At 72.2% G+C, this 336,061-nt stretch carries 279 protein-coding genes, 3 tRNA genes, 5 pseudogenes and 1 riboswitch (1 of these 288 running past the window's edge); of the genes and pseudogenes, 133 read left to right on the top strand and 154 right to left on the bottom strand.

The features are described 5' to 3' along the window. Nucleotides 1-193: 193 nt before the first annotated feature. A complete protein-coding gene (locus IF19_RS0113920) occupies nt 194-2,005 on the top strand; it encodes a PP2C family protein-serine/threonine phosphatase (RefSeq protein ID WP_030278065.1) in 1,812 nt (603 codons plus the stop codon). Further along, complete coding sequence (locus IF19_RS0113915) at nt 2,002-2,451, top strand: response regulator (RefSeq protein WP_030119427.1); 450 nt, start codon at nt 2,002-2,004, stop codon at nt 2,449-2,451. Before IF19_RS0113920 ends, IF19_RS0113915 begins: the two co-directional genes overlap by 4 nt. Here the strand turns inward: IF19_RS0113915 and IF19_RS0113910 are convergent. Then, complete coding sequence (locus IF19_RS0113910; protein WP_032748795.1) at nt 2,429-5,038, bottom strand: ATP-binding protein; 2,610 nt, start codon at nt 5,036-5,038, stop codon at nt 2,429-2,431. The genes IF19_RS0113915 and IF19_RS0113910 overlap by 23 nt on opposite strands. A gap of 144 nt (nt 5,039-5,182) precedes the next feature. On the opposite strand from IF19_RS0113910, the gene IF19_RS0113905 reads away from it, so the two are divergent. Next, nucleotides 5,183-5,353, top strand: a complete 171-nt coding sequence (locus tag IF19_RS0113905) for a hypothetical protein (protein ID WP_030119429.1) — start codon at nt 5,183-5,185, stop codon at nt 5,351-5,353. 204 nt (nt 5,354-5,557) lie between these two features. After that, nucleotides 5,558-5,911, top strand: a complete 354-nt coding sequence (locus IF19_RS0113900) for a PRC-barrel domain-containing protein (RefSeq protein ID WP_030119430.1) — start codon at nt 5,558-5,560, stop codon at nt 5,909-5,911. 140 nt (nt 5,912-6,051) lie between these two features. Here the strand turns inward: IF19_RS0113900 and IF19_RS0113895 are convergent, their stop codons facing one another. Together IF19_RS0113895 and IF19_RS0113890 are read right to left on the bottom strand one after the other, a co-directional pair. Further along, nucleotides 6,052-6,303, bottom strand: coding sequence for a hypothetical protein (locus IF19_RS0113895; protein WP_030119431.1), 252 nt, complete (start codon nt 6,301-6,303; stop codon nt 6,052-6,054). After that, entirely contained in the window at nt 6,293-6,535 is a 243-nt protein-coding gene (locus IF19_RS0113890; RefSeq protein ID WP_030119432.1) for a hypothetical protein, read from the bottom strand. Before IF19_RS0113890 ends, IF19_RS0113895 begins: the two co-directional genes overlap by 11 nt. A 328-nt stretch (nt 6,536-6,863) precedes the next feature. On the opposite strand from IF19_RS0113890, the gene IF19_RS0113885 reads away from it, so the two are divergent. Beyond that, nucleotides 6,864-7,907 (top strand): LacI family DNA-binding transcriptional regulator, encoded by a 1,044-nt coding sequence (locus IF19_RS0113885; RefSeq protein WP_030119433.1) that lies wholly within the window; start codon nt 6,864-6,866, stop codon nt 7,905-7,907. Between the two features lie 330 nt (nt 7,908-8,237). Here the strand turns inward: IF19_RS0113885 and IF19_RS0113880 are convergent, their stop codons facing one another. Continuing rightward, on the bottom strand, nt 8,238-11,063 hold the full coding sequence (locus IF19_RS0113880; protein ID WP_030119434.1) for a glycosyl hydrolase: 2,826 nt from the start codon (nt 11,061-11,063) through the stop codon (nt 8,238-8,240). A 236-nt stretch (nt 11,064-11,299) separates the two neighbouring features. On the opposite strand from IF19_RS0113880, the gene IF19_RS0113875 reads away from it, so the two are divergent. The 7 genes from IF19_RS0113875 (at nt 11,300) to IF19_RS0113845 (ending at nt 20,073) form a co-directional block, all read left to right on the top strand. Beyond that, nucleotides 11,300-12,604 carry an ABC transporter substrate-binding protein gene (locus IF19_RS0113875; RefSeq protein ID WP_030119435.1) on the top strand — a complete coding sequence of 435 codons (1,305 nt, stop codon included), beginning with the start codon at nt 11,300-11,302 and terminating at the stop codon, nt 12,602-12,604. Between the two features lie 401 nt (nt 12,605-13,005). After that, nucleotides 13,006-13,986: a carbohydrate ABC transporter permease gene (locus IF19_RS0113870; RefSeq protein WP_030119436.1), complete on the top strand. Its 981-nt coding sequence runs from the start codon at nt 13,006-13,008 to the stop codon at nt 13,984-13,986. Continuing rightward, nucleotides 13,983-14,897: a carbohydrate ABC transporter permease gene (locus IF19_RS0113865; RefSeq protein ID WP_030119437.1), complete on the top strand. Its 915-nt coding sequence runs from the start codon at nt 13,983-13,985 to the stop codon at nt 14,895-14,897. Before IF19_RS0113870 ends, IF19_RS0113865 begins: the two co-directional genes overlap by 4 nt. A 211-nt stretch (nt 14,898-15,108) precedes the next feature. Further along, nucleotides 15,109-16,533 carry a GH1 family beta-glucosidase gene (locus tag IF19_RS0113860; protein WP_030119438.1) on the top strand — a complete coding sequence of 475 codons (1,425 nt, stop codon included), beginning with the start codon at nt 15,109-15,111 and terminating at the stop codon, nt 16,531-16,533. Between the two features lie 1,098 nt (nt 16,534-17,631). Further along, on the top strand, nt 17,632-18,318 hold the full coding sequence (locus tag IF19_RS0113855) for a DUF417 domain-containing protein (RefSeq protein ID WP_234310534.1): 687 nt from the start codon (nt 17,632-17,634) through the stop codon (nt 18,316-18,318). A 342-nt stretch (nt 18,319-18,660) separates the two neighbouring features. Continuing rightward, nucleotides 18,661-19,344, top strand: coding sequence for a DUF4232 domain-containing protein (locus IF19_RS0113850; RefSeq protein WP_030119440.1), 684 nt, complete (start codon nt 18,661-18,663; stop codon nt 19,342-19,344). Nucleotides 19,345-19,521: 177 nt separating this feature from the next. Beyond that, nucleotides 19,522-20,073, top strand: coding sequence for a DinB family protein (locus IF19_RS0113845; protein WP_030119441.1), 552 nt, complete (start codon nt 19,522-19,524; stop codon nt 20,071-20,073). A 159-nt stretch (nt 20,074-20,232) separates the two neighbouring features. Here the strand turns inward: IF19_RS0113845 and IF19_RS0113840 are convergent, their stop codons facing one another. Further along, the gene (locus IF19_RS0113840) at nt 20,233-21,009 is read right to left on the bottom strand and encodes a class I SAM-dependent methyltransferase (protein ID WP_030278067.1); all 777 of its coding nucleotides are present in this window, start codon (nt 21,007-21,009) and stop codon (nt 20,233-20,235) included. Nucleotides 21,010-22,158: 1,149 nt separating this feature from the next. Between IF19_RS0113840 and IF19_RS1000000138810 the strand changes: the two genes are divergently transcribed. Continuing rightward, entirely contained in the window at nt 22,159-22,608 is a 450-nt protein-coding gene (locus IF19_RS1000000138810; RefSeq protein ID WP_324605211.1) for a hypothetical protein, read from the top strand. Nucleotides 22,609-23,145: 537 nt separating this feature from the next. On the opposite strand, the gene IF19_RS0113830 is transcribed toward IF19_RS1000000138810, so the two are convergent. Further along, nucleotides 23,146-24,228 carry a methyltransferase domain-containing protein gene (locus IF19_RS0113830; RefSeq protein ID WP_234313190.1) on the bottom strand — a complete coding sequence of 361 codons (1,083 nt, stop codon included), beginning with the start codon at nt 24,226-24,228 and terminating at the stop codon, nt 23,146-23,148. 480 nt (nt 24,229-24,708) lie between these two features. Here IF19_RS0113830 and IF19_RS1000000139000 point away from each other — a divergent pair. Next, nucleotides 24,709-24,915 (top strand): annotated as a pseudogene (locus tag IF19_RS1000000139000) (transcriptional regulator); the annotation flags it as partial. Here IF19_RS1000000139000 and IF19_RS0113820 read toward each other — a convergent pair. The 5 genes and pseudogenes from IF19_RS0113820 to IF19_RS0113800 all read right to left on the bottom strand — a co-directional run bounded on the left by IF19_RS0113820 (nt 24,896) and on the right by IF19_RS0113800 (nt 29,837). Further along, the gene (locus IF19_RS0113820; protein ID WP_030113286.1) at nt 24,896-25,558 is read right to left on the bottom strand and encodes an HAD family hydrolase; all 663 of its coding nucleotides are present in this window, start codon (nt 25,556-25,558) and stop codon (nt 24,896-24,898) included. The pseudogene IF19_RS1000000139000 and the gene IF19_RS0113820 sit on opposite strands and share 20 nt — an antisense overlap. A gap of 125 nt (nt 25,559-25,683) precedes the next feature. Continuing rightward, the gene (locus tag IF19_RS0113815) at nt 25,684-26,331 is read right to left on the bottom strand and encodes an HAD family hydrolase (protein ID WP_030113287.1); all 648 of its coding nucleotides are present in this window, start codon (nt 26,329-26,331) and stop codon (nt 25,684-25,686) included. 221 nt (nt 26,332-26,552) lie between these two features. Next, complete coding sequence (locus tag IF19_RS01000000134725) at nt 26,553-27,302, bottom strand: DUF6879 family protein (protein ID WP_030113288.1); 750 nt, start codon at nt 27,300-27,302, stop codon at nt 26,553-26,555. Nucleotides 27,303-27,920: 618 nt separating this feature from the next. Continuing rightward, a pseudogene (locus tag IF19_RS01000000134720) lies at nt 27,921-28,779 on the bottom strand (formylglycine-generating enzyme family protein). Next, nucleotides 28,776-29,837, bottom strand: a complete 1,062-nt coding sequence (locus tag IF19_RS0113800) for a bifunctional NAD(P)H-dependent oxidoreductase/GNAT family N-acetyltransferase (protein ID WP_030113289.1) — start codon at nt 29,835-29,837, stop codon at nt 28,776-28,778. The pseudogene IF19_RS01000000134720 and the gene IF19_RS0113800 overlap by 4 nt, the downstream one beginning before the upstream one ends. A 30-nt stretch (nt 29,838-29,867) precedes the next feature. Here IF19_RS0113800 and IF19_RS0113795 point away from each other — a divergent pair, with 30 nt between their 5' ends. The 5 genes from IF19_RS0113795 to IF19_RS0113775 all read left to right on the top strand — a co-directional run bounded on the left by IF19_RS0113795 (nt 29,868) and on the right by IF19_RS0113775 (nt 34,355). Further along, nucleotides 29,868-30,332: a MarR family winged helix-turn-helix transcriptional regulator gene (locus IF19_RS0113795; protein ID WP_030113290.1), complete on the top strand. Its 465-nt coding sequence runs from the start codon at nt 29,868-29,870 to the stop codon at nt 30,330-30,332. 223 nt (nt 30,333-30,555) lie between these two features. Beyond that, the gene (locus tag IF19_RS0113790) at nt 30,556-30,825 is read left to right on the top strand and encodes a hypothetical protein (protein WP_030113291.1); all 270 of its coding nucleotides are present in this window, start codon (nt 30,556-30,558) and stop codon (nt 30,823-30,825) included. Beyond that, a complete protein-coding gene (locus IF19_RS0113785) occupies nt 30,818-31,462 on the top strand; it encodes a DUF6879 family protein (RefSeq protein WP_050493096.1) in 645 nt (214 codons plus the stop codon). The genes IF19_RS0113790 and IF19_RS0113785 overlap by 8 nt, the downstream gene beginning before the upstream one ends. Before the next feature lie 311 nt (nt 31,463-31,773). Beyond that, nucleotides 31,774-32,172 carry a hypothetical protein gene (locus IF19_RS0113780; RefSeq protein WP_030113293.1) on the top strand — a complete coding sequence of 133 codons (399 nt, stop codon included), beginning with the start codon at nt 31,774-31,776 and terminating at the stop codon, nt 32,170-32,172. Next, nucleotides 32,169-34,355 carry a tetratricopeptide repeat protein gene (locus IF19_RS0113775; protein ID WP_030122198.1) on the top strand — a complete coding sequence of 729 codons (2,187 nt, stop codon included), beginning with the start codon at nt 32,169-32,171 and terminating at the stop codon, nt 34,353-34,355. The genes IF19_RS0113780 and IF19_RS0113775 overlap by 4 nt, the downstream gene beginning before the upstream one ends. 99 nt (nt 34,356-34,454) lie before the next feature. Here the strand turns inward: IF19_RS0113775 and IF19_RS0113770 are convergent, their stop codons facing one another. The 4 genes and pseudogenes from IF19_RS0113770 to IF19_RS0113755 all read right to left on the bottom strand — a co-directional run. Beyond that, nucleotides 34,455-35,846, bottom strand: a complete 1,392-nt coding sequence (locus IF19_RS0113770; protein ID WP_418952937.1) for a mannosyltransferase family protein — start codon at nt 35,844-35,846, stop codon at nt 34,455-34,457. Nucleotides 35,847-35,975: 129 nt separating this feature from the next. After that, nucleotides 35,976-36,467, bottom strand: coding sequence for a hypothetical protein (locus IF19_RS0113765; RefSeq protein WP_030113297.1), 492 nt, complete (start codon nt 36,465-36,467; stop codon nt 35,976-35,978). Then, on the bottom strand, nt 36,460-36,963 hold the full coding sequence (locus IF19_RS0113760) for a SigE family RNA polymerase sigma factor (RefSeq protein WP_030113298.1): 504 nt from the start codon (nt 36,961-36,963) through the stop codon (nt 36,460-36,462). The genes IF19_RS0113765 and IF19_RS0113760 overlap by 8 nt, the downstream gene beginning before the upstream one ends. Before the next feature lie 221 nt (nt 36,964-37,184). Next, a pseudogene (locus IF19_RS0113755) lies at nt 37,185-40,727 on the bottom strand (WD40 repeat domain-containing protein); the annotation flags it as partial. A gap of 147 nt (nt 40,728-40,874) precedes the next feature. Between IF19_RS0113755 and IF19_RS0113750 the strand changes: the two are divergent. Continuing rightward, nucleotides 40,875-42,365: a glycosyltransferase family 39 protein gene (locus tag IF19_RS0113750; RefSeq protein WP_050493785.1), complete on the top strand. Its 1,491-nt coding sequence runs from the start codon at nt 40,875-40,877 to the stop codon at nt 42,363-42,365. A 29-nt stretch (nt 42,366-42,394) separates the two neighbouring features. Here the strand turns inward: IF19_RS0113750 and IF19_RS1000000138220 are convergent, their stop codons facing one another. The 11 genes from IF19_RS1000000138220 to thrC all read right to left on the bottom strand — a co-directional run bounded on the left by IF19_RS1000000138220 (nt 42,395) and on the right by thrC (nt 54,622). After that, entirely contained in the window at nt 42,395-43,639 is a 1,245-nt protein-coding gene (locus IF19_RS1000000138220) for a hypothetical protein (RefSeq protein WP_030113301.1), read from the bottom strand. Continuing rightward, entirely contained in the window at nt 43,587-45,383 is a 1,797-nt protein-coding gene (locus IF19_RS0113740; protein ID WP_050493794.1) for an ABC transporter ATP-binding protein, read from the bottom strand. Before IF19_RS0113740 ends, IF19_RS1000000138220 begins: the two co-directional genes overlap by 53 nt. A 181-nt stretch (nt 45,384-45,564) precedes the next feature. Then, complete coding sequence (locus IF19_RS0113735) at nt 45,565-46,041, bottom strand: lasso peptide biosynthesis B2 protein (RefSeq protein WP_030113303.1); 477 nt, start codon at nt 46,039-46,041, stop codon at nt 45,565-45,567. Next, a complete protein-coding gene (locus IF19_RS0113730) occupies nt 46,038-46,289 on the bottom strand; it encodes a lasso peptide biosynthesis PqqD family chaperone (protein ID WP_030113304.1) in 252 nt (83 codons plus the stop codon). The genes IF19_RS0113735 and IF19_RS0113730 overlap by 4 nt, the downstream gene beginning before the upstream one ends. Beyond that, complete coding sequence (locus tag IF19_RS0113725) at nt 46,286-48,403, bottom strand: asparagine synthase-related protein (RefSeq protein WP_050493786.1); 2,118 nt, start codon at nt 48,401-48,403, stop codon at nt 46,286-46,288. Before IF19_RS0113725 ends, IF19_RS0113730 begins: the two co-directional genes overlap by 4 nt. 50 nt (nt 48,404-48,453) lie before the next feature. Further along, nucleotides 48,454-48,576, bottom strand: coding sequence for a keywimysin-related RiPP (locus tag IF19_RS1000000136990; protein ID WP_018511015.1), 123 nt, complete (start codon nt 48,574-48,576; stop codon nt 48,454-48,456). Between the two features lie 511 nt (nt 48,577-49,087). Further along, entirely contained in the window at nt 49,088-49,702 is a 615-nt protein-coding gene (locus IF19_RS01000000134710; RefSeq protein ID WP_267882445.1) for a hypothetical protein, read from the bottom strand. A gap of 216 nt (nt 49,703-49,918) precedes the next feature. Beyond that, nucleotides 49,919-51,541 carry a chaperonin GroEL gene (gene groL, locus IF19_RS0113710; RefSeq protein WP_030119959.1) on the bottom strand — a complete coding sequence of 541 codons (1,623 nt, stop codon included), beginning with the start codon at nt 51,539-51,541 and terminating at the stop codon, nt 49,919-49,921. Nucleotides 51,542-52,163: 622 nt separating this feature from the next. Continuing rightward, a complete protein-coding gene (locus tag IF19_RS0113705) occupies nt 52,164-52,370 on the bottom strand; it encodes a cold-shock protein (RefSeq protein ID WP_003967346.1) in 207 nt (68 codons plus the stop codon). 627 nt (nt 52,371-52,997) lie between these two features. Further along, nucleotides 52,998-53,276, bottom strand: a complete 279-nt coding sequence (locus IF19_RS0113700) for a MoaD/ThiS family protein (protein ID WP_030113311.1) — start codon at nt 53,274-53,276, stop codon at nt 52,998-53,000. 35 nt (nt 53,277-53,311) lie between these two features. Then, nucleotides 53,312-54,622: a threonine synthase gene (gene thrC, locus IF19_RS0113695; protein ID WP_030113312.1), complete on the bottom strand. Its 1,311-nt coding sequence runs from the start codon at nt 54,620-54,622 to the stop codon at nt 53,312-53,314. Between the two features lie 19 nt (nt 54,623-54,641). Then, a riboswitch (SAM riboswitch) is annotated at nt 54,642-54,769 on the bottom strand. 153 nt (nt 54,770-54,922) lie between these two features. On the opposite strand from thrC, the gene IF19_RS0113690 reads away from it, so the two are divergent. After that, complete coding sequence (locus IF19_RS0113690) at nt 54,923-55,873, top strand: glucosyl-3-phosphoglycerate synthase (RefSeq protein WP_030276336.1); 951 nt, start codon at nt 54,923-54,925, stop codon at nt 55,871-55,873. Nucleotides 55,874-56,105: 232 nt separating this feature from the next. After that, on the top strand, nt 56,106-57,527 hold the full coding sequence (locus IF19_RS0113685) for an alpha,alpha-trehalose-phosphate synthase (UDP-forming) (protein ID WP_030113315.1): 1,422 nt from the start codon (nt 56,106-56,108) through the stop codon (nt 57,525-57,527). A 172-nt stretch (nt 57,528-57,699) separates the two neighbouring features. Here the strand turns inward: IF19_RS0113685 and otsB are convergent, their stop codons facing one another. After that, entirely contained in the window at nt 57,700-58,551 is an 852-nt protein-coding gene (otsB, locus tag IF19_RS0113680) for a trehalose-phosphatase (protein WP_030113316.1), read from the bottom strand. A gap of 225 nt (nt 58,552-58,776) precedes the next feature. Here otsB and IF19_RS0113675 point away from each other — a divergent pair, with 225 nt between their 5' ends. The 3 genes from IF19_RS0113675 to IF19_RS0113665 are packed head-to-tail and all read left to right on the top strand — an operon-like array spanning nt 58,777 to nt 61,143. Continuing rightward, complete coding sequence (locus tag IF19_RS0113675) at nt 58,777-59,721, top strand: ABC transporter ATP-binding protein (RefSeq protein ID WP_030113317.1); 945 nt, start codon at nt 58,777-58,779, stop codon at nt 59,719-59,721. Next, nucleotides 59,718-60,692, top strand: coding sequence for an ABC transporter permease (locus tag IF19_RS0113670; RefSeq protein ID WP_030113318.1), 975 nt, complete (start codon nt 59,718-59,720; stop codon nt 60,690-60,692). Before IF19_RS0113675 ends, IF19_RS0113670 begins: the two co-directional genes overlap by 4 nt. Before the next feature lie 46 nt (nt 60,693-60,738). Further along, nucleotides 60,739-61,143 carry a GntR family transcriptional regulator gene (locus IF19_RS0113665; protein WP_030113319.1) on the top strand — a complete coding sequence of 135 codons (405 nt, stop codon included), beginning with the start codon at nt 60,739-60,741 and terminating at the stop codon, nt 61,141-61,143. A 124-nt stretch (nt 61,144-61,267) separates the two neighbouring features. Here the strand turns inward: IF19_RS0113665 and IF19_RS0113660 are convergent, their stop codons facing one another. Continuing rightward, complete coding sequence (locus tag IF19_RS0113660) at nt 61,268-63,616, bottom strand: serine/threonine-protein kinase (RefSeq protein WP_428835908.1); 2,349 nt, start codon at nt 63,614-63,616, stop codon at nt 61,268-61,270. 384 nt (nt 63,617-64,000) lie between these two features. Between IF19_RS0113660 and IF19_RS0113655 the strand changes: the two genes are divergently transcribed. Together IF19_RS0113655 and IF19_RS0113650 are read left to right on the top strand one after the other, a co-directional pair. Then, nucleotides 64,001-65,311 carry a sensor histidine kinase gene (locus IF19_RS0113655; protein ID WP_050493787.1) on the top strand — a complete coding sequence of 437 codons (1,311 nt, stop codon included), beginning with the start codon at nt 64,001-64,003 and terminating at the stop codon, nt 65,309-65,311. A gap of 239 nt (nt 65,312-65,550) precedes the next feature. Further along, the gene (locus IF19_RS0113650) at nt 65,551-66,201 is read left to right on the top strand and encodes a response regulator (protein WP_030113323.1); all 651 of its coding nucleotides are present in this window, start codon (nt 65,551-65,553) and stop codon (nt 66,199-66,201) included. Nucleotides 66,202-66,422: 221 nt separating this feature from the next. On the opposite strand, the gene IF19_RS0113645 is transcribed toward IF19_RS0113650, so the two are convergent. Beyond that, the gene (locus IF19_RS0113645; RefSeq protein WP_030113324.1) at nt 66,423-66,860 is read right to left on the bottom strand and encodes a hypothetical protein; all 438 of its coding nucleotides are present in this window, start codon (nt 66,858-66,860) and stop codon (nt 66,423-66,425) included. Nucleotides 66,861-67,114: 254 nt separating this feature from the next. Here IF19_RS0113645 and IF19_RS0113640 point away from each other — a divergent pair, with 254 nt between their 5' ends. From IF19_RS0113640 to IF19_RS0113630, 3 genes are read left to right on the top strand one after another with little or no spacing between them, the layout of a single operon-like run. After that, the gene (locus IF19_RS0113640) at nt 67,115-67,294 is read left to right on the top strand and encodes a hypothetical protein (RefSeq protein ID WP_030113325.1); all 180 of its coding nucleotides are present in this window, start codon (nt 67,115-67,117) and stop codon (nt 67,292-67,294) included. Beyond that, entirely contained in the window at nt 67,291-68,046 is a 756-nt protein-coding gene (locus IF19_RS0113635) for a hypothetical protein (protein ID WP_030113326.1), read from the top strand. Before IF19_RS0113640 ends, IF19_RS0113635 begins: the two co-directional genes overlap by 4 nt. Continuing rightward, complete coding sequence (locus IF19_RS0113630; RefSeq protein WP_030276331.1) at nt 68,036-71,839, top strand: tetratricopeptide repeat protein; 3,804 nt, start codon at nt 68,036-68,038, stop codon at nt 71,837-71,839. The genes IF19_RS0113635 and IF19_RS0113630 overlap by 11 nt, the downstream gene beginning before the upstream one ends. Here IF19_RS0113630 and IF19_RS0113625 read toward each other — a convergent pair. The 4 genes from IF19_RS0113625 to IF19_RS0113610 form a co-directional block, all read right to left on the bottom strand. Then, nucleotides 71,806-72,255 carry a hypothetical protein gene (locus IF19_RS0113625; RefSeq protein WP_030113328.1) on the bottom strand — a complete coding sequence of 150 codons (450 nt, stop codon included), beginning with the start codon at nt 72,253-72,255 and terminating at the stop codon, nt 71,806-71,808. The two genes, IF19_RS0113630 and IF19_RS0113625, sit on opposite strands and share 34 nt — an antisense overlap. A gap of 41 nt (nt 72,256-72,296) precedes the next feature. Further along, on the bottom strand, nt 72,297-72,779 hold the full coding sequence (locus tag IF19_RS0113620; RefSeq protein WP_030113329.1) for a hypothetical protein: 483 nt from the start codon (nt 72,777-72,779) through the stop codon (nt 72,297-72,299). A gap of 261 nt (nt 72,780-73,040) precedes the next feature. Further along, entirely contained in the window at nt 73,041-75,503 is a 2,463-nt protein-coding gene (locus IF19_RS0113615; protein ID WP_030276327.1) for an ABC transporter permease, read from the bottom strand. Continuing rightward, nucleotides 75,497-76,231 (bottom strand): ABC transporter ATP-binding protein, encoded by a 735-nt coding sequence (locus IF19_RS0113610; RefSeq protein ID WP_030113332.1) that lies wholly within the window; start codon nt 76,229-76,231, stop codon nt 75,497-75,499. The genes IF19_RS0113615 and IF19_RS0113610 overlap by 7 nt, the downstream gene beginning before the upstream one ends. A gap of 457 nt (nt 76,232-76,688) precedes the next feature. Here IF19_RS0113610 and IF19_RS0113605 point away from each other — a divergent pair, with 457 nt between their 5' ends. Both IF19_RS0113605 and IF19_RS0113600 read left to right on the top strand, forming a co-directional pair. Continuing rightward, entirely contained in the window at nt 76,689-78,002 is a 1,314-nt protein-coding gene (locus tag IF19_RS0113605; protein ID WP_030113333.1) for a sensor histidine kinase, read from the top strand. A 74-nt stretch (nt 78,003-78,076) separates the two neighbouring features. Further along, complete coding sequence (locus IF19_RS0113600; RefSeq protein WP_030113334.1) at nt 78,077-78,721, top strand: response regulator transcription factor; 645 nt, start codon at nt 78,077-78,079, stop codon at nt 78,719-78,721. Nucleotides 78,722-79,038: 317 nt separating this feature from the next. Here the strand turns inward: IF19_RS0113600 and IF19_RS0113595 are convergent, their stop codons facing one another. The 17 genes from IF19_RS0113595 to IF19_RS0113515 all read right to left on the bottom strand — a co-directional run bounded on the left by IF19_RS0113595 (nt 79,039) and on the right by IF19_RS0113515 (nt 109,133). Next, a complete protein-coding gene (locus IF19_RS0113595; RefSeq protein ID WP_136975135.1) occupies nt 79,039-81,180 on the bottom strand; it encodes a hypothetical protein in 2,142 nt (713 codons plus the stop codon). After that, a complete protein-coding gene (locus tag IF19_RS0113590; protein ID WP_078580543.1) occupies nt 81,177-83,513 on the bottom strand; it encodes an AAA family ATPase in 2,337 nt (778 codons plus the stop codon). Before IF19_RS0113590 ends, IF19_RS0113595 begins: the two co-directional genes overlap by 4 nt. Further along, nucleotides 83,513-85,090, bottom strand: a complete 1,578-nt coding sequence (locus tag IF19_RS0113585) for a hypothetical protein (RefSeq protein WP_030113337.1) — start codon at nt 85,088-85,090, stop codon at nt 83,513-83,515. Before IF19_RS0113585 ends, IF19_RS0113590 begins: the two co-directional genes overlap by 1 nt. Further along, on the bottom strand, nt 85,071-88,322 hold the full coding sequence (locus tag IF19_RS0113580; protein WP_030113338.1) for a DEAD/DEAH box helicase: 3,252 nt from the start codon (nt 88,320-88,322) through the stop codon (nt 85,071-85,073). Before IF19_RS0113580 ends, IF19_RS0113585 begins: the two co-directional genes overlap by 20 nt. A gap of 254 nt (nt 88,323-88,576) precedes the next feature. After that, nucleotides 88,577-89,935, bottom strand: coding sequence for a protein kinase domain-containing protein (locus IF19_RS1000000135405; RefSeq protein ID WP_158706242.1), 1,359 nt, complete (start codon nt 89,933-89,935; stop codon nt 88,577-88,579). A 75-nt stretch (nt 89,936-90,010) separates the two neighbouring features. Continuing rightward, nucleotides 90,011-90,610, bottom strand: a complete 600-nt coding sequence (locus IF19_RS0113570) for a vWA domain-containing protein (protein ID WP_234310539.1) — start codon at nt 90,608-90,610, stop codon at nt 90,011-90,013. A 411-nt stretch (nt 90,611-91,021) separates the two neighbouring features. After that, a tRNA-Thr gene (locus IF19_RS0113565) sits at nt 91,022-91,095 on the bottom strand. Nucleotides 91,096-91,243: 148 nt separating this feature from the next. Further along, the gene (locus IF19_RS0113560) at nt 91,244-92,773 is read right to left on the bottom strand and encodes an alpha/beta hydrolase (RefSeq protein WP_030113341.1); all 1,530 of its coding nucleotides are present in this window, start codon (nt 92,771-92,773) and stop codon (nt 91,244-91,246) included. A 179-nt stretch (nt 92,774-92,952) separates the two neighbouring features. After that, nucleotides 92,953-94,158: a DNA polymerase III subunit delta' gene (locus IF19_RS0113555; protein WP_030113342.1), complete on the bottom strand. Its 1,206-nt coding sequence runs from the start codon at nt 94,156-94,158 to the stop codon at nt 92,953-92,955. 189 nt (nt 94,159-94,347) lie between these two features. Continuing rightward, nucleotides 94,348-97,737: a dTMP kinase gene (gene tmk, locus IF19_RS0113550; protein ID WP_030113343.1), complete on the bottom strand. Its 3,390-nt coding sequence runs from the start codon at nt 97,735-97,737 to the stop codon at nt 94,348-94,350. Between the two features lie 193 nt (nt 97,738-97,930). Further along, nucleotides 97,931-100,840, bottom strand: coding sequence for a type I DNA topoisomerase (gene topA, locus IF19_RS0113545; RefSeq protein ID WP_030113344.1), 2,910 nt, complete (start codon nt 100,838-100,840; stop codon nt 97,931-97,933). A gap of 303 nt (nt 100,841-101,143) precedes the next feature. Next, nucleotides 101,144-101,341 carry a hypothetical protein gene (locus tag IF19_RS0113540; protein ID WP_030113345.1) on the bottom strand — a complete coding sequence of 66 codons (198 nt, stop codon included), beginning with the start codon at nt 101,339-101,341 and terminating at the stop codon, nt 101,144-101,146. A 1,067-nt stretch (nt 101,342-102,408) separates the two neighbouring features. Continuing rightward, nucleotides 102,409-103,950: a DUF7059 domain-containing protein gene (locus IF19_RS0113535; protein WP_030113346.1), complete on the bottom strand. Its 1,542-nt coding sequence runs from the start codon at nt 103,948-103,950 to the stop codon at nt 102,409-102,411. Between the two features lie 111 nt (nt 103,951-104,061). Continuing rightward, entirely contained in the window at nt 104,062-104,772 is a 711-nt protein-coding gene (locus IF19_RS0113530) for a hypothetical protein (protein WP_030276319.1), read from the bottom strand. A gap of 319 nt (nt 104,773-105,091) precedes the next feature. Then, complete coding sequence (locus IF19_RS0113525) at nt 105,092-107,512, bottom strand: sodium-translocating pyrophosphatase (protein ID WP_032747507.1); 2,421 nt, start codon at nt 107,510-107,512, stop codon at nt 105,092-105,094. A gap of 588 nt (nt 107,513-108,100) precedes the next feature. Then, nucleotides 108,101-108,580 (bottom strand): ATP-binding protein, encoded by a 480-nt coding sequence (locus tag IF19_RS0113520; RefSeq protein WP_030113349.1) that lies wholly within the window; start codon nt 108,578-108,580, stop codon nt 108,101-108,103. Nucleotides 108,581-108,779: 199 nt separating this feature from the next. Beyond that, entirely contained in the window at nt 108,780-109,133 is a 354-nt protein-coding gene (locus IF19_RS0113515) for an STAS domain-containing protein (RefSeq protein ID WP_003967428.1), read from the bottom strand. 79 nt (nt 109,134-109,212) lie between these two features. On the opposite strand from IF19_RS0113515, the gene IF19_RS0113510 reads away from it, so the two are divergent. Then, nucleotides 109,213-111,714, top strand: coding sequence for a DEAD/DEAH box helicase (locus IF19_RS0113510; RefSeq protein WP_078580540.1), 2,502 nt, complete (start codon nt 109,213-109,215; stop codon nt 111,712-111,714). A 194-nt stretch (nt 111,715-111,908) separates the two neighbouring features. On the opposite strand, the gene IF19_RS0113505 is transcribed toward IF19_RS0113510, so the two are convergent. From IF19_RS0113505 to ssd, 7 genes are all read right to left on the bottom strand, one after another. Next, complete coding sequence (locus IF19_RS0113505) at nt 111,909-112,292, bottom strand: Rv3654c family TadE-like protein (RefSeq protein ID WP_050493789.1); 384 nt, start codon at nt 112,290-112,292, stop codon at nt 111,909-111,911. Between the two features lie 247 nt (nt 112,293-112,539). Continuing rightward, on the bottom strand, nt 112,540-112,962 hold the full coding sequence (locus IF19_RS0113500; RefSeq protein WP_418952715.1) for a TadE family type IV pilus minor pilin: 423 nt from the start codon (nt 112,960-112,962) through the stop codon (nt 112,540-112,542). A 91-nt stretch (nt 112,963-113,053) separates the two neighbouring features. Next, nucleotides 113,054-113,323: a DUF4244 domain-containing protein gene (locus tag IF19_RS0113495; protein WP_030113354.1), complete on the bottom strand. Its 270-nt coding sequence runs from the start codon at nt 113,321-113,323 to the stop codon at nt 113,054-113,056. A gap of 147 nt (nt 113,324-113,470) precedes the next feature. After that, nucleotides 113,471-114,319, bottom strand: coding sequence for a type II secretion system F family protein (locus tag IF19_RS1000000136110; protein ID WP_030113355.1), 849 nt, complete (start codon nt 114,317-114,319; stop codon nt 113,471-113,473). Then, nucleotides 114,316-115,236 (bottom strand): type II secretion system F family protein, encoded by a 921-nt coding sequence (locus IF19_RS0113485; RefSeq protein ID WP_032747503.1) that lies wholly within the window; start codon nt 115,234-115,236, stop codon nt 114,316-114,318. Before IF19_RS0113485 ends, IF19_RS1000000136110 begins: the two co-directional genes overlap by 4 nt. Further along, nucleotides 115,236-116,384 (bottom strand): TadA family conjugal transfer-associated ATPase, encoded by a 1,149-nt coding sequence (locus IF19_RS0113480; protein ID WP_030113357.1) that lies wholly within the window; start codon nt 116,382-116,384, stop codon nt 115,236-115,238. Before IF19_RS0113480 ends, IF19_RS0113485 begins: the two co-directional genes overlap by 1 nt. After that, nucleotides 116,381-117,517 carry a septum site-determining protein Ssd gene (gene ssd, locus IF19_RS0113475; protein WP_030113358.1) on the bottom strand — a complete coding sequence of 379 codons (1,137 nt, stop codon included), beginning with the start codon at nt 117,515-117,517 and terminating at the stop codon, nt 116,381-116,383. The genes IF19_RS0113480 and ssd overlap by 4 nt, the downstream gene beginning before the upstream one ends. A gap of 500 nt (nt 117,518-118,017) precedes the next feature. Here ssd and IF19_RS0113470 point away from each other — a divergent pair, with 500 nt between their 5' ends. Beyond that, nucleotides 118,018-118,860: an HAD family hydrolase gene (locus tag IF19_RS0113470; RefSeq protein WP_030113359.1), complete on the top strand. Its 843-nt coding sequence runs from the start codon at nt 118,018-118,020 to the stop codon at nt 118,858-118,860. A 652-nt stretch (nt 118,861-119,512) separates the two neighbouring features. Here IF19_RS0113470 and IF19_RS0113465 read toward each other — a convergent pair. Beyond that, a complete protein-coding gene (locus IF19_RS0113465) occupies nt 119,513-120,337 on the bottom strand; it encodes a Fic family protein (protein WP_030189578.1) in 825 nt (274 codons plus the stop codon). Between the two features lie 102 nt (nt 120,338-120,439). Between IF19_RS0113465 and IF19_RS0113460 the strand changes: the two genes are divergently transcribed. Next, on the top strand, nt 120,440-121,435 hold the full coding sequence (locus IF19_RS0113460; RefSeq protein WP_030113362.1) for an ATP-binding protein: 996 nt from the start codon (nt 120,440-120,442) through the stop codon (nt 121,433-121,435). A 231-nt stretch (nt 121,436-121,666) separates the two neighbouring features. Here IF19_RS0113460 and IF19_RS0113455 read toward each other — a convergent pair whose 3' ends face one another. Further along, nucleotides 121,667-123,049 (bottom strand): polysaccharide deacetylase family protein, encoded by a 1,383-nt coding sequence (locus IF19_RS0113455; RefSeq protein WP_030113363.1) that lies wholly within the window; start codon nt 123,047-123,049, stop codon nt 121,667-121,669. Between the two features lie 702 nt (nt 123,050-123,751). On the opposite strand from IF19_RS0113455, the gene acs reads away from it, so the two are divergent. The 5 genes from acs to IF19_RS1000000138215 all read left to right on the top strand — a co-directional run bounded on the left by acs (nt 123,752) and on the right by IF19_RS1000000138215 (nt 129,389). Further along, nucleotides 123,752-125,752 (top strand): acetate--CoA ligase, encoded by a 2,001-nt coding sequence (acs, locus tag IF19_RS0113450; RefSeq protein ID WP_030113364.1) that lies wholly within the window; start codon nt 123,752-123,754, stop codon nt 125,750-125,752. A 279-nt stretch (nt 125,753-126,031) separates the two neighbouring features. After that, nucleotides 126,032-127,444, top strand: a complete 1,413-nt coding sequence (gene nhaA, locus IF19_RS0113445) for a Na+/H+ antiporter NhaA (protein ID WP_030113365.1) — start codon at nt 126,032-126,034, stop codon at nt 127,442-127,444. Between the two features lie 40 nt (nt 127,445-127,484). Beyond that, entirely contained in the window at nt 127,485-128,012 is a 528-nt protein-coding gene (locus IF19_RS0113440; RefSeq protein WP_030113366.1) for a phage holin family protein, read from the top strand. Continuing rightward, entirely contained in the window at nt 128,009-129,070 is a 1,062-nt protein-coding gene (locus IF19_RS0113435; protein WP_030113367.1) for an alpha/beta fold hydrolase, read from the top strand. The genes IF19_RS0113440 and IF19_RS0113435 overlap by 4 nt, the downstream gene beginning before the upstream one ends. 115 nt (nt 129,071-129,185) lie before the next feature. Next, on the top strand, nt 129,186-129,389 hold the full coding sequence (locus IF19_RS1000000138215; protein ID WP_078580538.1) for a hypothetical protein: 204 nt from the start codon (nt 129,186-129,188) through the stop codon (nt 129,387-129,389). A 110-nt stretch (nt 129,390-129,499) separates the two neighbouring features. Here the strand turns inward: IF19_RS1000000138215 and IF19_RS0113430 are convergent, their stop codons facing one another. The 3 genes from IF19_RS0113430 to nth form a co-directional block, all read right to left on the bottom strand. Continuing rightward, nucleotides 129,500-130,705, bottom strand: a complete 1,206-nt coding sequence (locus IF19_RS0113430) for a MarP family serine protease (protein WP_030113368.1) — start codon at nt 130,703-130,705, stop codon at nt 129,500-129,502. Nucleotides 130,706-130,795: 90 nt separating this feature from the next. Beyond that, nucleotides 130,796-131,557 carry an NUDIX hydrolase gene (locus IF19_RS0113425; protein WP_030113369.1) on the bottom strand — a complete coding sequence of 254 codons (762 nt, stop codon included), beginning with the start codon at nt 131,555-131,557 and terminating at the stop codon, nt 130,796-130,798. A 108-nt stretch (nt 131,558-131,665) separates the two neighbouring features. Next, nucleotides 131,666-132,637 (bottom strand): endonuclease III, encoded by a 972-nt coding sequence (nth, locus tag IF19_RS0113420; RefSeq protein WP_229321330.1) that lies wholly within the window; start codon nt 132,635-132,637, stop codon nt 131,666-131,668. A gap of 370 nt (nt 132,638-133,007) precedes the next feature. Between nth and IF19_RS0113415 the strand changes: the two genes are divergently transcribed. Then, complete coding sequence (locus IF19_RS0113415) at nt 133,008-133,682, top strand: Crp/Fnr family transcriptional regulator (protein WP_003967450.1); 675 nt, start codon at nt 133,008-133,010, stop codon at nt 133,680-133,682. 126 nt (nt 133,683-133,808) lie between these two features. Here IF19_RS0113415 and IF19_RS0113410 read toward each other — a convergent pair whose 3' ends face one another. From IF19_RS0113410 to sp36, 4 genes are all read right to left on the bottom strand, one after another. After that, nucleotides 133,809-134,639 carry an MBL fold metallo-hydrolase gene (locus IF19_RS0113410; protein WP_030113371.1) on the bottom strand — a complete coding sequence of 277 codons (831 nt, stop codon included), beginning with the start codon at nt 134,637-134,639 and terminating at the stop codon, nt 133,809-133,811. After that, nucleotides 134,636-135,568 (bottom strand): NUDIX hydrolase, encoded by a 933-nt coding sequence (locus IF19_RS0113405; RefSeq protein ID WP_030276311.1) that lies wholly within the window; start codon nt 135,566-135,568, stop codon nt 134,636-134,638. The genes IF19_RS0113410 and IF19_RS0113405 overlap by 4 nt, the downstream gene beginning before the upstream one ends. A gap of 263 nt (nt 135,569-135,831) precedes the next feature. Next, complete coding sequence (locus IF19_RS0113400) at nt 135,832-136,302, bottom strand: RidA family protein (RefSeq protein ID WP_030113373.1); 471 nt, start codon at nt 136,300-136,302, stop codon at nt 135,832-135,834. Beyond that, nucleotides 136,302-136,460: a Sp36 family protein gene (gene sp36 / locus IF19_RS1000000136985; RefSeq protein ID WP_003967454.1), complete on the bottom strand. Its 159-nt coding sequence runs from the start codon at nt 136,458-136,460 to the stop codon at nt 136,302-136,304. The genes IF19_RS0113400 and sp36 overlap by 1 nt, the downstream gene beginning before the upstream one ends. Before the next feature lie 72 nt (nt 136,461-136,532). Here sp36 and bagA point away from each other — a divergent pair, with 72 nt between their 5' ends. Beyond that, nucleotides 136,533-137,507 carry an ATPase BagA gene (bagA, locus tag IF19_RS0113390; RefSeq protein WP_030113374.1) on the top strand — a complete coding sequence of 325 codons (975 nt, stop codon included), beginning with the start codon at nt 136,533-136,535 and terminating at the stop codon, nt 137,505-137,507. Continuing rightward, nucleotides 137,504-139,096 carry an ATPase BagB gene (gene bagB / locus IF19_RS0113385; protein WP_078580537.1) on the top strand — a complete coding sequence of 531 codons (1,593 nt, stop codon included), beginning with the start codon at nt 137,504-137,506 and terminating at the stop codon, nt 139,094-139,096. Before bagA ends, bagB begins: the two co-directional genes overlap by 4 nt. Before the next feature lie 200 nt (nt 139,097-139,296). On the opposite strand, the gene IF19_RS0113380 is transcribed toward bagB, so the two are convergent. Beyond that, a complete protein-coding gene (locus IF19_RS0113380) occupies nt 139,297-139,647 on the bottom strand; it encodes a WhiB family transcriptional regulator (RefSeq protein WP_030113377.1) in 351 nt (116 codons plus the stop codon). 682 nt (nt 139,648-140,329) lie between these two features. Here IF19_RS0113380 and IF19_RS0113370 point away from each other — a divergent pair. Then, on the top strand, nt 140,330-142,585 hold the full coding sequence (locus tag IF19_RS0113370) for a transglycosylase domain-containing protein (RefSeq protein ID WP_030113378.1): 2,256 nt from the start codon (nt 140,330-140,332) through the stop codon (nt 142,583-142,585). Nucleotides 142,586-142,987: 402 nt separating this feature from the next. Here the strand turns inward: IF19_RS0113370 and IF19_RS0113365 are convergent, their stop codons facing one another. Continuing rightward, complete coding sequence (locus IF19_RS0113365; RefSeq protein WP_030113379.1) at nt 142,988-143,452, bottom strand: GatB/YqeY domain-containing protein; 465 nt, start codon at nt 143,450-143,452, stop codon at nt 142,988-142,990. Between the two features lie 80 nt (nt 143,453-143,532). Here IF19_RS0113365 and IF19_RS0113360 point away from each other — a divergent pair, with 80 nt between their 5' ends. The 3 genes from IF19_RS0113360 (at nt 143,533) to IF19_RS0113350 (ending at nt 146,313) form a co-directional block, all read left to right on the top strand. Next, nucleotides 143,533-144,471 (top strand): metallophosphoesterase, encoded by a 939-nt coding sequence (locus tag IF19_RS0113360; protein ID WP_030113380.1) that lies wholly within the window; start codon nt 143,533-143,535, stop codon nt 144,469-144,471. Nucleotides 144,472-144,608: 137 nt separating this feature from the next. Beyond that, a tRNA-Pro gene (locus tag IF19_RS0113355) sits at nt 144,609-144,682 on the top strand. A 230-nt stretch (nt 144,683-144,912) separates the two neighbouring features. Then, nucleotides 144,913-146,313, top strand: a complete 1,401-nt coding sequence (locus tag IF19_RS0113350) for an MGMT family protein (protein ID WP_030113381.1) — start codon at nt 144,913-144,915, stop codon at nt 146,311-146,313. Nucleotides 146,314-146,355: 42 nt separating this feature from the next. On the opposite strand, the gene metG is transcribed toward IF19_RS0113350, so the two are convergent. Further along, nucleotides 146,356-148,077 carry a methionine--tRNA ligase gene (metG, locus tag IF19_RS0113345; RefSeq protein WP_030113382.1) on the bottom strand — a complete coding sequence of 574 codons (1,722 nt, stop codon included), beginning with the start codon at nt 148,075-148,077 and terminating at the stop codon, nt 146,356-146,358. A gap of 552 nt (nt 148,078-148,629) precedes the next feature. Between metG and IF19_RS0113340 the strand changes: the two genes are divergently transcribed. Further along, nucleotides 148,630-149,436 (top strand): SGNH/GDSL hydrolase family protein, encoded by an 807-nt coding sequence (locus IF19_RS0113340; RefSeq protein WP_030113383.1) that lies wholly within the window; start codon nt 148,630-148,632, stop codon nt 149,434-149,436. A 54-nt stretch (nt 149,437-149,490) separates the two neighbouring features. Here IF19_RS0113340 and IF19_RS0113335 read toward each other — a convergent pair whose 3' ends face one another. Further along, the gene (locus tag IF19_RS0113335) at nt 149,491-149,922 is read right to left on the bottom strand and encodes a nuclear transport factor 2 family protein (protein WP_170757246.1); all 432 of its coding nucleotides are present in this window, start codon (nt 149,920-149,922) and stop codon (nt 149,491-149,493) included. A gap of 78 nt (nt 149,923-150,000) precedes the next feature. Continuing rightward, on the bottom strand, nt 150,001-150,843 hold the full coding sequence (locus tag IF19_RS0113330) for a class I SAM-dependent methyltransferase (protein WP_030113385.1): 843 nt from the start codon (nt 150,841-150,843) through the stop codon (nt 150,001-150,003). 140 nt (nt 150,844-150,983) lie between these two features. On the opposite strand from IF19_RS0113330, the gene IF19_RS0113325 reads away from it, so the two are divergent. Further along, complete coding sequence (locus IF19_RS0113325) at nt 150,984-152,810, top strand: S9 family peptidase (protein ID WP_030113386.1); 1,827 nt, start codon at nt 150,984-150,986, stop codon at nt 152,808-152,810. A 173-nt stretch (nt 152,811-152,983) separates the two neighbouring features. Next, a pseudogene (locus tag IF19_RS0113320) lies at nt 152,984-153,841 on the top strand (SURF1 family protein); the annotation flags it as partial. A gap of 753 nt (nt 153,842-154,594) precedes the next feature. On the opposite strand, the gene IF19_RS0113315 reads toward IF19_RS0113320, so the two are convergent. The 6 genes from IF19_RS0113315 to IF19_RS0113290 all read right to left on the bottom strand — a co-directional run bounded on the left by IF19_RS0113315 (nt 154,595) and on the right by IF19_RS0113290 (nt 162,329). Beyond that, nucleotides 154,595-156,169 (bottom strand): hypothetical protein, encoded by a 1,575-nt coding sequence (locus IF19_RS0113315; protein WP_030113388.1) that lies wholly within the window; start codon nt 156,167-156,169, stop codon nt 154,595-154,597. Nucleotides 156,170-156,324: 155 nt separating this feature from the next. Next, complete coding sequence (locus IF19_RS0113310; RefSeq protein WP_078580534.1) at nt 156,325-156,987, bottom strand: SigE family RNA polymerase sigma factor; 663 nt, start codon at nt 156,985-156,987, stop codon at nt 156,325-156,327. A 273-nt stretch (nt 156,988-157,260) separates the two neighbouring features. Continuing rightward, entirely contained in the window at nt 157,261-158,466 is a 1,206-nt protein-coding gene (locus IF19_RS1000000136095; RefSeq protein ID WP_030113390.1) for an aspartate-semialdehyde dehydrogenase, read from the bottom strand. Beyond that, a complete protein-coding gene (locus tag IF19_RS0113300; RefSeq protein ID WP_030113391.1) occupies nt 158,463-159,734 on the bottom strand; it encodes an aspartate kinase in 1,272 nt (423 codons plus the stop codon). The genes IF19_RS1000000136095 and IF19_RS0113300 overlap by 4 nt, the downstream gene beginning before the upstream one ends. Before the next feature lie 384 nt (nt 159,735-160,118). Beyond that, nucleotides 160,119-161,255, bottom strand: a complete 1,137-nt coding sequence (locus tag IF19_RS1000000138210; RefSeq protein WP_030113392.1) for a hypothetical protein — start codon at nt 161,253-161,255, stop codon at nt 160,119-160,121. A gap of 534 nt (nt 161,256-161,789) precedes the next feature. After that, nucleotides 161,790-162,329 (bottom strand): SgcJ/EcaC family oxidoreductase, encoded by a 540-nt coding sequence (locus IF19_RS0113290; protein ID WP_030113393.1) that lies wholly within the window; start codon nt 162,327-162,329, stop codon nt 161,790-161,792. A 195-nt stretch (nt 162,330-162,524) separates the two neighbouring features. Here IF19_RS0113290 and IF19_RS0113285 point away from each other — a divergent pair, with 195 nt between their 5' ends. Then, a complete protein-coding gene (locus IF19_RS0113285; RefSeq protein WP_030113394.1) occupies nt 162,525-163,367 on the top strand; it encodes an SDR family oxidoreductase in 843 nt (280 codons plus the stop codon). Between the two features lie 72 nt (nt 163,368-163,439). Here the strand turns inward: IF19_RS0113285 and IF19_RS0113280 are convergent, their stop codons facing one another. The 3 genes from IF19_RS0113280 to IF19_RS0113270 all read right to left on the bottom strand — a co-directional run bounded on the left by IF19_RS0113280 (nt 163,440) and on the right by IF19_RS0113270 (nt 165,284). Then, nucleotides 163,440-164,099 (bottom strand): DUF5063 domain-containing protein, encoded by a 660-nt coding sequence (locus tag IF19_RS0113280; RefSeq protein ID WP_030113395.1) that lies wholly within the window; start codon nt 164,097-164,099, stop codon nt 163,440-163,442. A 149-nt stretch (nt 164,100-164,248) separates the two neighbouring features. Then, nucleotides 164,249-164,848 carry a recombination mediator RecR gene (gene recR, locus IF19_RS0113275; RefSeq protein ID WP_030113396.1) on the bottom strand — a complete coding sequence of 200 codons (600 nt, stop codon included), beginning with the start codon at nt 164,846-164,848 and terminating at the stop codon, nt 164,249-164,251. A 91-nt stretch (nt 164,849-164,939) separates the two neighbouring features. Continuing rightward, on the bottom strand, nt 164,940-165,284 hold the full coding sequence (locus IF19_RS0113270) for a YbaB/EbfC family nucleoid-associated protein (protein ID WP_078580533.1): 345 nt from the start codon (nt 165,282-165,284) through the stop codon (nt 164,940-164,942). Between the two features lie 406 nt (nt 165,285-165,690). On the opposite strand from IF19_RS0113270, the gene IF19_RS0113265 reads away from it, so the two are divergent. Beyond that, on the top strand, nt 165,691-166,530 hold the full coding sequence (locus IF19_RS0113265; RefSeq protein ID WP_030119989.1) for an SLATT domain-containing protein: 840 nt from the start codon (nt 165,691-165,693) through the stop codon (nt 166,528-166,530). 362 nt (nt 166,531-166,892) lie between these two features. Here IF19_RS0113265 and IF19_RS0113260 read toward each other — a convergent pair whose 3' ends face one another. The 3 genes from IF19_RS0113260 to IF19_RS0113250 all read right to left on the bottom strand — a co-directional run bounded on the left by IF19_RS0113260 (nt 166,893) and on the right by IF19_RS0113250 (nt 169,938). Continuing rightward, nucleotides 166,893-167,543, bottom strand: coding sequence for a hypothetical protein (locus IF19_RS0113260; RefSeq protein WP_030113400.1), 651 nt, complete (start codon nt 167,541-167,543; stop codon nt 166,893-166,895). 88 nt (nt 167,544-167,631) lie between these two features. After that, complete coding sequence (locus IF19_RS0113255) at nt 167,632-168,351, bottom strand: GntR family transcriptional regulator (RefSeq protein ID WP_032747514.1); 720 nt, start codon at nt 168,349-168,351, stop codon at nt 167,632-167,634. Between the two features lie 195 nt (nt 168,352-168,546). Further along, nucleotides 168,547-169,938 (bottom strand): aspartate aminotransferase family protein, encoded by a 1,392-nt coding sequence (locus tag IF19_RS0113250; protein WP_030113402.1) that lies wholly within the window; start codon nt 169,936-169,938, stop codon nt 168,547-168,549. A gap of 213 nt (nt 169,939-170,151) precedes the next feature. Between IF19_RS0113250 and IF19_RS0113245 the strand changes: the two genes are divergently transcribed. Beyond that, nucleotides 170,152-170,775 carry a DJ-1/PfpI family protein gene (locus tag IF19_RS0113245; protein ID WP_030113403.1) on the top strand — a complete coding sequence of 208 codons (624 nt, stop codon included), beginning with the start codon at nt 170,152-170,154 and terminating at the stop codon, nt 170,773-170,775. Further along, nucleotides 170,768-171,343: a MarR family winged helix-turn-helix transcriptional regulator gene (locus IF19_RS0113240; RefSeq protein WP_418952714.1), complete on the top strand. Its 576-nt coding sequence runs from the start codon at nt 170,768-170,770 to the stop codon at nt 171,341-171,343. The genes IF19_RS0113245 and IF19_RS0113240 overlap by 8 nt, the downstream gene beginning before the upstream one ends. A gap of 88 nt (nt 171,344-171,431) precedes the next feature. Here the strand turns inward: IF19_RS0113240 and IF19_RS0113235 are convergent, their stop codons facing one another. Further along, entirely contained in the window at nt 171,432-172,610 is a 1,179-nt protein-coding gene (locus tag IF19_RS0113235) for a cytochrome P450 family protein (RefSeq protein ID WP_030119992.1), read from the bottom strand. Nucleotides 172,611-173,035: 425 nt separating this feature from the next. Here IF19_RS0113235 and IF19_RS0113230 point away from each other — a divergent pair, with 425 nt between their 5' ends. Beyond that, nucleotides 173,036-174,856, top strand: a complete 1,821-nt coding sequence (locus IF19_RS0113230) for a serine/threonine-protein kinase (RefSeq protein ID WP_030276301.1) — start codon at nt 173,036-173,038, stop codon at nt 174,854-174,856. Between the two features lie 146 nt (nt 174,857-175,002). On the opposite strand, the gene IF19_RS0113225 is transcribed toward IF19_RS0113230, so the two are convergent. Continuing rightward, nucleotides 175,003-176,247, bottom strand: coding sequence for an MFS transporter (locus tag IF19_RS0113225; RefSeq protein WP_030276298.1), 1,245 nt, complete (start codon nt 176,245-176,247; stop codon nt 175,003-175,005). Between the two features lie 153 nt (nt 176,248-176,400). Between IF19_RS0113225 and IF19_RS0113220 the strand changes: the two genes are divergently transcribed. From IF19_RS0113220 to IF19_RS0113210, 3 genes are all read left to right on the top strand, one after another. Continuing rightward, nucleotides 176,401-176,949: a TetR/AcrR family transcriptional regulator gene (locus IF19_RS0113220; RefSeq protein ID WP_030113411.1), complete on the top strand. Its 549-nt coding sequence runs from the start codon at nt 176,401-176,403 to the stop codon at nt 176,947-176,949. A gap of 134 nt (nt 176,950-177,083) precedes the next feature. Then, entirely contained in the window at nt 177,084-178,037 is a 954-nt protein-coding gene (locus IF19_RS0113215) for an aldo/keto reductase (protein ID WP_030113412.1), read from the top strand. 63 nt (nt 178,038-178,100) lie between these two features. Further along, nucleotides 178,101-179,348 carry a serine hydrolase domain-containing protein gene (locus IF19_RS0113210; RefSeq protein ID WP_030113413.1) on the top strand — a complete coding sequence of 416 codons (1,248 nt, stop codon included), beginning with the start codon at nt 178,101-178,103 and terminating at the stop codon, nt 179,346-179,348. 209 nt (nt 179,349-179,557) lie between these two features. Here the strand turns inward: IF19_RS0113210 and IF19_RS0113205 are convergent, their stop codons facing one another. Then, nucleotides 179,558-180,202, bottom strand: coding sequence for a TetR family transcriptional regulator (locus IF19_RS0113205; RefSeq protein ID WP_030276296.1), 645 nt, complete (start codon nt 180,200-180,202; stop codon nt 179,558-179,560). A gap of 121 nt (nt 180,203-180,323) precedes the next feature. On the opposite strand from IF19_RS0113205, the gene IF19_RS0113200 reads away from it, so the two are divergent. The 10 genes from IF19_RS0113200 (at nt 180,324) to IF19_RS0113155 (ending at nt 188,587) form a co-directional block, all read left to right on the top strand. After that, nucleotides 180,324-181,430, top strand: coding sequence for an IS701 family transposase (locus tag IF19_RS0113200; RefSeq protein ID WP_203603135.1), 1,107 nt, complete (start codon nt 180,324-180,326; stop codon nt 181,428-181,430). Between the two features lie 124 nt (nt 181,431-181,554). Next, complete coding sequence (locus IF19_RS0113195; protein ID WP_030113416.1) at nt 181,555-181,998, top strand: MarR family winged helix-turn-helix transcriptional regulator; 444 nt, start codon at nt 181,555-181,557, stop codon at nt 181,996-181,998. 336 nt (nt 181,999-182,334) lie between these two features. After that, nucleotides 182,335-183,780 (top strand): AMP-binding protein, encoded by a 1,446-nt coding sequence (locus IF19_RS0113190; RefSeq protein ID WP_030276293.1) that lies wholly within the window; start codon nt 182,335-182,337, stop codon nt 183,778-183,780. Continuing rightward, on the top strand, nt 183,780-184,040 hold the full coding sequence (locus IF19_RS0113185; protein WP_030113418.1) for an acyl carrier protein: 261 nt from the start codon (nt 183,780-183,782) through the stop codon (nt 184,038-184,040). The genes IF19_RS0113190 and IF19_RS0113185 overlap by 1 nt, the downstream gene beginning before the upstream one ends. Nucleotides 184,041-184,159: 119 nt before the next feature. Continuing rightward, on the top strand, nt 184,160-184,534 hold the full coding sequence (locus IF19_RS0113180; RefSeq protein ID WP_030189426.1) for an ectoine synthase: 375 nt from the start codon (nt 184,160-184,162) through the stop codon (nt 184,532-184,534). 56 nt (nt 184,535-184,590) lie between these two features. Continuing rightward, nucleotides 184,591-185,721, top strand: a complete 1,131-nt coding sequence (locus tag IF19_RS0113175; protein WP_030113421.1) for an acyl-CoA dehydrogenase family protein — start codon at nt 184,591-184,593, stop codon at nt 185,719-185,721. Between the two features lie 14 nt (nt 185,722-185,735). Next, nucleotides 185,736-186,485, top strand: a complete 750-nt coding sequence (locus IF19_RS0113170; protein ID WP_170757243.1) for a transglutaminase-like domain-containing protein — start codon at nt 185,736-185,738, stop codon at nt 186,483-186,485. 239 nt (nt 186,486-186,724) lie between these two features. Beyond that, nucleotides 186,725-187,540, top strand: a complete 816-nt coding sequence (locus IF19_RS0113165; RefSeq protein WP_030113423.1) for a maleate cis-trans isomerase family protein — start codon at nt 186,725-186,727, stop codon at nt 187,538-187,540. Then, nucleotides 187,537-187,779 carry a DUF6253 family protein gene (locus IF19_RS0113160; RefSeq protein WP_030113424.1) on the top strand — a complete coding sequence of 81 codons (243 nt, stop codon included), beginning with the start codon at nt 187,537-187,539 and terminating at the stop codon, nt 187,777-187,779. The genes IF19_RS0113165 and IF19_RS0113160 overlap by 4 nt, the downstream gene beginning before the upstream one ends. A 55-nt stretch (nt 187,780-187,834) precedes the next feature. After that, on the top strand, nt 187,835-188,587 hold the full coding sequence (locus IF19_RS0113155; protein WP_030276292.1) for a 4'-phosphopantetheinyl transferase family protein: 753 nt from the start codon (nt 187,835-187,837) through the stop codon (nt 188,585-188,587). A 127-nt stretch (nt 188,588-188,714) separates the two neighbouring features. On the opposite strand, the gene IF19_RS0113150 is transcribed toward IF19_RS0113155, so the two are convergent. Beyond that, on the bottom strand, nt 188,715-189,593 hold the full coding sequence (locus IF19_RS0113150; protein WP_050493790.1) for a ScbA/BarX family gamma-butyrolactone biosynthesis protein: 879 nt from the start codon (nt 189,591-189,593) through the stop codon (nt 188,715-188,717). 295 nt (nt 189,594-189,888) lie between these two features. Here IF19_RS0113150 and IF19_RS0113145 point away from each other — a divergent pair, with 295 nt between their 5' ends. The 3 genes from IF19_RS0113145 to IF19_RS0113135 all read left to right on the top strand — a co-directional run bounded on the left by IF19_RS0113145 (nt 189,889) and on the right by IF19_RS0113135 (nt 192,251). Then, complete coding sequence (locus tag IF19_RS0113145) at nt 189,889-190,521, top strand: ScbR family autoregulator-binding transcription factor (RefSeq protein ID WP_030113428.1); 633 nt, start codon at nt 189,889-189,891, stop codon at nt 190,519-190,521. A 249-nt stretch (nt 190,522-190,770) separates the two neighbouring features. Further along, nucleotides 190,771-191,484 (top strand): HAD family hydrolase, encoded by a 714-nt coding sequence (locus IF19_RS0113140; protein ID WP_030113429.1) that lies wholly within the window; start codon nt 190,771-190,773, stop codon nt 191,482-191,484. Continuing rightward, on the top strand, nt 191,481-192,251 hold the full coding sequence (locus tag IF19_RS0113135) for an SDR family NAD(P)-dependent oxidoreductase (RefSeq protein WP_030276289.1): 771 nt from the start codon (nt 191,481-191,483) through the stop codon (nt 192,249-192,251). The genes IF19_RS0113140 and IF19_RS0113135 overlap by 4 nt, the downstream gene beginning before the upstream one ends. Before the next feature lie 95 nt (nt 192,252-192,346). Here the strand turns inward: IF19_RS0113135 and IF19_RS0113130 are convergent, their stop codons facing one another. The 5 genes from IF19_RS0113130 to IF19_RS0113105 all read right to left on the bottom strand — a co-directional run bounded on the left by IF19_RS0113130 (nt 192,347) and on the right by IF19_RS0113105 (nt 195,749). Further along, nucleotides 192,347-192,763: a DMT family transporter gene (locus IF19_RS0113130; RefSeq protein WP_030113431.1), complete on the bottom strand. Its 417-nt coding sequence runs from the start codon at nt 192,761-192,763 to the stop codon at nt 192,347-192,349. A gap of 82 nt (nt 192,764-192,845) precedes the next feature. Next, complete coding sequence (locus IF19_RS0113125) at nt 192,846-193,166, bottom strand: DMT family transporter (protein ID WP_030113432.1); 321 nt, start codon at nt 193,164-193,166, stop codon at nt 192,846-192,848. Between the two features lie 185 nt (nt 193,167-193,351). Next, a complete protein-coding gene (locus tag IF19_RS0113115) occupies nt 193,352-193,831 on the bottom strand; it encodes a nucleoside deaminase (protein ID WP_030121665.1) in 480 nt (159 codons plus the stop codon). A 138-nt stretch (nt 193,832-193,969) separates the two neighbouring features. Beyond that, nucleotides 193,970-195,088, bottom strand: coding sequence for an oxidoreductase (locus IF19_RS0113110; protein ID WP_030113435.1), 1,119 nt, complete (start codon nt 195,086-195,088; stop codon nt 193,970-193,972). A gap of 1 nt (nt 195,089) precedes the next feature. Beyond that, a complete protein-coding gene (locus IF19_RS0113105) occupies nt 195,090-195,749 on the bottom strand; it encodes a DsbA family oxidoreductase (RefSeq protein WP_030113436.1) in 660 nt (219 codons plus the stop codon). Nucleotides 195,750-196,039: 290 nt separating this feature from the next. Here IF19_RS0113105 and IF19_RS0113100 point away from each other — a divergent pair, with 290 nt between their 5' ends. Continuing rightward, complete coding sequence (locus IF19_RS0113100; RefSeq protein WP_050493791.1) at nt 196,040-196,681, top strand: TetR/AcrR family transcriptional regulator; 642 nt, start codon at nt 196,040-196,042, stop codon at nt 196,679-196,681. Nucleotides 196,682-196,831: 150 nt separating this feature from the next. On the opposite strand, the gene IF19_RS0113095 is transcribed toward IF19_RS0113100, so the two are convergent. From IF19_RS0113095 to IF19_RS0113075, 5 genes are all read right to left on the bottom strand, one after another. Further along, nucleotides 196,832-197,488: a hypothetical protein gene (locus IF19_RS0113095; RefSeq protein ID WP_030113438.1), complete on the bottom strand. Its 657-nt coding sequence runs from the start codon at nt 197,486-197,488 to the stop codon at nt 196,832-196,834. Between the two features lie 136 nt (nt 197,489-197,624). After that, nucleotides 197,625-199,124 (bottom strand): helix-turn-helix domain-containing protein, encoded by a 1,500-nt coding sequence (locus IF19_RS0113090; RefSeq protein ID WP_030276288.1) that lies wholly within the window; start codon nt 199,122-199,124, stop codon nt 197,625-197,627. Between the two features lie 457 nt (nt 199,125-199,581). Beyond that, on the bottom strand, nt 199,582-200,466 hold the full coding sequence (locus IF19_RS0113085; RefSeq protein WP_030113441.1) for a glycoside hydrolase family 19 protein: 885 nt from the start codon (nt 200,464-200,466) through the stop codon (nt 199,582-199,584). A gap of 342 nt (nt 200,467-200,808) precedes the next feature. Continuing rightward, nucleotides 200,809-201,672 carry a glycoside hydrolase family 19 protein gene (locus tag IF19_RS0113080; protein WP_050493792.1) on the bottom strand — a complete coding sequence of 288 codons (864 nt, stop codon included), beginning with the start codon at nt 201,670-201,672 and terminating at the stop codon, nt 200,809-200,811. A gap of 348 nt (nt 201,673-202,020) precedes the next feature. Continuing rightward, nucleotides 202,021-203,304, bottom strand: coding sequence for an adenylosuccinate synthase (locus IF19_RS0113075; RefSeq protein WP_030189403.1), 1,284 nt, complete (start codon nt 203,302-203,304; stop codon nt 202,021-202,023). Nucleotides 203,305-203,490: 186 nt separating this feature from the next. On the opposite strand from IF19_RS0113075, the gene IF19_RS0113070 reads away from it, so the two are divergent. The 3 genes from IF19_RS0113070 (at nt 203,491) to IF19_RS0113060 (ending at nt 205,147) form a co-directional block, all read left to right on the top strand. Next, nucleotides 203,491-204,369 carry a diacylglycerol kinase family protein gene (locus IF19_RS0113070; protein ID WP_030113445.1) on the top strand — a complete coding sequence of 293 codons (879 nt, stop codon included), beginning with the start codon at nt 203,491-203,493 and terminating at the stop codon, nt 204,367-204,369. 44 nt (nt 204,370-204,413) lie between these two features. Further along, a complete protein-coding gene (locus IF19_RS0113065; RefSeq protein ID WP_030113446.1) occupies nt 204,414-204,686 on the top strand; it encodes a DUF1876 domain-containing protein in 273 nt (90 codons plus the stop codon). Between the two features lie 116 nt (nt 204,687-204,802). Then, complete coding sequence (locus IF19_RS0113060) at nt 204,803-205,147, top strand: hypothetical protein (RefSeq protein ID WP_030113447.1); 345 nt, start codon at nt 204,803-204,805, stop codon at nt 205,145-205,147. Between the two features lie 32 nt (nt 205,148-205,179). Here the strand turns inward: IF19_RS0113060 and IF19_RS0113055 are convergent, their stop codons facing one another. The 16 genes from IF19_RS0113055 to IF19_RS0112980 all read right to left on the bottom strand — a co-directional run bounded on the left by IF19_RS0113055 (nt 205,180) and on the right by IF19_RS0112980 (nt 223,011). Further along, nucleotides 205,180-206,385 (bottom strand): cytochrome P450, encoded by a 1,206-nt coding sequence (locus tag IF19_RS0113055; protein ID WP_030113448.1) that lies wholly within the window; start codon nt 206,383-206,385, stop codon nt 205,180-205,182. A 250-nt stretch (nt 206,386-206,635) separates the two neighbouring features. Beyond that, nucleotides 206,636-207,304, bottom strand: coding sequence for a response regulator (locus IF19_RS0113050; protein WP_030113449.1), 669 nt, complete (start codon nt 207,302-207,304; stop codon nt 206,636-206,638). After that, the gene (locus IF19_RS0113045; protein ID WP_030113450.1) at nt 207,301-208,656 is read right to left on the bottom strand and encodes a sensor histidine kinase; all 1,356 of its coding nucleotides are present in this window, start codon (nt 208,654-208,656) and stop codon (nt 207,301-207,303) included. The genes IF19_RS0113050 and IF19_RS0113045 overlap by 4 nt, the downstream gene beginning before the upstream one ends. A gap of 268 nt (nt 208,657-208,924) precedes the next feature. Then, nucleotides 208,925-209,752, bottom strand: a complete 828-nt coding sequence (locus tag IF19_RS0113040; protein ID WP_030113451.1) for an NmrA family NAD(P)-binding protein — start codon at nt 209,750-209,752, stop codon at nt 208,925-208,927. Between the two features lie 195 nt (nt 209,753-209,947). Further along, nucleotides 209,948-210,964, bottom strand: coding sequence for an alpha/beta hydrolase (locus IF19_RS0113035; protein ID WP_030113452.1), 1,017 nt, complete (start codon nt 210,962-210,964; stop codon nt 209,948-209,950). A 123-nt stretch (nt 210,965-211,087) separates the two neighbouring features. After that, on the bottom strand, nt 211,088-212,329 hold the full coding sequence (gene kynU / locus IF19_RS0113030) for a kynureninase (RefSeq protein ID WP_030113453.1): 1,242 nt from the start codon (nt 212,327-212,329) through the stop codon (nt 211,088-211,090). After that, the gene (locus tag IF19_RS0113025) at nt 212,322-213,170 is read right to left on the bottom strand and encodes a tryptophan 2,3-dioxygenase family protein (protein ID WP_030113454.1); all 849 of its coding nucleotides are present in this window, start codon (nt 213,168-213,170) and stop codon (nt 212,322-212,324) included. The genes kynU and IF19_RS0113025 overlap by 8 nt, the downstream gene beginning before the upstream one ends. Nucleotides 213,171-213,343: 173 nt before the next feature. Then, the gene (locus IF19_RS0113020; protein WP_006126322.1) at nt 213,344-213,757 is read right to left on the bottom strand and encodes a DUF3151 domain-containing protein; all 414 of its coding nucleotides are present in this window, start codon (nt 213,755-213,757) and stop codon (nt 213,344-213,346) included. Between the two features lie 276 nt (nt 213,758-214,033). Continuing rightward, on the bottom strand, nt 214,034-215,542 hold the full coding sequence (locus IF19_RS0113015; RefSeq protein ID WP_030276286.1) for an MFS transporter: 1,509 nt from the start codon (nt 215,540-215,542) through the stop codon (nt 214,034-214,036). A gap of 77 nt (nt 215,543-215,619) precedes the next feature. Beyond that, complete coding sequence (locus tag IF19_RS0113010) at nt 215,620-216,783, bottom strand: MalY/PatB family protein (RefSeq protein WP_030113457.1); 1,164 nt, start codon at nt 216,781-216,783, stop codon at nt 215,620-215,622. 97 nt (nt 216,784-216,880) lie between these two features. After that, complete coding sequence (fbaA, locus tag IF19_RS0113005; protein WP_030189383.1) at nt 216,881-217,912, bottom strand: class II fructose-bisphosphate aldolase; 1,032 nt, start codon at nt 217,910-217,912, stop codon at nt 216,881-216,883. 212 nt (nt 217,913-218,124) lie between these two features. Further along, nucleotides 218,125-218,664, bottom strand: coding sequence for an orotate phosphoribosyltransferase (gene pyrE, locus IF19_RS0113000; RefSeq protein ID WP_030113460.1), 540 nt, complete (start codon nt 218,662-218,664; stop codon nt 218,125-218,127). A 49-nt stretch (nt 218,665-218,713) separates the two neighbouring features. Further along, nucleotides 218,714-219,520 carry an aldose epimerase family protein gene (locus tag IF19_RS0112995; protein ID WP_030113461.1) on the bottom strand — a complete coding sequence of 269 codons (807 nt, stop codon included), beginning with the start codon at nt 219,518-219,520 and terminating at the stop codon, nt 218,714-218,716. Between the two features lie 147 nt (nt 219,521-219,667). Beyond that, nucleotides 219,668-220,651, bottom strand: coding sequence for an SRPBCC domain-containing protein (locus IF19_RS0112990; RefSeq protein WP_030113462.1), 984 nt, complete (start codon nt 220,649-220,651; stop codon nt 219,668-219,670). A gap of 146 nt (nt 220,652-220,797) precedes the next feature. After that, on the bottom strand, nt 220,798-222,396 hold the full coding sequence (locus IF19_RS0112985; protein WP_030113463.1) for a polyamine aminopropyltransferase: 1,599 nt from the start codon (nt 222,394-222,396) through the stop codon (nt 220,798-220,800). Nucleotides 222,397-222,489: 93 nt separating this feature from the next. Then, nucleotides 222,490-223,011, bottom strand: a complete 522-nt coding sequence (locus tag IF19_RS0112980) for a DUF2617 family protein (RefSeq protein WP_030113464.1) — start codon at nt 223,009-223,011, stop codon at nt 222,490-222,492. An 828-nt stretch (nt 223,012-223,839) separates the two neighbouring features. On the opposite strand from IF19_RS0112980, the gene IF19_RS0112975 reads away from it, so the two are divergent. Further along, nucleotides 223,840-225,042, top strand: a complete 1,203-nt coding sequence (locus IF19_RS0112975) for a pyridoxal phosphate-dependent aminotransferase (RefSeq protein WP_030113465.1) — start codon at nt 223,840-223,842, stop codon at nt 225,040-225,042. A 107-nt stretch (nt 225,043-225,149) separates the two neighbouring features. Here the strand turns inward: IF19_RS0112975 and IF19_RS0112970 are convergent, their stop codons facing one another. Further along, nucleotides 225,150-225,698 (bottom strand): YbjN domain-containing protein, encoded by a 549-nt coding sequence (locus IF19_RS0112970; RefSeq protein WP_030113466.1) that lies wholly within the window; start codon nt 225,696-225,698, stop codon nt 225,150-225,152. A gap of 158 nt (nt 225,699-225,856) precedes the next feature. Further along, on the bottom strand, nt 225,857-228,445 hold the full coding sequence (clpB, locus tag IF19_RS0112965) for an ATP-dependent chaperone ClpB (protein WP_030113467.1): 2,589 nt from the start codon (nt 228,443-228,445) through the stop codon (nt 225,857-225,859). Nucleotides 228,446-228,771: 326 nt separating this feature from the next. Here clpB and IF19_RS0112960 point away from each other — a divergent pair, with 326 nt between their 5' ends. Next, nucleotides 228,772-229,173, top strand: a complete 402-nt coding sequence (locus tag IF19_RS0112960; protein WP_030113468.1) for a TIGR03618 family F420-dependent PPOX class oxidoreductase — start codon at nt 228,772-228,774, stop codon at nt 229,171-229,173. Between the two features lie 184 nt (nt 229,174-229,357). Here the strand turns inward: IF19_RS0112960 and IF19_RS0112955 are convergent, their stop codons facing one another. Both IF19_RS0112955 and IF19_RS0112950 read right to left on the bottom strand, forming a co-directional pair. After that, nucleotides 229,358-229,678: a Rieske (2Fe-2S) protein gene (locus IF19_RS0112955; RefSeq protein ID WP_030113469.1), complete on the bottom strand. Its 321-nt coding sequence runs from the start codon at nt 229,676-229,678 to the stop codon at nt 229,358-229,360. Then, nucleotides 229,675-229,878, bottom strand: a complete 204-nt coding sequence (locus tag IF19_RS0112950) for a hypothetical protein (RefSeq protein ID WP_050493028.1) — start codon at nt 229,876-229,878, stop codon at nt 229,675-229,677. The genes IF19_RS0112955 and IF19_RS0112950 overlap by 4 nt, the downstream gene beginning before the upstream one ends. 128 nt (nt 229,879-230,006) lie before the next feature. Here IF19_RS0112950 and IF19_RS0112945 point away from each other — a divergent pair, with 128 nt between their 5' ends. The 5 genes from IF19_RS0112945 to IF19_RS0112925 all read left to right on the top strand — a co-directional run bounded on the left by IF19_RS0112945 (nt 230,007) and on the right by IF19_RS0112925 (nt 234,716). Then, a complete protein-coding gene (locus tag IF19_RS0112945; RefSeq protein WP_371822293.1) occupies nt 230,007-230,990 on the top strand; it encodes a helix-turn-helix transcriptional regulator in 984 nt (327 codons plus the stop codon). Between the two features lie 175 nt (nt 230,991-231,165). Next, nucleotides 231,166-232,176: a helix-turn-helix transcriptional regulator gene (locus IF19_RS0112940; RefSeq protein WP_030277693.1), complete on the top strand. Its 1,011-nt coding sequence runs from the start codon at nt 231,166-231,168 to the stop codon at nt 232,174-232,176. Nucleotides 232,177-232,261: 85 nt separating this feature from the next. Then, on the top strand, nt 232,262-233,152 hold the full coding sequence (locus IF19_RS0112935; RefSeq protein ID WP_106974958.1) for a helix-turn-helix domain-containing protein: 891 nt from the start codon (nt 232,262-232,264) through the stop codon (nt 233,150-233,152). A 13-nt stretch (nt 233,153-233,165) separates the two neighbouring features. Next, on the top strand, nt 233,166-234,113 hold the full coding sequence (locus IF19_RS01000000134695) for a helix-turn-helix transcriptional regulator (protein ID WP_346009379.1): 948 nt from the start codon (nt 233,166-233,168) through the stop codon (nt 234,111-234,113). Between the two features lie 78 nt (nt 234,114-234,191). Next, nucleotides 234,192-234,716: a hypothetical protein gene (locus tag IF19_RS0112925; RefSeq protein ID WP_030277689.1), complete on the top strand. Its 525-nt coding sequence runs from the start codon at nt 234,192-234,194 to the stop codon at nt 234,714-234,716. Nucleotides 234,717-234,927: 211 nt separating this feature from the next. On the opposite strand, the gene IF19_RS0112920 is transcribed toward IF19_RS0112925, so the two are convergent. From IF19_RS0112920 to dnaK, 4 genes are all read right to left on the bottom strand, one after another. Then, complete coding sequence (locus IF19_RS0112920) at nt 234,928-235,380, bottom strand: heat shock protein transcriptional repressor HspR (RefSeq protein ID WP_030189362.1); 453 nt, start codon at nt 235,378-235,380, stop codon at nt 234,928-234,930. 1 nt (nt 235,381) lies between these two features. Then, on the bottom strand, nt 235,382-236,572 hold the full coding sequence (dnaJ, locus tag IF19_RS0112915; RefSeq protein ID WP_030116040.1) for a molecular chaperone DnaJ: 1,191 nt from the start codon (nt 236,570-236,572) through the stop codon (nt 235,382-235,384). 93 nt (nt 236,573-236,665) lie between these two features. Beyond that, nucleotides 236,666-237,316 (bottom strand): nucleotide exchange factor GrpE, encoded by a 651-nt coding sequence (gene grpE, locus IF19_RS0112910; RefSeq protein ID WP_030116039.1) that lies wholly within the window; start codon nt 237,314-237,316, stop codon nt 236,666-236,668. Beyond that, nucleotides 237,313-239,166 (bottom strand): molecular chaperone DnaK, encoded by a 1,854-nt coding sequence (gene dnaK, locus IF19_RS0112905; RefSeq protein WP_030116038.1) that lies wholly within the window; start codon nt 239,164-239,166, stop codon nt 237,313-237,315. The genes grpE and dnaK overlap by 4 nt, the downstream gene beginning before the upstream one ends. Nucleotides 239,167-239,696: 530 nt before the next feature. Between dnaK and IF19_RS01000000134690 the strand changes: the two genes are divergently transcribed. From IF19_RS01000000134690 to IF19_RS0112885, 4 genes are all read left to right on the top strand, one after another. Beyond that, nucleotides 239,697-240,368 (top strand): sugar transferase, encoded by a 672-nt coding sequence (locus IF19_RS01000000134690; protein WP_032748425.1) that lies wholly within the window; start codon nt 239,697-239,699, stop codon nt 240,366-240,368. A 97-nt stretch (nt 240,369-240,465) separates the two neighbouring features. Continuing rightward, complete coding sequence (locus tag IF19_RS0112895) at nt 240,466-242,733, top strand: (Fe-S)-binding protein (RefSeq protein WP_030116036.1); 2,268 nt, start codon at nt 240,466-240,468, stop codon at nt 242,731-242,733. Between the two features lie 473 nt (nt 242,734-243,206). Continuing rightward, nucleotides 243,207-244,379 (top strand): FG-GAP-like repeat-containing protein, encoded by a 1,173-nt coding sequence (locus tag IF19_RS0112890; protein WP_030116035.1) that lies wholly within the window; start codon nt 243,207-243,209, stop codon nt 244,377-244,379. A 117-nt stretch (nt 244,380-244,496) separates the two neighbouring features. Further along, nucleotides 244,497-245,450 (top strand): Yip1 family protein, encoded by a 954-nt coding sequence (locus IF19_RS0112885; RefSeq protein ID WP_030277687.1) that lies wholly within the window; start codon nt 244,497-244,499, stop codon nt 245,448-245,450. A gap of 71 nt (nt 245,451-245,521) precedes the next feature. Here the strand turns inward: IF19_RS0112885 and IF19_RS0112880 are convergent, their stop codons facing one another. Then, nucleotides 245,522-246,022 carry a phosphoribosyltransferase gene (locus tag IF19_RS0112880; protein WP_010063158.1) on the bottom strand — a complete coding sequence of 167 codons (501 nt, stop codon included), beginning with the start codon at nt 246,020-246,022 and terminating at the stop codon, nt 245,522-245,524. A gap of 6 nt (nt 246,023-246,028) precedes the next feature. Next, nucleotides 246,029-246,604: a dCTP deaminase gene (gene dcd, locus IF19_RS0112875; RefSeq protein WP_018514096.1), complete on the bottom strand. Its 576-nt coding sequence runs from the start codon at nt 246,602-246,604 to the stop codon at nt 246,029-246,031. Nucleotides 246,605-247,473: 869 nt separating this feature from the next. Between dcd and IF19_RS0112865 the strand changes: the two genes are divergently transcribed. Then, nucleotides 247,474-247,544: transfer RNA gene (locus IF19_RS0112865), tRNA-Gly, on the top strand. A gap of 228 nt (nt 247,545-247,772) precedes the next feature. Then, complete coding sequence (locus IF19_RS0112860; RefSeq protein WP_030116033.1) at nt 247,773-248,753, top strand: sigma-70 family RNA polymerase sigma factor; 981 nt, start codon at nt 247,773-247,775, stop codon at nt 248,751-248,753. Here IF19_RS0112860 and IF19_RS0112855 read toward each other — a convergent pair whose 3' ends face one another. Together IF19_RS0112855 and IF19_RS0112850 are read right to left on the bottom strand one after the other, a co-directional pair. Further along, a complete protein-coding gene (locus tag IF19_RS0112855; protein ID WP_030116032.1) occupies nt 248,754-248,969 on the bottom strand; it encodes a DUF4287 domain-containing protein in 216 nt (71 codons plus the stop codon). 57 nt (nt 248,970-249,026) lie between these two features. Next, a complete protein-coding gene (locus IF19_RS0112850) occupies nt 249,027-249,695 on the bottom strand; it encodes a DUF998 domain-containing protein (protein WP_030116031.1) in 669 nt (222 codons plus the stop codon). A gap of 155 nt (nt 249,696-249,850) precedes the next feature. Here IF19_RS0112850 and IF19_RS0112845 point away from each other — a divergent pair, with 155 nt between their 5' ends. After that, entirely contained in the window at nt 249,851-250,087 is a 237-nt protein-coding gene (locus IF19_RS0112845) for a type II toxin-antitoxin system CcdA family antitoxin (protein ID WP_030277684.1), read from the top strand. Nucleotides 250,088-250,253: 166 nt separating this feature from the next. Here the strand turns inward: IF19_RS0112845 and IF19_RS1000000138205 are convergent, their stop codons facing one another. After that, nucleotides 250,254-250,580: a DUF1932 domain-containing protein gene (locus IF19_RS1000000138205; RefSeq protein WP_234313222.1), complete on the bottom strand. Its 327-nt coding sequence runs from the start codon at nt 250,578-250,580 to the stop codon at nt 250,254-250,256. Between the two features lie 472 nt (nt 250,581-251,052). Continuing rightward, nucleotides 251,053-252,792, bottom strand: a complete 1,740-nt coding sequence (locus IF19_RS0112840) for a GAF domain-containing SpoIIE family protein phosphatase (RefSeq protein ID WP_030277682.1) — start codon at nt 252,790-252,792, stop codon at nt 251,053-251,055. Nucleotides 252,793-253,513: 721 nt separating this feature from the next. On the opposite strand from IF19_RS0112840, the gene IF19_RS0112835 reads away from it, so the two are divergent. From IF19_RS0112835 to IF19_RS0112830, 3 genes are all read left to right on the top strand, one after another. Then, the gene (locus tag IF19_RS0112835; protein WP_234313221.1) at nt 253,514-258,322 is read left to right on the top strand and encodes an RHS repeat-associated core domain-containing protein; all 4,809 of its coding nucleotides are present in this window, start codon (nt 253,514-253,516) and stop codon (nt 258,320-258,322) included. Continuing rightward, nucleotides 258,312-258,695, top strand: coding sequence for a DUF6193 family natural product biosynthesis protein (locus tag IF19_RS1000000138200; protein ID WP_063835885.1), 384 nt, complete (start codon nt 258,312-258,314; stop codon nt 258,693-258,695). The genes IF19_RS0112835 and IF19_RS1000000138200 overlap by 11 nt, the downstream gene beginning before the upstream one ends. A 227-nt stretch (nt 258,696-258,922) precedes the next feature. Continuing rightward, nucleotides 258,923-259,171 (top strand): type II toxin-antitoxin system CcdA family antitoxin, encoded by a 249-nt coding sequence (locus tag IF19_RS0112830; protein ID WP_030277681.1) that lies wholly within the window; start codon nt 258,923-258,925, stop codon nt 259,169-259,171. A gap of 244 nt (nt 259,172-259,415) precedes the next feature. On the opposite strand, the gene IF19_RS0112825 is transcribed toward IF19_RS0112830, so the two are convergent. Next, nucleotides 259,416-261,374 (bottom strand): YncE family protein, encoded by a 1,959-nt coding sequence (locus IF19_RS0112825; protein WP_030277680.1) that lies wholly within the window; start codon nt 261,372-261,374, stop codon nt 259,416-259,418. Between the two features lie 289 nt (nt 261,375-261,663). Then, a complete protein-coding gene (locus tag IF19_RS0112815; RefSeq protein WP_030116025.1) occupies nt 261,664-264,075 on the bottom strand; it encodes a PA14 domain-containing protein in 2,412 nt (803 codons plus the stop codon). 233 nt (nt 264,076-264,308) lie between these two features. On the opposite strand from IF19_RS0112815, the gene IF19_RS0112810 reads away from it, so the two are divergent. From IF19_RS0112810 to IF19_RS0112790, 5 genes are all read left to right on the top strand, one after another. Beyond that, nucleotides 264,309-264,893 (top strand): TetR/AcrR family transcriptional regulator, encoded by a 585-nt coding sequence (locus tag IF19_RS0112810; RefSeq protein ID WP_030121639.1) that lies wholly within the window; start codon nt 264,309-264,311, stop codon nt 264,891-264,893. Between the two features lie 299 nt (nt 264,894-265,192). Beyond that, the gene (locus tag IF19_RS0112805; protein ID WP_030116023.1) at nt 265,193-265,951 is read left to right on the top strand and encodes an SDR family NAD(P)-dependent oxidoreductase; all 759 of its coding nucleotides are present in this window, start codon (nt 265,193-265,195) and stop codon (nt 265,949-265,951) included. Between the two features lie 339 nt (nt 265,952-266,290). Continuing rightward, the gene (locus tag IF19_RS0112800) at nt 266,291-266,494 is read left to right on the top strand and encodes a cold-shock protein (protein WP_030116022.1); all 204 of its coding nucleotides are present in this window, start codon (nt 266,291-266,293) and stop codon (nt 266,492-266,494) included. A gap of 752 nt (nt 266,495-267,246) precedes the next feature. Then, a complete protein-coding gene (locus IF19_RS1000000138190; RefSeq protein ID WP_418952749.1) occupies nt 267,247-267,630 on the top strand; it encodes a CBS domain-containing protein in 384 nt (127 codons plus the stop codon). Nucleotides 267,631-267,689: 59 nt separating this feature from the next. Beyond that, complete coding sequence (locus IF19_RS0112790; RefSeq protein WP_030116020.1) at nt 267,690-268,001, top strand: SCO5918 family protein; 312 nt, start codon at nt 267,690-267,692, stop codon at nt 267,999-268,001. A gap of 362 nt (nt 268,002-268,363) precedes the next feature. Here the strand turns inward: IF19_RS0112790 and IF19_RS0112785 are convergent, their stop codons facing one another. Then, nucleotides 268,364-269,236, bottom strand: a complete 873-nt coding sequence (locus tag IF19_RS0112785) for a sulfurtransferase (RefSeq protein ID WP_106973611.1) — start codon at nt 269,234-269,236, stop codon at nt 268,364-268,366. A 194-nt stretch (nt 269,237-269,430) separates the two neighbouring features. Between IF19_RS0112785 and IF19_RS0112780 the strand changes: the two genes are divergently transcribed. Both IF19_RS0112780 and IF19_RS01000000134680 read left to right on the top strand, forming a co-directional pair. Then, the gene (locus IF19_RS0112780; RefSeq protein ID WP_030116018.1) at nt 269,431-269,847 is read left to right on the top strand and encodes an SCO4402 family protein; all 417 of its coding nucleotides are present in this window, start codon (nt 269,431-269,433) and stop codon (nt 269,845-269,847) included. Nucleotides 269,848-269,906: 59 nt separating this feature from the next. Then, entirely contained in the window at nt 269,907-270,224 is a 318-nt protein-coding gene (locus IF19_RS01000000134680; RefSeq protein WP_050493888.1) for a hypothetical protein, read from the top strand. A 62-nt stretch (nt 270,225-270,286) separates the two neighbouring features. On the opposite strand, the gene IF19_RS0112770 is transcribed toward IF19_RS01000000134680, so the two are convergent. From IF19_RS0112770 to IF19_RS0112755, 4 genes are all read right to left on the bottom strand, one after another. Next, nucleotides 270,287-270,766 carry a hypothetical protein gene (locus tag IF19_RS0112770; protein ID WP_030116016.1) on the bottom strand — a complete coding sequence of 160 codons (480 nt, stop codon included), beginning with the start codon at nt 270,764-270,766 and terminating at the stop codon, nt 270,287-270,289. A gap of 104 nt (nt 270,767-270,870) precedes the next feature. Further along, nucleotides 270,871-271,644 carry a polysaccharide deacetylase family protein gene (locus tag IF19_RS0112765; RefSeq protein ID WP_030116015.1) on the bottom strand — a complete coding sequence of 258 codons (774 nt, stop codon included), beginning with the start codon at nt 271,642-271,644 and terminating at the stop codon, nt 270,871-270,873. A 283-nt stretch (nt 271,645-271,927) separates the two neighbouring features. After that, nucleotides 271,928-272,140 carry a DUF4287 domain-containing protein gene (locus tag IF19_RS0112760; protein ID WP_030116014.1) on the bottom strand — a complete coding sequence of 71 codons (213 nt, stop codon included), beginning with the start codon at nt 272,138-272,140 and terminating at the stop codon, nt 271,928-271,930. Between the two features lie 174 nt (nt 272,141-272,314). After that, a complete protein-coding gene (locus IF19_RS0112755; protein WP_078580532.1) occupies nt 272,315-273,031 on the bottom strand; it encodes a DUF998 domain-containing protein in 717 nt (238 codons plus the stop codon). Nucleotides 273,032-273,349: 318 nt separating this feature from the next. Between IF19_RS0112755 and IF19_RS1000000138920 the strand changes: the two genes are divergently transcribed. From IF19_RS1000000138920 to IF19_RS0112740, 4 genes are all read left to right on the top strand, one after another. Beyond that, complete coding sequence (locus tag IF19_RS1000000138920; RefSeq protein WP_418952748.1) at nt 273,350-273,586, top strand: hypothetical protein; 237 nt, start codon at nt 273,350-273,352, stop codon at nt 273,584-273,586. After that, nucleotides 273,583-273,972, top strand: coding sequence for a hypothetical protein (locus IF19_RS1000000138915; protein WP_418952747.1), 390 nt, complete (start codon nt 273,583-273,585; stop codon nt 273,970-273,972). The genes IF19_RS1000000138920 and IF19_RS1000000138915 overlap by 4 nt, the downstream gene beginning before the upstream one ends. After that, nucleotides 273,969-275,087 carry a nucleotidyl transferase AbiEii/AbiGii toxin family protein gene (locus IF19_RS0112745; RefSeq protein ID WP_050493887.1) on the top strand — a complete coding sequence of 373 codons (1,119 nt, stop codon included), beginning with the start codon at nt 273,969-273,971 and terminating at the stop codon, nt 275,085-275,087. Before IF19_RS1000000138915 ends, IF19_RS0112745 begins: the two co-directional genes overlap by 4 nt. A 444-nt stretch (nt 275,088-275,531) precedes the next feature. Beyond that, on the top strand, nt 275,532-276,668 hold the full coding sequence (locus IF19_RS0112740) for an NADH:flavin oxidoreductase (RefSeq protein ID WP_030277676.1): 1,137 nt from the start codon (nt 275,532-275,534) through the stop codon (nt 276,666-276,668). 146 nt (nt 276,669-276,814) lie between these two features. Here IF19_RS0112740 and IF19_RS0112735 read toward each other — a convergent pair whose 3' ends face one another. The 4 genes from IF19_RS0112735 to IF19_RS0112720 form a co-directional block, all read right to left on the bottom strand. Continuing rightward, the gene (locus IF19_RS0112735; RefSeq protein ID WP_234313220.1) at nt 276,815-277,975 is read right to left on the bottom strand and encodes a D-alanyl-D-alanine carboxypeptidase family protein; all 1,161 of its coding nucleotides are present in this window, start codon (nt 277,973-277,975) and stop codon (nt 276,815-276,817) included. 117 nt (nt 277,976-278,092) lie between these two features. Next, the gene (locus IF19_RS0112730; RefSeq protein WP_030116008.1) at nt 278,093-279,427 is read right to left on the bottom strand and encodes a sensor histidine kinase; all 1,335 of its coding nucleotides are present in this window, start codon (nt 279,425-279,427) and stop codon (nt 278,093-278,095) included. A 15-nt stretch (nt 279,428-279,442) separates the two neighbouring features. Continuing rightward, nucleotides 279,443-280,228 carry a two-component system response regulator CseB gene (gene cseB, locus IF19_RS0112725; protein ID WP_030116007.1) on the bottom strand — a complete coding sequence of 262 codons (786 nt, stop codon included), beginning with the start codon at nt 280,226-280,228 and terminating at the stop codon, nt 279,443-279,445. A gap of 235 nt (nt 280,229-280,463) precedes the next feature. After that, nucleotides 280,464-281,357 carry an endonuclease/exonuclease/phosphatase family protein gene (locus tag IF19_RS0112720; protein WP_418952750.1) on the bottom strand — a complete coding sequence of 298 codons (894 nt, stop codon included), beginning with the start codon at nt 281,355-281,357 and terminating at the stop codon, nt 280,464-280,466. Nucleotides 281,358-281,831: 474 nt separating this feature from the next. Here IF19_RS0112720 and IF19_RS0112710 point away from each other — a divergent pair, with 474 nt between their 5' ends. Then, the gene (locus IF19_RS0112710) at nt 281,832-282,800 is read left to right on the top strand and encodes a TerC family protein (protein ID WP_030116005.1); all 969 of its coding nucleotides are present in this window, start codon (nt 281,832-281,834) and stop codon (nt 282,798-282,800) included. Between the two features lie 60 nt (nt 282,801-282,860). Beyond that, a complete protein-coding gene (locus IF19_RS1000000138910; RefSeq protein ID WP_078580531.1) occupies nt 282,861-283,067 on the top strand; it encodes a hypothetical protein in 207 nt (68 codons plus the stop codon). A 147-nt stretch (nt 283,068-283,214) separates the two neighbouring features. Here IF19_RS1000000138910 and IF19_RS0112705 read toward each other — a convergent pair whose 3' ends face one another. Next, nucleotides 283,215-283,808 (bottom strand): GNAT family N-acetyltransferase, encoded by a 594-nt coding sequence (locus IF19_RS0112705; RefSeq protein WP_030116004.1) that lies wholly within the window; start codon nt 283,806-283,808, stop codon nt 283,215-283,217. Between the two features lie 160 nt (nt 283,809-283,968). Between IF19_RS0112705 and IF19_RS0112700 the strand changes: the two genes are divergently transcribed. From IF19_RS0112700 to IF19_RS0112680, 5 genes are all read left to right on the top strand, one after another. Beyond that, nucleotides 283,969-284,769, top strand: coding sequence for a VOC family protein (locus tag IF19_RS0112700; RefSeq protein ID WP_030277673.1), 801 nt, complete (start codon nt 283,969-283,971; stop codon nt 284,767-284,769). Nucleotides 284,770-284,950: 181 nt separating this feature from the next. Next, entirely contained in the window at nt 284,951-285,346 is a 396-nt protein-coding gene (locus tag IF19_RS0112695; protein ID WP_030116001.1) for a TOBE domain-containing protein, read from the top strand. Nucleotides 285,347-285,649: 303 nt separating this feature from the next. Beyond that, the gene (gene modA / locus IF19_RS0112690; RefSeq protein WP_030116000.1) at nt 285,650-286,459 is read left to right on the top strand and encodes a molybdate ABC transporter substrate-binding protein; all 810 of its coding nucleotides are present in this window, start codon (nt 285,650-285,652) and stop codon (nt 286,457-286,459) included. Nucleotides 286,460-286,721: 262 nt separating this feature from the next. After that, nucleotides 286,722-288,680, top strand: a complete 1,959-nt coding sequence (locus IF19_RS0112685) for an ABC transporter permease (protein ID WP_030277672.1) — start codon at nt 286,722-286,724, stop codon at nt 288,678-288,680. 142 nt (nt 288,681-288,822) lie between these two features. Next, nucleotides 288,823-289,188, top strand: a complete 366-nt coding sequence (locus IF19_RS0112680; RefSeq protein WP_030115997.1) for a PH domain-containing protein — start codon at nt 288,823-288,825, stop codon at nt 289,186-289,188. 149 nt (nt 289,189-289,337) lie between these two features. Here IF19_RS0112680 and IF19_RS0112675 read toward each other — a convergent pair whose 3' ends face one another. Next, nucleotides 289,338-290,108 (bottom strand): peptidoglycan recognition protein family protein, encoded by a 771-nt coding sequence (locus IF19_RS0112675; RefSeq protein ID WP_030189298.1) that lies wholly within the window; start codon nt 290,106-290,108, stop codon nt 289,338-289,340. Between the two features lie 193 nt (nt 290,109-290,301). On the opposite strand from IF19_RS0112675, the gene IF19_RS0112670 reads away from it, so the two are divergent. Then, entirely contained in the window at nt 290,302-291,804 is a 1,503-nt protein-coding gene (locus IF19_RS0112670; RefSeq protein ID WP_030115995.1) for an APC family permease, read from the top strand. A gap of 1 nt (nt 291,805) precedes the next feature. Next, nucleotides 291,806-292,246, top strand: coding sequence for a universal stress protein (locus IF19_RS0112665; RefSeq protein ID WP_030115994.1), 441 nt, complete (start codon nt 291,806-291,808; stop codon nt 292,244-292,246). 194 nt (nt 292,247-292,440) lie between these two features. Here IF19_RS0112665 and IF19_RS0112660 read toward each other — a convergent pair whose 3' ends face one another. Then, nucleotides 292,441-293,961: an alpha/beta hydrolase gene (locus IF19_RS0112660; RefSeq protein WP_030115993.1), complete on the bottom strand. Its 1,521-nt coding sequence runs from the start codon at nt 293,959-293,961 to the stop codon at nt 292,441-292,443. Nucleotides 293,962-294,427: 466 nt separating this feature from the next. On the opposite strand from IF19_RS0112660, the gene IF19_RS0112655 reads away from it, so the two are divergent. Beyond that, nucleotides 294,428-296,743: an MMPL family transporter gene (locus tag IF19_RS0112655; protein ID WP_030115992.1), complete on the top strand. Its 2,316-nt coding sequence runs from the start codon at nt 294,428-294,430 to the stop codon at nt 296,741-296,743. Between the two features lie 29 nt (nt 296,744-296,772). Here IF19_RS0112655 and IF19_RS0112650 read toward each other — a convergent pair whose 3' ends face one another. The 3 genes from IF19_RS0112650 to IF19_RS0112640 form a co-directional block, all read right to left on the bottom strand. Beyond that, entirely contained in the window at nt 296,773-296,976 is a 204-nt protein-coding gene (locus IF19_RS0112650; RefSeq protein WP_030115991.1) for a hypothetical protein, read from the bottom strand. A 389-nt stretch (nt 296,977-297,365) separates the two neighbouring features. Next, nucleotides 297,366-298,940, bottom strand: a complete 1,575-nt coding sequence (locus tag IF19_RS0112645; RefSeq protein WP_030277670.1) for a DEAD/DEAH box helicase — start codon at nt 298,938-298,940, stop codon at nt 297,366-297,368. A 256-nt stretch (nt 298,941-299,196) separates the two neighbouring features. Then, nucleotides 299,197-299,400, bottom strand: coding sequence for a cold-shock protein (locus IF19_RS0112640; RefSeq protein WP_030189287.1), 204 nt, complete (start codon nt 299,398-299,400; stop codon nt 299,197-299,199). Between the two features lie 904 nt (nt 299,401-300,304). Here IF19_RS0112640 and IF19_RS0112635 point away from each other — a divergent pair. The 4 genes from IF19_RS0112635 to IF19_RS0112620 all read left to right on the top strand — a co-directional run bounded on the left by IF19_RS0112635 (nt 300,305) and on the right by IF19_RS0112620 (nt 303,498). Next, nucleotides 300,305-300,895, top strand: a complete 591-nt coding sequence (locus IF19_RS0112635) for a hypothetical protein (protein WP_050493891.1) — start codon at nt 300,305-300,307, stop codon at nt 300,893-300,895. A gap of 10 nt (nt 300,896-300,905) precedes the next feature. Beyond that, nucleotides 300,906-301,493 (top strand): hypothetical protein, encoded by a 588-nt coding sequence (locus IF19_RS0112630; RefSeq protein WP_030115986.1) that lies wholly within the window; start codon nt 300,906-300,908, stop codon nt 301,491-301,493. Nucleotides 301,494-301,559: 66 nt separating this feature from the next. Next, nucleotides 301,560-302,846 (top strand): MAB_1171c family putative transporter, encoded by a 1,287-nt coding sequence (locus IF19_RS0112625; RefSeq protein WP_030115985.1) that lies wholly within the window; start codon nt 301,560-301,562, stop codon nt 302,844-302,846. Between the two features lie 28 nt (nt 302,847-302,874). Beyond that, nucleotides 302,875-303,498: a phosphatase PAP2 family protein gene (locus IF19_RS0112620; RefSeq protein WP_030115984.1), complete on the top strand. Its 624-nt coding sequence runs from the start codon at nt 302,875-302,877 to the stop codon at nt 303,496-303,498. A 159-nt stretch (nt 303,499-303,657) separates the two neighbouring features. Here IF19_RS0112620 and IF19_RS0112615 read toward each other — a convergent pair whose 3' ends face one another. Then, a complete protein-coding gene (locus tag IF19_RS0112615; protein WP_030115983.1) occupies nt 303,658-305,157 on the bottom strand; it encodes a ParB/Srx family N-terminal domain-containing protein in 1,500 nt (499 codons plus the stop codon). 247 nt (nt 305,158-305,404) lie between these two features. Here IF19_RS0112615 and IF19_RS0112610 point away from each other — a divergent pair, with 247 nt between their 5' ends. Then, entirely contained in the window at nt 305,405-305,650 is a 246-nt protein-coding gene (locus IF19_RS0112610) for a hypothetical protein (RefSeq protein WP_030115982.1), read from the top strand. Nucleotides 305,651-305,799: 149 nt separating this feature from the next. Next, the gene (locus IF19_RS0112605; protein WP_030115981.1) at nt 305,800-306,651 is read left to right on the top strand and encodes a GNAT family N-acetyltransferase; all 852 of its coding nucleotides are present in this window, start codon (nt 305,800-305,802) and stop codon (nt 306,649-306,651) included. A gap of 173 nt (nt 306,652-306,824) precedes the next feature. On the opposite strand, the gene IF19_RS0112600 is transcribed toward IF19_RS0112605, so the two are convergent. Then, nucleotides 306,825-308,522 (bottom strand): SpoIIE family protein phosphatase, encoded by a 1,698-nt coding sequence (locus tag IF19_RS0112600; RefSeq protein WP_106973618.1) that lies wholly within the window; start codon nt 308,520-308,522, stop codon nt 306,825-306,827. Between the two features lie 116 nt (nt 308,523-308,638). Next, the gene (locus IF19_RS0112595; protein WP_030120007.1) at nt 308,639-309,457 is read right to left on the bottom strand and encodes a serine aminopeptidase domain-containing protein; all 819 of its coding nucleotides are present in this window, start codon (nt 309,455-309,457) and stop codon (nt 308,639-308,641) included. 305 nt (nt 309,458-309,762) lie between these two features. On the opposite strand from IF19_RS0112595, the gene IF19_RS0112590 reads away from it, so the two are divergent. The 3 genes from IF19_RS0112590 to IF19_RS0112580 all read left to right on the top strand — a co-directional run bounded on the left by IF19_RS0112590 (nt 309,763) and on the right by IF19_RS0112580 (nt 312,462). After that, on the top strand, nt 309,763-310,248 hold the full coding sequence (locus IF19_RS0112590; protein ID WP_030115976.1) for a peroxiredoxin: 486 nt from the start codon (nt 309,763-309,765) through the stop codon (nt 310,246-310,248). Nucleotides 310,249-310,352: 104 nt separating this feature from the next. Then, on the top strand, nt 310,353-310,862 hold the full coding sequence (locus IF19_RS0112585) for a hypothetical protein (protein WP_030277668.1): 510 nt from the start codon (nt 310,353-310,355) through the stop codon (nt 310,860-310,862). A gap of 124 nt (nt 310,863-310,986) precedes the next feature. After that, on the top strand, nt 310,987-312,462 hold the full coding sequence (locus IF19_RS0112580) for a flotillin family protein (RefSeq protein ID WP_030115973.1): 1,476 nt from the start codon (nt 310,987-310,989) through the stop codon (nt 312,460-312,462). Nucleotides 312,463-313,226: 764 nt separating this feature from the next. Here the strand turns inward: IF19_RS0112580 and IF19_RS1000000138185 are convergent. From IF19_RS1000000138185 to IF19_RS0112565, 3 genes and pseudogenes are all read right to left on the bottom strand, one after another. Then, nucleotides 313,227-314,015: pseudogene (locus IF19_RS1000000138185) on the bottom strand (hypothetical protein); the annotation flags it as partial. A 323-nt stretch (nt 314,016-314,338) separates the two neighbouring features. Next, on the bottom strand, nt 314,339-315,454 hold the full coding sequence (locus IF19_RS0112570) for an NADAR family protein (protein WP_030115971.1): 1,116 nt from the start codon (nt 315,452-315,454) through the stop codon (nt 314,339-314,341). Between the two features lie 85 nt (nt 315,455-315,539). Continuing rightward, on the bottom strand, nt 315,540-316,181 hold the full coding sequence (locus IF19_RS0112565) for a hypothetical protein (RefSeq protein ID WP_030115970.1): 642 nt from the start codon (nt 316,179-316,181) through the stop codon (nt 315,540-315,542). 184 nt (nt 316,182-316,365) lie between these two features. On the opposite strand from IF19_RS0112565, the gene IF19_RS0112560 reads away from it, so the two are divergent. From IF19_RS0112560 to IF19_RS0112550, 3 genes are all read left to right on the top strand, one after another. Next, the gene (locus tag IF19_RS0112560; protein WP_030115969.1) at nt 316,366-316,782 is read left to right on the top strand and encodes a prevent-host-death protein; all 417 of its coding nucleotides are present in this window, start codon (nt 316,366-316,368) and stop codon (nt 316,780-316,782) included. A 158-nt stretch (nt 316,783-316,940) separates the two neighbouring features. Continuing rightward, nucleotides 316,941-317,204 carry a hypothetical protein gene (locus tag IF19_RS1000000138180; RefSeq protein ID WP_223858093.1) on the top strand — a complete coding sequence of 88 codons (264 nt, stop codon included), beginning with the start codon at nt 316,941-316,943 and terminating at the stop codon, nt 317,202-317,204. A gap of 33 nt (nt 317,205-317,237) precedes the next feature. Then, nucleotides 317,238-317,600 carry a hypothetical protein gene (locus IF19_RS0112550; protein ID WP_030115967.1) on the top strand — a complete coding sequence of 121 codons (363 nt, stop codon included), beginning with the start codon at nt 317,238-317,240 and terminating at the stop codon, nt 317,598-317,600. A 185-nt stretch (nt 317,601-317,785) separates the two neighbouring features. Here IF19_RS0112550 and IF19_RS0112545 read toward each other — a convergent pair whose 3' ends face one another. Beyond that, complete coding sequence (locus IF19_RS0112545; protein ID WP_050493890.1) at nt 317,786-318,286, bottom strand: hypothetical protein; 501 nt, start codon at nt 318,284-318,286, stop codon at nt 317,786-317,788. A gap of 208 nt (nt 318,287-318,494) precedes the next feature. Continuing rightward, on the bottom strand, nt 318,495-319,139 hold the full coding sequence (locus IF19_RS0112540) for a dihydrofolate reductase family protein (RefSeq protein WP_030115965.1): 645 nt from the start codon (nt 319,137-319,139) through the stop codon (nt 318,495-318,497). A gap of 241 nt (nt 319,140-319,380) precedes the next feature. On the opposite strand from IF19_RS0112540, the gene IF19_RS0112535 reads away from it, so the two are divergent. From IF19_RS0112535 to IF19_RS0112525, 3 genes are all read left to right on the top strand, one after another. Continuing rightward, entirely contained in the window at nt 319,381-319,929 is a 549-nt protein-coding gene (locus tag IF19_RS0112535) for a flavoprotein (RefSeq protein ID WP_030115964.1), read from the top strand. A gap of 184 nt (nt 319,930-320,113) precedes the next feature. Continuing rightward, a complete protein-coding gene (locus IF19_RS0112530) occupies nt 320,114-320,584 on the top strand; it encodes a cation:proton antiporter regulatory subunit (RefSeq protein WP_030076978.1) in 471 nt (156 codons plus the stop codon). 2 nt (nt 320,585-320,586) lie between these two features. After that, nucleotides 320,587-321,882, top strand: coding sequence for a cation:proton antiporter (locus IF19_RS0112525; RefSeq protein WP_030115963.1), 1,296 nt, complete (start codon nt 320,587-320,589; stop codon nt 321,880-321,882). A 232-nt stretch (nt 321,883-322,114) separates the two neighbouring features. On the opposite strand, the gene hemC is transcribed toward IF19_RS0112525, so the two are convergent. Further along, nucleotides 322,115-323,047 (bottom strand): hydroxymethylbilane synthase, encoded by a 933-nt coding sequence (gene hemC / locus IF19_RS0112520; protein ID WP_030115962.1) that lies wholly within the window; start codon nt 323,045-323,047, stop codon nt 322,115-322,117. A gap of 279 nt (nt 323,048-323,326) precedes the next feature. On the opposite strand from hemC, the gene IF19_RS0112515 reads away from it, so the two are divergent. Continuing rightward, nucleotides 323,327-323,782 carry a tellurite resistance TerB family protein gene (locus IF19_RS0112515; RefSeq protein ID WP_030115961.1) on the top strand — a complete coding sequence of 152 codons (456 nt, stop codon included), beginning with the start codon at nt 323,327-323,329 and terminating at the stop codon, nt 323,780-323,782. Nucleotides 323,783-324,057: 275 nt separating this feature from the next. Here the strand turns inward: IF19_RS0112515 and IF19_RS0112510 are convergent, their stop codons facing one another. After that, nucleotides 324,058-325,131, bottom strand: coding sequence for a PucR family transcriptional regulator (locus IF19_RS0112510; protein ID WP_030115960.1), 1,074 nt, complete (start codon nt 325,129-325,131; stop codon nt 324,058-324,060). A gap of 564 nt (nt 325,132-325,695) precedes the next feature. Between IF19_RS0112510 and IF19_RS0112505 the strand changes: the two genes are divergently transcribed. From IF19_RS0112505 to IF19_RS0112490, 4 genes are all read left to right on the top strand, one after another. Next, complete coding sequence (locus IF19_RS0112505) at nt 325,696-326,373, top strand: hypothetical protein (RefSeq protein WP_030115959.1); 678 nt, start codon at nt 325,696-325,698, stop codon at nt 326,371-326,373. Between the two features lie 223 nt (nt 326,374-326,596). Beyond that, nucleotides 326,597-328,720 (top strand): flotillin family protein, encoded by a 2,124-nt coding sequence (locus tag IF19_RS0112500; protein ID WP_030115958.1) that lies wholly within the window; start codon nt 326,597-326,599, stop codon nt 328,718-328,720. A gap of 431 nt (nt 328,721-329,151) precedes the next feature. Beyond that, entirely contained in the window at nt 329,152-334,290 is a 5,139-nt protein-coding gene (locus IF19_RS0112495; RefSeq protein WP_030277031.1) for a DNA repair ATPase, read from the top strand. 30 nt (nt 334,291-334,320) lie between these two features. Next, nucleotides 334,321-336,061, top strand: the 5' portion of a protein-coding gene (locus IF19_RS0112490; RefSeq protein ID WP_030115955.1) for an NAD-binding protein. It continues 266 nt past the right edge of the window; 1,741 of the gene's 2,007 nt are visible here — the first part of the coding sequence; the start codon lies at nt 334,321-334,323; the stop codon falls past the right edge of the window.

Raw genomic sequence — 336,061 nt, 5'->3', positions numbered from 1 at the left:
CCCGAGCCGCCGCCCGCCCCGAGCCCCCTCCCCACCTCGCCCCCACGCACCCCCGCCCCCTCCCGTCCCACGTATGAATTCCGGCGCGCCGGTCATACTGGGCCAGACAGGGAGCAGGTACGGATCAAGCACGGCCCGGCGTACGGATCAGGCTCCGGGTGACCGGTGGGCGGCGGTGGAGGAGGGTGGAGGCATGGGCGATGACGAGAGCTGGGCCGGTGCGCTGCACCGGCTCTGGCAGGCCGCTTCGCGCGCCGAGGAGGTCGGTGCGCTGGCCGACGACATCTACGCTCCGCTCCTCGCCACCCCCGGCGTCCACCACGTCGTGGGCACCCGGTGGGACGACGACGCGACCCTGCGGTACATGCGGGCCCTCAGCGCCGGGGGTGACGACCCGGTGATCGTCGCGACCGCCCGCTCGCTGCCGGGGGCCGCCGTCCGTGAGCCGGACGGGGAGCCCGTCGTGACCCGGGCCGCCGTCGCCGACCTCGACGACGGGGTGTGGCCGGAGGCGGAGTTCCTGCGGAAGTCGCCGGGGGCGTGCGTCGTGGCGTGCACGTTCCGGCTCGACCGGCGGGGCTGGGCCGCGCTCAGCGTCGCCGTGGACGCCTCGGCCGACGCGGAGGGCATCGCCCGCCGCCTGGCGCAGACCGTCGACGTCATCGTCGCCTGCCACACCGGCATCCTCCAGCGCGGCCAGGCGGCCCGCCGGGGCGCCCGCGACGCCCTGCTCGCCGAGGCGTCGCTCCAGATGGACTCGTCCCTGGACGTCGAGGACACCCTCAGACGGGTGGCCCGGATCGCCGTCCCGGCCGTCGCGGAGGGCTGCCTGGTCCACCTGCTGCGCCAGGACGGGCCCGAGTTCGTCGCCGCCACCCACGTGGCCGTACGGCAGCAGCGCGCGCTGGAGGCCGCGGGCCGCGACGATCCGTGGCTGGCGGCCCTGCTCGACCGGCGCGGCGACGGCGACCTGGCGGTGTTCCTGAGCGGCGCCGCCCTCGAAGGGTCCCCGTTCGCCGCGTCCGGCCCCGCCGGGTCGGGACCGGGCGGCCGGCACCCCACGGTGGTCAGCGTCAGCACCCTGCGCGCCCGGGGCCGCGTCGTCGGCAGCATCACCTTCGTCTACCAGCGCCCCGAGGACCGGCTGCCCGACAGCGCCTTCCTCGACAGCCTCGCCTCCCGCGCCGCCCTCGCCATCGACAACGCCCTGCTGTACGAGCTGCGCCGCACCACGGTCCTCTCCCTCCAGGAGCACCTGCTCCCCTCGAAGCTGCCCGCCATCGCGGGGTGGGACCTGTCGGCGAGCTACGAGGTCGGCGACCCGATGCTCGACGTCGGCGGCGACTTCTACGACGCCGTGCCCCGCCCGGACGGCAGCGTCGCCCTCCTCATCGGCGACGTCTGCGGGCGCGGCGCGGAGGCCGCCGCCCTCACCGGCCTGGCCCGGCACACCCTGCGCACCCTCCTGGAGGAGGGCACCGACCCCGGCACCGCCCTGAGCCGGCTCAACCGGGCGCTGCGCCAGGAGGGGGCGAGCCGCTTCCTCACCGCGGTCGTCGTGACGATGGCGCCCCGCGCCGACGGCACCGTCCGGCTCACCACGTGCAGCGCCGGACACCCGCGCCCGCTGGTGCTCCGCGCGGACGGCTCCATCGGCGAGATCGTCTCCGGCGGGCTGCTCCTCGGCGTCCTGGACGACGTCTCGTACGAGAGCCACGAGGACTCCCTCGACCCCGGCGACGCCCTCGTGCTGTTCACCGACGGGCTGACGGAGTCCCGGGAGGCGGACGGCACCTTCTTCGAGAGCGTCCTGCCGCAGCGCCTCTCCGCCCTGCGCGGCAGCGACGCCGCCCGCATCGCGGAGTCCCTGGCCCGGCAGGCCAGGAACTTCCGAGCCTCCGGTCAGGACGACATCGCCCTGCTCGTGGCCCGCTGGAACGGCGCCTCGCCGTCCGACGGCCTGACCCCCCTGGAAACCCTGCTCGAACAGGCGGCAATGCGATGACCGGTGACGGACTGATCCTGGTGGTCGAGGACTCGGAGGAGGACACCGAGGCCATCCAGCGCGCCCTGTCCCGCTCGCGCCCGCTGGTGGACCTGGAGTTCGCCCCGCGCAGCGAGGCCGTGATCCCTCGCCTGCTGGACCCCGCCGCCCGCACCCCGGACCTGCTGCTCCTCGACCTCAACATGCCGGGCATGGACGGCCTGACGCTGCTCTCGCAGCTGCGCGCCCACACCGCGTGCGCCTCGCTGACCGTGGTGGTCTTCACCTCCTCCACGGCCTCGGCGGAGGAGGACGCCTGCTACGCGGCGGGCGCGGACAGCTACATCTACAAGCCGGTCAACTTCGAGCTGTTCCGGACGGTCCTCCAGGGCGCGGTCGACTTCTGGCTGCCGCGCGAGGCGGACGGCGCGGTCACGGCCGGCCCTACGGCTGCTCCCCCAGCGTGAACCAGACCGCCGTGCCGGGGCCGCCGCCGCAGTCGGGGTCCGGTGCGGCGGCCGGGCTCTCCAGCCACAGGCGTCCGCCGTGCCGCTCCACGATCCGCTTGACCACGGCGAGGCCGACGCCCGAACCGCCGCCCCGCTCGTCGCGGCGGTGCAGCCGGCGGAACAGCTGAAGCACGTCCGCCTGCTGCGCGGCCGGGATGCCGATGCCGTTGTCCCGGACGACGAGCGCCGTCACCGTGCCCGCGCCGCCGTCATCGCCCGTCGTACCGACAGTGGAACCCGCGCCCCCGTCCGTACCTGCACCAGAGCCCTCGGCACCGTCCGTACCGGCACCGGCACCCGTGCCCCCGGCCGCGACACCCTCGCCCGTCCCGTCCTCCGCCTCCGGCGCCGGGACCCGTACCGCCTCGATCCACACCCGGCGCTCGCCCGTGCCCTCGTCCGCCGCGTACTTCGCCGCGTTCACGAGCAGGTTCTCCAGCACCTCGCGCAGCCGCTCCCGGTCCGCGCGCAGCCGGGGCAGGGCCGCCGGGCGCACCAGCGTCACCCCGCGCTCGGCGAGCCGGCCCCCGGCCACCTCCAGCGCGTCGTCCAGCACCTCGTCCACCGACAGCGCCTCGCGCTCCAGCCCCACCTGCCCCAGCCGGGAGAAGTGCAGCAGCGAGTCCAGCAGCCCGTCCATCCGCTCCGCGAGCCGCCGCACGGTGGTCAGCCTGCGCAGGGACGTCGCGTCCAGTACGGCCCCGGCGTCCTCGACGATGAACGCGGCGGCGTTCGAGATGCCCCGCAGCGGCTCCTTGAGGTCGTGGGCCGCCGCGTGCGCGAAGGAGTCCAGGTCCTCGTTGGTCCGCGACAGCTCCGTGTTCCGCGCCTCCAGCGCCACCACCTGCCGGGACAGCAGCCCCGACACCTCGCGCCACAGCTCGGCGGCGACCACCCGCTGCGCCGGGGTCCACGGCATGCTCCGCCCGCGTACGGTCGCCCGGTAGACGGCCGCCGAACCGCGCGGGGTCAGCCGTTCGCCGCCGGGCCCCGTACGCACCGGGCGGGCCGGGTCCGCGGCCCACTCCCGGGGCGCGGGCTGCTCGTGGCGCCACCACGCCAGCAGGTCGCCGTCCCGGTTGAACGGCAGGAAGAGGAGCCCGGCGGGAATGCCCTGCTCCTCCGCCTCCTCCGTCTCCAGGCCCAGCGCCTCCGGCAGCCGGTCCGTGCTCCACACCTCGCCGACCGGGGCCTCCCGGGCGAGCTGCGCGAGCAGTCTGGGCAGCGCGTCGGGCAGCCGGTCCCCCGCCGTCAGCGTCTCCGTGCCCCGCAGCAGGACCGCCCCGTCCGCGCTGAGCAGTTCGGCCAGTCCGGAACCGGGCCGCATCAGCGCGTCCGGCGCCGGGGAGGCGAGCCGGGCGAGCAGGGTGGCGAGCGTGCGCCGGTTGCGGGCCAGCTCGTCCGCCTCCTCGCGCCCGGCGACGGCGGCCAGTTGCAGCGACAGGGCGATCCCGAAGAACTCGCACGCCGCCCGCACCTCGGGCGTCAGCAGCCTCGGCTCGTCGCCGTGGCAGGCGATCAGCCCCCACAACTCCCCGTCGTGCAGCAGCGATACGGACATGGACGAGGCCACCCCGATGTTGCGCAGGTACTCCAGGTGGTAGCCGGAGACCGTCCGCAGCACGGACGCCGAGAGGTCCAGCGGCCGGCCCGTCTCCTCCCGCAGCTCGGGGAGGAGCCCGGCGGTGCGGTCGTCCACGTCGCCGATGACCCGGATCCAGTTGCGGGCGTAGAGGCGGCGGGCCTGCGGCGGGATGTCGCTGGCCGGGAACCAGAGCCCGAGCCACGGCTCACGCCCCTCGTTGCGCGCCTCCGCGATCACCTGGCCGGGCCCGTCGCGGCCGTCGAAGCGGTACGCCACCACCCGGTCGTACCCGGTGAGCGCCTGGACCTCGCGGACCGCGGCCGCGCAGCACTCGGTGACGTCGGAGGCGCCCTGGAGCTTCTGCAGGGCGCGCCGCACCTTGGGGTAGAAGTTCTGGAACACGAACGGGCCGCCCGTGGTCCGGGGCTCGAACTCCAGGACCAGCAGCTCGCCGCTCCGGTGCACGGTCACGTCGTACGACCGGGGGCCACCCTCGCCCTCCAGCGTCAGCGGCAGCACACCGGAGGATGCGGGACCGTCCTGCCCGCCGCCCGCGCCCCCGGCCTGTCCACCCGTGTCCGCGCCCCCGGCCTGCCCGTCCCCGTCCGGTCCACCCGGGGCCGCTCCCCCGTCCGGGCCGGGCGCGGCGGGGTCCACCGCGTCCTCCACCACCGAGGCGCTCTCCATGGCGAGGGCCCACTGCTCGTCGCCGATCAGCTCCGTGAGCGGGCGGCCCACCAGCTCACCGGCCGCCCGGCCCAGCACGTCGGCGGCGTTCCGGCTCACGGTGTCCACGACCGCGTCGTCGAGCCGCGCGGCGACCAGCGCCCCGTACGACTGGACGCCGCCCAGCAGGTGGATCGGCTCGCGCACGCACTGCGAGAGATCGAACTCCTGGCTGACACCGGCCTCGGCCGCGACCGCCCTCGGGGTCAGCCAACCCCGTACGTCTTCCGACACCGTCTGCTCTCCGTCCTCCGGGGTCGGTCCTTCCTACCACCCCGGCCCGTGGTGACGGCGGGCGGCCGGGGCGGATAATCAGCCGTGTATTCCCCGTGTAAGGAAAGTGTGAGCGGGAACCCGAATTCATGGAGGTTGATACACATGGTCCCGTTGATTCTCGTTCTGCTTCTCGCGCTGATCCTCTTCGGTATCGGTTTCGCGGTGAAGGCTCTCTGGTGGATAGCCGTGATCGTGCTGGCGATCTGGCTCATAGGATTCTTCGTCCGGCCCGCGGCGAGCGGCGGCCGACGGGGCCGGTGGTATCGCTGGTGACCGCTGCTGGTCAGCGGGCGGGTGAGCGGGGGCGGGACCGGGCGGAAGCCCGGTGTCGCCCCCGTTTTCCCGTTTCTCGCTCCGGGGCGTCCGCCAGGTGTGGGCCGCCCTTCCCCGGGCACACGTGAGTCAGCGGAAATATCAACGACGTATCGATGATCCGCCGCAAGAATGAGCTGAGCGACCTTCGCGAAAGGAGCCACAATGAGCGACTCCCTGTGGGGCTACCAGCCGTCGAGCGGTCATATCGCGGGCAGCGACCTGACCGGCTATTCGGTCGAGGCGACCGACGGCAGTATCGGAAAGGTCGACAAGCACTCCGACGAGGTGGGCTCCGCCTATCTGCTCGTCGACACCGGGGTCTGGATCTTCGGCAAGGACGTCCTGCTGCCCGCGGGCACGGTGAAGCACATCGACACCGAGGACCGGAAGGTCTACGTCGATCTCACCAAGGAGCAGGTCAAGGACTCCCCGGAGTTCGACCGGCACGCGCAGACCGAGGACCCGGCCTACCACCAGCAACTGTCGGCGTACTACATGGCGTTCCGCATCATCTGATCCGGCGCGCGTCCCCGAACGGCGGCGGGCCCGACCCCGAGGAGGGGCCGGCTCCGCCGTCTCGCGCGTCCGGGCCACCCGGCTCCCACGCCCGGCTCACCGCACCACGTCCGGGCGGACCGACGATCACCCCCGCCGCCTCAACGCGGTAGCTGGCTCTCCCTGTTGGCCTCCGCCACCCGGGCCCGGAGGACCACCCCCCGCGACGCCGGCCGCACCGCCTCGGACGGGCACTCCCACTCCGGCCCGCCGCCCGGCGGCCTCAGGCGCACGTTCGGCCCGGAGCGGCCGACCACCCGGCCCACCCGGCCGTCCCGCGCGTCCACCGCGAACCCGCCCGCCTCGGGCGTACCGGCCGCAGGGGCGCCCGGCGCCGATCCCTCACCCGTCATGTCCGCTCTCCTTCTCCGCCAGCACCTCGCACAGCCGCAGCGCGGTGTCGATGTTGCAGCGGCCCAGGTCGATCAGGGGCGTGGGTTCGTCGCCCGCACAGGAGACCGGATCGAGCCGGAGGGACGGGAGCTTCACCCCGACCCCGGCGAACCCGGCCCTCAACCGCTCCACGGCGTCCTCCGCCGTGCGCACCCGTTCGGCCGCCACCCTGCGCCGCTCCATCGCTTCCATGCCGCACACCTTCCACTCTGCGTGATGGACATGCATACCCAGCGTGTCCAACGCGCAGGTCGCCCGGAAGGGGCGCAGTTCCGGCAACCTCGTCTCCGCTACTTTCCGTCACCCTTTCCGGGAACCTCCCCCGAACGTCGTCCGCCGAGGTCCGCCGGTCACCGCCCGGAGCCCGATGGAAGCGCTCTCAGGGCTGTCGGCGCCCGGCGCTAGGCTGTAGGCGATCAGGCGACGACACCGAGCACACGCACCGCCCCGCGCACCGCTGCGCACCCGCACCTCGCACCCGCCCGCGTATCGCCGCCCCCGTCGACAAGGAGCGACCGCCTTGCCCGAGCAGCCCCGCGGGTCCCGGCCCACCCTGGAAGCCGTCGCCGCACGTGCGGGGGTCTCCCGGGCCACCGCCTCCCGAGTGGTCAACGGGGGCGACGGCGTCCGCAAGCCGCTCGTGGACAAGGTCCTCCAGGCGGTCGACGAGCTGGGCTACATCCCGAACCACGCGGCGCGGACCCTCGTCACCCGGCGCACCGGGGCGGTGGCCGTCGTCATCGCGGAGCCGGAGACGCGGTTCTTCTCGGACCCCTTCTTCTCCCAGCAGATCCGGGGCATCAGCAAGGAGCTGACCGCCCACGACACCCAGCTCGTCCTGCTGCTGGTGGAGGGGCCCGGCGACTTCGACCGCATAGCGCGCTATCTGGCCGGCGGACACGTCGACGGCGCCCTCGCCTTCTCGCTGCACACCGACGACCCGGTGCCCGCGATCACCCGGCGGGCGGGCATTCCGGCGGTGTACGGGGGCCGGCCGAGCTGGACCGCCGACCCGGGCGACCAGGCCGTCCCGTACGTCGACGCGGACAACCGGGGCGGCGCGCGGCTCGCCGTGCGGTACCTGCGCGACCTGGGGCGCACCCGTATCGCGCACATCGCCGGGCCCGCCGACCAGACCTCCGCGATGGACCGCCTGGACGGCTACCGGGACGTGCTGCTCGACGGGGACCCCACGCTCGTCGCGGACGGCGCGTTCACGGTGGAGAGCGGGGCACGGGCGATGACCGAGCTGCTGGAGCGCCACCCCGACCTGGACGCGGTGTTCGCCGCCAACGACCTGATGGCGTCGGGCGCGCTGCGGGTGCTGCGCGAGCGGGGCATCGCGGTGCCGGAGCAGGTGGCGCTCGTGGGGTTCGACGACATGGACTCGGTGGCCACGGAGACAGACCCGCCGCTGACGACCGTGGGCCAGGAGATCGAGGGCATGGGCCGGCTGATGGCCCGGCTGCTGCTGCGCGCCCTGGACCGGGAGCGCACGGGCAGCGGCGAGGTCCCGGAGTCGGTGATCACCCCGACCACCCTGGTACGCCGCGCCTCGGCCTGAGAGCCCGCGGCGCCCCGCCCCGGCCTGACACCGCTCCGTACCCCGGCCTGAGATACCACGTCACGCCTCGGCCTGAAGGCTGCAAAGCCCCCGCCGAAGCCGCGGAGCCGGTGCCGAAGCCGCGCCGCCCCTGCCTCCCGGGGGTCCAGGAGGCAGGGGCGGCGGACAAGAGTGCGGCGGGCCGCCGCCCTGAGGAGCCGGAGACCCGCCGCACCGATCGTGCCCGTACGTCAGCGTCCTACGCGTACGGGGTGCCGCCCCGCACAGGATCTCCACGTACGGGAGCCGCTCGTACAGGGCCTGCCCGCGCGGGGCCTGCCCGTACCGGACCTACGCGTACGGGATCCTGAGGACCGCCGCGTCCGTGCCGGTCTGCACCTGGGACGTGCCGTTGCCGAGCGCGTTCCAGATCTCCAGCCGGACCGTGCCGTTCTTCAGCTCGCCCAGGCTGCCGGTGGCCGCCTGGACGCCGGACGCCTGGGTGTACTCCTCCCACCCGTTCACCGGGTCGGTCGCGAAGTACCGGAAGGTCTCGGCCCGGTCGAAGGTGCCGTCGCCGGTCAGGTCGTAGCTGACCCGGACCTGCGGGGCGAGCCCGACCTTGGTGCCCGCGTCCACGCGCAGGCGGAACGCGGTGGCCGCGCCCGAGGCGACCTTGCCGTTGACCTTCTTCACCTCGTAGACGGTCGGCCGGTACGGGGTGCCGTCCCGGTTGACGCCGTCCGCCGAGGCGATGGTGTCCGTGCCGGCCGGGTCGCCGGTGGAGGTGGTGAGGACGCCGCCGGACTTCAGCCGGAAGGTGTTGCCGGTGGACGGCTCGCCGGGCTCCTCCGGGTCCGGGTTCGAGCCGCCGGGACCGGTGCTCGTGGCCGTCGAACGGGCCGGTACGGACAGGGTCTTGCCGTCCGAGAAGGTGACCGTGCGGGCCGTGGAGCCGTGGTTGTGGGCGGTGTAGGTGCGGGTGCCGTTCTTGGAGAAGACGGCGGAGGTCGGCAGGTCGCCGGTGACCGTCATGTCGGGTGCGCCGACGGCGGCGAGGGTGTTGATCCAGTGGTAGGTGTGCGCCTTGGACTCGCCCTGCTCGGGGGTGTAATTCCCGTTCACGCCATCCCACTTGGACTTGGCGGACGCCGGGTCGGAGAGCGACTCGAACTCCCAGAGGATGTCGCGCCACTCCTGGGCGGGTCCGCCGTTCTCGCGCTCCATCTCGGCGATGTTCCGCTTGATGGCCGCCTTCTCCCGGGCCAGGTGGAGCGAACCACCGGTCACGGGCAGCACGTTGATGCCGTGGATCTCCTCCGGGTTGGCGGTCCACCAGGTGGAGTACGCGCCGCCGCTGCCCCAGACCATGCCGACCGTGTCGTGGCCGAAGGAGGCGGGGAAGACCTGCTGGTCCGCGTCGAACCAGTACTGGGTGATCGCCTCGGACTCGGTGGTCAGCAGGTAACTTCCCAGGTCCCGCAGCGCGTTGTCACCGGTGGCCGCACCCCACAGGACGAGCCCCGCACTGAGGTTGATGGACTCGGAGGAGGACTCCTGGTTGTTTCCGGCCGCGAAGCCCTGGTGGCCGGAGGCCCAGCTGTGGCCCGCGTACACGTCGAAGCCGCGCAGGAAGGGATAGGCGGAGTCGGTGCGGCTGGGGTTGGCGGTGTCGCGGATCAGGTGCTTGACCATCGTGCCCCAGGCCGAGTCGGCGGCCCACGCCTGGTCGTACTGGGCGATGATCGCCGCCGCGTACACGTAGTAGCTGTAGTGGAAGTGGTGGTCGTTGAGCTCGGTGTCGCTGCCGTACGAGGCCGGGTAGCCGGTGAGCGTCTTCCAGTCCTTGTCGTAGCTGAACTCGCCGGCCCCGCCCGCCGTGAACCACTCCTGGAGGCGGCCCTTCATCAGGCCGAGGAGCTTGTCGCGGGTGGCGGTCTGGCCGATCTGGTCGGCGACGGGGACCAGTTGGGCGAGGCGGCCGAGCGCCTTGCCGGTCCAGTAGGTGTCGGTGGCCCCGGAGAAGGGATCCGAGGCGTTGGCGACCTCGTTGAGGTAGCCGGTCAGCCGGGCCTTGTCGACGCCGCTGGAGGCGGGCAGCGCGGGCACGACGCCGTTGTTCTTCTGGCTGGTGGTGAAGGAGGCGGACTCGCGTACCTTCATCGCGCCGCGCGGCGACACGTACGTGTACGGGGTCAGCGCGTCGGTGGTGTGCAGCCACTGGTGGCGGTAGAGGGCCTGGAGCGTGCCGCGCTCGGTGCCCTCCTTGGCCTCGGTGGTGAGGCTGTAGGTCGCCTTGACCGTGGAGCCCGTGGACTGCCAGGCCACCTGGGAGCCGGTGACGAAGCTGAAGGCGTACTTCCGGTAGGTGGCGAGCGCGTCCGTGGACGGCAGCACGGCGAGCGAGAAGTAGTCCTTGGAGCCGAGCCCGGCCGTGATCGCGGTGCCGGAGACGTTCCAGTCGCTGCCGCTCGGCGCGAAGAGGGCGTAGTGGTGTCCGGCGACGGTGATGCCGAGGACGTTGCCCTGGTCGGAGAAGACGGTGGGCGCGGAGGCGGTGGTGACGCGGGCGTCGCCGCCGGAGCCCTTGGCGTACACGAAGGGCATGCCGTGGCCGATGGTGGCCCGGAAGGTGCGCGATCCGTCGGCCCAGTAGGGCGTGACCGTCCAGTCGGACCAGGCGTCGGCCTTGGTGTCCGGGGAGTTCAGGCCGGAGAGCCCGACGGTCAGGTCGGCCTTGTGGGCGTACTCGTACTGGCGGCCGTCGCCGACGACGGCGGGCGTGGTCGGGTAGCCGACCTCCAGGCCGGACGCCTTGGCCTGGTAGGTGAGCGGGTGGCCGTACATGGGGGTGCTGTACGGGTTGTCGCCGTAGCGCTGGAAGGCCAGCGAGGTCCACCAGTCGTTGGTGGGGACGGGCTTGGACCGGGCGGCGGTGGTCAGCTTCGGGGTGACGGGCGCGCCGGTGTTGGTGGTCGGGCCCGAGGTACCGGCGGGGCGCGCGTCGGTGTAGCTGCCGGCGCCGGCGGGGATGGTGGCGGCGGCAGCGGGGGAAGCGGCGGGACCCAGGCCCACGGCGGCCACGGCGACGGCGACGAGCGCGGCCGCCGCGGGTCTGGGCCTGGTGCCGGAGACGAGTCGGGAGAGGGAGGTCAGCACGAGCAGCACCTCGATCATGGGGGGCGATGAGCGCGTTTCGAGAGCGCTCTCAAGTGCCATGGAACGTAAAACTCCTGAAACGTGAGTGTCAAGAGAACGCACACGCAGGGCAGTTGCCCGGGCCTCCGGTGTAACACCAACCTGTTATGCGTTCGAGTCTTGACGGGACGGGAGCGGTGGGGGACGCTCCAGACGCAGGTTTTGAGAGCGCTCTCAATGCGCTCGGTTCATCCCGAAGCCAAGGGAGGCTTCCCATGCCCATCGCCCGAGCCGCCAAGAGAGCCAGCGTCCGCCTCGGCGCGGTCGTCCTCGCCGGGGCCCTCCTCGCCGCCTGTGGGTCCGGCGACTCGTCGGACTCCACCGACAGCGCGGGCGGAAAGGTCACGCTCAACGTCGACCTCTTCGGGTCCTTCGGCTTCAAGGAGGCCGGCCTGTACGAGGAGTACCAGAAGCTCAACCCGAACATCACGATCAAGCAGAGCGACACCCAGGACGAGGCGGACTACTGGAAGTCGCTCCAGACGCGACTGGCGGGCGGCGGCGGTCTGGCGGACGTGCAGGGCGTGGAGATCGGCCGCATCGCGTCGGTCACCCAGCAGCAGTCGGACAAGTTCCAGGACCTGAAGGAGTTCGGCGCCGACAAGCTCAAGGGCGAGTTCGCCGAGGCGAAGTGGTCGGCGGCGACCACGAAGGACGGCAAGATCCTCGGCCTCGGCACGGACGTCGGCCCCGAGGCGATGTGCTACCGCACCGACCTCTTCAAGCAGGCCGGACTGCCCACCGACCGCGAGGAGCTCGCGAAGAAGTGGGCCACGTGGGACGGCTACCTGGAGCTGGGCAAGGAGTACAAGAAGAAGGCTCCCGCCAAGAGCGCCTGGCTGGACAGCGTCGCCTCGCTCTACGGGATCATGATCGGCCAGGAGAAAGAGCGTTACTACGACGCCTCCGGCGAGCTGATCTACGACAAGAACCCGGCGGTCAAGAAGGCGTGGGACACCTCCGTCGAGGCGGCCGAGGCGGGTCTGAGCGCCAAGCTCGACCAGTGGACCCCGCAGTGGAACCAGGCGTTCGCGGCCGGTTCGTTCGCCACGATCCCGTGCCCCGCCTGGATGCTCGGCTACGTCAAGGGCCAGGCCGGTGACGCGGGCAAGGGCAAGTGGGACATCGCGAAGCTGCCCGGCGGCGCGGGCAACTGGGGCGGCTCGTACCTCTCGATCCCGCGCGCGGCCAAGCACAAGAAGGAGGCGTACGCGCTCATCGAGTGGCTGACCGCCCCCGAGCAGCAGGCGAAGATCTTCCAGAAGCAGGGCAACTTCCCGTCCTCGACGGGCGCCATCGAGAAGATCTCCGGCGCGACGGACGAGTACTTCTCGGGCGCGCCGATCGGCCAGATCTTCGGTGACGCGGCCAAGGCGTCCCCGGTGCAGGTGCTGGGCGTGCACGACCAGAACGTGATGCAGCAGATCACGAACGGTCTGGGCGAGGTCGAGCGCAAGGGCGTCTCGTCGGAGAAGGCGTGGGGGACGGCGAAGAAGGGCGTGGACAACGTGATCGGCTGACGCCGGCACGAGCGACCGCCCTTCTCCCCACCGGGCCGGTCCGCCCCCGCAGCGCGCGGGCGGACCGGTCTCCGCCCCGTACGGGGCACGCAGCCGTACGAGCCGTGAGCCCGTGCGGGCCGTGCGGCGGACCGGCCCCGCCGACCGCGGAACGGGCCGTTCCACTGCCGCGTACGGGCTACGTGACCGTATGAGCCGCGCAGCCGTACGGACCACGCACCCGTGCGGGCCACACGGCGCACCGGCCCCCGCCGACAGCGGAGCCGCCCGCTCCCCGTCGGCCGCCGAACGGCCCGTTCCCCAGCAGCCACGGAACGGCCCGTTCCGCCGCGGCGCCCGCGCCGCGCCTCCCCCTGACCCCACGTCTCCCCCGCTCCTCCCCGACCCCGAAGGGCCGTACCGTGTCCCTCACCGCCACCGCGAAGGCCGGGCCCAGCAGCCCCGCCGGCACCGGGCCCGGCCCCGACGACGGCCGGGCCGCCGCGCTCCGGCGCACCTGGCGCAAGGCGTCCCCGTACGCCTACATCGCCCCGTTCTTCACGCTCTTCCTGGCCTTCGGCCTCTTCCCGCTCCTCTACACCGCGTTCGTCTCCCTCTACCGGGTCGAACTCCAGACGAGCGGCGACATGGAGTGGCGGGGGATCGCCAACTACACGGCGCTGTTCACCGACGAGTTCTTCTGGACCTCGCTGCGCAACACGTTCACCATCGGCGTCCTGTCCACGGTCCCGCAGCTTGCGATGGCGCTGGGCCTGGCGCACCTGCTCAACTACAAGCTGCGCGGGCGCACCTTCATCCGGACCGCGATCCTGCTCCCGTACGCGACCTCTGTCGCCGCCGCCACGCTGGTCTTCGCGCAGCTCTTCGGCAAGGACTTCGGGCTGATCAACTACGTGCTCGGGCTGGTCGGGTTCGACCCGGTGGACTGGCAGACCGGCACGGTGGCCTCGCAGATCGCGGTGTCGTCGATCGTCGTCTGGCGCTGGACCGGCTACAACGCGCTGATCTACCTGGCGGGCATGCAGTCGATCCCGCACGAGCTGTACGAGGCCGCGGAGATGGACGGGGCGTCGCGGTGGCGGCAGTTCATCCATGTGACGCTGCCCGGCCTGCGCCCCACGATCGTCTTCACGGTGATCATCTCGACCATCGGCGCGACCCAGCTCTTCGGTGAGCCGCTGCTGTTCGAGGGGTCGATCTCGGGCGGGATCTCGCACCAGTACCAGACCCTCGGCCTGTACATGTACGAACAGGGCTGGGGCTTCTTCCACCTGGGCCGGGCCGCGGCCATCGCCTGGGTGATGTTCGTCCTGATCGTGGTGCTCGTCGGGGTCAACGCCCTGCTCGTGCGCCGCCGCGCACGCAAGGAGGCCGGCCGATGACCGCGCTCGCCGCACCGCCGACCGCCCCCGAGAAGGGCGACCCGCCGCAGAGCCCGCCGCCCGGCAGGCGCCCCCGTCGCGGAGGCGCGGGCCGCACGATGAAGGCCGGCTGGCTCTCCTACGTCATCCTCGGCCTGGCGCTGCTGGTCTCCGCGTTCCCGTTCTACTGGACGATCGTCACGGCCAGCCGGTCCAACGCCGACATGGCGCGGATCCCGCCGAGCCTGCTGCCGGGCCCGAACCTGATGAAGAACTTCGAGCAGGTCCTCGAAGAGGCGGACATCGGCAAGGCGCTGCTGAACTCGCTGATCGTGTCGGGATCGATCACGCTCGGCACGGTGCTCTGCTGCACGCTGGCCGGATTCGCCTTCGCCAAGCTGAGGTTCAAGGGCCGCAACGCCCTGCTGACGCTGACGATCGGGACCATGATGATTCCGCCGCAGCTCGGCGTGATCCCCCTCTTCATGCTGATCGCCGAACTCCAGTGGGTGAACCAGCTCCAGGCGGTGATCCTGCCGGGTCTGGTCTCGGCGTTCGGGGTGTTCTTCATGCGCCAGTACCTGGTGCAGTCGCTGCCGGACGAGCTGATCGAGGCGGCCCGGGTGGACGGCGCGTCGACGGCCCGCATCTTCTGGTCGATCGTGATCCCGATCGCGCGGCCGGGCATGGCGGTGCTCGGGATGCTCACGTTCATGACGGCGTGGAACGACTTCTTCTGGCCGATCATCGCGCTGTCCTCGCAGGAGCCGACGGTGCAGGTGGCGCTGCGGCAGCTCGGCGGCGGGTACGTCAACGACCAGTCGGTGATCATGGCCGGCACGCTGCTGGGCACACTGCCGGTGCTGCTGGTGTTCGGCCTGCTGGGGCGGCAGATCGTCGGCGGGATCATGCAGGGCGCGGTGAAGGGCTGACCCCGGGGGCGCGCTCCTGCCCGCCCCCGCGCACCCCGCCGGCCCCGCGTCCTGCCCAAGGCCCCGGCCTCCCGCCTCAGCCCGCTGATCCCCGCCTCCGCCCGCTGATGTCCGCTCCCGCCTCCCGCCTGGACCTGACCGACCAGCCCGGGCCCAGGCCCAGGCCCTCTCCTCGTCATCCCTCCTCCCCTCACTCTGGAGTGTCCGTCTCATGACCGCTGTCGATTCCCGCCCGGCGACCGCCACGGGCGCCCTTCCGGAGACCGGTACGGTGCTCCGCTTCCCGACCGGGTTCCGGTGGGGCACCGCCACCGCCGCGTACCAGATCGAGGGCGGGGCGGCCGAGGGCGGCCGTACGCCGTCGATCTGGGACACGTTCAGCCGGACGCCCGGCAAGGTGCGCAACGGGGACACCGGCGACATCGCCGCCGACCACCTGCACCGGATGCCCGAGGACGTCCGCCTGATGAAGGAACTGGGTGTCACGGACTACCGGTTCTCCGTCTCCTGGCCCCGGGTGCAGCCGACCGGCCGGGGTCCGGCGGTCGAGCGCGGCCTGGACTTCTACCGCCGCCTGGTGGACGAGTTGCTGGAGGCCGGCATCAAGCCGGTAGCGACGCTCTACCACTGGGACCTGCCGCAGGAGTTGGAGGACGCGGGCGGCTGGCCGGAGCGGGACACCGCGCACCGCTTCGCCGAGTACGCGGGCCTGGTGGCCGGGGCGCTGGGCGACCGGATCCCGACGTGGACGACGCTGAACGAACCGTGGTGCGCGGCGTTCCTCGGGTACGGGAACGGGGTCCACGCCCCGGGCCGCACCGACGACCTGGCGGCCCTGCGCGCCGCCCACCACCTGAACCTGGCCCACGGCGCGGGCGTACGGGTCCTGCGTGACCGCCTCCCGGAGACGGCGGAGATCTCCCTCACCCTGAACCTGCACGCCCTGCGCCCGCTGACGGACACCGAGGCGGACCGGGACGCGGTGCGCCGGATCGACGCGGTGGCGAACCGGATCTTCCTCGACCCGGTCTTCCACGGGCGGCTGCCGCAGGACCTGGTGGCGGACACGGCGTCGGTGACGGACTGGTCGTTCGTGAAGGACGGCGACCTGGAGGTGACCTCGACGCCGATCGACTCGCTGGGCATCAACTACTACTCGCCGAGCGTGGTGTCGGCGGGTACGTCGGAGTCGCCGTCGCCGTGGGCGGGCGCGGAGCGGCACGTGGCGTTCACCCCGGCGGCGGGCCCGCGCACGGCGATGGACTGGCCGGTGGACGCGAACGGGCTGTACGAGCTGCTGACCCGGCTGCGCGACGAGTTCCCGACGCTGCCGGTGCTGGTGACCGAGAACGGGGCGGCGTACGACGACTACGCGGACCCGGAGGGCAACGTGCACGACCCGGAGCGGGTGGCGTACCTCGACGCGCACCTGACGGCGGTGCACCGGGCGATCGCGGACGGCGTGGACGTACGCGGGTACTTCCTGTGGTCGCTGCTGGACAACTTCGAGTGGGCGTACGGCTACGGCAAGCGGTTCGGCATCGTGCACGTGGACTTCGCGTCCCAGCGGCGCACGGCGAAGGACAGCGCACGCTGGTACGCCGATGTGATCGCGCGCGGCGGCCTGGAGGGCTGACGGCGCGGAGGCCGGCGGTACGGAGGGGCGATCACCGGGGGGTGTCGCCCCGAAGGGCCGGCGGCCTGGAACCGGGGGGTTCCGTGGAGGGCCCGGGACGCGTCGCGCGTCCCGGGCCCTCTCGCGTGAACGGTGGCGCGCCGTGCCCGCGTCCGGTCCGAGCCCGTACCTGTAGCCTCGCGCCCGGCCCGCGCCAGTACCGGTAGGCCCGTAGCCCCGCGCCCGGCCCGCGCCAGTACCGATAGGCCCGTAGCCCCGCGCCCGGCCCGGCCCTGCCCGAGCCAGTACCGGTAGCCCGTGGCCGTAACCCTGTGCCCGAACTCGTATCTGCCCTCGCGGCCCGCCCTCGCCGCCCGACGGCAGGCCCGCCGGTTCCTCCGGCTCCTCCGGCTTCTCCGGCGGGCGTACGGTACGGGCGTTGTGCGTTTCCTCCCGGAATGGACCGGGCGGCTTTCGGCCGTCTGAAACCCTGCCGCACCCCGGCGCGTCGGGAAGAGGCGGACGGGGCGGGCGGCGGACCGCTCGTGTGGCCGGAAGAGGCCGCCGAGGGACGGCGGGCGGAGACGGGGCGCGGAGGGCGACGGCCGTACGGCCGGGGGAAACAGGGCTGGTCAGCGGCGGGGCACTCCGGTGCGGGCCCGCCCCCGGTGACGAGGACGCCGGCCCGCCCCCGCATCCCGTCGAGGAATCCACCGCCGCGAGACGCAAGCGCTTGCCCGGCAACTCCACTGCCACCGATGCAACTTGGCGTGATCACACCCACCGGCACGGAGGCCCGTCCCCTCACCTCTTGACCTCCGGACCCCCGTCCGTATGGTCTAGACCAAGCAGTGAGAGGCAGGTGGGCGGCGGTGTACCCCGGCCGCCCCTGCCTCGTCCATGTCACCCGGCTGCCGCGCCCACCCCGCGCGGACGCCCCGTACCCCGTACTCCGTACTCCGTGCACCAAGGCGGCACAGCCGACGCTTCCCCGCACCGCCCCGCCGCATCACCGCACACGCACACGCACCACGTGTTCCACCACCATCCCGCGGACCTGCGCGGACCCCGACCATGCACGTTTCTTCCCACCCCCACGGACCCAGCGGGAGATCGCACATGAGGAGCTACACAGCAGAGCCGAGCCTGCCCCCGCCCGGCGCGATGCCCCACGCCCGGCCCCACCTCTCCATAGCCACACCCGCGTCCACACCCGTATCCGGATCCGGATCCGGTCCCGACTCCACCGTCGCCTCCGTTCCCCCCGCCCCTGCCCCCGCCCCCGAGCGCGCGGCCGCCGCAGCACCGACGACGGCGACGGCGATGACGGCCGGCGCACAGGCACTCAACCGCCTGGCGGCCTACATCAACGCCCACTCCCACGCCCTGCTGAGGGTGACGGTGGGCATCGTCTTCTTCGGCTTCGGTGTCCTGAAACTGTTCCCCTCGGCGAGCCCGGCGGAGCAGTTGGCCGTGGACGCCGCCACGAAGATGACGCTGGGCATGGTCCCGGAGACGGTGCTGCTGCTCTCGCTCGCGGCGCTGGAGACGGCCATCGGCATCGGGCTGATCGTCGGCCGCCGCTTGCTGCGCCCGGCGCTCGTCGCGTTCTTCCTCCACATGGGCGGCGTGTTCTCGACGCTGCTCCTGCTGCCCGACGCCATGTGGCAACCGCTATCGCCCGCTCCGACGATGGAGGGCCAGTACGTCGTGAAGAACGTGGTCCTGGTGGCGGTGTGCCTGGTGGTGGCCGCGCACGAATGGGGCCGCGGCGACCGGTCCGGCGCCGGGAACGGAGCAGGCTGACCCCCTTCGGGGCCCCGGACATCCTTCGGGGCCCCAGGAAAGGGAGAAGCGGAACCGAGGTTCGCCCGACTATTCGGCGACCCGGATGTGCACGGTGTGTACGAACGGAAACGATAAAGCGAAAATGGCGGATGCGGCGCAACCTCTTCGGCGCTCAACTCCGCTGAAACACAAGGAACAAGCCCCGAAATCCGGAACTTGGCGCAATAAAAATGGCATTCCATGGAACGGATTCGCTGAGACAGAACCTGGACATTCACGCAATCGTTTGAAGATCGACCGGGCCCTAACGTCGGTGGTGTCAGAAGGAGCACCGCACACGACAGCCCGTTGGAGATCATGATGCGTACGCGTCTCACCACCCGTTCCGCCCGGCTCGTCCTGGCCGCCGCCGTCGTGACCACCCTCGCCGCGACCACCGCCTGCGGCCCGGAGGAGTCCTCGGACAACGGGGCCGCCGCTCCCTCCGCCACGGCGTCCGCCGCCGCGAGCGGAAAGAGCGACGCCCCTGCCGACGACACGGCCACCGAGAGCGAGAGCGCGTCGGCGTCCGGCACGAAGGCCGCCGGATCGACCGGCGCGAAGGGCGGATCCAGCACCGGCGACAAGAGCGGCTACGGACAGTCCTGCGGCACCAACGACCTGGACTTCACGGTGACGTGGGAGGCCCAGCCGTTCAGCCACTACCTGCTGACCGCCAAGGCCAAGTCCGGCATCACCTGCTACCTGGACGTCAACACGCCGAGTGTCTCCTTCGGTTCGGCCGCCGACGGCGTGGCCTCCCCGGTCGGCCAGGGCGGCGAGGACCCCATCAAGCTCTCCGGCTCGTCCGTGGCGTACGCCGGCATCAACGTGAAGACCACCGACGGCGACGGCGGCAAGCAGTTCGAGCACGTCATCATCGCCACCAGCGAGGACGACCCGAACCCGGCCTCGGTCGAACTGCCGGACGCCCCCACCGTGGAGAAGCCGATCGTCACCAACTGGTCGACCAAGCGCAACGAGGTCATCCCGCGCGTCATCTGACGCCCGAGCCCGCCCCCGAAGACCGACCGGCGCACCCCGCACCACCGCGCCGAGCATGCGAGAAGGCCCCGGTGCGCCGCCCGACGAAGGCGCCCGGCGGGCCTCTCCCATCAGACGTACGCCCCACTTCGCCACCACTCCTCCGCGCGCGAGCCACGTTCGCTAGGGTCAGCGCCCATGACCGAGCACACAGCAGAGGCATGGCCGGAACCTCCCCTCGCCGGCACGGAGGCGGCGGCCATCGTCGGAGCCCTGGAACGCCAACGGGCCACCCTGGCCTGGAAGTGCTCCGGTCTTGACGCCTCGGGCCTCCGCGCCACGCTCGGCACGTCCACGATCACCCTGGGCGGCCTCCTCAAGCACCTGGCCCACGTGGAGAACAGCCACTTCGCGCGGCTGTGGCTCAACACCCCGGTCGGCCCGCCCTGGAACACCGTCGACTGGGAGACCACCCCCGACTGGGACTACCGTTCGGCGGCCGAGGACACCCCGGAGCAACTGCGCGCGCTCTGGCAGGAGTCGGTCACCCGTTCGCGGGCCCTCATCGAGAAGGCCCTCGCCGAGGGCGGCTTGGACCAGCCGGGCGCATACACCACCCGCACCGGCGAACGCCCCAACCTCCGCCGTATCCTCCTCGATCTCCTGGAGGAGTACGCCCGCCACACCGGCCACGCCGACCTCATCCGCGAGTCGATCGACGGCCTGACGGGCGAGGACCCGCCGAGGTAGAACGAGTCGGCTGCCGTTCCACTTTCCGCACGCCAGGAAAGACCGACAGGATGCCGTCCCCATCTCCACTGCCGCCCCCTCTACCCTGCCGACCTCCGCACTGCCGACCTCACGTGCGACGGGCGAGGCGGTGGGGCGGGCCGACCGCCGGAGGGAGCGCTATGCGTCCGCGCGGGCCACAAGCAGCGGCTGGAAGAAGCCGGTCTCCTGCGGCAGCCGCCACTGGACATCGCTGAAGCCGGCCTCGGCAGCCAGGCGGGTCAGCCGATCCTGGCTGAGGGCCCAGTAGGTCGTGCGGCGCGTCCGGACGCGCCATTCTCCGCCTTCCGGGAGGAGCTGGAAGTGCTCCAAGTCGTAGTGCTCGCCGTCCTCGTGCCAGTGCCAGAGCTGAAAGGTGACGGACCGCCCTCCGTCGTCGGAACGATCTCCGGCCTGGTGAACCTGCGGAGGCGTCGAGGCGGGCCGGTCGCGCAGCAGCTCGTCGTACGGTCGTGTGCTGACCAGCAGCAGCCCATCGGGACGCAGCACACGGCGCATCTCGGTCAGGGCCGCGCGCACATCGTGCTCGGTCAGCAGGTGGGGAAGAGAGTTGTCAGCGCAGACCGCAACGTCGAATCGGCCGCCACCAAACGGAAGTTGCCGCATATCGGCGGCTGCAACCCGCAGCCCGAGGTTCCTGCGCTCCGCCTCCCGACCGGCGCGAGCGGCGGCGCGGGGGCTGAGATCAGTACCGGTGACACGGTGCCCCCGCATCGCCAGCCCGATCGCTTGCGTACCGATGCCGCAGGAGCAGTCGAGCACTTCACCGCGGTCGTCGCCGATCAGAGCGTGGAGAGCATTCCCTTGCCGACGCATGCTGGCGTCCCAGTCCGAGTAGATCAGGTGGTAGCCGTCGGCCAACTCGTCGTAGAAGCGCGTCACCGATGTCTCGGACATGGCCAGAGGCTACCGCTCCCGATCTTGCCCGGCCGCAGGGTGCACCGGCCCGTCCACGTACCGCCGATGCGATGAAGAGCGCCAGTCCCGAACCGCCCCGCATCCCGAGCCTCGGGCCCCAAGCCCCGGGACCCGGACTTCGAGCGTTGCGCCCCGGGCTTCGGACGGTTCGGTTGACTCGTGGGAAGTACGGAACACAGGCTCAGCCCCGAAGCTCGGGTCCCGGGTCTCAGGCGTCAAGACACGAGCCCCGAGGTTCGAGCGCCTTCTTTAACCGGGCGGCAGTACAGGGGGGGTTGGGTAAACCCTCCCCGCCCTCCCTACCCCGTCACGGCCAGCAAATATGACTAATGGTGACAGCTTGCGGCGGAGCGTGACGACTGTTTACGGTGCGAGCACAACCAAAACGACCCCAACGCGGTTTCGCACACCGCGCCGGGGCCTAACCACAAGATCGTCCCCTACGAAAGACCGATCCCATGGCTACTCAGCACCTTAGCCCTGTCCCGCCCGCTCCCGTGATCTCCCACGCCTACCCGATGGCCCCTGTACGGCCAGCAGGCCATCGGCACCTCGCTGAACAGCCTCTCCGTCGCGGGCCACCTCCGCCGAGTCCGCTCCAGACTCACCACGGGCACGGGCACGGGCACGGGTGCAGGCGCAGCCAAGGGCAAGGGCGGCGAAGTCCGCTGGACCTTCCGCACGTTCTGGTCCCGCACGGCACGCGACAACGAGTGGTGGAACGCCTACTTGGCCACGGCCCACGCCACCCAGACCATCACCCCAGCAGACGTGGCCGCACCCACGCCGTCTTGGACGCCTTCCACGGGAGCACTGACACCCTGCACCACGGCCGAAAAGCGTGAACAGCCGTCCACGCCGACGCAAGCCCAGGCCGCGCAGCCGACCCCTGAGGCCGCCACCGCCGTACCACAGCAACGCACCCCGACCCCGGCGTCAGCCTCGCACGGGCCCCCTCACCGCGATCAGCCCCGGACCACCGAGGACGTGGCGGATGCAGCGGCCGTCCCTGACCCGGAGCGCGCACCGGCGGCCCCGACTGCGGCACCCGTACAGGCGCCCCCTACCGCTGGCGAGACCCCGGCAACCTTCCAGGCCACACCCGAACCCGTCCCGTCCGACGCCTACTTGGCGCTGGCGCGCCTGGGCCGTAACGACCACCGCCTCGCACTCTCCGCAGCGGACTGCACCACCCTCGAACCTCTCGCATCCGCCTGGCTGGCACGCGGCGTGAGCGTGGACTACCTGACCACCGCCCTCACCGCAGGACTCCCCACCCACATCGACTCCCCCGCCGGCCTCCTCCACCACCGCCTCACCGGCAAAATCCCACCCCACATCCCCACGACGACAGAAGCCCGATCACCGGACACCAAGGAACCGACCCACGAAGCGCTACTGGTCGAATGCACCAACTGCCGCCGCCCAGGACCACCCGGGGCCCTCCCCGACGGCCTCTGCCGCCCCTGCCACCACGCACACACCCACGACAGCGACCCCACCACCCCCACCCCGGACGAGATCGCCGCCGTCAAAGCCCACATCACCAACCTCCGCAACCTCCTCAAACCCGTATAACCCCCGCCCCAAGAACCCCCGTTAGGCAGAACAGACACACCGCATCCCCAGGACCAGCCCCACAGAGAGCAGAACCGCAGCCCACCCGCCGAAGCCAGACCCAGATAGGACCGGCAGCGGGCAGAATGGGCAACAGCCGAACCACACGTGACCACTTTGCGACGGAAGGCGAGCTATGCCGATTCCTCAAGAAGTAAGCAAAAACCGCCTTCCCGCCACCTAAACCCCCAGGTCACGAAGGGTGGTCCTCGCGCACGCGGGGGTGTTCCCGGGTGCGGGGCGGTGCCCGGGTGGTCGACGTAGTGGTCCCCGCGCACGCGGGGGTGTTCCCCCCGCCGCAGGAGCAGCCGCCGTGGGCGTGGCGTGGTCCCCGCGCACGCGGGGGTGGTCCTGCCCCGGTCGCCCACCGCCGGTGAGGCTTCTGGTGGTCCCCGCGCACGCGGGGGTGGTCCCGGCCTCGCCGCCGTGATCGAGCAGGTGGTCGTGTGGTCCCCGCTCACACGGGGGTGGCCCCTGCGCCCCGAGCAAAGTGGCAGGTCACACCCCGCGCGGGTACTCCCCCTCCCCCGTCCCGATGATCCCGCCCGGGTCCCGCAACCACACCTGCTGACCCCGGCCAGTCACCGTCAACCCGAACTCCTCCGCACCAGGGCGACCGGCCGACTCGTACTCCCACCAGGTCTGCTCGATCTCCTCCCACAGCAGCCCGATCCCGTACTGCCACACCTCCTCTCCCGAAGCCGTCGAAGCGCCACCGACCTCGCTCGTCACCCACACGCGCACCCCGCCACCGGCGACACTCTGGTGAACCATCCGCACACCGGGCAGTCGCGCCCCCGCGAACAACGCGAACCCGAGGTCCAGCAACCGGGCCGGGTCCAGACCAGCCGCCCGCGCTCGCCCCCTCCCCCGTACCTCATGCAGATCGGGCACGCGGTGCGAGCGCATCGGCATGTACGTGGCCCCGCCGCAGAACGGCCCGACCGCGCTGCCGTCCCCCTGAACCCGTAGCCGAACCAGCGCCCCCGACCAGAAATCCCGTGCAAGCGGCGCCACCACCAGCCCACCGGGCCTCACCTGCCGCAACAGGGCGTGCGGGACGAAACGCAACGCGCACGTCGCGATCAGCCGGTCCACCAACCCCAGTCCCGGCCACGCCTGCTCACCGTCCCCCACCCGTAGATGCGGCCGGTAGCCCGCTCGGGCCAAGGCGTCGGCCGCCCGCCCGGCCACGGCCGGATCCACCTCGACGCTGTGGACCATGTCGGCCCCGAGCCGCTCGCACAACAACGCGGCGACATAGCCCGTACCGGTCCCGATCTCCAGGACCTGCACTCCGTTCTCCACGTCGAGCAGGCCGAGCATGCGGGCCACCATCGACGGCATCGAGTTCGACGACGTGGCCACGCCTGGCCCGCCCACTACCCCGTAGTCAAGCTGCGTCACGATCGGCTCGTCACTGTTCACGAGCGCCCCCCAGGCGTCCGCTCCCACCACCGACACGCACCGGTCCGGGAGCTGTCTCCACACCTCGGCCGGAACGAACTCGCGTCGCGGCACAGCCTCGAAGACCTGCCGCCACCGGCCGGCGAGCAACCCGCGATCGGCCAACTCGCCCACCAGATCGGCATACGTACGCACCCCGGGATCGCCCCTCACGGCTGCGGCACGAACTGCGGGCGGCTGCCGTCCGGCGAAGGCTTGGGCTCCGAGGGCGGCGTCCACGGCTTGTCCGACGGAGGACCGCCGTGCTTCCCCGCCTCGGCCTGAGAGGACTCAACCGTCATCATTCAGCTCCTCTGTTCAACGCTTCCGGCTGACGTGCCGAATGGCCCAACCGGTAAATCCCGTACGGCGGAAACAGATCGACTCGCCGCGGACGCCCGCTCTCCGCGCAGGCCCGGCACAGCAGGCCCCGACCCCGAACGGTGTGCCGTGCGGCGGTCACCGGCCCCTGCCAACACGCCTCACACGTACGGACTTCCGTAGCCGACAGCCGCACGCTCACCCGGGCTGCCGCAGATCCGCAGGCATCCCGTGACACGGGCAGACGCACTCCGAACACCGGCACAGCGCATGCACGTCCGCCAGGTCCGTCACCAACGCGCTTCGGGCGCCCCCGAGGCAGCGTGCCAATACGCCATCAAGGCGCTCGACCAGTTGAAGCGCACCTGGTACGCAACGGGGATGGATCGAGTGCGCGAGGTCCGGCAGAGCTTGGTGCCCCACCAAACTCTGCCTTGTGTGCGGGAGTTGGACGAGCGACTGTACGACTGGTCTACGACCGTCAGCGCTCTCGCGCGTTGAAGTGCGCAATCAGAGGCGACAGCTCCAGGAGGCTCTCCACCCGGAAGGTGGGGAGCCTCCTGGCTTCCTCTGTCTCCCACTGAATCGTGGCCCAAGGACCACGGTGCACCAGCGCGGTACGCATACCCGCCGCAACCGCCGGCCGTAGGTCGTTGTCGACGCGGTCGCCGACATACAGGATCTCTTGAGGTTCGGCCGGGAAAACTTCAGCGACTCGCACGAAGAACTCGGGGTCAGGCTTGGACGCGCCCCAGTCGTCGGACGTGCCGATCAGATCGACATCTTGGGTGAACATCTCCCGCAGGATGCCACCAGCACGAACCGTCTGGTTGCCGGCGATGCCGAGCCACAGGCCATCAGCCCGCAAGGCCCGGAGAGTGTCACGCACGTCCGGGTAGAGATCCGACTCGTCGAAGTGCTCCGGCCGTCCGGCCGCAGCCCGAGCCTCCCGCTCGGCATAAAGATCAAACCCAGGACGGAACACGTGAAACGTCTCGCGATAGTCCCGGCCTTGGGCGATCACCGCCCCGAACTGCGCAGCGAAGGTATGACGCGGAACCCCAAGCCAGTCGGCCCAGGTGCCGTATTCACGCGTCTCATCGACCAAGCACTCTCCGACATCGAACACCACGGCACGAATCATGCTGCGATCGTAGACGGCGAGTACCGCTCGCGATCTGGGTGAACCGCCCTGCGCGGTGGCCCTGCCAATCCCCTGCGGGCTATCGGGGGGCTCACTGACCGTACGCATGCCATGAGGCGTAAGGGTCAGTTCCTCTCCTTCGCGACGACCTCGACAAGGTCCTCAAGCGACTGGACCACCCAGTCGGCAGCCGCGTGAACAGTGCTGTCGCCGCCCCAGAGGCGCCCCCAAGGCCCGCGGCGGATGTGCGCAGTGCGCAACCCAGCCTTGGCTGCGGGGAACGTGTCGTTCGCGGGATGGTCACCGACGTAAACGGTGTCGTTCGCGGAAGCGCCGGACGCTTTCAGAACTTTCGCGAAGAACTCCTCCGAAGGCTTGGCACAACCCCACTCCTGAGAGGTCGTAACGAGATCGGCGGGCAGTTCGAGCGCCCGAAGCAACTCGCCCGCGCGTACGGTCTGGTTACCGGCGACGACAACACGCATCCCGAGCCGACGGAGAGCCGCGAGCGCAGGGCGAACGTCTTCGTACAGGTCGCTCTCGTCCAGGTATTCCCCGCAGCCGGCGGCCTCACGGGCGGCGTACTCGGCCGAGATGTCGATGCCCGGCCTCACCAGCCTCAACGCTTCGGAGTTATCGAGCCCCCGCGCTGTCACGGCACTTACCAGGGCGGACAGGGTGTGCCGGGGCGTGCCGAGCCAGTCGGCCCACGAACCCCAGTAGCGGTCGTCGCGAACAAGGGTCTCACCGATGTCGAACACGAACGTCTTCACACGTCGAGGCTAGGCGCGACCACCGAACGACGCGACCACCCGCCCCACCGGCATGAGCTGCCGCAGAAGTGCTGTACGCACAACAGCCACACCGCCCCGCCCGGGGAACCTCCTGACCCGACAGGTCCCAGCCCGGAAAGCCTGTGATCGCTCCCAAGGCCAGCCACTCGGAGGAGGCGCCGGCGCCTCGTATACGCGGCGCTCCTCTGCAAGTTCGGTCGTCACTGCGGTTCCAGTCCCCCGAGCCGAGCCGAGAAGTCAGCAGTGGGCGTCGCATGATGCCAGGCCGCGTCTCGTACTTGGCAGGCGAAGGCGACCTCGGCCGGGTCTTCGCTGAGGATGACGCCGAGAGTCGTATCGTCCTCCGCGAATACGAAGCGGGCGACCAGCCGGGAGTCGAAGAGCCAGAAGTCGTATTCCGGAAGGCCCAGTCGGGACGCCTGTGCCCTCGGCAGATTGCGGATGTCCTCGCCGGCGGCCACGTTGCTCAATCCGCTGGCCAGAAGGAACTGCTGCCCCTCCGTGAGGGGCTGATCAACGAGCCTGACCCGCTCGAACCGCTTCCCTTGCGCAGTCTGCTTACGGACGTTCTCGCGCCACGCGTTGTCCGGCTCGGCCGAGATGTCCGCGCCCCCCTTCCACCGCTCCCACTTCGAGCTGTTGCGGTCGGAGGCGTATCCCCGTCGGGTCTCCAGGCGGAACGCGGTATGGCGGAACTCACGGAACAGCGGCGCGATCTCGGAGAACGGGACCGTCCCGGCCGCCGGGGCGCGTGGGGCGAAACGGGCCAAGAGATCGCGTGGCATGAGGACGAACGGCTCACTCGCCTTCACGTCACGGAGTTGGGCAAGCTGGGCGGGGTCGGTCGCTCGCTCGCCCTGAACGAGCACGTCGGTGGAGCCCTCAACCTCGTAGAGGGTGGGGCCATCCCCGTCGTCACTGGTGGTGCCGAGAAACCTGAGAACCGTCATGACGCCCTCCGCGTGCACTGAGTGGAAGCCCAGGATGTGATGGATGGTGAGGGGGTGCCGCCGGATCGCGGATGGAATTGCAGATCGCTCAGGCGGCCCGGGAGTTGAGCGCGGCCAGCAACGGCGGCACGGACAAGCGTAAGCAGAAGGGCTACCACGCACACGCCAGGTACAACGCATACGGAGCACGGCGCCCCAGCTCTCACGCTCAAGCCGGACCGGCCGAATCAGCGCCAGGCACAATGACACCAGCCGCACCGCACATGCGTGAACGCTTCACACGAAAGGCGAGAAATGCCGGTTTTCCAAGAAGTAGGCAAAAACCGCCGGTCCGCCACCTAAACCACCAGGTCACGAAGGGTGGTCCCTGCGCACGCGGGGGTGGTCCCCTGCACCGTCGCCAGGCGAGCGCGCAGGACGAGTGGTCCCTGCGCACGCGGGGGTGGTCCCGAGCGCGCGGTGTCGTAACAGGGCTCGGCCGAGTGGTCCCCGCGCAGGCGGGGGGGGTGGTCCCCGGCCGCACTGGCACTACCGCACCGTCGCCTGGTGGTCCCCGCGCACGCGGGGGTGGTCCCGCGGTGCGAAAGCCGAGCTGCGCCCAGACCGGGTGGTCCCCGCTCACGCGGGGGTGGTCCGTCGAGCCACCCGCCGCACCTGCCCCCGGCCCGGGAGCGTCCAGGCGCGGCCCGCCCGAGGCCGCCGCCCTCGAAGATCCGCCCCTACGCTTCCGACGCCCCCGACACCGCCACCCGGAACCCGACACCGATCGCCGCCAGGTCCTCCTCGTACGCGCCGTGGCGGCGGGCGCAGCGGGCCAGGTCGCGGTCGTGGCGGAAGGCGCCGCCGCGGGTGATGTGGGGGTCGAAGGCCCAGTCCTCGGTCTCCGGGACCTCGGCGGGCGCGCCCGGGTACGGGGCGTAGAGCGTGGACGTCCACTCGTCGGCGTTGCCCGCCATGTCCAGGACGCCGAACGGGCTCGCGCCCTCCGGGAAAGAGCCGACCGGCGTCGTCGTGCCCACGCCCAGGTCCACCAGGTTGGCCAGGCCCGTGCGGTACTCCTCACCCCACGGGAACTCCCTGCCGTCGTCGCCGCGCGCGGCACGTTCCCACTCGTCCTCGGTGGGCAGGCGTACGGGGAGTTCGAGGCGTGCTCCGAGCCAGCGGCAGTACGCCGTCGCCTCCTCCCAGGTGACGCCGATGACCGGGTGGCCCGGCGCCCCCTGCGGTGTGCCGGTCGCCCGGTGGCCGCCGCGAAACGGGCCCACTGCTCGACCGTGACCTGCGTACGGGCGATCCGGAACGCCGGTACGTGGACCGCGGCGGCCGGGGCCTCCTTCCGGTACCAGTCCGCCGGGACGCCCGTGTCCGCGTAGCGGCGGGCCACCGCTTCGATGGCTTCGGCCGGTGTCCCCCGGGTCAACGTTCCAACCGGAACCTCGACCCAGTCCACCTGCTCGGTCCGCCCCGCCGCGCTCACACCGCCACCGCCTTCGCGAGGTCCACCACGCCGGTCTCGTGCGCCTGGGGCAGGGGCACGTAGCCCTGCCGCCGGTAGAGCGCGATGTTGCGGTGGCTGGCCGCGCCGGTCGACAGGACGATGCGGGCGCACCCGTCCCCCGCCGCCTCGGCCTGCCGCAGCAGCCAGCGGCCCACGCCGAGTCCGCGCAGGTCAGGGGCTACGGCGAGCCGACCGACGTGCAGGTCGCCGTCGACGCGGCACGTGCGGACCAGGCCGAGGAGGCGGCCGTCGCGCCAGAGGCCCGTGACGTCCCAGGCGGCCAGCCAGGCCTGTACGTCGGCCGGCGACTCGTGGAGGGCCGGAATCGCCAACGTGCCGTTGGCGAGCGCCTCCTCCGTCCAGCAGCAACGCTGGAGCACCAGCACCTGGCCGGCGTCGTCCGGGCCGAGCCGCCGGGCGTAAGAGCCGGGGAGCGGACCCTCGACGGTCGCCGCGCTCCGCTCCCGTACCGGGGTCAACGCCCGTGCCACCCGCACCAGTTCCTCCAGCAGGCCCTCCGCCGCCTCCGCGTGGCGCGCCTCGGGTTCCAGGCGCTCCCCTCGCATCGCGTCCGCGATCCGCAGGGCGACGGTCGCTCCGAGCGGGACCAGGCGCAACGTGGTCACCACCTGCTTCGCGTGCTGCACCGCGCGCGTTCCGGCCGAGGTGTGGCCGTAGCTGACGAAGCCGGCCGGTTTCCACGCCCACTCGGGGCCCAGGAAGTCGAGGGCGTTCTTGAGCGTCGCCGGCATGCCGTAGTTGTACTCCGGTGTCACGAACACGAAGCCGTCCGCCTCGTCGACGATCCGGCTCCAGCGGCGTGTGTGCTCGTGCGCGTGGACGCCGGCCGAGGGGTGTTCCTCCTCGTCCAGGAACGGCAGACCCAGGTCGCCGATCGCCAGGGGGACGAGGTCCACGCCGAGCAGGTCCGCGTGCGGTCCGAGCGTGTCGGTGAACCACTTCCCCACAGCGGGGCCGAGGGCGTTGGGGCGGGTACTGCAGACCAGGACGATGACGCGCAATCGCTTCGTTGTCATGGAAACGAAATTAGCCGCTAGATTAGTTACATGTCAACGAATGAGTCGGACGCCCCGGTCCACTGGCTCGCACCCGACGAGGAGCAGTCCTGGCGGGCGTATCTGCGCATGGTCACCGCCGTCCAGGTCCGCACCGCTCACGACCTGGCCGAGCTGGGCCTGTCCGAGCCCGACTACGAGGTGCTCAGCACCCTCTCCGAGCACCCGGAGGGCACCAGCACGCTGCACGAGCAGGCCGCCAAGATGGGCTGGTCGCGCAGCCGGCTGTCCCGGCACGCCTCCCGCATGGAGGCCCGCGAGCTCATCCGGCGCGCACCCGACCCGAACGACGGCCGGGGCTGCCTCCTCGTCCTGACCGCGACGGGCTGGGACACCTTGCGGGAGGCCGCGCCCACGCACGTCGCGTCCGTGCGCCGCCACTTCGTCGACCGGCTGACCCCGGACGAACTCGCCGCCCTCCACCGCATCGCGGAAAAGCTCAGCGAGGCCCCGTAGCGCGCGTCCGGCGGCGGCACAGGGGGCGACCTGTGGGCCTCGACTGCGATGCGCCGGAGGCCGGGTCGGCGCTCGGGCCACCGCCGGGTGAACACCTGTCCCTCGATAGAACATCAGCCCCTTTCGAAGCGTCACGCAGCAGTCCAAATCTCGCCCTACACAATGGCCTTGACGCTCCGTCATGAGTAAATTGGTGCGCTCAGCGGACGACGGGGGCGACAACGTGGGCAGACCTTGGGAAGCCGATCCGGACACCGGTTTCAAGAAACGTCTGGGAAAGTCGGCACAGGAATTGGGTGCCACCAGCACCGGGCCGGAGTGCCCGGACATCTGGGAGCTGGAGAACGGCGACATCGCGGTGATCGGACGCGACCTCACCGACTCCCTGGGGAAGCGGCTGCCGGACGGGGTCTCCGTCAGTCGCGACGAACGCCTCGTGGTCATCCCCCGGAGGATGCTGATCGCAGCGAAGGCGGACATCCCCCATGTTTGAACACGTGCACGGGCGCGCCGGCGAGGTCCTCAGCCGGGACGACTACCTGACCGACTTCAGCCGCGTCCATGCGAGCGACATCGACCTGCTCGCCAAGATCGAGCGCGGCCAGTCCTTCCAGGAGCCCGGCTCTCCCAGCTGGGAAGCGTTCGCCGCCGGCGACTGGCCCGCCGCGCTCCGCCTGATGGAGGACGAGCGGGAGCCGATCGCCTCCTACTTCCGGGACACCTCCGCCCGCGGGCTGACGTTCCGCAGGCTCCGCGTCGTCGAATTCCCCGTCTCGCCCTATGTGCAGTGGGAAATGCACCTTCTGCGCCTTCGTGCGGAATTAGGCGAGAGGATCCGGGTTCTCCCCGCCGGGGAAATCGCCGAACTGGAACGGGACGCGAAGCTGCCCGAGGTGGTCGTTCTCGGACGTTCGGTGATGTACACGGTGATCTACGACGCCGAGGGGAAAGGCGCGGGCGCCCGCAGGTTCACCGACCCGGGTCTGATTCGGGCGACGGTCGCGGAGTTCAAGGACCTGTACGCCCGGGGAGAGAGCATCGCGGCGTTCTTCGAACGGGAGATCGCCCCGCTCGCCCCGCCGGCCGTCCGCCGACCGTCCGCCCAGCTTCCGGCATCATCCGCCCACTGACGGAACGGGCCCGACCACCGATGGAACGGGCCCGACCTCCGACGGAACGGACCCGACCACTGACGGAACGGGCGTTCACCGGCGAGGTGGGCCCACCGCTCACGCGGCGACCGTCCACCATCGGCGGAAGCCCGCGGCGGCAGGAACCCACGGCGGCGACCGGCGGCAGAAACCGGCCGCGGCAGGAGCCCGCGGCAGCCGGAACCGGCAGGAGCCGGCGGCAGGAACCCGCAACCGCACGGCCATGCGGCAGGAGAGGACAGCGTGCGCCACACGTACGCGGAGTGCGTCATGAAAAGGGAGCGTGCGCGATGGACCCGGAGTTGACCACACTCGCCCAGAGCGCGGGGGTGACCCTCGTCGGCCTGATGGCGACCGACGCCTGGGAACGCGCCAGGGACGGGGTCGTCGCCCTCTGGCAGCGGGCCAGGCCGGAACGGGCGGACGCCGTGGCGGCCGAACTCACGCACACTCGTGACGACTTGGCGGCCGACTCCGGCGTCGGGGAGGAGCTGGCCGCCGAGTGGCAGGGCCGCATCCGGCGGCTGCTGACCGAGCGCCCCGAGGTGGCGGCGGACCTGCGGGCTCTTCTGGACGAACTGGCTCCCGGTGAGCGGACGGTGGCGCCGACCGTGGCCCAGCGTGCCACCGCCTCCGGGAGCGCCCGGGTCTACCAGGCCGGTCGCGACCAGCACATCACCGAACGGTGAGCGGGCCGACCGAGGGGCGGGCGGAGGACAACGGCCGCGTCTATCAGAGCCAGGGCGACCAGCACATCACCGAGCACCACCACCACGGTTCCCCCGCCGAACCGTCAGGCGCCACACCCGACTCCGTCAGGCGGCCGGCGGTGGGGCGCGCGCCGGTCGTCCTGCGCGACCGGCTGGAGCTGATGACGCGGCTGCGCACCGCCCTGGCGGAGGACGGAGGGGAGCAGGTCTTCGTGCTCCACGGCCTCGGCGGGTGCGGCAAGACGGCCGTCGCCTCGGAGGTCTTCCGTACGGCGACGACCGAAGGCGGCCGTGTCGGCCTGTGGGTGAACGCCCCCGACCTGGCGTCCTTGCGGGCGGGCATGCTCGCCGTGGCCGCCGACCGTGGTGCGAGCGAGGGCGAACTCACGGCGGCACGAGCTGGGTTGAGAGCGGCGGCCGACCTCGTATGGGATCGGCTGGACCGGTCCGCGCAACCGTGGCTGCTGGTGATCGACAACGCCGACGACCCCGCCATCCTGCGCGAAGGCAACTGGCTGCGCACCAGTCCGGCGGGCATCACCCTGGTCACCACCCGGCAGGTCGCCTCCCATTGGTGGCCCGGGGCGACCCTGCACCACGTCGGTGTGCTGCCCCGGGAGGACGCGGCCCAGGTGCTGTGCGATCTGGCGCCGGACCGGGGCACCCCGGAGGAGGCCGCGAAGATCGCCGACCGGCTGGGCCGGCTCCCTCTGGCCCTCACCCTGGCGGGCGGCTATCTGGCCCATCAGGTGATCAGCCCGTGGAGTCTGGCCGAGTACGGACGCGCCCTGCAGCAGGGCGACGACATCGATCCCATAGCGCTCCTGGACCAGGGTGCGGCGTACAGCGGAGCCGACGCGTCCCGCCATCTCGCCAGCAGCACCTGGGAGTTGTCACTGGCCTCCCTCCGCGCCCACGGGCTGCCGGAATCCACGGCGCTGGTCCGGCTGCTCGGGTGCTGGTCCCACGACCCGCTGCCCCTCGCTCTGCTGGCGGGTCCGGGCATCGACCCGGTGGTGCCCCGGGCCCGGGTCGAGTCGGCGCTGCGCGGGCTCATCGACCACTCGCTCACCCGCCTGGTTCCCGGACCGCCCCGCTGTCTGCGGACCCACGGCGTACTGCTGGAGAGCATCGCCCGGGGCACTCCCGCCGATCAGCGTGACGTGCTGGTGGCCACGGCCGCTGACCTGCTCCTGCCGGTGCTGCCGGAGGTGTCCCGGCCGTGGAAGCGCGATGATCCGGCCCTCGCCCCGTACGTACCGCACGCCCTCGCGCTGCTGCGGCGTGCGACGCAGTGGCCGGGGGTGGGGCGGGCGACCGTGGCACGCGTGCTGGAGTGCACGTTGCGGCTGGCCGTCGCGCTCCACCGGGCCGGCGACTACGCGTCCGCCCTGTCGGTGGCGCAGGAGGCGGTGGCCTGCGGGACGACGGCGCTGGGGGCGAACCACCCCGCGGTGATCGCGGTCCGCCAGCGGACGGGGCGGTCCCTCTACCGCCTGGGCCGGTACGAGGAGGCGGAGGCGGTCCACCGCCTCGCCCTGGCCGACTGCACCGCCGCGTTCGGCGAGCGGGCCGTCGAGACGCTGGAGAGCTGTGCGGGGCTGTCCCCGGTGCTCGCCTGGGTCCTCGACCAGAAGGACGCGGCGGCGGCTCTGGTGCGGCGAGCGGTGGAGGGCCGGACCGCCGCACTCGGCGCCGCCCATCCGTCGACGCTCGTGGCACGGACCTGCCTGCTGGAGTTCACCGCCGGTCCGGAGACGGATCCGGCGGTCGGTACGGCGTTGCTGGCGGACTGCCACCGTGTGGTCGGCCCCGGTCACCCCATCGCCCTGGACGCCGAACTGAACCTCGGCTTCGCCCTGATCACCGCGGGTCGGCAGCCCGCGGCCCTGCCGCATGTCCGCTCCGCCGTCGCCGGGTGCGAACACGCCTACGGGCTCGACCACCCGAAGACCCTCGCCGCCCGTTCGCTGCACAGCCGTGCCCTCGGCGAGGTCGGCCGGATCGACGAGGCGGTGGAGGAGGCGGAACGGATCACGGACGCACGAGCACGCGTGCTGGGAGCCGAACACCCCTGGACCCTGTGGTCACGGGAGCGCCTCGGCGAGTGGCGGCGCGCCCGAGAGGCGTCGTCCGCGGGCGGGGAGGAAGCCGAGACGTAGGGCCGCGCGGCACCGGAACGGTCCCGCTCCTCCCTTTTCGCGCCCTCCCGCCTCGCCCCGCCCGCCCCGACGCAGCCCGCCCGGCCCCCGCCAGAGACGTCACCCCGCCCATCTCCCCGTCAGGAACGCCAGGGCGACCAGCGTCGTCACCGGGGCCGCCACGCACAGGTACGCCGTCCGGAACCACGGCCGGCGCAGGCTCAGCGCCGCCAGGCCGATCCACAGCGGCCACCACAGCAGCGTCGCGCGGGGGACGGAGGTGTACCAGTACGAGGTTCCGAGCGCCCACAGGCTGAGGATGACGTACACCGCCTCGGGCCAGCGACGCCGGTACAGCAGGACGGCGACCAGCGCGAGCCCCACCAGCATCGCCGCCAACTCAGCCTGGAACATGAGCGCGTAGCCGGTCGACTGGGTGTGGCCGAACGCCCCGGTCCACGTGTTTCCCCAAGCCTCCCAGGGCGTGTGGAACGTGCGGTACCAGCCGCGTTCCTGCGCGTGCTTCCACGCCATCCAGTCGCCGGTGTGCGCGTGCAGGTACCAGCTGTACGCGGCCGGGGGCAGCGCCGGAAGCAGCGTCCAGCCCGCCGCCCACCAGCTCCGCCGCCCCTCCCGCCCGGGTGCTGCCGACTTCCCCTTGGCCGTGGCCAGGATGAACAGCAGCCCGATGGCCGCCGCGAGGAACAGGCCGCTGATCCGCACCGTCGTTCCCAGCGTGGTCAGTACGGCGGCGAGCGCCCACCGGTGGTGCGTCGCCGCCAGCCACGCGGGCAGCGCGAACGCGAGGAACAGCGCCTCCGTGTAGCCGACCGCCAGGAACACCGCGCACGGCGAGAGGAGGAGGAAGAGCACCGTACGGGAGCCCGCCGCGCTGTCCGGGAGGTACGCCCGTGCGATACGGGCCAGCGCCACGACCGCCACGGCCCCGGCGGCGAACGAGATCAGCAGACCGGCGGCCGTCCAGTCCGGGACGACCGCGTGCACGGCCCGCAGGGTGAGGGGATAGCCGGGGAAGAACGCCTCCCGGCTGTCCCAGCCGCTGATCCACGGCCCTTCGCCCGCCGGGAAGTAGCCGTCGCGCGCTATGTGGAGGTAGTGGTTCGCGTCCCAGTGCTGGAAGGGCGCCAGGACCGGGGCCGCCTCCCGGGCGCCGGACTGGCCGGGGAAGAGCCAGCGGGCGAGGTGGGCCGTGATCGCCAGGGATATGCGGGTCAGGAGGTAGAGCCCGAGCGCCGTGCGGTCGGCGGAGTCCAGCCGCGCCGCCGTCCGCCTGATCCACCCCCCGGGCCCGGGACCCGTGTCGTGCCCCTGCCCCCCGGGCGGTACGGCAGGGCCTCGGCCGTCCGGCGGCGCGAGGGGCCCGCACGGTTGGGAACGCACAGAGGTCCGGGGCGCGGGGATCGACGGGCGGGTGGCGGGCGGCAGAGGTCCGGGGGACGGGGACCGGGGGGCGGGGGACGGGGGACGTGGTCCGGGGGACAGCGTGGTCAACTCAGGCACCTTTCGGGCGCGCCTCGCGGGTGCGCCGAGGCAGGGTGGGGCATGGGGCGTACGGGGGTGTACGGGATGGCCCGGTAGCCGCCGGGGCGCGGGAGAAGCGTAGGGGGCCCGGCCCCGGGGTCAGGGCACCGGGCCGGAGCCGTCCGTCGTCGCGGACGTGGTGGCCGACGTCCTGACGGTGGCCGGGGCCGTGTCCGACGGCGGTGACTGCGGCGTCGTGGTCCTGCTCATGGCCGTCCGCGTGGGCAGGCCGGTGGGGTCCTCCGCCCCCGAACTCCCCGCCTCCCCCGGTGACGTGTCGTTCGGCAGCGTGGTGCTCGGCGACGGCGGATCGGTCGGCAGGCGCTCGGAGGGGACGGGCGACGGGTAGCTGGGCGTCGGGTCGGTGGCCGGGGCGACGGGCTGCGGCCGTACCGGCAGCAGGCCCACCGCCGCGGCGCCACCCCCGCCCACGACCAGGCAGACGCCCACCGCGACCGCGGCCATCCGCCGGCGCTGGGCGCGCATGCCGCGCTGGGTGATCCTCGCCGCGTCGTCCGCTTCGGCGCGGATCTGCCCGAACTCGCCGGCCTCCCGGAACAGGGACCGCAACGGATCCCGCCGTTCAGACATCACGTGCCTCCTCGATGCGGGGGTCCTGCAGCCGGTGCGCGAGCGCCGCCCTGCCGCGAACCAGATGCGTCTTGATCGTGCTGGTGGAAAGCCCGGTCTCCCCGGCGATCTGCTCGACCGTGAGGTCGCACAGGTAGTGCAGGGTCAACGTCCGCCGCTGCTGGGCGGGCAGCTCCCGGAGCGCGGCGACCAGCGCCACGTGGTCCGGCCCCGGCGGCTCCACGTGCTCCGGCGACCGCCCGCTCCCCAGGCCCCACGCGTCCGCGGAGCGCCGCCGGAAGCGCCAACGGCTCACCGCGAGCCGCCAGGCGACGGTACGGATCCACGCCTCGGGCTGCCCCTCACGCTCCAGCCGCCCCCGCCGCACCCACGCCTTGACGAACGCTTCCTGCACGACGTCCTGCGCCTCCTGGAGGTCGCCGGTCATCACGTACAGCTGTCCTGTGAGCCGCGCGACCGCCTGGGCGTAGAACTCTTCGAACTCCTCGACGGTCACATGTCGCTCCCGGGTCTTTCGCTTCACCGGGTATACGCCCGCCGCCGCCCATCCGGTCGACACGCCCCCGGAGAATTCGTGGTGACGGTCGTCACAGGACAGCTCCATCACGGAGCGAGGGGATGGTGCGGTACCCCCGTACTCCGGCCGGAAGGCCCCAGGCGCCGGCGCCGGACGACGTGCACATGACCGTCGTCCCGTGCCGCCTCTTCAGTACGTGCTCAGCACGTGGCGCGGTACGTGACGGCCGGCAGGTACAACGCCCACTCCTGCCGGGTCATCCCGCCGCCCGCCCTCGCGCACACCGACGCGGCCGTACGTTCCAGGCCCAGCGGGTACGTACGGACCGGGGTGCGGGAAGTCGCCACCCGCACGTGGGAGGCGTCCGGACCGAAGGCGAGGGCGAGGACCGGGCCGTCCGCCGGGGGAAGCGGGGAGCCCGCCGACCTGGGGGCGTCCGTGGGCCAGAAGCGCAACCCGCCGTCAGCGTCGCCCACCGCCACCACCGCGCCGTCCGCCGAGAACGCCAGAGCCGAGGGCCCCCTCTCCTGCCCCGTACCCGCCTCCGCACCGGCGGTGAGGACCGCCAGCCGGGTCCTGCCGTCACCGTCCCACAGCGTGACGCGGCCCTCGTGGTCGCTCATGGCGAGATAGCGGCCGTCCGGGCTGAACGCGGCTGTCTCCGCCGGGCCTTCGCCCCGCATGACGGCAACCGCGCTCGCCTTTCCACCGGCGCTGCCCGGAACGATCAGCCGGCGTTCGTCCGTGATGATCCTGCCGCTCCGGTCACGGTCGCGGAGCCGTCCGTACCGCTCACGCGGAAGCGTCCTCCGGGGTACGTCCCGGGCCAGGAGGTCGACTCCGTACGACATCCGGGTCACGACCGCCGAGTGCGGGCCTCCGGCCGCGATGCCGTCGACGCCGGAGAGCGAGGGGAGGGCCGTCACCGAGGGGCGCGGGCCGGTCGTGCGCAGGGTGACGGTGTCCGGCGCGCTCACGTAGGCCAGGGTCCGGCCGTCCGGGCTGAAGGACGTCGGCGGAACGGGCGGGCAGCCGCTACAGGCCGGTGCGGCCGCGAAGGCGTCGTGCAGACCGCCCGTCGCCCCGTCGCGGAGCTCGACCCTCCCCGGGCGCACGGTGAGGAGTCTCGTGCCGTCCTGGTTGAACCGGGCCGCGTCGAAGCGGACTCCCCGGCCGTCCTTCCGCCCGCCCTCCCGGGCGGCTGCCTGCTCGCCCTCGCCTCGCGGGTCTTCCTGCCCGCCGCCGTCCTGCTCGCCGCCCTGCCGCGTACCGCCCTGCCGCTGATCGCCGTGCTGCCCGACGCCGTGCTGCCGCCCCTCGCCCGATGCGACGCCGGTCAGGGAGACGGTGTGCACCGCGCTGGCAAGGTTGTCGCCCGCCGTGTAGCGGACCACCCCGTTCTCCACATCGAGGGTCAGCTCGCTCGTGCTCGACGCGGGGACCCGGTGGCGGAAGAGCGGGGTGGACGGGTCGTCGGCGGACCAGAGCAGCAGTGACCCGGCGGCCAGCGTCGCGACGAGGGACCCGTCCGCGCTGAACGCCGCGTCCGGGACGGTCCCCGCCGCCGTCCGCCCCGCGCCCTCCGTGCGGATCCGCGGGCGCTCCCGCCCCGACCGCACCTCCCAGCTCCTCACCCCGGACGGGACGCCGACCGCGAGCGCCCGCCCGTCCGGGGTGAACTGGAACTCGCCCCGGCCGCACACGTCGGCCTCCGCCGCCCAGGGCGTCGACAGCTCGCGGCCCGCGTGTACGTCCCACACCTGGAGCACGTCACCGTCCGGGCAGAAAGCGAGCAGCGGCCCCTCCCGCGCGACCGCCAGGGCCCGGACCTCCCCCCGGCTCCGCCCCGTATCGAGCGACATCCGGCCCTCGCGCGCGTCCCAGACCTGGACCGGTCCCCCGCGCCGGTGCACGACGACCGTGCGCGCGGCCGCGCCGAACCACGCATCGACCTCGTCGCCCGGCGGGCCGAACGCGCCCCCCGCGAACCCCCCGGCGGCGAGGTCCCACAACCGCACACCCCCGGGGGTCCGGAGGGCGACCGTGCCCGTGTCGGGGCTGACCGCCACGATGGACGCGGCCTGCCGCCCCGGGCCCGGCAGATCGGGCAGCGGGCGGCCCGTCGCGACGTCCCAGCGCCGGGTGCGGTCCGGGCCCACCACGGTGAGCGTGCGACCGTCCTGGCTGAGCCGCCGCCAGGTGTCATTTCGGTCCGGGCCCCCGCCACCGGACCCCGCTTCGAGCAGGCCCACCTCACGCTGGGCGGCGGCGCCGTACAACGCTTCCCGGGTCTCCGGAACATCGGCGATACGCCAGGCGGCCACGCTCAGCCGCAGGGCGGCCCGGGGGTCCGAGCGGCGCAGCGTACCCGCCACGGCCGCGATCCTGCGGGCCTCCGCCTCGTCCGCCCTGCGGTCAGCCGTACGGCTCTGCTCGCGGGCGGTGAGTCCGGCGACCACGGCCAGGCAGAGCAGCACCGACAGGGCGGCGACGAGCCCGCGCAGCACACGCGCCGCCCGGGCGGAAGCGCGCCGCTCCCCCTCGTACGCGGCGAGGCCGGCCGTCAGGAACGCCCGCTCGACGGACGTCAGCCCGCTCGCGCGGCCGTGGGGCGTGAGCGCGCGCACATCGGCGGCTTCGTTGCCGAACGCCTCGACCGCCGACTCCAGTTGGCTCCCCCGGTACAGAGCGCCGGGATCCCGCCCCAGATCGGTCCACGTCGCCGCGGCCTCCGTCAACCTTCTCTGCAGGCGCAGCAGTTCACGGTCCGCCTCGATCCATGAACGCAACCGGGGCCACGCCCCGATGAGCGCTTCATGGGCCAGGCTCACCGTGTCGGAGTCGGCGGTCAACAGACGCGCTCTCAGCAGGAGTTCCAGCACCTGCTCCGCGTGGTCCAGTCCCTCCATGCCTGTCAGTTCGCTGCGGGCGACCGGGCGACCGGTGTCCGCGGTACCGCCTCCCGGCGTGACGAGCCGCAACAGCAGCGTGCGGGCGGTCCGCGCCCGTACGTCGTCGAAGCCGGCGAACAGGGCCTCGGCCGTATGGGCGATCGCGCCCCGTACACCGCCGATCTCCTCGTACGCGGCCACGGTCATCGTCCGGCCCCGCCGCCTGTGCCAGACCTCCAGCAGGGCGTGCGACATCAGCGGGAGCCCACCCGGTTCGCCTTCCACGTCGGCGAGGATCCGGGCGGTCAACTCCCGCTCCACGATCAGACGTTCCGCAGTCGCCGGGCCGACGATCGCCTGTCGCAGTTGCTCCGACGTCATGGGGCCGAGGAGGAGGGTGGAGGGCCGCAGCGCGAGGGCCAGGGACGCGAACTCGGCGCACCGACCGTAGAAGTCCGACCGGACGGCGATCACGACACGGGCCCGCGCGGTGGCGATCAGCTCGATGAAGTCCGTCCGCTCCGTCTGGCTCCGGCAGAGCGTGAACACCTCTTCGAACTGGTCCACCAGCACGACCGCGTCATCCGCGAACAGAGCCGGGGCGACGCGGGAGGGGTGCTCCCCCGGCGTCAGAATCCTGATGGCGGAGGGCCGCTCGACCGGCGTCCTGCCCGGCGGAACGGACGCGGGTCCGACCGGCACCCGATCCGCCTGGCCGCCCGGCACCCGCCCTGCCGACCCGCTCGGCACCCGATCCGCCGGTCCCCCCGGCTCCTGCCCCGCCGACCCGCTCGACGGCCGGCTCCCCGGTCCGGTCGGTGACGCGGCGGCGGCCTCCCGCAGCGCCGGTACGAGACCCGCCCGCCTCCGGAGCCGACCATCGCCACCGCACCCTCACCCGCGTCCCGGGCCGCCCTCACTCCTCCGCCGGCGCGCGGGAGACCGTCCGCCGCAGCGGGCCGGCCAGAGCGCCGAGCCCGTGCGCTCGCCCCCGCCCTCGTGCCCGCCGCGGCCGCGCTCGCCCTGGGGTTCTGGGGCATCCGGCGGCAGGACTCCCTGTGGAGCGACGAGGCCGTCACCTACGAAGTGGCCCACCGGAGCACCTCGGACATCGCGCGGCTGCTGGCGGAGGCCGACGTCGTGCACGGTCTGCACTACTTCCTCATGCACGCCGTGTTCGCTCTCTGGGAGGGCGGCACGGTCGCCCTCCGGCTCCCCTCGGTGCTCGCCGTCGCCGCGACGGCGGCCGGGGTCGGCCTGCTCGGACGCCGCCTGGCCGGCCCGCGTGCGGGCCTGTTCGCGGGGCTCGTCCTGGCTCTGCTCCCCTCCCTGCAGCGGTACGCCCAGGAGGGCCGCTCGTACGCTCTCGTCTGCGCCCTCATGACGTGGGGCACGTGGCTGCTGCTGGACGCCCTCGACGCCGGCAGCCGGAAACGGCGGGCGGCACGCGGCGAGCGGCGGTCATGGCTCGGAGCGCAGCAGTTCGGGCGCCGGTTCCGATGGGCGGGATACGGGGCCGTCATGCTGGTGGCGTGCCTGGTGCACGCCTTCGCCGTCCTGGGCCTGGTCGCCCACGGCGTCACCGCGGCCCTCTCCCGGACCGGGCTCCGCCCCTGGGCCACGACCGCGTCCGTCGTGAGCGCCTCACTGGCCCCGCTCGCACTCGTCAGCGCCACTCAGTCCGGACAGGTGTCCTGGATCGCCGCCCCGGCCCTGTCCGACCTCGTCGATCAGGCCGTCGTCTCCGCTGTCGGCGTGGCCTGCGCGCTCCTCCTCCTGAGCGGCCGGACCGGCGGCGGCACAACGGCGGCAGGGGGCGTTCCCGCGCTCGCCCTCCCCCTGCTGCTCCTCCCGGCGGGCCTTCTGCTGGCCCTCTCCCCGCTGCGCCCCCTGTACGTGGACCGGTACGTCCTCTACGGATCCATCGGTCTCGCCCTGCTCACCGGGGCCGCCCTGGACCGGGCCCTCCGCCACGTCCTCACTCGCCTCCGCGCTCGCGGCCCCCTCCGCGGACCGCGTCTCCCCGTTCCGGTCGTCGCCGTCGCCTCCGCGCTCGTCACCCTCGCCGTGCTGCCCGCCTCCCGCGAGCTGCGGACCCCGGCGAGCCGGTCGGACGACGTGACCGCCGTCGCCGAAGCCGTACGGGAGATGGGTGCGCCCGGCGACGGGCTGGTCTTCCTCCCGGCCCGTCGCGCCTGGGTCCTCGCCACGCCCGATGGGTACGCGGAGCTCGACGATGTGGCGCTGGCGGACTCCCCCGCCGCCTCGGGCACCCTCTTCGGCGCCGAACTCGCACCGGCGGTGATCCGGGAACGGCTCACCGCCCAGCGGCGCGTCGTCGCCGTCCGGGACGTGTTCGGAGAACCACGCGACTCCACCGGGCGCCGGGACGCCAAGGAAGCCGTCCTCCGTGCGCGCTTCGAGGAGTGCGGCACGCGCAGGGTGACGCGAGCACAGATCACCGTGTACGCCCGCCCCGGCCACTGCTGAACCGCACGGCCTCCCCCGCCCCGTACGGGCTACGCCCCCGCTGCCTGAGCCGCCCCGACCACCGTGCGTACCGCCGCGAGCAGCGCATCGTCGCTGAGGACGGCGCGCCACTGGTCGTGACGGACGGGGCGCTCGTCGGTGTCGAGCAGGTGCCGGACCCGCGGGGCGACGGCCGTCGCGGCCGGCGGGTCGGCGGCCGCGACCTCGGCGAGGAGTTCCACGGCTTCCACGATCGTGGGCGGCGCGCCGCCGGGTGGGCAGATCCGGACGAGGTCGGCCAGGGCGGGGGCCACCTGGTGGCCATCCCGGGTCAGCTCCCACAGGGCCCGCAGGAGCGTCATCGCCTCGAAGCGGCAGTCGCCCTCGACGCGCGCCCGGGCGGTGGCCTCGAGCCGGCCCGCCACCTCGTCGGCCACGGGCGGATGTGTGGCGGCGATCTCGGCGAGCAGGAGCAGGGGCTTCACGCCGCCCGGGGTCGCGTACGCCTTCCGGGCGCTGTTCGCCGTCAACTCCAGCAGGGAGTGCACGACTTCGTTCGGGTCGCCGGTCTTCCGCCACCGGACTCGGGCCCTTTCCGTGGCGTCCTGCGGGATGGAGGAACGGCGGTCTCGATCGGCTGCGGCCGGGACGCCGCCCTGCTTCGGCAGAGGGACGGGGAGCGCTTCCGCCCGCACGGCGAACGGGCGCAGCGCTTCCGTGTAGTTGAGGTCGCTCTTCTCCCAGTCGCAGGTGGAGAGGTAGGGCGGGCTCGCGGAGAACCCCGTGGCCCGCCCGGACGACAGCCCGTCGATCAGGGGTTCCACGCAGCGTTCGTCCCCGGCCCGGCTCAGCATCCACACCGCGTGCCGGCGCGCGGGCTCGTACGGTTCGTCGTCCTCGGAGAGGTGCGCCGCCGCGCGGTCGGACCAGGGGCGGGCGGCGGTACCGCACATGGCGAGGACCCGGAGCGCGAAGGACCGGTTCGACTCGTCCGGGTCGTCCACGAACTCCGCCACGTCCGACAGGAGTTCCGGTACGGCGGAGCGCCACCGGGACATCAGGGCCGCCGCGATCCGCAGCCCGCTCTCGTGGTGGGCGGCGCTGTCCTGGCGCAGCAGCTCCCGGGCGAGGGCGAGCCGCCCGGGAAGGTCCTCGTCGAGCCGCGCGTCGGCACGAACCGGGCCGACAGCTCCGCGTCCACGCCCCGCCCTCCCTCTCGACCGGGCCCCCGCCCGGCGCCGCTCACCGCGCGTCCGCCGCCAGTTGCGTCGTCGCCAGTTCGCGGTACAGGTCATCCTCCGCGAGCAACTCCTCGTGCGTGCCCGCCCGGCGGACCCGGCCCTCCTCCAGGACCACGATGCGGTCGGCGTGCCGCACGGTGGAGAGGCGGTGCGCGATGACCAACACCGTGGTCTGCTCGGCCAGTTCGAGGATCACGTCACGCAGCGCCTGTTCGTTGACCGCGTCCAGTTGCGAGGTCACCTCATCGAGGAGCAGCAGGCGGGGGCGGCGCAGCAGGGCACGGGCGATGGCGATGCGCTGGCGTTCGCCGCCGGAGAGGGTGACGCCCCGATGGCCGACCGCCGTGTCCAGCCCCTCGGGCAGCCGCGCGACCAGGGCGTCCAGCCGGGTACGGGCGACCGCCGACGCCAGCGCCTCCTCGTCGGCCTCCGGGGCGGCGAAGAGGAGGTTCTCCCGCAGCGTCCCGGCAAGGACCGGAGCGTCCTGCTCCACGTACGCCAGCGCGCCCCGCAGTTCGGCCAGCGGCCAGTCCCGGATGTTCCGGTCGGCCACGGAGATCGTGCCGCCGTCGTGGTCGTAGAACCGTTCCAGCAGGCTGAACACCGTTGATTTGCCCGCCCCCGACGGGCCCACCAGCGCCACCATCCCGCCGGCCGGCACGTCGAACGTCACGCCCTGGTGGGCGGGGGCGCGCTCGTCCCCGTACCCGAAGACCACGTCCTGGAAGGCGACGCCGAGCGGGCGCGCGGTATCCCGATCCCGTACGGGTACGGGCACGGGTGCGGTCTCCGGCTCCGGTTCGCCGGGCAGCGACTCCACCTCGTCGATCCTGCGCACCGCGGCCAGCCCGCTCTGCAGTCCCGTCCAGCCCTCGACCAGGCCGCCGATCGGGCCCATCAGGTAGAAGAGGTACAGCAGGAACGCGATCAGCGCGGAGATCTCCAGCGAACCGGAGGCCACCCGCGCACCGCCCACCCCCAGCACCGCCAGGAACGCGAGCTGGATCGACATCATCATCGTGACGTCCGTGACCGAGGCCCACTTCGCGACGGTGACGCCCCGGTCGTGCGCGTGCCGGGCCGCCGCCGCCACGGCCGCCGTCTCCCGCTCCTCCGCCCCGCTCGCCTTCACCGTGCGGAACGCCTGGAGCACCCGGTCGAGGGCCGCGCCCATCGCGCCCACGGACTCCTGGGCGCGGAGCTGGGCCCGCTGGATGCGCGGCATCAGCAGGGACGTCACCGCCCCGATGCCGACGATCACCACCAGCGTCACGCCGAGCAGCGTCAGGTCCATGTACGCCATGAAGCCGATCGTGCCGAGCAGCATCAGCACGCTGTTGAACGACTCGACCAGTCCGCTGGAGAGGACCGTACGGAGCAGGGTCGTGTCGCTGGTGACGCGGGACTGGAGATCGCCCGGGGTCAGCCGGTCCACCGCCGGCACCTTCAACCGCATGATGCGGGCGACGAGTTGGTCACGCGCCCGGAGGACAACGCCTTCGCCCGTACGGGACATGAGGTAGCGCCCGTACGCGGAGAGACAGGCGCCGACCAGCACCAGCGCGGTCAGCGCGACGAGCGGGCCGGCGGGCGAGCGGTCCGCCGCGAACGCGTCCACCGCGTACTTCGCGGTCAACGGCATCGCCAGTCCCGCCCCGGAGCCCGCGAGCGAGAGCAGCCCCGCGCGGAGCAGGACACCCTGGTGCGGCCGGACCCGCGAGAGGAGCAGGCGCAGGGGCGACGGGCCGGGGGCCTCGGAGGAGCCGGAAACCTCGGACGGGCCGGGGGCCTCGGAGATGCCGGGGTCGCCGGAGGAGCCGGAAGCCTCGGACGGGCCGGGCGCGCTGTTGGCGTCGGCGGCCCCGGACGTTCTGGCGGCCCCGGACGGGCCGGGAGGCGCGGAGGGGGCGGGGCGCTCGGGCGGGTCCGGGGGCGCGGAACCGCCCGCCCCACCGGCGGGCCCGCCCGGTCCACCGCCCTCAGGCGGCCCGTTCCGCTCCGCGTCCGCCGTCGTCCCCGTCGCCGTGCCCACCCGGATCCCCTCCGTCTGCCGTCACTGTCATCAAGGGACGCAGATCCGCCGGTTCCGCCTGCTCCCCGACCGTACGGCCCCCTGCCTGTACCCAAGCATGCGGGGCGAACGGCGGCGCCGCCCGCACCCCCGCGCACCAGTCGGGCCAGACACCGGACATCCGGCAGGCCAGGGCGATGGCGACCGAGCGCGGCAGGCAGCCGTAACGGCCCGCGCAGCGCCTGCTGGTGGAGACCACCGCCTCGAAAACCTCCAGGGTCTCCGCGTACGAGGCCGGGCGCGCGCCCCGCGCGCACCGGTCCAGGACCCGGCGCAGCCGTCCCGGCTTGAGGCGGGCCAGCACGAACGCGGCGGCGATGGCCGTACGCAGCCGTATCCCGCCCGCGCCCGCGCCCCGGCGCGGCATCGTCATCTCGGTGGTCATGCGTGCAGGATCTTCGCCTCGACGAGCTGGCGGGTCAGCTCCGCCACATCGGACTCCGCCTCGGCGCGCTCGACGTCGAACGCCGCGACGATCCGCTCGACGGCGATCTCGGGCGTGTGCCCGGCGGCGAGCGTGTCGACGACGATGACGCTGGTGTCGTTCAACTGCCAGTAGCTGCCGTCGTTCTCGTCGAGGAGCACGCCGCCGTACTCGGTGGTCGTGACGGCGATGCCTTTTCTGAGCTTCACAGGATTGCCTCGCTGGTACGGGTGAGAGGTGAGGTGCGGTCGGATCGGGACGGAGCCGTCGGCCAGGCGTTCTCGGCCGTGCGGAGCCAGGTCTCCCCGGCCACGGTGGAGCTGATGGAGTGCTCGACCAGGACGGGCGAGAAGGGTTCGGCGGCGAGCCGGAGGAGCTGGCGGTCGTCGACCAGGCCGCGTTCGGCGAGTCGGGATCCGGTCCACAACCCGGCCAGTTCCGGGCCGTGTTCGCGCAGCCCCTGGTGTTCGTCGGAGGACATGTGGTCCTTCGTCGTACGGGCCAGCAGCGCGTCCGGGACCACCCCGCGCATCGCTTCGACCAGCAGCGGCTTGTAGCGCCAGGGGCTGATCCGGTCCGGGAGGCGTACGGCGAGGGTCGCCTCCAGGACCCGGTCGTCGTAGAAGGGCGCGGCGACCGGCAGTCCGATCGTCGTGCCGATGTCCTCCATCGCCTGGAAGTGCCGGGCTCCCATCCGTACGGCGTCGATGTCGACGTGCCGCCCGCGCCACGGGTCGATCGGCTCGGCGTGTTCGGCGGCCCGGAACTCCTCAACGATCAGAGAGTTGGCGAGTTCGGTGAACCAGGGGCGCAGGGACTGCCGTACGCCCCAGGAGAGGAGCGGGGTCCTGGCCACCGGCTGGGCTTCGGCGGTGACGGCCCCCGCGAGCCAGCGCGGGAAGGAGGAACGGTTCAGCAGGGCCTTCACCGTGGGCAGGAGCGGCCAGCCGAGCTGGTGACGCAGGCCGCCGAGGTGGTTCCAGGCGGTGAACGGGTTCCCGTGGAAGAGGTCCTGGTAGGCGTGGGGCAGCCCGAGGAAGAGCTCGTCGCCGCCGTAGCCGGTGAGGTGGTAGCGCGAGCCGGTGGCACGGGCGCGGCCGAGGAGGAGTTCGGCGCGGGCCCGGCCGGGGGCGACCGGCAGCGGCTCGTCGTTCAACTCGGCGGCGCAGGAGGCCAGATCGGCGTAGAAGTACGGAGCGTCGTCCGCCGGGATGACGCGGTGCTCCAGGTCGGGATCCGCGTCCCGCTCGGGGCCCGCCGGCCGGCCTGGGTCCGCGGGCCGGCCTGGGTCCGCTGACCGGTCGGTTGCGGCAGGCCGACCACCGGTTGCGGTGGACCGGCCGGCTGCGGTGGGCTCGTCGGCGTGGCGGTTCTGGGCGCTCTGCTTGGGGTGATCGTCCTGCCCGGCCAGCTCCACCGCCCGGCGCGCCCAGGTCTCGTCCTCGCTGTAGCGGTCGCGGGCGGCCACGGTGAGCAGCGAGAGCCGTCGCGGGCCGGTCGCGCGGGCGGCGAAGGTGAGGGCCGTGGAGTCCAGGCCCCCGGACAGTTCGCAGCTGATCCGGTCGTGGCCGCCGACATGGGCGCGTACGGAGGCGGCGATGGCCTCGCCGAGCGCCCGCGCCCCTTCGGCCAGCGGGAGTTCAGGGGCCGGCGGTTCCCACCAGCGGTACTCCGCGGGGCCGGGGACGGCGGCCGTACCCGGTGCTGCGACGGGCAGGGCCAGGCCGTACCCGGCGCCGGTCTCGTGCACCCCGCGCCACACGACGCGGCGGCTCAGGGGGTGCGGCAGGAAGTCGAGCATGCGCAGGGCGAGCGCGCCGTCGTCCAGGGGCGCGTCGATCAGCCGCGCGAGGACGGCGGGGCGGTCGGAGGCGATGGTTCCGGCCTCCGGATGCCGGGCGTGGTAGATCCGGCGCAGGCCGGAGGCGGTGCCTCTGATCCAGGTCTGCCCGGAGAGCCGGGCGATGACGTGGTGGAGGCCGGGCCGCCGGGCGAGGCGGCGCTCCAGACCGGCGCGGTCGCGGGCGCCCTCCAGCAGGCCGGCGAGCACGGACTCGGGGACCCGGTCGGGGCCGATGAGGACGAGGGCGTCGTCGCCCCGGCGGAGGTGGCTCACCTCGCGGAAGGCCGTGCGGGCGACGACCCAGGGCCGGCCGGACGGATGGAGGACGGTCAGCCCGTCGCCCCCCGCCGCGGCCGGCCCGGTCGACTCCTGGGCGGCGGACCGCCCGGTCGACTCCCGCACGGGAAGCCGCCCGGCCACCGCCGCACCCGCCGCGCTGTCCGGCAGAACGACGAAGTAGTCACGCAGATGGCCGGGCATGTTCACCTTCCGGAAGTTCTCAGACGTCGCACAGGAATCCGGGGGCCGGATCAGATGATGCGGCGGACCCAGTACTCCTTGTACGAGCCGTAGAAGTAACCGGCCGTCTTCTTCGAAAAGTCGCCCTGCTTGAACAGCGACGGCTTCACGTAAGCCTTCTTCTGCTGCTTCATGACACCTTCCCTTCTGAGCGGTTGGAGACCGTTATGCGCAACTTGCCTCTGCATAACTGACGTTATTCATGCGACAGGTGTTCACCACGTGAACACCAGAGCCATCATGTCCCTCAGCAGCACCGGTACGCGCGATTCCGGCTCACCGTATGAAGTTGGCCGGATCGCATGAGCGACGAAGAGCGGAGGGCGAGACTCCGGGACGACGCGCGCAACCGACCGGTCGGCATGTGCAGTCGCACACCGAGGACGCCCAGCACTCAAGTGGACTGGACCAATAACGGGCCAGGATGATCGAACCGGGCGGTGAGCTGCCAGGAGAGGGAGGTGCCGCGCGCATATCCGCCGAACCAGCCCCCGTGGGCCCGCCGCCGTCCCGGAGGCGCACTACCTCAGCGGCCACGGTGGCGCCAGCGTCTTCGGCGAAACCGCCGATACGCGTGCTGCCGCACCGGGAAGACCGCTGCAAGACACCATTCGGCCACGCGGACCGCTCCCGGCCACCGCCCGACTACCCCGCACCCGCGCCTTCTCGCCGCCCACGCAGCCGGTAGCCGCCCCAGGCCGCCGTGCCGCCGCCCAGCAGCAGCGGCATCATGCCGTAGCCGACGAGCGTCGAGGAGTGGGCGTACCACCGCCCGCCGTCGAACACCTGGGTCGCGGTGACGGTGTCCGGGTCCGTCCGCCCGTCGTGGTCCGTAAAGAGGATCCGGGTCCGTTGGAGCTCCGGGGCCCGGGGCACGCCGTCCAGATGGGCGCGCAGCATCTCCAGGTCCACCTGCTTGAGCTCGGCCCTGTTCGCCCGCTGCTGGGCCGGGCTCTCACCGAAGCAGTGCCGGACGGTCTGCCCCTTCTGCGTGCGGGTGTCGCGGCAGTCGATCCGCCCGAAGGTCTCGACCCGCATCCCGAGGGCGCCGGAGAGCCCCGTACCGGTCACCACGACCATCAGCCCCAGGACGACGAGCGCGCCTCCGCCGAGGAGGAGCGAGAGCCCCGCGAGCCGCCGCCCGCCCGCGCCACCGCCCCGGCCCGCCGGCCTCGCGCCGCCTCTCGTACGCCCCTCGCCGCCCACGGGATCGCCGTTCGTACGGCCCGCCCCGCCCGTTCCGCCCGCACCCGTGTCCATGCCTCGCCGCCCCCGTATCCGTCCATCCGGACCTGCCCCTGGTCCTGTACCCGCGGCCGGACCCGTTCGACCGCCTCCGCGGGCGCGGCCCCACCCCCGCCCGCGAGCCGCACCGGGCACCGGAGTCGTGCCCGCCAACGCCTCAGGGGCGACACCTCCGTGAAGGAGATGCCGCCCCTGAGGGACGTACGCGGAGCTTCGCGATCGGCAGGCCGATCAGAAGTCCATGTCACCGCCCGGCATGCCACCCGGGGCGGCCGCGCCGGCCTTCTCGGGCTTGTCGGCGATGACGGCCTCGGTGGTGAGGAACAGCGCGGCGATGGACGCGGCGTTCTGCAGGGCGGAACGCGTGACCTTCGCCGGGTCCAGGATGCCCTCGGCGATCATGTCGACGTACTCGCCGGTCGCGGCGTTGAGGCCGTGGCCGACCGCCAGGTTGCGGACCTTCTCCACGACGACGCCACCCTCGAGACCACCGTTGACGGCGATCTGCTTGAGCGGGGCCTCCAGCGCGAGCTTCACGGCGTTGGCGCCGGTCGCCTCGTCGCCCGTGAGGTCGAGCTTCTCGAAGACGGCCGAAGCCTGGAGCAGAGCCACGCCACCACCGGCGACGATGCCCTCCTCGACGGCGGCCTTGGCGTTGCGCACCGCGTCCTCGATGCGGTGCTTGCGCTCCTTGAGCTCCACCTCGGTGGCGGCGCCGGCCTTGATGACGGCCACGCCGCCGGCCAGCTTCGCGAGGCGCTCCTGGAGCTTCTCGCGGTCGTAGTCCGAGTCGGAGTTCTCGATCTCGGCACGGATCTGGTTGACGCGACCCTGAACCTGGTCGCTGTCACCGGCGCCGTCGACGATCGTCGTCTCGTCCTTGGTGATGACGACCTTGCGGGCGCGGCCGAGCAGGTCCAGGCCGGCGTTCTCCAGCTTGAGACCGACCTCCTCGGAGATCACGGTGCCGCCGGTGAGGATGGCGATGTCCGCGAGCATGGCCTTGCGGCGGTCGCCGAAGCCCGGGGCCTTGACGGCGACGGACTTGAAGGTGCCCTTGATCTTGTTGACGACCAGGGTGGAGAGCGCCTCGCCCTCGACGTCCTCGGCGATGATCAGCAGGGGCTTGCCCGACTGCATGACCTTCTCCAGCAGCGGGATCAGGTCCTTGACGCTGCCGATCTTCGAGTTGACGATCAGGATGTACGGGTCGTCGAGCGACGCCTCCATACGCTCCATGTCGGTGGCGAAGTACGCCGAGATGTAGCCCTTGTCGAAGCGCATACCCTCGGTGAGCTCCAGCTCCAGACCGAAGGTCTGGGACTCCTCGACGGTGATGACGCCTTCCTTGCCGACCTTGTCCATCGCCTCGGCGATCTTGGCGCCGATCTCGGTGTCGGCGGCGGAGATGGAGGCGGTGGAGGCGATCTGCTCCTTGGTCTCCACGTCCTTGGCCTGCTCCAGCAGAGCGGCGGAGACAGCCTCGACGGCCTTCTCGATACCGCGCTTGAGGGCCATCGGGTTGGCGCCCGCGGCGACGTTGCGCAGACCCTCGCGGACGAGAGCCTGGGCGAGAACGGTGGCGGTGGTCGTACCGTCGCCGGCGACGTCGTCCGTCTTCTTGGCGACCTCCTTGACCAGCTCCGCACCGATCTTCTCGTACGGGTCCTCGAGCTCGATCTCCTTGGCGATGGAAACACCATCGTTGGTGATCGTGGGCGCGCCCCACTTCTTCTCGAGGACGACGTTACGGCCCTTGGGGCCGAGGGTGACCTTGACGGCGTCGGCGAGCTGGTTCATCCCGCGCTCGAGACCGCGCCGTGCCTCCTCGTCGAACGCGATGATCTTGGCCATGTGAAGTGGTCCTCCCGGACAGGGGTGGATTGCTCCGGACCGAGAGGCGCCCGCGACGGACGGCCTGCGACTCGGTGGTTCCTTGCCCCACCGCGCCTGCGGGCCTCACCGGCCCGGTCCAAGTTCTGTCACTCTCACCTGGAGAGTGCTAACGCCAATGATTAGCACTCGACCCCCGAGAGTGCAAGCGCCTTCGGCGAGAGCCCGCCATGTGGTCGGGGCCCGCCGGGCGGTCCGGGACGAGGGCGTCGCAGGCCCGCGTACGGAGGCGTCGCAGGTCACGTCCAGGGGCGTGGTGCAGGTGACCGCGCACGGGCGTCGCTGGTCACGTACAGGGGCGGCGCGGGCGCGGTTACGGGTGGGGCGGCGCGGGGCCGCTGCCGACCACGCTGCCCCGGTGCCGCAGGGAGACCGCCGGGCGTGCGCCCCGAGGCCACCGGGAGACCGTCAACCGCGCGCCCCCGAGGCTCCGTCCCGGGACACGCGGAGGGCCCTGGACGCCCCGGGACGCGCTGAGGCCTCTGGACGCCCCGGGACGCGCGGAGGGCCCGATCCCTGCTGGAGCATTCCAGGGGTCGGGCCCTACGTGCGTGCGCGGTGTCGTCGTACGACCGTGCCGAGCTCAGCCGACGGCGAGCTTGACCATGTCGGCCTGGGGCCCCTTCTGGCCCTGCGAGATCTCGAATTCAACTCGCTGACCCTCTTCGAGGGTGCGGTACCCGTCCATCTGGATCGCGCTGTAGTGGACGAAAACATCCGCACCACCGTCGACCGCGATGAAGCCGTACCCCTTCTCCGCGTTGAACCACTTGACGGTGCCCTGAGCCATGCCAACTCCCCTATTACTGGCACTTGCACGGGACCGCACTTCGCGGGCCCGGGTCGCGACCCACCCTCCGACAGGAGAGGGTGCGCGGCGCCGCAGCGCGTCGACCGCGGCCGAATGTATCCGTCCAACTGCCCTCTGCAACAGGTCAATCGGACGAGAAATATGGGCGCGCCGGAACACGCGAATATGCGGGTTTCCGAGATTTACGGGCAAGTCGGGCCGGGCAAAGCGCACTTATGCCGCAAGAGGTTCACGTACTTTGGCTGCTTCTTATCGGGGCCGGGCGCATTCTCATATGCGGGCGGCACGAGCAGCGGACGGGGCTTCCCCAACTGTACCGCGCTCAACCATGCAGAATTGCCCCCTCCGCTTATGGAGCGGAAGGGGCAACCGGTGTCACACGAAGGCACTGCGGCCACACGGGGCTCAATGGCCCCGAAAGGGAGCAGACCCGAAAGGATCAGATCGGAAGGGGCCGATGCGGCTGTTCCGACGGGATCAGCACGGACGGGGCCGTACGATCCGGCCCGCCCGTCCCGTCCAGCCCGGGGGCCGTGCGTTCAATCCGTCCGGCCCGGGGGGCCCGTCCCTACGACCCGGCCCCCGGGCGGACCGGCCCCGCGCGGCTCAGCAGCCGCCGGCGACCGCGGGGATGATCGAGACGCCCGCGCCGTCCGGGGTGGCCGCGTCGAGGCCGCCCTCGAAGCGCACGTCGTCGTCGTTGACGTACACGTTGACGAAGCGGCGCAGCTTGCCCTGGTCGTCCAGGACACGGGCCGCGATGCCCGGGTGGTCCTTCTCCAGGGACTCGATGACCTCGGAGAGCTTCGCGCCCTCCGCCGTGACCTCGGCCTGGCCGCCCGTGTAGGTGCGGAGGATGGTGGGGATGCGGACCTTGACGCTCATGACGGTCGCCTTTCTGGCTGCTGCGGTCGGGGTGGTCAGGCGGAGGCGAGGCCCGCGGCGCGGAACGCGTCCAGGCTCGGCTTGATGGTCGCCGTGGCCTGCGAGGTGGCGGAGACCGCGTCGAGCGTCTTGAGGCCGTCGCCGGTGTTCAGGACGACGGTGGTGAGCGTCGGGTCGATCACGCCGGCCTCGACCAGCTTCTTCGTCACGCCGACGGTCACCCCGCCCGCCGTCTCGCCGAAGATGCCCTCGGTGCGGGCGAGCAGCTTGATCGCGTCGACGACCTGCTCGTCGGTGACGTCCTCCACCGCGCCGCCGGTGCGCCGGGCGATGTCCAGGACGTACGGGCCGTCCGCCGGGTTGCCGATGGCCAGCGACTTGGCGATCGTGTTCGGCTTCTGGGGGCGTACGACGTCGTGGCCGGCCTTGAAGGCGGCGGAGACCGGGGAGCAGCCCTCGGCCTGCGCGCCGAAGATCTTGTACGGCCGGTCCTCGACGAGGCCGAGCTTGATCAGCTCCTGGAACCCCTTGTCGATCTTGGTGAGCTGGGAGCCGGACGCGATCGGGATGACGATCTGGTCGGGCAGCCGCCAGCCGAGCTGCTCGCAGATCTCGTACGCCAGCGTCTTGGAGCCCTCGCCGTAGTACGGGCGGAGGTTGACGTTGACGAAGCCCCAGCCCTCGCCGAGCGGGTCGCCGATGAGCTCGGAGCAGAAGCGGTTGACGTCGTCGTAGTTGCCCTCGATGCCGACCAGTTCACCGCCGTACACCGCGGCCATGACGACCTTGCCCTGCTCCAGGTCGTGCGGGATGAACACGCAGGAGCGCAGTCCGGCGCGGGCGGCGGCCGCGCCGACGGCGCCGGCCAGGTTGCCCGTGGAGGAGCAGGAGAGGGTGGTGAAGCCGAAGGCGCGGGCGGCCTCGACGGCGATCGCGACGACGCGGTCCTTGAAGGAGTGCGTCGGGTTGCCGGAGTCGTCCTTCACGTACAGGCCGCCGGTGACGCCCAGCTCGCGGGCGAGGTTGTCGGCCTTGACGAGCTTGCTGAAGCCGGGGTTGAGGTTGGGCTTCTCGGCCACGTCGGCGGGGACGGGCAGCAGCGGGGCGTAGCGCCAGATGTTGTCCGGTCCGGCCTCGATGCGCTTCCGCAGCTCCTCGGGGGCGCCGGTGGGCAGCTCGTACGCCACTTCCAGCGGTCCGAAACAGGAGGCGCAGGCGAAGAGGGGGCCGAGCTCGAAACGCTCGCCGCACTCGCGGCAGGAGAGCGCCGCGGCGGGGCCGAGATCGACGTTCGGGGCGGCGGAAGCGGTGGTGTCCGCGGTACCTGCAACAGTCTGAACAGCCATGATGGCGGAGGTCCCTTTCTCCTCATCTTCCTCGCGACGCATTTCGCCGCAAGACGGAATTGGCACCTTCCCCACCGTGACCTCGCGGTCGGCAGGAGGGTTGCCGGGACTTCAACGGGCCGTTCCCTCAGTCCCTCTGGATGAGCTCTATGGCGCTGGATCTTCGATCCAGGCGTTTATCCGCGCTCCGACCCCGACATGCGACGGCGATACGCGTTGTTCAAGACTGTAACCGAAGCACCGGACCGTTGAGATAGACGTCCGAACCGCGAGATGGATCACATACGAGGAGTGCCGACCGTGCTCGAAGAGGTGGAACGCTGGCTGACCGGGCGTTCCTGGTCGTCCGCCGACCGCCCGCTGAACCGGCTCACCGAGGCCCGGGCCGCCGACCCGGGCCGTACGACCGTGAGCGTGGTGCTGCCCGCGCTGAACGAGGAGGCCACGGTCGGGGCGATCGTGGCGACGATCCGCCGGGAGCTGATGGAGCGGGTCCGGCTCGTCGACGAGCTCGTGGTGATCGACTCCGGCTCCACCGACGCCACCGCGGCCGCGGCGCGGGCGGCGGGCGCGCGGGTGGTCCACCGGGACGCGATCCTGCCCCGGATCCCGGCGCTGCCCGGGAAGGGCGAGGTGCTGTGGCGGTCACTGCTGGTGACCAGCGGCGAGATCGTCTGCTTCGTGGACGCGGACCTCAGGGACTTCTCGGCGGACTTCGTCTCGGGGACGGTCGGCCCGCTGCTGACCGACCCCGCCGTCCAGTTCGTCAAGGCGATGTACGACCGCCCGCTCGGCGACGCCGCAGGTCAGGGCGGCCGCGTCACTGAACTGGTGGCACGCCCGCTGCTCAATCTGCACTGGCCGCAGCTGGCCGGGTTCGTACAGCCGCTGGGCGGCGAGTACGCGGTGCGGCGCTCCCTGCTGGAGCGGCTGCCGTTCCCGGTCGGTTACGGAGTGGAGCTGGGGCTGCTGGTGGACGCGCTGCACACGGTGGGCCTGGACGCGCTGGGCCAGGTCGACGTGGGCGTACGCGTCCACCGGCACCAGGACGGGCAGGCGCTGGGCCGGATGGCGGCGGCGATCTACCGGACGGCGCAGCTCAGGCTCTCCCGGGGCCATCTGGTGCGGCCGGCGCTGACCCAGTTCGAGCGCGGCGAGGACGGCTTCGTTCCCCGCACGCACGCGGTCGACACCGAGGAGAGGCCGCCGATGCGGGAGATCGCGGAGTACGCGGCGCGCCGGGCGGCGTGAGGCGATGGGCCGCGGCGGGGGGGTGGTGTGCCCTCCCGGCGCGACGGGGACGTGAGGCGGTGGGCCCCGGCGCGGGGGCGATGAGCGCGGAGGCGTGAGCACCCGGCGGCGTGAGGCGGTGGGCCGCGGCCCGGAGGTGGTGTGCTCGCCCGGCGCGCCGGGGGCGTGAGGCGGTGGCCGCGGGGAGCGGCGGGGCGTTTGGGGGCCGGACTCGCGGGCTAGGTTCCGGTACATGGTCTCCGAGCACACGCCCTCCACGACGTCCTCCGCGTCCCCCGCCTCCCAGGTCCTCGTCGCCTCCAACCGCGGCCCCGTCTCGTACACGCTCGGCGAGGACGGGACGCTCGACGCCAAGCGCGGCGGCGGCGGTCTCGTCTCCGGGCTGAGCGCCGTCGACGACAAGCTGTGGGTCTGCGCGGCCCTCGGCGACGGCGACCGCGAGGCGGTGCGCCGGGGGGTCGGGGAACCGGGTGTGCGGATGCTGGACATCGACGCCGAGGTGCACGCCGACGCCTACAACGGCATCGCGAACTCGGTGCTGTGGTTCGTCCACCACATGCTCTACCAGACGCCCGTCGAGCCGGTCTTCGACGCGGAGTTCCGCCGGCAGTGGGCCGCGTACGAAACGTACAACCGCGCCTTCGCCCGAGCGCTGGCCGAGGAGGCGGAGCCGGGGGCCTCGGTCCTCGTCCAGGACTACCACCTGGCCCTGGCCCCGGGGATGCTGCGCGAGCTGCGCCCGGACCTGCGGATCGGCCACTTCTCGCACACCCCGTGGGCGCCCGTGGACTACTTCCGGCTGCTGCCCGACGACATCGCGGAGCAGTTGCTGCACGGCATCCTCGGCGCGGACCGGGCCGCGTTCCTGACCCGCCGCTGGGCGGACGCATTCATCGGCTGCTGTACGGAGATCCTCGGCGGCACGGGCCGGACCCGGATCGGGGTGCACGGCCTCGGGGCCGACGCGGACTTCCTGCGCGAGCGCGCGCACGAGCCGGACGTGGACGAGCGGATGGCGGCGCTGCGGGAGCAGGTGGGCGAGGGCCGGAAGACCATCGTCCGGGTGGACCGCACCGAGCTGTCGAAGAACATCGTGCGCGGCCTGCACGCGTACCGGGCCCTGCTGGAGGCCCGCCCGGAGTGGCGCGAACGCGTCGTGCACATCGCCTTCGCCTACCCCTCCCGCCAGGACCTCGCCGTCTACCGGGACTACACGGCGGCGGTGCAGTCCCTGGCGACGGAAATCAACGGGCAGTACGGCACGGAGAGTTGGACCCCGGTCGTGCTGCACGTCAAGGACGACTTCGCCCGCTCGCTGGCCGCGTACCGGCTGGCGGACGTGGCTCTGGTCAACCCGATCCGCGACGGCATGAACCTGGTCGCCAAGGAGGTCCCGGTCGTCTCGGACCAGGGCTGCGCGCTGGTGCTGTCCCGGGAGGCGGGGGCGTACGAGGAGCTGGGCGAGGACGCGATCGTGGTGAACCCGTACGACGTGACGGGAACGGCGGACGCGCTGCACGAGGCGCTGACGATGAGCGGCGACGAGCGGTCCGGCCGCACGAAGCGCCTGGCGGAGGCGGCGACGGCGCTGCCGCCCCAGGCGTGGTTCCTGGAGCAGCTGGAGGCCCTGCGACAGGACGAGCTGCCCCGGTAGGGGCCCGAACGCGGAGGCGGGAGGGGCGGCCCGGTTTCGGGCCGCCCCCCCCGTTCGCACGTGGGGCGCTCCGGTTCACGGCCGCCCCTCCGGCTTTCGCGTGGGCCGGGGCGGTCGCATGCCGCCCTGCCCGCCTTCGCACGGGCCGGACACGCCCTACGGCTCCGCAGCCCTACAGCCGCTCCGCCAGGGCCGCCAGGAACTCCACCACCGAGGCCGGGCCCGGCACCGACAGGTCGGCGCGGGCGGCGAGTTCGGGTACCTCGGTGCTGCCGCTGCACACCAGGAGGCCGGGGATGCCGTCCGCGCCGCCGGTCCGCAGCTTCTCCACGGCGGCGAACGCGGCCAGGTCCCCGAGGTCGTCGCCCGCGTAGATCACCGACTCCGCGTCCAGTTCGGCCACGAACCGGGCGAGCGCGACGCCCTTGTCCATGCCCGGCGGGCGCAACTCCAGGACCAGGCGGCCCGGTTCGACGATCAGCCCGTGCCGTGCGGCCAACTCTCCGAGCGGTGCGCGCAGCGCCTCGAAGGCCGCCTGCGGGTCGTCGGCGCGCCGGGTGTGGACCGCGACGGCCTGCCCCTTCTCCTCGATCCAGGCGCCGTCCCCGACGCCCGACTTTTCGAGCAGCGAGGGGAGTTCGGCACGTACGGCGGTGACGCCCGGGTGCGGGGCCGGGGCGTGGACGGCACCGGTCACGGCGTCCCAGCGCTCGGCGCCGTAGTGCCCGAGGACGACGAGGTGCTCCAGGCCGGGGACGCCCGCGAAACCGCCGAACCGCACCGCGACGTCCGCCGGGCGGCCGGTGATCACGGCGACGGCAGCGACCTTCGGCGCGAGGGCGGCGAGCGCCTCGACGGTGCCGGGGTGGGCGCGCGCCTGTTCGGGATCCGGGACGATGTCGGCGAGCGTGCCGTCGAAGTCGAGGGCGACGACCGCACGGTCGGGCCGGGCGAGCACGGCTTCGAGCCCCTCGCGGCCGGCCGGGGTGGTCGGGGACGGCAGGTTTTCCGGGTGACTGCCCATGGGAGCGAGCCTAATCCCTGACCGCCGGGAACGCGCTCGCTTCAGCCCCCCGCACGGATCCCACCGCAGGGCCGCCGCGAACCCGCTCGCTTCAACCCCGTGCGGATCCCGCCGCAGGGCGACCGCAGCGGCGCCACCGCCCTCCCGCGCCCTCCCGCGCTTGACACGCATTCCCTCGCGACTCCATGATTCCATTAATTGACTCATGGAATCGAGGTGAGGCGCGTGGCAGACACGAGCACCCCGAACGCGACGTCCGGCACCTGGGCACTCGAAGCCCGGGACCTGGGCAAGCGCTACCGGCGCGGCTGGGCGCTGCGTGACTGCTCCTTCCGGATCCCGGCCGGCCGCATCTGCGGTCTGGTCGGCCCGAACGGGGCCGGCAAGAGCACACTGCTCGGGCTGGCGACCCGCCAGGTGCGGCCGAGCACCGGCGGGCTCCAGGTCTTCGGCGTACCGGTCGACGACCCCGGCGTCCTGCCCAAGATCGCCTTCCTCGGGCAGGACAAGCCGCTGTTCAAGCGGTTCACCGTGGCCGAGACGCTGCGGATGGGCGCCGAGCTGAACCCCGACTGGGACGCCGCCGCCGCGCACCGCATCGTCCGCTCCGGCAACGTTCCGATGGACGCCCGGGTCGGTACGCTCTCCGGCGGCCAGCGCACCCGGCTCGCCTTCGCCCTCGCCTTCGGCAAGCGGCCCGAACTCCTGCTGCTGGACGAGCCGATGGCGGATCTCGACCCGCTGGCGCGCGACGAGATGAGCACCCTCCTGATGGCGGAGGCCGTCGAGCGCGGCACCACGGTGGTGATGTCCTCGCACATGCTCACCGAGCTGGAGGACATGTGCGACTACCTGCTGGTCGTCGCCGAGGGCCGCATCCGCATGGCCGGTGACGCCGACGCGCTGGTCCCGGCGCACGCCCTGGTCACCGGCGTCAGCCACGACGGCGCGCTGCCGCCCGAGCTCGACCATCACACGGTCATCGAAGTCCGCTTCCTGGGACGGCAGTTCCACGCGATGATCCGGCCGAAGGGCCCGCTCCCCGCCGACTGGGAGATCGCCGAGCCCTCGCTGGAGGAAGTCCTCCTCTCCCACCTCCGCTCCCCGGACGCTCCCTCGCTCTACACGCAGGGCGCCCGCGTCGACGCCGAAGGGACCCAGGCCGCATGAGCGCCACTCTCACCGACAAGCCCACCGGGACCGGCACGAGCCGCCGACTGCTGCGCGGCCTGCCCTGGCTCGTCGTCCGCCAGCACCGGATCGCGCTGGCCTGCGTCCTCGGCCTGACCCTGCTGACCGCGATCTGGATCGTGTACGAGCGCCACAACCTGGTCCAGTTGCTCGACGCGAAGGGCTGGCCGGAGAAGGACGCCGGACAGCCGTTGGAGAACAACCGCGGCTACGGGTACATCACCAGCATCATCAACGGCCTGCCGCTGATCCTCGCCGTCTTCATCGGCGCCCCGCTCATCGCGGGCGACCAGGAGAGCGGCACCGCGCAGCTCGTCACCACCCAGTCCGTCTCCCGCCGCCAGTGGCTGATCGCCAAGCTCGGCCTGGCCTACACCCTCGCGCTGGTCTCCGGCGTGGTGCTCTCGGCCCTGTTCACCTGGTGGTGGAAGCCGTACCGCTCCCTGTTCCCCAGCGAGTGGATCGACGGCCTCATCTTCGACAACACCGGTCCCGTCCTGCCCGCCTTCCTGCTCTTCCTGACCGCGGCGGGCGTCACCATCGGCGTGCTGGTCCGCCGGGTGCTCCCGGCCATGGTGGGCGCGTTCCTCTTCACGGCGATGACCACGCTGTTCGTCTGGGACGAGATCCGCGTACGGATCGGCGTCACGCACATGTTCACGTACCCGCTGAACAGCGATCTCCCGGAGCGATTCAACGACGCGTACGAGGCGGACCGCTGGGTCGGCAGCGCGGACGGGACCCTGTACAACTGGGGCATCTGCGCCGAGGCGACCGAGAAGGCGCAGAACTCGTGCATCAAGGAGCACGGCATCGTCAACAACGTGATCGAGTACCTCGATTACAGCCAGATGGGCACCATGCAGTGGACCGCCGCGGGCATCCTGCTCGCCGGAACCGCCCTGCTCACGGCGTTCACCCTCTGGTGGACCTCCCGCCGTCCGCTGTAGGACCGGCTCCCCTCTCCTACGTAAAGTGTCGGCAATCGAGCGGAAGGTGAAGTCCGTGGTCGTGTTCCGCATCGACCGGCGCAGTGGGGTGTCCACCTACCTCCAGATCGTCCGGCAGGTCGAACAGGCGCTGCGCATGGGCGCGCTGGAGGTGGGTGACCGGCTGCCCACCGCGGCCCAGGTCGCCGCGACCACCAAGGTCAACCCGAACACCACGCTCAAGGCGTACCGCGAGTTGGAACGTATGGGACTCGCCGAAGTACGCCAGGGGGCCGGAACGTTCATCACCCGCACCCTCGCCCAGCCCCAGTCGGGGCCCGACTCCCCGCTGCGGTCCGCGCTGACCGACTGGATGGGCCAGGCCCGCGCCGAGGGCCTCACGGGACGGGACGTGACCGCCCTGTTCCACTCGGCGTTCGCGAGCGCGTACCCGGGCGAGGCGCCGGACTGACCGGCGCGGCCGCCGAGCCGGCTGCGGGGCGCCTGACCGCCCTGAACCGCGCCCGACCCTGCCTGAGCCGCGCCCGACCGGCACCGGGACCACCGGTGCCGGTCGGGCGCGGTCGTCGTACCGGTCAGCCGCGGTTGTAGCGGTAGCCGCTGCCGTGGGCGGGGCCGACGTCGTGCTGGATGCCGGACCCGGCGACGGTGAAGGACGAGGGCTCGGTGTCCTGGCACAGGGGGCCGGAACGGGCCCGGTCCACCACCCCGGCGCCGACGTTGATCCGCTTCCCGCCGTCCGCCACGGAGCTGAGCTTCGCGGTGTACTCGCAGTGCCCCGACCCCTGTACGTCGGCGACGAGGGTCACCGCCGACTGACCGGGCGACACCCGCCGGATGACCACGGTGTGCGGCTGGAGAACGACGTACTGGGATTCGAGGGACCAGGTTCCGACGAAGTGCTGCGGCACCCGGCCGTCCGGGGCGGGGTCGGGGTTCGACGCGGGCGGCTTCACCCCGTCGCCGCCGGATCCGCCCGACGCCGACGAACCGGACCCACCCTGCGCGCCGCCGCCGCCTCCGGCACTGGAGCCGGAGCCGGATCCGGAACCAGAGCCCGAACCGGAGCCGGAATCCGCCGAACCGCCGTCTCCGGATCCGCCGCCTTCGGACGCCGACCCGGCGCTGCGGCTGTCGGTGTCCTTCTCCCCGTCTCCGTCCTCCCCCTTGTCCTTGTCGCCGCTGCCCTTGCCCTTGTCGGCGTCCTTGTCCTTCGGGTCGCGCTCGCCGTCGCCCTTGGCCCCGTCCTCGTCGTCCCCGGAGGGCGCGGCCGACGGCCCGGAGGAGGTGTCACCGGCGCCGGGGGGCGTGGACTCCCCGCCCCGCGCATCGGCGGAACCACCGGGATCACGGTTGAGGAACGCCGTGGTGCCCCCGGCGACCAGCACCGCGACGACGACGGCCGCGACGACCCAGACCCGGCGACGACGCGACCGGCCGCCGGTGGACGGGACGACCGGGCCGGGGCCGGTGGCTGGGGCGGACGGGCCGGGGCCGGTGGGCGGGGCGACCCGGCCGGGGTCGGTGGGCGCGGGGGCAGGAGCCGGGACACGGGCCGGCGCGAGGCCCTCGGCCGGGTGCGGACGCAGATCGACCGTCCCGAGATCACGGGCAGCGGCCGGAGAGGCGAGTACGGCGGCGGGTACGGCGGGTACGGCGGGCGGGGGCTCGGCCCCGGGATCGGCCTCGGGCGCGGGCTCGGCAGTGGAGCGGCCGGGCTCCCCTGCCCCGGGTATGTCTATGACCCCGGGCGCCTCTGCTGCCTCGGGTACGTCAGCGGCCCCGGGCACCTCCGCAGCCCCGGGTACACCTACGGCCCCGGGCACCTCCGCAGCCCCGGGCATGTCCGCAGCCCCGGGCGACTCCGCAGCCCCGGATACACCAACGGCCCCGGGCACCTCCGCAGCCCCGGGTGCGTCAGCACCCCTTCCCGGTGCGTTCCGTCCCCCCGGTGCGTCCGGTACGTCCGCCCGACCCGGCACATCAGCACTCCCCGCCGCGTCGGCCCTCCCCGGCACATCCGCGTCCAGCAGCAGGGCCGACTGCCGCGCCAGGCGGGCCAGCAGCACCGGCGGCAGCCACGCACCGTGCGAGGCGGACGCGGATGCCGCAGCGGCCAGCTCGGCCAACAGCTCGTCGACACCCGGCCGTTCGGCCGCGTTCTTCGTCAGGCAGCGCTCGATCAGCGCCCGCAGACGGTCGTCGGCCACGGCGCTCAGGTCCGGCGGGGACTGGACGATCCGGAACATGACGGCGTGCTGGTTGCTCGCACCGGCCCCGAACGGCAACTGTCCGGCGGTCGCGTACATCAGCACACAGCCGAGGGAGAAGACGTCCGCCCCGGGCCCGGTCTCCTCGCCGAGGATCTGTTCGGGCGCCATGAATCCCGGGGAGCCGATGACCATACCGGTGCTGGTCAGCAGCGATTCGACCGACACCTGGAAGGCGCGGGCGATGCCGAAGTCGATGACCCGGGGGCCGTCGGCGGTCAGCAGGACGTTGGAGGGCTTGAGGTCGCGGTGGACGATCCCGGCGGCGTGAATCCCGCGCAGGGCGCGGAGCAGCCCCTCCGCCAGGGCGTGGACGGACTCCACGGGCAGCGGGCCGTGCTCCCGTACGGCCTGTTCCAGGGAGGGGCCGGGCACATAGCCGGTGGCCACCCACGGCTGCTCCGCGTCCGCGTCGGCGTCGAGCACCGGGGCGGTCCAGCGCCCGCCGACCCGCCGGGCGCTCTCGATCTCCCGCCGGAAACGCGCCCGGAACTCCCCGTTGGCGATGTGCTCCTCGTGCACGACCTTCACGGCCACGGTGCGCCCGCCCGCCGAACGGGCCAGATACACGCGGCCCATGCCGCCGGCGCCGAGCCGGCCGAGCAGCGGGTAGGGCCCGATCCGGGCGGGATCGCCGACCGCGAGGGGGCGTATGCCGTCCAGTGCCGTGCCCCGCCTGTCGCCCTCCCCCGCACCCGGCCCCGCACCCTCGCCCGCAGGCGCGCCTCCGCCCGGGGCCGCCCCTGCACTCGTACCCGGTTGTGGACGCTTCCCCGGCCCCGCACCCGTCCCCGTACCGCCGCCCGCGCCGACGCTCATGCTGAACAGACCCCCCGATGGCCTTGAATCCTGCGGTAGTTCACACCCGGCCGGAGCCGCGCGCCCGCCCAGGATAGGAGCACCCCCAGACGCAGGGGTACGCGGCTCCCGGCCGGAGGAGCGCCCTGCGGGGCCCGGCCCCGGGCCCGCGACCCAGGCCGGGCTACCGGCCGTCCGGCTGGGCTCCGGCTTCGGCCCCGGCTCCGTAGAATCCCGGAAATGGCGGCGGAAGAACGGGACTTCGTACGGGTCGGGCGCCGATTCCGGCTTGAGGAGCGAGCCGTCGCTCCGGTCTGCGCGGTCCTCGCCCTGGGCGGGGTGGCCGTCGGCCTGCTGACGGCCCCGGCGGGCGGCCTCCAGGCGGGGGCGATCACAGCGGTGGCGGCCCTGGGCGTGCTCGTCGTCGCCTGGAGGCGGCACCGGCCACGTACCGTCGCGTGGGCCGCCGCCGGCGTGGCCGCCGCCTCCGCCCTCGGCACGCTGTTCAGCAGCCCGCCAACCACGGACCGGGCGACCGGACTTGCGACGCTCGTGGAGATCGCGGCGCTGCTGCTGCTCGTCTGCCTGGTCGCCCGGTACGCCCCTGCCCGGCAGGCCGCCGCACTCTGCTCGATCCTGGGGCTGCTGTCCTCAACCGCGCTGTTTCGCCTGCACGTTCCGCCGTCCGCTGTGGACGCCGCCGCGCAGAGCGCGTTCATCGCGCTCGGGACGATCGCCGCGGCTGCCACGGGTGGAGGGCTGCGTTCGCTGGAAACCCGCAGGGTCCGCGCGGTGCACGAGGCGCGGCGGCACCAACGTCTCGAACTCGCCGCTGACCTGCATGACTTCGCCGCCCATGACGTCTCGGCCGTCGTGGTGCTCGCCCAGGCGGCGCAGGTGATCGGCGCGGACCGGCCGGAGGAGCTGCTGCCGCTCCTCCGGCAGATCGAGGAGTCGGGCCAGCAGGCGCTCGGCTCCATGGACCGCACCGTCCACATGCTCAGAACCCCCGGCGACTCCCCCGGCGGCTCCCCCGGCTCTCCGGACGCGCCCCAGGCATCGCCGCCGCCGGGGACGTACGGCCTGGAGGACATCGTGGACGTCGTCGACCGGTTCAGGTCGGCCGGCCCGGCCGACGTGCGCCTGGACATGGACCGGCGCTCCGAACACGTCCGGCGGGTCCCCCACGAGGTGGCGGGCACCGCCCACCGGGTGGTGGTGGAGGCGCTGACGAACGTACGCCGACACGCGACCACCGCTCCGTGGGTGGCCGTGTCCGTGCTGCTCGACGGCGCGGAGGACGCCGATCCCGTACTCACCGTGTCCGTGGCCAACGGACCCCCCGCCCCCGGCGGAACGGGCGGCGGGCACCTCGGCGACCGGGTCCACCCCGCGGCCACCGGTCTGGCGGGGCTCTCCGAACGCACCCGGGCGCTGGGCGGCACCCTGCACTTCGGCGCGGCCCAGGAGAACCATGGGGCCCGCACCGACGACGGACCCCACGGCCGGCCCGGCTGGCAGGTGACCGCGACCTTCCCCCTGCCCACCTGACCGACCACCCCCGCCCCGCACCCCCGCCATCTGCCGCCCGTCAGCCGACCCGCCTGCCGCCCGCCCCGTCCATCGCCCACCACCCACCGCCCACAATCCGACTCCAGCTCCCGAACTCCCCAACCCCTCAACTCTCCAACTCGCCAGCTCCTCAACTCCCCGGCTCCGCAACCCCGCCCGGCGCGTTCCGGCCCGTCCCCGCTGGCCGGGTGTGGCGGAACCGCATTACGGTGCCGGACGTGACCCTCCGCATCCTCCTCGCCGACGACCAGGAGTCCGTACGCGTCGGATTCCGCCTCATCCTGGAAGCCCAGCCCGACATGGAGGTGGTCGGCGAGGCGGCTGACGGTCAGCAGGCCGTCGAACTCGCCGCACGACTGCGCCCGGACGTCGTCCTCGCCGATATCCGGATGCCGCGCCTGGACGGCTTGGAGGTCACCCGGCGCCTCGCCGGCCCCGAAGCGGAGCAGCCGGTCCGCGTGGTGGTGGTGACGACCTTCGGGCTCGACGAGTACGTGCACACCGCGCTGGAGTACGGGGCCTGCGGCTTTCTGCTGAAGCGCTCGGGGCCGGCGCTGCTGGTGGAGGCGGTGCGCGCGGCGATGGCGGGCGACACGCTGATCAGCCCGTCCCTCACCGTCAGCCTGCTGCGACACCACCGAAACGCCGGCAGACCCAGGCCGGTCCAACCGCCGGACGCGCTGACCTCCAGGGAGACGGAGATCGCCCGACTGGTCGCGAAGGGCCTGACCAACGCCGAGATCGGCGCCGCACTCTTCATCTCCCCGGGCACCGCCAAGACCCATATAGCGAGCGTCCAGCGGAAGTTGACCGTACGGAACCGCGTCGGCATCGCCGCCTGGGTATGGGCCAACGGCCTGGAGGAATAGCCCCGCACGCGACACGGCCCGCCCCACGCGCGCGGAGAGGCGGCCGCCACCCCGCGAAGTGGCCGGCCCCGGACCCGGGCACAAGCTCGCCTCTGAATCACCGGGCACGAACTCGCCCCGGATCGGCGGATACGAACGCGCCCCCGGTCGCCGGGCACGAACTCGCCCCCAGGCGCCGGGCACGAACTCGCTCCCGGGCGCCCCCGAAGGCGTACGCGCCCTCAGACGTACGCCTCCCTGAACGCCCGCGCGAACTCCTCTTCCGTGACCGTGCCGTTACCCCCTCCGCCGGTGCGGTGACCGCGCCCCGACAGAGCCATGACGGGGTCGAGCACTTCCCGCATGTAGTGCCGGATCCAGTCGGAGGACTGCTGCCCCTCGTAGCCCGGCAGCGGGGCGAGGACCGCCAGGCTCCCGCCGGGGTGGCTGACGACGCCCCAGGCGATGCGGTACATCCCGACGCGGCTCATGATCAGCCCGCTGGAAAGGACGTCGTGGTCCTCCGCGAGGCGGGGAGCCGCCTCGACGATCACGCCGGCCGTGTCCCCGACTCCGATCGACGTCTGCACGGTGGTGACGAGCCCGACAGCCTCCACCAGGCGGTGCAACTGCTCGACGGCGGTGCCCCGGGCGTGCGGGCTGAGCATCAGGTCGTACATGGCGGGAGCCCTTCGTCGACGCGGACGGAAACGGTGCGGCGCGGCGCAGGCATCGCAGGTATCACGGGCCTCACCTCATGGGCCCCACGTGTATCGCCGGTTTCTCTGGCCTCACGTGTGTCGCCGGTTTCGCTGGCCTCACGTGTGTCGCCGGTTTCGTCGGCATCGCTGCCACCGACAGCAAGAAGCTACGACACAACGCCAGTTGAGCACATCCACTACCAACTGGCATTAATTTTACGGATAATCCGGTCATGGGTTCACCACCGCAGCCCGAAGAGGGCGACATCCGGTTCAACGGGAACGACGTGGAACTCTTCAACGGCACCGCGTGGGTGCCGCACGAAGAGCTCCCCGACGACCAGACACCACCCGACATGCGCGGCGACGACGACGGCGACGATCCGGACGCCCACCTTCCCTTCACCGGATGAGCACCCCCGCCGAGCCGCAGCCCGGCGCCCCGGACCCCGACCCCGTCCTCGCCGACCTCCGCGCCTCCGTCACCGACATGCGGGCCACGGCGCGCTGGATGACCGCGGCGGCAGCGGCGGTCGGCGCCCTGGTGCTGGCGGGCGGGCCTCTCGTCGTCGTCAAGGACCTGGACGACGCCGGGGACGTGGTGACCGCGGCCGGCGGCATGCTCCTGGCTGTCGTCGGGGTCGTCTGGGTCGTGTGGCGCACCGGTGACGTGCTCGCCCCTCGGACGGCCACGCTCGACGACCTCGGTTCGCCGGAGCTGGACGGGCTGCGGGCGTTGATCGACCGGTCGCCCGCCGACTTCTACGGTCCCACCGCCTCCACCCCGGCCGGCCTGCGAAGGGAACGCCGGCTCCGGCTGACCGTGGCGGCCCGCCTCGAAGCGCTGCTGGCCCGCGAGGACGACCCCGCCCGGGCGCGGATCCTGACCCACGAGGCCGCCGTCGCCCGGCGGAACGCCCTGCTGATCCAGCGCCTGCAGCACCGCCTGCTGGCCTGGGTCCACGCCTGGCACGTGCGGCGGTCCCTGAGACGGGCCCGCCGCGACACCCTGCTGGCCTCGCTGCTGGTCCTCGCCGGCGCCGTCCTGTACGTCACGGCGCCGCTCGACGCGAAGGCCGAGCCGACCGTCGTGTACGTCTGCGGGGCCGCCCCCGCCGCGCCGCCGAAGGCCGTGCACCTGAAGGAGGACCCCTGTGTCCGATGATCCGCCGTCGGCGGCACACCCCGGCCCGCCGCACTGGCGGCTGCGGATCGGCGCGACCGCCGTGACGCTCGGCGTGGGTACGCGCACCGTCGCCGAGGGCCCCGGCGCCGACGTGCCCTTCTCCCTCGCGGAGACCGTGCAGGCGCTCCACCGGACGTACGGAGCCGCGGCCCGGAGCGGCCGTCGCCGCAGCACGGGCGTCCCGCCCCCGGCCCTGACGCGGCGGCTGGGCGGCCTGCTCGCCGAGGCGGTGGGCGAACGCGCCGTCCGCGCCCTCACCGCCGCGTCGCGGAGCGCGGAGGAGAAGGGGCACGGCCTGCCGCTCGTGATCGAGGCGGAACCGGGCCGGCTCGACAGCCTGCCGTGGGAAGCGCTGACCCTGCCGGGGAGCCCGACGCCGCTGGCGCTCCACCCGACCGTCCGGCCGTACCGCGGCTTCGGCGGCCACCACGCGCCCCCTCCCCTCGACCCGCCCGGCCGCTCGCTCCGGCTGCTCGTCCTGCTCGCCGGCCCCCGCAGGTCCCCCGGCCACCGGGAGCCCCTGCTCGACCTGGACGCGGAGACGGCCCGGCTGGCCGCCGCCATGTCCCGGGTCCCGGGCCGGGCAGACCTGCGGGTCCTCAGCTCCGGCAGCCTCACCGCGCTCCGCGCCGCCCTGGCGGAGCGGCCCGCCGACATCGTCCACATCGTCTGCCACGCACGGCCCGGTGAACTCCTGCTGGAGGACGGGGCCGGGGACCGTGAACCGGCGACCGCCGACGCCCTGTGGCAGGCCGTGCGCGGCGCGGCCAACGTCCCCGCCGTGGTCCTGGCCGGCTGCTCGACGGCTTCGCCGGTGAACCGCGCCGCCGTGCCGGACGCGGGGGACCACAGCAGGTTCCTGCCCGGACTCGCCCAGAGCCTGACGGAGGCCGGGGTGCCCGCGGTCGTCGCCATGTCGGCGCCGGTCCGCGACACGTACGCCGGCGCGCTGATGGCTCGCATGTACGCCGGGCTGGCGGGCGGTCGCCCCTGGTGGGAGGCCCTGCACGACGCCCGCGTCGAACAGGAGCGCCTGCGACGCGCGGCCGACGACTGGCTGCCGGAATGGCACGTTCCCCTGCTGTACGCCGGACCCCGCCACCGGCCCGGGAAGCCCGACCCCACGGCCGCCCCGCCCGTACGCGACTCAGCAGGAAGCGCCGCCCCGCCCGTAAGCGATCCAGCCGGAAGCACCACCCCACCCAGGAACACCCCGCCCGGGGACACCTCACCTGAGGACACCCCACGCGGGAACACCTCACCCAGGGACACCCCGCCCGGGACCGCCTCTCCCCAGGCCCCCTTCACGCTGCCGCTCGGCGAGTTCGTCGGCCGGCGGGCACACCTGCGCCTCGCCCTGAACGTCCTGGCCGACGCTGGTGGCGGCGGGCTCGTGGTGCAGGGCGTGGGCGGGGTCGGGAAGACCGCCTTCGTCGGCGAGTTGCTGCGCCTGCGGGCCTTCTCGGGCCCGCTCGTCCTGCTCAAGGGCCCGCTCGGCCCCGACGACGTCCTGCGCGGCGCGGCGGACGCGCTCGGCGGGAGGACCGACGATCCGCGACTGCGGGAACTGGGCAACCCGGAGCGCCCGTGGCCCGCGCGCCTGGCCGACCTCACGCACCTCACCGCCGCCCCCGGCGTACGCGGGGGTACGAACGAGGCGGTCCACTCCGGGGCGGACGGGACGGCCCGGCCGCTGACCGTGGTGCTGGACGACTTCGAGGCCAACCTGGCCCATGACCACGCGGGCCGCTTCCGATTCGCCGACCCCGAACTGGCGGAGTTCCTGGCCGCGTTGACCGCCCGATCGGCGGGCACGTCCCTGGTGATCGTCTCCCGTCACCCCCTCCCGACGGTGGCCGGGTCCGCGGCGCCGCGCCTCCGCAGGCTCCCGCTCCCTCCGCTCACCCCGGACGAGACCGATCTGATGCGGCTGCGGCTGCCCCTGTCGCGCAGACTCCCCCCGACGAAGTGGCGGGAGATCCGCCGGGCCATCGGCGGCCACCCCCGTACGTACGCGTACCTGGAGGCGCTTCTGGGCACCGGCCGGGCGGCGGACGACCTGGCCGCCCGGGTGGGCCGGCTCGGCGGTGGGCTCGACGCCGCCCGCGCCCGCGTACGGGGAGAGGTGCGGCCCGCCGTACGGGAGGCGTTGAGCCTCACGGCCGCCGACACGCTGCTCGACGACCTGCTCTCCGCCCTGGACCCGCCGACCCGCACCCTGCTGCACCGCGCGGCGGTGCACCGTACGCCCGTCCCGGCCTCCGCCTTCACCGCCGACGGGGACGAGGACAGGGGCAGGGACGGGGACAGGGACGGAAACGGAAACGGGGACGGGAACGGGGAGGCCACTCGCGAACGCCTCGACGCGCTGGCCGGTTCCGGACTGCTGGCCGAGGACGGCGAGGGCCCGGCCGGTACGCGGCTCTGGAGCGTCCACCGCTGGACCGCCGGGGAACTGGGCCGGCTCCGCCCGGAGGCCGCCCTCGACGCCCATCGCCGTGCCGCCGCGTACACGGAGGGCCTCTTCTCCGACACCGGCCTGCCCGAAGCGGTGCGCGTGGACGCGGCGTTCGAGTCCCTGCACCACCTCGTTTCGACCGGTGCGCACGGGGAGGCGGGAGCGCTCGGCACCCGCCTGTGCCGCGTCCTGCACGCGATGGGCCGCTGGACGACCGAGCGGGCGCTCTGCCTCCGGCTGCTGGAGTGGAGCGAGCCGGGCACGGAGGCGGAGGCGTTCGCCCACCGGCAGCTCGGTCTCATCGCCCGGGACCGGGGCGACATGAAGAAGGGTCGCGAACACCTGGAACGGGCCCTGGCCGTCAGCACCGCCGCCGACGACCCGCTGGGCATCGCCCACGCCGAACACCAGCTCGGCTCCATCGAGATCGAGCAGGGCGACCACCGCGTCGCCCACGCCCGGTACGACCGGGCCCGCACGACGTTCCGCGCCCTGGGCCGGGACCGGGACGCCGCCGCCGCTCTCTACCAGTTGTCGATGCTGAACGCCGACGGCGGACGCCCGGCGGAGGCCAGAGCCGGTTTCACGGAGGCCCAGCAGGTCTTCACGCGGCTGGAGGACCACGGCTCGGTCAGCAGCTGCCACCGGAGCCTGGCCTATCTGGCCGAGGACGACGGGGACCTGGACGCCGCGATGGCGCACTGCCGGTCGGCGCTCGCCCTCTGCACGGCCACGGGCGACACGGCGCAGGCGGAGGAGCTGCGCAACCACATCGGCACCCTGTACGTGCTCACCGGGAACTACGAGGCGGCGCACGCCGAGTTCGACGCCGCCCTGCGCTCGGCCGTCGCCCGCGACGCTCCCGAGGAGGTGGCCCGTTCCCACCAGCATCTGGGCGTCTGCGCCCGGCACATGGGCGCCCTGGACATCGCGGAGGAGCACACTCGCACGGCCCTGGAACTGAACCGGGAGTTGGACCGGGTCGCGGCCCAGGCCCAGTGCCTCAAGATCCTCGCGGAGCTGGCCCGGCTCCGCGGCCGACCGCTGGACGGCCTCGCGTACGCCCGGCGGGCCCTGGTCCTCCTCGGCCGGACCGACGACACGGCGCACCGCCCCGACACCCACCTCACCATCGGCGACTGCCTGCGCGACCTCGGCCGGCCGGTCGAGGCCCGCCGCTACTACACGCACGGCCTTACCGACGCCCGCACCACCCGCACCACCGAGCACGCGCGCACGGCCCTGGCGGCGCTGGACGCCACCGGCACGGGGCCGGCGGATCAGCGGCTCGGGGCGGGCCCCCTGACGACGTAGGCGACGACCCCCGCCGCGAGGACCACGGCCGACAGCGCTCCGGCGGCGGCGGACGCGGGCGGGGCCAGGAGCACGGCCCACGGGTACGCCCGGCCGGTCGCCCGGGTGCCGGTGAGCCACATCAGCACGGGAACGAAGACGGGCGGCGCCCAGGCCGCCCCCGGCGGCAGGAAGACGGTGCCGAGGAAGGCGAGGCCGACGAGCAGGGCGGTGTTGCGGAAGGCCATGGCGGGACTCACCGCGGCTCCGCACAGCGCGACGCCGAACGCGAGGGCGACGGCCGCGCCGGTCACGAGCAGTCGAAGCCTCCCGGGATCGCGGACGGTCCTTTCGAACGGGCCTGCCGCCGTGCCCAGGCAGACGGGCAGCACGGCAGTGAACAGGGCCGGCGCCAGCGGCCACAGCATGGCCTGCACGCCGTCCCGGGCGGGCGTAGGAGCAAGGGGATACAGGCGGGTCAGGTGGTGCCGGGGGGCTCCAGTGTCACCATGACCATCACCGGAAGGTCGGTGTCGTGCTGGATCACTCCGGCGGTCAGAATCCGGCCGCCGAAGATCCACTTCTTCAGCTTGACGAACTCGTCCCGGTCCGCCTCCGTCTGCTCGGCCTCCACGAGGCGGCCGGCGAGCGGGGACTCCTCGATCTCGGGAAGGAAGTCGGCCAGCGCCTGCTCCCCCTCCTCGTAGACGGCGTCCAGGTCGTCGAAGTAGCCCGACGCGTCGACGTCGCGGAACCAGACGAAGAACGAGACGCGGACCACCCCACCGCCGAGCGTCTGAATCCAGCCCCCCACAGCGTTCTTGTCCCACGACGTCTCCACGCCGGCACGGACCTTGCCCCCGGGCGTCCACCCCCGAGCCGCGAACCTCGCCGCCGCCGACTCGGCGGTCAGCGGGGCGGTGTCCCCCAGCTCCTCCAGCATTGCGGTCACGTCAGCCATGGACCCATTCCACACGGGCCGGGGCCGCGCGCGTACGGGCGGGTCGGATGGGAACGGCGTACGGGTCGGGTCGGGTCGGGTCGGGTCGGGTAGCAACGGCATACGGGCCGGGGCCAACGGCGTACAGGCCGGGGCCAACGGCGTACGGGCGGGTCAGGCGGCACCGGGTTCAGGCGGTGCCGGGGTCCCGCCCCGGCGGAGTGGGCGGCATCCACGGCGTACCGCCGTCCCCGGCGAGACCGCCCTCCGCGGCCGACACGGTCACTCGCGCGTGCCCGCCAGTTCGACCGGCCGGACGCGCAGCGCGAGCGACGCGGGCAGCACGGAGGCCGCGGTCGCGAGCAGGGCGCTCGCGCCGATCACCGCGGCGACCGTGCCCCAGGGCACCACGACGCCGGACCACACGCCGAGCAGGCCGAGGGCGCTCCACACGCCCAGCAGGTTCACTCCGGCGATCACCGCCCCGAGCACCGCGCCGGCCGCGACCACCACCAGCGCCTCGACCGCGACGAGCCACAGCACCTGTCCCTTCGTCGCGCCCGTCAGACGCAGCGAGGCGAGGTCGCGGACCCGGTCCGAGGTCGCCATCATCTGGGTGTTGGCGAGCGCGATGCCCGTGTAGAGGAGGGCGATGCCGAGGATCAGCCACAGGCCGAGCCGGGTGTTCTCGCCGGAGCGCGGGTAGTGGGCGTCGACCCACCGGTCGCCCGTCAGGAGCTGGACGCCGGTCGCCTCCGCGGCGGCGCCCAGTACGGACGCCGCGCTGTCCGCGCCGTCCCGGGGCAGCGCGAGGTCGACCCGGTCGACGGGCGCGCCGGCGGCGTTGCGCTCGGTGACGTACACTCCGTTGTCGCCGGTACCGGTGGCCAGCACCGCGGCGATGCGCAGGTCCGCCCTACGGCCGTCGCCCAGCCAGACGGAGACGCGGTCCCCGACCTCCGTGGTCAGCCACTCCTCGTTGACGACGATGCTGTCGTCGTCGAGGTCGGCGAGGCGGCCCGCCATGACCGGCGGACGGGACACGGCCGCGTGCGCCACCGGATCGACCGCCTCGGCCTCGGACGTGACGAGGGCGACCCCCTCCTCCAGAACGGTCACCCCGGTGGACCGGGTCGCGCTGACGGTCACGCCGGGGACGGCCCGGGCGCGCCGCAGGAACTCCTCGGGCAGCGCCCGGCCCTCCCCGCCCGCCGTGGCGACCAGGTCCGCCGTGATCCGCTCCCGCGCCTCGTCCGCCTTGGCCTCGCTGATCGTGGCGGTGGTACCCATCAGGGAGGCGGCGAGGGCCACGGTGATGACGACCGGGGCGGCGACGGCCGCGGTTCTGCGGATCCCGGCTGACGCGTTCTCCCGGGCCAGCATGGCGGTCGCACCGGGCAGGCGGGCCGGCAGCCAGGTCAGCAGCCGGTTCAGCGGTCCGACCAGGACGGGTGCGAACAGGGCGAACCCGACGATCAGCAGCATCGGCTGGGTGACGTACGTCTTACGTTTCAGCAGGTCGGCCGGGCTGTCCAGCAGGGCCAGGGCGAGCAGCCCGAGACCGGCCGCGAGCACCGCGCCGCCGATCAGCCAACGGCTCACCGGCATCGCGCGGGAGTCGACCGCGGACTCGCGCAACGCCTCCGTCGGGCCGATCCGGCCGGCCCGCCACGAGGAGACGACCACCCCGCTCAGGGCGACGAACAGACCCGTCCAGAACGCGGTGTGCAGCGGCCACGTCTGCTCGCCGATCCGGAACCAGGCCGGGGCGATACCGGCGTCGACCATCCAGGCGGCCAGCCGGGGCGCGCCCGCCGCCCCGAGCGAGCAGCCGGCCGCCGAGGCGAGCACACCGATCACGAACGCCTCGGTGAACACCATCCGCCGCACCTGGGCGGGGGTGGCCCCGGCGGTGCGCAGCAGCCCGAACTCCCGGCGGCGCTGGGCGACCGCGAAGGAGAACGTCGAGGCGACGACGAACACCGACACGAAGCCGGTGACGCCCGCGGCCGTACCGAGGAGCGCGTTCACCGAGACCAGCGCCTCCGCGTCCCGGTCGGGGTCCGGGTCGGCGCGGCGGCGTTCGTCGCCGGTCAGGACGTCGAACCCGGCGCCCACGGCCGCCTCGACCCGGTCGGCCGGGGCGTGCACGGCGACGGCGTCCACGTCGGGAGAGATCCGGGCGGCCTCGGCGTCGGTGAAGAACAGCGCGTTCTCGAAGCCGGCCGACGCGACCGTCCCGACGACGGTGATCTCCTCGGACCCACGAGGGGTCGCCGCCCGCACCCGGGCGCCGGGCCGCAACGCGTCCCCGGTGGCGACGACCTCACCCGGCGCGGAAGGGGCGCGTCCGCCGGTCAGGGCGTACGGGGTGAGCGCGGCGACCGACCACGGATGGCCGACCGTGTCCGCGCCGAGCCCGCGGCCCGTAACGGGGAAGGTGCGGTCCTCGACGGTCCTGCCGAGCGCCGCGAGCTTCGCGGTGACGGCGGCCGGGACCGGCGCGGGGTCGGTGATCGTCCGCGTACGTTCCCCGATGGGCGTGTCCACCCGGACGAGGTCGGAGGTCTTCACGACGACCGGCGCCTTCACGAACCGCTCGGGCCCGCGGTCCGGAGCGCTGAAGGTCGCCGCGAGGGCGAGCCCGGTGGTGGCGATGAGGCTGACGCCGAGGGCGAGGGCGATGAACGAGCCGACGAACGTGACCCAGCGGGTCCGCATGCCCTGCAGAGCGAGTTTCAGCACGGGAGGGCCGCCAGTCCGGTCATGTGCGCGGCGACCTGTTCGGCGGTCGGGGCGAGCAGTTCGCCGTGGACGCGGCCGTCGGTGAGGAACAGCACCCGGTCCGCGAAGGAGGCGGCCACCGGGTCGTGCGTCACCATGACGACGGTCTGCCCCCGGTCGACCATCTCCCGCAGCAGCGTGAGCACTTCACGGCCCGTGGTGGTGTCCAGGGCGCCGGTCGGCTCGTCGCCGAAGAGCACCTCCGGCCGGGTGACCAGGGCGCGGGCGAGCGCCACCCGCTGCTGCTGGCCGCCGGACAGTTCACCGGGCCGGTGCCCGGCCCGCTCGCGCAGCCCCACCTTCTCCAGCACGTCCAGGACGTCGCTTCGCCCGGGGCGGCGGCCGGCGAGCCGCAGCGGCAACGCCACGTTCTGCGCGGCGGTGAGCGAGGGCAGCAGGTTGAACGCCTGGAAGACGAAGCCGATGCGGTCCCGCCGCAGCAGCGTGAGCTTCTTCTCGCTCAGCCCGCTCAGATCGGTCTCCCCGAGGAGCACCTGGCCGGCGGTCGGCCGGTCCAGGCCCGCGGTGCACTGGAGGAAGGTCGACTTGCCGGAGCCCGAGGGCCCCATGACGGCGGTGAACGTGCCCCGCGGAATGTCGAGGGAGACGTTGTCCAGGGCGGTCACGGCGCTGGCGCCCTTGCCGTAGGAGCGGGTGACCGAGCGGAGTCGGACGGCGGCTTGATTCATGGTGTCCACTCCACCGGGTCCGCGGCCGGGACACATCGCAGCTGGGAGGAGTCTTCGGGGTGGAGACAGCTCCACCTCCCGGCGGACGGTGACCGCGCCGGACAGGGGGAGAAGCGCCCTGGGGGCCGGCCGCGGGGAGGGGCGCACCGGGACCCGGGCGAGGAGAGGAACGCCCCACGGACCGGACACGGAGACGAGCGCACCGCAGACCGGACAAGGGGAGGAGCGCCCTGGGGACCGGTCACGGGAAGGAGCACCCCGGGCGGGCCCCGGACACGGAGAGGAACACCCCACGCACCGGACACAGCCCACTGGCGGCCGGTACGGGCCACCGACAGCCACGTACAGGCCACCGACGGCTGCGTACGGACCACCGGCGGCCGCGCACGGACCACCGGGCCGATGGCGGAGCCGGCTGGGTGGCTCCGCGCGAAACGGGCCTCATATCGTGCCCCTCATGCACACACCCGGCCTCTGGCAGGCCCTGCACGAGCGCCGGTACCTCCGGAGCGGCTGGCCGTGGCGCTGCGCCCTGTACTTCCTGACCAGCGCGCCGCTGGGCGCCGCCCTCCTGGTCTGCCTGCTCGTCCTCGCGCTGGCCGGCAGCCTGCTGACCGTGGTCCTCGTCGGGGTGCCTCTCCTGCTGATGCTGGTCCTGGCCGGGCTGCCGGTCGCGCGGCTGGAACGGCGTCGGCTGCGTCTGATCGACCCGGCCGTCCCGATGGCCGACGCCCACCGGGACCCGCCGCGCACCGGTCCGGCCGCCTGGCTGCGCACGCGTCTCCAGGAGCGTTCCACCTGGCGGGAGTTGGGGTACGCCCTGCTCTTCGCCTGCCTCCTGTGGCCTCTGGAGGCGGTGATCATCGGCACGGTCATCGGCGTGAGCGGGGGTCTGGTCTCCACCCCGCTGGTCATGGCCACGGCCGGCGGCGGCGAGGAGGTGCGCGTGATCAAGCTGTGGCTGGTGCACTCCTACCCGGCGGCGTTCGCCGTCGCCCTGGCCGGACTGCTCCTGCTCCCCCTGCTGGCCTACCCGCTCGGTCTGCTCGCCGCGGGACGCGCACGGCTCACCCGCCTCCTGCTGGACGCGCCGCCCGAGCAGGACGACGTACGCGTACGGGAGTTGAGCCGGTCGCGGATGCGCCTGGTGACCGCCTTCGAGGCCGAGCGCCGCCGTATCGAACGCGACCTGCACGACGGCGCCCAGCAGCGACTGGTCGCCCTGTCGATGCACCTGGGCCTGGCGCGCCTCGACGCCCGCGAGGAACCCCTCGCCGGGCTGCTGGCCCAGGCCCACGGGGAGGCCCAGGCCGCCCTGGTCGAACTGCGGGAACTGATCCGGGGCATCCACCCCCAGGTCCTCACCGACCGGGGCCTGGCCGCGGCCGTCGAGGACATCGCCGACCGCTCCCCCGTCCCCGTCGACCTCGATCTCGACCTGCCCCACCGCTTCCTCGAAGCGGTCGAGTCCGCCGTCTACTTCGCGGTGTGCGAGGCGCTGGCGAACGTCGCCAAGCACAGCCGGGCCACCCGGGCCGCCGTCGAGGCCCGCGTCGACGGGGGCCGACTCGACGTCCGCGTACGGGACAACGGCGTAGGCGGCGCGGACAAGGCGGAGGGCACCGGGCTGGAGGGAGTGGCGGATCGCCTCTCGGTCCTCGGCGGCCGTTTGCTGGTGTCCTCACCGTCCGGCGGGCCCACGGTCCTCCGCGTCCTCGTGCCCTGCCCCCCGGCTCCGGACCGCCGGCTCGACGCCCGACCGGTCCGCTAGGGTGTGCCCGGCGGATCAGGATCGCGGACCGGTCGAGATCCGCCGGACGCGCCCGAGCCCGACAGGGGAACCAGATGGTGCGCATCGTGTTGGCCGAGGACAGTGTGCTGTTGCGGGAGGGCCTGGTCGGCCTCGTGGAGCGCTTCGGCCACCAGGTCCTCGCCACTGTGGGCACGGCCGACGAACTCACGGCGGCCGTCGCCGAGCACGACCCGGACATCGTCGTCACCGATGTACGGATGCCTCCCGGCTTCTCCGACGAAGGTCTGCGGGCCGCCCTGCGACTGCGCGAGAAGAACCCCGGGCTGCCCGTCCTCGTCCTCAGCCAGTACGTCCAGCGCGCCTACGCCGAGGAGCTGCTCGACTCCTCCAACGGCACCCATGTCGGCTACCTCCTCAAGGAACGCGTGGGCCACGTCGAGGAGTTCGTCGACGCCCTCCAACGCGTGGCCGCCGGCGCGACCGTCGTCGACCCCGAGGTGGTCCGCCAGCTCCTGCGCCACCGCCGCGACCCCCTGGCCACCCTGAGCCCCCGCGAGCAGGAGGTCCTCGCCCTGATGGCCGAGGGCCGGTCCAACGCGTCGGTCGCAGCCGCCCTGCACATCAGCGAGGGCACCGTCAGCAAGCACTTCGGCTCCATCCTCACCAAACTGGACCTGACCCTGTCCGACGCCACCAACCGCCGCGTCCTGGCCGTCCTGACCTACCTCCGCGCCTGACCACCGCCACAGCGCCACCGGGCAGCATGAGACGAGGGCGTCCCGACGGACGCACCTATCACGGTGGGCGACGACGACGGAGCGCCGAACTGAACACCCCCGACCCACAGCACCCGGCCTCGAACACCACAAAGGCCCAGGTCAGAGTCAATCTGTCCTGGGCCTTCACTGAGCCGCCTTCGGGATTCGAACCCGAGACCTACGCATTACACGGGGGCCAGCAAAGAACCCTGTACGTCAGGTCTTCGTCGCGTCTGGGCTGCGCATGCCCGCCCTGGCCTCGGGCCCCGAAGACCCCCTCATGTCAGTGTTGGAACTCAGTCGGAGGCCCTGGACCGGCGTCCGCCCAGTCCTTGCCCAGCCGTGGCACTGCCATCACTACAGCGCGCACACTGACTCTCGCCTTCGGCGTTCCCACAGACAGTGCACTGTGGGCATATGAAGACCCGGGCTCGTACCCAGCACGGTGCCGCCAGAAGGTCTGTCGCAAAGTGTCGATCGAGGTAGTCGCCATCTGCGTTCCCGGCATCAACCAAAGCCGAGGATTCAAGGATGGGGTATAGCTGGCGGCACGTCCGACACCGCCGCCCCTCCCAGATTCCGCCACACTGACCGCACGAGCATCGAAAGTGCCCATCGCCCCGAATCTGCAGAGTTCGATCCGGGGTGGCGGACTCGGCGCCGCATCGAGGACATCGCGTGAGCGCGACCGTCTGCTTGACAGCGCGTCCAACCTCCTCCCACAGCTCTTCCACCGCCGTGGCATTCGTGCCTCGTTGCTGAAAGCGAGAGGTGTCCCGGCGCTGCGCCAGGACCATTGCTCGTGCGGCGGCCAACTCATGATCGGCCGGTACGCGTGTGACGATGAGCCCGTTCGTCCCCATCGACAGCCAAGGGATCCTGGACACGAATTCGGTGTCCACTCCGGCGCCGACCGACACGTGGTACGGATAACCGGACAGGCGGGGCTGTTCAAGAACGAAGCGCAGCCCTCGGCCCAGCCTAGTCACGCTGTCGATCTCCAGAGGTGATACGGGGATCTTCCACAGCGGAGTGCCGTCCTTGCCGGGCGCCGGTGCGCCGGGCGCTTCGAATGATTGCAGCCGCACGGACTGCGGCAACTCTTGCCGTTCCTCTCTGCCTCCCGGGTAGAGCACGAGCGTGGGCTCGGTCGGCGGCTGAACGGTGAGCATGGCAAGCTCGTCCAATACGGGCACCCTCAGCCGAGACTCCGTCAAGGGGTGTGGGAGCGGCACCACTCGCAGCACGACAGTCTCGTCGCGCTCAATGACCAGCACGCCGTCCTCACCCCAGCGTAGCGTCACGTCAGATCCTCTGTACCGGTAATGCACCGGCACCGCGCCCCGGGCGAGTACTGACTGGTCCGCTGGCTCTCCGCCGACCTCATCGAATGCTCGGAGGAGCAGAACGACGACGTAGCATTCGTACCCTCGGCACCATTCCTGACCACGACTGAATTCGTCATCGACTGAAATGAAACGCGTTCGGGTAGCCATCCACTGCCGCCAGAGGTCGGCGACGTGGCGGAAGCGGTCTTCGCCGATGAACAGGTTTGTGGCGCGCAGCGAAGTACCCAGCGCCGCGCGCCGGTTCACGCTGTTCCACAACGGTGATCTGCGAAGTGCGGACACCGCACTTCGCAGTTTCTCCAGTTCTTGCAAACGTAGACTGGCCCGAGCGTCCCATTCCTCCTGCTTGACAAAATGAGCAAGCAGATGCCAAAGCCTCAAGCTGCTCTGCTGCCACGGTCGGCTGCTCACATCGTCGATGTACCGCTCTACATCACTGAACATGCCCTTGATATCCCGAATCTGGGCTATGCGCACGGTGAGATAGCGCCAGAGCTGGTCCACGAGGTGAACGGCGACCCGGTTCTCGTACAGGTCCAGATTCACTTCGCGCTCAGGGCTGAGCACCCGATCCGGACGCACCCCGTCCGGGCGCAACGAGGCCCAGTCCTCACTGTGCGCGGCCAAGCGCATCACAGTATTCGGTGTGATACGCCGCGCCCTGGGTACCGGTACCAGATGATTGATGGGAAGCAGCCGGCTCACAGGACGGAAACACACCGAGCGTAGAAAGGGAAGATGCTCCTCGATCGCCTCTTCCAGAGGCTGGCGGCTAAGGGCCTTCATCGCGGCCGCACCATCCACCAGCGGGTGGATGTCTGCCAGTTCGGTAAGAGAGGCCTTCCGTGCGGTCAGCGTTGCGACGATCCGTCCAATTGCCAGAACGGCTTCCACCGTCGCCTGATCGGATTCCGCCCTGTCCGGCGACCTCTGCTCGACGTAATACTCGCCGGTCCCCAACGGTCGGAGTCCGGCTTCCCCAGAACCGCGCTCCGGCAAGAAAATGTACTGACCCGTCAGCGCGCGCCCGACGGTCCCCGATACCGGTCGGCCTGAGACTCGGTCCAGCAGGTCATCGCTGTCCATCATTCGTGGCCCAGCTTGCGGATGATGCTGTCGAGTGCGGCTACCGATCGATCAGGGGTTCCCTCGGCCGACAACTTCGGCCAGTTGACGGTTAGATCCTCTCGCAGCTGCTTCAGGTGGTCCACCCGGACTTCGTAGCGCCCCTGCAGCTTGCGCAGAATCTTTCGCGCGACCAGTTCGTCGGTGGCTTCGCTCAGAGATCCTCCAGAAGCCATGACCACGGGCACATATCGGGAGAGCTGCGCGGAGAGGCGACTGCCCCAAGAGATCTGGAAGTCGGTGGCCATCCGGTCAGCCAGTGTGCTGGCAAGAAATTCTTCAGCCTTGTGGGCATCGCGCTGGTGCGCCACCTCGGCGGCGTCGAAGGCAGTTTCGAGGGCTTTCCAGCTCAGCGGCTCGATGGAGTCCTGTGGCGGGACAGTGAATCGCTCGTACGTGGCGGGGAGTTCGATCACGTTCGCCCTGTCGTACGTCTTGTCCGCGAACGCCAGTGTCGTCTCGTCCTGGTTGGCGGTGCCCACGAAGAAGACCGTCTTCGGTACGGGCAACAGCCGCCCTTCACGCAACAGCCGGGGAGACGGCTCCACAGCGGAACTCATCAGGACGAGATCGGGCCTGCTCTCACGGGAAACTTCGCGTGAGAGCGCGGACAGCACGTCGTTGAAGTACTGCTCCGGATGGGAAAGGTTCATCTCGTCCAGGACGATGAAGAACGGCTGCGCGGAGAACCTCGGGCACTGCGACTGGTAGAGGGCCTTGGTGAACTCTGACTCGTAGAAGCGGCGCTCGAAGGCGTTGTAGTAACCCATGAGATCCTGCGGTGTGCGCCAGTCTGCGCCGACGGACACGATCTTCGTGGTCGCGCCGATCGCTTCGGCAAACCGCTGCGGCAACTGTGTCTTGCCGATGCCGCTGATGCCCTCGAGCAAGTGCAGTTGCGTCGCGGCGAGACCGCCGAGGAATGAACGCAGATCGGCCATCTCGTAGAACAGCCCGTGCTGCTGCCTGATGAACGCCCTTACGTGCGCGACCAGTTCATTCAGTGGAGGGGCCATTTCGGCGAGGTCACCCGGGGCGGTGTCGTAGTTCTCGTCCATCATGCTACAAGCGGCGAAGGCAGTTTCGCCCTCTCTCCGTTCGACCAAACCCTGCCAGTCGCGCTTCTGCTCCTCGACCTGCTCCCGATAGGCTCGTACCTCCGCCTCAAGCGCCTCCTTGCTCACCGACAGGCGTTCAACCTCCACGGCCGTGATCTCGTGCGCCGAAAGCTGGCGCTGCAACCGTTCATTGTGGGCGGCATAGGTGATGCACCGGTCGCGAAGCTGGCGGGTCTCTTCCTCCAGAGCGGCGAGCCGCAGGGTCTGCTCACCGGGCGCCGAAAGCCGGAGCCGTCGCAGCTCCGCGCTCTCGTCGCGTAGCCGTTCCAACTCGGCCAGAGCGTCAACCGGGCTCTGGCTTCCGAACGCCCGATCGAGCTGCTCGTACTCGGCAATCCGCTTACTGTGCATGTCGGCATCGTCCCGTGCCGCCTCATAGAGCCGTCGCCGGTGCTCGGCTTCGGCACGGATCTGCTCGGTGGCGGACGACACAGCGAGAGTGGTGCGCTCCGCGTACAGTTCCTTGGTGTCCTGGAAATCTTCCTCGCGAGCCTGCAACTCCACCTTCTGGTGACGCATTCGCCGCCACTCCTCGGCCAGCTCCGCACGCTCCGAGACCAGCCGTTCTCTCTCGGCTGAGAGTTCCTCGCGCAGACGGGACCGCTGGCGCTCGATCTCCTCGTCGAAATCGAGGCGGGCGGTGTCGAACCGCCTGCGGGCCGCGTCTAGTTCTGTGCGAGCCTCAGCGATGATCAGCTCCTTCTCCCGCTCTTCCCTTACGGCAAGCGCCGACTCGCGGTCCAGCAAAGCGCGGTCGCGGCCGTCCAGTGCGGCGGCGCGCTCCGACAGCACCTCTCGTTCCCGCTCCAGGGCCGACTCGGCTTCGGCCAGCTCACTACGCCGAGTGTCGAACATCTCTGCTTCCGAGTCGAGTTGCTCCCGACGTCGTACGATCTCCTCCTCCCTCGCGGTGGCAGCTCCCTCCCGCCGCTCCAGCCCCTTCACCGCGTCATGGTAGGCCCGCGTCACCTGAGTGGCCTGCTGCCACAGATCGGCCAAATCCTCCTCGCTGTGCGGGGGGCCGGCCGGCTGCGCCGAAGGAATGGCTTCACTGCCCAGCTCGACCGCGGCGGACGTCATGCCCTGCGAGACCATCTCAGCCAGGGAGGGTTTCTTGGTCGTCTTCGGCGAATCGGGACGCTTCGGCTGTGTCCGTCGGGCCCTGCGGTTCCTGGCCATCAGAGCGAAGTCCTCTCGGTTCGAGGGTGGGGCAGTCGCAGGAGAGCCCGCACGGCACAGGCCGCGGCGTCTCGGCACCACTGAGCATCATGCGGGTTGGTGGCATCACGTCCCGCGTGCGCACCCCGGTTGCGCAGCGGGTTGAGAACGGTGAGTGTGAGCGGAAGGTCGGGCTGCTCAACCGCCATGGGGCGCAGCGGATGGTCGGCATACTCCTTGGCCGCGAGCAGCGTCAACGGGAACATGGCTTTGAGGAAGCCCTCCTCCGGCTTGCGGTAGCTATCGTCCAGTTCTCTATCTCGGACTCCGGAGTAGAGCCGTGTGACCCCGTGGAACCCGACGCTCTGAGCCGCGTTTTCCAGCATCGCCCGGCGCAGCGTCGGTGAGTTCTTGAACGTGCGGAAGGTGCCGTCGTTCACCGGATACGCCACCATCATCCGGCGGAATAGCACCTCGTACAGACGCAGCGCCGTGTGCACGATCCGCTCCATCGATTCGTCCCGGTTCGTGGACTCGACAGCTACGTCGAGCTCCAACATGAGATCGAAGGCGTCACGGTCGCCGCGGATCTCGGGGCCGAAGTCATGTGCCAGGCGCTCTTCCAATAGATCGCGCAGGCCCTGATCCGCCTGGATGTACCGGGCGCTGGCCGCGGCCAGTTCCGCCGCTGCCCGGACCTGTATCTCCTCGTCGAGCGTGCCGTCGTCGCGGCCGAAGCGGTAGACCAATGACTGGAAGAAGTCGCTGGGACCCAGCCCGAACGGGTCGTACGCAGTCCATGCCTCGGCCGTCTCGGTGTCGGCGTCGCCAGACACCTCCAAGAACCCCACCAGGTACACCGGCTCAGGATCGTTGAGGAACGCGATCCGGTTAAGTTCCGGCAGGTTCTCGGGAATCCCCCCGGGCCCACGAGAGCCCACCAGGCCCTCGGGTGCGGCGACCGGGTCGAGTCCGGATCGGCGTTCGTACTGGCGCACCTTGAAGACGCGACGGGCGTCCCGATCCTCGCTCGCCGCGGCCACCACGCGCGCGGCGTTGGGGCGCTGCGGAGGCCGGTCCGGCGGCCGGACCCGTCGCGCCGACGCACGGTCCGACTTGCCAACTGTGCCCAGTTGCAGCTCCACGCCTTCACCGTGGTAGCGGAGCACATGCGCCTCGCGAAGTGAGTCGGTCGTCCGAGGCCACAGTTCTCCCGAGAACGGGTCCTCGAAGATGTGGCAAACCTGCCACTCCGGGGATTCGGCCGTCGAACCGGTGCGCAGTGCCTGGCGCCCTTGATCCGTGAGCTCGTGGCGCTCGTTTAGGTGTCCAGCGCCGACAGCCCTGTCAAGAATGTGCGCACACAGTCGGGCGTCGAGTTCGATCAGGGCCCCCATGCGGTCAGGCCGGCGCACACCCGCCTGACAGAGTCCGAGTACGACTCGTTCAAAGAGATCCAGACCACGGTGCTTGAGGACGGGCGCGGTGACGCGGTATGCCCAGGCAGGCCACAGCAGACAGAGCCGGCCGTCGCCGGGTTCCCGCCGGTCGTAGCTGAGCACCCTGGCCCGGGACCAGTCAGCGGCCGAGGTGGCCATAGGGCGCCCCCTTTCCGCACATGTCCAGAAAGTCGGTGAGCGGAGCCAGTGCTGGTGGAGCGAAACCGGCGTCGAACATCGACGCAGCACCTACGGATATGAGGAGCCGCTTCTGACGGCTCATCGCCACACAAAGCCGGTTCTGGAGTGTCAGATGTCCGTACCGCCTCGCGACCCATCTGGGGTACGTGCGGTCGGTGGCCGCGGGCGGTACTTCCTGCCGTGGAGCACAGCGGGTGGTCGATAGCAACACGATGTCAAACTCTTTGCCCTGGAAGGCGTCCACGGTACCGACCAGCAACCTGTCCATCCGGTGGCCGCCGCTGTCGTACCGCAGTCGCTCCGCTACCTCGTAGTCCCTGCCCACGCGGGCGAGCAGGCCCTTTTCCGCCAGCTTGCGACAGATCTCTTCGACTTGGGCGGAGTAGAACGCGATCACCCCGATGGTGAGGTCTGGTGTCTCGTCGACGAGACGGGCGACCTCCTCGGCGACGGCCACGGCCTCCGCCGGCCGGCACTTGCTGCGCTCACCGTATTCGGGACCGACGCTCGGCGGTACGTCCAGCCAGGCCGCGACCGCCGTGCCATAGCGGGACAGACCGTGCGCGAATTCGTCGTCGGGCCGAGGGGATTTGAGATCCCCGTAGAAGTTGCGGTTGACGAAATCGCCGAGCACCCTGTGCATGCGGAACTGGCTGTCGAGGGTCACCACACGCTGCACGGGGACACCAGGCTTCGCCAGGCCCTCAAACAGTCGCTGGAACAGACTTTCCGAGAGCAGTTCCCGAGTGACCGGCTCGAACTCGCGCTCCACGTCCGGCTCCAGCATCTGCGGTAGCTGATTGTGGTCACCGACCAGCACGATTCTCCGGCCCGCGTGAATGAGCGGGATCATCAGATCGAGCGGATTGGCTCGGGCCGCTTCGTCCACGATCACGGTGTCGAAGACAAGATCGTCGACATATGACTCACCTTTCGCCTCGGCCATCGCCGGCGACGAGACCTGCTGACACGTAGCGGCGTACGAGGCGGTGTACTCACGGAGCGTCCAGTGCACTGCGTCGGGGTCACCGTCGAGCGCCTCCCGGTAATCCAGCAGCGCCAGCGTGACACCGTCCGCCGCTGACTCGGCTGTTTGGTCCGCCAGAGCGTCCACAGTGTCCTCGATCAGGCGGCGCAGCTCCGGGTCGACCGCCGGGGCCGGTGCGGGACCGGCCGGCGTGGCCAGCAGCTCCAAGAGGGTGATCCGAAGAGCGGCCAACTCGGCCAGGAACACAGGCGGGCCTGGCTCATCCCAAGCAGCTGCCCTCTCCAGAAGTTCGAGCCCGTTGTCCGGGAGGTCTACGTCCGTGAGCGTACGCAGCCTCCTCAAGGCTTTCGCCGCCCCAGCCGGACCGTCGTCGCCGAACGACTCCGCTGACACCCGAATGCCCCGCACTGCCCGTACCGCCAACTCCTCCGCGTCCGATCCGATGAGGACTGGACGCGGCACTCTGAGTGCCGCCAGGCGGTTCCTGAGCCGATCGGTGATCCGCCCGGGCACCAGCCCATCAGTGAGGTCCATCAATTCACGGAACATCGCGGCGGTGCCCACGGCATCTGTCGGCGCAAGAAGGTACCCGGCGGCGAGTGCTGCCGCCCGGCGAAGCGCGACCATACCGGGACCCTGGTCGGTCTTGGCGATCCGCTCGGTCAGCCGGGTCGTCGTCTCCGTCTGCCAGCGGTCGATCTGCACCGTGGTCCCACGACCCGCCCGGTCGACTTTGTTGGCGGGCAGGCCGAAGACCACGGACCGTTCCACCAGCTCATCGACGGCGGCATGTTGATAGCTGGTCAGCAACATACTTCCGCGAAGCCGGGCATAGCCCCTTCCGGCCTCGGCGAGCCTGGTCTGCAAAGCAGCGATCACCTGGGTCTTGCCTGTACCCGGCGGACCCTGAATGATCGCGACGTCAGGAGTGTTGAGTGCGACGCGCAGTGCGCTCTCCTGGGCCTCCGTCGGCCGTCCCTTCTTGAAGCAGGCCCAGGTAGCCTCTGACTTCGGGTCGATCGGGCGCTCCAGCACCGGCGCCGGCGCCGGATCGCCTTCAAGCAGGGCGAGGAGATTGGGAATCGCGGTGCGGCCCTTTCGTACAAGGTCAAAGGCCTTCCGCCGCCGCATCAGTCGTCGGCGGTCGCCTCGGAAGGACCGGTAGAGGAAGCCCTGCGGAGCGGGGTCTCGCCGCTGGACGGGCATCCCGGCCCGCGCTTCGACGGGCCGCGGCCGGACGTCGACCGTGCCCGCGACGGGGTCGGCGCTGAGAACCTCACCGCTGACCGACTCCTGGGGAAGCTCGTCGTCGAGCAGGCCCCACTCTTCTCCGTCAGCGGCGGGCTCGCGCAGCAGGACGGACGGCAGGGTTATGGATGCCTCTAGTTCCAGAGCCTCGTCTTCGTTCCTGCGGTATGCCTGGTCCAACAGGGACAGCTTGCCCTCATCGGGCCCTGTCGGCACGGCTACGTGAAAGCGAAGGGTGCCGTCGTGCCGGCGCACCACCCGGTCGTACTTGAGGTACCTGTCATCGTGAATCCTTCGATGGATCCACCAGCTTTCCTTGCGGTTGTAGGTGTTCCACATAGCCAGGAAGCCTTCGCCCGAGGCGAGTTTGGCGAGCTGCCGCTTCATCTCGGCACGCAGACGCGTGGCTTGGGATTCGTCGGTAAAGGCGACTGAGCGGTTGATCAGCCTCAGTGGTCCCTGTTGTGCATCGTGGCCGCGCAGCACCACTCGGCTCAGCATCACCCGGTCGCCCACGGTCTTCACATCGACCGCCACACCTCGACCGTGGATACGGAAAGCGACCGGCTCCTCGGCGCTCTCCCTGGGACCGGCCGAGATCACCATACGACCTGGGGTGCTGGCCGCGGAGCCGGGAAGAGGAGGCAGAACGAGTCGCTCGTTCAGCCACCGCAGCGCCCACTCGGGCTTGTCGTATCGGGGCCTGCCAGCGGCTCGGAAGATGCTCTGAAACTCCTTGTCGGTCACTCCGATCGCCAGCGGCGTGCCAGTCGGCCCCTTGTCGTACGTGTACACATTGAGGTCCAGACGTGGCCATGCCCCCTGGTCCACGGCAGGAGAGAGGCACAGCGCGATGACCACCCTCGCCCGGCCTGACCCAAGGAGTCGTTGAAGCTTGCGGCTGTCCTCGTCCGTCAAGCCGACCGCAGGTGCTCGTACCCCGTCGATCTCCACGACGACTCCGCCAGCAGGGGTATGTCCCAGGACCGCCTCTGTCTCGTCGGCCGCTACCTGCGGTGGTGCCGCTCGTAGCTGCCACGTCAGGGAGATCAACGTGGCGGCGCCTGAAAGCGGGGACAGTTTGCTCGTCTTGGCCTGATATTGAGGCCGGTTCCGGCTTCCCCCGCGTGATGAACCGGAGGATCCGTTGCCACTCGGTGGCATCGGCCGGGGGCGGCTAGCCTGCCCGCTGTCGGGCGCGCCCGGGCTCACCGGCCGCCCCCCTGAGTGAGGCGACTGAAGCGCAGGAGCCTGTGCGGTGTGTGCTGAGCATCGAAGTGCAGTTCCCATATGGCGCCTTTGGCCAGTCCGGGAATGGCGGATTCTTGCCCGGGCTCGACCGGAAGCCACGGTCCCCCACCCGGGCCAACCACCCACGTCGGCCGGTCCCAACGATTACGCACGGTCAGCTGCCCGGTGCGGTCGAACAGAAGGGTAACGACGGACAGCTCACCGCCGATTACCGACCCTGTGGCGGTGCGCTTCGATATCGAGGCGGCCATCTCTCGCTGCAACAGGACCGCCTGCCTGGTCCGTGCGATCAGTTGTTCCCCCGATTTGTTGGGTGGTACCTGAGTGAGGACTCGGGCGACCAGAGCTGGTGGTGGCGGGTTCCGGCACCACGGACACGCGGGCTCACTGCCGTAGAAGGAACCCCGACACCCCTCGCAGGTCAGAGTCAGATCGGCGGCCTCGAACAGCTTCGTACGCCACTCGCCCACCGTGGGCCGCCCGATGGGGTCGGCAAGCCCGCCCTCGAATGTCCGCGCCGCCAGGGCGCGCAACCCCGGCGTCAGGGTGTGGCGACGGGGCAGCCCGAAGCTCGACCTGTTGGCTTGGTCGCTGCCGTGGTCTACCCAGGGAATCCCGCCAACGAAGGCTCGTTCCTCCAACTCCGGTTCACCGTCGTGAACGAGATCTCCGATGAACGGGTGCTGGATGGAAAGCGTCTCAAAGGCCATCACCGCGAAGGCGAAGGCGTCGCTAAGGCTAGACACACCACGTCGCCCAGTGACGACCTCGGGTGCCGCGTACCCCGGAGTAACGTACGCGCCGTCCCGGACCTCCGAGACCACGGCGATGTTGTCGACGTCGATAAGGAACACCTGCTCGTGCTCCAGTGAATCGGAGACCATCACGTTGACCAGCGACGGATCCCCGTAGCAGAAGCCCCTGGCGTGCAACTCGGCCAGCGCGCCAGCCAGTCGGCCGAGCAATCGCAGCCTCCGCCTCAGACCGCCGGTCGTCGCGTACCACTCCGCGAGATCGCCGGCGCCCGAAGGTTGCTTGACCAGATGCTGCAACGCGGCCATGTCGGCGAGCATCAGCATCGTGTAACCCAGATAGGGCGGTGCCAGCAGGGAGAGCGGGCGTGCCAGCGGCATCTCGTCCAGGTCGAGCAGGCGGACAGTACGCAGCCGTTCGGCGAGCCGCTGAGCGGCGACCGCGTCACGGCTGCGCAGAATCTTGACGGCTACGCGACCGCCGCTCGCTTCCCAGACCTCTCCCTGGCCCCCCGCGCCGAGCCTGCGTGTCAGTTCGATGGACTGGCTGTTCTCGGTGCTCACCACGACCTGCAATCCGGTCGTGCTCCAGTTCGGGCCGGTCCCCAGCACTCGGTGTACTCCCAGGTATCTTGGTGGTCAGTTCATAAAGTCGGACAGGTCGTCGATGCTGATCCGACCGCTGCGCACCTGTGTGGTCACGGTGGCGGTGATCCAGTCGAAGAATCGCGGCAGCTCATGCACTTCATCGGCACGCTTCACCGCGATGGCGGGGTTGCCGATGAAGGCGTTGAGCACAGCGAACGCCTCCTCGTCCATGTCCTGCCCCACTCCCACGGCAAGCCGGAGCGCCTTCGTGCCCCTCTCAGAGGCCAGCAACCGCTGCAACGGGCCGCGCCACTCGTCGGTCGGGATCCCGTCGGAAACCAGCACAACCGTTGGGCGGAAGGCCCGGCGCGGTATGACGCCGTCGTCCGCGAGCAATTCGGTCGCGAGATCGAGTGCTCCCCCGAGCGGGGTGCGTCCCGCAGGCTCCATGTCGGTCCACTGCACCTGGTCTGCCGGCTTCAGCGGATGATGGAGCGCAGCCCTGCGGCCACCAAAGGTCACTACGCCGGTCCAGATCTCACCGCGTAGCGAATCTTCGGCGGCGAACGACTGGATCATCGTGGCCATGCTCTGGTTCAACACGTCGATCTTGCCGTCATCGGCCATGCTGCCGCTGACGTCCGCCAGCACGAGCACCGGTAGTGGGCGAGGCCGCTGCGCCCTAGGGCGACCGGAAATGGGCTCTTCCAAGATTCCTCCACTGTCCAAGAAAGGACCTCTACGAGCAGAACATAACAGGATGACTAATACCCTCCGGTACGTCAACTCCCCTATCAGCAAAGGCTGCACGCGGGATGGGGCAACGCAACACGCAGAGGCTGGTCGCGCACAGCTTTCAAGACCTACTCGCCTCTGTAGGTCTTTTTTCGACATCGGAAGAGACATCCGAAAAGAACGAAGAGACCGCAGAAGCAGATCACCCGCCGCTCGCTCACGCATCGCTCACGCAAGCCACCCCACAGCACCCCAGCCGCGCGCCCCGCCATGCCCCGAGCAAGAGAAAACCCCAGGTCACGGGCTATGTGACCTGGGGTTCTTCTGAGCCGCCTTCGGGATTCGAACCCGAGACCTACGCATTACGAGTGCGTTGCTCTGGCCAACTGAGCTAAGGCGGCGTGCCCTGTCGCACTATGGTGCGATCAGCAGCGGAGCCAAGTCTACACAGTTTCCGGGGGTGCTCCGAACACGGCACCCCCGGAGGCGTTTGTGCTGGTCAGGGGCGGGGGTGGAGGCCCGCTGGGGTCAGAGGCGGGGCCGCTGGGGTCAGGTGCACTTCTTGCCGTTCTTGGGCGGGGTGCCCTCCAGGAGGTAGGTGTTGATCGCCGTGTCGATGCAGTCGCTGCCCCGGCCGTACGCGGTGTGGCCGTCGCCCTCGTACGTGAGCAGGGTGCCCGAGGAGAGCTGGTCGGCCAAAGACTCGGACCACTTGTACGGGGTGGCCGGGTCGCGGGTCGTGCCGACGACGAGGATCGGGGCCGCGCCCTTCGCCTCCGTGGGGTGCGGGGTGCCGGTGGCCTCGGTGGGCCAGTACGCGCAGTTCAGGGAGGCCCACGCGAAGCCGCGCCCGAAGACCGGGGACGCCTTCTCGAAGTCCGGGAGGGCCTTCTCCACGGCGTCGGGGCCGTCGAAGGCGGGCGGCAGGTCGAGGCAGTTCACCGCGGCGTTGGCGAACATCAGGTTCGCGTACTTCCCGTCCGGGTCCCGCTCGTAGTAGCTGTCGGCCAGGGACAGCAGGCCGGAGCCGTCGCTGCGCTGCGCGCCCGCCAGCGCCTCGCGGAGCTGCGGCCAGGCCGCCTCGTCGTACATCGCGGCGATCACCCCGGTGGTGGCCAGCGCCTCGCCCAGCTCACGGTCGTCGCCGGTCGGGACCGGGTTCGCGTCCAGGTCCTTGAAGAGCCGCTTCAAGGCGGCCGCCGCGTCCGCCGTGGACGTGGTGCCGAGCGGGCAGTCCGCCTGCTTCACGCAGTCCGCGGCGAACGACTGGAACGCCCCCTCGAAGCCCGCCGTCTGGTCGCGGTTCATGTCGATGGCCTTGAGCGACGGGTCCATCGCCCCGTCCAGCACGAGTCGGCCGGCCCGCTTCGGGAAGAGGTCCGCGTAGGTCGCGCCCAGGAACGTCCCGTACGACGCTCCGACGTAGTTCAGCTTCTCGTCGCCGAGGAGGGCTCGCAGGACGTCCATGTCGCGGGCCGTGTCGACGGTGGAGACGTACGGGAGGATCGCGCCGCTCCGCTTCTCGCACCCCGCCGCGAACTTCTCGAACGCGTCCGTGAGCTTGCCGACCTCCGCCTCGTCGTCCGGGGTCTGGTCCACCTGGGTGTAGGCGTCCATCTCCTTGCCCGAGAGGCAGGTGACCGGCTCGCTGCGGGCCACGCCGCGCGGGTCGATGGCCACCATGTCGTAGCGGGCCCGCACCGGGGCCGGGTAGCCGAGGGCCGCGTACCCCTGGAGGTAACCGATCGCGGAGCCGCCGGGGCCGCCCGGGTTCACCAGGAGCGAGCCGATCCGCTTGCCGGGGCCGGTGGCCTTCTTGCGGGAGACCGCGAGGTCGATGTCGCCGTCATCCGGCTTGTCGTAGTCCTTCGGCGCCTTCATCGTCGCGCACTGGAACCCCTCCACGCCGCAGTCGCGCCAGCTCAGCTTCTGCGTGTAGTACGAGGACAGCCCCTCGGGGGCGGCCGTGCCCGTGGCCGAAGCGCTCGGCGACGAGCCGCCGGCGCTGCAGCCGGAGAGGAGCAGACCGGCAGTGCCGATCCCGATGGCGAAGGTACGGAGTGGGCGCCTGGTTTCCATTCCGGGAGCGTATCCGGCGGGTGACGAGTCGTCCGATTCCCTGCTCATTCGGGTGAACAGGGTGCCCGCCGGAGCCCGGTGGGCCCCCCGTACGGCCGCACGGACCACTCGCACCCGGGCCCCGCCGACCGCTCCCGTACAGCCGAACGGACCGCTCACACCCCCGCCGGGGCGGCCGCTCAGCCCGCCCGCAGCGCCATCGTCATCGCCTCCACCGCCAGCAGCGGCGCCACATTGCGGTCCATCGCCTCCCGGCAGGCGATCACCGACTCGATCCTGCGCAGGGTCTGCGCCGGCGTGGAGGACTCCGCGATCCGGTCGAGGGAGTCCTGTACGTCGGTGTTGGCGATCGCCAGCTTCGAACCGAGCTGGAGCGCCAGCACATCGCGGTAGAACCCGGTCAGCTCGGTCAGCGCCAGGTCCAGGCTGTCGCGCTGCGTACGCGTCTTCCGGCGCTTCTGCTTGTCCTCCAGCTCCTTCATCGCCCCCGCCGTACCGCGCGGCATCCGGCCGCCCGCCACCCCGCCGAGCGCCGCCTTGAGGTCCTCGGTCTCCTTCGCGTCGACCTCCTCCGCGAGCTGTTTGGCGTCCTCGGTGGACGTGTCGATCAGCTCCTGGGCCGCCTTGAGGCAGCCGCCCACGTCCGCCACACGCAGCGGAACCTTCAGCACCGCGGCCCGCCGTGCCCGCGCCCGCTCGTCCGTGGCGAGACGGCGGGCCCGCCCGATGTGCCCCTGGGTGGCGCGCGCCGCCGCGTGCGCCCGCTCGGGGTCGATTCCGTCGCGGCGGATGAGGACGTCGGCCACGGCCTCCACCGGCGGGGTGCTCAGGGTCAGGTGGCGGCAGCGGGAGCGGATCGTGGGCAGGACGTCTTCGAGCGAGGGGGCGCACAGCATCCAGACCGTGCGCGGCGCGGGCTCCTCGACGGCCTTCAGCAGGACGTTGCCCGCGCCCTCGGTGAGGCGGTCGGCGTCCTCCATGACGATGATCTGCCATCGCCCGACCGCAGGGGAGAGCTGCGCGCGGCGGACCAGGTCGCGGGTCTCCTTCACGCCGATGGAGAGCAGGTCCGTGCGGATGACCTCGACGTCGGCGTGCGTACCGATCAGGCTGGTGTGGCAGCCGTCGCAGAACCCGCAGCCCGGCGCACCGCCCATGGCCCGGTCCGGGCTGGTGCACTGGAGCGCCGCGGCGAAGGCCCTGGCCGCCGTGGACCGTCCGGAACCGGGCGGTCCGGTGAACAGCCAGGCGTGCGTCATCTTCGAGCCCTGGTCCAGCGGCTCACCGCCCGACGCGGCGGTGACCAGCGCATCGGCGTCCTTGGCGGCAGCGGCGAGCTGTTCCTGCACTCGGTCCTGTCCGACCAGGTCGTCCCATACGGTCATGGGTCACCGCCCTTCCGGTGGTGTCGTGCGAAAGCATCGGGCAGGGGGCCGGCCGTGCCGCTCCCCCTCCGGCGCCCCGTGCCGCTTTCCATTGTGGAGGACGCCACTGACACCACCGGCCCGCCCACCCCCGAAGGGACGGACGGGCCGGACGGGTGAGGCGGACCTCGGAGACGCCGCGGAGGCGGATCAGCCGCGCGGACGGCGTCCCCGGCCCTTGCGGCCGTCGTCCTCATGGCCGCCGTCGTGGCCGCCGAGGAGTTCGTCCGCCAGGGTCGGCAGATCGTCCAGCGGGGTCTCCTCCGCCCAGTCCGGGCGGGGGCGCCGGCGACCGGACTGCTGCTGCCGGCCGGGGGCCGGGGCGTTCGGGTCCTCGATCTGCGGCAGCTCGCGGGTGCGTTCGTTCTCGCTCTCCGCGGGCGGGGCCGCCGGACCCTCGTCCCGGAAGTACCCCTGGGGCACCCGGTCGGAGGGCCGGTCACCGCGCACCGGCGGCAGCACGGCGGTCTCGTCGGACTCCCGCACCTGCGGCCACGGGTCCGCCCGCTCCGGGTCCGGAACGCGCGGCAGCATCGCCGTCTCGTCGTCCCCGAGCCCGGAACCGGAACGGTCCGAACCGGAACCCGACCCCGAACCGGAACGCTCAGAACCGGAACCCGCCCCCGACTCCGACCCCGACCCCGACCCCGACCCCGAACGGGACGACCCGGAACCCGAAGCGCGCTCGTCCTCCGGGCGCGCCGTCGGAACCTGCTGCGTGATCTCGTTCGGGTTCACGATCGGCGTGGGGACCGTGATCTCGTTCTCCGGCACCGACGGGCCCCAAGCGCCCGAAGCGCTCGACGGCCCCGAAGCGCCGGACCCGCCCGGTCGCTTCGCCGCACCGGACCCCGCCGCACCGCCCTCGGACCGCGAGGACGTCTCCGTACGGGCCGCCCGCTCGGCCTCCGCGCGCTCGGCCTCCGCCCGTTCGGCCTCGGCACGCGCCGCCTCCGTACGGGCAGCGGCCTCTTCCTCGGCCCGGCGGCGGGCCTCCTCGGCGCGCAGCAGGGCTTCCTCGGCCTTGCGCTGCTTCTCCAGCCGCTCGGCCTCGGCGACCCTGCGCTGCCGGGCCTCCTCCTCCGCCTTCTGCCGCAGCCGCTCCTGCTCGGCCTCGCGGGCCCGCTCCTCGGCCTCCAGCCGGCGCCGGTCCTCCTCCGCGCGGCGACGGGCCTCCTCAGCGCGCTGCCGGGCCTCCTCCGCCTGGCGTTCGGCCTCGCGGCGGCGGGCCTCCTCCAGCTCGCGCTGCTTGCGCTCCTCCTCCTCGGCGCGCAGCCGGGCGAGCTGCTCCTGGCGCTCCTTCTCCAGGCGCTCCTCCTCGGCCTTGCGGGCGGCCTCTTCCTCCGCCTTGCGCCGGGCCTCCTCCTCGGCCTTGCGGCGGGCCTCCTCGATGGCCTCGATCTCGGCCTCGGAGAGCGGAAGGAGCTGGTCGAGCCGGTGGCGTACGACCGTGGTGATCGACTCCGGCTCCTGGCCGGCGTCCACCACCAGGTAGCGCGTCGGGTCGGCGGCGGCCAGCGTCAGGAAGCCGGACCGCACCCGCTCGTGGAACTCCGCCGGCTCCGACTCCAGCCGGTCCGGCGCCTCCGTGAACCGTTCCCGCGCGGTCGCCGGGTCGACGTCCAGCAGCACCGTCAGATGCGGTACGAGGCCGCTCGTCGCCCACCGCGAGATCCGGGCGATCTCGGTCGGGGCCAGGTCCCGGCCCGCGCCCTGGTAGGCCACGGACGAGTCGATGTAGCGGTCGGAGATGACGATCGCGCCGCGCTCCAGCGCCGGGCGGACGACGGAGTCGACGTGCTCGGCGCGGTCGGCGGCGTACAGCAGGGCCTCGGCGCGGTTGGAGAGACCGGCGGACGAGACGTCGAGCAGGATCGACCGCAGCCGCTTGCCGATCGGCGTGGCGCCGGGCTCGCGGGTCACCACGACGTCGTGGCCCTTGGACCGGATCCACTCGGCGAGCGCCTCGACCTGAGTGGATTTGCCCGCTCCGTCGCCGCCCTCCAGGGCGAGGAAGAAGCCGGTGGCGGCGGGCGCGACCGCGGGGTCGTCGCCGCGCAGCGCCTCGCGCAGGTCCCGGCGCAGCGGCACGCCCGCCCGGTCGTCCGTCCTGGCGAGGACGAACGCGGCGACGGGCAGCAGCAGCGCACCGAGCAGCATCAGGGTGAAGGCGGCGCCGCCGTGGGCGAAGACGAAGTCCCCGGCGACCAGGCGGTGGCGCCCTATGGCGGCGGCCAGCAGCGGGCCGGCGACCGCGCCGAGCGCGACGAGCACCCGGACGACGGCCTGGAGGTGCTCGGTGGTCCGGGCCTGCCGGAACGCCTCGGTCTCCTGGTCGATCAGGGTGTGCCCGGTGTTGGCGGCGACCCCGGCGGCGTACCCGGCGAGCAGGGCGACGGCCAGCACGGTCGCGGTGTCCGGCACCAGGCCGAGCGCGAGGAGCGCGAGTCCGGTGACGGTGACGGCCAGCGCCAGCAGGCGGCGGCGCGACAGGGTCGGCAGGACCCGGCGCGCGGTGCGGATGCCGAGGGCGGTGCCGCCGGTCAGTCCGAGGATCAGCAGCGCGAACGTGGCGGGCCCGCCGCCCAGGTCGTACGCGTGCAGAACGGATACGGCGGCGGCGGCCGCGACGGCTCCCGCGACGGCGGCGCACACCGCGACCAGCAGCGGGACCGCGCCGGTGCGGCCCTTGTCGGGGCCATTGCCGGTGCCGGGCCGGCGCAGGCCCTCCAGGGGGGAGCGCGGCCGGGGCGTCCGGTCGGCCGGGAACTCGATGAAGTACAGGACGGAGATCGAGGCCGAGAAGAGCCCGGCCGCGACGTAGGAGCCCAGGGCCGCCTGGTGGAAGGAGAACCACTCCAGGCCGGAGCCGAGGAGGTTGCCGATCAGCGTGGCGGCCAGCAGGACCACCGCGGCGGCGGGCACGGCGAGGAAGTTCGTCCGCAGGGAGAGGCGGCGCAGGGCGTCGAGGTGGTCGGGCAGCGGGCGCACGGCGGCGCCCTCCGGGGGCGGGCCCGGCAGCAGCGCCGGGGCGGCGCTGTCCTTGGCCACGGCCCACAGGCGCTCACCGGCGCCCGTCACGAAGACGGTGATGAGGACCATCATGAGCGCCTTGTCGGGCGTCCAGTCGATCCACAGCGGGGCGACGACCAGCAGCGCCAGGCGCAGCCCGTCCACCCCGATCATGAGCCATCGTCGGTCCAGCTTTCCGCCGGGCCCCGTGAGGGACGTCAACGGCCCCAGGAGTACGGCTCCGAAGAACAGGGTGGAAAGGATCCGGGCGCCGAAGACGGCGGCGACGGCGAAGGCCGCCCCGCGGTATCCGGTGCCGAATGAGCCCTCAAGGACCGCCGCTTGCAGCGACAGCAGGACCAGCACGAGAAGGGCGAGTGCATCGCCGATACCGCCGACGAGCTGGGCGCTCCACAACCGCTTCAGCGGAGGGATGCGCAACAGGGCCCGTACGGCGCGCTCGCGTGAGTCTGCGGCAAGTGTGTCGGAGGTGGGGCTCACGACCGTTGGCTGCTCGGCTCGCGTCATCCGCCCAGCCTATCGGCAGCGGTGCGGTGACTGTCGGCCCGTCCGAACATATGGACGTAGACATCTTTCGGCCAGGACTCGCACCGCCCAGGACACCGCCCGGGACACGGCTGTCGCCCGGCACCTCACTGCGGTGCCGGGCGACAGGTGCGCGATCCGAGCCGTGCCGGGGTCGACCGCGGCGCTACCGAGGTCAGTCGTCGGTCAGCGTGGGGGAGGCCGGGGTCGCCTTCTTCGCCGCAGCCGTCGTCTTCTTCGCAGCCGTCTTGGTGGCCGTCTTGGTGGCGGTCGCCTTCTTGGCCGTCGTCGTCTTCTTCGCCGCGGTCTTCTTGGCGGCCGTGGTCGTGGCCGCCGTCTTCTTCGCGGCCGTCTTCTTGGCCGTCGCCTTCTTCGCCGGAGCCTTCTTGGCCGTCTTCTTCTTGGCCGGCCCCTTGGCGCGCTTCTCGGCGAGCAGTTCGTAACCGCGCTCCGGAGTGATCTCCTCGACGCTGTCGCCGGTCCGCAGGGTCGCGTTGGTCTCGCCGTCGGTGACGTACGGGCCGAAGCGGCCGTCCTTGACCACCACCGGACGCTCGCTGACCGGGTCGGTGCCCAGCTCCTTCAGCGGCGGCTTGGCCGCGGCCCGCCCGCGCTGCTTGGGCTGGGCGTAGATCGCCAGCGCCTCGTCGAGGGTGATGTCGAAGAGCTGCTCCTCGGAGGTCAGCGACCGGGAGTCGGTGCCCTTCTTGAGGTACGGGCCGTAGCGGCCGTTCTGCGCGGTGATCTCGACGCCCTCGGCGTCGGTGCCCACGACACGCGGCAGCGACATCAGCTTGAGCGCGTCCGCCAGCGTCACCGTGTCCAGGGACATGGACTTGAAGAGCGACGCGGTCCGCGGCTTCACCGCGTTCTTGCCGGTCTTCGGCGTCCCCTCGGGCAGCACCTCGGTGACGTACGGGCCGTACCGGCCGTCCTTGGCGATGATCTGGTTGCCGCTGACCGGGTCGGCGCCCAGCTCGAAGTCGCCGCTGGGCTTGGCCAGCAGTTCCTCGGCCAGCTCGACCGTCAGCTCGTCGGGGGCGAGGTCGTCGGGCACGTCGGCGCGCTGGTGGCCCTCGGCGTCCTTCTCACCCCGCTCGATGTACGGCCCGTAGCGGCCGACGCGGAGCTTGATGTCGTTGCCGACGGGGAAGGACGAGATCTCCCGGGCGTCGATCGCGCCGAGGTCAGTGACCAGTTCCTTCAGGCCGCCGAGGTGGTCGCCGTCGCCGTTGCCCGCGTCGGAGGCGGAACCGGCCCCGGCCGGGTCGTCACCGGAACCGGTCGTTCCGAAGTAGAAGCGCTTGAGCCACGGCACGGACTTGGCCTCGCCCCGCGCGATGCGGTCGAGGTCGTCCTCCATGCGGGCGGTGAAGTCGTAGTCGACGAGCCGGCCGAAGTGCTTCTCCAGCAGGTTGACCACGGCGAACGACAGGAAGGACGGGACGAGCGCCGTGCCCTTCTTGAACACGTACCCGCGGTCCAGGATGGTCCCGATGATCGAGGCGTACGTGGAGGGGCGGCCGATCTCGCGCTCCTCCAGCTCCTTGACCAGCGATGCCTCGGTGTAGCGGGCCGGGGGCTTGGTGGCGTGGCCGTCGACCGTGATCTCCTCGGCGGACAGCGCGTCGCCCTCGGCGACCTGCGGCAGCCGGCGCTCGCGGTCGTCCAGCTCGGCGTTCGGGTCGTCGGCGCCCTCGACGTACGCCTTCATGAAGCCGTGGAAGGTGATCGTCTTGCCGGACGCGGAGAACTCGGCGTCGCGCCCGTCGCTCGCCCGGCCGCCGATCTTGACGGTGACCGAGTTGCCGGTCGCGTCCTTCATCTGGGAGGCGACGGTCCGCTTCCAGATCAGCTCGTACAGCCGGAACTGGTCGCCGGTGAGCCCGGTCTCGGCGGGAGTGCGGAAGCGGTCGCCGGAGGGGCGGATCGCCTCGTGCGCCTCCTGCGCGTTCTTGACCTTCCCGGCGTACGTACGCGGCTTGTCGGGCAGGTAGCCCGCGCCGTACAGCTGGGTGACCTGCGCCCGGGCCGCGGCGACCGCGGTGTCGGAGAGGGTCGTGGAGTCCGTACGCATGTAGGTGATGAAGCCGTTCTCGTACAGCTTCTGCGCCACCTGCATGGTCGCCTTGGCCCCGAAGCCCAGCTTGCGGCTCGCCTCCTGCTGGAGGGTCGTGGTCCGGAAGGGGGCGTACGGGGAGCGGCGGTACGGCTTCGACTCGACGGACCGGACCTCGAAGGAGGAGTCGGCGAGCGCGGCGGCGAGCGCGCGGGCGTTCGCCTCGTCCAGGTGGAGGGTCTGGGCGGAGCCGGCCTTGAGCTGCCCGTCGGGGCCGAAGTCGCGGCCCTGGGCGATACGGCGGCCGTCGACCGCGCTGAGGCGGGCGGTCAGGTTCGAGGGGTCGGAGGCATCGCCGGTACGGCCGGTGGCGAACTTTCCGGTCAGGTCCCAGTACTCGGCGGAGCGGAAGGCGATGCGCTCGCGCTCCCGCTCGACGACGAGGCGGGTGGCGACGGACTGGACGCGGCCCGCCGAGAGCTTCGGCATGACCTTCTTCCACAGGACCGGCGAGACCTCGTAACCGTAGAGGCGGTCGAGGATGCGGCGCGTCTCCTGGGCGTCGACCATGCGCTGGTTGAGCTCGCGCGGGTTGGCGACGGCGGCGCGGATCGCGTCCTTGGTGATCTCGTGGAAGACCATCCGGTGGACCGGGACCTTGGGCCGCAGGACTTCCTGGAGGTGCCACGCGATGGCCTCGCCCTCGCGGTCCTCATCGGTGGCGAGGAAGAGTTCGTCGGACTCGGCCAGCAGCTGCTTGAGCTTCCTGACCTGGGCCTTCTTGTCGGCGTTGACGACGTAGATGGGCTGGAAGTCGTGTTCGACGTCCACCCCGAGGCGGCGGACCTCGCCGGTGTACTCGTCCGGGACCTCGGCCGCGCCGTTCGGGAGGTCGCGGATGTGCCCGACGCTCGCCTCGACGACGTATCCGGGGCCGAGATAGCCCTTGATCGTCTTCGCCTTGGCAGGCGACTCGACGATGACGAGTCGGCGGCCGCCCTGTGCGGTCTCGCTGGTCGGGGACAACTTCGCTCTTCTCTCCGGTCGACACTCGATGGGCATCCGGGCGGCGTCGTGACGCCGCCGAGGTGCTGTCGCTGCGGAGTGTGACGGTACAACCCGCCCCCGTGTCAAACGGCAAAAGCCCGCAACGGCCACTCGAACGGTAACCCGACTTCCGCCATTCCTGCCGCCCGGACCGCCGGGTCAGGGCGGCCGGGGCCCCGGCCTGGGGCTTTCCGGGGGACGGTCGGGCTCGGTGCCGAGCGGCCTGCGGGCGAACCGCCCGGCGGCCGGTGCTCCGGGGCTTCGCGCCACCGGGGAAGGGGGTCAGACGAACGTGAGGACCCACACGCCGAGGCCGAGGAAAACTACGCCGAAGAGCGTGGTGAGTGCGGTGGAGGCGACGGGGCTCACACCGTGCGCCACCGGCGCGCGGTGCAGGGCGCGCGCCCCGGTCCAGATCAGCAGGGCGGCGCCGAACAGCGACAGGGCCGTACCGGCGAAGACTGCTGAGACGCTCTCCATGTCGTACCCCTAGCCCCTCGTGTGACCTGTCGTGTGCTGTGCCGTGCCGTGCCGTACGGCCGCCGAGCGGCGCCCTGGCGTACGGCCCGCCGCATGGTGCGCCGCGCGGCATGGCGTGCGGCGCGTGGTGCCGGTCCGCTGCGACCTGCACCGGTCTGCCGACCTCGGCCTGCCGCGCCGACCGTCGTACGGCCTGACGCACGACCCGTCCCGATGGCCGGAACGGTTCCCGACGGCTCGAACGGTCATCGACAGGCGGGCCCGGCACGGTCCCGGCGGCCCGGCACGGGGAGGTTGTCACCCCGGGACGTCGCCCACACGAACCCGGGGTTAACAGCACTCCCCCGCCACCCTGCGGAACCCCATCGGCCGTATGCGCGGCACCCGTTCAGTGGCCTGGGGGCAGACCGTTCACGGTCCGGGAGCACTCCCTGACCGGAGTGCGCGCCCCCGAGACGGACCGCGCCGTGTACGCATTCCGGTCGGCAGTCGCCCCGAACGGGACCGGAATGCCTGAGCACGAACGCTCCACGGACGGCATCGGGCGGGAACACGCTGGCCGAGCGGCCGGAGGTATACCGAAGGGTGACCGGTCCCGACCGGTACCGGAAGGAGCCGAACCGCCGCACCCATGCCGTCCGGACCACGCACGAGATCATGGGGAACCGGCCCTCACGCAAGCCGCACGCGGACGGGGCGCACAGAGCGTGCGCCGGGCGTACGCCTGCCGCCGCCGAGGCGTCCCGCCAGTGCCTCACGTCCCCGCACGAGGCAACCGGACAACGCGCCTCCACACCACGCCGAGCCTCCGCCGGTGCGCGGAACCTCGACTACGGGGATGGGGCGAGGCCGCGCGACCCGGGCCGCGCGGCCTAGATGTATTGACCCGCCCCGAGGCAGTGCGTCTCCGTGGGACCGTTCCGAGGCAGTGCGTCTCCGTGGACCCGTTCCGAGGCGGCACGCCCCTGGAGAGCCCGTTCCGAGGCGGGGCGCCCCGAAGCCGCTCGCCCTGCGGCGGCGCGCACCGAGGCAACCGCCCAGCGAGGGCCCGCCCCCGAGGTGGCCGCCTACTCCCCCCGCGTCTCCACGCCCGGCGCGGGCTCCAGGAAGCCCTCCTCCACCAGCAGCCGGATCGCCTGTGGGGTGCGGTCGCGCAGGAGCACCGGGTCCTCCGCCATCAACTGGGCGATGGCGTCGAGGATGCGGCCGGCGGGGAGCGAGCCGTCGCACACGCCCGCGAAACCGGCGGCCACGGCGTCGACCTTGGTCGCCCGCATCATGCCCCGGTGCTGGCGGAGCACCACGTGCTCGGGGTCCTCCGCACCCGGAAGCCCCACCTGCTCCTGCACGACCTCGGCGGCGAGGACGAAATGCCCGGCGAGCAGCGCCGCGTCGTCCTGGTCGCGGAGGTAGTCCTGACGGGCGAAGTGCTGCCGCACGGCCTGGCCGAGGGGCTGCTGCACCGCGTGCGGCCACTCCTCGACGACGACCGAGGGCCGGCCGGCCGCGGCCGCCGCGGACTTGCGCAGGGTGATCCAGCCGAACCCGACGGCCGTGGTGCCCCGCGCCTCGAACTCGTCGAGCCACGCCCCGTACCGCTCGTCGTACTCGGCGGGGTCGCTGCGGTGGTCGCCGCTGTCCCGCAACCACAACTCGGCGTACTGCGTGACGTCCTGGACCTCGCGCTGGACGATCCAGGCGTCACACCCGTACGGCACCCAGGAACGCAGCCGGTCCTGCCACTCCTCGCCCTCCACGTGCTGCCAGTTGGCGAGGAACTGCGCGTATCCCCCCTCGTTCAGGTGGTCGCCCGCCTGCCGCACCAGCGTCCGGCACAGGTCGTCGCCGCCCATGCCGCCGTCCCGGTAGGTGAGCCGGGCGCCGGGCGAGATGACGAAGGGCGGGTTGGAGACGATCAGGTCGAACGTCTCGGCGCCCACCGGCTCGAAGAGCGAGCCCTCGCGCAGGTCGGCGGGGGCGGCGCCGGACAGGGCGAGGGTGAGCCGGGTGAACTCCAGAGCACGGGGGTTGAGGTCGGTGGCGGTGACCCGGGTGGCGTGCTGGGCGGCATGCAGCGCCTGGATGCCGGAGCCCGTGCCGAGGTCGAGCGCCGAGGCGACCGGCGTCCGCACGGTGATCCCGGCGAGGGTGGTGGAGGCTCCGCCGACACCGAGGACGACGCCTTCCTCGCGCGAGCCGATCCCGCCCGCGCCGCCGACCGCGCAGCCGAGGTCGGACACGATGAACCAGTCCTCGCCGTCCGGCCCCCCGTACGGCCGTACGTCGACGCACGCGCGGACCTCGGCCTCCCCGTCCGCACCGCCGGTCCGGGTCAGCCAACCGTCCGCGAGGCACACCTCCAGCGGCAGAGCCGCCCGGGCCCGCTCCTCGGCGACCGGGCGCTGCAGGAGGAACAGCCGCACCAGCGTGTCGAGCGGGCCGGCGCCCCGGGTGGCCCGCAGGGCGGGGACGGTCTCGCTGCGGGCGAGGGCGGCGTAGGCGGGCGCTCCGAGACGGTCGAGGAGTCCGTCCGCGGTGAAGTCCGCGGCAAGGAGGGCCTCACGGAGGTCGGCGGCGTGGTCGGGTGCGGGAAGGCTGCTCTTGCTCACCCGTCCATTGTGTCCGCTCCCACCGACAACGGCAGCGGCCCGGCACGCCCACCGGGCGCCCGGGCCGCCGGAACGGCGTTCGGTCCTCGTCCGAGGACGTCCGGGGACCCTCTACTCGGAGGAGTCCTTGGCGTCCTTGTCGGAGGAGTCCTTCTCCTTCGCGTCCTTGGCGTCGGCGTCCGTGGAGTCCTTGCGGGCGGCGTCCTTCCCGTCGGGGGCCGCACCCTCCGGGGCCGCGTCGCCGCCGGCCGCTCCGGAACCGGAGGGCGCGGTCGAGGCGGGCCGCTTCTGGCAGCCCTTCTGCTTCGACATCGCGGTGCCGACCTTGCCGGACTCCAACTTTTCCATCGCCTCGTTGCTGCCCGCGCTGATGCGGCCCAGCTCCTGGGCGATGGTCTTCAGGCCGTCGGAGAACTTGTGCTGGTCCTTGGTGTCCACCGCTTCGACCTTGGTCTTGAGCTCGGCGTACTCCTTGGACGAGGCGTTGAGCTCCTTCATCGCGGCCTGCTGCGTCTTCTCACCGTCGTCGACCGGCGGCGCGCCGACCTCGTCCACAGCCTTGCCCAGCGCCTTGTACGCGTCGGACATCTGCTGGAAGGCGACCGAGTCGGTCCGCTGGACCTCGGCGGGCGGGTTGTGGTCCTCGGTCTTCTGGCCGATGGCGGCGTTGGCCTTGTTGATCTTCTGGAGTTGCGGCTGGGCCTGGGCGCAGAACTTCTTGGCCCAGTCGTTGACCTTGTCGTCGCTGTCGTCGCTGCAGCCCGACAGCGTCAGTACGAGTACCGCACCGCCGGACAGCGCGGCTGCAAACTTCTTGTTCACCGGTTTGGTCCCTTCCAAGGCTCTCGGCCCGGAACTTACACGCCGAGGCTTCGGCAGCCGGGTGCCGGTGAACCGTTCCGCACCCTTTTGAAGCCATTTGCACCAAGCAGAATGAGGGGGACGCCACTCCCGAGGAAAACCGCACACATGAACGGTCACTCGTTCGATGGAAGGAACACGGAGCGCAGGGCGGGACGGCGGAACGAACAGAGGACGTAGACGTGGACGGCGCGTCAGCACACGCCGTCCACCGCTCTGCTGATCTCCCGTCACACGACACACTCCCCGCGCCGCGCGGCCGTACGTCACCAGCTGCGCGTCACACGGAAACGGACCCGGTGCCTCCGCCTCCCGGCCCACTGTCCGATGCCCCGTCGTCACCCACGGCGATGCCCCGCCGCTTGGAGACGTACACCGCGCCCACGATGATCCCGATGGCGATGACGGCGGCCAGCGCCCGCACCCAGGGGTTCGCGTCCGTGCCGTAGCTGAACTGCACGATCGCCGGGGCGATGAGCAGGGCGACCAGGTTCATCACCTTGAGGAGCGGGTTGATCGCCGGGCCAGCCGTGTCCTTGAACGGATCGCCGACCGTGTCACCGATGACGGTCGCGGCGTGGGCCTCGCTGCCCTTGCCGCCGTGGTGGCCGTCCTCGACGAGCTTCTTGGCGTTGTCCCAGGCGCCGCCGGAGTTGGCGAGGAAGACCGCCATCAAGGTGCCGGTACCGATCGCTCCGGCGAGGTACGAGCCGAGCGCCCCGACGCCGAGGGTGAAGCCGACCGCGATCGGCGCCAGCACCGCGAGGAGCCCGGGCGTGGCCAGTTCGCGCAGGGCGTCCCGGGTGCAGATGTCCACGACGCGCCCGTACTCCGGCTTCTCCGAGTAGTCCATGATCCCCGGGTGCTCGCGGAACTGCCGCCGGACCTCGTGGACCACGGAGCCGGCGGACCGGGACACCGCGTTGATGGCGAGTCCGGAGAAGAGGAAGACGACCGCCGCGCCCAGAATCAGGCCGACGAGGTTATTGGGCTGCGAGATGTCCAGGCTCAGCCCCAGCTCCCCGGCCTCGGCCCCCACATCCGCGACGGCCGTGGCGATGGCGTCCCGGTACGAGCCGAACAGCGCGGCGGCCGCCAGAACGGCGGTGGCGATGGCGATGCCCTTGGTGATCGCCTTGGTCGTGTTGCCGACCGCGTCCAGGTCGGTGAGGACCTGGGCGCCGGCCCCCGTGACGTCGCCGGACATCTCCGCGATGCCCTGGGCGTTGTCGGAGACCGGCCCGAAGGTGTCCATGGCCACGATGACGCCCACCGTGGTCAGCAGCCCCGTACCGGCGAGCGCGACCGCGAAGAGCGCCAGCATGATCGACGTACCGCCCAGCAGAAACGCCCCGTAGACGCCGAGCCCGATCAGCAGCGCGGTGTAGACCGCCGACTCCAGACCGATGGAGATGCCCGCGAGGACCACGGTGGCCGGGCCCGTGAGCGAGGACTTCCCGATGTCCCGGACGGGACGGCGGTCGGTCTCGGTGAAGTAGCCGGTGAGCTGCTGGATGAGCGCCGCCAGCACGATGCCGATGGCCACGGCCACCAAGGCGAAGACCCGTGGATCGCCGCCGTGACCGGTGATCGCCCCGTCGGTGACCCCGTCCAGCTCGGCGTACGAGGACGGCAGGTAGGTGAAGGCGGCTACGGCCACCAAAGCGAGCGAGATCACCGCGGAGATGAAGAAGCCCCGGTTGATCGCTGTCATCCCGCCGCGGTCGGAGCGGCGCGGGGCGACCGCGAAGATGCCGATCATCGCGGTGACGACGCCGATCGCCGGAACCATCAGGGGGAAGGCGAGCCCGAAGTCGCCGAACGCGGCCGTGCCGAGGATGAGGGCGGCGACGAGCGTCACGGCGTACGACTCGAAGAGGTCGGCGGCCATGCCCGCGCAGTCACCGACGTTGTCGCCCACGTTGTCGGCGATGGTGGCGGCGTTGCGCGGGTCGTCCTCCGGGATGCCCTGCTCCACCTTGCCCACCAGGTCGGCGCCCACGTCCGCGGCCTTGGTGAAGATCCCGCCACCGACCCTCATGAACATGGCGATGAGCGCCGCGCCCAGGCCGAACCCCTCCAGCACCTTGGGCGCGTCGGCGGCGTAGACGAGCACCACGCACGACGCCCCGAGCAGCCCGAGCCCCACGGTGAACATGCCGACCACACCACCGGTGCGAAAGGCGATCTTCATCGCCTTGTGCGAAACAGCGGTGAGATCCTTTTCCGCTTCCCCCTCCACAGGAGTCGCCTCACGCGCCGCCGCCGCCACTCGGACATTGCTCTGTACCGCGAGCCGCATACCGATGTATCCGGTAGCCGCAGAGAAAAGCGCACCCACCAGGAAGAAGAGGGAACGGCCCACCCGCTGCGACCAGGTGTCGGCCGGCAGCAAGAACAACAGGAAGAACACGACGACGGAGAAGACGCCGACCGTACGCAACTGGCGGGCCAGGTAGGCGTTCGCCCCCTCCTGGACCGCCGCGGCGATCTCTTTCATGCGTTCGGTGCCCTGCCCGGCCGCCAGAACCTGGCGTACGAGCACCTGGGCTACCACCAGCGCGGCGGCTGCGACCACCGCCACGGTGATCACGATCAGCCGGTTGCCTTCGGTGAGAACCGCCGCGAGAGAAACCGGCGGGTCGGAAAACGCGGATTCTTGCGCCAGTACTGCCGTGGGGGTGATGAGGAACTCCGCCATACGTCCTCCTTGATGCGCAGCGCTCAAGTCGTGGACGGATTGTAGGGAGCGGAACCCGATCAAAACAGTGGTCGGGAAGAGAATGAATCGCTCTCCCCCAACGCCGAAAGATCAACGGCGGGATTCACCTCGAATGCAGTAATGCGGCAGACGCATTACCGCACGATGGCCCGGCAAAAAGCTCTCGGCCTCATACCTGGCGAAAATCTCAGAGACCACACCCGCACACCACGCCCCCGTACCGGAAGGACTGGCCGCAAGGCCGACAGCGGTGGTTGAGCCTCAGGACGAGGGCTCCTACGAGGCGTGGGCCGGTGAAACGTAGGCCGGTGAACGCGCGTACCGCGCGGGCTCGCGGAACACCACGATGCGCACAGGCCACACGAGACCCGACGACAACAGCACCACGAAACTCCGGCCACCGCCCATGACAACCGAACCGGAAGCGCTCAGGCGCTCAGGCGCTCAGGCAAGCCATACAGGCCCGTGCACGCACCCACGCGCCCGCAGATTTCAGGCGGTACAACCGTCCGCCGATGTCCGGCCCCGCCTGCCTCCGCGAGCCCGTTGGGCTCCCGGGTCAGCCCCTCACGCCTGGAGCGCGGCGCCGGCCGCGGGCCAGCTCATGCGGATGACTCCGCCGCCCGCACCCGAGCGAACCTCCATGTCGTCGACGAGGCCGCTGATGACCGCGAGGCCCATCTCGTCCTCGCCCGCGCCATCCGTTTCGGGGTCGGGCCGATCCAGCCCCCCGCCGGAGGCGCCGGTCGTACCGGAACCGTTGCGCGCCCCGGAGTCGGCAGGGTCTCCGCCGGGTCCGGGAACGCTGTCCCCGACCTCGATGGAGAACACCTTCTCCTCCTCGGTCAACGCCACACTGACCGGCTCGGTGATGCCGTGACTGCGGTGCAGCCCGACCGCGCGACTGCACGCCTCACCGACGGCGAGTCTGACCTCGTCGAGCACCGCCTCGTCGACGCCGGCCCTGCGCGCCACGGCGGCCGCCACCAGGCGGGCCGTCCTGACATGTTCAGGCTGGGCGCTGAAACGGAGTTCAACGGTGGCCATGCCATCCCCCTCGAACGTTCGGGCGTACGACTCAGGGGCCCCGGGCGTGTCGCCCGGCACCCCTGCTCTCCTCCTCCGGAAGCCGACAAAGCCGACAGCCGACCCAAAGGTCGACCGCCCGCCCGTCACGGCCCACACGCTGCCGCTGCCGGCCTGTTCACTGCCTGCCGACCGACCCTCGGGCCGGTCCGCTCCGACCTCAGTCGGTGGCGGCGACAGCCTCGTCGACCGTGGTGTGAATCGGGAACACCTTGGTCAGGCCCGTGATCCGGAAGATCTTGAGAATGCGCTCCTGGTTGCAGACCAGGCGCAGCGAGCCCTCATGGGCCCGGACACGCTTCAGGCCGCCCACGAGCACGCCGAGGCCGGTGGAGTCGAGGAAGTCGACGCCTTCCATGTCGACAACCAGGTGGTAGCTGCCGTCATTCACCAACTCGACCAACTGCTCGCGCAGCTTGGGCGCGGTATACACATCAATCTCGCCACCGACCTCGACGACCGTACGGTCGCCACCAGGCCCGGACACATTGCGAGTCGACAGGGACAGGTCCACGGATCCTCCAGCACCTTGCTATCGAGCGGTCGCCCCTCGGTCTCCCCGACGGAGGCCAGGGGACGGATCGCCAGCCGCGATGGCATTCAATCACTTACCAGCAGCCATGCACGACGCCTTGGGACCATTGTCCGTCACGCCAGTGACACACTCGGTGCCGATGGCCAAGAATCATCGTCCCGGACGACCACCCGAGAGTGGGGACTCGCGTCCCTCTCCCACCATGATCCTCGACCGGCTCGCCACAGGGGCGGGCCGGGCCGCGCGCATCACTCATACGGAGCACCTGCCCCCGAGATCGGGAACCCATGCCATCTGGCCGGATCGCATCCGACCAGAAGTGATCTCGGCGATCGAAGGGGCCGGGGTCGACCATCCGTGGGCCCATCAGGCGACCGCGGCCGAGCACGCACTGGACGGCGAGTCGGTGGTGATCGCCACCGGTACGGCGTCCGGGAAGTCCCTCGCGTACCTCGCGCCGGTCCTCAGCACCCTCCTGGACGGCTCGGAGGCCCCGAACGGTCGTGGGGCCACCGCCCTGTACCTCGCCCCCACCAAGGCCCTGGCAGCCGACCAGCGCCGCTCGGTCAAGGCGCTCGCCACCCCGCTCGGCAACGCGGTCCGGCCGGCGGTCTACGACGGCGACACCCCGGTCGAGGAACGCGAATGGGTGCGCCAGTACGCCAACTACGTCCTGACCAACCCCGACATGCTGCACCGCGGGATCCTGCCCTCCCATCCTCGTTGGGCGTCCTTCCTGCGCGCCCTGCGGTACGTCGTGATCGACGAATGCCACACCTACCGAGGCGTCTTCGGCTCCCACGTCGCCCAGGTACTACGCCGTCTGCGCCGCCTGTGCGCCCGCTACGGAGCCGATCCGGTCTTCCTGCTGGCCTCGGCCACCGCCGCCGACCCCGCGGTCGCCGCAGGGCGGCTGACGGGCCTTCCGGTCGTCGAGGTCTCCGACGACGCGTCCCCGCGTGGCGAGCTGGTGTTCGCCCTGTGGGAACCCCCGCTGACCGAGCTGCACGGCGAGAGGGGCGCCCCCGTACGCCGTACCGCGACCGCCGAGACCGCCGACCTCCTCACCGACCTGACCCTTCAGGGCGTCCGCTCGGTCGCCTTCGTCCGCTCCCGGCGCGGCGCGGAACTGATCTCGGTGATCGCCAAGGAACGACTAGCGGAGGTCGACCGCTCGCTGCCGAAACGGGTCGCCGCCTATCGCGGGGGCTACCTCCCCGAGGAACGCCGGGCTCTCGAACGGGCGCTCCACTCCGGTGAACTGCTCGGTCTGGCGGCCACCACCGCCCTGGAACTCGGCATCGACGTCTCCGGTCTCGACTCGGTCGTCGTCTGCGGCTATCCCGGCACCCGCGCCTCCCTCTGGCAACAGGCGGGACGCGCCGGCCGTTCGGGGCAGGGCGCACTGGCCGTTCTCGTCGCCCGGGACGACCCGCTGGACACGTACCTGGTGCACCACCCGGAGGCGTTGTTCCGGCAGCCCGTCGAGTCGACCGTGCTGGACCCGGACAACCCCTACGTCCTGGCCCCCCATCTCTGCGCGGCCGCAGCCGAACTGCCGCTCACCGAAACCGACATCGCGCTCTTCGGACCGGCGGTCCCCGAACTGCTGCCTCAGCTGGAGGCCACGAAACTGCTGCGCAAGCGCCCGTCGGGCTGGCACTGGACCCGCCGCGAACGGGCCGCCGACCTCGCGGACATCCGGGGCGGCGGCGGCCGGCCGATCCAGATCGTCGAGGAGGGCACCGGCCGCCTGTTGGGCACCGTCGACGCGGCCGCCGCCCACACCGCCGTACACGAGGGAGCGGTCCACCTGCACCAGGGCCGCACCTATCTGGTCCGCACCCTGGACCTGGAGGATTCCGTGGCCCTCGTCGAGCAGGCCGATCCGCCCTACTCGACCGTCGCCCGCGACACCACGGCCATCACCGTCCTGGAGACCGACACCGAGATCCCCTGGGGTCAGGGACGGCTCTGCTACGGCTCCGTCGAGGTCACCAACCAGGTCGTCTCCTTCCTCCGCCGCAAACTGATCACCGGCGAGGTCCTGGGCGAGACGAAGCTCGACCTGCCGCCCCGCACCCTGCGTACCCGTGCCGTCTGGTGGACGGTCACCGAGGACCAACTCGACGCCGCCCGCATCAACCCCGAGATCCTCGGCGGAGCGCTCCATGCCGCCGAACACGCGTCGATCGGCCTGCTGCCGCTCTTCGCCACCTGCGACCGCTGGGACATCGGCGGCGTATCCGTACCGCTGCACCCGGACACGCTGCTGCCGACGGTGTTCGTGTACGACGGCCACCCGGGCGGAGCCGGATTCGCCGAACGGGCCTTCCACACCGCCCGCGCGTGGCTGACGGCGACCCGGGAGGCCATCGCGTCCTGCGAGTGCGAGGCGGGCTGCCCCTCCTGCATCCAGTCCCCCAAGTGCGGGAACGGCAACGACCCCCTGCACAAACGCGGAGCCGTGCGCCTGCTCACCGAACTCCTCAGGTCCGCACCGCCCGAGGCCGGCCGAGCGACCACCGTCAAGCCCGACCTCCCCGACTCCCCAACGTAGAAGCCTCCGGACGACGCCCGATCAGAACTCCCCGAAAGTCCTCGCTGCCGTCCCTCCCTCTCCTCTCCCTCCTCCAAGGCTCGCCCGTCTCCTCCGAAACTGTCCACGCCCCGCCGCCCTTCCCGAAGCGAAGGCCAGCGCCCCACCGGCGCCCTATCGCGTCGCCACTCCTTTCGAAGGCTCAAGTCGAAGGCTCACGCGTCACCGTCCAGCGTGTCCGGGCCCGCACCACGCGTGTGCTCGTCCGTACCCGCGGCGGCCCGAGGGCCGCCCGGCGGCCCGGCCCGCGCTCTGACGGCGGGTGTGTACGGGCCGAACCGCGCCCGGGCGGTCACATCGGCGATCTCTCCGTCCACCGCGCAACGGACCAGCTCGGCTCCCTGCGCCGAGACCACTCTCCGGGCCGTTTCGCAGGCGACCACCGCTCCCTCCAGCGCTCGGTCCGCAGCCCCGAGCGCCGCCAGGTCTGCCGCCCCACCAGCCCGGTGACGAGCGGCCACGGCCTGCCCCAACGCGAGAACGATCGCGAACACGGTGCACAGCGCGGTAGCGGTGACGGCGACCCACACCGTCGCCACCCCACGATCCGCTCCCGGGTTCGCCCCAGCCCCGCCCCGATCCGCAGAAGCCGCCGACGTACGGCAGGCCGCGACGGCGCTCGACGCCCATCGCCGACCGACCCCGACCACACCGGGGGCCGCCTTACAGATCACGCCCAGCACCGCCGACGTGCCAACGCCCCGAATCTCGCGCCGGCAACGCCCCCGCCCCCTCAGCAACCTCCCCTGGCCGTCGCCCGGTCGGCGAGGCAGAACGCATCGCCCCTCAGGCCGTCCCACCCTCATCAGCCGCCCCTCCCACCGCGTCCTCGGCAAAGGCAGCCGCCTCGGCGCTCAACGTCAGGGCCAACGCCTCCGGCCCAGGAGCCGGCGACTCCACCCTGACCCGCCACAGGTCGCCCGCCCGCTCCACCTCCACCCGGGCCCCGCGGGGCGCGGCCTCACGCGCGGCAGCCAGCACCGCTGCCTCCGGCTCCGAACGGGCCGCGGCCCGCGCTCCGGACCGCGCCGCGTCCACACACCGAATCTGGTCGGAGGCCGCCACCAAGGCCCAGAGCAGCGTCAGGGCGAAGGTCACCAGAACCGGGATCACCACGGCCGCCTCCGCCGTCACCGCGCCCCGATCCCCGCGACCGCCCCACCACGCTTCCCGTTCTCGGACCCGTGGCCGGGAAGCAGCCGGGCGAATGCCACGAGAGGGGCGCCGGCCGACCGCCGGGCAGGGAAATCCGCGCGGCCTCCCCGGAAGTCCCACCTCCGCACCGGGCGCCGAGCAGATTTCAGAACTTCGCATCGAGCGCGTCCTCGACCAGTGACTGCAGGGCCGACAGCACCGGCCCGCTGTTCACCACCTTGTAGAGCACCGCCGCGAAGGCGCATGCCGCGATGGTTCCCACCGCGTACTCGGACGTGGTCATCCCGCGATCCGGACGGCGAAGCCTCCCTGCCCACCACGTGGACCACTTCTCCGAGCGGCCCGGCGTCCCCTCGGACGGCCGTGCGCAGCGTCGTGCCTTGACGGAGCGCAGGCCCCAGAACGTTGATTCCATTTCATCCCCCGAACAGCGTTGATGGTGTGCGGGCGTCCGTACGGACGCCCGTCAGTCGGAGAGGTCCGTGAACGACACGGAACGCCCTCGTTTCGCGGCGAAGATGACGGCTCGGTTGGTCTCCTCGGCCTCACTCCGCGCACCAGCTCAGCGGCCCGGACCGCCGCCTGCGAGCAGGTCGCCCGCGAGGCCGATGATCACTGGTGTCACCCCGATCGCCAGGAAGGCGGGAAGGAAGCAGAGGCCGACGGGTGCGGTGATCAGCACCCCGGCCCGCTGCGCCCGCCTGACCGCCGCAGCAGCCCGCTCGGCGCGCATCGACTCGGCGAGCCTGGCGACCGGCTCCGCGGCCGGAGCCCCGGTCGAACCCGCCCGGTACAGACAGCGAGCCAGCGGGCCGGCGCCCGGTATCGCGGCGAACCGCCCCCATGCTTCGGCCGGTTCGCCACCGAGGCGAATCTCGGCAGCGGTGCGGGCGAGTCCGTCACCGACCGGCCCGCCGATCGACACGCCGACCTCCTCTGCGGCCTCCCCGGGGCCGGCTCCGACCGCGATACAGGCGGCCAACAGGTCTGCTGCCAGCGGCAGCTGGCCGGCGATCACGGAACGATCCGGACCGGTGCCATCGGGACGCCGCCGCAGCCTGGATCGCTGCCACCGCCACGTCCCGAACGCGGCGACCGAGCCGACTGCGCAGCCCAGCACGCCGCCGGCCAGAATCCACCCGCCCAGCCAGGCTCCGGCCGGAGCCACCCACCGCCGTGCCGGCCCGGCGAGCAATGAGCCCGCAGGTGGCCGCACCCGTGCGGACGACCGTCTCAGGCTCCACCCTCCGGGCCGCGCCACCGCAGTCATCCCCAGCAGCAGAGACCCTCGGCCGCGGACCGCTCTCATCCGATATCCAGCCGTGGCCGCGGCTGTCAGTCGAGCGGCCAGGAGGAAAGCCACAGAAGCTATCCCCAGGCTGTGGACAACTTCTCGGGCCACCGCACTCATGTCGCCTCCCCTCCGCGCACGATGCGGCAGGCCCAGTACAGCCCGGCCGCCTCCAGTGACACGCCGACCGTCAGACAGGCCAGGCCGGCCGGGGTGTGGAGCAGAACCCGCAACGGCTCGGCTCCAAGGGACGCCCCAAGGCCCAGCCCCGCCCCAGGGAGCAGCGCCAGAACCACAACGGTCGACCACGTTCCCGCCAATTGCGCGCGGAGCTCCTCCCGTCTGCGCCGCTCGTCCCGCAGCGTCGCCTCCAGCCGCTCCAGCCCGGCCGCCAGCCCGGCCCCGCCGTCGATGGCCACCCGCCAGCAGGCGGCCATTCCGGAGAGCCCTCCCAGCCCCGGTCCCTGCGCGGCCTGCCGCAGCGCTGCCGGTACGTCGCCGCCGAACCGCGCCGCTGCCAGCACCGCGTCCTCCGCTGCCCCCAGCCGACCGCCGGGGGCGACACCATCCGTGGAATCGTCGGCTTCTCCCGAGCCCTCGCTCAGGGCAGCCAGCAACGCCTGTCCCGGCTCGCGGCCGGCACGCAGCTCCCCGACCACGGTTCCGCACAACGCCGCCACGGCAGCCGCGCCCCGCTCCGCATCGCGTGCACCTGCCCGCCGCCGCAACCACCGGCCCACCAGTGGAACCGCCACGGCTCCCGCGACGAGTGGAAGTACCGAGCCCCCCATCACGGCGAGGAGCACGGCGGCCGGAACACACCACCATTCCCGCCGCCGTAGGGCCGTTTCCGTTCCCCGCCGCCAGAACTGGCACAGCCGGACCCGCACAAGGCACTGCCGACGCGATCGGAGTGGATCCTCCACGAACAGCACGCGCGCCCGTCGCACCCCGGGCTCCCGCTTCATCGCGAGCCACGTCGCCGAGCCCGCGCAGAGCGCCACCACGGGAACCGTGTGCGCGGACATCGCCGCCATCACAGCGCACCCCCGATCAGCGACCGCAGCCGTTCCCAGCCCCGCTCCGGCACGAAACCGTCGATTCCCCAGCTCAGGGCCGGGACCGTGAAGACCAACCCGGCCACGTCCCGTTCCAGAACGTGTACCTCGGCAACCCGCCGCCGCCCCGCACGATCCCGTACGAGATGCACGACCACCGAGAGCGCCGCCGCCAACTGGCTGTGTAGGGCGGCCCGGTCAAGGCCCGCCGCGGTGCCCAAAGCCTCCAGCCGGGCAGGCACGTGTTCCGCGGCGTTGGCGTGCACCGTGCCGCACCCTCCTTCGTGTCCGGTGTTCATGGCGCCCAGCCATTCGGTGGCCTCGGCGCCTCTCACCTCCCCGACCACCAGGCGGTCGGGGCGCATACGCAGGGCCTGCCGCACGAGATCCCGCAACGTCACCCGGCCCGCGCCCTCCTGATTGGCCGACCGGGACTCCAGACGGACCACATGCGGGTGATCCGGACGCAGTTCGGCGGAGTCCTCGGCGAGGACGATCCGCTCGTCCGCCCCTACCGCGCCGAGCAGGCTGGCGAGAAGCGTCGTCTTTCCCGCACCCGTGCCACCGCTGATGACGTAGGAGACCCGTGCTTCCACGAGCGCCCGCAGAATCCGGTCACCCCCCGGCGGTACCGTGCCGGCATCCACCAACTCCGTGAGCGAGAAAGCCCTGGGCCGTACCACGCGCAGGGAGAGACAGGGCGAGCCGACAGACACCGGGGGCAGCACAGCGTGCATCCGAGTACCGTCGGGCAGCCGCGCGTCCACCCAGGGCCGCGCGTCGTCGAGCCGTCTGCCCGCCACCGCGGCAAGGCGTTGGGCCAGCCTGCGGACCGCCGCCGCGTCCGAGAACGTGACGCCCGTCAGCTGGAGTCCGCCGCCCCGGTCCACCCACACCCGGTCCGGCGCCGACACGAGCACATCCGTCACGTCCGGATCCGCCAGCAGCGGCTCCAGCACTCCCGTGCCGACGAGCTCGCCGCGCAGCTCCGCCGCGGCACCGAGCACCTCGGCATCCCCCAGCAGACGGCCCTGGGCCCGTAGGGCGACGGCCACCCCGGCCGGGGTCGGGGCAGCGCCGCTGCGGGCCAACCGCCGACGCACGGCGTCGAGCAGCTCGTCCGTCATACCGTCGCTCCCCCGGGCGGGCCGGTCACGGAGCCGGTGTCGGCCACTGCCTCCACCTGTGCCCAGAAGGCCGCACAGAACCGGGCGAGCGGGCTACGGGCGTCGGCGCCGGGCGGCGTGCCGTCGTCCTGGGCGGCCAGCAGGCCAGGCTCCCGGGGGAGCTCGCCCACGAGCGGGAGACCGATGGCCTGGGCCACCCACCCCCCGTCCAGACCGGAGGCATACGGGCCCCGGGGAACCACCCTCAGGTCGTCCAGCATCATGCCGGCCGCGGCCGCGACCCGTTTGGCTGCGGCGACAGCACGCAGTTCGCCCGGTGCCACCAGCAGACCGAGATCAACCTGGGCCAGAGCTTCGGCAACGCCCTCGTCAACCCGGCGCGGCAGGTCCACGACCACCACTCCGCCCAGGCGACGCGCGGCGGCGAGCACAGCCCGCATCGCCTGCGGCGGAATCACCACCTCGTCGTCACGGCCCCAGCTCAACACCCGCAATCCGTGCAGCGCGGGCAGCGAATCCTCCAGGGCCCCGCCGCCGAGACGCCCCTTCGTCTGGGCGAAATCCGGCCACCTCATGCCCTCGACCCGCTCGCCGCCGAGCAGCACATCGATGCCGCCTCCCAGCGGGTCGGCGTCGATCAGCATCGTGCGCTTGCCCGTTCTCGCCGCACTCACCGCGAGTGCGCAGGCCAGCGTGGACGCGCCGGAGCCGCCCCGGCCGCCCAGCACGCCGACGGTCAGCGCCGGCCTCCCCACGCCTTCGGCGGCGTTGGCGATCTGTTCGACGAGCCAGCCCTCGGAATCAGGCAGCCGCAGCACATACTCGGCCCCGATCTCCACCGCCCGCCGCCACACGTCCGGGTCGTCCTGGTCCCGCCCGACCAGCATCACCCCCTTCCTTCGGCCGGCTCCGCGACACCGAGCGGCCGCATCGTCCCCGACCAGCACCATCGGAGCCCGCTCCCAGCCGCCACGCCGCCCCGGTGGTCCGTGATGGACCTCGGGTTCGGCGCCCGCCGCCGCGCACAGCCGCAGCAGGTCGTCGAGCAGCTCCATGTCCTCCGTCACGATCAGCGGGCCTCCGTGCCGCCGCCCGGCGACCGCCACACCATCTCCTGCGAGGGATCCAGCCACGATCTCCGCCCCCTTCTCACTGTCCCTTCAGTGCGGTTCGCGGTGTTCTCGGAGCGTTTCCGAGATGCGCGTTCCAGCAACCGCGGACTTCGCGGGTGGAATCAACGTGAGGCACGGCGGAAAAAGATGTGGATCTTGATGGAAAGCTGTGGACAACCTCGGGCTTGTGAATAACTTCGTAACCCGAACCAGCGACTTCCGCAGCGCACCTCTCCGGCTACACACTGTGACGAGACGGGCGGCACGGCACCCGCGCCGCACGAACAGGCCAACGGCGGCCGGAAGGGAGATCGACGTGGTTTTCGCCTCGGAAACGCGTCCGGACATGCGACGACCCCCGCCGGGGGGGAGAGCGGGGGTCGTCCCCACGGCCGACTCGGGGGGGGGAGGAGTCGGGCCGGGTTAGCACGGTCGCGAACGATCCGTGACTTCCATGGTGTACCCGAGGCCCTTCTCAGGCAAACCCACGCGCCGGAGTTTACGCCGAATGGTGGGCCCCTATGCTCAGCGTTGTGGAAAACTGCTTCTCGCCGCGCACAGCAGCCTTCTTTGACCTGGACAAGACGGTCATTGCGAAGTCTTCGACGCTGACCTTCAGCAAGTCCTTCTACCAAGGCGGACTGATCAACCGCCGCGCCGTACTGCGCACCGCGTACACCCAGTTCGTGTTCATGGCCGGGGGCGCCGATCACGAGCAGATGGAGAAGATGCGTGCCTACCTCTCAGCCCTCTGCAAAGGATGGAACGTCCAGCAGGTCAGGGAGATCGTCGCAGAGACCCTGCACGACCTGATCGACCCGATCATCTACGACGAGGCCGCCACCCTCATCGAGGAACACCACACGGCAGGACGCGATGTGGTCATCGTCTCGACCTCGGGCGCCGAAGTCGTCGAACCCATCGGCGAACTTCTCGGTGCGGACCGCGTCGTCGCCACGCGGATGGTCGTCGGCGACGACGGCTGCTTCACGGGCGAGATCGAGTACTACGCCTATGGGCCGACCAAGGCGGAGGCCGTGAAGGCCCTCGCGGAGTCCGAGGGGTACGACCTCGCGCGCTGTTACGCCTACAGCGACTCGGTGACCGACGTGCCGATGCTGGAGTCGGTGGGCCACCCGCACGCGGTCAACCCCGATCGCGGGCTACGCCGCGAAGCCACCCTTCGCGAGTGGCCGATTCTCGTCTTCAACCGCCCGGTCCGACTCAAGCAGCGCCTGCCCGCCTTCTCCATGCCGGCCCGCCCCGCCCTCGTGGCGGCGGCAGCGGTCGGAGCGGCGGCGGTCACCGCCGGACTGGTCTGGTACGCCAGCCGCCGACGCGCCACCGCGGCGCTGCCGGGATAGGGCGCGACACAGCAACGCCACCCGAAAAGCCGAGGGCGGCACGGAAGGAGTGGAGGCAGGGCTGGGGACGGAGAGCCGGGGAGAGCGGAGGCCAGGGTGGGGGGGCACTGAAAGAAGCGCTGTTCCCCCCACGTCGGCACACCGATCAACCAGCCCGATTCGCCCTTTATTGAGGAGAAAAGTAAAGAAGTCTGGCCAGAGGTTTCCCTTCCCTCGGACCTGGAGTACAAAGGAGCTAACGGCCCGCGAGACCAAGGACATCCGTGAGGATGACCTGCTACGCATGACGGCCCCACGGACCGCGCATGGAAGCTGAGCACCCACGCGACGTCGACCCGTCGATTACGGGCCAGCCGCACCAGGTGACGGGCAAAGCACCCGACCTGATGGGCGAATCACGAGGACGCTTGGTAACTCGGCGGACGTGCCAGCGGCGGTACCGGACACCGGTACCGCCGCAACTCTCACAGCCACCCGGCTGCCGAACTGGCCAGCAGAGTGCCCTTGCCCTCCCGATACGAAGGTTCGGTCGGCCCGGCCCGGCCCCGCCCCTCGACCCCAGGGACCCAGCGCCCACCTGTTCGCGCCCTCCCTACGAGACCGGTGCCCTCGCAGCGGGCATCCGGCGCACACCTGGGGAGCGAATCGAAGATCAGGCGGCGCCGCGCTGCAACGCCTCGCAGACCGCGGTCGACTCGCGCACCCCCAGTTCGACGGAACGCCCGCAGTGGGCGATCCAGGCGGCCATGCCCTCCGGAGTTCCGGACGTATAGCCCTCGAACGCCGCCACGTAAGCGGCGCGACCCTGCTCCGCGTGTCCCACCTCGGCCGGGCAGATCGATTTCGGATCCAAGCCGCTGCCGATCAGCACGATCCGCTCGGCCGTCCTGGCCACCAGGCCGTTGTGGGAACCGAACGGGCGCAGCGCCAACAGTTCACCGTGGACCACCGCGGCCGTCACCAGAGCAGGGGCGCTGCCGCCCGCGATGATCAACCGTGAGAGACCCTCCAGTCGGCCCGCGACCTCTTCGGCACCGGGGAGCGGTGCCTCAATCAGTGGCTCGTCGACCGGTTCGCCCGCCAGCCGAGGGCGGCCCACCGCGTCATCGGGGGTCGCCCCGCCCGCAGCCACCAGGTGCAACCGCGCCAGCACCCGCAGCGGCGACTGCCGCCAGATGGAGAGGAGTTGTCCCGCCTCCGCGGTGAGCCGGAGGGCGGCACCGACCACGCGCGCCTCATCCTCGCCGCTGAAGTCGGTGCGCCGACGTACTTCTTCGAGGTTCCAGTCGGCACCCGACAGTGCGGCCGAGCCGCGGGAGCCGCGCAGTGCGGCTTCGGCCGTGACCTCATTGCTGCGGCGCCGCATGACGCGGTGCCCGTAGACCCGGTCGACGGACGTACGAACGGAGTCCACGGCGTCGGGCACGCCGGGCAGGGAACCGAGCGCGGCGAGTGGGTCTGAGGCAGTCGTACTCATAAGTAGCGAGGCTACGCGCCCACCTCGCTCCGGCCACCCTCAAGTGGCCTTCTTCACGAACCTTGACAGCGCAACGCAACGGAAGCACTACCCTAGGTGAACATGAAGATCGCTTTCGTCGGGAAGGGCGGCAGCGGAAAGACCACGCTGTCCTCGCTCTTCATCCGCCACCTCGCCGCCAACGAAGCCCACGTGATCGCCGTGGACGCCGATATCAACCAGCACCTCGGGGCCGCGCTCGGTCTGGACGAGGCGGAGGCCGCCGCGCTTCCTGCCATGGGCGCGCATCTCCCCCTCATCAAGGACTACCTGCGGGGCTCCAACCCGCGCATCGCCTCCGCCGAGACGATGATCAAGACGACCCCGCCCGGCGAGGGCTCCCGCCTGCTGCGGGTCCGTGAAGACAATCCGATCTTCGATGCCTGTGCGCGTACGGTTCGGCTCGACGACGGGGACGTCCGGCTGATGGCAACGGGCCCGTTCACGGAGTCCGACCTCGGCGTGGCCTGCTACCACTCCAAGGTCGGAGCCGTGGAGCTCTGCCTCAACCATCTGGTCGACGGACCCGACGAGTATGTGGTGGTCGACATGACGGCGGGCTCGGACTCGTTCGCGTCGGGGATGTTCACGCGCTTCGACATGACGTTCCTGGTCGCGGAACCGACCCGCAAGGGAGTGTCGGTCTACCGCCAGTACAAGGAGTACGCGCGTGACTACGGCGTCGCACTGAAGGTCGTCGGGAACAAGGTGCAGGGGCCGGACGACCTGGAGTTCCTGCGGGCGGAGGTCGGCGACGACCTGCTGATCGGAGTCGGCCACTCCGACTGGGTGCGTTCGATGGAGAAGGGACGGCCGTCCCGGTTCGAGCTGCTGGAGGCCGACAACAGGATGGCCCTTCAGGCATTGCAGGACGCTGCCGAGGACTCGTACGAGCTGCGCGACTGGGAGCGCTACACCCGTCAGATGGTGCACTTCCACCTGAAGAACGCCGAGAGCTGGGGCAACGAGAAGACGGGTGCCGACCTGGCCGCCCAGGTCGACCCCGCCTTCGTCCTCGACGAGCGACACGCCGGGGCGGGAGCGACGGCACCCGCCTGACACATCGCGCGCGATCCCTCGGCTCTGAGAGCCGATCGTCACGCGGGGACCGTGTTCGCCGGTCACCCCTCTTCCAGGTGACCGGCGAACACGGTGGTGCGCTCAGTCATCGCTCGTGCTGCCGTGCGCCTCGCCCCCCTCAACGGCACCCGGGGGACGAAGGCCAGGTGCGTGGAACTCTCCTGACGCCCTGCCATGTCCGCCCCGCCCCGCCCCGCGCCGCCCCGGGAACTACTCCTGCGCGTCCTTCTCGGCCCTCTCGTCCGCCTTCTCGTCGGCGCTCTCGTCCGTGGACTTGTTCGTCTTCTCCCCCGCCTTCTCCTGGGCGGCCCCTGTGGCTGCCTTGCTTCCGGCCTTCTGGGGGGCCGGCTGGTTGCCGAGGAAGGACTGCCACCCGGCCTTGGGGGCCTCTCCCACGCCGAGCTTGGTCAGCTTGGCCAGCGCCTTCGGGTCCTGCGCGTCCAGCCAGTCGGCGAGTTGGCGGAAAGACACACAGCGCACGCCTTCCTTCGGACACACCTTCGCAATGGTCTCCTCGATGGCGCGCATGTAGGTGCCGCCGTTCCAGGACTCGAAGTGGTTGCCGATGATCAGGGGCGCCCGGTTGCCGTTGTAGGAGCGATCGAATGCCTGGAGCAGGCCGTCCCGCATCTGGTTGCCCCAGAACTCGTGCTGGGACGGGTCCCCCTGGGTGGCCGTCCCGGACTGGTTGACCATGAAGTTGTAGTCCATCGAGAGGGTCTCAAAGGCGCGGCCGGGCACGGGGACGAGCTGGAGCGGAACGTCCCAGACGCCGTCCTTCTTCTTGGGCCAGACCTGGTTGCCGACGCCGCTGGAGTCGTAGCGGAAGCCCATGGTCCGCGCTGCGGCAACCATGTTCTTCTGGCCTTCGAGGCAGGGAGTGCGGGCGCCGATCAGTTCCTCGTCGTAGTCGAAGGGCAGCGGGGCCTCACCCTTGAGCTCTGGCGTGTTGGTCTTCCAGCTCTTGACGAAAGCTTTCGCCTGGCTGATCTCGCTCTTCCACTCCTCGACGGACCAGGTCCCGACACCGCCGTCCCTGCCGCAGAAGTGCCCGTTGAAGTGGGTGCCGATCTCGTTGCCCTCCTTCCAGGCGGCACGGACCTCGGCGAGGGTGTCGCGGATGCCCTTGGTGTCGTTGAAGCCGATGTCGGAGCGGCCCGGGGCGTGTTGCGGCGGGTTGTAGAGATCCTTCTTCTCCTCCGGCAGCAGGTACACACCGCTGAGGAAGTACGTCATCTTCGCGTTGTACTTCTTGGCCACACCGCGGAAGTGCGAGAAGAGCTTCTGGCTGTCCTCACCGGCACCGTCCCAGGAGAACACCACGAACTGGGGCGGCTTTTCGCCCGGGGCCAGGCGCTGGACCGCCGGCATGTTCGGCTGGACGCCGGTGTGGGCGGTGGAACCGTCCCCGATCAGCTTGACCGCGCCCTTCGGGGCGGCCGGCGGATTCTCCTTGGCGCCATGGGCCCCCTTCTCCGTGTCGGCCGACCCGGAGCCCGAACCTCCGGAACCAGCTCCGGAGCAGCCCGCGAGAACGGCGACCAAGGCCGTGGACATGACGCCCAGGACGATCCTCTTCGTGGCGGCCATCATCCGCCCACCCTCTTCCTTGCAGGTCATTTGCGTTGGAGTGCCGACACGGCGCGGCCAAGTTCGCATGTGGTCCCGCACGGCAAGGGCGACATACCGAATGAAAAGCTGCTTATTCATCAATAAGGATTATCGACTCGCCCGAACGCCCCCCACTCTTCGACGGACCCCGTCGACCGACGCCGGGCCCCGCCGACCCGCATCGGGGCACGCCGACCCAACGTCGGTCCACGTCGCGCCGAGTCGATTCACGCCATTCCGGACCACCCGAACCGACCCACCGAGCCGCCCCGAACCGACCGCAAACCGCACCGACCCGGCCAGCACCGCACCGCCCCGACCGCCCCCTCACCAACGCGGTCAGCACCGCCCGCACCGACCGCACCGCGCCAACCAACTCCACCCCACCCCACCCCCACGCGCCCCGGCCCGCATCGACCTGAACCGGCCACCCCTCGGACGCGTGCAACCAGTCGACGCACCCGGGAGCCACGCCCCGCCTCCGCCGACCGGCACACCCACCGCGACCCCCGCGACACGCGCCCGCCCCACCTCACCCCGCCCCACCCGGGCGAAATCACCGCACCCCACGCGTCGCTCGGCACCCCCGGAACGCGGAGCGGGATCATGGCTCCATACACGAAGACACAGGTCTAAACCAATTCCCGGCAGACACTTGTCACCCGGCCTCGCGCCTGATGAGCTATGCCCCGGGACACAACGGACACCCTGGGACTGGGAGAAGTCGTGAGCAACGAAAGCCTGGCCAACCTGCTTCGGGAAGAGCGGAAGTTCGTTCCGCCTGCCGAGCTGGCCGCCAACGCCAACGTCACCGCAGAGGCGTACGAGCAGGCCGAGGCGGACCGGCTGGGCTTCTGGGCCGAGCAGGCGCGCCGCCTCACCTGGGCCACCGAGCCGACCGAGACCCTCGACTGGAGCAATCCGCCCTTCGCGAAGTGGTTCGCGGACGGCGAGTTGAACGTCGCGTACAACTGCGTCGACCGCCACGTCGAGGCCGGCAACGGCGACCGGGTGGCCATCCACTTCGAGGGCGAACCGGGCGACAGCCGGGCCATCACCTACGCGGAGCTGAAGGACGAGGTCTCCCGGGCAGCCAACGCGCTGACCGAGCTGGGCGTCGGCAAGGGTGACCGGGTCGCGGTCTACCTGCCGATGATCCCCGAGGCCGCCATCGCGATGCTGGCCTGCGCCCGCATCGGCGCCACGCACTCCGTGGTCTTCGGCGGCTTCTCCGCCGACGCCATCGCGGCCCGCATCAAGGACGCGGACGCCAAGGTCGTCATCACCGCCGACGGCGGCTACCGGCGCGGCAAGCCGTCCGCGCTCAAGCCGGCCGTCGACGACGCCGTCTCACGGTTCGACACCGTCGAGCACGTAATCGTCGTCCGCCGCACCGGGCAGGACACCGCCTGGACCGAGGGCCGCGACATCTGGTGGCACGAGATCACGGGCCGCCAGTCCGCCGAGCACACCCCCGAGGCGTTCGAGGCCGAGCAGCCGCTGTTCATCCTCTACACCTCCGGCACCACGGGTAAGCCGAAGGGCATCCTGCACACCTCCGGCGGCTACCTCACCCAGGCCGCGTACACGCACCACGCGGTCTTCGACCTCAAGCCCGAGGCCGACGTCTACTGGTGCACCGCCGACGTCGGCTGGGTGACCGGGCACTCGTACATCGTGTACGGGCCGCTCGCCAACGGCGCGACGCAGGTCATGTACGAGGGCACCCCGGACACCCCGCACCAGGGCCGGTTCTGGGAGATCGTGCAGAAGTACGGCGTCACGATCCTCTACACCGCGCCCACCGCGATCCGTACGTTCATGAAGTGGGGCGACGACATCCCCGCGAAGTTCGACCTGAGCAGCCTCCGCGTCCTCGGTTCGGTCGGTGAGCCGATCAACCCGGAGGCGTGGATGTGGTACCGGAAGAACATCGGCGCCGACAAGTGCCCGGTCGTGGACACCTGGTGGCAGACCGAGACCGGCGCGATGATGATCTCGCCGCTGCCCGGCGTGACCGAGACGAAACCGGGAAGCGCCCAGCGCGCGCTGCCCGGGATCGCCGCCACCGTCGTGGACGACGAGGCCAACGAGGTGCCGGACGGCGGGGGCGGCTACCTCGTCCTCACCGAGCCGTGGCCGTCCATGCTCCGCACCATCTGGGGCGACGACCAGCGCTTCATCGACACCTACTGGTCGCGTTTCGAGGGCAAGTACTTCGCGGGCGACGGCGCCAAGAAGGACGAGGACGGCGACGTCTGGCTGCTCGGCCGGGTCGACGACGTCATGCTCGTCTCCGGGCACAACATCTCGACCACCGAGGTCGAGTCGGCGCTCGTCTCCCACCCGTCGGTCGCCGAGGCCGCCGTGGTCGGCGCGGCCGACGAGACGACCGGCCAGGCCATCGTGGCGTTCGTCATCCTGCGCGGTACGGCGACCGCCTCCGACGAACTGGTCGCGGACCTGCGCAACCACGTCGGCGCGACGCTCGGCCCGATCGCCAAGCCCAAGCGGGTGCTGCCGGTCGCCGAGCTGCCGAAGACCCGGTCCGGCAAGATCATGCGCCGCCTCCTGCGCGACGTCGCGGAGAACCGCGAGCTGGGCGACGTCACGACCCTGACCGACTCCTCGGTGATGGACCTGATCACGACGCAGCTCCCGTCCTCCTCGTCCGACGAGGACTGACGGCTCCGAGAACCGACGACTGCGAGGACTGACGGCTCCGTCCGCACGGACAGACCACAGCTGTACGGCTCCGATGGGCACCCGGTGACGCACCGGGTGCCCATCCGGCGTCCGGGCGAAGAGCCCGCAGCTCGCCGGGTCCGGTCCGCCTCTCACGCCCCCGGTAGAGTGGCGGGAGATCGACAACTTCATAGAACATCTCCACAGGGGCGCCGGGAAGTCTGGTCGGCATGCCGATCAGCGCTACCCGCGCACCGCCCCGACCTGGAGGTCTCTCTCGTGGCAGCACCCACGCCCCCCACACCCGCGCCGCCCCGCCGCCCGCTGCTGGGCAGGCTCTCGCTCCCCGAGCGGAACTACGTCGCCGAGGCGCTCCGAACCGAGACGGTCGGCGGGATGCTGCTCTTGGTGGCGGCGGTCGCGGCACTCGTCTGGGCGAACGCCTTCGGGGGTTCGTACGGGGCGGTCAGCGACTTCCACCTAGGCCCCGGGACCCTCGGCCTGGACCTCTCCGTGGCGCACTGGGCGGCGGACGGGCTGCTCGCCGTCTTCTTCTTCGTCGCCGGTGTCGAGCTCAAGCGCGAGCTGGTCGCGGGCGAACTCCGCGACCCGAAGGCCGCCGCCCTCCCGGTGGTGGCGGCGCTGTGCGGGATGGCGGCGCCCGCGCTCGTCTACGCGCTCACCTCCGTCGTCGGCGGCGGCTCCCTGGACGGATGGGCGGTCCCGACGGCCACGGACATCGCCTTCGCGCTCGCCGTGCTCGCCGTGGTCGGCACCTCCCTGCCGTCCGCGCTGCGGGCCTTCCTGCTCACCCTGGCCGTTGTGGACGACCTCTTCGCGATCCTGATCATCGCGGTGTTCTTCACCTCGGACCTGAACTTCCTCGCGCTCGGCGGCGCCGTCCTCGGGCTGGTGCTCTTCTACACGCTCCTGCGCTTCGAGGTCCGGGGCTGGTACGTCTACGTTCCGCTCGCCCTGGTCGTCTGGGGGCTGATGTACAACAGCGGCATCCACGCCACCATCGCCGGTGTCGCGATGGGCCTGATGCTGCGCTGTACCCGCCGCGAGGGCGAGGAGCACTCCCCCGGAGAGCACATCGAGCACCTGGTCCGCCCGCTGTCCGCCGGGGTCGCCGTCCCGCTGTTCGCCCTGTTCTCGGCCGGGGTCGCGCTGAACGGCGAGGCGCTGGCGGGCGTCTTCACCCGGCCCGAGACGCTCGGCGTGGTCCTCGGTCTCGTCGTCGGCAAGACCCTCGGCATCTTCGGCGGCACGTACCTGGCCGCCCGTTTCACCAGGGCGGAGCTGAACAAGGACCTGGCGTGGGCCGACGTCTTCGCGCTGGCCTCCCTCGCCGGCATCGGGTTCACCGTCTCGCTGCTCATCGGAGAGCTCGCCTTCGAAGGTGACGCGGGGGCGGTCAACGAGATCAAGGCCGCCGTCCTGCTCGGCTCCCTGATCGCGGCCGTGATCGCCTGTGTACTCCTGAGGATCCGGGTACGGAAGTACCGTGCGCTGACCGAGGCGGAGGAGCTGGACGAGGACCAGTCCGGAGTACCGGACGTCTACGAGCAGGACGACCCGGAATACCACCTGCGGATGGCCGTCATCCACGAGCGCAAGGCGGCCGAACACCGCCGTATCGCCGAAGAGCGGGCGGGGGCGGCGCGCAACAAGCCGAACAGTCCGGCATGATCTGACATCGGATGTGTCGAAGACGGAGAGGGAGTCAGGGATGAGCGACCCCGGCAACTACGCGGGCAACACCGACCGCAGCATCGGGCAACTGGTCGCCGCGGCGACGGCCGAGATGTCCGCACTGGTGCACGACGAGATCGCGCTGGCGAAGGCGGAGGTCCGCCAGGACGCCAAGCGCGGGGCGATCGGCAGCATCGCGTTCGTCGCCGCGGGCGTGTTCGCGCTCTTCTCGATCCCGGTGCTGAGCTTCGCCGCAGCGTACGGGATCCACAACCTGGGCCTCGGGCTCGCGTGGTCGTTCCTGATCGTGGGCGGGGCGTTCATCGCGCTGGGCCTGCTGCTGGCGTTCCTCGGCATCCGGAAGTTCAAGAAGGTCAAGCCGCCGGAGAAGTCCATCGCCTCCGCCAAGCAGACCGCCGCCGTTCTCCAGAACGCCAAGCCGCACCCCCGCCCGTCGGTCGAGGCCGCCGCGATCATCGAGCGGTCCGGCAGTTCCCTGGCGAAGGGCGTCGAGGGCGGCACCGGCCGGGACAACGCCACCGCTGTGGCACGCTCGTCCACATGACGGCTCCCGATTCCAGCGCATCCGGCCCGGCGCGTCCCGCGGACCCGGTGAACCCGACCGTCGCGGCCGACGGCTCCGCGACCGCTGCCGACCGGACAGCCCCGGACGTGCCGTCCGCAGCCCCGGCGGGGCGTACCGCAGCCGGGGGCCCGGTGCGGCTCGACGGCCCGTGGACCCACCGCGACGTGGCCGCCAACGGTGCGCGCTTCCACATCGCGGAGGTGGGCGAGGGCCCGCTGGTACTCCTGCTGCACGGCTTTCCGCAGTTCTGGTGGACCTGGCGCCACCAGCTGACCGCGCTCGCCGACGCGGGCTTCCGGGCGGTCGCGATGGACCTGCGGGGCGTGGGCGGCAGCGACCGCACGCCGCGCGGTTACGACCCCGCCAACCTGGCCCTCGACGTCACCGGCGTGATCCGCTCCCTGGGCGAGCCCGACGCGGCCCTCGTCGGCCACGACCTCGGCGGGTACCTCGCCTGGACCGCCGCCGTGATGCGTCCCAAACTGGTCCGCAGGCTGGTCGTCTCCTCCATGCCGCACCCGCGCCGCTGGCGCTCCTCGATGCTGTCCGACTTCGCCCAGTCGCGGGCCGGTTCGTACGTCTGGGGCTTCCAGCGCCCGTGGCTGCCGGAGCGCCAGCTCGTGGCCGACGATGCCGCGCTGGTCGGGGAGCTCATCCAGGACTGGGCGGGCCCCCGTACCCCGGACTTCCCCGACGAGGACACCCTGGACGTCTACCGGCGGGCCATGAGCATCCCCTCCACCGCCCACTGCTCGATCGAGCCGTACCGCTGGCTGGTGCGGTCGATGGCGCGTCCCGACGGAATCCAGTTCAACCGGCGGATGAAGCGCCCGATCCGGGTGCCCACCCTGCACCTGCACGGATCGCTCGACCCGGCGGTCCGCACCCGTAGTTCGGCGGGCTCCGGACAGTTCGTCGAGGCGCCCTATCGATGGCGACTTTTCGACGGTGTCGGGCACTTCCCGCACGAGGAGGACCCGATCGGCTTCTCCAACGAACTCATCAACTGGCTCAAGGATCCCGAGCCCGACCGGTAGCCGTCGCCCCGCCGGACGAACGCGTGTGTGACGCACAGCCAATTGCCTGCCGCATAAGCCAATTGGCCGACTCGCGCACGATTACCGACCATGGGTCAGGGGCAGACGTCGGGGTATGGGCTGGACGCACGACTTCACTGACGAAGCACGCAACCGCCGCTCCGCCGCCACGACCGGTGTGAGCACGCATGAGGGGGGCGGCCCTCGCGGCCGGGTGCACCACGTGCATGACGTTCACCGTTCCCGTCTCGGGATCTCCCGCATTCTCCGTCGCCGGGCCCGCTGGGTCTCGGCCCGACTCCGCCACACCCGCAACTGACCGCCACCGCCCTTCCGTACGAGCGAGGAACGGCGGCAGGACGGAACGCGGCCGGGGCCCGGCGCCGGCCTCCCCGGTACCGGGCCCGGCGCCGATCCTTCGGACACCGGTCAGAGGGCGCAGCCCTGGCTGTCGACCTGCTGGTCGGCGGTGCGGCCGATCTCGATGTCCTCGCGGATCTCGTCGCCCGTCAGCGCGTATCCGGTTTCCTGGTCGTCGCGCGACTTGGCGAACACCACGCCGTACACCTTCCCGTCCGGAGTGAGCAGCGGGCCGCCCGAGTTGCCCTGGCGCACCGTCGCGTAGAGCGAGTACACATCGCGGCGGACCGTGCCCCGGTGGTAGATGTCCGGGCCGTCCGCGTCGATGCGGGCGCGGACGCGGGCCGAGCGCACGTCGTACGCGCCGTTCTCGGGGAAGCCCGCGACGATCGCGCTGTCACCGGTCTCCGCGTCGTCGTCCGGGCCGGTGAACTTCAGCGGCTTGGCCCGCAGATCGGGTACGTCCAGGACGGCGATGTCGCGCTGCCAGTCGTAGAGGACGACCTTCGCGTCATACAGGCGGCCCTCGCCGCCGATCTGGACGGTGGGTTCGTCCACGCCGCCGACGACGTGCGCGTTGGTCATCACACGGCGCTCGGAGAAGACGAAACCGGTTCCTTCGAGGACCTTGCCGCAGCTCGGCGCCGTCCCCACCACCTTGACGATCGACTTCTTCGCGCGGGCGGCGACCGGGCTGCCCACGAGGGCCGGGTCCGGGGCCTTGACCTCGGTGATCGGCTCGTTGGCGAACGGGCTGAAGACCTGCGGGAAGCCGTTCTGCGCGAGGACCGAGGAGAAGTCCTGGAACCAGGTGGGCGCCTGCTCCGGCATCACCCGGTCGACCCCGAGGAGCACCGAGGAGGTGCGGACCTCCTTGCCGAGCTTCGGCAGCGCGGTGCCGGCCAGCAGCAGCCCGATCATCCAGGCCACCAGCAGCATCGCCACCACGTTGACCAGGGCGCCGCCGGTGGCGTCCAGGGCGCGCGCCGGCGACCACGTGATGTACCGGCGGAGCTTGTTGCCCAGGTGGGTGGTGAACGCCTGGCCGATCGAGGCGCAGACGATGACCACGACGACCGCGCCGATGGCGATCGCCGTGGAGATCTCGGCATCCTCGGTCACCCGGTCCCAGATGACCGGCAGCAGGTAGACGGCGACGAGGCCGCCCCCGAGGAAACCGATCACCGACAGGACGCCGACGACGAAACCCTGGCGGTAGCCGATGACCGCGAACCACACGGCGGCCAGCAGCAGCAGGATGTCCAGCACGTTCACCGTCTATAGCCTCGCAGTTTCGTCACCTGGCCCGTCGAGGGGACGGGGTCCGGACCGGGCCCGGAGCAGCGCAGCAGGACAGCCAGCGTGTCATGAGCGCCAGTCGAGCGGCACCTGTCTGGACCTGTCCCAGGGGCGTTCCCAGCCCGCGTAGTGGACGATGCGGTCGATCACTCCGGCGGTGAAGCCCCAGACGAGCGCCGATTCGACCAGGAACGCCGGGCCGCTGTGCCCGCTCGGGTGGACGGCCGTGGCCCGGTTGGCCGGGTCCGTGAGATCCGCCACGGGGACCGTGAAAACCCGGGCCGTCTCGGCCGGATCGACGGCCCCGATCGGACTGGGCGTACGCCACCAGCCGAGCACGGGCGTCACGACGAAGCTGCTGACGGGGATGTAGAGCCGGGGCAGCACGCCGAAGATCTGCACGCCCCGGGGGTCGAGTCCGGTCTCCTCCTCGGCCTCGCGCAGCGCCGCGCGCAGCGGACCGGTGGTCGCCTGGTCGCCGTCCTCGGGGTCCAGCGCGCCGCCCGGGAAGGACGGTTGCCCGGCGTGGGAGCGCAGGGTCCCCGCACGCTCCATGAGCAGCAGCTCCGGCCCGCGCTCCCCCTCCCCGAACAGGACCAGGACGGCGGACTGCCGGCCCGCCCCGCTCTCGGGCGGCAGGAAGCGGCTGAGCTGCTGCGGACGGACGGTGCGCGCGGCGTCGGCGACGGGGGCGAGCCACGCGGGCAGGCCCTCGGTCGTGACGGCTGCGGGCACGTCGCTGACGCGTCCGTCGCCGTCCGCGCGGACGGGCCCTTCCGCCGGGCCGCTCCCGGCCCGCGTCGTGCCGTGTGTGTGCGTGTGCGTCATAGGCACCCCCGTCGATTCACAACGCGTGTCATCGGCCATTTCGTTCCGGGCCGTTCCGCCCTGAGGAGTGAACATCCGCCGCCGGGGGCGCCGGCCTCTCCCCTCCCCTCACCCGGCCCCCAGCGCGGGCGCGGGCTTGCCCGGGTAGTCGGCGGGCGGGCTGAGCCGCTGGCCCGGCTGACCGCCCATCTCGTACTTCAGGAGCTTCCGGGCCTTCTCCGGATCGGTCTCGCCCTCCCCGTACGACGGGCAGAGCGGGGCGATGGGGCAGGCCCCGCAGGCGGGCTTGCGGGCGTGGCAGACGCGGCGGCCGTGGAAGATGACGCGGTGCGAGAGCATGGTCCACTCGCTCTTCGGGAAGATGTCCGCGACCACCGCCTCGACCTTCACCGGGTCCTCCTCGTCCGTCCATTTCCAGCGCCGCACCAAGCGGCCGAAGTGCGTGTCGACGGTGATGCCGGGGACGCCGAAGGCGTTGCCGAGGACGACGTTGGCGGTCTTGCGGCCGACGCCGGGCAGCTTGACGAGATCGTCGAGACGGCCGGGAACCTCGCCGCCGAACTCGTCCCGCAGGGCGGCCGAGAGGCCCAGCAGCGACTTGGTCTTGGCCCGGAAGAAGCCCGTCGGCCGGATCAGCTCCTCCATCTCCTCCGGCACGGCCGCCGCCATGTCCTCGGGCGTCGGGTAGGCGGCGAACAGCGCGGGAGTGGTCTGGTTGACCCTGAGGTCGGTGGTCTGGGCGGAGAGGACCGTGGCGCAGAGGAGCTCGAAGGGGTTGCGGAAGTCGAGCTCGGGGTGGGCGTACGGATAGACCTCGGCGAGCTCGCGGTTGATCCGGCGCGCCCGGCGGACCATCGCGAGGTGCGACTCGGGCTTGGCGGACGCCTTGGCACGGCCACCGGCCCTGGCGGGGCCGCCCGCCTTGGCCGAGCTGCCGGTCCTGGCCGAGCCACCGGTCTTGGCGGGACCTCGGGTCTTGGCCGGGCCGCCGGTCCCGGCGGGGGCCTTCGCTCCGGTCGCGGCAGCCTTGGCGGCGGGTTTGCCGGTGGTGCCGGACGAACCGGACTTCGACGATGACACTGCGGACCTCCTGGCCGTCTTCCGGAGCGGCTTATCCGGCTCTCCGGAGGAATCCTGTGCCCCTTCCGGGGAGCCATTCGCGGCAATCCTCGGGCGCGGCCGGGTCTGTTCGCCCACAGCGGAACCGGGGCCCTCCGGAGCCACGTCGGCCCTCTCGGCCCGTGTACTCCGCGGCATTCTGGACACCCGGCCAGCCTAGAGCCAGGCACGGACAACCACGGCTGTCCTGGTGTTTCCGCCCCCGATCGGACCCCTGCCGTAGGTTCCGCCCCGCCCGTGCGTCAAACTGGTTTGTGATTGATCGCACTGTTTTACCGTCCGGCATGATGGGGACCACGGTTTCCGGAACAGGCCGACAAGGAGAGAACTCGTGGACGACGTTCTGCGGCGCGCCCCGCTTTTCGCGGCGCTCGATGACGAGCAGGCCGCGGAGCTCCGCGCCTCGATGAGTGAGGTGACCCTCGCCCGCGGAGACGCGCTGTTCCACGAGGGCGACCAGGGTGACCGCCTGTACGTGGTCACCGAGGGCAAGGTGAAGCTCCACCGCACCTCGCCCGACGGGCGCGAGAACATGCTGGCCGTGCTCGGCCCCGGCGAGCTGATCGGCGAGCTGTCGCTCTTCGACCCGGGCCCCCGTACGGCGACCGCCTCCGCGCTGACCGAGGTCAAGCTGCTCGGCCTCGGCCACGGCGACCTGCAGCCCTGGCTGAACGCCCGGCCCGAGGTGGCCACCGCCCTGCTGCGCGCGGTCGCCCGGCGCCTGCGCAAGACCAACGACCAGATGTCCGACCTGGTCTTCTCCGACGTGCCCGGCCGTGTCGCCCGCGCCCTCCTGGACCTGTCGCGCCGCTTCGGCGTGCAGTCCGAGGAAGGCATCCACGTCGTGCACGACCTCACCCAGGAGGAGCTGGCCCAGCTGGTCGGCGCCTCCCGCGAGACGGTCAACAAGGCGCTGGCGGACTTCGCGGGCCGCGGCTGGCTCCGTCTGGAGGCCCGTGCGGTCATCCTGCTGGACGTGGAGCGGCTGGCGAAGCGTTCGCGCTGACCCCCGGTCCCCGCGGTATCCGCAGCGGTGCGCGTGATGTGAGACCCGACGGGAGGGCCCCGCCGACCGGAGTACGTACCGTACGTCCGTCGGCGGGGCCCTCCCCGTTCCACGCCCGGGGCGCTTCTAGATGAGCCCGTGTCCGGCGAGGTACTCCAGCTGTGCCCGTACCGACAGTTCGGCGGCCGGCCACAGGGAGCGGTCCACGTCGGCGTAGACCGCCGCCACCACCTCCGACGGCGTACGGTGCCCGGCCTCCACCGCCGTCTCCACCTGGGCCAGCCGGTGCGCGCGGTGGGCCAGGTAGAACTCCACCGCCCCCTGCGCGTCCTCCAGGACCGGCCCGTGGCCCGGCAGCACCGTGTGGACGCCGTCGTCGACGGTCAGCGAGCGCAGCCGCCGCAGCGAGTCCAGGTAGTCGCCGAGCCGCCCGTCCGGGTGCGCGACCACCGTCGTACCGCGCCCGAGGATCGTGTCGCCCGTCAGCACCGCCCGGTCGGCGGGCAGATGGAACGAGAGCGAGTCCGCGGTGTGCCCCGGCGTCGGCACCACCCGCAGCTCCAGGCCGCCCGTCGTGATCACGTCACCCGCCGCCAGGCCCTCGTCGCCCAGCCGGAGCGCCGCGTCCAGGGCCCGCACCTTCGTCCCCGTCAGCTCCGCGAACCGGCCTGCGCCCTCCGCGTGGTCGGGGTGCCCGTGGGTGAGCAGCGTCAGCCCCACGCGCCGCCCGCCCCGCTCCACCGCGTCGATCACGGCCCTCAGGTGTACGTCGTCGAGCGGCCCGGGATCGATCACGACGGCGAAGGCGGAGTCGGGCTCGGCCACGATCCAGGTGTTCGTGCCGTCCAGCGTCATCGCGGACGGGTTGGGCGCGAGGACGTTGACCGTACGGGCGGTCGCGGGACCGGAGTGGACGGTTCCGCGCGGCTGTCCGGGCAGCGCTGCCGCATCGGTCATGCCCCACCACCCCCGGCGCCCGCGGCGGGCACGTGCTTGGTGAACTCGTCGTGACCCGGCCAGCTCAGCACGAGCTCGTCGCCCTCCAGCCGGGCCTGGGCCAGGACCGGCGTCATGTCCTGGTCCTCGGCGGCCCCGAGCGCCTCGGCGGCCGTCCCGTACGGCGTGAGGGCCCGCAGCGTGGTCACGGTGGGCGGCATCATCAGCAGCTCGCCCGCGTCGTAGCGGCGGGCGGCCTCGGCGGGGGCGATCCACTCCGTACGGTCGGCCTCGGTGGATACGTCCCGGGTGCGCTGCCCCTCGGGGAGCGCGGCGACGAAGAACCAGGTGTCGTACCGGCGCGGTTCGAACTCCGGGGTGATCCACCGCGCCCAGGCGCCCAGCAGGTCCGAGCGCAGCACCAGACCGCGCCGATCCAAGAACTCGGCGAACGACAGGTCCCGGGCGACCAGCGCCTCCCGGTCGGCCTCCCAGTCGTCCCCGGTCGTGTCGCCGACGACGGACCCGGCGGTCGGCCCGGCGAGCAGGACGCCCGCCTCCTCGAACGTCTCGCGCACCGCCGCGCAGACGACGGCCTGCGCCTCGGTGACCGTCGCCACGCCGAGCCGGGCGGCCCACTGCTCCAACGGGGGCCCGGCCCACCCGATCAGCCGGTCGTCGTCGCGCGGATCGACCCCGCCACCCGGATAGGCGTACGCGCCTCCGGCGAACGCCATGGAGGTCCGCCGCCGCAGCATGTGCACGAGGGGGCCGGTCACACCGCCGGTCACATCGCCCGGCACACCGCCTGCCGCGCCGCTCTCCGTGCCCGGGTCGCGCAGCAGCATCACGGTGGCGGCCCGCCGAGGGGCGGCGGCCGTCAGCTCACCGGCGGCGAGGGCCCTGATCCGGTCGGGCCATTCCGGGGGGTACCACTGACCTTGGGACATGGCCGGAGGCTATCCGGAACCGCGCCGATGTTCGAGAGTCTCCCGGAACGTCACAGCGCCCCGACATGCCCCGTACACACGCGATCCCGCCCGGTCGCGGGACCGGGCGGGATCGGAAGGGCTGGACGGCGGAGGCCGCACGGACAGCAGGCCGCGGGGACGGGAAAGCCGTGTGAAGGCGGTCGTACGGGCGGGGAGGCTCCTCGACCGCGGTGACCGCCGACGCCTCGTCCAGGCTCCCGCAGCCGTGCGGCCGGAAGGGCTCAGCCCTCGACGAGCTCCACCTGGACCTCGACCTCGACCGGGGCGTCCAGCGGCAGCACGGCGACGCCCACGGCGCTCCGGGCGTGCACGCCCTTGTCGCCCAGGACCTCGCCCAGCAGCTCGCTGGCTCCGTTGATCACGGCGGGCTGGCCGGTGAAGTCGGAGGCCGAGGCGACGAAGCCCACGACCTTCACGACGCGCTTGATCCGGTCCAGGTCGCCGGCGACCGACTTCACGGCGGCCAGGGCGTTGAGCGCGCACGTCTTCGCGAGCTCCTTCGCCTCGTCCGGCGTGACCTCGGCGCCGACCTTGCCGGTGACGGCGAGCTTGCCGTCCACCATCGGGAGCTGGCCCGAGGTGTACACGTACACCCCGGACCGCACGGCCGGCTGGTACGAGGCCAGCGGCGGTACGACGGCGGGCAGGGTCAGGCCCAGTTCGGCGAGGCGCGATTCGACGGCGCCCGCCACTACGCCTTCTCCCGCTTCAGGTAGGCCACGAGCTGCTCGGGGTTGTTCGGGCCGGGAACGACCTGGACCAGCTCCCAGCCGTCCTCGCCCCAGGTGTCCAGAATCTGCTTGGTCGCGTGCACGAGAAGGGGCACGGTCGCGTATTCCCACTTGGTCATGGGCCCGACTGTAACGCCTGGCACGTACGGTCCCGTGCGTAGGCCGGGGCCTGACTGGTTAGGCTCGAATACGTGAGCAGGTTCCAGGTCGTCAGCGGCAAGGGCGGTACCGGTAAGACCACGGTCGCCGCCGCCCTCGCGCTCGCCCTCGCGACCGAGGGCAGGCGCACCCTCCTCGTCGAGGTCGAGGGCAGGCAGGGCATCGCCCAGCTCTTCGGTTCCGACGCGCTTCCCTACGAGGAGCGCAAGATCGCCGTCGCGCCGGGCGGTGGCGAGGTGTACGCGCTGGCGATCGACGCCGAGCTCGCGCTCCTCGACTACCTCCAGATGTTCTACAGGCTCGGCGGCGCCGGCCGGGCCCTCAAGAAGCTCGGCGCGATCGACTTCGCCACCACCATCGCGCCCGGTGTGCGGGACGTGCTGCTGACCGGCAAGGCGTGCGAAGCCGTACGCCGCAAGGACAAGCAGGGCCGGTTCGTCTACGACCACGTGATCATGGACGCCCCGCCGACCGGCCGGATCACCCGCTTCCTCAACGTCAACGACGAGGTGGCCGGGCTGGCGAAGATCGGCCCGATACACAACCAGGCGCAGGCGGTGATGCGGGTCCTGAAGTCGCCGCAGACCGCGGTCCACCTGGTCACGCTCCTGGAGGAGATGCCGGTCCAGGAGACCGCGGACGGCATCGCCGAGCTGCGCGCCGCCGAACTGCCCGTGGGCAGCGTCTTCGTGAACATGGTCCGCCCGCATCTGCTGGACGAGGACGCCCTGCGCACCGCCGCCGGCGGCCGCCGCAAGGAGATCGCCAAGGCGCTGACCCGGGCCGGAGTGACCGGTTCCGCCGCTCTCGTACGCCCCCTGGTCGAGCAGGCGGCCGAGCACGCCGAGCGGGTCGGTCTGGAGCGGGAGCAGCGCGCGGTCCTGGCCGGGCTGGGCCTGCCGACGGCCGAGCTGCCCCTGATGGGCGACGGGGTGGACCTCGCCGCGCTGCACGACCTGGCCACGGAGCTCCGCAAGCAGGGCGCGGGGCAGGAGGGGGACGCATGAGCGCGGACACGTCGGGCGCGGGGACGGGAACGACCACGGACAGGGACGAGGACAGAGACAGGGACGCGGCTACGGCTTACGGAGCGGGCCCTTCCGGTAAGGCCGCGGGCCACGGCACGGCCCCGGACACCGGCACCTCCCTCGACGTCGACGCGCTGCTGGACGACCCGGGCATCCGGATCGTCGTCTGCTGCGGCTCCGGCGGGGTCGGCAAGACCACGACGGCCGCCGCCCTCGGTGTACGGGCCGCCGAGCGCGGCCGGAAGGCCGTCGTCCTCACCATCGACCCGGCCCGCCGGCTCGCCCAGTCCATGGGCATCGACCAGCTGGACAACGTCCCCCGGCAGGTCGACGGCATCACGGGCGAGGGCGAACTGCACGCGATGATGCTCGACATGAAGCGGACCTTCGACGAGACCGTCGAGGCGCACGCGGACGCCGAGCGGGCGAAGGCCATCCTGGAGAACCCCTTCTACCAGTCCCTGTCGGCCGGGTTCGCCGGTACGCAGGAGTACATGGCGATGGAGAAACTCGGGCAGCTGCGGGCGCGCGACGAGTGGGACCTGATCATCGTCGACACCCCGCCCTCGCGCTCCGCGCTGGATTTCCTGGACGCGCCGAAGCGGCTGGGGTCCTTCCTGGACGGCAAGTTCATCCGCTTGCTGATGGCGCCGGCGAAGGTGGGCGGCCGGGCCGGGATGAAGTTCCTGAACGTCGGCATGTCGATGATGAGCGGCACGCTCGGAAAGCTGCTGGGCGGTCAGTTCCTGCGGGACGTCCAGACGTTCGTCGCCGCGATGGACACCATGTTCGGCGGCTTCCGCAGCCGCGCGGACGCCACGTACAAGCTGCTCCAGGCGCCCGGCACGGCCTTCCTCGTGGTGGCGACGCCGGAGCGGGACGCGCTGCGCGAGGCCGCCTACTTCGTGGAGCGGCTGGCCGCCGAGGACATGCCGCTGGCGGGTCTGGTCCTCAACCGCGTGCACGGCAGCGAGGCCGCGCGGCTCTCGGCGGAGCAGGCGTTGACGGCCGCGGAAAATCTTGACGACGCCCGCATTGTGGATCAGGAGGCCGGGAAAGCTGGCCTTGGTGACCGGGAAGCCCCCGACCCGGCCCTCACCGCATCCGGACCGACCGAGCCGCCCCTCTCCCCCGAGGCCGCCGGGCAGGCGTCCGGGCCCGAGCCCGCAGCCGACCACCAGGACACGACAGACGCAACGACGACGGACGCGCCCGACACGGTGGGCGGCGCGAGCGATGAACCCCACGACAACGACGGCGTACCGGACGCGTCCGACGTGACCGAGGCCGCGCCCGGAGCGGATGAGCCGACGTCCGGCACGGACGCGGCGGCCGAGGTCATCGGCATCGAGGAACTGACGGCGGGTCTGCTGCGCCTGCACGCCGAGCGTATGCAGGTCGTCGCCCGCGAGGAACGCACCCGCGACCAGTTCACCGCGCTCCACCCCGAGGTGGCGGTGACGGCCGTGGCGGCGCTGCCCGGCGACGTACACGATCTGGACGGCCTCCGGGCCATCGGCCACCGTCTCGCGGGCGGTTCCGCACCGGCCCCGGCCGGAGCGGCGTAACGGCCAACGGCCCGCCCGGACATGGACGGCGCTCCGGCGCGCCCTGGCATGGACGGGGCCCGGCGCGCCGTCGGTGCGCGGCCCGCGTGCGGACCGGACTCGGCGGCGGCGCCCGCGCCTACCCGTATCCGTGCTCTTCCCGGCGGTCCGCCGCTCGCCGACGGTCCGCGCCCACCCGTGCTCCCGTCGGCAGCCTGCGCCTACCCCGCCGCGGCGTACGTCTCGTGCAGCTCCTCGTCCTCCAGCCCGATGACTCCGGGCAGGATGCCGGTCGACCGCTCGTACTCGCTGCGCGCGGTCTCCAGCAGTCGGCGCCAGGACGTGACGGTCGGCCGGCGGCGCAGCAGCGCACGGCGTTCCCGCTCCGTCATGCCGCCCCACACGCCGAACTCGACGCGATTGTCCAGCGCGTCGGCCAGGCACTCGGTCCGCACCGGGCATCCGGTGCACACCGCCTTGGCTCTGTTCTGCGCTGCCCCTTGTACGAACAGTTCATCCGGATCGGTAGTGCGGCAGGCTGCCTGCGCACTCCAGTCGGTTACCCAGCCCATGCCGGCGCCGTCCTCTCCCGAATCGAGGCTCCCCCACGGCGGCAGCGGCATATTCACCGCTGCCAGTCGTGGACGTTACGGAAGGCCGGGACAGCACAACACCCCCTTCGGGCCCAATCTTGAATGGTCCGAACGGACTATGCGTATGCGGCAGATCACCCAGGGGAGTGAGCGGAGGACATGCGCGACTATCCCTGCGAAAAATGGACAGTGCACATGAATCGCAAGGGACTTCTCCCGACATACAAGGCGATTTCGGGAGCGCCTCGTTGTCGGGATGAAGGGCGATGCGGTTGTTCATCGGTCAGACGAAGAATGACCAGAAGATGCGCATGGGGTGGCAGGGGACTTGCTACGCAACCGGACTGCTGTGACAGTTGAGAGCAGCTTAGGCCAACGCCTGCCCGCCTGTCCGGCGAATGGGAAGGTAGCCGCCGCACGCCCGCTTGCCCGCACGTCCGGCGCTTCCCGATGACGCGGGTGCGCGGAAGTGGTCGCAGAGGTGACCGTCGATTCCCCGGAACAGGTCAGGGCGAGACGGGCGAGAAGACCCCGCCGACAGACGGCCGACAGCGGGCCGATCGGCCGACCGGCCCACTCGGATGTCACGGTCTGGTACGCGAACGCTCCGATGGGCCCTTGCTCCTACGAAACGTTCATCACAACTGGTTAGGCTGCCCCCATGCCAAAAAAGCGCTCGGGCGGGGGTCTCACCACGACCCAGCAGGCCGCCAAGTTCCTCGGTGTCGCCGCGCTCTCCGGAGCTGTACTGGCAGGCATCGCGCTGCCAGCAGCCGGAGCGCTGGGGCTCGCCGCGAAGGGGACGGTCGAAGGCTTCGACGAGATCCCCTCCAACCTCAAGACTCCGCCGCTCAGCCAGCGGACCACGATCCAGGACCGCGACGGCGGCACCATCGCCACGGTGTACTCCCGGGACCGCACGGTCGTCCCGCTCAAGGAGATCTCGCCGTACATGCAGTCCGCGATCATCGCGATCGAGGACTCCCGCTTCTACGAGCACGGCGCGGTGGACCTCAAGGGCATCCTGCGCGCGATGAACCGGAACGTACAGGCGGGCGGGACCGCGCAGGGCGCGTCGACCCTCACCCAGCAGTACGTGAAGAACGTCTTCGTCGAGGAGGCGGGCGACGACCCGGAGAAGGTCGCTGAGGCCACGCAGCAGACGCTCGGCCGCAAGGTCCGCGAGCTGAAGTACGCGATCCAGGTCGAGGAGGAGCTCGGCAAGAAGAAGATCCTGGAGAACTACCTCAACATCACGTTCTTCGGGCAGCAGGCGTACGGCATCGAGGCCGCGTCCCAGCGCTACTTCTCCAAGCACGCCAAGGACCTCAAGCTGGAAGAGGCCGCGCTGCTCGCCGGCATCGTCCAGTCGCCGAGCCGCTACGACCCCGTCAACGACACGGAGGAGGCGACCAAGCGCCGCAACACCGTGCTGGCGCGGATGGCCGCGGTCGACAGCATTTCCCAGGCCGAGGCCGACAAGGCCATGGAGACGCCCATCAAGCTGAAGGTGTCCCGCCCGAAGAACGGCTGCATCACCGCCGTCAGCGGCTCCGGCTTCTTCTGCGACTACGTACGCAAGACGATCCTCACCGACCCCGTGTTCGGCAAGACCGAGGAGGACCGGGCCAAGCTCTGGAACCTCGGCGGTCTGACCATCCGGACCACGCTGGACCCGCGCGCCCAGCAGGCGGCGAACGAGGCGGCCACCGCGAAGGTCAACAAGGACGACAAGTTCGCGGCGTCCGTGGTGCAGGTCCAGCCGGGCAGCGGCAAGATCCTCTCGATGGGCCAGTCCCGCCCGTACGGCCTGGACCAGAAGCAGAACGAGACCGTGCTGAACCTCTCCGTCAGCAACAAGATGGGCGGCAGCACCTACGGCTTCCAGGTCGGCTCGACGTTCAAGCCGTTCACCGCCGCGGCGGCGCTGGAGAAGGGCATCGGCCCGGAGACGTCGTTCTCCTCGGACTGGAAGATGACGCTGGAGGAGCGCGACTTCCGAAACTGTTCCGGCGCCCCGGCGGGCCACGCGCCCTGGAAGCTCCAGAACGAGCTGGAGTCCGAGAAGGGCAGCTGGGACATGACCAGCGCGCTCGGCAAGTCCATCAACACCTACTTCGCGATGCTGGAGCAGAAGGCCGGCCTCTGCGAGACCGTCGAGATGGCCAAGAAACTCGGCTACGAACGCGGTGACGGCAAGAAGATCGGGGAGTACCCCTCGATCACCCTCGGCGGCGAGGTGAGCACCCCGCTCTCCATGGCCGGCGCGTACGCCGCGTTCGCCAACCGGGGCACCTACTGCACGCCGGTCGCCATCGCGTCCATCAAGGACCCGCAGGGCAAGAAGCTCCGGGTGCCGAAGACGTCCTGCTCGCGGGCGATGAGCGAGAAGACCGCGGACACCATCAACCAGATGCTCAAGGGCGTGGTGGAGGACGGCACCGGTACGCAGGCCGGACTCAGCGACCGGGACAACGCGGGCAAGACCGGTACGACGAACGACCGCAAGGACGCCTGGTTCGTCGGGTACACCCCGAACCTCTCCACCGCGGTGTGGGTCGGCGACGACATCGGCGAGAAGAGCTCGATGTTCGGCGTCACCATCGGTGGCCAGTACTACGACAAGGTCTGCGGCGGCTGCCTGCCCGGCCCGATCTGGCGCATCGCGATGACCGGGGCGCTGGACGCCTCCGAGACCCCCGGGTTCAACACCGTCTCCGTGCCTCGCGGCAAGGAGAAGGGGGACGGGGAGAAGGGCGACCGGGACCGCGGCCGCGGCAACGAGGACGGGGATGGTGACGGGGACGGGGGCCGCGAGGACCGCAAGCCCGGCGGCGGCAACCGGTTCCCCGACATCCAGCTCCCGGACGGCATGATCGGCGGCCCGGGCCGGGGCGGCGGCCGCGAGGGCCCCTGACCGGCGGGGAAGCACGGAAGCGGAAAGGGGTGGGCGCCCCGGTCGTGACGGACCGGGGCGCCCACCCCTTTGCTGTGCCCGGGTCGGCGCGCTTCCCGCTTGCTGTGCCCTGCGGCTCCGGCGCGTTTTCCGTTCGGTGTGCCGGGTCGGCGCGCTTCCCCGTAGCCGCTCGGCTGGGACGCTTCCCCGTGCCCGCTCGGCGGCTCCGGCGCGCTTTCCGTTCGCTGTGCCGGGTCGGCGCGCTTCCCCGTGCCCGCTCGACTGGGACGCTTCCCCATGCCCGCTCGGCCGTGGGCCCACGGTGTGCTCGCTCGGCCGGGGCCCAGCTCGGCCGGGGCTCAGCCCGACCGGAGCTCAGCTCGGCCGAGGCTCGCGGCGTCGGCCGGGGCCCGCAGTGTCGGCTCAGCCGGCGAGGCGCTGCTTCACCGCGGCGGCGACCCGGCCGCCCTCGGCGAGCCCGGCGACCTTGAGGTTGACGATCTTCATGACGGCGCCCATCGCACGCGGCCCCTCGGCCCCGGCGGCCTTCGCCTCCTCGACGGCGGACGCCACGATCGCGTGCAGCTCGTCGTCGGTGAGCTGCTTGGGGAGGTAACCGTCGAGGATCTGGCCCTCCGCCTTCTCCCGCTCGGCCTGCTCGGTCCGACCGCCCTGGGCGAACGCCTCCGCCGCCTCTCGGCGCTTCTTCGCCTCCTTGGCGATCACCTTCTGCACCTCGTCGTCGGAGAGCTCGCGCGCCGACGTGCCGCTGACCTCTTCCTTCGTGATCGCGGTGAGGGTGAGCCGAAGGGTGGACGAGGTCAGCTCGTCGCGCGCCTTCATGGCGGCGTGGAGGTCTTCCTTGAGCTTGGACTTGAGCGTGGTCATGCCGTGATTGTGACAGGTACGGGCCCGGTGCCGCCCACCGGTTTTCCGGGCGGCCCGGCCCGGTCTGCGACGATGGACACATGCGCGCACGCTACGGAGTACCCCTGAAAGTCACGGCAGTCGGCGCGGCGGTGGGCGCCGCCGGACTGGCCTACGCCGCCGGGTTCGAGGCCCGCTCGTTCCGCCTGCGACGGATCACCGTCCCGGTGCTCCCGCATGGGGCACGCCCGCTGCGCGTGCTCCAGGTCTCCGACATCCACATGGTGAGCGGTCAGCGCAAGAAGCGCGCGTGGCTGCAGTCGCTCGCCGGGCTGCGCCCCGACTTCGTGGTGAACACCGGCGACAACCTCTCGGACCCGGACGCGGTGCCGGAGCTGCTCGACGCCCTGGGCCCGCTGATGGAGTTCCCGGGGGTGTACGTCTTCGGTTCCAACGACTACTACGGCCCGAAGCTGCGCAACCCGGCCCGCTATCTGCTGGAGAAGGTCCAGGGCAAGCACGGCCTGAACGGCAACGCCCCCGCGGTCGGCGTCGTCCACAACCCGTGGGAGCCGATGCGCGACGCCTTCGACGAGGCGGGCTGGCTGAACCTGACGAACACCCGGGGCCGACTGAAGCTCGACGGCATGGAACTGGCCTTCACCGGCTTGGACGACCCGCACATCAAGCGGGACCGGTACGCCGAGGTCGAGGGCGGCCCCGAGTCCGGCGCCGACCTCTCCATCGGCGTGGTCCACGCCCCGTACCTGCGCTCCCTGGACGCCTTCACCGCCGACGGCTACCCCCTGATCCTGGCGGGCCACACGCACGGCGGCCAGCTGTGCATCCCCTTCTACGGAGCCCTGGTCACCAACTGCGACCTGGACACGGACCGGGTGAAGGGCCTGTCGAGCCACACGGTCGGCGACCGCCGCGCCTACCTCCACGTCTCCGCGGGCTGCGGCACCAACCGCTACACCCCGGTCCGCTTCGCCTGCCCCCCGGAGGCGACCCTGCTGACCCTGGCACCGAAGACCTGAGCCCCGCCGGCCGGCCCGGCGGCCGATCTCCCGTCGGCCCCCGGCACCGGGCGGACGCGAGCCCAGAAGAAAGCGGATTTCGCCTCCGGCGACAGGTGGGCTAGAGTTATCGATGTCGCCGGGAGTCCGGTGGACATCGGGGTGTAGCGCAGCTTGGCAGCGCGCTTCGTTCGGGACGAAGAGGTCGTGGGTTCAAATCCCGCCACCCCGACAGCCGAAATACCAGGTCAGGGGCCTGATCCACTTAGTGGATCAGGCCCCTGAGCGGTTTCCGGGGCGGCTTGGGAGCCGTTTGGGAGCCGATCTCGGAATCCGGCTCCCCGTTGGCTCCCGAAGCAGTTCGGCGTTTCGACGATTCGGCGAGATAGCCCTCGTAGAGGGACCCCGCCCGCGTACGCTCTGGGCGTCCGACGCACCGCGCCGGGCGCACGAGGGGGCATCGTGGATCATCTCTTCACCGTGGACGGCCGGACGGCCACGCCGATATCGCGCACCGGGCTCGCCGCCGAGAGCCTGCTGGAGCGGCAGCACCTCCAGGAATGGGTGATCGCCCATCCCCAGGTGCTCGGGGAGTCAGTGCTCGTGATCACCGCGGAGTACGACCGGTGGGCCGACACCGACGGAGTGCCGGCCCGCGACCGGCTGGACGTGCTCGGGTTGGATGCGACAGGGCGCCTCGTCGTGGTCGAGCTGAAGCGGGGGACAGCCGACCGGGACGTGCACCTCCAGGCGATCACCTACGCCGCCCTGGTGTCCCGCTTCGACCTCGACACCCTCACCCAGGCACACCGCGACTTCCTGTCGCGCAGGGGGCAGACCCTCGACATCGGCGCGTGCAGGCAGCGGCTGCTCGACCACGTAGACGGGGAGTGGAGCCCGGCGTTGCTTCAGCGGCCCCGGCAGGTGATCATCGCCGCCGACTTCCCCAAGCAGGTCACCCACTCCGTAGTCTGGCTTTCGGAGATGGGCATCGACATCGACCTCGTCCAGGTCGGCCTGTGGCGGGTGGAAGGGCATATCGTCGCCGGGTTCACCAAGGTCTATCCGACCCCGGAGGTCGAGGAGTTCACGCTCACCCCGACCCGGGTCGAAGGCGAGGCGGCGGCCAAGAAGCTGCAGGAACGCTCGCGTTCACGCAACGCCGTCCACGTGCTTGTCGGCGCGGGCCTGTTGCCTGATGGGACGAGGCTGCTAATGACACCGCGCCACGGTGTGACGGAAGCGATCCGCGCCGAGATCCGGGCGTGGGTGGCGCAGGACACCGGCCGGGCAGCCGCCACCTGGACCAATGACACCGCCAAGCCACTGGTCTGGGACGCGGACGGAGCCTCCTACTCCCCTACCGGGCTGGCCAACCACATCTTTACGAGCGTGACCGGACGCACCGCCGACGGCATACAGGGAACGACGTGGTGGGACGTGGACACCGCCCATGTGCCCGCCGACGTCGACCCCGACGCATGGGCCACGCTGGCAGGGTCCGACCTCACCGGGCTGGCCAGGCAGCTCAGCGGCACTCGCAAGGACTGGACCGGGCTGCACACTCTGCTGAGCGGTGTCCCGGCTGGGCGATGGACCACCTACGGCGACCTGGCGGCGGCGGTCGGGAGCCATGCCGTCCCCATAGGTCAGCACCTCGGCACCTGCGGTCGATGCCCCAACCCCTGGCGCGTCCTCACGGCCGCCGGGAAGGTCAGCCCCGGCTTCCAGTGGCCCGACCCCTCGCGTACGGACACCGCCGCATCCCTCCTGATCAGGGAAGGCGTGCGCTTCGATGGGGACACCGCCGACCCGGACCAGCGCCTGCGCCAGGACGAGCTCCGACACCTCCTCGACGGCTGAGAGCCCTTCGAAGCCCTCAGCCCATCGTGACCGGTCCCTGGCTCAGGCGTCAGCGCCGCCGAAGCGCTCGCGGTAGGACTCCAGGTCCTCCTCCGTGATCTTTGCGAAGAGCACCGGCGGCACGGTGAACGGCGTGCCGGCCGGGACAGCGTCCAGGGACTTCGTCTGCTCGGCGGTCACCCAGGTCGCGGTGTCGTTCTCCAGGGCGAAGGCCCCGCGCATGGCGGCGGCCGAGGCCGGGATGAACGGCTCGGAGACGACCGAGTAGAGGTGGATGAGGTTCATCGCCGTGCGCAGGGTCAGGGCCGCGCCGTCCGGGTCGGTCTTGATCTCCAGCCAGGGGGCCTTCTCCTCCAGGTAGGAGTTGCCCGCCGACCACAGGGCACGCAGCGCGGCGCCGGCCTTGCGGTACTGGAGAGCGTCCATGTGCTCCTCGTACTCGGCCAGCAGCCGCACGATCTCCTCGCCGAGCTTCGTCTCCGCCTCGTCGGCCGCCGCGCCTGCGGGGACCTCGTCGCCGAAGCGCTTGCGGGAGAAGGACAGGACGCGGTTGACGAAGTTGCCGAGGGTGTCGGCCAGGTCCTTGTTGACCGTGGCGGCGAAGTGCTCCCAGGTGAAGGAGGAGTCGTCGGACTCGGGGGCATTGGCGATCAGGAAGTAGCGCCAGTAGTCGGCCGGGAGTGTCTCCAGCGCGGCGTCGGTGAAGATGCCCCGCTTCTGGGAGGTGGAGAACTTGCCGCCGTAGTACGTCAGCCAGTTGAAGCCCTTGACGACGTCGACCTTCTTCCACGGTTCGCGCACGCCCAGCTCGGTGGCGGGGAACATCACCGTGTGGAACGGGACGTTGTCCTTCGCCATGAACTGGGTGTAGCGGACGGTGTCGTCGGCCTCGTACCACCAGGACTTCCAGTCGCGCGTCTCACCGTCCGGGGCGGCGTCCGCCCACTCCTTCGTCGCGCCGATGTACTCGATCGGGGCGTCGAACCAGACGTAGAAGACCTTGCCCTCGGCCGCCAGCTCCGGCCAGGTGTCCGCCGGGACCGGCACGCCCCAGTCCAGGTCGCGGGTGATCGCCCGGTCGTGCAGGCCCTCGGTCAGCCACTTGCGGGCGATGGAGGACGACAGTTGCGGCCAGTCGGCCTCGTGCCGGGCCACCCATGCCTCGACCTCGTGCTGGAGCTTCGACTGGAGCAGGAAGAGGTGCTTGGTCTCCCGGATCTCGAGTTCCGTGGAGCCGCTGATCGCCGAGCGCGGGTCCAGCAGGTCGGTCGGGTCGAGGACCCGGGTGCAGTTCTCGCACTGGTCGCCGCGCGCCTTGTCGTAGCCACAGTGCGGACAGGTGCCCTCGACATAGCGGTCGGGGAGGAAGCGGCCGTCGACCGGGGAGTACACCTGGCTGATCGCCCGCTCCTCGATGAAGCCGTTCTTCCACAGCTTGCGCGCGAAGTGCTGCGTGATCTCGACGTTCTGGTGCGAGGAGCTGCGGCCGAAGTGGTCGAAGGCCAGCTCGAAACCGTCGTAGACGGCCTTCTGCGCGTTGTGGGCCTGCGCGCAGAACTCCGCCACCGACGTGCCGGCCGCCTTGGCCGCCAGCTCGGCCGGCGTCCCGTGCTCGTCGGTCGCGCAGATGTACAGGACGTCGTGGCCGCGCAGGCGGAGGTACCGGGAGTACACGTCCGCCGGAAGCATCGACCCGACCATGTTGCCCAGGTGCTTGATCCCGTTGATGTAGGGAAGCGCGCTGGTTACCAGGTGTCGAGCCATCCTCGGATGCTCCTCTTCGTACGTGTACGGGGCCGGTGGCCGTGCCGTGACGGGGCCGGTCGGTGGTGTGCGGTCGTCGGCAGCCTTGTATGGGCGTGCAACCGCGGAATGCGGCAATCGTAGGGCACCTCCCCCCTGCGGCGGCGAGCCGTTTACCCTCCGTCACCCGTGGGCCCGTGGGCTGCGTCGCCGTTCCCGCGCCCCGCCCCTCCTTCCTTTCGCCGTCGCGCGGCACGAGTTGAGCCGTTCGGATGAATCCGGCGTCCACCGTCGCAGGCCGCGCTCCCCCGTCCGGGTCGCGATACGCGGCTACCGACCCGCGCCGATACCCACGGGATTTTCTCGAACTTGCCTGCATGGTAACGCAGTTGAGGGTTTATCTACGCGCGGAGCCCGGGGCACCGAACGATCATTCGGGCATATCAGACGACTTCTCGCAGGGGCATTACCCGCTGGTACCGCGAGCTGCTAGAAACTGCATCGCTCCCCCCAACTCCCCTTCCCCTCACGGCTCGCCCCCTCATCCCCCCACACCTCGAAGGGCCTGCAGCCATGTCCGTACGCAGAATCCGGGCTTCCCTCATCACCTTCGCCCTGGCCGCGGCAGCCGCTCTCGGCGTCGCCGGGCCGGCCGCCGCGAACGACTCCGCCGCAGCGGGCGGCTATGTCGCGCTCGGCGACTCCTACTCCTCGGGCGTCGGCGCCGGGGACTACCTGTCCGACAGCGGTGACTGCCGGCGCAGCACCAACGCCTACCCCTACCTGTGGCAGGCGGCGAACTCCCCGGCCTCCTTCGACTTCGTCGCCTGCTCGGGAGCGACGACCTCGTCCGTGGCGAGCAGCCAGCTCGGCGTGCTCAACGGGTCCACCTCGCTGGTCAGCGTCACCGCCGGAGGCAACGACGTCGGGTTCGCCGACGTCATGCAGGACTGCGTCCTCGGCAGCGAGGCCGCCTGCATCAGCAGCGTCGACAGCGCCGTGACGCAGATGAACAACTCCCTGCCCGGCAGCCTCGACGCGCTCTACGACGGCATTCGGGCCCGCGCCCCGCAGGCCCAGGTCGTGGTCCTCGGCTACCCCCGCTTCTACCAGCTGTCCGGCAGCTGCGTCGCCGGGCTCACCGAGGCCGAACGGGCCGCGATCAACAACGCCTCGGACGTGCTGAACGGCGTCATCGCCAAGCGGTCCGCCGACGCCGGGTTCACCTTCTCCAGCGTGGTGGACGAGTTCACCGGGCATGAGCTCTGCTCGGGCGACGCCTGGCTGCACAGCGTCACGGTCCCGGTCTACAACTCGTACCACCCCAAGGCGGCAGGGCAGTCGGGCGGATACCTGCCCGCCTTCCGCTCGGCGGTGTAGCACCGAGCACACGCGAAGAGGGCGGTTCACCGGGCGACCGGTGGGCCGCCTTCGTCAGTAGCGCTCCACCAGGTGCTCCCGGCCGGCCGGCGGCTCGTACGACTCGGGCCAGAAGTCCGTCACCCCGGTGATCAGCCCGTTCTCATCGAATGTGAAGAAATGGATGGCGTCCAAGTCCGCCGCCTCCTCTTCCTCCTGTTCTCCCGTCACGGTGAATCCCGTCCTGGCGGCGGCCTGGAGGCCCTCGGCGTCGGCGACGATCCGCTCGACCCGGACGTGCCAGTCACCCGGATACTCCCGGTTGAAGCGCACGTACCGGTCCCTGCCGCTGATCCGCTCCCGTGTCTGCGGCAGTTCGTACACCACGCCCTCGGCCAGAGTCGCTCCGAACGCGTCCCAGTCGCGCGCCTCGGCCGCCGCCCAGTACGCCTCCACCGCCCCGCGCAGCGCCGCCGTCGTCGCCCCCGGGGCGCTGCTTCCCGTCATCTCGGTCATGGGGACGAGTGTGGCCCCCACCACTGACAATCGGCGGGCGGAGCGCGGCGGGCCGGGCCCCGCCCTCGCCTATCTCCCCGGCTCCGCAGGCCGTGACGCCTTGATCGAGTACATCAGCGGGATGCGGGGACGGCCCGCCGGATAGCGGTAGTGGCCGTCCGGGTGGCGCTCCAGCGCATCGAACCGCTGGAAGAGCGAGGAATCGTGCTCGTGGAGGAACTCGATCCGCAGGCCGGCGGCGGCGAGCGCGGTGACCACCCGGCCCACCGGATGCTGCCACTCGACGCTCCGGTTGTGGACCGTCGGCGCGTCGAAGTCGGCGTACGTGCCCGGCGTCTCGTCCACCCAGGCGTCACGGCTGAAATAGTCGTCGGTGACCACGGAGCCGGTCTTGGCGTCCATCGTGTCGGTCAGCGGATGGAACTCCGCGAGGTAGAGGAAGCCGCCCGGAGCGACCAGCGAGGCGGCTGTCTCGGCCCAACGGTCGATGTCCGGAAGCCAGTTCAGCGCACCGAGGCCCGTGTAGACGATGTCGTAGGCGGAGTCGGGAACGGCGGACGGGGCGTCGTACACGTCGGCGGTGACGAATGCCGCGCGGTCCGGGCCCAGCCCCAGCTCGTCCGCCAGGGATCGGGCGGTCTCCACGGCGGGCTCCGAGAAGTCGAGGCCCACGACCTGCCTCGCGCCGTGTCTCGCCCAAGACAGGGTGTCCATGCCAATGTGGCACTGGAGGTGCAGCAGCGTCCTGCCCGTCACGTCGCCGACCTCGGCCAGCTCGAAGGCGCGCAGCGCGTCCCGGCCCGACCGGAACGCGTCCAGGTCGTAGAAGTCACTCGCCACGTGGATCGGCACACGCTCGTCCCAGCGCGCACGGTTGGCATCGCGCCAGTCGTCAGGAGTCGGGGAGTACATGGGTCGAAGCTACCCACGGGGTCGGAGAACGGGCCACCGGTTATCCACAGGCGTGGGATATCAGCTGACCGGTGACGGGGAGGGCCGAGAGGTTATCCACAGGTCCCCCGCACAGCCGACCGATCGGGTTGGATGGAGGCATGAGCGAATCACAGAACGCCTCGACCACGCCGGAGTGGGAGCAGCGGTTCCGCGCGCCCCGGGTGTCCCTGCCCGACTGGGCCGAGGAGGCCCCCGACCGCTCGCTCTTCGTGTCGAACGCCACCGGGACCTATGAGCTGTACGCGTGGGACCGCGCGAGCGGGCACCAACGCCAGGTGACCGACCGGCCCAACGGGACCACGGACGGGGTGCTGACGCCGGACGGGGAGGCGATCTGGTGGTTCAGCGACACCGACGGCGACGAGTTCGGGGTCTGGATGCGCCAGCCGTTCCACGGCGGGGAGGACGAGCCGGCCGTGCCGGGGCTGGCCCCTTCCTACCCGGCGGGTCTGGCTCTCGGGCGGGACGGTTCGGCGGTGATCGGACGCTCGACGGACGAGGACGGCACGACGGTCCACCTGGTACGCGAGCCGGGCGGCGCACCCGTGGAGATCTACCGCCACCGGGAGTCCGCCGGGGTCGGGGACCTCTCCCACGACTCCACCCTGATCGCACTGGAGCACACCGAGCACGGTGACGCGATGCACTCCGCGCTGCGGGTGGTGCGCCCGGACGGTTCCACGGTGGCCGAGCTGGACGACACCGAGGGCGGCACAAAGGAGCTGGGTCTCACCGTGCTGGGATTCGCCCCGGTGGCCGGCGACACCCGGCTCCTCGTCGGACACCAGCGGCGGGGGCGCTGGGAGCCGATGATCTGGGACCCGGTCGCGGGCACGGAGACCGCGCTGCCGGTCGACCTGCCGGGCGACGTGGGGGCCGAGTGGTATCCGGACGGCTCCGCACTGCTCATCGAGCACGAGTTCGAGGCCCGCAGTGAGCTGTGGCGGTACGAGCCGGGGGCCGCGGAACCGGTCCGCGTGGAGACCCCCGCCGGTACGGTGTCGAGCGCCACGGCCCGCCCGGACGGCACGGTGGAGTACCTGTGGTCGTCAGCCGCCCAGCCGCCGGTCGTACGGTCCACGAGCGGCGCGGTGGTCCTGGACCCGCCCGGCGCGAAGGCCCCGCCGTCCGTGCCCGTGGAGGACGTGTGGGTGGACGGGCCGGGCGGCCGCATCCACGCCCTCGTGCAGCGGCCGCCGTCCGGAGAGGGACCGTTCCCCACGGTCTTCGAGATCCACGGCGGGCCGACCTGGCACGACAGCGATGCCTTCGCCTCCGGCCCGGCCGCCTGGGTGGATCACGGTTTCGCGGTCGTGCGGGTCAACTACCGGGGGTCCACCGGGTACGGCCGCGCCTGGACGGACGCGTTGAAGCACCGCGTCGGCCTGATCGAGCTGGAGGACATCGCGGCCGTACGGGAGTGGTCGGTGGCGTCCGGACTCGCGGACCCGGAGCGGCTGGTCCTGGCGGGCGGCTCGTGGGGCGGCTATCTCACCCTGCTCGGGCTCGGCACCCAGCCGGACTCCTGGGCGCTGGGGCTGGCCGCTGTGCCGGTCGCGGACTACGTCACGGCCTACCACGACGAGATGGAGGCCCTGAAGGCGATGGACCGCACGCTGCTGGGCGGTACGCCGGAGGAGGTTCCCGAGCGCTTCGAGGCATCGTCCCCGCTGACGTACGTCGACGCGGTACGGGCTCCGGTCTACATCTCGGCGGGCGTCAACGATCCTCGCTGCCCCATCCGTCAGGTGGAGAACTACGTGGACCGGCTGGCGGCGCGTGACGCGGTCCACGAGGTGTACCGGTACGACGCGGGGCACGGTTCGCTCGTGGTGGAGGAGCGGATCAAGCAGGTGCGGCTGGAGCTGGAGTTCGCCCTGAAGCACCTGGGAGGGGGCGCGGTGGCCGGTACGGCGGGGCGCTGACCCCGCGGGGCCCGCACCCCGGGCCCTGAGCCCGGGCGGCGGCGTGGGGCCTCGGAGACCGGGCGCGGGGATCGTTCGGCGGGGCGTCGGCCCCGGGCGGGGGATGCGTAAGAGGCGGATAAAGGGCGGACCCCGCTCCGGGTGGGCGGTGCGGGGAACCGTACCTTGGAGGGGTGTACCGGTTCCTGCTGACCCCGCGATGGTGGGGGATCAACCTCTTCGTCGTGCTGGCCATCCCGTTCTGCGTGTTCATGGGCACCTGGCAGCTCGGCCGCTTCGAGGACCGCGTGCAGTCGCACGAGCAGGCGGAGAAGCAGCCCGACCCCAGCACCCGGGCCGCCAAGCCGCTGGACGAGCTGCTGCCCGTCGACAAGGTGACGTCGGGCCGCCCGGCGGTCGCCACCGGCACGTACGCCGACCAGTTCCTGGTCCCCGGCCGTGAACTGGACGACCGCCAGGGCTTCTACGTCCTGAACATGCTGCGTACGGACAGCGGCAAGGCTCTGCCGGTGGTACGGGGCTGGCTGCCCGGATCCGCGAGCGACGCCAAGGTGCCCGCAGCACCTCGGGGCGAGGTCACGGTGACCGGCGACCTCCAGGCATCCGAGAACGCCCGCAGCAAGGGGGTCGACGTCCGGGGCGGGCTCCCCGGGGGGCAGCTCGGCATGATCAGCGCCGCGACCTTGGTGAACCTCGTGCCGTACGACGTCTACGACGCCTGGGTGACCCTCCCGAAGCCCGAGGCGGGTGGTACGGGCGGGGCGATGAAGCCGGTGCCGGCGGCGGCTCCGGAGGGCAGCGGGCTCGACCTGAAGGCGTTCCAGAACCTGGGGTACACGGGCGAGTGGTTCGTCTTCGCGGGGTTCGTGCTCTTCATGTGGTTCCGGCTGGTGCGGAGGGAGGCCGAGGCCGCGCGTGACGTCGCGCTCGGCCTCGTCCCGGACGGGGCCGAAGCCGGGTCGGAGGAGTCAGGGGCCGGGGCGGCCGGGGCGGAGGAGTCGAGCGGGGCGGCCGGGCCGGAAGGCTCGGAGACCGGGGCAGACAGGCTGGAAGCCGGAGCGGGGGGCTCCGAGGCGGGGTCGGACGGCGCGGATGTCGGCCCGGTGGGCTCGGAGGCCCCGGCCGGCTCGCGGGACCCGGTGGGCTCGCAGACCCCGGCCGGCTCGCAGGACGCGGTGGGCTCGCAGGGTTCAGGGGTCGCCGGAGACGTGCGGGCCGCGGAAGCCGGCTCGGGCCGCTGACTCGCCCGTAAGCCGGCTCGAGGTCTGGCCTTCGAGGGCTGACGCGCGTCGGCTCACCTCCTGACCGCACCCTGCCGCGGGGCGGCGCAATGATCCGTCGAGAGGCCCGGCCGACCGGTGGGCCCAGTGCGCCTTGGTCGAGACTCGGCGGCCCGCTCGGTCCGCGTGGGGCGATGGGCCGTGTCGCCTGACCGGTGTGCCCTGGCAGCGCCGGGTGGTCCGCCCCGTCCGTGCCGAGTGGTTCGGCACGTCTGTACCCGGTCGTGCACCCCGCCTGTGCCCGTTGGTCCGGCACGTCCGTACTCGGTGGTCCGGCACGTCCGTACCCGGGCGATGGGCCGCGTCCGGGCCGACCGGTGCACCCCGGCCGTGCCGGGTGATCCGGCCCGCCCGTACCCGGCTGTCCGGTCCGACCCGTTCCGTACCCGGTCGTGCGTGGCCTCCCCGGACCCTGCGGTCCGGCGCGTCCGGGCCCGGCGGTGTGCCCCGGCCGTGTCCGGTGGTCCGGCCGGCATGCCCGTGTCGGGTGGTGGCTGGGGGTGGTCAGGACGTGGCGAGGACGCCTGTGCGGTAGATGGTGCCCGAGCAGGCGTTGGGGATCTTCGTCTCCGCCGTGGGAGCGCCCGCCTCCGGGGTGTGTGTCACGGCGATGCTGCCCTCCGCCGTACCGCCGCCCTCGGTCAGCGACTGGGCCGCCGTGCCGGACTGGTCCGTACCGTCGCCGACCGAGCCGCCCGCGCCGTCCGCCGACGGGGTCGGGCTCGGGGACGGGCCCGCTGTGGGACAGGTGTCGGCCGGCACCCAGGCGAAGCGCACCTCGTACGCCATGGTCGGCTTCAGCACCACCGTGCCCGGCTCCTGCGAGGGATCGGGCAGGCCGGGGGCCGCGTCGCCCGCCGCGTGCTGGACCACGCCGATTTTGAGCGGGTCCGCCGCGCCGAGGGCGGTGAAGCCCACCGTGCCGTTGCTGCTGACGGTGCAGTCCTTGCCGGACACATTGGCGATCTTGAAGCTGCCGTAGACCGTGCCGTCGGCCCCGGGGGCGCCCGTTCCGGCGGAGGCCACGCCGAGCTGGCCCGGGTCGCAGACCGGAAGCATCGCGTAGTCCACGGCGGAGGGGTCGGGCTGCTTCGCCGTCGCCGTACCGTCGGGGTCGCCGCCCTCGCCCTTGGTGGGGCTGGGGTCCGGGTCGGCCTCGCCGGTGACGCCCTCGCTCCGGCGGTCGGTGGGCTCCGCGGTCTGCAGGTCGGGGGCGTCGGGGGCGGCCCCGTCGCCGTTGCCGCCCTGGGCCTGCTCGCCGTGCCCGGCGATGGCGGGCCGTGCGGTGGACGCGTCGTTCGAGGTCGCGACGTGGACGAAGGCGGGGACGGCGGTACCGATCAGCAACGCCGCCGCGGCCGTTCCCACGACGGCCTGCCGCCGCCTGGCCCGGCGGGCGGGGACCGCACGGTGGAGATGGTCGAGGACTCCGTCGGCGGGCCTGAGATCCCGTACCGCGCCCTGCAGCATGCCGCGCAGGGCGACCTCGTCCAGTTCACGGGGGGCGGCAGAGGGGCCGGTGCTCTGCTCGGCCGCGAAGATGCTGGTCAGGGTGGCGAGGAGGGCGTCCTCGCCGTCGCCACCGGCGGGCGCACCCGGCTTCGGGTCTTCCGCGCCGGCAGTCGGGGCCGTACCCGGGACCGGCTTCCGGTCTGCCTTGTCAGCGCTCGGGACCGGCTTCCGGTCTTCCGCGCCGACGGTAGGGACCGCGCTCGGGGCCGTCTTGCGGTCCTCCGTGCTCGGGCCCGCGCTCGAATCTTCCGCGCCCGTGTTCGGGGCCGGATCTTCCGCGCCCGGCTGCGGGGCTTCCGCGCCAGCGGTCGGGACCGGCTTCCGGGCCTCCGTGTCGGTGGGCGTGCCCGGGTGCTGGTGTTCGGCGTCCTCGGCGGGTGCGGGGCGTGCGGCCGGACCGCGTTCCTCGGGGTCCTCCTCGTCGGGCTCTCCCGGGCCGTCCACCGCGTCTCCGACCGGGCGGGCGGGCGATTCCGGTTCCGGCGCCACGGCCGGGTCGGGTGCCGCGCTTCCCTCGTGCGGGTGGTCGGGATCGGTGTGCGGAGTCTTCTCCGGCCCGTGGTTCACAATTCCGTTTCCCGTCGGGTCGTTCTCGTGCCTGTGCTGCTCGGGGCTCTCAGAAGCGCCACGGCCCCCGGAGGCGACGTGCCGCTCGGAAGCACTGCGGCCCCCGGTGCTTCCGGAGCCCTCGGGATCCGGTCCGTGGCATCGCTCCGGCCCGGTCACGTCTGGGCCTCCATCACCACGCGCAGGGCCGCGATGCCCCGGGAACCGTACGCCTTCACCGACCCCAGCGAGATGCCCAGCACCTCGGCGACCTGCGCCTCCGTCATGTCCGCGAAGTAGCGCAGCACCAGCACCTCGCGCTGGCGACGCTGCAGCCCCTTCATGGCCTTGATCAGCGCGTCCCGCTCCAGCTGGTCGTACGCGCCCTCCTCCGCGCTCGCCATGTCCGGCATCGGCTTGGAGAGCAGCTTCAGCCCGAGGATGCGGCGGCGCAGGGCCGAACGCGACAGGTTGACGACGGTCTGGCGCAGGTACGCGAGGGTCTTCTCCGGTTCGCGCACCCGGGTGCGCGCGGAGTGGACGCGGATGAACGCCTCCTGCACCACGTCCTCGCAGGAAGCGGTGTCGTCCAGCAGCAGGGCAGCGAGGCCGAGCAGGGAGCGGTAGTGGGCGCGGTAGGTCTCGGTGAGATGGTCGACCGTGGTTCCGGCTGCCACCGCCTCCTCAGCACTCCCGCGCTGCGAGGGCAACGATGCCGGGCGTGCGGCGGGCATGGGCGCGATCACCGGCATGCCGCCGGGCGCGCGGGGCCGCCGGAGCGGACGCACCGAAGCGCCGCGCAACGGGCCCACCACTGTGATGTCGAGAACCTCTGCCACGCCAGTTGGACACGCTGCCCCCCGTCAGGGTTGTACGCGGACCACGCCACGTTCGACGCTGTGCGACATGCCCTCATACGTACCTGCTCTTCCCCAAATGCCCCGTCATCGCGTCCGGCAATGCACAAAGTGACCGCATAGACGCAGCCCGGCCGAGGTGCGGTTGCAGATGGGCCGGGAGAACATCGTCGGATACGACAACGTCCCAGCTCAAGAGGTTCAGACCAGCGAATTTCTCATAGGGCGTTCACAGATCCTACAAAACAAGTTCGATCATCTTCGAGGGAATTCGGCGGCGATCGATTCGGCGATCTGCGCCACGTTCAAAGCCGCACCTTTTCGGAGATTGTCGCCACAAAGGAACATTTCCAGGGCGTGCGGATCGTCCATGGACCGCCGGACGCGGCCCACCCAGGTGGGGTCGGTGCCGACCACGTCGGACGGGGTGGGGAAGTCCCCGGACGCCGGGCTGTCGAACAGGACCACGCCGGGAGCGGTCGCGAGGATCTCGTGCGCCTTGTCGACGGCGACCTCGTTCTCGAAGCGGGCGTGGACGGACATCGAGTGCGTGGCGATGACGGGGACGTACACGCAGGTCGCGGTGGCCTTCAGGTCGGGCATGCCCAGCACCTTGCGGCACTCCTCGCGGAGGGAGATCTCCTCGGTGGACCAGCCGTCCCCGGCGTCCGTACCGGCCCAGGGCACCACGTTCAGGGCGACGGGCGCGGCGAACGGGTTCCGCGCGCCCCCCGTACCACCGGCACCGCCCCGGCCGTCCGCACCGCCCGCGCCGTGCAGGCCGCGTACGTCCCCCGGGGCGTGTACGCCGCCCGGATCGCGCACGCTGTTCACGCCCCCCGGCCCCTGGCCGCCGGAGCCGTCCATGGTGGCGCCCAGGGCCCGGCGTACGTCTCCGGGCTGGGTGCCCAGCTCCGTACCGGCCACCAGCGCAAGCTGCTCGCGCAGGGCCGCGACGCCGTCCCGGCCGGCGCCGCTGACCGCCTGGTAGGAGGAGACGATCAGCTCGCGCAGCCCGAACTCGGCGTGCAGCGCGCCGACCGCGACGATCAGCGACAGGGTGGTGCAGTTCGGGGACGCGACGATGCCGCGCGGCCTCAGACGCGCGGCATGGGGGTTGATCTCGGGGACGACGAGCGGCACGTCGTCGTCGAGCCGGAAGGCCGCCGAGTCGTCGACGACGACGGCGCCCTTGGCCGCGGCGATCGGCACCCAGTGGGCGGACACCGCGTCCGGCACCAGGAAGAGGGCCACGTCGATGCCGTCGAACACGTCCTCGCTCAGTGCGAGGACCTCGCCCTCCTCACCGCGCACGACCAGCCTGCGGCCGGCCGAGCGCGGTGAGGCGACGAGTCTGACCTCGCCCCAGACGTCCGCGTGCTGCGAGAGGATCCGGAGCATGACACCGCCGATCGCCCCGGTCGCACCGACGACCGCGAGCGAAGGGCGGTGCCCGGTCATCGGCCGGTGCCTCCGTAGACGACGGCCTCGTCGGAGTCGCTGTCGAGACCGAAGGCGGTGTGCACGGCGCGCACGGCCTCGTTGACGTCGTCGGCGCGCGTGACCACCGAGATGCGGATCTCGGAGGTCGAGATGAGCTCGATGTTGACGCCCGCGTCGGACAGCGCCTCGAAGAAGCCGGCGGTGACGCCCGGGTTGGTCTTCATGCCCGCGCCGACCAGCGAGATCTTGGCGATCTGGTCGTCGTAGCGGAGCGAGTCGAAGCCGATGGAGCCCTTCGTCCGCTCCAGGGCGTCGATGGCCTTGCGGCCCTCGGCCTTGGGGAGGGTGAAGGAGATGTCCGTCAGACCGGTCGACGCGGCGGAGACGTTCTGCACCACCATGTCGATGTTGACCTCGGCGTCCGCGATGGCACGGAAGATCGCGGCCGCCTCGCCCGGCTTGTCCGGAACGCCGACGACGGTGACCTTGGCCTCCGAGACGTCGTGGGCGACTCCGGAGATGATCGCGTGCTCCACCTTCTGGTCCCCTTGCGGTTCGTTGCTGACCCAGGTGCCGCGCAGTCCGGAGAAGGACGAGCGGACGTGGATCGGAATGTTGTAACGGCGTGCGTACTCGACGCAGCGGTGCAGCAGCACCTTGGAGCCGGACGCGGCCAGCTCCAGCATGTCCTCGAAGGAGATCCAGTCGATCTTCTTCGCCTTCTTCACGACCCGGGGGTCCGCGGTGAAGACGCCGTCGACGTCGGTGTAGATCTCGCAGACCTCGGCGTCCAGCGCGGCGGCCAGCGCGACGGCGGTCGTGTCCGACCCGCCGCGGCCGAGGGTGGTGATGTTCTTGCCCTCCTGGCTCACGCCCTGGAACCCGGCGACGATGGCGATGTTGCCCTCGTCGATCGAGGTCCGGATGCGGCCCGGAGTGACGTCGATGATGCGCGCTTTGTTGTGGACCGAGTCGGTGATGACACCGGCCTGGCTGCCCGTGAACGACTGGGCCTCGTGACCCAGGTTTTTGATCGCCATCGCCAGCAGGGCCATGGAGATCCGCTCACCCGCGGTCAGCAGCATGTCGAATTCCCGGCCGGTAGGCATCGGGGACACCTGCTCGGCGAGATCTATCAACTCGTCCGTCGTGTCGCCCATCGCGGACACCACGACAACCACCTGGTTGCCGTTCCTCTTGGCATCGACGATTCGCTTGGCAACCCGCTTGATGCCCTCGGCATCGGCTACGGAGGAGCCTCCGTACTTCTGCACGACAAGGCCCACGTGCGCTCCTCGCTCAGTCATTACTGCGGTCGGCTCAGTTTAACGAGCAGCCCGGAATCGACCCGTCCCTACCAGATGGTGAGATGTCCCGCTCACCACCCGGTACGGCGTGTCGCTCCGAACTGCTCGTAGAGGGCTGTTGCCCAGCCGGGCCACGGGCACTCCCGTTTGTGTCCCAGCCCACACGATCGTGGCGGGTCGGGCGAGTCGGAGCAGTCAGTCGGGGTACGCGGAGGGGTCGGCGTGCGCCTGGGGCGTGCACCCGGGAGCGCCCAGGAGCGTGCGGGGGTGTGCGATCGGGGGCGGGGGCCTCCCACTCCCCCGCCCCGCGCAGTGCCCGTCGGGCGCGAGAACGCCGTCCGGGCGGGTGCGGTCCCCCGCGGCTCACCGGCGCGGCCTCGGGGACGGGAGGACCGGGCGGACGGCGGCCGAGCGGAGTTCGGCCATGCGGGCGGCGACGTCGACCTCGGGGCGGGGGCGGGCCAGGAACGTGTCCGGTACGTCGCCGGTCAGGCCCACCGCCTCGTCGCGGGCGATCGCCGCGCTGCAGTCGGCGCAGACGCCGTGGTCCAGCGTGGTGGTCGTCTCGTCCTCGTCGCAGAACAGGCACACGATCACGGACTCGATGACGTACTCGTCCAGCTGGTCGTTCTCGGGTACGGGGGCGGGCGTCGGCGGCATCTTGGTCTCCAGTCGCTTGCGAAGGAAGTGCCCGGCGGAGTGCACGGGCGTCGGCAGACTGGAGGTCAGGGCCCGGGTGATCTGTTCGCGGCCGGCGCCGCGCGCCAGCCACTCCCCGACCAGGTGTTCCAGCTGCACGCATTCGCCGTCGGAGAGCTGGAGCCGGGGTTCACGGCCACCGAGCCCGGCGAGGAGGGCGTACGCCTCCGAACGCGGGGCGCGCACACCGGGCTCCGGCTCCCGCTCCGGCTCCGTGCCCGCTGCGGTGGCGGTGGCGGTGGTGCTCGGTGCCGCCTCGGCAGGTTCCGCGGCTCGGTCCGTGCCCTGCGCCGCGTACGGCTCGGTGTGGGCGGGGGCGGAGGCGGAGGCGGCGGCGGCGGCGGAAGCGGACGGGGCTGCGGTGGTGGCGGCGGGTGTCGCGGAGGAGGCGGGTCCGGTTGTCGGTGCGGGTGCCGCAGCGGCGGGGGCCGGGGGCTGGCCCGGGGCGTCCAGGCCCCGGACGAACCGCACGTGGGCGGCCCACCAGTCGGCGTCGCGGGCGGTGCGGGAGAAGTACGTACGGGTCACCCAGCGCCTCCGGCCGTCGGCCTGGGCGAGGTGGATCCGGATGCGGCGGAGGTGGCCCGCCCGGGTCAGCCGGTCCAGCGCGCTGCGGCACGCCTGCTGCCCGTAGTCGGGCAGCTCCTCGGCCAGCACCTTGTAGCCGATCGCCGCGCCTTCGGGCAGCCGGTCGATGTACCCGGCGATGGCCGCCTCACGCGGCTCCAGCCCGGCGAAGTCGTCGGCGCGGCGCGGTGCTTGATCGGGGGCGTCGCGCTTTCCGTACCCGGCTTTCGCCATGGGGTGGGCGGGCGCGCGCAGTACGGCACTAAGGTTGGCGGCAGCCATGGGGATCCAGCCTTTCTAGCAGGCGGTCTCTTACGGTCAGACCCCGGTTGGTGTTGGTAGCACCGCCGGGGTTGTCCGTTTTACGGATTGTGGGTTGCTGGTCGTGAACCTAGAGCGCTTTTACGCTCCGACGCAACTCGGTCACCTAACGTCACGCGCGATCGAATTCGCGCAGTTTGGCGGGCTGTTCGGAACCTGGCCGGAAGACGGCCAAGGAAGGGAGGGAGGGTGGGTTGAACCCCACCACCCACTCCTTGGAAAAGGGCTCGAAGCACGAGGCTCGGAACTCGGAGCACGAGGCTCGGGGCCCGGAGATCGGAGCTTGAGCTTCGGGCGGACCTGCGGGAACGGCGGCGGGGAGATCCGCCGCCGTCCACCCCGACCGGGCGGTGGACCCGTCGTCCACCCCGACCGGACAGTGGGCCCGTCGTCCACCCCGACCGGACGGCGGGCCCGTCGTGTCCACCCGTCCCGCCCGGGGCGACTTCACCCCGCCGCCAGCGTCCCCGCGTCGAGCACCTGCGTGTTCTGCGCGGCCGCGACGCGCCAGACACCGTCGTCCTTGGCCAGCACGTAGGTCGGGGTTCCGGGAATCGCTTCGGGATGAGCGGCCATGAGGGCGGAGGGGTCCTCGCTGCCGTGGAAGACCTCGTCCAGGAGGCGGCCGTCGGCGCGTGAGACCGGGCGCTGACGGATCTTGACCGCCGCGATGTCGGGGCGGATGAAGAGGATCAGGTCGACCGTGTACGTGGCGGTCACCGGGGAGCCCGCTTGCGGCGGCAGCACCGTACGGGTGAAGGCGCTGATCTCCGGCAGGCCGGTCAGCCGCTTCCCGTGGGCCGTGGTCCAGAGGGCGTCCTCGCGGAAACCGTCGAGGAAGGCGTCGGGCAGCGCGTTCTGCTGGGTGTGCTCGACCCGTGCGACGAACGCGACGATGGCGTCGACGTCCTCCTGCGGGGCGGGTACGCCGAGGACGGTGGGGGCGGGGCCGGGGGCGGCGGGGTTGACGGGAGGCGTGGCACTCATGCGGAAGCTCCTTGTGCGAGGCGGTCCTTGAGCAGGCCGTTCGGCACGAGCGTCGTCGCTCAAGCGCGGTTGAGGTCAAGCAGGGACCGCCCCTCCCCAACGCGCTTGCCCTCAAGCCTGGTTGAGGTCCTAGCGTCCGCACCGTCCGACGAACGGTGATCCGGCGGACCTGACGGAACAGAGGAGCGCTCGAAGATGATGGTGGTGACCGGGGCGACCGGGAACATCGGCCGTGAGCTGGTACGGCAGTTGCACACGGAGGGGCGTGGGAGCGGCGTACGGGCGCTGACCCGCGACGCCGCTCGGGCCGGGGCGGTGCTGCCCGCCGGGGTGGACCTGGCGGAAGGCGATCTCGGGCGGGCGGATTCCTTGAAGTCCGCGCTGGACGGGGCGCGTTCGCTGTTCCTCATCGCAGGCGTCGGCGATGACGCCGGGATTCTGGACGCCGCGCGCGACGCGGGGGTGGAACACGTGGTGCTGGTCTCCTCCATCACCACCGTGACCCATCCACACCTCGGGCCGGCGCGGGCGAATCTCGCCGTCGAGCGCCGCCTGCGGGAGAGCGGGATGGCGTGGACCGTGCTGCGTCCCACGCAGTTCGCCTCCAACACCCTCTGGTGGGCGGAGGCCGTACGCGAGGAGTCCGCGGTCCGCGTTCCGTATCCGGACGTCGGGCTGCCCGCCGTCCACCCCGCCGACATCGCCTCGGTGGCCCGCGCGGCGCTGACCGGGCCGGGCCACCGGGGGCGGACGTACCCGCTCACCGGGCCGGCGCCGATCACCCCGCGCGAGCAGATCCGTGAGCTGGAGCGGCTGCTGGGCCGGAAGGTGGCCTGCGTCGGGATCACCCGGGAGGACGTCTACGGGCCGATGGCCGCGATGATGGGGGCCGAGGTGGCGAACAGCGTCCTCGACCTGATGGGCGGCGACGTCAACGACGCGCTGGTGGCCGTCCACGACACCGTCGCCCGGGTCACCGGATCACCCGCCCGCCCTTACCGCCGCTGGGCCGAGGAGAACGTTGACGCGTTCCGCTGACGGCCGCCGCCGAGAGCGACGCGGGGCGGAGGGGGCGCGCGGGTCCCGGCTCTTCCCGGGCCGGGGCCGCCCCTACTGCACCGGGCGCAGGCCCAGCGGGCCCGCGATCTCCTGGAGCATCACGCGGCCCGCTTCTTCCGCGAGGTCGTCGTCGCCCGGGTCCTGGTCGGTGTCCAGGCCGTCCAGTTCCGCGAGGGGCTGGCCCAGGCGGATGTGGGCGACCAGGGACTGGAGGGCGCGCAGGGTGGCGGAGGCGGTGGAGCCCCAGTTGGAGAAGTACGAGAACTGCCACCACCACAGCGCCTCGGCGGTGCGGTCGGCCTCGTAGTGCGCCAGGCCGTGGCCGAGGTCGGTGACCAGGTCGGCCAGGTCGTCGGAGATCCGGTGCGGGACCGGGGCCTTGCGGGGCTCGTACGGGTCGAAGACCTCGGAGTAGACGTCGATCGGCTCCAGCAGCGCCGCGAACCGCTCACGCAGGCCGTCCGCGTCGGGCTCCGCGCCGAGGTCCGGCTCGTAGCGCTCGTCGGGCAGGACGTCCTCGTACGCGCCGAGCCGGCCGCCCGCGAGCAGGAGCTGCGAGACCTGGAGCAACAGGACCGGAACGGCCTCCTCCGGCTCCTCGACCTTGGACACCTCCGTGACCGCGACGATGAACGTCTTGATCTGGTCCGCGATCTGGACGGCGAAGTCGCCCGGGTCCTGGGTGACGGAGTTCAGCGTGGCGTCAGACATCGAGGGGACCTCCCGTGGGCGCGGTCACAGACGGTGATGCGAACGATGAAGCGGACGGCGAAGAGAGCGTGACGGCGGGGCGCCGCGAGGCGGACGGCGGCGCGCCGACCGCCCTCCCGGGGGCGGACCGCAGGGGTGCGGCGGAGGCGCTAGACATCCAGCAGCCGCCTTCCCTCGAACGCCCGGCCCAGGGTGACCTCGTCTGCGTACTCCAGGTCGCCGCCGACCGGCAGACCACTGGCCAGCCGGGTCACCTTGAGGCCCATCGGCTTGACCATCCGCGCCAGGTACGTCGCGGTGGCCTCGCCCTCCAGGTTGGGGTCGGTCGCGAGGATCAGCTCCGTGATGGAGCCGTCCGCGAGCCGCGCCAGCAGCTCGCGGATGCGCAGATCGTCCGGGCCGACGCCCTCGATGGGGCTGATCGCCCCGCCCAGAACGTGGTAGCGGCCCCGGAACTCCCGCGTCCGCTCGATCGCCACGACGTCCTTGGGCTCCTCGACCACGCAGATGACCGCCTGGTCGCGGCGCGCGTCCCGGCAGATCCCGCACTGCTCCTGCTGCGCGACGTTGCCGCACACGACGCAGAACCGGACCTTGTCCTTGACCTCCAGGAGGGCGTGCGCGAGCCGGCGTACGTCCGTGGGCTCGGCCTGGAGGATGTGGAAGGCGATCCGCTGCGCGCTCTTGGGACCGACGCCGGGCAGCCTGCCCAGTTCGTCGATGAGGTCCTGAACCACGCCTTCGTACAACGGAACGCCTCTCTTCGCTTCCTGCTCCGTACCGTAGTGGGTACGGGTCGGTACCAGTAGGCCCCGGCGGGCCCGCCCGGATCCGGTGGGGTCAGAACGGCAGACCCGGGATGCCGCCCCCGCCGCCCAGACCCTGCGTCAGCGGGCCGAGCTTCTCCCGCTGGAGCGTCTGCGCGTTCTCGTTGGCCGCCTGGACGGCCGCGACGACGAGGTCGGCGAGCGTCTCGGTGTCCTCCGGGTCCACCGCCTTCGGGTCGATCACCAGGGAGCGCAGCTCGCCGGAACCGGTCACGGTGGCCCGTACGAGACCGCCGCCCGCCTGTCCGTCGACCTCGGTCCTGCCCAGTTCCTCCTGGGCCTCGGCGAGGTCCTGCTGCATCTTCTGGGCCTGCTGGAGGAGCTGCTGCATGTTGGGCTGGCCACCACCGGGAATCACGGTCACTCCTGGCATTTCGACGACGAATGTTTCGGTAAGCCGAGCCTACGTGCTCCCCGGGCACGGCGCTCCACCCGCCGGGGAGCAACTCTTTCGGGTGAGATTCGCGGACCGCCGTGAGCGCTCCTATACCTGACCAGCGACCCCCCGCAGGCGGGAATCCCGCGTTTTCGACCCCACGGCCCACCATTCGGCGGTAGGAAGGGCATGCACATCGACACGCGAGCGTGCCTGTGCGGTGACGCAGAGTTACCCCTCAGGGGTTTCGGGGATCTCGAAGGTCTCCCGGTCGCGCGGACCGCCCCCATCCCTCTCGGGGCCCGGCCGGAGGCCGGGTCCGGGCCCGATTCGGGGGAGCCCCACGCGTCCGTCCGTCCCGTCCGTCAGAGTGCAGAGGAGTGCCCCGGTGAGTCAGCCGGATATGCAGCCCGAGGGGCCGCCCCGCAAGGAGTCCGATGCGGGATCCGGTGAAAACGGAGTAGTGCATTCCGCTTCCGACGCCGGCCCGGGGCCCGGCCCCGGTTCCGCCGGGCAGAAGCGTGCCGCCGGCGGCCGAGGGGGGCGGGATCTGACCGGGCGCCCGTTCCCGCTCGGCGACTGGGGGGAGCCGGCCGAACGGCTCGACGAGCTCTACCGCTGGGTCGAGGCCGGGGCGCTGGACACCGCCGACTGGTATCTGAACGACCGCGTCTGGAAGCGGCGGGCCGCGCGGGGGCTGCGGATGGGCACGGCCGCCGGGGCGGTCGCCGGGGCGGCCCTGCCGCTGCTCGACCTGACCGGGGCGCTGAGCGGTTCGGCGGGCTGGGGCTATCTGTCGCTGCTGCTGGGGGCGGCCTGCATGGCCTGCGACCGGTACTTCGGCCTCACCTCCGGCTGGATAAGGAACCTGGCCACGGCCCAGGCGGTGCAGCGGCGGCTCCAGGTCCTCCAGTTCGACTGGGCGTCGGAGTGCGTACGGGAGGTGCTCGGCCCGACCGAGGGCACGGCCAGCGAGGCGACCGAGCGGTGCCTGGGGGTGCTGCGGCGGTTCTCGGAGGACGTGACCGAACTGGTGCGGTCGGAGACGGCGGACTGGATGGTGGAGTTCCGGGCCGGGCCCGCGCCGATGGGCATGCAGGCCCTCGCCTCCGGGAGCGCCGGGGGGCGCGGGGAGCAGGGGGCGGCGCCGGGGCGGTTCGCGATGCCGTCCGTGGCGGCGCGGCCGAACATGCCCCGGCAGCGGCCGCCGGAGTCGCCCCCTCGGTGAGAGGCGCCGGGGTCCTGCCTCTCGGTGAAAGGGGCCGGGGTCCTCTGCCCCTCGGTGGGAGGGGCCGGGCCCTGCGGGGGCGCTCTGGCGGGCCGGACGCCCCCGGAGCCCGGGACGCCCCCGGGCCGGACGGGCGGGACGCCGGTCGCCCCGGGTCGGACGGGCCGCGTGTCGGCAGTCCGGCCGCTCCGGGCCGGACGGCCCCCGGCGCACGGGTCGGCCTCGGGCCGGGCCGGCGGGACGCCGCCCAGCACCCGGCCACCCCGGTCACCCCACACCGGACGGGCGGAACGCCCCCGGCACCCCGGTCACTCCACGCCGCACGGGCCGGACGCCCCGCGCGGCAGCGGTCCGTAGTCGGGTCAGCTGAAGATGATCATCGAGCCCTGCGCCAGGCTGCGGGTCGCCGCCGCGTGGAGGCCGAGCCAGACGTGCCGTTCCCGGGCGAACGGGCTGTCGTCGTACGGGATCGGGGCCGCCGGCTCCTCCAGCGTGGTCGGCCCGGCGGGAGGCTGCGGGGCGGCCGGGGGGTTGGCCGGGTCGATGCCGATGGCCGGGGCGACGAACTGCAGCTCCCGCAGCAGCCCGTGCGCGGAGCCCAGCGGCCCGCCGCCGGCCAGGAGCGCGTCGTCGGAGAGCGGCGCCGGGAAGTCCACCGGCACGTACGCCCCGGCGTGGTCGTAGTGCCAGACCAGGTGCGACTGCTGCGCGCCCTGCTCGAACATCTCCAGCAGACGCTCGTACTCGCCGTCGAGACCCTCGACGGGGGTGACCGCGAGGCCGCTGAGCTGGAGCAGGTACGCCCGGCGCAGGAAGTGCAGGGCGTCGTAGTCGAAACCGGCCACGGGGGCGACGTCCCCGTTGAGGCCCGGCATGTAGGCGTAGACGGGGACGGGGGGCAGCCCCGCGTCGTTCAGCGCCTTGTCGTAGACGGCGATCTCTTCGGCGAACGGATTGTCGGCGCTGTGGCACAGCACGTCGACGAGGGGGACCAGCCACAGGTCACAGGCCACGAAGTCTCGCTCTCCAACGGGTTCGGCGATCGTCGGACCAGCGTAATGCGGGGCGAACCCCACGCACAGGGCCCCGGCGGCCACGGCCTCACGCCCGCGCGCCCGGCTCCCCCGGCGGTCGCGCCTCGGCGTCCCGGCTCTCCCGGGCCTCCAGCCGTTCCGCCCAGGCCAGCGCGTGGCCGTAGTACGCGTGCATCGCGGCCCTGACCTGCTCGCGGTCGCCGCGGCCGATGGCCTCGACCAGTTCCTCGTGGCCGAACCACAGCACGTCCTCGTCCACGCCGTCGCGGCGCAGCCGGTGCACGGCGAACACCCATGCCTGGACCCGGAGCCGGGTGAGGAAGTCGGCGAGGTAGGGGTTGCGGACGAACTGCCCGAGCTCCCGCCAGAACCTCAGGTCGTACCCGATCAGCACGTCGAGGTCGCCACCCTTCGCCGCGCGGACCGCCTCCGCCGCGCGCCGGCGGATCGGGGCGAGCGCCTCGGGCAGGATGGCGACCTGCTCGGCGGAGTCACGGAACAGGCCGTCGACGACGAGGGCGCGGGCCTCGGCCATCGCGCGGTAGTCGGCGACCGTGAACTCGCGTACCTGGAAGCCCCGGTGCTGGTCGGAGACGAGGAGGCCCTGCGCGGAGAGGTCGAAGAGCGCCTCGCGGACCGGGGTCGCGGAGACCCCGTACTGCTCGGCTATCTGCTTCACGGTGAAGGCCCGGCCCGGCGGCAGCCGCCCCGCGACCACCTCGTCCCGCAGGGCGTCCGCGATCTGCCGGCGCAGGGTGTTGCGCGTCACGCCTCCGCTCGGACTCATCCCGGCCCCCTCCGTACGTACGTCCCTGTCCGCGCCGCCCACCCCGTTCACCGGCTGTTTCCGGCCCGGGGCACCACTGGCTCGGGTCACCTTAAGCCAGACCCCCGCCGTGCCCGATTCCGGGCACGCCGGGGGTCGTACGGCTGCGTACAGGGGCGATCACCCGGAGTACGGAACGCGGGTGCGGAAGGGGTTCTACGCGCCCGTGCCCGCCTCCACCGTGTACCTGTCCGCGACGGAGAGGGCGGCGTCCAAGGCGGCGAGCCCTTCCGCGGCCTCGGCCTCGGAGACGTTGCAGGCGGGGACGGCGTGGGTTCGGTTCATGTTGATGAAGGGCCACAGCCCTTCCTTCTTCGCGGCCGCGCCGAAGGCCGCCATCGGGGCGTTGGCCTCGCCCGTGGCGTTGTACGGGACGAGCGGTTCGCGGGTCTCCCGGTCGCGGACCAGGTCCAGCGCCCAGAACGCGCCGAGGCCGCGCACCTCGCCGACCGAGGGGTGGCGTTCGGCCAGGTCGCGCAGGCCGGGGCCGAGGACCGTCTCACCGATCCGGGCCGCGTGCTCGACGACCTTCTCGTCCTCCATCACGCCGATGGTGGCGACGGCGGCGGCACAGGCCAGCGGGTGTCCGGAGTAGGTGAGGCCGCCGGGGTAGGGGCGGGTCTCGAAGGTGGCGGCGATCTCGGCGTTGATCGCGACGCCGCCGAGCGGCACGTAACCGGAGTTGACGCCCTTGGCGAAGGTCAGGAGGTCCGGCACCACGTCGAAGTGGTCGGCGGCGAACCAGGCGCCGGTGCGGCCGAATCCGGCCATCACCTCGTCGAGCACGAAGACGATCCCGTACCGGTCGCAGATCTCGCGGACGCCCGCGAGGTAGCCGGGCGGCGGGGTCATGATGCCGGCGGTGCCGGGGATGGTCTCCAGGATGATCGCGGCGATGGTCGGCGGGCCCTCGAAGGCGAGGGTGTCCTCCAGATGCTGGAGTGCGCGGGCGCACTCCTCGGCCTCGTTCGCGGCGTGGAACGGGGAGCGGTAGAGGAACGGGGCCCAGAAGCGGACGACGCCCGCCGAGCCGTTGTCGGAGGGCCAGCGGCGCGGGTCACCGGTGAGGTTGATCGCGGTGGAGGTGGCCCCGTGGTACGAGCGGTAGGCGGAGAGCACCTTCGTACGGCCGGTGTGGAGCCGGGCCATCCGGATGGCGTTCTCGACGGCCTCGGCGCCGCCGTTGGTGAAGAAGATCTTGTCCAGGTCGCCCGGGGTGCGCTCGGCGATGAGGCGTGCGGCCTCGGAACGCGCCTCGACCGCGAACGCCGGTGCGAAGGTGGCGAGTCTGCCCGCCTGCTCCTGGATCGCGGCGATCACCGTGGGGTGCTGGTAGCCGATGTTGGTGTAGACGAGCCCGCTGGTGAAGTCCAGGTAGCGGTTGCCGTCGTAGTCCCAGAAGTAGGACCCCTCGGCGCCGGCGACGGCGAGCGGGTCGATGAGGCCCTGGGCGGACCAGGAGTGGAACACGTGCGCGCGGTCCGCGGCCTTCACGGCCGCACCGGCCGCGGGGTCGGCGTACGGGGCATGAGGGGCATGAGGGGTCATGCGGCGAGCGTAGGCGGCGACGGGGTCCGCTCTCCATGGCCACGTTGTACGGCCTGGGGCGGATGGGTCGGCAGGGTGTCGCATTCCACCGGCATCCGTGGTCGTCCCTGCGGCACCCGTGGACACGCCTGCGGCACCCGTGGACACCTCTGCACCTATTGACAGCATGCTGTCGAACTGACAGCCTTCTGTCATAGAGCCGAGGAGGCCGTCATGACCAGCAGCAGCGCCAAGACCGTGCATCTCGCCGTCTACGACACCTTCGCCGACTGGGAGACGGGGCACACGACCGCCCATCTCACCCAGAACGGCTACACCGTGCGGACCGTGGGGCTCACCCGCGAGCCGGTGACGACCATGGGCGGCCTGCGCGTCCGGCCCGATCTGACAGTGGACGAACTGCGGCCGCGGGACAGCGCGTTGCTGATCCTGACCGGTGCGGCCGCCTGGGACACCGGCGAGGCCCTGGCCCCGTTCGCGCGGGCGGCCCGGGGCTTCCTGGACGCGGGGACGCCGGTCGCGGCGATCTGCGGGGCGACGGCCGGGCTGGCCCGGGAAGGGCTGCTGGACGACCGGGCGCACACGAGCGCGGTCTCCTTCTACCTCGCGGCGACGGGGTACGCGGGCGGCGAGCGGTACGTGGAGACGGACGCGGTCACGGACCCCGGGGCGGACGGGGGCGGGCGCCTGGTCACGGCCGGGCCGACGGAGCCGGTGGCGTTCGCGCGCGAGGTGTTCGCGCTGCTCGGGGTGTACGACGCGAAGAAGCTGGACGCGTGGTACCGGCTGTTCCACGACTCGGACCCGAGCGCGTACGAGGTGTTGCAGGGTGAGTGAGGCGGCGCGGGAGAGCGAGGGGGCGCGGGTGAGTGAGGCGGCGCGGGCGAACGGCGTCCCGTCCGCGCAGGAGTCGCTGAGCCGGGCGGCGGTGACGGCGTTCCGGCTGAACGGGCAGTTCCTTTCGGTGGCCGACGAGTTGGCGCGGCCGGCCGGGCTCACGTCGGCGTGGTGGCAGGTGCTGGGCGCGGTGCTGGTGGAGCCGCTGCCGGTGGCGGGGATCGCCCGGTCGATGGGGATCACCCGGCAGAGCGTGCAGCGGATCGCGGACCTGCTGGTCGAGCGGGGGCTCGCGGAGTACACGGAGAACCCGGCGCACCGCCGCGCGAAGTTGTTGCGGGTGACGGATGCGGGGCGCCGGGCGGTGGCCCGGATCGGCCCGCCCCACGCGGAGTTCGCCGCGCGGCTGGCGGGGGAGCTGGGGGTGGAGGGCCTGAGCGACGCGGTGGGCGCGTTGGAGCGGCTGTCGGAGGCGCTGGACACCCTGACGGGTGCGGACCGGGGCGGTTCCGGCCCGTCCGGCGCCCAAGGCGTGTCCGGCGTCCAAGGCGTGTCCGGCGGATCCTGACCGGGTCCACGACGCCTGGGGCGGCACCTGGGGGCCAGGAGCCGCCCCGAGCTTCGCCGGTTCCCCGGCGTCACACCATTCTCCGGCGTCACACCATGACGGGAAGGGACTCCAGGCCGCGGACGAGTCGGGTGCGCCGCCACTCCAGCCGGTCCGCCGGTACGGCAAGGCTGATCCCGGGGAAGCGGGCGAGCACCGCTCGGAACGCGATCTCCAACTCGGCCTTGGCCAGGGGCGCGCCGACGCAGCGGTGGATGCCGTGGCCGAAGGCGAGATGCGCGGTCGCGGTGCGGTCCAGGTCGAGCCGGTCGGGCGCCGGGAACCGCGCCGGGTCCCGGTTGGCGGCCCCGAGGGCGACCAGGACCGGAGCGCCGGCGGGGAGATCGGCGCCGCCGAGCGTGACGGGCTCCGTGGTGAACCTGAAGGTGGCCGTGCTCACCGCGGAGTCGTAGCGGAGCAGCTCGTCCAGCGCGGCGGGGATGTCCTGGGGGTTTCGCCGCACGCGGTCCAGTTCGCCCGGGGCGGTGAGGAGCGCGAGAAGCGCGTTGCCGAGGGCGTTGGTGGTGGTCTCGTGTCCGGCCACGAGCAGCAGGACGGCCAGGGAGACCAGGTCCTGCTCGCTCACGTCGTCGTCGGCGTCGCACGCCGTGATGAGCTGGTCGAGGAGCGAGTCGCTGGGGTCCTGTCGTCTGCGGGCGACGAGCCCGGCCGTGTAGGCGGCCACGGCGTGCGAGGCGGTGTCGACGACCGCGGGGTCTCCGGCCGCGAACAGCCGCGCGGACCAGCGCTGGACATCGGGCCGCTCGGCCTGCGGCACTCCGAGCAGCTCGCAGATCACGGCGACCGGGAGCGGTGCGGCGAGACCGGCCACGAAGTCGACGGGTCCTTCGGTGGGCCACTGGTCGAGCAGGCGGTCGGTGGTGCGGGTGATGAACGGGCGCAGCCGCTCGACGCTGCCGGTGGTGAAAGCCCTGGCCACCAGCCTGCGCAGCCGGGTGTGGTGGGGCGGGTCGCTGGCCAGCATGGTGTGGGCGACCGCGGGATGCGGTCGGCGCCGTGACTCCGCGCCCGCGAAGAAACGGGCGGTGTCCTTCGACAGCCGGGGGTCGGCGAGGGCCTCCCGGGCTTCCGCGTAGCCGGTGACCAGATAGCCGGGGCGGCCGCCGGAACCGGCCGGCAGCGGCTGCACCGGGCAGGCCGAACGCATGGCCGCGTAGGTCGGATAGGGGTCCCGGAGGAAGCGGGGGTCCTTCGTCGGGTCGGTCATGGCCTCGGGCTCCAACGGGTTCCGGCCGACTGCTGCCGGCACCACGCCTCGCGGTCGGCGCGGGCGTTCCGAGGCCGGCGCGTGGCGCCCTGACGATAACCGCTTCGCCTGCGGCGGCCCTGTGCCCCGGTGGGGCATCGGCGGCGGCCCGGATCGAGGAGCGCGGGCGCCGGGGGCGGTGCCGGGGCCGGGCTCGAAGGGGCGGGGCCGGAGCGGGGCGGTGCGACGGACGGGCCTGGCCGGCTCGAAGGGGCGGCCAGGGCAGGCCGGAAGGGAAAGCGTTGCCGGGGCGGGCTCGAAGGGGCGGGCCGGGGCGGGTGGCGGAACCGGAGCGCGGGGAGGTGTGTCGTAGAGAGGGACCGTGGCCCCGCCGCCCCAGCCCGGCGGGGCTATCCTCGTGCGGGCCGCAGGGGAGGAAGCGCACCATGGAAAAGCTCGGTCCCGACGACCCGCACCGCATCGGCGCGTACCGGCTCCTCGGCCGCCTCGGCGAAGGCGGCATGGGCCGGGTCTTCCTCGCCCGCTCGGACCGGGGCCGCACGGTGGCCCTCAAGCTCGTCCACGGCGAACTGGCCGCGCGCCACGAGTTCCGCGCCCGCTTCCGCCAGGAGGTCCGCGCCGCGCACCGCGTCGGCGGCGCGTGGACCGCGCCCGTACTGGACGCCGACACCGAGGCGCCCGTCCCCTGGGTCGCCACGGGGTACGTCGCCGGGCCCTCGCTCAACCGCGTCGTCTCCGGCCGCCCCGGCGCCCCGGTCACGGCCTCGGGGGCGTACGGGCCGCTGCCGTCGCGTTCCGTACGGTTCCTGGGGTCGAGGCTCGCCCACGCCCTCCAGCACATCCACGGCGCCGGGCTCGTCCACCGGGACCTGAAGCCCTCGAACGTCCTGATGACCATCGACGGCCCCCGGGTCATCGACTTCGGCATCGCCCGCGCCCTGGAGTCCGTGCACGACGGCGAGCTGACCCGCACCGGGGTCCTCGTCGGCTCGCCCGGCTTCATGGCCCCCGAGCAGGTGCGCGGCGAGCGGGTGACCACCGCGTGCGACGTGTTCTGCCTCGGCGCCGTCCTCGCGTACGCCGCGTCGGGGCGGCTGCCGTTCGGTACGGCGGAGAGCGGCGGGGCCCACGCGCTGATGTTCCGGATAGCCCACGAGGACCCCGATCTGACCGGGGTCTCCGAGGAGCTGGCCGACGTCGTACGGGACTGCCTGACGAAGGACCCGGGAGCGCGGCCCTCCACGGACGAGATCCTGGCCCGCCTGGGCGAGGCGGACCCGGAGGAACCGTGGCTGCCCGCTCCTCTCCTCGCCCAACTCGGACGTCATGCGGTGGAGTTGCTCGACGCCGAGGACCCGGAGCCGCCGATGGGCCGGGAGCGGCCGGAGGAGCTGGGTTCGCCGGAGGGCCGGGGGCCGCTGGAGGGTCCGGAACGGCCGGCAGCGGCGGGCGCCCCGGCGGCTCCGGAGGCCCCGCACCGCACGCAGACCACCGGAGCGTCCGCCGCCCCGCCCGCGCCGGGACCGGCGCCCACCCCGGCCCCGGGTCCGGCCTCGGGTCCGTACGGGCGGCCCCAGCCCTCGGCGTACGGGTTCCCCCAGCCGCACCACCCCACCCTGCCCGGCCCGTACACCACGCCCCCGCCGCACCCCCAGCCGTACGGTGGCGCGCACCAACAGCCGCTTCCCCCGGCGCACTTCGCGCCCACGCCTCCCCCGGCCGCCCGGGAGGGCCGCTCCTTCGGGGCCACCGTCGCCCTCATAGCCGTCGCCGTGGCCGTGGCGCTGGGCGCGGGCGGGTCGGTGTACGCCTTCATGAAGGGCGGCTCCCCGGGGAAGAACGCCTCCCCCGGCCCGTCGAAGTCCGCCACGGCGGGGGCCGGCGAGGGGGCCGTCCCGGGCGGCTACCTCGGGACGTGGTCGCAGACCGAGACCACCCAACAGGGCACGATCACACGGACATTGACGATCCGTCAGGGCAAGGTCGGCGGCCAGGTGCTCGCGCTCACCACCGAGGGGCCGCTCTCGGGCGGGGCCATGTACCGCTGCGAGTTCAGCGCCCCGCTCGCCGAGCGCCCCGGGCAGGACGAACCGGTCCGCCTCGGGCCCTCCACCGTCTCCTCCGGCGAACCCCTCTCCTCCTGCAGCCCGGGGCGGCCCACCGAACTGACCCTGCTGCCGGACGACACCCTGCGGCGGTCCACCCCCGGCCCCGGCAAGAGCCTGATCTACACCAGGGCCGACTGACTCCGGAACGGCGGCTCGGCGGTCACCCGGCGGCGGCGCAGCCATCGCCCCACGACGGACCGCACAGCACCGCAGCCGTCACCGCACGACAGACCGCACAGCACCGCAGCCGTCACCCCGCGACGGACCGCACGGCACCGCGGCCGTCACCCGGCGGTGCAGCGATCCCCCTGCGGCACCGCGCCCGCCTCGCGCTCCGGCGTGCGGAGCGCGCCCGTGATCAGCGCCGCGCCGCCCAGCAGCACCAGGACCACCACCATCGCGTTCCGCAGCCCCACGTGGTCGGCGAGGAAGCCCAGCGACGGCGGTCCGACCAGGAACGCCGCGTACCCCGCCGTCGAGACGGCCGCGACCCGGGCCGAGGCGTTCCGCACGCCCTCCCCCGCCGCCGAGATGGTCACCGGGAAGCCCAGCGAGGCGCCCAGCCCCCACAACACCACCGCCGCCCCGGCGAGCAGCGCGCTGGAGGAGAAGACCACCAGGGCCACGCCCACCGCCGCGATCACCGCGCTGGCCCGGACCACGGCCGCGGGCCCGTACCGCACCAGCAGCGGCCCGCCCGTGAACCGGCCCGTCGTCATCGCCACCGCGAACAGCATGAACGTCAGCGAACCGGCCGTCGCGCTCGTCCCGTGACCGTCCACCATCAGCAGCGGCAGCCAGTCGTTGGCCGAGCCCTCCGCGAACGCCATGGCCAGCACGATCAGGCCGATCAGCACCAGCCGCCGGTCCCGCCAGACCGCCACCTGCGCCCGCCACCCGCCGCCGCGCCCGTCGACGTCGGCGGCCTCCGGCTCCTCGCGCCCCGTCCCTGCCGGGACCGCCCGCACGGTCCACGCCCCGGCCGCCGCCACCGCGAGCGCGATCGCCGCCAGGTGCCAGCCGACCGGGAAGCGCAGCGCCGTCAGCCCCATCCCCAGCAGCGCGCCGACCACGGTCCCCAGGCTGAAGCAGCCGTGCAGCACCGGCAGGACCGGACGGCCCACGGCCCGCTCGACGGCCGCGCCCTCGATGTTGAACGCCACCTCCGCGAGCCCCATCCCGGCCCCGAACAGCGCGAGCCCGCCGAACACCCCGCCGGACACCTCCAGTGCCGCGCCCCCGGCGATCACCAGGAGCCCGGCCACCAGCAGGGCGGCCCCGAGGGTGATCACCGACCGCCCGCCGTGCCGGCGTACCAGACCGCCGGAGGCCAGCACCCCGGCCATGGACCCGATCGAGAGCCCGAACAGCACCAGCCCCATCGCCCCGGTGGTCACATCCAGCGCGTCCCGGACGGCCGGCGTTCTGGCCACCCAGGACGCCATGCTCACCCCGGTGGCGAGCATGAAGAGGAAGAGCGCGGCCCGCCAGCGGCGGGTGGTCGCGTCGATGACCTGCGGGTTCTTCACGGAATTGCCTCGGCAGACGGGATGGGTACGGGGGCGTACGCGGGGGAAGGGGCATGCAGGCGTACGATCGTACGCTTCAAGGCGTACGTTCGTACACTCCCATCCGCCGCTCTATGCTGCGACGAGCACCGAGCCGACCGAGGAGGGCGCCGCATGGCGACCGGGCGCACCGACCCCGAGCGGCGGGACCGCATCATCGACGCCGCCCTCGACCTCATCGTGGACGAGGGCGTCGCGGGCGTCTCGCACCGCAAGGTCGCCGCTCGCGCGGGCGTGCCGCTGGGCTCGATGACGTACCACTTCTCCGGGATGGACGAGCTGCTGCACGAGGCGTTCACCCGGTTCTCCGGCACGATCGTCGCCGTCTTCGAGGAGCGCCTCGGCGCGGCGGGCAGCCCCGACGAGGCGCGCGAGGCCGTCGCCGACCTCGTCCACCACCTCTCCGGCGGCAACCAGCGCGAGCTGATCCTCACCCACGAGCTGTACACCCTCGCCGCCCGCCGGCCCGCCTACCGCGAACTGACCCGCACCTGGATGAGCCGCAGCCGCCGTGCGCTGGAGTGGCACTTCGACCCGGCCACCGCCCGGCAGCTCGACGCCCTCATCGAGGGGCTGTCCATCCACCGCGCCCTGGAGACCGAGCCCCACGAGCGCGCCCTCACGGTCGAGGCGATCGCCCGCATCACCGCGCCCCACGCGTAACACCCGTCGCCCCGGGCGGACTTGCCGAAGTCGTCGGAGGTCGGCAAGTCGCACCGGGTTGCTGTCCCTCCACGCCCTCGGCCTGTTGCCATGGTGAGGTCGCTTTCCTCTGTGGAGAAGGGAGTTCTCGCGGGATGCGGACCACAACACTGGGCAGGGACGGGCCGGTCGTCGGGCGGCTCGGGCTGGGCGCGATGGGACTCTCGTACCGCTACGCCCCAGGGCTGCGCGACCGGACCAAGGCGGTGTCGCTGGTCCAGGAGGCGGTGGACCTCGGGGTCAACCTCGTCGAGACGGCCGGGGCGTACGCGGCCGGGGAGAACGAGCGGCTGATCGGCGAGGCCATCCGGGGCCGGCGGGACGAGGTGGTGCTCTGTACCGGCGGCGGGCTGCTCGGCGATCCCGACGGCGGACTGCGGCCCGCGGGCTGCCCGCAGGCGCTGCGGGACGCGGTGGACGAGAGCCTGCGCCGGCTGCACGTGGACCACATCGACCTCTATCTGCTGCGCCGCGTCGACCCCGGCGTACCGCTGGAGGAGAGCTGGGGCGCACTGGCCGAGCAGGTCTGGGCGGGCAAGATCCGCATGCTGGGGCTGCCCGTCGTCACCGTGCAGGAGGCGCGCGACGCCGAAGCCGTGCACGAGGCGGCGGCGATGGCCGCCGAGGTGTCGCTGTTCACGCGGTGCGGCCTCGACGACGTCGTGCCGTACGCGGTGGAGCGCCGGATCGCCCTGCTGGCCGGGGCCCCGCTCGGGCGCGGGCTGCTGGCCGGTCCGTTCTCCCGCCACGACGACCTGCCCGCGGACGACTGGCGGCGCACCCAGCCCCGCTTCGCCCCCCGGGCCATCCGCCACAACTACGCGCTCACGCAGGCCGTCGGCCAGGTGGCCGCCCGGCACGGGGCGACCCCGGCGCAGGTCGCCCTGGCGTGGCTGCTGCGGCTCGGCGACCACGTGGTGCCGCTGCCCGGCACGCGGGCGTCGTACCACCTCGCCGAGAACCTCGGCGGCGACCGGGTGCGGCTGACCGAACAGGACGTCACCGACCTGGAGTTCCTGCCCTACCCGGCGGGCGCACCCGAGGCGTGAACCGCGCCCGGCCCGCCGCCGCACCGCCCTTCCCCCTTCTCCATCTCTTACGGAGTTCCTGACATGACCACCTCTCTGGTACGGCAGGTCCTCCCGCGGCCACGGCCTCGGGCGGCGACGACCGGCGTCCACGGAACCACCGCGACCGGGTTCGCCCCGGTGCGCCACTCCTTCGAACGGGCCTGCCGGGAGGCGGGGCCGTCCCACGCCCAGGGCGCCGCGCTCGCCGTCGTACGGGACGGGGAGCTGGTCGTCGACCTGTGGCACGGCACGGCCGACCCGGTCACCGGCGCCCCGTGGACCGGCGACACCCTCGTGCCGGCCATGACGGGCTCGCACGCCGTCCTGGCCACGGCGGTCCTGCTCCTCGCCGACATGGGGGCGCTCGCCCTGGACCGGCCGGTCGCCGACTACTGGCCGGAGTTCGCGATGCGCGGCAAGGGCAAGGTGACGCTGCGGGATGTGCTGACGTTCACCGCCCGGCTGCCGGGCATGGCGGCGGGGCTCGACCAGCGGGACGTCGAGAACCCGCGCATGATGGCCGCGCTGCTCGAACTGCACAGCCTGGAGGAGGACCCGCGGGCGGGCGGGGTGCTGCACGGGCCGTGGACCGCCGGGTGGATCGTCGCCGAGGTGGTCCGCCGGGTCGACGGCCGCGACCTCGACCTGTTCTTCCTGGAGGAGATCGCCGGTCCGCTGGGCCTCGACGTCCACTTCGGCCTGGTCCCCGACCAACTGCCGCACGCCGCCCGGATCTCGTACGACCCCGGCTTCCGGGCCCGCTTCTCGGCGCCGGACGGCGGGCCGGACGACGGCGCGGCGGACCTGTTCGGGCGGGTGTGGGACAACCCGTCGCCGTTCCCGGCGGACGTCGGGGTGTGGAGCCGGACCCGGCGGCGGTACGCGATCGTGCCCTCGCTCGGGGCGTACGCCTCCGCCCGGGGCCTCGCCCGGCTCCAGGGCGTCCTGGCCGCCGACGCCGTACGCGCCCCGGGCGAGGAGCCGCTGCTGCTGTCGCGGCGCACGCTCGACCAGGCGCGGAGCTTCTGGGTCGAGGGGCTGGACCCGCTGCTCGGCGGGGTCAGCGCGTACGGCGAGGGGGGCCTGCAACTCCTCGACGAGGGCCGCTGGCCTACGGTCCGCGCCGGGGCCTTCGGCCACCAGGGGCCCGGCGGCGTCGCCTTCCAGGCGTGGCCGCAGGCCAGGACCGGGGCGGCGTGGGTGCGCGGCCGGCTGACGGCGGCCCCTGGGGCGCGGGTGCTGGACGACGTGGCGGACGCGGTGGAGCGGGCGGCGCGGGACGGCTCCTGAGGGCGCGGCGACCCGTGCGCCCCGGGCCGTCCCCGTACCGGGGCGGTCCGGGGCGGACGCCGTCCGCCCGCCGGGGTGTCCCCCCGCGAACGGAGCACGGGGCGCCGCGGCCCCGGTCGGCAACTCATCGAGCCTTCAGCCCTGTTGACCCGGGCGCGCCTGAACTCTGCACCCCTACCGCGAGGTCGAGCGGCTCCCCTGCCGGCCGGTCACCCGGTGCTCGGGCACGTTCCGGCCAGATCCGGGGAGGCGGTCCCCTCAGGTCCCCGCTCCGGTCCGTCCGCCGCGAGGCCGTGCAGGACGACGTCCCACACCGAGTCCCACGCCGCCTCCCACGCGGTGTGCCGGGCCGCGCCCCGCGCCGCGCCGTGGGCGGCCATCGCCCCCTCCGCGAGGTGCGACAGCATCGCCACCGCGTCCTCGGGGGCCACCCCGGGGCGGAGCCGGCGGGCGCTATGGGCCCGGTCGAGCTGGGTGCGGAGCACGGGCAGCCAGATCTCGGTCAACGGCGGTGCGTCCTCGGGCGCGTCGGCCTCCAGCCTGCGGGCGGCGCGGACGAAGGGGTCCTCGTGCGCCAGCCGGACCAGTGCGCCGACGAGGGTGCGCAGCTCCCTCAACGGGTCCACGCAGGGCGGGAGTTCTTCCAGGCAGACTGTGAAGCGGGCCGATCCCGCCGTGCGCACCTCCTCGGCCAGGGCGGTCTTGTTCCGGAAGTGGAAGGTGAGAGCGCCGATGGAGGTCGCGGCCCGCCAGGCGACTCCCTGGAGGGAAGCGCCCTCGTAACCGCGCTCGGCGAACTCGTCGGCCGCCGCCTCCAACACGGTCCGGCGCGTCCTGGCCGCCCGTTTCTGCATGCGCCTTCTCCTTGGACCTCGGCAAGTAGTCGTTCTCTCCCCCTAGAAATATAACGAACATTCTCTATGTTTGTTAGTCTGCTGAGCGACGCTCACCTGGGAGGGACCCGCAGTGACGACGATGCACGAAACCGACTTGACGGCGAGCCGGCCGCTGGGCGACCTGCCCCGGCTCCTGTTCGGCCATTTGCACCGCTCCGACCAGCAGCGTTGGGGCCATGTGTACTTGCAGGGGCTGCTGCGCACGCACGGCAAGAAGACCGTGCGCCGCATGGCGGCCGTCGTGACCGGCTCGGAGGCGGCCTCGACGTCGCTGCACCAGTTCGTCAACGCCAGCCCCTGGGAATGGGGCCCGGCGCGCGGCGAGTTGGCCCGCTGGGCCGCCCGCTCACTGCCCGTGCGCTCCTGGACCCTGGCGCCGGCCGTCCTGCCCAAACGGGGCAGCCACTCGGCCGGGGTGCACCAGCGCTTCCTGCCGGAGTCGGGCCGTACCGTCAACTGCCAGCTGGGCATGGGCCTGTTCCTCGACGTCGGACGGGCCCACGTCCCGGTCGACTGGCAGCTCTTCCTGCCGCCCCGCTTCCTGCGCGACGAGGCCGAACGCGACCGGGCGAAGATCCCGGCGACAACCCGGCCCCAGCCGCTGTGGGACCAGGCGCTGTCCCTGGTACGGGAGATGACCTCCTGGTCCGGCGGGCACACGGCCCCGGTGGTGGCGGATCTGACCTCCCTGTGCGACACCACCCCGCTGACGCAGCGGCTCCAGGGCAGCGGACACTCCTTCGTCCTCGCCGTTCCGGGCCAGACCGCCCTCGGCGGGCCCGAAGTCCCGCCCGGCGAGCGGGAGTCGGCGCGCGCCGTACTGCTGCGCCGGGGCGTCCGGCACCCGGCGGGGGCGGGCCGGCAGGTCATCTCGTACGAGACGACGGTGCGCGGACTGCGACCGGACGGCGAGCGCGATCTCGGGCCCGGGCGGCTGATGGCCGAGTGGGACGCGGCCACCGGCCGGCCGGGGCGGATCTGGCTCACCAACATCACCGACCGCCACCCGGCCGAACTGCTGGAGCTCGCCCGCTCGCCCCGGGGGGCGCGGAACGCGGTCCGGCACATGGGTGAGGATTTCGGCCTCCTCGACTTCGAAGGACGCTCCTTCCCCGGATGGCACCGGCACATGACCCTCGTGTCCGCCGCCTACGCCTGCGCCACCCTGGAGGGCATGACCCCCTGACGCCATTGCTTGCCTATACAAATAAATATCGGCCAGGGAGCCCTCCCGCGCTCCCCGACCCTCCCCAGATGATTGCACAGGCATGTATCTTGGTGTCATCGCAGTCGAGAAGGGGAGCTGTTCCATGACGATCAACCAACAGCCACGCGCCGCCTCCGATCAGGCCATGTGGGAGGCCGTCCTCGGCCTGCACACCTTCGTGGAGCGCCAGCTCGCACACACCCTGCAGCGCCGCTACGGCGTCGGCCTCTCGGAGTACCGCGCCCTGGAGGTGCTCACCCAGGCCGAGAAGGGCGAGTGCCGGATGCAGGAGCTCGCGGACCAGATCGGACTGGGCCAGAGCTCGGTGACGCGCCTGGTGGGACGGCTGGACAGCGCCGGATACGCCTACAAGGACAGCTGCGCCGACGACAAGCGCGGCGTCTTCGCCGTCATCACCGAGGAAGGCCGCAAGCGCTACCAGGAAGCCCGTGCCACGTACGCCGACGTCCTCAGCTCGGCCCTCAACACCGCGAGCGCCGACGACCAGCTCGCCAGGGCGGTGCAAGCGCTGCGCAGCGCAGCCTGACGAGATCGCGCCAGACGGCGGGAGGCGCCCGGGGTGACCCGGGCCTCCCGCCGTCTTTGCATGTTCGGGCCTCCACAGCGGCCTCGCACGAACCGACAGAGCTGTGACCCAGGTCACAACAGTGGCTAAAGTATTTGCTTGACCATGCAAATGAAGGCCCGTAGATTCTTCCTCGTAGCCGGACCGGCCGCACCAGCCGATCCAGCCGCACCAGCGAGCACAGCCACATCTGTGGGGCCGGTCGAACCAGCCAGAACGGACGCACCGGCCAGATCGCCCAACCACCAAGGGGGACCGTTGCCTTCGCCTCGCCTCTTGCAGGCATTCAGCAGACACGTGCAGGAAGATCCCGGCCGCACCGCGCTCGTCGCCGGCGGCGCCCGGGTCAGCTACGCGGACCTGGAGCAGCTGGCCCGCCGGACCGCCGCGGACCTGGACGCCGTCGACCGCACGGACGTCCGCGCCCTGTGCGTACCGGCCCACAAGTCGCCGGAGACCATCGCGCTGCTGCTGGCGGCCTGGCGGCGGGGGATCAACACCCTGGTCCCCTCCCCCGGTCTCGGCGCCGCCGCGCTGGCCACGCTCACCGCCCAGGCGCACGGCCCGCTGACCGCCGTCGCGGTCCCCGGAGGCGGCGCGATCCTGTCGCGGGAGGAGAGCGACCCCGCGCTCGCGGACGGATTCAGCGCCCCGGACCCCGAGGAGTCGCTCCTCACCCTCACCACCTCCGGCTCCACCGGCGTACCGAAGCTCGTCCCCATCCGCACCGACGCCTTCGACCGCTTCGGCGACTGGGCGACGGAGAAGTTCGGGCTCGACGCCGACGCCCGGAGCCTGAGCTTCTCGCCGCTCAACTTCGACCTGGCCCTCCTCGACGTCTGGACGGTCCTGGAAGCCGGCGGGACCGTGGTCCTCGCCGACGCCGGGGCCAGCGGGGACGCCGCCTACCTGCGGGCGCTGACCAGCGACAACGACGTGACCCTGGTCCAGGGGGTGCCCCTGCTGCACCGACTCCTCGCCGCGGACGGCGCCCGCTACCCCTCGGTCCGCACGGTCGTGTTCACCGGGGAGTCCGTCTCCGAGCAGGGGCTGCGCGACACGTTCGCCGCCTGTCCGGCCGCCCGCTTCCACAACGTCTTCGGCTGCACGGAGACCAACGACAGCTTCATCGAGGACATCGACCCGGACGCCTTCGTGCACCCGCTGCCCATCGGCGCCCCGATCGAGGGCACCGAGGCGGTCCTGCTCATCGAGGGACCGGACGGCACCGAGGTCCTCCAGGGCCCCGGGACCGGCGAACTGCTGGTCCACACCCCCTTCCAGACCTGTGGATACCTCGAACAGGCCCGTAACGCCCACGCGTTCATGCCCGACCCGCGCGGCGGCGGCGCCATGTTCTACCGCACCGGCGACCTGGTCCACCGCGACGCCGACGGACGCCACTTCCTCCAGGGCCGTACCGACTTCCAGGTCAAGGTGCGCGGCGTGCGCACCAACACGCTGGAGGTCGAGACCGTCCTCGGCGCCCACCCGGACGTCGTCGAGGCCTGTGTCGTCGCCCTGCCCTGCCCCGAGGCCGGCACCCGGCTGCACGCCGAGGTGGTGCGCCGGGACGGGACCTCCCTCAGCTCGCTGGGACTGCGGGCGTACGCGGCGAAGCACCTGCCGCGCCACGCCGTGCCCAGCTCGGTCGCGCTCGCCGGCACCCCGCTGCCGAAGACCCCGACCGGCAAGCCCGACCGCAACTCGATCAAGAAGACCCGACTGAACGGAGACACGTGATGAGCACCACCGCCACCGACCCGATCCGCGACTACATCGTCCAGGAATTCCTCGCCGGCGAGGACGCCGCGGACCTGACGGACGACTTCGACCTGATCGAGAGCACCGTCGTCAACAGCCTCGGCCTGGTCCGCCTCATCTCCTGGATATCGGAGACGTACGGCATACCGGTGGACGACATCCCGCTGGAGCCGGCCGCCTACCGCACCCTCGCGGACATCCGCCGCTTCGTCTCCGAGGCCGCCCCGGCCGCGGTCTGACCGACCGCCCCCGCACTCCGCGTAACCGCCCCCCACACGCGGCGCACCAGCACGGCACGAGTTGTACCCGCACCACCTGCACACACGTCCGGAACACAACTGATGACAGGAGTTCTCCCATGATCGTCCGTTCTCTCTCCGACGTCCCCGCGGTCGAGTGGGGCAGCGGCACCAGCCACCGCCTCCTCACCGAGCAGGACGGGATGGGCTTCACCGTCTGCGAGACGCTGGTACGCCAGGGCACCTCCAGCGCGCTGCAGTACCTCGGCCACCTGGAGGCCTGCTACTGCATCGGCGGCTCCGGCGAGGTCGTCACCACCGACGGCACCCGCCACAAGATCAAGACCGGGACCATCTACGCCCTGGACAAGAACGACGCCCACCACCTGATCGCCTCCGACGACGAGGACCTCCTGCTCGTCTCGGTCTTCAGCCCCGCCCTGCGCGGCGACGAGAAGCACTCGCTCTCCGACGACGGCTTCTCCCGCTACTGATCCGCACCCCGGCTCCCCCAGCGTCCGCGACCGGCGAAAGGCAAGGCAGAGCACCCATGGCAGCAGAGAACGACACGGACACCTACGGCCTCACCGCGCCGTACGCCGACGAGCTGAACGACGACGTCACCCGCTGGGACCGCGCCGGCGAGTTCCCGCACGAGAAGTGGAAGCCGCTCCAGCGCTCCGGCCTCTTCACCCTCCCCTTCGCCCCGGAGCACGGCGGCGCGGGCCGGACGCTCACCGAGACCATGGCCGCGCTGGAGGGCCTCGGCCACACCAGCCGGGACGCCGGCCTCAACTTCTCCGCCTCCACGCAGATCGTCAGCGTCGGCATCCCGCTCCAGGCGTTCGGCTCCGCGGAGCTGCGCGAGCGCTACCTGCCGCGGGTCACCTCGGGCGAGGCCATCACCGCGCACGCCATCACCGAACCGGGCCACGGCTCGGACGTGATGAACATCCGCACCACCGCCGTCCGCGACGGCGACGACTACGTGCTCAACGGCGGCAAGCTGTTCATCACCAACGCCCCGGTCGCCGACCTCTTCCTGCTGTACGTGCGCACCGGCAAGCCGGGCGCGTTCGGGCTGAGCACCTTCCTCGCCGAGCGCTCCACCCCGGGCCTGACGGTCGGCGAGCCGCTGGACACGATGGGGCTGCGCACCTCCCCGATCAGCGAGGTGACGCTCACGGACGTCCGGCTGCCCGTCGCGAACCGCCTCGGCAGCGAGGGCGCCGGCTTCCTGATCATGGATTACGTGATGAAGCGGGAGGTCCTCTTCTCCTTCGCGGTCAACCTCGGCGAGATGACCCACCGCCTCAAGCGCGTCGTCGAACACGCCACCACGCGGCAGCAGTTCGGTGCCTCGATCGGCAAGAACCAGGCCGTCGCGCACAAGATCGCCGACATGCGGATCGCGGTCGAGACCGCCCGCAAGTGGCTCTACGACACCGGCCGCAAGGTCGAACAGGGCAAGGACGCCTCGCTGGACGTGGCCGCCACCAAGATCGTGGTCAGCGAGGCCAACCAGCTCACCGCCCGGCACGCCATCCAGATCTTCGGGGCCCGCGGCTACCTGACCGACACGGGCATCGAGCGCGAGCTGCGCAACGCCACCGCCGGCTCCATCTACTCCGGCACCAACGAGATCCAGCGCAACTGCATCGCCGCCCTGATGGGCCTGTGACGAGAGGCAACGCCATGACCGAGACCCTGACCGAAGCCACCTCCGCGCAGCCGGCCGCCGGCGCCGCGGCCGAGCGGTTGACCGCCGAGGACCTCGCCCGCCTCACCGAGGCCACCGACTTCCTCGACCACCGGCACCCGACCGTCCGGGCGTTCGTCGACAAGGCCCTCAAGGGGACCGACCGCGAGACCGCCGGACCGGTCGAGCTCGCCGTCACCCTCTACTACGCGGTCCGCGACGGCATCCACTACGAGGTCTACGGCGCCGACCTGTCGCCCGAGGGCCTGCGCGCGTCCAGCATCATCACCGGCGGCAAGGGCTTCTGCCTGCACAAGTCCGTGCTGTACGCGGCCTGCTGCCGCGCGGTGGGCATCCCGGCCCGGCTGCACTACAGCGACGTCCGCAACCACCTGGCCTCCGACCGGCTGCGCTCCTACATCGGCGGGGACGTCTTCTTCCACGGCCTGGCCACCGTGTACCTCGACGGCCGCTGGCTCCAGGTGACCCCGGTCTTCAACAAGCTGCTGTGCCGGCTGTACGGCATGACCCCGCTGGAGTTCGACGGCCGCTCCGACAGCCTCTACCACCCCTTCGACGCGCAGGGGCGGCAGAGCATGGAGTTCCTCACCGACCACGGCGACTTCGACGACGTCCCGTACGCGTTCGTGATGGAGAACATGCGCCGCAAGCACCCGAAGTTCCTCGACGAGGGCGGCACCGGCACCGTGAGCGGCGGCTCGCTCGCCGACGAGGCGACCGCCTGACCCCGGGCCCGGCACCGCCCCCGGACCCGCACGCGCCGCCGGGCCCGCACCCCCGTTCGTCCCCGCACGCCCCGTTCGCCCCCGCACACCCCTTGGCACCGGCACCCCTTCCGTACCCGTACGCCTTGCGTACCCGCACCCCCTTCCGTACCCGTACGCCCCCTCGTACCGGCGCCGCCGGCGGAGGTCCGTACCGGCATTCCCGCAGAAGAACGGCAGAAGAAGAGGAGAGGCACCCCATGACGCAGTTCCAGGCCCGTGAGGACGGCTGGGGCGCGGTCGCCCGCGTCGGCGTCGTCGTTCCGCACGCGGACGTCGGGCCCGAGTCCGAGCTCCAGGCGATGGCGCCGCGCGACGTCTTCATCCACGGCTCCCGCGTCCACTTCGGGGCGATGCGCCCCGGCGGGGAGATGGACCCCAAGATCCCGCACGACCCGGTGCGCGCCTTCATCGACCCGCCCTTCATCGACGACGCCGTCGAGCTGCTGGCCGCCTCCCCGCTGGACTCCATCGCCCTCGGATTCACCAGCTCCTCCTACGTCCTGGGCGCCGACGGCGAGCAGAAGCTGTTCGAGCGGCTCGCCGAGCGCACCCGCGGCATCCCGCTCACCGGCACCGCGCACGCTGCCGCGGCCGGCTTCCGCGCCCTGGGCGCCGAGCGGATCGCGCTGGTGAACCCGCCGTGGTTCGACGACGAGCTGTCCGCCCTGGGCGCCTCCTACTTCGGCGAGCGCGGCTTCGACGTCGTCCACCACGCCCCCTGCGGCCTCCCCAGCAACCAGAAGCTGATCACCCCGGAGGCGCTGGTGAAGTGGATCGAGTCCGACGTCGCCCCGCACCGCCCCGACGCCGTCCTGGTCGCCGGCAACGGCATCCGCGCCGTCGGCACCATCGCCGGCCTGGAGGAGACCGTCGGCTTCCCCGTCCTCACCGCGAACCAGGTGCTGTTCTGGCACGCGCTGCACGCCGCCGGCGGCAGCGGGGCGGCCGCGCGGATCACCGACTACGGCGCCCTGTTCCAGGTCGTCCCCGAGGCCGGGAGCGTGGCGCGATGAGCCTGCTGCCCGCGTACGGCTACCAGGCCGCCGTGCAGGAGACCTGCGACACGCCGGAGTACCACATCCCGCTCGTGTGCTGGCACGACGACGACACCGGGGTGCGCGGGATGGTGCTGTACCGCGGGGCGCTGCGCCCCGCGGAGCAGGTACCGGGGTTCCGGCGCTACCTCGCCTCCGAGGACCTGGGGCAGTACGCCACGACCGGCCCGTGGCCGCTGCTCGCAGCAACCGCCTGATCCGACCCGTGGCGGGGGCCGGCCGGGCCCCCGCCGCATCAGGAGCCGTATCGACATGACACACGACTTCACGTGGTCCGACGCGCCCCCGGGCGAGGTCCTCGATCCGGTCGGCATCTGGATCGTCCGGGCCCCGGCCGGGCAGCGCCTCCCGCCCGACGGGTCCGCGCCCCCGTGGCTGGACGAGAAGGAGCGCAGCCGGCTGGCGTCGATCCCGCAGCAGTCCGGCCGCGAGTCCTACGCCTTCGCGCACTGGGCGCTGCGCAGCGTGCTCGGATCCTCGCTCGGCTGCTCCCCCGGCAGCGTCGGCTTCCTGCGGCAGCCCTGTCCCGGCTGCGGCGGGGCGCACGGGCGGCCGGCCATCCGCAGCCCGGCCCCGGATCCGGCCGGGGAGCCCCTGGAGTTCTCGATGTCGCACAGCGGGGACCACGTCGCCATCGCGGTCGCCGAGGCCACCATCGGCATCGACATCGAGTCCTGGCCGACGCCGGAGTCGGTCGCCGGCTACCTGCCGTTCCTCCACCCCAGGGAGCAGCAGTGGCTCGGCGGCCGCGCGGGCGACGAGCTGGTCCGGGACTTCGCCCGGCTGTGGACCCGCAAGGAGGCCATGGCCAAGGCGACCGGGCAGGGGATGGCCGCCGTCATGAACCGGCTGGACCTCACCGGCCAGCCGCTCGGCTGGCGGGTGCGGCAGCTGCTGGCCCCGCCCGGGTACGAGGCCAGCTTCGCGGTCCCGGCCTCGGTGCACGTATCGGTGACGGTGTACGAGGAACTGCCGCAACCGATGCCGGAGTTGGCCCGGGCATGAGCACGCGGCAGGGCCGGTCCGGGGCACGAGCGCACCGGAGCCGGCCCGGGCACGAGCGCGCGGCGGGCGGTCCGTGTCTCCCTTCCGGGAGGTACGGGCCGCCCGCCGCGTCATGCCGCGGGGGGCGTCAGTGGACGGTCACATCGGCGGTGAAGACCTGGACCCCGTGCTGCTCGACGCGGAGGGGGATCCGGCGCCGGCCCGTACCGGCGGAGACCGGCTCCCCGGCCACGACGACGGTGGGCGCGTCGAACTCGACGTACCGGATGAAGTCCGTCTTCATCCCGATGACCGCCGCGCCGGGGCCGGCGACGTCGTGCGCCGCCTGCCGCGCGGCCTCCAGCAGCAGCATGCCGGGCACATGGTCCACCACGTGGTCGAAGAGCACCGGGTGGGAGGGGTCCACCCGCAGCAGCCACCGGCCGGGGCGCTCGCCGCCCAGCGCCGGGGAGAGCACCACGTCCTCCACCCGGTCGCGGCCCACGCGGTGCGGCTCCACCGGCGGCCCGACCGGCAGGCAGCCCTCCTGGGCCGCGTCGAGGTCCGCGTAACTCCCGCGCAGGCGCCGGTAGATGGCGGCGGGCTGGTTGTTGAAGCGGGTGTGCGCGATGCCCATCAGCCGCTTGCCCAGGTAGACGTCGATGTCCATCGTCATCCCGGCGAACCGGGCGCCGCGCCGGATCACGTCCGAGCAGGACACCACCATGCGCACCTCGTCCTCGCCGGTGGTGACCAGCGAGGCGAGCGGCTCGACGGCGAAGCTGAAGTCCTCCCACGCCTGCTTGTACTCCCGCGGCACGTCGTGCACGGCGTGGGAGAGCAGCGGGACGGTCTGGCGCACGGTCTCCGCGAGCAGCAGCGGGTCGTACGAGCCCCCCGCCGACCGGTAGAAGTCGTGGCCCTTCGGCCAGCGCGCCGTGACCACGTACTGGTTCGGGCTCGCCTCTAACCAGGACGTGAGCAGGACTTCCTCGCCCCGAAGCTTGTGCACCTGCCACTGGTGCACCTGCGACTGCTGGACCGGTCTCGCGTCACGGCTCAGAACAGAAACAGACAACTTGGCCCCCCAAGGTCGACGGTTGACGCGGGGTGACCGGAGAGCGATCGGTGATCAGCTCTCCGCGGCCCCGCTCCAAAAATAATGTTCCTTTTGTTTTCTCAAGTCAAGGGGGATCCTCCCGTCGATATTCCCTCGGGGCGATCTGATCGCAAAACCAACTCGACTACCACATAACGGACTTGCCTATCCCCCTGTTCACCTGGCTAACATAAGGAGCATTCTTTTTGGGAAGGTGAGAGTCATGGCACAACCGAAACAGGAGCGGGCGGAGCAGACCCGTCGCGCCCTCCTGACCGCGGCCGCCGAGGTCTTCGACGAGTTCGGCTACGCGGGAGCCAGCATCACCCGCATCCTCAAGCGAGCCGGCGTGACGGCGGGAGCGCTCTACTTCCACTTCGGCTCCAAGGAGGACCTGGCGAAGGCGGTGATGAACAGCCAGCCGGAGACCCTGGTGCCGCTGCTCGCCGCCGGCGGCCTCCAGCGGCTCATCGACCTCACCCTCGTCTGGTCCTGGCAGCTCCAGCGCGACCCGCTGCTGCGGGCCGGCGTCCGGCTGACCAACGAGCAGGCGTCCATCAACGGCACCCTCAACGCCGACCCGTACGAGAACTTCCGCGGGATCATGGTCGGCTGCCTGCACGAGGCGCTGGAGTCCGGCGAGCTGCAGCCGGGCGTGGACCCGGTCGTGGTCGCCGAGTTCGTGGTGGCCGCGTGTACGGGCATGCAGATGTACTCCAACGTGGTCAGCGGCCGCAGCGACCTTCCCGAACGCACCCAGCAGATGTGGAACCTGATCCTGCCGGGGCTCGCGGTCCCGTCCGTGATCACCCGCGCCGAGACGTCACCCGCGCGCGGCAGTGCGCTGATGCCCTGACCTGCGGCAACGCGCTGCCGCCCAGGCTCACGGCAATGCGCTGACGCCCTGACTCACGGCGGTGCGCCGACGCCCCGACCGGAGCGGCCTCCCGGGCCGCTCCGCCCACAGCCGTACCCGGCCGGCGCTTCCCACCGGCCGGCCCTTCAGCACGACCAGCACACCCGACATGCCCCGCACGTTCGGCATGCCCAGCACCACGGCTGTCCTGCCCCGCTCCGCCCGTTCCGACGAACCCTACGGAGAAGCATGCTCACCCTGCGCCTGGCCGCCCTGAACATCGACGGTGTCCTGCTCAACGACACGTTCAGCCCGGTGATCCACCACTTCATCACCACCCGGGGCGGTACGTACTCCGCCGAGCTGGAGAGATCCGTCTTCTCCCAGCCGCAACACATCGCCGGCCGCCTGCTCGCCGCCGCCACCGGCGGCTCCATGAGCGGCGAGGAGGCGCTCGCCGCCTACTTCGAGGACCGCGCCGCCCACCTCGACCGCCACCCGGTCACGATCACGCCCGGCACGGAGGAACTCCTCGTCCGGCTGCGCGCCGCCGGGCTGCGCACGGTCTGCTACGGCGGCCTGGGCAAGGACCACTTCGACCGTCATCTGGGCCGGTACGCCGAGCTGTTCGACGGTCCCGGCTACGTCTGCACCAACGACTTCCGCCCCGGACTGAAGGAGATCACCCGGGACGTGTTCGGCCTCCGCCCCGAGCAGGCCCTCTTCGTGGACGACGTGGCCAAGGTCGCCGACGTGGCCCGCGAGCTGGGCGCCGGCTTCGTCGGCCGCCCCTCCACCTTCGTCCACAGCCACCAGCGCGCCCTCATGGAGGAGTCGGGCGTACGCCATCTGATCGGCGGCCTCGACGAGATCGACGACGGCCTGGTCCGGCGGATCGACCGCGACCTCGCCTCGGGCACGTTCTGGGACGCCGCTCCGGTCGCGGCCGGGACGGCGGCGTGACGCCGGGCGGACCGCTGCTGGCCGGCAAGGTCGCGCTGATCACCGGCGCCTCCAGCGGCATCGGCGCCGCCGCGGCCCGGCTCTTCGCGGACGAGGGCGCGGCCGTCGTCCTGGTGGCCCGCCGGGCGGAGAGGATCGAGGAGGCCGCCGAGCGGATCAGGAAGGACGGCGGCCGGGCCGCGGCCGTACCGGGCGACGTCACGCGCCGGGCGGACATGGACCGCGCGGTCGCCGTGGCCGCGGAACGGTTCGGCCGCCTCGACTGCGCCTTCAACAACGCCGGGCACGCGAGCGCCGGAACGCTCCTGCACGAGCTGTCCGACGACGAGTTCGACCGGACCCTCGACGTCAACCTGCGCGGGGTGTGGAACTGCCTGCGCGCCCAGCTCCCCGCCCTGCTCGCGGCCGGCGGCGGCGCGATCGTCAACACCTCCAGCGTCGCCGGGGTGCGCGCCACCTCCGCGTCCGCGCCCTACGTGGCGGCGAAGCACGCGGTGCTCGGCCTGACCCGGGCGGCCGCCGCCGAGTACGGCGAGTACGGCATCCGGGTCAACGCGCTCGTGGTGGGCAGCACCGACACGGAGATGATGGACGGCGTCCTCGCGGGCGGGCCCGCCGTCCGCGCCGGCTTCGGCGGCAAGGCGATCCAGCGGCGTCTCGCCGAACCGAGCGAGATCGCCCGCACCGCCGCCTGGCTCTGCTCGGACGCCTCGTCGTTCACCACGGGGGCCGCCCTCGCCGTGGACGGCGGCCGCACCGCCGTATGACGCCGACGCCTCCGGCGGCCGCTCCCCTTCCGTGGAGGGGGGGCAGCCGCCGGGGGCGTACTGTCGCGCGGTGCACCGCATGCGGTGGTGGCGCGTCAGACCTGGAGGGCGCCGGGCCGGTTGGTGGCCTGCGGCTCGGCGGCCGGGGCCGCGACCGCCTCGGGCTTCGTGCGGTCGGCCAGCTTCAGCCAGATGACGCCGACGATGATGACGGCCAGCCAGATGCCCTTGGCCAGGGTGAGCGTCTCGTCGAAGAACAGCGGGCCGAAGACCGCCGCGCCGACCGCGCCGATCCCCGCCCAGACCGCGTAGCCGATGCTGACGTCGATCGTGCGGAGGGCCAGGCTGAGGGCGTAGAGGGTCAGCAGGAAGAAGACCACGGCGACCAGGGACCAGGTCAGCTGCGTGAAGCCTTCGCTGCCGCCGACGGCGAGCGCGTAGCCGATCTCGAAGACACCGGCGAGCAGAAGGGAGAGCCAGGCGTTGGTGGAGCTCTTGGCCGCGTTGGACATGGGAGGTGGTTCCTCTCTCAGAGGTGTCGTCAGGGGTGTGCGGGGTGGGCCGCTTGCGGCGCCGGTGAGCGGTGCGCGGGGCTCAGGCGGAGCCGCTGAGCTGCAGGCCGACGACACCGCCGATGACGAGGAGGATGCCGATCGCCTTGTTGATGTTCAGGCGCTGGCCGAAGAAGAGCGCGCCGAGGACGGTGATGCCGACGCCCGCGACGGACGTCCACAGGGCGTAGCCGACGCCGACGTCGAAGGTCAGCAGCGCCTTGCTGAGGAAGAAGGTGGCGGCGGCGCCGCTGGCCAGGGTGATCCCGGTCCACTTGCGGTTCTTGAAGCCCTCGGCCTTTCCGGCGGCGATGGCGACCGTGATCTCGAAGGCGACGGCGATGGCGAGGTAGAGCCAGTGCATGGCTGGTCCTTCCGTGCGGTGGGTGCGAGAGGTGGGGTGGAGCGTGGAGCTGGGGTGCGGGGGCGCGGGGCGCCGTTTCGGCCTCCCGGCCGGCGGCGGCGCGGGGGCCGCGCGGGCCGCGTCACGTCGGGGACGGGGTGCGGCGGTCGTGCCCGGGACGGCGGGCGGTGGCGGGCGGGCCCGGGTCAGTACCGGGAGCGGTCCATGGTGAGGAAGTCCTGGAACGGCTGCTCCGCCTCGGGGAGATGGAGCGCGGTGACCTTGAGGGGCCAGCGCTCGGGGTCCTCGGCGAAGAGGGTGTACGTGCTCGTGTAGTCGAAGCCGTACCGTGCGGCGGTCCGGCGGTCGGCGGCGTGGACGATGTGGCCGACGCCGGCGAACCGGGCCGCCATGTAGCACAGGGCGCACGGCTCGCCGGAGGCGATCAGGGTGGCCCCCGCCACGGCGCGGATGCCGTGCCGGGTGGTGGCCTCGCGGATGGCGACGACCTCGGCGTGCGCGGTCGGGTCGTTGTCCTCGCGGACCCGGTTGAAGCCGGTGCCCAGGATGCGCCCGCCGCCCACGACCACTCCGGAGAACGGGATGCCGCCCTGCGCGACGTGCTCGCGGCTGAGCCGGATCGCCTCGTGGGCGTAGCCCATCAGTTCGCTGTCGTGTGTACCCATGGCAGTTCGTCTCCCGAGTTGCCCTGCATCGACCATCGTCATCGTGCGATTGCTTGCACACGCAAGCGAATGGCTTCACAGCTCTCCGCCGGCGGCGTGACCTGATGGAGTTAATCTTGCATGTGCAAGTAACCAGTGTCAAGCGGGTGCGTGCGCCGACGCGTTGCCGGACACGTACGTCCGCGCGTTGCCCAGCGTCGCCAGGGGCTCCAGCATCCCGGCGTCGAACGGCGTGAGCGCGTCTCCCGCCGCCACCCTGAGCGGCAGGTCGGGATCGGCCAGCGCGCCCGTCCCGACCGCCAGGAGGTCGGCGTGGCCCTCCTCCAGGACGCGCCGCGCCACGGCCTCCCGGTGCAGGCCGCCGTTGGCGATGACGGGCAGCCCGGTGGCCGCCCTGGCGATCGCGGGGAGCGTCCGCCCCTCGGGGAACCAGTCGCGCCCGCCGCCCGCCAGGTGCAGATAGTCGGCGCCCGCCTCGGCGACCGCCGTGAAGACCGCCTCCGCCTCGCTCTCGCCGCCCGGCCAGCGCCACGCGGGATCGTTGATCTTCCCCTGGGAGAGCCGGACGCCGACCGTGAAGCCGGGCCCGGCCGCGGCTCTGACCTCGGCCGTCACCTCCCGCACGAGCCGCAGCCGCCCCGGGAGGCCGCCGCCGTACTCGTCGGTGCGCAGGTTGGTGTACGGGGTCAGGAACTGGTCGAGCAGATAGCCGTTGGCCCCGTGGACCTCCACCCCGTCGAATCCGGCCTCGCGGGCGCGGACGGCGGAGGCGGCGAAGCCCGCGACGGCCTCGGCGATCTGGCGGCGGGTGAGCTCCATCGGCACCGGCCAGGGCCCGCTGCCCCGGTACTTGGCCAGTTGCTCGCCGAGCGGCTGTACGGCGGAGGGCCCCGCGGCCCGGTCGCGGAACCGGTTGCCCTGGGAGACGGCGCCGGCGTGCATCAGCTGCAGGACGACGCGCGCGCCCGCGGCGTGCGCCCGGTCGACGACGGGCCGCCAGGCCGCGGCCTGCGCCTCGTCGGCGATGCCGGGCTGGTCCAGGTAGCCCTGGGCGAAGGCCCGGTCGGTGTAGGTCCCCTCGGTGATCAGGAGCCCGAAGCCGCCCTCGGCGAAGCCCGCGTAGTACGCGGCCATCTCCTCGGTGGCCCGGCCGTCCCCGGTCGCCGACACGCGGGTCATGGGGGCGAGGGCGTACCGGTTGCGCAGGTCGAGGCCCGCGAAGCGGCAGGCGGCGAGGGCGGGATGGGTGCCGCACACGTCAGCAGCCCTTGCCGTCGATGCCGCACGCGGCGCCGTAGACGTCCCCGTCCGCCTGCTGCGCCTGGGCGTCGAGGATCGCCTTGCGGAGCTGGGCGGGGCGCGGGACGCCCTCGATGCGGATGTCGCCGACGAGGATGGTGGGCACGGCCTGCACCTGGTGCGCCGCCGCCTCCCGCAGGGCCTCGCGGTGCCGCTCGCGATACGTGCCGTCCTCCAGCGCGGCCCGGAACCCGGTCTCGTCGAGCCCGATCTCGCCGGCCAGGGCGGTGAGGACGTCGAGCTGCCCGAGGTCCTGGCTCTCCTGGAAGAAGGCGCGGAACATCCGCTGGTTGTACTCGGCGCCCCGGCCCTGCTCGGCCGCGTACTGGTACCCCTCGAAGGCGAGCGCGGTGTACGGCTGCGGCGAGACGGTCGGGAGCGTGATGTCGACGCCCAGGCGGCGGGCCATCGGGTAGACGGCCCGCTCCCAGATGCTCGGCAGGTACTCGTCCTCCGGCCGCAGGGTGGGCTGGGGGTGCGGACGCAGCTCGAACGGCAGCCACTCGACCTCGACGTCGGCGCCCACGTCCTTGATCGCCTCCTCCAGCGGGCCCTCGGCCAGCATGCAGAAGGGGCAGACGTAGTCGGACCAGATCTTGATCTTCACGGGCTCGGCCATGCGCAGACCTCCAGGTCATTGATCGCGCAAGCAACAACATCCGCCGACAGGGCGGCAGGAGTTGACGGACGCCAAAAGGTTGCACGATCATGCACTTTTGTGTCAAGCCGTACCGCTCCGGACGGAGCAGCCGGCCCGGCCCCCGCCGCGCCCGGACGGGGCGCCCGGTCCGGCCCCCGCCACGCCCGGACGGGGTGCCGGGTCCGGCCCCCGCCGCACCCGGACGGTCACCGCCCTCACGTCGGCGGGAGGCCGTATCCGCTGGTGACGACCGTGTTAGCGTCGGGCCCATGGCAGTACAGCGTGCTGGTGACACGGAACCGGCGCACCCGACGCCGCCGGAGGGGCTGAAGAGCCGGGACCGGATCCTGTGGGCCGCCTCGACGATGCTGGGCGAGGGCGCCGGGGCGGCGCTGAGCGTGCGGGCGGTGGCGGAGCGGGCGCGGGTGAGCACGGGATCGCTGCGGCACCACTTCCCCACGCAACGCGCGCTCATGGACGCGATGTTGAAGGTCGTCTTCGACCTGGTCCTGCCGGAGGAGAGCTTCCGGGACACGTCCATCGCCCCGCGCGAGCGGCTGATGGGCTGCCTGCAGAGCCTCCTCGTACCGCCGCAGAGCGCGCGGGGCGCACGCGAGGCGTGGCTGACGGTGCACGAGCGGTACATCGCGTCGGAGCCCACCCAGGCGATGCGCGCGGAGTACCAGGCGATGCAGCGGGAGGTGACCCGCCGCGTCGAGGAGTGCCTGGGGGCACTGACCGAGGAGGGGGCGCTGGCCGCCGGGGACACCGCGCGGCGCGCACGATTCCTGCTGACGGTGGTCAACGGCGTCTCGATCGAGCAGGTGCTGCCGAGCGAGGACGCGCGGATCGCCACCGAACTCGACGTCCTGCGCACGGCCGTCGACCTCGTGCTGGACGGCCGGATCTGAGCCGCGAGCCTGCCTCGTATGGTAACGGGTCAGGCAGTCCGCCTCGTACGGGAACGGATCAGGCGGCCCAAGCCAGCCCCGTACGGGAACGGGCCAGGCGGTCCGTCTCGGCCGGGAACGGACCAGGCAGTCCGCCTCATACGGGGCGCGTCAGGTGCCGGCCCCGCCGTCGAGGAGCCAGTGGTAGCGCATCCGCATGGCACGCTCGACCGCGCCGAGGGCCGCGCCGAGACCGAGCGCGACATTCAGCCACACCGGCAGCCGCAACGGCGATTCGAAGGAGCCCAACGCCTGCGCCACGGCCGGGATCTCGGAGATCGGCTGGGCGACCTGGAGCAGGTTGAGGCCGACTCCGACGAGCAGGAGCACCACGGACACGGCCCCGATGAGAGCGCTGGCGCCCGGATGCTCGCGGGCGAAGTTCATACGGCGCCCCTCCGCCGACCGGGGGTCGGGGACGAGCCGTCTCTCGGACCCGTCGTCCGCGACGAAGTGGCAGCGGCGCAGGCCCACTTCACTTCTGCGGACCTCGATCCGCCCGCCGGGGACGGGGAAGCGCGCCGGGATCTTCGACTCGGCCTCGCAGACCCCGTCGCGGTACAGCCGCGCGCGGACCACGCCCGTTTCGGCGTCACCGCCGTGCTTGACCTCCACCGTGTACGTCGCGGAGAGGCCGCCGCCCACCGGCAGCGCGAGCGAGAGCAGCGAGCGCCGGGTCAACTGCCACCAGCGGAAGGGCTTGAGCGGCTTCCCGTCACCGGGCCTCACGCGTCGCTCAAGCCGTCGCTCGTTCCAGCTCGACCCCATGACTACGCCTCCCTGAGCGCGACCAGCACGGTGTGTTACTCGGACCTCGCCATCCAAGCTAACACACCGTACTAGTCACGTTCAGTAACCGACTTTGTTCATCGACCATCTCAACTCGCTTCACGCACAGGAGCGTTCACGCGGAGGGAAGATCCCGGGACCGCAGCGCCAGCCACAGGTCGTAACGGGCGCTCGGCGGGCGGAGCAGCGAGCGCTGGAGCACCGTTTCGAGCCGCGCGAGGCGCTTGCGGGCGCCGGGGACGGAGAGCCCCAGCTCGGCGGCTGCCGGGCCGAGGCGGCCCTGGCACCGCAGCCAGGTCCGCAGGGTCTCCTCGGACCCGTCGACGGGCGCGAGTTGGCGTTCGGCCCAGTCCCGGACGCCGGGGCGGCGCAGGACGGCGTCGAGGCCCCGCACCCACCCCTCGGCACCCGGGCCGCCGAGGGCGTGCGGGACGGGCTCGGGGGCGTACGGAACGGGCCCGGGGGCACATGCCGTGGCCGGGGTGCACGCCGGGGCGGGGGTGGCCCGGACGCGCAGCGCCAGGTCGAGCGCGGCCTGGTCGGCCAGCCGGTGCAGATCGAGGCCGAGCAGCTCACCGACGAGTTTCAGCCGGGCGGCCAGGGTGTTGCGGTGGATCTTGAGGTGGTCGGTCGCGTGCGACGAGAACGCCAGCCAGGAGGTGGCCGTGGCCAGCAGATCCTGGCTCCCGGGGTCCCGCGCGCGGCGGGGCGCATGGGTCAGCAGTGGGTTCAGCAGGTCGTCCGCCCACTGCCGGCCCTCCGGCCCGACGACCAGCGCGGGATCGGGCGAGACACCGAACCGGGCGTGCCGGGCGGGGAGTTCGCGGGCGACGGCCAACGCGTGGAACGCCTGGCGGTAGCCGGTCGCGGTGTCGGCGAGCGGCACCGGCTCGCTGACGCCCACCACGCACGCCCCGACCCGGGCGGCGACCACCTCGTCGGTCATCGCCCCGCCCTCCGCGTCCCCGTCCCGCACGGGCATCACCAGGATGAGGTGGCGGGAGTAGACGGGGCACCGCACGATCCAGGACCGGCCGCCGTCCACGTCCGCGCAGATCCGGGCCACCTCGTCGCGGTCGTCGGCGGCGCACTCCACGACGCACACCCGCACCGGGTCGGGGAGCCGGGGCCGCAGCGCCCCGGCGACCTGGTGGGCGACGGCGAGCTGGCCCGTCATCAGCAGGTGCAGCACCGCCTCACGGCCCCGGGACTCCGCCAGGTCCACCCGGCGCCGCCGCCGCTCCAGCGTCTCGGCCTGCCGGCACAGGGACAGCGGCAGGACCACGTCGGCCAGCAGGGTGCCGAGCCCGGCGGCCACCGGCCGGGGCGTGACGACGACGAGCACCGGGGAGTCCGGGTCGCCCGAGCTCAACGGGAACAACAGGGCGGTGTGCACGCCGGTGTCCAGCACGTACGTCTGGGCCCCGCGCTCGGTGAGCGCTCCCGCCGCCTCCGCCATCAGCCCCGCGACGTCGGGCACCACCGCCCGCTCCGTACGGGAGGCGGCGTGCAACACCCTCCCGTCCGGCCCGACGAGCCCCGCCCAGCCCTCGGCCCGCCCGGCGAGCCAGCGCAGGATCTCGGCCGTTCCCCCGGTGCGGGCCAGCCGGTTCATCCGCAGCAGATCGTCCGCGCGCTCCTGTGTGCGCACCCGTTCCCCCGTTCCCGCCCAGGACGCGGGGCAGCGCGAGGGGCCTCCTCACCCGACTGTGCGAACCGATACCCCCGTGGCCGCCCCACTGGGCGCTTTGAATCTCCCGTCCCCTTACCCCTCGTTCTAGGGTCCGAATCTGTTGCGGCACGTCGGGGGACGACGGGGGGTGCCGTAACACGGCGGCCGCGCGGGGAACGCGGCGGCAGCGGCTCACGGGGGTGGTCGCTGTCGCCGGTTCCCCCGCGGCGCGCCCCGTTGCGGCGCGGTCCGTTGCGGGGCGCTCCGCAACACCGGAACGGGGGCGGACCCGGCGGGTGCCGGGCCCGCCCCCGTCCGGGTGGGGCCTGATGGGCCGAACAACGTCCTCGAAGCCGCTCGGCGGATCGCTCGGGCGGGGCCGTGGCCCCGCCCCGCGAGGTCAGCAGCTCAGGTTCGGGCCGGTGGTGGTGCCGAGGATCTGGGTGAACTGGGTGAACTTGTTGATCCGGCTCTGGACCTGGGCGGGGTTGCCGCCGTTGCACTCCAGCGAACCGTTGATGGAGCGGATCGTCTCGCCGAAGCCGGCGTTGTTGACGATGGCGTTGTGGGCGGTCATGGTGCCGGGGCCGTTCTGGGTGTTCCAGTACCAGAGGCCGGTCTTCCACGCCACGGCCGGGTCCTGCTCGACCAGGTACGGGTTGGCGAGGAGGTTGATGCCCAGGGCGTCACCGGCGGCCTTGTAGTTGAAGTTCCAGCTCAGCTGGATCGGACCGCGGCCGTAGTAGGCGGCCTGGCCGGCCGGGCAGCCGTAGGACTGCGTGGTGTCGCAGTAGTGCGGGTAGTTCGCCTCGTTGACTTCCTTGATGTACACCAGCCCGCCGGTCTCGTGGCTGACGTTGGCGAGGAAGGCGGCGGCCTCGCGCTTCTTGACCTCGTCGCTGCCGGTGTTGGCGAACGCCGGGTAGGCGCTCAGGGCGTCGGTGAGGCCCTTGTACGTGTAGAAGGCGTTCCGGTTCGGGAACATCTGGTTGAACTGGGCCTCGCTGACGACGAAGCCGTTGTTCTGGCCCGGTCCGTCACCGCCGCCGCCACAGGCGCCCTTGTCGGCCCAGACGTCCGACGAGCCCGGACGCTCGTTCTGCGTCCACCACTTGGCGGTGTAGTTGCGGCCGTTGTACGAGACGTTGCCGCCGCCCGTGTAGACGGCGGACGAGCTCCAGGCCGTGGCGCAGGTGGCGGCCTGCGCGGTGGCTGCGGGAAGGACGACGAGTGCCGCGACGATCGCGCCGAGCGCGACCAGCAGACTCATGACACGTCGGATCACGTGATCACACTCCTTGGACGCGGCGCGACGTCCGGCCGTGCGCCGCCGTGGGGGTGACCGACACTCAAGCGAGGTGGTCTGAACCTGTCAAGGTCTAGACCAACTTCGAAAAATCTTCCGTTTCCCTCACCTTCGGCCCCGCCCTCCCGGTCCGATCGCACCGGGAGGGCTCCTCAACAGCCCTTATGCCGACGGCAGTCCGTCCGGGCCCCGGCCGCCCCGGGGCGGGCCCGAAGGTAAAATCTTCCGGCCCGCCCAGCATGCGGACAGCCCCGCGCCCCCGGGGACGGCGCTCCCGGGTTCCCGCGCGAAGGACTCTGCGAGGCTCCGGCAGGGCCGCGTTCAGCAGGTGAGCCCGGACCCCGGGGCGACCCCGACGACCCCCGTGACGCGCTCGTACCGCTCCACGCGCGCGGCCACCGACGCCGGGTTGCCGCCGTCGCACTCCAGCGCGCCGTTGAGCGAGCGGATCGTCTCGCCGAAGCCCGCGCCGCCGACCATCGCGTCGTGCGAGGTCATGGTGCCAGGGCCGTTCTGGGTGTTCCAGTACCAGAGCGCGGTGGCCCAGGCGACGGACGGGTCCCGCTCGACCAGCCAGGGGTCGTTCAGCAGGTCGAGGCCGAGGGCGTCCCCGGCGGCCTTGTAGTTGAAGTTCCAGCTGAACATGATCGGGCCGCGCCCGTAGTACGCCGCCCGGCCCGCCGGACAGCCGAAGGGCTGGGTGTCGTCGCACTTGCGCCAGTAGTTGGCCTCGTTGATCTCCTTGACGTACTTCAGCCCGACCGACTCGAAGTCCGCGTGCGTCAGGAACGCCGCCGCCTCCCGGGCCCGCGTCTGCGGCGTACCGACGTTGGCGAAGCGCGGGTAGGCGTGGAGCGCGTCGATCAGGCCCTGGTACGTGTAGAAGGGGTCGCGGTCCGGGAAGATCGCGTCGAACTGCGCCTCGCTCACGACGAAGTCGGAGACCCCGCCGCCGCAGGCGCCCCGGTCCGCCCAGGCGTTCCCGGCGCCCGGGTTCTCTCCCCGGGTCCACCACTTGGCGCTCCAGTTGCGGCCGTGATGGGAGACGGTGTCCCCGGCGCGGTAGTCGGCCGTGGCGCGGTGGAGCGGGGCGCAGAGCGCACCGTCCGGAGCACCGGGGGCGGCGGAGGCGGCGGGCGCCGCCGTGACGAGCCCGGCGACGAGCCCGGCCAGGACCGCCGGCACGGCCAGGGCCCTCCCGGCGCGCGCGGCACGGGCAGCGGCGGCACTGACGGTACGGGCGACGGCGGTACGGGCCAGAGCGGTTCGCGCGGCAACCGTACGAGCCGGGGCGGTACGCGCGACGGCGGTACGGGCGAGGTGATCGATGCGTTTCAGAGCTGCTCACTCCTTCGGCGCGGCACGCCGAGCACCCCGGCACGCCGACATGACGGGCCACCACCCAAGCGCCGTTGGTCTGGACCTGTCAAGGTCTAGACCAGCCAGAGGGCAGAGGGCGTCGCGATCCCGCCTCCGACAAGCCCGCGGGGCCCGGGGTCGGTGCGACCCCGGGCCCCGCGGACAAGGCACCGCCTACAGGAACGAGTTGATCTCGATCGTCTCGGTCCGGCCGGGGCCGACGCCGATCGCGGAGATCGGGGCGCCCGACATCTCCTCCAGGGCCTTCACGTACGCCTGCGCGTTCTTCGGCAGGTCGGAGAAGGTCTTGGCCTTGGTGATGTCCTCGGACCAGCCCGGCAGGTTCTCGTAGATCGGCTTCGCGTGGTGGAAGTCGGTCTGGTTGTACGGGAGCTCCTCGACGCGCTTGCCGTCGATCTCGTACGCCACGCAGACCGGGATCTGCTCCCAGCCGGTGAGGACGTCCAGCTTGGTGAGGAAGAAGTCGGTCAGGCCGTTGACCCGGGTCGCGTACCGCGCGATCGGGGCGTCGAACCAGCCGCAGCGGCGGTCACGGCCGGTGGTGACACCGCGCTCGCCGCCGATGCGCCGCAGCGCCTCGCCGTCCTCGTCGTGCAGCTCGGTCGGGAACGGACCCGCCCCCACACGCGTCGTATAGGCCTTGAGGATGCCGATGACGCGGCTGATCTTCGTCGGGCCGACACCGGCGCCGGTGCAGGCGCCGCCCGCCGTCGGGTTCGACGAGGTGACGAAGGGGTACGTGCCGTGGTCGACGTCGAGCAGGGTGCCCTGGCCGCCCTCGAAGAGCACGACCTTGCCTGCGTCGATGGCGTCGTTCAGGATCAGCGTCGTGTCGGCGACGAACGGCTTGATCTGCTCCGCGTACTGGAGCATGTCCTCGACGACCTTGCCGGCCTCGATGGCCCGGCGGTTGAAGACCTTGGCCAGGAGCTGGTTCTTCTGCTCCAGCGCCGCCTCGACCTTCTGCTCCAGGATCGACTCGTCGTAGAGGTCCTGGACGCGGATGCCCACCCGGTTGATCTTGTCGGCGTACGTCGGGCCGATGCCCCGGCCCGTCGTGCCGATCTTGCGCTTCCCGAGGAAGCGCTCGGTCACCTTGTCGAGCGTGACGTTGTACGGAGTGATCAGGTGAGCGTTACCGCTGATCAGAAGCTTGGACGTGTCGACGCCTCGCTCGTTCAGACCGCTCAGCTCGGAGAGCAGGACCGCCGGGTCGACCACGACACCGTTCCCGATGACCGGGGTGCACCCCGGCGACAGGATTCCGGAGGGGAGGAGATGCAGCGCGTACTTCTGGTCGCCGACGACGACCGTGTGGCCGGCGTTGTTGCCGCCCTGGTAGCGCACCACATAGTCCACGGATCCACCGAGCAGGTCGGTGGCCTTCCCCTTGCCCTCGTCACCCCACTGAGCACCGAGCAGCACAAGTGCGGGCACAGGCGTACACCCCTTCCGGGCGGGGCATGTCCAAGGTCAGGGGGCGTACGTCAAGGTCGTACCTGCCGCACGACGATGTACGACAGAGCCTGAGCCGTCGAACCGGGTGCCCCGGAATAGACGAAGCCCCTGGCGCAATAGCGCAAGGGGCTCTTGCACCAAGATGCTACCCGAGGAAGGACCGAGGTGTCGGCTGCAGAGCCCCCCGGCGACGGCGACGACCAGCTCCTGGTGGTCATCGACCCGGCCGCCCGCCGGAACGACGGCGAGTCCGTCCGGATCGCCAAGGACGTGCTGAGCGCCGGTTCGCACGCCAAGATCTGCCTTCCGGACACCCCCGAGGAGTTCGCGCGGGCCCTGTCCCGGCGGGGCTCGCGCCGGCCCGTGGTGGTCGGCGACGACCACGCGCTGCTGCGCGCGGTGGCCCAGCTGCACCGCGAACGGGAGCTGGCCGCCGGCGTCCTCTCCCTCATCCCCGTCGGCGCCGCGCACGCGCTGGAGGTGGCCCACGCCCTCGGCGTCCCCCGGGGCGCGGTGGCCGCGGCGCGCACGGCGCTGGACGGGGTGGTGCGCCGCCTGGACCTGCTGGTCGACGACAGCGACGGCGTCGTCCTCGGGCGGCTGCGCATCCCGGTCCCGCCCCCGCCGCCCGACGCGCGGAGCCCGCACGTGGGCGTCACCGCCGTCTGGGACACCTGCCGCTCGCTCATGACGTCCCTGGTCCGCCCGGCCCCGGTGGCCGCCGCGCAGCCGGAGACGCACCGGCTGCGCATCGAGGCGGACGGGGTGGTGCTGAGCGACCTGGACACCCCGGTCCGGGACCTCTCGGTGACCTCCCGGGGCGGTGGCGGCCTGGCCGACGTCGTCGTCCGCACCGCGTCGGGCGAGGACGTCACGGTGGAGGCCGAAGCCGTCACGGTCTCCGGCGCGGACTTCCGCTACCGGGCCGACATACGCACCGCGGGGCCGGTGCGCACCCGTACCTGGACGGTCCGGCCCGGCGCCTGGTCGCTGATGCTGCCCGCCCCGGCGAGCGCGGACGCGGCGGCGGGCGCACGCTGGTAGGAGACGCCCGGACAGACGCCAGGACCCTCCCGGAGGTGTTCGCGATGACCAGAGTCGCCGTCGGATGGCACATCGACCTCGCATTCGAGGAGGACACGCATCGCACACGCGCCGCGGCGCTCGTCCGCCTCTCCGACGGAACGGAAGTACGCGCCCACGGCTACGCCAGCCGCCATCCGTCGGACGCCGACCAGCAGCGCGTCGGCGAGGAGATCGCGGGGGCCAGGGCGCTCAACGAACTGGCGATGAAGCTGCTGACCAAGGCGCACGACGAGATCGACGAGGCGTCGGGACGCTCCTCGTACCCGCTGACGTAGGGGCGGGGGCACCGCACGTCTCCGGCCCCTCCGGCGTTGGAGCGGCGGGTGTCCGGGGCGCGGCGCATCCGGGAGTGGGCGGAACCGCTCCCGCACCCGGCCGCGTCCCCCGGAGCATGGACACCGACCATCCGCGGCGCGACGCCCTCACCGGAACCGTTGGCTGCCTCGCCGCCGTACTCGGCGCGCTCGCGGGCGTCGCCATCTGGTTCCCGTACGGCAGGCGGGGGCTGCTCGGTGCCTTCGAGGGCGAGACCAACCCGGCCGTCCTCTGGCTCGGCCTGCCCGTCCTGGTCCTCGGCGGGACCGCCCTCGCGTTGACCGTGCTCGCCGCCGTCCGGCGCCTCCGGCGTGCCGCGCTCGGGCTGCTCGCGGCCGTCGCTGCCCTGGCCGCCTTCGGCTACGGCTTCGACGTGCTGGCCGCGCCCGGGGCGCTCCGGGACTGCGGCTCGCCCTGCTGAACCCGGCGGACGGGCCCGCGCCCGCGCCTCGCCTAAACCTCGACCCGCAGCTCCTTCAGCCCCCGGATCACGTACCCCGGCTGCCACTCCGGCTCCGCCGTCATCCGCAGCGCGGGCGCCTTGCGCAGCAGCTCCCCGAAGGAGGCGGCCAGCTCCAGCCGGGCCAACGGGGCGCCCAGGCAGAAGTGGATGCCCGCGCCGAAGGTGATGTGCGGGTTGTCCGTACGGGACAGGTCCAGGGCGTCCGGGTGCGCGAACCGCTCCGGGTCCCGGTTGGCCGAGCCGAACAGCAGCGCCACCTCCGCACCCCGCCGGATCACCTGGCCGTCGATCTCGATGTCGTCCAGCACCCAGCGCTCGAACATCTGCAGCGGGGTGTCGTAGCGCAGCAGTTCCTCGATCGCGGTGGGCAGCAGCGCGGGGTCGGCGCGGAGCGCGGCAAGCTGCTCCGGGTGGTGGAAGAGGGTGCGCCAGCCGCCGGCGGTGGTGTTGACCGTCGCCTCGTGGCCCGCGTTCAGCAGGAGCACGCAGGTCGAGATCATCTCCTGCTCGGTCAGCCGCTCGCCCTCGTCGTGGGCGGCGATGAGCGCCGAGATCAGGTCGTCGCCGGGGTCGGCGCGCCGTTCGGCGATCAGCCCGCGCAGGTACGCGGAGAAGTCCAGGGAGGCGCGGACGGCGGCCTCGGCTGTCTCCGGTGAGGGGTTCAGCTCGAACATCCCGCAGATCGCCGCCGACCAGGGCCGCAGCAGCCCCCGGTCCGCCTCGGGGACGCCCAGCATCTCGGCGATGACGGCGACCGGCAACGGCTCCGCGATCTCCGCCAGCAGGTCCCCGCCGCCCTGGGCCACGAACGCGTCGACCAGCCCGGCCGCCAGCCGCCGTACGGTCGGGGCCAGGTTCTCGACCGTGCGTGGGGTGAACGCCTTGGAGATCAGCCGCCGGATCCGGGGGTGGTCGGGGGCCTCCAGGTCGAGGATGCCCTGCCCGTTGAGCGTGGTGAACGGCTCGTGCGCGGCGGGCGGCGGGGTGCGGCCGAACTCCTCGTGGCTGAAGCGGTGCAGATACGTCCGCCCGAGCCGCCGGTCGCGCAGCAGGGCCGATACGTCGGAGTGGTGCGGGATCAGCCACTGCCCCGTCGGCTCGAACCAGTGCGCCCGGCCGGCGGCCCGCAGCGCGGCGTAGGCGGGGTAGGGATCGGCGACGAACGCGGGCGACCATGGGTCGAAGGACACGTGCATGATCCGACGCTACCCGCGCCCGCCGCCACCGCAAGGGGTCCGCCCGGAGCCGAGCCCACCGCCGCCGCGAGCCGATCCCACCGCCGCGATCGGCCCGCCGCACCCCGCCCCGCGTCCGCTGCGACCTGCGGCGACGGCCGTGCCGGGGCAGGGCGGGGCGGGCCTTGCGCCGGGGCGGGTCGTGGCACAGGGCCTCGCGGCCGCGCCGGGGCCACCGTCCCCGTCCTACCCCGGCGCCACGGCCTCCGTCCTACCCCGGCGTCACCAGCCGCGCCTCGTACGCGAACACCGCCGCCTGGGTCCGGTCGCGCAGTCCGAGCTTCACCAGGATGCGGCTGACGTGCGTCTTGATCGTGGACTCGGCGACGATCAGGTGCGAGGCGATCTCCCCGTTGGAGAGCCCCTGCGCGATGAGGACCAGCACCTCCGTCTCGCGCTCGGTGAGGTCCCCGATCCGGGCCAGCGCGGGCGGCCGGGGGGCCTCCGCGAGCTTGGAGAACTCGTTGATCAGCCGCCGGGTCACCGCCGGCGCGAGCAGCGCCTCGCCCGAGGCCACCACCCGTACGCCCTCCGCGAGCTGCCGTGCCGAGGCGTCCTTGAGCAGGAAGCCCGAGGCCCCGGCCCGCAGCGCCTGGTAGACGTACTCGTCGAGGTCGAACGTCGTCAGCACCAGGACCTTCGCGTCGGCGTCCCGCGCCACGATCTCGCGGGTCGCCTCGATGCCGTTCATCTCCGGCATACGGATGTCCATCAGGACGACGTCCGGGCGCAGGGCCGCGACCTGGTCGAGCGCCTGCCGGCCGTCCAGTGCCTCACCCACGACCGTGATGCCCGGCATCGCGTTGAGCAGGACCGAGAACCCCTCGCGGACCATCATCTGGTCGTCGACGATCAGCACCCGGATGTCGGTGTCGCTCATGCCCGGCCGTCCCGTTCGATGACGACGGTCTCGGCGTCGCCCGCCGCGTCCCGGTCCACGGGCCCGCCGGCCGCCTCCCGGGCCTCCGGCTGCTCCGACAGCGGCACGGGGAGGAACACCGCGACCTCGTAGCCGCCGTCCGCCGTCGCCCCGGCCGTCATCTCGCCGTTCAGCATCGCGACCCGCTCCCGCATCCCGGTGATCCCGTGCCCGGCCCCGGGCGACGGCTTGACCAGGCCCTGCGGGGGGCCGTTGACCACACGCAGCCCCAGCCCGCCGAGGACGTAGCTCAGCTCGACCCGGGCGGAGGAGCCGGGCGCGTGCCGCAGGCTGTTGCTCAGGGCCTCCTGGACGATCCGGTACGCCGACAGCTCGACGCCCTGCGGCAGCTCGCGGACGGCCCCGGTGATCACCTTCTCCGTCTCCAGGCCCGTCTCGCGGACGTTGTCCAGCAGCCCGTCGAGCACGGCCAGGGTGGGCTGCGGGGCGTCCGGGGCCTCGTAGTCCTCCGCCCGGACGACCCCGAGGACGCGGCGCAGCTCGGTGAGGGCGGCCACCGCGTTCTCCCGGATGGTGACGAACGCCTGCTCCAGCTCCGGCGGCGGGTTCTCCACCCGGTACGGGGCGGCCTCGGCCTGGATCGCGACGACCGACATGTGGTGGGCGACCACGTCGTGCAGCTCCCGGGCGATGGTGGTGCGCTCCTCCAGCAGCGTGCGCCGGTCGCGTTCGACGGCGGTGACGGTGCGCTGCACGGTGACCTCGTGCTCGGCCGCGCGCCGGATCTGGACCACGGCGACGACCAGCAGCGCGAAGGCGGAGAGGGTGGCCATCGGCGCGGTGACGGCGGGGGAGCCGCCCTCCAGGAACACCCCAAGCAGCAGGGTCAGCAGCCACATCCAGATGGCCGTACGGGGCCGGGTCCGGGCGGCCACGACCACCAGGACCACGAGCTGGGCCATGAAGGCGCCCGGCCCCCACGGCCCCTCGCTCCCCAGCACCCCGCAGGCCACGGTCGTCAGCATCGACGCCCAGAACGCGGCGACCGGGCGCACCAGGGTCATCGCGACCGCGATCGCGGGCAGCAGGCCCATCAGCAGGCGGAACTCCCACTGGCTGAACCCGGCCATCATCACGAGGAACGCGGCGAACAGCACCAGCGCGTGCGGGGTCCAGACGGCGGCTTTGCGCAGGCCCTCGGGCAGCAGCCGTATCAGCCGGCCATCGGGGTTCAGCGGCGGCAGCGGCCGGTAGGCGAGCACATCGCGCAGGAGGTCGTTCCGCAGGCCGTCGATGGCCCCCGCGGCCGCCCGGAACTCCGGGCTACTGGTCTTCGTCTGGGTCTCGGTCACGCTTCCACGGTAGGCGGCGGCGGAGACGGGGTCGTCACCATCGCTACGGATTCCCGGGCATCCCTCTCAAGGACTACACGCCTCCGCCGCCCCTACCGGAGAGCCACGGGAGCCTGGCCCCGGGCCCGACCGAATCCCCGGTGAAATCCCAGCTCAGGCCCAGGTCGAACCCCAGGCCAGACCCGGGCCCGGTCTCCGTTCAGGCCCGGGGCGTGCCTCAGCTCAAGCCTCGATCGTGCCCTCGCTCAGAGCCCCGTCACCACTCCGCTCAGGCCCCCGCGCGGAAGAGGTGCGCGTGCTCCCCGGCCCACTGGGCGAAGGTCCGCGCCGGCCGCCCGGTGACCTTCTCCACCGTGCCGAGCACGGTCCGGCCCTCCGGTGGTGTGTCCCGGTAGACGGCGATCAGGAACCCGATCACGTCCTCCGGCATGCCCTGGCCGCGCCAGTTCTCCAGCGCCTGCTCCTCGGTGAGCTCGACCAGCTCCACGTCCGCGCCCCGCGCAGCCCCGATGGCCGTCGTCTTGTCGCGCACGGTGAGCGCCTCCGGTCCGGTGACCAGGTACTCCTGGCCTCCGTGACCGTCCTCGGTGAGGGCGACGGCCGCCACCGCGCCGATGTCCGACTCGTGGACCATCGCGCTCAGCCGGTCCACGAACGGCTCACGCACCACGCCCTCGCTCCGGATGCCGGGCGCCCACTCAAGGGCGTTCGCCATGAACTCCACCGGCATCACGACCGTCCACGCGAAGCCGCTCGCGCGCACGGCCGTCTCCATCGGGGTGTCCCCGCCGCCGTGCAGGACGGTCACCCGGCGCACCCCCGCCTCCGCGGCCAGCGCGAGGATCTCGTCGCCGGTCTCCAGCGGGGCGGAGAACTCCCCGCCGAACGTGATGAGGTGCAGCCCGGTCACCCCGCGCAGCGCGGGAGCCAGCGACGCCGGGTCCTCCAGGTCGCCGCCGACGACCTCGACGCCGGGCGGGAACTCCGCCCGTTCCGGGGCACGGGTCAAGGCCCGGACCCGCTCGCCGCGCTCCAGCAGTTGCTCGACCACGCGGCGGCCGACCGTTCCCGTGGCTCCGGTCACCAGGATCGTCATAGGGGTCCCCTTCGTCGGTTGCGACTCCGTCCGAGCGGCAACGACACCAACGTAGGGACCGTTGAGGTCACCCTCGGTCCTCTATTGCGGCCCCTCCCCACGGAAAGATCCGGAAAGGGCCGGAGAGGGACCGGAGAGGGACCGGAGAGGGACCGGAGAGGGCCGACAAGGGGGCGGAGAGAGACCGGCAGGGGTTCACCAGGCGAGCTGGGCGAGCTCCTCGGCCACCACCGCGCAGGCGTCGGCGGACGGGTCGATCAGCGGAAAGTGCCCGACCCCGCCGAGCAGCGTCAGTCCGACCGTCTCACCGGACCGGGCCGCCGCGTCGACGTACGCCTCGGAGACGGCCGGGGGCACGACGATGTCCTCGACGCCGTGCACGATCGCGGTGGCGATCCCCGTCGGCAGCAGTACCCCGGGGTCGGCGTGGGCCGCGCGCTCCACCGCGACGGCGTCGCCGCCGAGAGCCGACCCGGCGTCACCGTCGAGGACGGCCCCGGCGTCTCCGTCGAGGACCGCCCCGGCGTCTCCGCCGAGGACCGATCCGGCCTCGCCGCCGAGGAGCTGGGTCACCGCTCCCCCGCACACCCCCAGCCCGACCGCCGTGGCGAAGTCCGCGATCGGGGCCAGCGCGACGACCCCGCGCAGCGACGGCGGAGCGGGCAGCCGCCACGGCGACCCCTCGGGCAGGACGTGCCGCGCCGCCGCCCACAGGGCGAGGTGCCCGCCCGCCGAGTGCCCGGAGACCACGATCCGCCGCACATCGGCGCCCGGCAGCTCGCGGGAGGCCAGGGCGGGCATCGCGTCGAGGGCGGCGGCCACGTCGTCGAAGGTCTCCGGCCAGCGCCCCGCGACCGGCCCGGTGCTCCCCGCCCCGGGCTCCGCGCCGTCGCGCTGCCGCGGGATGTCGTCGCCGCCGCGCCGGTACTCCACGTTCGCCACGGCGAATCCCCGGCGGGCCAGGAAGTCCGCGAGCGGGGAGACGTGGGCCCGGTCGTACGGGGACCGCCAGGCGCCGCCGTGCAGGAGGACGACGAGCGGGGCCCCGGTGCGGCCGTCGCGCGGGGCGTAGAAGTCGACGACCTGGTCGGGGTGGTCCCCGTAGGCGGCGGTCCGGTCGGGGGCGACGGCGGGATGGGCGAACGCGGAGGCGCTCTCGGCCGCGTCCCGCTCACGCGCGGCAGAGTCCGGGGAACCCGGGAAATCCGTCATGCTGCTCAACCGTCCTCTGCCCATGGCCTGCGCCGGTGCCCTGCCCCAATGGGGTTGACCTGCGGGGACGGTACCAGCACCCGGTACCGTCCCCGCCTGGCTCACACCACTCCTGACGTCACATCAGGAAGCGCCCCGAGCCAGCTCCGGCTCCGCCAGTACGTCGGCGAGCACCCGCGCCGCCCGTTCCGCGTCGGCGTACCCCACGTACAGCGGGGTGAAGCCGAACCGCAGCACGTCCGGCCGCCGCAGATCACCCACGACGCCCCGCTCGATGAGGCGGCGCATCACGGGCTCCGCGTCGTCGCAGCGCAGGGCGACCTGGCTGCCGCGCTCGGCGTGCGCGGCCGGGGTGACGGAGGTGACCCGGCCCGCCGGGACGTACGCCTCGACGCACTCCAGGAAGAAGTCCGTCAGCGCGAGGGACTTTGCCCGCACGGCTTCCACCGACACCCCGTCCCACACGTCGAGCGCCGCTTCCAGCGTCAGCATGGAGACGATGTCGGGGGTGCCGACCCGGCCCCGTACGGAACCGTCGGCCGGGGCGTAGTCGGGGGTCATGCCGAACGGGTCGGCGTGCGAGTTCCACCCCGGCAGCGGGGAGTCGAAGGCGGCCTGGTGGCGCTCGGCGACGTACAGGTACGCGGGCGAACCGGGGCCGCCGTTCAGGTACTTGTAGGTGCAGCCGACCGCCAGGTCCACCCCGTGCTCGTCCAGCCCCACGGGGAGCGCGCCGGCGCTGTGGCACAGGTCCCACACCGCGACCGCGCCGGCCGCGCGGACGGCGGCGGTCAGTCCGGGCAGGTCGTGGAGCTGGCCGGAGCGGTAGTCGACGTGGTTGAGCAGCACGGCGGCGGTCCGCGGACCGAGCGCGGCCGGGACGTCGGCGGGCGCGACCGGCACGATCCGGTGGCCGGTCAGCCGGGCGGCGGAGGCGGCGATGTACCCGTCCGTGGGGAAGGTCGTCGCGTCGACCAGGATCTCGTCGCGTCCCTCGCCCGCGAGCCGGGCGGCGGCGACAACGGCCTTGAAGACGTTCACGCTGGTCGAGTCCCCGACGACGATCTGCCCGGCGGCGGCCCCGACGAGCGGGGCGATCCGGTCGCCGATCCGCTCGGGCGCGGTCCACCAGCCGCTCTCGTCCCAGGACCGGATGCGCAGCTCGCCCCACTGGCGGGCCAGGACGTCCTGCACCCGGGCGGGGACGTGGACGGGCAGCGCGCCGAGCGAGTTGCCGTCGAGGTAGACGCCGTCGTCGAGCGCGAAGAGTGCGCGGCGGCCGGCGAGCGGATCGGCGGCGTCGAGCTTCAGCGCCCGCGCGCGGAGTCCGTCCGCCGCGGTCGTGGTGGCCGTGGTCTCAGACATGGCTGCGCGCCGTCCACAGCTCGGGGAACACGTTCTTCGTGGCGCGCTTCTCCAGCCAGGCCACCCCGGCGGAGCCGCCGGTGCCGGTCTTGGAGCCCATCGCGCGCCGGGTGGCGACGAGGTGGTCGTTGCGCCAGCGCCACACCAGCTCGCCGACGTCGGTGAGCAGTTCACCGAGGCGGACCAGTTCGTCGTTCTGGTCGTCGGAGGCGTAGATCTCCGCCCACACGGCCTCGACCTCGGGCGAGGGCTCGTACCGCTTGGTCAGGTCCCGGGAGGTGACCGACTCGGGGATCGCGTACCCGCGCCGGGCCAGCAGCGCCAGGGTCTCGTCGTACAGGCTGGGCTCCCCGAGCGCCTTCTCCAGCTCGGCGTGGACCCGGGGGGCGCCCCGGTGCGGCACCAGCATCGAGGCGGACTTGTCGCCGAGCAGGAACTCCATCCGCCGGTACATCGCGGACTGGAACCCGGACCCCTCGCCGAGGGAGCCCCGGTAGGAGTTGAACTGGGCGGGGGTGAGTCCGGCCAGCGGCCGCCAGGACTCGTTGAGCGCCTCCAGTTCGCGCAGCGACCGCTTCAGGGCGTCGCGCGCGACGGGTATGCGGTCCTCGCGCAGGGCGCGGGTGGCGGTCTCCCACTCATGGACGATGACCGTGAACCACAGCTCCATGACCTGGGTGGTGACCAGGAAGACCATCTCGCCGGGGTCGTCCGAGCGGAGGTGCTGGAGGTGGGTCAGGACATCCGCCTGGACATAGTCCTCGTACGGAGTCGTGCCCGCGAAGTCCAGGTGCGGGGTGTCCGCACCGGTGGCTTCGGGGTCGGGGTGGTTGGTCGACATTTCTGTCTCCTCGACACGAGCTTCCGGGTAGCGGTCCGCCCCTTCCGTGAGGTGGTGGAGCTCCGGTCCCCTGCTCGCATAGTAGGGCCTCCGTGCGGACCGGGCCGGGTCAGGGAGGCCCTCCGCCGCTCCCCGTCCCGGGCCCGGGACGGGGAGCGGCTCGGGGAGGCGGCTCAGCCCAGGATGTCGGCGGCGGTCGGCGAGGAGTCGCGCAGGAACGTCGTGCAGCGCTCGTGCTCCTCGGTCTCCCCGATCGACCCGGCGGCCCGCGCCAGGGCGTGCAGGGCGCGCAGGAAGCCGCGGTTCGGCTCGTGCTCGAACGGGACGGGGCCGTGGCCCTTCCAGCCGGCGCGGCGCAGGGAGTCGAGGCCGCGGTGGTAGCCGGTACGGGCGTACGCGTACGACTCGACGACCCGGCCGCCCTCGTACGCCTCGTCGGCGAGCTGCGCCCAGGCGAGCGAGGAGGTGGGGTACTTCGCGGCGACCTCGGCGGGCGGGGTGCCCGCGGCGAGCAGCTCGCGCGGCTCGGGGTCGTCGGGGAGGTGGGTCGGGGCGGGGCCCCCGAGCAGGTTCTCGTGGATGGACATGGGTCCAGTGTGCCTGCCGTCACGCCCCGGCGGCACCGCGCGCCCGCCCGTGGGGCGGCGTCCGGGACGGAGCCGCGCGCCGGGGCGTGGGCGCACGCCCGGGGCCGGAGCGCCCAGACGGCTCACGCGCCGAGGCTCACCCGTGACGGCCCACGCGCCACAGCCCAGGCGTAGCGGCTCACGGCCGACGGCTCACACGCGCAGCCCAGGCGTCCCGGCTCAGGCGTCACGGCCCACGCGCCCGCAGCTCACGGGCGACGGCTCACGCGTCGCGGCTCATGCTTCCCGGTGCTCCGGCTCCAGCGGCGGGGCGGTGACCCCGCAGTGCACCGCGCACGCGGGCCGCTCCTCCCGGCCGGCGGCGGCCGGGGTGCGCACCGTCCACCAGGCGAGGACCGCGCCCGCCACCAGCAGCCCGGCGCACATCGGCATCGCCCGCCGGAAGGTCGCCGCGAACTCGCCCGCGTCCCGGTACGCCTCCGGCCCCATCCCGGCGAGCAGGGGCAGCGCGGCCACCGCGATGAGTCCGGCCGCCCGCGCGGCGGCGTTGTTGATCCCGCTGGCCAGCCCCGCCCGGCCGGCGTCCACGGCGGCCAGGACGGTCGCGGTGAGCGGGGCGACGACCACGACGAGCCCGGTGCCCAGCACCACGACGGCGGGCAGCACCTCGCTCACGTACCCGCCGAAGGACGCGCTGTCCGGCCCCACCCGCAGCATCAGCAGCATCCCGGCGGCGGCCAGCAGCGGCCCCGCGGTGAGCGGGATGCGGGGTCCGATCCGCCGCCCCAGCTCGCCCGACCGGGCGGAGAACAGCAGCATCAGCACGGTGGTCGGCAGCAGCGCGGTACCGGCCCCCAGCGCCGAGTACCCGGCCACCACCTGGAGCTGGATCGCGGAGAGGAAGAAGAAGCCGCCGAGCGCCGCGTAGACGCAGAAGGTGACCAGGTTGACCGAGGTGAAGAGACGGGAGCGGAAGATCGACGGCGGCAGCATGGGATCGGCCCGCCGCCGCTCCACCGCCACGAACACGGCCCCCAGCGCCAGCCCGCCGACCGCCGACCCGATCACCACCGGCGACGCGCCCCTCCCCGGGGCCTCGATCAGCGCGTACGTCACCCCGGCGAGCGCCAGCGCCCCGAGGGCGGCCCCCAGCACGTCGAACCGCCCGTGCGCCGCCGGATCACGCGACTCCGGTACGTGGCGGAGGGCGACGGGCACGCAGATCGCGGCGAGCGGCAGATTGAGCAGGAACACCCACCGCCAGCCGGGACCGTCGACCAGCCATCCGCCGACGAACGGCCCCACCGCCGCCCCGACCCCGCCGAACCCGGACCACAGCCCGACGGCCCGCGCCCGGTCGTCCGGGTGGAAGCTCGCCTGGATGAGCGCCAGCGACCCCGGGGTGAGCAGCGCCCCGCCGACCCCCTGGAGCGCGCGGGCGGCGATGAGGATCCCGGCGTTCGGCGCGAGCCCGCAGAGCAGCGAGGCCGCCGCGAACCAGACCACGCCGACGACGAACACCCGCCGCCGCCCGTACCGGTCCCCGAGCGCCCCGCCCAGCAGGATCAGCCCGGCGAGGGTGAGCATGTAGGCGTTGACGGTCCACTGGAGCGCGGCCAGATCGGTGCCGAGGTCCGCGCCGATCCGGGGCAGGGCCACGTTGATGACGGTCGAGTCCAGCATCGCCATGCTGGAGCCGAGCACGGTCGTCAGCACGACCCAGCGCCCGGCGGGCGAGGCGACCCGGATCTCTCCGGGAGCGGAGGCGGCGGAGGCAGCGGCCATGGGGCAAGCCTGCCCCGAGGCGCCCCTTCCCGCACCCCCGAAGCCCCGCGGGGCCCCGCGGGGCCCCGAAGCCCCCGCTACCGCACGGTCTCCACGGCCCGCACCAGCGCCTCCACCCCCAGGACCGCCTTCTCCCGGGGGCACCCCACGTTCAGCCGGAGGAACCCGGGCGCCCCGTAGACCGCGCCCCCCATGATCGCGACCCGTTCCCGCTCCACCAGCACCCGTTGCAGCGCCTCGTCGTCCACGCCCAGCGGCCGCAGGTCGAGCCATGCCAGGTAGCCGGCCTCGGGCGGCGTCCACCCCAGCTCCGGCAGGGCGTCGCCGAGCCGCCGGGCGACGTACTCCAGGTTCCCCGCCACATACGCCCGGACCGCGTCGAGCCAGGCCGCGCCCTCCCGGTACGCCGCGATGTGCGCGGTCAGCGAGAGGACGGCGGGCGACGCGAGGCCCTCGGCCGTCTCCATCCGCCGCAGGAACTCCGTCCGGTCGTGCGGGTCGCCGATGAAGCCGTACGACCCGGTCAGCGCCGGGAAGTTGAACGCCTTCGAGCCGGAGGTCACGAGGGCCCAGCGGCCGCCGCCCGCCACCCGGGTCCAGGGCACGTGGACGCGTCCGACGCCTCCCTCGTGCACGAAGTCCGCGTGGATCTCGTCGCTGATCACGGCGACCCCGTGGCGTTCGGCCAGTTCGGCCGTACGGGCCAGCTCGGCCTCCGTCCACACCCGGCCGGTGGGGTTGTGGGGCGAGCACAGCACCAGGACCTTCGCGTCCGGCCGGGCCAGCTCGCGCTCCAGCGCCTCCTCGTCCCCCACCGGCACCCCGCGCAGCTCCCGCCCGAGCCCGGTGACCGCCTTGCGGAAACCGTCGTACGTGGGGGTGTGGACGACGACGCCGTCCCCCTCGGCCGTCCACATCTGGAGGAGCTGGGAGAGCTGGCTGAGGACGGACGGACCGTAGACCAGCTGCCCGGTGTCGACCTCGGTGCCGTGCCGGGTGGCGTACCAGTGGGCTATCGCCGAGCGGAAGTCGTCCTGCTGCCAGGTGGTGTAGCCGAGCACCCCGTGGTCCAGACGGTCCCGGAGCGCGTCCAGCACCTCGGGGGCGGTGGCGAAGTCCATGTCGGAGATGGTGAACGGCAGCAGGCCGTCGACCCCGAAGCGGTCGGCGACCCCATCCCACTGGATGCACCAGGTGCCCCGGCGGTCGACGGCGGTGTCGAAATCGTAGAGCGCGCCCACAGCGGTTCCTCTTCTCTCTCTCCCGGCACGGCGACGGGCCCGGCCCCCTGGAGGGGAGGACCGGGCCCGACACCGTACGTCCGTGACTACGGGACGGTTACTTCAGCTTCGTGCCGGTGGAGCGCAGGTTCGCGCACGCCTCGGTGACCCGCGCGGCCATGCCGGCCTCGGCCAGCTTGCCCCAGGTGCGGGGGTCGTAGGTCTTCTTGTTGCCGACCTCGCCGTCGACCTTCAGGACGCCGTCGTAGTTGCGGAACATGTGGTCCGCGACCGGGCGGGTGAAGGCGTACTGGGTGTCGGTGTCGAGGTTCATCTTCACGACGCCGTTCTCCAGCGCGGTGGCGATCTCCTCGGCGGTGGAGCCGGAGCCGCCGTGGAAGACGAAGTCGAACGGCTGGCTGCCGGCCGGCTTGCCGTACTTCTCGGAGACGCCCGCCTGGAGGTCCTTGAGCAGCTCGGGACGGAGCACGACGTTGCCCGGCTTGTAGACGCCGTGGACGTTACCGAAGGAGGCGGCCAGCAGGTAGCGGCCCTTCTCGCCCAGGCCGAGCGCCTCGGCCGTACGCAGCGCGTCCTCGACGGTCGTGTACAGCTCGTCGTTGATCTCGTGCGTGACGCCGTCCTCCTCGCCGCCGGTCGGGGTGATCTCGACCTCAAGGATGATCTTGGCGGCGGCGGCCTTGGCCAGCAGCTCCTGGCCGATGGCCAGGTTGTCGGCGAGGGTCTCGGCGGAACCGTCCCACATGTGGCTCTGGAACAGCGGGTTCAGACCCTTGGCGACGCGCTCGGCGGAGACGTCGAGCAGCGGACGCACGTAGCCGTCCAGCTTGTCCTTGGGGCAGTGGTCGGTGTGCAGTGCGATGGTGACGTCGTACTTCGCGGCGACGATGTGCGCGAACTCGGCCAGGGCGACCGCGCCGGTGACCATGTCCTTGTTGTACTGGCCGCCCAGGAACTCCGCACCGCCGGTGGAGATCTGGACGATGCCGTCGCTCTCGGCCTCCGCGAAGCCGCGCAGGGCGGCGTGCAGGGTCTGGGACGAGGTCACGTTGATGGCCGGGTAGGCGAACTTGCCCGCCTTGGCCCGGTCGAGCATCTCGGCGTAAGCCTCGGGGGTTGCGATGGGCATCTGACCGCTCCTTGGGATGTGCGGGTGTGCAGGCGTGAGTCCCTGACCTGGGGGCGACGTCATCGTCGCCCCCATCTTCCCAGACTCACCCCCGGGCTCCACCCGGCGGACCCCGTTGGATACCGGACGGTTATGGGTCAGGGGTGGACCGTTTCACGTGAAACGGTCCACCCCTGACGAAAACCGCAGGTCACCTTGCGTACGCGTCCGGCTCAGGCGAGGTCGAGGTCCGCCACCGAGTAGACGTGCACATACGGGAGACCGGCCTCGGCGATGGCCGGGGCGGCCCCGCGCTCGACGATCACGGCGACGGCGACGACCTCGCCGCCCGCCTCGCGCACCGCCTCGACGGCGGTCAGCGGCGAACCGCCCGTGGTCGAGGTGTCCTCGACGACCAGGCAGCGGCGGCCCTTCACATCGGTGCCCTCGATCCGGCGCTGCATCCCGTGCGCCTTCTGCGCCTTGCGGACGACGAAGGCGTCCAGGCTCTCACCGTGTGCGGCGGAGGCGTGCAGCATCGAGGTGGCGACCGGGTCGGCGCCGAGCGTCAGCCCGCCGACGCAGTCGTAGTCCAGCTCGGCGGTGGCGTCGAGCATGACCTGGCCGACCAGCGGCGCGGCCTTGCCGTCCAGCGTGATCCGGCGCAGGTCGATGTACCAGTCGGCTTCCAGACCCGAGGAGAGGGTCACCTTGCCGTGCACCACGGCCTTTTCCTTGATCTGCTGGAGCAGGTCAGCGCGTACGTCAGTCATGACCACGAGGGTAAGCGGTGCGGCGGGCCACACCCTGCCGGGCATCGGCTCAGAGCCGCGTCCAGCTCCAGACCGCGCCCATCTCCAGCGGGTCGATCGGGGTCACCAGGCGGGGCGCGGTGTTCAGCCCGTTCGGCGGCCCGGACTGCGGTTCCACGCACACCGCCTCGTCCTGCTCGTCGTAGACGACCACCCACTCGCTGCGGCTCTTCACGCTCAGCTCGAACTGCTCCGGCCAGGTGAGCTTCACGTCCACGCCGTCCGGCATGCCGAAGCAGTCGTCCCACGGCCCGGGTACGGGGTCGATGCGCTTCCCGGTCGGCAGGTGGTCCGCGCCCCGTTCCTCCTGCCAGGCGGGCTCGAAGGCGATCCGGGCGTCCTCGCCGCCGAGGTTGCGGCGGAACCAGGGGTGCCAGCCGGCCTGGGCCGGGAAGGAGTCGCCGTACGTCTCCACGGCGAGGCCCAGCGTGAGGGAGTCCCCGGTCAGCTCGAAGGTCTGCGTCACCCGGCCCTCGTACGGCCAGGGCGCGGCGAGGTCGTAGTAGAACGCGGCCCGGCCCTCGGCCACGTCGGCGGCCGTGTACGCCGGAGTCCAGGAGGTGTCCCGGCCGGTGCCGTGGATGGCGTGCGGCGGGGAGTTGAGCGGCAGTTCGTGGAGCACGCCGCCGTTGCGGAACCGCCCGTGGCCGGTGCGCCCGCACCAGGGGACCATCGGGAAGCAGCCGTACCGGTCGCCCTGGCGGAGCAGCTCGGTGCCGCCGATCCGCAGGCTGCTGATCCGGCAGCCGTGGAGGGGGTCGACGGTCAACTCGGCTTCGCCGACGGTCAGCCTGACGTTCTCTTCGCTGCTGCTCACCCGACGACCCTACTGGCCCACGCGCGCGATCGCCCGCGGTGTGCCGGGTGGCCCGCGGCCGGCCGCGGTTCCCACGGTGGCCTGCCGTTGACGCGGCTGGGCTCAGGGGCTCGGGCGGCGCCCTGCTTCCGCCGCCCGTGGCGTGGACTACCTCCGGCGGCGCAGCGCCCGGCCGAGCACCACGGCGGAGGCGAGTGCGAGGGCGGCGGCGGGGGCGACCCACCGCAGGGTGGTGTTCGTGCCGCCCGTGTCCATGGACGGCACGGGGGCGTACCGGCCGCGCGGGGGCGCGTGGTCGACCTCCTCGGCGCTGCGCCCGATCATGGTGCGCCGGGCGTGCGCGGCCTCGGCGGTCGGCTCGTCCGGAACGGTGAACTCCACCCCGGCGACGGGGTCGAGCGAGGGCGGCGGCACCGGGGAGTCGTACACGGAACGGGGGGCGTCATCGGGGCCCTCGCCCACGCGGTCACGGTCGCCCCCGGCGTCGTCCGTACCGGCGCCGTCGGCGTCCGCGTCCGTGCCGGTGCTGCCGGCCCCGGTGTCCGTACCGGCGTCCTCAGCTCCCGCGTCCGTACCGGCGTCCTCGGCTCCCGCGTCCCTACCGGCGTCCCCGGCCCCGGCCTCCGCGTCCCTACCGGCGTCCTCCTCGGCCTTGACCTCGGCCTCACCCTCTCCCCGCTCCGCCAGGGACTCCGTCACCAGCTGCTGGGTGAAGCGGTCCAGGAGCCGGTGGGCGGCCGCGAGGGCAGCGCCGTCCTCCAGCTCGGCCAGCCGCCCGTCCCCCTCGGCCGTGCCGCTGTACGTCAGCATCGTCCCGCCGTCCTTCGCGGTGAGGGCGAGGGTCAGGGCCACCTCGACCGCACCGTCGCCCCGGGCCTCAGCCCCCGTACCGGTCACCGAGAGGCGCGGCCCGTCCGGGCCGTCGCCGTCCCCCGGGCCGGTGAGCCGCAGCTCGCCCCGGTACGTGATGGTGTGGCCGCCGGCCCGCAGCTTCAGCCGGCCCGCCAGGGGCGACGCCGACGCGTCGGCGTCCTGCTGGAAGCCGGGCACGCAGCGGGCGACCCGGGCGGGGTCCCCCAGCGTCCGCAGCAGGGTCGGGACGGGGACCGGAACGAACACCTCATGCTCCATGGCAACCGAGCCTAATCCGCCCCCGGCCCGGACGTCAGCGGTTCCGCCCGCCGAAAGCCGCCCCGCACCCGCCGGACCGCCCCCGCGCCCCTCGCGGGGCCCCGCACTCCCCCGGCGAGGTACGCCCCCACCGGCCCGCCCCCGCCTCACACCTCCTCCCAGTACCGCGGGTGGATCAGCGTCGACGGAGCGAGGCCCGGCAGCCGGGCGCCGGCCGCCTCCCGCGCGCCCTCCCGCAGCTCCGGGCCCTCCAGCGAGCGCGGTTCGGGACCTCCGGCGCCCAGCACGACCTGCGGGGCGGCACCCGGACCGGCGAGGAGGAAGCCCCAGTCCTCCCGCTCCCGGTCGTCGTCGCCGCCCCGGTCCGGGCTCGCGGCGAAGCCCCCGTACCGGCCGGTGACGCGGTACGGGCGGGGCGCGAGGCCGCCCGCGCGCACCGACGCCTCCACCGTCCAGAAGGTCTGCGGCCGGGCGCCCAGCGGTCCGGCGTGCACCACCAGCCGCCCGTCCGGGGCGAGGGCCTCGGCGACCAGCCCGTAGAACTCGGCGGAGTACAGCTTCGTGCTGGCGGTGATGCCGGGGTCGGGGAGGTCGGAGACCACCACGTCGTAGCGCCCCCGGTCGGCCCGGAGCCAGGGGAACGCGTCCGCCGAGACCACGGTCAGGCGCGGATCGCGGAAGGCGTGGCCGTTCAGCTCGGAGAGGGCGGGGTCGGTCCGGGCCAGTCGGGTGACCTCGGGGTCCAGCTCGACGACGGTGACCGAGCGGACGTCGTCGTAGCGCAGCACCTCGCGGGCGGCGAGCCCGTCGCCGCCGCCCAGGATGAGCACGCGGGCACGGGGCCCGTTCATGGCGGGGTGGACCAGGGCCTCGTGGTAGCGGTACTCGTCGCGGGCGCTGACCCGCAGCCGGCCGTCCAGGTAGAGGTCCAGGGAGTCGCGGTCGGCGCCGGTCAGGACGACCTCCTGCACCCCGGTCTGCACGGCGACCCGCACCTGGTCCCCGTAGACCGCCCGGCGCGCGGCCCGCTCGAAGTCGTCGACGAGCACGGTGGCCGTCGCCAGCACGGCGATCACCGAGACGTTGGCCAGGACGAGGAGCCACCGGGAGCGGGCGCTGAGGTCGCGCCGGAACACCCACAGGACCAGCGCACCGCCCGCCGCCGCGTTGACCGAGCCGGTGAACAGCGTGCCGGTCAACTGCCCCAGCATCGGCAGCAGCAGGAAGGGGAAGGCGAGCCCGCCGACGAGCGCGCCCACGTAGTCGGCGGCGAAGAGGTCGGCGACGGCCCCGCCCGCGTCCTGCCGGTCGACACGCTGGATCAGCGTCATCAGGAGCGGGATCTCCGCCCCGATCAGCACCCCGATCGCCAGCGAGAACCCGACCAGGACGTACTGCGACTCACCGAGCCAGGCGAAGGAGGCGTAGAGCACGAGCGCCGAGGAGCCGCCGATCAGCGCGAGGGCCGCCTCCAGCAGCCCGAAGCCGACGGCGGCATGGCAGCGCAAACGTTTCGCGAGGAGCGAGCCGATGCCCATCGCGAACACCATCACGGAGAGCACGACCGACGCCTGTGTGACCGAGTCCCCGATCAAGTACGAGGCGAGCGCCACCAGTTCGAGCTCGTAGACGAGGCCGCAGGCGGCGCAGACGAAAACCGCGGCCAGCACGAGGAGCCGTCCGGTCCTCGGCCGTACGGGAAGCCCCGCCGCGCCCCCTCGCAGCGACGTGTGCTGGTCGATCATGAGGGAACGCTACGTCACGGAGCCGTCGCACCTTGTCACCCACACGGGTGTAAGTACCGCGGCCGGGACCGCCTCCGCCCGGACCGTCCCCGCTCAGACCGCCGCCGCGGGGACCCGTACCCCGACCCGCGTCCGGGTCACCACCAACTGCCCTTCCTGCGGGTACGCGTGCCACGTGCGCCACCGCACCTGGCCCTCGGTGCGATGGGCGAGCATCGCGGTGAAGGCGTACGGGCTGCCGGGGAAGGTGCCCACCAGCCCGTGCGGGTGGTCGCTGACGAGGGCGAGCAACTCCTGGGCGCGGCCCGCGAACTGACCCCGGGTCAACGATTCGACGCGGGCGGCGAACTCGTACTCCCGGTCGCCGAGGCGCTTCGAGACGCCGAGCGGCAGCGGGGTGCTGCTGCCCGGCATGCACGCGACGGTCTCGGAACAGGTCGCACCCTCCTCGCGGAGGAGGACCTGATGGGAGGCGCCGAGCAGCCTCATCTGGAGGTCGGCCGCGCCGAGCCGGAGGTCGAGGACCGCCAGGGCGGGCAGCGGCTCCCGCCCCAGCATCCAGGCCAGGTCGGCGGCGCGGGTGTCGGAGTAGGCCGTCTGGAGGGTGGTGAGCATGGGTGGGCTCCGCAAACACATGGACACCTGGACAGCGGGCGCCCCCGGCGGAACGCACGCGGGAGGCGGGTCGCCCGATCTGGTCCAACTGAGGTCCGAGGGCTGAAGGTTCTCTCCGTCGAGAGAAGCACGAAGTACGCCGCGCCCACAGCGTTTTCGCCCAACTTGCCGTGGTTTCCATCCCCTCGGGGGCCCACGGGTTCACTTGTTCAACCGAAAACGTCCGCGTCGCTCAACGAAAAGGCGTCCGAAGGGAGTTCACCCTCCGGACGCCCGTCTCCCCGCTCACTGTCGGTGACGGTGGCGGGACCTGCGCCGCGCCCCGCGACCGGCCCCCCGCCGGTCGTACTCGGCGGTGCGGCCGGAGCGGGACTCAGCTCCCGCCGCCGCACCCTCCCCCGCCGCCGCAGGACGAACCGCCCCCGCACGACGAGCCGCCGCCGCAGGAGTGACCGCCCGAGTGGCCGCCGGAGTGCCCGCCCGAATCGCTGGAACCGGAGTCGCCAGAGCCGGAGTCGCCCGCCCACCAGCCGCCTCCGCCGTCGGACGAACCGCCCCCGGAACGCCGGCGCCCGGCGCCGGCCCGCCCCTTCCCCCTGGCCTTCGCCGAACCGGCCGCCTGCGACCGCCGGACGGCCAGCAGCCCTCCGACGACGACCACGGCGGCCACTGCCGAGATGAGGACACCCATGTTCCCCACCGCCTTTCTTCCCCCGAAGCGAGGTCCCCCGTCGCTTCCCCGTCGATGTGTGAGAGGGGGATTCCCCAGCCGCTCGCGCGCCAAAGCGGACTTGAGCAACTCCAGAGCTTGGGCCCAGGATGGCGCCCATGACACAGGGACGAGCCACTCAGGAAACGTCGGAGCAAGAGGGGCGGCCGCTGCTCAACCGCCGCCTCGCCGCGTTCGGCACGACGATCTTCGCCGAGATGTCCGCGCTGGCCCTGCGGACCGGCTCGATCAACCTCGGCCAGGGCTTCCCCGACACCGACGGCCCCGAGGAGATCCGCGAGGCGGCCGTACGAGCGCTGCGCGACGGCCGGGGCAACCAGTACCCGCCGGGCCCCGGCGTCCCGGAGCTGCGCGCAGCCGTCGCCGCCCACCAGGAGCGCTTCTACGGGCTGAGCTGGTCCCCCGAGACCGAGATCCTGGTGACCACCGGGGCCACCGAGGCGATCGCCGCCTCCCTGCTGGCCCTGCTGGAACCCGGGGACGAGGTCATCGCATTCGAGCCGTACTACGACTCGTACGCCGCCTGCATCGCCATGGCGGGCGCCCGGCGCGTACCGCTCACGCTGCGCGCCCCCGGCTTCCGCCCGGACCTCGACGAACTGCGCTCCCTCATCACCCCGCGCACCCGTCTGCTGCTCCTGAACACCCCGCACAACCCGACCGGAACCGTGCTCACGCCCGACGAACTGTCCGGGATCGCGGCGCTCGCGGTGGAACACGACCTGCTCGTGGTCACCGACGAGGTCTACGAGCACCTGGTCTTCACGGGGGCGCACCACCCGATCGCCGCACTCCCCGGAATGCGCGGGCGCACGGTCTCGATCTCGTCCGCCGGCAAGACGTTCTCGTACACGGGGTGGAAGGTCGGCTGGGTCACCGGGGACGCGGCGCTGGTGGCGGCGGTGCGCTCGGCGAAGCAGTACCTGACCTTCGTGAGCGGAGGCCCGTTCCAGTACGCGATCGCCGAGGCGCTGGCCCTCCCGGACACCTTCTTCACGGGCTTCCTCGCGGACATGCACCGCAAGCGGGACCTGCTGGCCACGGGGCTGCGGGCCGCCGGCTTCCAGGTGTACGAGCCGGAGGGGACGTACTTCATCACCACCGACATCGCCCCCTTCGGCGACGAGGACGCCTACGCCTTCTGCCGCGCCCTGCCGGAGCGCTGCGGGGTGGCGGCGGTGCCGAACTCGGTCTTCTACGACGACCCGGAGGCGGGCCGCAGCCAGGTCCGCTTCACGTTCTGCAAGAAGGACGAGGTCCTGGAGGAGGCGGTCACCCGCCTCGGGCGGCTGACGGGCTGAGGAACCCGGACGGCACGCACCGCACGGAAACGGCCCGGGAGGCGGTCGTGGTGACCGTCTCCCGGGCCGTCTCGTCGGCTGCCGGAGGCTGCGGGGGCTGCCGGCCGCTAGGCGCCCGCGGGCTCCTCGCCCTCCGCCGGCTTGCCCTCGGCGGGCTCGATGCCGAGGTGCTCCACGAGCCACTTGTCGAACTCGATCGAGGCGCGCACCCAGCTCACCGTCGAGGAGACGAAGTGCTCCAGGCTCACACCGGTGCCGATGAGCATCTGCGCCTCACCGATCAGCCGGACGGAGCCCGCCTCCTCGCCCTCGCCCTCGTGGGCGTGGGTGTAGACCTTGGGCCACAGGGTGCGGCGGTTCCAGTCGTCGATGGCGTCCAGCAGGACGGGACGCTGGTCCAGGGCGTGCGGGCGGTCGTAGAACGTACGGACCGAGAAGACCTGCTGCTCCGCCTCGCCGCGGAACATGAAGTACGTCCGGAACTCCTCCCACGGCGCCGCGAGGTCGCCCTCGTCGTCGACGACGTACTTCAGCTCCATCTGGTCGAGGAGCTGCTTGACGAGGTCCTGGTCAGGGACGACGGGGCCCTCCGGTCCTGCCGCCTGCGGTTCGGGCTGGCCCCCGAAATTAGGAATCGAGGACGGATCGATGCTCACCGTTATTTCCCTTCGTGCGGTTGCGGCCATCCTCTCCCATGGCGGGCGGGGCATGGCAAGCCCCGGCGGCCCCTATCCGCCACAAGCTGACAGACAGCGCGTGGGGACGGGCCCCGCCGGGTCTACGACCACAGCGTGCGACGGCGCGTGACCAGCGGTTACGAGGCGGGGCCGACGATCAGCCCGTCCTCGGCCCGGTCCACCCGTACGGTGTCGCCGTCGCGGATCTCGCCGGACAGGATCTCCTTCGCCAGCCGGTCGCCGATCGCCGTCTGGATGAGCCGGCGCAGGGGCCGCGCCCCGTACGCCGGGTCGTTGCCCTCCGCCGCCAGCCAGGCCAGCGCCTCCGGCGTGACGTCCAGGGTGAGCCGGCGCTCGGCGAGCCGCTGCGCCAGCCGGTCGATCTGGAGCCCCGCGATGTGGGCCAGCTCGTCGCCGGACAGGGCCGAGAAGACGACCAGGTCGTCCAGCCGGTTGATGAACTCCGGCTTGAACGAGGCCCGCACCACGTCCAGCACCTGCTGCTTCTTCACCTCGGGCTTGACCAGGGGGTCCATCAGGAACTGGGAGCCGAGGTTGGAGGTGAGGACGAGGATGGTGTTGCGGAAGTCAACCGTACGGCCCTGGCCGTCGGTGAGGCGGCCGTCGTCGAGGACCTGGAGCAGGACGTCGAAGACCTCGGGGTGGGCCTTCTCCACCTCGTCCAGGAGCACGACGCTGTACGGGCGGCGGCGGACGGCCTCGGTGAGCTGACCGCCCTCCTCGTACCCGACGTAGCCGGGCGGGGCACCGACGAGCCGGGCGACGCTGTGCTTCTCGCCGTACTCGCTCATGTCGATGCGGATCATGGCCCGCTCGTCGTCGAACAGGAAGTCCGCGAGCGCCTTGGCCAGCTCGGTCTTGCCGACGCCGGTGGGCCCGAGGAAGAGGAACGAGCCGGTCGGCCGGTCGGGGTCCGCGATCCCGGCGCGCGTACGGCGTACGGCGTCGGAGACGGCCTGCACGGCCTCGGTCTGCCCGATCAGCCGCTTGCCCAGCTCGCTCTCCATCCGCAGCAGCTTCTGGGTCTCGCCCTCCAGCAGCCGTCCGGCCGGGATACCGGTCCAGGCGCCGACGACGTCCGCGATGTCGTCGGAGCCGACCTCCTCCTTGACCATCGTGTCCTTGTCCTTGGAAGCCTCCTCGGCCTCCGCCGCCTCCTCCAGCTCCCGCTCCAGGCCGGGGATCTCCCCGTACAGCAGCTTGGAAGCGGCGTCGAAGTCGCCGTCGCGCTGGGCGCGTTCGGCCTGGCCGCGCAGCTCGTCGAGCCGTTCCTTCAGCTCACCGACCCGGTTGAGGCCCTGCTTCTCCTTCTCCCAGCGGGCGTTGAGGCCGCGCAGCTCCTCCTCCTTGTCCGCGAGGTCGCGGCGCAGCTTCTCCAGGCGCTGCTTGGAGGCGGGGTCGGACTCGTTCTTGAGCGCCAGCTCCTCCATGCGCAACCGGTCGACGGAGCGCTGGAGTTCGTCGATCTCCAGCGGCGAGGAGTCGATCTCCATCCGCAGCCGGGAGGCCGCCTCGTCGACCAGGTCGATGGCCTTGTCGGGGAGGAAGCGGGAGGTGATGTAGCGGTCGGAGAGGGTCGCGGCGGCCACCAGCGCCGAGTCCGCGATCTGCACCTTGTGGTGGGCCTCGTAACGGCCCTTGAGCCCGCGCAGGATCGCGATGGTGTCCTCGACGGTGGGCTCGGCGACCAGCACCTGCTGGAAGCGGCGCTCCAGGGCGGGGTCCTTCTCGATCCGCTCGCGGTACTCGTCGAGCGTCGTCGCGCCGACCATCCGCAGCTCGCCGCGGGCCAGCATCGGCTTGAGCATGTTGCCCGCGTCCATGGCGGAGTCGCCGCCGGCGCCCGCGCCGACGACCGTGTGCAGCTCGTCGATGAACGTGATGATCCGCCCGTCGCTCTCCTTGATCTCGGAGAGGACGGTCTTCAGGCGCTCCTCGAACTCACCGCGGTACTTCGCCCCCGCGACCATCGCGCCGAGGTCCAGCGAGACGAGCCGCTTGTCCTTGAGGCTCTCGGGGACGTCGCCCTTGACGATGCGCTGCGCGAGCCCCTCGACCACGGCGGTCTTGCCGACGCCGGGCTCCCCGATGAGCACGGGGTTGTTCTTCGTACGACGCGAGAGCACCTGCACCACGCGGCGGATCTCCTGGTCACGGCCGATGACCGGGTCCAGCTTGCCCTCGCGCGCGGCGGCCGTGAAGTCGGTGCCGAACTTCTCCAGGGCCTTGTACTGGCCCTCCGGGTCGGGAGTGGTCACCCGGCGCCCTCCCCTGCTCGTCTCGAATGCGGCCAGCAGCTTCCTGGCGCTGGCGCCCTGTCCGTCGAGGATCCCACCGGCGCGGCCGCCCTTCGCGGCGATCCCGATGAGCAGGTGCTCGGTGGAGATGTAGTCGTCGCCCAGCTCCTTCGCCCGCTGCGAGGCGTCCTGGACGACGGCCAGCAGCTCCCGGTCGGGCTGCGGCGGGGCGACGGTGGAGCCGGTGACGCTGGGCAGGGAGCCGAGCAGCCGCTCGGTCTCGCCGCGCACGACGGCCTGGTCGGCCTCGACGGCGGCGAGGAGGTCGGTGACGTTCTCGTTCTCCTGCCCCTCCAGCAGCGCGAGCAGCAGGTGCCCCGGAGTCAGATCGGGGTGCCCGTCCTTCACGGCCCTGCTGGTGGCCGCGTTGATGGCGTCCCGGCTCTTATTGGTCAGCTCGGCGTCCACGGGTGGTTGCTCCTCCTCGCAGCTGGCGGGTCACGCACGGATCCCTGCGTTGACTCAGTCGTCGTGTACAAAGTTGAGTCTACTCCACTCAAGGGCGTGGGTGCACGCCTTCCCCTGCGGTCGTGCGGGATGCGTCCGCTGCCGAGCGGGGCGGGCCGGCGGCGGGAAGAGGCGCGCCACAGAAAACGGAAAGGGGCCGTTCGACGCGGCCGGACACTCCCGCACGCCGCCCGTACCGCCCGCACGCCGCGGCCACAGCGCCCGTACGCCGCACCCGTGGCACCCGCGCCCGCCGCACCCGCGCGCCGCACTCGTACGCTGCCCCCATGGCAGACGTACGCAACCCCTCACCCGAATACGTCGCGTTCTGGCGCGAGAGCCACCTGTCCACGCTGACGACCCCCCGCCCGGACGGCACACCGCACGTGGTGCCGGTCTGCGTGACGTACGACCCGGACGCCGGGGTGGCGCGCGTGATCACCGACGGGGGGAGCCGCAAGGTCGCCCACATCCGCGCGGCGGGGCCCGAGGGCGCGCGCGTGGCCGTCTGCCAGATCGACCGGGCCCGCTGGGCGACCCTGGAGGGCCGCGCGGTCATCCGCACCGAGCCGGAGGCCGTCAAGGACGCCGAGGCCCGGCACGAGGTGCGCTACGGACGGCCCCCGCGGGTCAATCCGACCCGGGTCGTCATCGAGATCACCCTCGACCGGGCCCTCGGCAAGCCCTGAGGCGGGCCGCCCGCGTACGGCCCGGGGCCGTACGGGCTCCGGCCCCGGGCACCGGCCTCCGGCTCCGGCCCCGGCCCCGGCCTCCGGCCCCGGAGCAGCACAACGGCGCCACCGTGTTCAGGTCACGGTGGCGCCGCTGTGTGGGGGAAGCGCCTGGAGCGACAGGTGACGACGGGGGAATCGCTCAGGCGCTGCGGGGGGTGGCGGAAAGGGGTTCTGCGTCGAACAGCTCGTGGTCCCGCTGATCGAGGTTGACGAAGATCATGCCGTACCTGACGGCACAGCGAACCGGCTGCGGAGCACCACGCGGCCGGCGGAGACAGCGATAGGCACGGACGTCCTCGTCCTCTTCCATCACCACGACGACCGGCTCTCCGAACAGGGTGACCATCAACGAGTCGCCACGGCCGGGCAGCGCCGTGAGCAGATCGATGAAATGCCACCCTGAGCGGTAGGCGCTGGCCATCTCACGCCGAAAGGTGCGGTCGTCCGGCGGGGTGCTCATGCGCCCACGCCGGCCTGGGAGTTCCATCCGATGTCGCCCGGGACCGCAGCCGGCGCGATCCAGCCAATGTCAGTGGGTGCTGCGGCCTGGACTTCGCTCTGCTCGCTGCTGCCTGCCGTGACGCCGACGCCCGTCAGCCCGAGTCCAACGGCCGCGACGAACGAGGCGGCAAGCGCCGAGCGAAGCATTCGCTTGTACATAGTCGGCTTCGTCCTCACTTGTGGATTCCTCTCCCCCGCACTTCAGACGATGTCCCATCCGGGCACGTGAACACCACTGGATCGATGCATCATGTTCCTGAATGTTCAGGAACATGGGGGGTGGAGAAATGACCAAAAGCCACATAAAGACGACACATCCTCACGCGATCACCGAACTGTGCGAGGCAGGGGGACGTCTTTACGCCACCGCACTTCGATCGGGTCGCATAGCCCGCTCCGAACTCACGCCCGCCCCGTGTCTGATGGAGTTCGCGCTGCTCCACCCCGACCCGGATGATCCGAACTGGCTCCGTCCGGTTCCTCCTTCAGCAGCGTTGGCGCAGCATCTCCATCCCATTGAACGCGAGATCCAGGAACGCAGAAGGCATTCCCTGCAACTGACCGAGTCCTTCGAGCCGTTCATGGACATCAGCGCACAGGGCCCGCCCCTGACGCACGCCATCACCGTGCTGGAAGGAGTCAACCGGATCAACGCGGCGCTCGACCACGCGACCACGGAATGCCGGACAGAAGTGCTCACCGTCCAGCCGGGGGGCGGGCGAAACGAGGACCAGCTCAGCAAGCCGCTGGAGCGTGGACTGTCCGTCGTCCACCGGGGAGTACGCATCCGGACCCTGTACCAGCACACGGCGCGCCACAGCCCCAGCACCCTGGCTTACGCCGAGCGTATCGCCGGCGACAACGTGGAGATCCGGACACTCGAGGAGCTCATCGAGCGTCTCATCGTCTTCGATCGCACGGTCGCCTTCATACCCGCCCAGGATGACCGCCAAGTCGCGCTGGAACTCCGCCACCCCGGTCTCGTCGAATATCTTGTGAAGGTCTTCGAGCAGCTGTGGACGCGGGCCGCCCCCCTCCTCGAAGAGGTCAAGTACGACCCGATGCCGCAGGGGATCAGTGGCGTCCAGCGCTCGATCGCGCAACTGCTCGTGGAGGGGCACGTGGACGACTCCATCGCCCGCCGCCTGGGGATGAACGTTCGTACCTGCCGTGCCCATGTGGCCAAGCTCTCCGCCACCCTGGGCAGCAGCAGTCGCGCCCAACTCGGCTATCTGATCGCACGTTCCGGAATCCTGGACCGGAACACCTGAAAGCTCGGGCCCACGCCCCCGGGGCCCGGAGCATGGCCGCACAAAGGGGGAGAGCACGACCATGCCCGGGCTCGCCGGGGGAGTTCCCCGCTCCCCCGACACGTCCACGATCCCCCCACAACTAGGCTGGCGCCACCGTCCACTTACTGCACTGCACGAAGCGGGGGGATTCCAAATGTTCACCGAACGCGACAGAGCAGGGCACTCTCCTCATGGAGAGGCCGAGTTGTGCGAAGCGGCCCTCCGGTTGTACGGGGCGGCTCTGCGAACCGGCCGGATGGCACGGACCGAGACGTCCGCCGCTCCCTGCCTCGTCGAACTGTCCCTGTTGCGCCCCGATCCGTGGGACGACGCCTGGCTGCGTCCGGTACCACCGTCCGCCGCCCTGGGCGAGCTGCTGCGGCCCGTCTCCCGGAAGATCGATGAGCAACTGCGACTCGCCGCCACGCTGAGCCGGTCGCTCCTGCCGCTCAGCTCCGTCCCGCCCGGCGACCCCGACCTGGCGATCACCGTGCTGGAGGGGGTCGCCGCCATCCAGGCGTCCGTCGACCAGGCCGCCGCCACGGCCACCGACGAGATACTCACCGCCCAGCCCGGCACCGGCCACGCCCCCGCCTCGCTGTCGGCCGCACGGGCCGATGCTCGCACCGCGATCGGCCGCGGTGTCCGCATCCGGCACATCTACGAGCACGCGGCCCGCTACAGCAGCCGGGTCCGGGGCCACCTCGCCGACGTACCCGCCCAGCACGTCCAGGTGCGCACGACCGAGGTGACGGTCGAACAGCTCATCATCATCGACCGTGCGACCGCCTACGTCCCCGCTTCGGACGATCGCACCGCCGCGCTCCGCATCAGCCAACCGGCCGTGGTCTCCTACCTCGTCCAGGTCTACGAAGTCCTCTGGGCGCATGCCGTCCCGCTGGCCGAGAACCATCGCACGGCCGGACCGGAGATCCAGGTCACCGCGGTCCAGCGCGACATCGCCCGCCTTCTCACCGAGGGCCACGTCGATGACGTCGTCGCCCGCAGGATGGGCATCAGCGTCCGCACCTGCCGCTCCCACATCGCCAGACTCACGCAGAGCCTCGGCGCCACCAGCCGCACCCACCTCGGCGCCCTCCTCGTCGAGTCGGGGATCGTGGAAGCGCCCGACGCGAAGCGCCTCTCGCCTCGGGGAGCCGGCTGATCGCCCTGCGGGGGCCTCACACCCGTACACCACCGCGGCCTTCGCCGGCCGGGCAGCCACACGAGAAAGGGATCAGCACATGTGCGTGACGTCGAACACGGCGGGAGCGCATGCCGTCGACGGACTCTGCGAGTCGGCGACGGCGTTGTACGCGACCGCACTGCGGGAGGGCCGCGTCGCACGGTCCGATCTCGTCGCCGCGCCGTGCCTCGTTCGTCGCGCGCTGGTCCACCCCGACCCGAACGACGACCGGTGGATGCTGCCGTTACCCGCACCGGCCGCGCTCACGCGCCTCCTCATCCCGTTCGCGCGCGAGGTCTCCGACCACCTCTCCGACGCCGCCGCGCTCCTCGACACCCTGCTCCCCTTCGCCTCGCTCGCGCCCCCTCCCTCCGATCCGACGATCACCGTCATCCACGGGAACGACCGGATCATGGACTCGCTGCGGGAGGCGTCCCGCGCCGCACGGAGCGAAGTCCTCACCGCTCAACCGGGCGGCAACCGGATGGTCACCAACCTGCGCGCGGGGCTGGAGAACGCGCAGGCCGTCATCGAGGCGGGCGGACGCCTGCGCCACCTCTACCAGCATCCGGTGCGCTACAGCAGGCGCTTCGCCGCCTATCTGGACCACCTGGGCCCGGAGCACCTGGAAGTACGCACGATGGAGCAGGCGATCGACCGCCTGATCGTGTTCGACCGGGAGACCGCGTACCTCCCCGCGGCCCCCGGCACCGAGTCCGCTCTGGTAATCCGCCACCCCGCCCTCGTGCGCTACCTGGTCCACACGTACGAAGTGCTCTGGGCGCGGGCGACTCCGTACGACGACCCCCTGCCGCGCAGGATGGGCATCAGCGTCCGCACCTGCCGCTCCCACATCGCCAGACTCACGCAGACCCTCGGCGCCACCAGCCGCACCCACCTCGGCGCCCTCCTCGTCGGCTCGGGCATCGTCGAGGACGAGCCCGGCGGGGTCTGATCCCATGACGGCGATGAGCGGGCCGACGGTGCCGGAGGACGGCACGAGCGGAACGCCCCCCACCGGCCACGGCCCGGAGGACGGCGCGAGCGGAACGCCCCACCCCCACCACGGCCCGGAGGAACTCTGCGCGCCGGCTCGGCTGCTCTACACCGACGCGCTCCAGCGGGGAGGCGTCACCGCGGCCGAAGCCGACCGCGTACCGTGCCTCACCCGGCTCGGGCTGCTCCGCCCCGACCCGCACGACCCCGGCAGACGGCTGCCCGTACCGGCGGCCGCCGCCCTGACGGAACTCCTCGCGCCCCTCACCCGCGACATCCACGCCCGGGTGGCCGCGTCGGCCGCCCTCGTCGAAGCGCTGGCCCCGCTCGCCCCGCTCACCGGCTCCTCCGACGACCCGGCCATGACGGTGATCCAGGGGAAGCCCGCCATCCAGGCCGCCGTCGCGGAGGCGGGAAAGGCGGCCCGGAAGCGCATCCTGACCCTGCACCCCGGCAGCAAGCGCCCCGACGTCATGCTCGAACAGGCCCGGCAGAGCGCCATCGAGCCCCTTCGGCGCGGGGTGTCCATGCGCCACCTGTACCAGCACTCCGCGCGCTACAACATGAACCTGAAGCAGTACGTGGACCGGCTGCCCCAAGGGGACCTGCAGATCCGCACCATGGAGCAGACCGCAGAGCGGATGTTCGTCTTCGACCGGTCCGCCTACATCTCGATCTCGCCCGAACGCGACGTCGCGCTGTGCGTCACCCACCCGGCCCTCGTCCGCTATCTCGCCCACGTCTACGACGTCCTGTGGGCGGGCGCCACGCCCTTCGGAGAGCCGCTGCGGACGTCATCGCCCGCAGGATGGGCATCAGCGTCCGCACCTGCCGCTCCCACATCGCCAGACTCACGCAGACCCTCGGCGCCACCAGCCGCACCCACCTCGGCGCCCTCCTCATCGGCTCGGGCATCGTAGAGGCGCACCGGCGCGACTGAGCCGGTGCGGCGCTCCACCGGCGCCCACCCGGACCGACCCGAGGACCACGAAGCCCAGATGACCGACACCACGCCCCTGCCCGCCGCCGTCGAGGACGACCGGTTCGGGGACATCCTGGTCGAACTCACCGGAGACCACGGCGAGAAGCTCGTCGTGAGCGGCGAACGCATACCGCGCGTCGTCCTCACCCGTGCCCCCGGCGTGGCGGCCGACGACCACATCGCCATCGGCACCCGCGACCCCCGCCACCTCACCCTCACCGTGGACGGGCGGGAGGCGACGATCAAGCCGGGCAAGGGGAAGCTGCGCCGCCGTTCCTACCGGGTCGACGTCCGCTGCGCGGGCACGTCCTACCGGCTCGTGCCCGACTCCATCCCGAGCAGCCGGCTGCTCCGCGACGGCAAGCGCGTCGGGGACTTCTCCTCGGGGGGCGACGGCCGGGTCCTGGCCGAGTGGCGGGAGGGGGCCGAACCGAAGCCCCTCGACGCGGCGATCGCCTACGCGCTGGCGGCCGCCTTCGGCACCGGCGGTCAGCCGATGTGGATGATGCTGGTCGAGACGGTCAGCGAGTTCCTGCCGTAGCGGGCACGGCCACCGCCCGGAGCGGGCCGGGCGGAGGGCGTACGCGGGTGGTGACGTCCACGCGCCCCGCACCCGGCCCCGACCCGGAGAAGCCACGCGCGCCGCGCACGCGAAAAGGGGGCCGGGAGAGCGTGCGATCCGCTCTCCCGGCCCCCTCTCCGTACGGGTGGGCCACCGCCGGCCGGCGCTACGGCTCCGCCGGCCGGTGCCGCTACTCCGTCGGCCGCTTCGGCTTCGGCCGCCAGACCACCAGGGCGCTGGTCTGCTGCACGTCCTGGTAGGGCACCAGGTCGCGGCGGTACGAGGCGTGGACCTGGGCCTCGCGCTGCCGCATGGCGACCGCCGCGCCGTCCACCGCCGCCGACAGTTCGGCGACGCGCTGCTGGAGCGCGGTGACCTGGTTCTCCAGCTCGATGATGCGCTTGATGCCCGCCAGGTTGATGCCCTCGTCCTGCGACAACTGCTGCACGGTGCGCAGCAGTTCGATGTCGCGGGCCGAGTAGCGCCGACCGCGCCCGGCCGTGCGGTCCGGCGAGACCAGGCCGAGGCGGTCGTACTGGCGCAGCGTCTGCGGGTGGAGGCCCGAGAGCTGGGCCGCGATCGAGATCACGTACACCGGTGTCTCATCGGTCAGCTGGTACGGATTGCGTCGACGGCCGTCCATCTCAAGCTCCCTTCGCCGCCTGGAACAGTTCCGCCCGCGGGTCCTCGTCCGCGGTCGCCTTCCGGTAGGCATCCAGGGCGTCCCGGGCCTCCTCGTCCAGCTCCCCGGGGACCGCGACCTCGACGGTGACCAGCAGGTCGCCGCGGGTGCCGTCCTTGCGCACCGCGCCCTTGCCCCGGGCGCGCATCGTACGCCCGTTGGGGGTGCCGGCGGGGAGTTTCAGCGTGACCGGGGGGCCGCCGAGCGTGGGGACCTTGACCTCGCCGCCGAGCGTCGCCTCCGGGAAGGTGACGGGCACGGTGACGGTGAGGTTGTCGCCCTTGCGGCCGAAGACGGGGTGGGCGTCGACGTGGACGACGACGTAGAGGTCGCCGGCCGGTCCGCCGCGCTCGCCCGCGCCGCCCTTGCCGCGCAGCCGGATCCGCTGGCCGTCGGAGACGCCCGCCGGGATCCGCACCTGCATGGTGCGCGCCGACTTCGCCCGGCCGCTGCCCTTGCAGACGTCGCAGGGGTCCTGGGCGATGAGGCCCCGGCCCTTGCAGTCCACACAGGGATCGGTGAGCGAGAAGCCGCCGCCGCTGCCGCGCGAGACCTGGCCGGTGCCGACGCAGGTCGGGCAGACCCGGGGGGTGCCGTTCTTGTCGCCGGTGCCGGAACACGCCTTGCAGGGCGCCTGACTGGACATCCGCAGCGGGACCGTGGCCCCGTCGACCGCCTCGGTGAAGCTGAGCGTCACCTCGGACTCGATGTCCTGGCCGCGCTTCGGCTGGACGCGGGTGCCCGCGCCGCCGCGGTTGAACAGCCCGCCGAAGACGTCGCCGAGACCGCCCCCGCCGCCGAAGCCGCCGCCCGCGCCGCCCTGTCCGCCGCCCTGCGCGCCCCCGCCGAAGAGGTCGCCCAGGTCGAAGTTGAAGTTGCCGCCCGCACCACCGGGGCCGGGCCGGAAGCCGCCGTTGCCGAAGAGGGCGCGCGCCTCGTCGTACTCCTTGCGCTTCTTGGGGTCGCCGAGGACGTCGTTCGCCTCGGAGATCTCCTTGAAGCGCTCCTCCGCCTTGGCGTCGCCCTTGTTGGCGTCCGGGTGGTTCTCGCGGGCGAGCTTCCGGTACGCCTTCTTGACCTCGGCGTCGGTGGCGTCCTTGGGGACGCCGAGAACCTTGTAGTAGTCCTTCTCGACGAAGTCCTTCGTGCTCATCGACGTCCCTCCTTCCGGACGATCGGCCGAGCGGCCGGCCCGTGGGCCGGCCGCCGGGCCGCGCGGTGGGCCCCGAGGTGGTCAGACGCGTCGTCAGACCTCCTCGGTGCCACCGCTCTCCTCGTCGTCGGTCTTCTCTTCCTTGGCCGCGGCGGGCGTGGCGCCCGGCTGCGGCTCGGCGACGGCCACCCGCGCGGGGCGGATGGTGCGCTCGCCGATGCGATACCCCGGCTGCAGGATCGCCACGCAGGTCGTCTCGGTGACGTCCGGCGCGTAGCTGTGCATCAGGGCCTCGTGGATCGTCGGGTCGAAGGGCTCGCCCTCCTTGCCGAACTGCTGGAGGCCCAGCTTCGCGACGACGGTTTCCATCGACTCGGCCACCGACTTGAAGCCGCCGACCAACTCTCCGTGCTCCCGCGCGCGGCCGACGTCGTCGAGCACGGGCAGGAGCTCGGACAGGAGGTTCGCGACGGCGACCTCCTTGACCGTGGCCCGGTCCCGCTCCACGCGGCGGCGGTAGTTCTGGTACTCGGCCTGGAGCCGCTGGAGGTCCGCGGTGCGCTCGCCGAGCGCGCTGCGTGCCTGGTCCAGCTGTGCCGTCAGGCCGACGGTCTTGTCCGTGTCCCCGGCCGGGGCCGCCGCCTCCTCCTCGGAGGGTTCGGCGGCCTTCGGCTCGGCGTCGTCAGCGGTGGCGCCGGAGGGGACGTCGGGCTTCTCCTCGAAGCCCGGAGTCTCCTCGGTCACGCCGCACCGCCCTTGGTGTCCTTCTCGTCGTCCACGATCTCGGCGTCGACGACGTCGTCGTCGGCCTTGGCCTGGCCGTCGCCCGGGGCCTCGGCGCCCGGGGTCGCACCCTCGGCCTGGGCGTTGGCGTACATCGCCTGGCCCAGCTTCTGGGAGACGGCCGCGACCTTCTCGGTGGCCGTGCGGATCTCGGCGGTGTCCTCGCCCTTGAGCTTCTCCTTCAGCTCGCCGACAGCGGTCTCCACCTCCGTCTTGACGTCCGCGGGGACCTTGTCCTCGTTGTCCTTGAGGAACTTCTCCGTCTGGTAGACGAGCTGCTCGCCCTGGTTGCGCGACTCGGCAGCCTCGCGGCGGGCGTGGTCCTCCTCCGCGTACTTCTCGGCCTCTTCGCGCATCCGGTTGACCTCGTCCTTCGGCAGCGAGGAGCCGCCGGTGACGGTCATCTTCTGCTCCTTGCCGGTGCCGAGGTCCTTGGCGGCCACGTGCATGATGCCGTTGGCGTCGATGTCGAAGGCGACCTCGATCTGCGGGACGCCGCGCGGGGCCGGCGGCAGACCGGTCAGCTCGAACATCCCGAGCTTCTTGTTGTACGCCGCGATCTCGCGCTCGCCCTGGTAGACCTGGATCTGCACGGACGGCTGGTTGTCCTCGGCCGTCGTGAAGATCTCGGACCGCTTGGTCGGGATCGTGGTGTTGCGCTCGATGAGCTTGGTCATGATGCCGCCCTTGGTCTCGATGCCGAGGGACAGCGGGGTGACGTCGAGGAGCAGGACGTCCTTGACCTCGCCCTTGAGGACACCGGCCTGGAGCGAGGCGCCGATGGCGACGACCTCGTCCGGGTTGACGCTCTTGTTGGCGTCCTTGCCGCCGGTCAGCTCCTTGACCAGCTCGGCAACGGCCGGCATACGGGTGGAGCCACCGACGAGAACGACGTGGTCGATCTCGGAGAGCTGGATGCCCGCGTCCTTGATCACGTTGTGGAACGGCGTCTTGCAGCGCTCCAGGAGGTCCGCGGTCAGCTGCTGGAACTGCGAGCGCGTGAGCTTCTCGTCCAGGTGCAGCGGGCCCTCGGCGGACGCCGTGATGTAGGGCAGGTTGATCGTGGTCTCGGTCGAGGACGACAGCTCGATCTTCGCCTTCTCCGCGGCCTCGCGGAGACGCTGGAGAGCCATCTTGTCCTTGGACAGGTCCACGCCGTGGCCGTTGGCGAACTGCTTCACCAGGTAGTCGACGACGCGCTGGTCCCAGTCGTCACCACCGAGCTGGTTGTCACCGTTGGTGGCCTTCACCTCGACGACGCCGTCGCCGATCTCCAGGAGGGACACGTCGAAGGTGCCGCCACCGAGGTCGAAAACGAGGATCGTCTGGTCGTCCTTGTCCAGGCCGTACGCCAGCGCGGCGGCGGTCGGCTCGTTGACGATGCGCAGGACGTTGAGGCCCGCGATCTCACCGGCCTCCTTCGTCGCCTGACGCTCGGAGTCGTTGAAGTACGCGGGGACGGTGATGACCGCGTCGGTCACCTTCTCGCCCAGGTACGACTCGGCGTCGCGCTTCAGCTTCTGCAGGATGAAGGCGCTCATCTGCTGCGGGTTGAAGCTCTTGCCGTCGAGGTCGATCTTCCAGTCCGTGCCCATGTGGCGCTTGACGGAGCGGATGGTCCTGTCGACGTTGGTGACCGCCTGGCGCTTGGCGACCTCGCCGACGAGCACCTCGCCGTTCTTGGCGAAGGCGACGACGGACGGCGTGGTCCTGGCGCCCTCGGCGTTGGTGATGACGGTGGGCTCGCCGCCTTCCAGAACGCTGACGACGGAGTTAGTCGTGCCCAGGTCGATGCCGACCGCACGTGCCATGTCAATTCCTCCAAAGACTACTTGAGTGGATCTGACTCAAGGATGCATCACATCGCGGCACGCGTCAACAGACCTGAGTCGACCCCACTCAACTTAAGTGCTTATGCAGAGCACATCCGCGCTGGTGCGGCCGCCACAGGCCCACCCAGAAGTGCGCCACACCCCTCGCGCACCACCCGCCCCGTACCCCCACCGTGGGATCGTTCTGACACAAAATGCCGTGAGACGGCCACAACCGTCACCGACCGGCAGGTTTCACCGTGGATCGTCACCCCATCGAACCTCGAACCCGGGCGGGCGCGATGCAGAACGCGATGCAGGCCGCGATGCGGAACGCGAGACGGCGGCGCGGCCGGCGCGCGCAACCGCACACACAGGGGGACCCGTCGTACGCACACGGGCAGCCGTACGAGCAGGGGCAGGGGCAGCCGTACGGGCAGCGGGACCTGCACGCGCAGCGGGACCCGCACACCCGGGACAGGCCGTACGCACCGAAGGACCGGCGCGCCCGGAGGGATCGGCACGCACCGCTGTCCGCCTCGGCGAAGGGCGACTTCCCCTCCCGCACCGCCGCACACCTGGCCGGTTTCACCGACCGGGCCGGACGGCTCGCCGACCGCCTCCTCCCCCGGCCCGCGCCCGCGGCGAACACCACCGCCGAGCGCGCCCTGGACCTGGCGCTGGGCACCGCGCTCCTGCTCCTGACCGCCCCCGCCGTCGCGGTGGCCGCCCTCGCCCTGACCCTGCGCCGCACCCCGGGCGGCGCCTGGGACCGACGGCCGCGGGCCGGTCTGCACGGCCGGGTCTTCACGCTGCGCACGCTGCGGACGCGCCGCTTCCACCTGGACGCGCTCTCCCGGCTCCCCCACGTCGTACGCGGCGACCTCGCCCTCGTCGGACCCGCCCCGCTCGCCCCCGGAAACCCGCGCCCCGCCGACCCCCGCGCCCGGCACTGGCGGCGGGAGCTGCGCCCGGGACTGACCGGCCTGGCGCAGGTGCGGGCCCGCTCCGGCATGCCGTGGGACGACCCCGCGCTGCTGGACCAGCACTACGCAGAGCACCATGGAGTCGTGCTCGACCTGGCGATCCTGGCCGAGGCCGCGCGCGACTGCCTGCGAACGGCGCTCCCCGGGGGCCGCCGAACCAAGGCACACCTGAGCGACACAGATCACCGCCCGCCCGGCTGCAGCGGGGTGGACTAAGTGGATAGTGTCAGCACAGACTAATTAAGTTACTGCTTAGTAGTAGTGGGCAGTAGTCAACTGGATCCCGCTCTCGCAGGCCCGAGGAGCCCTACTCATGCAACTCGCCGCGATCATCGTGTCGCTGGTGCTGACGGTCGTCGGCGTTGCGCTCATCTGCCGAGCCGTCGCGCAGATCTACCGCTTCGTCCGTCTGGGCCAGCCGGTCCCAGCAGGCAGCCGCACCGACGACCCCAAGCAGCGGACGATCACCCTGGTCAAGGAGTTCCTGGGCCACACCCGGATGAACCGGTGGGGCATCGTCGGCTTCGCCCACTGGTTCGTCGCGATCGGCTTCCTGACGCTGCCGCCCACGCTGCTCCAGGCGTACGGCCAGCTCTTCAAGGCCGACTGGGTGCTGCCGGTCATCGGCACGTTCCTGCCGTTCGAGATGTACATCGAGTTCATCGGCCTGATGACCGTCGTGGGCATCCTCGCGCTGATCGTGATCCGGCTGCTCAACCTGCCCTCGCGGGCCGGCCGCAAGTCGCGGTTCGCGGGCTCGAAGGCCTGGCAGGCGTACTTCGTCGAGTACATCATCCTGACCATCGGCATCGCGATCCTGGTGCTGCGCGGTCTCGAGGGCGCGATCCACCACGTCGAGAGCTACGACGCCGCGTACTTCGTGTCGTACCCGCTGGTCCTGGCGTTCAAGGGCCTGTCGCTGCCCACCCTCCAGACGCTCATCTACTTCACCGCGATGATCAAGATCGGCACCTCGCTGATCTGGATGATCACGGTCTCGCTCAACACCAACATGGGCGTCGCCTGGCACCGCTTCCTCGGCTTCCCGAACATCTGGTTCAAGCGGAACGCCGACGGCGAGGTCGCGCTCGGCGCGCTCCAGCCGATGACGACCGGCGGCAAGGAGATCGACTGGGAGGACCCGGCCGAGGACGCGGTCTTCGGCGTCTCCCAGGTCGAGCAGTTCTCCTGGAAGGGCATCCTCGACTTCTCCACCTGCACCGAGTGCGGCCGCTGCCAGTCGCAGTGCCCCGCGTGGAACACCGGCAAGCCCCTCTCGCCGAAGCTCCTGATCATGTCGCTGCGCGACCACGCGCACGCCAAGGCCCCGTACCTGCTGGCCGGCGGCGGCAAGACCATGGAGGGCGAGGAGAAGGCGACCGAGGAGCAGCTCAAGGACGTTCCGGCGGCCGCCCTCGCCGAGGCCGAGCGCCCGCTGATCGGCACCGCCGAGGAGAACGGCGTCATCGACCCGGACGTCCTGTGGTCCTGCACCACCTGCGGCGCCTGCGTCGAGCAGTGCCCGGTCGACATCGAGCACATCGACCACATCGTCGACATGCGCCGCTACCAGGTGATGATCGAGTCCTCGTTCCCGTCCGAGGCGGGCACGATGCTCAAGAACCTGGAGAAGAAGGGCAACCCCTGGGGGCTCGCCAAGAAGGCGCGCGTCGAGTGGACCAAGGAGGTCGACTTCGAGGTCCCGATCGTCGGCAAGGACGTCGAGGACCTCACCGAGGTCGACTACCTGTACTGGGTCGGCTGCGCCGGCGCCCTGGAGGACCGGGCCAAGAAAACCACCAAGGCGTTCGCCGAGCTGCTGCACATCGCGGGCGTCAAGTTCGCGATCATGGGCGGCGACGAGAAGTGCACCGGTGACTCCGCCCGCCGCCTGGGCAACGAGCCGCTGTTCCAGCAGCTCGGCCAGGAGAACGTGGCCATGCTGAACATGGCCTACGGCGAGGACGATGAGGACGAGGCGACGAAGAAGCCCAAGTCGTCGAAGAAGATCGTCGCGACCTGCCCGCACTGCTTCAACACGATCGCCAACGAGTACCCGCAGCTCGGCGGCGAGTACGAGGTCATCCACCACACGCAGCTGCTCCAGCACCTCATCGACGAGGGCAAGCTGATCCCGGTGACCCCGGTCGAGGGCCTGATCACGTACCACGACCCGTGCTACCTGGGCCGTCACAACAAGATCTACACCCCGCCGCGCGAGATCATCGCGAAGGTCCCGGGCCTGCGGAACGAGGAGATGCACCGCCACAAGGAGCGCGGCTTCTGCTGCGGCGCCGGCGGCGCCCGGATGTGGATGGAGGAGCGGATCGGCAAGCGCATCAACACCGAGCGCGTCGACGAGGCCCTCGCCCTCAACCCGGACATCGTCTCCACCGCCTGCCCGTTCTGCCTCGTCATGCTGACCGACTCGGTCAACGGCAAGAAGAACGACGGCCAGGCCAAGGAGTCGATCCAGGTCGTGGACGTCTCCCAGCTCCTCCTGGACTCGGTGAAGACGCCGCTCGACCCGGCCGGTGAGGCGGACGAGGTGGACGCACCGGAGCCCGAACCGGCACAGTGACGTAGAGCATCGCCGCGAGAAGCGGCCGGATCCGCCTCGGGGGCGGGACCGGCCGCTTCTCCATGTCCGGCGCGCTCCGGCGCGGACCCGGCCCGCGGAGGCGGCCGTGGGTTCGCCCGGGGCCCGTGGGGGCGGCCCGAGGGGGCTGCCGTGGCGCGTCGATCGCGTGTCGGCCCGGACAGGCCGTGTACGAGCCGGGACAGGCCGTGCGCGAGCCCGGACAGGCCGTATGTGAGCCCGGACAGGCCGTGCGCGATCGCGTACACGCCGCGTCTGAGCCCCCGCATGCCGCGTGTGAGCCCGGACATGTACGGAGCGCCGCATCCGGAGCATCATGGGCGCGGACAAAGCCCGATACGGCCCGCCCCCCGAACCCGGGCGGGCTTCCGGCACCCGGCTTCCGGCACCCGCGCCCCGCGACACCGCGCCCCGGACCGGGCGGGCGCCGGACGACGAACGACGACGAGGCACCCGTGCGCCCATCCGCCACCCGCACCGAGCCCCCGAAGGCCGCGATACCCGGCCGCCGGGTCCCCGCAGCCCTCGCCGCGGGCTGCGCGGCCCTGCTGCTGGCTCTCACGGCCTGCTCGGGCCCGTCGTCCCCCGCCACCGCGCCCTCCCCCGCCCCCGTGTCCGACGGCAAGAACGGCGACACCCCGCCCCGCTCCCGGCCCGAGGCGGGCGCCGCGCACCTCCCCGTACCCCCCGGTGAGGGCAGCCGCGTCCCGTACGACTTCAACGGCGACGGCCACCGCGACCTGGTCCTCGACGACCTGGTCAAGGCCCCCGGGGACGCCCGCGACGAGGACGCGGGCATCGGCGTCGTCTACGGCACCGGCGACCCGGAACGCCCCCTGGACCCGGCCGTACGGCAGCTCCTGAGCGCGCGGGCGAACGCGGCGAAGTCCGGGAACACCCTGCCCGCCGCGTTCGACGCCGAGGACGCCTGCGACCTGGACCGGGACGGCTTCACCGACCTGATCGTCTCGACCGACCCCCCGTACAACGGCATCGGCGCCCCGCCCGTCCCCCTCCAGATCCTCTTCGGCTCCCCCGCCGGCCTCACCGGCACGGCGGTCACCGTCCGCATCCCGCAGCAGGCCCGGTACGGCGACACGTGGCCCGCGCACCCGGTCTGCGGCGACTTCGACGGCGACGGCGGGGCCGACCTCGCGGTCACCGCCGGCGCGGGCCGGATCACCTTCCTGCCCGGCCCCTTCACCCGCGCCGGAGCCCCGCGCGGCGCGGCACTGCTGCCCGTGCCCGACGGCGGCCCGTACCTCTACGCCCCCGAGCCCGAGGCCGACGCGGACGGCGACGGCCACGACGACCTCGTCACCGCCGCCCACCCGCACACCCCCGGCCGGGCGGGGGAGGGCACCCTCCGCCTCGGCTCGGCGAAGGGCCCGTTCCGCCCGGCCGGCGCGTACGCGTTCGCGGCGGAGCAGCTCCCGACCGCACCGCTGAGGACCACGGGCGCCACCCGCACCACCCTCCTGAGCCACGGCGACCACGACGGCGACAGGAAGCCGGACACCGTGGTGCGGACATACCGGGGCGAGCGGCAGGACCTGGTCGCGCTCCACCCGGCGGGTACCACGGGCCGGCCCTCCGTCACCTTCTCCACGTCGGTCTTCCTCCCCTGAACTCCCCCGTCCTGGGCCCCGGGTTCACCCCTTAGGGGATGTCACAGCTCGGCCGCAATGGCGGGCGGTCCTCCCCGGCCCCACCCCCGGGCGGCGCGGACCAGGTACGTTCGACGGGTGGCTGGATTCAGGATCGGACGCGGCCGGGACAACCGCACCCCGCAACAACCGCAGCAGCAGCGGCAGCAGCCGTACGGAGGGCAGGCACCACAGCCGCCGTACGGTGCTCAGCCGTGGCCGACCGCCGGGGCCCCCGGCAACGGCTCGGCGCCACCTCCGTACGGAGCCCCGCACGGCGCCCCGTACCACGGAGGCAGCCACCCGGGCCCCGGGCAGCAGGGCGGCCACCACGGCGGAGGCCACCACGGCCACGGCGAGCCGGAGTACTTCGGCGACCCGTACGCCGACCCCGCGCCCCACGACCCGTACGCCAACAACCCCGGGCACACCCAGGCGTTCCGCGTCGACGAGGACCCGTACGGCGAGGGCAGCACCTACCAGGCCGGCTCCGCGCCCGCCCCGCCGGCGGGCCCGCGGCTGCGCTGGAAGGAGCTGCTGAGCGGCATCGTGATGCGGCCGGGGCCGACGTTCTGGCAGATGCGGGACTACCCCGTCTGGGGCCCGGCGCTGATCGTCACGTTCCTCTACGGGCTGCTCGCACTGTTCGGCTTCGACCAGGCCCGCGAAGAAGCGATCAACGCGACGATCTCGGCGGCCATCCCGTACGTCCTGTTCACCGGTGTCGGCTTCGTCATCGGCGGCCTGGTCCTCGGCGCGGTCACCCACACCCTGGCCCGCCAGCTCGGCGGCACGGGCGCGTGGCAGCCGACGGTGGGCCTGTCGATGCTGATCATGTCGATGACGGACGCGCCGCGCCTGGTCTTCGCGGTGTTCCTGGGCGGCGAGAACCCCCTGGTCCAGATCCTGGGCTGGCTGACCTGGCTCGCGGCCGGCGCGCTGTTCACGTCGATGGTCAGCAAGTCGCACGACCTGCCGTGGCCGAAGGCGCTGGGAGCCTCGGCGATCCAGCTGGTCGCCCTGCTGTCGATCATCAAGCTGGGCACGATCTGAGCCGGCCGATACGGAAGAGGGGCCGCGGAGCGCTGAGCGTTCCGGGGCCCCTCTTTCTCTGAACGGTCGCGTCAGGCGTCGAGAACCTGCCCGTCGCGCCGGACGACGGGCTTCTCGACCGACCACGGGAAGTTGATCCACTGGTCGGTCTTCTTCCACACGTACTCGCACTTCACGAGGGAGTGGGACTTCTCGTAGATGACGGCGCTGCGCACCTCGGCGACGTGGTCGACGCAGAAGTCGTGGACGAGCTTGAGTGTCTTGCCGGTGTCGGCGACGTCGTCGGCGATCAGGACCTTCTTGTCGGAGAAGTCGATCGCGTTGGGGACGGGCGCCAGCATGACGGGCATCTCCAGGGTGGTCCCGACCCCGGTGTAGAACTCCACGTTGACGAGGTGGATGTTCTTGCAGTCGAGGGCGTACGCGAGCCCACCGGCGACGAACACCCCGCCGCGCGCGATGCTCAGCACCACGTCGGGCTCGTAACCGTCGTCGGCGACGGCCTGCGCCAACTCGCGCACCGCCCGCCCGAAGCCCTCGTAGGTCAGGTTTTCCCGCACGTCACTGGTCATGGTTGATCACACCTGGGTCCGATGGAAGTTCTGGAACGACCGCGAGGCCGTCGGCCCCCGCTGGCCCTGGTACCGCGACTCGTACCGCTCGGAGCCGTAGGGGAACTCGGCGGACGAGGTGAGCCGGAACAGGCACAGCTGCCCGATCTTCATCCCCGGCCACAGCTTTATCGGCAGGGTCGCGAGGTTGGAGAGCTCCAGGGTCACGTGCCCGGAGAACCCGGGGTCGATGAAGCCGGCGGTCGAGTGCGTCACCAGACCGAGCCGCCCGAGCGAACTCTTCCCCTCCAGCCGGGAGGCCAGGTCGTCGGGGAGCGAGATCACCTCGTACGTGGACGCCAGCACGAACTCCCCGGGGTGCAGGATGAACGCCTCGTCGCCCTCCGGCTCGACCGTGCGCGTCAGGTCGGGCTGCTCGACGGCCGGGTCGATGTGCGGGTACCGGTGGTTCTCGAACACCCGGAAGTAGCGGTCCAGCCGCACGTCGATGCTCGACGGCTGCACCATCGAAGGGTCGTACGGATCGATACGGACTCGGCCGGCGTCGATCTCGGCCCGGATGTCCTTGTCTGAGAGAAGCACGCCCCGAGGATACGCAGAAGGCACGAGCCCACCCCAACCGGACCACCACCACGTGCACCGGGGCGGGCCTCCCGGGGGCGGGCCTCTCCCGCCCCTCCCGCCCTCCCGGACGGAGCCCCGCTCACAGACCGGCACCCGCTCCCGCACCGGTGCCCGCACGCGCATGGGCGTCGGGCCTGGGCACGGGTACGGGCGTCGGGCCCGGGTACAGGCGTCGGGCTCGGGCACCGGGCACCGGGCACCGGGCACCGGGCACACAGGCTTGGGCACAGGCATCGAGCACGACCCACAGGCACGGGCACGGGCACGCAGATCGACACGGGCACGAGCATCGGCATTCGCACTACGCATTTCGCACCGCTCACGTTTCGCGCCCACTCACGCGAGAGGCCGCAGCGCCACCTTCCCGAGCGCCACGGCCTGCACACGACGACGTCCCAGCCCCCGCCGGGCCCGCCGCTACCGCCTCTCGAACGCCACCGGCACGGCCTGGCGCAAGCGCGCACACCGGGGACACCGGATCAACCGCCCGGGCCCGATCCGGCCGGCCCCGAGCTGCTGCATCGGGAACGACGAGGTAGCGAAAACATGCCCTTCGGCACAGCGGACGACGGTGCGCTCCATCGACTCCATCAAGTCCCTTCCCCAACCGCATACGGACGAGAAAGCCACATTAGGGGATGAACGGGACGCCACCACACCCGGCACTCCGACCCCCCACGCTACGCCTCCAACTCCCGCCGATCACACCCCCGTCCACCCCCCTTCACTCCCCGCCCGCACAACACGAAGGCCCCACGGCGCATCCGCCGGGGGCCTGGCATGGGGTAGAGTGTGGAACGATGCAGCGCCGGTGATCGGCATGCTTCGCGGGTGTAGTTTAATGGTAGAACATGAGCTTCCCAAGCTCAGAGCGCGAGTTCGATTCTCGTCACCCGCTCTTCCACGAACCCCCAGGTCATCGGCCTGGGGGTTCATCGTTGTCTAGACCTCTCCAAGCGCCTTGCGTCAGCTCCGCACCACCTGATCCCTTTTCGCGGCACTCGCGGTCGCGCTTTGTCCGTCCGCGAGATCGCCGCACATGCCCGCAGCTCTATCGTTATGCGCGTCGGATGGGCGCGCCTGGCCACATGGCGAGGGGGGCACGTCATCGGGAACGGGGGGGGACATGGATGACAAGGCGCGGGCGATAGTGCTGCAGTTTGAGCCGTACCGGGGTGAGTTGGTTCGCCACTGCTATCGCATGCTGGGGTCGTACGCAGAAGCCGAGGACGCCGCTCAGCAGACCCTCGTCCGAGCTTGGCAGAACGCCGGGCAGTTCGAGGGCAGGTCGTCCCTGCGCTCGTGGGTGTACCGCATCGCCACCAACGTGTGCCTAGACGCCCTGGCTGCCGGGAGGCGGCGGGCGCTGCCGATGGACCTGTCCGGGCCGTCGGGCGGCTCCGCGCCTCCAGGCGCGCCGGCGGACAGCGCGCTGTGGATCGACCCTCTGCCCGGTGGCGATCCGGCGGCTTCCGCGATGACCGGCGAGTCGGTGCGGTTGGCTTTCGTCGCCGCGCTCCAGCACCTGCCGCCCAAGCAGCGAGCTACGTTGCTCCTGCGGGATGTCCTCGGTTTCTCGGCCCGCGAGGTCGCCGACCTGCACGGCTGCACTCTCGCCTCCGCCAACAGCGCTTTGCAGCGGGCCCGTGCCACTCTGGCCGATCGCCGGGACAGGACCGGCGAACTCGGCCTCCCGGCGCCCGGGGGCACCCAGCAGGTTCTGGCCGAGCGGTACGCGACGGCGTTCTCCCGGTACGACATGGAGGAGCTGGGATTACTGCTCCACGTCGACGCCACTCTGTCTCTGCCGCCGTACGCGAAGTGGATGCGCGGGATGGCCGATATCAGGTCGTGGCTGACCGGGCCGGCCGTCGGCTGCCGCGGTTCGCGGCTCATTCCGACCGTGGCGAACAGCTCCCCCGCCTTCGGCCAGTACCGGCCCCGTACGGACGGTACCGGTTACGAGCCCTGGGCGCTCCAAGTCCTCGAGTTCTCCGGCGACCGCATCGCGAGCATCACGGCATTCCGTGACACCGCGCTCCTCTTCCCACTGTTCGGCCTGCCGGGACACCTGAGCGGTGAAGCAGGCCCCGACGTCCCGACCTGATCACTTGGCGTTGTCCTCGGCGAGTGTGTGGGCGACGAGGGCATTTGCATGGCCGTGGCCGAGTCCGTGCTCGGACTTGAGCCAGCCGACCAGCTCCATGTGCTTCGTCAGCGAGGAGGAACGAATGAGGCCCTTCCACTCGGCGATCGGACGGCCGTACTTCTTCTCGATGGACGGGAAGTAGCTGGCAGGGCCCTTCACGGCGTAGTCGGTCATGGATGCTCCGTTTCGGATCGTGATCGTCTTGGTGGAATCGGTGAGAACGGCGTTTGGCTAGTGGTCGCCCGGAGCGTCGGCCAGCCGTGCCATCACCGCGCTGAGCCACAACAGCCCGAGGCCGGCACCGGCGGTGAACGCAAGAACCGACGCGGCAGAGCCCATGAAGCCGACGAAGACAGCCGCGGGCACGACCCGCGACGCCACGGCCCAGCCGCGAAGACCCCGGGCGGCAAGCGGGCGGGCCAGAAGGACGAGTGCCGCACACAGAGCGAGGTAGCCGATCATTCCGGCAGCCATGTGGACCGCACCGTGCCCGCTCATCACCGTCGCGTCCGGGGAGCCTGCGGGGAAGCCCGCACCGGCGTCGGCCGGGAAGGCGGCTGCAGCCCAGAAGGAGAGGCCGAACACGCCGACAAGGGCCGGTGCCCATACCTCGGCGGGGCCTCTGTGCAGAGTCCACCGTAGCCCGGCCGCGCCGGCGACCAGCAGCGCTCCGGTGAACACGAAACTCAACGTCTGAACCCAGCCGGCCCCACCCAGAGCGAGTTGGCTGATCGCGTTTCGAGTGAAGTCGAAGCCGTCGCGCGTGAGGCCCTGGGCAAGTCCGGCCGCGAGGAACAGGGGACCTGCCAGCACACCACCGACCGTGAGCCACCGCGCCGTGGATCGCCGACTGGTGGTTACCGAGTGGATGGGGCCAGGTGTGGTGAACGTGCCTGTCATGGCGTGCCTTCCTCGTTGCGACGTGTCACCCATATGACCGACAACGAGCGGCGAGATGATCGCCCTCCAGCACGTGGCCTATCTCATATAGTGAAGGGTTGAGCTCCCTCGGGGGCAAGTCCGCCACCCCGCGCATGCTCCAGCAGGCTGGACTCATGTCCTCCACGACTCGCATCACCGTTACCCTCCCCAGCGATCAGGTGGCGGAGCTCCGCAAGCTCACGGACAACGTCTCCGGCTACGTGGCAGAAGCCGTAGCCCGCCAGATCCGGCACCAGCTCCTGGGGGACGACCTCCGTCGGCATGAGGAAGAGCACGGCTCCCTCAGCGACGTGGAGATCGCCGAGGCGCGTGCGAAGATCGTCGGCTCCACCGGCGCGGACGCCGCGTGAGCGAGTCGCGTCGAAACTGTCGGCCTGGACTCGGAAGGGCTCTCGGCCTGGATCGTCGCGCCGCCCGCCCTCCTGCCCCATCCGTGCCCAGCCGAGCGGGCAGCAGCGGTCAGGAACAGCCTCCAGAGACCATGGCGACCCCGACTTCCTCGCAGGAAAGCGCAGTTCAGTGCCTTCCATACGACCCAAGCACCGCTGATTCCCAAGCCCAGAGCGCGAGTTCGATTCTCGTCACCTGCTCCACGACTGAGGCCCAGGTCATCGACCCGGGCCTTGTTGGTTGTCCGGACTCGTCTACATGCTCTGTCCTGACCGGAACTGGGCGAGGACATCTTTGACCGGCAACCGGCACGTCGCACTGGCCCTTGTCCTGCTCCCAGAAAGCGAGCACCTGAGCCGTAGCCTCCGCCGTCTCCGGAGGCGGGTCAGCCGCGCGGAGCGTATCGGCGACTTCTGCCGTCTCGGGCGCCCAGCGCCGGGCCCGGCTTGGCACCCTCGGTACGCACTCCGGACCGGAGAGGATCCCGCAGATCAGGACCTCGGCTTCGGCTGTAGTTGATTCCCGACTCAGCGGGCGTCGGCGAGCGCGTGCCCCGGGCTGTCCAGTGATTGTCGATCATGAAGGTCCGCCCGTCTGGAGCCGAGGCGTGTCCGGGTAGCGGGCCCGTGTGACTCGCCCGGTCCGGTGTTGTCGGCCACCCGGTGGAGCTGCACGAGAATGTTGGCGCCATCACGGTTGATGGCGCCCGGCCCCAGGGCTCTCCGAGGAGGAAGCTCTCGACGCTGCCGCCGGTCGGCTTTCGGCTTTCCCTGAGGGCGCCGACGCTGTCACGCTCGCGGTCCCGACTGCCATGGCCGGAGCCGCGGCACAGAGAGTCGCGGCAGCCGACGTTTTCCAGCTGCGGGTGGCTGTGGCACGGGTGACGGCGCGTGAGGTCTGCGCTCATGCAGGCGCCAACGGTCCGTCATAGTTCCGTCCGGGTGATTCGGACGGCGAGTACCGCCACGTCGTCCCGTTGCGGGATGTCCGCCAGGCCCTCGGAGAGGGCTTCCAGGAGGAGGGGCAGGGGTTTGTCGCGGTGGCGGGCGAGCACGGCAGTCGCGCGGGCGGTGCCGACGTCGATGTCCGCGTCGCGGCGTTCGACCAGGCCGTCGGTGTAGAGGAGGAGCACGCTGCCCGGGGGGAGGTCGCGCGTGTGGTCGTGGCGGGGCGGGTCGTCCTCCGACGTGCCGATGAGGAGCAGATCGTGGTCGCCCAGGGGCAAGACACCCTCTTCCGGGGTGTGCAGCAGCGGCGGCGGGTGTCCGGCGTTGGACCACGTCAGCCGCCACTGACCGTCGTGGAGGTCGAGGCGGGCGTGGACCGCTGTGGCACCCAGCCCCAGGGGCAGGGTGCCGATGGCCCGGTCGATCGCGTCGAGGGCGGCGGAGGGAGAGTGGGCCGGGTCATCGAGGCTCGCCTGTCGGAGCATGCTGCGGATCTGGCCCATCACTGTGGCGGCCTGGACGTCGTGCCCGATGACATCGCCGATCGAGACCATCAGGGCGGGCCGGGTCGCGGGCGGCACCGTCGGAAGTGGATACGCGTCGTACCAGTCGCCGCCGACCATGTCCTGGTCGGCGGCCGGCAGGTACAGGGCCGCCATGTCCAGGCCCGGTACGTCCGGCAGCTCGGTGAGCATCGCGGCCTGCAGCTGCTCCGCGGTGCTCAGCCGGTTGGCCACGAAACGGGTACGCTCCACCGCCTGGCTCACGTACCCCGCCACCGTGGTGAGAACGGCCTCCTCCGTCGGCGCCAGCACATGGGGGCGGGACCAGCACCACGTCAGGACGCCGCGCCGGTCCGGCAGCGGAACGCACATCACGGACTCGAGACCCAGCGAGTCGTACCCGGCTACGGCCTCGGGCCCGAAGCCGCGCAGGAGCGTGGGACGGTCCGCTACGAAGACGGCGCGTTGCTCGCGCATGGCCAGGGCGCTGGGGAAGGAGGCATCCCACTCCAGATGGTCGATGGCGCTTTCCACCGGCCGTACGTCCTCCGGGTCGATCACGCGCCACAGCTTTCCGCCGTTTGCCAGGAGCAGGCCCACGAACGTGGGCTCGGCCGGCCCCTGGAACAGGTGGCGCAGGCGCCGGGTCAGATCCGTGAGATCGCGGGCGTGGGCGAGCTCGATGGCCGCGCGCAGAAGGAGGCCGGCGTGGTCGCGGTCCCGCTGGATCAACTCCGAGGCGATCCTCAGCCTCAGCTCCATCGAGCAGGCCGCGGTCAGATCCTCAAGATCGCGCAGCTCGTCCGCCGTCCACTCGCGAGGCTCGTGATCGATGGCGCAGAGCGATCCGAGGACATGCCCGTCCGCGTCGGTGAGCGGCATACCGGCGTACGCGACCACCCGGAGGTCGGGGATGGCGAGGCTGTCGCAGGTGCGGGGAGACGACCGGGTGTCGCTGAGGATCAGCGGCTTGCCGTCCGCGACGACGTGCTGGCAGAAGGAGTGGCTCAAGGGGGTTTCGCGCCGGGCCGCCCAGACCCCGGACAACCCGACCATCCCGGGAAACACCTGCCGGTCGGCCTCCAGCAGCGAGACCAGGGACACCGGAACGCGCAGAACGCGCGTGACCAACCGGGCGAAGCGGTCCATGCCGGGGTCGGCCGCCGCGGTCAGCCCCGCCAGCCGCAGCGCCTCCAGCCTTCCAGGGCCCTTCATCCTGCGACCTCCGTCGACCTGGCAGGGGAAGGCGTGACCTCTATCGAGCACATTATCCGAATATAAGAGGAAAAAACCATGATGTCCCAGCTAGGTGCGGTGCCGAGACTCCGACGCACGGGACCACCACCGAGCACACCCCCGGCAGGGCCCGCCGCACCGCTGCCCTCATGCCCCATCCGTGCCCAGCACAGCGGACAGCAGCGGTCAGATACGGCTCCCAGAGACCAGGGCAAGCCAAGCTTCCTGACGAGAAAGCGCAGGTCAGATCCATTCCAGCGGTCCAAACACCGCTGATTCCCAAGCTCAGAGCGCGAGTTCGATTCTCGTCACCCGCTCCACGACTAAGGCCCAGGTCATCGACCCGGGCCTTGTTTGTTGCCTGGATCTGTCTAGGTGTCGCGCACCAGATCCGTGCCGTGTAGCACGCGACCCGGACGGGCCACGGCGGCGATGTCCGGCAGCCGCCTTCCGCCGAGCCTCCCCCGCAGCCGCCTTGCGGAGAGTACGGGCCCCGCCGCCATGTCGCCGCGCACCTCGTCGTCACGTAGCGAGAACTAGGCGCTGGGCGTCCGCGGTCTCACCTCGCAGCTGCCCATTCGTTCATACACGCCGACGGTGACCGATCTTGGGTGACGCGGCGCGAGAATGAGATCGTGTTCGCGTCTGCATTCAGTGAACGCAGCTCTGCACGGGGGGACTTCGCACTGTGGCTGTAACCGTGCCCGATTGGGCCGACACCATGCTTGACCTGATCGGGATCAACTGGCCAAACGTCGACGAAGACGCGTACCGGGACATGGCCGACGCTCTCAGGGAGTTCGCCGACGATGTCGAGGACGATGGTCACCTTGCCAACCAGCACGTGCAACGTCTGCTGTCCTCCGGCAGCGGTGAAGCCCTCGACGCGCTCAACGGTCACTGGGGCAAGGTCAAGAACAAGCATGTGAAGGACCTGGCCAGTGGCGCTCGCACCATCGCCGGCGCCCTGGACAACGCGGCAACGGCGATCGAAGCCATGAAGTACGCGGCAATCGTCCACCTGGGCGTTCTCGCCGGCAAGGCCGGCGTCTCCATGGCGCTGATACCAGTGACCGGCGGGCTATCCATGCTCATCGGCGGGGCGGCCATCGCGGTCGCACAGCAGGCCATCCGCCGGATCATCAAGGAGTGCATGGAGGAGGTCGTCGGATACATCGTCTCCGCCCTGACCGAGCCGGCCGTCGCCGCACTAGAGAACATGGCCGCGGACCTCGCCGTACAGGTCGGAGCCAACGCGCTCGGCCTCCAGGACGGCGTCGACATGAACCAGGTCGGCCAGTCGGGCAAGGAAGGCTTCAACGAAGGAGTGGCGGGGGTCAAGGATTCCCTCCAGCTCGCCTCGGCCGACGGCCCCGGCCCCGCGCCCGGCAAGGGCGTCCACATCGAGCACGCGGAACACACCCGCGCCGGCACCAAGCTCAACCTGGTCAGCGTCGAGGTTCACGGCAAAACCGCGGGGAAGTTGTCCAAGGCCAAGGCGCATCATGGACGAAGCCGGGGCAAAGACGATATCGCCGGCGCCCTGGACCCCGTGATCGACAAGGCCATGAAGGCGCTCGGTAAGGCCAACGAAGCCCTGGGCGACCATTTCGGAAAGACGCTCCCCAAAGCCGTCAAGGAGATCTCCGAGAACCAGAAGAAGATCGAACTGGACATCAAGGAGATGATGTCCAAGGGCGTGAAGGTGCAGAAGGGCGACAAGGAAGACGGCCCGCGCCCCGATGCGCCCCGGAACTCCGCCCGCACCAAGGCTGACGCGCTGAAGAACGCCAAGGACGAGCCGCGCCGTAACGCGATCTCCTTGGAGAAGAAGACCTGCGAGAACGACCCGGTGGACGTCGCCACCGGCGAGATGACCCTCCCGCAGACCGATCTGGCCCTTCCCGGAGTCCTTCCTCTGGTCCTTCGCCGGACCCATCTCTCCGGCTATCGCTACGGCCAGTGGTTCGGGCGCAGCTGGGCCTCCACGCTGGACGAGAGAATCGAGTTGGACCCCCTCGGCGGAGGCGCGGTGTGGTCCCGGGAGGACGGTTCGCTCCTCGTCTATCCGCGGTTGCCCCTGCCCGAGGACGACAACGGGGTAGTCCCCGTGGAAGGCCCCCGGCTGCCCCTGCGGCACGGAGGCCAGGGCAACAGCGAAACCACCTATCTCGTCACGGATCCTCGTTCGGGTCTGACGCGTTCCTTCCGCGGTGGCCCGTACAACGCGTCTCCCGCCTACTGGCTTCGGGAGATCGAGGACCGCAACCTCAACCGGATCGGCTTCGCGCGCCTCGGGGACGGCAGTCCGACCGCCGTCGTCCACTCCGGGGGCTACCGGGTCACCCTGGCCGTCGAGGACTCCCGCGTACGTGAGCTGTCCCTGCGTACGCCGGACGGTCCCGTCACGGTCGTACGCTACGGCTACAACACTCTCGGCAACCTCGACGCCGTCATCAACTCGTCCGGTCTGCCTCTGCGTTTCACATACGACCCGGACGACCGGATCACCTCGTGGACCGACCGTAACGACTCCACGTTCCGCTATGTGTACGACGATGCCGGCCGCGTGGTCCGCACGGTCGGCCCGGACGGCCATCTGTCGTCCACGTTCGCCTACGACGTCCATCCGGGCACAGGCGACCGCGTCACCCGGTACACGAACTCCCTCGGTGCGACCAAGGTCCACCAGTTCAACGACCGGCTCCAGGCCGTCGCGGAGATCGATGCGCTGGGCGGCGTCACCCACCGCAGCTTCGACCGGTACGACCGGCTGCTGTCCCGGACAGACCCTCTCGGGCGTACCACCACGTACACCTATGACGATCGCGGAAACCCGGTCCGGGTCGAGCACCCCGACGGCACCGTCGCCCGGGTCGAGTACAACGAGCTGAACCAGTTGGCCTTCGTCACCGGCTCCGACGGCGGGACTTCTCGGCAGGAGTACGACGACCGGGGCAACCCGACGCTCTTCACCCGCCCGGACGGGTCCACCACCCGGCTCACCCACGGCCCGCAGGGTCAGCTCCTCGGAGTCGACGACTCCCTGGGCGCGCTGGACCGGCTGCGCTGTGACGCGGCCGGTCTGCCGCTGGCGATGCGCGGGCCGTTCGGTACGGTCACCCGCTACGTCCGGGACGCGTTCGGACGCCCGGTGCGCATCACCGACCCGCAAGGCCGCACCACCGAGCTGGAGTGGACTGTCGAGGGCAAGCTCGCCCGCCGGACGGATCCCGACGGCTCGCAGCAGTCGTGGACGTACGACAGCGAGGGCAACTGCCTTGCGCACACCGACGCGGCGGGCGGCGAGACCCGCTTCGAGTACACCCACTTCGATCTGGTCTCCGCCCGCACCACACCGGGCGGCGCACGCCAGGAGTTCACCCACGACACCGAGCTGCGCCTGACCCGGGTCACCAACCCTCAGGGTCTGACCTGGACCTACACGTACGACGCGGCAGGCCGTACCAGCGCGGAGACCGACTACGACGGCCGCACCCTCCGCTACTCCCACGACACCTGCGGCCAACTCCTCTCCCGGACGAACGGACTGGGTCGGACGGTCCGCTACGAACGCGACCTCGCGGGCCGGGTCACCGCCAAGGACGCCGACGGGGACGTCACGCGCTTCGCCTACGACATCCACGGTCGCCTCGCCTCCGCGACGGGGCCGGACACCGGCCTGTTCTTCGTCCGCGACAGCTCGGGCAGGGTCCTCCGGGAGGTGTGCGACGGCCGCGAACTGGTCAACACCTACGACGAGACCGGGCGACGCACCCGTCGTGTCACCCCGTCCGGTGCGGTCAGCTCCTGGTCCTACCCGGCCGGTCGCACCGCCGAGCTGACCGCATCCGGCCACCGGCTGGGCTTCCATTTCGACGAGACGGGTCGCGAGACCGGCCGCCGGATCGGTGACTCGCTGACCCTCGATCTCGCGTACGACCGCGCGGGGCGCCTGATCGACCAGCGCGTCCGGACGACTGGTGACCGGGTCCTCCAGCGCCGCACGTACACGTACCGCCCCGGCGGCCGCCTCGCTTCGGCCGAAGAGCTGACCGGAGGACGCAAGCGGCTGGAGATGTCCCGTGACGGCCGGGTCACCGGCATCACGGCGGAGAACTGGTCGGAGCGGTACACGTACGACGAGGCCGGGAACCAGACCAGTGCCTCCTGGCCCGGTGCGGGCGACGCCTCCGGGCCGCGTGAGTACGCCGGAACGCGCCTCACCCGTGCGGGCCGCGTCCGGTACGAACACGACACTCAGGGCCGGGTGATCCTGCGCCAGAGGGCCCGCCTCTCCCGCAAGCCCGAGACCTGGCGCTACGGCTGGGACGCGGAGGACCGCCTCGTCTCGGTCACCACACCGGACGGTACGCGCTGGCGCTACCTCTACGACGCCCTGGGACGGCGCTCGGCCAAGCAGCGCCTGGCCGAGGACGGGGCGACGGTGGTCGAGGAGGTGACCTTCACCTGGGACGGCGACACCCTCTGCGAACAGACCACGTCCATCACGGGCTCCCAGGATTCCGTCTCCCTCACCTGGGACCACGACGGCGTGAGGCCGGTGACCCAGGTGGAGCGCCGGCTCGTGGACCGGACGGAAGTCGACGGCCGCTTCTTCGCGATCATCACCGACCTCATCGGCACACCTCGTGAACTGGTCGACGAACAGGGCGAGGTGGCGTGGCGCACCCGTTCCGCCCTGTGGGGAACCACGTCATGGAACCGTGACGCCGACGCCTACACCCCCCTGCGCTTCCCCGGCCAGTACTTCGACCCCGAATCAGGCCTTCACTACAACCGCCACCGCCACTACGACCCCGAGTCGGGCCGCTACCTCTCCCCCGACCCACTCGGTCTGATCCCCGCCCCGAACGCGGTCACCTACGTCGACGACCCCACGCGGTGGATCGACCCGCTGGGGCTTGCGGGGTGCCCGCACCGGAGCGGGGAGCACACGCACAGCGTGGTGCTGGGCGTCAACCGTCCTGGTGGACATTCCAATAGCCTTGCCGAGCACCTACGCAATAATAATGACCCCGGCGCGCACACATACAATGACAGCACATACGGCGATGAGGAGCCTGGCGGCCCTGTGTGGATGACCAACGTCGCCGCCGCCGTGAACGATCGAGGGACAACACTGTCCATAACCTTGGACGGAATGCCGAATCGAGCCGGAGAAACTGGGAACTGGAATACGCCGGAAACTATCATCGAGGCTTTCAGGGTAGCCGTGGAGCGCGGTGACAATTTCGGCCTGGGGAACAGGGATCGATGGCCCGACGCAGGTAACGGAACCGCATGGGAGATGAGCGTGGTTGCCCGCGCGGTTCGGGCCTACGAGACAGACGTGGCCGATGGGTACGCCAACCCGGACGGACGCCCGTGGGAAGAGATTGCCTGGTATTCAGGCAACAAGAAAATCGACATCAACGATAAACCAGATATCATGGAACTGAATCCCGAGTACCTCAGACTCAAGAGAGAACAGGCGAATGGCAGCTGAGATTGATGCCGACATCCCCGGTTCGGTCACAAAGGAGTGGCAAAGCGTCCTGTCTGAATCATCCGGCGTGATCGATCCGAACCTTTCACGGGCGGCCCATGCGGACCCTAAACTGCGTTCACTTTTTCCGCTCATCAGTCACGGATCTCTTCAGTTCAGTCGCTGCACACGGTACCCATGGTCGCGAGACGTACCCTCCCTCTTCAGACGACGTGACGGGCGCTTCTCCGTCATTCGCCTGTGGGAGACGGGTGAGTCCGGCCTCCGTGAGGTGGGCGTGGCGGACACGGCGTCGGAGGCGGTCGCGCTCCTTTCCGCAAACCTGCCCGAAGACTGGGGACCTGCGATCGAGGGGACGGCCGACGATCTGTAGCACCGGTCTCCACAGGGGGCGGGCACCCGTTCGGCCCGGACGACCTGTCAGACCTGGACAACCCCCCGCTACGTGAAGAGGCCGAGCACATCAGAGGCGCGTGCAGCCAGGTGCCTCGTGAGGCTGCCGTGGCCTAAAGTCGTCCATGCCGGAGCATGCGTCGGCATACGTCAGGACAGGGACCAGAGACCGAGCCAGCAGTTGCATACTCCAGCATGCTTGGACTCATGTCCCTAACGACCCGCATCACCGTCACGCTCCCCAGCGATCAGGTGGCGGAGCTGCGCAAGCTCACGGACAACGTCTCCGGCTACGTGGCGGAAGCCGTAGCCCGGCAGATTCGGCGCCAGCTTCTCGGCGATGACCTTCGCCGTCACGAGGAGGAGCACGGACCCTTCGGCGACGAGGAACTCGCCGAGGCGCGCGGGAAGATCGTGGGCTCCGCCGGCACCTCCACAGGCACGGACGCCGCGTGAGCGAGCGCGTCGAAACCGGCGTCCTGGGCTCCGAAGGGCTCTTCGCCTGGATCGCGCAGGACCCAGGACGCGTCGCGCTGTCGGCCCCTCGTGCCCCATCCGTGTCCAGCGGAGCGCACAGCACGGCGGTCATGTTCGGCGCCGGAGACCATGTCGGCCTCGGGCGTTCTCCCTCGCGAACCCCGAAGGGCCCCACCGGGAGCGGTGGGGCCCTTCGGCGGCGCGGTGGGCCGGGCGGGGTGGGTCAGCGGGTGAAGTACAGGTACTTCCAGGGGCCGTACGTCGTGGAGTTCACGCTGTCGCCGGACGATCCGTTGACGTACACCGATCGCATGCGCGCCTTGATCCCGGACGTGCCCGGCGCCTCCAGGCGTACGGCCGACTTTCCGTTCGTGCCGAGCGGGAAGTACTCCGAGCCGGCGGAGTGCCACTTTCCGCCCGCGTGGACCTGGAGGTCGAGGCGCTGCTTGCGCCCCTTGACGTAGGACATGGTCGTCGTGAGCAGCGGATCGGTGTTCCGGTGGAACCAGTGGTACGACGTCGAGCCGAGCTTGGCCTTCTTGTAGTGCTTGGAGACGGCGGTGGAGACCTTGACCCGCGCGTACGCCGTGGACTTCGCCGTCCGGGGAGCCGTGCGGGTGTCGCCCTTGAAGACCGCGGTGACGTCGGTGTCCCGCGTCATGTCCACCGTCGCGGAGATGTTGCCGCTGGAGTTGACCTTCCCGGTCTTCAGCAGTCTGTTGGGCTTGTCGCCGCCGAAGGGGTTCGCCCAGATCTCGACCGTGCGGTTCTTGTACGTCGGGCCGAGGTGCGCGGTGAAGGAGACGTCGGTTCCGTAGTCGTGGACGCCGCCGTTCTTGTTCAGGGTCAGCGTCGGCGTCGCGTGGGGGACCGTGACCCTGTCGGACGCGCTGACCGGCATGTGCGCGGCGTCGCCCGCGTAGGCCGCCTTGTACGTGACCGTGCCGCCGGCCTGCGGCGTGTCCGTGAAGGTGTACGAGCCGTCCGCCCTCACCGTGACAGCGGGCAGCGCCTTGCCCTGGGAGCTCTCCAGGTCGGTACGGGTGACCTGCAGTCGCGCGCCGCTCGGCAGCGGCACCGTCGCCGACAGCCTCCCGGTCACGGTGATCGGCTTGCCGCGCGTGGCGGTCGACGGCGCGTTCACCGTCAGGCTCGGGACGTTCAGCGTCGGGTCGGTGAGCGCCTTGAGGACGTAGCCGCCGGGCGAGCTCACCAGCGCGAAGATCCGGGAGGCGTCCGGGGCCCAGGCGAGGGCGGAGGTGTAACCGGCGTACGTGCGGATCGGCCGGCTCTGGCCGGGCCCGAAGACCGCCACGTTCGCGCCGCTGATCTGGGCGATCAGACCGTTCGGAGCGATGTCCGCGCGCTCCCCGGCCAGGTAGGCGCCGGCGGCGGTGAACGTCCCGTCCGCGTATCCGTGCCGGTCCGTGCCGTCGACCAGCACCTGCGGGGTACCGGGCACGAGGTCGATGTCGCTGACGTACCGCAGCGGGTAGCCGCCGTCGTGCCAGGCCGCCACCTGGGGCGTGGCACCGGAGACGTCGAGGACGGCCATCAGGTTCTTGGCCGTGTCGTGGAAGTCGGTCGCGCCGATCGCCAGCAGTCCCGGGGCGGACGGGTCGGTGTCGAGGAACGCCCCGCCCCCGACTCCGGAATCCCGGGGGAGCTGTCCGAGCGTCGTCGGGGCCGTCCCGCCCGCCGGGTCCGCCGCAGGGTCCGCCGCCGGGTCGATCGAGCCCAGGTCGCCGTGGCCGTCCGCCGGGTCCTCGTAGGTGAACCACGCCTTGCCGCCCGCGAATTCGACGTACAGCGGGCCGATGCCGGTGGCCACCGGGTAGCGGGCCTTGATGTCGAGGGTGGCCGTGTCGATGGCCACGATCTCGTGGCTGCGCCGCGCCGTCGCGTACAGGGTGGCGCGGTCGTCGGAGAGCGCCAGGTCGAAGATCCCCTCGATACCGCTCACCGAGTCGAGGACCTTGCCGTTGTAGTCGGCGGCGATGATCCGGTCCTTCGCGTCGTCGCCGACGAACACCCGCTGTCCGACGCCGTCGACGACGATGCCGGCGGGCGAGCCGACGGTCGCGGTGGCCGCCGACGCGGGGCCGGCCGCGACGACGCTCAGTACCGTCGAGCTGAAGAGGACCGCGAGCGCTGTCGCGGTCGAGATGCTGTGCGTCCGCACCGTGTTTTACCCCCACGGGACAACCGGTGGATCACCGGTGATCGATGGCGCCGCGCGGCGTCCGGTCGTGACCGTGGAGTTCGGTGACGAGCGGGGCGCGGCCGCTGCCGGGCAGCGTATGACAGGAAAGTGACAAGCGTGACGTGCTCGTGCGTGAACCCCCGTTCAGGCGTGAGGGGTTCGTCATCGCCCTGCTCCTCTCGGCGTCGGTCCGGCCGTTCGTCGTGGCCGGGGCGGGGTGAGGGGGCCGAAGCGGTCTCCGGCCCCCTCCCTCGCGTACCGCCGCCGGTCAGAGCCAGGAGTTCCAGATGCCGTGCGCCGTCGACCGTGTCGCGGCTTCGGCGCCCGAGGCGTCGAGGTGTACGACGCGGTAGTAGTACAGGGCGAACAGGTCCTCGTGCACCGTCATGTCCATGTAGGACGTGGCGTCGCCCGCCGTGCCTTCCGTCAGGGTGGCGTAGGAGGCGGTGAGGGGGTCCCAGCGCTCCACGCGGTAGCTCGCGAACCGGGAGCAGTCGCCGAGCCCGGAGGACGCGGAGCAGCCGACGTGCAGAGTCGGGTACTGCCCCTGTCGGACGTCGGTCTGCGTCCAGCCCGGCGGCCGGGTGTCGGGCAGGGTGACGGAGACCTCGGTGGTGTGGAGGGCGTCGAGCGGGATGGCGTCGTGCGGGAGGCGGTCGTCCGTGGCCGCCACCTTGTAGGTGTGGACGGCACCGTCGGCGACGGTCGGGCAGAGCCTCTCCGTCTCGGCCATGGAGTCGCCGGACCAGCAGTTCTCCTTCCAGACCGTCTCACCGCTGTCCGGATCGGTGACGCCCTGCCACACGTGGTAGGAGCGGACGTCGGTGTCCGCCGGCGGAGTCCAGGTCAGCCGGACGCCGAGCGGTACGCGTTCCGCCGTCAGGTTCCCGACCGGGCCGGGGCGCTCGGTGTCCGGGGTGGTCGCCGTGGCGGGCGGGCCGGGCTGTGACGCCTTCCCGTACCGGTCGGTCGTCACGACGCGGTACTCGTACGTCGTCTCCGACTCTCCCCGGACGTCCCAGCATCGGCCGTTGACCTGCTTGCGGGCGGCCAGCGGGGCGTCGTCGTCGGCCCAGGTCCAGTACGTGTCCGGGTCGGTCAACGGCTGGTCCACCGAGGTGAACGGCTTGCACCGGTCCACGACGGCGGTCTCGCCGGTCGCGGTGTCGGTCCGGAGGATCTTGTACGTGGGAAGGGTCCGCTCGTCGACGGTCCACGGGTCGACGCTGCTCCAGGCGACCATCACGCCCTCGCCGTCGCTCCGGGCGGTGGTCTTGAACGCGGCGATCGACTCCGGCCGGTCGGCCATGTTCAGCGTGATCTCCACCGGGGCGGCGGCGTTGCCCCGGGCGTCCACGGAGCGCACCGCGTACCGGTAGCTGTCGGCGACGGCCGCCGTCTGGCGCGGCGCCACATCGGTCCGGTCCCCGGGACTCCCCGCCGGGCGGGCGTCGAGGTAGCCGCCGGTCGCCGGGTCGTACTGGAGGACCTGGTACGACGCGGCGTCGGCGACGGGCGACCACATCAGATGCGGTACGCCCGACCGGTACTCGGCGCGGAGCCCGGTGACGGGGGCGGGCGGGGTCAGGTCGAAGGTGGTGAACGTGGTGGCGGCGGAGTACGCCGACCAGTTCCCGGCGGCGTCCCGGGCGCGGCCCCGGTAGGTGACCTTGCTGCCGTCGGACCGGTAGCCGGTGTCGCAGATCGCGCCCCCCGTACCGGAGTGGACGGTGATCCAGCGGTTCGTGGCGGCGTCCAGCCGCTGCATCCCGTACCGGACGATGTCGGCGGCGTTCTGCGCGGTGGTGACCAGCTCCGGCGCCGCGTACGGCATGCCGTCCGGGCAGGAGTCCAACTCCAGGAAAGGAGCGGCGGGCGGGGTCTTGTCGACGGTGGTGACGAGCTGGTCGGCGCTGCCGCCGGAGACGTTGCCCGCCTTGTCGACGGCCCGCACCTCGTAGTAGTAGCCCGCGCCGGTCCTGGGCAGCGCGCTGTCGGTGTACGAGGTGGCGGTCACCGTCGCGAGCGGCTTGCTTCCGTACGGGGCGCCCTTCAGCCGGCGGTAGACCCGGTAGTTCGCCAGGTCCGCCTCCGCGTTCCTACTCCAGGTGAGCCTGGCCGCGCCGGTGGTGGCGTTGTACGAGACGGCCGCGCCGGTGGGGGCGAGGGGCTTGACCCTGTCGTGGGCGGCGGAGGTGCGCGGTGTGTAGGCGAACCTGACGTTCGCGGAGCCCGTCCAGTTGACGTAGTCGACGCGGAGCGTGTGCTTGCCCTTGGGGATCGTCACGTTGACGGTCTTCTTGACGGTGGAGGAGCCGTTCTTCCAGACGTCGATCCTGCGGACGCCGTCGAGGTAGACGCGTACGCCGTCCTGTGCGGAGGCCGAGAACGTGAAGGGGCCTCCGGAGCCGAAGTCGCGGGTCACCGACCAGCGCACGCCGAAGTGGTTGGACGGCAGTCCGGAGGCGGGTGCGCGCGTGCCCCAGTTCTGGTCGATCGCGGCATCGCAGTCCGTCTTCTTCGGCTTACCCGAGAACGTCGTGTTCGCGAAGAACTGCCGCTTGAACACGGGGGAGGCGCAGTTCGCCGCCGCGGAGACGGGCGCGGCGGTGGCGTAGAGCAGTCCGCCTGCCGTGGCCAGGACCAGGGCGGAGGCGGTCATGCGTCTGGCAGGGTTCATCAAGTCCTTCAGTTCTGTTCCACGACCGATGTCGATCACCAGGGGTCGCCGAACAAGACTGATGATCGGTTCGGTTGGTTGTACGGCTTCCGGCCGCTGTCGCGCGGGGACGGCCGTGCGGGTGGCGGTAGCGGTGATGGCGGCGGTCCTGGACGGTACTCGCGGCGGCGCGGTGCGGCGGCCGGCCTCACCTTTGTTGACCGATCGTTCTCGAATGACCTAGGGTCGCCGACGTGGCCAGGACCAAGGAATTCGATCCGGACGCCGCGCTGCAGGCAGCCCTGGAGCTGTTCTGGCAGCGCGGTTACGAAGCGACGTCGATGGCCGATCTCGTCGAGCACCTGGGGATCGGCCGCGCCAGCATCTACGCCACCTTCGGCAACAAGCACGAGCTGTACCTGAAGGCCATGGACCGGTACACCGAGGGACACGACCCGGTCCTCGTCGCCGAGTTGGCGCAGCCGGGGCCCGCCCTGCCCGCCGTACGGGCGGTGGTGCGGCGCTTCGCCGACGAGGCCGCCTCTCCCGAATCCCGGCTGAACGGCTGCCTCGTCACCAACACCGCGGCCGAGCTGGGCCCGCATGATCCAGCGGCAGCACGTCGGGTCGAGATCAGCTGGGAGCGGCTGGAGACGCCGTTGCTCTCCGCACTCGTACGGGCCCAGGCGCAGGGCGAGTTGCCGGGGGACCGCGACCCACGGGCGCTGGCCCGCATGCTGCTCGTCCTGCTGCAGGGCGTACGGATCGTCGGGAAGGTGTCCAGCGATCCCGCCCGGGTCCGCGACGCGGCCGAGCAGGCGCTGGCCCTGCTGGACTGACGTCAGGAGCGCGCCCGGTCGCTGGCGATGCCGAGCCCGCGCGCCTGGGGACCCCTACCCGAATAATGGACCGATCGATCAAATATGGGGAGGGTGCCGGTACGGAGGGGCCGCCGGCGTCGTCGGGGTGCGGCCCGCTGAGGGCCGCGCCACCGCGCCGCCGCGCCGATCTCCGTACGCCCCTCGCTCCGCCGGCCGCTGATGCGCGACCGACCGCTGCCCGCCGACCGTCTTCGCCCACCTCGTCACCCTTCCGCACCGAAGCGCCGAGCAGGCGCTCAACCAGAGGAGTTGTCGCAATGAACCGCTTCACCGGCAGGACCGCGCTCGTCACGGGCGCAGGCTCCGGTCTCGGCCGCGCCATCGCGCTCGCCTTCGCGGCCGAGGGCGCGTCCGTGGTCGTCGCGGGCCGCACCCCGGCGCCCCTGGACGAGACGGTCGCCCTCATCGAGGCGGCCGGGGGCACCGCCGCCGCCGTGACGGTCGACGTCACGGACTCCGGCCGGCTCCGCGACCTCGTGCACGAGACCGTCTCCCGGTTCGGCGGGCTGGACATCGCGGTCAACAACGCCGGGATACTCCGGGGGGCCGCCCCCGTGGGCGAGGTGAGCGAGGCGGACTGGGACGCGGTGCTGCGGACCAACGTCACCGGGGTCTGGCTGGCCATGAAGCACGAGATCGCGCACATGAAGGAGAACGGCGGCGGGGCCATCGTCAACATCTCCTCCAACCTCGGCGCGCACCTCCGGATCCCGAACGCCGCCGCGTACATCACCTCGAAGGCCGCGGTCTCCGCGCTGACCCGCGCCGCCGCTCTCGACCACATCCACCAGGGCGTCCGCATCAACGCGGTCAGTCCGGGAGCCTCCGCCGCCCCCATGTCCCTGCTGCCTGGCGAGACCGAGGGCGACCGGGCGGAGCGGATGAAGTCGGAGAACCCGCTCGGCCGCGTCGCGGAGGCCGAGGAGGTGGCGGCCGCGGTGCTGTACCTCGCCTCGTCCGCGGCGGGCTCGGTGGTCGGCGCCGACCTGGTGATCGACAGCGGGTCGTCGGCCTGACGGCCGGTCTCCGCTGCGCCCCGGCCGGTGGACGGACACGTTCACGAGAGGCGTCACCGGGAAGATACCTGCGCCGGCGAGCCCAGAATTCAACGACCTGCACGGGAAGAGTTTCTGCGTCCGCATGCCCGGAAAAAATCTCGGCACACATAATCTGCCGCAGCGTGCTACTGTCACACTCAGTTGCAGTTTTGGTACCCGAAAACTCCAGGCGCTCCGGAACGGTTTCACCCCGTAAAAGGCGCTTTGCATTACCGGTCATTTCCGGGCAGGGCATCATCGCGGCGACACGGGATCCGTAGAGTGCGAATTCCGGTGTACTGCCCAAAGGAGATTGACATGACTACTGGCACCGTGAAGTGGTTCAACTCGGAAAAGGGCTTCGGCTTCATCGAGCAGGACGGTGGCGGCGCTGACGTGTTCGCCCACTTCTCGAACATCGCCGCCCAGGGGTTCCGCGAGCTGCAGGAGGGCCAGAAGGTGTCCTTCGAGATCGCTCAGGGCCAGAAGGGCCCGACGGCCGAGAACATCGTTCCCGCCTGACGCTGACGCGCCTGTGCAGTTGGGGCCCGCATCCCTCGGGGTGCGGGCCCCAACTGCTTGCTTTCACCCGGCGATGAAGCACGAGACACGTCGGCAAGGTGCGCAGACGGATGCGAATAAATCCTTCGGCGCGCCGAATTCTTCTCGCAGACCACACCCGCTCCAGATCACGGCGGCACGGATTCCAGTAATGCCGTGCCTGCATTCCACTCGGCCCGTTCCTGCGATCCCGCGCGCTGCTGCGCGGCTGTGGTATTTCTCGATGCGTTCCGTGCGTGTTGAGGAAGGTTCAGCATGAACGCCTCACGTACGGACATCCGCTCCCCCCGTGTCGCTTCTCGCAACGACAGCCACGGGCACGAACCCGCCGCAGGCTCGACGCGCGGCGGCCGCTTCGGTTCGGCCGCCCCTGGCCGCTCCGCGTCCGCTGGCGGTCCGGGTGGTCTACAGCCAGCGTCTGCGGGGGGAGAGTCCGCCCTGCCCGAGAGGATCATCCCGGCGCTGCCCGCGGTCGGGTCGTTCGACAGCTTCGACCTGCCGAGGAGCCCGTCGGCCGCGTCCCGCCCAAGATGTCACCACGCCGTTCCCGAAGCCGGGGGCGACAACGCCGGATTCCCCGGCGGGCAGGGACGCCCTCGGTCGCGGCCGGACCGGCTCGGGCAGAACGCTCGCTTTCGGTCGGGGGCCGTCCACCCGCGCCGTCCTGACCACACGTGATCAGGACGTCGGCCCAACTCCCCAGGAGACACGTTGTGACATCTGTCCAGCACCAGCACGTTCCTTACGGCACCACGCTCGTCCTCACAGCGGCATTCGACGCCGCGGACGCGGCGGGGCCACAGGTCTACGACGACATGACCGTCGAGGTCGCACTGTCCGTCATGGTCAGCGCCAGAACCCGGCATCTGACGGTCTGCGACAACGACGCTTTGCGCATCGGCCTGGTCACCCGCGCCGAGCTCACCGCCGTCCGGGACGGCTCCCGCTACTCGGACCGTCTCCAGTTGCGCGACGTCCTCAACCGCCGCAGGCCATACGCCACGCCCGCCGTTCCACCAGAGGACACGGGGCACCGCACGCGCGACGCCTACTCCGCCCCGGTCGAGAGGGCCGGCCCCCGGGGGGCCCTGGCCTGAGCACGCTGAACCGTCTCCCGCAGAGCCATCCCCTTGTTCCTCTCTCCCTGTGAGGCATCATGCGCTGTGTCATCGCCCGTTTCCCCTTCGAGCTCACCAAGAGCGGCGTGCTGGATTCCATGAAGGGCGTCAAGCCAGAGCAGATCGTCGGCGACTCCGTGACCGTCGGACGCCGCACTTACCCCGTCAAGCAGGTCGGTGAGGTCGTCACTCGCCAGGACCGCCGCGACTTCAGCACCGCCGAAGTGCTCCGGGCGATGGACAAGCTCGGCTTCACCTGCCGCAGCGTCCCCCGCGCCGCCGCGCCCGCACCGGCCCTGAGTCCCTTGCAGCACGCCTCCGCGATGCTCGGCAGCCCCGCGTCCGCCTGACCGACCGGAAGGCTGCTCACCGTCCCGCCGAGGGGAGACGAACCGCTCCTGAACAAGCGAAGAGGGCGCGAGGCGAAGTCCCGGGCACATGTCAAGGAACGAGCGGTCCGTGATGCCCTGTTCCAGCTCGTCGGCGGCCTGGAGTACGCGTGGGGAGACACCCCCGCGCCACTCAAGGACCCCTTCGCCTCCTAGGGGAACCCCGAGGGAGGGATTACGGCGACAGGACGCCGAGGGCCGGCAGGGGCGGGCCGTGTCACCCGGGTAGTCGCCCACGGCCTCGCCCGCCGGCCACCACCATCCGCTGCGTCGACCAGCCAACACCGGCAGATGGCAACCGGCCGCCGCGTTGTGCGCGCGGGTCACCCGCCGTTCTGTACGCGGGCGTCGCCTGTGACCACCGGCCGGTCGCCGGGGAGGCCCCACTCGCTCCACGAGCCGTCGTACACGGCGAGGTCGTCGTAACCGGCCAGGGTCGCCCCCAGCGCGAGAACGCAGGCGGTGACCCCGGAGCCACAGCTGAAGTACAGCCGCTCGCGGCCCTCGGCCGCCGCCTCGAACGCCGTACGCAGCTCGCGGGCCGGCCGCATGGCGCCGCCGTCGCGTTGCAGCTCCCCGAAGGGGAGGCCGGCGGCGCCCGGCATGTGGCCGCCGCGCAGCCCCGGACGCGGCTCGGGCGCGGTTCCGGCGTACCGCCCCGCGCTGCGTGCGTCCAGGACGGCCGCGGCCGGGTCGGCGAGGGCGGCGGCGACCGTGTCCGCGTCCACGATCAGCCCCGGGCGGGGCCGGGCCGTGAAGGTGCCGGGCAGGCCGTCGTACGCGGCGGGCGACCGCTCGACCGGGTGGCCCGCGGCGATCCAGGCGGGCAGGCCGCCGTCGAGGACGGCGACCCGGTCGAAGCCCATCGCGCGCAGCATCCACCAGGCGCGGGCGCTGGAGTAGACGCCCTGGGCGTCGTAGACGACCACCGTGTCGGTGTCGTGCACGCCGAGCGCGCGCAGCGCCTCGGTGAACCGCCGCGCGTCGGGCATGGTGTGCGGCACGGCGGAGGTGTGGTCGGACAGTTCCCCGTCGAGGTCGAAGGGCCGGGCTCCGGGGATGCGGACGCCCCCGCCGCGGTGGGCGCCGACGGAGGCGTCGAAGAGGACCGTGCCGTCCCCGATCCGGGCGGCCAGCCGGTCGGCCCCGATGAGGGGTCCGGACACCTCGCCGGCTGCGTCGCCGGGGTGCGTCATCGCGCTCATGCCCTGCCTCCGAGGGAATCCGAGGGGATCGGCGGGCCGTCGCCGAGGCCCGGTGGAACGTCTGCCGGTGCTCCACCACGGGCCAATCCCCCTGGTGGCGCAGTGCCTTGTACGTGTCGCTCGACGTGTGCACCGTACGCGGGAAGTCGGTCGCGGTGTGCGTCCGGCGCCCCTAGGATCCCCCGGTGGACGACCTCGGACTGATCACCGCACGCGTGCGGACGCACCTCGTACCGGCGGTGCTGGCGCTCGCCCATCCGCCCTGGCAGCACGACGTATGGCTCGATCCGGCCACCTTCGAGAACCTGGACCACATCTTCCACGTTCTGTACGACGACTTCTGCGACGCCGACCATCCGGAGCGGTACCTCGGCATCGGCCTGCGCACCGAGGAGGAGGTCGCGTTGATGCGGCAGCTCGGCCGCGCGATCGCGGCCGTCGAGGCGGAGGTTCCGGAGGAGACCGACGCGGCGTACCTGCGCGCCGCGGGCTGGCCGAAGGTCGTGGCGGCCGCCGGCCGGCTCGCCCGGGTCATGGTGGACGAGGATCTGGCGGAACTCCTCGCGCTGCATGAGGCCCGCGCGGGCGACACCTCTCCGTAAGGGGCGAAAATGGCCCGAATCCGACGGGCCGGGCCGCGCGGTCCGGCAGGGTGAGCCCCATGCTGTACTGCGAACGCCACGAGATGCACAACTGCGCGGACTGCGCCCCGCCCGCCTCCCGCGTCGGCGCACCCGCCGACGGCTGGAGCGACTGGCCGCCGGCCTCGATCATCATCCACTCCAGCGGCCTGGCCCACCTCCCCGGCTGCCAGCACATCATCCCGTCCGACATCCGGCCGCCCGTCTACGGCTGGGTGCCCGCCCCGTCCTCCGGGGCGTGGCGCCGGCTCGCACCCTCCCTTCCGCTCCGGGCCACCGAGGGCAACACCGGCCGTACGGCCGTGAGCCGTTGCAAGAGCTGCGACGCGACGCAGTAGGGGGTGACGGGCCGACCTCCGCACGGCCGCCGGCCGGGCGGCGGACTGCGTGAGGCCTCGGCTCAGGCGTGCTGCGCGGCGCTGTAGGCGTACAGGCCGACCAGGCCCACCACGCTGAGGAGGATCACCCACGAGCTGAACCCGGTGTGCCGCTCCTTGCGGGCGCGCCCCTTCCGGTCCCTCGCCGGAGCGGTGTCGTGGGGCCCACGGTCCTTCCGGTCCTTCCGGTTCCGACGGGTCTTCCGGGGGCGCTCGCTCCCGCCGGACGCCTCACCCCCCGCCGCCCCCAGTGCGTCGGCCGCCGCTTCGGCCAGCAGGCGCCTGCAGGTCGCGGCGAGCACGGTCGTACCGGCTGAGAGGGACACCACGGCCTCGGACCGCGCGGGCGCGGTCGTACCGCCGTCCAGGATGCGCCCCGCGCGGACCAGGACCTCGTCCCGGCCGCCCGACGGGGCGAGGCTGATCCACCGGCGTACGTGTTCCCCCCGGATGACCACGCCTCCGGACCGCTCCCGGTACACGGTGTGCTCGCGCCACAGCAGCCGCGCCAACCCCTGTGCCACGTCTCTCAGTTGTGTGTCCACCGGTCGTCCCCCACCTCGCTGCGAATCGAACAAGCATCGCACTCTACTGGTGGGGGCCCGTCTCAGCGCACCGGGAAGCCGAAGGTGTGACCCTGCTCCCTCAGCCAGGGCAGGACCTCGCGCAGTGCGGACAGGGTCTGGGAACGCTCGCCGCCCGCGTCGTGGAAGAGGACGGTCGGCCCGTTGGCGATCTCGCGCTTGACGGTGGCGACCATCGCGTCCGCGCCCGGGTGCTCGAAGTCCTTGGTGTCGACGTTCCAGCCCAGCGGACGCATCCCGTGCGAGGCGGCGAGCTGCCGGCTGTACGGGGTGAACGCGCCGCCCGGGGCCCGGTAGTACTGCGACCGGACGCCCCCGGACGCCTTCACGATCATGCGCTCCGCGTCGAGGATCTGCTGCGACTGGTACGCCTCGGACTTGGTGTCCATGGCGGTGTCGTGCGAGACGGTGTGGTTGCACAGCCGGTGGCCGTCCGCCACGACCTTCTTGACCAGGTCCGGGTACGCCTGCGCCTGGGTGCCGACCATGCAGAAGGTGGCCTTCACGCCCTCGTCCTTCAGCAGGCGCAGCACCTGCGGGGTCCAGACCGGGTCCGGCCCGTCGTCGATGGTGATGTTGACGCCCTCGGGCCCGCTCTCCGAGGCGTGCGCGATGTCGGCCGCCACCTTCTGCACGGGCCGCTTCGCGGCGGCCGGCGAGGAGGCCGCGCCCTGCGGCCCGCCGGCGGTGGTGTCGGCCTGGGCGGTCCACATCGAGGCGGCCGCGGCCAGCGCCGTGACACCGATCGCCGCGGCGAACATCTTGCTGTGCCAGGCCCGTCCCTTGTGCTTCGCCATGTCCGCCCGCCCCTTGTCCCGTTCCCGCCGATGCCGTGCACCCCTCCAGACAGCCGCGGGCCCGCGGAGGATCCCTCGGTTACCGATCGCGGACATTTCTGCGGGCAAGCGGCGACAAACGTCGCCCTTCCACGACGGAGGGGGCGGGCCCTTCGGGGTGGGCCGGAGACGGACCTGACGAGGCGGGGCGGCGGCGGACCCACCGGGCCGGGGCCAGGGGCGGGCTGCGGACCCACCGGGCCGGGCGCGGCGGACCCACCGGGCCGGGGCGGGCTGCCGCCGCTCAGGCGGTCCGGTCCTCGGCGAGGGTGTGCGCGACCAGCGCGTTGGCGTGCCCGTGGCCCAGGCCGTGCTCGGACTTGAGCCAGGCGACGAGCTCCATGTGCTTGGTCAGGTCGGAGGAGCGGATGAGGCCCTTCCACTCGGAGACCGGGCGGCCGTACTTCTTCTCGATGGAGGGGAAGTAGCTGGCAGGGCCCTTCACGGCGTCGGTCATGGGGTGTCCCGTCTGTGGCGAGGTGGAATGTGCGAAAGGGGGGAGTGCGCCGGATCGCGGCGCACCTGACGTGCGATGGGCGGCGCGCGGTGAACCACGGACCGCGATGTGCGGGTGCGGCCGTACGGAAGAGTCTTCCCCAGGGGTCTGACAACGGCCGCCGGACGCCCCGTGTCAGGCGTTCTGCCGTACGTCGGCGAGCAGCCGGCCGGCCACGGCCGCCAGCCAGCAGAGGCCGAGGCCGGCGCCTGCCGTGAAGGCCGGGACCGAAGCGGCGGAGGACAGGAAGCCGGCGAGGACCGCGACCGGGACGAGGCGGGAGGCCAGGGCCCACGTACGGTGGCCCCGGGCCGCGAGGGGGCGGACCAGGACGGCGAGCGCCGCGCACAGCGCCAGGTAGCCGACCATGCCGGCAGCCATGTGCACGGTGCCGTGCGGGCTCATCGTGACCGCCTCGGGCGCCCCGGCCGGGAAGCCCGCCCCGGGGTCGGCGGGGAACGCCGCCGCCGCGACGAACGAAGCGCCGAACACCGCGATCAGCGCGGGCCCCCATGTCGCGCCCGGCCCGCCCCGGAGCACGGTGCGCAACCCTGCGGCCCCGGCCAGCAGCAGGACGCCCGCGACGACGAAGTTCACCGTCTGGAGTCCGCCCGCGTCCCCCAGCGCGAGCTGGCTGATCGCGTGCCGCGTGAAGTCGAAGCCCTCCCGCGTGACGCCCTGCGCGACCCCCGCCGCGAGGAAGAGCGGACCGGCGACGACCGCTCCGGCCAGAAGCGCCCGTCCGGCGGGCCGGGGGACGGCGGAGGCGGTACGGGCGGCCGGCGGGCGGGCGCCGAGCACGGGGGCGGGCGCGTCGGGCGTCCGGGGGCGGTCGTCGAGTGTCCGGTTCATGAGGGCCTTCCTGGTCCGGGTTCACGTCCGTGGGTGTCGCAGTCATGACCGCGATCGGGCGGCGAAGTCATCGGTCCGGACGGGCGGTTGAGGTCACGGAACGATCACACCCGGCGTGCGCGTCCCCCGGGCGTGCGCATCTCGCGCCGCGCCCCGCCCGCCGCGCACCGCCTGTCGCGCATCGCCCGTACGCGTCCCGCGCCGCCCATCGCGCATCGTCTGTCGCGCCCCGCGCTTGCTCGCGCTCCGCCCCGGCCCCGGCCCCGGCCCTCGTAAATACGCGCGCCCGTTCGACGCGCGCTGCGGCATGCTGTCCCGGTGTACGAGAGCCATCTGACCGTGCTGTGCGAGGGCGACGAACTGAGCAGGCTGGAGCGCTGGGCGGCCCGCAGACCCGACGTGAAGTTCACCCACATCGCGCTGGCGCGGGGACGCACCGCCTCCCAGCCGATGCTGACGCTGCGCGGGAGCCGGCCGTCCTACGAGGACGAGCTGGCCGCCGTCCGTGCGGCCGGGGACGCCCTGGCCGGGACGGGTTCGCCGTCTCCCGCGTGAAGGTCGAGTGCGCGCCCTGGGCGGTGGAGGTCCCCCGGGACGACATCGACGTGCCGGACGCTCGACACCCGTACGGTGCACGGCACTTCGAGCATCACGTGAAGCTGCTGCTCGACCCGGAGCGGGGTGACCGGGCCGGGCTCGTCACGGTGGCCGAACGACACGGGGCGCACGTCTCGTGGAACGCGCGCCGGGTGCGGGCGGACGGCCGGGAGGAGCGCTTCGTCACCCAGCGCTGCCACCGTACGGGCGACCGGCGCGCGGCCCTGATGCTGGACGCGCTCCTCGCGGAGCTGGCGGCGTACGACGTCGTCGACGTGGAGCGGGAGTACGTGCTCCTGGACAGCGGTCCGGAGCTGGACGAAGGATGGCTGGGAGCAGCATGAGCACCGAAGACCGACCGCCGTTCTCCAAGGAGGCACCCGCGCCCGGAGCCGCCGGGCCCGTCACGCCCGCGGCCGCCACGGGAGCCCCGCCCGCCGCGCCCGCGCCCGGAGCCGGGGCCGGGACCGCCGCCCCCGCGCCCGTCGTCGAGGCCGGGACCACTGCGCCCGCCCGGGACCGGAATGACGTGCGCCGCCGCTTCCTCGACGTCCCCGGGACGATGCTCCGGGTGCTGGACGACGAAGCCGTCCAGCGCACCGTCTTCGACCCGGCGCTCAAGCAGTTCCCGAACGCCTTCCGCGCCTCCGACCCGGTCTTCCCCTCCCCCGCCGCGACCCGGGCCTGGCAGACCGCGCGGGCCTCGGCGCTCGCCGCCGTACGGGACGGCGTGGCCGCGTCCCCGTGGGCCGAGGCGCTGGTGCTGCGCGGGAGCGTGCTGATGGCGCTGTGGTTCGGCGAGGAGGCGCGCGAGCCCGGTGACCTGGACTTCGTGGTCGCCCCTGCGTCCTGGCGGATGGAGGAGGAGCGGACCTCGGGTCTGCTGACCGGAGTCGCGGAGGCGGCCGAGGCGCGGGCCGCGCAGGGCGGGGACGGTGTGCGGATCAGCGCCGCCGGGGCCGTGTGCGAGGACATCTGGACGTACGAACGGGTGCCGGGCCGCCGCATGATGCTGCCCTGGGAGGCCCCCGGGACCCCGGGCGGCTGGGTGCAGCTGGACTTCGTGTTCGGCGAGCGGCTCCCCGAGCCGCCCGAACGGATCACCCTGCCGGCCGGCGGCGTCCTGTACGCGGCCACCCCGGCGCTCTCCCTGGCCTGGAAGGTGATGTGGCTGATCAGCGACATGTACGCGCAGGGCAAGGACCTCTACGACGCGACCCTCCTCGCGGAACGCCACCCGCTCCCCGACGCCCTGTTCCAGGAGGTGTTCCGGCTGAGCGACGAGTGGCCGGAGTACGGGCGCACGCGGGTGGAGGGCGGGGATCTGGACACGGCGCTGGCCTCGGTGGAGTGGCACCACTTCGCCGGGGAGTACCCGCGGTTCGCCGGCCGGGAGGCGGAGTTCGCCGGGCGGCTGCGGACGGCGCTCGCGCCCACGTTCGCCACCCCCGCCGGGTGACGGGGCCGGCCCGGCGGGTGACGGGGCCGGCCCGGCGGGAACCGCGCCGTCCAGGGGGCCGGCTCCGGTGAGGCCCGGGGAGGCGAACGTGGGCGGCCGGCTCCGGTGAGGCCGGGGCGGCCCCTCAACAGCACCGGAGGTAGCCTCCATCTTTTGCCCACCCTTTACCCGGTCCCGGGCGGCTCCCGGGATGGAGGCGCGGTCCGGACGCGTTGGGGCCCGGTGGACACCCGGACACGGACCCCCGGAACGGACTCTCCGGATACGGACCTCCCGGATACGGACGCCCGGCTCCCGGCCACGGACAACGTACGGCCGGGCACGGGCCCCCGGATCCGGACCCGTACCCGGACGGCCGGATACGGGGTCCGGCCACGGACAACCGGCTACCGACAGGACAGCGACGTGACTGACACGACCACGGAAGGCACCGCCACGGCAGGCGTGCCGGCCCCCGCCCGCCCCGCCGAGGGTGCCGCGGCCCGCGCCGCCGACGCGCTCTCCCGCCCGTTCTCGGTCCGGGGGCTCACCGCCCGCAACCGGATCGCGATGGCCCCCATGACCCGGCAGTTCTCCCCCGACGGCGTCCCCGGGCAGGACGTGGCGGACTACTACACCCGGCGGGCCGCCGCCGACGTCGGCCTGATCATCACCGAGGGCACCTACGTCGACCACGACTCGGCGGGCACCAGCTACCGGGTCCCGCGCTTCCACGGCGAGGCGGCCCTCGACGGCTGGGCGCACGTGGCGGACTCCGTGCACCGCGTGGGCGGCGCGATCATCCCCCAGCTGTGGCACGTGGGCGTCACCCGCGCCGAAGGCGCCGGGCCGGTCCCGGAGGCCGAGCCGGTGGGCCCCTCGGGCGTGGCGCTGAACGGCGAGGCCAAGGGGCGCGCCATGACGCAGAAGGACCTCGACGACGTCATCGCCGCCTTCGCCGACGCCGCGGCCGCCGCCGAACGCCTCGGCTTCGACGGCGCCGAACTGCACGGCGCCCACGGCTACTTGATCGACCAGTTCCTGTGGTCCGGCACCAACCGCCGCACCGACGCCTACGGTGGCGACCTGGTCGCCCGCACCCGCTTCGCGGCCGAGATCGTGGCCGCCTGCCGCGCCGCCGTGTCCGACGCCTTCCCCCTCTTCTTCCGTATGTCCCAGTGGAAGGCCGACGCGTACGAGGCGAAGCTCGCGGCGACCCCGCAGGAGCTGGACGACCTGATCACCCCGCTGGCCGAGGCCGGTGTCGACGTGTTCCACGCGTCCACCCGCCGCTACTGGCTGCCGGAGTTCGAGGGCTCCGACCTGAACCTGGCGGGCTGGGTCAAGAAGATCAGCGGCCGGCCCACCCTCACCGTGGGCTCGGTCGGGCTGGACGGCGACTTCTTCAGCGCCTTCCAGGGCAATGACTCGAACGTCACCGGCATCGAGCAACTGCTGGACCGGATGGAGCGCGACGAGTTCGACATGGTCGCCGTCGGCCGGGCGCTGATCGCCGACCCCGCGTGGGCGGCGAAGACCCTGAACGGGCGCACCGGAGACATCACCCCGTTCGCCGCGGAGATGCTGAAGACGCTGCACTGACACCGCGCCGGGCGGCCGGGCGATGGGGCGCTCCCGCGCTCCGGGCCGCCCGGCGACCGGCCGGGCATCGGCGTCCACCGCCACCGGGCCTGATCCCCGCGCCGGTCATCGGTGTCCGCTGCCCCTGGAGCTGATCACCGCGCCGGTCATCGGCGTCCGCTGCCACCGGCTCGCGTCAGCGCGTCGGGGAGGTCCGCGCGGATCGTGGTGATCAGGGCGCGGCCGGCCTCGTGGGCGGCGGCGCTTCCTTCGGCCGGGGTGGTGCCGGCGCGCTGGTGCAGCACCACCCCGACGACGAGGCGGGTGGTTCCGGCGATCCTCTGCGTAGCGGCCCAGGCGAGGTTGCCGCCGGCCGGGGTGGAGGAGCCGGTCTTGAGGCCGATCACTCCGTCGTGCCCGAGCAGCCGGTTCGTGTTGCGGAAGGTGGCCCCGGTCCCGGGAGCCGTGACGGAGGCGGTCGCCACGATCTGCCGGAAGACTGGGTCCTTCATCGCGGCACGGGCCAGGCGGAGTTGGTCGTCGGACGTGCTTCTGGTGCTCGCCTCCATCCCGCTCACTCCGGTGTACGTGGTGGCACGCATGCCGAGACCGGCGGCGGCCCGGTTCATCTTCGCGACGAACGCCTGCTCCTGTCCCGCGTCCCAACGGGCCAGCAGACGGGCGATGTTGTTGCCGGACGGCACCATCATCAGCTCCAGCAGCCGCCGTTGGGTGTACGTCCGGCCGGCGAGCACGGGAGCGGTCGTCTCGACGGAGGAGTAGGACTCGTCGGCCGCCCGCTGGTCGGCGACCACCGCCGCGCCGGGGGCGCCGACCCGCATCGGGTGCCCCTCAAGGATCACGTAGGCCGTCATGACCTTGGTGAGGCTGGCGATCGGAACCGGCTTCTGCTCCCCCCGGGTGCCGAGGCTGCCGATCCCCTCGACCGCCACGCTCGCCTGGCCCTCGTCCGGCCACGGCAGACGCAGCGACCGGGCGACCGGCGCCACCGCCTCCCCGGTGCCGTCGACCGCCGCCCCGACCGGGGAGCCGCCGCCGGACGCGTACCAGCCTCCCGCAGCCGCCGCGAGCACCACGGCGGCGGTCAACGGGCCGAGGACCGACCGACGGAGACGGCCGCCACCGGGGGCGGGGGCGGCCACAACGGTTCCGGTCTCGGTCTCCCGGGTGGGCGCGGGCGTCGGCACGGCGCTGGATTCAGGCGCGGGCGCGGGCGTCGGCACGGCGCTGGATTCAGGCGCGGGCGCGGGCGTCGGCACGGCGCTGGATTCGGGCGTGGACGTGGACGTGGGCGTCGGCTCGGGCATGGGCTCCTCCTGGCGGTGCGTGCGGTGTGCCGTTACCGCTGTCACCTTCGAGGAGTCGTTCTTCCGGACCCGTGCCGCCGCGTTTCCAGCGCCGCGTGAGTGCGTTGCGGTTCCGTATCAGGGCGGCGGCGGAGCCAGGTCGAGGGTGGCGAGCGCCCCTCCGCCCGGGGCGTTCGCGAACGTCAGCCGGGCTCCGAGCACACCGGCCTGCCCCTGCGCGACGGTCAGCCCGAGCCCGTGCCCCCGGCCCCGTTCGCTCGCGCCGGTACGGAAGCGCCGCGGGCCGTCCGCCAGCAACTCGGGCGGGAAGCCCGGCCCGTGGTCGCGTACGGCGATCCGCGTCCCGGCCACGGTCACCTCGACGGGGCCCGCGCCGTGCCGGTGGGCGTTGGCGACGAGGTTCACCACGATCCGCTCCACCCGGCGCGGATCGGTCTCCACCAGCCCGGCCGAGCCCACGGCCCCGGCGCCCCGCGCACCCGCCGACGCCCCGTGGACGGTACGGACCTCGTCGGCATCGCCCGGCTCGACGGTGACCCGCGTGTCGGTGTCCGTACGCCGTACGACGTCCGCGACCAGTTCGCCCAACGGCACCGGGTCGAGCCGGGCCCGCTCGGCGCCCGCGTCGAGGCGGGAGATCTCCAACAGGTCCTCGACCAGGGCGTTCAGCGCCCGTAGCCGGTCCCGTACGAGCCCCGCCGCCTCGTCGTCCTCGGGCAGCAGACCGGCGGCGGTGACCAGGCCCATGAGCGGGGTGCGCAGTTCGTGGGCGACGTCGGCGGTGAAGCGGCGCTCGTTGTCCAGCTTGTTCTGGAGGGCGGTGGCCATGTGGTCGACGGCCGACGCCATCTCGGTGATCTCGTCGCGGGCCCGCCCGGCGGACCCGATCCGGGCGTCCAGGTCGCCGTCGGCGATGCGGCGGGCGGTACGGGCCCCGTGGCGCAGACGGCGGTTGATCGGTTCCGTGGCGAGGGCGGCGAGCGGCACGACGACCAACAGTGCGGCGAGGACGGACTTCACGATGCTGCGGTCCAGGAGCTGGAGGCTGCGGACCTCGGCGCTCATGTCCTCCCGGACGACGAGGTAGCGGTCGCCACCGACGACCGCAGCACCCCACATCCAGTACCAGTTGGGCGGATCGACGTCGTACCAGGTGGCGTACGCCGTCCCGCCCGGCCCTCCGGCCGGGCGGGGCGGGAGGTCGCGGGCCAGGGGCGCGGGCAGCTCGGCCCGGGACCGTACGTCGATGTCGGCCGGGGCCTCCCCCGTACGCTCGAACTCCCGCTCGGCGGCGGTCAGCCGCGTCGTCGCCCGCTCGGTGCCGACGCGCAGACCGCGCTCCCGGGTCGCGTCGTGCACCAGGAAGCCGACGACGGCGGCGACCGCGCAGCACGCGGCGGCGGCGAGCGCGGCGATCTTCCAGCGCAGGGCGCGGGGGTTGAGGAGGTCCACGGGACGGCCGGCCGCTCAGCCGCGGACGAGCTTGTAGCCGAAGCCGCGTACGGTCTCGATCCGCCCGCCGCCGATCTTCTTGCGGAGCCGGAGCACGCAGAGGTCCACGACCCGGGTGTCGCCCTCCCAGCCGTAGTCCCACACCTCGCGCAGCAGCCGGCGGCGGTCGAGGACCGTTCCGGGCGCGGCGGCGAACTCCAGCAGCAGACGCAGCTCGGTGGGGGTGAGCGCCACGGTCTCCCCGGCCCGGCGGACCTCCATGCCCCGGGTGTCGACGGTCAGATCGCCGAAGGTCAGCACGTGGTCGGGGGCGGCCCGGCCCGCCGTCCGGCCGCCGCGTCCCGCCGGGCCGGTCCTCCGGAGCGCGGCCTCCTCGGCGTCGGGGCTGAAGGTGGCGCGTCGCAGCAGGGCGCGGATCCGGGCGACCATGACGGCGGTGTCGACGGGCTTGACCACGTAGTCGTCGGCCCCCGCCTCCAGACCCGCGACCACGTCGAGGGCGTCGCCGCGCGCCGACATCATCAGGACCGGGACGGAACTCTCCTCGCGGATACGGGTGCAGAGGCCGATCCCGTCCAGCGCGGGCAGCATCACGTCGAGGATCAGCAGGTCGTACGCGCCTGCGCGGAACGCCTCCAGGCCGTCGAGCCCGTCGGCGGCGACGTCGACCCGGTAGCCGTACCGCTCCAGGGCGAGCTGGACGGCGCGGCGGATGGTGGCGTCGTCCTCGACCACGAGCACGCTGACGGGGGCCGGGCCCCGGGCTTCGGACACGCTGCCTACCTGGGCGTTCGAGGTCATCGGTCGGTCGCTCGCATCGTAGTGGGGCAAGACGCGGACGGCCCGGCCACGGGTCTCGGGCGCGAGGTCACCGGCCTCGGGTGCGAAGTCCGCGGCCGCCGGCGTGACGTGCCCGGCCGCCGACGTGACGTGCCCGGCCGCCGACGTGACGTGCCCGGCCGGCCCCGCGAGATCACCGGTCTCCGCAGCGAGGCCACCGGCTTCGGGCGGTACGTGCCCGGCCTCCGGCTCACGGTCACCGGCTCACCGCGGCCGCGACCGGGAGGTGGTCGCTGCCGGTCGCGGGCAGGGTCCAGGCGGCGCGCGGGGTCATCCCCCGCACCAGGACCTCATCGATGCGGGCCACGGGAAACACCGCGGGCCAGGTGAAGCCGAGGCCGTCGCCCGCCTCCCGTTGCGCGGACCGCAGCCGCGAGGTCACCGGGGCGAGCGCGTCGTCCTGGTACGTCCCGTTGAGGTCGCCCAGCACCACGACCCGGGGCACGGCCTCCGCCCGGAGCGCGGCGGCCAGCTCACGGGCCGCGTCGTTGCGGCGGCCCGTCGTGAACCCGGCCGCCGAGACCCGTACCGACGCCAGGTGGACCGCGTACACGGCGACCGGCCCTTCCGGGGTCTTGGCCGTCGCCCGCAGCGCACGGGTCCACGGCATGATCGGGACGGCGCGCACGTCCGCCAGCGGGTGCCGGCTCCAGATGCCGACTCCGCCGATCACCGCGTGGTGCGGGTAGGCGGCGGCCAGTTCGCGGGCGTAGACGGGCGCCGACGTGTCGGACAGCTCCTCCAGCGCCAGCACGTCCGCGTCCGCCCCGGCGAGCACCCGCGCGGTACCGGCAGGGTCGGGGTTCGCCTCCCCCACGTTGTGGCTGACCACCGTCAGGTCGCCGCCGGCCGAGCGCTTGTCGGTGAGCGCGCCCCCGAAGAGGGTGCCCCAGACGACGGCGGGTACGAGCACCGCCGCGGCGGCCGCCCGCGACCGGCGTACGGCGGCGAGCACGAGCAGGACCGGCACGGCGAGGCCCGTCCAGGGCAGCAGCGTCTGGACGAGGCTGCCCGCGTTGACGCCCGTGTTCGGGATCCACCCCTGCAGCGCCATCGGTACGGCGCAGCACACGGCCGCGGCGACGAGCAGACGGTCGGCGCGGCGCGGCCCCCGCCCACGCCCCGGCCCCCGTCCCCGCTCATCTCCCTGCCCCCGCCCTTGCTCCCGCGCGGCCGGGGAGGCGGGCGGCGGTGTCCCGCCCTCCGCCGTCCCGTCGCGGGTGTCCGGGCCTTTCCGGGTGCTCAGCACGGCACGCGTCTCCCAACGTCCGAGGTCACGTACCACCGGCGCGGGGTACGCCCCCAGCGTCCGCGAGCCGTGCTTCCGGCCGGGCAGGGCAGAGCTTCGAGAACCGCGCGGGTCTGTATCGGCCGCGTATCGGCCGATACAGACCGGCCTCGTATCGGCCGACGGCGGCCCGGCCCGTCCCGCCATGGACACGGTGGTCACCGCGTCCACCGGACAGCCGGCCCGGCGGGAGCGCGGTCGCCCCCGGTGGTCTTCGGCGGGCGCCGTCGCGACGGCCGGGTCACACTCGGAAGTACCCGAGCGGGAGGTCTGCGCGTGGACGTACCGGTGTGGCTCTGGATCGTGTTCGCCGTGACCGTCGTCGTCTCCCTGGCGGTCGACCTCCTGGCCCACCGCAAGGCGCATGTCATCGGCTTCAAGGAGGCCGGGCTGTGGAGCGCGTTGTGGGTGGGGCTGGCGCTGGTCTTCGGCGCGGTCGTCTTCGTGACGCTCGGGACGACCGCCGGGACCGAGTACACGACCGCCTGGCTGCTGGAGAAGAGCCTGTCGGTCGACAACCTCTTCGTCTTCGCGCTGATCTTCGCCTATTTCAAGGTGCCCCGCGAATACCAGCACCGGGTGCTTTTCTTCGGCGTCATCGGAGCCCTGGTGTTCCGGGCGGTGTTCCTGACGCTCGGCGTCGCGGTGGTGAACCGCTTCACGTTCGTCCTGTTCCTCTTCGCCGCGGTCCTTTTCTACAGCAGCTACAAGATCCTCAGCGGCCAGGAGGAGAATTTCGACCCCGGAAAGAGCTTCGCGGTGCGGTTGCTGCGGAAGGTGATGCCGGTGCAGGACCACTACTCCGGCACCCATTTCGTGGTCCACGAGGAGGGGCGGCGGGTCGCCACCCCGCTGCTCGCGGTGGTCGCCGCGATCGAGGCAGCCGACCTCATCTTCGCCGTCGACAGCGTGCCGGCGGTCCTCGCGGTCAGCGACGACCTGTTCATCGTCTACACCAGCAACGCCTTCGCCATCCTGGGGCTCCGGGCCCTGTACTTCCTGCTGGCGGGGCTCCTGGACCGGTTCCACTACCTGAGCCACGGGCTGGCGGTCATCCTCGCCTTCATCGCGGTCAAGCTGATCCTCCAGGCCGCCCACAAGATGATCAGCACCTCGATCCCGGAGATCCCCTCCCCGGTGAGCCTCGCCGTGATCGTCGTGATCCTGGCGGTGTCGGTGACCCTCAGCATGCGCCGCCCGCCGGAGGGCAAGGAAGGCGCGGACACCTCCTCCGCCGAGAAGTAAAGCCTGGCAAAAGCGCAGCTAAAGGTTTCCAAAAGTACCCGCCCGGCCTATCGTGAGTAAATGGCCAGCAAAGAGCGTGAGACCCGACAGCGGGCCGCTTTCATGTGCCCGACCTGCAAACAGCCCGTACGCTCCGAGATCCACCGCCACAAATCCCTCGGGATCTTCGTCCCCGTCTGGCGGGCGGGCCCCTGCGAGAACCCCGACTGCGCGGACTGCGCCGCCGACGAGCGACCGGCCCGGCAGCACGGGGCGCCCCGGAGATAGACCGGCCGGGACATCGGGCCGGGGCGCACCTTCCCCAGCCGCGCCGACGGGCATCCTCCCCGGCCGCACCGGCGCGCACCCTCACCAGCCGCGCCGGCGAGGAACGCGCGCCCGCCCCCGACCGCGCCTCCCGCCCGCCGGCCGCGCTCAGCCCTCCGCCAGGCGCGCGGTGAGCCGCGCCTTCGCCTCGGGCCACTCGTCGGCGAGCAGCGAGAAGTAGACGCTGTCCCGCCAACTGCCGTCCGCCCGCCGCCGGTGCCGCCGGAGCACCCCCTCGCGCCGCGCCCCGAGCCGCGCGATGGCCGCCTGGGACCGCTCGTTCAAGTGGTCGGTCTTCAGCTGCACGCGCCCCATGCCCAGCACCTCGAAGGCGTACGTCAGCAGCAGGAGCTTCGTCTCGGTGTTCACCGGTGAGCGCCAGTGGTCGCGGCCGTACCAGGTCCAGCCGATCTCCAGCCGCTCGTCCGGCACCACCACGTCCAGCAGGGTCGTCCACCCCACGGCCCGCCCGCTCGCCCGGTGGACCACGGCGAACGGCACGTACGCCGGATCGCCCAGCAGCCGGCCCATCCAGCCGCCCAGTTCTTCACGGGTGCGCGGCGGCGGCCCGGTCAGCCAGCGCCACACCTCGGCGTCGCCCCCGCCCGCCGCGAAGAGGTCGTCCAGGTGGTCGGGGGCCAGCGGCACGAGGGCGACGTACTGCCCGGTCAGGGTCACGGGCCGGGGCGGGAGCGCGGTCATGACCCCGACCCTAGCCTTTCTTCACGCTAGTGCGTACCGCGTATGCACTAGTACGTAAGGGAGTCGCCGCCGTCCGGCCGCGCGCGACCGCCGGGCCGCGCCTAGCGTGGACAGCACGGGGCGGGGCCGAGACCAGGGATCGCAGGGAAGGACCGGGGCGATGGCTGTACAACCCGAGGGCACCCCGTGCTGGGCGGACGCCATGTTCGTCGACATCGAGGGCGCCAAGAGCTTCTACGGCGACGTGCTCGGCTGGACGTTCGGCGAGAGCGCGTCGGAGTTCGGCGACTACACGCAGGCGTTCGCGGACGGCAGGGCCGCGGCGGCCGTCGTCCCGCCGATGCCGGGCGCGGACGACACCTCCGCGTGGTGTCTCTACTTCGCGTCGCCGGACGCGGCCGCCACCGCGGTGAAGGTCCGCGACAACGGCGGCGAGGTGCTGATGGAGCCGATGCGGATCGGCGACTTCGGCACGATGGCGCTGGCCCGCGACCCCGGCGGCGCCGTCTTCGGCATCTGGCAGGCAGGCCGTCACGAGGGGTTCGAGACGGAGATGGGGGCGCCCGGCGGTTACTGCTGGAGCGAGGTCTTCACCCGGGACCCGCAGCGGGTGGACGCGTTCTACCCGGCGGTCTTCCCGTACACGGTGCGGAAGTTCGACGACGAGTCGATGGACTTCACCATGTTCGACGTGGCCGGGCGGACGGTCCTCGGCCGGATGGCGATGGGCGAGGAGTTCCCGCCGGAGGTCCCGTCGTACGTCAACGTGTACTTCGCCGTGCCGGACTGCGACGCGGCCGTGGCGAAGGCGACCGCGCGCGGCGGGGAGCTGCGGTACGGGCCGGTGGACAGCCCGTTCGGCCGGTTCGCGGCGATCAGCGATCCGCAGGGCGCCGCGTTCGCCGTGATCGACCTGGGCACCACCGTGGGCCGGATGCCCGCGACGAGCCCGGCGGACTGACCGCGCGATCACCTGACGCGGCCCGCTCCAGCCGTCGGGGCGGGCGGAACGGGTGCACAGGCTGAGCGGTACGGCCCACCCGCCGCCGGGCCCGTACATTCCTCCGAACCGCCTCGCAGGTGCGACGGATCATCGTCCAGAGAATGGCAAACGCCAGCCTGATTGGCCTAGCGTGTCGCACATGCAGTCCTACACAATCGGTCAGGCAGCACGCCTTCTCGGGGTCAGCCCCGACACCGCCCGCCGCTGGGCGGACGCCGGACGGGTCGCGACCCATCGCGACGAGTCCGGCCGCCGGCTGATCGACGGCCGTGCGCTGGCCGCCTTCTCGATCGAGGTCGGCCAGGGTGCGGGCGGCGACGAGGAGGACGTGTACACCTCGGCCCGCAACGCGTTCCCCGGCATCGTCACCGCGGTGAAACTCGGGGACGTCGCGGCCCAGGTCGAGATCCAGGCCGGCCCGCACCGGCTCGTCTCGCTCCTGACCCGGGAGGCGGTGGAGGAGCTCGGGCTGGAGGTCGGCATGCAGGCGACCGCCCGGGTGAAGTCGACCAACGTGCACATCGACCGCATCTGAACCCGACCCGCGCAGCCGTTCGCACCACCCCGCCCAGAACCCGCGCAGCCCCCGGGCAACCCTCCTGAGGCACGCGCGGCACAGCGCCTCGCACCACCGCACAGCACCACCCGGCGCGGCGCCACCTCGCGCGGCACCGCCCGGCCCGGCACCACCCCGCTCAGCGCCACCGCGCAGCACCACTTCGCGCGCCGCCACCGCCCAGCGCCACCCGCACAGCACCACCTCGCGCAGCCCCGCACCGCTGCCCCGCCGGACCGGCACCCCGCCGGCCGCGCACGCGTCCAAGGAGCCCCGACCCTCATGTCCCTGCCGTTCACCCGCCGCCACGCGGCCGCCGCCCTCCTCACCACCGCCCTCCTGATCCCGCTCGCCGCCTGCGGAAACGACGACTCCGGCACCGGGAAGGACAAGGGCAGCGGCTCCGAGGCCGCTTCCGGCGCCCCGAAAGCCGACCTGACCGTGCTGGCCGCCTCCTCGCTAACGGACGTCTTCAAGAAGGCGGGCGCCGCGTACGAGAAGGAGAACCCCGGCACGAAGGTGACGTTCTCCTTCGCCGGCTCCCAGGAGCTGGCCGCCCAGGTGAAGCAGGGCGCGCCCGCCGACGCCCTGGTCACCGCCGACACCAAGACGATGGACGGCCTCTCCGGCGACACCGGCGAGCCGGTCGTCATCGCCAAGAACCGCCTCGTCATCGCCACCGGCGAGGGCAACCCGGAGAAGGTCGCGAACCTCAAGGACCTCGCCGACCCGAAGCTGAAGGTCGTCCTGGCCGCCCCCGAGGTGCCGGTCGGCCGCTACAGCCGGCAGATCCTCGACGCGCGGAAGATCGACGTGAAGCCGGTCTCCCAGGAGCCCAACGTCCGCGCGGTCCTGTCCAAGGTGTCGCTCGGCGAGGCGGACGCGGGGCTCGTCTACAAGACGGACGCCGCCACCGCCCCCGACAAGGTGGACGCGGTCGAGATCCCGGACGCGGAGAACGCCATCGCCTCCTACCCGGCCGCCACGCTGAAGACGTCGAAGCACGGCGAGGCCGCCGCCGCGTTCGTCGCCTGGCTCTCCACCCCGGCCGCGCAGCAGATCCTCCGGGGCGCGGGCTTCCAGCAGCCGTAACCACGTCCCCCGCGCCGGGCCCCGCGACCCGGCCCCGCGATGAGCCGCCCGCCGCCCGGGGTGCGCGCCTCTCCCGCCGTCCGGGGTGCGCGCCTCTCCCGCTGTCCGGGAGGTGTGACGGCCGCCCGGGCGCGCTGCCGTCACACCGCCCGGGGCGCGCGGCCGTCACGCTTCCCCGCACGTCCCGGCGGAGCCCGTACCGTCCTACGGGCCCCGCCGGGGCCACCCGCACCTCCCCGCCACCGCCCCGACGAGGTCACCCATGAGACGACCGGCCCTCCGCCGTACGCCCGGGGCCCGCGCGCCCCTGTTGCTGACCGTGCCCGCCCTGCTGGCCGTGGCGTTCCTGATGCTGCCGCTCGTCGGCATCCTGGCCCGCACCTCCTGGGGCGAACTGGGCGACCACCTCACCGCCGACGCCACCACCGAGGCGCTGCGGCTCTCGCTGCTCGTCTCCCTGTGGGCGCTGGGGCTCTCGCTGCTGCTCGGGGTGCCGCTGGCCTGGCTGCTGGCCCGGGTGCCGTTCCCCGGCAAGGCGTTCGTCCGCTCCCTGGTGCTGCTGCCCATGGTGCTGCCGCCGACGGTCGGCGGGGTCGCGCTGCTGCTGGCGTTCGGGCGGCGCGGGCTGCTCGGGCCGTGGCTGGAGGACACCTTCGGGATCACGCTGCCCTTCCACACCTCGGGGGCGGTGGTCGCGGCCACGTTCGTCGCGATGCCGTTCCTGGTGATCTCGCTGGAGGGCGCGCTCGGCGGACTGCGCCCCCGGTACGAGGAGACCGCCGCGTCCCTGGGGGCGTCGCCCGTCCGCGTCTTCCTCACCGTGACGCTGCCGATGGTCGCCCCCGGGCTGATCGCCGGAGCCGCCCTGACCTGGGCGCGGGCGCTCGGCGAGTTCGGCGCGACCATCACCTTCGCCGGGAACCTCCCCGGCACCACGCAGACCCTGCCGCTCCAGGTGTACCTGCTGCTCCAGGACTCCCCGGAGGCCGCCACCTCCGTATCGCTGCTGCTCCTGGCCATCGCGATGATCGTGCTGATCGCGTTGCGGGGCCGCTGGACGGGCACCCCGGGCGACCACCGGGACCCCGCGCACCGGGCGGCGGGCCGGCCGGAGGAGCCCGCGGGCACCGCCCCGGACCCGCTCCCCGAACCGTCCGCCCTCCCCCCGGACCCGCGCCCGTCCGAACCCTGGCCGCTGCACGCCGACGTCACCGGGTTCACCCGCCTCGCCCTGGACGCCGGGCCCGGCACCACCATCGCGGTGGTCGGCCCGAACGGCGCGGGCAAGACGACCCTCCTGCGGGCCCTCCTCGGCCTCACCCCCCGCGCACACGCCGTCCTGCGCCTGGGCGACCGCGACGTCACCGCGCTCCCCCCGCACCGCCGGGGCGTCGCCTGGGTCCCCCAGGACGGGGCGCTCTTCCCACACCTGAGCGCCCTGGCCAACACGGCGTACGGGCTCCGCGCCCACGGCGTCCCCCGTGCCGAGGCCCGGCGCGAGGCCCAGGACTGGCTGGACCGGCTCGGGGTGGGCCACCTCGCCCACCGCAGGCCCGACCGGCTCTCCGGCGGCCAGGCCCAACGCGTCGCCCTCGCCCGCGCGCTGGCCGCCCGCCCCCGCCTCCTGCTGCTGGACGAACCGCTGGCCGCCCTCGACCAGACCACCCGGGCCCGCGTCCGGCACACCCTGCGCGGGCACCTCGCCCGGTTCGGCGGGGTCTGCCTGATCGTCACCCACGACCCGGTCGAGGCGGTCTCGCTGGCCGACCGGGTCCTGGTGCTGGAGGACGGCCGGGTCCTCCAGGACGAACCGCCCGCCGAGGTCACCCGCCACCCGCGCTCGCCGTGGGTGGCGCGGATGCTCGGCCGCAACGCCTGGCCCGGCACCACCACCGCCGACGGGCTGGCCCCCGAGGGCGGCGGGCGGCTCGTGGCCGCCGAGCCCCTCCCGGCGGGCGCGCCCGCCCTCGCCGTCATCGGCCCGGAAGCCGTCTCGGTCCACCGGGAGCGGCCCACCGGCTCCCCGCGCAACGTCTGGCCCGGCACGGTCCGCGAGATCACCGCCGTCGGCAGCCGGCTGCGGCTGCTGATCACCTCGGCGGAGGCTCCGGACCTGGTCGCGGAGGTCACCCCGGAGTCCGCCGCCGAACTCGGCCTCACCGACGGGAGCGCCGTCTGGACCAGCGTGAAGGCGACCGAGGCGACGGTCGTCCCGCTGTAGCCGGACCCGCGCGCGGGACGGTCCGGGCGTCTCCGGGCCCCTTCCCGCAGGTGTCGCCGGACCCGGTACGGGAACCAGAACCCCCACCGCGCACGTACTCCGGTGGACGGACACGACGAACGAATCGGAGAGACGGGGACCCATGGCACTGTTCGGCAACGCCCACACGATCAACCCGGCCACCGCCCAGCAGGACTACGAACGGCTGCTCGGCCAGGGCGAGCAGGTGCACGCCGCGTTCCTGCTGATCCGCGACACGATCCTGTTCACCGACCGGCGGCTCATCCTGGTCGACAAGCAGGGCATCACCGGCAAGAAGACCGAGTACCACTCGGTGCCGTACCGCAGCATCACCCACTTCGCGGTGGAGACCGCCGGGACGTTCGACCTCGACGCCGAGCTGAAGATCTGGATCTCCGGCAGCGCGACGCCGCTCCAGAAGACCTTCACCAAGGGCGTCGACATCTACGAGGTGCAGGCGATACTCACGCAGTTCGTCGCCCGATAGCCGCCGACCCGTAGCCGGTGGCCGGTAGCCGGTGGCCGGTAGTTGTCTGCCGACAGCCCGGAAGCGAGCGGCCGGAAGCCGGCCAACCGGCGCCCGCCGACCGGCCACCGGCGTCCCCCTGCACAACGCGGCTCCGGCTCCGCGCGGCCTCAGAACGTCGGGCGCAGCCGGGCCGCCGCCGAGTGGCCGGGGACGGTGGCGCGCAGCTTCGCGGCGCGCTCGCGCAGTTCGGGCAGCCGGGCGTAGAGCGCGTCGCCGGGGCAGCGGGTCTCGAAGCTGTCGCGGTGGCCGGAGACCACGTGCAGCCGGGCCACCTGGCCCTCGTCGAAACGGCTCTCGTCGTTCGTCGAGACCAGGTCCACCGTGCCCAACGGGTCCGCGCCGGGCCGGAGTTTCCACGCGACCAGCTTCACCAGCGCGTCCATCATCGGCTTGGGCACCTCGGCCCCCGGGCCGAAGTTCCCGATGGCCGCGATGCCGACCGTGTCGGCGTTGAACCCCTTCGTGTGCGCCCCGAGCACCGACCGGCCCGCCCCGCCCGCACGGCCCTCGTAGATGGTGCCGCAGCGGTCGACGAGGAAGTTGTAGCCGATGTCGTCCCAGCCGTCCTGCCGGACGTGGTCCCGCTGCACGGCCCGGATCAGCTCGGGGGCGTCCGCGCAGTCGTAGTCGTTGGGGTTGCCGGTGTGGTGCACGAACACCGCCCGCGCCGCGCCCGTGTAGTGCGGCTTCTCGCGGACCAGCTTCTCGTCCGCGTGCCACTCCCGGCGGCTGACGAGGGCCGGCTGCGGGAGGCCGCGCGGCGGGCGGGGCCCCGTGGCCAGCTCGGGGCCGCGCGTACGGAACGCCGGTCCGTCCCCGAAGACCAGCAGGACCAGGGGCAGGACCAGGACGCCCAGGACGAGCCGTCGTGACCACATGGACTCCACCCTGCGGCCAGACCTCCGGCCGCGCAGAGGAGCGGGCCGTTCGGGTGACATCCCGCCGGCAGGCCGGGGGACACCTCAGCGGTGAGAGCGATACGCCCGGAATGCGGGTTTCGCCGGGTCTTCCTACGATGAGACCCGGATCATCGCCCGCTCCCGGCGGGGGTGCCCGGCGGAGCGAGGAACCATGGCCCACGACCGTGTGCGGGACGAACCGGATGTCGGCCTCAGGCCGAACGCGATCGGGTTCGTCGACGCCCTGGTGATCGGCCTCAACGCGACGTCCCCCGCCTACTCCCTGGCCGCCGTGATCGGCCCGATCGTCGCCCTGGTGGGGATCTACGCCCCGGGCGTCATGTTCGCCTCCTTCGTGCCGATGCTGCTGATCGCCTCCGCGTTCTACTACCTGAACAAGGTCGACCAGGACTGCGGGACCACGTTCTCCTGGGTGACCCGGGCGATGGGCCCGTGGGCGGGCTGGCTCGGCGGCTGGGCGATCACCATGACCGGCGTCCTGGTGGTGGGGTCGCTGGCCGACGTGGCGGTGAGCTTCACCCTGCTGGCCGTGGGACTGGACGGCTGGGTCGAGAACGACGTCGTGCGCCAGCTCCTCACCGTGCTGCTGATCATCGTGATGACTGCGGTGTGCGTCATCGGCACCGAACTGTCGGCCAAGGTGCAGAACGCGCTGATCCTCCTCCAGGTGGCGTTCCTGCTGGTCTTCGTCGTGGTGGCGCTGTACCGGGTGTACGCGGGCACCACCGGCTTCGACTCGATCGAGCCGGCCGCCGACTGGCTCAACCCGTTCGGCGCGGGCGGGGCGGCGCTGACCGGCGGGCTGCTGCTCGGGGTCTTCATCTACTGGGGCTGGGAGTCCGCGGTCAACCTCACCGAGGAGACGGAGGACTCGGCGAGCGCCCCCGGCAGAGCGGGCCTGTGGTCCACCGTGGTGCTGCTGGTGACCTATCTGTCGGTCGCGTTCGCGGTCGTCGCCTTCGCGGGAACGGCGTTCCTGGCGGAGAACGCGGGCGAGGAGGAGTTCGTCTTCGCCCAGCTCGCCGGGGACGTCCTGGGCGGCTGGGACTGGATCCTGCTGCTCGCGGTAGCCACCTCCGCGATCGCCTCCACCCAGACCACGATCATCCCGGCCTCGCGGACCGCCCTGTCGATGGCCCGCCGTCAGGCGCTGCCGCAGCATTTCGGACACATCAGCCCCCGGTTCCGCACCCCGGACGTCAGTACGTGGTGGGTCGCCGGCATCGCCATCGCCTGGTACGTGGTGGTCAACCAGATCTCCACGAACGCCCTCTTCGACTCGCTCACCGCGCTGTCCCTCCTGATCGCCTTCTACTACGCGCTGACCGGGGTGGCCTGCGCCGTCTACTACCGCCGCCATCTCACCGAGAGCGTGCGGAACTTCCTCCTCATCGGACTCGGCCCGGTGGTCGGCGCCGGGCTGCTGACCTGGCTGCTGGTGCGCTCGATCATCGACATGTCCGACCCGGCCAACTCCTACAGCGGCACCTCCTGGTTCGGGCTCGGGCCCCCGCTCGTCATCGGCATCGTGATCTCCCTGATCGGCGTGGTCCTGATGGTGGTGTGGCGGCTGCGCGACGCGGTGTTCTGGCAGGAGCGGCCGGGGGTCGCGGACCCGGATCTGGTGCGCGCTCCGAGCCGGAAGGGGAGTTGAGATGTCGGTCGTCCTCGGTTACGACGAGTCCCCCGGCGCCGCCCGCGCCCTGCGCATCGCCATCGAGGTGGCGGCCGCGTACGGCGAGGAACTGGTCCTGGTCTACGGGGCCGCCGCCCCCGGGCTGCGGGACGGCGCCGAATACCGCAGCCACTACGAGGCGATCCGCCAGGCCGGACGCACCGGCCTGGAGCACGCGCTCACCGCCGCCGAGGAGGCGGGTGTCCCGGCCTCGGTCGAGGTGCTGGACGAGCGGCCGGCCCAGGCCCTGCTGGACGCCGCCGAACGCCACGGGGGCCGGGTCATCGTGGTCGGCACCTGGGGCGAGAGTCCGATGCGCGGGGCCCTGCTCGGCTCGACGCCCCACAAGCTGCTGCACATGTCGACGGTCCCGGTGCTGTGCGTCCCGACGGAGGACGACGACACCCCGGACCGGCCATAGCACGGCCCCAGTACGGCCGCCGCCCGCTCTCCCCGCTGCTCGCCCTCCCCGCCGCCTCCCCTCCGTTCGCCGGACCGGTCCGGCTCCGGCAGTGGTCCATGGGAAGCGGTGGTCGGTTCAAGCGGTGCTCCATGCGCGGCGGAGGCCGGTTCCGGCAGCGGTCCATGCGCGGCGGCGGTCGGTTCGGGCAGCGGTCAGTCGGTGCAGTACACGTCCCCGGCCGGGCGCTCGCCCGTGACGAGGAAGTCGCTGACGGCCCGGTCACCGCAGGCGTTGCCGTTGCCCAGGTACATCCCGTGCCCGCCCTGATCGACGGTGACCATCCGGGCCCTTTCGCCGAGCGCGGCCCGCATCTTGAGGGCCCCGGCATACGGGGTGGCCGGGTCGCGCAGGCTCTGGATGATCAGGACCTCGGACGGGCCGTCGTCGGTGATCCGGGTGGCTTTCGGCTCCTCGTCGTACTTCCAGAAGGCGCACGGGGCTATGTTCACGGGCATCCCGGTCGTCAGCGGGTACCTCGCCCGGTCGGCGGCGACCCGGCGGGCGTACCCGGCGTGCGGCCCCGGCCAGCGCACGTCGTTGCAGACGACCGCCATCGTCAGCGTCGCGTCCTCGTCCGGCAGCGCGCCCGCCAGCTCGGGCGGCAGCGCCGGGCGGCCCTCAGGCTCCCGCGCCGAGCGGATCAGCCCGGCCAGTGCGGGGAACGACCGGTCGCTCATCAGGCTGTTCTGGAGCGCCTGCCGCAGCCGGTCCCCGGTCAACGGGACGCCGGGGGTTCCCGACTCCCTCGGTGCGCGGTCCAACTCCCGTGCCAGCGCCAGGAACAGCGGCTCCACGTCCTCGGCCCGCCGGGCCAGCCGGAGCCCCTCGGCCTCCCGGGCCGGGTCCGCCGCCCAGGCCGCGAAGTCGGGGAAGCGGAGGGCGACGGCCGGAGCCGTGTTCGCCAGCCAGCCGGATCCCACCCGCGCCGGGTCCGGATCGCCGACGCTGTCCAGGACCAGCCGGTCGACGCGGTCCGGGTACTCCTGCGCGTAGACCGCCCCGGCGTAACTGCCGTACGAGTGGCCCCAGACGGACAGATTGCGCTCGCCCAGCGCGGCACGCAGCCGGTCGATGTCGCGGGCCTGGTTCCGCGTGCTGAACGACCGCACCACCGGGCCGCCGTCGCGGGCGCACGCCTCGGCGGTGCGGCGGGCGCGCGCGGTGTTCTCCGTGATCGAACCGTCCGCCGCCGGATAGGCCCGCAGGGTCACCAGATGCCGGTCCGCCTCGGGGATGCCGCAGCCGGCCCGGGTGGAGCCGCCGACCCCGCGCGGGTCGAGGCCGACCAGGTCGTACGCGCCCTCGGTCGCGGCGCGCAGGGCCTCGCCCTTCTGCGCGAGGCGCTGCACCCCGGAGCCGCCGGGGCCGCCGGCGAGGACCAGCAGAGTGCCGCGCCGGGCCTCGGGCCGGTCGGTGGGCAGCCGGGCGACCGCCACCTCCACGGTGGGCCCGCCGGGGGCCCGGTGGTCCAACGGCACCCGGAGCGTGGCGCACTGCTGCCCGGCGGGCACGGTCGTGCCCGGCACGGGGGCGCAGGGTCCCCAGTCGAGCGGTGCCGCCGCGGCCCCCGCCGGGCGGCTGTGGGCGACGGGCGCGCCGACAGCGGCCAGGGTTCCGGCCGCGGCGGCGGTGGAGAGGGCGAGGAGTAATGCCTTACGGGTCCAATTCGTCATGATCACAGCCTGATCCAGCGCGGGCCCGCTGCCCATGCGGGAGGCCGGTGGATCGATCCTGGGGCCGCCCACCGCATTCACCCTCCGGCCAGCCCCCGTACGCACCCCGGGCAGACCCCCGCACGCCGAGCAGGCGGCCCCCGCGCATCGGGCGGCCCCGACCCGGCCCGGCCCGAGCCCCGACGCCTTCACCGTCACCCGTTCCCCCGCACCGACGTGCCGGACGGCGGCCGGAGCCGTTGAATGCGAAGTCAGTGAGCGACCCACCCCCGAGGCATCCCGGTCGACCCCGGGCACGCCCCGCCCAGACCCCGAGGCGTCCTGCCCGCCCCCGGAACCGCCCCGCCCAGACCCGTGAACGCCCCGGCCGGTACACCGCCGGGCCGGGCAGGGCAGGACCCGAGCACCGCCCGAGGCAGGGCAGGCCCCGAGCACCGCTCGGGGCAGCGCAGGAAGCAGGCACCGCATGCCGTCGTCACAGGCCCGCGCCGACCGCGCGCCCGACCCGCGCCACCGGGGCGTACTGCACCGCACCGGCACGTGGTGCGCCCGGCACTTCGTGATCGTCCTCGTCCTGTGGGCGGTCGCCCTCGCCGGCCTCCAGGTACTCCAGCACGCGTACGGCGGCGACTACTCCGACGACTTCTCGCTGCCCGGCACCCAGTCCCAGGACGGCCTCGACGTCCTGAAGGCGCACGCACCCCAGGCGGGCGGCTACAGCGCCCAAGTCGTCCTGCACGACCCGGACAAGCCGCTCACCTCCGTCTCGGACCAGGTCGCGACCGCCGTCACCGACCTCCAGAAGCTCCCGGACGTGCTCTCCGTGCAGAGCCCGCTGCCGTCGTCCGGCTCCACTCCGCCCCCGCCGCCCGACCCGAACACCGGGCCGCTCTCCACGGACGGCGAGACCGCGTACATCACCGTCCGGTTCAGCGTGCAGCCGTCCACCTTCGACCCCTCGTACCTGGACGGCGTCGACCAGGCGGTGCGACCGCTGCGGTCGGCCGGGGTGACGGTGGAGTACGGCGGGTCGCTCGGGGAGCTGGCGCGCCCCGAACCGAGCGACCGCACCAGCGAGGCGATCGGCTTCGGAGTCGCGATCGTGGTCCTGCTGATCGGCTTCGGCAGCCTGCTCGCCGCCGTGCTCCCGCTGATCACCGCCCTGGTCTGCGCCCTGTGCGGGCTCGCGCTGCTGGGACTGCTGGCCGCAGCCGCGACCTTCGCGACGGTCTCCCCGACGCTCGCCACGATGATCGGCATCGGCGTCGGCATCGACTACGCGCTCTTCCTGGTCACCCGGCACCGGCAGAACCTCGCCGACGGCCGGGACCCGGTGGCCGCCGCCGGAAACGCCGCCGCCACCAGCGGACACGCCGTGCTGCTCTCCGGCTGCACGGTGATCATCGCGCTGTCCGGCCTGTGGGTCTCCGGGATCGGCTTCATCGGCAAGCTGGGCCTCGCCGCGGCGGTCACCGTCGTCACCGCGGTGGCCGGCGCCCTCACCCTCGTACCGGCGGCGCTCGGACTCATCGGCCGCGGCATCGACCGGGCGCGCGTACGGAGACCGGTCGCCGAGACCGTACCGGCGCAACGCGACGGAAGCGACGAGGGGGGTCCCGACCGGGGCGGCCCCGGCGGCTGGCACCGGTACGCGCGGCGAGTGGAGTGGCGGCCCTGGTGGTTCCTGGCCGGCGGCGTGGTGCTGCTGGCCGTCCTGTCCTTCCCGGCGCTCTTCATCCAGCTCGGTCACATCGGGGACGGCGCCGATCCGAAGTCGTTCACCGACCGGCGCGCCTTCGACCTGATGTCGAGCGCCTTCGGCCCCGGATCCAACGGGCCGCTCACCCTGGTCATCGACCAGAGCAAGGTGCCGTCCGGCGACCGCTCCTCCCTCGCCGACCAGGCGCGGAAGGCGTTGACCGACGTACCGGACGCCCTCGTGATCACCCCGCTCACCGCCACCTCGGACGGCGACGTGCTCACCGCCACCGCCTATTCGGTGGCCGCCCCGCAGGACGGGCGGACCACGTCCCTGACGAACCGCCTCGCCGACGACGTCCTGCCGCAGGCCGTCTCCCGCACCGCCGCGGGCACGTACGTCACCGGCACCACCGCCGCCCAGGTCGACTTCCTGGACCTCGTCTCCAGCAGGCTGCCGCTGATCATCGCGGTCGTCGTGGGGCTGGCGTTCCTGGTGATCCTGGTGGTCTTCCGGGGGCTGCTCGTCGCGGTGAAGGCGGCCGTGCTCAACGTCCTGTCGATCGCCGCCTCGTACGGAGTCGTGGTGGCGGTCTTCCAGTGGGGCTGGGGCGGTCCGGCGCTGGGCGTGTCGGGCGAGGTCCCGATCGAGAGCTATGTGCCGATGATGATGTTCGCGATCGTCTTCGGGCTGAGCATGGACTACGAGATCTTCCTGCTCTCCCGGATCCACGAGGCGTGGGTGCGCACCGGGGACCCCCGCGCGAGCGTGGCGCACGCGCTGGAGATCACCGCCCGGGTCATCACCTGCGCGGCGCTGATCATGGTGAGCGTCTTCGCCGCGTTCGTCATCAGCGACGACATCGTGGTGAAGATGCTGGGCCTCGGGCTGGCCGCCAGCGTGCTCATCGACGCCACGGTCGTACGGCTGCTGCTGGTCCCCGCGGTGATGACCCTGCTGGGCCGCGCCGCCTGGTGGATCCCCGGCCCGCTGGACCGGGTCCTCCCCCGTCTCGACGCCGAGGGCGGCGCGCGGCCGCCGGAGCGGACGGGCGGGGGAGGAGGGGGCGCAGGGGCGGCGTGAGGCCGGGGCAGGTCCGGGGCGCGCGAGGCTCAGTGGTCCACGACGACGGTCCGGCCGAGGACCGCGACGTGCTCCAGGACGTCTTCGAGCGGGTCGTCGATCTGGCCGGTCGCGATCAGCGCCACCTGCGGGCCGTTGTGGGCGTCGGTGTGGGTCTCGTCGGCGTGGGCGGCGGTGGCGGGCAGCACGGACGCCACCGCCGTCAGGCCGAACGCGGTCAGCTTGCGGTTCATGATCACGATCCTCGCACCGCCACGACGGCCGGGAACGGCTTCGCCCGGACCGGCGGGGCCGGCGCGGGCGGTTCGGCCCGCGCCCCGGCGGGATCGGCGGTCGGGAAACCCGCTGTCCTCACCGGGTGATCATTCCGCCCGCCCGCTTGACGACGGCCGCCGCCCCGGCATTACGGGAGCCTTGGGCACTCGAAACCCGGCGGCCGCCGGACGTACGGAACGCCAGGAGCGCCCGGCCCCCCACGGGCCCCGGAGCCGCCGGACGTACGGAACGCCGGAAACGCCCGGACCCACGGAGCCCGGAGCCGCCGAACGTACGGAAACGCCGGGGCAGCCGGGGCGTACCCCGGCCGCCCCCGCCGCTCAGGCCGCCCCGCCGCCCCCGCTGCTCAGGCGGCGCGGTTGGCCCGGCGCTGGGCCGCTGCCGCGCGGGCCTCGGGCGTCGGCTCGCCGGGGCGGCCGCGCCGGGCCGGGGCCCCGCCGCCGCGCCGGGTGCCGCGCCCCATGAACGCGCTGCCGCGCCGGTCGCGCTCCTTGACCGGGGCGGCGGCGACCGGGACACCGGAGGGCTTCTGCGCACCGGTGATCCGGCTCAGCTCGGCCTCGCCGGAGCGGACCTGGGCGATCTGCGGGGTGATCCCCGCGTCCGCCATCAGCCGGGTCATGTCGCGGCGCTGGTTCGGCAGCACCAGCGTGACGACGCTGCCGGACTCCCCGGCGCGGGCGGTGCGACCGCCCCGGTGCAGGTAGTCCTTGTGGTCGGTCGGCGGGTCCACGTTGACGACAAGGTCGAGGTTGTCGACGTGGATGCCGCGCGCGGCGACGTTCGTGGCGACCAGGGCGGTGACCTGCCCGGTCTTGAACCGCTCCAGGGTGCGGGTGCGCTGCGGCTGGGACTTGCCGCCGTGCAGCGCCGCCGCGCGGACCCCGCTCTGCAGCAGGTGGTCGGTGAGCTTGTCGACCGCGTGCTTGGTGTCCAGGAACATGATCACGCGGCCGTCGCGGGCCGCGATCTCCGTCGTGGTCGCGTACTTGTCGGCGCCCTGGACGTACAGGACGTGGTGCTCCATCGTCGTGACCGCGCCGGCGGCCGGGTCGACGGAGTGGACGACCGGGTCCTTCAGGTACGTACGCACCAGCAGGTCGACGTTGCGGTCCAGGGTGGCCGAGAACAGCATCCGCTGCCCGTCCGGGTTCACCTGGTCCAGGAGTTCGGTGACCTGCGGCATGAAGCCCATGTCGGCCATCTGGTCGGCCTCGTCGAGAACGGTGACCGTCACCCGGTCCAGCCGGCAGTCGCGGCGCTCGATCAGGTCCTTGAGACGGCCCGGGGTGGCGACGACGACCTCGGCGCCGCCGCGCAGCGCGCTCGCCTGACGGCCGATGGACATCCCGCCGACGACGGTGGCGAGCCGCAGCTTGAGCGACCGGGCGTACGGGGTGAGGGCGTCGGTGACCTGCTGGGCCAGCTCCCGGGTGGGGACGAGGACCAGGGCGAGCGGGCGCTTGGCGTCGGCGCGGCGGCCCGCGACACGGGCCAGCAGCGCGAGGCCGAAGGCGAGGGTCTTGCCCGAGCCGGTACGGCCCCGGCCCAGCACGTCCCGGCCGGCCAGCGAGTTCGGCAGGGTGGCCGCCTGGATCGGGAAGGGCACGGTCACCCCCGCGGTGGTGAGCGCCGCCTTGAGAGGTGCGGGCATCTCCAGCTCGCCGAAGGTCTCGACGGCGGGGAGGGCCGGGGTGACGGTCACGGGCAGGGCGAACTCGCCCTTGACGCCGGACGCGGAGCGACGGCCCGAGCCGCCACCGGGGCGGCCGGGACCGCCCGAGCGCCGGGGGCCGCCGCCGAAGCCCGCGGCCCGGCGGTCGCCGCCGGAGCCCGAGCCGGAACCGGAGTATCGGGGCGCGCCCGAGGAGCGCGTACGGGAGAAGCGGTCGTTCGAGCGGGGAGTACGTTCGCGGTTCACACAGAACCTTTCCTCGATAGGGCACGTATCGAGGGATTCCTCGGGAAAAGCGACGGTGAACGGCGCCCGGAATCGCAAGAACGAGCCGATGAAATGACGAAAGAAAAGGGAGCCCGGCCGCCGGGAATCAACACACCGGACGCGCGGCTCCACCTGGAGGGGGTCGGGGACGCGTGACGCGGTCCCCGGAAACGACGACGAGCCGGGGCCCGCACCCCATGGTGCGGGCCCCGGCTGCGCAGTGCCGCCCGAGTGATCAGGCGGGCGTGATGTTCTCGGCCTGCGGGCCCTTCTGGCCCTGCGTGACGTCGAAGTTGACGCGCTGGCCCTCCTGCAGCTCGCGGAAGCCGGAGGCGTTGATGTTCGAGTAGTGGGCGAAGACGTCGGCGCCGCCGCCGTCCTGCTCGATGAAGCCGAAGCCCTTTTCCGCGTTGAACCACTTCACGGTGCCGGAAGCCATGTCATATCTCCTTAGGGGCAGAGCCCGGGGAACCGCACTGTGCGGATCCCGCGTCGCCGCGATGATTACCCCGTCCGGAAGAGCACCGGAAAGACCGAGGCGCATCCGCCGACATCCGGTCGGCAGGAGCGCGTGAAGCTTTTTGGGAACCACAACTGCAACTGCCATCCAGACTACACGACGAGGCCGGAAGAGGTAGGTGCGCCATATCACCACGCCCTCAGGCCGCGCAGCGACCGGATTTCGCCACGTCCACCGAAACGTGAAATATCCTCGCGCTTTGTGCCGAAATTCGGTACGACACGGGGAATATTCCCCGATCCGGCGGCGAAATCGCCCCGCGGGCCGCCCCCGCCGCACGGCTGCGCCGCCGGAAGCCGCCGCGCGGCGTGTCACGGGGAGATCGCGCACGGCGGTGCGGGGGCGCGACGCCGGCCGACGACCGGCGCGGACGGACGCCACCGCGGACGGAAGAGCCCGGGCGCCGGCACCGTTCGCGGACGAGCGGACGCCATGCCGCCGCCCACCGAGGCCCCCTGATCCGGCGTCACTCCGGCACCGCCGACAGGCCGCTGACCGACCGGTCAGTTGTCGTCAGGAGGACCGCGGGGCCATAATGCACGCGTAGCCCTTCACGCATCCCCCGTCGTGAAGGGCTACACCCCTGTCCGGAGCCCGGCCCGGGCCCGCCCGGGCCCCGTGCGCCGCCGCCCGGGGTCCACTTTCGGCCCCGATGCCGGTAACTCCCGCCTTGCGCCCGCCTGTTGGGGGCATCGCGGGGTACGGGTGTTCACGGGCAAGGGACTCCCCTCGTGGTCCCCTGCCCGTGTTTTTTCGAGTTAACAGTGACGTAGAGTGTTTACGCAAGCTCAGTTCCGACTCCGAGGTGATCGTGGAGGACCGGATGGCCCAGGACGACGGCGGCGAACGCGGTCCGGAACCCGTCGAGCCCCCTGGCCCGGACGAGCTGCCCCGCCTCGCCTCGCTGCGGGAGAAAGTCGAGTACATGGTCGAGAAGACCTTTCCCGGCCAGCGCGTCTCGGGACGGGTCTTCGCCGAACTGGTCCGCGACCGGGGCGGCTCGCTGTCGCACAGCTACTTCTCCAACATCCTGGCCGGCAAGGTCACCCAGCCGTCCGAGGACATCCTCAAGGCCCTCGGTCTGGGGTTCGGCGTGGACTGGCGGTTCTTCAAGGAGGAGTCCGAGGTCGTCGACGACGTCGTCGCCGGGCTCCAGTTCCTGGCCAAGCGGCGCACCGGCGAGATCAGCGGCCTGGCCGGACGGGGGATCGACGAGGACGGACTCCCGCCGGAACTCCTCCAGTTCGCCCTGGACCTGCTGGAGGACGCCGCCCGGGACAGTGCCGGCGGCGATGACGGTGGTGGTGCCGGTGGTGCCGGTGGCGATGGCGGTGGCGGTGGCGGGGGCGGTGCCGGTGGCGGCGGGGGCGGAGATTCCGCCGTGAACCCCCGCTCGGCGGGCCCGGCGGCGTAGCGTCTTCGTCATGTCCCTGAGGAAACTGCGGAAAGAGTGCGAGGCCGGGCTCGCCGACCTGCCCCTCCCGGTTCCCTTCACGCTGGACGGGCTCGTCGCCAACATGGAGGCGGCGAGCGGGCGCACGATCCGGCTGCACGAGATGCCGGACCGCCTCGCGCGCGTCAACGCCGCCTGCGGGCTGCGCCTGAAGTCCGGCGGCACCAGCCTCGTCCTCTACCGCCGCAGGCCGACCGCGTACCAGACCCAGCACGTGATCCTGCACGAGCTGTGCCACGAGTGGTTCGACCACGGGACGACCCTGGACGCGGAGCGGCTGCGCGCGCTCCTGCCGGTCTTCGACACCTCGCTGATCGCCCGGATGATCTCCCCGGCCGCCGCCGAGTCCTTCGCCTCCGGCGGCGGGACCGTGCAGGCGCGGGCGCAGTACGACACCCACGACGAACGTATGGCCGAATTCGGTGCCTCGCTGATCCCCCGGATGGCGCGGGACCTCACCACCGATGACATGGTGGGGCGGCTGGACAACTCCCTGTCCCGCCCGGTGGCCCATCGGCGGCGCGCCCTGTTCCCGACCAGGTGGACCGGACGCGGCTGACACGTGCCACCGCGCCGTGCGCGGGCTCCCGCCCCCGTGCTCCCGATCCCGAGGACGAACAGCGCCGTGACCCCCCTCGATCTCGCCGGTTACCTGATAGCCGGCCTGATGACGGCCGTTGCCCTGTGGCGTATGCCCGCTGCCCTGTGGGGTGACGAGGAGGACCGCAGACGCCGGGCCCTGTGGGGCTGCTACGCGGGATTCGCCCTCGCGCTGTGGACGAAGACCGAGGCGGTGCGCATCGGGCTCAACAACAGCGCCGTCACCGACCTCGCCGTCCTCATCAAGCACTACACCGCCACCGTGGCAATTCTGGCCATCCTCAGCTACATCGTGGCCATCTACGGCAGCTACCCCGAAGAGGGCGCGGTCCCCCGCCACGTACGGTTCGCGCGGCTCGTCCAGAAGCTGGCGGCCAAGGCGTCCGTCGCCACCCTGGTCCTGCTGACCGTCCTCTTCTTCACCGTCGTCGACCGCTCGCAGCCCTCGGACCGCTTCGTCTCCGACCACGCCGGCGAATGGGGCGCCACGCTCTACATGAGCGTCTTCTACCTCTACCTGGGGGCCGCGTCCGCCGTCTGCGCCTTCCAGTGGGCGCTGGCCACGCTCGACGCCCGGCGGCGCCACCTGCGCATCGGCCTCGGGATGATGACGTTCGCGATGTTCATCGGGGTCGGCTACACCGTGAGCCGCACCCTCTTCCTGTGGATCAGCGTGGTGGACGAGCCGAGCGAGGAGTTCGCCCTGCGGTTCGACCAGATCACGGAGGCCGCGCAGCTCGTGCTGTTCGCCTTCTTCGCCCTCGGCGCGTCCGTCCCCGCCTTCGCGGCCGGGGCGCGCCGGGCCAGGCTGTGGCGGGCCCAGGTCCGGCTGCACGCGCTCTGGTACGAGCTGATGGCCGCCTTCCCCGACCAGCCGTTCGACCCGCCCGCCTCCCTGGCCCGCGAGCTGACCCGGTTCAACGTGCCGGCCGATCTGCGAGTGGACCGCTGGGCCGCCGACATCGCGGACGCGGCCGAGAAGCTGCGCCACTACGCGCCCGAGGGGCTCCTCGACGCCGCCGCGCGGGCCGCCGCCCGGGACACGGACGACCCGCGCCGCGCCGAACCCCTCACCGACGCCTACTGGATCCGGGCCGCCCTGCTCGCGAAGGAGTCCGGCGCACCCGCCGGAGGGGCCGCGCCGGTCGCCGCCCAGCACGCGGCGGACCAGGACGGCGAGGTGGCCCGGCTGGTACGGGTCGCCGCCGCGTACCGGAGCGTCGGCGAGGAACCCGCCCGCGCCGTCCTCACGGCGGCGACGGCCGGGCCCGCCCGCACGGCCCCCACCCCCACGACGGAGACAGGCGCATGACCCCCACCCCCACGACGGAGACGAGCGCATGACCGGCGGCACGCCCACCACGACCGGCGAGGGGATCCCCACCGCCTCCGCCCGCACCGCCTCCGCGGCCCGCACCGTCACCGACGTCCTCCAGCCGCGCAACGTCCTGCTGGCGGGCATGCTCGGTATCGGCCTCGCGGCGGCGGGCGACTGGACCGGGCTGCTCTGGGGATTCCTCGGTGCCCTCTGCGCCGGGCTGATCCCGGCCGGGTACATCGAGTGGGAGCGGGGGCGCGGCACCTGGGGCGACCGCCATGTGGTGGACCGGACGAAGCGCGCGCCGATCTTCTTCGTGATCCTGGGCTCGATCGGCGCGGGTTCGGTGGTGATGGTCCTCGGGAACGCGCCGACCGGCATCCTCGTCGCGATGCTCGCCCTGTGGGTGATGACGATCGGCCTGCTGGCCGTCAACACCGTGTGGAAGATCTCGGTCGACGCGGCGGTGGCCTCGGCGACCGTCGCCCTCCTGGCCGTCGTGCACTCCCCCTGGTGGCTCGCCGCCTACGCCCTGACGGCGGCGGTCTGCTGGACCCGGGTCGTTCTCGGGTACCACACCGTCGCCCAGACCGTGGCGGGCTCGGCGCTGGGGGCGGCGACGACGCTGGCGTACGTGCTCGGCTGAGCACGCGCGACCGCCGACGGACGGGCGGGCACGCCCCCGGGACTCCGCCCGGCGTCGTCGGAGCGCGTACGCCGACGGGCCCCCGACCGGCACGCGACCGGTCGGGGGCCCGTTCCCTGACGTCCGCTCAGGCGGCCCGTACGCGGGTGGGCGCGTGGTTCAGAGCGCGGCGCACTGCCCCGTACGCGGCCCCCGCACCTCGTTGGCGCGGCCCGGACCGGCCGCCGGGGCGGGCAGGTTGGCGGAGCACACCAGCGGTCCGGTGACCGCGTTGGCGGCGAACCGGACGCCCCCGGTGTTGCCGGTGAGGACGACCGGGCCCTCGACGGTGTTCGCCGTGCACCCCGGGCCCCCGATCCGTACGGGGCCGGTCGCGCGGCTCACCGAGACCGGGCCGGACACCCGCGAACCGCACAGGTGGACGGCGGCCGCCCCGTCGGCCTGGACCGGGCCGTCGAGCGTGGAGCCGGTGACCACGAGGGCCGCGCCGGGGCGGACGACGACCGGGCCGCGCTGGGCGGCGCGGTCCAGGCAGGTGACGCCGGCGGTGACGGTCAGCGGGCCGTTGCGGGGGCCGGTGACCCTGGTGGTGCAGGCGGGGGCCGCCTGGACGCGCGCCTTGTAGTCCAGCGCCTCCGCGAGCTTGCCGGGCTTGGGGTCGCTCAGCGGCCGGCCGAGCTTGGCGAACTCCCCTCCGGTCTCCTTCTTCCCGCCGTTCCACGCGTCGATCCGGCCGAGCTGCGCCGCGGTCCTCCCGTCGTCCACGACCGCGTCGGGGGCGAGCGCGGCCATCGACTTCGAGGCGCGCTTCACCAGGTCGAGGTAGGGGCCGGGGGCGGTCAGGTCGTACGCGCCCGTGTCGTGCTCGCCGCGCAGCCAGGACCCCCAGGAGAACTCCAGGAACTCCGTCGCCCCGTCCGGGACTTCGTAGCCGATGTCCCGGGTGAAGTAGACGAGGCTGCGGTACGGGTCGTCGCGGAAGTGCGTGATGCCGAGCCGGTCCGGGAGCTGGTTCACGGTCAGCGGGCGGTTGTTCTCGTCGCGCAGCCACACCTTCTTCTCGGCGGTCATCCGCTGCCAGAAGGCGGACGGGGACAGCGCGCTGAAGTTGTCGGTGACGCGGAGCCGGATGCGCGTCGCGGGCGAGCCGTCCGGGCCCTCCAGGAAGGACGTCAGGGTGTGGTGCCCGTCGGTGAGGTAGAGCTTGCCGCCCGGTCCGACGACGGCCGTCTTCATCGGCGCGATCGTCTCGGGCGTCTCCTTCCCGAGCGGAACGGTGCAGGTGAAGCTCGACGGGTCGTCCAGCCGGGCCCCGGGGCGGGCCGACGCGGCCTCCCCCTGGCCGTTGGTCTCGCACCACTCGTCGAACCGCTTGTTGACGCCGCCCGCCGCCTCGTCGCGGTCGCTGCCGTACCGGCCGAGCTTGTAGAAGATCTGGTCGAAACCGAGGACGGCCTGCGTCGGGTGCAGTTCCCCGAGCGTGACGTCGATCAGGTCCCCCGGCTGCGCGCAGGCACGCGGCAGCGGTCCGGTCCCGGCGCACGGGTCCGCGGGGGCGGCCGCCCCGGTCCCCGCACCGGCCACGACCGTGCCCGCCGCCAGCACACCGGCCAGCAGCAGCGCCCCGCGCCGCGGCAGCCGCGCCCTCGATCCGTTCATGTACGTGTCCTCCTGCGTGGTGGTCTTCCGCGAGGGACTGTCGCAAGGCCCGACGACTCCCGCGCGGACGCCGCGTGAACGGGGAGTGGCGCGGGAGTGCCGCCGCGGGTCCGCCGGTCGCGGTACAACCCGCCCGGACCCGCTCACCGAGCCGGTCCGTTTGCAGGGGCGGCGGACACCCGGTTACGTGGACGGGGAGGGCGCGCCCGCGCAGGAGGCCCGCCCCACCGGCCTGGAGGTGGCTTCGATGGGGAAGAACCGGTCAGCACCCGCCAAGGGCCTGCGCGGCAGCAAGGCCGGGCTCGTGCTGAGCCTCGGCAGCAGCGCGCTCGCGGTCGTCAGGGCGTCGAAGCAGGTCCGCCGCGCCAAGGGCACGCACGACAAGCTGAACACCGCCGACGCGGTGGCGGGGATGCTGCCGCTGATCACCTCGGCCGCGCTGGTCCTGCGGCAGTTGCGCGGCCGGAAGCGGGAGAACCCGGAGGCGGCCTGACCGGCCCGTCCCGACCGCGTCCCCACGCGCCGCGCCGCACCCCGCACGGCACCCGCGCCCGCACCCACGCGCCCGCGCACCGTCCGAAAGGCCGGAAATCGCCCGTCCCCCGACCGCTGAACGGCGACCGGCCGGGGTACGACTGTGCCGTGCCGAACCCATTCGAGATCACCGCCGCCCGGGCCGAGGACATCGTGACCCTGGGCGAGTGGGCCCACGAGGAGAGCTGGAACCCGGGGCTCCACGACGGCGGCGTCTTCTTCGCGACCGACCCCGGCGGCTTCCTCTTCGGACGGCTGGACGGCGAACCGGTCACCTCCGTCTCCGTCGTCCGCTACGGCCCCGACCACGGCTTCCTGGGCTTCTACCTCACCCGCCCCCACCTGCGCGGCCAGGGCTACGGACTGCGGACCTGGCAGGCCGGGACGGCCCGGCTCGCCGGGCGCACCATCGGGCTGGACGGAGTGCCCGCGCAGCAGGACAACTACCGCCGCTCCGGCTTCCGCACCTGCTGGAGCAACGCGCGGTACGAGGGGACGCCGCCGCCCGGCATCGCCCCGCCGCCGGGCACCACTCTGGTCGACGCCCGGAGCGTGCCGTTCGACGTGCTCGCCGCGTACGACCGCCGGTTCTTCCCGGCCGCCCGGGACACCTTTCTGGCCTCCTGGATCACCGCCCCCGGCCGTACGGCCCTGGCGGCGGTGCGGGACGGTGAACTGCGGGGCCTCGGAGTGGTGCGGGCCTGCCGCGCCGCCTCCCGGATCGGCCCCCTGTACGCCGCGTCGCCCGGGGTGGCGGCGGCTCTGGTCAGCGCGCTGGCGTCCGCCGCCCCGGACGGCCCGGTGGCCGTGGACGTGCCCGACGTCAACCCGGCGGCGGTCCGGCTGGCGCAGGAGCTGGACCTGACGCCGTCGTTCGACACGGCCCGGATGTACACCGGTCCGGCCCCGGAGATCGACCGGCCGGGCCTGTACGGCATCACCAGCCTCGAACTGGGCTGACACCGGCCGGCCCCGTACGGCACACCGGCCTGGGCCTGGACCGGGCCCGTACGGCACGCCGGCCTGGACCTGGACCAGCACCGGCTCACCACGTCCAGGCCCTTGCCGGGCACAACCGCTCCGCCCAGCCCGGGCTCACCCCGTCCGGGCTCACCCCGTCCAAGCCCCGAAGGTCACTCCGCAGGCGTCGGCCGCACTACCGGCGCCCCCTCCCGGATGCGGGAGGCGAGGACGGCGATGTCGTCCTCCGCGTCGTCGCCGAAGCGGTCCAGCACCCGGTCCAGCAGGTCCTCCAGACCGCCGCCCGGCGGCAGGGTCAGCGAGGCCAGCCGCCGCACCGACACGTCGATGTCCTCGCCCCGGCGCTCCACCAGCCCGTCGGTGTACATGAACAGCACGGTCCCCGGGCCGCAGGGCACGGACGCCGTCCGGTAGCCGCCGAACCCGGTGCCGAGCGGTGGCCCCACCGGCACCGGCACGATCCGGGCCCCCTCGGCGCCCGGGTCGATGAAGACCGGCGGCAGATGGCCCGCGCTGGCCACCTCGCACACCCCGCCGAACCGGTCCACGACGGCGAGCAGGCAGGTCGCCGCCCGGTCCAGGCCCGACCGCTCCACCATCCGGTCGAGCTGTTCCAGGATCTCGTGCGGCGGCAGGTCCTCCTGCGCCAGCAGCCGCAGCAGCGAGCGGTACTGGCTCATGGCGACGGCCGCCTCCACCCCGTGGCCCATCACGTCGCCCATCGCCTTGAGGTGGCGGCCGTCCTGGAGCGGCACCACGTCGTACCAGTCGCCGCCGACCAGGACGCCCCGGTCGGCGGGGCGGTAGCGGGTGGCGACCTCGACGTGGGGGTGGGGGCCCCAGGGCTCGGAAAGCAGGGAGCGCTGGAGCTCGCGGGCGATGCTGTGCTCCCGGTCGTACCGGCGGGCGTGGTCGATGGCCACCCCGGCGCGTACGGCCAGTTCGCGGGCCACGGCCACGTCCTGGTCGTCGAAGGCGGGAGACCCTTCGGTCCGGACCAGGCTGAGGGTGCCGAGCGGCCGGCTGCGCGCGGTGAGCGGGACGACGAGCGCCTGGCGCAGACCGAGCGCCCGGGAGGCCGCTATCCGGTCGGAGGTGAAGGCGCTGCGCCCGCCCCGGTGGTCCTCCCAGTCCTCGACGACCGGTTCGTGCTCGGTGAGGCAGCGGGTCACCGCGGAGTCCGGCGCGAAGTCGACGTACTCCCCCGGATGGCCGAACTGCTGCACCTGCTCGTCGAGGTCGCCGTCGCCCCGCAGCGCCGCCCGCCGCAGCCGTACGACACCGGGTGCGGGACGGCGTACGGAGTGCCCGACCTCGGACGGGAAGATGTCGACCGCCGCGACGTCGGCGAGTTCGGGAACGACGAAATCGGCCAGTTCCCGGCAGGTGGTGTCCATACCGAGCGTGGTGCCGATCCGGACGGCGGCCGTGCTGAGCAGGGCCACGTGCGCGCGGGCCTGCTCCAGCTCCTCCCGCTGCCGGGCGATGTCGGTGATCTCGACGACGATCGCCATCAGCCCGCAGCCCTCGCCGTCCACGTCGAGCCGGTGGTAGGTGGCGCGCCAGAGCTGCTGCTCCTCCTCGGTGGGCGCCCAGGTCCGCCCGCTGATCGTCACCTCCCGGGGCTTGCCGTCGGCCAGCACCTCGCGCAGGACCCCGGCCTGGCCGTGCAGGCCGGGAAGCACCTGGGAGAACGTGCGGCCGATGTGGGAGGCCGCGGAGACGCCGTTGAGCCGTTCCAGCGCCGGGTTGACGTAGGTGTAGCGGAGTTCGTGGTCGAGCACGGCGACGGCGGCGGGATTGCCGTCGAACAGAGCCGCGACCGTCTTCGGGTCGAAGAACGACGGCATACCGTCGTCGCACGCGTCGGCCTGCACGACCTTGCCTCCCGCCGTCGAGGTCCCCCGAGCACCGGGTCCTCCATCGTCGGCCGCCCCTCCCCGGACCGCATCCGCTGGGGGACCGGTCAGCGGCGTGGCGGAACGGCCGTCGGCGGACGGCCGGCCGGCCCGGCCCCGGCGCCCAGGTCGAGGTCCAGGTCGAGCGTGCCCTCGGTGGCCTCGGCGGTGGCCGGAAGGGCGAGGGCCGCGCCGACCGGTGCGGGCAGGCTGCCGGAACCGAGCAGTCCCAGGACGAGCGCGGTGGTGACGCGGTGCCAGGCGGGGGCCCGGCGGATCATGGCATGGTCGCCGCCCCGGACGGTGATCATGCAGGTACGGGCGCCGGCGCGGCGGGCCCGCGCGGTGAGCGACTGGCTGGCCTGGGGGCTCGTCAGCCGATCCCGGTTGCTGTGGACGAGGACGACGTCACGGTCGGCGAGCTGGGTGACCGGGTCCCCCGGAGGACACCAGGGGGCGAGCCCCACGACACCCCGCACCAGGGGGTGTCCGGCGGCGCGGAGAGCGGCGCGCGCTCCCATCGAGTGGCCGAGGAGCACCACCGGCAGCTCGTCGCCCGCCTCGTCCCGCAGCGCGTCGAGGGCGGCCACGGCGTCGTGGAAGGGGTCGGCGCGGTCGCCGTTCCAGCCCCGGTGGCCGTACCGCACCTGCCGTACGAGCACGCCGCTCCCGGCCCCGGTGGCGAAGGCGGGCCCGGCTGAGGAGGCCGAGGCGGAGGCGGGCCCCGCACCGGTACCGGCCGTGCGGGCGGCCCTTCCGAGCGCCCTGACGAAGGGGCGCATCCGGGTGCCGGGCAGATTGAGCAGCCCCGGCGGCGGAGGCTCCGTACCGGTCTCGCGTCCACCGTGCAGAACGAGAACCGCTGCCGACGGCGGTCGTTGAACCACGCGTACCTCCAGGTCCGGGTGCGGGGCGCGGAGCCCCCTCTGCCGGGTATTCGTCGCCGGGACCGCTCCGGATGGGACGGACGGACGCCCCGGGCGCCGGTGGCCAGGCGGACCGGCGACCAGTCCCACCGGCCCGACCGGTCCCACCGGCCCCGACGGGTGCGCCCCTCCGGGGAGGGACCGGTCGCGGGGGCGGGACGGCGGACCGTGCCGTCCACTCTACGGTCACCGACTGTACGGTCACCGGCACGGAACCATCCGTGACGCGAGCACCATCCCCGTAGACGACACCGAAGGAGCCCTCCATGGCATCCGGACCTCAACTCGGCAGCACGGCACCGGACTTCACCCTCCCCGGCGGAGCCCTGTCCGGCGATTCCTTCACCCGCGCCGACTACCGACTCTCCTCCGCCCGCGGCCGTTCGGTGGTGCTGGCGTTCTACCCGGGGGACAACACCAGCGTCTGCACGAAGCAGTTGTGCTCGTACTCCTCGGGCATGGAGGCGTTCGAGGGGCTCGACGCCGACGTCTGGGGGATCAGTCCACAGGGTGTGGACAGTCACGAGTCGTTCGCCCGCGCCCACGGCCTCCGCATGCCGCTGCTGGCCGACGAGGGCCGGGAGACGGCCAGGGCGTACGGGGTGGCGGCGCCGGGCATCGGCGTGCGGCGGGCGGTCTTCCTGATCGACCCGGACGGGGTGGTCCGCTGGAAGCACGTGGCGTTGCTCGGAGCGACCTTCCAGTCGCTCTCCACGCTCACGGACCGTTTGTCCGGCATCAAAAAGTCGTAAAGATTGCCGGAATCCGGCAGTGACTGAGGCAGGTACGGTATGGGACCATCCAGCCAGATCGACGAAAAACAATCGGGGGAAGTCGACAGGCGGGGAGTGATCGCGTGACCTTCTTTCTCGGTCTCGGCATTGCGGGGATCGTCCTGCTCGCGCTCTCCTTGATCTTCGACGGGGTCCTGGAAGGGCTCTTCGGAGGCGTGCTCGACGGCCTGTTCGACGGGCTGCTGTCGCTTCCGGTGATCGCGGGCTTCGTCTCGATGCTTGGTTTCGGCGGGGCCGTCGTGCTCGGCACGACGGGCGCCGGAACGGTCGTGGCCACCGCCGTCGGCGTCGCCGCCGGTCTGGTGGCGGCCTGGCTGACCTGGAAGCTCAGCCAGGCCCTGATGCGCGACCAGACGCACACGACTCCGCGCGGCTCCGACCTGGTCGGCACGTCCGGTTCCGTCGTGACGGCCATCCCGGCGGAGGGCTACGGCGAGGTCATGCTGCGGCTGGGCGGCCAGCCCGTGAAGTACGCGGCGAAATCGGCCGTTCCCGTCGCGCGCGGTACCGAGATCTGGGTCGAGGAGGCCCTGTCGACCACCTCGGTCGCGGTCCGTCCGGTGGAGCGCTGACCACGCGACACCCGGACCGCCGGCCAACCCCCGTCCGCCATCCCCGACCCACCCGAACTCCACAGCACCGCCCAGCTCCACAACAATCTGCCGTCCCCCACGGGAGGCAGGGGGGACACATCACATGAGTCCAGTAGTCATCGCCGTCATCGGCATCGTCGTCCTGCTCGTCCTGCTCGGCCTCGTCGTCATCACCCGCTACAAGGTGGCCGGGCCCAGCGAGGCGTTCATCATCACCGGGCGCCGGGGCAAGAAGTCGACGGACCCGGTCACGGGCCTCACCAGCATCGACAACAGCGGCCAGAAGGTCGTGGTCGGCGGCGGCGTCTTCGTCGTGCCGTTCGTGCAGCAGAAGTTCACGCTCGACCTCTCCAGCCGGCACATCCCGATCGCCGTGCGCGGCGCGGTGACGCTGCGCGGCGTGAAGTCGAACCTCGAAGGCGTCGCGATCGTCAAGGTCGGCGGCAGCGAGGACGCGATCCGCGCCGCCGCGCAGCGCTTCCTCCAGCAGCAGGACGGCATCGTCGGCTTCACCCAGGAAGTGCTCTCCGGCGCGCTCCGCGCGATCGTCGGCCGGATGTCGGTCGAGGACATCATCCGGGACCGGGCCGCGTTCGCCGGGCAGGTCGCGGAGGAGGCCGAGGCCAGCCTCTCCGGCCAGGGCCTCATCCTGGACGCCTTCCAGATCCAGGACATCACCACCGAGGGCTCCTACCTGGAGGACCTCGGCCGCCCGGAGGCCGCCCGCGCCAAGCAGGAGGCGGACATCGCCGAGGCGATCGCGAAGCGCGCCTCGGAGCAGGCCCGGCTGAAGGCGGCCGAGGAGATCGCCATCGCCGAGCGGACGTACTACCTGAAGCAGGCCGAGATCAAGGCCGAGACGGAGGCGGCGGCCGCCAAGGCCAACGCCGCCGGTCCGCTCGCCGAGGCCGCACGCCAGCAGGAAGTCCTCACCGAGCAGGAGAAGGTCGCCGAGCGCCAGGCCGCGCTGACCGACCGCGAGCTGGACACGAAGGTCCGTAAGCCCGCCGACGCCGCCCGCTACCAGGCCGAGCAGGAGGCGGAGGCCCGCCGCATCGCCCAGGTCAAGGAGGCCGAGGCGGACGCGGAGCGCTCGCGCCTGACCGGTCAGGGCGAGAAGCTGCACCGTTCGGCGCTGGCCGACGCGGTCCGCATCGAGGGCGAGGCGGAGGCCGCGTCGATCGCCGCCAAGGGTGCGGCGGAGGCCGAGGCCATGCAGAAGAAGGCCGACGCGTTCGCCCAGTACGGTGAAGCGGCCGTCCTCCAGATGCTGGTCGAGGTCCTCCCCAGCGTGGTCGCGAAGGCTTCCGAGCCGCTGAGCGCCATCGACAAGATGACGGTCATCTCCACGGACGGCGCGAGCCAGCTCGCCCGTACGGTCACGGACAACGTCTCGCAGGGCATGGAGCTGCTCAGCTCGACCACGGGCGTGGACCTGGCGTCGCTCCTGAACAACCTCACGTCCCGTACGGGCACGGTGCCCGCGCCCACGGCCGGCGAGTCCGGTACGGCGGCGGACGCCGCGACGCCGGGCGGACCGGGTTCGCAGCAGAACGGCGAGATCGAGATCAAGGGCTGACGGCGGGTACGGGCGGGGGCCACGATCCTCCGCCCGCCCGCCAGGCCACCCCGTGCCCGGGACCCCCGCGAGGGCTCCCGGGCACGGTCACGCCGCCCCGGCTCCACACCCGTCCGCGCGGTCTCCGGCCTCCCGCTCGGTCTCCCCGGTCTCCCGCTCGGCCTGACGGGCGGCTGCCGCCTCGGTGGCGGCGGCCAACCGGGCGCGCCAGCCGTCCGGTCGTGGGTCGCCCGGTCCGGGAAGGGCGTCGCCCCCGAGTGCGGCGATACGGCACTCGGCCCACCGGGCCCAGGCGGCCTCCTGCTCGCAGTCCGGGCACCGGGTCTCGCCTCCCAGGGACCGGAAGACGTGCTCGGTGCCGGGCCCTTCGCAGGTGACGAGCGGAGGAACGTACCGGGGAGCGGCATCCGGAAGCGGGGATGCGGGCGCGGTCCCGGACTCCCGCCGGGGTACGGACGCGGTCCCGGACGCCGGGGCGGGCGCGGGGGCGACGGGCGCGGGGGCGAAGGCGGCAACCGGTGCCGGAAGGCAGCAGCGGGCGCGGGGGCGACGGGCACGGGGGCGAAGGCGGCAACCGGTGCCGGGGCGAAGGCAGCAGCGGGCGCGGGGGCGACGGGCGCGGGCATCTTCTGCACCAGCCGGTGGCGCAGGAACCCCACGGCGGACCGCACGCCACCGGGCGGCAGGTCGCTGGTCAGCACCCGCCGCAGATCGGCGCCGGACACCCCGCGCCGCAGCCATTCGACGGCCTGCCCGACGAGAGCGCGCGCCTCGGGAACGCCGAGGTGCAGCTCGCGATGGGAGTGCCGCAGGGACAACAACACCCGCTCGGCTTCGGCGAACTCGACGGCCTCGGGAGTCTCGGCGGCATCGGCGGCAACGGCGGACTCGACGGCATCGCGGGCTTCATCAGCCCTGCGCGCTGGGGCTGCTTCACGCGCTCCCGGCCCATCCGACGTATCGGACGTACCGACGAGCACCGCGACCGCTTCGGAGGGTGGGCGGGAAGAGTTCTTCTCCCGTTCTTCGTCCACCGGTAGTTGATGACCGACGGCCCGAGGGCCCGGCCGGCCGACGGTCGGAAAGCGCGCACTCGGAGCGGAGGACCGGCGCGACGAGCCCCGGGGAGAGACCGGACGAGCGCCACCGGGTACGCCGTCGGGCACACCACCGGGAGCGCCGCCGATCGAACAGCCGCCGCCACCGCTCTCCAGACCCTCCGCCGCCCGCCGCCACAGCTCGCGTGCCCCGGCGTCGTCCAACGGCACGTTGGAGAACAGCTGATGGGTGGCCCACTGCCCCCGGTCGCCGGAGGCCCGCCGCTCGTGCACGTAGCCGTGTACGAGCAACTGCTCCTTGAGACGCTGGAAGGCGCGCCCCCGGATGCCCAACTTCCGTGCGTGCTCGGACAGGGCGAGCCCGGCCTCGCCTTCGGGCAGCCCTTGCACGTACAGGATCAGGATCTTCGCGTCGCTGCACAGACGCGGATGGCGCACGACATCGTGCGATGCCTTCGTGTAGCGCCGGGAGGGCGCGATAGCATGCCGAAGCATCCCAGTGGACTCCGTATTTCCACTCGTTGGGTGAAGGCCCTCGGCTCGGTGCTCGAACACCACCGGGGGCCGCCCCGTATGCGTACGCGCACATACACACGTACACACACAGAGCGTGATGACTCGATCACGGTACCGCAGCCGGGATGGCGGGCCGACCAACGAGGCAAAACCCCACTCGACCAGGTGACTTACCGCTTCGTGGACCGCCGAGCGAGCCCGACCGCGCCCCGGAACGCACGCGGCGCCCCGCCCGCTCCTCCGGCCGGAGCAGGGGGCCGCCCGTCAACCTCGCGTTCCGGGCACCGACCCCGGCGCGGTCGTCACATGATTCCGGCGCGCTTCGCGTGGAGTTCGGAGCGGACGAGTTCGAGCAGGCGTCCGCCCCAGTTGCGGCCACGGCCGGCGTTGTCGCCCCAGAAGGTGGAGTCGGCATCGTCGTAGATGAGCGTAGCGTCGTCGGTCGCGAGAAGAATGTCGGCCAGGTCCGGGTGCTGGGCGTACTTGGCACGCAGGAGCGTGGTCATGACGGCGCCGCGGGCGTCTTCCCAGCCCTCGCGCCGGGTGGCGGCGGCGGCCGACTCGCGAGCCGCGTACGCGGTGTCCGCCACCGCGACGGCGGCACGCGCCGTGGAATCGGCGACCGACAAGGCCCAGTAGGCGTGTGCGACGGAGGCGTAGGTGATGCCGTCGATGTCGATGGGGGCGGGGTAGTCGCTGCGCAGGGCCACCTTTCCGGGGTTGTCGACACGCTGTCGCGGATATGTCTGGGGCAGGTGGACCGCCGGTGCGTGCGGCGTGGCCGGTCCGTCGGCGGGAACCCGGGAGGGCAGTTCGGCGATCAGCCTGGCGCGCTCCTCGAAGTACGAGACGGCCTCGTCGTACATCGCCTGGGAGACGGGCTCGTCGGGTCGGCGGTCCGTCACGCCCCCGGGCCCCGCCACCAGCACCTGGAGCGGCCCGTCCTTGCGGTCCATGTCACCGAGCGCGTAGTGGCGTCGGGTCTCGGGGACGGCCAGGTACGCGGCGCGGGCGGCGGCCCGGTTCTCCTCGGTGCGGTCGGCGAGGAACACGTCGACGGCGGCCAGGCACCGGCCGGTCGAGTCAGGGCGACCGTTCAGCTCGTCGATCGCGTCCCGCACCTCGGCGAGCAGCAGCTCCGGGGTGAGCCATGTACGCGGCTCGGCGAAGCGCCACGAGGCCAGACCGTGGGCCGACGCCTGGGCGCCCTCCCGCAGGCCGGTGGCCACCCAGCCGGAACGCAGCTTCCGCTCGAACTCATCGATGGTGGCCAGGCCCCAGCAGTCGATGAGCCCGTCCGCGTAGATGACCAGGTCGGTCAGGTAGAACGTCCCGCCGTTGCGGATGAAGGCGTGACGCCAGGTTCCGGGTATACGGACGCCGTCCGCCGTGCGATGGGTGATCCGGTTGCCGATCATCCGGTCATTGTGCGGGGTCGGGCCACGTGCCCCCCCTGCTTTTGGAGGAGGTCCGGGCGGGGCCGCCCCTCGCACGGGACCCCGTTCATCTCCCGCTGAGGGGCGATTTCCAGCCGGGTTCGTTCACCGCCCGCCGCTCCAGATGACCGAGCAGATGGCCGGCGGCCCGTTCGACGGTGTCCTCGGGCGCCCCCACCGCGACCAGAGCCGCGACCACCCGCTCCCGCGCGACCGCTTCCTCCCACGTGCCGCGCAGGCACGGCAGGAGCAACAGGAACCGCTCGTCCCGGTCCGACACCCCGTCGCCACCGCCGCCCGGACCATCGGCGACGGCGACCAACTCGCCCCACGAGAGCCGAACATCGCCCGTACCGCCTCCGGTCGCACCCCCGGTCACGGCTCCGGTCACGGCCCCAGTCACGCCTCCGGTCCGCCGGTACTCCACTCCGCCGTCACCGTCGAGGTTCCGGTAGACCACGGCGACCCCGCCCCCAGGGGCCGCGCCCTCGACCGGAACCCGGAACACCGGCCACCGCTCCGGGTCGAAGAGGACCTCGGCGAGGGCATCCGCATCGGCCCCGTCACCCCCGAACCACGCGGGCTCGGCGCGCTCGTCACACGCCCCGTCCTCACACAGCCCCAGCAGATGACAGCCCCAGAACCCCGCCCGCCCGACCAGCGCTTCCCCGACAACCGTCGGCCCGTCCCCATACCCCGTGATCACCATCCCGCGATCCTCCCACCGGCCACCGACAGCCACAGCGGGCGTGGGCCTTGCAGGGGGGACGGGAGCAGGCGAGGGGTTCGTGGCAGCCCGACCGGAATGTAACACTTCGTACACGAGACGTACTTAACGTACTTGACGTACTCGCCACGTCGAGGCATGCTGATAGGAACGTGGAGGAGGCGGCATGTCCGCAGTGCACTACGAGAGCTATACCGAGGCCCGGACCCACTTCAAGGATCTTCTTGACGCGGCCGGCGAGGGTCGCGTGGCGACCGTACGCCGGGACAGTGGCCGTGCCGCGGTCGTCGATGTTGATCGACTGCGGCACTATCTGTCTCTGGGCTGCTCGGCGAAGGCTCAGGCCGTCGCCGAGTCTGGAGGCTGGTCGATCTTCATTCCAGGCGTTCCGGTAGCAGCAGACGGAGCCACCTTCGACGAGGCTCTCAGCGAGATGGTCGACGCACTTCGCGAGTACGCAGAGGATTGGCAGGACCGCTTGCGCACAGCCCCGAACCACAAGGACCACTGGGGCCTGGTACAGCTGATCGCTCTCAGCGACGATCAGCAGCTCACCGACTGGCTGGTCGGGAACGGCCGGTGAACCGACCGCAGCCCAGCCGTGAGCGACATGAAAGGTTTTGCACCCGTGAGGCATGGGACCGTGTGCGGGACGCACGGGGACGAACTGGCACTCACCACGTCACCTACGAACTGACGCTGTTCGACGGGCGGATCCTGCGTACACGGATCTCGCATCCCGTGGATCGCACGGTCTACGGCGCCGGGATCTGGGGCCACATCCTCCGCGACCAGCTGGTGGTCTCCGAGGACGAGTTCTGGGACTGCGTGCTCGATGGTCGGCTTCCGAACCGGGGTGCCCCAGAAGTACCCAAAGAGACGCTGCCCGCAGACCTGGTGTACATGCTGATCCACCGGGTGGGCCTCGCCGAGGAAACCGTCGCCGCCATGGCCAAGGAAGATGCATTGGCCCGCCTCCACCAGTACTGGATCGAAGGAACCTGAACCCACCCGGACAACGCGACGGTGGGGGTGAGCATGGAACAGCACGTGCTGGAGGCGTTGTTGGGCGCCGACGGTGGCGAGGTGGCCGGGAAGGCTCTGGCCGTCCTCCGTGGCGGGGGCGGCTACTGGGTGGGCGACCGGGCGCAGCCCGCCGGGCGGCATGCCGGTGTCTACGGGCAGCGGTTGCGGCGCATGCGGAAGTACGGGATCGAGCCGCTCGGGCTGGAGGCCGCCGTTCAGGCCGTCCGGGCGTACGGGCGGCCCGTGCGCACCGGGATGGTCGACGCCGCCGATCGGTCGTGGACCGCCCTGCTGTTCCTCACCGAGGACGGCGGCACACTCCTGGCCTGCGCCGGGTGGCCACTGCCGCTCGTCAGGAGGCCACCGGTCGGATAGCCGTCAGTCGGGGAGCCGTCAGTCGGGGAGCCGCCGGCCGGGGAGCCGGATGGTGGCCGGGCGGACACCGGGGCACCGGACGTGGGCGGGCCGCTGTCCTAGGGCCTGTCGTCGGCCGGCCGCTGCTCAGAGGCTCGCGCGCGGGGCTTAGGAGTTCCGCGCACGCCTCCCACTGCCCCCTCCCCCTACCCCCGCTCCGCCTCCGCGTGGCTCTCCTCGACCTGCGTCAGCGCTTCCGTGATCAGGCGGGTCGCGAAGTCCGGGTCGCCCGTCATGCGGTTGATGTGTTCCGCCAGCAGGAACGCCGTCGCCTCCACCGGGGTCAGCTCCGTCCGCTTCCAGTCGCCGTACTGCTGCCGCCACAGCGTGGGGCTCAGGCCGATGGCGGCGGCGATGACCATGCCGGACATCGTGGGGATGGTCTCGGGCGGGATGCTGATGGGCATCTGCCTCAACGTCGCGACCAGGGTCGGCACCACGTACTCGATGACGTCCTTGTCGTGCGCCTCATGCGCCTCCCGCAGCCACTTCATGTACATGAAGATGAGCGTGCACGCGCCGTCCAGGATGTCGTCCAGGCCCTCCGGCCCCATCGAGCCGAGCAGATGCTCGACCAGGCGCTGCTGTTCGGGGTCGGAGCCGACCGTGTCCGCGTGGACACTCCTGAGCCGGGAGTCCATCAGCATGAGTGCCGCGCCCACATCACCGGCGGCGGCGTAACGGGGGTGGAAAGGCGTCACGACGGGAGTCCTTCTCGAGTGGCCGCCGTCCGGGCGGCCTGCGGTGCCCGGACGGCGCTCCGTACCTCTGCGCACTCGGACGACTACGCATCCGACTGTTCCCGATCCCCCGCGCTCCCGCAGGACACTTGCCGAAATTGGCCGGGCCCCGGCCTCACTTTCGCCAGAACAGGTGGTGTGTCACGCCGCTCGGGCTCGGGACGACGTCCAGGTGGTAGCGGTCGCGCAGGTCGTCCGGCGAGTCCCACAGCCGCAGCCCGCTCCCCATCTCCACCGGTGAGACCGCCACGTGCAGGGTGTCGATCAGACCGGCGTCCAGGAACTCACGGATCGTCGTGACGCCGCCGCCCAGCCGGACGTCCTTGCCGTCCGCCGCCTCCCGCGCGCGCTCCAGTACCGTCGCCGGGTCGCCGTCGACGAAGTGGAACGTGGTGTCGGAGAGCGTGATCGACGGCCGGGTGTGGTGCGTCAGGACGAACACCGGTGTGTGGAACGGGGGTTCCTCACCCCACCAGCCCTGCCAGTCGTGGTTCTCCCAGGGCCCGCGCTGCGGGCCGAACTTGTTGCGGCCCATGATCTCGGCCCCGATGTTGTGCGTGAAGTCCCGGGTGAAGTAGTCGTCCAGGCCCCGGCTGCCGCCCGGGTCCGTCCGGTTCGGCCAACTGGCCGTCGCCCCCGCCCAGGAGAACAGGTCCCCGGGGTCGACATCGCCGAACGGCCGCTCCAGCGTCTGGTCCTCCCCCGCGGCGACCCCGTCCGACGAGACGGTGAAGTTCTGGACCCTCAGCAACTGCGCCATGCGTTCCTCCTGCTCGTGTGCCTGCTCGTGTGCTGCTTGTACGCCTGCTCATGCGCTGTTCGTACGCGTGCTCGTGTGCGAACGACGGCAGAGACGAGACGTGTCGTGGCCGCGGAACTCATCGGTCCCGCCGCCGGTTCACGGCCGTTCTCCTTCAGTCCGTCGCCCGACACCCTCGCCCTACGCTGACCGCATCGCACCACACCACACCGACAGTCACCGGACCGATGGAGGTCTTCCCGTGCGCGAACCGTCCGGATCGAGGGGCCGCAGGCCGTTCCTGTACGTCGTCGTCTGCGCGGCCGGGGTCGCCCGTGACGCCGACGTGCTGTTCGCCGCCGCGCAGGACGCCGGCTGGGACGTGGGCGTCGTCGCCACCCCGCAGGGGCTCGGCTTCCTCGACGTGGCGGCCGTCGAGGCGCGGACCGGCTACCCGGTCCGCTCCGCCTGGCGCTCCCCCGGCGAACCCCGGCCGTTTCCGGACCCGGACGCGATCGCCGTCGCCCCCGCCACGTTCAACACCGTCAACAAGTGGGCGGCCGGCATCGCGGACACCCTGGCCCTCGGCATCCTCTGCGAGGCGTACGGGCAGGGCGTCCCCACCGCCGTCCTCCCCGCCGTGAACTCCTTCCTCGCCCGGCACCCCGCGTACGTCGAGAGTCTGGCCAGGCTGCGCGCCATGGGCGTACGGGTCAGCTCCGCCACGCCGCACACGCCCAAGTCCGGTGAGACGGCGGTCTTCCCGTGGGAGGAGGCGCTGGAACTGCTCGCACCCGAGCGCGCCGGGTAGGGGCGATTTTCGGACAGGTGCGGCATACGGCCGGGGGCGGTCCGGGCACCCGTTCGCCATGGCCGCCGGGCCGACGGCACCGGGTCCTCGGCCCCTCGACGGATCCTCGTCGCCCGATAAGGTAATGGCCGGATAAAGAGATCGCCAAGTGCGCGCGTACCGCCGCACGTCTCGGGAGGAAGCCATGGGAACCCGCCGTACGTCACTGCCCGGAGTGGGTGCTCAGTACGACTTCACGACCGAGACGGGCCAGCACATCTCGGTCGTCGTCCACCACGACGGCCGCCGGTTCATCGGGTTCTACGAACAGGACGACCCTGATTCGTGCCAACTCTCCGTCCCCCTGACGACGACCGAGGCCACCGCCCTCGCGCACCTCATCGATCCGGCGCCCATCGACGCCGTACGGACCGAGGGCATCGACCTGGTCACCGAGCACATCCCGCTCGGGTCCCGCTCCCCGTACGGCGGGCGGCTGTTGGGGGAGACGCGGGCGCGGACCCGGACCGGGGCGTCCATCGTGGCGGTGCTGCGCACCCACAGCGCGCACCCGTCGCCGGAACCGGATTTCCGACTGGCCATCGGCGACACGCTCGTCGCCGTCGGTACACGTGAGGGCGTGGACGCGCTCTCCGAGATCATTGCGGAGGGCTGACTATGCACGACACGACCGCACTGCTGGTGGAGCTGGGGGCCGTCATCCTCGGGCTCGGGCTCGTCGGCCGGTTCGCCGGCCGGATAGGACTCTCCCCCATCCCGCTCTACCTGCTGGCGGGGCTCGCGTTCGGGCACGGCGGGCTCATCCCGCTCAAGGCGAGCGAGGAGTTCACCATGGTGGGCGCCGAGATCGGCGTCATCCTGCTGCTCCTCCTGCTGGGCCTCGAATACAGCGCGTCCGAGCTGGTCACCAGCCTCAAGACGCAGTACCCCTCCGGCGCCGTGGACTTCGTGCTGAACGCGACGCCCGGCGCCGTCGCCGCCCTGATGCTCGGCTGGGGACCGGTCGGCGCCGTCGCGCTCGCCGGAGTCACCTGGATCTCCTCGTCCGGCGTGATCGCCAAGGTGATGACCGACCTCGGCCGGCTCGGCAACCGTGAGACCCCCGTCATCCTCGGCGTCCTCGTCATGGAGGACCTGGCGATGGCGATCTACCTGCCGCTGCTGACCGCCATGCTCGCCGGGGTCAGCCTGGCCGGCGGCAGCCTCGCGCTCGTCATCGCCCTCGGCGCCGTCGGCATCGTCCTCTACCTGGCGCTCCGCCACGGCCGTCTGATCAGCCGCGCGGTCTCCTCCGACAACCCGGAGATGCTGCTCCTGGTCGTCCTCGGCCTCACCGTCCTGGTCGCCGGCGTCGCCCAGCAGCTCCAGGTCTCGGCGGCCGTCGGCGCGTTCCTCGTCGGCATCGCGCTCTCCGGCGAGGTCGCCGAGGGCGCCCGCAAGCTGCTCACCCCGCTGCGGGACCTGTTCGCCGCCGTGTTCTTCGTCTTCTTCGGGCTCTCCACGAACCCGGCCGACATCCCGCCGGTGCTGCTGCCCGCCGCCCTGCTGGCCGTCATCACCACCCTCACCAAGATCGCCACGGGCTACTACGCGGCACGCCGCGCCGGAGTCGGCTCGCGCGGCCGCTGGCGGGCGGGCGGCACCCTCGTGGCGCGCGGTGAGTTCTCCATCGTCATCGCCGGTCTGGCCGTCGCCACCGAGCCGCGCATCGGCCCGATCGCCACCGCGTACGTCCTGATCCTCGTCATCGTCGGCCCGCTCACCGCACGGTGGACGCAGCCCCTCGCGGAGAAGATCGCGGCCCGTCGCGGCGGCGGCGAGCCCGCCGCCGGGAAGAGTACGGGCGCGAGCCCTGTGGAGCCCGCCGAACCGGCCCCGAAGTCCGCTCCCGAACGCCGGCTGGGCTCGCACGACGACCTCACCCCGGAACCGGCGGGCGAGAAGCGCGAATAGCCCCCGGCAGGACGGTCGCACGACCGGCGCCGGAGCCCCCGGACCCCACGAGCACGGTGGGGTCCGGGGGCTCCGGCGTACGCGCGTCTCCGTACAGCACGGCTGTGCACTCCGGGGTGTACCTGCGGGCGTCTCCGTACGGCTTCGGGGGCGGCCGTACGCCTGCGGACGCCTCGGTACGCCTTCGTACTCTTCCGTACGCCTGCGGACGCCTCCGGACGCTCGCCGCGGCTCAGTGCGCGATGCCGTCGATCAGTTCGCGCGCCCCCTGCCGGAGCAGGGCGACCGCGACCGACGTGCCCAGGGTGGCGGGGTCCAGCGGGCCGGCCCACTCGTGCGCGTTCAGCACGGTCTTGCCGTCCGGCGTGAACACCTTCGCGCGGAGCGAGAGGTCGCCGTTCCGTTCGACGCGTGCGTACCCGGCGATCGGGCTGTTGCAGTGGCCCTGGAGCACATGGAGGAACATCCGCTCGGCGGTCGTCTCGCGGTGTGCGGCCGGGTCGCCGAGACCGCTCACCGTGTCGATGACGGCGTCGTCGCCCTCGCGGCACTGGAGCGCGAGCACGCCCGCGCCGATCGGCGGGCACATCACCTCGGTCGACAGGATCTCGGTGATCACGTCCGCGCGGTCGATCCGCTCCAGCCCCGACGCGGCCAGCAGCAGCGCGTCCGCCTCCCCCGCCGCCAGCTTCTCCAGCCGGCGGTTGGCGTTGCCGCGCATCGGTACGCAGTCGAGGTGCGGGTGCGACGCGGCGAGCTGGGCGGAACGGCGTACGGAGGAGGTACCGATCCGGGTACCGGCGGGCAGCGCGTCGAGGGTCAGGCCGCCCGGGTGGATCAGGGCGTCGCGGATGTCGTCGCGCCGGAGGAAGGCGGCGAAGACCGTGCCGGCGGGCAGCGGGCGGTCCGCCGGGATGTCCTTGACACAGTGCACCGCCAGGTCCGCCTCCCCGGCGAGCAGGGCCTGGTCGACCTCCTTGGTGAACGCGCCCTTCCCCTCCACCGCGCTGAGATCGCCCATCCACTTGTCGCCGGTCGTCCTCACCGGGACCACCTCCGTGCGGATGCCGGGGTGCAGGGCGGACAACTCGCTGCGTACGCGCTCCACTTGGGCCAGCGCCATGGGCGAGTCACGGGAGACGATGCGGATCAGATCGACGGACATGGCGCCACGATAGAGGGTCCGGCGGGCCGTCCACCGTCCGGACGCGGCGTTCATCTCCGCTTTCGGACACGGGTGTTGGCCGTCCGACGACACGTCATGCCGTAGCGCGTGCGTGCGAGCGGTCATACGTGCGAGGCGGATGCCGTACCGGGGAAGCCGTCTCGAACCCGGCGCGGGAGCGGTGCGCACGCTGCTAATCTCTACACGGCTGTAGAGGTGCCTCGATCCCGGCTCAGCACCACTCCGTAGAACGCAGAACGCAGCACATAAGGAGACGTCATGGCTCTGTGGGACCGCATCAAGGAATCCGCCTCGTCGATGCAGACGCAGTTGGAGGCGAAGAAGAACGAGCTCAAGTCGGGGTCCTTCCGGGACGCGAGCATGGCCATGTGCGCCCTCGTCGCCGCGGCCGACGGCTCGGTCGACCCCGCGGAGCGTCAGCGCGTCGCCGCGCTCATCGGGGCCAACGACGTCCTGCGCAACTTCCCCGCCGAGGACCTGCAGCGCCGCTTCAACGCGTACGTCGACCAGCTCACCGCCGACTTCGCCTTCGGCAAGGTCAGCGTGATCCAGGAGATCGCCAAGGCGAAGAAGAAGCCCGCCGAGGCCCGTGCCGTGATCCAGATCGGCATCGTCATCGGCGGCGCGGACGGCGACTTCGACGCCACCGAGCGGGGCGTCGTACGGGAGGCGTGCTTCGCGCTCGACCTGCCGCCGCACGAGTTCGACCTCTGAGCGACCGGCGATCACCGGGAGCAGGTCCGCACGGAATCCACTTCCCTGACCTGCCGGCGCGGCCCCTGAACCGCAGGTCCGGTGGATCTTCACCCCGCCGGTGCGGTAGCTGAACCGCAGGTCCGGCCCCTGAACCGCCGGTGCGGTCGCGCGGCCCCCGGCCGACCACCGGGCCGCGACCCCGTCCTCACCGGCCGGCCGGGGTGCTCACCCCCCTTGGAGCGCCCCGGCCACCACCGCGCCCCGCGCCCTCCCCGGCGCGGGGCCGCCGGCGGTCACAGCTCCTTGGCCGGCCAGTCCAGCAGCCGGGCGCCGATGACCGCCGTCTGGAGGCTGTAGCGGTGCATCGGGTCCGAAGGGTCGGACCCGGTCAACTGGTGGATGCGCTCCAGCCGGTACGTCAGCGCCCGGACGCTCAGCGCCAGTCGGCGGGCCGTCTCGGCGGCGACGCAGCCCGCGTCGAAGTAGACCGCCAACGTGTTCAGCAGCGGTTCCGCGCCGCCCCGCGCCTTCTCCAGCGGCCCCAGCTCACTGCGCACCAGATCGGCCATCGCCTGCCGGTCCCGGGTCAGCACCGGGTAGACCAGCAGGTCGGAGGCGTACAGCACGGGATCGTCCATGCTCATCCGGTCCGCCAGGTCGAGGGCTTCGAGCGCCTCGTCGTACGAGTGGACCACCCCGCCGGGCCCTTTGTGCGGGCGGCCGATCGCGACCTGGCCGCCGTCCGTCGCCGCGTGCGCCTGCTTGGCGAAGTAGCGCAGCACGTCGGGCTGGCTGCCGGGCGCGATGCAGACGATCCGGCCGTCCTTCGTCGTCAGCAGGATCTTGCGGCCGCTGAACCGCGTCAGCAGCGCCGTCTCCACACTGCGCGGCACCGCGTCCGTCTCCGTGTACGCCTCCGGTCCCGACGCCACCGCCACCGCGTGCGCCCGGGAGAGCCGCAGACCGAAGCGGGTCGCCCGCTCCGCGAGGCGGACCAGGTCGCTGCGCCCGTACAGCAGATCGTCGATGAACTCCCGGCGCGCCGCCTCCTCCCGGCGTACGGTGAGCCGTTGGGCGCGCTCGAAACCTTCCGCGAAGGCGTCGACCGCCTGCTCCACGGCGGCCAGGACGGCGTCGGTCGCGGCAGGGGAGTTTCCGGCAGCGGCGCTCGGCCACGCCTCACGCGTCCGTGCCAAATGCATCGTCACCAGGGCGCGCAGCTGATACCCCGCGTCCGCCGCCGATCGCCCCAGGGCCCGTCGCTCCTCCAGTTCGTCACGCGTCAGACGGCGGCCGGTGAGGGCGACTTCGCCCAGGATATGGGCATAATCGCCCAGCGTTTCGTCGGGAATCCTCGGCTCAGCCACGCATTCTCCTTCAGCCTTGCAACAGTCCTGTCATTTCCCCAACGCAACCGGGGCGGTGCCGGTGCCCGGCATCAGCACCGCGTAAAGATTGCCGGGTTCCGGCAATGCGCGGTACCACCCCGGGGTGTCAGGATCAGGTCAGCAACACCACGGGGGAGACACACCGGGGGAAGCGCACCGGGGGAGCACGGGGGAAGCTCGGGGGAGCACGGGAACGGGGGCACGGGAGCCTCCCGGAGCTCGGATTCCGTACCGTCCACGGGGGATCGAGGACGGCACGGGCCAGGGGTCCGGCACGGGGCCCGAGGGGAACGCCCCGGTCGCCGCGGCGGGTTCGACCACGCCGCGGGGGCCGGGCCCCCGTCACCCGGAAGCCTCGGAAGCCCCAACCGGCCGCCTCCCGGAGCCGAACCCGGAACCGGCACCGCCACCGGAGTCGTCACCACAACCGGAGCCGTAACCGGTGCCGGAGCCGACAACGGAACCGGGACCGGGCGCCGGGGCCGGAACCGACTGAACGCGCCGTCACGGGGGCGGCGCGCACGACCACAGGGGGTGGGACCGATGGACGAGTTCCTGAGCGCGGCACTAGCGTTCCCCGCCGTCATCTTCGGCGCGGCCCTGGTGGTCGTCGTCTGCTTCTGGCTGCTGGTGCTGGCCGGGGCCGCGGGCCACGACTCCTTCGACGGCGACCTCGACACCGCTCCGGCCGGTCTCAGCGGCGTCCCGGTCTCGGTCTCCTTCTCCCTGCTCGTCGTCCTCGCCTGGTTCGGCAGCCTGACCGGCACGGTCCTGCTGCACCGGAGCGGGACCGGCGGCACCGCCCGCACCCTGCTCTCCGTCGCCGTGCTCGCGGGGTCGCTGCTCCTCGCCTGGGCGGCCGTCCGTCTTCTGCTGCACCGCTTCCGCCGGCACTTCCCGGCGGAACCTCCCCCATCCCGCCTCGACTTCCTGGGCAGCGTCTGCACGATCCGCACCGGCTCCGTCACCGGGGTCTTCGGACAGGCCGAGGTCGTCTCGCGCGACGGATCGACCGCCGTCGTGCAGGTCCGGCTCGCCGAACCACTGCACCCGCTCTCGGGCCCGGCCGCCGGGGACGCACCGCTCGTCATGGGCAGTACGGGGCTCCTCTACGCGTACGACGAGGAGGGCGAGTTCTTCTGGGTCTCGCCCTACGACGCGGCGCTGGACCCGGGCCCGAACTCCGGACCGCACGAACTGCCGGGCGGACCGAACCGCTGACCCGGAGCCGGCCCGGACCGCCCCGGAGCTGATCCGGGCCCGATCCGGAACGGCTCCGGGACCGCCCCGGGACCGCCCCGGAGCCGGCCCGCACCGGTCGGCGCCCCGGTCCCGTCGGACCACCGCGCCGTGGAGCGGGTCCGTGCCGGACCGCCCGCCCCGTGCGTACGACGGACCCGCCCACCTACGAACTTCTGTACCGACCAGCCGCCAAGGACTCTCTATGGATGCCATCTCCCTGGGCATAGGCGTGCTCATCGCCGCTGTCCTGCTCATCGTCATCGCCGTCGTCTTCGTCATCACCCGGCTGTTCCGCAAGGTCGAGCAGGGCAAGGCGCTGATCATCTCCAAGACCAAGAAGGTCGACGTGACCTTCACCGGGGCCGTCGTCCTGCCCGTGCTCCACAAGGCCGAGACCATGGACATCTCGGTGAAGAAGATCGAGATCCACCGCGCCGGGCGCGAGGGCCTGATCTGCCAGGACAACATCCGCGCCGACATCCAGATCACCTTCTTCGTCCGGGTCAACAAGACCGTCGAGGACGTCATCAAGGTCGCGCAGTCCATCGGCACGCAGCGGGCCAGCGACAAGGTCGCCATCCAGGAGTTCTTCTCCGCGAAGTTCTCCGAGGCGCTCAAGACCGTCGGCAAGCAGCTCGACTTCGTCGACCTCTACACCAAGCGCGAGGAGTTCCGGGACCGGATCATCCAGGTCATCGGCACCGACCTGAACGGCTACCACCTCGACGACGCCGCGATCGACTTCCTCGAGCAGACCCCGATGTCGCAGCTCGACGGCTCCAACATCCTGGACGCCCAGGGCATCCGGAAGATCACCGAGCTGACCGCGATCGAGCACGTGCGCACCAACGAGTTCCAGCGCACGGAGCAGAAGGAGATCACCCGGCAGGACGTCGACGCCCGCGAGACGATCCTGGAGCTGGAGCGCCGGCAGGCCGAGGCGGAGATCAAGCAGCGTCGCGAGGTCGAGAGCCTGCGCGCCCGCGAGGAGGCGGCCACCGCCCGGGTGCAGGAGGAGGAGCGGCTCGGCGCGCAGACCGCGTTCATCCGGACCGAGGAACAGCTCGGCATCCAGCGCGAGAACCAGGCGCGGGAGATCGCGGTCGCGCAGAAGAACCGTGAGCGCGTCATCGCCGTCGAGAGCGAGCGCATCGAGAAGGACCGGATGCTGGAGGTCATCGGGCGCGAGCGCGAGACCGAACTGAACCGGATCGCCGCCACGAAGGAGGTCGAGGCCGAGCGCCGCGAGGTCGCCGACGTCATCCGGGAGCGGATCGCGGTGGACCGCACGGTCGCGGAGCAGGAGGAGTCGATCCTCACCCTGCGCGCCGTCGAGGACGCCGAGCGGGCCCGCAGGTCGGTCATCATCGCGGCCGAGGCGGAGGCGCAGGAGAAGCTGGTCAAGGACATCAAGGCGGCCGAGGCGGCGGAGGCGGCCTCCACGCACCTGGCGGCCGAGCAGCTCACGCTCGCCGAGGCGCGGCTGAAGACCGCCGACCTCGACGCGCAGGCCAAGCTGCGGCTGGCGGAAGGGGTGCAGGCCGAGTCGGCCGCGCCCGGACTGGCCGCCGTGCAGGTGCGGGACGCCGAGGCCGAGGTCATCGAGAAGGCCGGTCTCGCGGAGGCCGAGGCCACGGCGGCCCGGCTCAAGGCCGAGGCGGAGGGCGCGCGGCTCAAGGCGCTCGCGGACGCCGAGGGCACCCAGGCGCAGGCGGCCGCCGACGCGGCGGTCATCGGCGAGAAGCTGAAGGCGGAGGCCGCGGGGCTCACCGAGAAGGCGGCCGCGATGGCGGCGCTGGACGAGGCGTCGCGTACGCACGAGGAGTACCGCCTGCGGCTGGAGGCGGAGAAGGAGATCCGGCTGGCCGGGCTCGACGTGCAGCGGCAGGTCGCCGAGGCGCAGGCGACGGTCCTGGCGACGGGGCTGGAGAACGCCGATATCGACATCGTCGGCGGCGACTCGGTCTTCTTCGACCGGCTGGTCTCCTCGGTCTCGCTCGGCAAGGGCGTGGACGGGTTCGTCCAGAACTCGCAGACCGCGCAGGCGCTGGCCGGGCCGTGGCTGGACGGCTCGTCCTCCTTCACGGACGACCTGACCCGGGTGCTGGGCTCGGTCTCCACGGGCGATGTGCAGAACCTGACGGTGTCGGCGCTGCTGATGCGGCTGATGGGGTCGTCGGGTGCGGCGTCGGGCCAGGTGGAGCAGTTGCTGGCGGCGGCGAAGGAGCTGGGCCTCGCGGACCTGCCGGTCGGGGGCGCCGGCGACGGCCGTACGGGGACGGCGCCGGCGGCGGTGTCGCTGAACGGGTCCGGGGCGAAGGGGTAGGCCGCGGACCGGACGGGCCGGTGGTGCGGGTGCGTCCCACGGGGGTGGGCGCACCCGTCCTCGCCGGTCCGCCGGGGGCGGGTTGCGTCGGCCCGGACGCCGGGGGTGGGGCCACCGGGCCTCGCCCGCCCGCCCGTCCGGGGGCGGGGCCACCGCCCACGGGGTTCCGTCCTCGAACGCCGGACCGGCTGGGATCGTCGGGTCTGACCCGCACAGCAGAGGCGGGCCCATCACGCCGAGGGTTCCGTCCTCGAACGCCGGACGGGCTGGGATCGCCCGGCCCACCCGACCGAACGGCTCGTCCACGTACGCCGGACGGGATGGAATCGCCCGGCCCACCCGACCGAACGGCTCGTCCACGTACGCCGGACCGGCCAAAACCCCCGGGCCGCACGTCACACGCAACACGCAACACGTAGGGAGCCGTACGCATGGACAGCGACACCACCGCGACCGTCGACGCCACCGAGGGCGGGCGGGGCGATGTGGACGCCGGCGCCTACGAGGTGCTGCGGCGGCGGCTCTCCGCCCAGGCCGGCGAGCTCATCCGGCGGGCCGAGGCGCTCAACGCCCGCCGCACCGAGGAGTTCGGCTCGACCGGCCTGAGGCTGCTCGCCACCGAGCAGGTCCGCACCGAGCACGCCGCCGTGCCGCGCGACCTCGTCGCCGTGGGCGGGAAGCTGCTCTTCGGCTTCGAGCGGGGGCCGGGGGCCCGGGGCGAGGCCGACGTCGAGGACGTGCTCCTCGTACGGGACGCCTCCCCGCAGGACGAGGGCCGCGACGGCGTACCGGGCGCGTCCGACGCGTCCGGCGACACGCTCCTCGACGACCCCGCCTTCCGGCGCGAGTTCGCCTCCCTGCACCGCTACTTCCGCGACGCCCGCCTCCTGCGGCTCCGCCGCGTCGACGGCAGGCTGCTCGCCGTGTTCCGTACCGGTGAGAACGCCGAGGACCTGAGGGTCCTGCGCTGGGCGCTGAACGCGGACGGGACGCCCGGGGCGTTCCTCGACGCGCAGGGCGAGCGCGACCACGTCTTCCCGCCGTCGCACGACGTCGAATGGACCGTCGCCGGGCGCGACGCCCACGTCACCGGCCGCCACCCGCACATCGCCGTCGGCAAGAGCGGCGGCCTCTTCGTCGCCACGGTCGGCGGCACCCTGACCGTCAAGACCGCCGACGACACCGAGTCCCCCGACGGGATCTACGAGGAGCCCGTCGACGAGCCGCTCCAGTCGCTGGCCGACGCCGACGTCGAGTACGCGGAGGTCGGGCCGCTGGTGCTGCTGCGCGTGCGGCCGTACAAGGAGACGGCCTGGCGCCACCTCGTCTTCAACTCCCTGCTCTCCACCGTCGAACGGCTCGACGGCATCGGCCCGGCGTGCCACCGGCTCCCCGAGGACCAGGGGATCATCTTCCCCGGCGGCTACTACCTCACCACCGGCACCGCGAAGACCTTCGACACCGCCGAGGACCTGACCGAGCCCGTCTTCGAAGGCGCGGTCCGCTCCCCCAACGGCGAGGACGTCCTGTACGTCTTCCGCTCCCGCGACGGCCTCCGCAGCCTCCTCCTGCCCTACAACCTGATCCGCCAGGAGGTCGCCACCCCGCTCACCGGGCGCGGCCACGCGCTGCTGGACGACGGGACGCTCGTCCTCCTCCGCGACAGCCCGGACGGGCCGGGGCGCGTGCACCAACTCCAGCGCTGGCAGAGCCCGTACGTCTCCGACACCTACGCCGCAGCCCGCCCCGCCGGGACCGGGCCGCTCGCCCGGACCGGCAACGCCGACCTGGTGCGCGGGATCTCCGACTGCCTCGCCCTCGCCCACGGCGTACGGGACATGACGCCGACGACCGCCGTGTACGGGCGGCTCGCCGCCGACTGCGCCCGCGCCCAGGACCGCTACCACTGGCTCGCCGATCCCGAACTGGGCTCGCTCGCCGAGCCGTTGGGTGAGCTGCGGGACACCGCACAGCAGGTGCTCGCCGAGTTCACCGCCGTCCAGGACCTGACCCGGCGGGCCGCCGACGCGCTGGAGGAGACCGCCGAGCGCATCACCGCCCTGGTGCGGCGGGTCCGCGGCGAGGCCCCCGGATCGGCGTCCGCCTGGGTCGAGCGGCTGACCGAACTCCGGCAGGCGCACGGCCACTTGGCGACCATCTCCGAGATGCGGTACGCCGACGCCGAGCGGATCGCGGAGCTGTCGGTCCGGACGGCCGAGGACATCGCGTCCGCCGCCCAGCGGGCCGTGTCCTTCCTCGCACGCGAGGACGCGTTCGACGGCTACCACGAGGAGATCGCCCGGCTCGTCGCGGACGCCGGGGCGCTGGAGACCGTCCGGGACGCCTCCACCGTGACGGACCGGCTGGCCGTGATGACGGAGGGGCTGGCCACCGTCACGGACGTCGTCGCCGGTCTCGACATCGGCGACGCCACCGTGCGCACCTCGATCCTGGAGCGGATCGCGGAGGTGCTGGGCGGGGCGAACCGGGCCCGCGCCACGCTCGACGCGCGCCGTCGCGAGCTGCTGTCGAAGGAGGGGCGGGCCGAGTTCGCCGCCGAGTTCGCGCTGCTCGGGCAGGCGGTGACGGGGGCGCTGGCCGCCGCCGACACACCGGAGGCGTGCGACGACCAACTAGCGCGCCTGCTCCTCCAGTTGGAGAACCTGGAGTCGCGGTTCTCGGAGTTCGACGATTTCCTCGCGGAGCTGGCCGAGCGCCGGACCGAGGTGTACGAGGCGTTCTCGGCGCGCAAGCAGACCCTCCAGGACGAGCGGGCACGCCGGGCCGAGCGGCTGTCCGGGTCGGCCGACCGGGTGCTCGACACGATCGCCCGCCGGGTGGCCGCGCTGGACGACCTCGACGCCGTCCACACCTACTTCGCCTCCGACCCGATGGTCGCCAAGGTCCGCAGGACCGCCGACGACCTGCGCGAACTCGGCGACCCCGTACGGGCGGAGGAGCTGGACGGGCGGCTCAAGGCGGCCCGCCAGGAGGCCGGACGCGCGCTGCGCGACCGCACCGAGCTGTACGCGGACGGCGGGTCCGTGATCAAGCTGGGCCGCCACCGGTTCGCGGTGAACACCCAGCCGTTCGACCTGACGCTCGTCCCCTCCGGAGACCGCGACGGGGCGGGGCAGACCCTCGCCTTCGCGCTGACCGGCACGGACTACCGGGCCCCGGTCACCGACCCGGCGTTCGCGGCGGCCCGCCCGTACTGGGAGCAGCTCCTCCCCTCGGAGAACGCCGCCGTCTACCGCGCCGAGCACCTGGCCGCCCGGCTCCTGGACGAGCACGGGCCAAGCCGCCTGGCCGCCCTGTCCGACGCCGAACTGGCCCGGCTCGTACGGGAATCGGCGGCCGAGGCGTACGACGAGGGGTACACCCGGGGCGTCCACGACGAGGACGCCACCGCGATCCTGGCCGCCCTGCTGCGGCTGCACGCGGCGGCCGGGCTGCTGCGCCACGAGCCCCGGGCACGGGCCGCCGCGCAGCTCTTCTGGGCGTACGGCGTGGACGCGGAGCAGCGCACGGCCTGGCGGCGGCGGGCCGTCTCGCTGGCCCGCGCCCGCGACACCTTCGGCCTGGCCCCGGCGATCGCCGCGCTCCAGGAGGAGTGGGCGGCGGCGGTCGAGTGCGGCCCCGCCGCCGCGGACGGCGCACGGCCCGAGGCCGTCGCCGCGTACCTCTTCGAGGAGCTGACGAGCGGGCCGGCCGGGTTCGTGCGCTCCGGCGCGGTCCGGACGTTCCTCGACGGATTCCACCGGGCGGCCGGGCCGGACGCGTACACGGAGGACCTGGCGGCCTTGGGCGACGACCTGGCCGCCCGCCGCCAGCTCGTGGAGGGCTGGCTCGTCCCGTACGCGGAAACCTCCGGGGCCGGGCTCGACGGCGGCGATCTGGCGGAGGCCGTGGCGGTGGAGCTCTGCCCGGAGCTGGAGCGGTACGCGGGCGACGCGCCGCTCACCGCGCGGCTGGAGGGCCTCCTCGGGGACCACCCGCGCATCGCGGGCGGCGGGGCCCTAACCGTACGGCTGGACGAACTCCTGGCCCGTACCGCCGAGTTCCGCACCGAGACCGTGCCCGGGTTCCGCGCCTACCAGCGGCTGCGCACCTCCCTGGTGAGCGCCGAGCGCGGACGGCTGCGGCTGGACGACCACCGGCCGCGCGTCATGTCGGCGTTCGTCCGCAACCGGCTGCTGGACGAGGTGTACCTGCCGCTCATCGGGGACAGCCTGGCCAAGCAGCTCGGCACCGCCGACGCCGACCGGCGCACCGACTCGCAGGGCATGCTGCTGCTCGTCTCACCTCCCGGCTACGGCAAGACGACGCTGATGGAGTACGTCGCGGACCGGCTCGGGATGGTCCTCGTCAAGGTCAGCGGCCCCAACCTGGGACACGACGTGACCTCCCTCGACCCCGGCCAGGCCCCGAGCGCCACCGCCCGGCAGGAGATCGAGAAGATCAACTTCGCACTGGAGGCGGGCAACAACACGCTGCTCTACCTCGACGACATCCAGCACACCTCGCCCGAACTGCTGCAGAAGTTCATCCCGTTGTGCGACGCCACGCGCCGCATCGAGGGCGTGCGGAACGGCGAGCCGCGCAGTTACGACCTGCGCGGCAAGCGGTTCGCGGTGTGCATGGCGGGCAACCCGTACACCGAGTCCGGCGAGCAGTTCCGCATCCCCGACATGCTCGCCAACCGGGCCGACGTGTGGAACCTGGGCGAGGTGCTGAGCGGGCGCGAGGACGTCTTCGCGCTGAGCTTCGTGGAGAACGCGCTGACCGCCAACCCGGTCCTCGCCCCGCTCGCCGCCCGCTCCCGCGACGACCTGGCGCTGCTGGTGCGCCTGGCGGGCGGCGGCGACCCGGCCGCACGCGCGGAACACCTGGAACACCCGTACTCGGCAGCCGAGTTGGACCGCATCCTGGCCGTGCTGCGCCATCTGCTCACGGCCCGGGACACCGTCCTCGCGGTGAACGCGGCGTACATCGCCTCCGCCGCGCAGACGGACGCCACCCGCACCGAGCCGCCGTTCCGGCTCCAGGGCTCGTACCGCAACATGAACAAGATCGCGGAGCGGATCGTGCCCGTCATGAACGACGAGGAGCTGTCCGCCGTCGTCGACGACCACTACGCGGGCGAGGCCCAGACGCTCACCACGGGCGCCGAGGCGAACCTCCTGAAGCTGGCCGCCTTGCGCGGCTCGCTCACCGCCGAACAGGCCGAGCGGTGGGCGGCGATCACCGCCTCCTACGTCCGCACGCAGGCGCTCGGCGGGCCGGACGGCGATCCGATGACCCGCGCGGTGGCGGCGCTCGGGCTGCTCGCGGACCGGATCGCGGCGGTGGAGACGGCGATCCAGCGCGCGGGGGACCCCCGGCATCTGCTCGCGGGCCCGGCGCACGCGCCGAGTGCGGGGCGGGCGCCGGGGCCGGGCGGGGGGTCGGGCCCGGCCGGGGCCGGGGAGGGTTCTGCGGGGTTCGAGGCCGGTCCTGCCGGGGCCGGCGTGGTCGACAACGGGACGGTTCGGAACCACCATGTGAAGATCAACGACACCCCGCACTGACCGGGAAGACCGAGCCGGGAGGATCACGGCATGCTGGGCTTCGTGCCCCCACTTCCTCAGCAGCCGGGACGTCCGCCATCCAGCGGCCACATGATCGTCTGCGGTGACGACGCCCTGGCCCGCCGCCTCGCCGTGGAGCTGCGCTTCATCTACGGGGAGCGCGTCACGCTGCTCCTGCCGCCGGGCCGGGACGCGGGCGGACCCGAGACGCCGCTGACCCAACCTGGCCGGGCGGCGGCCCTGTTCGGCCGGATGTCGGCGGCGATGAACCGCGCGGGCAACGCCAACGGGGCCGCCGGCAGCGGCGACACCAACGCCGGCGTCGAGGCCGTCCGCATCATGGAGGCCCCCGAACCCTCGGACGACGTCCTGGAGGAGGCGGGCATCGACCGCGCCGCCGCCCTCGCCCTCGTCTACGACGACGACGAGCGCAACATCCGCGCCGCCCTGACCGCCCGCCGCCTCAACCCCCGTCTGCGGCTGGTGATCCGGCTCTACAACCGCAAGCTCGGCCAGCACCTGGAGGAGTTGCTCGACCAGGCGGCGGCCGTCGCCATGCCCGGTATCGACCCGGCGCTGCTGGACGCCTCCACCACCGTCCTGTCCGACGCCGACACCGCCGCCCCGGCCCTCGCCGCCACCGCCCTCACCGGCAGCAGCAAGATCATCCAGGCCGAGGGGCTGCTCCTGCGCGCCGCCGAACGCCCGCCGCCCCGCGCCGGCGAGAACGCCGACCCCGGCCTGTGCACCCTCGCGCTGCTCTCCTCCACCACCAACGACCCGGCGGGCGCGGAGGGTTCGGACAGCAGCGGCGACGAGGCCCCGCTGCTGCTGCCCGACGAGCACACCGTCGCCGCCGCGACCGGCCGGGGCACGGTGGTCCTCGAAGCGATCAGCCGGGCCGACCCGGACCGGCCCGCGACCCGGATGGGCGGCAGGGGCGCCCCGCTCGCCCAGGTCTTCTCGCGGCGGCTGCGCTGGTCGGCCCTCGGCGTCGCGCTCTCCGCGCTGGCCCTGGTGATCGCCTCCCTCCTGACCACGGAGGACACCGCGCTCCACTCGACGTACCTGACGCTGCTCGACATCCTGGGCATGAACGACCCGGCCGAGGACGCTCCCCCGGCCCGCCAGGTCATCCAGATCCTCTCCGGCGTCGCCGGGCTGCTCCTGCTGCCGCTGCTGATCGCCGGTGTCCTGGAAGCGTTCGGCACCCTGCGAACGGCCTCCTCGCTGCGCCGCCCGCCACGCGGTCTTTCGGGGCACGTGGTGCTGCTGGGACTCGGCAAGATCGGCACCCGCGTCCTCGTACGCCTCCGCGAACTCGACATCCCCGTGGTCGTCGTCGAGGAGGACCCCGACGCGCGGGGCATCCCGCTGGCCCGGTCGATGCACGTGCCGACCGTCATCGGCGACGTCACCCAGGAAGGCGTCCTGGAGGCGGCCAAGATCCGCCGCGCCCACGCCCTCCTCGCGCTGACCAGCATCGACACGACGAACCTGGAAGCGACGCTGTACGCCCGCTCGGTGAAGCCGGACCTGAGGGTGGCGCTGCGGCTGTACGACGACGAGTTCGCCACCGCCGTCTACCGCACCCTGCGCACCGCGCACCCCCAGGCCCTGACCCGCTCCCGCTCGGTCTCCCACCTCGCCGCGCCGGCGTTCGCGGTCGCCATGATGGGCCGGCAGATCCTCGGCGCGGTCCCGGTCGAGCGCAAGGTGATGCTGTTCGCCGCCCTGGAGGTGGCGGGGCACCCGCAGTTGGAGGGCCACA

The sequence above is a fragment of the Streptomyces californicus genome (assembly GCF_000717645.1).
Taxonomy (GTDB): domain Bacteria; phylum Actinomycetota; class Actinomycetes; order Streptomycetales; family Streptomycetaceae; genus Streptomyces; species Streptomyces californicus.
This window is presented reverse-complemented; position numbering and strand designations above follow the sequence as displayed.

What these genes read in the sequence shown, in the direction of transcription:
- IF19_RS0112630 (WP_030115986.1), top strand. Translation starts at nt 300,906, where the DNA reads ATGTCCCTGAGGAAACTGCGGAAAGAGTGCGAGGCCGGGCTCGCCGAC.
- IF19_RS0113210 (WP_030113413.1), top strand. Translation starts at nt 178,101, where the DNA reads ATGACCACCTCTCTGGTACGGCAGGTCCTCCCGCGGCCACGGCCTCGG.
- IF19_RS0112960 (WP_030113468.1), top strand. Translation starts at nt 228,772, where the DNA reads ATGGCAGACGTACGCAACCCCTCACCCGAATACGTCGCGTTCTGGCGC.
- IF19_RS0113480 (WP_030113357.1), bottom strand. Translation starts at nt 116,384, where the DNA reads ATGACGGACGAGCTGCTCGACGCCGTGCGTCGGCGGTTGGCCCGCAGC.
- IF19_RS0113525 (WP_032747507.1), bottom strand. Translation starts at nt 107,512, where the DNA reads ATGGCGGAGTTCCTCATCACCCCCACGGCAGTACTGGCGCAAGAATCC.
- IF19_RS0112975 (WP_030113465.1), top strand. Translation starts at nt 223,840, where the DNA reads ATGACACAGGGACGAGCCACTCAGGAAACGTCGGAGCAAGAGGGGCGG.
- IF19_RS0112545 (WP_050493890.1), bottom strand. Translation starts at nt 318,286, where the DNA reads ATGCTGATGGACTCCCGGCTCAGGAGTGTCCACGCGGACACGGTCGGC.
- IF19_RS0113125 (WP_030113432.1), bottom strand. Translation starts at nt 193,166, where the DNA reads ATGCACTGGCTCTACCTCGCCATCGCCGTCGCCTTCGAGATCACGGTC.
- IF19_RS0112950 (WP_050493028.1), bottom strand. Translation starts at nt 229,878, where the DNA reads ATGTACAAGCGAATGCTTCGCTCGGCGCTTGCCGCCTCGTTCGTCGCG.
- IF19_RS0112735 (WP_234313220.1), bottom strand. Translation starts at nt 277,975, where the DNA reads ATGCCCGAGCCGACGCCCACGTCCACGTCCACGCCCGAATCCAGCGCC.
- IF19_RS0113890 (WP_030119432.1), bottom strand. Translation starts at nt 6,535, where the DNA reads ATGGAAGCGATGGAGCGGCGCAGGGTGGCGGCCGAACGGGTGCGCACG.
- IF19_RS1000000138210 (WP_030113392.1), bottom strand. Translation starts at nt 161,255, where the DNA reads ATGGCGAAAGCCGGGTACGGAAAGCGCGACGCCCCCGATCAAGCACCG.
- IF19_RS0113200 (WP_203603135.1), top strand. Translation starts at nt 180,324, where the DNA reads ATGCACGAAACCGACTTGACGGCGAGCCGGCCGCTGGGCGACCTGCCC.
- IF19_RS0113670 (WP_030113318.1), top strand. Translation starts at nt 59,718, where the DNA reads ATGAGCGCCACTCTCACCGACAAGCCCACCGGGACCGGCACGAGCCGC.
- IF19_RS01000000134680 (WP_050493888.1), top strand. Translation starts at nt 269,907, where the DNA reads ATGCTGTACTGCGAACGCCACGAGATGCACAACTGCGCGGACTGCGCC.
- IF19_RS0113595 (WP_136975135.1), bottom strand. Translation starts at nt 81,180, where the DNA reads ATGATGGACAGCGATGACCTGCTGGACCGAGTCTCAGGCCGACCGGTA.
- IF19_RS0113330 (WP_030113385.1), bottom strand. Translation starts at nt 150,843, where the DNA reads ATGTACTCCCCGACTCCTGACGACTGGCGCGATGCCAACCGTGCGCGC.
- IF19_RS0112945 (WP_371822293.1), top strand. Translation starts at nt 230,007, where the DNA reads ATGACCAAAAGCCACATAAAGACGACACATCCTCACGCGATCACCGAA.
- IF19_RS0113335 (WP_170757246.1), bottom strand. Translation starts at nt 149,922, where the DNA reads ATGACGGGAAGCAGCGCCCCGGGGGCGACGACGGCGGCGCTGCGCGGG.
- modA (WP_030116000.1), top strand. Translation starts at nt 285,650, where the DNA reads ATGTCCCTGCCGTTCACCCGCCGCCACGCGGCCGCCGCCCTCCTCACC.
- tmk (WP_030113343.1), bottom strand. Translation starts at nt 97,737, where the DNA reads ATGACGCGAGCCGAGCAGCCAACGGTCGTGAGCCCCACCTCCGACACA.
- IF19_RS0113155 (WP_030276292.1), top strand. Translation starts at nt 187,835, where the DNA reads ATGACACACGACTTCACGTGGTCCGACGCGCCCCCGGGCGAGGTCCTC.
- hemC (WP_030115962.1), bottom strand. Translation starts at nt 323,047, where the DNA reads ATGTCCGTCGATCTGATCCGCATCGTCTCCCGTGACTCGCCCATGGCG.
- IF19_RS0112985 (WP_030113463.1), bottom strand. Translation starts at nt 222,396, where the DNA reads ATGATCGACCAGCACACGTCGCTGCGAGGGGGCGCGGCGGGGCTTCCC.
- IF19_RS0112850 (WP_030116031.1), bottom strand. Translation starts at nt 249,695, where the DNA reads ATGACAGGCACGTTCACCACACCTGGCCCCATCCACTCGGTAACCACC.
- IF19_RS0113180 (WP_030189426.1), top strand. Translation starts at nt 184,160, where the DNA reads ATGATCGTCCGTTCTCTCTCCGACGTCCCCGCGGTCGAGTGGGGCAGC.
- IF19_RS1000000138200 (WP_063835885.1), top strand. Translation starts at nt 258,312, where the DNA reads ATGGCAGCTGAGATTGATGCCGACATCCCCGGTTCGGTCACAAAGGAG.
- IF19_RS0112515 (WP_030115961.1), top strand. Translation starts at nt 323,327, where the DNA reads ATGGCTCTGTGGGACCGCATCAAGGAATCCGCCTCGTCGATGCAGACG.
- IF19_RS0112990 (WP_030113462.1), bottom strand. Translation starts at nt 220,651, where the DNA reads ATGGAGCATGAGGTGTTCGTTCCGGTCCCCGTCCCGACCCTGCTGCGG.
- IF19_RS0113230 (WP_030276301.1), top strand. Translation starts at nt 173,036, where the DNA reads ATGGAAAAGCTCGGTCCCGACGACCCGCACCGCATCGGCGCGTACCGG.
- IF19_RS0113635 (WP_030113326.1), top strand. Translation starts at nt 67,291, where the DNA reads ATGAGCACCCCCGCCGAGCCGCAGCCCGGCGCCCCGGACCCCGACCCC.
- IF19_RS0112550 (WP_030115967.1), top strand. Translation starts at nt 317,238, where the DNA reads ATGGAACAGCACGTGCTGGAGGCGTTGTTGGGCGCCGACGGTGGCGAG.
- IF19_RS0112655 (WP_030115992.1), top strand. Translation starts at nt 294,428, where the DNA reads ATGCCGTCGTCACAGGCCCGCGCCGACCGCGCGCCCGACCCGCGCCAC.
- IF19_RS0113855 (WP_234310534.1), top strand. Translation starts at nt 17,632, where the DNA reads ATGAGGAGCTACACAGCAGAGCCGAGCCTGCCCCCGCCCGGCGCGATG.
- IF19_RS0113280 (WP_030113395.1), bottom strand. Translation starts at nt 164,099, where the DNA reads ATGTCTGACGCCACGCTGAACTCCGTCACCCAGGACCCGGGCGACTTC.
- IF19_RS0113785 (WP_050493096.1), top strand. Translation starts at nt 30,818, where the DNA reads ATGTTTGAACACGTGCACGGGCGCGCCGGCGAGGTCCTCAGCCGGGAC.
- IF19_RS0113645 (WP_030113324.1), bottom strand. Translation starts at nt 66,860, where the DNA reads ATGTACGACCTGATGCTCAGCCCGCACGCCCGGGGCACCGCCGTCGAG.
- IF19_RS0113140 (WP_030113429.1), top strand. Translation starts at nt 190,771, where the DNA reads ATGCTCACCCTGCGCCTGGCCGCCCTGAACATCGACGGTGTCCTGCTC.
- IF19_RS0113425 (WP_030113369.1), bottom strand. Translation starts at nt 131,557, where the DNA reads ATGACGCACACGCACACACACGGCACGACGCGGGCCGGGAGCGGCCCG.
- IF19_RS0113020 (WP_006126322.1), bottom strand. Translation starts at nt 213,757, where the DNA reads ATGTCCATCCACGAGAACCTGCTCGGGGGCCCCGCCCCGACCCACCTC.
- IF19_RS0113090 (WP_030276288.1), bottom strand. Translation starts at nt 199,124, where the DNA reads ATGAACCGGCTGGCCCGCACCGGGGGAACGGCCGAGATCCTGCGCTGG.
- IF19_RS0113590 (WP_078580543.1), bottom strand. Translation starts at nt 83,513, where the DNA reads ATGGCCAGGAACCGCAGGGCCCGACGGACACAGCCGAAGCGTCCCGAT.
- IF19_RS0113470 (WP_030113359.1), top strand. Translation starts at nt 118,018, where the DNA reads ATGCTCAGCGTTGTGGAAAACTGCTTCTCGCCGCGCACAGCAGCCTTC.
- sp36 (WP_003967454.1), bottom strand. Translation starts at nt 136,460, where the DNA reads ATGACCAAGTGGGAATACGCGACCGTGCCCCTTCTCGTGCACGCGACC.
- IF19_RS0113845 (WP_030119441.1), top strand. Translation starts at nt 19,522, where the DNA reads ATGACCGAGCACACAGCAGAGGCATGGCCGGAACCTCCCCTCGCCGGC.
- IF19_RS0112620 (WP_030115984.1), top strand. Translation starts at nt 302,875, where the DNA reads ATGACCGGCGGCACGCCCACCACGACCGGCGAGGGGATCCCCACCGCC.
- IF19_RS0112660 (WP_030115993.1), bottom strand. Translation starts at nt 293,961, where the DNA reads ATGACGAATTGGACCCGTAAGGCATTACTCCTCGCCCTCTCCACCGCC.
- metG (WP_030113382.1), bottom strand. Translation starts at nt 148,077, where the DNA reads ATGGCTCGACACCTGGTAACCAGCGCGCTTCCCTACATCAACGGGATC.
- IF19_RS0113360 (WP_030113380.1), top strand. Translation starts at nt 143,533, where the DNA reads ATGCGCGCACGCTACGGAGTACCCCTGAAAGTCACGGCAGTCGGCGCG.
- dnaJ (WP_030116040.1), bottom strand. Translation starts at nt 236,572, where the DNA reads ATGAGCACGAAGGACTTCGTCGAGAAGGACTACTACAAGGTTCTCGGC.
- IF19_RS0113725 (WP_050493786.1), bottom strand. Translation starts at nt 48,403, where the DNA reads ATGCCCGGCCATCTGCGTGACTACTTCGTCGTTCTGCCGGACAGCGCG.
- IF19_RS1000000136990 (WP_018511015.1), bottom strand. Translation starts at nt 48,576, where the DNA reads ATGAAGCAGCAGAAGAAGGCTTACGTGAAGCCGTCGCTGTTCAAGCAG.
- IF19_RS0112925 (WP_030277689.1), top strand. Translation starts at nt 234,192, where the DNA reads ATGACCGACACCACGCCCCTGCCCGCCGCCGTCGAGGACGACCGGTTC.
- IF19_RS0113685 (WP_030113315.1), top strand. Translation starts at nt 56,106, where the DNA reads ATGGTCTCCGAGCACACGCCCTCCACGACGTCCTCCGCGTCCCCCGCC.
- IF19_RS0112895 (WP_030116036.1), top strand. Translation starts at nt 240,466, where the DNA reads ATGCAACTCGCCGCGATCATCGTGTCGCTGGTGCTGACGGTCGTCGGC.
- bagB (WP_078580537.1), top strand. Translation starts at nt 137,504, where the DNA reads ATGAGCGCGGACACGTCGGGCGCGGGGACGGGAACGACCACGGACAGG.
- IF19_RS0113130 (WP_030113431.1), bottom strand. Translation starts at nt 192,763, where the DNA reads ATGTCCAACGCGGCCAAGAGCTCCACCAACGCCTGGCTCTCCCTTCTG.
- IF19_RS0112600 (WP_106973618.1), bottom strand. Translation starts at nt 308,522, where the DNA reads ATGCCGTCGTTCTTCGACCCGAAGACGGTCGCGGCTCTGTTCGACGGC.
- IF19_RS0112540 (WP_030115965.1), bottom strand. Translation starts at nt 319,139, where the DNA reads ATGGCGCAGTTGCTGAGGGTCCAGAACTTCACCGTCTCGTCGGACGGG.
- IF19_RS0112760 (WP_030116014.1), bottom strand. Translation starts at nt 272,140, where the DNA reads ATGACCGACGCCGTGAAGGGCCCTGCCAGCTACTTCCCCTCCATCGAG.
- IF19_RS0112815 (WP_030116025.1), bottom strand. Translation starts at nt 264,075, where the DNA reads ATGAACCCTGCCAGACGCATGACCGCCTCCGCCCTGGTCCTGGCCACG.
- IF19_RS0112670 (WP_030115995.1), top strand. Translation starts at nt 290,302, where the DNA reads ATGGCCCACGACCGTGTGCGGGACGAACCGGATGTCGGCCTCAGGCCG.
- IF19_RS0112765 (WP_030116015.1), bottom strand. Translation starts at nt 271,644, where the DNA reads ATGGCGAAGCACAAGGGACGGGCCTGGCACAGCAAGATGTTCGCCGCG.
- IF19_RS0113165 (WP_030113423.1), top strand. Translation starts at nt 186,725, where the DNA reads ATGACGCAGTTCCAGGCCCGTGAGGACGGCTGGGGCGCGGTCGCCCGC.
- IF19_RS1000000138910 (WP_078580531.1), top strand. Translation starts at nt 282,861, where the DNA reads ATGGCCAGCAAAGAGCGTGAGACCCGACAGCGGGCCGCTTTCATGTGC.
- IF19_RS0112570 (WP_030115971.1), bottom strand. Translation starts at nt 315,454, where the DNA reads ATGATCGGCAACCGGATCACCCATCGCACGGCGGACGGCGTCCGTATA.
- IF19_RS0112855 (WP_030116032.1), bottom strand. Translation starts at nt 248,969, where the DNA reads ATGACCGACTACGCCGTGAAGGGCCCTGCCAGCTACTTCCCGTCCATC.
- IF19_RS0113460 (WP_030113362.1), top strand. Translation starts at nt 120,440, where the DNA reads ATGAAGATCGCTTTCGTCGGGAAGGGCGGCAGCGGAAAGACCACGCTG.
- IF19_RS0113585 (WP_030113337.1), bottom strand. Translation starts at nt 85,090, where the DNA reads ATGGCCACCTCGGCCGCTGACTGGTCCCGGGCCAGGGTGCTCAGCTAC.
- IF19_RS0113095 (WP_030113438.1), bottom strand. Translation starts at nt 197,488, where the DNA reads ATGGGGTCGAGCTGGAACGAGCGACGGCTTGAGCGACGCGTGAGGCCC.
- IF19_RS0113440 (WP_030113366.1), top strand. Translation starts at nt 127,485, where the DNA reads ATGAGCGACCCCGGCAACTACGCGGGCAACACCGACCGCAGCATCGGG.
- IF19_RS0113195 (WP_030113416.1), top strand. Translation starts at nt 181,555, where the DNA reads ATGACGATCAACCAACAGCCACGCGCCGCCTCCGATCAGGCCATGTGG.
- IF19_RS0113900 (WP_030119430.1), top strand. Translation starts at nt 5,558, where the DNA reads ATGAGCGACTCCCTGTGGGGCTACCAGCCGTCGAGCGGTCATATCGCG.
- IF19_RS0113160 (WP_030113424.1), top strand. Translation starts at nt 187,537, where the DNA reads ATGAGCCTGCTGCCCGCGTACGGCTACCAGGCCGCCGTGCAGGAGACC.
- IF19_RS01000000134710 (WP_267882445.1), bottom strand. Translation starts at nt 49,702, where the DNA reads ATGGACACGGGTGCGGGCGGAACGGGCGGGGCGGGCCGTACGAACGGC.
- IF19_RS0112785 (WP_106973611.1), bottom strand. Translation starts at nt 269,236, where the DNA reads ATGACGCACCCCGGCGACGCAGCCGGCGAGGTGTCCGGACCCCTCATC.
- IF19_RS0112955 (WP_030113469.1), bottom strand. Translation starts at nt 229,678, where the DNA reads ATGAGCACCCCGCCGGACGACCGCACCTTTCGGCGTGAGATGGCCAGC.
- IF19_RS0113880 (WP_030119434.1), bottom strand. Translation starts at nt 11,063, where the DNA reads ATGATCGAGGTGCTGCTCGTGCTGACCTCCCTCTCCCGACTCGTCTCC.
- IF19_RS0112635 (WP_050493891.1), top strand. Translation starts at nt 300,305, where the DNA reads ATGGCCCAGGACGACGGCGGCGAACGCGGTCCGGAACCCGTCGAGCCC.
- IF19_RS0112530 (WP_030076978.1), top strand. Translation starts at nt 320,114, where the DNA reads ATGGGAACCCGCCGTACGTCACTGCCCGGAGTGGGTGCTCAGTACGAC.
- IF19_RS0113620 (WP_030113329.1), bottom strand. Translation starts at nt 72,779, where the DNA reads ATGGCTGACGTGACCGCAATGCTGGAGGAGCTGGGGGACACCGCCCCG.
- IF19_RS0113050 (WP_030113449.1), bottom strand. Translation starts at nt 207,304, where the DNA reads ATGAGCGACACCGACATCCGGGTGCTGATCGTCGACGACCAGATGATG.
- IF19_RS0113600 (WP_030113334.1), top strand. Translation starts at nt 78,077, where the DNA reads ATGGTGCGCATCGTGTTGGCCGAGGACAGTGTGCTGTTGCGGGAGGGC.
- IF19_RS0113405 (WP_030276311.1), bottom strand. Translation starts at nt 135,568, where the DNA reads ATGTCCCAAGGTCAGTGGTACCCCCCGGAATGGCCCGACCGGATCAGG.
- IF19_RS0112705 (WP_030116004.1), bottom strand. Translation starts at nt 283,808, where the DNA reads ATGACCGCGCTCCCGCCCCGGCCCGTGACCCTGACCGGGCAGTACGTC.
- IF19_RS0113850 (WP_030119440.1), top strand. Translation starts at nt 18,661, where the DNA reads ATGCGTACGCGTCTCACCACCCGTTCCGCCCGGCTCGTCCTGGCCGCC.
- IF19_RS0113015 (WP_030276286.1), bottom strand. Translation starts at nt 215,542, where the DNA reads ATGGCCGCTGCCTCCGCCGCCTCCGCTCCCGGAGAGATCCGGGTCGCC.
- IF19_RS0113290 (WP_030113393.1), bottom strand. Translation starts at nt 162,329, where the DNA reads ATGAGTGCCACGCCTCCCGTCAACCCCGCCGCCCCCGGCCCCGCCCCC.
- IF19_RS0112940 (WP_030277693.1), top strand. Translation starts at nt 231,166, where the DNA reads ATGTTCACCGAACGCGACAGAGCAGGGCACTCTCCTCATGGAGAGGCC.
- IF19_RS0112640 (WP_030189287.1), bottom strand. Translation starts at nt 299,400, where the DNA reads ATGGCTTCCGGCACCGTGAAGTGGTTCAACGCGGAAAAGGGCTTCGGC.
- IF19_RS0112860 (WP_030116033.1), top strand. Translation starts at nt 247,773, where the DNA reads ATGGATGACAAGGCGCGGGCGATAGTGCTGCAGTTTGAGCCGTACCGG.
- IF19_RS0112650 (WP_030115991.1), bottom strand. Translation starts at nt 296,976, where the DNA reads ATGAACCGCAAGCTGACCGCGTTCGGCCTGACGGCGGTGGCGTCCGTG.
- IF19_RS1000000138215 (WP_078580538.1), top strand. Translation starts at nt 129,186, where the DNA reads ATGGGCTGGACGCACGACTTCACTGACGAAGCACGCAACCGCCGCTCC.
- kynU (WP_030113453.1), bottom strand. Translation starts at nt 212,329, where the DNA reads ATGTCTGAGACCACGGCCACCACGACCGCGGCGGACGGACTCCGCGCG.
- IF19_RS0113915 (WP_030119427.1), top strand. Translation starts at nt 2,002, where the DNA reads ATGACCGGTGACGGACTGATCCTGGTGGTCGAGGACTCGGAGGAGGAC.
- IF19_RS0113025 (WP_030113454.1), bottom strand. Translation starts at nt 213,170, where the DNA reads ATGTCGACCAACCACCCCGACCCCGAAGCCACCGGTGCGGACACCCCG.
- cseB (WP_030116007.1), bottom strand. Translation starts at nt 280,228, where the DNA reads ATGACCTCGAACGCCCAGGTAGGCAGCGTGTCCGAAGCCCGGGGCCCG.
- IF19_RS0113920 (WP_030278065.1), top strand. Translation starts at nt 194, where the DNA reads ATGGGCGATGACGAGAGCTGGGCCGGTGCGCTGCACCGGCTCTGGCAG.
- IF19_RS0113865 (WP_030119437.1), top strand. Translation starts at nt 13,983, where the DNA reads ATGACCGCGCTCGCCGCACCGCCGACCGCCCCCGAGAAGGGCGACCCG.
- IF19_RS0113325 (WP_030113386.1), top strand. Translation starts at nt 150,984, where the DNA reads ATGAGCGAATCACAGAACGCCTCGACCACGCCGGAGTGGGAGCAGCGG.
- IF19_RS0112615 (WP_030115983.1), bottom strand. Translation starts at nt 305,157, where the DNA reads ATGAACGGATCGAGGGCGCGGCTGCCGCGGCGCGGGGCGCTGCTGCTG.
- IF19_RS0112500 (WP_030115958.1), top strand. Translation starts at nt 326,597, where the DNA reads ATGGATGCCATCTCCCTGGGCATAGGCGTGCTCATCGCCGCTGTCCTG.
- dnaK (WP_030116038.1), bottom strand. Translation starts at nt 239,166, where the DNA reads ATGGCACGTGCGGTCGGCATCGACCTGGGCACGACTAACTCCGTCGTC.
- IF19_RS0113255 (WP_032747514.1), bottom strand. Translation starts at nt 168,351, where the DNA reads ATGAGTCCGAGCGGAGGCGTGACGCGCAACACCCTGCGCCGGCAGATC.
- IF19_RS0112920 (WP_030189362.1), bottom strand. Translation starts at nt 235,380, where the DNA reads ATGGACGGCCGTCGACGCAATCCGTACCAGCTGACCGATGAGACACCG.
- pyrE (WP_030113460.1), bottom strand. Translation starts at nt 218,664, where the DNA reads ATGACTGACGTACGCGCTGACCTGCTCCAGCAGATCAAGGAAAAGGCC.
- IF19_RS0112830 (WP_030277681.1), top strand. Translation starts at nt 258,923, where the DNA reads ATGTCCCTAACGACCCGCATCACCGTCACGCTCCCCAGCGATCAGGTG.
- IF19_RS0112525 (WP_030115963.1), top strand. Translation starts at nt 320,587, where the DNA reads ATGCACGACACGACCGCACTGCTGGTGGAGCTGGGGGCCGTCATCCTC.
- fbaA (WP_030189383.1), bottom strand. Translation starts at nt 217,912, where the DNA reads ATGCCCATCGCAACCCCCGAGGCTTACGCCGAGATGCTCGACCGGGCC.
- IF19_RS0113520 (WP_030113349.1), bottom strand. Translation starts at nt 108,580, where the DNA reads ATGGCCACCGTTGAACTCCGTTTCAGCGCCCAGCCTGAACATGTCAGG.
- IF19_RS0113840 (WP_030278067.1), bottom strand. Translation starts at nt 21,009, where the DNA reads ATGTCCGAGACATCGGTGACGCGCTTCTACGACGAGTTGGCCGACGGC.
- IF19_RS0113540 (WP_030113345.1), bottom strand. Translation starts at nt 101,341, where the DNA reads ATGGAGAGCGTCTCAGCAGTCTTCGCCGGTACGGCCCTGTCGCTGTTC.
- IF19_RS0113610 (WP_030113332.1), bottom strand. Translation starts at nt 76,231, where the DNA reads ATGAATCAAGCCGCCGTCCGACTCCGCTCGGTCACCCGCTCCTACGGC.
- IF19_RS0113145 (WP_030113428.1), top strand. Translation starts at nt 189,889, where the DNA reads ATGGCACAACCGAAACAGGAGCGGGCGGAGCAGACCCGTCGCGCCCTC.
- IF19_RS0113365 (WP_030113379.1), bottom strand. Translation starts at nt 143,452, where the DNA reads ATGACCACGCTCAAGTCCAAGCTCAAGGAAGACCTCCACGCCGCCATG.
- IF19_RS0112685 (WP_030277672.1), top strand. Translation starts at nt 286,722, where the DNA reads ATGAGACGACCGGCCCTCCGCCGTACGCCCGGGGCCCGCGCGCCCCTG.
- IF19_RS0112755 (WP_078580532.1), bottom strand. Translation starts at nt 273,031, where the DNA reads ATGAACCGGACACTCGACGACCGCCCCCGGACGCCCGACGCGCCCGCC.
- IF19_RS1000000136095 (WP_030113390.1), bottom strand. Translation starts at nt 158,466, where the DNA reads ATGACCGGGCACCGCCCTTCGCTCGCGGTCGTCGGTGCGACCGGGGCG.
- IF19_RS1000000136110 (WP_030113355.1), bottom strand. Translation starts at nt 114,319, where the DNA reads ATGAGTGCGGTGGCCCGAGAAGTTGTCCACAGCCTGGGGATAGCTTCT.
- IF19_RS0113510 (WP_078580540.1), top strand. Translation starts at nt 109,213, where the DNA reads ATGGCATTCAATCACTTACCAGCAGCCATGCACGACGCCTTGGGACCA.
- IF19_RS0113380 (WP_030113377.1), bottom strand. Translation starts at nt 139,647, where the DNA reads ATGGGCTGGGTAACCGACTGGAGTGCGCAGGCAGCCTGCCGCACTACC.
- IF19_RS0112745 (WP_050493887.1), top strand. Translation starts at nt 273,969, where the DNA reads ATGAGCACCGAAGACCGACCGCCGTTCTCCAAGGAGGCACCCGCGCCC.
- IF19_RS0113205 (WP_030276296.1), bottom strand. Translation starts at nt 180,202, where the DNA reads ATGCAGAAACGGGCGGCCAGGACGCGCCGGACCGTGTTGGAGGCGGCG.
- IF19_RS0112800 (WP_030116022.1), top strand. Translation starts at nt 266,291, where the DNA reads ATGACTACTGGCACCGTGAAGTGGTTCAACTCGGAAAAGGGCTTCGGC.
- IF19_RS0112565 (WP_030115970.1), bottom strand. Translation starts at nt 316,181, where the DNA reads ATGGTGATCACGGGGTATGGGGACGGGCCGACGGTTGTCGGGGAAGCG.
- IF19_RS0113175 (WP_030113421.1), top strand. Translation starts at nt 184,591, where the DNA reads ATGGCAGCAGAGAACGACACGGACACCTACGGCCTCACCGCGCCGTAC.
- IF19_RS0112845 (WP_030277684.1), top strand. Translation starts at nt 249,851, where the DNA reads ATGTCCTCCACGACTCGCATCACCGTTACCCTCCCCAGCGATCAGGTG.
- IF19_RS0113640 (WP_030113325.1), top strand. Translation starts at nt 67,115, where the DNA reads ATGGGTTCACCACCGCAGCCCGAAGAGGGCGACATCCGGTTCAACGGG.
- IF19_RS0113170 (WP_170757243.1), top strand. Translation starts at nt 185,736, where the DNA reads ATGACCGAGACCCTGACCGAAGCCACCTCCGCGCAGCCGGCCGCCGGC.
- IF19_RS0113705 (WP_003967346.1), bottom strand. Translation starts at nt 52,370, where the DNA reads ATGGCTCAGGGCACCGTCAAGTGGTTCAACGCGGAGAAGGGGTACGGC.
- IF19_RS0112695 (WP_030116001.1), top strand. Translation starts at nt 284,951, where the DNA reads ATGCAGTCCTACACAATCGGTCAGGCAGCACGCCTTCTCGGGGTCAGC.
- IF19_RS0113220 (WP_030113411.1), top strand. Translation starts at nt 176,401, where the DNA reads ATGGCGACCGGGCGCACCGACCCCGAGCGGCGGGACCGCATCATCGAC.
- IF19_RS0113465 (WP_030189578.1), bottom strand. Translation starts at nt 120,337, where the DNA reads ATGAGTACGACTGCCTCAGACCCACTCGCCGCGCTCGGTTCCCTGCCC.
- IF19_RS0113285 (WP_030113394.1), top strand. Translation starts at nt 162,525, where the DNA reads ATGATGGTGGTGACCGGGGCGACCGGGAACATCGGCCGTGAGCTGGTA.
- IF19_RS0113060 (WP_030113447.1), top strand. Translation starts at nt 204,803, where the DNA reads ATGGACACCGACCATCCGCGGCGCGACGCCCTCACCGGAACCGTTGGC.
- IF19_RS0113370 (WP_030113378.1), top strand. Translation starts at nt 140,330, where the DNA reads ATGCCAAAAAAGCGCTCGGGCGGGGGTCTCACCACGACCCAGCAGGCC.
- IF19_RS0112505 (WP_030115959.1), top strand. Translation starts at nt 325,696, where the DNA reads ATGGACGAGTTCCTGAGCGCGGCACTAGCGTTCCCCGCCGTCATCTTC.
- IF19_RS0112675 (WP_030189298.1), bottom strand. Translation starts at nt 290,108, where the DNA reads ATGTGGTCACGACGGCTCGTCCTGGGCGTCCTGGTCCTGCCCCTGGTC.
- IF19_RS0113035 (WP_030113452.1), bottom strand. Translation starts at nt 210,964, where the DNA reads ATGACGGATTTCCCGGGTTCCCCGGACTCTGCCGCGCGTGAGCGGGAC.
- IF19_RS0113735 (WP_030113303.1), bottom strand. Translation starts at nt 46,041, where the DNA reads ATGACCACCGAGATGACGATGCCGCGCCGGGGCGCGGGCGCGGGCGGG.
- IF19_RS0113250 (WP_030113402.1), bottom strand. Translation starts at nt 169,938, where the DNA reads ATGACCCCTCATGCCCCTCATGCCCCGTACGCCGACCCCGCGGCCGGT.
- IF19_RS0113795 (WP_030113290.1), top strand. Translation starts at nt 29,868, where the DNA reads ATGTCAACGAATGAGTCGGACGCCCCGGTCCACTGGCTCGCACCCGAC.
- IF19_RS0112610 (WP_030115982.1), top strand. Translation starts at nt 305,405, where the DNA reads ATGGGGAAGAACCGGTCAGCACCCGCCAAGGGCCTGCGCGGCAGCAAG.
- IF19_RS0113860 (WP_030119438.1), top strand. Translation starts at nt 15,109, where the DNA reads ATGACCGCTGTCGATTCCCGCCCGGCGACCGCCACGGGCGCCCTTCCG.
- IF19_RS0112700 (WP_030277673.1), top strand. Translation starts at nt 283,969, where the DNA reads ATGGCTGTACAACCCGAGGGCACCCCGTGCTGGGCGGACGCCATGTTC.
- IF19_RS0113340 (WP_030113383.1), top strand. Translation starts at nt 148,630, where the DNA reads ATGTCCGTACGCAGAATCCGGGCTTCCCTCATCACCTTCGCCCTGGCC.
- IF19_RS1000000138220 (WP_030113301.1), bottom strand. Translation starts at nt 43,639, where the DNA reads ATGACCTGTACCGCGAACTGGCGACGACGCAACTGGCGGCGGACGCGC.
- IF19_RS0113895 (WP_030119431.1), bottom strand. Translation starts at nt 6,303, where the DNA reads ATGACGGGTGAGGGATCGGCGCCGGGCGCCCCTGCGGCCGGTACGCCC.
- IF19_RS0113655 (WP_050493787.1), top strand. Translation starts at nt 64,001, where the DNA reads ATGGCGGCGGAAGAACGGGACTTCGTACGGGTCGGGCGCCGATTCCGG.
- IF19_RS0113495 (WP_030113354.1), bottom strand. Translation starts at nt 113,323, where the DNA reads ATGGAATCAACGTTCTGGGGCCTGCGCTCCGTCAAGGCACGACGCTGC.
- IF19_RS0113560 (WP_030113341.1), bottom strand. Translation starts at nt 92,773, where the DNA reads ATGGAAACCAGGCGCCCACTCCGTACCTTCGCCATCGGGATCGGCACT.
- IF19_RS0112680 (WP_030115997.1), top strand. Translation starts at nt 288,823, where the DNA reads ATGGCACTGTTCGGCAACGCCCACACGATCAACCCGGCCACCGCCCAG.
- IF19_RS01000000134725 (WP_030113288.1), bottom strand. Translation starts at nt 27,302, where the DNA reads ATGACGGTTCTCAGGTTTCTCGGCACCACCAGTGACGACGGGGATGGC.
- IF19_RS0113215 (WP_030113412.1), top strand. Translation starts at nt 177,084, where the DNA reads ATGCGGACCACAACACTGGGCAGGGACGGGCCGGTCGTCGGGCGGCTC.
- IF19_RS0113065 (WP_030113446.1), top strand. Translation starts at nt 204,414, where the DNA reads ATGACCAGAGTCGCCGTCGGATGGCACATCGACCTCGCATTCGAGGAG.
- groL (WP_030119959.1), bottom strand. Translation starts at nt 51,541, where the DNA reads ATGGCCAAGATCATCGCGTTCGACGAGGAGGCACGGCGCGGTCTCGAG.
- IF19_RS0112665 (WP_030115994.1), top strand. Translation starts at nt 291,806, where the DNA reads ATGTCGGTCGTCCTCGGTTACGACGAGTCCCCCGGCGCCGCCCGCGCC.
- otsB (WP_030113316.1), bottom strand. Translation starts at nt 58,551, where the DNA reads ATGGGCAGTCACCCGGAAAACCTGCCGTCCCCGACCACCCCGGCCGGC.
- IF19_RS0113820 (WP_030113286.1), bottom strand. Translation starts at nt 25,558, where the DNA reads ATGATTCGTGCCGTGGTGTTCGATGTCGGAGAGTGCTTGGTCGATGAG.
- IF19_RS0113905 (WP_030119429.1), top strand. Translation starts at nt 5,183, where the DNA reads ATGGTCCCGTTGATTCTCGTTCTGCTTCTCGCGCTGATCCTCTTCGGT.
- IF19_RS0113605 (WP_030113333.1), top strand. Translation starts at nt 76,689, where the DNA reads ATGCACACACCCGGCCTCTGGCAGGCCCTGCACGAGCGCCGGTACCTC.
- IF19_RS0113105 (WP_030113436.1), bottom strand. Translation starts at nt 195,749, where the DNA reads ATGGCCGAGCCCGTGAAGATCAAGATCTGGTCCGACTACGTCTGCCCC.
- IF19_RS0112560 (WP_030115969.1), top strand. Translation starts at nt 316,366, where the DNA reads ATGTCCGCAGTGCACTACGAGAGCTATACCGAGGCCCGGACCCACTTC.
- IF19_RS0112495 (WP_030277031.1), top strand. Translation starts at nt 329,152, where the DNA reads ATGGACAGCGACACCACCGCGACCGTCGACGCCACCGAGGGCGGGCGG.
- thrC (WP_030113312.1), bottom strand. Translation starts at nt 54,622, where the DNA reads ATGGCTGTTCAGACTGTTGCAGGTACCGCGGACACCACCGCTTCCGCC.
- IF19_RS0113780 (WP_030113293.1), top strand. Translation starts at nt 31,774, where the DNA reads ATGGACCCGGAGTTGACCACACTCGCCCAGAGCGCGGGGGTGACCCTC.
- IF19_RS0113435 (WP_030113367.1), top strand. Translation starts at nt 128,009, where the DNA reads ATGACGGCTCCCGATTCCAGCGCATCCGGCCCGGCGCGTCCCGCGGAC.
- IF19_RS0113115 (WP_030121665.1), bottom strand. Translation starts at nt 193,831, where the DNA reads ATGGGTACACACGACAGCGAACTGATGGGCTACGCCCACGAGGCGATC.
- IF19_RS0112580 (WP_030115973.1), top strand. Translation starts at nt 310,987, where the DNA reads ATGAGTCCAGTAGTCATCGCCGTCATCGGCATCGTCGTCCTGCTCGTC.
- IF19_RS0113485 (WP_032747503.1), bottom strand. Translation starts at nt 115,236, where the DNA reads ATGGCGGCGATGTCCGCGCACACGGTTCCCGTGGTGGCGCTCTGCGCG.
- IF19_RS0113245 (WP_030113403.1), top strand. Translation starts at nt 170,152, where the DNA reads ATGACCAGCAGCAGCGCCAAGACCGTGCATCTCGCCGTCTACGACACC.
- IF19_RS0113235 (WP_030119992.1), bottom strand. Translation starts at nt 172,610, where the DNA reads ATGACCGACCCGACGAAGGACCCCCGCTTCCTCCGGGACCCCTATCCG.
- IF19_RS01000000134695 (WP_346009379.1), top strand. Translation starts at nt 233,166, where the DNA reads ATGAGCGGGCCGACGGTGCCGGAGGACGGCACGAGCGGAACGCCCCCC.
- IF19_RS0113040 (WP_030113451.1), bottom strand. Translation starts at nt 209,752, where the DNA reads ATGACGATCCTGGTGACCGGAGCCACGGGAACGGTCGGCCGCCGCGTG.
- acs (WP_030113364.1), top strand. Translation starts at nt 123,752, where the DNA reads ATGCCCCGGGACACAACGGACACCCTGGGACTGGGAGAAGTCGTGAGC.
- IF19_RS0113765 (WP_030113297.1), bottom strand. Translation starts at nt 36,467, where the DNA reads ATGTCTGAACGGCGGGATCCGTTGCGGTCCCTGTTCCGGGAGGCCGGC.
- IF19_RS0113185 (WP_030113418.1), top strand. Translation starts at nt 183,780, where the DNA reads ATGAGCACCACCGCCACCGACCCGATCCGCGACTACATCGTCCAGGAA.
- IF19_RS0112980 (WP_030113464.1), bottom strand. Translation starts at nt 223,011, where the DNA reads ATGCTCACCACCCTCCAGACGGCCTACTCCGACACCCGCGCCGCCGAC.
- IF19_RS0113555 (WP_030113342.1), bottom strand. Translation starts at nt 94,158, where the DNA reads ATGACCGTATGGGACGACCTGGTCGGACAGGACCGAGTGCAGGAACAG.
- IF19_RS0112590 (WP_030115976.1), top strand. Translation starts at nt 309,763, where the DNA reads ATGGCATCCGGACCTCAACTCGGCAGCACGGCACCGGACTTCACCCTC.
- IF19_RS0113800 (WP_030113289.1), bottom strand. Translation starts at nt 29,837, where the DNA reads ATGACAACGAAGCGATTGCGCGTCATCGTCCTGGTCTGCAGTACCCGC.
- IF19_RS0112805 (WP_030116023.1), top strand. Translation starts at nt 265,193, where the DNA reads ATGAACCGCTTCACCGGCAGGACCGCGCTCGTCACGGGCGCAGGCTCC.
- IF19_RS0113700 (WP_030113311.1), bottom strand. Translation starts at nt 53,276, where the DNA reads ATGAGCGTCAAGGTCCGCATCCCCACCATCCTCCGCACCTACACGGGC.
- IF19_RS0112880 (WP_010063158.1), bottom strand. Translation starts at nt 246,022, where the DNA reads ATGACCAGTGACGTGCGGGAAAACCTGACCTACGAGGGCTTCGGGCGG.
- IF19_RS0113875 (WP_030119435.1), top strand. Translation starts at nt 11,300, where the DNA reads ATGCCCATCGCCCGAGCCGCCAAGAGAGCCAGCGTCCGCCTCGGCGCG.
- IF19_RS0113055 (WP_030113448.1), bottom strand. Translation starts at nt 206,385, where the DNA reads ATGCACGTGTCCTTCGACCCATGGTCGCCCGCGTTCGTCGCCGATCCC.
- IF19_RS0113100 (WP_050493791.1), top strand. Translation starts at nt 196,040, where the DNA reads ATGGCAGTACAGCGTGCTGGTGACACGGAACCGGCGCACCCGACGCCG.
- IF19_RS0112790 (WP_030116020.1), top strand. Translation starts at nt 267,690, where the DNA reads ATGCGCTGTGTCATCGCCCGTTTCCCCTTCGAGCTCACCAAGAGCGGC.
- IF19_RS0113455 (WP_030113363.1), bottom strand. Translation starts at nt 123,049, where the DNA reads ATGATGGCCGCCACGAAGAGGATCGTCCTGGGCGTCATGTCCACGGCC.
- IF19_RS0112840 (WP_030277682.1), bottom strand. Translation starts at nt 252,792, where the DNA reads ATGAAGGGCCCTGGAAGGCTGGAGGCGCTGCGGCTGGCGGGGCTGACC.
- IF19_RS0113410 (WP_030113371.1), bottom strand. Translation starts at nt 134,639, where the DNA reads ATGACCGATGCGGCAGCGCTGCCCGGACAGCCGCGCGGAACCGTCCAC.